Below are 457,141 nucleotides of genomic sequence, written 5' to 3'. Positions count from 1 at the left end.
CGGGTCGCGGGGGCGCCCGGCGGAGCGTGCGGTGGCCGGTCCGCGCCCCTTCCGGGGCCCGGCGAAGCCGTTAGGATGTGCGCCATTTCGTACGGCTTTGTGCCCGAGGTCGTGGCACGCGGGGCGCCGGGCCGGGGCGGTGCGGGCCGTCGCCGGGGCCGGGCGTCCGGGGCGTTCCGGGGTGCGGGGCCACGGCACCGCCGCACGGCGAGTTGCGACGTCAGAGCAGTACCGAGCCGACAGAAGCGAGGCAGCCTTGTCCTTTCTCACCATCGGACACCGCGGATTGATGGGCGTGGAGCCGGAGAACACGCTCCGGTCGTTCGTCCGCGCCGAGCGCGAAGGGCTCGACGTCGTCGAGCTGGATCTGCATCTGAGCAAGGACGGCGCGCTCGTGGTGATGCACGACGCGGATGTCTCGCGGACCACCGACGGCAGCGGGCCGATCGCCGAACAGACCCTCGCGGAGCTGCGCGAACTGGACGCCGGACGGGGCGAGCGGATCCCGGTGTTCGAGGAGGTGGTGGACGCGGTCCGGGCGCCGCTGCAGGCCGAGATCAAGGATGTGGCGGCGGCGCGGGCGCTCGCCGAGGTGCTGCGGGCCCGCGACCTGACCGGCCGGGTCGAGGTGATCTCCTTCCACGACGAGGCGTTGGCGGCCATCCGGACGCTGGTCCCGGGCGTCCGCACCGCGCTGGTCGCCAGCCGGTACGGCCTGGACGTGGTCGACCGGGCGCTGGCGGTGGGGGCGCCGATGCTCTCGCTCAACATCCGCCGGCTGACCCTGGAGTTGGCGGAGCGGGCCCGTGCCGCGCAGCTGCGGGTGGTGGCGTGGACCGTCAACACCCACGATCAACTGCGGCTGGCCCGCGGTCTGGGCCTCGACGGCGTGGTCACCGACCGGCCGGAGATCCGCCGGGCGGTGCGGTTCACGGCCTGACAGGGCCGCCCCGGAGCGGGCCGTCCACCGCGCCGGTCGCGGGACGGCTCGCGCCGGGGCACTCCTTCGGGCGTGGCCCGGGGCGTGCTTCCCAGGGGGCGCCGGCCCGCCCCGGCGCCTCGCCTCGGGCGAAATCCGCAGTTCACGGGCGTGCAATCTCGTTCCGGCATCCGGACGATTTCCGCAATGATCTCGACAGATGGCCTCCGGCCCTGTCACTCTCCCGCCATGCGCCTCGCCTCTCGCCCCGCTCTTCTCGCCGTGTGTGCCGCCGTGTTGGGGTCCGCCGCCGTCGGCTGTGCGCCGCAGGACGCGCCGTCCGATGCGGCGGGCAGGGCGACGTGCGCGCCCGGCAAGCTGGACACGGTGACGGCCGGGAAGCTGACCGTCGGCACCGACAAACCCGCGTACGCGCCGTGGTTCCAGGACGACGACCCGGCGAACGGCAAGGGCTTCGAATCGGCCGTCGCCTACGCCGTCGCCGACCGGCTCGGCTACCCGCGCTCCGCGGTCGGCTGGCAGACCGTGCCGTTCAACAATGCCTTCGCGCCCGGTGAGAAGAAGTTCGACTTCGACATCAACCAGATCTCGATCAGTGCCTCCCGCGAGCAGGCCGTCGCCTTCTCCTCCGGCTACTACGACGTCCGGCAGGCGGTCGTGGCGCTCAAGGGCTCGAAGGCGGCGGGCGCGAAGAGCATCGCCGACCTCAAGGGCGTACGGCTCGGTGCCCAGGTCGGCACCACCAGCCTCGACGTCATCAACGACACCGTCCGGCCCACCCAACGGCCCGCGGTCTACCAGAAGAACGACTTCGCCAAGTCCGCGTTGAAGAACGGTCAGGTGGACGCGATCCTCACCGATCTGCCGACCGCGTTCTACATCACCTCCACCGAGGTCAAGGACGCGAAGGTCGTCGGGCAGTTCGCGGACACCGGCGCGGACGGCGAGCAGTTCGGGCTGGTGCTCGACAAACAGAGCCGGATCACCGGCTGCGTCCGGTCGGCCGTCGACGCGCTGCGCAAGGACGGCACGCTCGCCGCGCTGGAGAAGAAGTGGCTGGCCGACGCCGCCCATGCGCCGGTGCTCAAGTGAACCTCGTCAAGGGCCCGTCGGTGCCTCCCCAGGACGACGGCTACGTCCCGTCCGCGCGGCGGCTGGCGCGGGAGCGGTACCGGAGGACCCGGGCCCGCCGCGCGGTCGCCGTCGCCGCGGTGTCCACGCTGGTGACCGCCGCCGTGCTGTACGTGGTGATCACCGAGTCGCCCGGCTGGCAGCGCACCCGCGAGACCTTCTTCAGCGCCGCGTACGCCCGCAAGGCGCTGCCCAGGGTGCTGGAGGGGCTGCTGCTCAACCTGGAACTGCTGGTGGTGTGCGGCGCGGCGGTGCTGGTGTTCGGGATGGCGCTGGCGGTGGCGCGGACGCTGCGCGGTCCGGTGTTCTTCCCGCTGCGCGCGCTGGCCACCGCGTACACCGACTTCTTCCGCGGACTGCCGCTGATCATCTGCCTGTTGATGGTGGTCTTCGGCGTCCCGGCGCTGCGGCTGCAGGGCGTCACCACCGATCCGGTGCTGCTCGGCGGGGCGGCGCTGGTCCTGACGTACTCCGCTTACGTGGCGGAGGTCTTCCGCGCCGGCATCGAGTCGGTGCACCCCTCGCAGCGGGCCGCGGCGCGGTCGCTGGGGCTGTCGAGCGGGCAGGCGCTGCGGTTCGTGGTGCTGCCGCAGGCGGTACGCCGGGTGGTGCCGCCGCTGCTGAACGACCTGGTCTCGCTCCAGAAGGACACCGGTCTGGTGTCGATCGCCGGGGCGGTGGACGCGGTCTACGCGGCCCAGATCATCGCGGGCAAGGACTTCAACTACACGCCGTACGTGGTCGCCGGGCTGGTCTTCGTCGCCCTGACGATCCCGATGACGCGCCTGACGGACTGGGTGACGGCCCGGATGGACCGGCGCCGCGCCCAAGGAGGGATCGTATGAGCGGGCCGGGTGCCGCGCCGGTGCTGCGGCTGGAGGCCGTCCGCAAGACGTACGGACGGGGCACGGTCGTGCTGCGGGACGTCGATCTGGAGGTCGCGCCGCACACCGTCACGGCGCTGATCGGGGCGTCCGGCTCCGGCAAGTCGACGCTGCTGCGGTGCGCGAATCTGCTGGAGGAGATCGACGACGGGGCGATCTTCCTGGACGGCGAGGAGATCACCGATCCGCGCGCCGACGCGGACGCGGTGCGCCGCCGGATCGGCGTGGTCTTCCAGGCGTACAACCTCTTCCCGCACATGACGGTGCTGGACAACATCACGCTGGCGCCGCGCCGGGTGCACGGGGTGGCGCGGGACGAGGCCGAGGCGCGCGCCCACGAGCTGCTGGAGCGGCTGGGGCTCGGCGGGCGGGCGGACGCCTATCCGGACCGGCTCAGCGGCGGGCAGCAGCAGCGCGTCGCCATCGTCCGGGCGCTCGCCTGCCGCCCCCGGCTGCTGCTGCTCGACGAGATCACCGCGGCGCTCGACCCGGAGCTGGTGGGTGAGGTGCTGGGCGTGGTGCGCGGGCTGAAGGAGGAGGGCATGACGATGGTGCTCGCCACCCATGAGATGGGGTTCGCCCGGGATGTCGCGGACCAGGTGTGCTTCCTGGACGCCGGGGTGATCCGGGAGCGCGGCACCCCCGAGGAGCTGTTCGGGGCACCGCGCGAGGCCCGGACCCGGCAGTTCCTGGAACGGGTCGTCGGTACGGGGCGCCGGTAGCAGCGGCGGCGCTGCGGTGCGCTCCGCCGCGGGCTCACCGGGTGGGCTCAGCCGAGTGGCTTGACCAGCAGTTCGAAGGCGAGGTCGTCGCGCTGCGGGATGCCGAACCGCTCGTCGCCGTAGGGGAACGGGCTCAGCACGCCGGTGCGGCGGTAGCCACGCCGCTCGTACCAGGCGATCAGCTCGGTGCGCTGCCGGATGACGGTCATCCGCATCTCCTCGGCACCCCACTCGGCGCGGACGGCGCGCTCCGCCTCGGCGATGATCACCTTGCCGAGGCCGCCGCCCTGGAGCGTCGGGCGGACCGCGAACATGCCGAAGTAGGCGTGGTCACCGCGGTTCTCCAGCTGGCAGCAGGCGATCGGCTCGCCGTCGCGCTCCGCCACCAGCAGCCGGCTGCCCTCCTGGTGCACCACGGCGGCGACACCCTCGGAGTCCGTGCGCCGGCCCTCCAGCAGATGCGCCTCGGTGGTCCAGCCCGCCCGGCTCGCGTCGCCCCGGTACGCCGATTCGATCAGTGCGACGAGCGCGGGGATGTCGTCGTCGGTGGCGGAGCGGAAGACGAGTGCGCCGGTGGGCATGGTGCGGGGGTTCCTCTCGGGCGGTGGTGGGCGCCGGGCGGCAGGGCCGCGGCACACCGCGAGGCTAGCAAGGCGACACTCCGGGCGATCAGGGCCTTTCGTCCCGATGCCGGGCCGGGCACGTCCCCATGGGCTCCCCGGCGCCCGGAGCCCGCGCGCGGCGCCCGGCCGCACGCCCCCAAACGCGTAGGGTCCGGCGCATGGTGCAGGTACTGAGCAGCAGGGTGCTGGTGCGGCCCGCGGACCCCGAGCGGTCGCGGACGTTCTACGGCGGGACGCTGGGGCTGGAGATCTACCGGGAGTTCGGCACGGGCCCCGAGCGCGGCACGGTGTACTTCCTGGGCGGCGGATTCCTGGAGGTCTCCGGCCGGTCGGACGGGCCGCCCGGGCGGACCCTTCAGCTGTGGCTCCAGGTGGCCGACGTGGCGGCGGCACACGACGCGCTGGCCGCGGGCGGGGTGGAGATCCTGCGGCCGCCGGTCCGGGAACCGTGGGGCCTGATCGAGATGTGGGTCGCCGACCCGGACGGCCACCGCCTCGTCCTGGTCGAGGTGCCCGCCGACCATCCCCTGCGCTACCGGCCCTGACCTGCGGCTCCGGGCGTCCGGGCCGGAACCCCGGCCACCGGGCGACACCACCGGCCCGAGCCTCCCCGGGGCGGCCGGTCCTGCGCCCCGCGCCTGCCCCCGTGCGCTCCCTTGCGCCCCCCGTGACCTGGGCATTCTCCGGTCGTACGGGATCGGTGTCCGGCCGGTGCGCGGGAGGCCGCCACCGTGCCGGACCGCGGTGGGGAGGTCGGAGTGCACGGGCCGTCGCTGACGAGTTGGCTGCTGGTGCTGGTGTGTGCCGCGGCGGGCGGGTACTGCCTGTCGCGGGCACGCCACGGGACGGCGGCGCAGCGGTACCGGGCGCGCGGTCAGGCGCTGATGGGGCTGGCGATGGCGGTGATGGCGCTGCCCACCACGGTGTTCGCCCCGCCGCCGTGGCTGGCGTGGGCGTATGCCGCGGTCTTCACCGCCGCGGCGGTGCGGGCCCTGTGGCTCCGGCACGCCCACCACACGGTCGACTCGCTGGCGATGGTGTACATGGCGCTGGTGATGACCCCGCTCCTGGCGGCGGACCCGGCGATGACCGGCACGGCGCCGATGGCGATGCCGGGCGGCCACGGCGGCGCGATGGCCGCGGAGCACGCGGGGCACGCCGGTATGGGTGGCCCGCCCCTGGTGACGGGCGCCCTGTTGGTCTACTACGCCGCGTCCGTCGTCCTCGCCGGGGTCCGGCTGATACCGGGAGCGGGCGCGGTGCGGGCGGGAGCGGTCGCGGTGCCCGCGGGAGCGGGCCGGGTGGCCGGTGCGCGGCGCGGCGGAGGCGCTGCCGGGCTGCCGGAAGGCGCCGCTGCCCGGCCCTCGCCGGACGCCCCGCCCGGTCTCCCGGAGGGGGCACCGGCCGATCCCCCGGAGGGCGCCGGCGGCCCCGCCTCCACGGGCTCCGCTCTCCGGCGCGCCGAGGCGTTCGGCGTCTGCCGGCTGGCGATGAGCCTCGGCATGCTGGTGATGCTGCTGTCGGTCTGACGCCGGTCCGACGCCGGTCCGACGCCGGTCTTGGTCCGCGCGCCCGACCGGGCGGCGTCCGGACCGGTGCCCGGGGCGGCTCCGTGGACGGTGTCCGGGAGCGGTGTCCCGGGGCGGTCCGCCACACCTCCGGCCGGGGTGGCATACGTCACTTCCGGAACGCCGCCGTACCGCCCGCGAGCGGGGCGCTCATAGGCTGGCCCGCATGATGGTCCCCCTCACGCTGATGATCCTCGGCGTGCTGGCCGCGTCCACGGCGCCGCGGCTGATGGCCCGTTCGGACTGGCCCGACCGCGAACCGGTGCTCGCCCTCTGGGTCTGGCAGTGCGTGGTCGCCGGTGTGCTGCTCTGCTGCGGGCTGGCGATGGCGCTGAGCGCGGCCGCCGCGTGGGACGCCGTGCGCGGCCCGGTGTTCGGCTTCGCGCCGCGGGTCGTCGTCGAGGCGTACGCGCTCAACACCTACGGGCCGTGGGCCGGTTCGCTGGCGGCGCTGCTCGCCGGGGGCGCGGTGTGGACGGCGGTGGCGCTGACCCGTGAGGTGCGGGCGGCGCGGGCCCGGCGGCGGCAGCGCCGCGCGGATCTGCTGCGCCGGGTGCCGCTGCTGCCCGGCGAGGAGCGCTCGGGCGACCGCCTCGTCGTCCTGGAGAGTGACCGCCCCGAGGCGTGGTGGCTGCAGCGCAGCGCGCCCCAACTCGTCGTCACCACGGCAGCGTTGCGCCGACTGAAGGATCGTCAGCTCGATGCGCTGCTCGCCCATGAGCAGGGCCACGCCCGGGCCCGGCACGATCTGCTGCTGCACTGCGCCTCGGCGCTGGCGGCCGGTTTCCCGCAGGTCCCGGTGTTCGCCGCGTTCCGGGATCAGGTGCACCGGCTGGTCGAACTGGCCGCGGACGATGTGGCGTCGCGCCGCTTCGGGCGGCTGACGACCGCGCTGGCACTGGTCGGGATGAACGAGGACCGCGGGGTGTTCGGGCCGTGCCCCGAGCAGTTGGGGCAGGTGCCGCAGCGGGTGGACCGGCTGCTGGCGCCGGGCGTCCGCTTCTCCCCCGCCCGCCGGCTGCGGATCACCGCGTACGCCGCGCTGGTCCCGGCCGTACCCCTGCTGATCACCTTCGTACCGGGGCTGCACGCCCTGGCCTGACGTGCCGTCACGGCTGGCCCGTGGGAGAGATGGCGGGCCGCGGCCCGCGGTTCCGCCGTGCGGGCCGGGGCTTCGGGGTGGGGCATGGTGCCGGGCCGCGGTGTCCGCGAAGATCGGCGCATGACCTCGTCAGAACGGCGCGCGGCGCCGACGCCGCGCCCCCTCGGCTCCTCCTCCCGGCACCCGTCCCCGCGTGCGCCGCTGGCCGTGTTCCTCGGCTGTGCGGTGCCCGCCGTCGTCCTGACGGTGCTGGTCACGGCGGGCTGGGCGCCGCTGCTCCGGCTCGACCGGAGCGTCGCGGACACCCTGCACACCACGGCCGTCGGCGCGCCCGGCTGGACCCACCTCAACCGGATCCTCACCGACTGGGTGTGGGACCCCTGGACGATGCGGACCGTCCTGGCGGTGACGGTCGTCCTGCTCCTGCGCCGCGGCGCGTGGCTGCTCGGTGTCTGGGTGGCCGCCACCTCGCTCCTGGGCACCGCACTCCAGCAGGGGTTGAAGGCGGCGGTGGACCGGGACCGTCCGGTGTGGCCCGACCCCGTCGACTCCGCGCACTACCAGGCTTTCCCGTCCGGGCACGCGCTGTCGGTCACGGTCGCGGGCGGTCTGCTGCTCTGGCTGCTGCACCGGCACGCGCCCCGCCCGGCCCGGTGGTGGGCGGCCGTCGCGGTGGTGGCGGTGTCGATGGCCGGCGTGGGCTTCACCCGGGTGTTCCTGGGGGTGCACTGGCTGTCGGACGTCGTCGGTGGCTGGCTGTTCGGCGCCACGGTGGTCGCGGCGGCGGTGACGGCCCACCGGGTGTACGAGCGGCGGCGCACGGCGGGGCGGGCGGCGTGAGCGGCGGCCCGGCCGGGTGAGCCGGGGCCCCGGCGTACGGATGCGGTCGGGGCCGTGGCGTGCCGCGGCCGGATCGCCGACGATGGCGGCATGACCGTGGCCAAGGGTGTGCTGTTCGACTTCTCCGGGACGCTGGTGCGGATCGAGCCGGCGGAGCGCCGGCTGCGCGGCGCGTTGGCGGAGACCGGGGCCGTTCTGGACGAGGCCGCGCTACGTGACACGGCCGCGGCGCTGGAGCGGGCCGGGGCGCTGCCCGGCGGCGCCGAACCCGAGGCGGTGCCGCCGGAGCTGGCCGGGCTCTGGGCGGAGCGGGACCGCGACCCCCGCCACCACCGCGAGGTCTTCACCGCCCTGGCCCGCCGGGTGCCGCTGCCCTCCGCCGCGCTGCCGGAGGCGCTGTACGCGCGCCATATGCGTCCCGAGGCGTGGCGGCCGTACCCGGACGCGGTGGAGGTGCTGGCCGAACTGCGCGGGCGCGGACTGCGGTTGGGGCTGGTCAGCAACATCGGCTGGGACCTGCGGCCGGTGCTGCGCGCACACGGCCTGGCGCCGTATCTGGACTGCGCCGTCCTGTCGTACGAGCACCGGATGGCGAAGCCCGATCCGCGGCTCTTCACCGTCGCCTGCCGGGAGTTGGGGCTCGCGCCGGACGAGGTGCTGATGGTCGGTGACGACCGGCGGGCGGACGGCGGCGCGACGGCGGTGGGCTGCCGCTATCTGCCGGTCGCCCCGCTGCCGGTGGACCGGCGCCCGGACGGGCTGCGGGCCGTGCTGGACCTGGTGGGCTGAGCGAGGGGCAGGCCCGGCCGCCCGTCACCGCTCCCTCCCCCACCTCCGCAGCACCTCGAAGTCGTCCGCGAGCAGCCCCACCGCCGGGTCGACGCACCGCAGCAGGACCTGGCCCGGGTGGTTCCGGGTGATCCAGGACCGGTCCGGTGCGCCGATCTCGTCGTCGACCCAGGCGAACGGGCCCCCGTCGGCGACGGCGACCAGGCGGCGGGTCTTCCAGTGCACGCCGTCGGGGGCGCGGTGCGGGGGCCGGGGCCAGTCCACGTACGGGAGGGCGGGGAGGCCCAGGACGGGGGCTATCCAGATGTTGGCCTCGGGGCCCCAGGTGCTGGCCCACACCAGGCGGTAGCCGAGGCCCAGGAGCAGCGGGCCGTGCCGGGGATCGAGGCGTACCGGCAGCGGCGGGTGCGGTTCCTCCCAGCCGGTGGGGCGCATCGGCAGGGTGGTGTATCCGGACGGGGCCCGTCCGACGGGGGCCTGCCACGGGTTGAGCGGGCCGTCGACGTCGAGGAAGAGGATCGGGCGCGGGTCGGTCACCCGTCCGATGCTCCTCCCCCGGCCGGGCGGACGCGAGCGCTCCACCGGTCCGTCCGTCCCGGATGCGGGGTGCGGCGAGGCGATGAATTTCCTTCCGGTTCATCGAACAATTGTAAAGTTAGCGCAAAGAGTGCCGGTGGCGTATCCCGGTGCGCGCGGCCGCATTTTTTCGGGAATTACCATTCCGCCACAGACCCGGAACCACATCCACACCTCTCCCCACAATCCCCCGGCACCGCGTACACAATTCGCCAGATGGCCTGTTTCCGACTGGCGAGTAACGGTCGACACCCCTATCCACTACCGCCATGAGCTGCGGAAACGTGATCGGTTCACCGTTTCCCGAACTTTTTCCTCGACAAATCCGTCACAGCTGGATCGCGCACGCAACCTTCCCCGTCCGCACCACCATCTGAGACCACATCAAGTGGTGTCATAGTGAGGGCACGGGTCGTCCGCTGCGGAAATCTCTCCGCGCCGGTGCGGCGATCGGTACGGGGAGGACAACAATTGCGCGGCTCATTCAGAACCGCCGTGGAGGAACCCGCACAGCGCATTCCCGTCGTGGTACACGCGCCGGATCCCATCTCCCGGGAAGGGACCATCAGCCAGCTGCGGGGCCATGCCGTGATCGACCTCGTCGACGAGGCGACCGCGCAGCAGTCGGGCGGCGTCGCGGTGCTGCTCACCGAGTCCCTCGACGAGACCATGCTCGGCTGGCTGCGGCGGCTGGTGCGCAGCGACGGGATGCACGCCGTGCTCGTCGTCAGTCTGATCCGCGAGGCGGAGCTGCTGGACATCATCGAGTGCGGGGTCGGCGCCATCGTCTGGCGCCGCGAGGCCACCGGCAACCGCCTCCTGCAGGCGGTCGTCGCCGCCTCCCGGGGCGACGGCGACCTCCCCGCCGATCTGCTGGGACGGCTGCTCAGCCAGGTCGGCTCGCTCCGCCCGGGCACGCTCGGCGTCCCCGGCGGCCGCCCCTCGGGGCTCTCCCAGCGCGAGGTCGACGCGCTGCGGCTGGTCGCGGAGGGCATGGACACCAACGAGATCGCCCGGAAGCTGGCCTACTCCGAACGGACCGTCAAGAACATCATGCAGGGGCTGACGACCCGTCTGAACCTGCGCAACCGCGCGCACGCCGTGGCCTACGCGCTGCGCGAGGGCTACATCTCGTGAGGGCCGTACGCGGCCGACTGGAGCGACACTGAATGATCCACGAAGTGGACGAGGTCATCGAGGGACTGCTGACCGGCGGGGCGCTCGCCGGCAGCGGCATCGAGATCGCCTTCGACGCCCCGACCCGCACCTGGGCGTCCCGGCGCAACTCCCCCACGCTCAACGCCTATCTGTACGACATCCGCGAGGACACCGCGCGGCGTGAGGGCGGCACCGTGCCGGTGCGCGACGAGCGCGGCGCCGTGCTGCGCAGGCGCCGTCCGCCGCGCTGGTTCCGGCTGTCGTACCTGGTCACCGCCTGGACGAAACGGCCTCAGGACGAGCACCGGCTGCTCTCCGCGGCGCTCGCCTCGCTCCTCCCCCACGAGCTGCTGGCGCCCCCGCACCTGCCGGGTTCGCTGGGGGCGCTCGGGCTGAGCGTGCCGCTCGTCGTCGGCGCGGCACCGGGCGACGCCCGCTCCCGCGCCGAACTGTTCTCCGCGCTCGGCGGCGAACTCAAGCCCTCCGTCGACCTGATGCTGACCGTGCCGTTCCCGGGCTTCCCCGAGTACGACGCGGGCCCGCCGGTCACCGAGGGGGCGGTGGTCTCCGCCCGGGAGCTGGACGGCCCCCTCGCGGACGAGCCGCGCGCCCACCAGGAGCGGCACCTCAAGGGTGTGGCCCGGCCCGCGTCCGCCGCCGGCACCGCGGAGGCGCCCGGTGAGCGGTGACGCGCCCGCCCCCGCGCAGCCGCTGGCCGACCGGCTGGCCGGGCTGCGCGAGCGGGTCGCCGCGCTGGTCGCCCGGCGCGGCGCGGACGACCCGACGGCCGACGACCCGCTGCGCGGCCTGTACCTCTCCGACGACGCGGTACGCCACCGGCTGCACGGCCGGACCGAGGCCGGGGGCCCGCCGCCCGACGGGCGGGAGGGGCCGGACGGCGCCGCGGTGCCCGGCGACCGGCTGGGGCGGCTCGCCCGGCGGCTGGGGCTGACCCCGCTGGACTCCACCGTCCTGCTCATCGCCCTCGCCCCCGACCTCGACCGGGACTTCGAGCCGCTGTACGGCTACCTCAACGACGACGTCAGCCGGCGTCGCGCCACCACGGGGCTCGCCCTCGACCTGTGCGGGCTGCTCGCCCCGGACGGCGCGGGGGCCGCGGCGCGGGCCCGGTTCCATCCGTCGGCGCCGCTGTCCGCGTACGGTCTGCTGCACATCGAGGAGACCGACCGCCCGTTCCTCGGCCGCTCGCTCCGCGTCCCGGACCGCGTCGCCGCGCATCTGCTGGGCGACGACACCCCGGACGCCGCGCTCGCCGGGTACGTCACGGAGCTGCCCGGCGCCCCGGCGGACGGACCGGCGGATCCGGCCGATCAGCTCGGTGCGCTGCTCGCGGCGGGCCCGGCCACCGTCTATCTGCGCGAGCACCGCGAGGGCGACGGAGCGGCCCGCGCGGCGGCCGCGCTGCGCGCCGCGGGCCGGGCGGCGCTGCGCTTCACGCCGCCCGCCCGGCCGCGGCGGCCCGACGACGGCACGGCGGAGCCGGCGCCGGACGGCCGGGGCCCGGTGGCGGCCCTGCTGCGCGAGGCCCGGCTGCGCGACTGCGCCCTGGTCGTCGGCCCGCTGCCGGACGAACCGGGCCCGCTGATCCGGGAGTTGGCGGCGGAGGACGTGCCGGTGCTGCTGTGCGGGACGCGGCCGTACGACCCGCTGTGGTGCGCCCGCGATCCGCTGGTGCTTCAGGCGCCGCGGACCCGGGCGGGCGCGGCGGACACCTGGGAGGCGGCGCTCGGCGCGGACGCCGCCACGCCCGGCCTCGACCTGGCGGCGACGGTCGCCCCGTACCGCCTCGACGGTGAACGGATCCGGCGGGCGGCCCGTTCCGCGCTGGCCCTGGCCGCGCTGGAGGGCACCGCGCTGACCGCCGCGCATCTGCGGCACGCCGCCCGGCAGCAGTCGGCGTCCGGTCTGGAGCGGCACGCCCGGCGGATCCGCCCGGACGTCGGCTGGGCCGATCTGGTGCTGCCGGACGGGCCGCTGGGGCAGCTGCGGGAGCTGGCGCTCCGCGCCCGCCACCGCGACCGGGTCCTCGGCGACTGGCGGCTGAGCGCCGGCGGCGGGCGGGGCCGGGGGGTGCTGGCGCTGTTCGCCGGGGACTCCGGCACCGGTAAGACCCTGTCGGCGGAGGTGGTCGCCGCCGATCTCGGTCTCGACCTCTACGTCGTGCAACTCTCCTCCGTCGTCGACAAGTTCGTCGGCGAGACGGAGAAGAACCTGGAGCGGATCTTCACCGAGGCGGACCGCACCGACGCGGTGCTGCTCTTCGACGAGGCCGACGCCGTCTTCGGCAAGCGCTCCGAGGTGAAGGACGCGCACGACCGGTACGCCAACATGGAGAGCGCCTACCTGTTGCAGCGGCTGGAGGCGTTCGACGGCATCGCGGTGCTGACCACCAATCTGCGGGCCAACATCGACGACGCGTTCACCCGGCGGCTGGATCTGGTGGTCGACTTCCCGTTCCCCGACGCGGAGCAGCGGCTGGCGCTGTGGCGCCACAGCCTGGCGCACGTCCCGTGCGCGGAGGGGATCGATCCGGGGCCGTGTGCCCGGGAGTTCGAGCTGTCCGGCGGTTCGATCCGCAGCGCGGTGGTCACCGCCGCGTACGCCGCCGCCGGGCGCGGCGGCCCGGTGACCGACGCGGACCTGCTCACCGGCGCCCGCCGCGAGTACCGCAAGGGCGGACGGCTGGTGCTGGACGACGCCGGCTGGTGAATCCGCCCACGGGGGAGGGCCGCCGTCCCCGGGCCGACGGCCCTCCCCCGTGCGAACGCGCTCACGGTTTGGCGATGCCCCAGACCTGGTCGTCGTCGGTGGTGCAGTCGAAGAGGGTCAGCGGCAGCCGGTCGGCCATGTCCTCGTTACGGCTGTGGTAGCCCTCGACGTCCATGCAGAGACCGCCGCTGTTGTAGTTGTGGATCCAGTACATGCCGCTGCCCGGGAGCCGCTCCAGCCACCAGCCCTGGTTGCCGGCCCGCTCTCCACCGCAGCCGGACTCGATGAGGTGCGCGCCCTTCCCCTGCGGGTCGCTGCCCTTCAGGTCCAGGCAGAAGCCGTCGCGCACGTTCTTGATCTGGAACAGGTCACGCCCGTCGGGGCCCGCGCCCTTGCCGCCCCGCAGTACCTGGAAGGTCCAGAGCTGGTTGTCCTTGGACTGGTCCGGGTTGCAGGCGTACTGCCAGACCGGGCCGCCCGCGGTGCCCCGGCCGTCGCCGGGCAGGTCGACGCACTTCTTGGTGGTGTCGTTGCGCAGCAGGACGTTGTGCAGGTGCGCGTACGGGTCCTTCTTCGGCTTGTTCCCGCCGCCCCCACCGCCGCCCTGGTCCTTCTTCGGCTCCTGGGTGGGCTGTTGCGGCGTCGGCTGGGCGGGCGCCGACGGCTGGATGGTGTGCGCGGTCTGACCGGGCGTCTTGTCCGTCGCCTTGGTGGCCACGTCCGGCTTGTAGGTCAGCCAGATCATCACGAACGCGATGGCCAGCCCCAGCAGCAGGCTGAACAGCACCCCGAGCCAGCGCGGCAGCAGCCCCGGCTGGACGTACGTACCGCGCACCGGCAGCGGTTCGGCGCCGGAGCGCTGCACCGACAGCGTGTAGGGCCGGGACTGCTTGGCGCCCGCCCAGATGATCTGCCGCGGCTTGAGCGTGGTCTTCAGGAACGCCGCCCGCCCCGGCTCGATCTGCACGTTCGCCGGGTTGATCTCGTACGACAGCTGATCGCTGTTGTCGTGCCCGGTGACGGAGGCGGTGAGCTTGACGTTGCCGAGGTTGTCGACGGCGAGCCGGGGACGGCCGCGGAACCGGCCGGTGACATTGGCCGGGACGAGTTCGGCGCGGACCTCGCTGAACGCGGTGACGGTGACGTTGCCCTCGGGGACGGTGGTCGCCTCGGGGAACTCCGTCGGGATGATCTGGACACCGTAGGGGTGCGGGCCGGCGGCGGCGTCGGGGGTGCGGGGCGGAGCGAACGTCAGCTCCACCGTGCCGGTGGTGCCCGGGTAGAGCCGCAGGGTCCCGGGCTCGACGGTCGTCCAAGGTGCCAGATCGCCCACCGGGACGCAGCGGTATTCGTCGACGACGTCGCCGGTGTTGCGCAGCCGTAGCCGCACGGTGGTGCTGCCGCCCGGGTCCACGGTGGTCGAGGCGGGTTCGAGAGAGGTCCACAGGCTCATACGGCGACCGTATGGCGAGGCCGGTGGGCGTGTCGCAGGACTGGGGGCAGGGTCGGGTGCCCCTAGGGACCGGGCCGGCTGCCCCCGGGGCCCGCAGAGGCTGCACCCGGGCCCCCGGGCCGCGCCGGAAGCGGACCCGTCGCAGGTCAACGGGGGCCTCAGGCCGTTCGCAGCGACCCGATATCCGTGCCCCGGCTGCCCGTTGGGGCATCGGCGCTGCCCCCGCTACGGCCCCGACGGACCTTCCGGAGCTCAGGGGACGGCGACAACAGTGGCGTACTCCACCGTCATACGGTTGTCGTACCCCGAGGAGAACCAGCGCATGCCGTCGTATCTGTCGCCCGGCGTCTACGTCGAGGAGGTAGCCAGTGGCTCCCGCCCGATCGAAGGGGTCGGCACTTCCGTGGCGGCCTTCGTGGGCCTGGCGCCCACGGGGCCGCTGAACCAGCCGACGCTGGTGACCAACTGGTCCCAGTACGTGGCCGCCTTCGGCGAGTTCACCGACGGCTACTACCTCGCCCACTCGGTCTACGGGTTCTTCAACAACGGCGGCTCGGCCGCGTACGTGGTCCGGGTCGGCGGCGCCGCCACGGACGCCGGTGCGCAGTCCGGTGCGCCGGCCGCGGTGCCGGCGGCCGCCGCGCCCGCCGAGCTGACGCCCGGTGAGCCCACCGCCCTGGGCACCTTCGCGGTCCGGGCGCTGACGTCCGCCACCGGCGGCGGCGCGCTGAGCGTCGAGGTCGCCGACCCGGAGGGCGAGGGGCCGGCCGAGCGGTTCCGGCTGCTGGTCAAGGACGGCGACAAGGTCGCCGAGACCTTCGACGTCAGCGCCAAGAAGAGCACCCGCAACTACGTCGTCACGCAGGTCAAGGAGCGCTCCAAGCTCATCACCGTCCTGGAGGCGGCGCCCGCGGCCCAGTTGGCGCGCCCCGACAACCAGACGGTGGAGCTGGCCCGGCCCGTCCAGGCGCCCGCGGCCCCGGCGCCCGCCGCCCCGGGAGCGGTCCCGGCCGTCCACCCCGGCCCGGCCGAGTACCTCGGCGACTCCGCCGACCGCACCGGCTTCGGCGGTCTGGAGGCGGTCGACGAGATCTCGATGGTGGCGGTGCCCGACCTGATGGCCGCCTACCAGCGGGGCGCCATCGGCCTGGAGGAGGTCAAGGCCGTCCAGCTCGGTCTGATCGCCCACTGTGAGCTGATGGGTGACCGCGTCGCCGTCATCGACCCGCCGCCCGGTCTCAACGCCCGGGACATCCGGGTGTGGCGCCAGGAGACGGCGGGCTACGACTCGAAGTACGCCGCGGTGTACTACCCCTGGGTCAAGGTCTTCGACCCGGCGTCCGGCCAGACGAAGATGATCCCGCCGAGCGGTCATGTCTCCGGTATCTGGGCGCGTAACGACTTCGAGCGCGGTGTGCACAAGGCCCCGGCCAACGAGGTGGTGCGCGGCGCCGTCGATCTGGAGACCCAGATCACCCGCGGTGAGCAGGACCTGCTCAACCCGATCGGCGTCAACTGCATCCGCGCCTTCCCCGGCCGCGGGATCCGCGTGTGGGGTGCCCGCACCCTCTCTTCCGACCCGGCCTGGCGGTACATCAACATCCGCCGGTACTTCAACTACCTGGAGGAGTCGATCCTGATCGGCACCCAGTGGGTGGTGTTCGAGCCCAACGACGAGGCGCTGTGGGCCCGGATCCGGCGGAACGTCTCCGCGTTCCTCGTCAACGAGTGGCGCAACGGCGCCCTGTTCGGCTCCCGTCCCGAGGACGCCTTCTACGTGAAGTGTGACGCCGAGACCAACACCCCGGAGTCGGTCGACCTCGGCCGGGTCATCTGCGAGATCGGCATCGCGCCGGTCAAGCCCGCCGAGTTCGTGATCTTCCGGCTGGCGCAGTTCTCCAGCGGCAGCGGCGAGCTGGAGGAGTAACCCCGCCAGGGGTGGGCGCCGCCCCCGGACGCGCCCACCCCGCCCGTACCTGACCGTCCCGATTCCCGGGGGTCCGGCATCCGCGCCGGTGTCCCCCGCCCCCGCACAGAGAGCGAACCATGAGTCTGCAGCCCGGTGATTCCCTCACCTCACACAATTTCGGCCTCCAGATCGACGGCGTGATGGTCGAGTACCTCCAGGAGGTCAGCGGCCTGAGCATCGAGCAGGACGTGATCGAATACCAGCAGGTCTCCAGCCAGGGCAAGCCCGTCACGAAGAAGCTGCCGGGCGTGAAGAAGGCCGGCACCTGCACGGTCGTGCGCGGTATGACGCAGTCCGCCGCGTTCAACCAGTGGATCACCCAGTCCGTCAACGGCCAGATGTCGACGGCGCGGAAGAACGCCACGATCATGGTGATGGACTACATGAACACCCCGGTGAAGCGCTACAACATGCGCAACGCCTGGTGCAGCAAGGTCGACACCTCCACCGTCAAGGCCGGTGAGGCGTCCGCGCTGACCGAGACCGTGACCATCACCTTCGAAGAACTGGTCATCGAGTAATGCGCCGCACGGCCTCCCGGCCCGCGGCCGTCCCCGACCCGGTCGCCGCGCCCGCGGTCCCGGGCGGGGACCCCGCGGCGCCCGCCCCGGCCGCGGCGCCCGCGCCCGCCGCCGAACCGGCACCGCTGCGCACCGAGTTCGCGTTCGAGCTGCCGCGCGGCTACGTCGACGACGCGGGTGTGGTGCACCGCACCGGTTCGATGCGGCTGGCGACGGCCCGCGACGAGCTGGTGCCGCTGCGGGACATCAGGGTCCAGGAGAACCCGGCGTATCTGTCGGTGGTCCTGCTGGGCCGCGTCATCACCCGCCTCGGCACGCTCCACCAGGTGCACGACGGCATCGTGGAGAACATGTTCGCCTCCGACCTGGCGTTCCTCCAGGACTTCTACCGGCAGGTCAACGCGGAGGGCCACACCCGTGCCGGGGTGACCTGCCCGCACTGCGAGCAGCCGTTCGAGGTGGAGCTGGGCGGGAGCCGCCTGGGGGAATCGTGACGTACGCGGCCGACCGTATCCACGCGGAGATCGCGTACGTCGCCTATCACTTCCACTGGAGCCTGGAGGACATCCTGGACCTCGAACACGGGGACCGCCGCCGGTACGCCGACGAGATCGCCACGCTGGTCAACCGCGCGGCGGCGGAGGGCTGATGGGACTCCTCGACAGACTGCGCGGCCGCCGTCCGGAGACGCCGGACGACGGTACGGCCGCACCCGCCGCCGGGCCCGCCACGGCGCCCGAGGCCGCCCCGGCCCCGGACGCCGGGCACCGCGCACCGGCCGGCTGGTCGGCGCTGCCGCCGATCCGGCGCACCTTCGCCGACCGGGCGGACACCGTCGCCGACCGCGGGTTCGGCACCTCGCTGACGACCTGGCAGAACCCGTCCTTCACCGGCACCCTCACCCATGCGGTGCTGGACAGCGGGCCCGGCGGACGGATCGCGCAGCTGTCCGCGGCGCCGGTGCGCGGCGCGGGCGAACCGGACGCCCCCATGGCGGAGTTGCCCGTGGCGGGGCCGCGTCCGGCGCCTGCCGACCCCCCAGCCGGCGGGCAGCCGCACGGTGCGGCTGACACCCCGGTCACGGTGGCGCGGGCGACGGGCCCGCGGGTCCGGCCGCTGCCGCCGGCCGCGGCGACGCGCCCGGCGACGCTGACGTCCGCCCCGCGCGGTACGCGGTCCGACACTGCCCCGCGCGCCTCGGTGCAAAGGCGGGAGCTGCCGGTGGCGCGCGCAGGGGCGGGTGGCGCACCTGCCTCGCGGCCCGCGGCCGGTACAGGGGCGCGCTCCGCTCCGGCCGCCGGCTCCGGTGACGGGCTCGGCGGTTCCCCGGCGGGCGGGGCGGCTCTGCCGCTGCCGCCTGCCGCCGGTGCGGTGTCGCCACCCGGCGTCGCCACCCCTTCCTCGTCCGGTGCCGGGCTGCCGCCGGTTGCGGTGCAGCGGGCGGCGGACGGCGGAGGGGCGGCGGACGGCGGGCGGGCGAAGCCCGGCGCGGCGACCGGTCCGGAGCCGTCTCCGGCTCCTTCTCCGACTCCAGCTCCCGCTCTTATCGCCAACTCCACTGCAACCACGGGCATTTCGCAGGACGAGAGCCCTTCGGTCCGCCCCGGGAACTCCCCGGACGCGACGCGCACGGCCGCTGTCCGGCCCGGCACCACCCCGGGTGCCGGGCTCGCGGGTCCGCTGCCCGTGGTGCGGAAGACCACGGGTACCCCCGCCACGCCCGCCACACCTGCCGCTCCCGGGGCGCCGCGTCCCGCGCGCGCCGCCGGGCCCGTCGGTGCGCCTTCCCGGCCGGGGACGCGCGGTACGGACAAGCCCGCCGGTGCGCCGGGCGGTTCGCTGCGTACCGGTGCGGCCGCGCGTCCGGGCACGCCACCGGCCGGCCCGTCGCCGACGCCCGGCGCGGGACCGGCCACGGCCCCGGGCACGCCCGCCGCGCCGCGGACGCCTGTCGCGCCGGGGACCGGCTCCACGCCCTCGCCGCCGCCTTCCGGCTCCTCATCGGCTCCCTCGGCTGCCTCGGCTGCCTCGGCTGCCGGACCCTCGTCGGATTCCCTCCCCTCCTCGGCTCCGGGCCCGGCCGCGCCGTCCGGCCGTACGGCACCCGGTGCGCGGCCGGCCTCCTCCGGTACCGGTGGGCACCCGGTGCAGCGCGGCGCCGAGGGTTCCACCGCGCGCCGGGGGCTGGGCACGCCGCGCGCCACGCAGCCGCCGTCCGCCTACGGCGCGTCCGCCCCCTCCGGCGCCTCCACCCCGTCCACCCCGGCGACGCCGCCCGGTACGCCGGTGCAGCGGCGGTCGGCCCGGCTCAACCCGCCGACAGGCGCGGCTCCTTCGACGTCCCCGACGTCGCCGGTCGCCCCGGCGCCGGCCGAGCCGTCCCCGTCCACGCCTTCCACGCCTTCCACGCCTTCCACGCCTTCCACGCCTTCCACGCCGAGCGCACCGGCCGTGCCATCCATGCCACCCGTGCCATCCATGCCTGTCGCACCGGCCGTGCCGCCCGCATCCGCCTCGTCCTCCGTTCCGGCCGCACCGTCCCCGGCTCCGGCGGCCCGGCCGAGCCCGGCGGCCCCGGCCCCCTCGGCCCCGGTGGCGGTCATCCGCACCGCTCCGGCCGACTCCTCCGCGCCGTCCGCCCCGTCCGCTCCCGGACCTGCGGAACCGGCCCGGCGGCGCCCTCTGCTGGGCGCCCCGCTGATCGCCCCACCGCAGGCCGGGCAGGCGCGCCCGGGGCCGGCGACCGGTGCCCCTGGCGCGCCGCACCGCCCCGCCGGGCCCGCGGCCGCCCCGGGCGGCGGCCCCGCACCCGTGCAGCGTGCCGTCCCCGTACGGCGGCCCGAGGCGGCGCAGCCGTCCGGTACGCACCGCACGGGCGCCGGGCACCGGAGCGGTGACGCCTCCCGGTCCGCGCTGCCCGCCCCGATCGCCCGTGCCGTACCGGACACCACGCCGCCGACGACCGTCACCGGTACCGGCCGGCCCCCGCTGGCGGCGTCCGCGACGCCGGGGCCCGTGACGGCGGGGCCGGTGGCACCGCCGCCCGCCCCCTCGGCGCCGGCCACCCCCGTCGTCCGGCCCGGCACGCCGCCCGCCGGGCCGTCCGCCTCCGGGCCGTCCGCCGCGCCGACGCGTCCGGCGGCGGCCCTGCCCCTGGCCTCCTCGCGGCCGTTGGCCTCGGCGATGACCTCCACCACCCCGGCTGCCGCCCCCGTTCAGCGCCGGACGGCACCGTCGGCCGCGCCACTGCGTGCCACGTCGGTACCGGGCGCACCGTCCGTCGCGCCGGCGCGGCGGGCGACGGGGCCGACGCGGCAGCCGGGCGGTCCGGCCGGGCCGCGCACGCCCGCCGCGCCGCTCCCCGGGAGCGCACCCGGCGTTCCGGCGTCCGGCGCCCCCGTACAGCTGCGGCAGCTCCCGAACGGTCCGGCGGCGCACGGTCCCGTGGCCGTGCCCGCCGCCGCGCCGCGGTCCGGGCCGGTGGGCGGTGCGCCCGCCCCGCAGGCCGTTGTGCTCCGTGCCGCCCCGGCGGCGGGCGGGACCGGGGACGCGCCGCGGCGCCCGCCGGTTCCGCTGCCGACCCCGGCGGGCGGCGCGCCCCCCGCCGTCCAGCGGAAGGCCGCGCCGCTGACACCGCGTCCGGCGGACGTACCCACCTGGCCCCCGGCCCCGGCCGCCGTACCGCCCGCGGAAGGCCCGGCCCCCGTACCGCTGCCGCAGCACACCGCCGCACCGCCGCTCCCGCCCCTTGCCGCCGTCCAACGCGCCCCGGAGCAGCGGGAGCCGGAGTGGCGGCCGCTGCTGGAGAAGAGCGCGCCTCGGGCGCAGGAGGCGTCCCGGGCTCCCTCGCTCCCCACCGGGAAGAGCGTTCCGGTGCCGGAGCGGACGCGGAGCCGGGAGCAGCCGCCCCTCAAGCCGGCCTCGGCCCGTAACCGGCAGCTGCCCCGGGAGAGTTCCGGGAAGCGGTCCGCCGGGCGGGAGGGGGACGGGTTCGATGCCCGCGACCTCACCGACGGTCAGGTCGACGAGTTGGTCCACCGGTTGTTCGGGCTGCTGGTCCCCCGGTTGAAAGCCGAATTCCGCCACGACCGGGAGCGCATCGGCAGACTCCGCGATCCGCGCCGCTGACGCGGCCACCCCCGCTTTGCCCTCATGTCCGTACCAGAAAGGCCGCTTCGATGCCCAGCGATCTCGATCCGGGATCCACCATCTTCTTCACCCTGACCATCGACGGCGAGAGTCTGGGGTACTTCAACGGCTGTGAAGGGCTCGCCTCCGAGGTGGAGATCGAGCACCACCAGGAGGGCGGCAACAACGGCTTCGTCTGGCAGCTGCCGTCCCGCGTCACCTTCTCCAGCATCCGGCTGACCCGCCCGCTGACCCCGGACACCTCGAAGGTCGCGGCCTGGATCTCGTCGGTGACCACCGGGGTACGCCGCCCCACCGCGCAGATCGCGGCGTTGCGGGCGGACGGTTCGGTCGTCGCCCGGTGGGGGCTCATCGACGTCCTGCCGGTCCGCTGGCAGGGTCCGTCCCTCGACCCGGAGAGCCCGGGCGTGGCCACCGAGGTCCTGGAGATCACCCACCACGGCTTCACCGATGCGGGGGGTGCGTGATGGCGGGCGCGGGCAAGAGCCTGGTCCGTGCCTCGCTCGCGATCCATGAACCGCCGGTCGGCGAGAGCACCACACCCGGCGCGCTGAAGCGTACGTTCGGATTCGACTTCAACCCCTCGCAGCTGGCGCTCAGCCAGCGCGCCGACTGGAAGGTGACGCCGGCGCCCGCCGTCCGCAACGGCGCGCTCCCCGAGTTCATCGGCGCGTACGCCCGCGAGCTGAACCTGGAGATCTTCCTGGACTGCTCGGACAAGCCGGACAGCAACGAGGTCCTGAAGAAGGTCGACGCGCTGCTCGACTGCTGTGAGGTGACGGCCGCGAGCATCGCCGCGAAGCAGCCGTCGACGCCGTGGGTGGTGTTCGAGTGGGGCGGGTTCTCCACCGCGCACTTCACCGCGTACGTGGCCTCCGTCGACGTCTCGTACACGCTGTTCGGCACCACCGGGCTGCCGATCCGGGCCACCTGTCAGGTGCGCCTGGGCGAGATCCCCACCGACACCAAGGGGCAGAACCCGACCTCGGGTGCGCTGACCGCGCGGCGGGTGCACCGGCTGGTGGCCGGGGACTCGCTGCCGTCGCTGGCCTGGCGGGAGTACGGCGACGCCGGGTTCTGGCGGGCCATCGCCACCGCCAACGGCATCGACGACCCGTCGCGGCTGTCGCCCGGCACCGAACTGATGCTGCCCGCGGTCGAGGAGGTGACCGGAGCATGACCAAGCTCGCCTATTCCAGCGTCATCCACGTCACGATCGGCGGCTCCCCGCTGCCGAAGAAGCTGCTGCCGTACCTGTCGGACGCCTGGGTGGACCTCGGCTCCGGAGTGCCCGGCGCCTTCCAGCTCACCTTCCGCGACCCGCACCGCAAGCTGCTCGGCTCCGCCGGGATCAAGATCGGCACCAAGGTCGCGCTGGCGCCGGTCGCCGACGGCAAAGGCGCCCAGTCGCCGCTGATCAGCGGGGAGGTCACCGCGCTGGAGACGGAGTACGACGGCACCGGCACGTTCACCCTCGTGCGCGGCTACGACCTCGGGCACCGGCTGCTCCGGCAGCGCCGGGTCGCCGGCTACACCCGGATGACGGCCGCGGCCATCGCCCGGAAGCTGGTCGCCGACAGCGGCATCACCGTCGGGCGGATCGAGTCCACGAAGGGGACGTACGACTTCCTCACCCAGGACAACGTCACCGACTGGGACTTCCTCTCCCGCCTCGCGGACGAGAACGAGAAGGTGATGTTCCTCGACCCGCGCGGGAAGTTCCAGTTCGTCACGCCCGACAAGGCGTCGGGCGCGCCGCCGGAGAACACCCCGGGCGACAAGAGCCCGTACGTCCTCCAGGCGGGCGTCGACATCCTGCGCTGCCGCTCCGCCGTCACCGCCGCCGACCAGGTGCCGCGGACGGAGGCGCGCGGCTGGGACGTGCAGAGCAAGAAGGCGCTGCGGGAGCGGACGACCGCGAAGGACAACCCCGGCTTCGACATCGGCACCACACCGGGCAGGGCCGCCGCGGCGTTCCCGACCTCCCCGCTCGTCGAGACCCACACGCCCTACGACCAGCAGGCGCAGGTCAAGCGGGCGGCGGATGCGCTGGCCGACGACGTCACGGCGTCCTTCGCGGAGCTGGAGGTCACGGTGCGCGGCGCGCCGAAGCTGCGGCCGGACACCCCGGTGACCCTCACCGACGTCGGCGAACCCTTCGAGGGCAAGTACACCGCGACGGGGGTGCGGCACGTCTTCGCCTCCGGGCGGCACTACGAGACCTGGGTGACCGTCAGCGGGCGCCAGTGGCGGTCGCTGTACGGCGTGGCGTCCGGCGGTGCCGCGACCGCCTCGCGGCTGCCGTCCGTGGCCAACGCGATCGTCACGGATGTGAAGGACCCGCTGAAGCAGGGCCGGGTCAAGCTGCGGTTCCCGTGGCTGGACGACAGGTACGTCAGCGACTGGACGCGCACCGTGCAGCTGGGCGGCGTGAACGGCGGCTCCATCGTGCCGCTGGACGTCAAGGACGAGGTCCTGGTGGCGTTCGACCGCGGCGCGCTGGACCATCCGTACGTCATCGGCGGGCTCTACAACGGCAAGGACCGGCCGGAGAACGGCGATGTGCCGCTGCACGACCGGCTCAGCGGGAAGGCGAGCCGCCACACCGTCGCCGACCGGGAGAACAACCGCCTCGATCTGCTCAGCCAGAAGAGCGGGCTGCGCAAGCGCGGGGTGCGGCTGCGGACCGGGGACGACCGGCTGACCGTCGAACTCGACCGCACCCGGACGCAGATCACCGTCGACAGCTCCGGCAGCGTCAGCATCACGGGCAACACCTCGGTGTCCGTCGAGGCCAAGGGCCGGCTGTCCATGAAGGCCGGCGGGGCGATGAGCCTGTACGCGGGCGGGGCGATGAGCCTCACGGCGGGCGGCGCGATGTCGGTCAAGGGCGGCGTCGACCTGGCCCTCTCGGCCGGCGGCATGTTCAACCTGAACGCGGGCGGGGCGGGCACGATCGACGCCGGGGCGATGCTGCACCTGGCCGGCGGCGCCGATGTGAACCTGATCGCCGGTGCGGCCATGCAGATCCTGGCGACCGGCAACGTGGCGGTCGTCGCCGCGGAGGTCGCGTTCGCCGGGTACGTCACCGTCGACGGGGTCCCGGTGATCTGATGCCTGAACAATTCGTCGGCTCCGGCTGGTCGTTCCCGTTGCGTATCAGCCCGACCGGGGGGATCGCCCTGGTCAGCGGGGAGCGGGAGGTGGAGGAGGCCATTCATCTGGTGCTGGCGACGGCGCCCGGTGAGCGGCCGATGCGGCCGGAGTTCGGCTGCGCCATCCACGACATGGTCTTCGCGCCGGTCAACGAGGCGACCGCCGGCCGTATCCAGCACGAGGTGCACACCAGCCTCGACCGGTGGGAGCCGCGTATCGAGGTGCACGACGTGGAGGTGACCGCCGGGGACGAGCCGGGCGTCCTCTTCATCGATGTGCGCTACACGATCCGCGGCACCAACAACCCCCGCAACCTCGTCTTCCCCTTCTACGTCATTCCCGCCCACGACGGCCCCGCGTCCGACTCCGCCTCCGGCCCCGGATCCGGCGGCCCGTCCACCGAAAGCGACCGCTGATGGCCCTGCCTTCCCCGAACCTCGACGACCGGCGCTTCCAGCAGTTCGTCGACGACGCCAAGCGCTACATCCAGCAGCGCGCCCCGGAGTGGACCGACCACAACGTGTCCGATCCCGGTGTGACGCTGGTGGAGACCGTCGCGCACATGGCCGACCAGATCGTCTACCGGCTCAACCGCGTCCCGGAGAAGAACCACCTCGCCTTCCTCGACCTCGTCGGCATCACGCTCTTCCCGCCGTCGGCGGCGCGGACGGAGCTGACGTTCTGGCTGTCCGCGGCGCAGGACGAACCCGTGCGGGTGCCGCTGGGCACCGAGGCGGCGACGGTGCGGGCGGACAGCGAGGACGCGGTGGTCTTCGCCACCGAGCGGGAGCTGACGGTCGTACCGTCCTCGCTCGCGCATCTCGCGGTGCAGCACGAGGGACAGCCGGTCACCGACCGGACCTCCGATCTCCAGGAGGGCCAGGACCTGCTCTGCTTCGCCGAGGCGCCGCGGCCGGGTGACAGCATGCTGCTGGGGCTGAGCGCCGCGGTGCCGCACTGCGCGGTGGCGCTGCGGCTCGACAGCCGGGTCGACGGTGTCGGTGTCGACCCGCGGCAGCCGCCCCTGGTGTGGGAGGCGTGGACCGCCGACGGCTGGGCGGGGTGCGAGGTCGACCAGGACACCACCGGTGGTCTCAACCGGCCCGGTGACGTGGTGCTGCACGTGCCCGGCGGCCATGTGCTGTCCCGGTCCGGGCGGAACGAGGCGGGCTGGATCCGCTGCCGCGTCACCGAGGCGGCGTCCGGCCAGCCGTTCTACACCACCTCGCCCACCGTGCGGTCGGCGGAGGCGTTCACGGTGGGCGGCACCACGCCCGCGGTGCACGCCGAGACGGTGTACGACGAGCCGCTCGGCGAGTCCGGCGGGCTGCCCGGCCAGCGGCTGCGGCTGGCCCGTACACCCGTCGTCGGCGACACCCCGCCGCTCCACCTCCAGGTCGCCGAGTACGACGGCTGGACGGACTGGGAGGTGGTGCCGCACTTCGCGGCGTCCGGGCCGGACGACCGGCATGTGACGCTGGACGCCACCACCGGGGAGATCGCGTTCGGCCCGTCGGTGCGCGAGCCGGACGGCACGTTGCGCCACTACGGTGCGATGCCGCCGAAGGGCTCCGCGATCCGCGCCCGCCGCTACCGCACCGGCGGCGGCCGCACCGGCAACGTCGCCCGCGGCGCGGTGCGTGCGCTGCGCGACTCCGTCCCGTACGTCGCCGAGGTGGTCAACCGGGAGGCGGCGCGCGGCGGGGTCGACGGGGAGACCGTCGAGGAGGCGCGGGCCCGCGCGCCGATCACGCTGCGGGCGCAGGACCGCGCGGTGACGCTGCGGGACTACGAGGAGCTGGCCCGGCGGGCGGCGCCGGAGACGGCCCGGATCACCTGCCTGGCCGGTGACGAGGGGGAACACGGGGCGTACGCGGTGCGGGTGCTGGTGGTGCCGCAGGCGGTGCCGGACCCGGGCGGGCGGCTGCGGTTCGAGCAACTGGTGCCCGCGGACTCGCTGCTGGAGCGGGTGACGCGGTATCTGGACGACCGGCGGCTGATCGGCACCCGGCTCGCGGTGGGCCCGCCGTTCTACCAGGGCGTCACGGTCGTCTCGACGCTGCACGCGTTCCGGGGTGTGGACGTGGACCGGGTGCGGCGCGAGGCGCACGACGCGCTCTACCGCCATCTCGATCCGCTGACCGGCGGTGCGGACGGCAACGGCTGGCCGTTCGGGCGCCCGGTGCAGGCCGGTGAGGTCTTCGCGGTGCTCCAGCGGGTGCCGGGCGTGGAGTTGGTGGACGAGGTGCTGCTCCACCCGGCCGACCCGCTGACCGGCCGCCGCGGCGACCAGTCGGACCGTATCGACCTCGATCCGTCGTCGCTGGTGTTCTCCTTCGACCACCGCGTCCGGGTCATCGGGGACGCGTCGTGAGGGGCTCGGTGGACGGGCTGGTGTCGTCGGCGCCGCTGGGCCCGATGCTGCCGGCGGTCTTCGCCGACGACGCGCTGGCGCAGGACTTCGTCGCGGGTCTGGACGAGGTGCTGGCGCCGATCGTCAACGTCCTGGACTGTCTGGACTCCTACTTCCGGCCGTCGCTGGCACCGGCCGACTTCACCCGCTGGCTGGGCTGGTGGGTGGGGGCCGACACCGACGGGATCGACGACGGCGACGCCGCCGGGGAGGCGCGGCTGCGGGCCGCGGTGGCCGCCGCGGCCCATCTGCACCGGGTGCGCGGTACCCGCCGCGGGCTGGCGGAGACGGTGCGGCTGGCGTTCGGCGTCGCGCCGGAGATCTCCGAGAGCGGCGCGGCGGCGTGGAGCGCCCGGCCGCGCGGCCCGGCCCCGGGCGAGCGCCGTCCGCGGCTGCACGTCACGCTCCGGCTGCCCGCGCCGACCACCGCCGACACCCACCGGCTGGACGCCCTCGTGGCGGCCGCCCGCCCCGCCCACATGCCGTACACCGTCGAGGTGCTGACGGCGGAAAGGATCTGACCGACATGGACAACAGCCCGTCCTCCGGAGCCTCCGGCAAGGACGCGCGCCCCGCGGCCTGCGAACAGTGCGGTACGCCGCACGAGGCGGGACAGCCGTTCTGCGACACCTGCGGCGCCGTCCTGCGCTGGACGCCCGGCGGCCGCCCGGCCGCCTCCGCGTCCCGTTCCCCGTCCGGCCCGGACGAGGACACCGCCGACGTGCCGCCCGCCGCGGGCCGCCCGGCCGCACCGGACGGTACGTCCGACACCGCGGGCAGCGGGCGGGAGCGGACGTCCGGGACCTCGGGCACCGGTGACACGGCCGGGTCCGGCGCCACGGGCGGTACGGCGGGGTCCGGCACCGCGTCCGGTACCGGTGCGGCGGAGGGCCCCGGTCCGGCGGTCGGGTCCGGCTCCGCGTCCGGCACCGCGTCCGGCACCGCCGGTCCGTCCGGTCCGGCCGAGGACGAGCGGGCCCGCGCCCGGGCGTTGCTGGTGCCGGTCGACGAGCCGCAGGGGGAGCCGGAGCAGCCGTCCGTGGCGCCCGTGCTGCCGGGCCGGCCGGTCGCGGCGCGGCCGCAGGTCCGGGCGCCGGGCGAGTACCGGTCCGTGGACGGCGTGGCGTGCCCGTGGTGCGGTACGCCCAACCGGCCGGACCGGCACTTCTGCTGCCGCTGCGCGATGCGGATGGCGTCGTCGCCCGAGGGCCCGGCCCGGCTGCCGTGGTGGCGGCGGCTGTTCGACCGCCGCAACCGGGAGCAGCCGTGGGCCGGGGACCGGCCGCGGCTGCGCCGGCAGCTCGGCCGGATCCTGCGGTGGCTGGTCATGGCCGCCGCGCTCGGTCTCGTCGTGTTCGGGCTGTTCCACATCGACGAGGGCGTCCAGACGGTCAAGGACCACTTCGCCAAGCGGGCGCTGGTGAGCCCGGAGGCGTCCACCGCGTCCCGGTCGTTCGCCAAGCACGGGCCGGAGCAGGCGTTCGACCCGTTCAGCAACACCTGGTGGGGGCCCGGGGTCTCGCCGGGGACGGGGAACTGGCTGGAGGCGCGGTTCTCGGACCCGGTACGGCTGCTGGACATCGGCATCACGCCCGGCGAGTCGTCCCACGCCGAGGCGCTCGACAAGTCGGCGCAGCCGCACCGGATCACGGCGCAGATCACCATGGACAACGGACACACCGCGACCCAGGTCATCAACCTCGACCAGGGCAGCGGTTTCCAGCACCAGTCGTTCCGGTACGGCGACGTGGTGAAGGTACGGCTGACCGTGGACTCGGCGTACGGGACGGGGCCGGACAAGCAGGTGGCCATCGCCGCGGTCGAGTTCTTCGGGCCGTCGCACAGCCAGAGCTGACGGCGGTGGCGGAAAGGGCCCGTCCGGGTGCGGACGGGCCCTATCCGCCGGCCCGGCGCCGGGTCCGTGCGCTCCGCCCCCGCCTTCTCTACAGTGTTGTAGATTTTGGGTTTCCGCAGCCGGGCGGGCGCGCCCGCGGCACGCCCGTCGTCCGGTGGGCACCGCCCGGCTCACCGTCACGACAGAGGAATCTGATGTCCGTAAATCTGAGCAAGGGCCAGAAGATCAGCCTGAGCAAGTCCGACGGCGGCGCGCTCACCCTCGTGCGGATGGGCCTGGGCTGGCAGGCCGCGGGCCGCAAGGGGTTCTGGGCCAAGCTCACCGCCAAGGAGATCGACCTGGACGCCTCCGCGGTGCTCTTCGCCGGGCAGCAGCCCGTCGACGTCGTCTTCTTCCAGCATCTGATCAGTGACGACGGTTCGGTCCGGCACACCGGCGACAACCGCGTGGGCGGCGCCGGTCAGGGCGGCGACGACGAGTCGATCCTGGTGGACCTGGGCAAGGTCCCCGGCAACGTCGACCAGATCGTCTTCACCGTCAACTCCTTCACCGGGCAGACGTTCCAGGAGGTCCAGAACGCCTTCTGCCGGCTGGTCGACGAGACCACCGGTCAGGAGCTGGCGCGCTACACCCTCGACGGCGGCGGCGCGCACACCGCGCAGATCATGGCCAAGGTGTACCGCTCGGACCAGGGCTGGCAGATGGCCGCCCTCGGCTCCCCGGCGAACGGCCGCACCTTCCAGGACCTGATGCCGGCCATCGCCGCGCACCTGTGACAGCTGCGCCGCACCCGGTACGCCGGGTGCGGCGCGGTCACCCTCCGGCCAGGGGGTGTCTCCCTCTACAGCGCCCCGGCGATCGTTGCGCCCAGGAACGCGGCGCCGAGCCCGGCGACGAGCTGTGCGACGACATTGGCCGCCGCGAGGAACCGCGCGCCGTCCTCGGCCAGCCGCAGCGTCTCGTAGGAGAAGGTCGAGTACGTCGACAGCGCCCCGCACAGCCCGGTGCCCAGGGTCAGCTGCACCTGGGAGGGGACCGCGCCGGAGGCCGCGGCGCCGGTGACCAGGCCGAGGATCACGCACGCCGTGATGTTGACGGTGAAGGTGCCCCACGGGAAGACCGAGTCGTGGCGGGCCTGGACGGCGCGGTCGGTGAGGTAGCGCAGCGGGGCGCCGACCGCGGCGCCGGCGATGACGAGCAGCCAGTTCACCGGCGCACCTCGTTCCGCGTGTACCGGAGGGTCTCGCAGACGTCCAGGGTGACCAGGGCGTCGCCCACCACCTCGTCGAGCTGCGGCAGGAAGCCGCGGATGCGCTCCTCGGTGTCGATGAGGACGACGGCGACCGGCAGGTCCTCGCTGAGCGAGAGCAGCCGGCTGGTGTGGATGACGGACGAGGAGCCGAACCCCTCGATGCCGTGGAAGACGGAGGCGCCGGCGAGCCCGGCGGCGCGGGCGCGGTGGACGATCTCGACGAACACCGGCTTGTGGTGCCAGGTGTCGTGCTCCCCTACGTAGACGGTCGCCCGCAGCGCGGATCCGGTGAACCTCACTTCTGCCTCCCTACGACGAGGCGGCGGGTGACCGTCGCCGCGAGGGTCACGGACACCAGCGCCGCCACGACGGTCAGCGCCAGATAGGCGAGCCCGGTGCGGGCCCGGCCGTCGGCGATCAGGCGTTGGATCTCCACGGCGTAGGTGGAGAAGGTGGTGAACCCGCCGAGCACGCCGGTGCCGAAGAAGGGCCGCACCAGGCGGTGGGCGGACCGGACCTCGCTGATCAGCACCATGAAGACGCCGATGACGGCGCAGCCGAGGGAATTGACCGCGAGCGTGGTCCAGGGGAAGCCGCCGCTGGGGGTGGGCCACAGCAGCGAGGCGCCGTAGCGGGCGCAGGCGCCGACGACGCCGCCGAGGGAGACCACGCCGATCACGGCGCCCTGGCCGCTCAGCGGGTTGCGGCGTCGCGCGGGCGGGCGGGCGCCGGCATCGGGGTCAACGGGGTCGTCACACACCGGTTCCTGGGCCTTCACCATGCGTCTCTCCTACTCGCGGCGCTCCGTCGCCGGGCGCACGTCGTCGCAAGTAGGGACCGTTGGCGGCGTATGCCGCGGTTGTACGGCGGGCCCCACCGCCGTGCGGCGCCCGGGGAGGCGCCGCGTGGCTCCACGGTACCTCCGAGGCGCGGGCCACCTGTACCCGGGACTGGCCGAAAAGCGTCCACGGGGGCGAGGCGGGTGCCCGTACCGCGTACGGAGCGTGTCGCGGGCGGGACGCCGGTGGGTACCGGGCGTACGAGCGGGGGCGGCGGCCACCCGGACCGGCCGGGACGGGGCGCTTCGCACCCCAGGTCAGCGGCGCTTCCGGGCGCTGCTTCCGCGCCCCGGCGAGCCCTTGCGACGGATTCCACGGGCGCCGGGACGCGCGCGGCGGCGGCGCGCGCCCGCGGGGCGGACGGCGGCCGCCGCGCCGTCGCGGCGGGGCCCGGCGCCCGCTTGCCGCACCGCCCCGGCCGCCCCCGGGCAGCTCCCGCCGGAGCCATGACTCGACACCGATCGGCACCACCGATTCCGTTTCAGAGCCCCTGGCATGGCACCAATACCTCCCCACGAACCCGTTCTCGCAACGGATTTCGTCGTCTCGCGAATTTCATATGAAACCTTGACGCGCCTCTGGGACAGGGGTTTCATTCGGTCACCGAAACGGCGACCGCGCCTCTGCCGCGCTCCTCGGGTCGCACCGCTTCGTGGCACCACCTCTTCGGCACGCACCTCGGCCGCTCGCACGATGGGACACGGATGACCACTACGCCCTCCACACCCGTTGCCTCCGCGACCCCCGCGGCGGATCCGCATCCGGCGCCGGCGGCCGGGGCTGATACGGACGCCGCGGCCGGCGGAGCGCCCAAGCTCAACCGCTCGATCGGCGTGGTGGGCGGCACCCTGCTCACCCTCTCCTGCCTGACCCCGGCGTCCTCGCTCTTCGTGATCGTGCCGGACTCCTTCGCGACGCTGGGCACCGGCACCGCGCTCACCATCGCCATCGCCGCCGTGCTCTGTATCGGCGTCGCGTTCACCTACTCCGAGCTGGGCACGCTGATCCCCAGCTCCGGCGGCGAGTACGCGATGGTCGGCACGTTGATGGGGCGGCTGGCCGGCTGGCTGGTCTTCGTGCTGTCGCTGATCGTCGTCATGATCGTGCCGCCGATCATCGCGCTGGGCACCGCCGACTACCTGGCGCCGCTGACCCCGCTCGATCCGCAGTGGACGGCCGCCGGGGTGATGCTCCTCGCCACCGCCATGGGCCTGCTCGATCTGCGGGCCAACGCCTGGATCACCGGCATCTTCCTGGTGCTGGAGGTGGTGGCCGCCGCGGTCGTCGCCTTCCTCGGCTTCAGCCACACCAGCCGCTCCGCCGCCGTCCTGGTCCACCCGGTGATCGCCACCCCCGACGGGCACAGCACCGCGCTGACCGCGGGCCTGGTGGTGACCGGGCTGGCCACCGCGCTCTTCATCCTCCAGGGCTTCTCGACGGCGGTGTACCTCGCCGAGGAGATGGAGAACCCGCGGCGCAACGTCTCCCGTACGGTCCTGTGGACGCTGGGCATCGGCGCGGCGGTGGTCCTCGTACCGGTCGTCGCGATCACGCTGGGCGCGCCGGACCTGGCGACGCTGACCTCGGGTGATGTCGCGGGCATGGTGGAGTCCTGGAGCAATTCGGCGGTCGGGACGTTCGTCAGCCTCTGCATCGCGCTGGCGATCATCAACGCGGCGATCGTGATGGTGATCCAGAACTCCCGGGTGGTCTTCGCCTCGGCGCGCGACGCGGCCTGGCCGACCGGCGTCAACCGCGCCCTGTCCCACCTCGGGCGGCGTTTCGGCTCCCCCTGGGCGGCGACGCTGGCGGTGGGCGTGCCCGGGGCGGCCCTGTGCTTCGTCGACCTGGACATGCTGAGCGAGGTCACCGGCGTCGCCGTCGCGGCGATGTACGTCTTCGTGGCGCTGGGCGCGCTGGTCGCCCGGCGGGGCGCGCACCAGCACCGCGCGGCCTGGCGGATGCCGCTGTGGCCGGCGATCCCGGCGCTGCTGGTGCTGGTCCTGGTGTGGGTGCTGTGGCAGCAGAGCGCCGAGAGCCTGGCGATCACCGGCGCGATCGTCGCGGCGGCGGCCCTGTACTGGGCGTGCTACCTGCGACCGCGCCAGGACAGCCACTGGGTGATCTCGGTACCGGAGGAGGAGGCCGGGGAGGGCGCCTGAGCGCCGGTCGCCGCCGGGCACCCGGCTCACCGCCATTCGCCCTGGGCCACCTCGATGTGGGCATGCAGGGTGTCGGCGGCGCTCAGCTCCGCGGCGCCCGTGGTGACCAGGCAGAGCAGCAGCCCGGCGGCGACGGCGCGGCGCAGCCGGGGCGTCGCCGCCGGGCTGCCGCCCACCTCCCGGCCGAGCAGCGCCGCCACCCGGCGCGGTACCGGTCCGGCGGTGGCGGCCAGGACCGTACGGGGCCGGGGCGCGGGGCTGCCCGCGAGCGCCGCCCGGCCCACCGCGCGGGCGGTCAGCGTCCGGTCGCCGACGGCGTCCGCCGCGGCCTCGTCGGCGATCCGCTCCAGCGCGTACCCGAGCGGCGCGCGGAGACCGCGCAGCGCCGGATGGCAGCGGGCGGCGAGGTCCGCGGCGGCGAGCAGCAGATGGTGGCGACCGCGCAGATGGGCGCGTTCATGGGCGAAGAGCGCGGCCCGTTCGGCCGGTTCCAGGGCGTGCAGCATCGCGGTGGTCACCACGATCCGCCCGGGCCGCCCGGGCAGTGCGAAGGCGTCCGGTCGCTCGTCGGGCACCACGGCCAGCTCGCCGTGGAACGCCCCGGCCCGCGTACGGGCCTCCCGCAGGTCGGCGCGGTGGGCGCGCAGGCGGACGGTCACCGCGGCGGCGCTCGCGCCCAGCAGCGCGGCGGCCGCCGCCGAGACGCCGACGGTCACCGCGGGCGGGCCGTCGGCGAGCGGGGTGAGCAGTTCACCGGCGGCGGCCACCCACGGCAGGTACGACGCGCCGGGGACCACCAGCAGCGCCAGCGCCGCCACGGTGCAGAGCGCGAGCCCCGCCGCGACGCAGACCAGCAGCGCGGCGGCGCGGCGCGGGGCGAGGGCGTCGGCCAGCCGCCGGGCCGCCGGGACGGCGAGGAACGGCGCGAGCAGCGGCACCCACACCAGGGACATCACGGACGGTCTCCGGCGGGCCCCTCGTCGAGCAGTGCCCGCAGCAGCTGCTCGTCCTCGTCGGAGAGCTGGGAGACGAACCGGGCGAGCACGGCGCCGCGGTCCTCGTCCTTCGCCAGCTCCGAGTGCATCCGGCGGGCGGTCAGCCCGGGGGCGTCCTGGGCGGGTGCGTAGGCGTAGCCGCGACCGGCGCGGGCGCGGACGACGGTGCCCTTGTCGTGGAGGCGGGTGAGGATCGTGGTGACCGTGGTGCGCGCCAGCGACGCGCCGAGCGCCTGCTGGACCTGGCCGGGGGTGAGCGGAGCGTCCGCCGCCCACAACACGGCGAGCACCCCGGATTCCAGCTCTCCGGCGGGCCGCCGGTCCTTGTCCGCACCGCTCATCGCGCCTCCTCCACACCGCTCACGGCGTCCAGCCTCGCATATCGTCGTCTACAGTGACGTAGTCGGTCTACTGCCGTGTAGACGCTCGCGCCGTCCGGTCCGGGCCTCCCTCCGGGGCGGACGGCGACCGGGCCCACGCGCGACGCGCCCACCGGCGCCCGCCCCTCCCCCGCTCACAAGGAGCTGCCGTGACCTTTCCGCCCGCCGCCGGCGGAGCCTCCCTCGACGGGGGGCTCTACCTCTGGGTGACCGATCTCGCCGCGCACGCCCCGGCCCCCTGGAACACCGCGGTGTCGGTGTGGACGGACTTCGGCCTCGGCGCGTTCGTCCTGTGTCTGGCCGTCGCCTGGTGGCGGGCGCGCGCCGGCGGGGACGCGGTCCGGATGGCGCGGGTGCTGGCCGTACCGGTGGTGATCATCGCCGGGTATCTCGTCAACGACCTGGTCAAGGCGGTCTTCGACGAGCGGCGGCCGTGTCAGGTGCTGCACACCGTCACCGTCCAGGCGTGCCCGCCGCCGGGCGACTGGTCGTTCCCCAGCAACCACGCCGCCATCGCCGGGGCCGCCGCCGTGGCGCTCCTCCTGGCGGACCGGCGCATCGGCGCGCTCGCCGCGGTGCTGGCGCTGCTGATGGCCGCGTCCCGGGTGTGGGTGGGCGCGCACTATCCGCACGACGTGGCGGCCGGTCTGCTGGTCGGCGCGGCCGTGGCCTGCGCGGTGTCCGTCCCGGCGGGCCGCGCGGCGCCGCTGGTGGAGCGGTTGGGCACCACCCGGCTGCGGCCGTTGGTGGCGGCGGCGTAACAACGGACGGCGGACGGCTCCGGCCACCCGACCCCCCGTGGGCCGCTCACTCCCCCGCGGCCAGCGCCCGGGCCCGTGCGGCCGTGACCAGTTCGACGGCCTGTTCCCGGGTGCGGCCCGGCACCGCGTTCCAGTCGCCGATCAGCGCCTGCCAGCCACGGTGCCGCAGTTCGCCGAGGATATGGGCGGCGGCGCGCTCCGCGGCGTCCTCGGAGCCGACGCCGAGCGCCACCGCGCCGAGGAGCGCCCCGCAGACGCACCGGCGCCCGCGGCGGTCCCGCAGCCGGTGCGGGCGCTGCTGCCAGCCCCAGGTCCGCAGGATCTCGGCGGTGACGGCGAGTTGGGTGCTCGGCCGGTGGGAGAGGCCCGGGCGGCGGCGGTGCGCCCGGTCGGGCAGCGCGCGGGCGAACCGGCCGGGCAGCCGCACCTCGACGTCCGGCCGGGTCCCGTACCGGGGCACCGCACGCAGCGCCTCCGCGACCAGGTCGTCGACGGTCGCACGGACCAGCCGCCGGGCCGCCGGATCGGCGGGCGCGGTGCGCGCCCAGCCCGCGGCGATGCCGTCCCACGCGGCCCGCTCCCGCGGGTCCGGTCCCACGGGAGCCAGGGGTGCGGGCTCCGGCCCGGCGGACGGGCCCGGCCCGGAGTCCAGCAGGCGGGCGGCGGCCCGGTCGAGGGCGGTGACGGTCAGCTCCGGGACGGGCATGGGGCCCCCTTCGCGGTGCGGCGGGATCGGCGCCACGACCACCGCGGCACACCGGAGACCTTATGTCCCTATTTGCGGTTTTTCGCCTTACGTCCGTGCCGTGCCCGCCCGGCGCGGCGCCCGGGACCGCTCAGCCACGGCCGCCCGCGGCCGGCGGCCAGGCACGGAACCGCTTCGGGCGCGGCGGCGCGTAGGTGCGGACCTTGGAGGTCTTCAGGCCGAGGCGGACGAGGGATTCGGCGACGGTCACCGCGGCCGCGACGCCGTCCACCACGGGTACACCGGTCCGCTCGACGACCCGGTCGACCAGCCCGGACATGCCGCCGCAGCCCAGGCAGACCACCTCGGCGCGGTCCTGCTCGACGGCGCGCGCCGCCTCCTCGGCGATCGCCTCGACCGCGGCCGCCGGGTCGCGCTCCAGATCGAGCACGGCCAGACCGCTGGCGCGGACCGAGGCGCAGCGGGCGGCGAGCCCGGCGAGGGTGAGCCGGTCCTCGATCAGCGGGACGGCCCGGTCGAGCGTGGTGACGACGGAGTAGCTGCGCCCCAGGAACTGCGCCGTGGCGGCGGCCGCCTCGGTGATGTCGACGACCGGGACGTCCAGCAGCTCCTGGAGCCCCTCGCGGCCGTGTTCGCCGTAGCCCGCCTGGATGACCGCGTCGTACGGCTCGCGGTAGGCGCGGACGGTCTCCATGACGGCGACGGCCGCGAGGTGGCTCTCGTAGTTGCCCTCGACGGACTCGGCGCCGAACGCCGGGGTGAGCGGCACGATCTCGGTGCCCGGCGCGGCGACGGCCGCGGCCTGCTCGCCGATGCTCCGCGTCATCGATTCGGTGGTGTTGACGTTGACGACCAGCAGCCGCATGGAGAGGTCCTGTTCCGGTAGAGGTTTTCGGTGGAGCGGGGCGCGGGCGCCCGTTACGCGCTGGGCACGGCGATCTCCTCGCCGTCCACGTCCTCGTGGGGGCGGCGCACCCGGCCGGGCACGGCCACGTAGAGCACCGCGGCGAGCACCGCGCCGAGGAACCACGAGAAGCCGGAGACGGCGGAGAAGGACGGGACGAGGGCGACCACGACGGCGACGGCGGCCGAGGGGACGAGCGCGGCGACGGCGCGCGGATTGACTCCCGAGCGGTAGGCGTAACTCGCCCGCGGATCCTCGGTGTAGAGGTGCGGGACGTGCACGCGGGTCCGGCGGATCAGCCAGTAGTCGGCCATCACGATGCCGAAGACCGGGCCGAGCAGCGCCCCGAGCCCGCCGAGGAAGTACTCGACGACGACCGGGCTGTCGTAGAGGTTCCACGGCAGGATCACCAGCCCGATGACGGCGCTGACGACGGCCGCGCGGCGGAAGTCGAGCCGCTGCGGGAAGAGGTTGACCAGGGCGTAGACCGGCGCGACGAAGTTGGCCATGAGGTTGACCGCGACGGTCAGCACGATGAGCGCCAGCGAGGCCAGGACCAGCAGGAAGGTGTCGGGGATCGTCCGCACGATGTCGTCGGAGCCGGCGATGATCCGGCCGTTGATCCTGAACTGGGCGCCGCTGAGCACGACCACGATGCCCGCGAAGAACATCATGTTGACGGGGATGCCGACGAGGTTGCCCAGCAGGATCGAGCGGTTCGACTTCGCGGAGCGGGTGAAGTCGCAGAAGTTGAGGACGAAGGTGCCGTAGATGACCACCCACAGCGCCGCCGCCTCCAGGATGTGCAGCCAGCGCTCCGCCCCGGTGAAGGGGTGACCCGCGTCCATCGCCAGCGACCAGTCCGCCCTGGCGAACATCCACACCGCCAGCGCCGCCATCGTCACCAGCACGGTCGGCGCGGCCACCGCGATGTATCTGCGGATGACGTCCATGCCGTAACTGACGATCAGTACCTGGACGAGCCAGAGCGTGAGGAAGGAGACCCAGCCGAGCGCCGACAGGCCGAGCAGTGAGTGGTGCTGCCAGGAGCGCAGTCCGGGCGCCACCGCCACCAGCAGCGCGGAGAGCACGGACGAGGCGAGATAGGTCTGGATGCCGAACCAGGCGACGGCCACGCCGCCGCGGACGACCGCGGGGAGTTTGGCGCCCCGGATGCCGAACGCGATCCGGCTCATCACCGGGAACGGCACGCCCGTCTTCGCCCCCATGTAGCCGGAGAGGCTCAGCAGCCCGAAGAGGAAGACGGAGGCGAGGACGAAGGCGGCGAGGATGTCCCAGACGCCCATGCCGAGGGCGAAGAGGCCGATCGCGAAGGCGTAATTGCCCAGACTGTGCACGTCGTTGGCCCACAGCGTGAAGACGTTGTACCCGCTCCAACTGCGGCCCGCCTTCTTCGTGGGGGCGAGGTCGGGGTTGTAGAGCCGGGGGCTGGTGCCGGTGCCCGCGGTGTCCGCCGCCGAACCGGCGAGCGGCGTCCCCTCCGTGCGCGATGCGCCCTGCATTGCGGTCACACCAGCCGCCTTTCCGAAAAATTTTCCGGTATACAGAAATAAAATTCCGCTGAGGTGACGGGGACGCTACGGGCGGCTTCGCGCGGCGGTCAAGAGGCGTGCAGAAGGAAAACGCAGGTGGAGTGCGTCACAGACGACGCGGCGGCGGGAGCGCCTCAGAACGACACGCTTCTCCGATGGGATACCAAACACCGGACCCGGTGACATGCCCAGCAGATGAGGCCGAGGTCACGGCCGTCCGGCACCCTGGAGGGGCCGACACCGGCCACCCCTTCCCACCACCTGGCCGAAGTGTGCCGGTCAGCGCCATATCACCCCTGCGGACCAGGCATACTTCAGTCATTGCGCAATCCGGGAACCATAGGATCGCGGAAGTCGAAGGACGCCGTACGGCACGGCAGTTGTGGAGGAAGAGATGACGGTGGCCCTGACCAAGGGCGGCAATGTGTCGCTCAGCAAACAGGCCCCCGGCCTGACCGCCGTGCGGGTGGGGCTGGGCTGGCGGACCGAAGCCACCGCAGGCACCGGCTGCGACCTGGACGCGAGCGCGCTGCTCTGCGACGACTCCGGAAAGGTGCTGTCCGAGGCGCACTTCGTCTTCTTCAACAACCTCCGCAGCCCCGAGGGCGCGGTGACCCTCGCCGCCGCCCCGCCGGCCGACGGCAGCGGTGACGACGCCCGGATCGACATCGACCTCGGCGCCGTCCCCGCCTCCGTCGCCAAGATCGTCTTCCCGGTCTCGCTCTACGAGGCGGAGGAGCGTCACCAGAGCTTCACGCAGGTCACCGCCGCCCACATCCGGGTCACCACCACGGACGGCACCACCCTCGCCCGCTACGACCTGCACGGCGCGGGCGGCGCCGAGACCGCCATGGTCTTCGGCGAGCTGTACCGCCACGGCGCGGAGTGGAAGTTCCGCGCCGTCGGCCAGGGTTACGCCTCCGGGCTCGCCGGTATCGCCCAGGACTACGGCGTCGACGTCCTGCGCCCCGAACCGGCCGCCCCCGCCCCCGCCGCGGCGGCCCCGGCACCGCCCGCGCCCGCGATGCCGCCGGCGCCCCCGCTCCCTCCGGAGCCCGCCGCCTTCCCGCCGCCCGGTCACACCACCGTGCCGGACCCCGCCTCCCACCCCGCACCGATCGGAGCCACCGACATGACCTGCTTCTTCGACCCCTCGCACGGCCCCGGCACGACGCCCGTCATGTGGTCGCCGCAGTGGGGCGTCCCGCGTCAGATCACCTCGTGCCCCGGCTGCGCCCAGCGCGTCCAGACCACCCCGCCGCCGTACTACACCGCCCCGCAGCAGGGCTACCCCCAGGCCGGCTACCCCCAGCAGGCCACCCAGCCGGGCTACCCGCAGGCGGCGCCCGCGCAGCCCGGGTACCCGCAGCCCGAACAGCCGCAGCAGGGCCGCCGGTTCGGCACCGGTGCGCTCATCGGCGCCGGTGCGGCCGGTCTGGTCGGCGGCGCGCTGCTCAACGAGGCGTTCGACGACGACGAGCCCGACGTGATCGTCAACAACTACTACGAGGACTGAGTCCGCCGGCAGGCGCGGTACGGCACCGAAGCGCCGTACCCCTGCTCCTCATTGACCCCGCTGCGGCGCCCGGCCACCACCCCCGGCCGGGCGCCGCCGCTTCCTCCCGGACCACCGGCCGCGACCTCGGCGGCCGGGCGCCCGGCGCCCGCGTAGGATCCCGCATGTCAAAGGTCAAGGATCTGCCGGGCGGACGGTGGACGTGCGGCGATCGGGGTGGCATCGATGAGGCTCTGCTTCCTGGTGGAGGAGGAGTACCGCCATGACGGGATGCCCCGGGAGGTGATCGCCCAACTCGGCGCCTGGGGCCACACGGTGGACGTCATCCGGCCCGGCCGCTCCCTGCTGCCGCTGTCCTCCGCCCTCACCGCCGGCGACCACGACGCCTGGGTCCTCAAGACCGTCTCCGGCGGCCCCGGACTCACCCTGCTGGAGGCCGCCGCGCACACGGGTCTGACGACCGTCAACGACGTGCGGGCCATCCGCGGCGTCCGCGACAAGGCGCTCGCCGCGGTCATCGCCCGCACCCACGGGCTGCCCGTCCCGGTGACGTATGCGGCCGCCCGCGCCGAGGAGTTCGCGCGGATACCCGAGGCGGAGTTCCCACTGGTGGTCAAGCCCGCCGACGGCAGCTCCGGCCGCGCCGTCCGGCTGGTCCGCGACCCGGGCGAGCTGACCGCCACGGACCACGAACCCACCGCCGGGCTGCTGATCGCCCAGCCGTACGTCCCCAACTCCGGTACCGACCTCAAGGTCTACAGCGTCGCCGGGGAGCTGTTCGCCACCGAGCGCCGCTCGCCGCTCCACCCCGGGCACGCGGTCCGCGAGCGGTGCGTCCCGCTCTCCGCCGAGGTCGCCCGCATCACCGCCGAGACGGGCACCGCCTTCGGCCTCGATCTCTACGGCGTCGACGTCCTGTTCGGGCCCGACGGCCCGGTGGTCGTCGACATCAACGACTTCCCCAGCTTCCGTCAGGTCCCGGACGCCGTCGCCCGGGTCTCCGCCGCCGTCCTCCGCCTCGCCCGGCGCGGCCCCGGCGCCCTGGCCGCCCCGCCGCTGCCGGTCCCGGTCGCCGTTCCGGCGCAGCCCGCGGCGCGCTGACGCCCCGTCCGGCCGCACGGAGCCGCGCCGCCGCCCAGACCTGCGGAATTGCTAAAGTTAGCAATTGATTAGATGCTGTGGTGATGACCTTTGCATCAGGGCCCGGCCACCCGGAGGAGCGGTGATCGCGGGGCTGGAATCGCTGCGGCAGCGGCACGTCCTCACCCTGCCCGCCGTCCCGGCCGCGGTCCGGGTGGCGCGGGAGACCGCCGAGCGGGTCCTCGCGGAGTGGCACATCGGCGCGCACCACCCGACCGTCGGCCCGGCGCTGCTGATCCTCGCCGAGCTGGTCACCAACAGCGTCCGGCACGCCGCGCCGCTCTCCACCCAGCTCACCGTCGTCTACGCGGCCCGCCGGGACCGGCTGGTCGTCGCGGTCCACGACCGGCACCCGTACCTGCCGACGCTGTACGGCGCCACGGTCGGCAGCGGCGATGGCGGACTGGCCACCGTCATGGAGCTCACCCTCGGTCTGGGCGGTACCGCCGGGGTGCTCCCGGACGCGGACGGCCAGGGCAAGACCGTCCGGGTCTGTCTGCCCCTGTGAGCCGGGCCGCGAGCCGCCGGGCGCCCGCCCCGAGCCGCCTCCGGTGACCGGCGGAGTTGATAATCTTGGCGATCGCCGAGGTCACCACGTCGGCCTCAGGTGGCTCCGGAATCCCGCGCGCGTCGGCCGCCCGTCATCGCGCGGGAGGAGGAACCGATGTCGTCGACGAGCGGATGGACGCGGTACGCCGCGGAGGGCCCGGCCGAGCCCTCCCGCCGCGCCGGGGAAGTGGGGGCGCGATGAGTACGCCGCTGTACCAACTCAAGGCCGAGTTCTTCAAGACGCTGGGACACCCGGCGCGGATCCGCGTCCTGGAGCTGCTGAGCCAGCGGGAGCACGCGGTGGCGGAGCTGCTGCCCGAGGTCGGACTCGAACCGGCGCATCTGTCGCAGCAGCTCGCGGTCCTGCGGCGGGCGAAGCTGGTCACCACCCGCAAAGAGGGCTCGACCGTCCACTACTCCCTGGCCAATCCGCAGGTCGCGGAGTTGCTCAAGGTCGCCCGCACGATCTTGACGGGCGTCCTCGCCGGACAGGCCGAACTCCTCGCCGACCTGCGGGCCACCACGGACGACACCCGGGAGCCGTGACACGTCCGGCGTGAGGGTGCGCACGAGGCGGTGCGCACCGGGTGCCACAATGCCTCCATGAGCAACAACGTATTTTTCGACATCACCATCGACGGCCAGGCCGCCGGCCGCATCGTCTTCAAGCTGTTCGACGACGTCGTGCCGCAGACCGCCCGCAACTTCCGTGAGCTGGCCACCGGCCAGAACGGCTTCGGCTACGCCGGTTCCGGCTTCCACCGCGTCATCCCGCAGTTCATGCTCCAGGGCGGTGACTTCACCAACCACAACGGCACCGGCGGCAAGAGCATCTACGGCGAGAAGTTCGCCGATGAGAACTTCCAGCTCAAGCACGACCGGCCGTTCCTGCTGTCGATGGCCAACGCCGGCCGCAACACCAACGGCTCGCAGTTCTTCGTCACCACCGTCGTCACCCCCTGGCTCGACGGCAAGCACGTCGTCTTCGGCGAGGTCGTCGAGGGCACGGAGCTGGTGAGCAAGATCGAGGCCCTCGGCACGCAGAGCGGCGCCCCCAAGGCCAAGATCACGATCGACAAGTCCGGCGTCGTCGGCGAGTAACACCCGCACCACCGACGGGGCCCCGGCTCCGCCGCCGAGCGCGCCCCCGGCAATCCCGCCGGGCGGCGCGCTCGGCCGTTCCCGGGGCCTGGAACACGTCAATCTGCGGCGGGATCCCGTCGGGCGCGGCTCACCGGTCTTTGCGGATGCGTTCGTTGAAACGGTCGGCGGCGCGTTCGTTGAGGACGCCGAGGGCCGCGCGCAGCCGGGGTGCGGGCGGCTGGTCGTCGGCGGCGACCTCGGCACCGGTCATCGTCGCCGGGGCGTCGCCGCGCGGCAGCCCGCGGGCGACGGCGGCCAGCAGACGGCCGGTGGCGACGGGGGCGACGCCGCCCGCCACGGCGGCGAGCCGGGCGGCCGGGGTCAGGACGATCCGCGGGCGCCGCCGCCGCAGCCCGGTGACGATCCGGTCCGCGGCCCGCTCGGCGTCCATGGAGAGCAGCGGCAGTCCGGCCAGCGCCGAGAACCACGCGTACTCCCGCCGCCGGTCGCCGCCGAAGTACGCCTGGAGGTGCGAACCGGTCCGCATCAGCCCCGGGTGGACGGCGGTGACGCTGACGCCGTGCGCCGCCTCCTCCGCGCCGAGGCCCGTCGCGAGGGCGGCGACGGCGGACTTGGCGCACGAGTACGGCAGCAGATGCGGTACGGGCACCAGCGCGCCCACCGAGCCGATCAGTCCGAGCCGCCCGCCGACGGGGCTGCGCCGCAGATGGGGCAGGGCGGCGAGGGAGGTGTGCACCGCTCCGGTGAACACGGAGTCCAGCGCCGCCCGGAAGCCGTCGGTGCCGAGGGCACGGGCCGGGCCGACCTGGATGATGCCCGCGTTGGCGACGACGATGTCGATGCCGTCCCCGTCCTCGGCGATCTCCGCGAACCGGTCGCGGACCGCCGCCGCGTCCCGTACGTCGCACACGAGCCCGCGCACCGGACCACCGGCGCACCGCCCGGCGAGCCGGACCGCCCGGTCCAGTTCGGCTGCGTCGCGGGCGAGCAGCACCACCCGGCAGCCGTGCTGCGCGAGCCGGCGGCCGAGGAGGAGGCCCAACCCCCGGGAGCCGCCGGTGACGACGGCGGTGAGCCCGCCGATGTCCGGCGCGGCGGTCAGCACGTCGAGGGCTCTGGTCATGGCGCACCTTCCGGCCCGGACAGGCCGCCGCGGACACCGGGCGGCGGGCAAGGTGGGGAGCGGACATTTCCGCGTCAACGGTACGGCGGCGGGGTGCCCGGCGCGCGGTGGGCGGGGCGCTCCGCGCGGACCCGCAGGGTGGCCGGCCGCGGGTCGACGGCGTCGGGGACGTCATGCTTGCGCGGCACCGGTGCGCAGACGGGCGACGCGCCCCGGTTCACGGGAGCGGCCCCCGCAGGATGGCGGGGCGGCCGGGGAGGGGACAGCATGTCCGGTGGCGCCCCGGCGCCGTTCCGGCGTCCGTCGCCTGTCCGTCCGCCCGTTCCTCCTGCCCGTTGCCCGTCCACCGGCCCGACCGTGAGGTGCCCCCATGTCGAAGCCTCCGCTGCCCGAGGCAGCCACCGCCATGCTGGCGAAGGCCAATCCCGCCGTCATCGCGACCCTGCGGCCGGACGGTCAGCCCGTCTCCACGGCCACCTGGTACCTCTGGGACAACGGCCGCGTCATGGTCAACATGGACGAGGGCCGCCGCCGGCTGACGCACGTCCGGGACGATCCGCGGGTGACGCTCACCGTGCTCGACGAGGGCGACTGGTACACCCATCTCACCCTCGTCGGCCGCGTCGCCGAGCTGCGTCCGGACGAGGGGCTGAAGGACATCGACCGGCTGGCCCGGCGCTACCTCGGCACCCCGTACCCGCGGCGGGACCGGGCGCGGGTCACCGCCTGGATCGAGATCGACCGGTGGCACGGCTGGGGCGCCCACAAGGACAGTTCGCAGGCCGGCTGAGCGGGGCCGCGCCGCGGCACTCCGGCCGGGCCGCCGCGGCGCCGGAGATGCCGGACGTCGGCCGGTCCGCCCCGCCGACCGGGTGGGCCGGCGGGCGGTGCCGTCCCGGATCAGACCGGCTCCGGCGGCTCCACCGGCTCGTGATTCCCGAGGGTGGCCCGGTCGTCCGTCTCGTAGGTGAGGCGGTTGACCACCTCGACGACGCCGTCGACGCTCTCGCACAGCCGTACCGCCACGACGACCAGGCTGCGGCGCGCGAGGGTGCCGCTGAGCGTGACCGTGCCGTCCGAGACCTCCACGGTGACGGCGGACGGCGGGACGTTCAGCGTGCGGGTCAGGACGTCCTCCAGGATCTCCTCCTGGATCGCGCGGTCGCGCCGCAGGAAGAGCTGGACGAGGTCGCCGCGGCTGAGCACGCCGATGAGCAGCCCCTCCTCGTCGACCACCGGAAGCCGCTTGACGCCCTTCTCCCCCATCACCCGGGCCGCCCGGATCGCGCTCCACTGCGGGCGCGCGACGACGGCGGGGCTGGTCATCAGCGAGGCGGCGGTGTTCGACGGCGTCCGGTCGATGTGCCGCCGCAGCAGATCGGCCTCGGAGACGACGCCGAGCGTGCGCCCCGCCTCGTCCACCACCGGTACGGCGCTGATGTCGTACTCGTCCAGCAGCCGCGCGATCTCGCCGAACGCCGTGCCGAGCTGTACGGCGACGGCGCCGGGCGTCATCAGATCGGCGACACTGCGGTGCCTCATCGTGTTCTGGTCCCTCCCGATATCCACCCCAACGGGATATCTGCGGTCCATTGTCGCGCGTCTTCCCGGGCCGCCGCCCGGCGCCTCCGGAAGAGGCCCGCGGCCGGTCCGCCTCAGGCGCGGGTCGCGGCGAAGGCCACCAGGGCGATCAGCGCGGCGCAGACCCCCAGGTTGACCAGTTTGTGCTCCCAGAACACCGCGACGAACTCGCGGAGGGTGGCGCTCGGCCAGAAGTACTTCGCGGTCGGCGAGCCCAGCACCTGGCCCGCGACGCCCGACTGACGGGCCGTCATGGCGGCACGGAAGGCGTGGAAGTTGTTGGTGACGACGACGCAGCGGTAGTCGCTCTTCCCGGCGGTCATGATCTCGTGGCTGAAGCGCAGGTTCTCGTCGGTGGTCCGGGAACGGTTCTCCTCCTGGACGTGCGCGTCCGGGGCGCCCTGCTCGACCAGCCAGCGGGCCATCGCCTCGGCCTCCGGCAGCTTCTCGTCCGGGCCCTGGCCGCCGGAGGTGAGCAGGACCGGCGCCGGTCCGCCGCGGGCGACCTGCGCGTCGTGGATCTCCAGGCCCTTGCGCAGCCGGGAGGCGAGCAGCGGCGGCACCCGCTCGCCGCCGATCAGCCCGGAGCCCAGCACGACGACGTAGTCGACGTCGCCGCGGACCGCGATCCGCCCGTAGAGGAAGGCGTAGGCGAGGAAGCAGAGGAAGAGGAAGGAGACGTAGGCGGCGAGGAGGAGCACGGCGACGGCGACGGGAAAGGCGGGCGAGCCCGCCAGACGGCCCACCGACAGCAGCAGGACGATCAGGCCGAAGACGGCCACGCCCAGCAGGCCCGAGAGGAGGTTGGCCGGACGGAGCCCTTCCTTCCTGGCCATGGTGACGCCGTTGGCCAGCAGGAATCCGCCGAGCGCGACCACGCCGGCGGTGGGGGCGAGGAAGGCCAGCAGGTAGACCGTCTCGGCCGCGACGGGAGGCAGCCGGCTCGCCCTGCCGAGGAGCCAGCCGGAGAAGCTGAGGAGCGCCAGCCCCAGGAGGACCGCGTTACGGAACCGGCGGCGGTCCTTCCGGACGCTGAGACCGAAGAGCGCGAAGAGGAGGACGGTCATGATCATGTCCGAAGTATGCAGGGGCACCGCGCCGCCCGGCCGTCCGCTGCGGTGACGGGGACCGACCCGTGACAGGGCAGGTCAGCAGGGCGGCGGGGGCGTCCTTCGGGGAGGTCCGGGCGGGCCGCCGCCGGGGCCGGTCGGCCCTGGCCGGGCGGACGCCGGGGCGCACAGGGTGGGAGGAGACCCGGAAGGCGGTGGCGACGATGGAGCTTCCCGTGGTGGTGGGCGTCGACGGTTCCGACGCCAGCCTGACGGCCGTCGACTGGGCCGTCGACGAAGCCGTCCGGCACGGCCGCCCGCTGCGTCTGGTGCACGCCTCGCTGTGGGAACGGTACGAGGGCGTGGCGCCGGACCCGGCCGCGGACCGGCCCGCGGAGCAGGTGCTCGCCGAGCAGATCACCGCCGCCGCGGCCGAACGCGCCGGACAGCGGGCGCCCGGTCTGGCCGTCACGGCGGACGTGGCCGCCACCGACGCGGCGACCGCCCTGCTCGACGCGGCGCAGGAGGCCGTACTCCTGGTCGTCGGGGACCGCGGCCGGGGCGCGGTGGCCGGTCTGCTGCTCGGCTCCGTCAGCCTGCTCGTCGCCGCCCGCGCCCACTGCCCGGTCGTCGTCGTACGAGGGGACCGGCAGGCCCTGGACGGCGAACACGGGCGGGTGCTGCTGGGCATCGGCGACCACGACGTGGACTCCCCGGCCGTGCGGTTCGCGTTCCGCGCGGCGGCGGTGCGGGACGCGGAGCTGGACGTGGTCCGCACCTGGCGGCGGCCGCTCCACGAACCGGCCGACCATCCGCTGCTGGCCGGTGAGCCGGGCACGTACCACGCGCAGCGCGCCGGGGAGCTGCTCGACGAGGCGCTGGCTGCCGCGGTCCGCGACCACCCCGGGGTGCGGCTGCGCAGGAGTACGCCCGAGGGGACCGCGCGCCGGACGATGACGGCGCGGTCGGCCGCCGCCGATCTGCTGGTCCTCGGGGCGCGGCGGCACGGCGGCGTCTTCGGGCGGGAGTTCGGCGGCGTCGTCCACCGGGCGCTGCACCACGCCGCGTGCCCGGTGGCCGTCGTACCGCAGCGGCGCCCGGCCACCGCCGAGGCGCCCGAGGAGGAGGAACCGTGAGGGTGACGGCCGGCGGCCGCGGCGGTTCCGCGGCCCGGAGCCGGAGCTGAACGACGGGGTGCGGAGCCGGAGATGAACGACATCCTGGTCGGTGTGGACCCGCAGGAGCTGTCGGTCCCGGCGCTGGTGTGGGCCGCCGACGAGGCCGCGCACCGCAAGGTGCGGCTGCGGCTGGTCACCGTCGCGCCGCCGCTGCGGTACGGCGCGTTCACCCGCCGCAGCACCCTGCTGATCCGCGCGCAGTCGGCCCTGGCGACGGCGGAGGACCTGGTGCGGGAGCTGCACACCGGGCTGTGGACCGCGACGGAGTTCCTGGACGGGCCGCCGGTCGCCGTGTTGCAGGACCGGACGGCGGACGCGGCGCTCGCGGTGCTGGGGTCGCGGCACCTCGGCCGGGTCGCCGAGGTCCTCGGTGAGGCGTCGGTGGCGGTCCCGCTGGCCGCGCGCGCCCACTGTCCGGTCGTGATGGTCCGCGACCCCGAGCGTCCGGCGGTCCATCCGCCGCTGGTCGTCGTCGGGGTGGACGGCGGCCCGGGCTGCCGGGCGGCCGTCGGCTTCGCGGTGGCCGAGGCGGCGCTGCACGAGGCCCGGCTGCGGGCGGTCTGGGTGTGGCCCGGCCCGTTCCCCTATCGGGACGACACCGAGGAGGACCTGGCCGAACGCCGCCGCGCACTGGCCGAGGCGGTCGCGGGCTGGGCCGAGCGCTACCCCGAGGTCCCCGTGGAACAGCAGGTCGTCCGGGGCCGCCCGGTCGAGGAGCTGAGCCGGCTCTCGTACGCGGCCCTCGCGGTGGTCGTCGGCCGCAGCAACCACGGCGGGCGGTACGGGGGGCGGCTCGGGTCGACGGTCCACGGGTTGCTGCACCGTGCGGCCTGCCCGGTGGTCGCGGTGCCGCCGGCGGAGCGGTGAGGGGCGGCGGCCTCTCCGGGCCGGCCCGGTGGTCGCTCCGCGTGGCCGGCTTCCCCGGGATGCCCGTCATCGGTTTCCGCCCGACCGGTTGACCGGCTTCCGCCGTCCGCGGTGCGGGGGCGGTGGCTCGCTACGGGGCCGGCCGTGCCGTCAGGTCGCACCGTACGTCCACCACCCCCTCCACGGCGCGGGTCAGGCGGGCGGCGAGCGGGACGACCGCGGTGTCGGCGACCACGCCGGAGAGGGTCACGACGCCGGCGTCGACGGTGACGCCGATCCGCCGGTGCGCGTCCGGGAACAGCGGCTCGACGACGTCGCGGCGCACCTCGGCCGCGAGGTCCCGGTCCGGGCGCAGGAACACCTTGAGCAGGTCGGCGCGGCTGACGATGCCCCGCAGGGCCCCGTCCTCGCCGACCACCGGCAGCCGTTTGACGTGGTGGGTGGCCATCAGCCGGGCGGCCTGGGGCAGGGACGCCCCGGCGCCGACGGTGACGGCGGGCGCGGCCATGAGGTCCTCGGCCCGGCGGGAGCCCGCCTTGGCGGTGGCGGCGAGGCGGCGCTGCTGCTCGACGAGGCCGGTGCGGTGGTCGTGGAACTCCTCCTTCACCAGCAGATCGGCCTCGGACACCACCCCGACGACCCGGCCCTCCTCCCCGACGACGGGCACGGCGGTCACCTTCCACCGGGCCATCGCCTCGACGATCTCCTTGAAACCGGCGTCCCGCCGGACCGCGACGACCTGCCGCGTCATCACATCGGCGACGGTGAAGTGCTGGGCGGTCATGGGGCGTTCCTCATCGTGCGGCGTGCGGGGTGCGGACGGGCCGGACCGGTGGCCCGGCGGGGCGGTGTGCGGCGCGGACGGTCCGCGCCGTCCGGGCGCGCGGACGGCCTGCTCCCACCGTCTCCCGCCGGGTTGCCCGGCGCATGCCGGGCCCGGTGGGCCGCGCGGGCGGAGGCCCCGCCCCCGGGACGCGGCCGCTCCCGGTTGCGGTGGCGCGGGTTGGCGGAACCCTGGAAGGGACCACGGCCGCCCGGGGGCGGGAGCGGGCGCTCCCCCGGCGGGGCCCGCGTCCGGGGCCGTCCCGGGGTGCCCGGGCGGTCCGTACGCCGTGCGCGAGGAGGCAACAGGTGAACTCCCCCGGACCGGCCACCGGCCCGCTGCGCGCGGTCGTCCTGGACACCGACGGCGTCCTCCTCGACACCGCCCGGCTGCACGCCGCGGCGTGGCAGACCGCGCTGGACGCCTGCCTGCGGGCCGTCGCGGACGGCGCGCAGCCGCCGTTCGACGGCGACGCCGACTACCGCCGGTACGTCGACGGCAGGTCCCGCCACGACGGGGCGGCCGCCTTCCTCACCGCCCGGGGCATCGACCTCCCGACGGGCGCCCGCGGCGACCCGCCGGGCTTCGGCACCGTGTGGGCGGTCGCCGCGGCCAAGGAGCGGGCGTTCGCCGAGCGGGTACAAAGCGAGGGCGTCGCCGCGTTCCCCGACGCCGCACCGGCGCTGCGGGCGCTGCGCGCCGACGGGGTGCCGTGCGCCGCGGTGTCGGCCTCCCGGCACGCCCGCGAGCTGCTTGCGGCCGCCGCGCTCGACCGGCTCCTCACCGTGATCGTCGACGGGGTGGACGCCGCCCGGCACGGTCTCGCCGGGAAGCCGGACCCGGCGCTCTTCCTGCACGCCACCGGTCTGCTCGGCGCCCGCCCGGCGGAGACCGCGGTGGTCGAGGACGCGCTCGCCGGGGTGCAGGCGGCCCGGCGGGGCGGCTTCGGTCTCGTCGTCGGCGTCGACCGGACCGCGGACGGCGCCGCCTCCGCCGCGCTGCGCGAGGCGGGCGCCGACGAGACGGTCGGCGCGCTGACGGCGCTGGCCGGGCGCGTACGGAGAGGGCGCGGATGACGGACCCCGACTGGCGCTACGACCGCTACGACCCGGAGCGCGAGCGGCTGGTCGAGGCGCTCTGCACCCTCGGCAACGGCCGGTTCGCCACCCGCGGCTCCGCCCCCGAGTGCCCGGCCGGCCCCGTCCACTACCCGGGGACCTACCTGGCGGGCTGCTACGACCGGCGCGCCTCGGAGATCGCGGACCGGCGGGTCGAGAACGAAGACCTGGTCAACCTGCCCAACTGGACGCTGCTGCGCTACCGCTGCCGGCCCGACGGCGCCCCGCCCGGCCCCTGGCTGACGCCCGGCGCGGCGCGCCACTGCACCACCCGGCTCGACCCGCGGACCGGCGTCCTGACCCGGCACCTGTTCTTCGAGGACGCCGCCGGACGCGGGCTGCGCGTCGTCCATCTGCGGATCGTCCACATGGGGGACCCGGACCTGGCGGCGCAGCGCACCCTCTTCCGCGCCTACGGCTGGCGCGGCACCGTCGAGGTCGAGTCCGTGCTCGACGGTGCGGTCACCAACAGCGGCGTGGCGCGCTACCGGAACCTCGAAGGGCGCCACCTCACGGACCACCGGGCGGGGTTCCGGCCCGGCGGCGTCGCCTGGCTCGCCTGCCGCACGGCCGACCCGGGCATCCGGATCGCGCTGGCCGTCCGTACCGAAGCCGTCCCGGAGCGTCCCGCCCGGGAGACCGTCACGGACACCGGGACCGTCCAGACGTACCGGCTGCCGATGGAGCCCCGCCGCACGGCGACGGTGGTGAAGACCCTGGCGCTGCGCTCCTCGCTGGACCGGCCGGTCGCCGATCCCGTCACCGCCGCCTGCGACGAGGCCGTCCGGGCACCCGCGCTGCCGCAACTGCTCGCCACCCACGAGGCGGCCTGGGCGCGGCTGTGGGAGGAGGGGGAGCTGAAGGTGCCGGGGGAGGCGGGCCGGATTCTGCGGCTGCACCTGTTCCACCTGCTGCAGACGCTCTCCCCGCACACCGCCGGCCTCGACGCCGGAGTCCCCGCGCGCGGGCTGCACGGCGAGGCGTACCGGGGGCACATCTTCTGGGACGAGCTGTTCGTGCTGCCCTACCTCGGTCTGCACTTCCCGGAGGTGGCCCGGTCCCTGCTCGACCACCGGTACCGGCGGCTCCCGGCCGCCCGGGCGGCGGCGCGCCGCGCGGGCCGCCCGGGCGCCATGTATCCCTGGCAGAGCGCGAGTTCGGGCCGGGAGGAGACGCAGACGCTGCACCTCAACCCGCGCTCCGGGCGCTGGCTGCCCGACCATTCGCATCTCCAGCGCCATGTGGGATCGGCCATCGCCCACAACATCTGGCGGTACGCGGAGACCACCGGCGACCGCGGGTTCCTGTACTCCGCCGGGGCGGAGATCCTGCTGGCGGTGGCCCGTTTCTGGTCGGGGGCCGCCACCTTCGACCCGGCGCTGGGACGCTACCGGCTCACCGGCGTCGTCGGGCCGGACGAGTACCACGACGCCTACCCCGACGCCGCCGCACCGGGCATCGACGACAACGCCTACACCAACGCGACCGCCGCCTGGGTGCTCGCGCGCGGCCTCGACCTGCTCGGCGAACTGCCCGCGGCCCGGCGCGCGGAACTGTCGGGGGCCCTGCACCTCGACGACGAGGAACTGTCCCGCTGGGACGCGCTCTCCCGCCGTCTGTACCTCCCCTTCCACCAGGGCGTGATCAGCCAGTTCGCGGGCTACGGCGACCTGGCGGAGCTGGACTGGGCGCACTACCGGGACCGCTACGGCGACATCCGCCGGCTGGACCGGATCCTGGAGGCCGAGGGCGACACCGTCAACCGCTACCAGGCGTCGAAACAGGCCGACGCGCTGATGCTCGGGTACCTCTTCCGGCCGTCGGAGCTGGCCGCGCTGTTCGCCCGGCTCGGGTACCGGCTGGACGATGCGCTGTGGCGCGCGACCGTCGACTACTACCGGCGGCGCAGCAGCCACGGCTCGACGCTCAGCAGCCTCGTCCACGGCTGGCTGCTCACCCGCGGGAAGGGGCCGGAGGCGTGGGCGTACTGCCGGGAGGCGCTGCTGGGCGATGTCGCCGATCTCCAGGGCGGGACGACGGGCGAGGGCATCCACCTCGGGGCGATGGCCGGCACGGTCGACCTGGTGGAGCGCGGGCTCACCGGCCTGGAGGCGGGCCCGGAGGGGCTGCGGGTGGCGCCGGTGACACTGCGGGAGATCCCCCGGTTCGCGTTCACCTGCTGCGTCGGCGCCCACCGGGGCGTACGGCTGCGGATGCTGCCCGGGCGGCTGGGTGTCCGGGTGCCGGCGTCGTCCCGGGACCCGCTCTCCGTCGTGCTGCCCGGGGACCGGCACCGCACCGTCGCCCCGGGGCAGGAGCGCTGGTTCCGGCTCTGAGGGCGGCCCGGCGGCCCCGGACGGGCTCGACAGGAAGGTCGCCCGCGTCCGGACTACGGTGAAGGTGGCCCGCGCGCGGGCGGAGGTGGCGATGGGGACCGGTGACCCGCAGCGGACGAGCAGGGTTCCGCGGCTGCGGCTCGACGAACTCCTCGACGAACTGCGGGTACGCATCGACGAGGTCCGCGGCGTCCGGGACCGGCTCGACGGGCTCCTCGACGCGGTCATCGCCGTCGGCGCGGAGCTGGAGCTGCCCGAGGTGCTGCGCGGCATCGTGCAGGCGGCCGTGACGCTGGTGGACGCCCGCTACGGCGCGCTCGGCGTCATCGGCGACGACCGCCGGCTCGCGGAGTTCGTCACGGTCGGCATCGACGACGAGCTGCGGGCCCGCATCGGCGACCTGCCCTCCGGCCACGGGCTGCTCGGCGAGCTGATCCGCGACCCGCGGCCGCTGCGCCTGTCCGAACTGGCCGGGCACCCCGCCTCGTCCGGATTCCCGCCGCACCACCCGCCGATGCGGTCGTTCCTCGGGGTGCCCATCCGCGTCCGCGACGAGGTCTTCGGCAACCTCTACCTCACCGAGAAGCGCGACGGCGCCGACTTCGACGACGAGGACGAGGCGGTGGTGACCACCCTCGCCGTCGCCGCCGGTTTCGCCCTCGACAACGCCCGCCTCTACGAACAGGGCAGGCTCCGGCAGCGGTGGCTGGCGGCCGGTTCCGATCTGACCCGCGCGCTGCTGTCCGGGGCGGCGGAGACCGAGGTCTTCGACGGGATGCTGGCGCGGGCCGTCGACATCGCGGGCGCCGACACCGGGGTCTTCTACCTCGTCGGGCCCGGCGGCGGCATACGCGGTTCGCTGGCCCGGGGCGAGCGGGCCGGGGACCACCGGGACGTGGTGTTCACCGGCGCCGAGGGGACGCTGGCGGCGGCCGCGCTGGGCTGCGAGGGGCTGGTCACGGTGGCGGACGCGGAGCGCGACGGGCGGGTCACGGCGCAGCCGGACCGCTGGCCGGGCTCCGGTCCGGCGGTGGCCGTCGCGGTCGGGACGAAGGAGCGTCCGAGCGGGGTGCTGATGCTCGCGCGGCGGCGCGGACGACCGCCCTTCACCAGCGCCGAGGTGGCCCCGCTCCCGGGCTTCGCCGACCGGACGGCGCTCGCCCTCGAACTGGCCGCCCGGCGCCGGGACGCGGAGCAGGCGAGCCTGGTGGAGGACCGCGACCGGATCGCCCGTGACCTGCACGACCTGGCGATCCAGCGGCTCTTCGCGACCGGGGTGACGCTGCAGGGCGCGCGCCGTTTCGTGGACCATCCGGAGGCGGCGGACCGGCTGGCCCGGGCGACCGAGGACCTGGACGCCACCATCAAGATCATCCGCTCCACCATCTTCGGCCTCCGCGCACGCGACCCCTCCGACACCGCCCCGAAGCTCCGCAACCGGGTGGTCACGGCGGTGGACGCGGCCGTACCCGTCCTCGGCTTCACGCCCGCCCTGCGGATGGAGGGCCTGCTCGACACGGAGGTACCGACCGGGGTGGCCGAGGAGGTCGTCGCGGTCCTCGGCGAGGCGCTCACCAATGTGGCGCGCCATGCCCGGGCCCACCGGGCGGAGGTCTCCGTCGTCGTCGGCGACGGAACCCTGACGGTGACGGTGGACGACGACGGCGTCGGCATCCCGCCCGACGCCGCCCGCAGCGGCCTGCGCAACCTCGCCGAACGGGCCGATCTCCTGGGCGGCTCCCTCACCGTCCGCGAACGGCCCGGGCCGGGCGGGGGGACGGCCCTGGTCTGGCGCGTGCCGTTGGTGCCGGAGGAGGAGTGAGGGCGCGGCCGGCGCGGCCGGGCCCGGCGGGTGGCGTACGGCGGCTGCCCGGCAGCCGGCCGCCCGGCTGTCAGCTGCCCGGCGTGACGGTCCGGAGCGGCGCTCCGCGGTGGTGTCCCGGCGGTGGGGCCCGTCAACCGTGCCCGGGGCGGTGGCCGTGGAAGGGCGCGTGCGGCGGAGGTTGCGGGTGTCCCTGCGGGTGTCCGTGGAGCTGCCCGTGGTCCTGCGCCTGTGCGTGTTCATGGGCCTGAGCGGCGAGGACCGCGGCCTGGACGCGGCGTTCCACGCCCAGTTTGCCCAGCAGCCGGGAGATGTGGTTCTTGACCGTCTTCTCGGAGAGATGGAGCCGGTTCGCGATCTGCCGGTTGGTGAGCCCCTCACCGATCAGATCCAGCACGGCCCGCTCCCGCTCCGACAGCACCGCCAGCCGCTCCTCCTCCGGCGCCGCCGCCTCCCCGGGGCCCCGGAGCGAGCGCATCAGCCGGGCGGTGGTGGCCGGGTCCAGCATCGACTGCCCGGTGGCCACGGTCCGTACCGCCGCTACGAGATCGGCGCCCTGGATCTGCTTGAGCACATAGCCCGCGGCGCCCGCCATGATCGCGTCCAGCAGGGCGTCCTCGTCGTCGAACGAGGTCAGCATCAGACAGGCGAGGCCCGGCATCCGCGAACGCAGCTCCCGGCAGACGGAGATCCCGTCCCCGTCGGGGAGCCGGACGTCCAGCACGGCGACATCGGGCCGCAGCGCGGGCCCCCGCGCCACCGCCTGGTCCGCGGTCGCCGCCTCCCCCACCACCTCCATACCGGGCTCGTCGTCGATCAGGTCGCACAGTCCCCGGCGGACGACCTCGTGGTCGTCCACGAGGAAGACACGGATGGCGGTATCGGCGGTCGGCGTGGTCGGTGTGCCGGACATGACGCCCCCTGCGAGCGGTACGGACCTACCCGTATTGTCCGCCTTCCACCGGTCCGGGACAGGGAAGGGACGCGCGCGGAGCCGACGCCGGACAGGCTTTCGGCGTACGCCGGGCGGGCCCGCTCTCCCCCGGGTGGGGCCGACCGGCCCATGCCCGGTACGGGCAGGCCGGCGGAGGAGGGTGGGAGGCCCGTGCCGCACCGGGCGCCGATTTTCCGCGCGGCGGGCGCCGGTGACGCCTCACGCCCTCAGCTCAGGCCCCCACCCGTACCCGTACGTCCTCCGCCACCGACACCACCCCGTCGACCCCGGCGCACATCCGGGTGAGGACGGGGATCAGGAGCGCATCGGCCACGGTGCCGTGGAGCGCGACCTGGCCCTCCCTGACCTCGGCGGTGACGCCCGCGGCGCCGAGGCGGGCGAGGCGGCCGACGACCTCGTGGGAGATCTCCTCCTGGATCGCCTGATCCCGCCGGAGGAAGACCCGTAGCAGGTCGCTGCGGCTGACGATGCCCAGCAGCCGGTCCGTCTCGTCGACCACGGGGAGCCGCTTGACGTTCTGCACCTGCATCAGCCGCGCGGCCTCCACCACCGTCCACTCCGGGTGCGCGCAGACCGCCGGGGCGGACATGAACTCCCCCGCGGTGCGGCCCTCGGCGCGCTCCCGTTCCCAGGCCTCCAGGTGCGGCAGCGGGGTGCGGCCGGTCAGATCGGAGCGGTCGGCCACCTTCCGCAGCAGATCGGCCTCCGAGACCATCCCGGCGGGCCGGCCGAGACCGTCGAGGACGGGGACGGCGCTGACCGCGTTGTCGGCCAGGATCCGCGCGACCTCCTTGAACGGCGTCTCCAGCCGGACGGTCACCACCTTCCGTGTCATGAGTTCACCCACCGTGCGGTGTTCCATGACTGCTCCTTTCCGCCGCGGCGCCCGCGTGGGCCCGCCCCTTCAGCATGGCCGGGCGGGCGCCGCCACGGCATGAGCCGGTCGGCCCTCCGGCCGGGTCCCGGGCCGGGACCTGCGGCCCTGGCAGGAGCGGGCCGGAGCGGCGACCCTGGAGGAGAACCGGCCGTGCCCGCCGGAACCGGCCGTTCGCCGTCCGCTCCGTCCAGGAGGTGCCGGTGTCCGCTCCCCCTCTCGACGACACGCTGGTGAAGGCGCTCGTCGCCGACGCCGTCACCGCGCCGTCCCAGCACAACGCCCAGCCCTGGCGGTTCCGCTACACCCGGGCCCACCGCACGCTGACCCTCGCCGCCGACCCCGACCGGGCCCTGCCGCAGGCCGACCCCACCGGCCGCGGCCTCCACCTGGGGTGCGGCGCCGCGCTGCTGAACCTGCGGGTCGCCGCGGCCCACGCCGGACTGCACGCGGCGCCCACCCTGCTGCCCGACCCGGGACGGCCCGACGTCCTCGCCTCCGTACGCCTCGGCACTCCCGCCGGCCCCGGTGACCCCGGCCCCGTCGACCCCGACCTCGCCGGTCTCCACCCCGCGGTCCGCGCCCGGCACACCAGCCGGCTGCCGTACAGCGACCGGGAGATCCCGCCGTCGGTACGCGCCGCGCTGCTCGCGTCGGCGGCGGCCGAGGGGGCGTCGCTGACCTTCCTGACCGGCCCGCACCGCGAGACCGTCCTCAACCTGATCGAGCAGGCCGAGGGCTACAACCGGATGGACGCGGCCCGCGACGCCGAACAGCGCCGCTGGACCCGCGCGAGCTCCTCCGGACAACCGGCCGACGACGGCGTCCCCGAGTACGCCTTCGGCCCCCGCCCACAGGACGCGGCGACGCCGGTCCGGGACTTCGCCGGGCGGCAGGCCCGGCCGGGCCGCGCCTTCGCCACGTTCGAGCCCCACCCCCAGCTCGCGACGTTGAGCACGCCCGGCGACGCCCCGGTCGACTGGCTGCGGGCGGGACAGGCGCTCCAGCGCGTCCTGCTGCGGGCCACCCGCCGCGGACTCGTCAGCTCCTTCGCGACCCAGCCCGTCGAATGGCCCGACCTGCGCTGGATCCTCCGCGACCCGGTGACCGGCACGGGCCACGTCCAGATGATCCTGCGCCTGGGCTACGGCCCGGAGGGGCCCGCGTCGCCCCGGCGCCCGGTGGAGCAGGTCCTGACGATCGTGCCGTGAGCGGCCCGCCCGCCGTACGAGGAGGAGCCATGGAACCGGAAGTGATCACCGTCGGGCTGGACGGCAGCGCCGAGAGCCTGGCGGCGGCCCGGTGGGCGGCCGACGAGGCCGAACGGCGGCGGGCCGTGCTGCGGCTGCTGCACGCCTGGATCCTGCTGGCCGCCGAAGGGCCGGACACCCCGCCGGACCGCGACCAGAACGCCGGGGCCAGGCGTCTCGTGGAGGAGGCTCTGGACGAGGTCCGCGCCGACCATCCGGACCTGCGGATCATCGAGGACCTGGTCGGCTCGGAGGCCGTACCGGCGCTGCTGCGCGCGGCGGAGGGATCGCGGCTGCTCGCCCTCGGTTCCCGGGCCCTCACGGCGTGGGAGAGCTATGTCCTCGGCGACGTCAGCCTGGAGGTGGTGGGCCGGGCCGGGCGTCCCGTCGTGCTCGTCCGGGAGGGCTGGTCCGGGCGCCCGGCGTTCCGCGGGGCCGAGGCGGAGGACGTACCGGTGCCCGCCCCGCACCTGGTCGTCGGGATGGGGCTGAAGGGCCCCTGTGACGCCCTCCTCTCCTTCGCCTTCGACGCCGCCGCCCGCCGTGATCTGCCGCTGCACGCCGTGCACGGCGTGGCCCTGCCCGTCACCGCCTACGCGCCCTGGGGCATCGACCCCGACGCCGCCGGTCAGTTCGTCAAGGAGCGGGATGAGGTGCTGCGGGAGACGCTGCGGCCGTGGCGGGAGCGGTTCCCCGGCGTCGAGGTGGCGGTGACGGTGCGGACGGAGAACCCGACCCGGGCCCTGGTGCACAGCGCGCCCGGGGCCGTCCTCCTGGCGGTCGGCCGCCGGCGGCGGCGCGCCTTCGCCCCCCGGGTGGGGCCGGTCGCGCACGCCGCGATGCACCATGCGGTCTGCCCGGTGGCGGTGGTCCCGGACGAGGAGGCCGCCTGACGGTGTCCCGCTGCGCCGGGGCCGGGTGTGACGGAAGCTGGGGGAAGGGCGTGCACGGGCACGCCGCTCCGGTGCGCCGGAGGCCCGTCCCGCGGAGGTCGCCATGGAGAACCGGCAACAGGACCACGGACGCATCGTCGTGGGTGTCGACGGCTCGGAGCCGTCCCAGGAGGCGCTGCGCTGGGCGCTGCGCCAGGCGGAGCTGACGGGGAGCACCGTCACCGCGGTGATGGCGTGGGAGTATCCGCCGCTCTACGGTTCGGTCGGCTGGATGGACACGCCCCAGGACTTCCGGGCGTCGCTGGAGCAGTCGGCGGGCCAGGAGCTGGACGAGGCGCTCGCGAAGGCCGTCCGGCCGGGGTCCGGGCCGCCGGTGGAGCGGTTCCTCGGGTACGGCACGGCCGCCGGGGTGCTGCTGGAGGCGGCCCGCGGCGCCGATCTGCTGGTCGTCGGCAGCCGCGGGCGCGGCGGTTTCACCGGGGCGCTGCTCGGCTCGGTCAGCCGGCACTGCACGGCGCACGCCCCGTGCCCGGTGGTCGTCGTCCGCGGGATCGAACCGGCGGAGGACGGGAAGTAGCGCGCGGGGCACGCGCGCCTCTCAGCCGGCGCCCCCGCCCTCCGGTACGGCCGGGCGCTCCCCCAGCAGCCGGGTACGGAAGAGGTCGAGGACCTGGTCGAGGGCGGCGCGGGTCGGCTGGCCCGGGGCGTCGATCAGATGCTCCGTCACGACGGAGTGCGGTGCGGCGACGGCCTCGGGGTTGGCGTCCTCGTCGTCCAGTTCGACGGCGACGAACGCGTCCCCCAACTCCCGGCGCAGCGCGGCGAACCGCTCCCCCGGTACGAAGCGGTCGCCGCGGAACCGCATCCCGAGGACGCGCAGATCGCCACGGGCGCAGCGGTCCTTGACGACGGCCAGCTCCGCCGGGGAGATGTCGAGGGCGCAGCGGCGCGCGGCGGTGACCGGCAGCGGCAGCGAGGGCTGGGAGAGGACGGGGGCGAGCAGCCGCTCGTCGGTGGCCATGGCGAGGGCGAAGCCGCCGGTGGCGCACATGCCGATCGCGCCGACGCCGGGGCCGCCGCACCGCTCGTGCTCATGGGCGGCGAGCGCCCGCAGCCAGCTGACGACCGCGGAGCTGCGGCCGGTGGCGAGCAGCGTGAACTCCCGGCTCACACACAGCTTCAGGAACGTGGACCCGACGTACGCCCGGGCCCGCAGCGGGCCGTGCGCCGACGGGTGGGGGTCGCGTCCGGGGACGCCGAACAGGACGGGCAGCACGGCGGTGCACCCCAGGGCGGCCACCCGTTCGGCGAACCCGAGGACCTTGGGCGTGATGCCCGGCATCTCGGACATCACGATCACGGCGGGTCCGGTGCCGCGGCGCAGGACCTTCCGGGTGACGCCGTCGTGCGTGAAGGTGGTGCGCCCGAATCCTTCGAGCCCGTGATCCGCCATGGTCGTCTGCCCATCCGATGGAGTCGCCGATACCGCGTACGAGGAACCGCGCCCCTGGGGGCGCATGCCCCGACGGTGCCAGCGCCCCGCCGTCCGTGTCCTCGTTTTCCCGCGTGTGCGACGTACGCCACGTGGTCGTGCACCGGCGCGCGGGCACGACACGCGCGCCGGGTCCCGCCCCGCGGGCGCCGGGCCGGGAGACGATGCCGGGCAGGGCCCGGCAGCGGCGCCGGGACCTGCCGGGAAGGCGGGCGATGGGCGCAGAGCGAATCGGACGGGCCCGGGGCGGCGGGGCGGTGGAGCAGCCGAACCTGGTCGCACCGGCGGATGTCCCGTCGCTGTCCGCGCGGTTCTGGGTGCTGGTGGTGGCCACCGGGGTGCTGGCGGGGTTCGCCGGCGCCGCGCTGATGGCGCTGCTGCACGCGGCGGCGCATCTGACGTACTCCTACCGGTCCGGCAGTTTCCTCGCCGCGGTCGAACGGGCGGGCGCCGGCCACCGGGTGGTGGCACTGGCCGCCGCCGGGGTGGTGGCCGCCGCCGGCTGGTGGCTGTTGCGGCGGTGGACGGGGCCCGGCGGTTCGGAGGTGAGCACGGCGCTCTGGCGGGACGAGGGGCGGCTGCCGCTGCGGCGCAGTCTGGGGACGGCGGTGCTGTCCGTGGTGATCGTGGGCATGGGCGCGTCGCTGGGCCGGGAGGCCGCGCCGCGGCTGGCGGGGGCGGCGCTCGCGTCCCGGCTGTCCGACTGGGCCCGGCTGGACACCGCGCACCGCAGACTGCTGGCCGCCTGCGGCGCCGGGGCGGGTATGGCGTGCGTGTACAACGTGCCGCTGGGCGGGGCGCTGCTCACCCTGGAGGTGATGCTCGGCGTCCTGTCGCTGCGGCTGGCACTGCCCGCGCTGGCCACCTCGTGCCTGGCCACCGCGGTCTCCTGGACCGTGCTTCCGACGGGGCCGACCTACCGGTTGCCCCAGGTGCCGCTGTCCACTTCGCTGCTCGTGTTCGCCGTGGTGATCGGCCCGTTCGCCGGGTGGGTGGCGGTCGGCTGGGTGCGGATGATCCGGATCGCGCACGGGCGGCGGCCGACGGGGTGGGGGCTGCTGATCGGGCCGCCGCTGGTGTTCACCGCGGTCGGGGCGCTGGCCGTGCCGTACCCGGAACTGCTCGGCAACGGCAAGGACATCGTCCAGCTCTCCCTGGACGGGCAGTTCGGCGTCGCCACCCTGGTGGCGCTCTTCCTCCTCAAACCGCTCGCCACCGCGGGCAGTCTGGGCAGCGGCGCCAGCGGCGGGCTCTTCACCCCGACGCTCGCCATCGGCGCGCTGCTCGGCTCCCTCGCCGGGCAGGGCTGGACGCTCACCTGGCCGGGCCCGGCCGCGGGCTTCGCGATCATCGGCGCGGCGGCCGTCCTCGCCGCCGCGATGCAGGCACCGGTCGCCGCCGTCGTCCTGGCGCTGGAACTGACCCGCACCCTCGACGCGCTGATGGTCCCGCTGCTCCTCGCCGTCAGCGGCGCGGTGCTGGTCTCCCGCCGGCTCGACACGCCGTCGCTGTACTCGGTGCGGCTGCCCGCCCAGTGACCGGGGGCGTACGGCTCCGGGCGCGCGCCCGGCGTGGCGTGGCCGCGCCGCCGGGCACCGCCCGGTAGGACACTTCCCCATGGACGACCACACCGGACAGCCGCCGCCGGAGGGCGGGCGGAGCGGCTGGTACAGCGCCGGGGTCGGCGGCGTCGGCGCGGCGAGCTTCTTCAGCGACTCCGGGCACGAGATCGCCACCGCCGTGCTGCCCGGCTTCCTCACCGCCACCCTGCACGCCTCACCGGGCGTGCTCGGGGTGGTCGAGGGCGTCAGCGATGCGCTCACCGGGGTCGCCAAGCTGGCGGGCGGCCCGCTGGCCAACTCCCCTGCGCGCCGGGCCCGGATCGCCACCGGCGGCTATCTCGGCACCGCGCTGGCCACCGGCGCCCTCGGCCTCGCGCAATCCGTGTGGCAGGTCGGCGTCCTGCGCGCCACGGCGTGGGCCTCGCGCGGCATCCGGTCGCCGGCCCGGGACGCGCTGCTGGCCTCCCTCGCCCCGCCGCACGCCTACGGACGCGCCTTCGGCCTGGAGCGGGCCGGGGACAACCTCGGCGCCGTCGTCGGCCCCCTCCTCGCGGCGCTGCTGGTCTCCCTCATCGGCATCCGCGCCACGCTCTGGTGTGCGGCGCTTCCCGGTCTGCTGGCGGCGGTGGCCATCACCTTCGCCGGGCGCGAGGCCCGCCGCACCCTCGCGGAGCCGTCCGCCCGGCGCCGTGTCCGGCTCCACCTGGGCGATCTGCGCCGCGCCGGGATGGCCCGTGCGCTGCTGCCCGTGGCGATGTTCGAGATCGGCAACATCGCCGTCACCCTGCTCATCCTGCGCGCCACCCAACTCCTGCACCACGGTGCCCGCGATCTCGCCGCCGCCACCTCGCTGGCCGTGCTGATCTACGCGGCGCACAACGCCCTCGCCGCCGCCGTCGCCTACCTCGGCGGCCACTGGATCGACCGGGCGGGCCCCCGCACCGCCTTCGCCACCGGCGGCGCCCTCTACCTGGCGGCGTACGGCATGTTCGCCGTCCCCTGGCACGGCTGGCCGCCGCTGCTGGCCGCCTTCGTGCTGGCGGGCAGCGGCATCGGGCTGGTCGAGCCCGCCGAGTCGACGCTGGTGGCGGGGATGCTCCCGGACGCGCTGCGCGGCAGCGGGTTCGGTCTGCTCGGCCTCGTCCAGTCCCTCGGCGACTTCGCTTCCTCGGCCGTCGTCGGCCTCCTGTGGACGGCCTTCGGCCCGGCGGTCGGCTTCGGCTACGCGGCGGCCTGGACCGGGGCGTCGGCGGTGGCGGTGTGGGCGACCGGAAGCGGACGGCGGTGACGCCGGCGGACGGGGCGGCCCGGGGGCCGGGCGCCGTCCGCCGGCGTCACCGCCGTGGGGGGCCGGCTCAGGCGGCGGGCGGTTGCGCGCCGTTCAGCCGGGCCAGCAGCCGCTCGGCGAGCGGCCGGGCCGAGGCCGGGTTCTGGCCGGTGAGCAGCCCGCGGTCCTCCACGAGGTGCTCCGCCCAGGGCGCCGGCCCGGACGAGAAGTGGGCGCCCTGGCGGACCAGCGACTGCTGCGAGGTCCACGGCAGGACGTCGAGCAGCGCCACGTCCTTCTCCTCGGCGTCGGTGAACGACGTCATCCGGTAGCCGCGGAAGAGCCAGTCGCCCTGCGCGTCGGTACAGGACAGCAGCGCGGCGGGGCCGTGGCAGACCGCCGCGACCGGGCGGCCGGCCCGGTGGGCACCGGCCAGGACGCGTCCGCAGTGCGGGTCGCACCAGAGGTCGATCATCGGGGCGTAGCCGCCGGGCACGAAGACGGCGTCGAAGGCCTCCCCGCGGATCTCCTGCAACGACGCGGGGTCGGCCAGCCGTTCACGGTGTCCGGCCACGGCGTCGCGGAGCGCCTGGCACTCCTCCGGGGACAGGCCGGTGCCCTCCGGGGTGAAGCCCGACGGGTCCGCCTCGGCGGGCCGCCCGTCGGGGGTCGCCGTGGTGATGTCCACCCCGGCCCGGTCGAAGACCGCCAGCGGTTCGGTGACCTCCTCGGGCCAGAAGCCGACGGGCCGGGTCCTGCCGTCCGTCAGCGGCATCCGGGTGGCGGCGGACAGCATCACGAGAATGCGGAGCATGAGTCTTCCTCTCTCACGGGGCCCGGGGCCCGAAGGCCCCGGGCGGTGCGGGTGGTTCAGGACCCGTCGAACGGTCCGGCGTCCTCGGCGTACAGGCCGAGGGCCCGGAGGAGGGGGGACTCGTCGGCGGAGAACAGCACGGCTTCGCCGGTGCCGCTGCGGTTGGTGTGGTGGTGGCGCGCCCAGGAGGGGACGCAGAAGGTGTCGCCCGCCGACCACTCGAAGTCGGTGCCCTCGATGGTGGTCGTGCCCGTGCCCTCGGCGACGACGTACACCACCGCACCGGTACGGCGGTGCGTCCGGGTCCGCTCCCCGGCCCGGAGGAGTTGGAGCCGGCAGCCGGTGGTCGGGGTGACCGGGCCGCCCGTCGCCGGGTCGGCGTACTCCAGCACCACTCCGTCGTGGGGGTCGTGGTGGCCGGCCCGGGCGGCGTTCTCCAGGGCCTCCCGGCACTTCTCCCACGGGTAGGAGTACAGCGGGGAGCCTTCGTGGCGGCGGCGGGTGTCCGGCAGCAGCAGCCCGCCCCAGGTGGCGTGGGTGTCGCGGCGCGGGGTGGTCGGCAGGTGGGTGCCGTCGGGGTGGAGTTCGAAGAAGTTGGCGCCGAGCGTGTTGACCAGCGGGTCGTTGGTGAGGTCCTGCCAGATGACCAGGCCCTCGTCGGCGTCGTTGCCGTGCTCGTGCCAGCGGCGGCTCGGGGTGATGACCACGTCCCCGGCGCCGACCTCGATGCGGTCCCCGTCGACGGCCGTCCAGCCGCCGTGCCCCTCGTGGACGAAGCGGACGGCCGACGCCGCGTGCCGGTGACAGGTCATCGACTCGTGCGGCTTGAGCGCCTGGAGCCCCGAGTAGAGGTGCCCGCAGGCCGCCTCGTACTCCCGGTGCCCGGGGTTGAGATGGGTGAGGACCCGGAGCGCGGCCGCGTCGCCCTTGACGAACTCGGCGGCCTCCAGCACGAACGGCCGCAGGTTCGCGTACCGCCACATGCAGGGCAGGGACCTGGGCGCCGGGGTCCACGGCAGGTCGTCGTTGACCGCCGACCAGCGGCCCACGGCGTAGAAGGTGCCGAGGCGTTCGGCGAAGGTGTCCGGGTCCACGGTGGTGGGGGGTGAGGTCGTCACAGGTCGCCGCCTTCCCGCCGCGCCGCGTCGGTGAGCTCGTCCCAGAGGGCGTCGACGTCCTCGGCGCGGGTGTGGATGTTGCCGATCGAGACGCGGATGACGTAGCCGTCGCCGGTGACGGTGTGCGAGACGAACGAGCGGCGGCCGGCGTTGACGCGGTGGTGGATGCGGCGGTTCAGGTCGTCGGTCTCCGCGCGGTCGAGGCCCTCCGGCGCGTACCGCAGACAGACCAGCGGGAACGGTGTGTGCCCGTTGGTGACCTGCCAGTGCGGGGCGGTCCCGGCGGCGGTGCGCAGCCGGTCGGCGAGGCCCGCGGAGGCGGTGAGGCGGGAGGCGATCCCGTCGGTGCCGAAGCTCTTGAGGATCCACCACAGCTTCAGCGCCCGGAACTGCCGTCCCAGCTGCAGGGAGTAGTTCATGAAGTCGACGCTGCCGTCCTCATGGCGCGTCGTCAGGTACTCGGGGACCAGCCGGAAGGTGTTGGTCAGCGCGTCGCGGTGGCGGGAGAGCAGGGCGCTGGCCTCCATCGGGCAGAGCAGCACCTTGTGCGGGTTGGCGACCAGCGAGTCGGCCACCGCCAGCGCGGGCAGGTGCGGCCGGACGGGGTCGGCCAGCCGCCAGAAACCGCCGTACGCCGCGTCGACGTGCAGCCAGACGCCGTGGCGGGCACAGAGTTCGGCGATGTCGTCGAGCGGATCGATCCCGCCGGTGGAGGTGGTGCCGACGTTGGCGACGACGGCGAGCGGGCGGTATCCGTCCGCCAGGTCCGCGCGCAGCCGGGCGTCGAGGCCGGCCGGGTCCATGCTTCCGTCGGGCCGGGCCGGCAGGCGCACCACGTTGTCCAGCCCGAGGCCCAGGGTGATGGCCGCCTTGTCGATGCTGCTGTGCGTCTGGTCGGAGGCGTACACCCGCAGCACGGGCCCGCCCGCGAGGCCGGTGCGGCGGACGTCGAGACCGGTGAGGTGTTCGCGGGCCGCGGCGAGGGCGTACAGCGTGGCGAGGGAGGCGCCGTCGACGAGTACGGCGTCGCCGTCGGCCGGGTAGGACAGCATCTCGCAGAGCCAGCGCAGCACGGTGGACTCCACCGCGGCGGCGGCCGGTGCCGCGTCCCACAGCATCACGTTGACGTTCAGGGCCGCCGCGGCGGTCTCGGCGAGGATCGCCGGGCCGCTGGAGCTGTTGGAGAAGTACGCGTGGAAGCGGGGGTGGTTCCACTGCGTCAGGTGCGGCCGCACATCCCGCCACGTCTGGTCCAGGACGTCGGCGAAGTCCTGCGGGCCCGTCGGCAGCGGCTCGTCGAAGAGCTGGTGGATCTCCTTCGCCGACCGGTCGGTGGTCACCGGCTGCGTGCGTAAGGAGGCGAAGTGCTCGCCGAGGCGCTTGAGGAGCAGCTGCCCGTTGCGCTCCAGCTCCTCCGGCGTCCAGTCCCCGACCGCCGCCGGGGGCGTACCGCCGGACGGCGCGGCGCGGTGCTCAGTGGTGGTCATGGTCGACCTCCACCGGGAGCTCCACCGCGTAGCGGACCTCGCGGGGACGGGTGCAGTACTCGGCTATCAGCGGCTCGACCAGGGCCTCTTCGGACTTCAGCAGATCGGCGTGGTCCTCCGCGCTGCGCCAGGGGTAGACCCAGGTCACGATGCGCGGGTCGTTCCGGTCCTGGAGGAAGGTGGCGTGGCCGTTCCAGCCCGGGTGGTGGTGGGCGTTGTCGCCGAGCGCGTCGTCGATGAGCTGCATGGTGCGGGTGGCCTGCGCCGCGGCCTTCTCGGTCAGGTACCAGGTTTCCACGATGGTGAAGGACATGGGCCTCTCCTTTACTTTCCGCTGGTGGCGAAGTATTCCTGCAGCAGGGATGTGCCGCCCGGAACGAATTTCTCGCAGATGAGCTTGTGGTTTGCGCGGTTGCGCGACTGCTCCCGCCACAATTCGCGGGCCGCCTCGTTCACGTCGTCCGGCGCCCGGCCGTCGCGTGCGGCCTTCTTCAGCGGGGTGCGGACGGTTTTCAGCAGACCGAGCATCCGCTCATGGTCGGCGTTGAACTTCCCGGAGAATCCGGGGCTGACCCACGGCGGCTCCATCGCAGGTCGCAGCAGGCCGTGGTAGGCGCCGACGGGGAAATCCGACGCGTACCGCATCGAGGCGGTGGAGGCGCGGTAGAGGCGGATGAGGGTCTCCAGCAGCCGCCGGCAGGTGGGCCATTCCTCGTTGTCGAGTGCGGTGTTCAACGCGAGGAGATGGGAGTTCATCATCGTGAGGTGGAGATGGAAGACGTGATGACCGAGTTTCCATCTACGGATGGCGATTTCCTGGTCGCTGGTCAGTTTCATGCCGACATCCCTTGATCTCGGCACCCGATTCCGGGCACCACTGAAGTACGGAGGTCACGGTGAACTTTCGAGCGGGCCGCGCTGAGGAAATTCGCTACCGGCCGGCGGTGAGCGCCAGGGCGTGCTGGAGGAGGAGATTCATCCCGTCCAGCAGATCGGCTCGTTCCGCCTCGCCCAGACTGGAGTCGCGCAGGTCGTCGGCGACCTTACGGGTGACCGCGAGGGCCTGCCGGGCCCAGGCGGCGTCGGAGACGTCGTCGTAATGGATACGGAAGAACGCGTCGTACTCGTCCGGGCCGCTGAGCTTCCCGGGAGCCATGCCGTCACGGGGCAGGCTCACCGGGGCGATGAGGCCGTGGTCATCCGCCGATAAGTGGTCCATCTCTTTCCCTTTCCAGTGCGGGCACGCCTTCGCCCACGCCGTCACGCGCGTGGGGGGGGCGCACCACAGGCTTTCCGAGGGGGGTTACCGGTCCGTTCCGTCGTGGTCCCTACGCGGGACGCGCCGCCGGCTTCGTCCGGGGGGTGCGGTTGCTGGTCCACACCGCCGCGATCACCAGTGCACAGCCGCCCAGTTGGACCGGCGTGGGCGTCTCGCGGAGGATGAGGAGGGCGAACGCGATCGCCATGACCGGCTGGAGGAGCAGCAGCGCCGCCGCGGTGTTGGGCGGGAGCTGCGGCCCACCCTTGCTGATCAGCAGCCAGGCCGCGACCTGGCCGAGGAGGGCCAGCGCCACGATCCAGCCCCACGAGGCGGCCGGGACCGCCAGCGGCAGCCCGGTCGTCAGCAGGCTGATGGCACCGGAGCTGACCGTCGCCGCGGCCGTCGACACACACACCGGCGTCACCACGTGCCCGGGCGAACTCCGGCCGCAGCGGCGGATCAGGTACAGGTACACCGCATAGGCGCTGCCCGCACCGACGCCCAGCAGCGCCCCCCGCACGGGGTGCACGGCCTGCGCGCCGGAGTCGACGACGCCGCCCGCCAGCGTGATGCCCATCAGCATCAACGGACAGGCCAACAGGAAACGGCGCGTCACCCGTGTGCCGTCCCAGACCCGGGCCAGCAGCGGGAAGACGATCACCTGCACGTTGATGAGGACGGTGGACACGGCGGCGCCGATGTCCAGAATGCTGAGTGTCCACATCACGTAGTCGGCGCCGAGGAACACGCCCGCGAGGATCGCGTTCCGGTGCAGCGCGGTGGGCATCCCGCCGCGCCGGCGGAGCTCGTACACGCACATCGGCACCAGGGCGAGCAGTGCGACGGCGCAGCGCAGGAAGGCCGCGGTGCCGGCGTTGACGTCGGCCAGCTTGACGAAGACGGCCGACATCGAGAGGCAGGCAGCGCCTCCGATGATCAGGGCAGCTGCCTTCGTCTGGGTGCCCGACGTCTCCGGGGCACGCTCGGGGGCGGGGGTTCGGGGCTTCGGTGCGGCTTCCACGTCAAGCAGCCTTCCACTCGGAAAGCGACAGCACTACTTACTGTTTGTTCGCTGTATTCATTAGCCTTCGCACATGGTGAGTTGGGAGAGAATGCGCGTCTTCGACGCGGTGGCACGACTGGGCTCGGTCCGGGCGGCCGCCGAGGCCCTGCACGTGACGGGCCCCGCCGTCTCACAGCATCTGCGCCGCCTGGAGCGCGAGGTCGGCTGCGCCCTCGTCGAACGTGATGGCCGGGGCATCCGGCTCAGTCACGCCGGGAGGGTCCTGGCCGCGTCCGCCGGCCGGATGGCCGAGACGGCGTCGCAGGCCGACTCGGACCTCGCGGCGATCAGCGGCCTGGTGGCGGGCCCGCTGCGGGTGGGCGCGGTCGCCTCGGCGTTACGTTCGCTGCTTCCGCAAACCCTGCTGGCCCTCACGGAGTCCTATCCGCGCCTGGAACCCGAGGTTCAGGACGGCGAGGCGTCGGACCTGCTGCCGGCTCTGGAGGCGGGCTGGCTGGACGCGGTGGTGATGGAGAGCTGGACCCACGCCCCGGCCCGCATCCCCCCGGGCGTCCTCACCCACCCCTTGGTACGCGAGAACGCGCTGCTGGCCGTCCACGACCGCCACCCGCTCGCGCATCTGGCGGAAGTTCCCCTCAGCAGCCTCCACGGCCTCGTCTGGACGAGCTGCCCCACCGGCAGCGACACCCATCAGGCCCTCGTCGAACTGCTGCGCCGCCACGCGGTCACCGACATCCGGGTCCGCTACTGCGTCGCCGACTACAGCACCCAACTCCAGCTGGTGGCCGCCGGCCTCACCACCGCCCTGATCCCCCGCATGGCCGTCCCCGACCACCACCCGGGCGTGCGCCTCATCCCCTGCCGCCCGGCGGTCACCCGCACCGTCTGCGTGGCTACCGCCCCCCGCTCACAGACCCCTGCCGTCCAGGCGTTCATCGCGGGGATGGCGCGCGCGGCCCACGGGATGACGCCGGGGCAGCCGCCGTCGACCGAGCCGGGGCGGTGCCCCTGACGGGGAGCCGGCCCGGAACTGACGGCGGCACACCACGGCCCGGCGGTTCGGCGCTCCGTGACGTACGCCGTCGTGCCGACCCCTGCCGGGGGCGGCTGCGGCGACGCTGCCGCACAGCCGTCCGGCGGTGGTACGACCTGAAGGGAGGGGGACAGGCGAACGGGTATGGTCGGTGGAGTTCCTGAGAACGCGTGTCGGCTCACGACGTGCCCGTGCCGGTGCCGTCGGCGCTCGTCGGTCACACGATCGCCCCGGAGTGCCCTCCCACCGACGGATGGGGCATGAGGGCCGGCGAGGCCGCCACCGCGCCCGGCAAGGTCCACGCCCGCCGACCGCTCCATCCGCCTCCTCCGTCGGCCACGGGCCGGCGCAGAAAGCAACTGCCCATGACTCGCGCGAAAACGTCCGTCATATCCGCCCCCGGCATGGCGCACCTGCTCCTGCTGGTGTTCTTCTGCTTCGCGGGCTTCGCCCTGCTGCTGCCGGTCTCCCCGCAGTGGGCCGTGCACGGCGGCGCCGACGAGTTCGGCGCCGGACTCGTCACCGCCACCCTGATGGCCACCACCGTGCTGGCCCAGCTCCTCGTCAGAACGGCGCTGCGCGGGCTGGGTTGGACCCGCACCCTCGCTCTGGGCGTCCTGCTGCTCGGGCTGCCCGCGCCGGTGCAGGCGCTCGGCGACAGCCTGTGGGCGGTCCTGCTCACCACCGCCCTGCGGGGACTCGGCTTCGGCGTCATCACCGTGTGCGGCTCCACCGCCACCGCGACCCTGGCTCCTCCCGGACGCCGCGGGGCGGCCACCGGCCTGTACGGCCTGGTGCTCTCGGTGCCCCAGATGGTGCTGGCCCCGGCGGCCCCGGCGCTGGCCGCGGCGCTCACCCTCCCGGTGGTCATCGCCTGCGGTGCGCTGCCCGTCCTCGCCCTGCCGTTCACCCGCGGTCTGGGGCGCGCGGTCGACGCCCGCGCCCAGGCGCCCGCGGCGGAGCAGACGCCGGCGGGCGCCGACCCCACGGTCAGGGTGCTCCGGCGCATCCTGCTGCCGCTGGTCACCCTGCTGTTGGTGACCTCGGCCGGCGGCGCCGTCCTGACGTTCGCGCCGCAGTTCGCGGGGCGTCCGGCGCTCGCCGTGACGGCCCTGTTCCTCTTCACCGCGACCGCCGCGGGCGCCCGTTGGGTCTGCGGCGTTCTGGCGGACCGCTTCGCGCCGCGCCCGTTGACCTGCACGCTTCTCATCGGCGGCGGCGCCGGACTCGCGCTCGTCGCCGTCGCCGTCCGCTCCGGCCACCCTCCGCTCGCGCTGCTGTCGGCCGGTCTCCTCCTGCTGGGGGCCGCGTACGGGGGGCTGCAGAGCCTCACCTTCGTGCAGGCCTTCGACCAGGCCGGGCCCGGGAACCAGCACACGACATCCGTCGCCTGGAACATCGGATACGACTCCGGGACGGGGCTCGGGTCCCTGCTGCTGGGCCTCGCCGCACAGGTCGCGACCTTCTCGGCGGGCTTCACGGTGCTGTCCGCCGCCATGGCGCTGGTCGCGGTCGTGGTCCTGACGGCAGGAACCCGGCCGCGCCACAAGCCCGCCGCGCCCGCCGCGCCCTCGGCGGACACGGCGGACACGACCGACCGCGGTACTTGCCGGCCGCTCTCCGACCGGTAGCCGGGAGAAGAAGGCCACCCCGCGCGGCCGGGCCCTCGCCTACCGCCGCCGCTGGCGCTCCCACTCCGCCATCAGGCCGAACAGGGTGAGCCGGTCGACCACGGGCTGGTCGGGGTGGATCTCGCGGTAGCGCCGGTAGATGTTGACCACGACCCGTTCGGCGTCGAGCCAGTCGGCGTACCCGGCGAGATCGACGCCGAACGCCGCCTCCTCGAAGCCGAACCCCTTGGCGTACGCGGCGTCGGCCTGCTCGACGACATGGCGGAAGTAGCCCCGGACGGCGCGGATCCCGTCCGCGTCCGTCACCGGGCCGTGGCCCGGCACCACGGTCGGGGCGCCGAGTCCGAGCATCGTGTCGCAGGCGTCGATCCACCCGGCGATCGGACCGCTCCACACGATGGGCGTGCACCCGATGAACAGCAGGTCGCCCGCGAAGAGCACCCCCGCGTCGGGGACGTGCACCACCGTGTCGGCCTCGGTGTGGGCGGGCCCGAGGTTGAGCAGCCGCACCTCGCGGCCGCCCACCTCCACGGTGAGCCGCCGCTCGAAGGTCCGGTCGGGCGTCCGCAGCCGGATGCCGCCGAAGTCGAACGCGGCGAAGCGCTCGCGCAGATACGGCGTGAGCACCGGCCCGAGGTCCATCACCTGGAGCGCCGCGGTCAGCTCCGGCGCCATCTCGGCGCGCATCTCGTGTGCCGTGCCCTCGGCGGCGATGACGCGGGCGGCGGCGGGAAGCAGCTGGCCGCCGTGGGTGTGGTCGCCGTTGGCATGGGTGAGCACGGCGTGGCGCAGCGGGTGGCGGTCGGTGACCGGCCGCATGCCGGAGAGCATCTCGGCGGTGAGCGGCAGATCGTAGAGCGTGTCGACCAGCAGGGAGGCGCCGTCGCCCGCGACCAGTCCGGCATTGCTCATGCCGTACCCGCCGTGCGGCAGCAGCCATGCCCAGACGCCGTCCCCGACCTGGTGGAGCCCCTTGGTGTAGGGCAGGGCGGAGGCGGCCGGGTTGGTCCGCGGCCGGCGGGGCGCGGCGGTGGGGTCGGGGCGGGCGGCGAGCGGATGGGGGGCGGCACCGGCCCGTACGGTCTGGCGTACCTCACCCAGCCCGTCGGCGCGCAGCGTCACCACATCGCCGTCCTTGAGCCAGCCGGGGAACGCCGCGAGGTCACCGAAGTCGAGATGTTCGAGCAGACAGCAGCCGGGAACGGTGCCCGACCCGAAGACGTCCCCCGGCCGCAGCTCGACCCCGCGGGAGGCGTACGAGACGACCTCGCCGAAGGTCCAGTCCATGGCGTCGGTGCGGCCCTCGCCGACCGTCTCGCCGTTGACCTCGGCCCGCACCCGCAGCGCGAGCCGGCCGTCCGGACCGAAGGGCAGCTCGTCGGGGGTGACCAGCCACGGCCCCAGCGTGGACGCGCCGTCCTTGCCCTTCGCCTGGCCGATCGCGAGCTGGCTCTCCAGCCCCTGGAGGTCGCGGGCGCTCCAGTCGCAGAAGAGCGCGTAGCCGGCGATGTGTTCCTCGGCCTGTTCGGGCGTCAGATCGCGGCCGGCGGTGCCGATCACCGCGGCGATCTCCAGCTCGAAGTCGAACCAGGCGCTGCCGGGCGAGATGGTGACGTCGTCGTGGGGGCCGATGACGGAAGCGGGATTGGCGAAGTAGAAGGCCGGGATCTGGTACCAGGTCGGGCCCAGCTCGCCCGTGCCGCCGGTCGCCCTGAGGCCGCCGCGCAGATGGTCGAGGAAGCAGAGGCAGTCCCGTACGGACGGCGGCCCGGGGACCGGGGCCCGCAGGGTGACGTCGGCGAGTGCGACGACCTCGGCGGGGTCGGCGAGTGCCCGGGCACCGGCCTGTCGCAGCGTGGGGCCGAGGAGTTCCGCCAGGGTCGTGCCGGGCGGGAAGGCGTGGATCAGATCGCCGTCGAGGACACCGGTCCGGTCGCCGTCGGCCGAGGCGTAGGTGACGAAGCGCAAAACGACCTCCTTCTGGCCGACCAACTCTGTGTTGGCCAACATAGAGTATGTTTCCTAGCACAGAAGGAGGTGTCGTGGCCACGCGACGAGAGCACACCAGCCAGGAGAGCAGCGAGCGGATCCTCAACGCTGCGGCGGAGCTGTTCGCCGAGAAGGGCTACCGGCAGACCACGTTCGCCGCCGTCGCCGAACGGTCCGGGATCAGCAGGGGTTCGATCCCGTGGCACTTCGGCAGCAAGGAGGGGCTGCTGCTGGCCGTGCTCGCACGCTCGGTCGACCTGATCAGCGCGGGCCTCGGCGAGGAACCGGCGGACGCCGACGGGACGGAGGCGGGCCTCGACCGGATCATCGACGGCGCCCACGCGCTGTGGGCGCTGCCCACCACCAAGCTCTTCGCCACCCTCCTGGTGGAGGCGTTGGAACCGGGCTCACCGATCCACGGCCGCTACGCCGAGATCCACCACACCCTGCGCGACCACTGCCGACGGCAGCTGGAGCACCTGCCGCTCCCGTCCGGGGTGTCCGCCGAGACGCTCGCCGCCGCGGTCATCGGCGCCGGGATCGGCATCCACCAGCAGTGGCTGCTGGCACCCGACCGGGTCGACGCCGAGCAGGCACTGGCCGCGCTGCGCGCGATGGTGGCGGCGGTGGTGACACCGGCCGGGACGTGACCGGCGCGACGGCGCCCCTCCCGCGCGGTTTCCGGCCCCGCACCTCCCGGGGTCCGGCCCCGGGCCGGACGCGCGGCGATCATCTCCCCGTCGGGACGGAACCCGGCACCGAGAGATCCGCGGTGGTGCGTCGCCAAGGAGGTCCCGGTGCGACGGTCTGTCTGCTGGGCACGGTGGACACGAAACACGAGGAGTACCGCCGGCTCCGCGACCGGCTCCGGGAGGCTGGGGTCGCGGTCGCCCTGGTGGACGCCGGCGGATACCCCGGCGGCCTCCCGGCCGAGGTGCCCGCCCAGGAGGTCGCGGCAGCCCGCGAGCCGAGCCCGAATGTCGCGTCAGGGCAGACCAGAGGCGTTGTCAGTGGGGTGCGGCATGATGCAGGTGCGCACGCTTCACGGAGGGGACCGCAGGCATCCCGGCGGGGTGCGGGTCGCCCCGTGCGGCGACCCTAGGATGAACGCGTACGGTCAAGGCGTCTTGACGGTGTGGACGGACAGGACAACGGGGGAACGATGACCAGCCCGACCCAGGCCCCGGAGCAGGCCGGAGCCCATGAGCCCCACCCCTACATCGGGGGGCGCTCCGCCGCCCTGCGCGCGCTCGCCGCATGGCGGAGCGAGCATCCGGACGCGCCTCGGGTCGTCATCCTGACCGGCAGTCCGGGCACCGGCCGTTCGCGGCTGCTCACGGGGTTCCTGATGCTCTGCGACCCGGAGTACCGCACGGGGCTGGAGCTGGACGCCTTGGACCCGGCGACCGTGCCTCCGGACCTGCCCGCACCCGCGGTGCCGAGTGTCGCCGGGCTGACGGCGACACAGACGCTGTGGCTGCTCGCCGATCACTACGGATTGTCCGCGACCCGCACCGCCGGCATCTTCCCCGAACTCGGCCGGCTCCCCTCGTCAGGGCGGCCGGTGACGATCGTCGTGCCGGATGTGGACCGGGCCGGTCCCGTGCGGGCGGCGGGTGAGCCCGCACGCCTGGTGCGGGAGGTGCTGAAGCCCCTCGCCGCCGTCGAGTCCGTACGCCTTCTCGCCGACGTGCCCCGGGAGTTCGCCGCCGAACTCGCCGAGGGCCTGCCGCCCGGCGTGGCCCGGATCATCGACCTCGACGCACCCGAGTGGGCCGACCCCCACGGGCTGGTGCGCCAGGCCGAGGCGCTGCTCAACCCCCGATTCGGCGCCCCGGAGCTGCCGTTCACGACCGCTCCGGACGCTCGGCGCACCCTCGCCGAGGCAATTGCCGGGCAGGCGGGAGACGGTGCGGGCAGCCGTCTGACCGTGCAGCTCGCCGTGGAGTCGATCCTGATGCGCCCGGAGGGGTTCGATCCGGAGGACACGGGCCACCTGCCCGGCAACGTCGGCGAAGCGCTCGATCTGCACGCCCGGCGGCTCGGCGCCCACCCCCGCACCCTGCGGCAGATCCTCGCGCCCCTCGCCCTTGCCGAGGGCGAGGGGCTGCCCGTGCAGCTGCTGACCCCGCTCGCCTCCGCCGTCGCCGAGCGGGACATGAGCGCGGAGATGGCGCGGGGCATGCTGCTCGTCGCCCCGTTCATCCGCCCCGTCGAGCAGGACGACGACGGCGTCCCCGAGGACGAGCGGACACTCGTGGGCCTGCGGCACCCGGGCATCGGCGAGACCGTCCGGGCCGGCATACCGGATGTTCCCGGCGCTCAGGCACGTATCGCGATGGAGCTGCTGAAGGCCGTCCCCCAGCAGGACTGGGGCCAGGCCGGGAAGTACGTACGCGATCGGATCGCGGGCCACACCCTGGAGGCCGGCCTGCTCCCCCAGCTGCTCACCGACCCCAATCTGTTCGTCCACGCCGAGCCGGTGCGGTTGCGCGCCGCGGTGGAGGCCGTCCCCCCGGAGCAGTTGGATGCCGCGGCGCGTACGTATCTGCGTACGGCCCCGCTGCTCACCCGCACCCAGGCGCCCACCGTCCTTCGGGCGGCGCTGCTGGAGACCGCGTTCGTCGAAGACGGACTGCCGGAGTACGCGGCGGTGCTGCGCCGGACGCTGCCCGGCCTTCCCTGGCACACCCTGTGGAGCGCACGGATCGCCGGGGCCGGGGCCGTGACCGTCGGCAGGCTGCGCCCGTCCGGGGCCGCGCCGGACAGCGCCGAGGAGGATCCCGCGGGGCAGGGTCCTCCGGAGCCGGCGCCGCTCGCGGTCGCCGTGAGCGTGGTGCCGCACGGCACTCCGGGTTCACGTCCGTTGCCGGCCGGCGCTGCCGAGGCCCCCGCCGTGCTGGTGCAGGATCTCGCCACCGGCTCCGTCATCGATGCCGACCCGGCCCGGATCCAGCGCCTCTCCGACGACGAGCGGGCCGCGGGGTCGTTCGGGTACAGCCGCGGTGCCGACTACGTACGCGTCTGGCGCCGCGATGAGCGGAAGGGCGGCGAGGAGGTCGTCACGGCCCTGCTCTCCGCCACGCCCTTCACGGGAACCGACCTCTCGCCCGAGGGCATCCTCCTGGTTGCCACGGCAGGCGGGGTGAAGGCGTTGCGGATCCGCCCGGCGCAGCCCGGTACGGCACCCGCTCGGCGCTCCGTACCCGACCCCCGGACCGCCTGGCCGGAGCCCGCGCCGGTCCCCGAGCCGGACGCCGCGCAGGCCCCGCAGGCCGGCGGGGCCGATGCCCACCCGACCGCCTGACACCGGCCCACCGCAGACCGTTAGCCTCAAAGGCCCGGAGCCTTACCAAGGCACCCGCATCGGACCGCCTGTCCCCAGGCCCGCCCGGACGAGGGCCGCGGGGTGCGCCCGGCACCGCCCCGGCCGCACCGGCCCCGTCCGTCCGAAGACTCGAAGGGAGTTCCCGTGATCAGCCAGGAGCAGGCGCTCGCGACCGCCGAGGGGTGGCTCAACCCCGAGGGGCAGGCGCGCCGTGAGGTGCGGATCCAGGAGTTCGATCTGGGCTGGGTGGTGTGGGCCGCGGCTCCGCCGCTCGAGCGTGACCCGGTCACGGGCAAGCGCCGGCCGCCGGCCACGGTCGGCCACGCCTGCGGTGTGGTCGACCGCCGCACCGGCGAGCTGAGCACCTGGCCGTCCGTGCCGGTCGAGGAGGTCGTGCGGAGGTATCAGCAGGAGCACGGCGGCGGCCAGGAGGCCGCGCCGCCCCCGCAGCCGCCGGTCACCGGCCCCGGCAACACCACGGTCCTCACCTACCTCGACCCGGGCACCGGCGAGGAGACCAGCCTCGTCAAGAACTCCGCCCCCGGTGAGCCGCATTCCGAGTACCAGGCGCTGGTGGAGCTCGACGACCTCGGCATCCCCCCGCGGAACGTGGTCGCGATCCACACCGACCTCAGCTCCAGCCTGCTCCCCGGCGGGTACCCGGGCGTGCTGCTCGGCCGCCGCTTCCCCCACGCCCGGTTCTCCTGCACACAGGATTACGGCCTGCGGGGCGAGGAGCGCGCCGAGGCGATCGCCGGGCTGATCCAGCACGTCGAGAAGGTCCACCAGATCGCCGGGCAGCAGGCGCCGCCCCGGCCGCACCGGGTGCCGGTGCCGACCGATGTCGAGCCGGCCGAGCCGCTCCGCGATGTCGCCCTGGGCCGTGAGCTGACGGAGACCTTCGGCGCCGACGACGTACGTCGCTTCGACGCCGACGACGTGGCGGGAACCCCGCTCCCCGAAGCCGCCAAGTCCACGCTGACCTGGGCCGGACTTCCGGCCGTCGTCCCGTTCTTCTTCACGGCCGACGGCCCGGAGGCGGAGCTTCCGGCGGGTCTGTTCGGCAGTGCCGCCGCGCATCTGCGCGAGGTCGGCTCCCAGGCGGGCGCGGACACCCTCGCGTTTCTGGACGGGCACATCAGGATCGGCACCGACGGGGTCGCGCTGATCACCGTCCAGTGCACGGGGTCCGCTCCGGAGGGTGAACCGGTCGGCCAGCTCTGGGCCGTCACCCCGGCGAACGGCGCGGGCCGCCGCGTCAACGCCTCGCTGTCCGCCTTCGTCCGCTCCCTGGCGCTCCTGGACACCACACGCGCGGAGATGGCCGGGCTCGACCCGGTCACGGCGGGCAGCGCCGTCGCCGACTTCCAGGAGCAGCTCGTCGCCATCGACGCATCAGCCCTGGACGACCCGAGGAACTGGTGGTCGGTGATTGTCGAGCAAATGTGGCACGGGTTGTTCTGATCGCCTTTCTCCCGCCCCACCGGCCCCGGCTGAGCCCAGGAGGTGAGGGCTTGTCAGTGCCTCTGGGTACGCTGACACAGACATGAAACGGACGTGCGACCGGCCGCTCGATGACGCCGGTCGGTGAAACGGGGGGCGTAGTCATGGGCAGCGAGTTCCAGAGCAGTCCGGAGACGCTGAAGGCCGAGGGGAGGAATTTCTCCGATATCGGCAGGGATTTCTACCAGGCGACCGTCAGGCTGAAGAACGGCCTGGCCGCGCAGGGCGACGGTGGCGGCGGAGGAGGCCAGCCCCCGAAGGAGACGACGTTCTCAAGCGTCGCCCACGACGCCTGGCAGGGCCTGACCACCTTCAGCGACAAGCAGGGCACCCCGCCCTGGGGGGACGACGAACTCGGCGAGAAGTTCGGCGTGGTCTACGAGGGCCTGCGTGACGGCATGACGGACTCGATGGACCACCTCGCCACCAAGCTCAACGAAATCGGCAAGGCGTTGGAGCGGATGGCGAAGAACCACGAGGAGAACGAGGACTTCAACGACGCTCTGATCAAGGAGCAGAAGCCGGCGAACCAGTTCGGCGGCGACGTGCGGGCTCTGAAGTCCGTCAGCACATGATCCGGCCCGCACCGCGGGGCGCCCGGCGCCCGTCAGCGGGTCGCCGGGCCGCAGCAGCAGGACGATCGCATGAGCCAGGGCGGCGTGTGCGCGCCGTACCGGAGACTCCATCGGCTCGGCTCCGGCTCGGCACCTCGATGTCCTCCAGCCGTATGTCACCGCTGAGTTCCACCGCATGACCACGCCTGACCCACAGCCTTCCCGCACCGACAGGAGAGAGCCCGTGTCGCATCCCGGCGCGCCGGAACCGGTACAGCCCGTCCCCGCCACTGCCGAAGAGGCATTGGCAGCCGCTCGTTCCCGATTCGAAGTACTGGACATGGCAGGAAATCCGGCGCCGCTGTACGTGGTCGAGTTCGACATCGGATTCCTCATCCACGCCGTCATGCCCCCACCGCCGCCCGGCACTCAGGCGCCACTGGGGGGCAGTCACATGGTGATCTCCAAAAGCGACGGAGCCGTCACCTATGTCCCCAATTTTCCACCGGACTCCGCGATCGACCTGTACCGCAGCATGTGCCGGCCCCGTGGCTAGGGGCCGTCCGAGGGCTGCGGTCCGGAGCCGGACGGCCGCCACAGCACCGTGACACAACGGAGTCGGAGGACCGAAAAAAAGCCGTTGGGTAGGCTCTGGCATGAGCATGGCTCTGTACCGACGCAAGCCGGTTGAGCACGCATGAGGCTCCGCATGGTGCCTCCGGCAGCAGCAGAGCAAGAAGGGCCCTTCCGTCCGCGGTGAGACGGCAGGGGTCGGTCGGCCCACCAGGCCGGGACGACAGGAACGACATGGGCGACAACGGGGGTCTTCGTCATGGCTTTGATGCTGCCGAGCGCACTCGAGTGGGTTCTCGAGATGTGCGGCTTCGACTGGCCCACAGGCGACGAAGACAAAATGATGGAGTGCGCCAACACCTGGCGTCAGTTCGCCGCTGATGTGGAGGCGCTCCAGTCCCGTGGCCTGAGCGCCGCCGGCAACGTTCTCGCCGACAACTCCGGCGATTCCATCGACGGCTTCAGCAAGACCTGGGAGAAGTTCTCCGGCGGCTCGGGCTATTTCGACGACGCCCGCGAGGGCGCCGAGCTGATCGCCGTGTGCATGGACGCCGCGGCGATGCTCATCATCGCGCTGAAAGTGGCGGTGATCGCCCAGTTGGTCATCCTGGCGGTCGAGATAATCGCCGCCCAGGCCGCCGCTCCGTTCACCTTGGGGCTGTCCGAACTCGGCGCGATGGGCGCAGCCGCCGCCACGCGGATGATCCTGCGGAAACTCCTCAAGGAAATAGCCAAACAGATCCTTGACGCGGTGCTGGAGACCGCCAAGGAACCCTTTGTCTCCGCCCTCGAAGCCATGGTCTCCGACATCGTCGCCCAGACCGTCGAGCAGAACTTCGGCAAGCAGTCGGGCTACGACCTGGGACGCACCGCCAAGACGGGGTACGAAGAGGGCAAGAACGCCCTGAAGGAATCCGGTTCCACCTTCGGCAATGCCCTGCGTGACGGCGCGGGCTCCCGCGCGGGACACGGTGCCCGCAACGGACTGACCAACAGCGGACACGACGGCGGCGACGGCGGCCACGACTCGTCCGACTCCGGAAACGACAGCTCGTCGCGCTCGGACGATTCCTCGTCGGACACCAACTCGTCGCCCGACAGCAGCCGTTCGACCGACGGCTCCCCCGGCTCCGACAACGCGCCGGACTCGTCCCCCTCACCGTCGGGCGAAAGCAGTTCGCCGAGCGACTCCCCGGCTTCCGCTCATTCGCCGGGTCCGGGCAACGGCGATTCCGGGCGCAGAGCACCGGATATCGGCACGTCGTCGTCCTCGTCGCCGTCGAGCGGTCCGGACACCTCATCGCCGAGCTCGCCCTCGTCGTCCGACGGCCCGTCGGATCCGGGTTCGCCCTCACCGAGCCGTGGCTCCGACTCTCCCAGCCCCTTCGACGTGGGCACCCAGGCCTACCACGACAGCATCGGTCACGCTCCGGGCGACGGCTCGCCCACCCCCGACGCGTCTCCGGACCCGTCCACACCGCCCACCGGGACGAGGCCGGACAGCGACGGCGGACCGGCTCCCGACACCACTCCGGACAGCGCGCGCCCGAGCCGGCCGGAGGGCGTCGCCCCCGACGCCCCGGAGCACAGCGCGTCGATCCCGGACCCGCGCCACACCGAGCCCGCGTCCATGCCGTCCCCGCCGCCGCAGACGGACCACCCCGATGCCGCGCCGACCCCGGCTCCGGACACCTCCCGCCCCGAACCGGCCGTGCACCAGGTCGACCACGACTCGGTCACCACCATGCCCGCACCGGCCCAGGGCCCCACGCCGGACGGCTCCCACGACGGCAACACCGACGGCAGTCAGAACCAGGGCAGCGGCCGCGCCGCCATGCCGAGCGGCGCCATGCCCGGCAACACGCCCACCGCACACCCCAGCCCCGGCCAGGCGCCCGCACCGTCGAGACCGGCCCCGCACCACCCCGACGACACCGGCGTCACCCTCATGAGCGACACCACCACGGTGGCGCCGCCGGCCCACGGTACGCAGCCCGGTGAGGCCGGCGCCCCGCAGCACGCGGCCCCGTCCTCCGCCACGCCCGCGGCGTCGCCCCCGGGCGCCGTGCCGCCACCGACGGTCGGCCCCATCCCGACGCAGGCGCCGGCGGCAGGCACCTCCGGGACGACGCCGCGGGCCACGACACCGCGTACGGAACAGCCGAGCACCAGGCCCACGACGCCGTCGCGGGACACCCAGCGGAACCGCCCTGGAGCGCAGCCGCGCACCGAGACGCCCGGCCGCCCCACCACGCCGCCCCGCACCGACGCACCGCGCGCCGACGCACCGCGCACCGAGACGCCCGCGCGCCCGACCACACCGCCCCGCGGCGAGCAGCCGACGAACCGTCCGGCGGGCCCGCGGACGCCGACCGAGCCCCCCGCGTCCCCGCCGGACGACCAGGGGATGCCGGCGCCGCACGACCAGCAGCCGGACCACCAGCAGCCGGACGCCGACCACCAGACGCCCGATCAGCACCAGCCCCCCACGGACGGCAGCACGCCCGTGCACCCCACGGCGCCTCCGCCCGCGCCCCAGGCGGACAGCCTCTCGGACATCCGTCACGACCTGAACATCCCGTCCGAAGGCCTGACCACACCCGACCCCGTCCACCAGCAGGACCTGGAGAACGCCCACCCGAGAAACCCCGACGGCACGCCGCAGGTGTACGCGGACCCGCGGCAAGGGAACTGGGCCGGTCTGCAGAACGACGGCGGCCCGGGGGTGCCCGGCCGGTCCAACAACTGCGCCGACTGCACCCGCTCGTTCCTCGAAACATGGTTCGGCCGCCCGACGGTGTCCGCCCCGCGCACCTTGGACCTCAACCCGGACGGCAGCCTCAACCGCTACTCCGCGGAGCACGATTCGGTCGAGAACCAGGCGCGGTGGGCCGGCGCCCCCAGCACGTACGCGGGCAAGGACCACCCCAACCCGTACGCGCGTATCGCCCACGAGCTGTCGCAGGCCGGGCACGGCTCGGCAGCCGTGATCGGCGTCAACTGGCCTGGCGGTGGCGGCCATGCCTTCGCCGCGGTCAACCACAACGGCACGGTCCTGTTCGTCGACGCGCAGACAGGCGTCGTCAGCGAGAATCCGATTCACCTGGGCGCCCAGGAGGTCTTCTACACCCCGCTGGACGCCCACCGGAATCCGATCACTCCGTACTTCCTGACCCCGTCGACGCCTCAGCCGTCCACTCAGCACACTCCGGACACCGACAACAGCTCGGGCGCCGACTCGTCGGCGGATCCGTCGACGACCCCGACTCCGTCGGAGGGGCCTTCCCGCACCTCGCCGTCCGCCGGGCCGGCCACGGAGCCGTCCACCAGGCAGCCCACCGACGAGACGCCCTCCCCCGACGGTTCGGCCGCCGAACAGAACACGAACACCCCCAGCACCGACACCGCACCGCCGTCGACGCCTCCGGATCCGGACGTCACCTCGCCCCGGACCCCGGAAGCCGGGGAACACGACGGCCGGCCGATGTCCGATCCACAGAACACGCAGGACACACCGGACACTCGCGACACACCGAACACCACCCCGGACAGCCGGAACGCCGAGAACGACCGGGACGGGCAGGACACCCGGAACGACCGGGGCGCCCAAGACTCCCAGGACACCCGGAACAATCAGGACACCCACGAGTCCGGCAAGGTCCACGAGTCCGATTCCGACAAGGCCCACGAGTCCGACGGATCCGATGGGTCCCCCGAGGCCCACGACCCGCAAGACTCCGACCATTCCCAGGACTCCGACCCGTCTCACGACTCCGACGGGTCCCGTGACGACACGGATGCCCAGGACTCCCCGGACACCGGCCACGAGCCGGAGTCGAGGGAACCGGTCTTCCCGGCCACCGACACCCGCCCCTACGGCCCGCCGGACGGCTACGACCGGCCCGGCGACGAGGACGCCCGCGTCCAGCAGGAGCGGTTCCCGCGCAACGAGGACGGCTCGTTCCAGCAGGCCCCCGACCCCCGTGAGGGCACCTGGGTCGACGACATACGCGGCCGGCACCCGGACGAGTCCGGTCGCGACGTCAACTGCCCCGACGGAGTACTGGCATTCGCCGACGCGTACGCCGGAAATCCCACGGTCGCCGCCCGCCGCAGCCGGAACGAGGACGGCACCCCCGCCGACACCCCCGAGCCCAACGGCCGCGACCGTATCGAACGCGCCCTGGGCTCCGAGTTCCACGATTTCGGCGACGGCCGCGACGCGTACCGCAACCTGGAGACCACCCTCCTCGACGAGGGCCACGGCTCACAGGCCGTGATCATCACCCAGAACGCCGACGGCCGTGCGCACGCCTGGAACGTGGTCAACCACGACGGCCGGATCGTCTACGCCGACCCGCAGACCGGCCAGCGCAGCACCACCCCGCTCCACAACGGCGACCACGGCGTCTTCGCCATCCCGTTGGACGCCAACCGCCGCCCCGTCGACACCACCACCCCGCCCGCCACCCACACCCAGAGTCCGGCCACCCCCCAGAGCCCGGCCGGTTCCCCCTCCGCGTCCCACGACCCCAGCGCGGAAGCCACTCGCGAGCAGCGCAACCAGAGCCTTCCCGACCCGGAAAAAGCGACCCAAAAGCACGCGAACGTCCCACCGGATTCGTCGCAGCAGGCGCTTCGGCTTCCGGAGGAGCGCAACGTCCACCGGATCGCTCTCGATCCGGTCCAGGCGCAGATGCGGGAATGGGCCACGGCTCACCCGCCCGCCTCCTCCCCCTTGGGCGATCTGCTGCGGGAGTCCCTCGACCGCCGGCAGGACTACGTGGAGTCGGCGCAGCACGTTCGCGGCACCAAGCATGCCTTGGACGACGCTCGCAAGCAGGTCAGGGACGCCATCACGGAACGCAAGAAGGCGGTCAAGGCCGAGAAGGACGCCACCACCGACGCGGAGAAGCAGGCCGCCCAGGAGCGGCGGGCGGCGGCCGAGCAGAGGCTGACCGACGCCAGGGCCGCTGTGCCGGCAGCCACGGCGGCACACAAGGAAGCGCAGCAGTCCCACCAGAACATCCAGGTACCCAAGACCAACTTCACCGACAGCGACCTGCGTCGCCACCTCGACCCCGCGTGGTCGAACATGAATGACGGTCAGCGCTACGCGGTCCTGGCGACGCTCGGGCGTATGAGCCACTCGTTTCACGCGAACAACGCGGTCGGCATGGCGCCCGGGTCGGCCAAGGACAACTCCCCGTATGCGGATGCTCCGCCCAAGCGGGGCAACAAGCCCGACCCGGCGGCCGAACACCCCGAGTCTGTGGCTCCCTGGCGGCGCGAGTCCTCGGCGTACTCGAAGGCCGAGAACCTTCAGAACCCGGAAAACCTGCGCAAGCTGCTCGAAGACATAGAACGCAATTCCTCCGACTCCTCGGACAAGAATTACGCGGTTGTCGAGGTCGTCGATGACAAGGGCGAGAGCCACTACATCATCGACTCCTCGGTTCCCCCCTCCGTGGACGGCGTGCGCCCTCGTCACTCCGAGAGCCACATCCTGGAATGGATCGAGCAGCACAACAAGAACCGGGAAGCCGAGGGAAAGTCCAAGTATTCCATCGCCGGCCTGTACACCGAGCGGGAGCCCTGCGGATCCCGGAAGGGTAACTCCGGGCACGCTGACTGCTCCACGACGATCCGCCAATCCGAGGCGATGCAGGGCACTCCGGTGTATTACAGCACCACCTACCGAGTCGACCCGGACCGTAAGGAATTGCTGGAGAAGGAGCGCGAGCGCCTGGAAAAGGCGGGAGAGTCCGAAGCCGAGATCAAGAAGAAGATCAAGGAATTCCGCACACCAAACCAGCAGATCATGGACAAGGAAATTCAGGGCCACCTGGATTTCGTCAGGGAACTGTCCCAGCAGCTGGCGAACCCGAGCCAGAACCCACCATCGGCTCCGGCACCCGACAGCCACACACCACCCACCCAGGCGCCTCAGTCGGGCCCGTCCCACCCCACGGATGCGCACCGCACGCCCCCGTCAGACCCGGCAGGCACGGACCGCCGTCCCCCGGCCGACCCGGCAGGCACGAGCCACAGGCACCCCACCGACCCGGCGGCCACGGACCGCAGACACCCCACCGACCCCGCAGACACGCATCACACACGGCCCACCGACCCGGCAGCCACGGACCGCAGGTACCCCACCGACCCCGCAGACACGCACCACACACGGCCCACCGACCCGGCGAACGCAGACCACAGGGCCCCCGCCAACCCGGCAGGCACGAACCACAGGCGGCCAGCGGACTCCACCGCTTCCCCGGCCACCACCCCCACCAAGGGCGGACGCACGCCTTCGGCGGACCCCGCGGGTGCCGGCCCTCCCACGCACAACGGGACCGTGGGCCACACCACCGCGGGCAACGGAACGTCCGTGCCGACGGATGCGCACCGCTCGCACCGCGACGTTTCGCAGCCGGAGACCGAAACGGCGAGCGCGCGGGAGACCCCGCGCCCCACCGCCGCCGCAACAGGGGCGGGCGAGCGGTCCACCGCCCCGCACCCGTCCACCGACGAACCCCGCGAGGGCTCCCCCGCCGCTGACAACCAGTCCGAGAAGCGTGGCGGGTTGAAGCGGCTCTGGCAGTCCTGGACCCACTCGGAACCGGCCGGGCCCACCGAGATCACCACCGAGGTGGACCAGCCGCGCTTCGGCAACCACAAGAAGCTGCCGGAGCTGCAGCCCGATCGCTACGGCACACCGCTGGACCGCCCCGACGGCACCCGCGTGCCACTGTTCGAAGGGCCTCCGTCACGTGAGCAGACGCAGCAGGGCGCCATCGGTGACTGCGGCATCATCGCCACCATGGGAGCCGTCGCGAGCCGGTACCCGGATCTCCTCCAGGACATGATCCGCGAGACGGAGGACGGGAACTACGAGGTCCGCTTCCACGAGGTCGCGCGCAACAGATACGGCAACCATGCTCCGACCGGGCGCATCCTGACCGTGCGGGTCACCCCCGAGGTGCCCGTGTACAGCGATATGCCGAGCTTCACCGTCTACGCCAACGCCAACGATGTGGGTGTGGCCTGGCCGGCGATCATGGAGAAGGCCATCGCGGGCCTGGACCAGTTCTGGGACGACAAGAAACGCGATCACGAGTCCCAGTTCCCCCAAAAAAAGGACTTCGACGGCAACCTGCTGACGGGCTACTCCCGTATCGGCCAGGGCTCCACTTCGGGCACGCGCGCCGAGCTGCTCGCCCAACTCACCGGGCGCACGTCGGAAAACCACGACTTCCCGACGCAGTTTGATGCGCAAGGCCGCAGCCCGGAAAAGCAACTCCTGGCCCATCTGCGGGAACTGACGGAAAGCGGCAGGCCGGTCGTTATCGGCACCCAGCCCAGGGGCACGGGCGTGGAGAACAAAATGGAGAAGAACCTTCTGAGTTCACACGCCTATGAGATCGTCTCGGTCGACGACAAGAACCGGATCCAGTTGCGCAACCCGCACAACTCGAAGCATCCCGAGCCGCTGACCATCAAGGAATTCATGAAATACTGCCGCAACCAGTACGCGTCCTTGGAGGATGAGAAGTGAGCAGCGTCGACACGATCGGCCTCTGGCACGGGATTCAACGAGGTAACGGGAAAGCCAACTTCTCCGTGATGGACATCTACCGGGAGTCCGACTCCTCGGTCAGGGTCCGGCTCGGGATCGTCATCGCCGCCGAGGAGCAGTTTCACACGCTCCGCGTGGGTGAGACCTTCCCCGTGGGCGACGAGACGTGGCGGCTCGCCGAGTTGACGGGGTGGCCGAGCGAGGACGACTGGGTCGTGATGCTGCGCCGCGTCGCGACCGCCCCGGCCTGAGGAGTGCCCGCCCAGGACCATCTCCGCACGTCATACAGCAACCGAGGGCGTACTACCGTGACGGGGGACCCGAGAACCACCATCAAGGAGCGACATGCCCAAGCCGACAGCGGACACCTCTCCGGGAGGGATCGTCGATGACGTCGTCGAGTGGTGGCATGCGGGTCGGCACGGAGGCGGAGTCGCCCATGTCGTCTCCCCGCCCGGGACCGATGGCGCCTCGGTCATCGCTCAGGCACACGAACGCATCCCGGGCAGCGTGCTCGTCGATGCCACCGGTCTGACCGCCGAGCAGGTCCTCCACCGGGCCGCCACGGCGCTCGAAGTCGATCTGTCCGGGGACGGAAGGCGCAGCTGGCGGATCGCGCGTGACGCATGGCCCGAACAGCGCCTGCTGCTCATCGCCCACGCCCACCGCGCGGGGCCCACCAGGCGCTCGTACGAGCCCGAGCGGCTGATCGGCGACGCCCTTCGCTCGTTGGCGCACGACAAGCTGGCCGTGCTGACCGACACCCCCCTCGCGCTGCTTCCCAGCGGTACGAGCCCCGGCGCGGTCTTCACCCTGCCCATGGCGGGCTCCGGGGCGCCGGTGCCGGACTCGTCGGCGCTTCGCGCCCTGGCTCTCGCGGAGCCACGCGTGGTGCCTGTGGCGGTGTGGGCCCGGCTTCACGCCGCCTTGACCGGGACAGTCGCCACCGAGCACGAACTCATCGCGTTCGCCCAGGAGCACGGCGACCTCGTTCGGTCGGGCCCGTTGGGCATTTCCTTCCTCGACGAGAGTGTGGCCGAATCCCTGCGCCGGGATATCGGCACCGATGAACTGCGCCGGGTCAACGGGGACTTGCAGCAGTGGTTGCTGGATTCGGCCTCCGCATTCCGCCACCCGCAGGGATGGGCCCGGAGCGGCGCAGTCGGTCTGTACGCCGCGACGGGCCTTGCCATGCATGCCGCGCAGGCAGGAACGTACGAAGAAATTCTGCGCAGCGGCGAGGCGATCGCCAATATCCCGCAGAGCGTGCTGATGGACGCCGGTCGCACCGCGCTGTGCCATTTCATCCCGGGAAACAGCGCGGTCGCCGACGCGATGCATCTGTGGGCGTGGGGGATCATCCCCGACAGCCAGGGCTCATGGGCTTCCTGGCTGCAGGTGATGGCCCTCGCGCGCAATGATCACGAGACAGCAGCCGCGATCGCCGCTTCGGGCGTTTCGTCGACGTGGCGGGCCAAGTGGACGAAGTGGCGCCCGCCGGGCGGTTATCACCCCGCCTATCTGCAATCCGGCAAGATCGACGCGTTGGCGGAAGTGCGCTGGAAAGGACGGCAGGCCGTCGCCGGCAGACACCGGTCCTTCACGCTCGAATCGCCCACCGTGTACACCTCACTCTGGGATGCGGAAACCGGTGCTCGTCTCGCCGGCCCTTGGGAAGGGGACGAAATCCCCGCGCAGCACCGTGCAGACCTCACGTGGCCGCCCCTCCCCTCGTCGGCCCCCACGTCGCCGTCCTCCTCGACCGAGGGGGACAGCACCGGCCCCTCCACTGCTCAGGAACTGTTCGCCGCGGCTCCCGCTCGCCGCAGTGACGACGCGTTTCTGTTGCCCTGCGGACCGCTGTCTCTCGGCGGCATCACTGTCTTCGGGAGTGACGCGGGGCTACTGGCCATCGAATCCGCCGGCGCAATGGATTTCACCGCCTTCGGCTCCCTCAACCGGCCCTTGAGCGGGGACTACGCGGACGCCCGCGGAAGCATGCCCGTTGATGCGGCAGGCCCGGAAGACACCGACCACACCGTGCTGGCCCTGTTGTTCGAGGACATCTTCCCGGTCGAACCCGAAGAGCTCCCCGACAATCTCGCCCACGAGCCGACGCGTGAACTCCTCCTCGCATTCGGACTCCCCGACATGTACGAGGAAGGAGGGATGGCTCTCCTGCCCGGCGGCGACTGGGACGTCGAGCTTCTCGAGGAAATGCCCTCGTGGCCGGATGACATCGACCCCGTCGACGAGACCGGGCCGTTCTTCCAGATCGGCAAGTGGATGGGGGCCGAAATCGTCGTCGACGGCCCGACCGGACATGTGTTGCGCGTTCCGACGGGGCCCGACGAGGAAGAGCTCGCCGCCCTTCCCGCGGCGGACAGCCTGGAGGCTTTTCTCACGATGGTGGCCTGGTGGGTGACGGGGCTGCGCACCCGGGACACCCTCCCGCTGCCCCATCCCGAGAAGCAACGGGTCTTCGGCAACGTTCTCGGTGCGCTGGCCGCCATCGAGGAAAAGGGCGGCGAGGCGCCCGCGTGGTCCTACATCTTCGAAAACGAATGAGCCGATCAGCCGGGCTCGCGGGGAACCGCCCTGACACCACACGCACCACATCGGCGTCGGCGCATCAGCCGGAGAGACGCCCCCTCAAGACCGCGGCCGACCGGTAAAGGCCCCAGGACGACCGCCCCCCGCCGCCAGGCGGCAACGACCCGGCCCGCTCGAAGAGGGCGATCGCCGACGCCGACCGCGTGCGGGGCGCCTTCCCGGAATCGGGGGCCAGCGATCCAGCCGCAGCCTCTCGTTCGCTCACGGGCGCCATTTATCGCAGCACTGTTATATTAGCGCTGTGACATCTTCGGACCCCACAGCGCTACCCGATCCCTGGCATTCCCTCCACGAGCTCCTGGCGGCCATGGACGCCCAGATCGAGCAGGTCTACGTCGAGCGCGGCATCGAGGGGGTGCGGCCTCGGTTCGCCTATCCGCTGATCCGGCTCGCCCACACCGGACCACTGACCATTCGCGAGCTTGCGAAGTCCCTGGACCGCTCGCACTCCGCGATCAGCCAGACCGTCGCCGCCATGCGCAAGGAGGATCTGGTCACCTCCGAGCCGGGGCCTGACGCCCGCACCCGGCGGATCGACCTGACCGAGCGCGGCCGGTCTCTGGTGCCCTTCCTGGAGGCGGAGTGGCGCGCCACCCACGAGACGGTCGCCGAGCTGGACGGCGAGGTCCCGTACGCGATGACCACCGTTGTCGAGGAGGTGCGGCGGGCGCTGGAACGCCGGTCGATGCGGCAGCGGATCCTCCATCACCTCGTCGAGCCGCCGCGATGAGGTGGCGGGTCCGCGTCCGGTTACTCGACACCCGCCCGCTGCGTAGCAGTCAGTCGTTCCGCGACCTGTGGATCGGCACCTCGGTCTCCCAAATCGGTGGACAGATGGCCAACGTGGCGGTGCTGGCCCAGGTCTGGGACCTGACCGGCAGCCCGGTGGGCACCGGTGCCATCGGGCTCGCCACCGGCTTGCCGATGGTGCTGTTCGGTCTGCTCGGCGGCACGTTGGCCGACACTTTTGACCGCCGGGCGGTGGTACGGGCCACCACCGCGGGCCAACTGCTGGCCGCCGCAGGGCTGTGCGCCCAGGCCCTGGCGGACAACCGCAACGTACTGCTGCTGCTCACCCTGGTGGCCATGGGGACGAGCTGCGGTGCTCTCGGCGCTCCCGCCCGGCGCACCTTCCCGGTCCGGCTGTTGCCGGGCGACCAGGTCGCGGCCGGTCTCGCGCTGACCAACGTCTCCTTCCAGGCCGCGATGCTGGCCGGGCCCGCGATGGCCGGGCTGATCATCGCCCACTGGGGCTTCCCTGCCGCATACGCGACCCAGGCCGTGGCCATGTTCGTCTCGACGCTCGCGGTGACCCGCCTGCCCGCCATGCGGCCCGAAGGCGCCGACGCGGCAGGCGGCAGGCGCCGGCCGGAGCGTGGCGGTTGGCGGATCGTCCTGCGCCGCCCGACGCTGTGGGGCTCGATGGCCACCGACCTGTCCGCAACCCTGCTCGCCATGCCCGTCGCGCTCTTCCCGCTGGTCAACGAGGTTCGCTTCGGGGGTGACCCGCAGACCCTGGGACTGTTCCTCTCCGCCGTCGCGGTCGGGGGGATCACGGCTGGTCTGCTCTCCGGTACGGTGACGCGCCGGCGCCGTGGCGGCCTGGTCCAGCTGTCCGCAGCCGGTGTCTGGGGCCTGGCGCTGGCCGGTTTCGGTCTGGTGGGGCCGTTGTGGCCGGCGCTCGGCTGCCTGGCCGTGGCGGGCGCCGCCGACACCGTGTCTGTCGTCACCCGCGGTGCCCTGGTCCAACGGGAGACCCCGGATGCGTACCGGGGGCGGGTTTCCTCGGTGGAACACGTCATCGGTGTCGCGGGTCCCGAAATCGGCAACTTCCGTGGTGGCCTGCTGGCGTCGGCCACCTCCGCCTCCTTCTCACTGGTCTTCGGCGGACTGTCCGCCGCCCTGGCGATCGCCGCCGTGGCCGCGGCCAACGCGCCCCTTCGCGCCTACCGCACGCCGCCTGCTGCCGCGAAGCCGACCGCCCCTGGGGTCACCGACCCGGCGGCGACCGCTGGTCAGGTTTCCTGAAGCGCCTCCAGCCATGAGCCCGGCGAGAGGGACGTCAGCCTCCTGCACAGCTGACGCCCCGCACCGAGTGTCCCCTCGGCACTGGAGCTCTCGTACGTCTGCCCCTGGCCGTCGTCCTGTCTCCGAGGCCGACGCCGAGCAGTGCCTGGGCCAGGGGGTTCCAGGCGTGTGTACGAGCCCGTGCCGTTCAGTCGATACAGAACTCGTTGCCCTCGATGTCCAGCATCGGGATGCACGAGTCGTTGCCGTCGTACAGCGTTCGCACATGGACCGCACCGAGCGGGATCAGCCGTTCGCATTCGGCCTCAAGTGCGGCGAGGCGTTCCTCACCCACGAGTCCCGTGCCGACCCGCACATCGAGATGCACCCGGTTCTTGGCCGCCTTGCCCTCGGGGACGCGCTGGAAGTACAGCCGCGGGCCCACCCCCGAGGGGTCGACGCAGGCAAACCAGGCGTCCCGCTCCTCAGGCGGCTGCGAAAACCGGAAATCGTCCCAGGTGGCGAACCCCGCGGGTGGCGGCGGTACGACATAGCCCAGCACCTCGCACCAGAAGCGGGCGAGGCGCTCGGGTTCCGCGCAGTCGAAGGTGACCTGGAACGTCCTGATCTCTGACATCGGCGCACCGTACCGCGTACCGGGGAGACCCCGCCGCTCATTTCTCAGGCGGATCCGCCCGCCATCCCCATCCGCATCACATGTGGGGCCGGAGCCGGTCGTTGAGTGCGGCACCGACGTCGGGGCAGTTCTTCCGGACGGTGTCGAGGAAGGCGCGCAGCACCGGGGAGTGATCGCGGGCCGCGAAGGACAGGACGAGATCGGGCAGGGGCGTACGCGGGGTCACGTCACAGAACCGCACTCCCGGACGCGGGACCGCCTTCATGCGGGACGGCCCCAGGCCGACGCCCACGCCCGAGGCGGCGAGGCCGATGATCGTGTGCACGTCCCTCGCGACGGTCGCGCCGCCGAGAGCCGATGAGTCCGTACCCAGCAGGGTGCGCAGTCCGGCGACTACGGCGGGCTCGTCCTCGCCGGCCGACACGATCAGCGGCTGCCGCCGCAACTGGTCGGCGCTTACCGACTGTTGACCCGCATACGGGTGCACCGTACTCACCACAGCGATCACGTGGTCGCGTCCGACCGGGACGGACACGAGTTGCTCGGCTCCGGCGCCCCGTGGCGGGCCGAGGGTGAGGGCCACGTCCAGCTCCCCGGCGACGAGAGCCGAGGTGCTGCGGCTGGTCGCCATCTCGTGCAGTTCCAGTCGCACATCGGGCCGTTCACGGCCGAACCGGCTCAGGACGCCCGGCAGCGGGTCGAGCAGTGCCGAGGCGATGAAGCCGAGGCGCAGACGTCCTGTCTCGCCGCGCGCGGCCCGGCCCGCGTCGACCGTGGCCGCCGCGATCTCGTCGAGCGCCCGGCGTGCCCGCGCGAGGAACGCCTCACCGGCGGCGGTCGGGAACACCCCCTGACGGGTGCGGTCGAACAGCCGGGCCCCGACCTCGCGCTCCAGGTCGGCGATCTGCTTGGACAACGGCGGCTGCGCGATGCCCAGCGCGCCGGCCGCCCGGCCGAAGTGTTCGTGCTCGGCGAGAGCGACCGCGTACCGCAGGTGCCGCGCCTCCATGACCAGCCCTCCACCCCATCGATCCCGTCGAACCCGTTGATCCCTTCGGGCCCGTCGGCCCCGTCGATCTCATCGGCCTCACCGAGTGCCGACAAGACCTCGAAGATATCGCCATGCCACTTACCAGATCTAGGAATGGATGGCGCTGTGGTTCCTGTCTGGAATGGAGCCATGAAGAACGTCTCTCCGACCGGCACCGTCTTCGTTTTCGTGCACGGCGCCTGGCACAGCTCCGGACAGTGGGCAGCGACGCAGCGCGCGCTGGCCGGACGGGGCGCTGCGAGCGTGGCCGTCGACCTGCCGGGGCACGGCTTCGACGCCCCCCTGCCCACCGGTTACCTGGTGCCCGGCCAGCCGGGCCTGCTGACCGAGAAGTCACGGCTCGCCTCCCTGACGATGGACGACTGCGCCGAGGCGGTACTGGGCGTCCTGCGCCAGGTGCGTCACCATCGCGCTGTCGTGCTCGTCGCGCACAGCGCGGGCGGCGGTCCCGCGTCCCTGGCCGCGGAGCGGGCGCCCGAGCTGGTGGACCGGATCGTCTACCTGTCCGCGTTCGTCCCGGGCGGGCGGCCGCGGTTCTTCGACTACCTGGGCTCACCCGAGAACGCGACCGCGCTGGGCCGGAACCTGAACCTCGGCGACCCCGGGGCCCTGGGCGCCGTACGGATCAATCCGCTCTCCCCGGACCCCGCCTACCTCGACGAACTCCGGGAAACCCACTACCACGACACCCCGCCGGACCGCTTCGACCGGTGGCGGTCCGCGCTGAGCCCTGATCTGCCCCTGGCGATCCCGACGGCTCCGGTCCCCCTGACCGCGGCACGGTGGGGACGCATTCCCCGAACCTTCCTGCGCTGCGCCGAGGACCGGGCGCTGGCGCCGGCCGCGCAGGACCTGATGATCGCGGAAGCCGACCTGGCCTTCCCCGGTAACCCGTTCACCGTGCACACCCTGCCCGGCAGCCACAGCCCGTTCGCAGCCCGGCCGGACGAGCTCGCCGCGGTCCTCGCCTCGTGAGCCGGCGTCAGTCCGTGAAGCGTTCCCCGCGTTCCCGTTCCTGAGCGCGGGACGGCTCGCGGCCGGTGGCGGCGGGCGGCTCGTACTCCCTTTTCAGCGCGCGGCGTCGAGTTCCTTTCAGCGCGCGGCGTCGAGCAGCAGGTCCGCCGCCACCGCCGCGCCATCGGTACGGATCCCGGCGCTCAGGGACTCGGCCCGGGTCCGGGTGTCCGGAGCCAGGGCGGTCTTGAACGCGGCGCCAAGGGACTCGGCGTCCGGGATCGGGCCGTCGAGCGTCGTACCGATGCCCAGGTCCGCCACCCGGTCCGCCCAGTACGGGTTGTCCGAGACCGGGGCGGGTACCACCACCTGCGGCACGCCCGCCCGGGCGGCCGTCGCCGTCGTGCCCGCGCCGCCGTGGTGCACCACGGCGGCCACCTGCCGGAACAGGCGCTGGTGGTTGGCCTCGCCGAGGGCGAAGCAGTCGTCCCGGTCGTCGATCAGGCCCAGGTCGGCCCAGCCGCGGGAGACGAGGGCGCGGTGCCCCTGTGCGCGGAGCGCCTCGATGGTGTTGCGGGCGAGGTCCTGCGGCGCGTTCGCGCTGCCGAAGCCCACGTAGACCGGTGGTGCGCCCGCCTCCAGGAACGCCACCAGGTCGGCCGGGAGCGGCCGTTCGTCCGGCAGAGCCCATGCGCCCGTCTGGACCACGTCGAGGCCCGGGGTCCGCGGCCACGGTCCCAGGGCGGGGTCCGCCGCCAGCCAGGGCCGGTCGGTGATGACGTGGTCGCGGACGTTGTCCACCGGCGGCAGGCCGAGCGCGGCCCGGTGGCGGTTGAGCGCCTCGGCGAACTGCGTGTTCACATGGTCCGCGTCCCGTTCCCACCGCGCCCGGTTGTCGTCCGCCTCCGGCTCCGGCCAGCCCGGCCGCGGCGGCGGGGCGTGGTGCGGCGACGGCAGTTGGACCGCCGCGTAGGTCGCGTAGACGTAGCGGACGCCCGCCGCCTCGGCCACGGACCGCGCGGCGATCTGCGCCAGACCGGCCGCGACCAGTACGTCACACCCCTCGACCGCGGCGGGCAAGAGGGCGAACTCCGCCTCCACCAGCGCGTCCCGGGCCCGGGAGAGGTCCGCCGACGAGGGCAGGGCCGTCCCGCGTGTCAGCGACCGTATCGGCGGCCCGACCGGTACCGGGCGTACGCCGATGCCCGCCAGCCGCTCCGCGAACTCCTCGTCCGGCGGGACGCACATCCGCACCTGCGCGCCGCGCTCCCGCAGCCGCACGGCGAGTGCCACCAGCGGTTCGACATCGCCGCGTGACCCGTATGTCGACAACAGCACCCGCATCCGCGCCCTCTTTCGTTCCGTTGCCCGGGCCTCGGCCCGGCTCGGTCTGCGAACGGCCCGTCGCCGGCGACATGCGGGCCGTGGCAGATGTGCGGCCGGCAGTTTACGCGGCGGGTGCGGAGCGCGGCGCCCGGCCCGGAGGCCGTCGGCCCGGTGACCGCGTACGCCGTGTCCCGTCGGCCTGCCCGCGGAGCGGCGCGGGCGGGGGCGGACACGGCGGATCCCGGTCGACGCGGCGCCGCGAGGTCAACTCCCGCTCAGGGGAAGGCGGTGGACCTGCACCGGTCCGAAGGCGGGTGAGGGCACCGACCCGCGTTCCGCTCTCGCCCGGAGCCGCCCCCGGTTCGTAGGGTGAGCGCCCGGCGTGCGTCGCGCCCGGCGGTGCGGCGCAGGTCCGGCCGCCCGTGGCCGATGAGGCGCGCGGGGTGTCCGACCGTCAGCACAACCTGAGAGCCATGTGATGCCCAGATCGTTCGCGCCCGTACCCGATGTGTCGGTCATCCTGCCCTGCGCGGGATTCGCGACGCGCTTCAGCGCCCCCTACTCGAAGGAACTGCACTCCCTCGCTCCCGGGGTCACCGTGCTCGACCGCAGCCTGGAGGCCGTCGTCGAACTCGCCAAGAACGGGCTCCATGTGCGCCTGGTCGTGGTGTTCAGGACGCACAAGATGGACACGGTGAGCTACCTCGCGCGCTACGCCGACATCTTCCAGATGGTCTTCGTCTACCAGGACAACGAATCGGGGCTCGACGGCGCGATCCGGACCGCCCTGCCGATGACGCAGGGCCCGGTGGCTCTCGTCCTCCCCGACATCGTCCTGACCGGCCCGGACAGCGCCGGCAGCCTTCGCTCCGCACTGCGGCGAACAGGGACGACCGGCTGGTGCGTGGTCGCCGCGGAGGAGCACGATGCCCACGCCCTGCGGCAGTTCGGCGCGTTGGCCGTGGCCGGGGAGGACGACGCCGCGACCGTCGGCGCAGCGGCCGAGAAACCGTCGGACCCCTCGGGCTTCAACGCGATCTGGGGCATGGTGGTGGCCGGTGAGGACGAGGCACACCGGCTACCCGACGTGGTGAGGCGCGAGGCCGACAGCCCTCTGGTGGGGGCCACCGCCCTCATGGTGGAAGGAGTCGTCAACTACAACAGGGCCGTCGACTGACGGACGGGAGACTGACGGACCGGCGACTGACGCCAGGACGGCACCGCCCCTCGCCCGGCGCCGGGATGACGGCACACGGCGCCCCCGTGGCCCGGGCAGGGCCGGCGCCGGGACCGTGGCCGGGCAGATCGCGCCTCGGGCCCAGTCCTTCGACGGGCTCGGCGGCGCCGGACGAGGACATCTCGCCGCCGTCGGAGTCCGCGCGCACGGGACGCGGCCGCCGGCGACCTGGGTGGTGCGGCAGCAGAAGCGAAAGTGCACCATGGTGCGGGGAGCCCGGATCGGCGGCGCGCCTGTGACCGCCGACGGCCGGGGGTTCACCGGCCCCGGCCGATGCGGCGGGCGAGGGAAGCGACGGGCGAGGAAATGGCGCGGGATTACGACAGTCAGCTGCTGGAGTCGGTGGCGGTACGCCGACGCAGGATGCGGGACGCCCTGTTGTTCGGCGCGCAGCGCGGGCGTCGTACGGCGGACGAGCGGCTCGGGAAGGTGTTCGCGGGGATCGCCGTCACCGCCGTCCTGTGCGCGGGATGCGTCGGCTGGTCCTTCCTCCAGCACACCCTGGCGAATCAGAAGGCCGAGCAGGAGAAGCAGCAGCGGCAGGTGCAGCAGTACGAGGAGCCGACGAAGTCGGCGCGACCCTAGCCGCCGGTTCGCGGATCTTCTTGCGAAGCCGGGCAGAGATGACAGAGGCCCGCAGGACAGATATGTCTCACTTGACCCGAAAGGCCGTCAACGCCGCGATGATAGGTTCCCGTAAGTGGTGAGCAGAGCAACGACTTCCCGGGCGCAACTGAGCCGAGTGACCTTGGTCGGCGAGCGTCGCCGGGCTGACATCGTCCTGCTTTCCGATACGCCCATCGGGCAGTTGCTCCCCGACATCTTGAAGTTGCTGGGTGACCGCCCCGCTTCGGGGCCGATGTCACGGCAGCTGATCACGTCTGACGGTTCCGTTCTGCCGCACGACAGCACGCTGGCATCGGCCGGGATCGTCGACGGTGCGGTACTCCGGCTCGTCAGGACGCACTCCGCGCCGCCCGCACCGGTGGTGCACGACGTCACGGACCAGGTGGCGGACGATCTCGATCTGCGGGCCTGGCGGTGGCGTCCCGCCGCGCGCCGGGCGAGCGCGGGGGTCGCCACGGTCGCCTTCACGGTGATCGCCGCACTGCTCGCCCGCCGCGAGTTCACGCTCGACGCCCTCGTCGGTCCGTACGCGGCTCTCGCGCTCGTGCTCCTGGCGGCCGGTCTGCTCGTCACCAGGGTCGGGCAGGGGAACCGGGGCCTGACGACCGCGCTCCTGCTCGCCTCCGGCGGGCTCGGTGTCCTCACCGCGTGGACGGCCGCCGACGCGTACGCCTGGTCGGGCGCGGCACGGCTCGCCGGTGTCGCGGGTGTGCTGGTGCTGACGCTCGGGTGTCTCGGCTACTTCTCGCCGCTCGGCAGGGGTGGGCTCGTCGGCGCCGTGACGACGGCCGTGCTCGCCGTGGTGTGGGAGGTGGTGGCCGCCGTCCAGGGCGATCCGGCGCGGCTCGGCGCCGTCATGGCCGTGTTCTCGCTGGTGCTGCTGGGCGTGCTGCCGCGGCTCGCCCTGATGGCGTCGGGGCTCACCGCGCTCGATGACCGCCGCTCGGGCGGGGTCTCCGTCAGCCGGCACCAGGTGGGGACCGCACTTGCGGCGACGCACCGGGGCCTTGCGCTGTCGACGGTCGTCACCGCGGTGTCGGCGGTTTCCGCCGGGTGGTTGCTCACCTTGGCGGAGACGCCGACCGTGTGGACCGCTGTGCTGGCGTCTCTCGTCGTCGTGGTGCTGGTGTCGAGGGCGCGGGCCTTCCCGCTGGTCGCCGAGGTCGTGGCGCTCCTGGTCGCCGCCTCGTGCCTCGTCGTGCGCCTGGTGATGGTGTGGATGGAGCATGCGGGGGGTGCCGGGCCGCTCGCCGTGCTGGGTGCGGCCGCGGTGGTGCCGCTGCTGGCGTTGGCGGTGCAGGTACCCGAGCATGTACAGGTGCGGCTGCGGCGCGTGGCCGATCTGGTCGAGTCCGTGGGCATGGTGGCGCTCTTCCCGCTCGCCTTCGGTGTGTTCGGGGTCTACGGGCAGCTGCTCAACCAGTTCTGAGTCGATGTGCAGGCGCTCCGGGCGCAGCAGGGTGGGGTGAAAGTCAGGCATGCCGAGCGGAGACGGCTGGCAGGGTGAGGTGCTGCGCGAGGTGAGAGGCGGCGGCCCGCAGGGTTCGCAGGGGCCCGGCGGAGGGACACACCAGGTGTCCTCGTCCGGTCCGGGTCCGTCCGCACCACATGCCCAGGTCCAGGAGCAGTACGGGCAGGCCGCCCACCCGTACCCGGGGCAGGCGCAGCAGGCGGGGCACCAGGCCGTCTGGCCGCAGCAGGCCGCCCTTCGGAAGCAGGAGCAGCACGCCCCTGCGACGTACCCGTCGGCTCCCCAGTCCCATGGTGCGTCCGGCTCCCGCCCCGTGGTGGACGAGGCGCTGGCCAGCGCAGTACGGCACAAGCCGCAGCACGGCGAGTCCTTCGCCGCGCGGGCCGCGCGCGCCCTGCGGCGCACGGTGTCCTCGTCGGCGGCGCGCGAGGTCGCCGACGTCACCCGGACCGCCGGGGTGCTTCAGCAGCCGGTGACGACCGGTCGGCAGATCGCCGTGACGTCCATACGGGGCGGCTCGGGCAAGTCGACCGTCTCCGCGCTGCTCGGCACCACGTTCGCGCATTACCGGCAGAACCCGGTTCTCGTCCTGGAGGCCGATCCGGCGCTGGGCACGTTGCCGTTGCGGCTCGGTGCCCGGTCGCGGCGCTGGACCACCGGCGAGATCGCGGACCTCGTCACGCCGGACATGACGCTGCTCGATGTCACCGGCTATCTCGTCCAGCTGCCCGACAACGCCTGGCTGCTGCCGGCGAGCCAGGGGCAGATCGGTGCGATGCTGGACAGCCGGGCGTACGAGCGGGCCGTGGTGGCGCTGCGGCGCTACTTCGGCGTGATGGTCGTCGACTGCGAGACGCTGCCCGCCGAGGTGGCCCGGGTCGCGCTCGCCGCCGCCCATGGCCGCGTGCTGACCGCACCGGCCACCCCTGAGGGCGTCACCAGCACGTACGCGGTGCTCCAGTGGATGCAGGGGCTGCCCCCGCATGTGATCGCCGGCACCGTCGTCGTGCTCACCGAGTTGATGCCGCGCTCACGGATCGACCTCGACGAGGCCGCGGAGAAGCTCAGGGCCACCGGGGTGAGCGTGCAGGTCCTGCCGTTCGACCGGCACCTGGCAGCGGGCGGGCCGGTGCAGACCGCCTTGCTCGCCCACTCGACCCGGCAGGCCGCCGCCCGCATCGCCGCGGACGCCTTCCACCTCTCCCAGCAGCGTCACTGACCAGATGCCGAGCCCGACCGTGAACAACGGACGACGAACCGTGAATGACGGACGCCGATGAGTACCCGACTGATCCACCGCCCGGCCCGGACCGTCAGGCCCCCGGCCGTCCCCGAAGCGCGCATCATCGAGGCCCCGCCGAACCTCCCGGAGGGGAAGGCGGGCAATATCGCGATGTCGCTGCTGCCCATCGCGGGTGTCATGTCGTCCGTGGTGATGATGACGGTCGTCCGCAACAGCCAGTTCGCCGCGCTGGGCGCACTGATCCTCGTCGTCACCGTCATCGGCTCCCTCGCGCTCGTCTTCTCGCAGCGCGGCAAGGCGCAGCGCACCCGCCGCACCCAGCGCGAGGCGTACCTCGCCTACCTGGAGGAACTGCGCGAGGAGCTGTCCGCCGAGGAGCGGCAGCGAGGCGAGCGCGCCGATGTCCTCAACCCGCCGCCGGCCGCCCTCTACGACATCGTGCGCGATCCGGCGCGCCTGTGGGAACGCCGCCGCACCGACCCCGACTTCCTGTCCGTGCGCGTCGGCACCGGTGAGATGCCGGTTCGGGACGTGAGGATCGCCCAGCAGGACTCGTCGGTCCTCACCCCGCCCGACCGCTTCATGCTCAACGAGGCGTCGGCGCTGATATCCCGCTTCCGTACCGGTACCGAGCTCCCCCTCACCGTCCCCCTCGACCGCGTAGGCAACATCAGCGTCATCGGCCCCCGCGAGGACTGCCTGCGCGCGGTGCGCGCGCTGCTCGTCCAGACCTCGGCGCTGCACTCCCCCGACGATGTGGCGATGGCGCTGGCCGTGCCGGGCGACCGGCTCGCCGACTGGGAGTGGGCGAAGTGGCTGCCGCAGCTGCTCGACGACGAGCAGTTCGACGGCCCCGTGGCCGCTCGCCGTATCGCCCCGTCCGCGCCCCAGCTCGCCCGGCAGCTCGGCCCCGAACTCCGGCGCCGCGCCTCCTACGCGGCCGAGGTGCGCCGCGGCCTGTCCGGCAACGACGCGTTGGCCATGACGTCCCGGCTGCTCGTCGTCGCCGACGGGCACGGCGAGGATGCCGTCGAGCTGCCGCGCCCCGATGAGGCGGTGGGTCTACGCGAGATGGGCGTTACCGTTCTGCACCTGCTCGCGCAGCGGGTTCAGGAGCCGGGGCAGGTCAGTGTCCGGATCGCCGTCGACGGCGGCCAGGTGGTCATCGAGGATCTGCGCGGGCAGGAGCCGGTCCTCGCCCACGGCACCGTGGACGAGGTCGGTATCTCCTTCGCCGAGGGTCTGGCCCGGATGGTGGCGCCGCTGCGCCTGTCCGCCGAGTCCCGCGTCGACGCGCCGCTGACCGGGCCGGTGGACTTCGCCGGTCTGCTCGGCATCGACGACATGGCGCGCCTCGATCTGTCGCAGCTGTGGGCGCCGCGCGGTGAACGCGCCTTCCTCCGGGTGCCGATCGGCGTCAACGACTCCCATGAGCCGGTGCTGCTGGATCTGAAGGAGTCCTCCGAGCTGGGCATGGGCCCGCACGGTCTGTGCGTCGGCGCCACCGGCTCGGGCAAGTCCGAGCTGCTGCGCACCCTCGTCCTCGCCCTGGTGGCCACCCACCCGCCGGAGGATCTGGCCCTGGTGCTGGTCGACTACAAGGGCGGTGCGACGTTCGCGCCGTTCGCGGACCTGCCGCATGTCGCAGGCGTCATCACCAACCTGGAGAACCAGGCCGGTCTGGTCGAGCGGGTCCACGCCTCGCTCGCCGGGGAGGTCAAGCGCCGCCAGCAGGTCCTCAAGGACGCGGGCAACATCGCCGACATCGGCCACTACGCCGCGCTGCGCGCCGACGGCCGGTCCGATCTGGAGCCGCTGCCGCATCTCTTCGTCGTCATCGATGAGTTCGGCGAACTGCTCACCGCCAAGCCGGACTTCATCGACCTGTTCCTGTCCATAGGCCGCATCGGCCGCTCGATCGGCGTGCATCTGCTGCTGTCCAGCCAGCGCATCGAGGGCGGCCAGTTGAAGGGCCTGGACACCTACCTCTCCTACCGGCTCGGCCTGCGCACCTTCTCCGCCGACGAGTCCCGTACGGTCCTGGACACCGCCGACGCCTTCCACCTGCCGCCGCTGCCCGGCTTCGGCTACCTCAAGGTCGACACCAGCCACTACGACCGCTTCAAGGCCGGCTACGTCTCAGGCGCCTACCGCGGCCCCGTTCAGCAAGAGGCGGATGAGGAGACCGGGCCACTCGCCCTCCCCTACGACACGTACAACTCCTTGTCCCGTGACGAAGCCCCGGACGCCGGAGAGCCGACGGTGCGGCGCCGTGAGACGGGGCCGACCGAGCTGGGCGTCATGGTCGCGCAGTTGGAGAACGCGGCGGGCCCGGTGCGCCGCATCTGGCTGCCGCCGCTGCCCGACGCCGTCGCCCTGGACGCCGTCGCCGGGCCGCTGGATGCCGGACCGCGCGGTATGCAGCTCTCCCGGCGCCGCGGCCCGCTCCAGATACCGCTCGGTGTCCTCGATGACCCGGCCAAGCAGTGGCAGGGGCAGTGGTACCTGGACCTGACGGTGGCGGGCGGTCACGCCGCCGTCATCGGCGGCCCGCAGTCCGGCAAGACCACGCTGCTGCGCACCCTCGTCCTCTCGCTCGCGCTGACCCACACCCCGCAGGAGGTCGGCGTCTACGGCCTCGACCTGGTCGGCGGCGGCCTGGCCGCCCTGGCCGGCCTCCCCCACGTGGGCGGCATCGCGGGCCGCGCCGACCGCGAACGCGCCGCCCGCACCGTCGAAGAAGTGCAAGCCATGCTCGCGGCCCGGGAGAACATCTTCCGCGACCACGGCATCGACTCCGTCCCCCAACTGCGCGACCTGCACGCGGCGGGCCGACTGCCCCAGCTGGCCTCCGCCGAGATCGTGCTCGTCATCGACGGCTTCGGCGCACTGCGGGACGACTTCGAGGAGTTGGACGACGACGTCGCCGACCTCCTCAAGCGCGGCGGCGGCTACGGCATCCACGTGGTGGCGGGCATGCTCCGCTGGAACGACGCGCGCATCGCCGTCCAGTCGAACTTCGGCACCCGCGTCGAGCTGCGCCTGAACGACCCGAGCGAGTCCAGCATCGACCACAAACTCGCCCAGACCCTCTCACCCGACGAGCCCGGCCGCGCCCTCACGGACGGGAAGCTCTTCGCGCAGGTCGCGCTCCCCCGCACCGACTCGCTCACCGACGCCGCCGATGGGGGCACCGTCCTTGAACGCACTGCCCGGACCATCCGCGCCACCTGGAGCGGCGAGGTCGCCCCACCGGTACGGATGCTGCCGCACCTCCTTCAGCCCGACCTCCTGCCAAGCCCGGTCGCCGAACCGCGACGCGTACCGATCGGCCTCGACCAGACGGCCCTCCAGCCCGTACTGCTCGACCTCTTCCACCACGACCAGCACCTGCTGATCCTCGGCGACAGCGAGTGCGGCAAGACGAACCTGCTGAAGGCCATCGCCGACGGCCTCATCGAACGGTACGGCGAGGACGAACTGGTCTTCGCCGTCATGGACCCCAGGCGCTCCCTGCGCGGCGCGATCCCCGAGGAGTTCAACGGCGGCTACGCGTACAACGCCCGGCTGTGCGCGGGCCTCGCCCACGGCATCGCCGGCGTGCTGGAGCAGCGGCTGCCCGACGACAGCACGCACCCGCAGGACCTGGAGCCCGGCAGCTGGGGCGGCGGCCCGCGCATCGTGGTCCTCGTCGACGACTACGACGTCCTCACCACCGCCGGCCAGGAACCACTCGCCCCCTTCCTTCCCTACCTCCCCTCCGCGGTGGACATCGGCCTCCACTTCGTCCTCACCCGCCGCGTCGCCGGCGCCTCCCGCGGCCTCTACGAACCCGTGGTCCAGGGCCTGCGCGAATCGGGTTCCGCGGCCCTCGTCATGTCCGGCGACCGCGGCGAGGGCCAGCTCTTCCCCGGCGTCTACGCCTCCCCGCAGCCGGCCGGACGCGGCGTCCTCCTCCGCAGGGGCCACGCCAACCGCCTCATCCAGACCGTCCACTCCCCCACGTGAAACACCAGGCACCTGCCCGCGCACACACGCAGGCCACGAGACGCACGGCATCGGCATCCCCGCCACGAACGACGAAGGACCGGACGACCCCATGACCAAGGACGTCATCGCCCTCACCCGGCGCATGCCCACCCCGGGCGCCGTGCTCACCGGCCTGCTCTCCGGAGGCCCCGACACGCTCGTCGACACCACCGGCGAAGGCGCCGTCGTGCGGCTCTGCGACGACGAGGGCCGACCGCTCGTCTCCATCGAGGCCCCGCTCCTAGTCCAGGTCGCAGGCGAAGCCGAGCGGCTGCTCGGCGCCACACCGCCGCCGGTTCCGTACTGGTGGACCGAGGCCCGCGCCACCACCGGCGTCGACGCCGCCGAGCGCCTCGCGGGCACCTTCGCGGCCCGGCTGGCCGCACTGGCCGACGGCTCCGCCTGGCCACCGGAGGCCGCACACTCCCTGGCCGTGGTGAACACCGAGAACGTGAGCGCGACGCCCTCTGAGGGGCAACCTGCCATCGACGTCCTCACCGACAAGGTCGCCGTCGTCATCCAGGACCGCCCGGTGGTCGCCATGACCGCCTGGCTCTCCGACGCGTACCGCGCCGCCGCCACCGCAGAGCTGGGCCTCCAAGTCGTCACCCCACCGGGAACCACCCTCTCCCCGGCCGTACGCGACAGCCTCAGCACCTGGCCCTCCCGCTGGGTCGTACGCGACGAACGCGACGGCTACTACGACGGACTGACCGGAGCCGTACTGCGCTGGCAGGACGGCATGTTCGCCCCCGTGGCCTCGGCCGACGCGACCGCCGACGACCCACACACCCCGGTGGCCACCACCTACCAGGAGGCGGCCACCACCGGCGAACATCAGCTGGCCGTGACCTTCCGCACCGTCCACCCGGCGGACGACCGCTTGGTCCTCGGCAGCGCCCTGGAAGCGATATGGCGCGAACTGACCGGCGCGCCCCCGGCCGGATGGGGGACCGCGGAACCGGCCAATCTCCCCTGGTCACCGCGCCAGATCACCGACCTCGCCCGCGAGAGGGCACCCGAGCCGACCTGGTGCGTGGTGGTCGGCAGCCCGGACCGGCGGGCTCTCGCCACGGTACGTATCAGCCGGACGACGGCGGGCGTCGAGGAAGACGTCACGCTGATGTTCGGCTACGGCCCCGACGAAGAGCCCCCGGTGGACGCCTTGCCCCGCGCGGCGGAGCTGCTGGCCACCCGCCACCGCCTCCAGTCGATGCTCGTCCAGCTCCGCAAGGCCCGCCGCGACCTGGCGGTGCCGCCCCGCTTCGAAGGCCCGGGAGTCCCCCTCGCCTTCGTCCTCGGCGCGGACGAGGTCCGCCAGATGCCCGACGACCGCGCGCGACACGCCCCGCTGTCCGAACCCCCAGTCCCTCTCGGCCCGAAGACGCACCCGGCGATGTACTACCCGCTGCCGGGAGACCCGTCGGATCTGTCGGGCTGGCAGGACTTCGAGCGCCTGATGCGGCACCTGAAAGGCGAGTGAGCACGCCTGGAGCGGGGACTGACATTCCGGCCCCCCTGCTTGGCCACGCTACGGCGGCGGGGCGGTCGGACACCGGCTCTGAGGCGTTGTCACACCCCGGTCGTAGCATCGGGAGAGCAGATTGCACGAGCGATCCGTACTTGATAGGCATAACCGTACAAACGATCGTCACGTTCAGCAGGGGGAGCCGGATGAAGTTCGACATGGGAGCGCAGACGCTCTCGACGCTGAAGTCCCGGTCGCAGGGGTCGAGCACGGAGCTGGGGACGTTGATCCGCCAGCTCGTGCAGGCGGCCCAGCCGCTGGAGGGCAAGTTCAACGGCTCCGGTAAGGCGGCCTTCGATGCGTTCAAGTCGCATGCGGACGAGATCACCGCGGAGTTGAACAGTGCGCTGGCCGGGATCGTGGGCGGCCAGTCGGGCATGGAGACGGCGTTCAGCTCCGGTGTCCAGGAGCAGGCCGACAACGCCCGGACGCAGATGGCGGGGGCCAACTTCGACGCGGCCCGCTTCTCGGGCCGCTGACCGCCCGCCCAAGGGCGCGTACTCAGATCTCAACGGGGAGGAATGTGATGACCGCAGGCAAGGACCGCCGCTCGTACGACTCGGGCGCATCGTCGGAGACACAGGGCAACATCCAGGCGGTGATCGCGCGCCTGGAGCAGGTGATCGCGGCGCGTGACGCGCAGGTGAAGCAGGCCATGGCGGACTTCACGGCCGACGGTGTCGCGGACGAGTACCACGGCAAGGAGGTGCGCTGGAACCGCGCCTCGCAGGAGGTCCAGAGCATCATCCGCCTGCTCAAGACGACGCTGGAGAAGAACGACGCGACCGCACACCACACGCTCCAACGCGCGAAGGCCGCGGTCGACAACATCGGCTGACCGGCCTCGGTGCACCGGCAGAAGAAGCAATCTTCAGGGTGCGTCGTCGGGTTGTCAGCTGTGAGGGGGGGCGCATCGCTGCGGATGGTCGCTGCGGTGCGGCAGAGAGGTATGCAGGAGGCGGGGGCGTTCATGGCGTCGTGGGACATTCAGCCGCAGGGTGTGCAGGGCCAGTTGAAGGTGGTCGGCAAGCACGCCGAGGACCTCGGGGACGTCCTGCGCGCGCTGCTGGCGGACATGCAGGAGGCTGCGCAGGCGGCGGGTACGGCCGTGCCGGGCTCCCAGGCGCAGGTGCTGCCGAGTGGGCAGCCGGTGGCGGCGGGGTACAAGCCGGTGGGGCCGGTGGCTCCCGGTCTCGTGCCGCACGGCGCGACGGGGCCGGTCGCCGTGGCGCTGGCCGAGTACGCGAAGGAACGCCAGTCGGACTTCAAAGCGATGGCCGACCGCTGCCAGGCCGCCGTCCTGGGCGCGGCGAAAGCCACCAATGAATACGTCGAAGGCGACCTGGAGGCGGCCAGGAACGCCCAGAACGCCGCCCGAACTGTGCGGCTGGATGCACTGAAGGGCTTCGGGGGGAAGAAGTAATGAACGACGCTCCGGTCGACCCGGCCGAGGTACCGGTCTTCACCGGTGATCTGGGCCTTCTCGAATCCAAGGTGAAGTCGCTCTCCCACAGCGCCCCCAAGGTCAAAACCGCCGGCTCGGACGTCCACACGTCCTTCGGCGGACTGTCCGCCTTCTACAAGGCGCCCGAGGCGGAGCAACTGTTCGCCGTCACCAAGCCCGTGGCGGACAAAGCCCACGACGTCAGCACAGACATACGCACCATCGCCGGCGCCCTGGGCACCTACGCCCACGAGATCGCTCCGCTCGTCAAACAGCTTGATCAGCTCAAGCGGGATGCTGCCGACTTCCGTCACAAGGTCGCAGGGGACGACGACTGGCGCGAGGACGGCGACCTGACCGACGAAAACCTCAGCCGCCGCAACAAGATCGCCGAGGTCTGGGCCGCGTTCCAGGCAGCCGAACGCGACTGCCACGCCAAGATCGTCGCTCTGGTCGGCGGCAAGAAGCTGCACGCGATCGACGGCTCCCACAAGACGGGCTACGGCTACCACGCCGACGATCTCAAGCAGTCCGAGCACCTGCCCTGGGGCGATGCGGTCGAGGAATCCGTGCCGTGGTGGAAGGTGTGGCGGCACGCCTACGACTTCGGCAAGGGCGTCGTCGTCGACGGTGTATGGGGCACCATCAGGGGCCTGGGCACCCTGCTCTGCGTCGACGGCTGGGACGCCGCCGGCCAGGCATGGACCGGCCTGGCCAAGCTCTCCACCGGCATCTCGATCACCACCATGCCGCTCCTGGGCCCCGCCTTTCTGGCGATCCCGGGCGACAAACTCCCCTCCTGGCTCCGGGACTCCCGCACCGCCATGAAGGAGACCGGCAAAGCCCTCGTGGCCTGGGACCAGTGGGAGTCGAACGCCCCCCGGGCCGCCGGCGCGGTCACCTTCAACGTCCTGACCGCCGTCTTCACCGAAGGCGCCGGCGCCGCCGCCTCAGGCGCGGGCAAAGCCGGCGCCGCAGCCAAGGTCATCTCCTTCGCCGGCAAGGCGGGCAAGGCCATCGACCCGATGACCTACGCCTTCAAAGGCGCAGGCGCAGGGGTATCAAAGATCAGCGCCGTCATGGCCCACCTCAAAGACGCCGGCCACTTCAAGATCCCACAGATCTCCGAAGGCGCCTTCGCCCTACCCGAGGGCGCCGTCCAGATGTCGGACGGCACGATCCAGCTCCCCAAGGGCACCGCCGTCCCGGAAGGCGCCACCAAACTCCCGGACGGCACCATCAAACTGCCCGAAGGCACGGCCACCCTCCCACCCCACACGGTGAAGGACCCCTTCACCGGCAACTACACAGACGCCACCGGCAACCTCTACAACAAGGACGGCAACCTCCTCCAGGACGCCCAACACGCCCCCAGGGGCGCGTCTGCCTCGGGCGCGGACAACCCGCGAATCGACGCCCCGGTCCACCAGGAACAACGGGTCCCGGCCAGCGTCGGCGGACGAGGCGACGACGGCATACACAGCGGTTCAGATACGTCCGAGCTGGTACGCACGGGCAACAATGCAGGCCACGGCAGGACCGGACCAGGTGACTACGCCCCCATGGGCCAAGCTGACGGCCACAGCGCCCCCGGTGGCAACGCGGGAAACCACATACCCACCAACCACCTGGACACCAACCCGACGAGTGGCGGCGGCCGCCCCTCAGACACCACGCCAGCGGGAGAAGGCCACGGCACGGGAGATACACAAGGTGTCCCGCACCAGGAGAGTCACGGGAACGGGACACACGGCGGCCATGACGAGGCAGTTTCGTCCGACGTTGGATCAACGAGTGGCGGCGGCTCGGGCGATGACGTCCATGGGGCGGCTGACCCAAGCGCCCCGGATGAGCAGCCCCCCGTGCATCTGCAAGGCGACGGCGTTGCACAACAGCCACTGGGCAAGATGGCCCCCGAGCAGGAGGAAGCGGTCACGGCGTCTCTGGTTGACTCGAAGGTGCCTCCGGTGGACCAGGAGCGGATGCTGACCCAGCTCCGAAAGTCAGGATACGGTGCAGCCGTTGCCGATTACATCGCCAACCGACGATTCTCTCACCTCCCCGGCTATAAGGACCTGATCTTCCAGGTGAAGCAGAAAGACATGATGCCAGCTGTCCATCAGGCACTGGAGCATGCGGCTGAACTTCAGGCCAAGAACGTGGGGAACATAGAATTCGAGTTGAAACTACCAGAACAAAACCTTGATCTGGACGTTCTGGTCAGATCTGAGAACGGCATCGAATACGGCGCTCAACTCAAAGATCTGGAGAGCGCCAAGGGAATCAAGTCGGCGGTAACGAAGATCGCAAAGATGCAGCTGGCAGGACCCGGCGTGAAGGTAAAGGTCGCGGTTCTCGACATCGCCGACACCAAGAGCGCATTGACAGAGCGAGCATTGAACGCTGTCCAGAGGGCTGCCGATCGAACCAACGCCTCCTTCGAGCTAAGATTCCAAGACGGTTCTCTCACCGTATTCCCGACCAACGCAACTACACCATAAGGAAACCCCATGTCGACTCTAATGCGCGCACCGAGGGAATGTGGCTCATGGTTCTGGGACCTTGAGGACGTCACCGCGCCAGGGCTGGAATCAGCTCTTGAGACGGCCGCGCGCATGTCTGCCCTCCTGCAGGAAAACAAGCTGCTGGAGCCTGTTTCCTTGGAGTGGAGCTGGTTCGAAGTCGGCAAGGGAGGGCTCGGCATTCACAGTCGCCTCGACATCGTCGGGCGCTCCTTGGATGACGTCGGAATCGCCGAACAGGTGCGGGCATGCCAACCAGCCCGCTACCCTTCAGCAGAAATGTCAGAGATTACGGTGGTGGGTTCCGGTATCTGGCTCGATGCTGAAGGAAAATGCCATCGTGAACCTGGCCTGGTCGAAATCAGCGTCTCCCCTGACCTCATCGGCCCCTCAGCGGAACTCTCAGTTTTCCATGACGTATGGGGCTCATGTGATTTCAGCGGGAGGCCACATCCCGCCGTGCACGCACAAAATGCCCCACGCCTCGCGGCAGCACTGCGTAGCTTGGACATGTTGCTGGGAGTTGCAGCCGAGCCCGGCGAGCCGACCTATTTCGGGGTCGCCGAGGGCTACGGGATCAAGGCACCTGACATCATCGACGGGCTCGGCCCCGACCTGACCGACCTACTCTGACTCGCCCCTTGGTTTCAGGATGTTGGGCAACTCAGGGATGGACAGCGGAGCAGCATCCTAGTCATTCACGGCTCCCAATCGATCCCCGTTCATCCAGCCCACACGAACCTGCCAGTTACTCGTGCGGCCCGGCAAAGTGCGCCACAACCCCTTGCTGGCGAACGACTCCAAGTGTTCGTCCACTTCTGGGAACGCCTCCACCTCCCAGTTCGGCGAGGACCATACTCGACGGTGAGGGCTTGGCCGGTGCGGCGGCGCTCATCCGTGCTTCCTGGGACCGAACCATCAAGCGCCTGGAACTCAGCGCGTACACGCCCCACGATCTCCGCGACAAATGGGCAACCCAGACTTTGACGAATGGATTCGCCCTTCATGAAGTATCCCGTTGGCTCGGGCACCGTTCTATCAAGGTCACGGCCGACCAGTACGGGCACCTCACCCAGGACGGACGGGAGCGTTGCCGCCAGGTGGTGACGACGACCTTCCAGGGTCACCTCCCGGAGGAGATGTCACTCCACCTGACGGCATGACTGCTACTGGATCCCGAGGTCCCGCAGGACGCGGTGCTGAGTTGGTGCTGAGTTCACAGGGAAGTACAGGTAACACACTCCCCCGCTACCGCTCTTGACCTGCCCCTTCGCGTCGTACCGCTTCGTCCGCAGCCAGATGTTCTCGAACTCCCGGCGGCGGTAGACGCGCCGTACCGCCGGGTCGTCCGGGGAGGCGGGGTCGTTGGCGATGACGTCGCCGTCGGGGGTGAAGCCGATGACGGTCATGAGGTGGCCGGCGGTGCCGTAGCCGGCGCCGGTGAGTTCGGTGGCGAGGAAGGACTGGGAGGTGATGACGGGGATGCCGGCGGCGATGAGGTGTTCGGCGTCGGTGAGGGAGGTCAGGCGGGTCACCACGGACTGGAGGCCGGGGTAGGTGGCGGCGTAGGCGGCGTTGAAGGGCCAGTTGCCGCAGCCCTTGTACTGGTTGTCGTAGGTGCGGCGGGCGGCGAGGCAGACCTGGGGATCCTGGTACGAGGGGTCGACCCAGGTGAGGTCCTCGGGGGCGGGGCGGCGGCCCCAGTACTCGACGATCATCTGGGAGGAGGTGGGGCTGCACCACGCCTCGCCGCCGTTGTCGTACTCCGGGTACTGCCCCTTGTGGATCTCCTGGGAGTAACGCGGGACGGGGAGCTCACGGCCGGCGGCCGGGCCGGGGGTGGAGGCCGGGACCTCGAAGCGGGCGGGGATGTCCGAGCCCATCGCGCCGAGCCGGTGGACGGTGGGGGTGGCGGTGGTGCCCGGGGTGCGGTGCAGGGTGAGGCGCAGGACGTAGGCGGTGAAGCGGGTGCCGCCCGCTGTGTCGTCGATCGCCAGGGTGTCGGTGGAGACGCTGCTGCGGCCGTCCTTCTGGTCGTCGACGGAGGTGCGGCGGATGTCCGCGTCGCCGTCGCCGGAGGTCCAGCGGCCCATGACGTACCAGGGCGTCCGGCCGCCGTCGGAGTAGTCGGCGCGGGCCTCGACGGTGATCCAGGTGCCGGGCGGGGTGTGGGCGTTCCAGGCGGCGACGAGTTCGGTGGCCGGGACGGCGAGGGTGTGGCGGGGGCCGGTCCAGGTGGCGTACTCCCAGTCGGCGGTACGACCGGTGTGCGGATCGTGGTACTCGGCGGTCCCGGCGGGCTTCAGCAGACGGATCCCGGCGCGGGCGGACGGCGCCGGGCCGGTCCCGTCGTGGGTGCCGCGCGCCCAGTCGGCGGCGGTGGTCCAGGCGTGGTGATCCACGGTTCTCCTCGGGCGGGCCACCCGCGGCGCGGGCCCGGAGCCCGTGCGGCGCGGCGCGGCGGCCGCGGCGGGGGCCGCGGTGGCCGCGGCCGCGGCGAGTGCGGCGGCGAGGACGGTGCGGCGGGACGCGGAAGGTGTCATCGGGATTCCCCCAGTCGGGTGCGGCGTACGGAAACGCGGGCGGTGCGGACGGCGGGCGGAACACGGTCGGGTGACTCCCGGACGGCGTACACCCGCCGGGCGCCACGGAGGGACGGGCGCCGGGCGCATGGCCGCGGCGCCCGTTCGGGCAGGGATCAACTATCGCCGGTGACCCCACATTTCGGCCAGCGGTCGGACGCGCGTCGTCGAGCCGATGTGAGCGGCGGCCGCGGGGTACGTACGCTGGCGCGATGAACGACACCCTGGCCCCGCTCGCCGCCCGCCTCGCGGCGCTCCCGCCGTCCTGCGGCCCGGTGCGGCTGATCGGGGTGGACGGGCACGCGGGGTCGGGGAAGAGCACCTTCGCCCGGCGGCTGGCCGCGGCGCTCGGCGACGCGCCGGTGGTCCGCACCGACGACCTCGCCTGCCACGCCTGGCTCTTCGGCTGGGCGGAGCGGTTCCGGGAACAGGTGCTGGCGCCGCTGTCGCGGGGCGAGCGGGCGCGGTACGAGGTGTACGACTGGGTGCGCCGGGAGTACGGCGAGGTGCGGGAGGTGGCGCCGGAGCCGGTGGTGCTGGTGGAGGGCGTGGGTGTCGGGCGCCGGGCGCTCCGGCCCCAGCTGGCCTGTCTGTTGTGGATGGAGCTGGCGGACGAGCCGTCCTGGGAGCGGGGGCGGCTCCGGGACGGACCGGCGCTCACCGAGTTCTGGGATGGCTGGATTCCGGCGGAGCGGACGCACTTCGCGGGGGATCCGTCCCGTCCGTACGCCGACCTTCTGGTGCGGCAGGGAGCGGTGGGGTACGAGGTGACCGAGGGGCCCGGTTCGACGACCTGAAGGAACGTCACCTTTACCCTGTGTCACCGGACTTGAAGGACTGACGGGTACCGGGTGGCGAGGACCCGCCGACTGCTCAACTCGGCTTGACCTGGGGGGCGTACAGGACTTACGTTCTTATTGTGCGGCTCACGGAGTCGCCCGCAGACGCGAAGCCCCCGGTTGTTCCCCCGTGATCGGGGGCTTCGTTCTGCCCGGACACCCCTTTTCGCCGCTTCGGGCCCCCTCTCCCCCTCACCCTGGGTCACCGCCCCGTTCGCGCCGCGCGCGCCCCTCTCTGCCCCCTTCCGCGCATCCCCTGTCGCCCCCTACGGCCTGCGGCGACACCCCGGGTACCATGCGAGTCGGTGCCACGGCAGGGGCGTACGAGGGGCCGGTGACGACTGCGGGGCGGCGGCAACTCCCGTACGGCGTACGGTGCTTCGGCGATGGTGTGGCAGCCGGTCGGCGGACACCGGGGCACGTTCTGTGGGGGATGCGATGGACTTGGGTACACCGGGCGCGCCGCCCGCCCCGGCCGAACTCGCCTGGCTGCGCGCGGTCGACGCCTACACCGTCGGCGCGTATCCGCAGGCCGAGGAGGAGTTCCGGGCCGCGGTACGGATGGATCCGACGATGGCCGACGCCTGGCTCGGCCTCCACGCGTTGCGCGCCGACACCTCCACCGCCCTGCTGCGGATGCACCGCCACCGCGACCGCTTCGGGGAACAGCGCGCCCGCCACCGACGTCCGCTCAACTCCTGGTACTGGCTGGGCTGGTGGGTGCAGCCGGTGCTGGAGAGCCGCCGCGATCTGCTGCTCGCGCACGCCTCGCACTGGCTCGACGGCCGCCATGTCGCGGAGCTGGACCAGGCGCTGGCCGGCTGCCCGCCCGTCGACGCCGATCCGCAGGTCCGTTTTCTGCACGCCTGCCGCGCCTACCTCGTCAAGGACTGGGAACAGCTCGTCCGCCACGCCGAACCGCTGCTGGACGATCCGGTGCTGGGCATCGAGGCCGGGCTGTTCGGCGGGATGGCGCGGGTGCGGCTGGAGATGTACGGGCAGGCGGCGCCGCTGCTGTCGGCGGCGCTGATGCGGTGCCGCAGCGAACAGCCGCAGCGCAAGGAGCTGCGGTACTGGCTCGCCCGCGCCCACGAGGGCACCGGCCGCAGCGCCGCCGCCCTCCCCCTCTACCGCGCGGTGCACCGCGTCGATGGGCACTTCATGGACACCGCGGCGCGGCTGGCCACCATCACCCAGGCCGACGGGCTGGAGGAGGGCGGTGACCTCGCGACCGTGCCCGCCGCGGGGCAGGAAGCCGGGCGCGATCCGGACCCGCTCGCACCGCTCGACGCCGTCGACGGGTGGGACGCGGTGCCCGGTGAGCCGGGCTTCCCGGAGGCGGCGGGGGCGGTGCCGGATGCGGCGTCCGCCGCCCGGCGCAAGGCGGCGGTCCCCGGGCAGCGGGCCGCCGGGCGGGCGGCCGGGCCCGCCGACCCCGTTCTGCTGGAGCAGGCGCTGGCGGAGCTGGAGCGGATGGTCGGCATGGAGCCGGTGAAGCGGCAGGTGCGGGCGCTCTCCGCGCAGCTGCGGATGGCCGGGCTGCGCGCCGGGCAGGGCCTGCCGGTGCAGCCGCCCAAGCGGCACTTCGTCTTCTCCGGCCCGTCCGGCACCGGCAAGACGACGGTGGCCCGCATCCTCGGCCGGGTCTTCTACGCGCTGGGCCTGCTGGGCGGCGACCATCTGGTGGAGGCCCAGCGCGCCGATCTGGTCGGCGAGTTCCTCGGTCAGACCGCCGTGAAGGCCAACGAGCTGATCGACTCGGCGCTCGGCGGCGTCCTCTTCGTCGACGAGGCGTACAGCCTCTCCAACACCGGCTACAGCAAGGGCGACGCCTACGGCGACGAGGCGCTGCAGGTGCTGCTCAAGCGGGCCGAGGACAACCGCGACCGGCTCGTCGTCATCCTGGCCGGCTACCCGGAGGGCATGGACCGGCTGCTGGCCGCCAACCCGGGGCTGTCGTCGCGGTTCACCAGCCGGGTCGACTTCCCCAGCTACCGGCCGGGTGAGCTGACCGCGATCGGCGAGGTGCTGGCCGAGGAGAACGGCGACCGCTGGGACGACGAGGCCCGCGACGAGCTGCGCAGCATCAGCAGCCACGTCGTCGACCAGGGCTGGATCGACGAACTCGGCAACGGCCGCTTCCTGCGCACCCTGTACGAGAAGAGCTGCGCCTACCGCGATCTGCGGCTCTCCACCTGGCGCGGCACCCCGGGCCGCGACGACCTCGCCACCCTCCGGCTGCCCGATCTGATCCAGGCGTACGGCGAGGTGCGGTCGGGGCGCGGCCCGGACGCGGCGGGGCCCGCCCCGCTCTGAACCGCGCGGTGCGCGGCGGCGGGACGGGCCCCTGGGCCGGTCGGCCGGATCAGCCGGTCAGCGCGCGGTCCCCGGCGGGGAGTGCGGCGCCCCCGGGCATCTCGGCGCCGGTGGCGTCCGGGGCGAGGGCCGGGACGGGCCCGGCCGCCTCGCGGGCGCCGTGCGCGGGCGACTCGGTACGGTGCGCCGGGTCGTGGACCTCCCCGACCAGCATCTCCAGGACGTCCTCCAGCGCGACGAGACCGAGCACCCGGCCGGTCGGACCGGCCACCGCGGCGAGGTGCGAGGCGGCCCGGCGCATCGCGGTCAGCGCGTCGTCCAGGGGGAGTTCGGCGCGGAGCGTCGTCATCGGGTGCCAGATCCGCTGCGGCACCGCACGGTCCCGCTCCTCCAGGTCGAGGACGTCCTTGACGTGCAGATAGCCCATGTACGCCCCGCCCGGCGCGCAGACCGGGAAGCGGGAGTAGCCGGTGGCGACGGTCAGCTCCTCCACCTGGCGCGGGGTGACCGTCGCATCGACGGTCACCAGCCGGGCCCGGTCGAGGAGGACGTCGGTGACCGGGCGGCTGCCCAGCTCCAGGGCGTCGGCCAGCCGCTCCTGTTCGGCCGGGGCGAGCAGTCCGGCCTGTCCGGCGTCCTCGACGAGATGGGTGAGCTGTTCGCTGGTGAAGACCGCCTCGACCTCGTCCTTCGGCTCGACGCGGAAGAGCTTCAGCCCCCCCTTGGCGCAGGCGCCGAGCAGCGCGGTGACCGGGCGGCAGAGCCGGGCGAAGGCGACCAGGCCCGGGCTGAACCACAGCGCGGTCTTCTCGGGCGCCGCCATCGCCAGGTTCTTCGGCACCATCTCGCCGATGACGAGGTGGAGGAAGACCACCACGGCCAGCGCGATGGCGTAGCCGAGCGGGTGGATCAGCGGGGCGGGCAGGTGGACCGCGGCGAAGAGCGGTTCCAGCAGCCGGGCGACGGTCGGCTCGGCGACGGCGCCCAGCGTCAGGGAGCAGACGGTGATGCCGAACTGCGCGGCGGCCATCATCTGCGGCAGGTTCTCCAGCCCGTGCAGCACCTGCCGGGCCCGCTTGGAGCCCTCGGTGGCCAGCGGCTCGATCTGGCTGCGGCGCACGGAGACGAGGGCGAACTCGGCGCCGACGAAGAAACCGTTGGCGAGGACGAGGAGGACGGCGAGGAGGAGTTGCGCGAAGGTCACCGGACCGCCTCCGCCCCGGCGCCGGCGGTCTCCCGGGCGGCGCCCGCGGGAGCCGTGCGGACGATCCTTATCCGCTCGGCGCGGTGGTGCGCGACCAGCCGCACCCGCAGCCGCCAGCCGTCGAGCTCGGCGGTGTCACCCGGGGCCGGGATCCGGCCGAGTATGTGGGCGACCAGCCCGGCGACCGTCTCGTACGGGCCGTCGGGGGCCGCCAGGCCGATCCGCCGCAGGGTGTCGACGCGGCAGCCGCCGTCGGCGTCCCAGGTGGGGCGGCCCTCCTCGGCGGGGGCCTGGGCCAGCTCGGGCAGGTCCACCCGGTCGTGCTCGTCGCGGACCTCGCCGACCAGTTCCTCGATGATGTCCTCCAGGGTGACGACGCCGGCGGTGCCGCCGTACTCGTCGACGACGACGGCTATCGGCGCCTCGCTGCGCAGCCGCTCCAGCAGCGGGGCGACGGGCAGCGTCGCCGGCACCTGGAGCGGCGGCACCGCGATGCGCGCGGCGGGCGTGCGCAGCCGGTCGGGCGCCGGGACGGCCAGCGCGTCCTTGAGGTGCACCATGCCGACGACCTCGTCGAGGCGGGCACGGTAGACCGGGAAGCGGGACAGGCCGGTGGCGCGGGTGAGGTTGACGACGTCCTCGGCGGTCGCGGACGCCTGGAGGGCGCTGACCCGCACCCGGGGCGTCATGACGTTCTCCGCGGTCAGCTCGCCGAGCGCGAGGGTGCGGACGAAGAGGTCGGCGGTGTCCTGCTCGATGGCGCCGGCCTGCGCGGAGTGCCGGGCGAGGGAGACCAGTTCGCCGGGGGTGCGGGCGGAGGCCAGCTCGTCGGTGGGCTCCACGCCGAGGGCGCGGACGAGCCGGTTGGCGACGGTGTTCAGCAGGGTGATCACCGGGCGGAAGAAACGCGAGAAGGCGTTCTGCGGGCCGGCGACGAAGCGGGCCACCTGGAGCGGCTTGGAGACCGCCCAGTTCTTCGGCACCAGTTCGCCGACGACCATCTGGACGGCGGAGGCGAGGAGCATGCCGGTCACCACCGAGATGCCGGACACGGCGCCGCGGGGCAGCCCGGTCGCGGTCAGCGGCCCGTCGAGGACGGCGGCGAGCGCCGGTTCGGCGAGCATGCCGACGACGAGGGAGGTGATGGTGATGCCCAGCTGCGTGCCGGAGAGCTGGAAGGACAGCTCGCGCAGGGCGGCGACGACGGTGGCGGCACGGCGGTCGCCGTCGTCGGCGGCCCGCTCGGCGTCGGCCTTCTCGACGGTGACGAGCCCGAACTCGGCGGCCACGAAGAAGCCGTTGGCCAGGATGAGGACGAGCGCTGCGGTGAGCAGCAGGAGGGGGCCGGTCATGCCGCCGCCTCCGTCGTATCCGGGGGGTCGGAGGGGGCGGCGCAGGTACTACAGGACGATCCGTCCATTGCTGGAGGGAGTCACTCCTCAGGTCGCAGTGGCCCCGGGCAGGGGCGGGCGCGGAAGCGCGCCGTGGGGAACAGGGTAAACAGGGAGGAGCCGCTTACGGCAGGGCCACCGGACGGCGGGTCAGGCCGTGGCGGGGCCGCCGGTGCCGTGGAGTTCGGCGAGGTCGCGCAGTGCGCGGGCGTCGCGGATGGCCTGCTGGCGGGCGATGCCGGGCTGGATGCCCATCGCGGGCAGGCTGGTGCCGTCGGCGAGGTCGAGGTGGACCCAGGCGTCGCCCTGCCGGAGGTTGACGCGCAGCACCTGGGCCCAGGCCAGTTCGCGGCGGGTGGTGAGGTTGACGACGGTGACGCCCTCCTGCCGGGCGACCACCTTGGGGCGGGCGAGCAGCAGGAGGACGGCGAACACCAGCAGACCGGTGAAGACGAAACTGATCCGCTCCCCGCCGGACAGCTTGGGCAGCGCCACACCGATCGCGGTGAGGGCCGCGAGCTGGGCGAGGCCGACGAGGTACAGGACGGCCCGGGTACGGGTCGGCCGGAAGGTCACCGGCAGGCTGGGCAGGGGCGCGGACACGTCGTGGGTCTTCCGTCGGAGGTGGTGGGGCGGAGGCTGCGGGGCCGTCAGAGGCGGCAGGCGTGGATGCCGGTGGTGAGGATGGCGCGGGCACCGAGGTCGTACAGCTCGTCCATGATGCGCTGGGCGTCCTTGGACGGGACCATCGAGCGGACCGCGACCCAGCCCTCGTGGTGCAGCGGGGAGACGGTCGGCGACTCCAGACCCGGGGTGAGCGAGACGGCCTTCTCGACGTGCTCGACGCGGATGTCGTAGTCCATCATCACGTAGCGGCGGGCGACGAGGACGCCCTGCATCCGGCGGAGGAACTGACGGACCTTCGGGTCGTCGGCGGGGGCGCCGGTGCGGCGGATGACGACCGCCTCGGAGGTGAGGATCGGCTCGCCGATGATCTCCAGTCCGGCGTTGCGCAGCGTGGTGCCGGTCTCGACGACGTCCGCGATGATCTGGGCGACCCCGAGCTGGATGGCGGTCTCGACGGCGCCGTCGAGGTGGACGACGTCGGCGTCCACGCCGTTGTCCGCGAGGTGCTGCTTGACCAGGCCGGAGAAGGAGGTGGCGACGGTCATGCCGCCGAACTCCTTGACGTCGGTGGCGGTGCCCGGGCGGGTCGCGTACCGGAAGGTGGAGCCGGCGAAGCCGAGCTGGAGGATCTCCTCGGCCTGCGAGCCGGAGTCCAGCAGCAGGTCGCGGCCGGTGATGCCGATGTCGAGCTTGCCGGAGCCGACGTAGACGGCGATGTCGCGGGGGCGCAGGAAGAAGAACTCGACCTCGTTCTCCGCGTCGACGAGGACCAGTTCCCGGCGGTCCTTGCGCTGGCGGTAGCCGGCCTCATGGAGCATCGCCGACGCAGGCTCGGACAGTGAACCCTTGTTGGGGACAGCGATGCGCAGCATGAGGTGCTCTTCTTCCTTCGGTGGGTGAGGGGTGACGGGGCGAGCGGGGCTCAGAGGTGGGCGTAGACGTCGTCGAGGGAGATGCCCTTGGCGACCATCATGACCTGGAGGTGGTAGAGGAGCTGGGAGATCTCCTCGGCGGCGGCTGCGTCGGATTCGTGCTCCGCGGCCATCCACACCTCGGCGGCCTCTTCGACGACCTTCTTGCCGATCGCATGGACACCGGACTGCACCAGCTCGGCGGTACGGGAGGTGGTGGGGTCGCCGGTGGCGGCCTTCTGCTGGAGCTCGGCGAAGAGCTCCTCGAACGTCTTCTTGGACATGGTGCTCCATACCCTAGCGGGCATTGTCGCTGTGGCGCGCAGCGCCTCGGGTGAAGGGTGGTGGTGGGCGACGGGCCCCGGGCGGGGCCGGTGCCGTCAGCGCCAGGGTTCGGAGACCGTGCGGAGGGTGGCGGCGGTGGCGACGGCCGCGGTGACCGCCTCGTGGCCCTTGTCCTCGGTGGAGCCGGCGAGTCCGGCGCGGTCCAGGGCCTGCTGCTCGGTGTCGCAGGTCAGCACGCCGAAGCCGATGGGGACGCCGGTGTCGACGGCGACCTGGGTCAGGCCCTGGGTGACGCCCTGGCAGACGTAGTCGAAGTGCGGGGTGCCGCCGCGGATGACGACGCCGAGCGCGACGACCGCGTCGTAGCCGCGTCCGGCGAGGACCTTCGCGACGACCGGCAGCTCGAAGGTGCCGGGGACCCGCAGCAGGGTCGGCTCGTCGATGCCGAGGTCGGTCAGGGCGCGCAGGGCGCCGCTCACCAGGCCGTCCATCACCTGCTCATGCCACTGCGCGGCGATCACGGCGACCCGCAGGTCCCGGCAGTTCTTCACGGTCAGTTCGGGTGCGCCCTTGCCGCTCACGGTTCTCCTCGTACTGGTGGTGGTCTCGGGGGACGGTCGGGAGGTGCGTTACCGCTGGTCCTGGTGGTCGAGCCAGGGCAGGTCGTGGCCCATGCGGTCGCGCTTGGTACGCAGATAGCGAAGGTTGTGTTCCCCGGCCTGGACGGGCATCGGCTCCCGTCCGGCGACGGTGAGGCCGTGGCGCGCCAGGGCGGTGGTCTTGTCGGGGTTGTTGGTCAGCAGCCGGACCGAGCGGACGCCGAGGTCCTGGAGCATCTGGGCGCCGGCCGCGTAGTCGCGGGAGTCGGCGGGCAGGCCCAGTTCGAGGTTGGCGTCGAGAGTGTCGCGGCCGCGCTCCTGGAGTTCGTAGGCGCGCAGCTTGGAGAGCAGGCCGATGCCGCGTCCCTCGTGGCCGCGGAGGTAGATGACCACACCGCGTCCGGCGGCGCTGATCCGCGCCAGCGACGCCTGGAGCTGCGGACCGCAGTCGCAGCGCAGCGAGTGGAAGACGTCGCCGGTCAGGCACTCGGAGTGGACCCGGACCAGGACGTCCTCGCCGTCGCCCAGCTCCCCGGCGACCAGCGCGATGTGCTCGACGCCGTCGACGGTGGAGCGGTAGCCGTACGCGGTGAAGTCGCCGTGCGCGGTGGGCAGCCGGGTGGTGGCCTCGCGGCGGACGGTGGGGGTGGAGCGGCGGCGGTAGGCGATCAGGTCCTCGATGGAGATGATCGCGAGGCCGTGCTTCCGGGCGAACGGCACCAGCTCGGGCAGGCGCAGCATGGTGCCGTCCTCCCCGGCGATCTCCACGATGGCGGCGGCCGGGCGGAGTCCGGCGAGGCGGGCGAGGTCGACCCCGGCCTCGGTGTGGCCGCCGCGGACGAGGACGCCGCCGGGGCGGGCGCGCAGCGGGAAGATGTGGCCGGGGCGGACGAAGTCGCCGGCTACGGAGTCGCCGGAGGCCAGCAGCCGCAGGGTGGTGGCGCGGTCGGCGGCGGAGATGCCGGTGCTCACGCCGTGCGCGTCGGTGGCGTCGACGGAGACGGTGAAGGCGGTCCGCATCGACTCGGTGTTGTGCTCGACCATCTGCGGCAGCGCGAGGCGGTCGAGTTCGGCGCCCTCCATGGGCGCGCAGATCAGGCCGCGGCACTCGCTCATCATGAACGCGACGATCTCGGGGGTGGCCTTCTCCGCGGCGAGGACGAGATCGCCCTCGTTCTCGCGGTCCTCGTCGTCGACGACCACGACGGGGCGGCCGGCGGCGATGTCGGCGACGGCCCGCTCGACGGGGTCGAGGGTCAGGTCGGTGGCGTCGTCGGCGGCGCCGGGCTCGTACCAGCTCTGCAGTGCGGTCATGCCGCGGCTCCTTCCAGGGCGGTGGCGGCGCCGGTGCGCGAGCGCAGCCACCAGTCGCGCAGGCCCCACATGACGAGCGCGAAGTAGACGACGTAGACGAGTCCGGAGAAGGCGAGGCCGCTGCTGAAGGCGAGCGGGACGCCCACCAGGTCGACCAGGAGCCAGGCGAACCAGAACTCGACGAGCCCGCGGGCCTGGGCGACCATCGCGGCGAGCGTGCCGACGAAGATGTACGCGTCCGGCCAGGGGTTCCAGGACAGCTGCGGGACGAGGGTGAAGAGGCCGCCGACGGCGGCGGTACCGGCGGCGGTTCCGGCCAGCAGCAGGCCGCGCTCGCGCCAGCTCGCGAAGCGGACGGCGATGGAACCGTCCTGCGCCTGGCGGCGGCCGCGGCGCCAGGACCGCCAGCCCCACAGGGCGACGACGATGACCAGCAGCTGCTTGCCGACGCCGCCGCTGAGGTGTGCGGAGGCGTAGGCGGCGACGAGGATGACGCCGGAGAGGAACTGCGCGGGCCAGGTCCAAATGGAGCGGCGCCAGCCGAGGGCGAGGGCGGCGAGGCCGATGGTGTTGCCGATCATGTCGGACCAGATGACGTGTTGTCCGAAGAGGGTGAACGCCTCGCCGTTGAGCCAGGTCGGTGCGGTCACCGGACGGCTCCTTCGGATGCGGTGCCGCCCTGGCCGAGCAGCCGCTCGACGTACTTGGCGAGGACGTCGACCTCCAGGTTGACCGGGTCGCCGACCTGCTTGATGCCGAGGGTGGTCAGGGCGAGGGTGGTGGGGATCAGGCTGATGGTGAAGTGGTCGTCGGCGGCGTCGACGACGGTGAGGCTGACACCGTCGACGGTGATCGAGCCCTTCTCGACGACATAGCGCGCCAGCTGCGGCTCCAGCGTGATCTTCACGATCTCCCAGTGCTCGCCGGGGATCCGCTCGGTGATCGTGCCGGTGCCGTCGACATGGCCCTGGACGAGGTGGCCGCCGAGGCGGCCGCCGAGCGCCATCGGGCGCTCCAGGTTGACGCGGGAGCCGGTGGCCAGCGCGCCGAGGCTGGAGCGTTGCAGCGTCTCGGCCATCACATCCGCGGTGAACTCGCCGTCCGCGGTGTCCACGACCGTCAGACAGACGCCGTTGACGGCGATCGAGTCGCCGTGCCGGGCGCCGTCGGTGACGACGGGGCCGCGCAGCCGGAAGCGGGAGGAGTCGCCGAGGTTCTCGACGGCGGTGACCTCACCCAGTTCTTCGACGATTCCGGTGAACACGTCAGATCTCCTCGTGCGGGGTGTGGCGGACGGGGGTGGCGGTGATCCGCAGATCGGGGCCGAGGCGCACGGTCTCGGTGACATCGAGTCGCAACGCGTCGGTGAGGGTGGTGATTCCGGCGTCGCCGACGGCGGCGGGCCCGGCGCCGAGCAGGACCGGCGCGAGATAGGCGACGACCTTGTCGACGGCGCCCGCGGCGAGGAACGCCCCGGCGAGCGTCGGCCCGCCCTCCAGCAGGACGGAGCGGACGTCGCGGGCGTACAGCTCGTGGAGTAGGGCGGTGATGCGCAGACCGCGGCCGGTGTCGGCCCGTGGCAGCCGTACCAGGGGCGCGAGCCCTTCGAGGTGGGCGGCGTCCGCGTCCTCGGCGACGGCGATCAGGGTGGGCGCGGTGCCGTCCAGGACTCGGGCGCCGGGCTTGACGGCCGTGGCGCCGGAGTCGACGACGACCCGCAGCGGCTGGGTGACCTCGTCGTCGGTGAGGCCGGTGACGCGGGCGCCGAGCTGCGGGTCGTCGGCGCGGGCGGTGCCGGAGCCGACGACGACGGCGTCGGCCCGGGCGCGCAGCCGGTGGACGTCGGCGCGGGACTCGGCCGAGGAGATCCAGCGGCTGGTGCCGTCGGCGGCGGCGATCCGGCCGTCGAGGGTGGCGGCGTACTTCCACAGGACGAAGGGGCGGTGGAGCCGGACGGAGGTGAGCCACGCCTCGTTGACCGCGGCGGCCTCGTCGGCGAGGAGTCCGCTCTCGACGTCGACCCCGGCGTCCGCGAGGGTGGCGGCGCCGCCGGTCGCGGTGGGGTTGGGGTCGGGGACGGCGTAGACGACGCGGGAAACCCCGGCGTCGATGAGGGCGCGGGCGCAGGGTCCGGTGCGGCCGGAGTGGTTGCAGGGCTCCAGCGTGACGAGTGCGGTGCCGCCGCGGGCCCGCTCACCGGCTTCCGCCAGGGCGTGGACCTCGGCGTGCGGGCCACCGGCGCGCCGGTGCCAGCCTTCGCCCGCGGTGCGGCCTTCGGCGTCGAGGATGACGCAGCCGACGACGGGGTTGGGGCTGGTGTGCCCGAGCCCGTGGGCGGCGAGTGCGATGGCGCGGCGCATCGCCGCGGTCTCGACGGGGGCTTGAGTGGCCACCGGGTCCTCCTGCCTCTTCGGGCACGGACTCCGGGGCTGCCTGGACGGCAGAAGCGGAAACGAACGACGGCACACACACCGCGGAAAAAGGGGAAGCCGCCCGGAAAACGCACCGGACGCACCACCTGCGGCGGTCACCGAAGCTCGCCCGCCGCGCACTGCCTCCCATCCGGACTTTCACCGTCGGTGCAGGAATTTCACCTGCTCAACCGGCCGCTGGCTGCGGACGGGTCGCGGACTGTTACCGCCGGTTCGGAATTACACCGACCCCGGAGTGCGCTGCTGCTTGTTTCAGTACACGGCCAGTGTGCCACGGCTGATCGTCGGCCATGCGGGCGAACCCTGTGGGGTGCCTCACAAGCTTCGGCGACCACCGGTTTCCGGGGCGTGCCGGACCTGGAATGGATGTCACACCTACGACGGACCCGCCGTGGGTACGGCGCTCCTCACCCTTACGACCTCAAGGAATGATCCGCGATGGCGACTCTTCTGGTGACCGGCGGTACGGGCACGCTCGGCCGGGCCGTCGTCGGCCGGCTGCTCGACGCCGGCCACGACGTGCGCTCGCTGAGCCGGCGGCTCCCCGCCGGACCGACCGTCCCGGGGCTCCGTCCGTACGCGGTGGACCTGCGCGACGGCGTCGGGCTGGCGGAGGCGGTGGCGGGCGTGGACACGGTGGTGCACTGTGCGTCCACGCCGGCGGGCGGGGACGAGGAGGCGGCGGACCATCTGCTGGCCGCGGCGGAGGCCGCCGGGGTGCGGCATCTGGTCTACGTCTCGATCGTCGGGGTGGGCGGCATCCCGCTCGGCTACTACCGCACCAAGCGGGTGGTGGAGCGGATGGTCGAACAGTACGGCCCCGGCTGGACGATCCTGCGGACGACGCAATTCCACGACCTGGTGCTCCGGCTGGTGAAGGCGGGCGCCCGCTCCCCGCTGCTGCCGTACCCGTCGGGGGTGCGCGTCCAGCCGATCGAGGTACGCGAAGTGGCGGTGCGGCTGGCCGAGTTGGCGCTCGACGGGCCCGCCGGGCGGGTCGGCGACATGGGCGGCCCGCAGATCTTCGACGCCCGGGACCTGATCCGGCTCACCCTGCGGTACGGCGGCCGGCGGCGCCTGGCGGTCCCTCTGTGGCTCCCCGGCCGCACGATGGCGGGCTTCCGCGCGGGCGAGAACCTGGCCCCGGGTCATGCGGTCGGGGTACGGACGTACGAACAGTTCCTGAAGGAGCGGGCGGGGTGGCGGGTGTGAGGGGTGCGCGGGGCGGGCCGGCCCGGGCCTCGCCTCCCCCGGACCGGCGGTTCCGGGGCGAACTCCGCACCCTTCGGGCCGACGGCTCCTGGCGGGGCGGGGACCGGCCCGACGGTCCGGGCGGTCAGTGGGGCGGTTCGGCGGGCCCCGGGAACAGGGCGTTCTGGGCCGCGTCCATCGCCGTCAGGACGGCGCCGCGCAGCACACCGCGGCCGCCCGCCGTCCCGGCCCGCACCTCGGTGGCGAGCGGGGAGATCCGGGCGAGCTGTGCGGCGACCCGGCGGGCGAATTCCGGTCCCCCGGCCCGGCCGACCTCGCCGCCCAGCACCACACAGCCGGGGTCCAGGACGGCGCTCACCGCGGCCACCCCGAGGGCGACCCGGGCGGCGAGGTCGTCGAGGAACACGGCACCGTCGGGCCGTTCGACGGCGGCCCGCATCAGGGCCTCGGCGGCGGTGACGTAGGCATCGGGGGCGTCGGGCCCGTCGGCTCCGGGGGCGGCGGGCCCGGGCGTGTCGGCCCCGGGCTCCGGGGGCGCGGTGGCGGCGGCCGGCGCCCCACCGCCGGACGTACCGGCCGCGTCCGGGTCCTGGTCCGGGTCCGGGCCCAGGCCCGGGTCCGGCAGGCCGATGCCGTACTCCGCGGCCAGCCGGACCACCGCCCCCGACCCGGCGAGGGAGTGGAAACCGCCGCTGCAACCGTGCGACGAGGGCAGGCCGCCGGTGCCGGGGACGGGAAGGAAGCCGATCTCGCCCGTGCCTCCGGAGGCGCCGCGGCGGAGGCGGCCGTCGAGGACCACGGCAGCGCCCGTGCCCTGCCCCAGCCAGAGCAGGACGAAGGTGTCCCGCTCGCGGGCCGCGCCGTCGCGGGCCTCGGCCACCGCGGCGAGGTTGACCTCGTTCTCCAACAGGACCGGCGTGCCGGACTCCTCGAAGGCGCTCACCACCGCGTGGTGCCAGCGGGGGACCCAGTCCGTCCCGCCGATCCGGCCGCTCTCCGGGTCGATCAGACCGGGGGCGCCGATGGCGATGGTGTGCGGTGCGGTGGCGCCCGCGGCGGCCAGCGCCTCGTCGACCGCGCGGCGGGTGGCCCGGACGGCGTGCAACGGCGGTGCGTGCTCCGCGAGCGGCACGGTGCGTTCGGCGCGGATCTCGCCGAGCAGGTCGGCCACGGCGATGCTGACACCGTGGTCGCGCAGATCGAGGGCGAGGAGATGGGCACGGTCGGCGACGATGCCGAACAGCCGGGCGTTGGGGCCGCGCCGCTGGGCGCCGCTCTCCCCGACGACGGCGATCAGACCGGCCGCCCGGAGCCGTTCGACGAGGTCGGCGACGGTCGGGCGGGACAGTCCGGTCAGCTCCCTGAGCCGGGTCGCCGTCAACGGACCCTCGTCCTGGAGGAGTTGCAGGGCCAGACGGTCGTTGATCCGCCGTGCGGTGGCGGGAGAGGCGGTCCGGCCGACGGCTTCGCTGCGCGGTGCGTGCATGGCGGGGATCCTTCCAGAAACCGTCAACCCGGCGAACGGCCTGTGGACAACGCACAGGGGGTTGACGGACCGTCACCGGGACGCCGGACGGGTACGCGTTCCGGGAGTCCGCGGCGGGCGTGCCGGGGGTGTTCCACGGGCGAGGGCGCGGCCTCCGCGCAGACGCCCAACAGCGGCTATGCGCGGGCCTCTTATTAACAGGCAGGGTTCCTGATAGTTTGCGCGCCATGGTCGGCAACGGTGCCCCTCACGACATCCCTCCACCAGCCGCGGCACTGCGCCGCGCCCGGTGGGCCATCTCTCTGGTCTTCCTCGTACACGGCTCGGTGACCGGCAGCTTCGCCACCCGGGTGCCCTGGATCCAGGAGCACACCGGGATCGGTGCGGGGCAGCTCGGCCTCGCCCTGGCCTTCCCCGCGATCGGCGCCTCGTTGGCGATGCCGCTCGCCGGGCGGATCAGCCACCGCTTCGGCGCCCGTACCGCGCTGCGCGGTCTGCTCGCCCTGTGGACCCTGTCGCTGATCCTCCCGGCCCTCTCCCCCGGCCTGTACACGCTCTGCCCGGCGCTGCTGGTCTACGGCGCGAGCGCGGGCATGTCGGACGTGGCGATGAATGCGCTGGGCGTGGCGACGGAGGACCGGCTGGGGCGGTCGATCATGTCGGGGCTGCACGGTATGTGGAGCCTCGGCGCGCTGCTCGGCTCGGCGGCGGGCACGGTGGCCGCACATGCCGGTACGGATGCCCGGCTGCATCTGGGCGCCACGGCCCTCCTACTGACCCTCGCGGGCGCGCTGGCGTGCGGCGGGGTGCTGGACCTGCGGGGCGCCGCGGATGCGCCCGCGCCGCCGCGTTTCGCGCTGCCGCCGAAGTCGGCGCTGGTCATCGGGGCGGTCGGGTTCTGCGCGGTGTTCGCCGAGGGCGCCAGCCTGGACTGGTCCGCGGTCTATCTGCGGGACGTCCTCGGGACGGGCGCGGGCCCCGCGGCCGCCTCCACCACGGCGTTCGCCTGCACGATGGCCGCGGCACGGCTGGCGGGCGACCGGGTGGTGGCCCGCTTCGGCCCGGTGCGGACCGTGCGGTGCGGCGGCATCCTCGCCACGGCGGGCGGTCTTCTCGTGGTCGCCGCCCCCCACCCGGTGGTGGCGATGGCGGGGTTCGCGCTGGTCGGGCTGGGGATCGCGGTGGTGGTACCGCTGGCGTTCGCGGCCGCGGGCCGTAGCGGTCCCGCCCCCAGCCAGGCCATCTCCGGCGTCGCGACGATCACCTATACCTCGGGCCTGATCGCGCCGTCCACCATCGGCGGCATCGCTCAGGCAACCTCCCTGACGATGTCGTTCGGGCTGGTGACGGTCCTGGCCGCGGGAGTGATCGTGGGCGCCCGGGTGCTGCGCCTGCCGTCCCTCCCGGCACCGGCGGCGACGGCGGAGGCCCGTGCCGCGACGGAGCTCCCGGCCGCGGCGGAGAACTCGGCCACGGCGGAGGCGCCGCCGCAGCCGTGACGGTGCCGGGGCCGTCCGCTCCGCGGGCTGCCCCCGGCACCGGTGTCCGGCCGGGTCAGGCCGCTTCGCCCTCCGGCAGCGTCTCGTCCGGCGCGGGACGGAGGAGTTCCGCGGCGAGGGTGCGGGCGCGGTCCGACCACGGGGTGGGGCGGAGGGCGTGCGGGTCGACGCGGACGATCACGCGGTGGCCGTGGGCGTAGGTCTCGGTGCCGTCGGCGGAGCAGATCCGGAAGCCGTAGGTCATACCGGTCCGGCCGAGACGTTCGATCCAGAGGTGGGCGGCGTAGCCACCGGGGCGGGTGATCGGGCGCTCGTAGGAGACCTTCAACTCCTTGATCACGTTGCACATGTCGCTCGCGGCCGCCCAGTCGCCCTCGAAGGTGAAGCCGTGGCGGTGCCAGTGGTCGGCCCAGGCGCGTTCGGCCAGCACCGGGTAGCGCGAGTTGTGGAGCATGCCCAGGGCGTCGAGGTCGTCGAAGTGGACGATGACGGGGACCAGTTGCCCGAACGGGACGGGGCGGGCGGACTGGAGGGGTTCGACGCTCACGGGTGATGCTCCTGGGTGGTGCTGTGCAAAATGGCAGGAAACCATCGTAAGCGGCTGCTTACGGTGCCTTGTCCGGCGGGGCCCCGACGCCCCGGAGGCAGCCGCCCCGCCCGGCCGCGATGCCCGGGAACACCGGGCCGGAGCGGGGCGTGACGGTCCGCGGCGCCGGGGCGGGCCACCGGCCCGCGAGGACGTTCCCGTACGGATCTCCCGGCCGGGCCGATGGCGAGATCCCGCCCCTCCCGGGGCGCCTCCCGCGGCGGGGGCGCTCTCCGGCGCCGTCCGCCGGCTCGGTCCGCGCGGCCGGTCGCCGGCACCGTGACGCCGGCCGATCTCGCGTGTGCCGGCACCGGGGCGCGTACGGAACCGACGGCGCGCCCACCCGACGCCCCCACGCCCCGCCCACGGCGCCCCCGAAGAGCTGCGCCTCTGTACCGACACGCGTCCGGCCGACCGGCCGGCGGAGCGGCTGCACGAGACCCCCACGGTCGCCGGGCTGTGCACCCAGGGCGCCTCTTCCGGGGGCCGCTCGCCGCGCTCCGCGACGACGAACCGCCGCTGCGCGAACAGTTCGACCACCGGTGGTCCCAGGACCATGCATGGTGCCTCGGTGCGGACGTCGATCTGGGGAGCAGCTTCCTCGGCGGCGGCGAGGAGCGCGTCGCGGAGATCGTGGCCTGCCCGGAGCTGGCGGCGTTCCGCGTCGAACCCGACCAGCACACCTGAGGCACACCGCGGGCCCCGGGGACCGGTCACCAGGGTGGCCCCGTACCACCGGAGGCCGGTCACTAGGGTGGCCCCATGCCACTCGTCGAGATCACCTACGCGTCCCGGGTCCCCGGGGCGACGCTGCATCATCTCGGTTCGGTCCTCCCGCACTTGGTGTCGGAGGCGGTGGAGTGCCCCGAGGAGCCCTACGACGGGGATCTGCGGCCCGGCGACGTCGAGCTGCGCTTCCGGCCGCTGGGGCCGTACGACCGCAGCGGCCTGGACGTCGTGATCGAGGTGCGGTCGAAGTGGTTCGAGAGCCGGGCCGCCAACCGTCAGGAGCGGGTGGACCAGCTGTACGACGGCGTCGCCGCCGCGACGGGGCTGGAGGATGTCGGCGTCTACCTCTCGCTGCCGGTCGCGGCGTGGTCCCAGGGGGACTGAGCGGGAGGCGCGCCTCGGGGCGGAGGCGGCCGGTTCCTTTCAGGAAGGCTTCCTGAAACGAACCGGCCACCCCGGCCACCCCGCCGACGCCCGGTGGCCACACCACCGGCCCACTCCACCGGCCCGCCGCTCCCCCGTCCGCGGATGCGCCCCCAAGGCGCGTACGTACCATGAATTTGTGGCACGCATCGTGCTTGTGGAGGACGACGAGACCATCGGTGACCGCCTCGCCAGGACGCTGCGCGGTCTGGGACACGAGAGCACCTGGTGTCCCGACGCGGCCTCGGCGCGGGCCCGGGCGGCGCTCGGGCCGGCCGATCTGGTGCTGCTGGACCTGGGGCTGCCGGACGCCGACGGTTTCGAACTCTGCCGGGAGCTGCGCGAGCGCCTGCCGGGCGCGGTCCTCGTGGTGCTGAGCGCCCGTACCGGTGAGATGGACGTCATCCAGGCGCTGGAGTCGGGCGCGGACGACTACCTCACCAAACCGTTCCGCCTCGCCGAGTTGCAGGCCCGGCTCGCCGCGCATCTGCGGCGCGCCGCACCCGACGGTTCGGCCGTGGCGGCCCGGCCGCTGCGCCACGGGAAGCTGGAGATCGACCGCGCGGCCCGCCGGTGCCTGACCCCGGAGGGCGAGACGGAGCTGCGGCCCAAGGAGTTCGACCTGCTGGTCCGCCTCGTCACGTCCAGCGGGCAGGCGGTGAGCCGGGAGGAGCTGATGAGCGACGTGTGGGACGAGAACTGGTTCGGCCCCACCAAGACGCTCGACGTCCATGTCGCCGCGCTCCGCCGCAAGCTCGGCGGGATGATCAAGATCACCACGCTGCGCCACTACGGCTACCGCCTCGAACCGCCGACGGGCTGACCGTGCGCCGCCGCATCCTCCAGGCGAGCGTCATCGCGGTGGTCTGCGCGATCCTGCTGTTCTCGGTGCCCCTGGGGGCGGCGATCCTCCGGCTCTACCAGCAGGACGAGGTGCAGCACCTCCAGCAGGTCGCCGCCCGGGTGGCGGTGAACGTCCCGGCCGATGTACGGGGCCAGTGGGATCCGCTGGAGCTGCCGCCGCTGCGGCCCGGTACGCATGTCGGGGTCTACGACTCCGAAGCCCATCTCGTACGGGCGTCCGGCCCGTTGCGTGCCGCCGGCCCGGCCAACGGCGATCTGCCGGTGCAGGAGGCCCTGCAGGGCTCGGTCTCCTCGCACCGGGTCGGGAGCAGGGTGGTCGCCGCGGTCCCCGTGGGCACCTCGGAGCAGGTCCGGGCCGTGGTGCGGGTCAGCTCCCCGGCCGACGGACCGCTCCGCCGGGCGGCCGTGACCTGGGCCGGGATGCTGGCGCTCGCGGCGGTGGCGGTCGGCGTCGCGGTCGCGCTGTCGTTCCGCTCCAGCCGCAGTCTGGCCCGGCCGCTGGAGGAGCTGGCGACGACCGCCGCGCGCCTGGAGGAGGGCGATCTGACCGCGCGCGCCGCCGTCACCGGGCTGCCCGAGGCGGACGACGTGGCCCGCGCGCTCAACCGTGCCGCGCAGCGGGTGGCGGAGCTGCTGCGCCGGGAGCGGTCGTTCAGCACCGACGCCTCGCACCAGCTGCGGACCGCGCTGACCCGGGTGCGGCTGGAGCTGGAGTCGGTGCCCGCCGACGCGCCGCCGGAGGCCGCGCGGGCGGCGACGGATGCCGCGCTGGCCTCGCTGGGCGACATGGAGGCGACGCTCGGGGCGCTGCTGGACCTGGCGCGGGACGTGCCCGAGCGGGCACCGCTCGACGTGGGCGCGCTGCTGGCCGAGGCGGAGCGGCGCTGGCGGGACGAGTTGGGGGCCGCCGACCGCCCGCTGCGGATGACGGTCGAGGAGGATCTGCCCGAGGCGGTCGGTTCGGCGCGCGCCGGGCGGCAGGTGCTCGACGTCCTGCTGGCCAACGCGGTGGCGCACGGCACGGGCGCGGTGACGGTCGTCGCGCGCGACGCCTCCGGGGTCGTCGCGGTGGACGTGGCGGACGAGGGCCCGGGGCTGCCCGAGGGGCTGGACGTCTTCGCCCGGCGCCAGGAGAACGACTCGGCCACCGGCCACGGCATCGGCCTCGCCCTCGCCCACTCGCTGGTGGAGGCCGAGGGGGGACGTCTCATGGTCACCCGGCGGACCCCGTACGCCCGGTTCACCTGGCTGATCGCCCGCGGGGGTCCGGGCTCCGAGGAGTGAACGGGGCGGCGTCCCGGGGGTGACCCCGGCGCTCCGCACAGGGGCGCGACGGCTGTGCCGGCCCCTGGGGCCCGTCGCCCCGGCGGCTCCGCCCGGCTTCGCCGTCGGCGCATCTCACACCGGTCCCGCCGGGCGGGTGGCGCACCTCACCTCTCCGAGCTGCACCGATCGCGCCGTTTGCCCCTTATCGTCGGCCATGACCGGTTGTGGACGTGCGCCTCCCCGTCTCCGTGTACGTCGCTCCGTACGGCCTCCGTGCGGACCGCCGGTGTCCGCCGTCTCCCGGTGTGGTCCGGGCAGACGTCTGCCCCGGGCGCCCCGTCCGCCGGTCCGATCCGGCCGGTGCGGCGCCGGTTCCCTGCCCCGCGTGGTGCATGGGGTGCCCGGCTCCTCAGCGAACAGGATTTCTCCATGCCCCGCTCCCGTCCCTCCCGCCGCGCCCGGGCCGTCGCCGTGACGGCCGGCGTACTGCTCACCGCGCTCGGCGCCGCCGCCCCTGCCCTCGCCGTCACCGGGATCCATCCGTCCGGCGGCGCGCGGCACGGCTCGGTCGCCGTGGACGGCGACCGGGTCGTGTGCACCTCCGGTACGCCGGGCCTCGCGCCGGCGCTCTCCCGGGACATCGCGGGCGCGTTCCGGGGGCGCGCGGACACCCAGGCGCTGGCCCTCTACGACGCGTCCACGCAGACCAGCTGCCGGTTCCGGGCCGATGCCGCCTTCGACTCGGCGAGCGTGGTGAAGGTGACCGTCCTCGGCGCGCTGCTGCGGCAGGCCCAGGAGGCGCACCGGCCGCTCACCGAGCAGGAGGGGCGACTGGCCACCGCGATGATCACCAAGTCGGACAACGCCGCGACCAACGCGCTGTGGCGGCAGGTCGGGCCCGACGGCATCCAGCGCTTCCTCACCCTGGCCGGGATGGCGCACACCCGGCCGGACGACGGTCCGTCCTGGGGCCTGACCCAGATCACCGCCGACGACCAGCTCACCCTGATGCGGCTGCTGACGCACGACAACGACGTCCTCGGGCCGGACGCCCGGTCGTACGCGCTCGGGCTGATGCGGCATGTCGCCCCCGACCAGCGGTGGGGCGCCCCCGCCGGGCATCCGGCCGACGCCACCTCCCAGGTCAAGAACGGCTGGCTGCCGCGGTCCACCGACGGCTGGCGGGTGCACAGCGTCGCCGCGTTCACCGGCGGCGGCCACGACTACGGTCTCGCCGTCCTCTCCCGTGCCAACCGCACCATGGACTACGGCATCGCCACCATCGAGGCGGCGTCCCGCGTCATCCACCGCGACCTGGACGCCGCCAACGACTGACCGCCCGCTCCCGGTACGCACAGGCCGCGACGGCCGCCGGTACGCCGCCGAGCGGCAGGTCCACCACCCGCCACGGACCGCTCCGCACAGGCTCCGGGCCCGCCCCCATCCACACCTCGGCGGGCCCGGAGACGAAGCCGGTGCCGACGCCCTTGAGGTACGCCTCCTTACGGGTCCAGCAGCGGACGCACGCCGTGGGGCGCTCCGCCGCCGGCAGGGCGGCCAGCTCCGCGCGCTCGCCGGGGTGCAGCAGCCGGGCGACCTCCGCGGCGCCGGACGCGGAAGGCACCGCCGCCGCGTCGACGCCCACCGGCGCGTCCCCGAAGGCGAGCAGGACGGGCCCGCCGCCGCGGGAGAGCGAGAAGTACAGCGGCGCGTCCACCACCAGCGGTCTGCCGTGCGGGGCGCCGCAGTGCGGACACCGCTCCCGCACGAAGGTCACCGCGGCCGGGGCGCGCCCCAGGTAGGCGCCGAGCAGTTCGCGGAGGAGCAGGTGGGCGGCGGTGTAGCGGGTCCGGGCCGGGGCCGGGCGGAGGGCCGCGGCGCGGCGGCGTTCGGCGGCGGCGAGCACCGCGGCGGCCGTGTCCGGGCCGCGGGCGCGCAGATATCCGGCGGCGTCCGGCAGCAGCCACACCTCCGGGGCGCCCGGGGGCGGCGCGCCGTCGGGGAGCGGGTCGCGGCCGACGGTGCGGACCGCCGGGGCCCGGCTCATCCGGCAGCCTTCCGGCCGCCGCCGGTGTGCGCGGGGATCAGCGGCAGGGGGGCGGGGGCCGGCCGGCCGTTGCCCGCCGGGACGCCCGGCAGCGGCTCCCCGCCGCCCCCGGCCGGACCGGCGTACGCCCGGCCCACCACGGCCCGCGGCACCGTCGGGCCGGACACGCCGGACACGCCGGACACGCCGGTCGCGGCGGGGACCGGCGAGGCGGACATCACCGTGCCGGGCCGGTCGTGGAAGGACGACCTGACGTGCACGGTCACCCCGTACCGGGCCGCGTACTCCACACCGCGCGGCGCCAGCACCCTGGCACCGTCGGCGGCCAGCCGCCGCATCGCCGCGTAGGTGACATGGCGCAGCAGCCGGGCCGACGGGACGGTGCGCGGGTCGGCGGTGTAGACGCCGTCGACGTCGGTGCAGATCTCGCAGATGTCGGCCTTCAGGGCCGCGGCGAGGGCGATGGCCGTGGTGTCGGAGCCGCCCCGGCCCAACGTGGTGACCTCGCCGGTCTCGCGGCAGCGGCCCTGGAATCCGGCGACGAACGGGATCTCCCCACGGTCGAGCGCCAGCCGTATCCGGCGCGGTTCGACCGCGACGATACGGGCGTCGCCGTGGACGGTGGTCGTCAGGACACCGGCCTGCGGTCCGGTGAACGAGCGGGCGGGGACACCGAGCGCGGTGACGGCCATCGCGCTCAGCGCGTTGGCGACCTGCTCGCCCGCCGTCAGGACGAGGTCGAGTTCGCGGGGTACGGGGTCGGGGCTCACCTCGCCCGCCAGGTGGAGCAGCTCCTCGGTGGTGGCGCCCATCGCGGAGACCACCACGACGACGTCGTTGCCGGCCTGGTGTGCCGCGACGACACGGGCGGCGACCCGGCGGATCCGCTCCGGACTCCCCACCGAGGTCCCGCCGTACTTCTGGACGATGAGCGCCATGGTGGCTCCTTCCAGGGCCGTTCAGAACGCCGTGCCCGCGCGGGGGCGGCAGGCGACGGTGACGGCGTCGCGGAGGATCGCGCAGGCCGTGTCCATGACCTCCGCGGTGACGTTGAGCGGCGGCAGCAGGCGGACGACGGCGTCGTCGCGGCCGCCGAGTTCGACGATCAGCCCGTGCCGCAGCGCGAGGGACTGGACGGCGCCCGCGGCCTCGGTCGCGGGCCGGCCGTCGGCCGGGTCGGCGAGTTCGACGCCGCGGATCAGTCCGCGGCCGCGGACGTCACGGACCCAGGGATGGTCGGCGAGCGGCGCCAGCAGCTCCGCGCACTGCCGGCCGCGCGCCCGGACGTTGCCGAGCACGTCGTCGCGGCGCATGATCCGGACCGTCTCCACGCCCGCGGCGAACGCCGGCTGGTCGCCGCGGAAGGTGCCGATGTGCGCGCCCGGCTCCCAGACGTCCAGCGCCGTGTCGTAGAGGATCAGGGCGACCGGCAGGCCGACGCCGCTGAGAGCCTTGGACGCCACGACGACGTCGGGTTCGATGCCGTACTGCTCGAACGCGAACCAGGTGCCGGTGCGGCCGCAGCCGGTCTGCACCTCGTCGGCGATGAGCGGGATGTCCAGGGCGCGGGTCAGCTCCCGTACCCGGCGGACGAACGCGGGGCGGGCCGGGACGCTGCCGCCCTCGCCCTGGACCAGTTCGATCAGGACGGCGGCGGGCAGCGGGACGCCGCTGGTGCTGTCGGTCAGGGCGCGCTCCAGCTGGTCGGCGCAGCGCCGGGAGCAGCCGTCGGGACCGGGGCCCTCGGGGCAGCGGCCGGGCCCGCAGTACGGGAAGAAGTGGACGCCGGACATCCCGTCACGGACGGCTTCCTTCCGGGCGACCGGGCCGCTGAGCGCCGTCGTGGCGTAGGTGGTGCCGTGGAAGGCGCCCTGGAAGGCGACGACGTCCGAGCGGCCGGTGGCGATCTTGCAGAGCTTGACGGCCGCCTCGACGGCGTTGGCGCCGGTCGGCCCGCAGAAGTGGATCTTCGTACGGTGGCGCATCCCGGGCGCCAGCATGGACAGCTGGGCCTGGGTGAAGGCGTCCTTGACCGGCGTGGGGAAGTCCAGCCCGTGGGTGAGGACACCGAGTTGGCGGGCGGCGGCATGCAGGAGTTCGGGGTGGTTGTGGCCGAGCGGGAGCACCCCGGCGCCGTCGAGGAAGTCGATGAAGACGTTGCCGTCGACGTCGCGGACGTAGGGGCCGTCGCCGTCGGCGAGCGCGATCGGCAGATGGCGCGGGTAGACGCGGGCCGCGGACTCCCACCGTTCCTGGCGGGCGAGGAGTTCGGCGGAGCGCGGGCCGGGGAGGTCCCCGGCGACGTGCGGGCCGGTCACCGCGCCGGACGGCGAGAAGGTGATCAAGGGGGGTGTGGTGAGCGTGGTCATGGACGTGCTCCAGGGGAGGTGCGGGGCGGATCGGCGGGCCGGGCGCCGGGGCGGAGGGTGGCCGGGATGCCCCGCCACCGGGTCGCCTCGGGCAGCGCCTCGCCCTTCATCACCAGGGAGAGGGCGTCCAGCGACGCGCCTTCGGCGACTCGGGCGTCGTAGAGGACGACGGAGCGGATGCCCACGGAGGCCCCGCGCTCGACGGTGACGCGGGACATCTTCATCACCCGGTCCTCGAAGAGGTGGGTCTGCAGGGAGGTGAACTGGCCGACGGCGGCGTCGTCCGCCACGCTCACCAGGTCGAATTCGGTGAGGAAGGTGGTGGACAGCCACACCCGGCGGCCCATCCGGGCGCCGAAGAGGCGCAGCAGCAGCGGCGCCCAGGGGGTGCCGAGCAGGAAGTTCATGACGGTCGGCACCACGAGGTTCTCGTAGAGGCCGGTGACGAGTTCGGTGCGGCGTACCCACATGCTCCACAGCGGTGCGACGCGGGGCCGGTAGCCGCCGACGACCAGCCACTTCACGGCGACCGCGGCGAGGGCGCCGGCCAGCCCGGCGGCCATCAGCACCGCCGGCATGACGAGGAAGAGCGCCACCGGCGGGAGGGCCGCGGCGAGGGCGAGGGAGACGTAGTAGGTGCCGAGGACGGTGAGGAGGCCGAGGGCCGGCGGCAGCGTCACCCGAAAGTACTCGACGGCGAGGCGGGCCAGCACCCGGCCCCGGGTCGGGGCGTACGTCAGCCGCTCGGGGAAGCCGGGGCTGGCCTCGCGGTGCGGCAGGAAGATGGCGGGCGAGCCCAGCCAGGTCGTCTCGGGGGCGATCGGTTCGGCGGGGGCGACGGAATGGACGCCGAGCAGGCTGTTGTCGCCCATCCGGCCGGAGCCGGGCAGCAGGGCACCGTTGCCGACGAAGCTGCGGCGGCCGACGCGGGCGGGCGCCAGCGCGAGGTTCCCGCGGTGGAAGACGGCCGGACCCACCACGCTGACGTCGGCGAGGAAGCTCTCCGGGCCGACCCGGAGCATGTCGGGGTCGACGAAGGTGACGGTGGCGACCTCCGCCCGGTACCCGGTGCGGGCCCCGAGGCCGCGCAGGAACGGGATCACGTAGAGGGTGGAGTAGAGCGCCTGGGTGAAGGTCAGGCTCATCGTCATCATTCCGTCGCCCAGCCATTTGCGGAGCCCGAAGGCGCTGCGCTCCGGGTGGACGCCGGGGCGCGCGACGGGCATCACGGCGCGCTTGACGGCGAGGACGGCGGCACAGCTGGTGAGGACCATCAGCGGGGCGGCGCCGACGGCGGCGAGGCAGCCCCAGGCGACGCCGTCGCTGTGGGCGGTGGCGAGGGCGAGCCAGGCCCCGCACTCGATGATCAGCAGCGGCAGGAGCAGCATGACCACCGCGCCGAGCGCGAACCCGGCCACCACCGGGACCGGCCAGCGGCGGTCGTCCGGGCGGGCCGCGAGGTCCGCGACGAGGGGCGGCGGCGCGGGCTGCCGGGCGGCCGGGGAGCCCGACCGGTGCTCACCGGCCGGGATCTCGGTGTCCTCGGGGACGAGGGACTGCTCCCCCACCGTGGCGCCGTCGCCGAGGACCGCGCCCGGCAGCACCACGCTGTTGGTGCCGACGCCGCACCCCGCGCCGATCCGGACGGGGGCCAGCCGCAGCCACCCGCCCTCGACGGTGTGCACCTCGACGCGGGTGCCGTAGCCGAGGGTGGTGTCCGCGCCGATCGTCACCAGCGACGGGGGCGCGATGACGGCCCCCAGGTGGCAGTGGCGGCCGATGCGGGCGCCGAGCAGCCGCAGCAGCGGCGGCAGCAGCGGCGAGCCGGCCAGCAGGATCAGCGGCGAGACCACGAGCAGCTTGTGGGCCAGCCAGAACCGCAGGTAGACCACGCCCCACAGCGGATAGCGGCCCGGCCGGACGCCCGTCATCAGCAGTCGGCTGAGCGCCATCGGCGCCACCAGCAGACTCAGGACCAGCCACCCGGCTTCCATGGGGATCAGGGTGTGCAGCGGCAGCCCGGCGACGGTGGCCAGGGCGCTGCCCGCCAGGGGCGCGCGGACCGGCAGGTGCCAGATGTCGCCGAGCCGGTACAGCGCGACGAGTGCGGCGAGCGCGGGCAGCAGCAGCCAGACGTAGAGCCCGGCCGCCTGGGCGACGCCGCAGGCCAGCACCCGGAGGGTGGAGTGGCGCAGCGGGGCGGGCGGTGGCGCGCCGGTCTCCCCGGGCTCCTCGGGGGCGGTGGCCGTCGTGGTGGCGTACGCGGCGAAGTCGCGGACGGTGGGGTGGGCGTAGAGGTCGCCCATGGCGAGGTGGCGCAGGTCCGGGTCGTGCCGCAGCCGGGAGATCAGCCGGGCGGCGGTCATCGAGTGGCCGCCCAGGTCGGTGAAGAAGTCGTCGTCGGTGGAGACCGGGCCGCCGCCCAGGACGTCCTGCCACAGTGCGGCCATCCGGCGCTCCAGCGGGGTGCGGGGGGCGGTCGGCGGCCGGGCGCGGCGGCCCAGCGGCGGGGAGACCGGCGGCGGGAGGGCGGCGCGGTCGACCTTGTCGGCGGTGAGCAGCGGGAACGCGGCCAGCACCTCGACGAAGGCCGGGATCATGTACGCGGGCAGCTTGCGGCGGAGTGCCGCGTGCAGCCGCTCGCGCAGCGCGTCGTCGTCCTCGGCGGCCGCCGGCGGCTTACGGGTGACGTAGCCGGTCAGATCCTGGGCGGTGCCGTCGCGGGCGCGCGGCACGACGACGGCGTTCTCGACGGCGGCGTCCTCCCGCAGCACCTCCTCGATCTCGCCGAGTTCGATGCGGTAGCCGCGGATCTTGACCTGGTTGTCGATCCGGCCGAGGTACTCGATCTCCCCGGAGGGGGCGTAGCGGCCGCGGTCGCCGGTGCGGTAGATGCGCGGTGCCGTGGCGCGGTCGCGGGCCACCGGGTTGGGCCGGAAGCGGTCCTCGGTGAGGTCGGCGCGGCGGACGTAGCCGAGGGCGACGCCCGGCCCGCCGATGCAGATCTCCCCGCTCTCCCCGTGCGCGACGGGCCGCAGCGCGTCGTCGAGGAGGTAGACGAGGTAGCCGGGGAGCGGGGTGCCGATGGTCACCGGCCGGTCCGGGGTGAGTTCGGCGCAGGTGGCCGTCACCGTCGTCTCGGTGGGGCCGTACGCGTTGAGGATGCGGCGGCCGGGCCGCGACCAGCTGCGGACGAGTCCGGGCGGGCAGGCCTCCCCGCTGACGAGGAGGGTGCGCAGCGCCGGAAGGTCCGGGTCGAGAGTGGTGAGCAGCGTGGGGACGCAGCAGAGCACGGTGATCGCGCGTTCGGTGAGGAAGGCGGTGAGTTCCGGTCCGGCGCGGCGGGCCTCGTCCGGCCCGGCGACGAGGGTGGCGCCGGCCATCCAGGCGGGCCAGATCTCCTCCAGCGCGAAGTCGAAGGCGAGGGAGAGGCCCTGGTGGACACGGTCGTGGCCGGTGACACCGTAGAGCGGGGCGGCGGCCCGCAGGAAGGCGACGATGTTCGCCCGGGAGACGGCGACGCCCTTGGGGCGGCCGGTGGTGCCGGAGGTGTAGATGACGTAGCACTCGCCGGACGGGTCGCCGGCGGCCTCGGGGCGGGTTTCCGGTGCGCGGTCGAGGGCGTCGGCGGCGCGGTCCAGCGCCAGTACCGGGCAGGGCAGCTCACGGGTGCGGTCGTCGAGCGACGCGGTGGTGACCAGGTCGTGCAGTCCGCAGTCGCCGGCGATGAAGGCCAGCCGGTCGGCGGGGAACGACACGTCGAGCGGGACGTAGGAGGCGCCGCTCTTGAGGACGGCGAGCAGGGTGACGTAGGTGGCCGGGGAGCGCTCCAGCAGGATGCCGACGCGGCGGCCGGGTCCGGCGCCGCGGCTGCGCAGCAGATGGGCGAGGCGGTTGGCGCGCCGGTCGAGCTCCTCGTAGGTGAGGGTCTCGGCGCCGCACTCGACGGCGATGTGGGAGGGGTCGCGGTCGCAGGAGCGGGTGAAGAAGTCGGCCGGTCCGCCGGTGCCGGGCGGTTCCGGGCCACCGTGGTGCGGCGGGACGGGCGCCTCGGTACCGGCCGGGGTGCGGTGCGGTGTACCCGTCGCGGTGGGGGTGGTGTGCGCGGTGGACACCGACATGAGGTTCCCTCTTCTGCGCGTCGGCTGCGGGCACCGGGCCGCCGCCCGCCGGCCCGTCCACCGGGCCCCGGGCACCGGACCCGGTCCGGAATCCCTTGACGCTGCCCAGGCTACGGAGCCGCAGGCCAGGGGCTGGTGCGGTGCCGGTTAGGGCGGCGTAAACATCTGGACGGACCGGGGCGCAGCTGGGGGGCAGCCGCGGGCCCGGGGACGGGAAAAGGGCGGGGCGGGCGCCGGGCTCACGCCCGGGCCCGCCCCGCCCCTGTCTGTCGGGGTCCGTCGGGGTCCGCGCCGTCAGTCGGTCTTCCCGGTGGCCCCGTCGTCGTACCCCGTGGTCCCCGCGTCGAGCAGCGGTGCGCCGCGCCGGCCGGCCGCGCGGGAGAGCCAGCGCAGGCTGTGGTAGCCGGTGAGGACGATGAGCGTGCCCAGGGCGATGCCGCCCAGCTCGAAGTTGTCGCTGATCTTCAGGGAGACGCCGCCGATGGCGATGACGACGCCCGCGGCCGCCGGGATGAGGTTCAGCGGGACGGTGAAGTCCACCTTGTTACGGATCCAGATCTGCGCGCCGAGCAGGCCGATCATGCCGTAGAGGATGACGGTGATACCGCCGAGGACGCCGCCGGGGATCGCCGCGACCACCGCGCCGAACTTCGGGCACAGGCCGAAGAGCAGGGCGAACACCGCAGCCGCCGTGTACGCGGCGGTGGAGTAGACGCGGGTCGCGGCCATCACGCCGATGTTCTCCGCGTAGGTGGTGGTGGCCGGGCCGCCGACTGCCGTGGAGAGGACGGTGGCGGTGCCGTCGGCGACGATCGCCATGCCCATCTTGTCGTCCAGCGGGTCGCCGGTCATCTCCCCGACCGCCTTGACGTGCCCGGCGTTCTCTGCGACCAGCGCCACCAGGACGGGCAGTGCGACGAGGATCGCGGAGGCGGAGAAGTTCGGGCCGTGGAAGGTCGGCAGGCCGATCCAGTCGGCCTTGGCGACGCCGGAGAAGTCGATGCGGAAGTGGTCGGTGATCTTGCCGGCGCCGTCGGCGGAGTGGATCTGCCCGGCGGTGCGGTCCAGGACCCAGGAGAGCACATAGCCGAAGAGCAGCCCGAGGAAGATCGCGATCCGCGACCAGAACCCGCGGAGCGCGACCAGCGCGAGGCCGGTGAAGAGCATCGTGGCCAGCGCCGTCCACTGATCCTGCGGCCAGTACGTCCGGGCGGTGACGGGTGCGAGGTTGAAGCCGATGAGCATGACGACCGCGCCGGTCACCGGCGGCGGCAGCACGGCGTGGATGACCCGGGGCCCGAGGATGTGGATGGCGACACCGCACCCGGCCAGGCAGGCGCCGACCACCAGCATCGCGCCGGTGAGGGTGCCCGCGTCACCGCCCTGGCCGGCGATGACCGCGGAGACGCCGACGAAGGAGAGGGAGGAGCCGAGGTAGCTCGGGATCCGGCCACGCGTCATGAGCATGAAGAGCATGGTGGCGACGCCGGACGCCATCAGCGCGAGCCCCGGGTCCAGGCCCATGAGCACCGGCGCGACGAAGCACGCCCCGATCATCGACACGACGTGCTGGGCGCCGAGCCCGATCGTCCGCCCCCAGGTGAGGCGCTCCCCGGGTTTGACCACCTCCCCCGGCTCCAGGTGACGCCCGTCTCCGTGCAGCTTCCACCCGAAACCAGCCATGATCACTCTCCACTCTGCGACGCCCTGCACGTCACAGAGCCGAGGTGATTCATAGTCGAACGATCGCTTCTGGACAAACTGAACGCGGAAAGTGTCCGGGCGCCCACCGGGTGGTACCGCGTGCGGCGGGCGGCCCGGGCGTTCCCGGACCGCCCGTGGCGGGTCAGTGGCCGAACCGCTTCACGGCCTGGTAATACGTCCACGCGAGCGCATCACAGGACTTCTTCTTGGCGCCGGTGTAGCGCGTGCACGCCCGGCGGAGGTCGGCGTGGAACATGGAGTCGAGCCGGGGCTTGTTCGCCGCGAAGGCGCCGGCCGCCTTGTAGTTGCGGTAGCCGAAGTCGTGGTGGGCGCAGGACATCCGGAACGGGAAGCCCAAGGGGTTGTCGGGCGAGGAGGTGCAGTAGTCGGTGGACCAGTCGAAGCCGTACGCGGACCACTTCGTCCGGTGCGCGCGGGCGTCGGCCCACTGTGTGTAGCTCGCCGGTGCGGTCTGCGTCCAGCGCGTGAGGATCTGCGGCTTGTCGGCCGGTACGGCCTGTGCGGGGGCCGCCGCGACCATCGTCGCGGCCAGGGCCAGAAGCGGGGCGGTCAGGGCGGCGGTGCGCCGTCGGAACATGCCAACCTCCGGTGTCCGGCGCCGCGTTGGCACGGGGTGCGTCCGCGCGCGCCGGAAGTGTGCGGTTCTCAAGGGCCGTTGCCCTCCCTGCCGCAGCGGATGCGGCCACAAGAGGGCGCGCCGGTAATTACCCCGTTCCGGTCAAAGCCACACAGCATTGCCCATAGTTCCCCCGGACGGTGCCACGCTGAGCCGATGACGACCACTCAGCACGGCGCCGCGCCCCTCCCGTCCGCGCGCGCGTCCCGCGCCCCGGCGGCGGTCCGGGCGCGGCTGCGGGCGTCGGTACGGGCACTGCCGGACGGCGACGGTGTGGCCGTCTTCACCCGCGCCTGCCTGACGGCGGCGCGGCAGGCGGAGACCGCGGGCGCGGCGGACCGCGGGCTGTTCCCGGGCGCGGTCGGCGCCGGCGAACTGGAGCTGCGGCTGGCCCGCCGGTATGCGGCGGCGGTGGACGCGGCGGCCGCCGGGCTGCCGGTCCCGGCCTGCTGGCGGCCGCTGTTCCAACTGCGCCACCATCCGGGCATCCGCCCGCTGCAGTTCGCGCTGGCCGGGTTGAACGCGCAGGTCGGGCACGATCTGGTGCTCGCGGTGGTCGAGTCCTGCCGGGCGCTGGACTGCGAACCGGCCCGGCTGGAGGGCGACTTCGAACAGCTGGGCACGGCGCTCGGCGGGCTGGAGGAGCATCTCCGCGACAGTCTCGCGCCCGGCCCCGAGGCGCTGGACGTCGGTGATCCGCTGGCGCATCTGGCCGGGGCGTGGAGTCTGGAGCGGGCGCGGGAGGGCGCCTGGTCCGCGGCGCGGATGCTGTGGGGCGCGCGGCGGACGCCGGAGTTCGCGCGGGAGTGCGCCGAGCGGCTGGATGCGGGCACCGGCCTGGTGGGCCGCTGTCTCCTCACGCCGCTGGGCTGACACACCACCGCCCGGACCGTTGGGCAGACGGTCCGGGCGGGGCGGATCAAAGGGCGCCGGGAGGGGCTCAGGGGGCCTGAACGTTCCCCGGTGCCGCCGGCGGTCGCGGGGCGGTCAGTCCTCCGGGAGTTCCACCGGCGCGATCGCGTCGTAGCGGTCGCCGGGGCCGGGGTTGGTGGCGTCGGTGGCGCCGCCGAAGTGGTGCATGACGCCCCACACCGCGTTCAGCGCCGTCTGCACGGCGCCCTCGGCCCAGCCCGCCGTCCAGGAGATGTCGTCACCGGCGAGGAAGAGTCCGCGCTTGTCCTCGGGCAGGCGGTCCTGCATGAAGTGGGTGAACAGGCGGCGCTGGTAGCGGTAGTGGCCGGGCAGGTTGGCCTTGAACGCGCCCATGAAGTAGGGCTCGTTCTCCCAGGAGACGGTGACCGGGTTGCCGATGATGTGCTTGCGGATGTCGACCTTCGGATAGATCTCGGCCAGCGACTTCAGCATGACCTCCATCCGCTCGTTGGCGTCCAGCGGCAGCCACTTCAGGCTGTCGTCGCACCAGGTGTACGAGAGGCAGATGACGGCGGGTGCGTCCGGACCGTTGTCGAGGAGGTAGGTGCCGCGGGTCATCCGGTCGGTGAGCGTCATCGACATGACGTCCCGGCCCGTCTCCTCGTCCTTGTCCAGCCAGAACGGCCGGTCCACCGGGACGAAGAGCTTGGACGACTCCATGTAGTGGGTGCGCTCCACCGCCGTCCAGTGATCGATGGGCAGCAGCGCGTCATCGCAGTCGATCTTCGAGAGCAGCATCCAGGACTGTGCGGTGAAGACCGCCGCCTCGTAGGTGCGGATGTCACCGGCGGCGTCGGTGACGGTGATGCGGTTGCCGGCGGTGCGGTGCAGCCGGGTCACGGCCGGGCGGGGCACGCCGCCGTGCAGCGAGGCGAGCGAGGTGCCCGGCGCCCAGTGGAGGATCTTGCCCGGCTCCCGCTCCCACAGGCGCAGCGGGAGCTGCTGGCTGCCGCCGACGATGCCGCGGTGGTGGTCGTCCGCCTCGGTGTAGACGACGCGGAGGATCTCCAGGATGGAATTGGGGAAATCGGTGTCCCAGCCGCCGGTGCCGAAGCCGACCTGCCCGAAGATCTCCCGGTGGCGGAAGGACCGGAACGCCTCGGAGTCGCAGAGATAGCCGTAGAAGGTCTGGTTGTCGAGCTTCTCGACGAGGCGGGACCAGATCGCGCGGATACGCTCCACGTCCCGCTCCCGGATGGCGCGGTTCATGTCGGAGAAGTCCGCGCCCTCCTCCAGGCAGGCGTTCCAGGCGTCCATCACCTGGTGGTAGACCTCGGGCAGTTCCTCGACGGTGCGGGCGTAGTGCGACTCGCCCTTGAGGTCGACGACGGTGGAGGGGGTGTCCGGCGCCAGCGGGTTGGGGAACGGCCGGGTTTCCAGGCCCACCAGGTCGATGTAGTGCTGGAGCGCGGTGGACGACGGCGGGAACCGCATCGCGCCCATCTCGGCGGTCAGCGACGGGTCGCAGCCCTCGAAGCCGACGGTCCGCAGCCGCCCGCCGATCTCGTCCGCCTCGTAGACGACGGGCTTAAGGCCCATCTTCATCAGCTCGTAGGCGGTGACGATGCCGGAGAGACCGCCGCCGATGACGGCGACCTCCTTGCCGTGCTCGGTCGCCGGGACCTGACCGAGGCCCGCCGGGTGCGCGAGGAAGTCGTCGTACGCGTACGGGAAGTCCGGGCCGAACATGGTGATCGGCGGCTGGGCGTCCGCGTGGTGGGCGGCGGTGGGCACCGTGGACGTCATCGGGTACGGCTCCTTGCAGGGCGGGGTGGAACGGGGTGGGAGGAAGAGGGGCGGCTGCGCCCGGTCCGGGCGTCAGCCGAGGGAGCCGTACAGCTCCGGGCGCCGGTCGGCGAGGTAGGGGTTGCCGTCCCGGGACGCCCGCAGGAAGGCGGGGTCCACCTCGGCGGTGACCAGCTGCTGACCGCGTCCGGCGCGGGTGCGGACGATACCGTCGGGCCCGGCCAGAGCGCTCAGCCCGACGAACTCGAACGCGCCCTCGGGCCCGGTGCGGTTGACGTACGCGATGTACAGCTGGCTCTCGAAGGCGCGCACCGGGATGACGGATTCGGCGACGAACTGGAAGGGGTGCATCTGGGCGGTGGGCACCAGCAGCAGATCGGTACCGGCCAGCGCATGCGCCCGGACGTTCTCCGGGAACTCCACGTCGTAGCAGATCAGCAGGCCGATGCGGAGGCCGTCCAGCTCCGCCTGGACGACCGGTTCGGCGCCCGGCGTGAAGTGTCCGTGCTCGAAGTCGCCGAAGAGGTGGGTCTTGCGGTACGTGGCGAGCCGGGCGCCGTCGGGGCCGGTGAGCTGCACGGAGTTGTACACCTCGGGGCCCTCGGGGGCGCGCTCCGGGTAGCCGTGGGCGATGGCGATGCGGTGCTCCGCGGCGATCTCGGAAACCCGGCGGGCGGCGGGCCCGTGGGCGGTCTCGGCGAGGCGGTGGAGGTCGTCGCCGATGGCGTAACCGGTGAGGAACAGCTCGGAGGTGACCAGCAGTCCGGCACCGGAGGCGGCGGCCTCACGGGCGGCCGCATCGAGGAGCGCCAGGTTGTGCGCCGGGTCGCCGGGCCTGCCCGAACTCTGGAACAGGGCGGTGCGCAGCGACGACATGGGACCCCTCGGCGGACGGTTCGCGGTGGACGCAATGACCGTACGGGCCCACGCTGACCTGCGACAAGGCGCCTCCGTTGCGTCCCGATGAGCGATTTGTTGCGCGTATCGGGGGCGGCGCGGCGATTCGTTGCGGGGGCGGTTTCCGGGGTGCGCGCCGCCCGTCCGTCGTCAGCCCGGCGAGCCCGAGCTGAAGCGGCGCAGCAGCGGGGAGAGGACGAGGACGGACTTGGTGCGCTCCACGAACGGTTCGCCCGCGATGCGTTCCAGGACCCGCTCGAAGTGGCGCATGTCGGCGGCGAAGACCTGGACGAGGGCGTCCGCCTCACCGGTGACGGTGGAGGCGGACGCCACTTCCGGGTAGCGCGACAGACCGCGGTGGATCGCCTCGGGCGAGGTGTTGCGGCTGCAGTACAGCTCGATGTAGCCCTCGGTCTCCCAGCCCAGCGCCGCCGGGTCGACCCGCACCGTGAAGCCCGTGATGGCGCCCTCGGCGCGCAGCCGGTCCACCCGGCGTTTGACGGCCGGGGCGGAGAGCCCGACCTCCTGGCCGATGTCGGCGTAGCTGCGCCGGGCGTCCTCGGCGAGGGCGTGGACGATGCGTTCGTCGAGGTCGTTCAGTCGCACTGCGGGTGGATCACTTCTCTGACGGGGCCAGCCGGGAGCGGCGCATGCCGTACCCGAAGTAGACCACAAGGCCGACGGCCATCCAGATTCCGAAGACGGCCCAGGTCACCGGGGAGAGGCTGCCCATCATGTAGACGCACAGCACGAAGCCGACGGCGGGGAAGAGCGGCGCGAGCGGGGTGCGGAAGGTGCGGTGCATATCGGGGCGGGTCCGGCGCAGCACGATCACCGCGACATTGACCAGGGCGAAGGCGAAGAGCGTGCCGATGCTGGTGGCGTCGGCGAGCTGGCCGAGCGGTACGGCGGCGGCCAGCACCCCGCAGAAGAGCGAGACGATGACGGTGTTGGCGCGCGGCGCACCGGACTTCGGGTGCACCTTGGAGAACACCCGGGGCACCAGCCCGTCGCGGGACATCGCGAAGAGGATGCGGGTCTGGCCGTAGAGCACGGTCAGCACGACGCTGGCGATGGCGACGACGGCTCCGGCTGCCAGCAGCACGGCCCAGATGTCCTGGCCGGTGACCTCCTTGAGGATCCCGGCGAGCGCCGCCTCCGACCCCTTGAACCGCTGCCAGGGCAGCGCGCCCACCGCGACGGCGGCGACCAGGCAGTACAGCGTGGTGACGATGAGCAGCGACAGCATGATCGCGCGCGGCAGGTCACGCTGCGGATCGCGGGCCTCCTCGCCCGCGGTGGAGGCGGCGTCGAAGCCGATGTAGGAGAAGAAGAGGGTGGCGCCGGCGGCGCTGACGCCCGCCATGCCCATCGGCATGAAGTTCGCGTAGTTGCCGGACCGCACGCCCTGGAGCGCGACGCCGCAGAAGAGCAGCAGCGCGACGATCTTCACCGAGACCATGATCGTGTTGGCGCGGGCGCTCTCCTTGGCGCCGCCCAGCAGGAAGACCATGGCGAGCATCACGACCAGCAGCGCCGGGAGGTTGAAGATCCCGCCGCTGCCGGGCGGCTGGGAGAGCGCGGCGGGGATGGTGACGCCGATCGTCCCGGACAGCAGCTCGTTGAGGTACTGCCCCCAGCCGACCGCGACCGCCGCCACGGAGACGCCGTACTCCAGGATCAGACACCAGCCGCAGACCCAGGCGACCAGCTCGCCGAGGGTGGCGTAGGCGTAGGAGTAGGAGGAGCCGGAGACCGGGATGGTGCCGGCCAGCTCCGCGTAGGAGAGGGCCGAGAAGAGGGCGGTGACGCCCGCGATGACGAAGGAGAGGATCACCGCCGGTCCGGCGTCGGGCACCGCCTCGCCGAGGACGACGAAGATGCCGGTGCCGAGGGTGGCGCCGATGCTGATCATCGTCAGCTGCCACATGCCCATCGAGCGGCGCAGCGACCCGCCCTCGCCCCGACCGCCCTCCGCGATGAGCCGTTCGACGGGCTTGCGCCGCATCAGCCGGGTGCCGAGGCCACCCGCGGACGGGGGCCGGGGGTCGCTGCCCCCGGGGGACGCGCCGTGCTCCAACACTGGGGTGGCTCCTTCATCGCTGCCGGTCGGGGAACGGGGGACGGTGACCGGCGGCGGTCGGCGTGCGGGCAGGCGGAACGCACCCGCAGCAGGAGACCGCCGAGCTGACGGTCCCCGCCACTCCACGTACAGCGCATGACCTTACGGCCCGCTCCTGACCTGCCGTAATGCAGGTTCCTTGCGCAACCGCGGCGGAACGTTGCGCGCCGCGGCGGGCACCGGTCGTTCGTTGCGCGCCCACCACCCGATCGTACGGGCGCCCCGCACCGGCGCGAGCTGCGAAAACGCCGCGGGGGCCCGCGCCGAAGCATGTCGGCGCGGGCCCCCGCGGGTGGTGCGGACGTCAGCTCCAGCTGTCGTGGAGCGGCTTGCCCTCGGCGTAACCGGCGGCGCTCTGCACACCGACCACGGCCTTCTCGGCGAACTCGGCGAGCGAGGCGGCGCCCGCGTAGGTGCAGGAGCTGCGGACGCCCGCGATGATCGAGTCGATCAGGTCCTCGACGCCGGGGCGCGCCGGGTCGACGAACATCCGCGAGGTGGAGATGCCCTCCTCGAAGAGCGCCTTGCGGGCCCGGTCGTACGCCGACTCCTCGCTGGTGCGGTTGCGCACCGCACGGGCCGAGGCCATACCGAAGCTCTCCTTGTACGGACGGCCGTCGGCGGTGTGCTGGAGGTCGCCGGGCGACTCCAGGGTGCCGGCGAACCACGAGCCGACCATGACGTTGGAGGCGCCGGCGGCCAGCGCCATCGCCACGTCACGGGGGTGGCGCACGCCGCCGTCGGCCCAGACGTGCTTGCCGTACTTCCTCGCCTCGGCGGCACACTCCAGGACCGCGGAGAACTGCGGGCGGCCCACGCCGGTCATCATCCGGGTGGTGCACATCGCGCCCGGGCCGACGCCGACCTTGATGATGTCCGCCCCGGCCTCGATCAGATCGCGGACGCCCGCGGCGGCGACGATGTTGCCCGCCACGATCGGGACCTGCGGGTCCAGCGCCCGGACGGCCTTGACCGCGCTGATCATGGACTCCTGGTGGCCGTGCGCGGTGTCCACGACGAGGGTGTCCACCCCGGCGTCGAGCAGCGCCTTCGCCTTGCCGGCCACATCGCCGTTGATGCCGACGGCGGCGGCGATCCGCAGCCGCCCCTCGGCGTCGGTGGCGGGCGTGTAGAGGGTGGCGCGGAGCGCGCCCTTGCGGGTGAGGATGCCGACCAGCATGCCGTCCTCGTCGACCGCGGGTGCCAGCTTGCGGTTGGCGGCGTCCAGACGGTTGAACGCCTCGCGCGGGTCGATGTCGGCGTCCAGGACCAGCAGGTCCTTGGACATGACCTCGGAGACCTGCGTGAAACGGTCGACGCCGGCGAGGTCGTGTTCGGTGACCACACCGAGCGGACGGCCGCCCTCGACGACGATGCCCGCGCCGTGCGCCCGCTTGGGCAGCAGCGCCAGCGCGTCGGCGACGGTCGCGACGGGCGACAGCACGATGGGGGTGTCCAGCACGAGGTGGCGGCGCTTTATCCAGGTGACGACGTCGGTGACGACCTCGATCGGGATGTCCTGCGGGATGACGACGAGCCCGCCGCGGCGGGCCACGGTCTCGGCCATCCGGCGGCCGGCGATGGCGGTCATGTTGGCGACGACCAGCGGGATCGTGGTGCCGCTGCCGTCCGGCGAGGCGAGATCCACGCCCTGCCGGGAGCCGACGGCCGAGCGGCCGGGCACCATGAACACGTCGTCGTACGTCAGGTCGTACGGCACCGAAGAACACTCTTCGAGGGCACCGTTCTTCGGGTTCAGGAATCGCATACCGCCAGGATACGGGCCACCACCTGCGGTGATGCGATCATCCGACGAGCCGCCGCGACGGGCTGTGCGAAGCGACGAACGGCGGCCCGGCGGGAGGCCCGGAGAGGTCTCAGGCGGACCGGACCGGGCCCCTGGCGAGGATCACCGCGAGGCCGGTGCCGGTGTCGCGCCAGTAGGCGACCGCATCGGCGATGACGTTCTCGACCACGTGCCAGTCCTCGGGCGCGGCCGCGGCGAACTCCTGCCAGCCGGTGATCACCAGCAGCCGGCCGCGGGCGGCCGGGCACCACGACAGATCGGTCAGACAGTCGGCGAGCGCGTCCCAGTTGTGCCCGAACCAGTCGGGAAAGCGCAGCGCACGGGCGCAGCGGTCGAGGAAGGTGGCCTTGTCCCGGACGCCGGTGAGGTCGAGGTCCACGCCCTGCCAGCTCGCCGCGGCGGCCGCGGCGAGCGCATCGGCCGCCGGCCGCCCGGCGGGCCAGGACAGCACACCGGGCGGAGTGGAGCCGCCGAGCACGTTCGCCAGCGGCCGGGGCACGGGGGCGGTCATCGCAGCACCGCCTTGAAGGTCCGGTAATGGTCGGCGGTGTAGTAGATCTCGTGGTGCTCGCCGGTGATCAGCCGCCGCGCGCCGCGGTCCCGGGCGCCCGGGGTGGGCACGGTGAACTCGTGGTAGTAGCCCCGCGCCTGCCCCGGCAGCCGCTTCTCGTAGTTCCCGAAGACGGTGCCGTCCTTGCGGTACGGGTACGGGCCTCCGGCGTCGATCAGCCGCAGCGTGCCGCGCGCCTCGTTCGGCAGCTCCCGCTCCGTGACCGTCGCCATCCCGTGCGCCCAGCCGGGGACACCGGCCGTACGGGAGGCGGCGGTGCGGGTGGCGGACGGGCCCGGGGAGGCGGTGGAGCCGGGGCCCGGACCGCAGCCGGTCAGGACCAGCAGCAGCCCGGAGAGCAGGGCCGCGAGGGCGGTGGCGGCCGGGCGGACGGAGAAGCGGATCTTCATGGCGCCGATGCTGTCACAGCGGGGGCCGGGCCGCCGTGCCGGTTCCCCCGCTGCGGTGGGGCGGGCGACGGCGCCCGGCGCGGCCGCCGGGCGCCGTCCCTCAGGCGCCGTCCGGGTCGGTGCGCTCCAGGGCCGGGCGCGGGCCCGGGCCGGTCTCCAGCAGCAGGTGGTCGGCGGCGGCGGTGTCCGTGACCAGGCTGGTGACCAGGCCGGAGCGGAGCACCGCACCGATCGCGGCGGCCTTGCGGCGACCGCCCGCGATGGCGACGACCTCGGGGATCCGGCGCAGCCGGTCCGCCTCGACGGTGATGCACCGCTCACCCAGATCCCGGCCGATGCGGCGGCCCTCGGCGTCGAAGAGGTGCGCGGACATCTCGGCGGCGGCGCCCAGCGAGGCGTAGTGCGCGCGCTCGTCGTCGCTCAGCATGTCGTAGACGGTCGAGACACCGGGCTCCCAGGAGCCGATGGAGACGCAGGCGACGGTGACCTTGTCGAAGTGCTCGAAGGCGCGGGCGATACCGGTCTGGCCGCGCAGCGCGGCGGCGGTCGCCGGGTCCGGCAGCAGCATCGGCGCGTAGATCGGGTGCGCCTCGCCGCCGGAGACCTCGGCGGCCCGGCGGACCGCCTCGACGGAGCCGCGGTCGGCGGTCCCCGCGTCGTAGACGCCGGTGAGCTGGACGACGGTGCACGGCGGGAGGCGGTGCAGCGCCGCCGCCATGTGGATGGTGGAGCGGCCCCAGGCGAGGCCGAGCACATCGCCCTCGGTGACCAGCTCGCCGAGGAGGTCGGCGGCGACCTCGCCGAGGTTCTCCGGGTCGGCGGCCTCCTCGGAGGCGTCGGCCGGGGACTCGACGACGACGGCGTGCCGCAGGCCGTAGCGGGCGCGCAGCGCGTCGGAGCGTTCGGCGTCCAGCTCGGACGGCACCCGGATCTCGATCCGTACGAGATCCCGCTCCAGCGCCGTCTCCAGCACCCGGGCGACCTTGAAGCGGCTGACGCCGAACTCCTCGGCGATCTGGATTTTGGACTTGCCCTCCAGATAGAAACGGCGGGCCATGGCCGCGGCCTGCACCAGCTCGGCGGGGCCCATACCGGACTGCGGGCGGCTGGCTACCACGAAATTCTCCCCTGTGCGCATCTGATCGGGTCTTTGCTCATCCTTGCAGAAACCCGCGGCGGACGGGGACCGCAACCACCCCGGGGCCGTGAACGGCCGGTGGCGGCGCGGCCAACCGGGGGCGGGGCGAGGATGAAAGGAGCGGCGGCGGGCCGGAGTTCGGCCCGCCGCGGGGATCAGTGGGCGCAGCCCCAGCCCGCCGGGGTCGCGGCCACGGCCTGCTCCCGCAGCTCACGGACGGCCTTGGCCGGGTCGTCGGCGCCGTAGACGGCGGATCCGGCGACGAAGACGTCGGCGCCGGCCTCGGCGCACCGCTCGATGGTGGACGCCGACACCCCGCCGTCCACCTGGAGCCACATCTGGAGCCCGTGGCGGGAGATCAGCTCACGGGTGCGGCGGATCTTCGGCAGCATGATGTCGAGGAACGCCTGGCCGCCGAAGCCCGGCTCCACGGTCATGATCAGCACCATGTCCAGCTCGGGCAGCAGGTCCTCGTACGGCTCGATCGGCGTGGCCGGCTTGAGGGCCATGGACGCCCGCGCGCCCTGCGCCCGGATCTCCCGCGCCAGCCGGACGGGGGCGGCCGCCGCCTCCGCGTGGAAGGTCACCGAGCCCGCGCCCGCCTCGACGTACTGCGGTGCCCACCGGTCCGGGTCCTCGATCATCAGATGGAGGTCGAGCGGGGTGTCCGTCGCGCGGCTCAGCGACTCGACGACCGGCACCCCGAGCGTGAGATTGGGCACGAAGTGGTTGTCCATCACGTCGACATGGAGCCAGTCGGCGCCCTCGACGGCGCGCGCTTCCTCGGCGAGCCGGGAGAAGTCCGCTGACAGGATGCTGGGGTTGATCAAGGCCATGTGACCAGTATGGCCTGCCCTTCGCGGGGGCTTCGCGGGGTGGCCCCGGGCCGCCCCGGGACGGGCCGCGGGCCGAGGTCACGCGGGCGCGGGCCGGGCCCGTCCGCCCCGCTCCCCTCGGACACCGGCCGGAGTACCGGAAATGCGTCGGGTTAGCATATGAGCACCGCCTAGCTCGATCGAGAGATAAGCCTGTGACTGTCAACGACGACTCGTTCACCAACTGGAAGAACCGCGAGGAGATCGCGGAGTCGATGATCCCGATCATCGGGAAGCTGCACCGCGAGCGGGACGTGACCGTCCTGCTGCACAGCCGCTCCTTGGTGAACAAGTCGGTGGTCAGCATCCTCAAGACCCACCGCTTCGCCCGGCAGATCGCCGGTGAGGAGCTGTCGGTCACCGACACCCTGCCGTTCCTCCAGGCGCTCACCACGCTCGACCTCGGCCCCTCCCAGATCGACCTCGGCATGCTCGCCGCGACGTACAAGGCCGACGAGCGCGGCCTGAGCGTCGAGGAGTTCACCGCCGAGGCGGTCGCCGGCGCCACCGGCGCCAACAAGATCGAGTGCCGCGAGGGCCGGGACGTCGTCCTCTACGGCTTCGGCCGCATCGGCCGCCTCGTCGCCCGCCTGCTCATCGAGAAGGCCGGCTCCGGCAACGGTCTGCGGCTGCGCGCCATCGTCGTGCGCGGCGGCGGCGCCGACGACCTGGTCAAGCGCGCCTCGCTGCTGCGGCGCGACTCCATCCACGGTCAGTTCCAGGGCACGATCACCGTGGACGAGGCGAACGGCACCATCGTCGCCAACGGCAACGAGATCAAGGTGATCTACGCCAACGACCCGTCCGAGATCGACTACACCGCGTACGGCATCAAGGACGCCATCCTCATCGACAACACCGGCAAGTGGCGCGACCGCGAGGGGCTCTCGAAGCACCTGCGCCCCGGTGTCGACAAGGTCGTCCTGACCGCCCCGGGCAAGGGCGACGTCCCGAACATCGTCCACGGCGTCAACCACGACATGATCAAGCCGGACGAGCAGATCCTGTCCTGCGCCTCCTGCACCACCAACGCGATCGTCCCGCCGCTGAAGGCGATGGAGGACGAGTACGGCGTGGTGCGCGGCCACGTCGAGACCGTCCACTCGTTCACCAACGACCAGAACCTGCTGGACAACTACCACAAGTCGGAGCGGCGCGGCCGTTCGGCGCCGCTCAACATGGTGATCACGGAGACGGGCGCCGCCTCCGCCGTCGCCAAGGCGCTGCCCGACCTGAAGGCGAAGATCACCGGCAGCTCGATCCGGGTGCCCGTGCCGGACGTCTCCATCGCGATCCTCAACCTCCAGCTGGCCCGTGAGACCACCCGCGAGGAGGTCCTCGACCACCTCCGCGAGGTCTCGCTGACCTCCCCGCTGAAGCGTCAGATCGACTTCACCAGCGCCCCCGACGCCGTCTCGAACGACTTCATCGGCTCGCGCCACGCCTCGATCGTCGACGCCGGCGCCACCAAGGTCGAGGGCGACAACGCCATCCTCTACCTCTGGTACGACAACGAGTTCGGCTACTCCTGCCAGGTCATCCGCGTCGTGCAGTACGTCTCCGGCGTCGAGTACCCGACGTACCCGGCCCCGGCGGCCTGAGCACCCACCGCCTGCACACGGCGGAGCGGCCGGCGAGCGGCCGTGGCCGGTACCTGACCCCCTACGGGATCGGGCACCGGCCACGGCGGCCGCCGGCCGCGGGCGCTTCCGGGGCGCGCCCGGACCGGCCACTCCGTCGAGGGCCGGCCGACGACCGGCACACCGCCGCAGCACCCGGAGGCGGACGCGGTCCCCGGGCGGGCCGCTGCCCCGGGACCGCGCTGAGCCGCGATGGGCGGACCGCTCAGGCGGTACGCCGCAGAAGCGCCAGGTACATCGCGTCCGTGCCGTGCAGATGCGGCCACAGCTGGACGTCGGGGCCGTCGCCCAGCGCCGGGACGCCGGGCATCAGCGGGCGGGCGTCGACCCACTCGGCGCCGACCGGGACACCGCCGCGGCCCTTGAGGACGTCGTCGACGACGGCGCGGGTCTCGGCGAGGTGCGGCGAGCAGGTCGCGTAGCCGACGACGCCGCCGACCCGGACGGCGGCCAGCGCCTGACGCAGCAGCTCCCGCTGGAGCGGCGCGAAGCCGTCCAGGTCCTCGGGGCGGCGGCGCCAGCGGGCCTCGGGGCGGCGGCGGAGCGCGCCCAGGCCGGTGCACGGCACATCGACCAGCACCCGGTCGAAGGCGCCGGGCCGCCACGCGGGGCGGGTGCCGTCGGCGGCGATCACGGTGTACGGGCCCGGGTTGCCGGCCAGGGAGCGGGCCACCAGACCGGCGCGGTGCGGCTGCTTCTCGGAGGCGAGCAGCGCCGCCCCGCGCTCCGCGGCCAGCGCCGCCAGCAGCGCGGCCTTGCCACCGGGACCGGCGCAGCCGTCCAGCCAGCGCCGGTCGTCGCCCTCGACGGGCGCGTTGGCCAGCGCCAGGGCGACCAGCTGACTGCCCTCGTCCTGCACCCCGGCGCGGCCCTCGCGCACCGCGTCCAGCGCCCCCGGCTCACCGCCCTCGGCCAGCCGGACCGCGTACGGCGACCAGCGGCCGGGCAGCGCGCGGTCCTCGCCCGCCGCGGTCAGCAGCTCCTCGGCGGTGGACCGGCCGGGGCGGGCGACCAGGGTGACCTCGGGCCGTTCGTTGTCGGCCTCCAGCAGGTCCTCGATGCCCGCGCGGCCGCCGCCGAGCGCGTCCCACAGGGCGGAGACGATCCAGCGGGGGTGGGCGTGGACCAGGCCGAGGTGCTCCTCGGCGTCCTCGTCGTAGTCGGGGGCGATCCGCTCCAGCCAGGCGTCCATGTCGTGCGCCGCGACCTTGCGCAGCACCGCGTTGACGAACTTCGCACGGCCGTCGCCGAGCACCACCCGGGCCAGCTCCACGCTGGCGCTGACCGCCGCGTGGGTGGGGATACGGGTGCCGAGCAGCTGGTGGGCGCCGAGGGTGAGGACGTCGAGGACCGGCGGGTCGACCTCGCGCAGCGGGCGGTCCACGCACTGCGCGACGATCGCGTCGTAGGTGCCCTGGCGGCGCAGTGTGCCGTAGACCAGCTCGGTGGCGAGCGCCGCGTCCCGGCTGTCGAAGTCCGGGTTCTCGCGTGCCTTGCGCAGCAGCGGCGGCAGGACGAGGTTGGCGTAGGCGTCCCGCTCGTCGACGGCCCGCAGCGCCTCGAACGCGAGGATCCGGACCGGGTCCTTCTGCGGACGGCGGTAGGGCTTGCTGGGACGGCGACGCGGCTGCTGGCTCACGAAAAGGTGCTCCGGAAACGAGAGGGGAAGGCGAGCGGAAAGGGTGTGTGACCAGCGTACGCGCGGTGCAGGGAGCCCGGTGCGGCGGCGGCCGTCGTCCCGGTGGCCCGCCACCGGGACGACGGCCGCCGTCCCGGTGCCGGGGCGGCCCCCGGCACCGGTCGCGCTACTCCCCGATGACCTCGCCCGCCTCGATGCGGACGCCACGCGCCCAGTCGGCGCCCTTCATCGGCTTCTTGCCCTGCGGCTGGACCCACAGCAGCTCGACGGCGTGGCTGCCGGTGCCGACGTACACCGCCTTCTTCGTGACGGCCAGTTCCCCGGGGGCGAGGTGCAGATCGGCGTCCGGGCCGACGGACGCGGTGGCCATCAGCTTCAGGCGCTCGCCGCGGAAGAGTGTCCAGGCGCCGGGGGACGGCGCACAGCCGCGGACCACCCGCTCCACCCGCAGCGCGGGCGCCGACCAGTCCACCCGGGCGTCCTCGACCTCGATCTTCGGGGCGAGCGAGACGCCCTCGGCGGGCTGCGGGACGGCGTGCAGGGTGCCGTCCTGGATACCGTCCATCGTCGCGGCGAGCAGCCCGGCGCCGGCGAAGGCGAGGCGGGTCAGCAGGTCACCGGCGGTGTCGGTGGGACGGATCTCCTCGGTGAGCATGCCGAAGACCGGACCGGAGTCGAGCCCCTTCTCGATCTGGAAGGTGGAGGCGCCGGTGACCTCGTCCCCGGCGAGCACCGCATGCTGCACGGGAGCGGCGCCGCGCCAGGCCGGGAGCAGCGAGAAGTGGAGGTTGACCCAGCCCTTGGCGGGGACGTCCAGCGCGGACTGCGGCAGCAGCGCGCCGTAGGCGACGACCGGGCAGCAGTCGGGGGCGATCTCCCGCAGCCGGGCCAGGAACTCGGGGTCGCCGGGCTTCGCGGGCTTGAGCACCTCGATGCCGGCCTCCTCGGCCCGCTCGGCGACGGGGCTCGCGACCAGCCGCCGGCCGCGGCCGGCCGGGGCGTCCGGCCGGGTCACCACGGCCACCACCTCATGCTGGTCCGAGGCGATCAGGGCATCCAGGGCAGGTACGGCGACCTCGGGGGTACCGGCGAAGACGAGCCTCATGGGTGGCGCACTACCTCTCACACGCTGCGGAACGGCGCACCAGTCTACGGCCGGGCGCCGCCTCCCCCGGGTGCGCGGGGCCCGGACCGGCGCCGGGCGCCCCCGCCCGCGCGCCGCGCGGTGGCGGGCCGGTGCCGCGCTGGTCCGTCCGGGGGCGTGCGGGGCGCGCCGCGCCGTCCTGACGAGCCGTTACGCCCCCACACCGTGACCAGAGGCGCCGCTGTCGCGTTGGTCAAACAGCATTGACCATCCCCACCCGGGCCGCAGGCGCGGCCCACCCTTGTCATCTTCCCTTTCCACGCCGGTTCGAGAGGCTTTCACATGGCCGACCACGCAACCCACGACGCCCAGGCGCGCGCCAGCCTGCATCTCCTGGTACGCGACATCGAGCGGGTACGCCGGCAGGTGGACGCGTTGCGCACCCTGACCGCACAGCTCGGCAACGTCTACCGGCCGCGCCGCACCGGCCCCTCCGCCGGATTCGTCGTCTACGGCCGCGCGCCCGCCCCCACGGTCCGCCTCGCCCAGGAGCTGCGGGACAGCGTCGAGACGCTTGTCACGGCCGCCGTCGACTTCGACCGTTCGCTGGGCTTCTCCTGGGACGCGGTGGGCTCCGCGCTCGGCGTCACCAAGCAGGCGGTGCACCGCCGTTACGGCGGCCGCCGGGCCGCGCAGCACACCGCCGAGGGCGCCGACGCCGCCCACCGCTCCCCCGAGGCGACCACCTCCCGCGCGGTGGCCGTCGCCGCGGGCCTGCCCGGCACGCCGTCGGTGCCCGCGGCCCGCCAGATGCCCGCGCAGCCCGCCACCGCCCCGCACGAGGAGCCCCGGACCGGCGCGTTCCCCGCACCGCGCAACGGCTGACGCCGCCCCTTCCCGGCCGACGGGCGCCCGGCGTGCCCCGGAGCGCCCTGCGCCCGCGGGCCGGGGTGCGCGAGACCGGCCGACGGCGGTGCGCCACGCGCCCGCGGGCCGGCGCCGCGGCGGGCAGCGGTCATCCCAGGTCGGGCGGGTCGATCCGGACCCGGACCGCCTCCCCCTCCCGCTTGACCAGGCGGGCCGCGCGGGCCGTCTTCAGGGCCGCCGCCAGCGCCGCGCCCTGACCGGGCCGGACGCGGACCAGCGCCCGCTCCCAGCTCTCCCCCGGCGGCGGATCGCCGGGCCGGCGCGGCCGCCCGGGGTCGGCGACCGGCAGCGGCACCGGACCCAACACCTCTGCTCCCGGCGGGAGTTCGGCGGATTCCAGCAGCGCGGCGACGTCGTCGGGGCGGCCGGCGACCGCCGCCATCCGGGAGACCGGCGGGAAGCCCAGCTCGGCCCGCTCCGCCAGCTCGCGGACGGCGTGGCCCACCGGATCCCAGCGCACCAGCGCCTGCACCGGCCGCAGCGTCGGCTCCGCGATCACCGCGACCGTGCCGCCCGCCTCCTGGCCGCGGACCAGCGAGGCGGCGGTCAGCCAGCGGCGCAACGCCTCCTCGCCCGCGCGCAGATCCGGGCGGCCGAGCAGCGCCCAGCCGTCCAGCAGCAGCCCTGCGGCGTACCCGGGGCCCTCCGCCACCGGCTCGGCGCCCGGGGTGGAGACCACCAGTGCGGGGGCGTCCGGCACCGTCGTCAGTACGTGGTCGCGGCCCGAGGTGCGGACGGGGACGGCGGGGAACGCCCGGCCCAGCTCCTCGGCCGTGCGCCGGGCGCCGACCACCTGGGCGCGCAGCCGGGCGCCGCCGCACTCCGCGCAGTGCCAGTCCGCCTCCGCCCGTCCGCACCAGGCGCACACCAGGTCGTCGGCGCCGGGCGACTCCAGCGGGCCCGCGCAGGCGCGGCAGCGGGCCGGGGTGCGGCAGCGGGCGCAGGCCAGCCGGGGGGCGTAGCCGCGCCGGGGCACCTGGACGAGGACCGGGCCGTGCTTGAGCCCTTCGCGCACCACCTGCCACGCCATCGTCGGCAACCGGGCCGCACGGGCCGCCTCGTCGCGTGCCTCGTCGCCCTCGCCGACGGTGCGGATGCGGGGGGCGGCGGCGCGGACCCGCTCGCGGTCGGCGGTCAGCGGGCGCGCCCAGCCCGTCTCGACCAGCTGCGCCGCCTCGACCGTGCAGCTCACGCCGCCGAGCAGGAACCCGGCCCGCTCCCCCACGGCGCGCTGGATCAGCACCTCGCGGGCGTGCGGCTGCGGGGCGTGCGGATCGCTGAGCGCGGCGTCGCCGTCGTCCCAGAGGGCGACCAGGCCGAGGCGGTCGACGGGGGCGAACATCGCGGCGCGGGTGCCGATCACGGCGCGCACCGAGCCGCGGCTGACGGCGAGCCAGCGGCGGTAGCGCTCCTCGGGCCCGGCGTCGGCGGTGAGCAGGACGTGGCGGCCGGAGCCGACGAGGGCGGTGAGCGCGGCGTCCACCCGGGCGGCGGCCCGGCCGTCGGGCACCACGATCAGTGCGCCGCGGCCGCCGGCGAGCGTGGCGGCGGCGGCGCGGGCCAGTTCGTCGGGCCAGGTGGTGCCGGGCAGCGCCGTCCACACCGCGCGCGGCGCGTCCCCCCGCGTCAGCGCGGCGAGGAAGCCGGGACCGGCCGCGTACCGCTGCCAACTCCCCGGCTCCGGCGGGGAGTTGGGGGGAAGCGGGGGCGGTGACTCCTTGGCCTCGGCGCGGGCGCGGCGGGGCGGGACGGCGAGCTGGACGACGTCGGCGAGGCTGCCGGCGTAGCGGTCGGCGACGGCGCGGCACAGGGCGAGCAGCCCGGGGGTGAGCACCGGCTCCGGGGAGAGGACCTGGGCGAGCGGGGCGAGGACGCCGCGGAAGTCGCTCTCCGCGACGCGGTCGACGATGAAGCCGCTGACCAGCTTGCCGCCCTCGCGCCGGCCGCCCTTCTCCCCCGCCCCGAAGCGGACGCGCACCCGGACCCCGGGGCGTGCCTCGGCGTCCATGGCGGCGGGGACGACGTAGTCGAAGTAGCGGTCGAGGTGGACGAGGCCCTTGTCGACGAGGACGCGGGCGACGGGCAGCTCGGCGGCGGGCTCGGCGCCGCGCCAGGTGCGCGGCTTGGCGCGGATCGCCTTCGTCTCCCGCACGCTCGCCCGGATGAGGGCCAGCTGCTCGCCCGCATCCGCCCCTGCCCCCTGGCGCCCGTCTTCCCTGCTCACGGCATCCAGTCTTAGCAGACACCACCGACAACGGCGGGTGCGTGCGCCCGCCCCGGAGCGCGGGCGACGGCGGGGTGCCGCCGGTGTCACCGCCCCGCCGCGGGTCCTCGCGCGCGGGCCCGCGCCCGGGCGCCCGCGGCATCGGTTCACACACAGGAGCGAATTCGAGTCGTTCCCCGGCGCCGGAAACACGAGCTGGCCGACCCCCGCCCACGGAAATCACCAGGCAGAGGGCGTGCGGCGCTCCTGCGAAGTCGGCCGGAAATGACGCAACGCACCTCTGGGGAGACTTACCGCACAGACAGCCGCTTCATACTGCCGAAATACTGCTGCAATATTCGTCGCGGCTTGTAAGGAGGTAACTGCCTCAGCAGCATCGACACAAACGGAAGGCGCCCTTCCCCTTCTTTTCATCAGGGGATCTGGCCTAATAGCGAGGCAGAGCGCTAAAGTCTCCGGCGGGCATTCGACGCCACCGACTCCCCGCCGTCCGACCGCCGTTACCTCCCCGTACGCATTCCCACCCCCACTTCCCCATTACGGCCACCGAGCCGACCGATCACACCGGGCGGCCCCCTGTCCGCCGCGGTCCCGCTTTCACCGATCGTCGAAAGGGAATTGAATGCTGTCGACCACCACGCCCAGACCAGAGCGGGAACAGCGTTTCGTCGAGATACTCCAGCGACTCGTCGACAAGTCGGTCGACGAGTACTACAACCCGTACCGCGAGTTCGACTGGCCCGAGACGCTGCCGTCCGAAATGATGTGGATGAGTGACGACCTCACCTCCACCTACGGCACGGAAATTGTGAACGAGCTCACCGAGGCGCAGCGGCAGCAACTCTCGCGCTGGGAGAGCATCAATTTCTACAGCCTGAACGTCGAAGGCATCCGGGAACTCCTGGTGGAGGTGGTGCGCCGCATCCACACCCGCGGGTTCGAGATACCGTCGGACTTCTTCCACCACTTCGTCGGCGAAGAGAACGAACACATGTGGTTCTTCGCCGAATTCTGTCTGCGCTACGGCGGGAAGATCTACTCGGGGCCGAAGCTGAACTCCATCGCCCACGAGGACCCCCGCGTCGAGAACCTTCTGGTGTTCTGCCGGGTGCTCCTCTTCGAGGAGATCGTCGACCACTACAACATGCGCATGGCCGGCGACACCTCACTCCACGAGACGATCCGCCAGGTCAACCGCGTGCACCACGAGGACGAGTCCCGGCACATCGCCTTCGGCCGGGAGCTGGTTTCCCTGCTCCACGCCGACCTCGTCGGAGACCTCACCCCCGGGCAGCGCGAGGAGATCGAGCAGTACCTCAAGCGCTACATCGCCTTCAGTCTGCGCGCTTTCTACAATCCGCAGATCTACCGCGACGCCGGAATTCCCGACCCGCTCGGATTCCGGGAAAGGCTTCTCGCCGAGCCCTCGCGCCGGGATGCCGAACGCCGCGCCGTGCGCAAGCCGCTGGCTTTCATGTGCAAGACCGGCATCTTCGCCGACGACGTCCTGCCCGGCATCTGAGCGGGCGGGAGGCCATTTCATGGAACCCAACGGACTGCTGTTCCTGCGCGCCGACGAAGCCGCCGCGCTCCACCGCCTCGACCGCACCTTCGCCGAATGGGGCACCGCCCGCGGCGCCGAGCCCGTCGTCGGGCCGGCCCTGCTCCCGGTAGCCGGTCTGGCCAAGCTCGACTACTACCAGAACTTCCCCCACCAGGCGCTGACCGTCAGCAGCCTGGACCTGGAGCGGCGCCCCCAGGGCGAGGCGGCGACGGCGACCACCGCCTTCCCGCCCGACCAGCTCCTGCCCGCCGAGGTCGCCCCGCCGCCCGCCACCTGCTACGCCGTCTACCTCGGCCTGGAGGGCACGGAGCTGGAGCGGGACACCCTGGTCACCCTCGTCGGGCGGTGCTTCCGCCGCGAGGAGAAGTACACCGGGCTGCGCCGGCTGCTCGGCTTCCACATGCGCGAGATCGTCGCGCTGGGCAGCCAGGAGTTCGTCGAGGACCACCTGGAACGCTCCTCGCGGCGCATCCTCGCCTTCGCCGAGGCCCTCGGCCTGGAGATGCGCAAGGAGCCCGCGTCCGACCCGTTCTTCGACGGCGAGGGGCCGCGCGCCAAGCTCCAGATGCTGTCGCCGGTGAAGTACGAATTCCTCGTCGGCGACCTCGCCATCGGCTCCGTGAACAAGCACCGCAACTTCTTCGGCGAGCGCTGCGACATCCGCATCGCCGGCACCGGCCGACCGGTGTTCACCAGCTGTGTCGCCTTCGGCCTGGAGCGCTGGCTCGCCGTGCTGCACGAGAAGCACGGCGACTGGGCGGCCGTCGCCACGGCCCTCGACAAGGCCGCCGTCGCCTGATCCGCCGCGCGGGCACCTCCGCCCGCCGCGTCCGCTCTTCCTTCCCCCGCCCCACACCCTTCGAAGGAGTCCGCCATGCAGTCCGCCACCGACCAGATCAAACAGTGGATCCTCGACCGGCACGCCGAGGTCAGCGACATCGAGCCGGACTTCGACCTGCTGGAGAGCCGTCTGATCGACTCCCTCGCGTTCGTCGAGTTCATGGTCCTGGTCTCCCGCCTCAGCGGTGAGGACATCGACATGGAGAGCATCGACATCGACGACTTCCGCACCCTGCGCCGGATCGAGGCACGCTACTTCGGGGCGGGGGTGCGATGACGCCCGCCGCCACCGATGTGGTGCTGCGCGCCGAGCGCGACACCCTCGTACCGCGGCTGCGCACCCTGCCCGAGGCCGATCTGAAGCGCCCCACGGTCTGCTCCGCCTGGACGGTCCGCGACATCGTCGCGCACTGCGGCGCCGCCCTCACCGGCCTCGCCGCGGGGCCCGCGTACCGCGCCAGCCACGAGCAGAACCAACGGGACGTCGAGGAGCGCCGCTCCTGGCCGCTCAAGCAGGTCATCGACGAGTTCGACCAGGGCCTCGCGGACGCCGGCCCGGCGATCCGGGCCGCGGGCGGCGCCAAGGACCTGGCGGCGCTCGGCACCTGGATCCACGGCGGCGACGTCCGCGACGCGATCGGCCTGGACGACCCGTACCACAGCCGTGGCCACCAGGCGGCGCTCACGCTGCTCGGCCGCTGCGACCGCGTGGTGCGCACCCCTCTGGTGGAGATCCAGCTGCCCACCCGGCGGCTCACGCTGGGGACCGCCGTGCCCGGGCGGCCCACGGCGCAGCTGACCGCGGACGTCCCGGACGTCCTGCGGCTCTACACCGGGCGCCCGGTGGACCCGGACCGCTACCGGCTGTCCGGCGCCACGCCCGAAGAACTCGTCAGCGCGGAATGGTGAGGTGGCCGTGAGCACCCGGTATCTGGAGGACTTCCCCGTCGGAGAGGTCTACGACCTCGGCGAGGTGAAGGTGACGGAGGAAGAGGTGCTGTCCTTCGGACGCGCCTACGATCCGCAGCCGTTCCACATCGACCCCGAGCGCGCCGGCGAGTCGCACTTCGGCGGCCTCGTCGCCAGCGGCTGGCTGACCGCCTCGCTCTTCATGCGCCGCTACGTCGAGGAGATCCTCGCCGACTCCGCCGGCGAGGGCTCGCCGGGCGTGGACGAGCTCCGCTTCCACCGGCCGGTGCGCCCCGGCGACGTACTGCGGGCGCGTCTGACGGTGCTGGGCGTGGCTCCCGTACTGCACAGCAAGCAATCCGGAATACTGCGCCCGCGGTGCGAACTCCTCGACGAGGAGGGCACGGTGGTCTTCAGCATGGTGCTGCACAGCATCTTCCGCCGCAGACCCGCCGGGCAGGACACATGAACCGGACCTCCGGCACCGGCGGACACCCCGCGCCGGCCAGCCGTCGCCCCGAGAGGAGTAACCGCTCATGACGAGCGCGGAAATGCAGATGGAGCCGGTGTCCCGGACCGCACAGTGGACGGCCGCCGCACGTGCCCTGGAGTCCGAGCGCCCGGACCGTATCTTCGACGACCCGCTGGCCCGCGCCGTCGCCGGGGACACCGGCTTCGCGCTGCTGGAGCGGTACCGCGGCTCGGCCGTCGCGCCCTTCGTCCTGGTCCGCACCCGCTACCTCGACGACGCCCTCGTCCGCGCCGTGCGCGAGCGCGGGCTGCGCCAGGTGGTCTCCGTGGCCGCCGGGATGGACATGCGCTCCGCCCGGCTGACCTGGCCCGACGGCGTCACCCTCTACGAACTCGACCGCCCGGCGCTGCTCGACGCCAAGGCCGAACTCCTCGCCGAGCACGGCGTCGACACCTCCGGCGGACCGCACCGCCGCGCCGTCGCGGTGGACCTCGCCGAGCAGTGGCAGGACGAGCTGCACGCCGCCGGGTTCGACCCGGAGCAGCCCACCTTGTGGGTGGCCGAGGGGCTCTTCTTCTTCCTCCCGGAGGACGTCGTACGGCGGCTGCTGGGCACGCTGCGGGAGCTGTCCGCGCCCGGCTCCGTCCTCCTCGGCGACATGACGAGCCGCACCACCCTCACCAACCCGCTCGCCCGCGGCTTCCTCGACATCCTGGCCGAGGACGGCAACCCCTGGCTCTTCGGCACCGACACCCCCGAGGAGTTCCTGCCCGACTGCGGCTGGTCGGTCACCGACCTCAAGCAACCGGGCGAGGACGGCGCCGACTTCGGGCGCTGGCCGCACCCGGTGCCGCCCCGCACGATGACCGGCGTGCCCCGGTCGTTCCTCTTCACCGCCGAGGTGCGCACGGCGTGAGCGGTACGGATTCCCCGGACGGAGCGCTGCGGGTGCTGGCCGTCGCGGCCCACCCCGACGACACGGACTTCACCGCCGGCGGCACCGTCGCGTCCTGGACGGCCGCGGGCGCCGAGGTGACGTATCTGGTCCTGACGGACGGCTCGGGCGGCGGCGAGGACCCGGCCGTCCCCCGCGCCGAACTCGCGGCGCGCCGGGAGCGGGAGCAGCGCGACGCCGCCGCCGTCCTCGGCGTCAAGGACGTCCTGTTCCTCGGCCACCAGGACGGGATGCTGCGGCCCGATGTCGCGCTGCGGCGGCAGATCGTCCGGGTGATCCGGCAGACCCGGCCGCACCGCGCGGTGATCCAGAGCCCGGAGATCAACTGGGCGTTCCTGCCCGATCTCCACCCCGATCACCGCGCGGCCGGGGAGGCGTCGCTGGCGGCGCTCTACCCGGACGCGCGCAATCCGCGGGCCTTCCCCGAGCTGCTGCTGGAGGAGGGTCTGGCGCCCTGGAGCGTCCCGGAGATATGGGTGACGACCGGGCCGCGCCCGGACACCCGGATCGATGTGACGGACACGTTCGAGCAGAAGCTCGCCGCGCTGCGCGCCCATGTCTCGCAGACCGCCCACCGCGACCGGCTCCGCGAGGACGTCCGCGCGAAGCTGGCCGGACAGGCGGCCCTCGGCGGGCTCGCCGCCGGCCGGCTCGCCGAGGCGTTCCAGGTCGTCCGCACCGACGCGGCCGCGCCCGCGGCCCCCTCACAACCCTGAAAGAGGAGCGTTCTTGCCACTGTCCAGATTCCTGGGTGCCGTCCTGGTGATGGTCATCTGGGGAGTGAACTTCGCCATCATCGATATCGGGCTGCGCTCGTTCGACCCCTATCTCCTGGCGTCGCTCCGCTTCCTGCTCGCGGCCGTCCCCGCGGTCTTCTTCTTCAAGCGGCCGAACGTGCCGTGGCGCTATCTCCTGCTGTACGGGGTGTTCTTCGGCATCGGCCAGTTCGGGCTGCTCTTCGCCGGGATGGACCTGGGCTTCTCGGCGGGTCTGGCCTCGGTCGTCATGCAGCTCCAGGCGTTCTGGACGATCGGCCTGGCGGCGGGGCTGATGGGCGAACGCGTCAGCCCCCGCTATCTGGTGGGGTTCGTGGTGGCGGCGGTCGGCATGGGGCTGGTCGCCGCCGTCACCGACGGTTCGGTCACCGCGGCCGGTACGGTCATGGTCGTCGGCGCCTCGCTGTCCTGGGCCGTCGCCAACCTGATCATCAAGAAGGCCAAGCCGGAGAACGCGCTGGCGTTCACGGTCTGGGCGAGCCTGGTGCCGCCGATCCCGATGTTCCTGCTGTCGCTGGGGCTCGGCGGCTGGGGCACCGTCGAGCACTCCTTCACCACCATGGGCTGGACCGGCCTCGGCTCGCTGCTCTACATGGTCTACCCGACGATCCTCTTCGGCTTCGCGCTCTGGGGCCATCTGATGCGTACCTACCGCACCTCCCGGGTCGCGCCGCTGACGCTGCTGGTGCCGATCTTCGGCATGGCGTCGTCGATGCTGCTTCTCGGTGAGCCCCTGGGCACGATGAAGGCCACGGCCATCACACTGGTGATCCTCGGGCTGGTCCTCAACCAGTTCGATGTGATCGGCAAGGTGCGCGCCCGGTGGGCCCTGCGCCACCCCGGGCCCGTGCCGAGCGCAGTCCCCGGCGGCGAGAAGCCCGCCGATGCCACGAAAGCGAGTTGACACCGATGCACATCCGGCTGCTGCACGACGACGCCAGGGCGCCCCGCCAGTTCGCCGTCGTCCTGGAAGCGGGCGACGAGGTGGTGCCCGCGCTGACGAAGTTCGCCGCGGAACAGCAGGTGACCGCGGGCTCCCTGACCGGGATCGGCGCGTTCCGCTCCGCCGGGCTGTCCCTGTTCGACCCGGTCGCCAAGGCGCACGTCCCGATCCCGGTGACCGAACACACCGAGGTGCTGGGTCTGACCGGCAACATCGCGCTCAAGGACGGTCTGCCGCACGTCCACGCCCATGTGGTGCTGGGCCGCCGCGACGGCACGACGGTCGGCGGCCACCTCCAGCAGGCCGTCGCCCACCCGGCGTTGGAGGTGTTCGTCACCGCGTACCCCACCGCGCTCACCCGGCAGCTCGACACCACGCTGGGACTACCCGTCATCGCATCCGATACGGACCGATAGCACGCTCCGGGAGGGAGCCCGCTCATGCGCCTGGCGGTCATAGGCGGCGGCGCCGCGGCGGTCAGCCTGCTCGACAGCATGCTGCGCCACGCCGGGAGAGACGCCGCGTTCGACATCACGGTCCACGAAGGGGCACGGCAACTGGCCACCGGCCGCGCCTACCGCCCCGACCTGGACTGCGCACTGGTCAACCGCGAGGCCGGATTCATGTCGGTGCGGTGCGCCGAGCGGGATCACTTCCTGCGCTGGCTGCACCGCCAACCCCGGTACGCGGCAACGCCGTTGGCGACCCTGCCACCCGATGCGTACGTCCCGCGCCGGGTCTACGGCGAGTATCTGGTGGACCACTGGACGGTGTGTCTGGGCGAGGCCCGGCGGCGGGGCTGGACGGTGACGGTGGTGCCGGAGTTCGCCACCGTCGCCAAGGCGTCCGCCACGGAGGTCATGATCCGCGGCGCCGCCTCCCTCACCCACGCCGACCGGGTGGTGCTCTGCCCGGGCAGCGGCCCGCCGGCCGACCCCTACGGGCTGGCCGGCGCCCCCGGCTTCCACCCCGACCCGTATCCGCTCTCCGTGGTGCTGCCCGAGATCGCCGAGGACGCGCACGTCATGGTCCTCGGCACCGGGCTGTCCGGGGTGGACGTCGCGCTGGGGCTGCTGCACCGGGGGCACCGTGGCCGGATCACGATGACCTCACGGCACGGTCTGCTGCCCGGCGTCCGCGCCCGGCACCGCCCGTTCACCCTCACCCATCTGACGCCGGAGGCGATATCCCGCCATCTGGAGCGCTCCGGCTCCCTCGGGCTGCGCGACACCTTCGCGCTGCTGCGGGACGAACTGGCCGCGGCGGGCACGGACCTGGCCGCCGAGACCGCGCCCCGCCCGGCACACGACCGGCTCCGCTCCGAACTGGCCCGGCTGGACGGCAATCCGTACCAGACGATCGCCACCACGGCGCTGCGCGACGTCCGCGAGAGCGTGTGGACGGCGTGGGGCGACCACGAGAAGCGGGTGTTCCTGCGCCGCTTCCACCCGCTCGCCAAACCGCTGTACAACCCGATGCCGCCGCCCACCGGCCGGCGGCTGCTGGCGGCGATGGAGAGCGGCCAGCTGACGGTCCGCCACGGAACGGCCGGGGTGCGCGCGCGGGCGGGCGGCGGCTTCGAGGTGGTGCACGAGGGCCGGGCCGGACGCGCCGACGTCGTGGTGGACGCCACCCGCACCGGGCTCGCCACCACCGGCCCGCGCTCCGCCCCGCTGCTGCGTTCGCTGGCGGAGGCGGGTCTGGTGGTCCGCAATCCGCACGGCGGGCTGCTGATCGACCCGGCGACCAACGCGCTGCGCCCGGCCGCCGGGCAGGCCCCGGGCCGGCTGTACGCGCTGGGCGACCTCACCTCCGGCGACCTCTTCTACGCCGGATCCATGTACATGATCAACGTGCGGGCGGAGCTGATCGCCCGCGAACTGGTCGCCGCCGCCCTCTGAACGGGCGCAGGAACGCCGAACGGCCCCGCACCGGGAGAATCCGGTGCGGGGCCGCTTCGGTGTCCGGGGCGCCCCGGACAGGAGGTCCTAGAGACCCGCCGCCTTGCGGAGCGCGTCGACGCGGTCGGTGCGCTCCCAGGTGAAGTCGGCGTCCGCGCGGCCGAAGTGGCCGTACGCCGCGGTCTCCGCGTAGATCGGGCGGAGCAGGTCGAGGTCGCGGATGATCGCGGCCGGGCGGAGGTCGAAGACCTCGCCGATGGCCTGCTCGATCTTGTCGGTGTCGACGGTGGCGGTGCCGAAGGTCTCGACGAAGAGACCGACCGGCTCGGCCTTGCCGATGGCGTACGCCACCTGGACCTCGCAGCGGGCCGCGAGACCGGCCGCGACGACGTTCTTGGCCACCCAGCGCATCGCGTACGCGGCGGAGCGGTCGACCTTCGACGGGTCCTTGCCGGAGAACGCGCCACCGCCGTGGCGGGCCATGCCGCCGTAGGTGTCGATGATGATCTTGCGGCCGGTCAGACCGGCGTCACCCATCGGGCCGCCGATCTCGAAGCGGCCGGTCGGGTTCACCAGCAGGCGGTAGCCGTCGGTGTCCAGCTTGATGCCGTCCTCGACCAGCTCCTTGAGGACGTGCTCGACGACGAACTCGCGGATGTCGGGTGCGAGCAGCGAGTCGAGGTCGATGTCGCTGGCGTGCTGCGAGGAGACCACGACGGTGTCGAGGCGGACGGCCTTGTGACCGTCGTACTCGATGGTCACCTGGGTCTTCCCGTCGGGGCGCAGGTAGGGGATGGTGCCGTTCTTGCGGACCTCGGACAGGCGGTGGGAGAGCCGGTGCGCGAGGAAGATCGGCAGCGGGAGCAGCTCCGGAGTCTCGTCGCAGGCGAAGCCGAACATCAGGCCCTGGTCGCCCGCGCCCTGCTTGTCCAGCTCGTCCTCATCGCCCTCGACACGGTTCTCGTACGCCGTGTCGACACCCTGCGCGATGTCCGGGGACTGCGCGCCGATGGAGACCGAGACGCCGCAGGAGGCGCCGTCGAAGCCCTTCTTCGACGAGTCGTAGCCGATGTCGAGGATCTTGTTGCGCACAAGGCTGGGGATGTCGGCGTACGCCTTCGTCGTCACCTCGCCGGCCACATGGACCAGGCCGGTGGTGATCAACGTCTCGACGGCGACCCGGGAGGTGGGGTCCTCCTTGAGAAGGGCGTCGAGAATCGTGTCGCTGATCTGGTCAGCGATCTTGTCGGGGTGGCCCTCGGTGACGGACTCCGAGGTGAAGAGGCGGCGGGACACATCGCTCCCTGGGGTTGCAGCGGCTGCTGGCTGATCATTTGGCGGAGGGGCTCGAGAGCTGCGCTCGGCCCGATCCGCTCGCCAGTTTATCGGTCGTGTGCGAGGTTCGGACACTCAGTCTCGATTTGTGGATCCGTCGCGACCTGGCACACCACGGCCCACAGAGGGACGATCAGCCGTACGGCCCCGCTGGTCAAGAGGGCCCGGCGCGGTGGCGCGGGCCCGCGGGGCCGGTGCGGCAGGCGTCTCAGGAGCCGTCGGCGGCGGTCGTGAACCGGCCCGCGACGAGGTCCCACACCGTGTCTGCCAGCGCTTCCTTCGGTCCGTGCGGCACCGGCGTCTCGGAACCGTCCGTGGCGAGGATCACGGCTTCGTTCTCCGCCGACCCGAAGGTCTTGTGCTCCCCCACCTCGTTGACGACCAGCAGGTCACAACCCTTGCGGGCGAGTTTGGTGCGGCCGTTGGCGAGAACGTCGTCGGTCTCGGCGGCGAATCCGACAACGATCTGGCCGGGGTTGGGCCGGTCGGCGGACAGCTCGGCGAGGATGTCCGGATTGCGGACCAGCGTGACCGGTTCCGGCTCCTGCCCGTCCTTCTTCTTGATCTTCCCCGTGGCGTACGCGGCCGGCCGGAAATCGGCCACCGCCGCGGCCATCACCACCGCGTCGGCGTCCCCCGCTGCCGCCAGCACCGCCTCCCGGAGCTGTACGGCGGTGCCGATCCGCACGACGTCCACGCCCGCCGGGTCCGGCAGTTCGGTGTTGCCCGCGACCAGGGTGACCCGCGCACCGCGCGCGGCAGCCGTCGCGGCGAGCGCGTAGCCCTGCCGCCCCGAGGAGCGGTTGCCCAGATAGCGGACCGGGTCCAGCGGCTCGCGGGTGCCGCCCGCGCTGACGACGACATGCCGCCCGGCCAGATCCGCGGTGGCCGCCCGCGGGCCGCGGGCCAGCACCCGGCGGCACAGCTCGAAGATCTGGGCGGGGTCGGGGAAGCGGCCCTTGCCGGTGTCGACACCGGTGAGGCGGCCGACCGCGGGCTCGATGACCAGCGCACCGCGGCGCCGCAGCGTGGCGACGTTCTCCTGGGTCGCGGGGTTCTCCCACATCTCGGTGTGCATCGCGGGCGCGAAGACCACCGGGCAGCGCGCGGTGAGCAGCGTGTTGGTCAGCAGGTCGTCGGCGATGCCGTGGGCCGCCTTGGCCAGCAGGTCGGCGGTGGCGGGCGCGACCACCACGAGATCGGCACCCTGCCCGATACGGACGTGCGGGACCTCGTGGACCGACTCCCACACCTCGGTGGTGGCCGGGTTGCCGGACAGCGCCGACCAGGTGGCCTCGCCGACGAAGTGCAGACTGGCGGCGGTCGGCACGACCCGGACGTCGTGCCCCGACTCGGTCAGCCGCCGCAGCAGCTCACAGGCCTTGTATGCGGCGATGCCGCCGCTGACGCCCAGCACGACCTTGGGCGTCGCACGCTCCTGCTTGTCCATCGCTTCGCTGCTCCCCGAGTCAGTTCCGGATCGCCCCGTGGCGGCGGCCGGACGCCGTCCGCCCGCGGCGGGTGTGCCCCTATGACACACCAAGGGCCCGGCAGTCGCGCTGCCGGGCCCTTCGTGGTGGTGCGGTGCTTACTGCGCGGGGCCCTCGATGGCCTCGGAGGTCAGCAGACCCGCGTTGATCTCGCGGAGCGCGATCGACAGGGGCTTCTCGTGGACGTGGGTGTCGACGAGCGGGCCGACGTACTCGAGCAGGCCCTCGCCGAGCTGCGAGTAGTACGCGTTGATCTGACGCGCACGCTTCGCCGCGTAGATCACGAGGCTGTACTTCGAGTCGGTGGCCTCAAGGAGCTCATCAATCGGCGGGTTGATGATGCCCTCGGGCGCGGTGATGGAAGAGGACACTCTCTGCCTTCCGAAGGGGTGTGAAGCCGGTGGTGAAGCAAAAACTCTGGCGGGGGCCGGGGAGATCCGCGGTGTCAGCCTGCGGTCTTTCCGTCCCCATTACGCCGCAGCATCAAGGCTAGCAGCTCACGACTGACGCCCTCGACGGAGGTGTTGACGAGCGTCACATCGAATTCCTTCTCCGCGGCCAGTTCGATACGCGCGGCCTCCAGCCGGCGCTCGATCACGTCGGGAGCCTCGGTGCCGCGGCCGGTGAGGCGGCGGACCAGCTCGTCCCAGCTCGGCGGGGCGAGAAAGACGAGCTGCGCCTCCGCCATCGATTCGCGCACCTGGCGGGCGCCCTGGAGATCGATTTCCAGCAGGACGGGCTCGCCCGACTCCAGCCGGTCGAGCACCGCGCGGCGCGGGGTGCCATAGCGATTACCCGCGAATTCCGCCCATTCCAGGAGTTCACCGTTGGCGATCATCTTGTCGAATTCCTCGTCGTCGACGAAGAAGTACTGAACGCCGTGCTGTTCTCCGGGGCGGGGCTTACGGGTCGTTGCCGAAACCGAGAGCCAGATCTCGGGATGCACCTTGCGCAGATGGGCGACGACCGTGCTCTTGCCGACCCCCGAGGGGCCGGAGAGCACGGTCAGTCGCGGACGAGCGTCCGGGGGCACGGGGGTCGTCCCCCGGGATGTTGCAGCCATGCAGCGATTATTCCAGCTTCCGGGCTGTGCCGGAAAACTCAGGAAGCCGAGCCGCTGAACTCCCGCTCCAGAGCGGCGATCTGGTTGGAACCCAGACCGCGTACGCGGCGGCTCTCGGAAATACCCAGGCGCTCCATGAGCTGCTTGGCGCGGACCTTGCCCACGCCGGGCAGCGACTCGAGGAGCGCGGAGACCTTCATCTTGCCGATGACCTCGTTGCCCTGGCCCGCCTCGATGACCTCGTGGAGGGTGACGCCGGAGTTTTTGAGCCGATTCTTGACCTCTGCGCGCTCCCGGCGAGCCGCGGCGGCCTTCTCAAGCGCAGCTGCGCGCTGTTCAGGGGTAAGGGGCGGAAGAGCCACGCCTACGTCACCTCGGATGTAGAACTGTCGGATACGGACCGGTGTGGAACCTAGTCGCCCCGCACGGGCGGAGCAACGAGCAACGCTCTTACGTGCGGTGCTCTCGTCGGAGACTAGCGGCCGACAGCGCTTGAGTCAGCGAGAACAGACGAAAAGTCCTGGTCAGACTCTGCTGACCAGGACAAATCGGGACTAAACCTACTGCTGGGCCTCCTGCTGATCGATTGCTGCCCGCACCTCGTCGGCGCACCGGGCCGCCGCATCCCGCAGCGCGCCGGTGTCCGGACCGTGCCGCAGGACCCCCCGGCTGACGCTCGGCAGCACGTTGCGGACCGCGTCCCCGAAGACGGTGGGCAGGTCGGCGGGGGTCGCCCCCTGGGCGCCGATGCCGGGCGCCAGCAGCGGACCGTTGATCGCCAGATCGAAGGCGGAGAGATCGCCGAGCGTCGCGCCGACCACCGCGCCGTACGAGCCCAGGCCCTCGGCCGTGGCGTTCTCCTCGGCGAGATGGCCCAGCACGGTGGCCGCGACGCTCCGGCCGTCCTCGCGCACCGCCCGCTGGAACTCCGCCCCCTCCGGGTTGGAGGTCAGCGCGAGCGCGAAGACGCCGCAGCCGTGGGTGGCGGCCAGGTCCAGGGCCGGGCGCAGCGAGCCGTAGCCGAGGTACGGGCTGACCGTGACCGCGTCCGAGAAGAGCGGCGAGGCCGGGTCGAGGTAGGTGGCGGCGTAGGCGGCCATGGTGGAACCGATGTCGCCGCGCTTGGCGTCCATCAGGACGAGCGCACCGCGCTCGCGCGCCTCGGTGACGGCGGTCTCCAGGACGGCGAGGCCGCGGGAGCCGAAGCGCTCGAAGAACGCGGACTGCGGCTTGAGGACCGCGACGCGGTCGCCGAGCGCCTCGACGACGGTACGGGTGAAGCGGGCGAGACCGGCGACGTCGTCGTTGAGTCCCCAGTCGGCGAGGAGGGAGGCGTGCGGGTCGATCCCGACGCAGAGCGGGCCGCGCTCGTCCATGGCGCGGCGCAGGCGCGCGCCGAAGGGTGCCGGGGTGGTGTCCTGGATCGTCATGCGGTCACCTGCTCGTGCTCGGCGCCGACCGCGTCGGCGAGGGTGGCGTAGGGGCTGTTGCGCAGCCGGGCGGCGAGCCCCTTGTGGAGCGCGCGGCACCAGAAGGGCCCCTCGTAGATGAAGGCGCTGTAGCCCTGGATCAGGGTGGCGCCGGCGAGGATGCGCTGCCAGGCGTCCTCGGCGGTGGTGATGCCGCCGACGCCGACGAGGGTGACGCGGTCGCCGACGCGCGCGTAGAGGCGGCGCAGCACCTCCAGGGAGCGGTCCTTGACGGGCGCGCCGGAGAGGCCGCCGGCCTCGTTGACCAGCGCCGGGTCGGACTTCAGGGCCGGGTCACGGGCGATGGTGGTGTTGGTGGCGATGATGCCGTCCAGGCCCAGTTCGAGGGCGAGGTCGGCGACGGCGTCGATGTCCGCGTCGGCGAGGTCCGGGGCGATCTTGACCAGCAGCGGGACACGGCGGTCGGTGACCGTACGGTCGGCGGCCTCGCGGACGGCGGTCAGCAGCGGGCGGAGGTGGTCGACCGCCTGGAGGTTCCGCAGCCCCGGGGTGTTCGGGGACGAGACGTTGACGACGAGGTAGTCGGCGTGGGCGGCGAGGCGCTCGGTGGAGGTGACGTAGTCGCCGACCGCCTCCTCCTCGGGGACCACCTTGGTCTTGCCGATGTTGACGCCGAGGGTGGTCGGGAAGACCGGGGTGCGGGCGGCGAGGCGGTCCGCGACGGCGGCCGAACCGTCGTTGTTGAAGCCCATGCGGTTGATCAGCGCGCGGTCCGGGACGAGCCGGAAGAGGCGCTTCTTCGGGTTGCCGGGCTGCGGCCGGGCGGTGACGGTGCCGATCTCTACGTGGTCGAAGCCGAGCATCGCCATGCCGTCGATGGCGGTGGCATTCTTGTCGAATCCGGCGGCGAGGCCGAACGGGCCGTGCATCCGGCGGCCGAGCGCCTCGGTGCGCAGCTCCTTGTAACGGGGCGCGAGCGCCGCCGCGACGAAGGTCCGCAGGACGGGCGTGCGGGCGGCGGCCCGGATCCAGCCGAAGGCCAGGTGGTGGGCCTTCTCGGGGTCCATGCGCTTGAAGATCAGGTGGAAGAACGTGCGGTACATGGTGGTGTCCTCGTGGGGCTCCGGAGCGGCGGTGCTCATGACGAGGGGGACACCGGTGTGCGGTGTCCCCCTCGTGGGCCTGGCGTCAGTCGCGGGCGGCGGTCAGGTGCTCCGCGTGCTCCTGGAGGGAGCGGACCCCGACGTCACCGCGGGACATCGCCTCGATGCCCTGGACGGCGGCGGCGAGCGCCTGGACGGTGGTCAGGCAGGGCACGCCCCGGGAGACCGCAGCGGTGCGGATGTCGTAGCCGTCGAGGCGGCCACCGGTCCCGTAGGGGGTGTTGACGATGAGGTCGACGTCGCCGTCGTGGATCAGCTGGACGATCGTCTTCTCACCGTTCGGGCCCTCGCCCTCGGAGTGCTTGCGGACCACGGTGGCGCTGATGCCGTTGCGGCGCAGCACCTCGGCGGTGCCGGAGGTGGCGAGCAGTTCGAAGCCGTGGGCGACGAGCTCCCGGGCGGGGAAGATCATCGACCGCTTGTCGCGGTTGGCGACGGAGACGAACGCCCGGCCCTTGGTGGGCAGCGCGCCGTACGCACCCGACTGCGACTTGGCGTAGGCGGTACCGAAGACCGAGTCGATGCCCATGACCTCGCCGGTGGAGCGCATCTCCGGGCCGAGGACGGTGTCCACGCCGCGCCCGGAGGCGTCCCGGAAGCGGGACCAGGGCATGACGGCTTCCTTGACGGAGATCGGCGAGTCGAGCGGCAGCGTGCCGCCGTCGCCGGTCTTCGGCAGCATGCCCTCGGCCCGCAGCTCGGCGACGGTGGCGCCGAGGGAGATCCGGGCGGCGGCCTTCGCCAGCGGCACCGCGGTCGCCTTCGAGGTGAAGGGCACGGTGCGCGAGGCGCGGGGGTTGGCCTCCAGGACGTAGAGGATGTCGCCGGCCATCGCGAACTGGATGTTGATCAGTCCGCGGACCCCGACGCCCTTGGCGATGGCCTCGGTGGAGGCACGCAGCCGCTTGATGTCGTGGCCGCCGAGGGTGATGGGCGGCAGGGCACACGCCGAGTCGCCGGAGTGGATACCGGCCTCCTCGATGTGCTCCATGACGCCGCCGAGGTACAGCTCGGTGCCGTCGTAGAGGGCGTCGACGTCGATCTCGATGGCGTCGTCCAGGAACCGGTCGATGAGGACCGGGTGCTGGTCGATGAGACCGGCGTGGCGGGTGAGGTACTCGCCCAGCGACGGCTCGTCGTAGACGATCTCCATGCCGCGGCCGCCCAGCACGTAGGACGGGCGGACCATGACCGGGTAGCCGATCTCCGCGGCGATGGTCCTCGCCTCGTCGAAGGAGAAGGCGGTGCCGTACTTGGGGGCGGGCAGCCCCGCCTCGGAGAGGACCCGGCCGAACGCGCCGCGCTCCTCCGCGAGGTCGATGGCCTCCGGGGAGGTGCCGACGATCGGCACGCCGTTGTCCTTGAGCGCCTGGGCCAGCCCCAGCGGCGTCTGGCCGCCGAGCTGGACGACGACGCCGGCGACCGGTCCGGCCTGCTGCTCGGCGTGGACGATCTCCAGCACGTCCTCCAGGGTGAGCGGCTCGAAGTAGAGCCGGTCGGAGGTGTCGTAGTCGGTGGAGACGGTCTCCGGGTTGCAGTTGACCATCACGGTCTCGTAGCCCGCGTCGCTGAGCGCGAAGGAGGCGTGGACGCAGGAGTAGTCGAACTCGATGCCCTGGCCGATGCGGTTCGGGCCGGATCCCAGGATGATCACCGCGGGCTTCTCGCGCGGGGCGACCTCGCTCTCCTCGTCGTAGGAGGAGTAGAAGTACGGGGTCTTCGCGGCGAACTCCGCGGCGCAGGTGTCGACCGTCTTGTAGACCGGGCGGATGCCGAGGGCGTGGCGGACCTCGCGGACGACGTCCTCACGCAGGTCGCGGATGCCGGCGATCTGGGCGTCGGAGAAGCCGTGCCGCTTGGCCTCGGCGAGCGTCCCGGCGTCCAGCTGGTCGGCGGCGGCGATCTCGTCGGCGACCTCCTTGAGGAGGAAGAGCTGGTCGACGAACCACGGGTCGATCTTGGTGGCGTCGAAGACCTCCTCGGGCGTGGCGCCCGCGCGGATCGCCTGCATGACGGTGTTGATCCGGCCGTCGGTCGGGACCTGGGCCTTCGTCAGCAGCTCGGCCTTGCCCGCCCGTCGCCCGCCACCGCCCTCAGCGGAGGCGCCGAGCGCCACACCTTCTCCCGGCTCACCGGTGAAGGTGAACTGGCTGCCCTTCTTCTCCAGCGAGCGCAGCGCCTTCTGCAGCGCCTCGGTGAAGTTGCGGCCCAGCGCCATCGCCTCGCCCACCGACTTCATGGTGGTGGTGAGGGTGGCGTCCGCGGCGGGGAACTTCTCGAACGCGAAGCGGGGGACCTTGACGACGACGTAGTCGAGCGTGGGCTCGAAGGACGCCGGGGTCTCCTCGGTGATGTCGTTGGGGATCTCGTCGAGCGTGTAGCCGACGGCGAGGCGCGCGGCGATCTTCGCGATCGGGAAGCCGGTGGCCTTGGAGGCGAGCGCCGAGGAGCGCGAGACGCGCGGGTTCATCTCGATGACGATGACCCGGCCGTCCTCGGGGTTGACCGCGAACTGGATGTTGCAGCCGCCGGTGTCCACCCCGACCTCGCGGATCACGGCGATGCCGATGTCGCGCAGGATCTGGTACTCGCGGTCGGTCAGCGTCATCGCCGGGGCGACGGTGATCGAGTCGCCGGTGTGCACGCCCATCGGGTCGAAGTTCTCGATGGAGCAGACGACCACGACGTTGTCGTTCTTGTCGCGCATCAGCTCCAGCTCGTACTCCTTCCAGCCGAGGATGGACTCCTCCAGGAGCACCTCGGTGGTCGGGGAGAGCGTCAGGCCCTGGCCGGCGATGCGGCGCAGCTCCTCCTCGTTGTGGGCGAAGCCGGAGCCGGCGCCGCCCATGGTGAAGGAGGGGCGGACGACGACGGGGTAGCCGCCCAGCTCGTCGACGCCCTTGAGGACGTCGTCCATCGAGTGGCAGATGTACGAGCGCGCGGACTCGCCGTGGCCGATCTTCTTGCGGACCTCCTCCACGACCTCCTTGAAGAGGTCGCGGTCCTCGCCCTTGTTGATCGCCTCGACGTTGGCGCCGATCAGCTCGACGTTGTACTTCTCCAGCGTGCCGGCCTCGTGGAGGGAGATCGCGGTGTTGAGCGCCGTCTGGCCGCCGAGCGTCGGCAGCAGGGCGTCCGGGCGCTCCTTCGCGATGATCTTCTCGACGAACTCCGGGGTGATCGGCTCGACGTAGGTGGCGTCGGCGATCTCCGGGTCCGTCATGATCGTGGCGGGGTTGGAGTTGACGAGGATGACGCGCAGGCCCTCGGACTTGAGGACCCGGCACGCCTGGGTGCCGGAGTAGTCGAACTCGGCTGCCTGACCGATCACGATCGGGCCGGAGCCGATGACCAGGACGGACTGGATATCGGTGCGCTTAGGCACGCTGGCCCTCCATGAGCGTAACGAAGCGGTCGAACAGGTACGCCGCGTCGTGCGGGCCCGCGGCGGCTTCGGGGTGGTACTGGACGGAGAACGCCGGCTGGTCGAGGAGGTGCAGGCCCTCCACGACGTTGTCGTTCAGGCAGACGTGGGTGACCTCGGCGCGGCCGTAGGGCGTGTCGGAGACCTTGTCGAGCGGCGCGTCGACGGCGAAGCCGTGGTTGTGCGCGGTGACCTCGACCTTGCCCGTCGTACGGTCCTGGACGGGCTGGTTGATGCCGCGGTGGCCGTACTTCAGCTTGAAGGTGCCGAAGCCGAGGGCGCGGCCGAGGATCTGGTTGCCGAAGCAGATGCCGAACAGCGGCGTCTTCCGCTTCAGGACCTCCCGCATGACGGCGACGGGACCGTCGGCGGTGGCCGGGTCGCCCGGGCCGTTGGAGAAGAAGACCCCGTCGGGGGCGACCGCGTAGACGTCCTCGGCGGTGGCGGTGGCGGGCAGGACGTGCACCTCGATGCCGCGCTCGGCCATCCGCTGCGGGGTCATGCCCTTGATGCCGAGGTCGACGGCGGCGACCGTGAAGCGCTTCTCGCCGACCGCGGGGACGACGTACGCCTCCTTGGTGGCGACCTGGGCGCTGAGGTCGGCGCCGGCCATCTCGGGCGCCTGGCGGACCTTGGCGAGCATGGTGCCCTCGTCGGGCAGCGCGTCGCCGGAGAAGATGCCGACCCGCATCGCGCCACGTTCGCGCAGGTGGCGGGTGAGGGCGCGGGTGTCGATACCGCTGATGCCGACGACGCCCTGGGCGACGAGCTGCTCGTCCAGGGAGCGCTTGGCGCGCCAGTTGGACGGCACCCGGGCGGGGTCGCGGACGACGTAGCCCGCCACCCAGATGCGCTGCGACTCGTCGTCCTCGTCGTTGACGCCGGTGTTGCCGACGTGCGGGGCGGTCATGACGACGACCTGGCGGTGGTACGAGGGGTCGGTCAGCGTCTCCTGGTAGCCGGTCATGCCGGTGGAGAACACCGCTTCGCCGAAGGTCTCCCCCACGGCCCCGTAGGCGCGACCGCGGAAGCTGCGGCCGTCCTCCAGGACGAGTACGGCGGGGATTTTGGTCCCCCTGGTGGAGGTCGTCATCGTGCGCCTTCCGTTCCGTTGTGCTCGGTGGTGCTGGTGGTGTGGTGGGGGCTGAGGCGGTTGATCGCCTCTACCCAGGCGGGGTGGTCGGCGGCCCGGTCGGAGCGGAAACCGGAATCGATCTCCGTACCGCCGTGCGTCCAGGTGACGATCAGCAGACCGCCCTCGGGGAGGACCTTCCCGGCGATGCCCTTGTCGAGGCGGGCGCCGCGCAGGGCGTCCGCCGGGACGAAGAAGTCGGCGGCGCCGGGGCGGACGACGTCCAGGCCCTGCTCGGTCAGGGTCAGCTCGACGCGGCTGCGGGTGCCGAGGCCCTGGGCGACGATCCGGTCGAGCCACTGCCCCGCGGTGGTCGAGCCGTGGTAGCGGCCGGACGCCGTCAGCAGGGCCTCGCCCGGCTCATCGGGGCTGGTGGGAAGCGCGGGCAGGCCGTTCTGGAGCGTGCCGCGCCACTTCCAGCCCTGGCGCATCAGCCAGTAGACGAGCGCGATGAACAGCAGGAGTCCGACGACCCAGCCGATCCGCGCGGCCCAGTCGGTGACCTCGGCGGACTTCTGTGCCGCTGCGGAGGTGAGGAGGTGAGGAGTCACGCCAGCTTCCCGTCGACGACCGTTGCCCGGCCCCGCAGGAAGGTGTGGGTGACGCGACCCGGCAGCTCGCGGCCCTCGTAGGGGGTGTTGCGGCTGCGGGAGGCGAAGCCCGCGGGGTCCACGACTCCACGGTAAGCGGAATCGTGCAGCGTGAGGTTGGCAGGCTCACCGACCGAGACGGGGCGACCGTGTCCGGTCAGGCGGCCGATGTGCGCCGGGCGGAACGACATCCGGTCGGCGACGCCCGCCCAGTCCAGCAGTCCGCTGTCGACCATCGTCTGCTGGACGACGGAGAGCGCGGTCTCCAGGCCGACCATGCCCATGGCGGCCGCGCCCCACTCGCAGTCCTTGTCCTCGTGCGGGTGCGGGGCGTGGTCGGTGGCGACGCAGTCGATGGTGCCGTCGGCCAGCGCCTCGCGCAGCGCCAGCACATCGGCCTCGGTGCGCAGCGGCGGGTTGACCTTGTAGACCGGGTTGTAGCTGCGGACCAGCTCGTCGGTGAGGAGGAGGTGGTGCGGGGTGACCTCGGCGGTGACGTTCCAGCCCTTGGACTTGGCCCAGCGGACGATCTCGACGCTGCCGGCGGTGGAGAGGTGGCAGATGTGGACGCGGGAGCCGACGTGTGCGGCGAGCAGCACATCGCGGGCGATGATCGACTCCTCGGCGACGGCCGGCCAGCCGCCCAGGCCCAGCTCCGCGGAGACCAGGCCCTCGTTCATCTGGGCGCCCTCGGTGAGCCGCGGCTCCTGGGCGTGCTGGGCGACGACGCCGTCGAACGCCTTCACGTACTCCAGGGCGCGGCGCATGATGACCGCGTCGTCGACGCACTTGCCGTCGTCGGAGAAGACCCGCACCCCGGCGCGGGACTCGTGCATCGCGCCCAGCTCGGCGAGCTTCTTGCCCTCCAGGCCGACGGTGACGGCGCCGATCGGCTGGACGTCGCAGTAGCCGGACTCCTGGCCCAGGCGCCAGACCTGCTCGACGACGCCCGCGGTGTCCGCGACGGGGAAGGTGTTCGCCATGGCGTGGACGGCGGTGAAGCCACCGGCCGCGGCCGCCTTGGTGCCGGTCAGCACGGTCTCGGAGTCCTCGCGGCCCGGCTCGCGCAGATGGGTGTGGAGGTCGACGAGGCCCGGCAGCAGGATCTGGCCGTCGGCCTCGACGACGCGGGCGCCCTCGGCGCTCAGGTCCGTGCCGATCGCGGCGATGGTCTCACCGTCGATCAGCACGTCCTGCGGCTCGCCACCGAGGATCTTCGCCCCGCGGATCAGGGTCTTGCTCATGGTTACTTGCTCTCCTCGGTGCGGGCGGTGGTGGTGAGGGCGGGTTCGTTGCCGCCCAGGAGCAGGTAGAGGACGGCCATCCGGATGCTGACACCGTTGGTGACCTGTTCCACGGCGGTGCAGCGCGGCGAGTCGGCGACCTCGGCGGTGATCTCCATGCCGCGGTTCATCGGGCCGGGGTGCATCACGATCGCGTCCTCGGGCATCCGGGCCATGCGCTCGCCGTCCAGCCCGTAGCGGCGGGCGTACTCGCGCTCGGTCGGGAAGAAGGCGGCGTTCATCCGCTCGCGCTGCACCCGGAGCATCATCACGGCGTCGGAGGCGGCGAGGACCGCGTCGAGGTCGTACGAGACCTCGCAGGGCCAGTTCTCCACGCCGATCGGCACCAGCGTGGGCGGCGCGACGAGGGTGACCTCGGCGCCGAGCGTGGTGAGCAGATGGACGTTGGAGCGGGCGACGCGGCTGTGCAGGATGTCGCCGACGACCGTGATGCGGCGACCGGAGAGGTCCTTGCCGAGCCCGGCGTCCGCGCCGACCAGGCGGCGGCGCATGGTGAAGGCGTCCAGCAGCGCCTGGGTGGGGTGCTCGTGGGTGCCGTCACCGGCGTTGACGACGGAGCCGCCGATCCAGCCGGAGGTGGCCAGGCGGTGCGGGGCGCCGGAGTCGTGGTGGCGGATGACGACGGCGTCGGCGCCCATCGCCTCCAGGGTGAGGGCGGTGTCCTTGAGGGATTCGCCCTTGGAGACCGACGAGCCCTTGGCGGAGAAGTTGATGACGTCCGCGGAGAGGCGCTTGGCGGCGGCCTCGAAGGAGATCCGCGTCCGGGTCGAGTCCTCGAAGAAGAGGTTGACGACGGTGCGCCCGCGCAGGGTGGGAAGTTTTTTGATCGGCCGGTCGGCGACCCGGGCCATCTCCTCGGCGGTGTCGAGGATCAGGACGGCGTCGTCGCGCGTGAGGTCGGCGGCCGAGATGAGGTGACGCTTCATCCGGTTTCTCCGTGGGTGGGAAAGGCGTACGGGTATGTCCGTCGGGAGGGCAGGCAGCGGTACGGCCCCGGGCATGCCGGGTCCGTGGGGCGGCTGCGCTAGCGCTCGCCGGTCCGGGTGGGCCGCTCGGTCGCCGCGGCGTCGTCGGCGGAGCGCGTGCCGAGCAGCACGACATCGCGGCCGTCCTCCTCGGCGAGCTGGACCTTGACGGTCTCCCGCAGCGACGTGGGGAGGTTCTTGCCGACGTAGTCGGCGCGGATCGGCAGCTCGCGGTGGCCGCGGTCGACGAGAACGGCGAGCTGGACGGCGCGGGGCCGGCCGATGTCGTTCAGGGCGTCCAGCGCGGCGCGGATGGTGCGGCCGGAGAAGAGCACGTCGTCGACGAGGAGGACGACGCGGCCCTCGATGCCGTCACCGGGGATCTCGGTGCGGGCGAGCGCACGGGCGGGGCCCAGGCGCAGGTCGTCGCGGTACATGGTGATGTCGAGCGAGCCGACCGGGATGGCGCGGCCGGTGATCTCCGCCAGCTTGGCGGCGAGCCGCCGGGCGAGGAAGACACCGCGGGTCGGGATGCCCAGGAGCACCACGTCGTCGGCGCCCTTGGCGCGCTCGACGATCTCGTGGGCGATGCGGGTCAGCATCCGCGCGATGTCCGGGCCTTCGAGCACCGGGCGCGCGGGCACCTGCGGAGAGACGTCGGATGCGTGATCGGATACGCGTACGTCGGAACTGCTTGCGTCCATGCGAAACGGACCTCCTTCTCCGCCTCACGGGACGGACCTTAAAGGACGTCGGGTGTACCGCCGTACAGGCTAGCAGGGCCGCCGGGGAACCCCCGGGCGGCCCCCGGAGGCCCCTGCGGACTTCCCCGGCTTGACGAACGAGGATTACGCTGCGTAACCTCACAGTGAGTTACCAGCCGCGCGGCGGTGCCGCATATCGATTCGATTCAGGTGTCTGGGGAGCTTTATGTCCAGCGAATACGCCAAACAGCTCGGGGCCAAGCTCCGCGCCATCCGCACCCAGCAGGGCCTCTCGCTCCACGGTGTCGAGGAGAAGTCGCAGGGCCGCTGGAAGGCCGTGGTCGTCGGCTCGTACGAGCGCGGTGACCGCGCCGTGACGGTGCAGCGCCTCGCCGAGCTGGCGGACTTCTACGGCGTGCCGGTGCAGGAGCTGCTGCCCGGCACCACCCCCGGCGGCGCCGCCGAGCCCCCGCCGAAGCTGGTGCTGGACCTGGAGCGCCTCGCCCACGTCCCGCAGGAGAAGGCCGGCCCGCTGCAGCGCTACGCCGCCACGATCCAGAGCCAGCGCGGCGACTACAACGGCAAGGTCCTCTCGATCCGCCAGGACGACCTGCGCACCCTCGCGGTGATCTACGACCAGTCCCCCTCGGTGCTGACCGAGCAGCTGATCAGCTGGGGTGTGCTGGACGCCGACGCGCGCCGCGCGGTCGCCCACGACGACCTCTGAGCCGTCCCGCAGCAGTCCACCGACGAACCGCCGTCCCGGAGCACCGGGGCGGCGGTTCGCGTTTTCCCGGCCCCCGGACGGCCCGTACGGCGGCCGGGACCGGGGCTCGCGCACGAGAGGGCCGGGGACGCGCGAAGGGCCCGGAGCGCCTGTGCTGTGCGCTCCGGGCCCTTTCACGGGCGCCACCGGGGTGAAGCCCCGGGTTCTGCTGTTATCGCGTCTCGCGCCGCAGGCTGGGCTTCAGGTCCTTCAGCCGGCCCAGCAGACCGTTGACGAAGGCCGGGGAGTCGTCCGTGGAGAACTCCTTGGCCAGCTGCACCGCCTCGTCGATGACCACCGCGTCGGGCGTCGCGTCCACCCAGATCAGCTCGTACGAGGCGAGCCGGAGGATGTTGCGGTCGACGACCGGCATCCGGTCCAGCGGCCAGTCGACGGAGTAGGTGTCGAGCAGTTCGTCGATGCGGGCGATGTGGTCCGCATACCCCTCGACAAGCTCCAGGGTGAACTCGTTGACCGGCGGCTGCCGCGGGTCGGTCCGGGCGTGCCGCATCCAGTCCGCGAGCACGGACTGCACGTCGGCCCCGCGCTGATCGGCCTCGAAGAGGATCTGGAAGGCGCGCTTACGGGCCTTGTTACGAGCGGCCACGGTTAGCTGTTCACCCGGCCGAGGTACTCACCGGTGCGGGTGTCGACCTTGATCTTCTCGCCCTCGGTGATGAAGAGCGGCACCTGGATCTCGTAGTCGGTCTCCAGGGTGGCGGGCTTGGAGCCGCCGGTGGAGCGGTCGCCCTGGACGCCCGGCTCGGTGTGCTTGATGGTCAGCTCGACGGCGGCCGGCAGCTCGACGTAGAGCACCTCACCCTCGTGCTGCGCCACCACGGCCTCGAAGCCCTCGAGGAGGAAGTTCGCGGCGTCACCGACGGCCTTGCGGTCGACCATGAGCTGGTCGTAGGTGTCCATGTCCATGAAGACGAAGTACTCGCCGTCCATGTACGAGAACTGCATGCCGCGCTTGTCGACGGTGGCCGTCTCGACCTTGACGCCGGCGTTGAAGGTCTTGTCCACGACCTTGCCGGAGAGCACGTTCTTGAGCTTGGTGCGGACGAAGGCCGGGCCCTTACCGGGCTTGACGTGCTGGAACTCGACGACGGACCAGAGCTGGCCGCCTTCGAGCTTGAGCACCATGCCGTTCTTGAGGTCGTTCGTGGAAGCCACGGTTGCGGAATCTCCTGGACTGCAGGTGGTGGGTACCGAGAAACCGCCCGCAGCGAGCCCGGTGGCTCACAGGGCGAGCAGCTCCTTGGTAGTGATCGTGAGTAGCTCGGGTCCGCCGTCCGCCTCGGGGCGGACGACGAGGGTGTCGTCGATCCGGACACCCCCACGGCCCGGGATGTGGACCCCTGGCTCGACGGTGACCGGCACGCAAGCGTCCAGTTTACCCATGGCCGCAGGTGACAACTGAGGGTCCTCATCGATTTCGAGCCCCACGCCGTGTCCGGTCCACGGTCCCAGCCGCTCCCCGTGCCCTGCGGATTCCAGCAGATGGCGGGTCACCCGGTCCACTTCACGGCACTCCACACCCGGCGCCAGCGCCTCCCGGCCGGCCCGCTGGGCTGCGAAAACAAGGTCGTACAGCTCGATCTGCCAGTCCGCGGGTGTGGTGCCGATGACGAAGGTCCGGCCGATCTCGCAGCGGTAGCCGCGGTAGTTCGCACCGAGACCGACGCTGAGGAAGTCGCCCTCCTCGACCCGGCGGTCGGTGGGCAGATGCCCCGGACGGCCCGAGTGCGGACCGGTCGCCACCGAGGTCGCGAACGCCGGGCCGTCCGCGCCGTGGTCGACGAGACGGCGCTCCAGCTCCAGGGCGAGATGCCGCTCGGTGCGGCCGACCAGGATCGACTCCAGGAGTTCGCCGAGGGCCTGATCGGTGATCTCCGCGGCGATGCGCAGACAGGAGATCTCGTCGTCGTCCTTGATCAGCCGCTGCGCCTCGACGGCGCAGGCCACATCGGCCAGGCGCAGCCGCGGGGCGGTGCGGCCGAGCGCCCGGTGCCGGGCGACGGTCAGATGGTGTTCCTCGACGGCGAGGGTGGTGGCCCCGGCCCTCACCGCGAGATCGGCGCCGGCCACCACGGGATCGCCGTCGCGGGCGGGCAGCACCGTGACGCGGATGTCCTCGGCGGGGCGCCCCTCGGACGGGTCGCCGGTCAGCGGGGCGCCGCAGAGCAGCACATCCGCGGCCGGCCCCAGGAGAAGTGCGGCGCCGGAGGGCGCACAACCGGTGAGATAGCGGACGTTGGCGGGGCGCGAGATCAGGGCGGCGGTGCTCCCGGTCGCCGCGCAGCGATCCCGCAGCCGCGCGCGCCGGGCCGCGTACAGCTCGGACATATCCCGAGCTTACGGGCGAATCACCGCACGGGCCGGTCGGGAGCCGCCGGGCGGGGTACCCGGCCCGGACCGGCCGCCTCCGCCCACCGGCACCGCCGGACGGTCACCAGCTGGGCGGCGAGGCGAGGCTGCGGGCGAGGACGTCGTCGAGCAACCGCGCGGTGGTCGCGACGTCGTGCTGGGAGTTGTCGATGATCGGCAGGCCGGAGCCGTACCAGCCCGCCATCCGGCCGTGTATCCGGGCCACTTCCTCGTCGGAGAGGCGGCGGTTGCCGGTGCGGCGGGCGTTGCGCTCCAGGACGATCTCCAGGCCGGGCAGCAGCACGATCGGCAGCAGCCCCGGGCCGACATGGCGCTTCCAGCCGCCGAGACCGACGACCGGGCGGTCGGGGAAGACGGCGTCGTCGAGGATGCAGGAGATGCCGTTGGCGAGGAAGTTACGGGCGGCGAAGCCGCAGGTGCGGCGGGCGAGGCGGTACTGCGCCTCGGAGTGGTCGTTCCACCCCTGCTGCGGATCGGCGAAGCCGGCGCGCACCCATTCGCGGACGTCGTCGAGGCTGATGTGCGCGGTCGGCACCCGGCGGCAGTCGGCCCAGTGGCGGGCCACGCTCGTCTTGCCCGCCCCGGCCGGGCCTATGAGCAGGACGGCGACGGCGGTGTGCGCGGCGTCGGGGGCGGCGGTGCCGGCCGGGGGGCTGGGCAGCGCGACGGGGGCGCCGGGCGGCAGCTGGATGTGGCCGGTGGACCCGGCGGTGCCCGTGGTGTCGGCGCCGGGCGGTGCGGAGTGCGGCGGCGGGGCGCTCCAGCCCGGCTGCGCGGCGGCAGGCTGCCCGTTCCCCGCGGGCGCGGCGGCCGGGTGTCCGGTGCCGGGCGGCGCGGCGGCCGGCCCGCCTCCTCCCGGGTGCCCGGCCCCCGGAGGTACGGCGCCGGGATGCGGGCCGCCGGGCGGCGCGGACGGGGACGGCGGCGGGCCCGGCGGGACGGGGTGACCGGGGCCGGGGGTCCAGCTCGGGGTCGCGCCCTGCTCCTGCGTCTGGTGACGGGGCGGCAGCGGAGCCCCCACTGCGTACTGCATCCGGTGGTCTCCGTCTCGTGGGATCGACTGGGTGCGGTGCGCGGATGCCGGGCGGCCGTCCGGCACACCGGGCGCCCGCCGGGCGGGCCGGTGCGGCGCCGTGGCCGCGGTCCGTGCGGTACTGCTGACGAACGGTACCGCCCCCGGCGCTCACGGTGTGAACGGCCGGGGGCGGCGGAAGGTGCCTCGTCGGGGCGGGCCGGGACTTTCCGGACACGGCCCGGGCCCGGCCGGGCCCGCGGCGGTGCGGCCCCGGTCCGGGCAGCGGTCAGCCGGTCAGCTCCTCGGCCACCGCGCGCAGCGCCAGCCGGTACGAGCCGATGCCGAAACCGGCGACCGTACCGCTGGCCACCGCCGCGAGGACCGAGTTGTGGCGGAACTCCTCGCGGGCGTACGGGTTCGAGATGTGCACCTCGACCAGCGGGGCGGTGCGCTGCGCCGCCGCGTCCCGCATGGCGTACGAGTAGTGCGTGAACGCGCCGGGGTTGATCACCACCGGGATCGCGCCGTCCGCCGCCTCGTGCAGCCAGCGGACCAGTTCGCCCTCGTCGTTGGTCTCCCGCACCTCGGTGTCGAGACCCAGCTCCTTGCCGAGCCGGGCGCACTCCGCGACCAGGCCGGCGTAGGAGGTGGCGCCGTAGACGTCCGGCTCGCGGGAGCCCAGACGGCCGAGGTTGGGGCCGTTGAGGACCAGCACCCGGCGGCTCATGCCCATCCCTCGCTTCGCTCGGCCCGGCATCCGCCGGGGGCGCACCACTTGACGGTTCTCTCGCTGCGCCCGTTCACTCGGCGATCTCCGCGTGCGCGGCGAGCAGCATGGCCGGGTCCGGGCCCTCCAGGACCGTGGGCCTGGCCAGGCCGTCCAGGACGATGAAGCGCAGCCGGTCGCCGCGGGACTTCTTGTCGACCTTCATGGTCTCCAGCAGCTTGGGCCACTGGTCGCCGCGGTAGGTCAGCGGCAGGCCCACGGCAGCCAGCACGGCGCGGTGGCGGTCGGCGGTCGCGTCGTCCAACCGACCGGCGATCCGGCCGAGTTCGGCGGCGAAGACCATGCCGACGGAGACGGCCGCGCCGTGGCGCCAGTTGTACCGCTCGTTCTTCTCGATGGCGTGCGCCAGGGTGTGGCCGTAGTTGAGGATCTCCCGCAGCCCGGACTCCTTCAGGTCCGCGGAGACCACCTCGGCCTTGACCCGGATCGCCCGCTCGATCAGCTCCTGGGTGTGCGGCCCGCCGGGAAGTCTGGCGGCCTCCGGGTCGGCCTCGATCAGGTCGAGGATGCCGGGGTCCGCGATGAACCCGGCCTTGATGACCTCGGCGAGCCCGGAGACGTAGTCGTGCACCGGCAGCGAGTCGAGCGCCGCGAGGTCGCAGAGCACCCCGGCCGGCGGGTGGAACGCGCCGACGAGGTTCTTGCCCTCGGCGGTGTTGATGCCGGTCTTGCCGCCGACCGCCGCGTCGACCATGCCCAGGACGGTGGTCGGCACCGCGATCCAGCGCACCCCGCGCAGCCAGGTGGCCGCGACGAAGCCCGCGAGGTCGGTGGTGGCGCCGCCGCCGACGCCGACGATGACGTCGCTGCGGGTGAAGCCGGACTGGCCGAGCGCCTTCCAGCAGTACGCGGCGACCTCGGCGGTCTTGGCCTCCTCGGCGTTCGGCAGCTGGATCGCGATGGCCTCGAAGCCCTGGGACGCCAGGTCCTCGCGGAGCGCCTCACCGGTGGCGGCCAGCGCCTCCGGGTGCAGCACGGCAACGCGCTTGACCCCGTCGCCGATCAGCGCGGGCAGCTCCCCGAGCAGCTGCCGCCCGACGAGCACGTCGTACGGTTCGCTGCCCGCCGTACCGCCGACGTGGATACGGGTGGCCTGCTCCGTCATGCCTCTTCCTTCCTGCGGGCGGCGCGCGGGTCCTCGCCCGCGGCCCACCCGGGCTCCAGTGCGTCGAGGACCGCCTCGGCGACGTCCTCGGGGCTGCGGCCGCCGGTGCTGACCACGGCGGACGCGACCTCGGTGTACAGGGGGCGGCGGGCCTCCATCAGCTCGCGCCAGCGCTGCCGCGGGTTGACGGCGAGCAGCGGCCGCGGGGCGTCCAGGCCGACCCGCTTGACCGCGTCGGCCAGCGCGACGTCCAGGAAGACGACCGGCAGCCCGCGCAGCAGCGCACGCGTCGAGTCGTCCATGATCGCGCCGCCGCCGAGGGACAGCACCCCCGCGTGCTCGGCGACGGCGGCGCGGACCGCCTGCCGCTCCAGCTCGCGGAAGTGCGGCTCACCCTCGTCGATGAAGATCTCCGCGATCGGCTTGCCGGCCGTCTCGACGATGTCGGCGTCGGTGTCGCGGTAGCCGACCCCGAGCCGTTCGGCGAGGAGGGCGCCCACGGTCGACTTGCCCGCGCCGGGCGGGCCGACGAGGACGGCGCGCGGCGTCACTTGATCGCCAGGTTGTCGAGGTACGCGCGGACGTTGCGGCGGGTCTCCGGCACGCTGTCGCCGCCGAACTTCTCGACCACCGCGTCCGCCAGGACCAGTGCCACCATCGCCTCGGCGACGATGCCGGCCGCCGGCACCGCGCAGACGTCCGAGCGCTGGTGGTGCGCCTTGGTCGCCTCGCCGGTGGTGACGTCGACCGTCGCGAGAGCCCGCGGGACCGTCGCGATGGGCTTCATCGCGGCGCGCACCCGCAGCAGTTCGCCGGTGGTCAGACCGCCCTCGGTGCCGCCGGAGCGGCCGGAGGAGCGGCGGATGCCGTCCTCGGTGGCGACGATCTCGTCGTGCGCCTGGGAGCCGGGCACCCGCGCCAGGTCGAAGCCGTCGCCGACCTCGACGCCCTTGATCGCCTGGATGCCCATGAGCGCACCGGCGAGCCGGGCGTCCAGCCGCCGGTCCCAGTGGACGTGCGAGCCGAGGCCGACGGGCACGCCGTACGCCAGGACCTCGACGACCCCGCCGAGGGTGTCGCCGTCCTTGTGGGCCTGGTCGATCTCGGCGACCATCGCCTTGCTCGCGTCCGCGTCCAGGCAGCGCACCGGGTCCGCGTCCAGCTTCTCGACGTCGGCGGGGGTCGGCACGACGCCGTACGGAGCCTTCGCGGCGGCCAGCTCGACGACGTGCGAGACGATCTCGATCCCGGCGGTCTCCTTGAGGAAGGAGCGGGCCACCGCGCCGAGCGCGACCCGGGCGGCGGTCTCCCGCGCCGAGGCGCGCTCCAGGATCGGGCGGGCCTCGTCGAAGCCGTACTTCTGCATCCCGGCGAGGTCGGCGTGGCCGGGGCGCGGCCGGGTCAGCGGGGCGTTGCGGGCCAGATCGGCCAGCTCCGCCTCGTCCACCGGGTCGGCCGCCATGACCTGCTCCCACTTGGGCCACTCGGTGTTGCCGACCATCACGGCGACGGGCGAGCCGAGGGAGAGGCCGTGGCGGACACCGCCGAGGAAGGTGACCTCGTCCCGCTCGAACTTCATCCGGGCACCGCGGCCGTAGCCGAGCCGACGCCTGGCCAGCGCGTCCGCCACCAGATCGGTGGTGATCGGGACGCCGGCCGGGAGGCCCTCCAGCGTCGCCACCAGTGCGGGGCCGTGGGACTCCCCCGCCGTCAGCCAGCGCAACCTGCTCAACGGTGCTCCTTTTGTCCTGCTCCTGCGCCTACGTCTACTCCCCCGATCCTCCCACGTCACGACGGGCGGACGGCGCCGCGTCCAGGGAGCGGACCGGGCGGGCACGACCGGTCAGCGGGCGGCGAGGGCCCGCTCACCCGCCGCGCGCATCGCGGCCAGCGGCGCGGGGGCGCGCCCGGTCATCAACTCGACCTGGAGGACCGCCTGGTGCACCAGCAGGTCGAGGCCGCCGACGACCGCGCCGCCCCGGGCCGACCAGGCGGCCGCCAGCGCGGTGGGCCAGGGCTCGTACAGCACGTCGAAGAGGGTGCCGGGCGCCTCGGGGACCGCGGTGGCCAGCGCGTCGGTGGTGCCCGCCGGGGTGGTGGCGACGACCAGCGGGGCGTCGAACGCCGCGGCCGCGTCCGCCCAGGGCGCGGTGGTGACCGCGACGCCCAGGCGCTCGCCCCAGCCGCGCATCTCGGCGGCGCGCGGAGCGCTGCGGACGTACGCGGTGACCTCGCCGGTGCAGATCTGCGCGAGCGCGGCGAGCGCCGAGGAGGCGGTGGCGCCGGCGCCGAGGACGGCGGCGCGATCGACCCGGGTCACCCCGCGTTCGCGCAGCGCCGCGACCATGCCGGGGATGTCGGTGTTGTCGCCGGTGCTGCGCCCGTCGTCGGTGAGGACGACGGTGTTGACGGCCTCGACGGAGGCGGCGGTGGCGCTGATGCCGTCCAGCAGCGGGATGACCGCGCGCTTGAGCGGCATGGTCAGCGAGAGCCCGGCCCAGCTCGCGTCCAGCTTCTCCATGAAGGCGGGCAGCGCCGCCTCGTCGATGTCGAAGCGGCCGTACTCCCAGTCGTCCAGGCCCAGTTCGCGGTAGGCGGCGCGGTGCAGGACCGGGGAGAGGGAGTGGGCGATCGGCGATCCCAGAACCGCCGCCTGCTTACTGTCCGACACTGCCTTGCCCTCAGCCATTCTGCTTCGCTGCCCGCTGCCGTTCGTTGAACTTCTGCACGAGCTTGTTGTGGTCCGTGAGATTCGTGGTGAAGTCGGTCTTCTTGCCGTCGACGGAGATGAAGAAGAGCCACTTCTGGGAGTTGTCCGGGTTGATCGACGCCTTCAGCGCGTCGGCGCCCGGGTTGCCGATCGGCCCCGGCGGGAGACCTCGGTAGAAGTAGGTGTTGTAGGGATCGTTGTAACTCCTGATCTCACCGATCCCGATATTGATCTTGCTCTGGTTCTTCAAGTAGTTGTACGTCGAGTCGAATTCGAGCTTCGGGGTTATCCCGGCGTTGCCCGGATCGAGCCGGTTGTAGATGACCGCGGCCATCTTGCGGAAGTCCTCGTGGGTCATGCCCTCCGCCTGCGTCAGGCTGGCGACGCTCAGCAGCTGAAGCGGGGAATCGAGGTGGAATTTCTTCGCATTGGCCGCGAGATCGTAGCGCGCGTACTCCTGGTCGGCCCGCGCCACCATCTGTTTCAGCACGTCGGTGGGGGTGGCCTTGCCACCCACGTTGTACGTCGAGGGGTAGAGGAACCCCTCCAGCGGGTCTTTTATCTCCGGGGAGTCGTTGGCCCAGGAAGGCAGTCCGAGGCTCTTGAGATTCTTCTCGGCGGCCGCCTTCGTGGTGCCGGATTTCACCCGGAGCTTCTTGTCTATGAGGTCGTACACCGCACCGGCCCGCAGCCCCTCCTGCACCGTCAGGCCGTTACGGCTCTTCGGGTCCAGCATCAGCTCCACGGCGGACGCCGCCGACATGTGGTGGCGCATGGAATAACTGCCGGGCTGAAGGCCGGAGCCCTTCGGATTCTCCCCCGCCGCGGCGGTGAAGGCGTCCACGCTCTTGACGACGCCTTCCTTCTTGAGAATCTGCCCCATTTGCTGGAGCGGCGCACCGTCCGGAATCTCCACCTGGAGCGCGCCGGAGCCCTCGCCCTCGAAGTCCGGAGGGCTGGCGATACGGCTCTCGTAGAAGCGGTAGCCGGCATATCCGACGCCGCCGACGCCGGCGGCGATCACCACGGCGATGAGGAAACGGGCACAGCCGCCCCGGCGCTTGGTCTTCTTGCCACGGCCCTCGTGACCGGAGCGGCCGTCGGCGGCGCGGTCGTCCTCGTCGTCCTCGTCCGTCCGCTCGTCCGCCGGGTCGTCGGCGAAGAACGCGTGGTCGGGGTCGGGCTCCTGCCCGCCGTGCCGCCGCCGGTCGTCCTCGGGCCCGTCCGTATGGGGCGCCACCTGCGGAACCGGGGTCTGCTCGTGCGGCGGATACGGCTGCTGGTGCGGCTCGCCGTACGCCGGATCCTGGGGGTACCCGGGGTCGTACGGGTACTGCTGCTCCTGCGGATACCCCGGCTGACCTGCATATCCCTGGTCCTGCGGGTAGACCGGGTCCTGTGGGTGGTGCGGTTCCCGGGGGTAGTGCCGGTCCTGCGGGTACGGCTCGTACGGCCCCTGGTCGTAGGGACCGCCCGGGTTCTGGGCGTAGCCCTGCGGCTCGTGCGGGGTGGGGTAGCCGGCGGGGACGGCGTACGGATCGGTGTAGGGGCCGGTCAGCGGGTCGTGCGGCTGCTGGGTGCCGTACGGGTCGTACGGCGCACCGCCGGATGCGGTGCCGTCCCAGCCGCCGTCGTACCGCGGAGGGGCCGGGGCGGTGCCCCGGCCGCCCCACGGGGAGCCCTGCGCGTGCCCTCCGTAGGACCCCTGGTCTCCGTAGAGCGGGTCCTCGGGATGCCACGGTTCGGAGCGGTAGCCCCGGCCATACTCGGTCATCGATCCCCTTGAGCCGAGAGGCGGGCGCGCTCCTGTCCAGCGCAGATGTGGTACCGACCCGCCTCTACCTGCGCGGCTTGTCTCAGCCGCGTCGCATCGCGGAACGTTACCGTACTGCCATCAGATGACCACTCGGATGCATTCCCCCGGAGCCCGGCCCGAGGTCCGTTCCGTCTCCAGCGCGCTCTGGAGGATCACCACCGCGGCCGCCTGATCGACGACCGAGCGGCCCTTCTTGCTGCGCACCCCGGAGGCCCGCAGCCCTTGTGCGGCGGTCACCGTGGACATCCGCTCGTCGACCAGGCGTACCTCGATCGGGGCGATGTTTCCGGCCAGGACCTGGGCGAAGGCCCGGACCTTCGCCGCGGCGGGCCCCTCTCCCCCATTCAGGGAACGCGGGAGCCCGACGACGACCTCCAGCGGCTCGTACTCCTCGACGATCGCCTTGAGGCGACGGTGCGCCGCCGGGACGTCCCGTCCGGGGACCGTCTCGACCGGGGTGGCGAGGACCCCGTCGGGGTCGCACGAGGCGACCCCGATCCGGGCGTCCCCGACGTCCACGGCGATGCGCCGACCGCGTCGAATCTCACTCACGCGCTCAGGCCACCTCGGCGACGAGCCGCTCGACGGCTTCCAGCGCCTCGGGCACGGCCGCGGCGTTCTGGCCACCGCCCTGGGCGACGTCCGGCTTGCCGCCACCGCCGCCACCGAGGGTCTTGGCGGCCGTACGGACCAGGTCACCGGCCTTGATGCCGCGCTCGCGGGCGGCGTCGTTGGTGGCGATGACGGTGACCGGGCGGCCGTTCGCCACCGAGAACAGCGCCACGACGGCGGCACGGTCGCCGGGAATCCGGCCACGGACGTCCAGGACGAGCTTGCGCAGATCGTCGGCGGAGGTGCCGTCGGGGACCTGGGCGGCGACGAGGGCCGCCCCGCGGACGTCCTTGGCACCGGCGGCGAGACCGGCGGCGGCCTGGAGGACCTTCTCCGCGCGGTACTTCTCGATCTCCTTCTCGGCGTCCTTCAGCTTGGCGAGAACGCCGGAGATCTTCTCGGGCAGCTCGTCCGGACGGCCCTTGACCAGCTCCGTCAGCTGCGAGACGACGGTGTGCTCACGGGCGAGGAACTTGTACGCGTCGACGCCGACGAGGGCCTCGACCCGGCGCACGCCGGAACCGATCGACGACTCGCCCAGCAGCTTCACCAGACCCAGCTGGGCGGTGTTGTGGACGTGCGTACCGCCGCACAGCTCCTTGGAGAAGTCGCCGATGGTGACGACGCGCACCCGGTCGCCGTACTTCTCGCCGAACTCCGCGATGGCGCCCTGCTTCTTGGCGTCCTCCATGCTCATGACCTCGGCGTGCACGTCCAGCTCACGCGAGAGCACCTCGTTGATCTTCTGCTCGACGTCGGTGAGCACGGCGCCGGGCACGGCGGTCGGCGAGCCGAAGTCGAAGCGGAAGCGGCCCGGGGAGTTCTCCGAACCGGCCTGGGCGGCGGTCGGGCCCAGGGCGTCACGCAGCGCCTGGTGGGTGAGGTGGGTGGCGCTGTGGGCGCGGGCGATGGCCCGGCGGCGGGTCACATCGATCGCGGCGTACGCACCGGAGCCGACAACGACCTCGCCGACCTGGACGACGCCCTTGTGGACCACGACACCGGGGACCGGCTTCTGGACGTCGCGGACCTCGACGACGGCGCCGGACTCCAGCTTGATCCGGCCGCTGTCGGCGAGCTGACCGCCGCCCTCGGCGTAGAAGGGGGTGCGGTCCAGGACGATCTCGACCTCGTCGCCCTCGTGGGCGGCGGGCGCCGAGACGCCGTTGACCAGCAGGCCGACGACGGTGGACTCGCCCTCGGTGGAGCGGTAGCCGGTGAACTCGGTGGCGCCGGAGGCGTCGGCGACGGCACGGTAGGCGGAGAGGTCGGCGTGGCCGTGCTTCTTGGCCTGGGCGTCGGCCTTGGCGCGCTCCCGCTGCTCCTTCATCAGGCGGCGGAAGCCGTCCTCGTCCACGGACAGGCCCTGCTCGGCGGCCATCTCCAGGGTGAGGTCGATCGGGAAGCCCCAGGTGTCGTGGAGCAGGAACGCCTTGTCGCCGGCGAGGACCGTACCGCCGGCGGCCTTGGTGTCGGTGACGGCGGTGTCGAGGATGTTGGTGCCGGCCTTCAGCGTCTTGAGGAAGGCGGCCTCCTCGGCGAGGGCGACGGTCTCGATGCGGCGGCGGTCCTCCAGCAGCTCCGGGTACTGCTGGCCCATCGTCTTGATGACGGTGTCCAGCAGCTCGGCGACGACCGGGCCGGTGGCGCCGAGCAGGCGCATGTTGCGGATGGCGCGGCGCATGATGCGGCGCAGGACGTAGCCGCGGCCCTCGTTGCCCGGGGTGACGCCGTCACCGATGAGCATCGTGGAGGTGCGCATGTGGTCGGCGACGACGCGGAGCGAGACGTCGCTGTCGTCGGAGGCGCCGTAGCGGACGCCGGTCAGCTCGGTGGCCTTGTCGATGACGACGCGCAGGGTGTCGGTCTCGTACATGTTGCGGACGCCCTGGAGGATCATCGCCAGGCGTTCCAGGCCGAGGCCGGTGTCGATGTTCTTGCTGGGCAGCTCGCCGAGGATCTCGAAGTCCTCCTTGCCGATGCCCTCGCCCCGCTCGTACTGCATGAAGACGAGGTTCCAGATCTCGACGTACCGCTCGTCGTTGACGGCCGGGCCGCCCTCGACGCCGAACTCCGGGCCGCGGTCGTAGTTGATCTCGGAGCACGGTCCGCAGGGGCCGGGGACGCCCATGGACCAGTAGTTCTCCTTCTTGCCCAGGCGCTGGATGCGCTCCTTGGGCACGCCGATGACCTCGTGCCAGATGCGCTCGGCCTCGTCGTCGTCGAGGTAGACGGTGATCCAGAGCTTCTCCGGGTCGAGGCCGTAGCCGCCGTCCTCCTGGGAGCCGGTCAGCAGCTCCCAGGCGTTCTTGATGGCGCCTTCCTTGAAGTAGTCGCCGAAGGAGAAGTTGCCGCACATCTGGAAGAACGTGCCGTGGCGGGTGGTCTTGCCGACCTCTTCGATGTCGGGCGTGCGCACGCACTTCTGCACGCTGGTGGCGCGCGGCCACGGCGGCTTGACCTCGCCGAGGAAGTACGGCTTGAAGGGCACCATGCCCGCGGGGACCAGCAGCAGCGTCGGGTCGTCCGCGATGAGCGACGCCGACGGCACGACGGTGTGCCCGCGCTCCTCGAAGAAGCGCAGCCAGCGGCGGCGGATTTCAGCCGACTCCATCAGTGGTCCTCATTTCCAGTCGGTCCGGCGATCCCGGACGGTCCGGTCGCTCTCGTGGTGGGGTGGGGTGTGTCGAGCACCGCGCGGGAACGTGGTGCGGGCAGTTCGCGGGCGTCACCGGGCGCGGTCAGGCCCAGCGCTTCGTGCAACTGTTCCTCACGGTCCGCCATTCCCGTGCGGACGTCCAGCGCGAAGCGGCGCAGCCGGTGGCCGGTCTCGACGGCCTTCTCCGCGGCCTGCGCGGCGAGGCTGTCGGGCTGCAGCCGGCGCAGCTTGCGGTTGACCTTGGTGGTGGCCCACACGCCGGCGGCGGCGCCGGTGGTGAACCAGAATGCGCGGCGGAACATCGCGGTGATCAGTCCTTGGAGCGACGGTTGCGGCGGGCGCCGCGACGGGCGCCGGGGAGGGTACGGCCGACGACGACGGTGCGCTCGGGCTCCGGCGCGCCCTTCTTCCCGATCGCGCGGCGTACGCCGTAGCCGAAGGCGGCGACCTTGACCAGCGGTCCGCCGAAGGCGGAGGAGACGGTCGAGGAGAGCGCGGAGGCGTTGGCGGTGACCTCCTGCACGTCGGAGGCGATGGCGTCGACGCGGGCGAGCTGGGTGTGTGCCGAGCGGACCGTCGCGGACGCGTCGGCGAGCAGCGGAACGGCCTGGTCGGAGACGTCCGCCACCATCTTCGTCGTCGCTTTGAGCGTCTGCGCGAGCCTCACCAGTACGAGGGCGAGGAACGACACGAGGATCGCCCAGAAGACGGCGACCAGGATCCCCGCCACCTCTCCACCGGTCACGCTGGCACCACTCTCCGACACTCTCCGACGGGGCATCCGCACTGTCCCGCTCCGGCTTCCGTCCTGCTCGGACGGCCCCCTCGACCCTATCGCGCCGGGAGGGCACGGCCGACCGGATTTGCGGTCGGCGGGCGGGGCCGGAAGGGAAGGCGACCGGCCGATTGTACGGTCCGGGCGGCAGCCGTCCCGCGCGCGGTCCGGGCCGCGGCGCACCGGCCCGCCGCCGGGAACAGCAACGGCCCGCCGCACCACCACCGCGAGCTGCGGGGAGGGTCGGCGGGCCGGAAGGTGCCGGTGGCTACGCCTGGCTCAGCGGGCGTAGTACTCGACGACGAGCTGCTCGTCGCAGATCACCGGGATCTCCTTGCGGTTGGGGTCCCGGTCGAGGCGGAACGCCAGCGCCTGGAGGTTGACCTCCAGGTAGCGGGGGGTCTCGCCGTCGGGGGCGTAGCCGCCCTCGCGCGCCACCTGGAAGGGGTGCTTCTCGCGGCTGCGCTCGCGGACCATCACGACGTCGCCGGGGCGGACGCGGAAGGAGGGCTTGTCGACCTTGCGGTCGTTCACGGCGATGTGGCCGTGGACGACCATCTGGCGCGCCTGGTAGATCGTGCGGGCGATGCCCGAACGCAGGACGAGCGCGTCCAGACGGCGCTCCAGCTCGACGATGAGGGCTTCGCCCGTCTTGCCTTCGACCTTCCGAGCGCGGTCGTAGGCACGCGCCATCTGGCGCTCGCTGATGTCGTACTGCGCACGCAGACGCTGCTTCTCGAGCAGACGGACCTTGTAGTCACTGTTCTGCTTGCGGCCACGGCCGTGCTCGCCGGGCGGGTAGGGACGGGCCTCGAAGTACTTGACGGCCTTCGGCGTCAGCGCGATGCCGAGCGCGCGGGACTTCTTGACCTTGGGACGCGACTGGTTCACGTGGAACGGACCTCCATGTAAGTTAGGTGAGGCTTACCTTAGCGCGAGGAGAACGCATGTTTCGACCTGGGATCCCCCTGCCCGATGCCGCTCAGGGCACCGAGGCGGGTCAGCCGCGTCCCGTGGAAGACGCCCGGCCATCGGCGGCCGAGCGCGTACGCACCCTCGTCGAATCCAATGGTATGGGTTCGCTGAGCATTCCCGGAGTCGAGGACCCTGACCCCAGCGGGCTGTCGGCGCCGGTCTGCCGGACCGTGACTCCCGGGGGAGACGTGCTGTTGCTGGCTCCTGCCGACTCCGCGGCCGCCCGCGCCGCCGCCTACGCCCAGGACGACGACCTGGCAGCCGTGATGGAGATCACCGACGTCGCGCCGGTTTCCGTGCCCCACCGGGTCCGCGGCCGCGCCTGGGTGGCGGGCTGGCTCACCCCCGTACGCAACGCCGACCGCGCCCACTGTGCGGCGCTGCTCGCCGAGCGGCACCCCGTCGGCGAACTCCTCGGGATCGGTGAGGCCGTCCAGCCGCAGCCGGCGCCGGGGATCCCCGGACGGGCCGGGTGGCTGATGCTCCGGCTGGAGGTCGGCGAAGGCGCGGTGGACGACCTGTGGGGCGCCGAGGCCGTGGAGCCGGAGGAGTTCGCCGCGGCCGCGCCCGATCCGCTCGTCGCGCACGAGGCCGAGCTGCTGCAGCATCTGCACTCCGCACACGGACCGCAGGTCCGCGGGTTGTGCGGGCTGCTCAGCGAGCGGAGCGCCACGGTGTGCGGCGCCCGCGACGAGGCCACACCGGTGGCCCTGGACCGCTTCGGGCTGCGGGTGCGCTTCACCGGCGACGGGAAGGCGCCGTTCGATGCGCGCTTCGACTTCCCCGAGCCCGTCCGCGACGTCGCCGAGCTACGGCGCGCGATGCACACGCTCTTCGAGGCGGCCGAGGGGTGACGGTCCGGGGATCCGGCGCCACCACCGGCTGACGCCGCGGCCGCCCGGCCTCAGCTCTCCGCGGAACCGTCGCGCAGCCGCGCCCGGACCCGGTCGGCGACATCCGCGTACCGTGCCTCGGCGCCGTGCCGGGTCGGGGAGTAGTACCGCTTGCCGTGCACCGTGTCCGGGGCGTACTGCTGGGCCGCGATGCCGCCGGGCAGATCGTGCGGGTACTGATAGCCCTGGCCGTGGCCCAGCTTCTCGGCGCCCTTGTAGTGACCGTCGCGCAGATGCGGCGGGACGGGACCGGCCTGCCCCGCGCGGACGTCGGCGAGCGCCGCGTCTATCGCCAGGTAGGCGGCGTTGGACTTGGGGGCCAGGGCGAGGGCGATGGTCGCCTGGCTCAGCGTGATCCGGGCCTCCGGGAAGCCGATCAGGGCGACCGCCTGCGCCGCGGCCACCGCCGTCTGCAGCGCGGACGGATCCGCCAGTCCGATGTCCTCGCTCGCCGAGATCATCAGCCGCCGCGCGATGAACCGCGGGTCCTCCCCCGCCTCGATCATGCGCGCCAGATAGTGCAGCGCGGCATCGACGTCGGAGCCCCGGATGGACTTGATGAGCGCGCTGGCGACGTCGTAGTGCTGATCGCCGTCCCGGTCGTACTTCACCGCGGCGCGGTCGACCGACTCCTCCAACGTCTGGAGGGTGATCTCCTGCTCGCCCTTGGCCAGCGCCGAGCCGGCGCCCGCCTCCAGCGCCGTCAGCGCGCGCCGGGCGTCACCGCCGGCGATCCGCAGCAGATGCGCCTCGGTGTCCTCGGGCAGCGTCACCGCACCGCCCAGACCGCGCTCCGAGGTCAGCGCCCGGCTCAGCAGCCCGCGCAGATCGTCGTCGGTGAGCGGCTCCAGGGTGAGCAGCAGCGAGCGGGAGAGCAGCGGGGAGATCACCGAGAAATACGGATTCTCGGTGGTGGCGGCGATCAGGGTGACCCAGCGGTTCTCCACCGCGGGGAGCAGGGAGTCCTGCTGTGCCTTGCTGAAGCGGTGGATCTCGTCGAGGAAGAGGACGGTCTCCTTGCCGAAGCCGCCCGAGGCGCGGCGCGCGCCGTCGATGACCGCCCGCACCTCCTTGACGCCCGCGGTGATCGCCGACAGCTCCACGAACCGCTTGTTGGTCGCCTGGCTGACGACGTACGCGAGGGTGGTCTTGCCGATGCCGGGCGGGCCCCACAGGAAGACCGAGGACGGCCCCGCGGGTCCGCCCGCCCGTCGCCCGCCACCGCCCTTGCCCGAGGGCCCTCCGGGCCCGCCCCCTTCGTCGTCGCCGACCAGCCGCCGCAGCGGTGAGCCGGGCTTGAGCAGATGCTGCTGGCCCACGACCTCGTCGAGGGTGCGCGGGCGCATCCGTACGGCGAGCGGGGACCCCGCGGGGTCCTTCTCCTGACGGTCTTCGGCGGCGGCGGTGAACAGGTCGGGCTCCACGCTCACGAGCCTATGTCACCCCACTGACAACGCCGCCCGGCCGCCGGCCCGCGCGGGGCCGGCGGCCGGGCGGACCCGGGCGCGGGATGGTCAGAGCAGCGACGACCAGTACGACCACCAGCGGGTGAGGATCAGCAGCGCGATGGTGCCGTACCAGAGCACCGGGACGACCCAGTGGAACTCCAGCACCGCGCTGCGCAGTCCGGCGGGCACCGGGATGATGCGGTGCTTGATGTTGTGGACGGTGGTGTACCAGAACATCAGGAGCGTGGCGCACCAGGTGAGCGTGCACCACAGGCACAGGGCGTTGATGTGGTAGAGCGACTGCGTCATCAGCCACATGCAGAACACCGTGCCCAGCAGGGTGCCGATGTTGAGGCCGATCCAGTAGAAGCGGCGGTAGCGGGCGCCTGCCAGGAGACCGACGCCGATCGCGACGACCACGGGGAACGCGATCATCCCGGCCATCGGGTTCGGGAAGCCGAACACCTCGGCCTGGGCGCTCTGCATCACGCTGCCGCAGGAGATGATCGGGTTGAAGCTGCACGCGGGCTTGAAGTTCGGGTCCTTCAGCAGCTCGATCTTGTCGGTCGTGATGACCCACGACGCCAGGATGCCCAGCGCACCGGTGATCACCAGCAGCCAGGAGAGTCCGCGGCCCGCCCCGATGGTGCCGCGGTCGCTGTCGCGGTCGTCGTCGGTGGACACGTCGTCAAGCGCTGTCGTCGTCATATCGCGGTTCCGTCGATCCCTTGTGGGGTGGGGTGGACAAGCGGGCCCGCGGGCAGCGGCCGCGCTCACATTCTGCCCCACCGACCGTCCGTGCCACCGTTCGAAGGACATAAAGAGGAACGCCCACCAGGCCGCGCCGACCGGTCCCCGCGGGCCCCGGCACCGCCCGTACCACCGCCCCGAACAGCGCCGTCGCGGCATTTCGGGCCGCGCCTTCCCGCCGTGGGCACGGTACGAACCGATCAGGAGGGTGAACGAGCGGACGCGGCCTTGACGCGGGCGGCCGCCCCGGGAACGGAACGGGGGCCGGAGCCGGCCGCCCGCAGGCGCCCGCCCCGGCCCCCGTCGGCCGTCTCGTCCCGGGTGGTCAGCCCAGCGTGCGCCGGACCTCGTCGACCACCGCGTCCAGCGGTACGGCGGTCTGCTCGCCGCTCTCCAGGTTCTTCAGCTGGACGACGCCCTCGGCCAGATCGCGCTCACCGGCGACCAGCGCCAGCCGGGCGCCGGAGCGGTTGGCCGACTTCATGGCGTTCTTCAGGCCCTTGCCGCCGAAGGCGAAGTCCGTCGCGATCCCGGCCTTGCGCAACGCGGTGACCTGGCCGAACAGCACCCGGCGGGCCTCCTCGCCGAGCGGGACCGCATAGACCGCGGTGGCCGCCGGGATGTCGAGCGTGACGCCCTCCGCCTCCAGCGCCAGCACCGTGCGGTCGACGCCGAGCGCCCAGCCGACGGACGGCAGCGCCGGGCCGCCGATCATCTCGGACAGACCGTCGTAGCGGCCGCCGCCGCCCACCGCGGACTGCGAGCCGAGGCCGTCGTGGACGAACTCGAAGGTGGTGCGGGTGTAGTAGTCCAGACCGCGCACCAGGTTGGCGTCGTCCTCGAAGGCGACGCCCGCCGCGGTCAGCAGCTCGCGGACCTGCTCGTGGTACGCCTTGCACGCCTCGCAGAGGTAGTCGCCGAGCGCCGGGGCGCCGGTCAGCTGCTTGCGGACGGACTCCCGCTTGTCGTCGAGGACGCGCAGCGGGTTGATGTCGACGCGGCGGCGGGTGTCGTCGTCCAGGTCGAGGCCGCGCAGGAAGTCCTGGAGGGCGGCGCGGTAGACCGGGCGGCACTCCTTGTCGCCGAGCGAGTTGAGCAGGATGCGGAAGTTCCGCAGCCCCAGCGAGCGGTACGCCTGGTCGGCGAGGATGATCAGCTCGGCGTCGAGCGCCGGGTCCTCCGCGCCGATGGCCTCCGCGCCGACCTGCGAGAAGTGGCGGTAGCGGCCCTTCTGCGGACGCTCGTAGCGGTAGTACGAACCGGAGTACCAGAGCTTGACGGGGAGGTTGCCGCCCTTGTGGAGGTTGGCCTCCAGAGCCGCGCGCAGCACGGAGGCGGTGCCCTCCGGGCGCAGCGCGAGCCTGTCGCCGCCCTTGGTCTCGAAGGCGTACATCTCCTTGGTCACGATGTCGGTGGACTCACCGACGCCGCGGGCGAACAGCTCGACGTTCTCGAAGCCGGGCGTCTCGATGTAGCCGTAGCCGGAGTTGCGCAGCGGCGCGGAGATCGCCTCGCGGACCGCGAGATAGGTCGCGGAATTGGGGGGAAGCAGGTCGTACGTGCCCTTGGGGGCCTGAAAGGTGCTCACGGAAGGTCTCGTCACATTCCTCGTCGCGGAGGGGCGGTGGTGCCCTCTCCGAGGCCGGCGGCCAGCTCCCGCAGATAGGGGTTGCCGGCGCGCTCGCGGCCGATGGTGGTCTGGGGGCCGTGGCCGGACAGGACGACGGTCGAGTCCTCCAGCGGCAGGCACACGCGTGCCAGCGACCGCAGGATCTCGGCGTGGTCGCCGCCCGGCAGATCGGTGCGTCCGATGGAGCCGGCGAACAGCAGGTCGCCCGAGAAGAAGACCGGCGGGACGTCGGCCTGCTCGGGCATCCGGAAGGTCACCGACCCCTTGGTATGGCCCGGTGCGTGCGCGACGGAGAAGTCCATCCCGGCCAGCTGAAGGGTGCTGCCATCCGTCAGCTCCTTGACGTCGTCCGGCTCCCCCACCGTCAGCTCGCCCATGAGCGGGGCACCGATGGCCCGGCCGAGGGCCTTCTCCGGATCGCTCATCATGTAGCGGTCCTCGGGGTGGATCCAGGCGGGTACGTCGTGCGCACCGCAGACCGGGACGACCGAGGCGACGTGGTCGATGTGGCCGTGGGTGAGGACGACCGCGACGGGCTTGAGGCGGTGCTTGGCGACCGCCTCCTCGACGCCCTGTGCGGCGCGGTGGCCCGGGTCGATGATCACGCACTCCTCGCCGGCGGCGGGGGCGACCAGATAGCAGTTGGTCCCCCAGGCCCCGGCGGGGAACCCGGCAATCAGCACGTTCGTCCTTAAAGGTCGTGGGGTCGGGCGCCTCGCGCAGGCGGCCGCTCCCGGAACAACTCGGCAGCTCCAGAGCCTACCGGCGCACCTGTGGCGGCGGCGAACCCGTATACGGTACGGCCACGGCCCACGACCTGGGGCGCCGAGACCTTCGCCCCCAGCTCGTCACCCGAGCGACCGAGCGCGGCACGCAGTGCAGGACAGGAGACGACCGGTGGTCAGCAGCGATCAGCGACGGCGGCAGCTCGCCAGGGAGAAGTACGCGCGCCAGCAGCAGCGGCGCGCCGAGGCCCGGCAGAAGGCCAAACGCCGCAACGTCATCATCGCGGGCGTCCTCGCCGTGGTCCTCGCCGCGGGTGGCGCCGCGTACGCCACCGCCGGGCTGGCCGGCGGCGATCAGGACGACGCGGCGGCCGCCGCCCCCACGAAGCCGGCCGACCCGTGCGCCCGTCCCGAGAAGGGCGCGGCGTCGAAGAAGACGTGGAAGAAGGAGCCGGAGATGTCCGTGGACACCTCCGCGACGTACACCGCGAAGCTGCGGACCACCTGCGGTGAGATCGATCTGCAGCTGGACGCCGCGAAGGCGCCGCACACCGTGAACTCCTTCGCCTTCCTCGCGAAGCAGGGCTACTTCGACCACAGCCGCTGCCACCGGCTGGTGGACTCCGGCATCTACGTCCTGCAGTGCGGCGACCCGACGGGCACCGGCCGCGGCACCCCCGGCTACACGATCCCGGACGAGAATCTGAAGGACCCGCGGCTGAAGGGCGACGTCTATCCGGCGGGCACGGTCGCGATGGCCAACCGCTACGACGGGAAGAACGACAAGACCCGCAACACCGGCGGCAGTCAGTTCTTCCTCGTCTACCAGGACAGCAAACTGCCGCCCAACTACACGCCGTTCGGCAAGATCACCGGCGGCACCGACGTGCTGAAGAAGATCACCGACGCCGGTTCCTCGCCCGATCCCCAGACCGGGAACACCGCGCCGAACGCCACCGTCGTTATCAACAAGGCGACGGTCACCAGCTCCTGAGCTGCGGACCGAGGGAATTCGGTCGCGCTGGATGCGGACAGCCGACCGCCGGGTCGCCTAGATTGGCGTATGTGGAGGGTGCCTGCTCCGACGGCCGGCCCCTCTCCCGCAAGACAGCCCGTCGGACCGGCCGGGGCGCAGCCCCGGCGGACAGAAACTGTGGACGACGCCGGGGGGCCGCACGCCCTCGTCGGTGTCATGTGGAGGAGGCGCTGTGAGCAGCGACCCATGGGGCCGCGTCGATGAGACGGGGACCGTGTACGTGCGTACCGCCGACGGCGAGCAGGTCGTCGGATCGTGGCAGGCGGGAACCCCCGAGGAGGCTCTCGCCTACTTCGAGCGCAAGTACGAGGGCCTGGTCGTCGAGATCGGCCTCCTGGAACGCCGGGTCAAGACCACCGACCTGTCGGCGAAGGACGCGACGGCCGCGATCGGCCATCTGCGCAAGCAGGTCGACGAGCACCACGCGGTGGGTGACCTGGAAGCGCTGAGGAAGCGGCTCGACGCGCTGGTCGCCACCGTCGACGCGCGGCGCGAGGAGCGCAAGGTTCAGAAGGCGAAGCAGAGCGACGAGGCCCGCCAGGCCAAGGAGAAGCTGGTCGCCGAGGCCGAGGAGCTGGCCGCCAGCGAGCAGTGGCGGGCGGCGGGTGAGCGGCTGCGCGCGCTGGTCGACACCTGGAAGGGCCTGCCACGGCTGGACCGCAAGGCGGACGACGAGCTGTGGCACCGCTTCTCGCACGCCCGCTCGGCGTTCTCCAAGCGGCGCAAGGCGCACTTCGCGTCGCTGGACGCGCAGCGTGAGGAGTCCCGCAAGGTCAAGGAGAAGCTGGTCGCCGAGGCGCAGGCGCTGTCGAACTCGACGGACTGGGGGGCGACCGCCGCCCGGTACCGCGAGCTGATGGCCGACTGGAAGGCCGCGGGCCGCGCCCAGCGCGAGCACGAGGACGACCTGTGGAACCGCTTCCGCGGGGCGCAGGACATCTTCTTCCAGGCGCGCGGTGAGGTGTTCGCCGAGCGCGACGCCGAGCAGCGGGAGAACCTGACCCGCAAGGAGGAGCTGGCCGCCGAGGCGGAGAAGCTGCTGCCGGTCACCGACCTCAAGGCGGCGCGGGCCGCGTTCCGTGCGGTCAACGAGCGGTGGGAGGCCATCGGGCACGTCCCGCGCGACGCCCGCCCGAAGATCGAGGGCCGGATGCACGCCGTCGAGCGCGCCATCCAGGACGCCGAGGAGGCCGAGTGGCGGCGGACGAACCCGGAGGCGCGGGCCCGGGCCGCGGGTCTGACGGGTCAGCTGCAGGACGCGGTCGACAAGCTGGAGAAGCAGATCGAGACCGCGCGCGCGGCCGGTAACACCGCCAAGGCCGACAAGCTCGGCCGGGAGCTGGCGGGCCGCAAGGCGCTGCTCGACCAGGCGCTGAAGGGCCTGGAGGAGTTCGGCGGCTGAGCCCCGGCCGTGTGAGAGAACCCCCGCTCGGACCTTCGGGACCGGGCGGGGGTTCTCTCACGTATCGGGGCGGGCGTCCGTCGGGGCGGGCGTCTTCCTCAGGGCCGTCGCGCGGACGTCACGCGGTACACGTCGTAGACGCCCTCCACGCCCCGGACCGCCTTCAGGACGTGCCCCAGGTGCTTGGGGTCGCCCATCTCGAAGGTGAAGCGGGAGGTGGCGACGCGGTCGCGGGAGGTCTGGACGGCCGCGGAGAGGATGTTGACGTGCTGGTCGGACAGGACGCGGGTGACGTCCGACAGCAGCCGGGAGCGGTCCAGTGCCTCCACCTGGATGGCGACGAGGAAGACGGAGGACTGGGTGGGCGCCCACTCGACCTCCAGGATCCGCTCCGGCTGCCGGGAGAGGGAGTCGACGTTGACGCAGTCGGCGCGGTGAACCGATACGCCACTGCCGCGCGTGACGAACCCGATGATCGGGTCGCCCGGCACCGGCGTGCAGCAGCGCGCCAGCTTCACCCAGACGTCGTCGACGCCCTTGACCACCACACCGGGATCCGCGCTGGAGCGCCGCTTGGAGCGCCGGATCGGGGTGGACTCGGCGATGTCCTCGGTCGCCTCGTCCTGCCCGCCGAGCGCCTGCACCAGCTTCTGGACGACGCTCTGGGCGGTGACATGGCCCTCACCGATCGCCGCGTAGAGCGAGGAGATGTCCGGGTAGCGCATCTCGTGCGCGAGGGTGACCAGCGAGTCGCCGGTGAGGATGCGCTGGATGGGGAGGTTCTGCTTGCGCATGGCGCGGGCGATGGCGTCCTTGCCCTGCTCGATCGCCTCGTCGCGGCGCTCCTTGGAGAACCACGCGCGGATCTTGTTGCGGGCGCGCGGGGACTTGACGAAGCCCAGCCAGTCCCGCGACGGACCGGCGCCGGCCGCCTTGGAGGTGAAGACCTCCACCAGATCGCCGTTGTCCAACGTCGATTCGAGCGGTACCAGCCGCCCGTTGACGCGGGCCCCTATCGTGCGGTGGCCGACCTCGGTGTGGACGGCGTACGCGAAGTCGACGGGGGTGGCGCCGGCGGGCAGCGCTATGACGTCGCCCTTCGGGGTGAAGACGAAGACCTCGTTGCGGGAGAGGTCGAAGCGGAGCGACTCCAGGAACTCGCCCGGGTCCTCGGTCTCCTTCTGCCAGTCGAGCAGCTGCCGCAGCCACGCCATGTCGTTGACGGTGTCGCCCTTGCCGCCCGCGCCCTTGGGCACGTCGGTGCGGACCTTCGAGGCACCGGCGACGGCCTCCTGCTTGTACTTCCAGTGCGCGGCGATGCCGTACTCGGCGCGGCGGTGCATGTCGAAGGTGCGGATCTGCAGCTCGACGGGCTTGCCCGCCGGGCCGATGACCGTCGTGTGCAGCGACTGGTACATGTTGAACTTCGGCATCGCGATGTAGTCCTTGAACCGGCCGGGGACCGGATTCCATCGCGCGTGGACGGTGCCGAGCGCCGCGTAGCAGTCGCGGACGGTGTCCACGAGGACGCGGATGCCCACCAGGTCGTAGATCTCCGCGAAGTCCCGGCCGCGGACGATCATCTTCTGGTAGACGCTGTAGTAGTGCTTGGGGCGGCCGGTGACGGTGGCCTTGATGCGGGCGGCGCGCAGGTCGGCCTGGACCTCGTCGGTCACTATGGCCAGGTACTCGTCGCGCTTGGGGGCCCGCTCGGCGACGAGGCGGACGATCTCGTCGTACATCTTGGGGTAGAGGATCGCGAAGGCGAGGTCCTCCAGCTCCCACTTGATGGTGTTCATGCCCAGCCGGTGCGCCAGCGGGGCGTAGATCTCCAGCGTCTCGCGGGCCTTCTTCTCCTGCTTCTCCCGCTTGAGGTAGCGCATGGTGCGCATGTTGTGCAGGCGGTCGGCGAGCTTGATGACGAGGACGCGCGGGTCCTTGGCCATCGCCACGACCATCTTGCGGACGGTCTCGGCCTGCGCCGCCTCGCCGAACTTCACGCGGTCGAGCTTGGTGACACCGTCGACCAGCAGGGCGACCTGGTCGCCGAAGTCGCGGCGCAGGGTGTCGAGGCCGTACTCGGTGTCCTCGACGGTGTCGTGCAGCAGCCCGGCCATGAGGGTGGCCGGGTCCATGCCCAGCTCGGCGAGGATCGTGGTCACCGCGAGCGGGTGGGTGATGTACGGATCGCCGCTCTTGCGCTTCTGGCCGCGGTGCCAGCGCTCGGCGACCTGGTAGGCCCGCTCGATCTGGCGGAGCGTGGCCGCCTCGATCTTGGGGTCGTTGCTCCGCACCACGCGCAGCAGCGGCTCCAGGACCGGGTTGTACGGGCTGGAGCGCTGCACGCCGAGGCGGGCCAGTCGGGCGCGGACGCGGCTGGAGGAGCCGGAGCGCCCGGCGGCCGCGGGCGGCGCCGGCTTGGCGACCGAGGTCGGCGTCGGCCGGACCGCCGGGGGCCGCGACGTGGCCGGTTCGGGGGCTTGCGGCCGGGCGGACGGCTGCTGCTCGGGGGCGTCCGGCCGTGCTCCGCCACCGGCGGGGGACGTACCGGGCCCGGGCGCGGCGCCGTCGCGGGTGGCGTCCCGGTGGCCGGGCTGCGCACCCGCGGGGCCCGCGGCCCGCGGCTTCGGCTCGTTCCCCGACGCGTCGGCGGAACCCGCCGGACGCGGCCGGGGGGAGAGCGGCTGGGCCTCGTCTGGCAAGAGCACTCCTCAAGTGGTTCCGGACCACAAGGCCACGATCGCGCCACGACCGGGCCGGGATGCCATCGTATCGGCCCGGCGGCCGGTCCTCTCCTGCGACGGTGACGGCGGACACCACAGCGGCGCCGGGGCACCCGGGGACGTGCTCCCCGAACGCCCCGGCGCCGTGGTGGTGCCGGACCGGCTCAGACCGTGACCAGGGCCTCCAGCGGAGCGCCCCGCAGCGTGGACTCCAGCCGCTTGCGGCCCTCCAGGAAGCCCAGCTCCATCAGGACCGCCAGGCCCGCGACCTCGGCGCCCGCGCGCCGCACCAGCTGGAGCGAGGCGTCGGCGGTGCCGCCGGTGGCGAGCACGTCGTCGATGACCAGGACCCGGTCGCCGGGCTCCAGCGCATCGGCGTGGATCTCGATCTCGGCCCGGCCGTACTCCAGGTCGTAGGTCTGGCCCAGGGTGGCGCCGGGCAGCTTGCCGGCCTTGCGGACCGGGACGAAGCCGACGCCGGCCCGGACCGCGACGGGGGCGGCCAGTATGAAGCCGCGCGCCTCCAGACCGGCGATCTTGTCCGCGCGGTGGCGTACACACAGCTCGGCCAGGGCGTCGGTGAGCGCCCCGAACGCGTCCGGGTCCGCCAGCAGCGGGGTGATGTCCTTGAACACCACACCCGGCTGCGGGTGGTCCGGCACATCGGAGATCCGGCTGAGCAGCAGCTCACGCAGGGCCGCGGGGGCGGTCATCGGCGCTTGCCCGACGTACGGCCACGACCGCGGTTACGGGCGGCGGGCTGCGAGCGGGGGCCGACGAGACCGGCCGCCGCCGGGTCCTCGTCGTCCTGCCCGGGGTCGCCGTCCTGCTGCGGCCGTTCCGCCTCCTTGGCGGCGGAAGCGCGCTTGGCCTGGACCCGCTTGGCCAGCGCCTTCATCTGCGGCTCGGTGTTCTTCAGGTCGGCGACCAGCGGGGTCGCGATGAAGATCGAGGAGTACGCACCGGCGGCGAGGCCGACGAAGAGGGCGAGCGAGATGTCGTTGAGCATCCCGGCGCCCAGCACACCGCCGCCGACGAAGAGCAGACCGGCGACCGGCAGCAGCGCGACGACGGTGGTGTTGATGGAGCGGACCAGCGTGCCGTTGATCGAGCGGTTGGCGACCTCGCTGTAGGTGAAGCGGGTCTGCTTGGTGATGCCCTGGGACGCTTCCTTGAGGCTGTCGAAGACGACGACCGTGTCGTAGAGGGAGTATCCGAGGATGGTGAGCAGACCGATCACGGTGCCCGGGGTGACCTCGAAGCCGATCAGCGCGTAGACGCCGACGGTGATCGTCAGGTCGTGGATCAGCGCGATCAGGGCGGCGAGCGCCATCCGCCACTCGAAGGCGATGGCGAGGTAGATGACCACGAGGACCATGAAGATCCCCAGGCCCAGCCAGGCCTTGTTGGCGATCTCCTCGCCCCAGCTCGGGCCGACGAGCTGGGTGTTGATCTCCTTGACCGGGACCTTCAGGTCCTCGGCCAGCTTGTCCTGGACCGGGACGGCCTGCTTGGTGTCCAGACCGCTGATCTGGATGCGCAGGGCGCCGCCGCCGAGCTTCTGCACCACGGCCTGGTGGCCGCCGGAGGCCGACTCGGCCAGGTGCTGGGCCTCGGAGGAGGAGACGGAGGTCTTCGGCGTGGTGAGGACCGCGCCGCCGGAGAACTCGATGCCCATGTTCAGACCGCGCACCGCCAGGCCGACGATGGCCACGACGGTGATGAGGATCGAGATGCCGTACCAGATCTTCCGCTTGCCGATGAAGTCGTAGCCGACCTCACCGCGGTAGAGCCGGGCGCCGAGGTTGCCGAGCTTGGACATCTCACGCCTCCTTCGTCTGGGTGGGGGCGGTGCGACGACGGCGCAGCGGGGGCCGGGCGCCCAGACGCTGCGGGTCGAGGCCGGACCAGGGGTGGCCGTCGGCGAAGAACTTGCGGCGGGCCAGCAGCGTCATCAGCGGCTTGGTGAAGAAGAACACCACGACGACGTCGAGGAGCGTGGTCAGGCCGAGGGTGAACGCGAAGCCCTGGACCTTGCCGACGGTGACGATGAAGAGCACCGCGGCGGCCAGGAACGACACGAAGTCGGAGACGAGGATCGTCCGGCGGGCACGCGGCCAGCCGCGCTCGACGGCCGGTCGCAGCGAGCGGCCCTCGCGGATCTCGTCCCGGATGCGCTCGAAGTAGACGATGAACGAGTCGGCGGTGATACCGATGGCGACGATGGCGCCGCAGACCGCCGGGAGGTTCAGCGCGAACCCGATGGTGGGGCCGAGCAGCGTCATGATCGTGTACGTCAGGACCGCCGAGACGCCGAGGCTGGCCAGCGCGACCAGTGCCAGGCCGCGGTAGTAGGCGACGAGGTAGACGATGACGAGGGCGAGGCCGATCGCACCGGCGATCAGACCGGCGTGCAGCTGCTCACCGCCGAGCGCCGCGGTGACCGTCGTCTCGTCCGCGATCTTGAAGGAGAGCGGCAGGGCGCCGTACGACAGCATGTTGCCGAGGTCCTCGGCGGTCTGCTGGGTGAAGCCACCGGAGATGGTGGCGCTGCCGCCGTTGAGCCGCTGGCTGACGCGCGGGTCGGAGACGACCGCACCGTCCAGGACGATGGCGAACTGGTTCTGCGGCTGGGCCTTGGCGGCCAGCTGGCCGGTGATGTCCGCGAACTTCTTGCCCCCCTCGGAGGTGAAGTCCATCTGGACGATCCAGCCCTGACCGGTCTGACCGTCGAAGACCGCCTTGGCGTTCTTGACGTCGGTGCCCTCGACCCCGACCGGGCCGAGCACGTACTTCTGCGAGCCGTCGTCCTTGCAGGCCACGACCGGGTCGCTCGGCTTGGCGCCGGCGGCCTTCTCACCGGCGAGCGCGCGGCTCTGCTTGGTGGAGCAGTCCAGGGCGGCGAGCTGCTTCTGGAGCGCCGCGGGGATGCCGGTCTCGCCCGGGACGGGCGGCGTCGCGGGCGTCTGGGGCTTCTGCGAGGCGGAGCCGCCGGGCGTGGGGTCCTTCTTCAGGGCGTCCGTGACGGCGCGGCCCTGGGTGGTGGCGCTCGCGGTGGGCTTCGGGTCGTCGCCCGGCTTGCCGTCCGCGGCCTTGTCACCGGCCTTGGCGTCCTTGCCGCCGGTGTCCTTGCCACCCTGCTTGCCGCCCGCCGAGGGGGTACCGGACGGCTGCTCGGGGGTCTTGCCGCCCGCGGTGGTGGTGAGCACCGGGCGGAAGCCGAGCTGGGCGGTGGTGCCGACCTGCTGGCGGGACTGCTTCGCGTCCGTCCCCTTGGGGATGTTCACGATGATGTGGTCGGTGCCCTGGGTCTGGACCTCGGCCTCGGAGACACCCAGACCGTTGACGCGCCGCTCCATGATGTCGGCGGCGGTCTTCATGTTGGTCTCGTTGATCGCGTTGGGCTTGCCCGGCTGGTTCTGGGCCTGGAGCGTGAAGCTGGTGCCGCCCGCCAGGTCGATTCCCAGCCGGGGCGCCAGCGTGCCGGAGGAGAACATGCCTCCGACCAGCGCCACCATGGCGATCAGGATGAGGACCAGGGTGCGCCCCGGCTTGCCCTGGCCGGCCGGCGCCCTGCGGCCCTTCTTCGGTGCTGCCACCTTCTCGTTTCTCCCTGTCCAACCGCTCGGCTGGGGGTGTCTGCCGAGCGGCCACGAAGTGTTGTGGGGACGTGCCCCCGCCGGAGCCTAGACGGTCACGGAACCGCGGCGCCCGCAGCGGGGCGCATCGCGGTTCCGTGGGACGGGGCTACTTCGCGTCGGCGTCGCCGGACTTCTTCTCCTCGGCGGACGCGTCCTTCCCTTCGGCGGCGGCCGGGGCCTCCTCGGCGGACTTCTCGTCGGCCTCGGGCTTGTCGGCGGCGGCGTCACCCTTGCCGAGGTCGATCTTGTCGGACTTCTCACCCGAATCGGTGGCGGCGTCATCGCCGGTCAGCGAGGAGATGTCGTCGGGCACGACCGGGTCGGCACCGTCGATGATCCGGTTGTACTCCTCGTCCGCGAGGACCGCGCCGACGGCGTTCTTCGCGTACACGGCGTGCACGCCGGGGGCCACCTCGAGGAGGACCGTCTCGTCGTGGATCTCCTTGACGGTCGCGTACATGCCCCCGATCGTCCGGACGCCGGTGCCCGGCTGCATCTCGTTGCGCATCTTCTCGGCCGCCTGCTGCTTCTTCTTGGCGGACCGGGTCATCAGGAACATGGCCCCGATGAGGACGATGAAGGGGAGGAGAGTCACGGTACTCACGGGACAGAATTCCTTCGCACGACCGCTGAGCCGCGGTCTCGTATAGCGGGGGTGGGATTACCGTCCCCTGCCGGGACGGCATCGGCGGAGTCTAAGTCAGTCCGCACCAGTGGAACAACGCCCAGCATCGCACCGCAGTTCCTGACCGGGCGAGTCTCCGCGCCGTCACGCCCCGAAGAGGCCCTGCTGTCCCGTTGTGCCCGGTTGCTGCCGGGGCGGGACCAGGCCGAGGTGGGCCCAGGCCGCGGGGGTCGCGATCCGGCCACGGGGGGTGCGGGCCAGCAGACCTTCGCGGACCAGGAACGGTTCGGCGACCTCCTCGACGGTCTCGCGCTCCTCCCCCACCGCGACCGCGAGGGTGGACAGGCCGACGGGGCCGCCGCCGAAGAGCTTCAGCAGGGCGGTGAGGACGGCGCGGTCGAGGCGGTCCAGACCGCGGGCGTCGACCTCGTAGACGTCGAGGGCGCGCGAGGCGGTGGCGCGGGTGATCACGCCGTCCGCCTTGACCTGGGCGTAGTCGCGGACGCGGCGCAGCAGGCGGTTGGCGATACGGGGTGTGCCGCGGGAGCGGCCGGCGATCTCGGCGGCGCCCTCGGCGTCGATCTCGACGTCGAGCAGCCCGGCGGAGCGGTGGATGACGCGCTCGAGCTCCGGCGGGGCGTAGAACTCCATGTGGCCGGTGAAGCCGAAGCGGTCGCGGAGCGGGGGCGGCAGCAGACCGGCCCGGGTGGTGGCGCCGACCAGGGTGAACGGCGGGAGTTCGAGGGGGATGGCGGTGGCGCCGGGGCCCTTGCCGACGACGACGTCGACGCGGAAGTCCTCCATCGCCATGTAGAGCATCTCCTCGGCGGGGCGCGACATCCGGTGGATCTCGTCGAGGAAGAGGACCTCGCCCTCCTGGAGGGAGGAGAGGATCGCCGCGAGGTCGCCGGCGTGCTGGATGGCGGGGCCGGAGGTGATGCGGATCGGGGCGCCCATCTCGGCGGCGATGATCATCGAGAGGGTGGTCTTGCCGAGGCCGGGCGCGCCGGAGAGCAGGACGTGGTCGGCGGTGGCGCCGCGGGCGCGGGCGGCGCGCAGCACCAGGTCGAGCTGTTCGCGCACCCGCTCCTGGCCGACGAACTCCCCGAAGTCCTTGGGGCGCAGCGCGGCCTCGACCGCGGTGTCCTCGCCGTCGGCGGCGGCGCCGACCAGCCGGTCGGCGGCCAGGGCCGGGTCGGTTGCGGCGGACGGTGCGGTGTCGTCCCAGTTCACTGCGGATTGCCTCGCGGGGTCGGGGCGGCGGGGCCGCCGGGGTGTGGGGTTCGGGCGCGGCCCGGCGGGGGCCGGACCGGGCGTCTCAGCGGGTGCGGTTGAGGGTCTGCAGCGCCGCCTTGAGGAGCTGCGGGATCCGCGGGGTGCCGCCCTCGGCGACGGCGGCGTCGGCCTGCGGGGTGACGGCGGCGACCGCCTCGTCGGCCTCGCGGGTGGCGTAGCCGAGGCCGATCAGCGCGGCGTGCAGCTGATCGCTCCAGCCCGCGGCGACCGGGGCGGGGGCGCCGCCGGTGCCGAGCGGCGCGCCGAGGCGGTCCTTCAGCTCCAGCAGCAGCTTCTGGGCGCCCTTCTTGCCGATACCGGGGACGGCGGTGAGCGCCTTCTCGTCGGCGGTGGCGACCGCGCGGCGCAGCGCGTCGGGAGAGTGCACGGCGAGCATGGCCTGCGCCAGCCGCGGGCCTACGCCGCTGGCGGTCTGCAGCAGCTCGAAGGTGGCCCGCTCGTCGTCGTCGGCGAAGCCGTAGAGGGTCAGGGAGTCCTCGCGGACGACGAGGGAGGTGGCGAGCCGGGCGGGCTTGCCGATGCGCAGACCGGAGAGGGTGTCCGGGGTGCACTGGACGGCCATGCCGACGCCGCCGACCTCGACGACGGCGGTGTCCGGTCCGAGGGCCGCGACCGGCCCGGAGACGAAGGCGATCATCGGATGCCCTTCTGGGGAGCGGCCCGGCGGACGCCGGGGGTACGGACGGAAGGTGCGGCGCGGCGGGCCGCGGCGTGGGCCTGCTGGAGGCGGCCGGCCGCGGGGGCGCGCCAGATGTGGCATATCGCCAGCGCGAGCGCGTCGGCGGCGTCGGCCGGTTTCGGTGGGGCGTCGAGCCGCAGCAGCCGGGTCACCATCGCGCCGACCTGCTCCTTCCCGGCCCGTCCTGAGCCGGTGACCGCGGCCTTGACCTCGCTGGGGGTGTGCAGGGCGACCGGGAGGCCGCGGCGGGCGGCGCAGAGCATGGCGACCGCGCTGGCCTGGGCGGTGCCCATGACCGTACGGACGTTGTGCTGGCTGAACACCCGCTCCACGGCGACGTATTGGGGACGGTGTTCGTCCAGCCACTGCTCGATGCCGCGCTCGACGAGGACGAGGCGGTCGGCGATCTCGGCGTCGGCGGGGGTGCGGATCACGCCGACGCCGGCCATCGTCAGCGGGCGGCCGACGGCGCCGTCCACGACACCGACGCCGCAGCGGGTGAGCCCGGGGTCCACGCCCAGTACGCGCACGATGCCTTCTCCTCCGTCGGCCGGCAGGCCGGACGCGGGAGCGACGGCCTGTTCGTGCAGGCTATCGGCTGCCACTGACAACGCGTCGGGTCAGGGCCGCGGCGCCGCCCCGCGCGGGCCGCCCGGTGCCGGTCAGCCGCAGCGGCCCGCCGGTTCGCACCGGCGGGCCGCTGTCGGTCGTACGGGAGGAACGCCCCGTCAGGCGTCGATCTTGGCCATCGTCTCGTCGGAGACGTCGAAGTTGGCGAAGACGTTCTGCACGTCGTCGCTGTCCTCCAGCGCGTCGATCAGCTTGAAGATCTTGCGCGCGCCCTCTTCCTCCAGCTCGACCTGCATGGTCGGGACGAAGTTGGCCTCGGCCGAGTCGTAGTCGATGCCGGCTTCCTGGAGCGCGGTGCGGACCGCGATCAGGTCGGTGGCCTCGCTGAGCACCTCGAAGTTCTCGCCGAGGTCGTTGACCTCCTCGGCGCCCGCGTCCAGGACCGCGCCCAGGACGTCGTCCTCGGACAGCTCGGCCTTGGGGACGATCACGACGCCCTTGCGGTTGAAGAGGTACGACACCGAGCCCGGGTCGGCCATCGAGCCGCCGTTGCGGGTCATCGCGACGCGGACGTCGGAGGCGGCGCGGTTGCGGTTGTCGGTGAGGCACTCGATGAGCACCGCGACACCGTTGGGGCCGTAACCCTCGTACATGATCGTCTCGTAGTCGGCGCCACCGGCTTCGAGACCCGCGCCGCGCTTGAGCGCGGAGTCGATGTTCTTGTTGGGAACCGACTGCTTCTTCGCCTTCTGGATGGCGTCGAAGAGGGTCGGGTTGCCGTCCGGGTCGGCGCCGCCGGTCCGGGCGGCGACCTCGATGTTCTTGATCAGCTTCGCGAAGAGCTTGCCGCGCTTGGCATCGATCACGGCCTTCTTGTGCTTCGTCGTAGCCCATTTAGAGTGGCCGGACATCCGCCTGTCTCCTTCGCGTAACCCATTGAGAAACCAACGCGTCGATCCTACCGGGAGCGCGTCAGGCCGCCGTACGCACCATGTCCACGAAAAAGGCGTGCACACGGTGGTCGCCGGTCAGCTCCGGGTGGAACGACGTGGCGAGGACGTTACCTTGCCGGACAGCCACCGTGTGCCCGTCGTGGCGTGCGAGGACCTCGGCGGCGGCGCCGGTGGACTCGACCCAGGGCGCGCGGATGAAGACGCCGTGGACCGGCCCGCCCGGGATGCCCGCCATGTCGACGGCCGCCTCGAAGGACTCGTTCTGCCGTCCGAAGGCGTTACGGCGGACGATCATGTCGACGCCGCCGAGCGTCTCCTGGTCCGCGCGGGCGTCCAGCAGCTTGTCGGCGACCATGATCATGCCGGCGCAGGTGCCGTAGACCGGACGGCCGGAGCGGACGAAGTCGCGCAGCGGCTCCAGCATGGAGAAGACGACGGCCAGCTTGGACATCGTGGTGGACTCGCCGCCCGGGATGACGAGGCCGTCCAGGTCGGCCAGTTCCTCGGGGCGGCGCACCGGCCGGGCCAGGGCGTCCGCCGCGGCGAGCGCCACCAGGTGCTCGCGGACGTCGCCCTGGAGGGCCAGGACTCCGATGGTGGGGGTGGTCATCTCCGTGCTCACCAGCCGCGGTTGGCGTACCGCTCGGACTCGGGGAGGGTGTCGCAGTTGATGCCGACCATGGCCTCGCCCAGGTTGCGGGAGACGTCCGCGACGACCTTCGGGTCGTCGTAGAAGGTGGTGGCCTTCACGATGGCGGCGGCGCGCTTGGCCGGGTCGCCGGACTTGAAGATGCCGGAGCCGACGAAGACGCCCTCGGCGCCGAGCTGGCGCATCAGCGCGGCGTCGGCGGGGGTGGCGACGCCACCGGCGGAGAAGAGGACGACGGGCAGCTTGCCCAGCTCGGCGACCTCCTTGACCAGCTCGAACGGGGCGCGCAGCTCCTTGGCGGCGGCGTACAGCTCGTTGTTGTCACAGCCGCGCAGCTTGGCGATCTCGCCCTTGATCTGGCGGAGGTGACGGACCGCCTCGACGACGTTGCCGGTACCGGCCTCGCCCTTGGAGCGGATCATGGCCGCGCCCTCGGCGATACGGCGCAGGGCCTCGCCGAGGTTGGTGGCGCCGCAGACGAAGGGGGTGGTGAAGGCCCACTTGTCGGAGTGGTTGACCTCGTCGGCCGGGGTGAGGACCTCGGACTCGTCGATGTAGTCGACGCCGAGGGACTGCAGGACCTGGGCCTCGACGAAGTGGCCGATGCGGGACTTGGCCATGACGGGGATGGAGACGGCGTCGATGATGCCGTCGATCATGTCCGGGTCGGACATCCGGGCGACGCCGCCGTCCTTGCGGATGTCGGCGGGTACCCGCTCCAGGGCCATGACGGCGACGGCGCCGGCGTCCTCGGCGATCTTCGCCTCTTCGGGCGTGACGACGTCCATGATCACGCCGCCCTTGAGCTGCTCGGCCATGCCGCGCTTGACCCGGGCGGTTCCGGTCTCGGGGGTCTGGGGCGTGGTGGGCGTGCTGGACACGGTTGACCTCACTCGGTGCGGGTGGTTGCGCTTCTTCACCCACACAACCGTTGGTGAGGGGACCGTGAAAAGGGCCAATTGACGGCCGGTGGCTCGTGCCGCCCGGCGACCGCCGCGGATCAGGCGGGGAGGTGCGGGTCCCCGAGGACGGTCGGCGGCTCGTCGTCCATCTCGAAGGCGAGCGGGAACGGCGCGTGGCCGGCGAGGCGGAAGAAGCGCACGACCCGGTGGCGGCGCACCGCGCGGGCGGCCCGGACGGCGTCGTTGTGGAAGCGGCGGGCCATGGGGACGCGGCGGACGGCGGCGGTCAGCTCCGCGAGGGTCTGCTCCCCGCCGGGCGCCTCGCGGACCGCGTCCACCTGCTCACGCTCGCCGAGGGTGGCGCGGAGCGCCTGGGTCAGCTCGCTCTCGGCGACCTCGCGGCCGTCCTCCGGCGCCTGCCGGGCGGCGTGCGCCGCCTGGTAGAGGACGATCGAGGCGGCGGGGTCGAGGACGCCGGAGGTACCGATCTCCTGGGCGACCGAGGCGCGCCGCAGCAGTTGCGCGTCGAGGGCGGCACGCGCCGCGTCGATCCGGGCGTGCAGCCGGTCGAGGCGGCCCGCGGTCCAGCTCAGATAGATGCCGATGAGGACGACGACGGCCGCGATCCAGATGAAGGTGGTCACGCGGCGTCACCCTACCGGCCCGGACCGCATGCCCCCGGGGCGCGGGCGGCCCCGGGGATCACGGGCCGTAACGGCGGTCACTCCCGGGCGGTCGACCCGGCGGGCCCGGGGTGTCTTCCCGAGCGGAGCGACGCCCCCTGGTCGGCGGCGACGGCCCGGCCGGGCCCGGCGCCCTCGGTGACCGTCTCGTACACCGCGAGGATGTCGGCGCCGACCGTGGACCAGTCGAAGCGCCGCACGTGCCGGGAGCCGCGTGCGCGCAGCTCGGCGCGGCGTGCGGGGTCGCGCAGCAGGCGGACGGCGGCGGCGGCGAGGGCGTCGGCGTCCTCGTTGGCGAACAGCTCCCCGGCCTCGCCCTGGTCGAGGACCTGGGCGAACGCGTCGAGGTCGCTGGCGAGGACCGGCGCACCGGCCGACAGCGCCTCGACGAGGATGATGCCGAAGGACTCGCCGCCGGTGTTCGGGGCGACGTACAGGTCGACGCTGCGCAGCAGACGGGCCTTGTCCTCGTCGCTGACCATGCCGAGGAACTCCACGTGCGAGCGGAGTTCGGGCGGCAGCGCGGCGACCGCTTCCTCCTCGTCGCCGCGCCCGGCGACCAGCAGCCGGGCGTCGGGGACCTCGGCGAGGATCGCGGGCAGGGCGCGCATCAGCACCGGCAGGCCCTTGCGGGGCTCGTCGATCCGGCCGATGAAGCCGAGGGTGGCGCCCGCCCGCGGGCCGGCCTCCTCCCCCGCGGCCCCGGCGTCCCCGGGCCCGGACTGCCAGGCGGCCTTGGGTTCGGCGCGGGCGAAGAAGTCGACGTCCACGCCGTTGGGGATGACCACCGCGTCGCCGCCGAGGTGTTCGACGAGGGTGCGGCGGGCGTACTCGCTGACCGCGATGCGCGCGCTGATCTTCTCCAGCGCGGGCTGCAGGATCGGGTACGCGGCGATCATCGCCCGGGAGCGCGGGTTGGAGGTGTGGAACGTCGCGACGATCGGGCCGCGCGCCGCCCAGCAGGAGAGCAGCCCGAGGGAGGGCGAGGCCGGTTCGTGGATGTGGATGACGTCGAAGGCGCCGTTCTGGAGCCAGCGGCGCACCCGCGCGGCGGAGAGGAAGCCGAAGTTCAGCCGGGCGACGGAGCCGTTGTACGGCACCGGTACGGCGCGGCCGGCGGAGACGACGTACGGCGGCAGCGGCGTCCCGTCGTCGGCGGGGGCCAGGACGGAGACGTGGTGGCCGCGGGAGAGGAGGTGTTCGGCGAGGTCGCGGATGTGGAACTGGACGCCGCCGGGGACGTCCCAGGCGTAGGGGCAGACGATGCCGATTCTCACGGCGTCTCCGTTCCGCGGGCCGCGTCGCGCGGCTCCAGGTCGTCGAGCCAGAGGCGTTGCAGCATGTGCCAGTCCTCGGGGTGGTCGGCGATGCCGGAGGCGAAGGCGTCGGCGAGCGCCTGGGTCATGACGGCGGTCTGCTCCGCACGGGTGCCCTCCGCCGGGACCTCGATCTCGGGGTGGATCCGGCCGCGCATGACCGGCGTGCGGTCGTACCAGAGGGTGACCGGCAGCAGTGTCGCGCCGGTGCGGGCGGCGAGCGTCGCGGGGCCCGCGGGCATCTTCGCGGCGTGGCCGAAGAAGTCGACCTCGACACCGGAGCTGGAGAGGTCGCGGTCGGCGACGAGGCAGACCAGACCACCGGCGCGCAGCCGCCGGGCAAGGGTGCCGAAGGCGGCCCCGCCGGTGTGCGGCAGCACCTCCATGCCCAGGCCCTCGCGGTAGGCGACGAAGCGGTCGTAGAGGGATTCCGGCTTGAGGCGTTCGGCGACGGTGGTGAAGGGGACGCCGAGCGCGGTGGTCACCCAGACGCCCGCCAGGTCGTAGTTGCCCATGTGCGGCAGGGCGAGGATCACGCCGCGGTCGCCGGCCAGCGCCTCCTTGAGGCGGTCGACGTCCTGCGCGGCGAAGCCCGCCGTTATCCGCTCGCGGCTCCAGGCCGGCAGCCGGAAGGACTCCATCCAGTAGCGCATGTACGAGCGCATCCCGGCGCGGGACAGCTCGGTCAGCCGCTGCGGTGTGGCGTCCGGGACGACGCGGGCGAGGTTGGCCTCCAGGCGCAGCACGCCCTTGCCGCGGCGGCGCCAGGCGGCGTCGGCGATCGTGCGGCCGAGGCGTACCGCCGCGCCCTCGGGCAGCTTCTTGACGGTGCTCCAGCCCAGCCCGTAGAGGGCGTCGGTGAGCCTGTCGGTGTCGATGCGGCTCACGCGCCGTTCCCCCCGTGTGCGACGGCGTCCGCCTCCGCGGACTCCCGGCGGACCGTCACCACGCGCTGGGCGAGGGTGACGGCGCTGCCGACGGCGACGATCCACAGCGCGATCGGCAGCAGGACCTGGACCCCGGGCACCCCGAAGGCGTGCAGCCCGGACAGGCCGCAGGCGACGAGGGAGATGACCAGCCGCTCGGCGCGCTCGACCAGACCGTTGACGTTCACCGGCAGCCCGATGGCCTCACCGCGCGCCTTGGTGTACGAGACGACCTGGCCGCTGGCGAGGCAGAAGATCGCGATGGCGCAGAGCATCATGCTGTCGCCGCCGCCGGCGTACCAGAGGGCGAGCCCGCCGAAGATCGCGGAGTCGGCGACCCGGTCGAGGGTGGAGTCCAGGAAGGCGCCCCAGCGGCTGGAGCGTCCCAGCTGCCGGGCCATGTTGCCGTCGACCAGGTCGGAGAAGACGAAAAGCGTGATGACGACGGTGCCCCAGAAGAATTCACCGCGGGGGTAGAAGGCCAGCGCGCCGGCGACCACGCCCCCCGTACCGACGAGGGTGACCGCGTCCGGGCTGACGCCGAGGCGGATGAGCAGGGCGGCGAACGGCGTGAGAACACGCGTGAAGAACGCACGCGCGTACTTGTTCAGCATGGCCTTCCCGGAGGTTGATACGGGCCGTGCGGTCAAGGGGCCACCGGCTGGCCCATCGTAGCCAGGCGCTCCCCGGGCACCGCGCACCCACCGCGCCGCCCGGGGACGACGGGCGGCCCGCGCGGACCGCCACTCCCCCGCCGCCCCCTGTGGACGGGCCCCCCTCGCGATGGAAAGCTCGAATCACCGCAAAGGTGACGACCTGGAGGCGAGGGCATGAACGAGAAGCCGGATGCGGGGGCGGCCGACGGCCCCGCCGCCGTCCGCAACGTGGTCCTGGTCGGCCACAGCGGCGCGGGCAAGACCACCCTCGTGGAGGCGCTGGCCCTGACCGCCGGGGCCACCGGGCGCGCCGGGCGGGTGGAGGACGGCGACACCCTCTCCGACCAGGACCCGATCGAGCAGCGCCGGCAGCGCTCGGTCCAGCTCTCGCTGGTGCCCGTGGAGTGGCGCGGCTGCCGGATCAATCTGCTGGACACCCCCGGGTACGCCGATTTCGTCGGGGAGCTGCGGGCCGGGCTGCGGGCGGCGGACGCGGCCCTCTTCGTCGTCTCCGCCGCGGAGGAGGTGGCCGGGGCGACCCGCGCGCTGTGGGAGGAGTGCGCGGCGGTCGGCATGCCGCGGGCGCTGGTCCTCACCCATCTCGACGCCGCCCGCGCCGATGTCACCACCGTTCTGCGCGGCTGCGGCGAGGCCCTGGGCGACGGCGACCCGGACGCCGTGCTGCCCCTGTACCTGCCGCTGTACGGCGCGGCGGGCGCGGACGGCCACGCGCCGGTGACGGGCCTGCTCGGGCTGTTGACGCGGCGGGTCACGGAATACGCGTCGGGCGAACGCGCCGAGCGGGATCCGGACGGCGCGGAGCTGCCGCTGCTGGACGAGGCGCGCGGCCGGCTGATCGAGGGGATCATCGCGGAGAGCGAGGACGAGACGCTGATGGACCGCTACGTGGGCGGCGAGGAGCTGGACGTCGCCTCGCTCGTCGCCGACCTGGAGACGGCGGTCGCCCGCGGCACCTTCCACCCCGTGCTCGCCGCCGCCCCGCCCACCGGCGCCGCCCGCCAGGGCCTGGGCACCGTGGAGCTGCTCGACCTCCTCGTACGGGGCTTCCCGGCGCCGGGCGAGCGGACGGCTCCGGCGGTCACCGCGCCCGACGGTGCGCCGCGGCCGCCGCTGGCCTGCGATCCGGCCGGTCCGCTGGCGGCGGAGGTCGTCAAGACCACCTCCGACCCGTACGTCGGGCGGCTGTCGCTGGTGCGGATGTTCTCCGGCACGCTGCGGCCGGACGAGGCGGTACACGTCTCGGGGCACGGCCTGGAGGACCGCGGCCACGCCGACCACGACGTGCAGGAGCGGGTGGGGGCGCTGTCCGTGCCGTCCGGGAAGCAGCAGCGGCCGCTGGCGCAGGCGGTGGCCGGGGAGCTGGCGTACGTGGCGAAGCTCGGCCACGCGGAGACCGGCGACACGCTGTCGTCGTGCGGCCGGCCGCTGCTGATGGCGCCGTGGACGATGCCCGACCCGCAGCTGCCGGTCGCGATCGTGGCGCACGGCAAGGCGGACGAGGACAAGCTGTCGCACGGGCTGGCGCGGCTGGTCGCGGAGGATCCGACGATGCGTCTGGAGCAGCATCCGCACACCGGCCAGGTGGTGTTGTGGTGCCTGGGTGAGGCACATGCGGAGGTCGCGCTGGAGCGGCTGCGGACGCGGTACGGCGTCCGGGTCGACACCGTGGCGTACTGCGTGCCGCTGCGGGAGACGTTCGGCGGTGCGGCGTCCGGGCGGGGGCGGCAGGTCAAACAGTCCGGCGGGCACGGGCAGTTCGCGATCTGCGAGATCGAGGTGGAGCCGCTGCCCGCGGGCTCCGGCGTCGAGTTCGTGGACACGGTGGTGGGCGGCGCGGTGCCGCGGCAGTTCATCGCGTCGGTGGAGAAAGGGGTACGCGCCCAGGCGGCGCAGGGCGTGGCGGCCGGGTATCCGCTCGTCGACGTCCGGGTCACGCTGCGGGACGGCAAGGCGCACTCGGTGGACTCGTCGGACGCGGCGTTCCAGACGGCCGGGGCGCTGGCGCTGCGGGATGCGGCCGGGCAGGTGCGGATCGAGCTGCTCGAACCGGTCGCGGAGGTCGCGGTGTTGATTCCGGACGAGTTCGTCGGTGCGGTGATGAGCGATCTGTCCGGGCGGCGCGGGCGGGTGGTCGGCACCGAGCAGGAGGAGGTCGGCGACCGCACCTGGGTGCGGGCCGAGGTGCCGGAGGCGGAGATCGCCCGCTACGCCGTCGATCTGCGCTCGCTCGCGCACGGCACGGGCCGCTTCACCCGGACCTATCTGCGCCATGAACCGATGCCGCAGCAGCTGGCCGAGGCGGTGCGGCGGGGCCCGGAAAACGGCGCATAGTCAACGATTGACCGGCGGCCCTTCCGGTCAACTCCCTTGGGCCCGGCACCGCCTGTACGCTGACCGGACGGGCTCGGCAGGTGTGCCAGGAGCGGTGGACGGGTAAAGAGCCGCGGCAGTGATGGTGCGGCGTTGGGGGCGGGCAGTGGCAGCAGACGGCTTCGACTTCAGTCCCGGGGCGCAGGTGCCGCTCCTGGGGGGCGCGGGACAGACCGCGGCGACCCAGGCGTTGGCCTCCGCCGCGTACCGGGACAGTCCGTTGGCCGATATCTCCAAGGCGGATTCGGACTCCGGTGCCTCCGACATCAAGAAGCCCAAGATCTCGCTCTTCGAGCCGAATCTGGGCGAGGCGTTCTCGCGGGCGATCCAGACGCGGATGCTCGGCGGCGGCCGCAAGGCGCTCATCCAGTCCTTCGGCACCGAGCCGCAGGTCATCGTGGAGCACTGCCTGGCGGCCACCCGTATCCGCAAGCAGCGGGACGCCAAGCTGACGGTGATCATGCTGCTGTGCGGGCTGGCGTTCCTGCCCGGTGTGCTGCTGTGGCTGGGCGGTTTCCAGCTGAAGAAGTACCTCGCCAAGGACGGCAAGACGTCCCTCGGCGGCTCGGCGCTGCTCGCCGTGCTCGCGGTGGCCGGGGTGGTCCTCCTGATCAAGCTGCCGACGACGGGCTTCTGGCCGTTGTACGCACGGGCCGCGGTCGTCGTCCCGATCGTCGGCTGGTGGTTCGCCAAGCAGATCTGCGAGCGGACGGCGGTGCTGCTGCGCGAGGCGTGGCAGGGGCTGCTGGACGGCGGCGGGATCGGCGCGAAGATCCCCGAGGCGGTGCCGGGCGATCCCGGGGAGATCGCGGCCGAGACGCTGCGGCACAATCTCGCCAAACTCTCCGCGGAGCAGCGCAGCAACGTCGTCTTCTACGCCGGTCCGCGCGGCATCCTCGGCATGGGGACGCGCTGGGGCAGCTGGCATCTGGCGGAGGAGCTGAAGCCGGCGAAGGAGGGCGCGGAGATCCATCCGTTCCGCAGCTGGGACGTCGTCCGGGCGATCCACGACAAGCTGCGGATGCTGGAGCGCAGCCCGCTGCACACCGGCGGCTTCCAGCAGGCGCCGCAGGTCAACCACTGGATCGTCGCGCCGGTCGGGGAGAAGGCCAAGGAGGTCAGCCGTCCGGACGGCACCGACACCGACGCCTTCCAGATCCGCGGTCACGAGGTCGAGCGGATCTGCAACGAGCAGCAGTTCGGCAGCGGCAACCGCCACTACCTGGGCGTGCAGTTCGTGCTGTGGGACGGCCAGCTGGTGCTGACGCTGCTGATCACGGTCACGGTGCTGCACGAGACGCTGCGCATCGAGGTCACCGGCCACGCCCTCGGCCCGGTCAACTCCCTGTTCACCAGCAAGCCGTCGCCCAAGACCAAAGAGGTCGCGAAGGTCGTCAAGTTCTGGGAGACGCGGAAGCAGACGCTGCCGCTGATCGACCCGTCCGAGGTCGTCCGGCTCTCCGCCCGCGCCCCGCTGACGTGGTTCCCGCCGGTGCTGGACTTCCTCGGCGGCAAGCTGGGGCTGCCCGAGCCGTTCGGGCTGCGGCACGTCTGGGCGGACAAGCCGTGGCGGCACCGCTTCATGGCCGATGACGCGCTGCGGGCGGCGACGCCGGTGCTGCGCGCGGTCCACACCGCGGCGGTGGGCGTGCTCAAGGAGAACGGCGTGGACACCGAGCGCTTCGAGGGCCGTTCGATGGTGCTCAGCGGTCTGGTCCAGGGCGTCGAGCCCAGGAAGGCCGACGAGTACAGCGCCTGATCCGCGGCGGCCGTCCGCTCCCCCGCTTCCGACTCCCGTACGGGCCCGCCCCGTACGGGAGTCGGCCGTTGTGCGCGGCCCGGCGCCCGGTCAGCGGAAGATGCCGGTGTGGCCGAGGGAGTAGCGGCCGGGCTGCGGGTAGACCGCGAGGCCGTGCGGGCCGTTGCCGACCGGGATCTTCGCCAGGGTCTTCCCCGTGCGGGTGTCGAGGGCGTAGACCTCCGAGTTGTAGCGGCCGGAGAGCCACAGGACCTTGCCGTCGGCGGAGACGCCGCCCATGTCGGGGCTGCCGCCGCCGCGGATGTGCCATTTGCCGGTGAGCCGGCCGGTGGCGAAGTCCAGCAGCGAGATGGTGCCCTCGCCGCGGTTGGAGATGTACATCTGCTTCGAGTCGCGGCTGACGTAGAGGCCGTGGGCGCCCTTGCCGGTGCGGAGCAGCTTCGGCCGGGTGAAGCGGTCGCCGTCGAGGACCCACACCCCGTCGGACGTCATGTCGGCGATGTACCAGGTCTTCCCGTCCGGGGAGAGCTTGACGTCCTGCGGCATCGCGCCGTGCTGCGGCAGCTTCTGCTGGCCGGTCACGGTCATCTTCGCGGTGTCGACCTTGAGCAGTTCGCCGGAGAACTCGCAGGAGACGATGAAGTACCGGCCGTCGGCGGAGAAGTCGGCGTGGTTGACCCCGGCGCAGGTCACCGGCACGGTCTTGCGGACCTCCATGGTGTGCGGGTCGCGGAAGACCAGCTGCTTGTCCATCGACGCCATGACGATCGCGTACTTGCCGTCGGGCGTGAAGTAGAGGTTGTACGGGTCGTGCACCGAGACGGTCTTCCCGGTCTTTCCGGTGCGCGGGTCGATCGGGGTGAGGCTGTTGCCGCGGTCGTTGTTGACCCAGAGCGTCTTCATGTCCCAGGACGGCACGACGTGCTGCGGCTGCACGCCCACCGGCACGGTCCGTACGACCTTGTACGTCCGCGGGTCGATGACGCTGACCGTGTTGGAGATGGTGTTGGGGACGTACACCATCGACGGATAGTCCTTGACCTGCGGGACGAGTTTGCCGGGCCGGTCGGCGGCGTAGATGTCGTGCGGGTCGAGCAGCGGCGGCATACCGGGCAGTCCGGGGCGGGCGGCCGCCGCCGGGGACGGGCTCGCGGGCCGCGGGGAGTGCGGGGTGCGGGCGGCCGTGTCGCCCTTCCCGCAGCCGGCGGCGAGCAGCGCGCCCACGGCGGCCAGCAGGGCGGCCTTCCCCGGAGTGCGGCGGAGGGCAGAGGTCCGGTCAGCCATCAGGTCACCAGCTCCGTAGTCGTCACCGCGCGCAGACCGCGCCGGTGCAGGCCGTCGAGGATCGGGGGCAGCGCGGCGACGGTGCCGGGGTGCCCGAGGTGGAGGCTGACGACCGAGCCGGGCCGGACGCCGTCCAGCACCGTGCGCTGGACGGCGGACGCGCCGGGGTCGTCGGCGTCGAGGGAGTCGAGGTCGTACGAGAGGACGTGCGGGTAGCCGGCCCGGCGGGCCAGCCGGACCACCTGGTCGGTGGCGTACTGCGTCCGCGAGGGACGGAACCAGCTGCCGATGGTGCCGGTGAGGGTCCGCAGCCGGTCGGCGCAGCCGGTGATCTCGGCGTACGCCTCGTCCTCGGGCATGGCGCAGATGGTGCGGTGGTGGAGGGTGTGGTTGCCCAGTTCGTGACCGCCGTCGAGGATGCGGCGGGCCATCGCGGGCTGTTCGTCGAGCCAGACGCCGACGGCCAGCACGGTGAGGCGCGCGCCGGCCCGCTCGGCCTCGCCCAGCAGCGCGGCCGCGGTCCTCGGATCGCCCTGCCCGTGGAAGGTGAGCGCGACCGCGTCGCCCCGCCGGGGGCCGTGCGCGATCTGTGCGGGCAGGCCCGGTGCGCGGGTGGGCGGCCGGGCGGCGTGCGCCGGGCGGGGCGAGGCCGGGCGCGAGGTGGCGGGGGCGGTGGCGCGGGCGGCCGCGGGGTCCGCGCCGGCCCGGGTGCAGGCGGTCGCGGCGGCCCCGGCGGCCACCGCGGCGGCAGCGCACAGCACGGAACGGCGGTCCGGTGGAGTCACCACTCCATTACAGAGCGGTACGGACCGGAAGGGGGTGTTTTGTTCGGCTCTTCGGAGGAACGGCGCGCCCCGGGGGCGCATGCGGTCCCCGGGGCAGCGGTGGCGTTATGCGGGCCAGGCGTCCGCGAGCATCCGCCGGGTGTCGGCGAGGAGCTGCGGCAGCACCTTGGTGTGGCCGACCACCGGCATGAAGTTGGTGTCGCCGCCCCAGCGCGGGACGACGTGCTGGTGGAGGTGGGCGGCGATGCCCGCGCCGGCCACCGCGCCCTGGTTCATGCCGATGTTGAAGCCGTGCGCCCCGGACGCGGTGCGCAGCGCGGTCATCGCGTGCTTGGTCAGCTCCGCCAGCTCCGCGGTCTCCGCGGCGTCCAGCTCGGTGTAGTCCGCGACGTGCCGGAACGGCACCACCATCAGATGCCCGCCGTTGTACGGGTAGAGGTTGAGCACCGCGTAGACATGTGTGCCACGGGCGATGACCAGCCCGTCCTCGTCCGACTTGGCGGGGATCGAGCAGAACGGGCAGCCGTCGTCGGCCCCCGGGCCGCTCGGCTTGTTCTCCCCCTGGATGTACGCCATCCGGTGGGGCGTCCACAGGCGCTGGAAGGCGTCCTGTGTCCCGACTCCGATCTGCTGCTCCGGCTCGCTCGTCATACCGGCCAGCATATGGCGTCCGCCGTCCGCGGCGTGTCGCCGGGGCACACCGTCCCGCCCGCTCCCCGATGCTGGGCCGATGGACCGGAACGACCGTCTGGCGGCGTGGGAGAAGCACGCCGGCCCCTCCCTCCTCGCCGCCTCGCTGCTCTTCCTGCTCGCGTACGCGGTGCGGGTCCTGAAGCCCGGCATGTCACCCGCCGCACAGGGCTTCTGGGCCGCGGTGACCGCCCTGACCTGGGCATGCTTCGTCGCGGAGTATCTGGCCCGGCTGGCCCTCAGCCCGGACCGGCAGCGCTTCGTGCGCACCCGGTGGCTCGATCTGCTGGTGGTCGTCCTGCCGCTGCTGCGACCGCTGCGGCTGGTCGAGGCGCACGACCGGCAGCGGCTGCGCCGGCGGCGGCCGCGGCTGGCGCTGGAGGCGCGGGTGATGGTGTACGCCGGGCTGTCCGCGCTGCTGCTGGGGTTCGCGGCGGCGCTGGCCGTGCTGCACGAGGAGCGGCCGGTGCCGGACAGCAGCATCCACACCCTCGGGGACGCGGCGTGGTGGGCCGTGGCGGCACTGACGACGACGGGGTACGGCGACGCCGCGCCCGTCACCCCGTGGGGGCGCACCGTCGGCGCCGGACTGATGTTCATGGGGGTGGCGCTGGTCGGTGCGGTGGTCGGCACGTTCTCCTCCTGGCTGGTGCGGCGCTTCCGGCAGGAGGGCGAGGGGTGAGGGGCGGCGCGGGACAACGCGCGGGCCCCGGCGAGCGGGTGCTCACCGGGGCCCGGACGGGTGGTCGGCGCGGGGTCACACCTGGATGCGGCGCTCCACGGCGTCCACGATCTCGGCGATGGCCTCGGCGCGCGGGATGCCGTTCTTCTGCGAACCGTCGCGGTAGCGGAAGGAGACCGCGCCGCCCGCGACATCCTCGTCACCGGCGATGATCATGAAGGGCACCTTGCTCTTCTGGGCATTGCGGATCTTCTTCTGCATCCGGTCCGACGAGGCGTCGACGTCGATCCGCAGCCCCTGGGCGCGCGCCTCGTCGGCGAACTCCTGGAGGTAAGGGACGTGGGTGTCGCCGATCGGGATGCCGGTGGCCTGGACGGGGGCGAGCCACACGGGGAAGGCGCCCGCGTAGTGCTCCAGGAGGACACCGAAGAACCGCTCGATGGAGCCGAACAGCGCGCGGTGGATCATGACCGGCTGCTGCTTGGAGCCGTCCGCCGCGGTGTACTCCAGGTTGAACCGCTTGGGCTGGTTGAAGTCGACCTGGATCGTCGACATCTGCCAGGAGCGGCCGATGGCGTCCTTCGCCTGCACGGAGATCTTCGGGCCGTAGTAGGCGGCGCCGCCCGGGTCGGGGACGAGCGGCAGGCCCTGCTTCTCGGCGGCCAGCCGCAGCGCCTCGGTGGCCTCGGCCCAGTCCTCGTCGGTGCCGATGAACTTGTCGGAGTCGTCCCGGGTGGACAGCTCCAGCTCGAACTCGGTCAGGCCGTAGTCGCGCAGCAGGTCCAGCACGAAGGTCAGGAGCGTGTCCAGCTCCTCCGGCATCTGGTCCTTGGTGCAGTAGATGTGCGAGTCGTCCTGGGTGAAGCCGCGCGAGCGGGTCAGGCCGTGGACGACGCCGGACTTCTCGTAGCGGTAGACCGTGCCGAACTCGAAGAGGCGCAGGGGCAGTTCGCGGTAGGAGCGGCCGCGCGACTTGAAGATCAGGTTGTGCATCGGGCAGTTCATCGCCTTGAGGCGGTAGTTCTGCTCGTCGAACTCGATGGCCGGGAACATGCCCTCGGCGTAGTGCGGGAGGTGACCCGAGATCTCGAAGAGCCGCTCCTTCGAGAGGTGCGGGGTGTTGACGAACTCGTAGCCGGAGACCTCGTGGCGCTTGCGGGAGTAGGTCTCCATCTCCTTGCGGATGACGCCGCCCTTGGGGTGGAACACCGCGAGGCCCGGGCCCAGCTCCTCCGGGAAGGAGAAGAGGTCCAGCTCGGCGCCGAGCTTGCGGTGGTCGCGCTTCTCGGCCTCGGCGAGGAACTCCAGGTGGGCCTTGAGCTCGCCCTTGGTCGGCCAGGCGGTGCCGTAGATCCGCTGGAGCTGCTTGTTCTTCTCGCTGCCGCGCCAGTAGGCGGCGGCCGAGCGCATCAGCTTGAAGGCCGGGATGACGCGGGTGCTGGGCAGGTGCGGACCGCGGCAGAGGTCCTTCCAGCACAGCTCGCCGGTCTTGGCGTCGAGGTTGTCGTAGATGGTCAGCTCGCCGCCGCCCACCTCGGCGTCGGCGCCCTCGGCGGCCTCCGCGGCGTTGCCCTTGAGGCCGATCAGCTCCAGCTTGTACGGCTCGTCGGCCAGCTCGACGCGGGCGTCCTCGTCGGTGGTGACCCGGCGCGCGAACTTCTGGCCGCGCTTCTGAATCTCCTGCATCTTCTTCTCGATGCGCTTGAGGTCGTCCGGCTGGAACGGGGTCTCGACGTCGAAGTCGTAGTAGAAGCCGTCCTTGATGGGCGGACCGATGCCGAGCTTGGCCTCGGGGAACAGCTCCTGCACGGCCTGCGCCATCACGTGCGCGGTGGAGTGCCGCAGGATGTTCAGGCCGTCCTCGGAGGTGATCTCGACGGGCTCGACGGTCTCGCCGTCGGCCACCTCGTACGCCAGGTCCTTCAGCTCCCCGGCCACCCGCGCGGCGACGACGGCGCGCTCGCCCTGGAAGAGGTCGGCGGCCGTAGTGCCCGTGGTCACCACGCGTTCTTCCCGCTCGGAATCGCGTTGGACGGTCACACGGACGTCTGACACCGGTCTCTCCTGTCATGTCTGCTGCGCGTCAGCGATTGCTGCGCAGGGAAATCGTACCGATCCCGCGGACCGAAGCGCGAAACGGTTTGCCGGGACCGGGCTCACCCCTGAGCGGGCGTGGCCACGGGCCGCCTTCAGGAACGCCGCTGCTCCGGGGCGTCCTCGGGGCGGCTCCCCCGGGCTCCCCGGGCCCGGGGAGCCGTCCGTCCCCTCAGGACGGCTCCCCCGGTTCCGGGTCGCCCGTCGGCAGCGGTACGACGCCCCGCGCCCCGGTCAGCCGGCGGAAGCCGCCGCGGCTCTCCAGGCGGCCGCTGATCCGGACCGGCAGATTCATCAGGTGGGCCTGGCCCGCGACGCGGTAGTCGTCGTCGCCGAGCGCCACCCGCACCTGCTCGACATCGGCCCCGGTGATCACCCGCAGCCGCACCACTCCCCCGCCCGGCCGCTCCCGGTGCAGCCGCACCACCGCACCGGTCACCCGGACCGGCAGCGACGGCTCGCCGCGGACGTAGCGCTGGGCGGCGTCCGCCAGGGCCGGAAGGTCGCCCGTGGTGAACTCCACCGGCCCGGGACGGACCGGGCAGCCGGGCGGCGGGCCCGCCCCGGGCGACCAGTCCACCGTGATCCGGATCCCGCCGCCCTCGTGGACCAGCGCGATCAGCGCCTGCACCAGCTCGTGGCAGACGCCGAACGCCACCGCCGCGTCGAACGCCTCGGTGCCCCCGGTGGCACGCCGGTGGTCGGTGGCGTCGCGGGCGGCGCGCAGCGCCCGGTGCAACGTGATCACCGGGCCCCGGCCGACCGACACCGGGATGAAGGCGGCGAGCCGGAGGCCCTCCGGCGCCGGTCCGAGCAGCGCCTCCGCCAGATAGCGCTCGGTGTGGCCGCGGTAGCGCGACCCGTAGTACCCGGCGCGGGCGCAGCTGGCCAGCGCCGCGGCGCCCAGCGTCGCACGCGCCGCACCGCGCAACTGCTCCTGCGCCACCCAGCGCGCCACCACCGACCCGGTCCCCGGCGCCAGCCGCTCCCAGCGCACCTCGTCGCTGAGCGCCGCCATCCCCAGCAGCACCTCCCGGGCGTACGGCGCCGGGCTGACGCTGAGGGTGGCCAGAGCCTCGGCGAGCAGTTCGGCGCACTCCGGGAAGCGCGGGTCCTGCGGCACCAGCAGTCCGGCGCCGCCGCCCGGCGGGGTCCAGCGCGCGTACCGCCCGCCGGGGCCGCCCGTGCGGTGCCAGCCGTGCCGGGCCAGCAGCGCGCCGAGGATCGCGGGGTCGATGGCCGCCGGGTCGGGCAGCGGAATACCGGCGCCCGGCAGCTGCGGGCCCGGCGCGGTGGTGTCGTCGGTCGTCCGGTGCGTCACGGTGTCCTCCCGGCCCGGTCCGCGCCGGGCGGCCGGGCGCGGTCGTCGAAGAGCCGCGGCCGGTCACCGGGGGGCCGGCCGGGACGTCCGGTGGCGGCCGTACGGGGGCGGCCGGGCCGCCGGGGTGAGCGGCGGGGCGGTGCGCGGGGGCGGCGGTCCGCCGGGCGCGGGCGTACGGGCGGCCGTGCCGGTGCGGGCGGGTCCTCGTGCGGAGGGTTCGTCCGACGGGAGTCCGCGGCCGGACGTGTGCCACGCCCCGTCCTTCTGGTTTGTCTCCCCGTCAAGTGGCCCGCAAACAAATGCGGTTCGGCAACACCACGAGGCGGGTATCACCTGCTCGGGCCGCGGGCCGTCGCGTCGTCCCCGGCAGCTCGGCGCACCGCGTCGGCCGGCCGGCGGCGGGCGCCCGCGCCGTGGTGTCGGAGTGCGAGGAGGGGCGATGGTGCCGAGTTGGTACGACGGTCCACTGGCGGCGTTCGGCGTCGGGACGACCGGAGACGATCCCGAGACCGACCGCGTCGTCGCGGCGGCGCTGGCGGTCCAGGAGACCCCGGGCGCCTCCCCGGCGCTCACCCGATGGCTGATCAGTCCCGGCGTGGAGATCCCCGAGGCCGCGACGGCGGCGCACGGCCTGACCACCGGGCACCTCGCCCGCCGCGGCCGCTGGCCGGCGCCCGCGGTCGACGAGATCGCCCGGGCACTCGCCGCGCAGGCGGCGTCCGGCCGCCCGGTGGCCGTGCTGGACGCCCCGTTCACCCTGACGCTCCTGGACCGCGAGGCGACCCGCCACCGCGCCACGTCCCTGACCGGCTATCTCGGCAGCCACCCGCTGTACGTCCTCGACCCGCTGGTCCTCGACACCCACCTGGACCGCTACCGCAAGGGCGCCCGCGCCCTTCCCGACCTCTGCGCGCAGTACGACGTCAAGCCGTCCGACGGCGGGCACGGCACCGGGCGCACCGCCGACGAGGCGCTCACCGTCCTGGAGGTGGTCCGCGCGCTGGGCCGCCGCCACGCCGCCCGCCTCGCCCGGCTGCACCCCGACGAACTCCACACCCTCCAGACGACGTGGTTCGCGTCCCAGGCACGCGACCGGCAGACGTGGTTCCCGCGCGGCGGCGCGGCCGACGGTCAGTGGCCGATGCGGCCCGCGGTCCCGGAGAAGTGAGACGCAAGGTCGGGCACCGCGCGGAAAGGCGCGGGCAGTTCGGGAATTACCGCCACAACAAAAAGGTCCGGGCCGTCAATTGACGGCCCGGACCTCGATCCCGGTGGGCGATACTGGGTTCGAACCAGTGACCTCTTCGGTGTGAACGAAGCGCTCTCCCACTGAGCTAATCGCCCGGGTGTCGGCGGGGTTTCCCTCGCGAACGACCTGAACAATACAGGCCGCCACGGCTTTCCAACAAATTCCTTCCCGCGGCCCCGCCCTCACCCCCGTACCGGTCACGCGGGGCGACGGCCGGACGCCGTCAGCGGGCCAGCCACGCCGCCAGACCGCGGCGCCCGGAGCGCATCATCAGCGCGTGGTTGAGCACGAACAGCGGCCGCCCCGGCAACGCCAGCCACCGCAGCAGCGGCTTACGCACCTCCACCGCCTGTTCGAAGAGGACCCGCGTCCCGCCGCCGCGCGCCGCGACCGTCCACCGCACCCAGCCCTCCAGATCGCCGCGAAGGGTCACCTCCAGCACCCCGGCGCGCGGGTTCCGCCCGCCTTCACCTGCGACGACGTCCAGGTCGTACGGGAGGAACGAGCGGAAGCGCGCCGTCCCGCCGGACTCGCCGGTGCGGTCGACGGCGCGCACCTGGGGCCACCACAGCGGATAGCTCTCGACGCGTTCGAGGACGGCGTAGACGACCGCGGGCGGGGCGTCGGGCAGCAGCCACACGCTGCGGAAGCGGTAGCGGTGGAGTGCGCGCGACCAGGGGGGCATGGGTTCAGTGTGCCGCTCCGGGGCGGGCGGAACCCAACAACCGCGAAGGTCCGGAGGCTTGGAGCCTCCGGACCTTCGGCCGGGGTGGGCGATACTGGGTTCGAACCAGTGACCTCTTCGGTGTGAACGAAGCGCTCTCCCACTGAGCTAATCGCCCGGCGCACGGCACACATTACCCCACGCGGACGGGGCTCCGTGACCACCCGGAGGGCCACCGGCGCAGGTCATCGCCGTCCGCGACGCATCCGACGGGGCCACCCTCGCGCCCGCCCCTCGCGCCCGGCACACGTCCGGGTCTCGCCCGGCACACGTCCGGCGCCGGCCTCACCCCGTCGTGCGGAGCACCGCGCCCACGAAGATCACCGGCCGACCGGTGACGGGAGGGGCGACCGCGCCCCCTTGCTCGCACCGGACCGGCACCGGCGGACGCCCGCCCTTCCGTAACTCTCTGTATTCACACCATCGCCTCGAAGTCCCCCACCCACCCGAATATCCATGGGGGACGATCTTTCAATCCGCCGTCAGAGGTACCCGAAGCCACCCAAAACGCTCAGAGGGGTTTACAACGGCACCGTAGGTGGCATGTCGATTTCGCCGACGTGCGAATCCCCGAGCGCACACTGAGCGAAAGGCCCTGGCGCTTATGAACACCACGGTCAGCTGCGAGCTGCACCTGCGCCTCGTTGTGTCGAGCGAGTCCTCACTGCCTGTACCGGCGGGCCTGCGGTATGACACGGCCGATCCTTACGCCGTGCATGCCACCTTCCATACCGGAGCCGAGGAGACCGTCGAGTGGGTTTTCGCCCGCGATCTCCTCGCCGAGGGCCTGCACCGGCCCACCGGCACCGGCGACGTCCGCGTCTGGCCGTCCCGGAGCCACGGACAGGGCGTGGTCTGCATCGCCCTGAGTTCCCCGGAAGGCGAGGCCCTCCTGGAGGCCCCCGCACGGGCCCTCGAATCGTTCCTCAAAAGGACCGACGCCGCGGTACCTCCCGGTACCGAGCACCGGCATTTCGATCTCGACACAGAGCTCTCCCACATCCTCGCGGAGAGCTGAGACGCACCACAGCCACCCACCGCAACCCACCCGCACACGTCCGCGGCGTCCGACTCGGGGAGACGCCGCGGGACCGACAAGTTCATATGGCACGCTCCGGCGCCGTCGCCGCGGACCCACCGCGGCGACGGCGCCGCGGCATGGGCGACGCGCTAGAGTCGACGACCATTCCGCAAGGACTCGGGGGCGGCTCCCGCGCCGCCCCACCCTGCCTGGGAGCGAAACCGTGATGATCACGCACGACACCCGGTGCGCCCTGGACGCGGTCGTCGACCTGCTGAACACCGCCCCGGAGGGCGAGGCGGCCGGCAGCCCGGACACCCTGACCGATACGGCCGCACTGCGGGAGTTCACCGCGCGGCACGACATCAGCGGGGTCGGCACCCTCGACGACACCGATCTGGCCGCCGTGAGAGCGCTGCGCGCCCGCTTCGCAGAGGTTTTCGCCGCACCCGACGACCGCGGGGCCGCCGCGCTGCTGAACGGGCTGATCGCCTCGGCGGGCACCACCCCGCAGCTGACGGACCACGACGGCTACGACTGGCACGTCCACTACTTCGCGCCGGGCGCCTCGGTCGCCCACCATCTGGCGGCCGACTGCGGCATGGCACTGGCTTTCCTGGTGGTGGCGGGTGAGCGGGAACGGCTGCGGCGCTGCGAGGCGCCGGGCTGCCGGCACACGTTCGTCGATCTCTCCCGGAACCGCTCCCGGCGCTACTGTTCCAGCCGGACCTGCGGCAACCGGCTGCACGTCGCCGCCTACCGGGCACGGCAACGGGAGGCCGCGGACTGAGCCGCACCGGCCACGTCCCGCCCCTCACTGGAGGTACAGGTCGTGGACGGCGCCCAGCAACAGCAGCAGGCCGATGAAGGCGAGGAAGAGCATCAGGGGCGGCTGGGACAGCGCGAAAAGACATCCGCGCGGTTCGGGGGCCGGGGCTTCATCCCGGGCCAGGGCGCACTCATCGTTCATTTCGCGACGATCATGGCGCAGCCGATCGGTCGCGAATGCCCAATTACCCCCTCAGTGGCGGGAGTTCATCAGATCCCGTGTTTTTTGAGGATCGCTTCGATGTCCGAGAAGTCATCCTCAGGAGCAGCCGCTTTCCCCTTGGCCGCCCCCGCGGACCCGGAGGCCGTACGGCCCGCCCCGAGGGACGGGGCGGAGGCGCCCGGGGCCACCGCGGCGCCACGGGCGGAGGTGGCGGCCCGGCGCTCCCTGCGGCTGCCGACGCCGCCGCGGCGGCGCTCCACCGCGCGGCCGATCATGAACAGCACGGCCGAGAGGGCCAGCAGGCCGAACCCGGCCCAGACCGTCGGCTTGAGGACGAGCCCGGTGATCCAGTCGATGATGCCGGTCATCGCCAGGCCGATCGGAATGAGGGCGAACGCCGCGATACGCGTCGCGGCGAGGAAACGCTTGCGGTAGGCCGTCAGCGCGGCGACGGCCAGGCCCGCCGCCGACACCGCGGCGCATACGGTCGATGTCAGCATCGGGTCCTCCTGCCCTAGGTGGGAGGGAGCGCACGCTGCGTCCCCTTCCTCCATCCTGCCCTGCCCGACGTCCTCGCGGCCATGCCCGGCCGCGGTGATCAGGGAGATCTCCGGGTCGGGCTCCTCCCGAGGTCCAGGTGCCCCTGCCGCCCGGCGGGCTGGAAGACTGGCCCCATGAACGACTCCCCCGCCTCCGGCGCACCGTCCTCCGCCCCCGAAGCTTCCTCCGCTCCCGTCGTCCTGGACGTCTGGTGCGAGCTGCAGTGCCCGGACTGCCACACCGCCCAGGACGATCTGCGTGCCCTGCGCGAGCGCTACGGCGACCGGCTGGACATCCGGCTGCGCCACTTCCCGCTGGAGAAGCACAAGCACTCCTACGCGGCGGCGCAGGCGGCGGAGGAGGCCGCCGAGCAGGGCAAGGGCCAGGAGTTCACCGAGGCGGTGCTGGCCCGCACCGAGGAGCTGGGCCGCTCCGGTGAACGGCTGCTGCTGGAGGTCGCCGACGCGCTGGGCCTGGACTCCGACGAGCTGGACACCGCGCTGATCGACGGCCGCCATCTGCTGATCGTCGACGCCGACCACGCCGAGGGCAAGGCGATCGGCGTGCGCGGCACCCCCACGTACGTCATCGGCGGGGAGCTGCTGGACGGCAGCGCGAGCCAGGAGGGGCTGCGGGCCCGGATCGAGGAGATCGCGGACCGGCTGCTCGCCGAGGGCTGAGCCACGGCTCAGAGGAGCGGCTTGGCCAGGAGCAGGCCGGTGGGGCGGTATCCCAGGGACGCGCAGAGACCGCGCGCGGCGGCGTCGTCCGCGCGGACCGTCAGACCGATCAGGGGCGCCCCGGCGGCCAGGCACTCCCGCTCCGCGACGCCCAGCAGCGCCCGGCCGTGGCCGCGGCCGCGGTGCTCCGGGGCGACGAGGAGGTCGAGGACGCGGCCACCGGGCAGGTCCGGCGGCCGCAGATCGGTCCAGACATGGCCGACGTCGGTGCCGCGGACGGTGAGGAGCCGCACCGCCCGGTGCGCGGTGGCGGCGCCCTCCGGGAGCAGCGCACGGTGTTCGGCCTCCGCCGCACGGGTGGCTTCTTCCGAGGTCAGGCCCGGTGCGGCGAGGAGGCGTGCGCGGTCCGCGACGGCGGTGGGGCGCCAGGACAGGTATGCGCCGGCGGTCAGCGCACGGTCCTCGGCACCGGGCGGCAGCCGCGGGACGGTGACGATCACCTTGGCGAGGTGGTGGGCGCGTTCGGTGTAGCCCAGGGCCGCGGCGAGGCGCAGTGCGGCCTCCCCGCCGGCGGGGACGGTCACCGCGATCCGGCGGCAGCCCCAGCCGCGCAGGACCTCCTCGGCGGCGAGAGCGGCGACGGTGGCCCGGCCGCGGCGGCGGTCGGCGGCGTCGACCGCCAGCTCCTCGATCCGGCCCGTGGCCGCCCCGCCGAGCGGGTCGGCGGTGAGCCGGACGCCGCCCACCCGGCGGCTGTTGACGCAGATGTCGTAACGGCGGGCGCGGTGGCCCTCGCCGTCTCGGTCCTCCGGTCCCGCGGGACGCAGCGTGGTCGTCACGGGGACCTTCTACCCGCCGCCGCGGTCCTTCACCTCACCGCGGGTCGAAGTCGGCGGCGGCGCCCGCGTCGAAGGCGCACATCGCGGCGCGTGTCACCGGGCCCGGTACGTCGCCGAGTTGACGGTCGTCGACCCGCGTCACCGCCTGGACGTCGCGGAGCGTCGACGTCAGGAAGATCTCCTCGGCGCTCTCCAGGACGTCCAGCGGCAGATCGGTCTCCTTGGCCCCGGCCCAGGCGACGGTCAGCGCGCGGGTGATCCCGGCCAGGCAGCCGGAGGTCAGCGGCGGGGTGTGCAGTTCCCCGTCGAGGACGACGAAGACGTTGGAGCCGGTGCCCTCGCAGAGCGCGCCGACGGTGTTGCCGAACAGCGCCTCGGAGGCGCCGCGTTCCCGGGCCCGGGCGAGCGCGACGACGTTCTCACCGTACGAGGTGGTCTTCAGGCCCGTGAGCGCGCCGCGTTCGTTGCGCGTCCAGGGGACGGTGACGGCGGCCGTGGTGTCGGGGCGGCGGGCCGCCTCGCCGACGGCGATGAGGAGGGTCGCCGGGGCGTCGCCGCGGTCGGAGCCGAGGGGCGATTCGCCGCCGGTGTAGGTGATCCGCAACCGGCCGAGCGCCATCGGGTTGGCGTCGAGGACGGCGGCGCAGCCGCGGCGTACCTCGTCGAGGTCCGGCTCGGGCAGCCCCAGGCCGCGGGCGGAGTGGGCGAGCCGCTCCAGGTGGCGGGTGAGGGCGAAGGCGCGGCCGCCCTCGGCCTTGACCGTCTCGAAGACGCCGTCGCCGACCGTCAGTCCGTGGTCGAAGACGGACACCCGGGCCCGGCCGGCCTCCTGCAGTGCCCCGTCCAGCCAGATCCTCATGGTGCCGTCCTTCCGTTCACGTCGAGCTCACCCGACGCTACCGCGAGCAGCCGGCGCGCCTTCAGCTCGGTCTCCGCCCACTCGCGCTCCGGGTCGGAGTCCCAGATGATCCCGGCGCCCGCACCGAACCGCAGCTCGGGCCCGTCCGCCGCGGCGCGGTCGATCCAGAAGGTGCGGATGCCGACGGCCAGCTCGCCGGTGCCGCGGTCGGCGTCGACCCAGCCGATGCCGCCGCAGTACGGCCCGCGGGGCGCCTTCTCCAGCTCGTCGATGATCCGCAGCGCGCTCCCCTTGGGCGCGCCGGTGACCGAACCGGGCGGGAAGGTGGCGGTGAGGAGATCGGCCCAGGCGCTCTTGGCGCGGCGCTCGGCGATCTCACCGCGGACGGTGGAGACGAGGTGGACGAGGCCGGGGTGTTCCTCGGCGGCGCAGAGCGCGGGGACGGTGACGCTGCCGGTGGCGCAGACCCGGCCGAGGTCGTTGCGGACCAGGTCGACGATCATCACGTTCTCGGCGCGGTCCTTGTCCGTCAGATCCGCGGCGATGCGCCCGGTCCCCTTGATGGGACCGGACTCGACGGTGCGCCCGTCGCGGCGCAGATAGAGCTCGGGCGAGGCGGTGGCGACCTCGACGCCGTGCGCCGGGAGCCGGACGGTGCCCGCGTACGGCGCGGGGTTGCCGAGGGCCAGTACGGCGGTGAGCGCGTCGATGTCGCTGCGCCCGGGATCGGGCAGCGGCGCGCTCAGCACCCGGCAGAGGTTCACCTGATAGACGTCGCCCGTCCCTATGTACGCGCGTATGCGGCGCACCCCGTCCATGTAGGCGGCGCGGTCCAGGGAGCTGCGCCAGTCACCGGGGGCGGGGCCGTGCCAGGCGCGGGGGTCGGGGGCGTCGGCCGGGGCGGCGGGCCGGACGTCCGCGAAACGGGCGCAGATCACCTCCCCCTCGAATCCGGCCACCACCGCCCACCAGCCCGTGGAGTCCAGGGCTGCGGGATCGGTGGTGACGTCGCGGAGATCGGTCGCGATGAGGCCGCCGAAGCGGGCCACAGGAGGGAGGTCGTGCACGTCAGCGAGTCTAGATCTCGGGCCCGTCCGGCGCCGTGGCCGAGCCAGAAGCGCAGCACCTGCACAAACGCGTTTTTGTACTGGCCCAGGAATCCGCTAGAGTTCAACACGTCGCCGGGAAGCGCAAGCGCCCCGGAGGCCAGGTAGCTTCTCGGACAGAGTCCGGGAGAGTCACCTGCGGACGTAGCTCAGTTGGTAGAGCACCACCTTGCCAAGGTGGATGTCGCGAGTTCGAGTCTCGTCGTCCGCTCGATGTGGGGGATCATCCCGAACCCCTGCGCTCCAGGTGGAGTGGCCGAGAGGCGAGGCAACGGCCTGCAAAGCCGTCTACACGGGTTCAAATCCCGTCTCCACCTCCAAGGACGATTAGCTCAGCGGGAGAGCGCTTCCCTGACACGGAAGAGGTCACTGGTTCAATCCCAGTATCGTCCACTGCCCGGTAACATGTACGGGCCCCGCGCGATTAGCTCAGCGGGAGAGCGCTTCCCTGACACGGAAGAGGTCACTGGTTCAATCCCAGTATCGCGCACGCAGTACCCACGCAGGACTTCGGTTCTCCGTGGTCCCGAGGACGATTAGCTCAGCGGGAGAGCGCTTCCCTGACACGGAAGAGGTCACTGGTTCAATCCCAGTATCGTCCACACCGAACGAAGGGCCGGAGCGACGCCAGTTGCTCCGGCCCTTCGGCGTTCCTGGAGTGTCGGATGCGCTCATCCGCCGTACGTGAGCGGGGAGTTGACCCACGGATCCGGGCAGGGCCCGGCCGGGCCGGAAAAACCCGGTGGCCGGGCATCTCCCCAGATGCCCGGCCACGCGTGCCGTCCGTGACACCCCCGTCCCCACGGGGCTGGGCCACGCTTCCCCCGTCCCGGGCCGCTCTCCCGGGACCAGGGCGCCGTTTCAGCGCCCCAGCAACACGGCCACGGACGACGCCTGCGTCATGACGGCTTCCCAGCCGCCGAAGACCACACCGAGCAGGACCGCGAGCGGCAGCGCCATGGCGACCGCGATCAGCGGATGTCGGGTACCCGAAGGGCGGCGGACGCCGAGCGGGGCGACGCGTTCGCGCCACCGTGCCCGCAGCGCCGTGCGCCCCTGTGGATCCGTCATCCCGGCTCCTGTCGTGTGATGGCGGCGGCGGGCACGGGACCTCGGGGGACGAGTACGGCGCCCGCCGCTCGGTCTCCACAGTAGGCAACCGGCCGGAGCCGGACGTCAGCCCGTCGTACCGGTGAACGGCCTCCAGGAGGAGGAGGGCGGCCCGCGGTGCGTACTCCGCTGGTTGCAGAACCGACCCCGGGGTGACCCTGAGGCGTGCGGCGCCGCGGGGCGGGCGAGTTGTCCGGGGCGGGGCGGGCGAGTGCATCCCGGTCGCGGATGGACAGATACCCCAACGGGTGACTTCTCTCACTCCCCGAGCGGTCCGTGCCGTCCGCCGGAGGCCGGGTACGGGCCCGATTCCGCCCGGTACGACGCGACTTGACCGTGGGGGCGCGGTTTTCGGCCGCCCGCCGGAGTTGCCGTCCGGAGGCGGCCCGGCGGGCCAATGTCCCTGCTGAGGCAGGGGGTTGGGCCGCGGCGGCGGGCACCGGAGGGAACCGGCCGGAAAACGCCGTGGGGCGCGGGCCCGTCGTCGCTGCGTCCGGTGCCCGCTGCGGGCTCATGCGCGGCCTCTCAGCGCGCCGCGCCGTCAATCCGTAAGCTGTGCCACGTCAGACGGTTGGCACGGAGTGGGTCTTGCCCACCGCAGGTATGGGGACGGACATGGCGATGATGCGGCTCCGGCGCGAGGACCCGCGTGTCGTCGGGACCTTCCGGCTGCACCGGCGGCTCGGCGCGGGCGGGATGGGCGTCGTCTACCTCGGCTCGGACAAACGCGGGCAGCGGGTGGCGCTGAAGGTGATCCGCCCGGATCTCGCGGAGGACCAGGAGTTCCGTTCCCGGTTCGCGCGGGAGGTGTCGGCGGCCCGGCGGATCCGCGGCGGCTGCACGGCACGGCTGGTCGCCGCCGATCTCGACGCGGACCGCCCGTGGTTCGCGACCCAGTACGTACCGGGCCCGTCGCTGCACGACAAGGTGAACGAGGAGGGGCCGCTCGACCCCGCGCAGGTCGCCTCGATCGGGGCGGCGCTGTCCGAGGGGCTGCTGGCCGTCCATGACGCCGGCGTGGTCCACCGCGACCTCAAGCCGTCCAACATCCTGCTGTCCCCCAAGGGGCCGCGGATCATCGACTTCGGCATCGCCTGGGCGACCGGCGCCAGCACGCTCACGCACGTCGGGACGGCCGTCGGCTCCCCCGGCTTCCTCGCGCCCGAGCAGGTGCGGGGCGCCGCGGTGGCCCCGGCCACGGACATCTTCGCGCTGGGCGCCACCCTCGCGTACGCCTGCACCGCCGACTCCCCCTTCGGGCAGGGCAGTTCGGAGGTGATGCTGTACCGCGTGGTGCACGAGGAGGCGCAGCTGGCCGGGGTGCCGGACGCGCTGGCGCCGCTGCTCGCGGCCTGTCTGGCGAAGGATCCGGCGGACCGGCCCAGCACGCTGTCGCTGTCGCTGCGGCTGAAGGAGATCGCCGCCCGGGAGGCACACGGGCTGTCGGGCGCCCCGCAGGAAGGCGCGCTCGGCGGCGCGGCGGCCGGTCCCGCCCGCGGGGAGCGGCGTCCCGGCGAGCGGCCCACCGGGCGGCGCGCCGATGCCTACGCGCGTCAACGCACCGAGCGGGGTGCCACCGGGACACCCGCGCCGCGTCCGTCGGCCGGGAGCGCGCCCCGGCCCCCGCAGCGTGAGGCGGGGGCGCGCGGCGCCGGGCCCGCCTCGTCGGCCGGCCGTCGGCCGACCGGGGGGCGGCCCGCGGGACGGGTCCCCGCCGCCCGGCCCGGCGGCGCCCGCAAGACGCCGCGCACACCGCCGCGTCCGACCTCGGGCGGCCGCCGGCCGGGGCCCGACCGGCGGCTGATGCGGCAGCGGATCCTGGTGTTCGTCACGGTGACGCTGCTGGTGGCGCTGGGGATCGCGGCGGCACAAGGCTGCCAGGGGCCGACGCGCGGGCTGGGCGGCGAGGGGTCCGTACCGGCGGGGCGGAGCGCCGTGGAGATGCCGCGGGGGCAGTCACCCGACGCCGGTCCGACGGCCGGTGACGCGGAGAGCTGAGCCGTACCGCGCCGGCAGCCGTACGCCCGGGGCCCGGGAAGGGTCCGGGCGTACGCTGTCGGCTTCTCAGGCGGTGGGGCGGCCCGTCGTGACGGCGTAGAAGGCGACGGCTGCGGCGGCGCCGACGTTGAGGGAGTCGACGCCGTGGGCCATGGGGATGCGGACCCACTCGTCGGCGGCGCGCAGGGCGCCCGTGGAGAGACCGTCGCCCTCGGCGCCCAGCAGCAGCGCCGCGCGGTCGAGGGTGTGCGGCGCCGCGGTGTCGAGGGGCGTCGCCCGGTCCGCGGGGGTCAGCGCGAAGAGGGTGAAGCCCGCCTCCCGTACGGTCGCGAGGTCGCGGGGCCAGTTCTCCAGGCGGGCGTAGGGCACGGAGAAGACGGCGCCCATGGAGACCTTCACGGAGCGGCGGTAGAGCGGGTCGGCGCAGTCCGGGGAGAGCAGCACCGCGTCCATGCCGAGGGCGGCGGCGCTGCGGAAGATGGCGCCGATGTTGGTGTGGTCGTTGACCGCCTCCATGACGGCGATCCGGCGGGCCGTGGTCAGCAGCGACGCCGGTTCCGGGAGGGGCTTGCGCTGCATGGAGGCGAGGGCGCCGCGGTGGACGTGGTAGCCGGTGACCCGTTCGGCCAGCTCGGGGCTGACCGCGTAGACCGGCGCCGGGACCTCGTCGATGACGTCGCGCATGACGTCGACCCACTTGGCCGAGAGCAGCATCGAACGCATCTCGTAACCGGCGTGCCGGGCGCGGCGGATGACCTTCTCGCCCTCGGCGATGAACAGGCCCTCGGCCGGCTCCCGGCGGCGGCGCAGTTCGACGTCGGTGAGGCCGGTGTAGTCGCGCAGCCGGGGGTCGTCGGGGTCGTCGACGGTGATGATTTCTGCCACGGGGAGATAGTGCCTTGTCGGTGTCGGGGTGCCAATGCCGGGCGGGGAAGGGCTACTTGGCGGTGCTGCCGGGGGTGACGGCGACGACGTCACCGATGACGAGGACCGCCGGGGGGCGTACGCCTTCGGCCCGGACGGTCTCGCCGAGGGTGGCGAGGGTGGCGTCGACGCGGCGCTGGGCGGCGGTGGTGCCCTCCTGGACGACGGCGGCGGGGGTGTCGCCGGAGCGGCCGTGGGCCATGAGCGTGGCGGCGATGGCGGCGCTGTTGCCGACGCCCATCAGGACGACGAGGGTGCCGCGCAGCCGGGCGAGGGCGGGCCAGTCGACGAGGGAGCGTTCGTCGTCGGGGGCGACATGGCCGCTGACGACGGTGAACTCGTGGGCGACGCCGCGGTGGGTGACGGGGATACCGGCGGCGCCGGGCACCGAGATGGTGCTGGAGATGCCGGGGACGACGGTGCAGGGGATACCGGCCTCGGCGAGCGCCTGGGCCTCCTCCATGCCGCGGCCGAAGACGAAGGGGTCGCCGCCCTTGAGCCGGACCACGGCCTTGCCGGCCTTGGCGTGGTCGATGAGGGCCTGGTTGATGGCCTCCTGCGCCATGAAACGGCCGTAGGGGATCTTCGCCGCGTCGATGATCTCGACGTGCGGCGGGAGTTCGGCGAGGAGGTCGCGGGGGCCGAGGCGGTCGGCGATGACGACGTCGGCCTCGGCGAGCAGGCGGCGGCCGCGCACGGTGATCAGGTCCGGGTCGCCGGGGCCGCCGCCGACGAGGGCGACACCCTTGGTGCGGGCGCGGTGGTGGGGAGCGGCGAGGGAGCCCTCGCGCAGGCCCTCGACGACGGCGTCGCGGACGGCGGCGGAGCGGCGGGGGTCGCGGCCGGTGAGGACGGCGACGGTGACGCCTTCGCTGTGGCCGGTGGCCGGCGTCCAGGCGGTGGCGGCCTCGGCGTCGTCGGAGCGGACGGCCCAGACCCGGCGCTCCTCGGCCTCGCGGGAGGCGGCGGCGTTGGCCTCGGGGTCGTCGGTGGAGATCAGCGCGTACCAGGCGCCTTCGAGGTCGCCGGGGCGGTAGTGGCGGCGCTCCCAGCGGAGTTCGCCGGTGTCGGCCATCGCCTCGACGGAGGGGGTGGCCGACGGGGAGACGAGCAGGACGTCGGCCCCGGCGGCGAGGAGGGCGGGGAGCCGGCGCTGGGCGACCTGGCCGGCGCCGAGGACGACGACGCGGCGGCCCGACAGGCGCAGGCCGACGGGGTAGGCGGCGTGTTCGGCGGCGTGCTCGGCCATGGGTGCGGCTCCTTGTGCGGGTGAGGCGGGGTCGGCGGGACACAGCCGCTACGGCGGTGGAACGGCTGGGAGGCATCCACGGGGCGCCGCCGGGTCCGGCCCCGGCGCGGGTGGCGGCCCGCTCCCAGCCTATAGGGGACACGGGGCAGCGGTTCGGGGGCCTGGGGATACGGGGGCGGGGGCCGGGGCGTGGTGTACAGGGTGCTTGAAAGGGCGGGTCGGGAACCCTACGGAAAGCGCGGGATGCGCCCTCCCGGAAAGCGCGGGCCCGGTGTCCCCTCGGCGAGCAGGACACCGGGCCCGTGGGCGCACTGCCCCGGGCGGCCCGGTGGACGGACGGCCCGGGCGGACGCCTCGGCTCAGCTCTTCTCCGTCACGCCCGCGGTGTCGAAGGTGGCGACCTCGTGCATGGCCCGGGCGGCGCTCTGGACGAGAGGGAGGGCGAGCAGGGCGCCGGTGCCCTCTCCGAGCCGGAGGTCGAGGTCGACCAGGGGGCGGAGGCCGAGCTTGGTCAGGGCGGCGACGTGGCCCGGTTCGGCGCTGCGGTGGCCGGCGATGCAGGCGGCCAGTGCCTCGGGGGCGATGGCGTGGGCGACGAGGGCCGCGGCGCCGACGCTGACGCCGTCCAGGATCACCGGCGTCCGCAGGGACGCGCCGCCGAGGATCAGACCGACGAGGGCGGCGTGTTCCAGACCGCCGACCGCGGCGAGGACGCCGATGGGGTCGGCCGGGTCGGGGCGGTGCAGATCCAGGGCGCGGCGCACCACATCGACCTTGCGGGCGTGCGTCTCGTCGTTGATGCCGGTGCCCCGGCCGGTGATCTCGGCGGGGTCGGCGCCGGTGTAGACGCTGATCAGGGCGGCCGACGCGGTGGTGTTGGCGATGCCCATCTCGCCGGTGAGCAGCGCCTTGTTCCCGGCCGCGACGAGGTCCCGGGCGGTCTCGACACCGGCCTCGATCGCCTTGAGCACGTCCTCCTGGGACATGGCGGGCCCGGCGGTGAAGTCGTCGGTACCGGCGCGGACCTTACGGGGCAGCAGCCCCGGTGCGGCGGGGAGTTCGGTGGCGACACCGACGTCGACGACGCAGACCTCGGCGCCGACCTGGGTGGCGAAGGCGTTGCAGACCGCGCCGCCGCCCAGGAAGTTGGCGACCATCTGGCCGGTGACCTCCTGGGGCCAGGGGGTCACCCCCTGGGCGTGCACACCGTGGTCGGCCGCGAAGATCGCGACGGCGGCGGGCTCCGGGATCGGCGGCGGGCACTTGCGGGAGAGGCCGCACAGCTGTGCGGAGATGATCTCCAGCATGCCCAGCGCCCCGGCGGGCTTGGTCATCCGCTTCTGCCGCTCCCACGCGTCCCCGAGCGCCTTGGCGTCGAGCGGGCGGATGCCGTGCAGGGTCTCCCGGAGGAGGTCGTGCGGGTCCTCGCCGGGCAGGGCGCGGCGGCCGTAGGTCTCCTCGTGGACGACCCAGGACAGCGGACGGCGCTCGGCCCATCCGGCCTGCATCAGTTCCGGTTCCTCGGGGAACTCGTCGACGTAGCCGATGCAGAGGTAGGCGACGACCTCCAGGTGCTCGGGGAGGCCGAGTTCGGTGACCATCTGGCGCTCGTCGAAGAAGCTGACCCAGCCGACGCCGAGACCCTCGGCGCGGGCGGCGAGCCAGAGGTTCTCGACGGCGAGCGCGGAGGAGTACGGCGCCATCTGCGGCTGGGTGTGCCGGCCGAGGGTGTGGCGACCGCCGCGGGTGGGGTCGGCGGTGACGACGATGTTCACCGGAGTGTCGAGGATGGCCTCGATCTTCAGCTCGCGGAACTGCTTGGCGCGGCCCTTGGGCAGCGAGGCGGCGTACGCCTTCCGCTGCTCGGTGGCGAGCTGGTGCATCCGCTCGCGGGTCTCGCCGGAGCGGATCACGACGAAGTCCCACGGCTGCGAGTGTCCGACGCTGGGCGCGGTGTGCGCCGCCTCCAGGACGCGCAGGAGCACGTCGTTGGGGATCGGGTCGGAGCGGAAGCCGTTGCGGATGTCGCGGCGTTCGCGCATGACGCGGTGGACGGCGGCGCGCTCGGACTCGTCGTAACCGGGGGCCGCGGGGGCGGGCTCGGTCTGCTCGACGGCGGGGGCTTCGGCGGCGGGAGCCTCGGCGGCGGGCTCGGGCGGCGTCCGGCCCTCTGCGGGGGCCTCGGCCGGTGCCGTCGCCTCGGTGGGCCGCGGCTGCTCCGGGGCGGGGGCCTGGGCGGGCGCCGCCTCGGGGTGGTCCTCGGCCCGCGGCGCCTCCTGGGGCGCTTCGGGCGCGCCGGGCACGGTGACGTCCTGCGGGTGCGGGGCGGCCTCGGGGGCGGCCGGGGGCACGGTCTGCGGCCACCCCGCGATGGGGGTACCGGCGGCCGGGGTGGCGGTGACGGGCAGCGGGGCGGGCACCGGAACGCCGGGAGCCACCGTGGGGGCGGCCTGCGGAACGTCGGCGTCGGCGGGCCCGGTGGGCTGCGCCTCCCCGGCGGTGTCCGGGCCGTTCGGCTGCGGGGCGGGTGCCGCGGCGGCGCCGTTGGCCGGTGCCGACGGGGCCTGGGCGGCCGGTTCCTGGGCGGGCTGGTGCTGAACGGTGTGCTCCGGGGCGGGGTGGTTCCGGTGGATGTCCTGGGGCGCGGCGGCCTCGGGGTGCGGTCCGGCGTCGGGGACGTCGGACGGCTGCGGGGCGACCGCCTCGGGCGCGGCCGGATCGGCTGCCGCCGTGTCCGCGACCGGGGCGGGCTGCTCGGCGACAGCGGCTTCGGGGGCCTGCGGCTGGGCATCGGGCTCGGGAGCGGTGGCCTGGGCGTCAGGGGCCTGAGCCTCAGGGGCCTGAGCATCGGGAACCTGGACCTCGGGGGCCTGAGCATCGGGAGCCTGGGCCTCGGGCGCCTGGGCCTCGCCCTCGGGGATCTGCGGCTGGGCGTCGGTCACGGTCTCGGGGACCGGTGCCTCGGCCGGAGCCTCCGTCTCCGGGGCTGCCGTGGCCTGGGCGTCCGTGGCGGCCCGGGCGTCCGCCTGGGGAGCGGGAGCCTGCGCGGCCGCCTCGGCCTCGGCGGCGGGCACCGGCTCCGCGGGCACCGCGCCCTCGGCGGCGTCGGCGCCCTCGGCAACGGGGACCTGCCCGGCCTCCAGCTGCGGCTCCGGCTCCGGCTGTACGGCCTCGGCCTGCTCCGTGACGGGCTGTTCCGTGACGGGCTGTTCCGTGACGGGCTGTTCCGTGACGGGCTGTTCCGCAGGCGCCGCGGCGGGCTGGGCCACTGCGCCCTCGGGCGCGGCGTCACCGGCCCCGGCGGCAGGGGCTTCGGCGGGCGCGTCCGCGGCCGCCTCGGGGGTCTCGTCCGTACCCTCCGGAGCGGCGGGCTGCTCGGTCGGCTGCTCCACGGCGACCGGAACGGCCCCGTCCGCGACCTCGGCAACCGGTACGGGGACCTCGGCGCCGACCGGTGCGTCGGCCTGCGGGGCAGTGGCGTCGACGGCCTCACCGTCCGGGACATCACCGTCCGAGACATCGCCGTTCGGGGCGTCACCGTTCGGGACGTCCGCACCGGGCGCCTCGGCGGGCTGCGGCGCCGCGTCGGGAGCCGCCACCTCCGCCTCCGGCTGCGCGGCGGCGGCCGGGTCGGAACCGGCGGCGACCTGCGGAGCGTCCGCCGCGGCGGCCTCCGGAGCGGGGGCCTCCTGCGGAACACCGGCCTCGGCCGGAGCCGCGTCCTCAGGGCCGGGCGCCTGCCGCGGGGCAGACCCCTCCGCCTCCACGAGGGCGTCCACGGTCTGCCCGGCCGGCTCGGGGTGTGCCTCGGCCGGGACGGCGTCCGGCGTCGGCACGCCCTGGGCGGGAAGCGGTACCGCGACGGGCTGAGCGGCCTGCTGCGGAGCGGCGGCCGCCTGCGCGGACGCCTCGCCCCACGGCATCGCCTGCGGCGGGATCTCGCCAAGCTGGGGGCCGGGCAGCGTCGCGGCGTCGGGAACGGCGGGCGCCACCGGAGCGGCGGGCGCGGCCGGATCCGGCGCCTGCGGAGCGGCCTCCGCGACCGGCACCTGCGCACCGGCCCCGGCAACGGGCCCCTGCGCACCGGCCTCGACGACGGGAGCCTGCGGAACGTCCGTCACCGGTACGTCCGTGGCCGGCACATCCGCCGCCGGGACGTCCAGGTATTCGGGGCCGATCGTGGGCGGCCCGGGCTGGCGGACCGGCATCGGCTGGGGCGGGGTCGCCGGGCCGCGGTCCGCCAGGGAGCGGACCACGCCTCCGGTGGCGTCCGGCACGGGCGGGCCCATGTGCAGCGGGCGCCGGGCGGGCGCGGGCTGGGGGGCGGCGGCACGGGGCTTGCGGTCCGGCTGCTCGGTCCAGGCGCCCTGGGCGGCCGGCATCAGCAGCAGATCGTCGTCATCGACCACGACACCGGACGGTTCGGGGTGGCCGTACGCGTCCGCCTGCACGGCGCCCGGCTGTTCGGCAGCCGCGGGTCCGGCAGGGGAGGCGGTCGCCGGCTGCCCGGCCTGCCCGCCCGCGTGCTCCGGCTGTCCCTCGCCCGGGACCTGGCCGGTGTCGGTCATGCGTACCCCTCGCCCATTGATAGTGCTCCTTACCACCGCTCGTGCGCGCGCGTGGCGGAGGGCGTGCCCTCCGCCCGATGGGGCGGAACGAACGGCACGCCTCGCGGCACGTCCGCCCTCGGGCGTCGCGGTCAGATATCCGGATGTTCAGCCAAAACCGTGGCGTTTCCCGGATATTGACGTACGAAGCCGAACGCGGAACAGCGGCGCAACGATCCGCCAGCCTACCCCGCGCCGGTGACCTTCCTGGTCACGGGTGAGGAACGCGATATCCGCTCAGCAGGAACACCACGGAGCGCTCCCGCTCGACCCAGGCCGAGGTGTCCAGATCGACCGATTGGAGCAGTGCGCACTCGACGTCGTAACCACCGTCGGCCAGCGCGCGGCCGAGCTCCTCGGCCTCGTCGCGGGTCGAGGCGTGGGTGACGATCCGCTCCGGGCGGCGGGCCGCGCAGGCGGTGACGACCGCCGCTCCCCCGCCGCCGATACGGATCACGTCCGGCTCCGGCAGGTCCTCCAGGATCTGCGGCGCGCGGCCGTGCACCACCTGGAGCTGGACGCCGTGGCGGCGGGCGACGGCGGCGGTGCGGCCGCAGGCGTCCGGATCGGCGTCGACGGCGATGACGGCGGCGCCGAAGCGGGCCGCCTCCACCGCGGCGGCGCCGCTGCCGGAGCCGATGTCCCAGACCAGATCGCCCAGGCGGGGGCCGAGCCGGGCGAGTTGGGCGGTACGCAGCTGCACCGCCTCGCCCTCCCCGAACACGCCGCCGTACGCGCCGGACGGCAGTCCCCAGCCGCGCGGGCCGACGGGGTGGCCGACGTCGTGGCCGGCGATCCAGCCACTGGCCCGGTCCCCGGTGTCGTCGGTGCGCTGGGCGGCGCCGACGACGATGACGACGTTGGGGTCGCGCCAGTCGTGGTCGGCGGCCTTGTCGGAGGTGAGGACGGTGACCCGCTCGCGGTCGGTGCCCAGGGCCTCGCAGATGACGAACGTACGGAGCACGCCGCCGAGCAGCAGGGCGAGTTCGGCGGGACCGGCGCCGGGGGCGGTGAGGACCGCGACCTTGGGGTGGGCGCGGCAGACGTTGACGGCGCGGCGCAGGTCGCGGCTGTGGGCGACGACGATCTGGGCGTCGTCCCAGGGCATCCCGGCGCGGGCGAACGCGGCGGCGACGGCGGAGACGGCCGGGACGACCTCGACCTCCAGGCCGTACCGGGGGTCACGCAGGGTGCGGACGACGCCGAAGAAGCCGGGGTCGCCGTCGGCGAGGACGACGGCGGTGCCGCGGTGGCGGGCGATGCGGCGGGCGGCGAGCGGGACGCTGCCCAGGCGGATACGTTCGGCGGACGGCGGGACCTCGGGGAGGGCGAGGTGGTGCGCCGCGCCGGCCACCAGGGTCGCGGCACCCAGCGCGGAGCGGGCGGCAGCGGTGAGCGGCGAGCCGTCCCATCCGATGACCGTGACCCGGTCGGCCATGCTTCGTCAGTCTCCTGTCGCGGGTGAGGGCGGGAGCCGCGTCGCAGGTCGGTGCGGGGGCGGCACCGCGAGACTACTCCTGACGGGGCCGGGCCGCGGACCGGGGACGACGGGGCTGCGCCATCCGGCCGCGGCCGGCGTCGGCGGCGCGCCCGGGGAACGGCCGCGGGCGCCCCGTCAGTTCCACTCCGGGTAGGCGAAGCCGTTGGCGTCGACCCGGCGGCCGGGCACATCGAGGTCTTCGGGGAGCAGGCTCCAGACGATGAGGTCGGTGCGGATGTCCGCCAGACCGCCGTCCTCGGTGCGGGAGCGGGCGAGGAAGGCGTTGCGCAGCACGCCCTCGCTGATGCAGCCGATCTTCTGGGCGACCTGCTGGGAGGCGGTGTTCCCGGCCGCGGTGCGCAGCTCCAGGCGCTCGAACTTCTGGTCGCCGAAGAGCCAGCGGGCGACGGCGAGGGTGGCTTCGGAGGCGTAGCCCTCGCCGCGGGCCCAGGGGGCGATGACGTAGGAGATCTCGGAGGAGCGCACCCGCCAGTTGGTGTTGCCGAGCTGGACGATGCCGACCAGGCGCTGGGTGAGGAACTCGGTGACGGCGAGGTCGATACCGCGGCCGGCGGTGCGTTCGCCGGGTGCGTACCGGGTGACCCAGTTCCGGGCGCGGTCCTCGGTGTAGGGCTGCGGTATCGCGGTCCAGGCGGCGACGAGTTCGTCGTTCATCATCTCGGCGAGGGCGGGGATGTCGTCCTCGTCCAACGGGCGCAGCACCAACCGGTCCGTGCTGATGGAGATATCCGGAAAGGTGGGGTTCATGCCGCTGCTCCAACGCTGTCGACCGTAGGGCTCCGGGGAGTTACGGGTCGTTTTCGATCACTTGTCGACCATCGTGAGTGCACAGCATGCAGCATTCCGGCGGGGATGCGCCAAGCACGGCGGCCCGTGCGCAGCGCGGGGCTGGGCACGGGCCGCCGGCGGTGCCGGGTGCGGTCAGCTCTTGGGCTTGCCGAAGGAGGGCAGCGCGGAGCCGTCGGTGTAGGTCTTCTCGATGTACTTCTTCACCGCGTCGGTGTTGAGGAGCTTGGCGAGCTTCTTGACGCGCGGGTCGTCCTCGTTGCCCTTCTTGACGGCGAGGAAGTTGGCGTACGGGTTGCCCTGGACCGGCTCGATGGCGAGGGCGTCCTCGGACGGCTTGAGCTTGGCGGGGATGGCGTAGTTGCCGTTGATCGCCGCGGCGTCGTAGTCCGGGAGGGAGGAGGGCAGCGTCTCGGCCTTGGCCTCCTGGAACTTGATGCCCTTGGTGTCCTTGATGTCATTGAGGCCGGGGTTGTCGGCCTTGTTGTCCTTGAGGGTTATCAGGCCCTTGGACGCGAGCAGCTTGAGGGCGCGGCCCTGGTTGCTGGGGTCGTTGGGGACGCCGATGACGCTGCCGGAGCCCAGCTCGGAGAGCTTGGTGTGCTTCTTGGAGTAGAGGCCCATCGGCTCCAGGTGCACGTTGACCACCGGAACGAGGTGGCCGCCCTCCTTCTTGTTGTACTCGTCCAGGTATTCCTTGTGCTGGAAGTAGTTGGCGTCCAGCTCCCCGTTCTCGGTGGCGGGGTCGACGAGCGTGTAGTCCTCGAAGGTACGGACGTTGAGCTTCAGCCCTTCCTTCGCCGCCAGGTTCTTCTTGACGAAGTCGAGGATCTGGGCCTGGGGGACGGAGGTGGCGCCGACGGTGAGCGGCGCGTTCACGTCGCCCTTCTTGGTGGTCTCCGGGTCGGAGGGGGCGCTGCAGGCGCCGAGACCGAGGGTGAGGGCTGCGGCGGCCGCGGCCGCCCCGGTGATCTTGATGACGTTACGCACGAAGAGTGCCTTTCTCACGGGTCGTCCCGCGGCGGGCGCGGGACTTCTGCCGTCCGGCAAAGGGTCCGGACTCGGGATTCACAGAAGGTGGGCGTTGTCCCGCTGGATCTGCTCGCTCGCCTTGCGGGGGCGGGGCAGGCGCAGCAGACCGCGGGGGGAGTCGGCGCGCGAGGAGCGGCGGGCCAGGGCGCGTACCGCGAGGTCGCCGACGAGCTGGACGGCGGTGACGATCACGATGATCAGGACCACCGTGACGATCATGAAGCGGGTGTCGAAGCGCTGCTGGCCGTAGGTGATGGCCACGCTGCCCAGACCGCCCGCGCCCAGGGCGCCGGCCATCGCGGAGTAGCTGATGACGGTGATGACGGTGTTGGTCAGACCGGCCACGAGCGAGGGCATCGCCTGCGGCAGCAGGACCTTGAAGACGATGGTCCAGGTGCCGCCGCCCATCGACTGGACGGCCTCGACCAGACCGCCGTCCACCTCGCGCACCGCGGTCTCCACCAGGCGGGCGAAGAACGGGATGGCGCCGATGGCGAGCGGGACGACCGCGGCGCTGGGGCCGATGGAGGTGCCGATCACGAAGCGGGTGAACGGGATCAGGGCGATCATCAGGATGATGAAGGGCAGCGACCGCCCGATGTTCACCACGACGCTGATGACCTTGTTGACCGCGGCGTTACGCAGCTGGCCGCCGCGTTCGGTGAGGACCAGCAGCACACCGAGCGGCAGACCGCCGATGACCGCCCAGACGGTCGCCCACCACACCATGAAGAAGGTGTCGAGGCAGGCGTTGTACAGCAGTGGCTGCATCTCGTTCCAGCTCACTTGGCAGCGTCCTTCCGGAGCGTGGGGGCGGGCGCGGTGGCTCCGGCGGGTGCGTCGGCGGCAGCCGCGACATCGACCTGGAGGCCCTGTTCGCGGAGGAAGCCGATGGGGACGACGTTCTCCTCGAAGGCGCCGGGCAGTTCGATCCGCATCCGGCCGACCTGCTTGCCGCCGACGGTGTCCATCGCGGCGCCGAGGATCGAGATGTCGACGTTGTAGGTGCGCGACAGCTCGGAGATGACCGGGCGGGTGGCGGCGGAGCCGTGGAAGGTGACGTCCACGACGGTGCGGTCCTCCCCGGAGGGCTCGCCGCCCACGGGGAAGAGTTCACGGGCCAGCTCGGAGCCGGGGGTGGCGAGGAGTCCGGAGACGGTGCCGGACTCGACGACCCGGCCGCCCTTCATCAGTGCGGCGGAGTCGCAGATGGTCTTGACGACGTCCATCTCGTGGGTGATGAGGACGATGGTCAGGCCGAGCTGCCGGTTGAGGTCGCGCAGCAGCTGGAGGATGGAGCGGGTGGTCTCCGGGTCCAGGGCGCTGGTGGCCTCGTCGGAGAGGAGCACCTTGGGGTCGCCGGCCAGGGCGCGGGCGATGCCGACGCGCTGCTTCTGGCCGCCGGAGAGCTGTGCCGGGTACGCCTTGGCCTTGTCGGCGAGGCCCACCAGGTCGAGGAGTTCGAGCGCCTTGCGGGCGCGTTCGCGGCGGTCGACCTTGAGGATTTCCAGCGGCAGCTCGACGTTGTCCTGGACGGTGCGCGAGGACAGCAGGTTGAAGTGCTGGAAGACCATGCCGATGTGGCTGCGGGCGGCGCGCAGCGCGGCGTTGGCGCGCTCCTTGCGTCCGGCCAGTGCGGTCAGGTCCGTCCCGGCGACGGTGACCGTGCCGGAGGTGGGGCGCTCCAGGAGGTTGAGGCAGCGGATCAGGGTGGACTTGCCGGCGCCGCTCTGGCCGAGGACGCCGTAGACCTCACCCTCGCGGACGTGCAGGTCGACGCCGTCCAGCGCGGTGACTTCGCGGTCTCCTGAGCGGTAGACCTTGGTCAGGCCCGTTGTGGTGATCACAGGGAATTCCGTCACTGTCGAGTGCCCGGCGGCTCGCCCGCCGGACACGGGGCATTCTTTCGCGGCATGGGAAACCGGGGACCTGAAAGACGCCGAAGAGCGGGCTTCGGGTTCCGGTGACGCGGGGTGGCCGGGTCCGTGGGGGCGGACGCTTCCGGCTCATGGCAGCAGGTCTCGCTTCGGGGCGCGAGGCTCAGGCGGGGGCCCTCAGCGGTCACACATTCGACACATGCAACGAGCACCGGGCGTCGTCATCGCCTCGGTCGCAGGGGTGCGGCTGCTCGTCGTGGTCATGGCGGCAAGTAAACCAGACAAGCGTCCCAGTCGAGCCAGCGCGTCCGAATAGCGGACGGCCGATGTCGGAGCGTGGACGGCTTCCCGGCCTGGCCCACCCGGTGCGCCCGCCCTCCCCCGGGCGCGCGGCCTGCGCGAACGCGCGCGCGGGGAGGCCCGCGCCCGGCCGGTCCGCCCGACGCGGGCCCGGGCCGTGTGGCCAACGCCACGGCCGGCGGGACGACCGCGCGGCGGGGCGCGCCCCGGAAGGACGGGCGGACGGACCGGCCGCGCCGCTCCCCCGCCGGGCCGGGCCCGCGCGCGATCGTCCGGTACGGGCCGATTAGCATCGCCTCATGCCCCACAACCCCACGGTGTGCCGCCGTGCCGCGCGGAGGTCCCGGTGATCGACGCCCTGACGATCGCGGTCGGTGCGACCGCCCTCGCCCTGGCCGCCTGGTGCGGCTTCGCCGCGTACCGCGACGAGCCCACGAAGGACTGGCACTTCATCGGCATGGCCGTCGTCTCCCTCCTCGGGATCGTGCAACTCGTCGTCGGCATCGTGCAGTTGGCGGGCGGCCACGCCCCCGACAAGGGCACCGCACTCTTCCTCGCCTATCTGATCGGCGCGGCGGCGTGCGTACCGGGCACCGGCTTCATGTCACTGTCGGAGCGGACCCGCTGGGGCTCGGCCACCGTCGCGGCGGGCGCCGTGGTGCTGGCGGTGCTGGAAGTCAGGCTTTTCGACATCTGGGGAGGCGGCAATGGCTGAGACCGTGGAGACCGAGGCACAGGACACCGCCGCCGACGGCCGCCGCTCGCTGGGCTCCGGCCCCGGACGGCTGCTGGTCGCGCTCTACGGCATCTTCACCGTCGCCGCCGCGTCCCGCTCGCTCTACCAGCTGCTCGCACAGTTCCACGTGGCGCCGCTGGCCTACACGCTCTCCGCGGTCTCCGCGGTGGTCTACGGCTTCATCACCTTCTCATTGGTGCGCGGCGGTGAGGGTGCCCGCCGGGCGGCGCTGGTCTGCTGTGCGCTGGAGCTGCTGGGCGTCTTCGGCATCGGCACCTGGACGCTGCTCGACCCGGCCGCCTTCCCCGACGCCACGGTCTGGTCGGACTACGGCATGGGCTATCTCTTCATCCCGGTGATCCTGCCGGTCACCGGTCTGCTCTGGCTGCGGCGGGCGCGTACCGCCTGACGCCTGCGGGCGCGACCGTGCCGCGGGGCCTTGCGCGATGCGGCCCCGCGGCGCGCGGCTCAGGCTCCGGCGGCGTACGCCGGTGCCGTCGCCGGCTTCTCCAACGTGATGCGGCCCGGGCGGCGGCCGGTCTCCTCGGCGGGGACGGGGGCGTAGCCGTGGCTGCGGTAGAGGCGCAGACCGCCGTCGCCGCGGCGGGTGGCGAGGAGGCGGTAGCGGGTGGCGGCGCGTTCGGCGCTCAGCCGTGCCTCGACGGCGGCCAGCAACCTGCCGCCGAGACCGTGCCGTTGCAGCCGGGGATGGACGATGAGCTTGCCGATGCGGGCGGTGCCGTCGGCGTCGACGGTGCCGCGGGCCGAGCCGACGACCTCGTCGCCGAGGCGGGCGACCACCACGCAGCCGGTGGCCAGTTCCTCGCGGAGCCCGGCCAGGCTCTGGGTGAGCGGTTCGATGCCGTAGTCGTCGCACAGCGCCGCTTCGGGCTGGTAGCAGAGGTACTGGAGTTTGAGGATCTGCTCGGCGTCCTGGTCGGTCGCCGCAGAGATGGTCACGCTCGTGCCCATGCGCGTTGTCCTCCCCTTTTCGGTTCGCGGTGTCCGGGTGCCATGAGGGTGGTGGCGGCTCCCGGAACGATGGCCCTGACCGGCGGCGCCCGGCAGGCACCGCCGCTCCCGGCGTGGCCGCCGCCGGTGCTCTCCAGGGCTCCCCGCAAAGCACCGGCGGCAATCGCGCCGCGAGCATTCTGCGGGCCCGCCGCCGCAACCGGAACGGACCGGCGGCCCGCTGTGACATTCCCGACGCCGCCCGCCCCGGGGGAACGGGGCGGGCGGCGGGCCGGTCCGCGGCGCACCGGCCGGAACGGGCCGGGCGGATCAGGCCACGGCTCAGGCCTTGCGGAACTCCTCGGCCACCAGCAGCGCGGTGTCCGGGTTGTCGGAGAACATCCCGTCGAGGCCGGTCGCCAGGCAGGCGCGGAAGTAGCCGCGGGCGTCGCCGTAGGCGTTCGGGTCGGTGCCGCGGCGGTAGTCGGTCGGCAGGAAGGTGTTCTCGTTGCGCCCGGTGTAGGGGTGCAGCACCAGACCGGCCGCGTGCGCGTCCTTGACCAGCGAGGTGGGCGGGCCGGACTTACCGGACGCGTCCCGGGGGATGATCTGGTCCAGCGCCGGGCCGATGCCCTGGGCGAAGTCCGCGATCCACCGCAGGCCCTTGGGCTCGATGAGGTCGGCCACGGTCCGCGGGTCGCCGGACTCGACGAAGTCCCACGGCCGGGTGTCGGGCGCGTCGAGCAGGACGACCTTGGGGCACTCCAGGCCCAGCTTGCCCAGCCGCTGGATGCTGCTCGGCTCGAACGACTGGAGGAAGTTCGGGGAGGTGCGGCGGTGGCGGCCGTAGGCGCGCAGCGCCTTCGCCAGCCGCTCCTCCAGGCCCAGGCCCAGCTTGCGGAAGTAGGTGGGGTGCTTGGTCTCGATGTGGAGCCAGACGCGGCGGCCACGGCGGCGGCCCTCGCGGTCGGCCCAGCGCAGCACCTCGTCGAAGGTGGGGACCTCCCACACGCCGTCGTAGAGCGTGTTGTGCTGACGGGTCTGCGGGATGCGCTCCTTGGCGCGGAGGGTCTTCAGCTCGGCGAGGGTGAAGTCCTCGGTGAACCAGCCGGTGAGCTTCACCCCGTCGACCGTCTTGGTGGTCTTGCGGTCCGCGAACTCGGGGTGCGCGGAGACGTCGGTGGTCGCCGTGATGTCGTTCTCGTGCCGGCAGACCAGGTGGCCGTCCTTGGTGGGGACGAGGTCCTGCTCGATGACGTCCGCGCCCATGTCCAGGGCGAGTTGGTAGGAGCCGAGGGTGTGCTCGGGGCGGTAGCCGCTGGCGCCGCGGTGGCCGACGATCAGCGGGACGGGCAGTTCGCCGCCCGCGCCGCCGTGACCCGGACGGCCGCTCGCCGCCGTAGCGGTGCGCTCGGCCGCTGCGGCCTGTCCGGCGGCGCCGAACACCACCGCGCCCGCGCCGAGGGCCGCGGCCCCCAGTATCTTGCGCCGTCCCGGCTGCTGGCCCTGGTGCATCCCCGCTCCTTGCTCTCTGAATCGTCTGATCAGCCGCGCCGACCAGGGGTAGGGGGCCGGGCGGCCGGTCGATCGTATGCACGAATGAAGGAGTTCGGGGAGACCGCAGAGGGATTTGTGGAGAACGGGGCACCAACAGGGGGCAACTCCGTGCAGCGACCGGATGAACCCGGTGTGCGACCACAGGTGACCCGCGAGTATCGTCCTGAGCCGCAGCGTTCCGTCATCACCGCCCGCCGACCCGTCACGCCCGGAGGACCCGTTGTCCCGCATTCTGCTGAAGGCGATCCTCGGATTCGTCATGCGCGTCCTGTACCGCCCCACGGTCGAGGGCGCGGAGCGCATCCCGGAGACCGGCCCGGTGATCCTGGCCGGCAATCACGTCACGTTCATCGACTCGCTGTTCCTGAGCCTGGTCGTCAAGCGGCCGGTGTACTTCATCGGCAAGGACTCCTACGTCACCGGTAAGGGGCTCAAGGGCCGGCTGATGGCGTGGTTCTTCCGCAGCTCCGGGATGATCCCGGTGGACCGCGACGGCGGGCGCGGCGGCGTCGCGGCGCTGATGACCGGCCGCCGGGTCCTGGAGCAGGGCCATGCGTTCGGCATCTACCCGGAGGGCACCCGCTCCCCCGACGGCCGTCTCTACCGCGGCCGTACCGGCATCGCCCGGCTGACGCTGATGACCGGCGCGCCCGTCGTCCCGTTCGCGATGATCGGCACGGACAAGGTGCAGCCCGGCGGCAAGGGCGTGCCGCGTGTCGCCAAGGTGACGGTCCGCTTCGGTGAGCCGCTGGAGTTCTCCCGGTACGACGGCATGGACCGCGACCGCTACGTCCTGCGGGCCGTCACCGACGAGGTGATGAGCGACGTGATGGAGCTGTCCGGCCAGGAGTACGTGGACGTCTACGCCACCAAGGCGCGCGCCGCCTGACCGTCCGCCGCACGACGGGCCGCATCCCTCGGGGTGCGGCCCGTCGGCGTGTGTGCTCAGCAGGGGACCCGGAAGCCGCCGGCGGCGCGGCGGCCCCGGGCGAGGGCGGTGGTCACGGCCGCCTCGGGGCGGGGGATGGCGGTGCCGTCGTCCTGGAGCGGGCGGGGGCGTTCGGTGATGGTGCCGGTGCGGGCGTGGGGCGCGGTGGCGTTCTTCACCCGGACCCGGTCGGTGGCCGCCGGGGTGAGCTTCTTCGTCTGCCGGACGTAGGCGATGAAGCTCTCGAAGTCGCGGGTGTGGCGCACCGGTTCGGTGAAGCCGAGGAAGGCGCTGAAGCCGTCCTGGTTGATGAGGGTGTACGAGGGGGCGGCGAGGCGGTAGGTGCGCTTCTCGTCGAGGGGCTTGCCGTCGATGAACACCTCGGCGGGGTCGACGCGGTTGCCGGCCGGGCCGGTGGCGTCGAAGGTGTAGCGGACGTTGCCGGAGACGGCGAGCGGGGCGTAGCCGAGGCCGCCGCCCGGCACCGGCGCCCACTGCTCCTCCAGCGCATCGTGGAGTTGGCGCCCGGTGACGGTGACGGTCATGATCGGGTCGCCGAAGCCGACGGCGTTCCAGGCGGCGCCGAAGGTGACGGTGCCGCCGCTCTCGGCGTCGTGCACCAGGTCGGCGGCGATGACGGACTGGCCCTGGCGGGGCGCGACCACGATCAGCGCGAGGTCGGCCGGGGTGTTGGCGGGCCCGCCCGGGTCGGCCATCGGGTCGAGCGGCTGCCGCCCGGCCCACAGCGCCCAGTCGGCCGCGAGGTTGCCCATGGTGCTCTCGCCGGTGTCCTTACGGGTGCGGGTGAAGGACGCGGTCTGGGTGGCGATCGGGGTGGCGGCGCGGCGGGTGCCGTATCCGGCCCAGTAGTCGGCGATCTCGCGGAGGACGGGATCGGGGGTGATGTCGCGGGTGTTGGGGTGGTTGGTCGTGGTGGTCAGCTCGCGGACGACCGCGCCGGTGGCGGGGTCGAGGCGGAGCGTGATCTCGTTGATCAGCTGGCCGTAGCAGCCCGCCTCGACGAACGGGCGGGGCCTGCCCGACGGGTCCGGCAGCATCATGGAGAAGGCGCAGTGCCAGTGGCCGGTGACGATGGCGTCGATGTCGGACGAGGCGCGCAGGGCGAGTTCGTAGGCGGGGCCCGAGGGGTTGGTGCCGCTGTTGAAGTCGGCGCCGGCGACGGCGCCGTCGTGCATGCTCAGGACGATGGCGCGGACGCCCTGGGCCTTGAGTTCGGCGGCGCAGCGGTTGGCGGTCTCCAGCTCGTCGAGGGTGCGCAGGCCGGGCTGGTAGGAGCCGGGGAACGACTCGGTGCCGACGGCGGTGAGGTGGATGAAGCCGATCGGCAGGGTGCGACCGCCGCCCGCGTCGACGTGCACGACGTTGTACGGCGGCAGCACGGTCTTCCCGTCGGCGACGTAGGTCATGTTGGCGCTGTAGTAGGCGAAGTCGGCGCCCTTGAAGCGCATGCCGGTGGAGTCCTTGAAGGCGTCGTCGCGGTCGACGACGGGGAAGGGCTTGCCGCCCGCCATGTGTGTGGTGAGGTACCGCGCCGACTTGTCGAACTCGTGGTTGCCGGCGGACGCGAAGTCCAGGCCCATGGCGTTGAGCGCCTCGATGGTGGGCTCGTCGGCGAGCGCGGCGGCGTCGAACTCCCAGCCGGAGAAGAGGTCTCCGGGGGCGAAGAAGACGGAGTTGGTGTGTCCGGCGCGCAGCGCCTTCAGGTGCGCGGCCATGTAGGCGACGCCGCCGACGGTGTATCTCCGGCCGCCCGCACCGGTGATGACGGAGTTTCCGCCGGGCGCGCCCTGGAGGTAGCCGTGCAGGTCGGTGATGTTGAGGAGTTGCACGTCGACGTACTCGGTGGCGGTGGCCGCGTCACGGGCGTGGCCGGTGGCGTAGGTGGGGGTGCCGAGGGCGCCGGTGGTGGCCAGCGCCCCGGCAGCGGTGAGGAAGGAACGTCGTCCGATCTCGCGCACTGCGTCACTCTCCTGGGAGGTCCCGGGCGGAAGGGAACGGACGGAGAGTCAAGCGGGCGGGGCGGGCGCGCCGATCTCCGCGACGCGACGCGGACGTGAACGGGCGGCGGACATCGGCCCGTCGGCCACCGGTACGCCCGGCGCGCCGTGGCGATCATGGTTGCCGCCCCGCCCACGCCCCGGCGCCGACACGCCCCCGCCCCGCCCCGCGTCCCCCATCCGCACCCAAACCGGCCGGACGGGCAAGTACGGAGCGGGAGGGGGTGGTGCGGGGTGGTGCGCGCAGGAGCGCGGCGGGGTGGCCCGGGCGTGTCGGGCGTACGGGAACGGGCCCGGCGCGAGGGGTGCGCCGGGCCCGGGGGCCGGGAGGAACGAGGTCCGGAGGGGCCGCTCCGCCTCCGATGGCCCGGAGGCGGTTCCCCCTAAAGGGTGTCTTGCGGTGCGCCGGCGGGCCGTTCCCCGGGGCTGTCGCCGAGCTCCTGGCCGCGCAGCAGGAACCAGGCGACGACCGCGGCGGTGAGCAGCAGCGCGGCGCCGATACCCGCCGCGACGTCCAGGCCCTCGACGAAGGCGTTCTGCGCGGAGTGCAGCAGCGCCTCGGACTGTCCCGGCGGCAGCGCCCGCGCCGTGTCCACCGCGCCGCCCAGCGACTCATGGGCCGCGGCGGACGCGTCGCCCGGCACGCCCGCCGGGGTGGGGAAGCCGCGGTAGATGCCGGTGACGATGGAGCCGAGCAGGGCGATGCCGAGCGCGGCGCCCAGTTCGTAGGCCGTCTCGGAGACCGCGGAGGCGGCGCCCGCCTCCTCCTTGGGGACGCTGGAGAGGATGACGTCGGCGGTGACGGTGAAGGCGAACCCGGCGCCGATGCCGACGACGAAGAGGATCACGGTCAGCGCGAGGGTGCTGGTGTCGGCGTGCAGGGCGACGCACCCGGCGAGCGCCAGACCGACGACGGCGAGACCGCCGGCCACCACGACGCGGACGGAGAGCTGCCGGGCGACGTACCCGGCGGTCAGGCCCGCGCCCACCGCGCCGACCGCCGCGGGCAGTTCGACGAGTCCGGCGTTGAGCGGCGGCCGCAACTGCACCATCTGGAGGAACTGCGAGAGGAAGAAGACCAGTCCGGACAGGCCGAGGATGGTCAGCAGATCGGCGAGGACCGCGCCGGAGAAGCCCCGGTGGTGGAAGAGCTTCATGTTCAGCAGCGGTGAGGCGAGGGCGTACTGGCGGCGGACGAAGACCACCAGCGCGGTGACGCCGACGACCGCCGCCACCGCGATGTCCCAGCCGAAGCCGTGCACCGCCGCCTCCTTGATCGCGTAGACCACGGCGACGATGCCGACGAGCGAGAGCGCGACGCTGGGCAGGTCCCACGGGCCCGGCTCGGGGTTGCGCGACTCGGGGATGACCCGGGCGCCGACGATCACGAGCAGCGCCATCACCGGAAGGTTGATCAGGAAGACCGAGCCCCACCAGAAGTGACCCAGCAGGAAGCCGCCGAGGACCGGGCCGACGGCGGTGCCCGCGGAGGCCATCGCGCCCCAGATGCCGACCGCGAGACTGCGCTCCCGGGGGTCGTGGAAGAGGTTGCGGATCAGGGCGAGGGTGGACGGCATCAGCGTCGCCCCGGCCACGCCGAGCAGCGCCCGCGCCGCGATCATCATCTCCGGGCTGGTCGCGTACGCGCACAGCGCCGACATCCCGCCGAACACCACGGAGCCGATGAGCAGCAGCTTCTTGCGGCCGATGCGGTCACCGAGGCTGCCCATCGAGACCAGCAGACCGGCGATGACGAACGAGTAGATGTCGCCGATCCACAGCAGTTGGGCGCCGGACGGCTGGAGGTCCTCGCTGAGGTACGGGGTGGCCAGGCCGAGGACCGTGGCGTCGACGCCGACCAGCAGCACCGCGAGCACGAGGACGGCGAGCGCCAGCCAGCGTCCTGGGCGGGGGTGGTCCTCGCGTGTGGAACCGGGGCCCACCGGTGCGCTCTCGGTCATTTCTCCATGCTCCGTCGTGCACCGCCGAGCAGCAGCTCGGCGATCGAGTGGGTGAGGTCGTTACGGGCCACCCGGCCGTCGTGGACGGCCCAGGCACCGGCGCCGATCAGGCCGTAGAACGCCTCGGTCAGCCAGGCGGCGCCGAGGTCGATACGGAAGTCGCCCTCCTCCTGGCCGCGGCGGAACAGCGCGTGGATCCGCGCGTCGAGGCGGGTCCAGCCCTCGTTGATCTCCGCGCCCTCGAAGAGCTGGTTCTCGGTGAAGAGGAAGGCGAGGACGCCGGCGACCGGTTCGGCCTCGGCGACGAGCCGCCGGAGCGCGGCCGGTGCGGAGCCCTCGTCGAGCCGGGCGGCGTCCAGGGCGCGGGTGAGCTGTTCGATGCCCAGCTCCTCCAGCGCGCGGATGAGGGCGTCGCGTCCGGCGAAGTGGCGGTGCAGGGTGGCGCGGCCGATCCCGGCGGCGCGGGCGATCTCGTCCATGGAGGACGTGGGCCGCCGGGCGAGGAGCGCCGCGGCGGCGGTGAGTACATGGGAACGGTCCACAGCCATGAGACGCACCTTAATCGACTGAGACGCCATTGTCTCATCCTGGCGTTCGACGTCCCGGACGGTTCGTGGGGTGACGCATACGACGGTGGCGGCCCCTCCACACGGAAGGGGCCGCCACCGGTGCGGGCGGGTACGGGTCAGCGCTTGGCCGCGGCCCACTTCTGCTGGACGGCGAGGTCCGCCTTGACCTCGGCGAGCTGGACGGCGACGGCGGACGGGGCGGTGCCGCCGCGGCCGTTGCGGGAGGCGAGCGCGCCGGGGACGTCGAGGACGGTGCGGACCTCGGGGGTCAGCTCGGCGGAGATCTTCGCGAACTGCTCGTCCGTCAGCTCGTCCAGCTCCTTGCCCTCGGCCTCGGCGACCTTCACGCACTCACCGGCGACCTCGTGCGCCACCCGGAACGGCACACCCTGCCTGACCAGCCATTCGGCGATGTCGGTGGCGAGCGAGAAGCCCGCCGGGGCCAGCTCCGCCATCCGCTCGCGGTTGACGGTGAGCGTCGCCATCATGCCGGTGAACGCCGGGAGCAGCACCTCCAGCTGGTCGCAGGAGTCGAAGACCGGCTCCTTGTCCTCCTGGAGGTCACGGTTGTACGCGAGCGGCAGCGCCTTGAGCGTCGCCAGCAGGCCGGTGAGGTTGCCGATCAGCCGGCCGGACTTCCCGCGCGCCAGCTCCGCGATGTCCGGATTCTTCTTCTGCGGCATGATCGACGAGCCGGTGGAGAAGGCGTCGTGGAGGGTGACGAAGGAGAACTCCTTCGTGTTCCACAGGATGATCTCCTCGGCGATCCGGGAGAGGTTGACGCCGATCATCGCGGTGATGAACGCGAACTCCGCGACGAAGTCCCGCGAGGCGGTGCCGTCGATGGAGTTCCCGGCGCTGCCGCGCTCGAAGCCGAGGTCGGCGGCGACCGCCTCCGGGTCGAGCCCGAGCGAGGAGCCCGCCAGCGCGCCCGAGCCGTACGGCGAGACGGCGGTCCGCTCATCCCACTGCCGCAGCCGCTCGGCGTCCCGCGACAGCGACTGGACGTGGGCGAGCACATGGTGGGCGAAGAGCACCGGCTGGGCGTGCTGGAGGTGGGTGCGGCCCGGCATGGCGACGTCCGGGTGCGCCTCGGCGAGGCCCACCAGCGCCTCCTGGAGGCCGGCGATCAGCCCGCCGATGATCCGGGCGTGGTCGCGCAGGTACATCCGGAAGAGCGTGGCGACCTGGTCGTTGCGGGAGCGTCCGGCGCGCAGCTTGCCGCCGAGGTCGGGGCCGAGCCGCTCCAGCAGTCCGCGCTCCAGGGCGGTGTGGACGTCCTCGTCGGCGACGGTGCCGGTGAACGAGCCGTCGGCGACGTCCGCCTCCAGCCGGTCGAGACCGGCGATCATGCGCTCCAGCTCGTCGGCGGTGAGCAGCCCCGCCGTGTGCAGCACCCGGGCGTGGGCGCGCGAGCCGGCGATGTCGTAGGGGGCCAGCCGCCAGTCGAAGTGGACGGACGCGGAAAGCTGGGCCAGCGCCTCGGCCGGACCGTCGGCGAACCGCCCGCCCCAGAGCCGGACGTCACCGCTGTTGCTGCTCACTGCTGCTCCTCGGAGGTGGTGAGGTACACCGCCCGCGCGGGGCGGGCGGCGGCCGTCGTACGAAGGTCGATCAGGTAACGAGCCGGGCCGGACGAAGTCGCGTCCGGCCGTATCCGCGACGGGGCGCCACGGCGGACGGGCACGAGGCGCGCGGCCCCGGATCCCCCTGCGATCCCTGCGCTGATAGGCATAAGTATGCAGTGGACCGCATGGTTCGTCAATGCGGGAGGGTGGGGGCCGCGGTCCGGGCCGGGGCGCGTCAGCCGGTGGCGCGCAGCTCCTCCAGCAGGATCTGCACATGCCCGTGCGCCAGGTCCTTCGTGGCGGTCAGCAGCGTCATGGGGCCGTCGTCGGCGAGCTCCCGCAGATGGTGCAGCGCCTCGCCCGCATCGGCGTCCCGCGCCAGCTCCTCCCGGTAGCGGTCGGCGAACTCCGCGAACCGCTCGGGTTCGTGCCGGTACCAGCGGCGCAGGTCCGTCGAGGGCGCGACCGCCTTGCACCACTCGGTCAGCTCCGCGTCCTCCTTGGAGAGCCCTCGCGGCCAGAGCCGGTCCACCAGCACCCGTGCGCCGTCGGACGACTCCGGAGCCTCGTACACCCTGCGGATCCGCAGGCCGTCGGCGGAAGATTTCGTGGCCATACCTCATCGAAACACGCCGCGCGCCGGTCCGCCGGTGCAGCCGTCCGCCCCTGGCCGAGACGGTCCGCGCACCGCGCCGGGCCTCCGCCCGGGACCGCTCGGGGACCCCGCTTTTGGTCTCCGGGCACCGGACAGGGTATTTTTCTTCTGCACGCCCCGACCGGAGCACTTCCGGTCGGTACATGCACCGGGACGTGGCGCAGCTTGGTAGCGCACTTGACTGGGGGTCAAGGGGTCGCAGGTTCAAATCCTGTCGTCCCGACGGTGCGAAGGCCCGTCGGCCGGAGAGAAATCTCCAGGTCGGCGGGTTTTTTCGGCTGTACGCCCCGGGTGGGCGGTGGTCGGGCCGGGTGGCCGGACCACCGCCCACCGGGTCAGACGCGGGCGCCCGTGTCGTGGCGCGGACGCCCGCCCGCCGGGCGGCGGGTGCGGGCGCCGCGCGGGCGGGCCGGCTGCGGCGGCGGGGCGCCGCTCGCCGCCTCCAGCGCGACGGCCAGCGGCAGCGCCGTGAACATCGACGAGTACGTACCGACCCCGATGCCGATGAGCAGCGCCACCGCGAAGTCGGTCAGCGCGTCACCGGCCAGGGCGGCCAGCGCGGCGAGGATGAAGACCGCGCCGATGCCGGTGTTCACCGTCCGCGGCACGGTTTGGAGCAGCGCCCGGCCCGCGATCGTACGGAACGGCGTCGCCCGGTCGGCGGCCCACAGTTCGCGGACCCGGTCGAAGACCACGACGGAGTCGTTGACGGAGTAGCCGACGACGGTCAGCAGCGCGGCGAGGAAGACCCCGTCGACCGGTTTGCCCAGCCAGGCGAAGGCGCCGACCAGCACCACCACGTCATGGGCGAGCGCGGCGACCGCGGAGAGGGCGAAGGTCCAGCGGAACCGGATCGCCAGGTAGAGCATCTGCCCGGCCAGCGCCACGCCCAGGGCGATCAGCGCGCCGCGGCGCAGTTCGGAGCCGAGGCTCGGCCCGATCTGCTCGTCGCGCACCTTCTCCGCGCCGCCGCCCAGCCCGGAAACCACCTCGGTGACCCGTTTCCCTTCGGCGGTGGACAGCGGCTCGGTGCGGACGGTCAGCTCCTTCGTGCCCGAGGTGTGGACCACCGCACGCGGGAAGCCCGCGTCGCCCAGGGCGGTACGGGCCCGTTCGGCGTCCACGGGTGCGCTCGTCGTGTACTCGATCATCCGGCCGCCGGTGAACTCCACCCCGAAGCCGACGCCGCGGACCACGATGCCGGTGACGGCCAGCGCGAGCGCGAGGGCGGTCAGCAGCGGCCAGCGGCGGCGGTGGCGCAGCGGGTCGGGGGCGCGCTTCGTGAGCCAGGTGCGGACCCGGCCGGGGCGGGTGAGGCCGGTGAGGCCGGGGCGGCGGGTCACCGCCCGCCGGGAGAGGGCGAGTTCGGCCAGGACGCGGGTGATCAGCAGGGCGCTCACCATGGAGGCGAGGACGCCGATGCAGAGGGTCACCCCGAAGCCGCGGACCGGGCCGGAGGCGAAGACGAAGAGCAGACCGGCGGCGAGGAGGGTGGTGAGGTTGGAGTCGGCGATGGCGCTGAAGGCGTGCCGGAAACCGGCGGTGAGCGCGGCGCGGGGGCTGCGGCGCGGTGTGCCGCACCGGGTCCGGCCGCCTGCCGCGTACTCCTCGCGGGCCCGCTCGAAGACCAGGACGTTGGCGTCGACGGCCATCCCGATGGCGAGGACGAACCCGGCGAGCCCGGGGAGGGTGAGGGTCGCGCCGACGGCGAGCAGTGCGGCGTACGAGATCAGGGCGTAGCAGGCCAGCGCGGCGGCGGCGAGGGCGCCGAGGAGGCGGTAGACGACGGCGAGGAAGACCGCGGTCAGCGCCGTGCCGAGGAGCGCCGCGCGGGCGCTGGAGTCGAGGGCGGCGGCGCCGAGCGTCGGGCCGACGGTGCGCTGCTCGACGGTCTCGACGGGGACCGGGAGGGCGCCGCCGTTGATCAGGAGGGCGAGTTCCTTCGCGGATTCCTGGTCGAAGCCGCCGGTGATCTGGGTGGCGCCGCCCGTGATGCCGGTGCCGCAGACGACGGACGGGTCGACCTGCGGCGACGAGATGATCTTGTCGTCGAGGACGATGGCGGCGCGGCGGGCCGGGTCGCCCGGGGCCGCGCAGGCCGCTTCGGCGGTGAGCTTCTCCCAGGCGTGCTCCCCCGAACCGCGCAGGTCGAGGGCGATGTGCCAGCCCGTACCGCGCTCCGCGTCGAACCGGGCGGTGGCGTTCTCCACCCCGTCGCCGGTGAGCGCGGGCGGGCCGAGCCGCAGCCGGGCGCCGGACTCGTCGGGCAGCACGGGCCCGGCGTCCTTGCCGGGGGCCTTGCCGGTGGTGTCCTTGCCGGTGGCCGGGCGGTCGGTGGGGGCGGCGGCGCCGAGGACGGGGTGGACGGTCAGTTGGGCGGTGCGGCCGAGGACCCCGGCGGCGTGGGCCGGGTCCTGGACGCCGGGGAGTTCGACGACGATGCGGTGGTCGCCGGAGCGGGTGAGGGAGGGCTCGGCGACGCCGAGGGCGTCCACCCGGCGGCGCAGCACCTCCAGCGTGCGGTCGGTGGCGTCCCGGTCGGCCTGCGCCGACGGGGAGTCACGGGTCTCCAGCACGAGCTGCGTACCGCCACGCAGATCGAGACCGAGCCGGACGGGTTGGGTCACGGCGAGATAGGCGGACAGGGCGAGCACGGCGAACGCGAGCAGCGCGCGCACCCTGGTGGCGCGGGTCATGGTGCCTCCAACAGGCGTACCGCGTCCGGGCGTTGCCGGGCGCGGTGGAGTGCGACAGGACGTCGGTCAGCTGCCGGAGGAGGGCGGGGCGCGGGCCGGGGGAAGCGCGGCGAACCCGGGCGCGCCCGCGGAGGCGGCACGGATCCGCGGCGGGCGCGGCCCGGTGTACGGCGGTACGGGAAGGACGGCAGCGGGCGGCGGGCCCGCCGGCGGGTGGTACGTCTGCTCGGGTCCGGCCCCCGGGCCGGACCGCGGCGACGGGGCCGGGTGGCGGACGACGGGCGCGGCCCGCGGCCCGCCGGTGAAGGGGACGGCGTGCGGGGGCGCGGGGCGGGCGAGCGGGTGGGCGCGGGTGCCCGGGGCGGCGGGCGCGGCCCGGTCCGGGCCGGTGCGCAGGTGACGCGGACAGCGCAGCTCACGCGGGCCGGATGCGGTGTGCGGCCCGGCGGCGCCCGTGCCGGGGCCGGAATCCGGGACGAGGGCGTCCCCCGGTGCGTACGCGGCGGCCGCCGGGCGGGCCGTGCCCGCCGCGGGGAGGGACGGCACCGCCCCCCGCTCCCCCGCCGGCGGGGGCAGCGCACCGAGGAGCAGGGCGGTGAGCAGCAGCAGCGTACGGAGGACAGGACCGCGCAGGCCGTACCGATCACGGGCGGCCGGGCCCGCCGACCGCCGTCCGCTCCGCCGCGCCATCCCGTCCCTCCCCTCTCCGGTCCCCGTCATCCGCTCCCTCCCCCGCCGGTACCGCTACGGCTCGATCAGGCCGACCCGGATCGCGTACCGGGTCAGCTCCAGGCGGTCGCGCATGCCGAGTTTGTGCAGCATGTTGGCGCGGTGGCGTTCGACCGTCTTGACGCTGATGACGAGGGTGGCGGCGATCTCCTTGGAGGAGTGGCCCTCCGCGACGAGCTTGAGGATCTCCTCCTCGCGGGCGGTGAGGATCTTCTCCGGTACGCCGTCGCCCTGCCGGACGCGGTCGAGGTAATGGCGGATCAGCGCGGTGACCGCGCCCGGGTAGAGGAAGGGTTCGCCGCGCATCGCGGCGCGGCAGGCCTCGACGAGGTCGCGGTCGGCGACGGATTTGAGGACGTAGCCCGAGGCGCCCGCCTTGAGCGCCTCGAAGAAGTACTGCTCGTTGTCGTACATCGTCAGCATGAGGATCCGCAGGCCGGGCAGGGCGGCGGAGAGTTCACGGGCTGCCTGGAGGCCGGTCATCCGGGGCATGGCGACGTCCAGCACGACCAGATCGGGGCGGTGCTCGCGGGCGAGCGCGAGGGCCTCGGCGCCGTCGCCCGCCTCGGCGACGACCTCCAGGTCCGGTTCGCCGTCCAGGATCAGCCGCACGCCGCGCCGGACGAGGGCGTGGTCGTCGGCGAGGAGGATGCGGACGGGGGCGGGTGCGCTGCGGTCGATCATGCGGCTCCCTTCTCCGGCCCGGGCAGCGGGACGGTCAGCCGGACGCCGAGGCCCCCGGCGGGCGCGGGCCCGATGTCCAGGTCCGCCTCGATGAACAGGGCGCGTTCGCGCATCCCGCGGATCCCGGCGCCCTCGCGGGCCCGGCCCATGCCGCGGCCGTCGTCGCGGACCTCCAGCACCACCGCCCCGGGCGTACGGCGCAGGGTCAGCTCGACGGTGCGGGCGTCGGCGTGCCGGGCGGTGTTGGTCAGCGCCTCCTGGGCCACGCGGTAGACCACCAGCTCCGCGGCGGCGCCCAGGTCCGGCAGGCCGCTGTCGCAGCGGCAGCGCACCGAGAGGCCGGTGTGGGTGGCGTAGTCGGTGGCGAGGGCGGCGAGGGCGCTGGTCAGGCCGAGGTCGTCGAGGACCCCGGGGCGCAGCCGGCGGGCGATGCGGCGGACCTCGTCCAGGCTCTGCCGGGTGGTCTCCTGGGCATGCCGGAGATCGCCGCGCAGCTCGTCCGGGGCGCGGTCGGCGGCGCGTTTCAGCTCCAGCAGCACCGCGGTCATGCTCTGGCCGACCTCGTCGTGGAGCTCCCGGGCGATACGGCGCCGCTCGGACTCCTGGGCGGAGAGGACGCGGGCGGTGCTCGCGGCGCGTTCGGACTCCAGCCGGTCGAGCATCTCGTTGAAGGTACGCAGCAGAACGGCGACGGAGCCGCGGCCGTCGACGGGCAGCCGGTGGCCGGGGCGGAGCAGATCGACGGTGACCATCCGCTGGGTGAGCCGGTCGACCGGGGCGAGGCCGATGCGGAGCAGCGCCGCGTTGGCGACCAGCATGACGACGAGACCGCCGACGAGCACCACCGCCTCGGTCAGCCCCACCGGTACCGAAACGGTCACCGGCGCCCACAGCAGCAACGCGGTGGCCGCTCCCAGCACCACCGCATTGAGCCCGAAGATCCGCCAGAACAGCGACACCGCGCGCCACACCTCCTTGATCGGCTCACTCTCCCATCCGCCGGGACCTCGGGGGCGCCCGGGTCGGGCACCGGGCCCAGCCTGCCGGTACCCGGCGGCGACGTCGATCAGGCGCGCGGCCCATCCCTGACCAGGGCATACATCCCTGGCGCAGCCGGAGATGGGTGGTGCCACCCATGTACGGGACGGGCGGCTGCGGCGAGGCTGGGAGACGGGAGCGACGGTTCGCGTTGCCGGGCGGGGTGCCGCCACGGGACGCGGTCCGGGCCGCTTCCGGCCGGGCGGTGACCGCCGCCCGCCGTCCCGTCACCCGCCCGCCCCGGCACCGTCGCCGGCGGCGTACCGGGGGCTGCGGTGGCCGCGTCCCGGCCCGGTCTCGGACCCGGGCCGGGGCACGCCCGCCGCAGCCCCCGTGGCGCAGCGAAAGGAACCGTCCACGATGTCGCCTGATGCGGCCCGCGCCGAAACCCCCGCCGAACGGATCGGCGCCGACGACGCCCGCCGGCGCCTGGTGCACGAGCGTGACGCCCGGCTGGCGCAGCTCTCGGCCATCGAGGGCGAGGCACCGCCCGGCACCGACGCGCTGCTGACGGCGCAGACCGCCGCGATCCGCCAGGTGCTCGCCGAGATCGAGCAGGCCGAAGCACGGCTGGACGCGGGCACCTACGGGACCTGCGCGCGGTGCGCCGAGCCGGTGCCCGCCGAGCGGCTGGAGATCCTGCCGTACGCCCGCTGCTGCGTCGGCTGCCAGGAGCACACCGGCTGACCGGCCGGTGGTGACGGGAGCCCGGGCGCGCCGCCGTTTGCGGGGGCGCGCCCGGGCCCTTCGTCCGGACGACGACGCGGGCCCGGCACCGACCGGTGAGGTCGGTGCCGGGCCCGCGTCGTGGGGTGGTTCAGTGCGCCTTCTGCGCCAGCCGCAGCAGATGGTCGGCGAGCGCCTGACCGCCCGCCGGGTCGCGGCTGATCAGCATCAGCGTGTCGTCGCCGGCGATGGTGCCGAGGATGTCGTGCAGTTCGGCCTGGTCGATCGCGGAGGCGAGGAACTGTGCGGCGCCCGGCGGGGTGCGCAGCACGACGAGGTTGGCGGACGCCTCGGCCGAGATCAGCAGCTCCCCGGAGAGGCGGCGCATCCGCTCCTCCTTGGCCGACTCCCCCAGCGGCGCCCGCGGGGTGCGGTCGCCGCCCTCGCTGGGCACCGCGTAGATCAGCTCCCCGCCGGTGTTGCGGATCTTCACCGCGCCCAGCTCGTCCAGGTCCCGGGAGAGCGTCGCCTGGGTGACGGAGAGACCGTCGTCGGCGAGCAGCTTCGCGAGCTGGCTCTGCGAGCGGACCGCCTGCCGGTTGAGGATGTCCACGATCCGGCGGTGGCGGGCGGTACGGGTCTGCGGTACGGCCTGGCCTCCACCGAGTGTTTCGTTGTCCTGCGCCTCATGCATCGCTTCGTCAGTCTCCGGATCGTTGTTCCCCGTCGGCCGCTTCGCGGGCCGTGTCGAGGACGCCGGGCAGCTTGCGGAGGAACGTGTCCACGTCGTCGTCGGAGACGATCAGCGGCGGGGCGAGCCGGATGACGTCCGGCGCGACCGCGTTCACCAGCAGGCCCGCGTCCTGAGCCGCCTGCTGCGCCTGAGGCGCGAGGGGCTCCGTCAAGACGATACCCAGGAGGAGGCCCGCACCGCGGACCGAGGCGACCGCGGGGTGCGCCAGCGCCTCGATCCCGGAGCGCAGCCGCTCCCCGGTCCGCTTGACGTGGTCGAGCAGACCGTCGCGCTCGATGGTGTCCAGGACGGCGAGCGCCGCCGCGCAGACGACCGGGTTGCCGCTGAACGTCGAGCCGTGCGAGCCGGGCGTCAGCAGGTCGGCGGCCGGGCCGAACGCCAGCGTCGCACCGATCGGCAGACCGCCGCCCAGCCCCTTGGCGAGCGTGACGACATCCGCCTCGACGCCCTCCTCCTGGGCGGCGAACCAGTGGCCGGTGCGGCCGATGCCGGTCTGGATCTCGTCGAGGACGAGGAGGGTGCCGGTGGCGGCGGTGATCTCGCGGGCGGCCCGGAGGTAGCCGGGCGGCGGGACGACGACGCCGTTCTCGCCCTGAATGGGCTCCAGGATCACGAACGCGGTGTCGGTGGTGACCGCCGCGCGCAGCGCCTCGACGTCGCCGTACGGGACGTGGTCGACGTCGCCGGGCAGCGGGGTGAACGGCTGCTGCTTGGCGGGCTGGCCGGTCAGCGCCAGGGCGCCCATCGTCCGGCCGTGGAAGCCGCCGGCGGTGGAGACCATGTGGGTACGGCCGGTGCGGCGGCCGATCTTGAAGGCCGCCTCGTTGGCCTCGGCGCCGGAGTTGGAGAAGTAGACGCGCCCGGGGCGCCCGGCGAGGGCCAGCAGCCGCTCGGCGAGGGTGACGGTCGGCCCGGAGACGTAGAAGTTGGAGACATGGCCGAGCGTGCTGATCTGGTCGGTGACGGCGCGGACCACCGCGGGGTGGGCGTGGCCGAGGGCGTTGACCGCGATGCCGCCGAGGAAGTCGAGGTAGGCGGCGCCGTCGGCGTCCCGGACAGTGGTGCCCTCACCCCGGACGAGCCCCAGGCGCGGGGTGCCGAAGTTGTCCATCATGGCGCCCTGCCAGCGCCGTTGGAAGTCGGTGTTGCCGGTCGCGTCGGTCATGCCGTCCCCTCGTCCGTACCGTTCCCGGTGTCGTCGTCCGGCACGACCATCGTGCCGATGCCTTCGTCGGTGAAGATCTCCAGCAGGATGGAGTGCTGGACCCGCCCGTCGATGACGCGGGCGGTGTGCACGCCGTTGCGGACCGCGTGCAGACAGCCCCGCATCTTGGGGACCATGCCACTGGCCAGATCCGGCAGCAGCGCCTCCAGTTCGGTGGCGGTGAGCCGGGAGATGACCTCGTCGCTGTTCGGCCAGTCCTCGTACAGCCCCTCGACGTCGGTGAGGACCATCAGGGTCTCGGCGCCGAGGGCGGCGGCGAGGGCGGCGGCGGCGGTGTCGGCGTTGACGTTGAAGACGCCGTGGTCGCCGTCGTCGCCGCTGGCCGCGACGGAGGAGATGACGGGGATGCGGCCGTCGTCCAGCAGCGCCCGCACGGCGCCGGTGTCGATGGCGGTGACCTCGCCGACCCGGCCGATGTCCACCCGCTCGCCGTCGATCGACGCGTAGTGCCGGGTGGCGGTCATCAGCTGGGCGTCCTCGCCGGTCATGCCGACGGCGAGCGGGCCGTGCCGGTTGAGGAGGCCGACCAGCTCACGCTGCACCTGCCCGGCGAGCACCATCCGGACGACGTCCATCGCCTCGGGCGTGGTGACCCGCAGGCCCGCCTTGAACTCCGACTCCAGTCCGAGGCGGTCGAGTTGGGCGCTGATCTGCGGGCCGCCGCCGTGCACCACGACCGGACGGAGTCCGGCGTGGCGGAGGAAGACGACGTCCTGGGCGAAGGCGTTCTTCAGGTCCTCGTCGACCATGGCGTTGCCGCCGAACTTGATGACGACGGTCTTGCCGTGGTGGCGGGTCAGCCAGGGCAGCGCCTCGATGAGGGTGCGGGCCTTGGGCAACGCGGTGTGTTTACGGGTACTCATGCGACGGCCTCGCTGGCTGGGCTCGGGGCGGATGCGCGGGCGGCGGGCGGGCGGTGGGTCACGACGAGTACGCGCTGTTCTCGTGGACGTAGTCGGCGGTGAGGTCGTTGGCCCAGATGACCGCGGAGTCGCCGCCGGCGGCGAGGTCGGCGGTGATGCGCACCTCGCGGTAGCGCATGTCGACGAGGGAGCGGTCCTCGCCGACGGAGCCGTTCCTGCACACCCAGACGTCGTTGATGGCGACGTTCAGCCGGTCGGGCTCGAAGGCGGCGGAGGTGGTGCCGATGGCGGAGAGGACCCGGCCCCAGTTGGGGTCCTCGCCGTGGATGGCGCACTTGAGGAGGTTGTTCCGGGCGATGGAGCGGCCGACCTCGACGGCGTCGTCCTCGCTCGCGGCGTTGATCACCTCGATGCGGATGTCCTTGCTGGCGCCCTCGGCGTCACCGATCAGCTGCCGGGCCAGGTCGTCGCAGACGGTGCGGACGGCCTCGGCGAACGCGGCGCACTCGGGGGTGACGCCGGAGGCGCCGGAGGCCAGCAGCAGCACGGTGTCGTTGGTGGACATGCAGCCGTCGGAGTCGACCCGGTCGAAGGTGGTGCGGGTCGCGGCGCGCAGCGCGGCGTCCAGCCCCTCGGCGGGGACGTCGGCGTCGGTGGTGAGGACGACGAGCATGGTGGCCAGGCCCGGCGCGAGCATCCCGGCGCCCTTGGCCATCCCGCCGACGGTCCAGCCGTCGCCGGTGGCGACGGCGGTCTTGTGGACGCTGTCGGTGGTCTTGATGGCGATGGCGGCCTTCTCACCGCCGTGCGGGGTGAGCTGGGCGACGGCCTTGTCGACGCCCGTGAGCAGCTTGTCCATCGGCAGCAGTTCGCCGATCAGACCGGTGGAGCAGACGGCGACGGCGCCGGGGGCGTGACCGCCGGTGCCGTCGTGCCCCGCGGTGTTCAGCGAGGCGGCGACCTTCTCAGCGGTGGCGTGGGTGTCCTGGAAGCCCTGCGGGCCGGTGCAGGCGTTGGCGCCGCCGGAGTTGAGGACGACGGCGGAGACCTCGCCGCCCTTGAGGACCTGCTCGGACCAGAGGACCGGCGCGGCCTTGACGCGGTTGGAGGTGAAGACACCCGCGGCGGCCAGGCGCGGCCCGTGGTTCACCACGAGGGCGAGGTCCGGGTTGCCGTTCTCCTTGATTCCGGCGGCGATGCCCGACGCCGTGAATCCCTGTGCTGCCGTGACGCTCACTGCTTCTCCTCGATCATTTCTCCGGCCGCGTCCGTCGTGGACCCGGCGCCCGCCCCGTACCGCCCGCCCGCGCGGGCCCCGGGGCTCACGGGGCCACTCCGACAAGCGGCAGCCCGGTGGTCTCCGGGAGGCCGAGGGCGAGGTTCATGCTCTGCACCGCGCCGCCGGCGGTGCCCTTGGCGAGGTTGTCGATCGCGCAGATCGCGATGATCCGCCCGGCGGCCGGGTCCAGGGCCACCTGGATCTGCGCGGTGTTGGCGCCGCATACCGCGGCGGTCGCCGGCCACTGCCCCTCGGGCAGCAGCGTCACGAACGGCTCGTCCGCGAACGCCTTCTCGTACGCGGCGCGGACCGCCGCCGCGTCCACGCCCGGGAGCGCCTTGACGGTGCAGGTGGCGAGGATGCCGCGGGGCATCGGCGCGAGCGTCGGCGTGAACGAGACGCCGACCCGCTCGCCCGCCACCGCGCTGAGGTTCTGGATCATCTCCGGCGTGTGCCGGTGCCCGCCGCCGACGCCGTACGGGCTCATCGAGCCCATCACCTCGGAGCCCAGCAGATGCGGCTTGGCGGCCTTGCCTGCGCCGGAGGTGCCGGACGCGGCGACGATCACCGCCTCGGGCTCGGCGAGCCGCGCGGTGTAGGCGGGGAAGAGCGCCAGCGAGACGGCGGTCGGGTAGCAGCCCGGCACCGCGATCCGCTTGGTGCCCTGGAGCGCCGCCCGCGCGCCGGGCAGCTCGGGCAGCCCGTACGGCCAGACACCGGCGTGCGGCGATCCGTAGAACGCCTCCCAGTCGGCGGCGTCCCGGAGCCGGAAGTCGGCACCGCAGTCGATGACCAGCGCCTCCGGGCCCAGCTCCTCGGCGACCGCCGCGGACTGCCCGTGCGGCAGCGCGAGGAAGACGACGTCGTGCCCGGCCAGCGCCTCGGCGGAGGTCGGCCGCACCTCACGGTCGGCCAGCGGGAGCAGATGCGGCTGGAGGGAGCCCAGGCGCTGCCCGGCGCTGGAGTGCCCGGTCACCGCACCGATCTCGACCTCCGGGTGCCCCAGCAGCATGCGCAGGACCTCACCCCCCGCATACCCACTCGCACCGGCCACTGCTGCACGTACCGCCATGGGACCCTCCTCCTTGATGGCATGACTATACGGTTGAGGGCAGGGTTATGCAATATTCCTTCAGGGGGTCACCCCGAGTCGGCGGCCTCCGTACCGTCCTCGGCGAGGACGCCGCACAGCCCGTCCGGCGCATCACCGTTGGCCGGAACCCCCTCGCACGAGGTGCCGTGAGGGAAGGGACCTGGTGTCCGGTTGTTCTGGCGCTACACGCTCGTGTGGCGGAAGCGCCCCGTCTGAGCGGACCGTGCGGCGCCCGTCGGTGCCGTCCGGCGTTCCCGGCACGCCGCGGCCGCCCCGCCTTCCGGAGTGAGGCGGGGCGGCCGACGGCATCCGGGGCGCTGTCGCGCGCTACAGCGGGATGCCCTGATTGCGCTGGAGAAGCCGGTTCACCTTGGGGCCGAACTCGTCGGCGATCCGCATGAACTCGTGGTTGTCCTTGCAGACCCGCCGGCCGACGTCGACGACTTCGAGGATCTTGCGGAGGAAGTCCTCGACCCGGCTGGCGGAGAACGACTGCTCGCACGCCTCCACCCACTCGGTTCCCCGGCGGGCGACCACCGAGAAGGAGTGCGGCGAGGCGCCTCCATGGCGCTTCGTGACACCTTCCAGCACGTCGATGGCCTCCTGCGCACGGTCGCGCAGAAAGCCGTCGGCGGGGCTCTCCGTCGACCGGCGCAGCCGGATCGCGCTCCACGCGGTGAGGACGAAATGATCGCTCGCACCGCCTTCGCAGCCGTGGGCGGTCTCCAGATGGTTCTCGGCGATGCCGAGATCGCCGCGCTCCAGCTCGTACTCGCCGCGCTGCAACCAGTAGTGGAAGTTGTCCCGCAGCAGCTCGTGAACGGTGCTGTAGATGTCCCGCACCTGCGGGGGCCGCAGCCGGAGCGACACCATCAGGGAGTGGCTGAGCAGCCGGATCAGGATCCGGCGGTAGGGGTTGTCGTTGTCTCGGATGTCGGCCGCGTACTGTGCGTAGAACCGCAGCAGGTACTCGATGACGCCGGCCAGCCCGCCCGGATTCTTCTTGAGGACCGTCTCGACCACGGTGTCCGCGATGGTGCGCTGCCGGCACCGCACGGTCCCGTCCGGGCCCAGGGTGAGAATGCGCCGGTCGATGAGCCGGTTGATCGCCCGGCTCATCGACGGTTTCGGGGCACCGCGCCCGGAGACGATCTGGAGCAGGTCGTCCAGCTCGATGCCGCGCTTCTTGAAGACGATGGTGGATTCGAAGACGCACACCGTCGCATAGACCGCGACCTGTTCGGCGTCCAGCTGGTGGTACTCGCTGGCGACCTTGTCCTCGAAGCGCTTGCCCGTGACCACCTGGATCATGGCCGCGAGCAGATTGCGGTCGCAGAGCTCCCGCAGCTTGTCGATCTTCTCGGGACGGAACTTCTGCCGCTTGAGGACGCCCGGCAGACCGTGCCGGTGCAGCACATCGACGATGCGCCCCAGATCCTCGTCGTTCAACGGCTCGTCCGCCGACACCCGCTGGGAGCGGAAGGTGACGTCCAGTTCGTCGGAGCGGGTCGTCCTGATCGCCGCGACGATCAGCGTCCGGCCGCCGTTGCCGAGCTCCCGGAGCAGGGAGGCACTCAGACTGCCGAAGATGTCGACGTCGTCCACGAAGATCGCGTCCGCCGACATCCGGAGGGCCTGGGCCTTCAGGTTCGGCAGCGGATCGGTCGCCTCGCGGTCGATCCACGCCACGCTCCGCCCCGCCTGGAGGAGCTCATGGGCGTACTGCATCAGGGCCGTGGTCTTACCGGAGCCGGCCCGGCCCTCCACCAGGACGATCCGGTACTTCCCGTCCGCCGCGGGCTGCGCAGCGGCACGGATGCGGTCGGTGATGGAGAGCTTCACGGCGATGCCGTCCTTGACATCGCCCCACGTCGGGTCCTGCCCCTTGAGGAACTCCACGCTGCCCTTCGGCGCGTTGTCGACGAGGGACGAGACGGTCTTGATCCCGGAGCGCCGCCGGGCGCCGTTCCGGATCTCGGCCAGTCGCCGTTTGCCCTGCTGGAGGATCTCCAGCCCCGGCCGCAGCTTCTCCACCGCGAACTCGTGCGGCGGCAGCTGTATGTGTGTCAGGCCGGCCTGCCGGATCCGGGCGCGGTCCGCGGCGGTCCCCGGCCCCGAGACGAGGAATCGGGGAGAGTGCCCCGTCCCGTCCTGCGGCTGGGTCAGGGCGATCGCGTTCCACAGCGACCGGCTGCTGGGCGAGGCAGCCATGAAGACCGTGGGGTGGGTCAGCAGTTCCGCCTTCAGCTTGCGGAACCACAGTGCACGCGGTGAGAAGCCGTCGTCCGCCGGGGCGGAGAAGTCGAGGGCGTCGGGAGCGGTGGGGGTGCCGTGCATGGCCACCGCCTCGACCGTGGCGTTGCCGACCGCGGGCTTCTGGACCAGGGCGTTGACGAAGGTGCTGGTCTCCGCGGTCCCCGGGTCGCGTTCGAGGAGCGACGAGAAGGTGTCGGACGCCGTGAAGTCGTAGATCCGCCGCCACGGGGCCTGCAGGACGCGGAGGACGGAGGTCGCGGACTCCTGCTCCGCACAGCGCAGTTGGTCGACGTGCCGGCCCACCGCCGAGGGGCCCAGTTCGCTCAGAGCGGTGTTCCAGATCTCGGCGGTGGTCGGCGCCGGATCGAGCAGCTGGCCGTACACGTCCTGTGTCAGCCGCCGGGTGAGCTCATCGGTGTCGATCGGACCGGCGCCGCCGCGCACGCCCGAGACCGCCACCAGGACCGTCCGGCCGGTGCCGATCTGCCGGTAGAGCTCCGCCACCGCGGCCTGCTCGTCGTAGCTCTCCGGCGCGGCCGGGCCGGGCGTCGCGACACGGTTCCCGCCGCGCCGGAGGCTCGGCAGCGCAACCGGCTGCTCCGCGGGTGGCGCCGCGAGGTCACGGACCTTCGGCGCCCCGCCGCCGGTGAACTCCACGCGCAGCAGCCGGTGCTGGCGTGTCGTACCACGCGGGGCGACCAGCCACCGCGCGGCCGAACCGGACCGGGCGGACTCCCCCTCGGGGGCGAGCAGCACCGTCCTCGGGAGCATCGGGGCGAGCGCCTCCGGGACGGCGGCGGAGTGGCCCGCGATCAGGAGGGTGAGGTCGTGTGCCTCGGCCCACCGGAGGTACGCGCCGCCGACCGCGCCGTCCAGCTGTCCCAGGGTGCAGGTGGCCAGGTCTGCGGTGGCGTCCGGCACCGCCATCCGGAAGACGGTGTTGGCGGCGACGATGCCGAGGGTGCCCGTGCCCGTGCCGAGGGTCATCGATCCCTCGCCCGGCAGGACGCCCGGTCGCCACAGGGGAGAGTTCTCGAACTTCCCGGACCATTCGAGGAATGCGGCGAAGGACATCTCGACTATGGCCTCCACGATGTCCGGCTCGTCGCCCCGCCACAGCCCCGGCTCGTAATCGCCCCAGTAGCGGGTGAGCGCCCTGGCGAGCATGGCGCTGCCGCGGCCGAGCCGGCCGACGTCGTGCCGTCCCGGCACGGCCGTCACCGGCGGCAGCCGGTCCGCGTCGGCCTCCAGGCACTCCAGCATCACCGTATCGAGGACGTCCTCGGTGTCGGCCCGGGAGACGGGCCGCGGCTCGTCGGCGCCGGAGCCCAGGACGAGGATGCCGTCGAGGTGATCGCCCCGGGCGTGCAGCGAGCGCACCGTATCGAGCGCGGATTCGGGGTGGACGAGTGGCGTGAAACACAAGAGATGGAAGACCGCGCCCATGTCGGTGGTCATTCCCCTTCCCACGCTATTGCTCGGACAGCTGACTTGGGGATCACCAGCTCGGTCTCCTTGCCCTTCCCGGCACCGCATTCCCCGGCGGCGACCGTGACGTTCACGAAGGACGTGGTGAGCGATGCCTTGTCGATCCGGCCGGTGATCCGCTCGCCCCGCACGGCGCACACCGTGCGGACACTCTTGACGTACGCGGGCGAGACGGCGACCGCGCCGGGGGCCTTCTCCTCCTTCGGGCCCGCGACCGCCGCGAGCCCGACCGTGAGCACGCTGACGGCCAACGCGCCCATGGCCACCCCATTCGCGTACTTCTGCCGCCTGTCGACCTGGGCGGCCTCCTCGTCGGCCTTCTTCAGCACCGCTTCGAGCAGGTCCAGGCGGGTCCGCGCACGGCCCGGCGCGGCCAGCGGGCCGGTCGGCTGCGCCACTGCGCGCACATAGAGGACAGCGGCGAACAGCCACAGGGCCACCGCTGCGACACCGGTCAACTGGGTGCTCAGCGGCCGGTCGGTGAGCTGGGTGAAGGTCAGCGCCGCCACGATGCCGCCCGCGAACAACGTGACCGTGGACTGGGCCGCCTGCGCCCTGGCTCTCGCACCGCTGCCGGAGCGGACCCGCTCGGCGTAGTACGCCTCACTGGCCGGGCCCAACACCGCGTCCAGCATCAGTTCGCGCTCATCGGGCGGGTTACCCGCGGAAGACGGCTGCGTGGTCATCAAGCCCCCGTTGCGCTCATCGGAAGAACAATCCTAGAGGGTGACGGGGGCCTTCTGACGAGGTGTGGACAACCGGTCCCTCACTCCCCGGCCGCCCCGAACCACTCCCCCAACCGCGCCTCCAACTCCCCCTGATCGTCGCCGACCCACACCACATGGCCGTCCGGTCGCAGCAGTACGGCGGGGGTCTCCGGGGCGACGGCGTTGTCGGGGACCCGGTCGACGCGGTCGGTCCAGCCCGTCACCGTGAGCCGGCCGGTGCGGTCCAGCAGCAGGCCGCGGCCGGTGTGCATCCTCGCGTAGAGGCGGCCCTGCCGCAGCGGGACGTCGCGCATGCGGCGGCCGAGCAGGGGGTGGCCGTCGCCGAGGTCGTAGCGGATGTCGACGGCGGTGATGAGGCCGGTGATGTGCCGGTTCACCTCGTCGATGTCCATCAGCCGGGAGAAGAGTTCACGCAGCGCCGCCGGGCCCGGGTCGGTGCCCAGCAGGGTCATCTGGGCGCGGGTGTGGGCCAGCACCTGGGCGCCCACCGGGTGGCGTTCGGCGTGGTAGGTGTCGAGCAGCCCCTCGGGCGCCCGTCCGGAGACCTCGGCGGCGAGCTTCCAGCCGAGGTTGAACGCGTCCTGGATGCCGAGGTTGAGGCCCTGGCCGCCGGTCGGCGGATGGATGTGCGCGGCGTCGCCGGCGAGCAGCACCCGGCCCGTCCGGTAGCGCTCGGCCTGCCGGGTGGCGTCGCCGAAGCGGGAGAGCCACCGCGGCGAGTGCACCCCGAAGTCGGTGCCCGCCCAGGCCCGCAGCTGGTCCCTGAACTCGTCCAGGGTCGGCGCCGTACGGTCCTCGGACACGCCCTCGGCGGGGACGATGAAGCGGTAGACGCCCGTCTTTCCGTCCACGTCGGGCATGACGCCGAACCGCAGTTGGGTGCGGCGGACCTCCGCCACAGCGGCGACGATCACCGCCGGGTCCGCGGTCGCCTCCATGTCGCCGAGCAGCGTCTCGGTGGTGGCGGGTTCGCCGGGGAACCCGATGCCGGCCAGCTTGCGGACGGCGCTGCGGCCGCCGTCGCACCCGACGAGGTACCGCGCCCGCAGCCGCGTCCCGTCCGCCGCCTCGACGCCCACCCCGTCCGCGTCCTGGTGCAGCGCGACGACCTCGCAGCCGCGGCGGATCTCCGTGCCCAGTTCACGGGCCCGCTCCTCCAGCAACCGCTCGGTCTCCGGCTGACCGATGGCGACGCCGTAGGGATGGGCGGTGTCCAGCCCGTCCGGCCACGCCTTGATGATGCCGCCGAACAGGCCGCCGGCCCGGAACTTCTCCCCCGCCGCGAGGAACCGCTCCAGCAGTCCGCGCTGGTCCAGCATCTCCACGCTGCGGGCATGCAGACCGCGCCCGCGGGACTGCCCGGACGGCGCGGCCAGTTTCTCCAGTACGACGACGTCCACGCCGTGCAGCCGCAATTCCGCGGCCAGCATCAGACCGGTCGGCCCACCGCCGACCACGATCACGTCGTGCGTTCCCTCATGCGTTCCGTCATGCGTTCCGTCGTGCATCGCGTCATTCACCGCGTCATTCATCGAATACCCCGTTCACGGGAAGTGCTCTGCGGGCTCACGGCCCGGCACGCGGCGGCCCCTCGCCACCCGGCGGGCCGCCGTTTCCGCTGGTCCCGGACGTGCGGCGGATATTCTGCGGCACCTTGGGGGCCTTGCGGCAAGGCCCCCTGTGCGCTATATGTTGAGAGTGGCAAGGAGCGGATATCCGTCCTTGCCTTTTCTTTTGCGGCTGCTCGCCGTTTTCCCCGCCGGGTGCGGTCCTTCGTCGTGCCCCGGCGCGCTACCCGAGAATCCCCCGGTCGTAGGCGTTCGCCACCGCCGCGGCGCGGTCCTTCGCGTCCAACTTGGCGTAGATGTGGGTGAGATGGGTTTTGACGGTGGCCTCGCTGATGAAGAGGACGCGGGCGATCTCGCGGTTGGAGGTGCCCTTGGCGACGAGGGCGAGGACCTCGCGCTCGCGGGCGGAGAGGGTGGCGTCGGCGGGGGCCGGGGAGCGGACGGCGGTGACCAGGCGGGAGGCGACGGCGGGCGAGAGGACCGTGCGGCCGGCGGCCGCGGCGCGGACGGCGGTGAACAGCTCGTCGCGCGGGGCGTCCTTGAGGAGGTAGCCGGTGGCGCCCGCCTCGATCGCCGGGAGGGTGTCGGAGTCGGTGTCGTAGGTGGTGAGGACGAGGACCTTGGCGCGGGCGCCGCGGCGGGTGAGTTCCGCGATGGCCTCGACGCCGCTGCCGCCCGGCATGCGCAGGTCCATCAGGATGACGTCGGGGTCGAGGCGGGCGGCGAGCGCCACCGCCTCGATGCCGCCGGACGCCTCGCCGAGGACGGTGAAGCCGGGGGACGCGCTGAACATGCCGCGCAGTCCGTCGCGGACGACGGGGTGGTCGTCGACGAGGAGAAGGGTGATCGTCGGGTCGTCAGCCATGGCGCACCAACGGTACGCGAGCGGAGACGGCCGTTCCGGCGCCGGGCTCCGACTCGATGTCGACGGTTCCGGCGACGCGTTCGGCACGGGCCCGCATACCGCCGAGGCCGAAGCCGCCGGTGGCCGACCGCGGGGGCAGCGCCAGCGGGTCGAAGCCGCGGCCGTCGTCGCGGATGTCCAGGCTCACCTCGTCGCCCATGTAGGAGAGGGTGACGCCGACGCGGGTGGCGGCGGCGTGCCGGTCGACGTTGGCGAGCGCCTCCTGGGCGATGCGGAGCAAGGTGGCCTCCAGTTCGTCGTGGAGCGGTTCGACGGTGCCGGTGACGGTCAGTCCGGCGCGGGCGCCCGCCTGCGCCGACCAGTTCCGTACCAGCTTCTCCAGCGCCTCGGGGAGCGCGTCGTGCTCCAGGTCGCCGGGGCCGAGGTCCTGGACGGAGCGGCGCGCCTCGCCCAGAGAGCGGCGGGCGAGGGCGGCGGCGCGCTCCACGTGGGAGCGGGCGCGGTGCGGGTCGTGGGTGTCGGTGGCGGCCTGGAGCTGGGTGATGATGCCGGTCAGGCCCTGGGCGATGGTGTCGTGGATCTCGGCGGCCAGGCGGCGCCGTTCGTCGGCGATGCCGGCCTCGCGGGCCTGGACGAGGAGTTGGGCGTGGAGCCCGGCGTTCTCCTGGAGCGCCTGTTCCAGGCGGGCGTTGGTCCGCTCCAACTCGGCGATGGCGGCCGCCTTCGCCGCCGCCCGCTCGGCGTCCCGCTGCGCGAGGTGGCTGAAGAGCAGGCCGAGTGCGCAGTGGAGCAGGAACAGTCCGCCGAAGAGGATCCAGTTCACCGCGTCCGGCCCCGGGGGCAGCCCGCCGGACTGCGCCCCCGCCATCGTCACGGCGGTGAGGATCAGCCCGGCCTTCATCAGCCGGGGCGGCAGCAGCGCCCCGATGTCGAAGTACCCCATCAGGGCGAAGACCGAGTAGAAGGGGTTCACCCAGGTCAGGGCGAAGGCGAGTGCGGTGCGGGCGGCGTAGTACACGAGGGCGGGCGGCGTCCCCGCGGCGGCGGTGCGGCGCCTGCGGTGCCACCACAGCTGGAGGACGAGGGCGGCGGCGCCGAGCCCGACGGCTCGGTGGCCGTGGCCCGGTGCGGGAAGGAACGGCGCCGACACCACCGCGAGGGCGCAGCTGACCGCCAACAGGAAGTACGGGCCCCAGCGGTGGAACTGCTCCCAGCGCTCGTCGGTGCCGGGCATCCGGCTCACGGTCGTCATGGCGTTCAGGATGCCGCGCACCGTCCCCGGGCTCCCCTGCGGCCCGGGGACGGTGTGACGCACGGCGTGCCCGTCCGTCATTCCCAACGGAAGCGGCGGACCGCGACGGTCAGCAGCAGTACCGCCCACAGGCCGGTCACGCCCAGGTGCGACCAGCTCGGCCAGTCCCCGGCGGCGGCCTGGCCGAGCGCCTGCGAGGCGGCGCCGAGCGGCGACCACTCGACGAGGTGGCGCAGCGTCTCCGGCATCGACTGGACGGGGAGCCACACGCCCGCGGTGAACATCATCGGGAAGAAGACGACGGTCCCGAGGGTCTGTGCGGCCTTCACCGTCCGGGAGACGGCCGACAGCGCACAGCCCAGTGCGAACGCGGCGAGCGTGGTGACGAGCAACGCCAGGACGTATCCGGCGGGTTGGGCGGGGAGCGCCACGCCGAAGGCGAGGCGGCCGACGGCGAGGGCGAGCAGGACGGAGCCGAGGACGGCGGCGGCGTGCAGCAGCAGCGACGCCATGAGCAGGGACGCGGGGCGGGCCGGGGTGGTGGACAGGCGGCGCAGGATGCCGCGTTCGCGGTAGCCGGTGAGCTGGACCGGCATGGTCTGCACCCCGGCGACAGCCAGCGCGAGCAGTACGGCGACGGGGACGTACAGGTCGATGACGCGCAGTCCGCCGGGGGCCGCGCCCGGTTCGCGGAAGGCCGGGATGAGGCCGAGGATCGTCAGCAGCGCGCTCGGGAAGACCAGGAGCCAGAAGAGCGCCCCGGGTTCGCGGCGGAAGAGCTTCGCCTCGGTGCGGAGGACGGCGGTGTGCGCCGTGGTCACGGTCGGCATCTCAGCTCTCCCGGTCGATGAGGTCGTCGGCGCCGTGCCCCGCGGTGAGGTCGAGGAAGGCGTCGTCGAGGGTGGCGTCGGTGACGCGCAGCCGGCCTGCGGTGATGGAGTGCCGGGCGAGCAGCGACAGGAGCGCGGTGACGGTGTCGTCGGCGCCGTGCAGGGTGATGCGGCCGTCCCGGTCCGTGGTGGTGGCGGTGACGGCGGGCAGGGCGGCGAGGTCGGCGGGGTCCGGCGGCCGGGAGGGGGTGAAGGAGATGACGGTGGCGGTGGCGGCGCCGCGGATCAGCCCGGCGGGGGTGTCGAGGGCGGCGATGCGGCCCCGGTCGATGACGGCGACCCGGTCGCAGAGCCGCTGCGCCTCCTCCATGAAGTGGGTCACGAGGAGGACGGTGACGCCGCTGTCGCGGACCTCCTCGATGAGCTGCCAGGTGTCGCGCCGCGACCGCGGGTCGAGGCCGGTCGTCAGCTCGTCGAGGACCACCACGCGCGGGTTGCCGATGAGGGCGAGCGCGATGAACAGGCGCTGTTTCTGGCCGCCGCTGAGCTTGCCGAAGCGGCGGTCGAGGAGTTCGGTGAGGCCGAGCCGGTCGGCGAGGTGGCCGCGGTCGGCGGGGTGCGGGTAGAAGGCGGCGTACAGCTCCAGGGCCTCGCCGACGGTGAGCTTCGGCTGGAGTTCGCTCTCCTGGAGCTGTGCGCCGAGGAGGCCGGTCACCCGGTCGTGGTCGGCGATCGGGTCGAGGCCGGCGACCCGTACGGTTCCGGCGTCGGGGACGCGCAGCCCCTCGACGCATTCGACGGTGGTGGTCTTGCCGGCGCCGTTCGGGCCGAGGATGCCGAAGATCTCGCCCTCGTCGACGGTGAAGCTGATGCCGTCGACGACGGGGCGCCCCCCGTAGGCCCTGCGCAGGCCCGTCACTTCGATGATGGACATGACGTCAGCCTGGCCCGCGGGGCCCGTACCGGGCATCGGCCGACGCGCTCGATGCCGTATCAGCCGATCGGTTGACGGCGCGGCGATCGGCCGATGGCCGGGGTACGACCCGGGTACCGCCGGACGGCGGATGCCGAATGGCTTCGGCGGGGGGTGGCTGGGAGCATCCCCCCGTGTCACGAACGTTCGAGGATCTGGTGGCGGAGGCCGAGCGGGCTCCGATGGCGGGCTGGGACTTCTCCTGGCTGGCGGGGCGGGCGACGGAGGAACGCCCGTCGTGGGGGTATCAGCGGCTGATGGGCGCGCGGATGGCGGGCGCGTCGGCGGCGTTGGACGTGCAGACCGGTGGCGGGGAGGTGCTGGCGGGGGTGGACCGGTTGCCGCCGCTGGTGGCCGCCACCGAGGCGTGGCCGCCGAACGTCGCGGCGGCGACCCGGCTGCTGCGGCCGCGGGGTGTGGTGGTGGTCGCCGACCCGGACGAGCCGCCGCTGCCGTTCGCCGACGCCGCCTTCGACCTGGTCGTCAGCCGCCACCCGGTGACGGTGTGGTGGCAGGAGGTCGCCCGGGTGCTGGAGCCGGGCGGTACGTACCTGTCCCAGCAGGTCGGTCCGGCCAGCGTCTTCGAGCTGGTGGAGTTCCTCCTGGGGCCGCAGCCGGACGAGGTGCGGCGCCGCCGCCACCCGGACGACGCCCGGCGGGACGCGGAGGCGGCCGGTCTCGACGTCGTCGATCTGCGGCTGGAGTCGCTGCGGACGGAGTTCCGGGACATCGGCGCGGTGGTGTACTTCCTGCGGAAGGTGATCTGGATGGTCCCGGGCTTCACCGTGGACGGCTACCGCGACCGGCTGCGCGAGCTGCACGAGAAGATCCTCGCGGAGGGGCCGTTCCAGGCCCGGGCGACGCGGTTCCTGATCGAGGCGCGGAAGCCCGCGGGGTGAGCGGGGCGGGGGCTGCGGGGTGAGGAGGGGCGGGGGTTGTGGGGCCGGTCCGTTCCGCGGCCCGGCGGACAAACTGCCCTGCCTCGTCTGCCCGTTCGTCCGTCGGCCGGTTCTGCGTATGATCCCGGTCAAGCACAGGCCGGCCCCTTCGGGCGGCCGCTGTCCGACCTGCTCCAGGAGGCACCTTCGTGTCCGACCGCCGGCGGAAACTCTCCCTGCGGGCCACCACGGTGGGCTGCGTCCTGCTCGCCGCGGCGGTCCCGCTTCCGGCCGTGGCCGCCCCGCTCGCCGACCCCGCCGTACTGCCGCAGATCTCCACCGTGCTCGACGGGACGAAGTGCGTCAAGCACAGCTCCGGGACGGCGCGGGCGACGCCGTGGCCGCAGAAGCTGCTCGGCATCGAGAAGGCGCATCCGCTGAGCGAGGGCCGCGGGGTGACGGTCGGGGTGGTCGACGGCGGGCTCGACGCCTCCGTCCCGGCGCTGTCCGGGCGGGCGTCGGGCACCGGCAAGGACTGCTCCGGGCACGGCACCTTCCTCGCCGGTGTGGTCGCCGCCGCGCGCACCCCGGGCATCGGCTTCGAGGGCGTCGCTCCGCAGGCCCGGGTGGTCGGGGCGGCCGTGGAGGCGGAGGGGTACGCCGGTGAGGCCGACCCCGACGCGGTGGCCGCGGGCATCCGCCGGACCATCGACCACGGCGCGCGGGTGGTGCTGGTCGGGGTGGGGGCCAAGCGCTCCAGCGGGGCGCTGAAGTCGGCGCTCGGGTATGCGCAGCAGAAGGATGTCGTGGTGGTGGCGGGCGCCGGGACGGAGAGCCGCGGCCGCGGGGTCTCGTACCCGGCGGCCTATCCGCGGGTGGTCAGCGTGGCCGCCGTCACCGTGGAGGGCGCCCCGCTCGGCGGCGACGCCGGGCAGGCGACGGCCGGCGGGGCGGCGGTCCGGGTCGATCTGACGGCCCCCGGCGACCGGGTGCTGAGCGTGGGCCCCGGCGGCGGGCACTTCACGGGAGGCGGGGACCCGGTGGCGGCGGCGTTCGTCGCCGGGACCGCCGCGCTGGTCCGCGCCCGCGATCCGCAGCTGTCGGCCGACGCGGTACGGGAACGGCTGCGGGCCACCGCGGTGCGCGGCGCCGGGGCGGTACCGGACGCGGTGACCGGCTACGGCATGGTCGACCCGGAGGGCGCGGTGGCCGCGCTGCGGCCGGGCGGGGCCACCGCCGCACCCGGCCCGGGCCCGGTCGCCGCGGCCTACCAGGCGGACCAACCGCCGCCGCAGGTCGCGTCCGGGCCGGTGTGGGCGATGGCGGGCGGGGTCGCCGCGGTGGCGGCGGTCGCGGCGTTGCTGGCGGTGGTCGTCCCCCGCGGCCGGGCCCGCGGCTGGCGCGCGCCGTAGCGGCCGCACCCCTGACGACGGAGGCGCACCGGGCCCGTCGCCCGGTGCGCCTCGTGTGTGCCGGCCGCTCAGCCGGGCTCCGGCAGCTGTGTGAGGTCGAGCGGGGGCAGTCCGGCCAGTTCGGTGCGGGCCGCGGCCATGGCGTCGGTGTACCGGGGGTCGCCGAGGAGGGCGGTCACGGCGTCGGCGATCTCGGTGCGCGCCGCCGTCAGGGGCAGGGACCGGCCGAGTCCGAGCCGGGCGAACGCGGCGGTGTTGGCGGGCTGGTCGGCGAGGATGCCCATGCCGAGGACGGGCGTTGCGCCCTGCACCGCGTCGAGCAGGGAGGCCCGGCCGCCGTGCGTCACGAAGAGGTCGGCGCGGTGCAGCAGGGCGGGCTGCGGGACGTGGGAGACGACGGTGACACGGGGGTCGTCGGCGGTCAGGCGTGTGGCGAGGGCGCCCGCGGAGACGATCGCGTCGCAGTCGACCGCGGTGAGCGCGGCGATGATCTCCCGGTACAGGGCCTCCACGGTGGTGCGCAGCCCCGGCATCGCAGTGGTGAGGGTGCCCAGGCTCGCGTAGACGAGGGGGCGGGCGGACGGGGCGTGGGCCGGCCCGGCGGGGAGGACGGTGCGGTGTGCCGCGACGGTGCGGCGGACCGGTCGCGCGGCGGGCGGGGGCGTCGGATGGAACCACCGGACCGGGGCCGGGGTGAGCATCGGGGGCAGGGTGGGGGCGCCTTGGCCGTACTGCTTGTGCAGCGGGTTCAGGGCGGGTGCGATGTCGGTGTCCCAGAGGTCCTGGAGCAGCGGTCCGAGGCCGTTGTCCGCCGCGAGCAGCGGCAGGCGCAGGATCCGCGCCGCGAGGTGGGCGCCGGGGTCGCTGCATTCGGCGATCACCAGGTCGGGCCGGTCCCGGTGCCAGGCGGTGAGCAGGGCGCGGGTCTTGGCCTCGGCGTGGTCGGGCCAGAGCCGTCCGAAGACATGGCGGTTGAAGGGCCCGTTCCCGTGCTGCCGCCAGATCTCGCTCACCGTCTCCTGCACGCCGGGCCCGCAGGTCCAGTCCGTGCCGGTCCGCCGGTACCCGATGCCGCGGCGGCGGGCCTCCCCGCGGAACATCAGGGGGGCGTGGAGGGTGACCTGGTGGCCCTGTTCCCGGGCCGGGCCGACGACGTAGTCGAGCGCGCTGAGATGGGACGGTATCGGCTCGGCGGTGACGGCGATCCGTAAGGGCATGGGGGCTCCGGGTCTCCTCGTGGGCCGACGGTCCGGTCATGGTGCGCCGGAACGGGCGCGCGCGGGCGGCGGATGCGGCGCGCGGGCACATCTCCGTGCCCGGGCCCGGGGAAACGAAGATGCCGGCCACCCCACTGGCGTGACCGGCACCTCCCAGGAACCTCTAGTGCTCCTTCTCCCCCAGCAGTGCCGTCTGTACCTGGACGTTGCGGCGGCGGGCGATCCACTGGGCGCGGCCCGGCGGGTACGTACGGGGGCGGATGTCGCCGAAGAGGACGCCTTCGCCGGGCGGGCAGGAGAGCAGCAGCCGGTTGGTGTTGGCCTCGACCAGGCGGCGCATCAGCGGGTCGTTCATCGCCCGGCTGACGCCGCCGGCGGAGCGGGCGAGAATCAGGTGGAAGCCGATCTCGGAGCCCTGGGTGAGGATGTCGATCAGCGGCTCGAACGGGGTCTGCGCGCCGATTCCGGAGCCGCCGACGAGGTCGTAGTCGTCCGCGATGAGGAAGACCTGCGGGCCCTTCCACCAGTCGCGCTTGCGCAGCCGGTCCGGGGTGACGTCCGGGCCGGGGATGCGGGGCCGCATCGAGGCGGCGCAGTTGCGGACCATCTCGCGGGCGGCGTCGAGGGAGACCGCGTAGTCGAGGCGGTACTCCTCGGGCACCGCGTCGTACAGTTCGCGCCGCAGGTCGACGAAGGCGAACTTGGCCTCGCTCGCGGTGTGGGTGCGGACGATGGAGTCGGCGACCAGGCGCAGCAGGTTGGTCTTGCCGCTCTCGGTGTCGCCGATGACGACGAGGTGCGGGTTGGCGTCGAAGTCCTGGCGGAAGGCGGCGAGTTCGTTCTCCTCCAGGCCCAGCGGGACGTCGCGGCCGACGGGTTCGGGCAGTTCGGCGGCGTGGACGGTGGGCGGCAGCATCCGGACGGCGGGGGCGCCGGGGCGGTCGCCCCAGGCGGCGCGGACGGCGGCGACCATCTCCTGGGTGCCCTCGGTGAGGGTGGCGGCGTTGCCGTCGCCGTCGGTGCGGGGCAGCGCGGTGAGGAAGTGGTAGGTGTCCTCGGTCAGACCGCGGCCGGGGATGCGGGGGACCTCCTTGGCCTTGCGCATGTTGATGACGGAATCCACCGTGTCGCCGAGCCGCAGCTCGAAGCGGCTGCCGATCTGATCGCGCAGGGCGGGCTGGATGTCGGCCCAGCGGGGCGAGGAGATCAGCAGGTGGATGCCGTAGTTGAGGCCACGGGCGCCGAGTTGGGCGATGTTCTGGCTGAGGTCGAAGAAGTCGTTGCGCAGCGTGGACCAGCCGTCGACGACGAGGAAGACGTCGCCCCAGGGGTCGTCGGCGAACTCCCCGGCGGCGCGGCGCCTGCGGTAGTCGGCGATGCCGTCGATGCCGGACTCGGCGAACTGCTCCTCGCGCCGGGTCAGCAGGGTCTCCAGCTCGCCCACGGTGCGCTGGACGCGCTCGGTGTGGACGCGGCTGCTGATGGTGCCCATGTGCGGCAGGTCGGCCAGGGTGCCGAAGCCGCCGCCGCCGAAGTCGAGGCAGTGGAACTGCACCTCGCGCGGGGTGTGGCTGAGGGCGAGGGCGGTGATGACGGTGCGCAGCAGGGTGCTCTTGCCGGTCTGCGGGCCGCCGGCCACGCCGAGGTGGCCGCCGGTGCCGGAGAGGTCGGCGACGAGCGGGTCGCGCCGCTGGTCGAAGGGGCGGTCGACGACGCCGACGGGCACCCGCAGCGGTCCGGCCTCCCCGCGCGCGGGGTCGTAGCGGCGGGCCAGGTCCTCGGGCTGGGCGGGGAGCATCTCGTCGAGGGTCGGCGGGATGTCCAGCGGGGGCAGCCAGATGCGGTGGGCGGGCGGGCCGCCGGCGTCCAGCAGGCGCCGGTTGGCGGTCTCCAGCAGGGTGAGCTGCTCGCGCTCCTCGGCCGGGTCGGGCTCGACGGGGACGACGGGCCGGGTGGGCGCCACGTAGCCGGAGCGGTAGGGGACGGCCGAGCCGCCGCCCTGGGCGCTCGGGGCGTTGCGGCGCCGGGCCTCGTAGGGGCCGGAGACGTAGGCGGCCTTGAAGCGGGTGAGGGTGGCGGTGTCGCTCTTGAGGTAGCCGTTGCCGGGGGCGGGCGGCAGCTGGTGGGCGTCGGGGACGCCGAGGACGCCGCGGCTCTCCATGGCGGAGAAGGTACGCAGGCCGATGCGGTACGAGAGGTGTGATTCGAGCTGGTGGACGCGGCCCTCGTCGAGGCGCTGGGAGGCGAGGAGCAGATGGACGCCGAGGCTGCGGCCGAGCCGTCCGATCATGACGAAGAGGTCCATGAAGGAGGGGTGCGCCGCGAGCAGTTCGCTGAACTCGTCGACGATGATGACGAGCGAGGGCATGGGCGCCAGCGGGGCCCCGGCGAGGCGGGCCTTCTCGTACTCCAGGTTGTTGGTGTAGTTGCCGGCCGCACGGAGCAGTTCCTGACGTCGGATCAGTTCGCCGTGGACCGCGTCGTGCATCCGGGTCACCAGCGCGGCCTCGTCGGCGAGGTTGGTGATGACTGCGGAGGTGTGCGGCAGGTTCTCCAGGCCGAGGAAGGTGGCGCCGCCCTTGAAGTCCACCAGGACGAGATTGAGGATCTCGGAGGAGTGGGTGAGGGCGAGCGAGGTCACGAGGGTGCGCAGCAGCTCACTCTTGCCGGAGCCGGTGGCGCCGATGAGCATGCCGTGCGGGCCCATGCCGTTGTGCGCGGACTCCTTGAGGTCGAGTTCGACGGGCGAGCCGTCGGCGGCGACGCCGACCGGGACGCGCAGCCGGTCACGCTCGCCCGGGCCGCGGAACTCGTGGAACCGCTCCAGCTCGTGGGTGTGCAGATCGGCGATGCCCAGCAGGGTGGTGAGCTGGAAGTCGGATTCCAGCGGCTCGGCGACCTCGGTGGTCACGCTCATGCGGTACGGCGCGATCATGCGGGCCAGGGAGCGGGCGCGGACCAGGCCGAGGGCGTCGGGGCGGCCGAGCCGGGAGACGGTTTCGCGGCCGTTGCGGTCGCGGCCGACGGCGCGCAGATGGCCGGGTTCGACCTCCAGACCGAGGGTGTGCGGGCCGCCCCAGGCGAGGCTGCCGGAGAGGTCGAGGACGACGCAGTTGCGGTAGCCGCCGCCGGAGAGCCGGTCGTCGCCGGGCAGGTCGGCACCGTCGAGGACGACGACGGTGAACGGCTCCTCCTTGCCGGGCGCGGCCTGAGGGTCGAAGCGCGGCCGGTCGGAGAGCAGACCTCCGAGGAGTTCGGCGAATTCGGCGGTGTCCTCGGTGATCAGACGGCGCTGTCCGGCGCCGTCGTGCTCGGTCGGGTGCAGGGCGTGGGGCAGCCACTTGAGCCATTCCCAGTGCTCCAGCGCGTCCTTGGAGGTGCAGGCCGCGAGGCGCAGTTCCTCGGGGGCGTGGAAGACCGCGAGCTGCCCGACGAGGGCGCGGATCATGGCCCGTACGCTCTCGTCGTCGCCGCGGAACTGGACACGGGCATAGCCGCGGAGGTAAAGGGCGATGGGCTGGTCGGCGACGGAGGTGTAGGCGCGGATGAAGCGGCGCAGCGCATGTGCGGCGAGCGGCTCCAGGTCCTCGACGGGCTTGGTCTCCATGGGGGCGACGCGCATGCCGAGCCGCTGGTCGCCGACGGCCAGACGGACCTCGGCGAAGTCCTCGTGGGAGGTGCGCCGTTCCCACAACCGAGTCGTTCGCACCAGTGAACGCAGTGCCTCCGGGTCGGGGTTGCGCCAGGCGTGGGCGTCACGCTGTCCGACGACGGCCTCGCGGACCTTGCGCCGGTTCTGCGACAGATAACGAAGGTAGTCGCGGCGGTCGCCGCTGAGCCGCTGCTTGCGTTCGCCCGCAGAGCGCACGAGTTGGCCGATCAGCATGGCCAACGTGGAGACCAGCATCATTCCGCCGACCATGTAGGTGAAGACGCCGCTGCCGCCGCCGGGCCGCAGGAAGATCAGCACCATGCCGGTGGAGGCGACGGCCATCGGCAGATAGGTGAAGAGCGCGGAGAGGTTGCCGGTCCGCTCGGGGAGCGCCGGCGGCTCCTGCAATTCCAGTTCGCCACCGGGAACTTCAGGACCCGGCCGGCGTGGTGGACGGCGGAAGAGGATGAGGCTCACACGGGTCCTCTCGGTACGTGCGGGACCGGCCGCCGCCGGGTCCGGCCGACCGCCCGGAGGGGGTGTCCGGGCAGGGGGCGGCGGCGTCAACAGCGGGCGTCCGGCGGCGCGTCGGGCTGGTGGGCCCAGATGATGCCATGGCCGTTCGCGGCCCCCGCCGGCCCACCCTGACGAAGATCACACAAGTTTTTGCCGGACCGACCAATGTTAAAGCGACTTGTGTTAACTTCCTCTCCACCAGGACGCCCTCCACGCAGCCAGAGCACGTGCTTTTCCGCGCCGGGAGCGTGACGTTCCGCGGCCTGTGCAGAGGCCCCACCCATCGAGAAGATCGAGAAAAAGGCGTCAGCACAGTCATCGGATGTCTATCCGCTTTATACCGACAGGTCTCGGACGGCGGCATTTGCCCGGGCAGGACGTTCTGGTCGAAGACCCTCGACGTTGGGGCGGAAGGCGAGAACTGACGTGAGCAGCACCATCGTTGCCGATATATGCAAGATCGTCGTCAAGGCGCCGGAGCGCTCCTTCGAGATCGGTCTACCGGCCGACATGCCCCTGGTCGAGGTGATGCCCTCACTGCTGGAACACGGTTCCGTCCCCGGTGGTGATCTCGACGAAACGGGCGTGGAGCACGGCGGTTGGATCCTCCAGCGGCTCGGCCGCCCCGCCCTCGACGAGGAGTCGACCCCCGCCGACCTGGGGCTGCGGGACGGCGAGACCCTCCATCTGCGGCCGCGCCGCGAACAGTTGCCGCCCGTCCACTTCGACGACCTCGTCGACGGCGTCGCCACCGGGATGCGCGAGCGCACCGGCCAGTGGGGCCCGGAGGGCACCCGGCGTCTCGCCCTCGGCTTCGGCGCCGCCGTGCTGCTGGCCGGTCTCGTCCCGCTGGCCACCAGCGGCCTGCCGCTGCTGCACTCCGCGGCCACCGCCGCCGTCGGCGTCCTCCTGCTGCTCGGCGCGATCGCCGCCGCCCGGGCCGTGGGCGACGCCGTCGCCGGTACCACCCTCGGCCTGCTGGCCGTCCCCTATCTCTTCGTGGCGGGCTGGTTCGTGCCCGCCGGGCCGGCCGGCGACCCGCTGCTCGGGGCGCGGCTGCTGGCCGGTGCCGCGGCCGGCTCGGGCGCCGCGATCCTGGCGCTGGCCGCGGCGGCGTCCGCGGCGCCGCTGTTCACCGCCGTCCTGCTGGGCTTCCTCCTCACCGCGGTCGGCGGGATCCTCGGGCTGACCGCCGGGCTCGCCCCGTCGGAAGCGGCCGGTCCGGTCGCCGCCGTCACCGTCGCCCTCGGCACCTTCGTCCCCCTGCTGTCGTTCCGGCTGGCCGGGCTGCGGCTGCCGCCGCTGCCCACCAACGCCCAGGAGCTCCAGGAGGGCATCGACCCGGTGCCGTCCACCGAGGTGCTGGAGCGTACCCGCGTCGCCGACCGCTACATGACCGCCCTCTACACGGCCTGCGGCCTGATGTGCGCGGTCTGCCTGGTGGCGCTGTCCACCGGGCGGGGCTGGGAGCCGCTGGTGCTCGGCGCGGTGCTCAGTGTGCTGCTGGTGCTGCACGCCCGGGCGATGGCCGGCACCCGCCAGCGGCTGTCGGTGGTGTTCCCCGGCTGTCTGGGTCTGCTGCTGCCCGCCCTCGGCTTCGCCTGGCACGGCTCGCCCGGCACCCGCGCCCTCGTCCTGCTGGTGCTGCTGGTCGTCGGCGCCGGACTGACCATCGCCTCCTGGGCGCTGCCCGGCCGCCGCCTCGTGCCGTACTGGGGGCGCGCCGCCGATCTGCTCCACTCGGCCTGCGCCATCGCCCTGTTCCCGCTCGTCCTGATCGATCTGGGTGCGCTCGGCGCCCTGCGGGCCTGGCTGAGCTGACGTTCCGCGGCGCGCGGCGGACGACCGGCCCCGCGCGCCCCTCGCCTTCCCGGTGGTCCGCGACCGGCGCGATCCCACCGTCCGGTCGGCACAACCCCGACAACACGGCCCGGCAGCAGCGGGCGCAGCACGGTGGCAGGAGAGCAGATGCAGTCACGGCGGGACCAGGTCCAGGCGTACTCCTTCGTGGTGGGACGCCTGACCTCCAGCATGCTCTCCGCCGACCCGGACGCCATCGACACCCATATGGGGCGCACCAAGCGCGGGACCGTCATCGGACTGGTCATCGGGGTGCTGCTCTGCGTCGGGTTCGCGGTGTCCGGTCTGCTCTTCCCCGGCCGGTCCACGGCCTGGCAGCAGGCGAACGCGATCATCGTGGAGAAGGAGACCGGCGCCCGCTACCTCTACGGCGGCGGGGAGCTGCGCCCGGTCCTCAACTACACCTCGGCGAAGCTCGCCGTCGGCGACAAGGGCCTGGTCCAGGAGGTCTCGCGGGAGTCACTCGCGGGCGTACCGCGCGGCACCGCGATCGGCATCCCGGACGCACCGGACTCGCTGCCGTCGAGCGACGCGCTCTCCCGCGGTGCCTGGCAGGTGTGCGCCACCAGCCGCACCGGCGACGACGGGCGCGAGCTGGCGACCACCTCGGTGGGGATCGGCGTGAGCGCGCAGAGCCCGCCGCTGCGGGACACCGAGGCGGTGCTCGTCCAGGACGCCAAGGAGAACGACTACCTGCTGTGGCACGGCCAGCGGCTGCGGCTCGACGACCGCGGCGGCGCGGTGCAGGCGCTCGGCTACGGCACCGTGGAGCCGGTCGCGGTCGACGAGTCGTTCCTCGCCGCGATCCCCGCCGGTCCCGATCTGGCGGCGCCGGACGTGCCCGGGCGCGGCTCCGCGGGCCCGGAGATCGGCGGGTCGAAGCGGGTCGTCGGTCAGTTCTTCGTGGTGCACACGCCCAGCTCCGCCGACCAGTACTACCTGCTGACCAAGGACGGGCTGGTGCCGTTCACCCTCACCGGCTCGCAGCTGCTGACCGGCGACGCCGCCACCCGGAAGAAGGCGTACGACGGGGCCGCGCCCAGCGCCGTCGCCCTCACCCCCGACCAGGTCCGCCCGGCGCTGGCCAAGGGCGAGCCGGCCGGCCTCCTGGCCGGACTGCCCGCCGCGCCGCCCCGTGCCCTCTCCCCCGGCGGCGCCGTCCCCTGCCTGGCCGTCACCCCGCACGGCAACGCGCCGCTCCAGCAGATCACCCTGACCGACCGGCGGCTGGCCGGCGGCCGGGAGATCGTGCCGCGGCAGAGCACCGCGCCGGGCTGCCCGCAGCCGGGGCTGGTGACCGCGCAGCCGGGCACCGCGGTGCTGGCCCGCCCGCTGCCGGGCCGCGGCGGCGAGGGCAGCGGCCGCAGCACCGGTGCGCCGTACCTCATCACCGGGGACGGCACCAAGTACCCGCTGGCCGACGACTCGGTGCTGAAGAGGCTGTCGTTCACCGAGCCGGAGGCCGTACGCCTGCCGTCCGCGCTGCTGCGGCTGCTGCCGACGGGCCCCGTGCTCGATCCGGTGGCGGCGGCGCAGCCCGCGCTGACCGCGCCGCAGGCGCCGGAGGACCCCGAGTGCCGCGCCTCCGCGAGCGCCACCGCAGACTCCGGGAAGGGGGCGGCCGGATGACGCACCGTTCGGCGGCCGCTCCGGCCCGGACGCCGTTCACCGCACGATTCCGCCGGGACACGGACAACGGGTCCACGTCCGGTGCCGATCTCCGAGGAGTTCCGTATGTCAGAGCCCAGGCTCACAAGCAGTGAGCACGCCCTCCAGATCGCGGCCAAGGCCATCGACAACACGCACACCAGCTGCCAGAACATCCAGACCAGCGTCGAGAACAGCAAGATCGCGCTGTCCGGCAGCTGGACGGGCAACGCGTCGGGCGGCTTCGGCAACGCCCTCGCGACCTGGCAGACGCAGCTCAAGGCGCTCATGGACTCCCTCCAGGCGATGGGCGACCAGTTGGGCGGCACGCGCAACAGCTTCACCAACACCGAGGCGGAGGGCGTCGGCCTGAGCCAGAAGTGGGTGACGCAGACCAGCCACCACTGAGCGACGTGTGGGCGGGCCGCTCCCGGCGGTCCGCGACCGGGCCGCCTGCGGGCCGCCTCTCTCCCCCTGTCCCCCCATCGATTCGTGAGGACGCGCCAGATGGAACTTACCGATTTCAGCACCAACCACGCCGCCATGGACCAGGGCCATCAGGAGCTGGTGAACTACACACGGACGATCGAGAACTACCTGGATGAGCTGAACGCCCAGGTCAACACCGTCCGCAGCGAGATGTCCGGTCAGGCCGTCGACGCGTACGACAACGCGCACCGCAACTGGATCCAGAAGGTCGACGAGATGCGCGCGACGCTGGGCATGGGCGGCAGGACGCTGGGCCAGGTCCGGATGAACTACCAGCAGGTCGACGGTGCCGAGCAGGCCAAGTGGGGTGCGCTCACCACCAGCTGACGGTCCGTGCGGGCGGCGTGCGGAGCGCGTCTTCGCACGCCGCCCTCCTCCGGTGCCCCCGTCCGCGGCGGGCACTCCCTTCCCCCGTACCACTTCGTACTTCCGCGCCGATCACCGTGGCCCGCGCCCGTGCGCGCGCCCTCACCCCAGGAGCGAGACATGGCGGACGACAACGGAACCCTGACGTTCACGAAGGCGACCCTGGAGGGCTTCCGGACGAACGAGCTGACCAACCTGCGCGACGGAGCCGACCAGGCGCGCCTCCTCCTCCAGGCGTTCCAGGGCCCCAACAAGCTGCTGCCGGGCGGGCCGAACTACCAGCCGGCCGTCGATCTGCAAAACCGCGTCAAGGAGGCGGCGACCGCGCTGCTCAACGAGCTGAACACCGCGTACAGCCTCTCGGACAAGATGATGGTGCAGATGCTGGAGACCAGCACCGCCATGAGCAACATCGAGGACGAGAACACCCAGCTGACGGCCCAGCAGTTGCAGGGCATCATCGGCGGCGCGCTGACGGCGGGGGGCAAGGGCTCCGGCACCACCGGCACCGAACCGCCGGGCTCCTCCACCGAGAACTCCAACGGCAACGGCCAGAACACCGGCACGAACAGCAACACGAACAGCAACACGAACACGAGCGGCAACACCACCGCCTGATCCGCCGGGCGCCGGTCCCCGCGGGCCCCCGGCCGCCTCCCGTCCCCCCGACCGCCTCTCCCCCAGGAGCAGACCCATGGCCGACCCCACGACCTGGTCCGAACTGCTGAATTCCTTCTTCTCGAAGGGGTTGCCGGGCGGCACGGCCATCGACCAGATCCCGCCGCTGGAAGCGGTGACGGCGCCACGCTGGACGAAGGCGTACTGGAACTACGCCCTCGGGCAGGACCCGTTCAAGGGCGGCCAGTGGGTCACGCGGTACGACGACGGCCGTGGGCTCTCACGCACCGCGGGCATCACGATGCTGGGCGAGGAGGAGAGCGGCCCGGACAGCAAGGACTCGGCGTGGCCCAAGCTGAACATGGGCTCCTACCACGTCATCCAGGCGCTGGCGGGCTCGGGGACCGATGTCACCTCGCTGCCGAGCTTCACCACCACCGAGCAGCAGCTCAAGGCCGCCATCCAGTACTTCAACAACTTCCACATCGGCCTCGACCAGTGGCGGGCCAAGATGGACGCCCCGGAGACCGGCTGGAAGGGCTCCGCCTCCTCGGCCTTCGCCGATGTGCTGCTGCGTCTGTCCCGCGCGTTCGAGGAGATCAACACGCTGACCGGCGGCCCGGACGGCAACGGCGGCTATCTCGGCGCGGTCGCCCAGGCACGCGAGGGTCTGCGCTCCGCGGTGAACGAGATGCAGCAGATCTACAGCACCTGGGGATCCCAGCCCACATGGTCGCCCGCCGGGGCGCTCCAGCAGGTGCTGTCCGGGCTGAACGTCGACCACAAGGACAATCCGGGCGGCGGCCAGGGCACCACCAAGCTCACCCACAGCGAGTACGGCGAGCTGGGCTACGTCGACCAGCAGGGCACCTGGGACCTGATCGAGCAGCATGCGAAGGACCTGTGGCTGAAGACCGCCCAGCAGTACCTGAACGGCATGGTCGGTGACGTCCACATCAAGCTGTCGCAGGCGTACAACAGCGCGGCACTGGCGCTGAAGCCCGTCCCGACCAGCATCGAGAACGCCATCAACGGCGGGGGGTACGGCTCCCAGACGCCACCGGGCGGCACCAAGACCCCACCGCCGGACGGCACCGAGACACCGCCGCCGGATGGCACCAAGACGCCGCCGGACAGCTCCCAGATCCCACCGGGCGGCACCGGTGACGGCCAGGGTGACGGCAGCGATCTGCCACCCGGCCAGTCCGATACCAACGGACTGGGCGACAACACCGACCTGCCCCCCGGCCAGAGCGACACCAACGGCGACGGCAGCGATCTGCCGCCCGGCCAGTCCGGCACCAACGGCCTCGGCGACAGCACCGACCTCCCGCCCGGCCAGAGCGACACCAACGGACTCGGCGACAACAAGCTCGGGGACAACACCGACCTGCCGCCCGGTCAGACCGGCACCGACAACCTCGGCGGCAACAAGCTGGGCGACGGCTCCGACCTCCCCCCGGGCCGGACCGACACCAAGGATCAGAACCAGTACATACCGCCGTACCTGCGCAACCCCGGCGGTACGCCGCCCCCGGGCAGCACGGACCTCAACCGGAAGAACCCGTACACCGGTTACGACAAGAACAACAACGTCGGCAAGAACACCACCTACAAGCCGCCACGCCCGGGGCAGACCGACCTGAAGCGGTGGACGCCCAACGACATCAAGAACTACACCCCGCCGCGGCTCTCCTCCGGCAACAGCAACCTGAACCCGGGCTCCACCGGCACCGGCACCGGCGGGGTGCAGACCACTTCGACCGGTTCCTCCGGAGCTTCCGGCGCCAACGGCGCGGGCGGCGTACGCGGCCCGATCTCCACCTCGTCGACCGGCGGCAAGAACGGTTCGGGCGTCCCGCTGTTCCCGCCGATGGCCAACGGCATGGGCGGCGGCAAGGGCCAGGAGAATCAGGAGCGGGAGCGCACAACCTGGCTGGCCGAGGACGCATCCGTATGGGGAACCGATCCGGAGCTGGCACCCACCGTGCTCGGCCGGCCGGGCACCCAACTCTTCGCCGACACCGCATACCAGGGAGAGACCGATGAATGGCAACCCGCTGCTGGGCCGTATGGAGGACGCCCTGGAACGTCTGGAGGTGGCCCGCGTCCAGGCCAAGGAGGCGCGGGAGAGTCTCGACCGGGTCAGCGTGACGGCTACGGCCAAGGATCATCTGCTCAGCGTCACGGCTGACGCCCGGGGCCGGGTGACCGGTATCAAGCTGCACAGCACCCGCTACCGCTCGATGGCCGCCGCGGAGCTGGCGAAGGCGCTGCTGGAGACGGTGCAGCGGGCGCAGGAGGACGCCGCCGAGGCGAAGCAGCGGACGATGGCGGCGCATCTGCCCGAGACGCTCGACATGAAGGCGCTGTCCGAGGGCCGTTCCACCCTGGACGACCTCCTCACCGCCTTCACCCGGGGCACCCTCCCCGGTCAGCAGAACGGTTAGCGGGTGCGGGGCTCACCCCGCGGGAAGTGAAGCGCCGTGCCGTACGGGATGCCGTACGGCACGGCGGTACGGCGGCACCGTCCGGGCCGCCGGTGTGCGACGGATGTGACGGGGACGAAGGGAGACGGCCGTGGCCGAGAATCTGGCTGCCGACCTGAGCGGGATCAACCATGGTGCGTCGCAGACGGACGAGCTGTCCGCGATCGTCATGGAGATCTCCAAGCAGACGCAGACGGTCTCCCTCCTGGTGAACGAGGCGTGCGGCTCCGGCGACGAGACGTCCGATCAGCTGCGGAAGACCCTGCTGCCCGGGGCCGACGCCTTCCACGGGCTGCTGGGAAACCTCGCGAAAGCCTTCCAGCAGACGGCCGAGGACACCTTCGGCACGCAGAAGTCCTTCGCCAACGCCGAGGAGGCCAACATCGAAGCCTCCCACCACCTGAAGCAGCGGATGACCCGGTGAGCCTCCAGATATCCGACGAGGGCCGGGGCTGGTTCATCGCGCTGACGGGCCAGGACTTCACCCACGCGGACGAGGACAAGCTGCGTGAGATGGGCGACGGCTACGGGCAGATCCGCCAGAAGCTGGAGGAACTGCCCGAGCAGGTGGTCCGCGCCGTCAACACGGTCCGCAACAGCATCACGGGGGACACCGCCGACTCGTACGCGAAGTCGCTCTCGGAGTTCACCACCGGCGACCGCAACTACATCCGGGCCGGTCAGGAACTCTCCGGTGGCCTGGAGAAGATGGCCAAGTCGTCCTCGGTCAACATCGAGTACATGAAGATCATGGCGATCCTCCAGATCACCGAGATGCTGATCGAGATCATCGTCGCCATCGCCATGCTCCAGTTCGAGGAAATCCCCGAGATCAAGATCAAGACCTCGACCTTCCTCCAGCGGCTGCTCCGCTCCCTCCTCGACCACCTCGCGATGCACGTCATCCTCAACGAGTCCATCGGCACCGTCCTGGACGCCCTCGCGCAGCGCATCCAGATGGCCAAGGGCCACCGCGACTCCTGGGACGTCAGCCTCACCAAGGACGCGGCGCTGGGCGGTCTGCTCGACGGACTGCTGGAGGGGCCGCTGTCGCTGCTGGGCGGTAAGGCCGGCAAGAAGCTGTCCGACCTGTTCGCGGGGCCGGTGGCCAAGAACGTCGGCAAGCAGATCACCAACGAGCTGTCGACCGCCACCGACACGCTCACCCACACCACCTCCAAGGGCCTGGCCGACGGCGTCGGGAACATCATCACCAAGAACGCCGACGACCTCCTCCGGCCGCTCGGCGGCTCCGCCGCGGGCAAGGGCGTCGGCGAGACCGCGACGAAGAAGATCAGCGACGACTTCGGTGATCTCTTCAGCCACACCTTCAAGGACACACTGGGCGAACAGGCCGCCCGCGACCTCGGCAAGCAGTACGGGAACACGTTCGCCAAGAACTGGGGCAACGAGAGCAGCACCGCGCTGAAGAAGGTCCTCGACGACGGCGGCGGCCGGCATCTCGACCCCGCCGTGCACAAGTCGCTGACGAACCTCTCCGACACCACCCTCAAGGCGATCCGGGACCAGCACGACAACGTCGCCGTCAAGGCCGGCCACTTCACCGGCGCGACCGGCGCGGTGACCGGTCAGGCGTATCTCTCCGAGGGCTTCTACAACCTGCTCTTCTCCGACGAGAAGAGCTTCAGCGTCACACCGGTGTCCGGCGCCTCGGCAGCGGCGGGCCAGGCGGCGACCCATGTCGGCACCGTCGGCGGCCACTCCGGCGTCACCGCCCTGAAGGACGCCATCAGGAACGTGCCGGGACCGATCTCCACCACCTCCCCGGGCGGCGAGATCCTGGCCCCGTCCAACGTCACGAGCACGTACGAGCCCCCGCCCCTCTCCAGCGGCGACCAGCAGAGCCCCCCGCCGGACGACACCGCCAAGAACGACGGGCAGCCGACCGCCACGCACCAGAACGCCGGCGGGGGCGGGACGAAGAGCCCCGATACGCCCACGGCTTCGCCGCAGCAGCAGAACACCGCGAGCGGCGGCGACGGCGGCGGTGACGGCACCAAGCGTCCGCCGGAGTCCGGGCACCACCAGGACACGGTCTCCGACACCCACACATCGGTCAGCGACACGGAGAGCGTCACCGAGGGCGAGGGCGGGACCGAGCACGACAAGCAGCACGCGGACAACTCCTCGTCGCAGCGAACCGAAAAGGTCAGCCAGCACGTCGAAGGGGGCGGGAACGACCAGCCGATCGCGAACGCGGCGGCCGTCCACGCCACCAACCTGACCCCCCAGCAGTCCGCGCCCCCGCACCGGAACACCTCACAGACACCGCCGAAGCAGGAGCCCGCGGAGCCCAAGGGCAATGACCGGCAGCCGGACACGGGCACGGACACCGTCAAGGAGACCAAGCAGACGGGCGACGGGCCCGGGGACCGGAACGACGCGACGCGGAAGCCCCCCACCTCTTCGGAGGACGACACCGCCGCCGCCCACCGCTCCACCACCTCCGGGAACCGGCCCGGCGACACCGAGAAGCAGACGCCGACCACCCCGACATCCTCCGAGAAGACCACCGAGAAGATCGCCGACGACGACCGGACGCCGCAGGAACTGCGGACGCCGGAAGAAGGGCAGAAGTCATCCGGCAACGCGTGGAGCGAGCTGACCACGCTGAACGACGAGGACCGGACGCCCCCGCCGAGCGACGCGAACAGCCCGACGGACCACCTCTCGCCCCCGGAGGACAAGCCCCCGCACATCGAGCCGGGCGGCGGCTCCGTCAAGGAACCGGACGCCCCCCTCAAGGACCACACGCCCCTCAAGGAGGGGGCACCCGTCACGCCCTCGGGCAACACCACCGAGGCCACCGCACCGCCGCACCGCACCACCCCGCGGAAGACCGGCACCGAGACGAAGCCCCCGCAGCGGAACGCCGGGGAAACCGCTCGGAAGGGGAAGGGCCCGATGCGGATCTCGGGCGAGGACTTCTCGTGGGCCGAGCACATCGTGGACGCCCCCATGGTCATCGGCACCGGTCCCGACGCGCAGCGGCAGCTCCGCGCCTACCGGGAGGTGCAGGAGGACATCGCCGTCCGGCGCGGCGAGTTCGAGACCGACGCAGCGGCGCGGCAGGAAGCCGACAAGCTGCTGGAATCGAAGCTCGGGGAGCCGCGCGCGCCGCGGAAGACCCGCGTGCGCGGCGGCCGGGACGGCGGCGGGCAGCACCAGACGGGCAGCACCACCACGCCCACCACCTCCGGGAACCACACACCGCCCGCCTCGACCTCGTCCCCCGTCCCCAGCAGCAGCCGCACACCGCGGCAGGAGACGGTGCAGGTCGAGACGGGCGCCGGAAAGACCGCGACGGCGCCGCCGGAGATCAGGAAGAAGCGGGATGTCGACGGCACGTACACCGTGCGGGGCGAGAAGTACCACGAGCTGAGGGTCAAGGGCGACGGTGACTGCCTGTTCACCTCCGTGCTGGTGAGCGCCTACCACCAGAATCTGCTGCCCGGCATCCGGGGGCTGGACGTGGCGGGGCTGCGGCACCGTCTGGCCCGGCACGTCGAGACGGTCCCGGAGGTCCTGAGGGACCACAAGGACCTCGACCCGGTCGAGACCGTCATGGACGATGTCTTCGCGACGCTCCCGGATTCCACGTTCAAGGACAAGATCCGCCGAGCGCTGCTCGGAACGGACCGGAGGGCCCGGGAGGGGGCGTGGCGGGAGCTGATCGGGCACAGCAGGTACACCGATCTGCTGGCCGTCGCACCGACCCCGGAAAAGGCGCGGGAGCTGGGACACATCGGCCTGGTCGCCGCGGCGGCCAGGGGCGGGGAACACAGCCTGTGGAATTCGCCGTTCGGCGACTATCTCCCGCAGGCCCTCGCCACCATGCCGGAGATGCTCGGCGCCAACCTCACCGCCGTCCCCATGGCGCCGAAGGAGCGCCCCACCGACCCCACCGTGCTCCAGCCCCCGCAGCCGTACAACGACATCACCCCGAACAGCCCTCCGCTGTACGTGTTCTACAACCGCGACGGGGTGCACTACCAGGCCATGGCCAAGAGCATGTCCGGGCCCGGGCCCTCGCACCAACCCACCGAGCCCCCGTCCACCTCGTCACAGGACGAGGCCAAGGGCAAGAGCAAGGAAGAGGTCAAGCCCGAGACGCCCGAGGACAAGGACCAGGACTCCGAGTCCCCCACGCCCACCCACAACGAGCACGGCGACGGCGACCCGGGCGAGGGCTCGGACGACGACCGGCTGCACTCCTCGCCGGAGGAGAAGCCGGAGCCCCAGGTCCCGCAGGGCTTCGGGAAGGACGGCCGTTACGGGCTGGGGCAGTTCGGGCGGGTCAACCGCTTCGGGGACATCGGGTTCGGCACGGGCGGGGAGCGCCCCGACCAGCTGCACCAGCTGGTCAGGGCGGCCCTGGAGGACATCCCGGACCAGAAGGGTTTCCGGCAGCGCTTCCTCAAGCCCACCAACCGCGCACTGCTGGCGGACAAGCTCTCCGCCCAGCTGTGGAAGGAACTCTCGGGCTCCAACGGTCAGGCCCTGGCCCGGAAGCTGTTCGACGAGGACGGGCTGAGGCTGCGCTTTCCCGTCGGCTCGCCCAAGAACGCGTACACCGTCGCACTCAAGCTGAACGATGTGCACCGCGACAACGCGGAGCACCACCCGACCACACCGGCGCCGAAGAGCGACCCCACGTCCGGCTCGTCCCCGGCCACCCGCCCGCTGAAGGACACCGAGGCGACCCAGCAGCTCCCGTACGGCTCGGCGGACAAGGGGCAGCGGGAAGCGGCGATCAACTACAACGTCGGCGACAGTTCGACGACGTCCAACAGCCGCAGCGCGTCGGTGGGTACGACGCACGCCACGGCCGCGCACGATGTCGGCATCAAGCCGAAGGTGACGCTGACCGGCTCCTCCAGCTCGTCGAAGGGGCACAGCAACCTCACCAACACCTACGTCCGCCCGGAACTGAACTTCGCCGGGACGCGGGAACACTTCGGCTTCAAGGACTCCACGCTCACCGTCGATGTCCGCCGCGACAGCGGTGGCCGGCACGGCACGGCCACCGCGAAGGACACCGTGGAGGTGACCTTCCCGACCGAGCTGACCGACCCGAAGGCCAACACCACCGACCACCACTGGGAGGTGCACAGCGGCGCCTCGGACACGGCGCGGCAGAACGTCGCGAAGGCGCTCCAGAACACCTTCTTCATCGTGCAGGAGAGCCACGGCCAGTCGTCGCTCGCCGCCGACCTGACCGGACCGTATGCGTCGATGGGGCAGGGTTCGGCGCCGCGGAAGATGCTGGACAGCTGGTTCAGCGAGCACAGCATGCTGTGGAGCGTCCGCCGGATGCTCACCTCCACGCTGCTGCCCTCCTTCTTCCACGAGGGGACCCGCTACGTCACCGAGGCGCGTGCCGGGGTCACCGCCATCCGCCGGGTCGGCGACGCGACGCAGGTGGGGTTGGCCGGCAACACCCGCGACTGGCACTCGGTGTTCCACACCACCTCCAAGGGCGGCGGCACATCGCTCGACCTCGGCGTCGTCATCGGCCCGGAGCAGTTGCCGACGTCCTTCCCGATCAGCGTCGGCCTCGGTACCAGCAACTCGTCGTCGCTGACCGAGGGGTACACCGGCGGTACGTCCAACACCACCCGCTTCGACGGGCCGAGCGTGCCGTACGAGGTGAAGCTGCGCGTCCAGGCGGGCCTCAACCCGGTGGGGAGCGGGGATTTCTCCAGCACCAAGGACGTGACGGTGATCATCCGCGTCCCGGAGCACCTCACCGAGCACTTCGAGAAGCAGCTCACCGAGGTGGTCCAGGAGGACGGCGGCCACCTCACGCCCCCGCCGGACACCAGCACCGAGGACACCACTTCGCACCACACCGACGACAACGGGAACGAGCACGTCAAGGAAGCGCTCGACCCGTCGGACCGGCCGCCGGCCCGCGGGCTGTTCGGTGTCTTCGGGCTCCAGGGGCTCGAAGACCTGCCGCAGACATTCATGAACGACGCCCTGCACGCCGAGAAGAAGACGGGGTTCCGGCACAAGACCGTCCAGAGCGGGAAGGAGCACCGTCACGACCTCAGGGAGTTCCTGACCACGCAGTTCCACTCCGAGCAGCTGAACCACATGGCGCCCGACGTGATGAACGGCGGGGTGCGGCGGACGTTCCGCGGTGCGAGGGGCGAGAAGGGTCAGCTGCTGATGCACTTCGGCATCACCGCCCGCCCGGCCAGGCCCGGTGAGGAGACGCACGCCTGGCGGCTGCCGATCACCAAGGCCACCCTGCAGAAGTGGCCGACGCGCTGGGCGTGGTTGCAGGACTCCCAGAGCCGGTCCACCAGCAAATCGCTCACCGTCGGCGGCACCCTCTCCGCGGCCATGACCGACGACTTCACCATGACGCCGATGGACTCGTTCTACTCCTACGGCCGTGACCGGTCCATGTCCGACGGCATCAACACGTACGGCTTCTCCCACATGGGCGCCAACGCCTCCGGCAAGATGTGGCACCACTCCTACCCGGTGGTCTTCGAGACGACCGTGGAGGTCGAGCACGTCTCCGGCTCGAAGGTGCTCGACGAGCAGCCTGCGATCAAGAAGACCGTCGAGGGCCGCGCCGACTACCTGATACCGGACTCGCTGAAGACCTCCACCGACGGGGGCTCCCACGAGGAGACGGAGCACACGGTCACCGTCGAGGACGTCGAGCCGGAGACCGTCGGCAAGAAGAAGAGCTACCCGCCGCTGAAGACTCCGGACGACGCGACCGCGCACCGGATGGAAACGCTGGACCGCATCGACCATGTGCACGGCGCCCTGGACCTCCAGCGGGAGGCGGCGAAACTCTTCAAGGACGTGGGCATCCCCCCGCAGCAGGCCGTCCCGTACGTCGAGAAGCTGCTCACCCCCGATCAGCTCAAAGGCATCCTCAACAGCGAGTCGCAGTCGTCGTCCGGGCGGCAGGTGCGGAAGAAGACCTTCACCGACAACGACGTGCGGTTCGTCATCGAGGCCATCACCGTCAACGACAAGACCCACGGGCAGACACAGGAGCTGTCGAACTTCACGCTGGACGAGGCCATGAGCCGCTTCACCAGCACCGACAAGAAGGTGGACTCCCACTCCGGCGGGCTGGACGGCTCGCTCAGCGGCTCCAAGGAGAACGGCGACAGCTCCGGCGGCGGTTCGGGGGACGCCTCCCTCGGCAAGTCCGTGTCGAAGGGTGAGTCCACCGTCAAGGTGACCAGCGTCCACCCCGGCCAGTTCGTCGACCAGACGCTGCCGCACCAGCAGCACGAAGCGGACGTCATCTGGCGGATGAACGTCATCCGGCACGACACCAACATGGCCGGTACGTGGGGCGAGGACATCCGGGTCAAGGACGTCCACGTCAAGGGCGGTGTGTCGTATCTGCGCCCCACGTACACCGAGATGACGGCGGCGGAGGCGAAGGTCCCCGAGCAGCTGACGAAGCTGCCGCTGACGGCGATGACCGTGGACCTGTCCCCCCGGGAGGACACCGCGCCGGCGAACGAGCAGGAGGACGGCAACGCCGCCGGCGCCGGAGCGAAGCCCTCGCTGACCTCCCAGATCCTGACGTCGGTGGAGAAGCTTCTGGAGGAGCACGCACCGCACGCGCTGGGCAAGAACCACACGTACAACAAGCCGGGCACCGTCACGGACTCCGGGGGCGACAGCGTCCTCGACGCCCGCACCCTGCAGAGCGCCAGCAGTCTGCTGCGCGGCACGGGCCTCCACATCCGTATGCGGACGGACGGCGTCGGCCACCACTCGTACACCAACATCATCACCCAGCTGACCCGGGACCACGCGGGCGCGCACTTCACCGGAAAGGTCTCCAAGGGGGTCCTCTCCCGGTACACGCAGTCACACGTCCGCGAGGAGGAGGCGCATTCCCGGACCGTCAAGAATTCCTACGGGTTCGGCTTCGACGGGTCCGGCGCCAAGGGCACCGAGGGCGCCACCCCGTCCGCCTCCTTCGGATCCGGCAGGAGCACCACGTTCGCCAGCAGCGACGCGACCATGATCCGCCGCCATGACGCGTACACGACCGCCGAGGAGGAGCTGTACGTCTACGAGGTCAACAGCACCATCGACCTCACCGTCGAGGACGAGAGCCATGCGTCCCAGCTTGCCGACAGCCTGCTCCTCGGCGGGTCGGAGAAGCTGAAGAAGCTCTTCACCTCGAACAAGGACGGCTCCTACACCCTCTCCGTACCCGTCTCGGAACAGGTCGTCGTCGCCCGCTCCGAGCTCTCCCCGAAGCAGCTCAAGGAGGTCGACCAGCACACCGAGCAGGACGGAACGCAGGAGCCGCCCGCCCAGCAGGAACCACCCGCCCAGCAGTCCGGCACACAGCCGCCGCCGGAGACTCCCCCGCGGCCCCAGGAGCCCCCGAAGCCGATCGGCAAGGAGGAGTTCCGCGACAACTCCGTGCTGGTGGACATGGACGAGGAGTCCTCACGGAAGCTCTTCGACGCCGTGCTGGAGGACCTGAGCCGGCACGACGGCGCCTCGAAGAAGTTCGCGGAGAAGGGGCAGCAGAGCCGCGAGCAGCTCCGTCAGCTCCTGAACTCCCGTGAACTGGCCTGGCATCTGCGCAACGCGGGCCTCGGCAGGACCACCACGGAGGACAGCACCTTCGGCGTGCGGCTGACCACCGAGGGCGGCGTCACGACGCTCACCTACGGGAACGTACGGATCTCCTTCACCCAGCTCGAATCCGGCGCGTCGGAGGGGTGGAGCAAGGGCACATCCGAACGCTCCGACTACCGGTACCAGTACAACACCCAGTCGCACGCGGACGCCAAGGAGCGCAGCTTCGGCTCCACCCTCACCGGCAAATTCGCCGCGGCCACCGGCAAGATGACCCAGAGCTTCGGGGGGAAGCTCAAGCAGAGCCGGACGGAGACGCACGACAGCGGTGCGTTCACCTCGCACCCCAGCGAGTCGATCGACCGCACCGTGCACTGGCTGCGTCACAGCCCCACGAAGGTAAAGATCGACATCGACATCGCGCCGAGCACCTCCGTCGACCACGTCGGCTCCTTCACCGACAAGAACGCCTACCACGGCAGCTTCGACGTCGACGACATGCTGCAACTGCGCTACTCGCCGGAGGCGGTGGTCCGCGAGACCGGCGGCGTCACCGAGGCGACGGTCAGGACCGAATCGGGCTGGTACGTCGCCCCGCACCACGCCACGGACGAGCAGCAGACCGCCGCCATGCTCGACGCGCTGCGCACCGCCCAGGAGACGGACGCCACCAAGGACCGGACCACCTGGCATGTCACCTCGGGCGGCGACGGCACCGTCCTCGTCCGCGGTGAGAAGCTGGGCGAGGCGGACTTCCTCGACCGTTACGTCCGCCCGGAGCTCACCCCTGAGCAGGACGCGAACCTGCACGACCTGAAGCACTGGGAAGGCGAGGACACCCCCGGCGCCACCCGCCGGCTGCACGTCGGCCTCTCCGAGCGGCCGACGCAGGAGAGCGAGAACGAGAACAAGGAGGGGAACACCACCCCGTCCGAGGACCGGAACACCCCTCCGCCCGAGAACCGGGACACCGCCCCGCCCGAGGACGAGAACATCACCCCGTCCGAGAACCGGGACAACACGCCGGACCCCACCGGCATCGACACCGATACCGACACCGCCACCCACTCAAGCAGCGCGCCCCTCCCCCACACCCCCCAGGTCCCCCGAGGGTTCGGGGACGGCGGGCAACATCCGCTCGGGCAGTTCGGGTCCGTGGTGCGGATCGGGGACATCCCCGTCGGCGTGCCCGGGCCGCGTCCCGCCTCGCTGACGGCGCTGGTGCGGGCCGCCGTCGACCAGACCGGGACGACGTTGCCGACCGGTCACAAGAACGCGCTGGTCAACAAGGTCGCCGCCGATGTGTGGCAGAAGATCTCGGGGCCGAACGGTCCGCTGCTCGTACGGCAGTTGCTGTCGAAGGACGGGATCACCCTCCTGCTGCACGACGACCGGCAGTCGAAGTACCGGATGAAGCTCTGGCTCGACGGACTGTCGCGGGACGAGGCGGTCCACCTGACCGGGGAGCAGCTCACCCAGCCGCTGCCGTACGGCGCCAAGGTCAAGGGGCACCGCGAGGCGACCCTCAACAGGCAGTACGGCGGTACCCACACCACCAGCAACTCCCGCTCGCTGACCAGCACCACGTCGTTCAAGCCCACCGCCGAGCACGCGGTGCTGAACTTCGCCGTCAACCTCACCGGCTCCTCCAGCGCCTCCGCCGGGCAGAGCTTCCTGCACAACTCCTACGACCGTCCGGAGCTGGTCTTCGACGGCGACCAGGAACACTTCGCCTTCCCCCACGCCCGCCTGAAGGTGGAGCTGCACGGCGTCCCCAAGGCCGTACCGAACCAGCCCCCGCTCCACAGGCCGGTACCGGTCGAGGTGGCCTTCCCGCACGAGCTGACCAGCCACGAGGCCAACCACACCAGCCACGACTGGGAGGTCACCCCGCGCACCCCGGACGAGCGCGGCCGCGTCACCCGGGCGCTCCAGAACACGTTCTTCCTCGTCCGGGAGAGCAGCGGGCAGGAACGGCTCGTCACCCTGCTGACCGCCCCGTATCCGCACATGGGCGAGGACTCGCGGGCGTACGCGTTCCTGAACCACTGGTTCGGCGAGATGGGCACCCTCGCCAACTTCTCCCGGATGCTGAGCGACACCCGGCTGCCGTCCGTCCACAGCAACGGGCACCACTACGTCTCCGACGTCCGGACGCAGATCCTGACCGTCAAGCGCTCCGGCGACGCGATCGAGGCCGGGCTGGCGAACAACGTGCGGGCCTGGGACTCGCTGTTCCACACCACCTCCCAGGGCGGCGGCAAGAGCTTCGGCGTGGACCTGACCGCCGGGCCGAAGCTCTCCGACGACGCCCCGTCACTGTCGTTCCCCTTCTCCTTCTCGCTGAGCAGCAACAACTCCGCGTCGCTGACCGAGGGCAACACCGGCGGCGTGCTCGACACCGTCCGCTTCAACGGGAGGAGCGTCCCCTACGAGATCCACCTCACGATGGAGGCGACGCTCACCGAGGTGGGCAAGCCGGCGATGCCGCCGCAGGCCGTACCGGTGCGGTTGGTCGTGCACGTCCCGGAACATCTGACGGACCACTTCGAGTACCAGCTGTCGCACGCGATGCGGGAGCAGGTGTCCCCGCCGCCGACGCTGACGACGCCACCGCCGAGCCCGCCGGCGTTCGGGCTGTACGAAGGGTTCGGGGTCTCCGGTCTGTCGCACCTGGTGGACCACTTCCGCAAGCAGGCCGTGCTGGCGGAGCAGCACGTCAACTTCTCCCATCTGACGCCCGAGCACCGCACCCGCCACCTCGACCAGCTCAACCGCTTCCTGGAGATCCAGTTCCATGTGAACGAGCTGTCGCGGAAGACGAAGGACATGTTCGGCGACGGGCTGCACCTGACGTTCCTCGGGCCGCGCGGCGACAACGGCACCCAGCTGCTGCTCCACTTCACGGTCCGGGGCCGGTACCAGCAGGGCGACGGTGCGTGGCGGCTGCCGGTCGACGACGCCACCGTCCAGAGCTGGCCCACCCACTGGAACTGGCTGGCCACCACCGAATCCCTCGGCAACGGCCAGTCGCTCTCGCTCGGCTTCTCGATGTCCACGAGCGGCGGCGGGCTGACGTTCACACCGCCCGGCCTGGCCTTCGGGCGCTCCCGCGACGTCTCACTGACCAACGGCATCACCACATACGCCTTCTCCCACCACGGTACGAACGCGTCCGGCACGATGTGGCACGACTACTACCCGGCGCGGTACGAGGTGTCGGTGCACGCCGAGAAGATCACCGGAAGCGCGTCCGAGACGTCCACCCCGCACGTCACCACGCCGACCGGCGGGGTGCAGTACCTGGTGCCGAAGTCCCTCGCGGATCTCCCGGTCGTCCCGCACGCGGACGGCGCGGGCGGCGACGGTCCGCCGCCGGTCGCGCAGCGGGCGCAGAAGCCGGTCTGGAACGGCAGGACGATGACCTTCTCCGACATCGAGCTGCCCGACAGCTTCACACCGGAGCCACTGCGTTCCGGCGACCGTATCGACCACGTCCTGCACGCCCGCGTGCTGCGGGACGCCGCGGCGGAGCTGCTGGCCGAGCTGCGCGTGCCGCCGCACATCGCCTCGTACCTCCAGCACATGATCACCACCGATCAGCTCAAGACCGCGCTGAGCAGCGATGCGAAGGCGTTGCCGGGCCGGTTCGTGGTGGGCAAGCAGTTCGCCGACGCACATGTGTATCTGATGGTGCAGGCGGTCACCGGCAACAAGAAGCCGCTCAGTACCGAGACGCAGGACCTGTCCTCGTTCGGCCTCACCGAGTACATGCTCCGCCACACCAGGAAGACGCAGATCTCCGGCTCGAACTCGTTCAGCTCGGGCGGGAGCACGGCGTACGCGGGGAAGCAGGGCGACAACGAGGGCAGCGGGTCGGCCGGCTACTCGGAGACGCGGAGCCGTTCCGCGGCGCGGACCACGATCGACATCGACGACACCCATCCCGGCGAGTTCTACTCGATCGACGTCCCGCACGAGCACCACGCCATGGACGTCGTCTGGCGGCTGAACATCGCCGTCACCGAGAACAACATGCTGGGCACCTGGAAGGCGGACGGGCTCAGCACCACCCTGCACGTGCCGGGCGGCGCGACGTTCCAGCGTCCGGTGCTGACCGAGCAGTCGGCGCAGGAGGCCGGGGTGCCGCAGACGCTGGACCGGCTGCCGATCCTGTCCATGACGACCGGGCTCACCCCGGCGCCGGTCCCCCACCAGGGCACGCCTCCGAACGACCACACGACGCACGGGGATCAGGGGGAGAGCCAGGAGAGTCGGCGGAACCAGGAGAACCACAAGAGCCGGGAGGACGTTCCCCGGCAGCTGACGCGGGTGCCGGGTGAGCAGCGGAGCGTGCTCGATCCGACGCTCTCGCAGCAGGTGCTCCATCAGCTCGTCACGCTGCTGACCAGGGACGCGCCGCAGGTCCTCGGCCCGCTGCACACCCTCGGCGCACCGGCCGGGGCGATGAAGTCCATGGCCGACAGCATTCTCGACGGCGCCTCGCTGCGGCATCTGTCCAGCCTGCTGCGCGACACCGGGCTGACCCTCCAGGTGCGCCTCGACGGGTTCGGGCACCACACCCGCGTCGACGTCCACCTGCGGATGGACCGGAACACCACGGCCGCCCGCTTCACCGGGAAGTCGGCGCACGGCGTCCTCTCCCGCTACATCCAGTCCAACACCCGTCTGGAGGAGCAGTTCAGCACCTCCGCCAAGCACAGCAGGGGCGTCACGCTCGGCGCCGGGGGCAGCGGTGCCGGGGGCGGCGGCTCGCTGTCGGCGTCCTGGACCCGCACCACCGGCAACGGCGTCGCGAACAACAGCAGCGTCATGGTCCGGCGGCACGACGCGTACACCACCGACACGGAGGACCTGTTCGTCTACGAGACCGATGCCACCCTGACGCTGTCGGTGGAGAGCTTCTCGCACGCCTCGCAGCTGGTCGACGCCCTGCTCCTGGGCAAGGCGCATCTCCTCACCGCGGGCATCGACAAGGCCGTCACCTTCTTCCCGGCCGACCGGAACACCCCGCACGAGATCCCCGTCCCGGTCCGTGAGGAGGTGCTGGTGCCCCGGTCCGAGCTGCCGGTCACCGTGACGGGCGTCCCCACGCCGCTGTCCCCCATCACGTCCCATGCGTTCCTCCGCCACGACGTGCTGGTGGACATGGACGAGCGGGCCGGGAAGGTGCTGTTCCACGATCTGATGACGGCGCTGGCCACACACCCCGGCACCCCCAAGGTGTTCGCCGACCCCCGGCACGGCGGCCATGTGCAGCTCAAGCAGTTGATCGGCGCCCGGGAGCTGGCCCGCCACATGGTGCGTACCGGTCTGGGCACCCCGGCCCCGCAGATCGCGACGTTCCCGGTGCGGATCAGCGCGGAGGGCGGGGTGGCGACACACACCCATGCGCAGCTCACCGTCGAGTTCCGCCCCCGCGATCTGGGCCTGTCGCAGGGCTGGCACCGGGGCACCGGGGAGCGGGCCGACTACGACCTGCAGAACGACATCGACGCGCACACCGACAACGTCGGCACCACGCTGGGCGGCGGCGTCACCGGCAGCTTCCACGGCGTCAAGCAGGCGTTCTCCGCGTCCTCGTCGGTGACGCACACGCTGGAACACGACTCCGGCGGACAGGTCGCGGTGCAGAAGAACTCCGTCGACCGCACCGTGCACTGGCAGCGGCACACGCCGACCTCCGTGGACGTGGTGGTGAAGCTCGCCACGTACGGCACGTTCGACGCGTTCGGGCTGCCGAAGATCTCCGGCGCGAACGTCTTCGAGGGGGTCTTCACCCTGCCCGACGCGCTCCAGCTGCGGTTCAGCCCGGAGGCGGTGCTGCGCGGCGTCGGCGGGGTGCGGCCCGGGGTCATCCGTGTGGACTCCGGCTGGTACGTCCCCCCGCACCCCTACGCCGACGCCGGCGGCGACCGGCAGAAGGCGATGCTGGACGGGCTGCTGGCGGCCCAGAGGACGAAGGCGGACGACCATCGGCAGACCGTGCACCTGACGTCCGAGGGCGACGACATCCTGGTGGACGGCGAGCGGATGGACCAGGAGCAGTTCCTCGATCGTTATGTGAAACCGCACCTCACGCCCGAACAGACGGCGAAACTGGAGCAGTTGGTCCAGTGGGAAGAGGGGGCGGGCGCAACCCTCCTGCTCCACCTCGACCTGCCGGGCGATGCCTTCGGCACCCACGGGCCACGCCCGAAGACCCCCGACCTGCTGGGGCTGCCCAAGGCCACGGAGGGCCTCAAGACCTGGGCCAACGCCCTCAACACTGCGCTGGACGCGGCGATGGAGCACTACTGACCACCTCGGGCCACCGCCGGGCCGAGCGCCCTCCCCGCGTCCCGCGCGGCGGTGTCCACACCCCCCACCCGAACACCCGACGAGTGAAGCGGAACTCATCATGACCGACGAGACGGCGAACTCCCGCAGCGCGAAAGAGGCCGGTGCCGCCGGGGCGACCGGCGACACCTCCGCGCCCGTGACCGACGCACCGCCGCCGGACCGGAGCGCCCCGGCGGCGGACACGGACACCCCCACCACGTCGGCGGGCACCGCGAAGACCCCGGCCGGCGGGACGGCCCCGCGCCCCGGGCAGGAGCAGCCGGACCCCGCGGCGGACACCCCGGACGAGCCCCCGGCGGCCACCGGCGGAGCCGCCGGGGCGACCGTGCTGCGTCCCGGTGCGCCGCTGCCCGGGGCCGCGGAGGCCGAGGAGGAAGAGACGGCGGAGGCCGGGCCCGGGGCGGACGGCGGCACGGCCGCGGAGGAGACCGGGGAGACCGCCACCGCCGCCGCCTCCGTGACGGCCGAGGCAGCCCCCGCCCCGGCAGCCGCAGCCGCCGGGAAGAAGGCGTCCGCCGGGCGGCGCGGCCTCGGTCTCTTCCGCCGCGCGGACGCGGCGGCGGGCGCGGCGGGCGGGGCAGCCGGCGCGGCGGGCGCGGCGGGCGCGGGCGCCAAGGCGGAGAGCGGCAGCCGGGTCTCCCCCGGTGTGGTGGCGGGCGCGGCGCTGGCCGGAGTGGTGCTGCTGGGCGCGCCGTTCGCGATCTCCGCGCTGAGCAAGTCCTTCGCGGCGTCGCCGGCGAACGCCGCCGGGGACCTGACGCAGCCGCTGCCGGATGCCGGGAGCGACGGCGGCAAGGGTTTCGTGCCCGTCCCCGGCGGCGTCCGCAACGACGGCGGCACCGCCCCCCGGACGGACAGCCAGGCCCCCGCCGGCAGCGGGAACGCCCCCGGCGACGGCAGCACCGGCGGCTCCGGCTCCGGACCGCACACCGACGGCGACGCCACCCACCGCGCCGACCCGACCGCCGGCAGTGCCGACCACGGCGACAAGGCGGGCGCGGACGACAAGGGCTCCGGCTCCGAGGCGCACGTCAAGACGCTGGCGACCAAGACGTTCACCGCGTTCGCCGGGCCGACCTGCGGGACGTCCGCCGGCGCCTCGTACCACGAGATCGGCGCGTACGGCGACGGCAAGGAGGGGTGGCTGACGCGGACCGGCGGGTCGACGGCCGGGGGCTGCGGGGGCGGCTCCCGGGCGATACCGATGTCGGGCGACGCGGACTCGCCGGACTCGGACGTGACCGCGTACTGGCAGTTCAATTCCGGGATGAAGTCGGCAAGTTGCCGCATCTCCGTCTACATCCCCCAGGGAAAGAGCCCGGTGGAGGTGGGCGGGGCTCCCGCGCGATACTCGGTGCACAAGGGCACCAAGTGGTACGGCGGGGACCTCGCCGGGTTCCACATCGACCAGCCTCGCAACAAGGGAAGCTGGGTGCTCGGCACCACGGTCCACGTGGAGGGCGGCCGGTTCACCCTCCGGGTGACCAACGCCGGGCAGGACTGGGAGGGCGACACCTCGACGCTGGCGCATGTCGCCGCCGCCCAGGTGAAGGCCGAATGCCGCGCAGAGTGAGCACGTTCGGGCCCGGTGCCGTCACGGTGCCGGGCCCTGGAGGGAGTTAGCGGCGATGAGCCGTCAGGTGCTGGCCGTGGGGCCAGACGGGTCCGGGGCGTTCGCGACGATCGCGGAGGCGGTGCAGGCGGCGCCGAGCGGGGCGCTGATCACCGTGGCCCCGGGCCGGTACGCCGAGGCGCTGGTGTTCACCGGCATCGTGACCGTCGTCGCCGCGGAGGGCCTCGGCACGGTGCGGATCGCGCCGCGCACCGGCTCCGCGGTCACGGTGGCCGCCGAGGCGGTGAAGCTGACCGGTCTGGTGGTGCACGGCAGCGACCCGGAGCGCCCGGCCGTGGATGTGGCCGACGGTCAGCTGGAGCTGGACGGCTGCGAGGTCGGCGGCGCGGCGTGGGCCACCGTCCTCGCCCGCGACACCGGCACCCTCGCCATGCGCAACTGCGAGGTGACCAACCCCAAGGGCGCCGGGATCGTCGTCACCAGCGAGGCGGAGAGCGTCATCGAGGACTGCCGGCTGGCCGACCTCGGCGCGTCCGGCATCGTCATCGGCGACCACGGCGACCCGCTGGTGCGCCGCTGCACCGTCCGCGACGCGCGCGGCAACGGCCTGTACGTCAGCGGACACGGCCAGGGCACCGTCGAGGACTGCGACTTCTCCGGGACGGCGCAGCCCGGCGTCGCGCTGGAGGACGACAGCGCGACCCGGCTGCTGCGCTGCCGCATCCACCGCACGAAGGCCGTCGGCCTGCACCTGGCCAGCCGCAACCAGGTGCTGATCGAGGACTGCCGGGTCGAGGAGACCGGCAAGGAGGGCGTGACCGTCGCCGAGCACGCCGATCCGCTGGTGCGGCGGCTGCGGGTGGTCCGCAGCGCCGGGCAGGGGGTGCGGATGTACGACTCGGCGCGGGGGCGGTTCGAGGACTGCGCGATCGAGGCGAGCGAGGACACCGGTCTGTGGGTGGGCGGTGCGGCCCGGCCGGTCTTCACGGACCTGCGGGTCGCCGATGTCCGGGGCACCGGTGTGGAGCTGACGCAGGACTGCGTACCGGAGCTGGACCGGCTGACGGTCACGGAGCCGCAGGGCATCGGCCTGCGGGTGGCGGAGGACGCCCGGCCGACGCTGCGCCGTACGGTGCTGACCGGCGGCGGCGCGCACGGCCTGGAGGCGTGCGACACCAGCCAGGGCCGGTTCGAGGACCTGGAGATCACCGGCGTCCGGCGCACCGGCGTCCAGATCGGCGGCGAGGCCCGCGCGCGGCTGACGCTGCTGGTCGTGCGGCAGAGCGGCGCGGCGGGGATAGCCGTGTCCGGCACCGCGTCGGCGCGGCTGCGGGACTGCGATGTGGCCGGTACCGGCGGTGACGGGCTGTCGGTCGGCTCGGGCGCCAACGTCGTGGCGACGCAGTCGCGCTTCCACGACGGGGAGCGCAACGGCATCCTGGTGGCGGCCGGCGGCTCGGGCACCTTCACCGGCTGCGAGGTCTTCGGCAACCGCGGCGACGGCATCCTGACGCACACCGACGGGCAGTTCGCGCTGCGCTCCGTCTCCACCTGGGAGAACGGCGGCGCCGGGGTGCACCGCACGGTGGTCAGCGAGAACGCCCTGCTGGAGGAGGTGATGTCGCGCGGCAACGGGCTGGCCGACATCCACGGCGACGCGGCGGACGGCCCGGCGGAGCGCGGCGCGGCCGGGCGCGGCGAGCCGGCGTACGGCGGTGCGGACGTGCCGGCGGCGAGCAGCGCCGCCTGGGACGCGGCGACCGGTGCGACGGACAACGCCGCCGGTGCGCCGGAGGGTGCCGGGCCGGACGCGGCCGGGCCCGCCCGCACGGACGCGAAGAAGGAGAAGAAGAAGGCCCCCGCGTCGCCGCTGGAGGAGCTGGACCAGCTGGTCGGGCTGGCCTCCGTCAAGCACGAGGTGACCACGCTGGTCAGCCTCAACCGCATGGCGCGGCGCCGCGAGGAGATGGGCATGACGGTGCCGCCGATGAGCCGTCACCTCGTCTTCGCCGGGCCGCCGGGCACCGGCAAGACCACCGTGGCCCGCCTCTACGGCACGATCCTCGCCGAGCTGGAGGTGCTGCGGTACGGGCATCTGGTGGAGGTGGCGCGCCAGGATCTGGTGGCGCAGGTCGTCGGCGGTACGGCGATCAAGACGACGGAGGCGTTCAACAAGGCGCTCGGCGGGGTGCTCTTCATCGACGAGGCGTACACCCTCACCGCCCAGTCCGGCTCCGGCGGCCCCGACTTCGGGCGGGAGGCGGTGGACACGCTCGTCAAGCTGATGGAGGACCACCGCGACGACGTCGTCGTCATCGCCGCCGGGTACTCCTCGCAGATGCGCAGCTTCCTGTCGTCGAACCCGGGCATGGCCTCGCGGTTCAACCGCACCGTGGAGTTCCCCAACTACACGGTGGACGAGCTGGTGACCATCGTCGAGAGCATCTGCGAGCGGCACGAGTACGCCCTCGACCCGGCCGCCCGGGACGGGCTCGACAAGCTCTTCCGGCAGATGACGCGGGACGAGACGTTCGGCAACGGCCGGGCCGCCCGCGGGGTGTTCGAGGAGATGGTGGACCGGCAGGCGTTCCGGTTGGCGAACGAGGTGAACGCCACCCCCGCCGACATGGTCCGGCTGCTGCCGCAGGATCTCGGCGAGATCGCCGGTTCCGGCGTCGGTGCACATGCGGCGGGCGGCGACGAGGGTCAACTGGAGTCGCTGCTCGGCGAGTTGGAGCAGATGGTGGGGCTGGCGGAGGCCAAGCGGCAGGTCTCGGACCTGGTGCATCTGCTGGCCAACGCCCGGCAGCGGGAGGCGGCGGGGCTGCCGTCGCCGTCGCTCAGCCGCCATCTGGTCTTCGTCGGCCCGCCCGGCACCGGCAAGACCACCGTGGCGCGGCTCTACGCCAAGCTGCTCAAGGCGCTGGGGGTGCTCGCCGGCGGCCAGGTGGTGGAGGTGGCGCGCGCCGATCTGGTCGGCCGGTACGTCGGCCACACCGCGCAGATGACCACCGAGGCGTTCGACAAGGCGCGCGGCGGGGTGCTCTTCATCGACGAGGCGTACACCCTGACGCCGTCCGAGCGCGGCGGCAGCGACTTCGGGCAGGAGGCGGTGGACACCCTCGTCAAGCTGATGGAGGACCACCGCGACGACGTCGTCGTCATCGCCGCCGGATACGAGGCGGAGATGGGCGCGTTCCTCGCCTCCAACCCCGGTCTGACCTCCCGTTTCTCGCAGCGGGTGGAGTTCGGCAACTACGACGCCGACGAGCTGGTGATCATCGTGAACCGGCAGGCGAAGGCGGGCGGCTACACCTGTGCCCCGGAGCTGGAGGCGCTACTGCGCGCGCACTTCGCGTCGGTGCCCAGGGACCGCAACTTCGGCAACGCCCGCTACGCCCGCAAGGTCTTCGAATCCCTCGTCACCCGGCAGGCGGGCCGTCTCAGCCGCCAGACGTCCCCGAGCCGCGAGGAGCTGCTCCAGCTGGTGCCGGAGGATTTCCAGGAGGCGTCGCTGACGTGATCCACGGGCGGGGCCGTGCGGGCCGGCTGCGCCCCGCGGCGGTTGCCGGGGCGCGCGCCGTGCGCGCGCATCCCGTGGCGGCCGTCGCCCCGCTCAGTCCTGCCCCTCCTCCCGGCTCCGGCGGCGGTGGTCGACGACGCCCCAGCCGACCGCCCCGGCCAGCAGGGCGCCGCCCAGCGCGGTGGTGCCCAGGCCGGTGCCCGCGGCGCCGCCGAGGCCGGTGTCGGAGCCGCCCTTGGGCAGCCGGCCGTGGTCGGCGGCGACCACCGTCAGGGTGCCGGTCAGCGTGGTCCTCCCGGGCCCGCGCCCCCTGCCACCGTCCGCCGGCGCGGCGCCGCTCGCCCGTACGGCGGACACCGCCCGGGCCGTGACCGCACCCGCCGGACCGCCGCCCGCCGCCGCGCCGTCCACCGGGCCCCCGGCGGGCTGCCCGGCGCCGGCCGCGCCTCCCGGGTCCACCGGCGCGCCGGGGGACCCGTCGCCGGGCAGCAGCGCGCCGCCGGACGGGCCGAGGCCCCCGGGGGCGGGCACCGTACCGGCTCCGGCTCCGGCTCCGGCTCCGGGCAGACCGTCGGTGGGCGGCGTCCCGCCGCCGGGGGACGACCCGCCCGGCGGACCGCCGCCGGGTGCCACGGCGCCCGGATCGCTCTGAGGTACCGGCCCGTCGCCCGCCGACGGCCCCTGCGCCCCGGGCCGCCGACCGCTCCCGCCGCCGCTCCCGCCGTCCTCACCGCCGCCGCAGACCACGGTCACCTTGTACGAACCGGGTTCGACGGAATCGGGGACCCGCCCGGTGCCGCCCACCTGGTCGCGGAGCGTCGACAGTTTCATCGTCGGTATGCCCGCGCCGTCGAACGTCGCCTCGCCGCTCTCCCCGGGGCAGTTGCCGCCGTCGGAGACCGAGAACTCCTCCCCGGGGGCGACCGGGTCGGGCTGGACGACCGCCCGGTGGGCGTCGCCCGCGGCGAGGACCGGCCCGGCGCCGGTCAGGGCCAGCGAGGCCGCGAGGGCGCCGGTGGCCGGTGCGTGTCGGAGGACATGCCGTATGAACATGCACCGAGGAGACCCCGGCCGCCCGCCCGGCGCACCTCGGTCCGGGCCCGCAATCCGCGCCGCAGGCCCCGAGCACCATCATCCGCGCAGGTCACGGGCGGCGCTCCGCCGACCGGGTGGCGGCTGGGCCGGACGGGGAACAGCGGTCAGCGCCCGGGCGTGTCGGGAGCGGCGAGCGGTCGCGCCATCCACTCCCCGGGCACCGGCAGCGGCCGGAACCCGGCCTTCTCGTAGACACCGTGGGCGTCCCGGGTGGCGAGCACGATCCGCGGCAGTCCGCGCGCCGTGAGATCGGCGGCGACCGCCTCGACGAGGGCGGTGCCCAGGCCCCGGCCGCGGTCGGCCGGATCGACGTAGACATCGCAGAGCCAGGCGAAGGTGGCATGGTCGGTGACGACCCGCGCATACGCCGCCTGGCGTCCCGAACCGGTGGCGTACAGCCCGAAGTTGAGCGAGCCGGCCACCGCCCGCTCCTGCCGCTCCCGGCTGCGGCCGGACGCCCAGTAGCTGTCCTCGGACAGCCAGCGGTGCAGCCGCTCGTGGTCCAGCCGGGCCGGTTCCGTGGACAGCTCGTAGCCCGGGGGAAGTTGTGGATTCATGGCCGGAGAGTCGCAGACCGGCGGGGCGGACGTCGAGCCCTTTCCGGCCGGAGCGCTACGGCGCGACCTCCCGCCAGGCGGTGGCCAGGCGCTGTACGCCCTCGGCGAGTTCGGCGGGGCCGGAGGCCGAGGCGAAGGCGAGGCGCAGATGGGCCGCGGGCGGCTCGGCGGGGAAGTACGGGCGGCCCCGGGCGACGGAGACCCCGGCCCGCAGCGCCGCACCGGCCAGCGCCTCCTCCGAGGTGCCGTCCGGCAGCCGCAGCCAGAGGTAGCAGCCGCCCCGGGGCACGGTCAGCGCCCTGCCTCCGTCCGCGCCCACCAGGTCCGGCAGCTGGGTGTGCAGTGCGGTGGTCAGCGCGTCCCGGCGGGCCGCCAACTCCTTGGAGATCAGCCGGAGATGACGCGGCCAGGACGGTGAGCCGACCAGCTCCAGCGCGGTCTCCTGGAGCGGCCCGGGGACGAAGAAGCTGTCGACGACCTGGATGGCGCGCAACCGGTCGAGGACGGGACCGCGGGCGGCCAGCGCCCCCACCCGCAGGCTCGGGGACGTCACCTTCGTCAGCGAGCCGACATGGACGACGGTGCCGTGCTCGTCGTCGGAGATCAGCGTCGGCGGCAGCGCGGACGCGGGCTCGTGGGAGAGGCGGCGGGCGAAGTCGTCCTCGATGACGAACGCCCCGGCCGCCCGTGCCACCCGCAGCACCTCGGCCCGCCGCTCGGCCGGGAGCACCGCGCCCGTCGGGTTCTGGAACAGCGGCTGGCAGACGAAGAGCCGGGCGCCGCTGGCCCGGAAGGCATCGGCGAGGAGGTCGGTCCGTACGCCGTCCGCATCGACCGGCACCGGTACCGGCCGCAGCCCGGACGCGCGGGCGACGGCCAGGACGCCGGGGTAGGTCGGGGACTCGACGAGCACCGGCGCGCCGGGCGGGGCGAGCGCCCGCAGCGCGGCGGTCAGGGCGCTCTGGCCGCCCGCCGTGATCAGCACGTCGCTGGGGGCCAGCGCGCCGCCCGGCCCGCCGATCTCCCGCGCGAACCACGCCCGCAGCTCGTCCACGCCCGCCATCGGCGGCCGCCGCCAGGCCCCGGGGCGCCGGCCGGCCCGGGCCAGCGCGGCGGCCAGGGCCCGTTCGGGCTGGAGGTCGGGGTGGAGGTAGCCGCCGCTCAGCTCGACGACACCGGGCGGCGGCCCCGCGAGGGTGGCGATCACCCCGGAGGCGTCCACACTGCGCGGCACCTGGTCCGCGCCCCCCTCGGCGCTCAGCGCGATCTCCTGCCAGGAGGTGTCGACGGGGCGCGCGGCGCGGGCGGGCGGGGCGGCGCGGAAGACCCCGGCGCCGGGCCGGGTGGTGACCAGGCCCTCGGCGGCCAGCTCGGCGAGCGCCCGGGAGACCGTCACCGGGCTGACGCGGTACCGCTCCCGCAGCGCACGGCTCGACGGCAGTTTCTCTCCTGCCGAGTAGCGGTTGACCTCTTTCCGGAGGGCTGCGGCCAGTTCGGCGACGCTGCTACGCTCATGCATGAGAGCACACGATAGCGCTACCGGCGCCGCGAGGATAACGGTCGACGCCCCTTCGGCCCGGCCCCCGGCCCCCGGCACCACACCGGCCGCGGCCCGGCCCGCGGCCACCGCGCCGCCCGCCGGAGCCGCTTCCGCCCCTCCCCCCGACACCGCCCGCGGCGGCGTCCTCCTCGCCGCGCTCGGCGTCGCCGCCTTCTCGCTCACCTTCCCGGCGACCGTCTGGGCACTGGAGGGCCTGGGGCCGTGGACGGTCGTGATGCTGCGCAGCGTCCTGGCCGCCGCCGTCGCCGGCGCCTGCTTCGCGGTGCGCCGCACCCCGCTGCCCGTACGGCGCCACTGGCCCGGTATCGCCGTCGTGACCTGCGGGATCGTCCTCGGCTTCCCGCTGCTGACCACGCTCGCCCTGGAGACGACGACCACCTCGCACGCGGCGGTGGTCGTCGGTCTGCTGCCGCTGACCACCGCCGCGTTCGCCGCGCTGCGCACCGGGACGCGGCCGTCGCGGACGTTCTGGATCGCGGCGCTGACCGGTGCGGCGGTGGTCATCGCGTTCGCCCTCCAGCAGAGCGGTGGCCGCCCGGGCACCGGTGACCTCTTCCTCTTCGCGGCGCTGCTGGTCTGCGCCGCGGGGTACGCCGAGGGCGGCCGGCTGGCCCGCGCCATGCCCGGCTGGGAGGTGATCGGCTGGGCGCTGGTCCTGGCGCTGCCGGTGACGGCCGCGGGCTCGGCCCTCGCGCTCGCCGCCGAGCCGCCGCACCCGACGCCGCACGCGGTGGCCGGGCTGGTGTGGCTGGCGGCGGGTTCGACCTTTGCCGGGATGGTCGTCTGGTACCGCGGGATGGCGGCCATCGGGGTCGCCCGCGCCAGCCAGATCCAACTGGCGCAGCCGCTGCTGACGCTGGTCTGGTCGGTCACCCTGCTCGGCGAACATCTGCCGCCCGCGGCCCCGGTGGCGGCTCTGCTGGTGCTGGCCTGCATCGTGGTCACCCAGCGCAGCAGGGGCTGAGGTGGAGTTCCGGGGCCGGGCCGCCCCGGACGCCCCCTTCGCGCGCCGGATGCGCCATTCGCCCCCGGACGTAAACTGGCCGCAGCGGCATGTACCGCCGTCCGGGCCGCCCCGGCCCGTACTCCGTTGGCCAGGCCGCCCGGCCGAGCGGCGGCACGGCCTTCCCAGGCGGGAGGACCCCTGATGCATGCGACCAAGGGCGACCGGCTGCTGGTGCACGGCAGAACCGTCGGACACCGGGACCACGTCGTCGAGATCATCGAAGTGCTGGGCGAGCACGGCGATCCCCCCTTCCGCGTCCGCGACGAATCGGGCCACGAGACGATCATGTCGCCCGGCCCCGACACGGTCGTCCGCCACACGGAACCGAGCCACCGGACCCGCTGAGCCCCGTCCAGGACGCCCCACCCGACCGACGCCACGGACCCGCTCCGGGCGCCGCCCACGCGGCGGTGTCCGGAGCGGGTCCTACCGGTAGTGGTCCGCCACCACCCGCGCCATCGCCCCCGACGGATCGGCGGCCACCTCCGTGGCGGCGAAGAAGACATGGCCGCCCACCTGCGGATACCGGTGCGCGAAGGTGAGGTGGCGGGAGAGTTCCGCCGGGTCCTGCCAGGGCGCGGGCTGCGCCGGGCCGCCCGCCTTGTAGAGGGCCTCCCCGAGGTAGAGGTCCACGCCGGTGCCGGCCACCGTCCGCGCCCACCACGGCACGATCCGCGCGTAGTCCGCCGCCTCGAAGCCGAGGTGCCAGTACGCCTGCGGGGCGAGGTAGTCGAGCAGTCCCAGCCGGGCCCAGCGCCGGGTGTCGGCGTAGAGGTCGTCGTAGGTCTGCACCCCGGCGCAGGTGTCCGAGCCCGCCGGGTCGGTGGCGCGGTTGCGCCAGACGGCGAAGGGACCGACCCCGAACCGCACCCGCCGCCCGGTGGCCCCGCACACCGCCGCGACCCGCGCCGCCGTCTCCCGCACCAGCAGTTCGGTGTTCTGCCGCCGCCAGGCCGCCCGGTCCGGGAAGCCCGTGCCGTACGCCGCGTACGAGGCGTCGTCGGCGAACTCCTCGCCCGCGACCGGATACGGGTAGAAGTAGTCGTCGAAGTGGAGCCCGTCGACGCGGTAGCGGCGCACCGCGTCCAGGAACGCGTCCTGGACGAAGCGCCGGACCTCCGGCAGCCCCGGGTCGTAGTACAGCTTGCCGCCGTACCGCACCACCCAGTGCGGGTGGCGGCGCGCCGGATGGGACGGCGTCAGGCGCCCCGGGTCGTCGTGGAGGGCGATGCGGTACGGGTTGCACCAGGCGTGCAGCTCCAGGCCCCGGCGGTGCGCCTCGTGGACCGCGTACCCCAGCGGGTCCCAGCCCGGATCGCGGCCCTGCTGTCCGGTGAGGTGGACCGACCACGGTTCGTACGGTGACGGCCACAGGGCGTCGGCGGTGGGCCGCACCTGGAAGAAGACCGCGTTGAGGCGGCGGCCGGCGGCGGCGTCGAGCAGGGCGAGGAGTTCCCGGCGTGCCTCGGCGGGCGGCAGGCCGGGGCGGGAGGGCCAGTCGCGGTGGGCGACGGTCGCCAGCCACATCCCGCGCAGCGCGGGGCGCGGGCGGGCCCGCGCGGGGCCCGCCCCGCCGGACGGTGCCGGGTGTCCGGCGAGGTCCGCGGCGGTGGCCACGGGTCCGCCGGTGCGCCACGCGGTGGCCCCGAGCGCCGCCACGGTGAAGCTCCGGCGTGTGATCGGTCTCATCAAATACCCCCAACTTGTCCATCTTTGGCCTGATTCTTGGAGGTCAGAATGCCCGCCCCGGCGCCAGGAGGCCCGTACCCGTACGAGTAACTTGGGGGGCCAGGCGGGTCCGGCACCCCTACGGAGCCCCGCCGGTCCCGTAGATCAGCGAAAGGCACGAGGTGACGGACACTTTCACCGACATCGCACGCGTCGGCGTCGTCGGCTGCGGTCAGATGGGCGCCGGAATCGCCGAGGTGTGCGCACGCTCCGGGCTGGAGGTCATGGTCGCCGAGACCACCGGCGAAGCCCTGGAGCTGGGACGCACCCGACTGACGAACTCGCTCGGCAAGGCCGCCGACCGCGGCAAGATCACCCCCGCCGAACGGGACTCCGCGCTCGCCCGCCTGAGCTTCACCACGGACCTCGGGGAGTTCGCCGACCGTGACCTCGTCATCGAGGCCGTCGTGGAGAACGAGCAGGTCAAGACGGAGATCTTCCAGGTCCTCGACCAGGTCGTGACCCGCCCGGATGCGATCTTGGCGTCCAACACCTCCTCGATCCCGCTGGTGAAGCTGGCCGTCGCCACCTCCCGCCCCGACCAGGTCATCGGGATCCACTTCTTCAACCCGGCGCCGGTGCAGCAGCTCGTCGAGCTGATCCCCGCGCTGACCACCGGCGACGAGACGATCGCGCGCGCCGAGGCGCTGGTCCAGAACGTCCTGGGCAAGCACGCCATCCGCGCCCAGGACCGCTCGGGCTTCGTGGTGAACGCCCTGCTCATCCCGTACCTCCTCTCCGCGATCCGGATGTTCGAGTCGGGCATGGCCAGCCGCGAGGACATCGACAACGGCATGGAGCTGGGCTGCGCCCACCCGATGGGCCCGCTCAAGCTCTCCGACCTGATCGGCCTGGACACCGTCGCCTCGGTCGCCGCCTCGATGTACGAGGAGTACAAGGAGCCGCTGTACGCCGCGCCGCCGCTCCTGGCCCGCATGGTCGACGCGGGGCGGCTGGGGCGCAAGAGCGGGTCGGGGTTCTACTCGTACTGAGGGCCCCGACGACGTCGCCAACTGGCGCTATTCCAGGGGGAGTTCCCCCCGGGGTAGCGCCAACAGCGGCGCCGCGTTCGGGCGGCTCATCCCGCCCCGGGCGGCCTCCTAGCCACGCAGCCCGCGGCGCCAGCGTGGCCTGCCCGGCGATGCAGCCTCGTGAACGTCGTCAGCTGACAGGAAACCGTCCCCGACCTGGGGCTTTGTGCCTTTCGGAGCTGTCGGGATCTTTCTCGCTTACTCAACGGAAAGTCCCTGGGAAGCCCCTCGGACAGAGCTGAAAGTCCCTGAAAAATCCCTGGGAAGTTGCTGGTTCCGAGCGGCATGACCTGCGATTCCGAGCCCTGCATCGGCGGCGGGGGCGACGGTCGGTGGCAGCAGCTCGCCGTCTCCAAGGCTCCGGGAAGGGCTACCAGCGGTCCCTGCCGGGCCACCGGACCGCCGACCCTGCCGCCCTTCAACGGGACCGCAGTCGAGTTCGAAGTGCCAATTCCTGCCGACAGCGGGATCACCTGGTGGTGGGCACGCAGCAAGTCGGCGTCCACTAGCTCAACCGTCTCCTGTGGCAGGAGATTTAAATGTGGGTGAATTTGCACAACCATCGCGCGTCAGGGTCACCCACTACGTAGTAGAGGCGCAGGGCCTTCCCTTCCTCCTTGACGCTCATCGCCCAAGTGTAGGTAGTTGGGCTCGTTTTGCGCCCCTGAGGGACATCATTGGAACCGTCCAGATCCCCCTGCCCAATCTTCGCACTATGCGACTCCCCTTTCTTGATCGTTAGTTGCACCATGTTTCCTTCGGCGACAGTGAGGCCACCCTTGTAGGAGTCAAGGACGCGCCAGCTCCCTTTGCCGGAGAGGCTCCAGCGGTCATCGAAATCCATTTCTTGGCCCCGAAGTTTCACCGCTGTGAGCGTCCCTGCGCTGCTCAGGGTTAGACGGGCCCCTTCGGGACCGCGCCACTCTCCCAGAAGTGCCTTTGTTTCGAAGTGAGGTGCCGGCGGTAGCGGTTTGTATGTCGTCGCACACGAAGTCGCAAGGAAGGCGAATAGTGCGAGCCCCAAGGAGGGGAGTCTTCTGTAGCGCATTGCAGTTTGCCCGGGTTTCCGCTCTTGTTGTGACATGCGAGAGTGCATCACTTGTCGTTGAGTGGGTGTCTCATCTTGATTTGATCCCGCCAATGGACTGCCATGAACGCGTCTTTCTGTCCACCCGGAGCAAAATCCAGCCCCATTTCAGACACTCGCTTCAGGAGAGGATTTCCCTCTCCCTTCTCGTACCCGGATGCGCTTGGGTCCCGCGTGGCCGAAGTGCGAGTCATCGGATTTTTGAGTGTGAACGTTACGCCGGCGGTTTGCGTCTTCGCGTCATAGGAGTCGAATTGGGCGCGAAGCGTGTAGGACCCGAGTATCGCCTGCGCCGCGGCCGGACCAGCTGAATCCATTCCAAGAGCGCGATCGGTGAAGCGTATTCCGTCGAACGCGGGAAGCGCCCATACGGGAAGATGGTACAAGTCGGCTGCGTAGGTGGCGTGGTAGCTGATCGAATTCGCATCGGCCTCGTCTCCCACCGACTTCCCCTTGAGGTTCGCCAGCATGGCCTTGACGATCCATATCCAGTCCATGTTCTTGACGTCCTCGGTAAATGCGTCGCCCTCCCAGAACTGCCACACCGTCGGCGCTGCGCCAAGAGCCCAGAGGGCAATGATCTGAGGCTCGGACGGGTCAAGCGGGTTGATCTTCGAGACTCCTGGAAGACCTGACCGGTAGGCGGCGCTGGCTCGGCCGCCAATGCTGCCACGGCGCTCTTCTGAGTACCCGCCACAGTACGGCTGGATGCATGAGCGGGGGCCGATCTTCCAGTTGGGTTTGGTGGAGAGGCGCATGCCGCCGCCTTTGTTCTGGACAACGCCGTAGCCGCGTCCGGAGCCGTCGGGGTCGGCGAAGAGTTTCCCGTCGGGGTCGCTGAAGGTGGTGGGGTTGTTGTTGCTGTACGTGTAGCCGTTGATTTGTTGGGGGTCCGTCAGGTCCATGACGGGGTCGACGGAGAGGAAGCGGCCGGTGTCGGGGTCGTATTCGCGGGCGCCGAGGTGGGTGAGGCCGGTGTCGGTGGTGTCGTTGGTGCCGCCGACGAAGCCTTTGGTGCCGGGCCAGGTGCGCGGTTGGGTGCCTCGGGGGCCGCCGAAGGGGAGGGCGCGGCGTTGAACGAGGGTTTGGTCGGCGGTGCTGACGGCGAGTTGGCCGGTGCCCTGGTGGTCGGCGAGGGTGACGGTGTAGGTGCCGTCATCGGTCAGGACGGCCTGGTTGCCGCCGCCCAGGGGGATGCAGCGGGTGGCTTTGGGGGTGTCGGAGCCCTTGTCGAGGGTGACTTCGGTGTGGTCGCCGAGAGTGAGGGTGGTCTTGGTGTCGGTGCGGGTGATCAGGCGGTTGCCGTAGGCGTCGTAGAGGTAGCTGGTGGTTTTGGTGTCCTTGTCGCCAGTGGGTTCGGTGACCCTGGACAGGTGGCCTTCGGGGTCCCAGGTGAGGGTTTGTTTGTCGCCATGGAGGGTGCGGGTGGTGGTGTTGCCGGTGGGGTCGTAGGTGTAGGCGGAGGCGTTGGTGCCGGTGGGGGTGGTGTCCCGTCGCCCTCGGAAGCGAGGATCTTCTCCTCTTTTTCGGGGGCGATGCCGTGCTTCGCCCAACGAGGGTGGCTCACAGGGCGGCGGCCGGCGTTCAACCAGGCCCAGGTGTCCGCGACCGTCTCGCGGATCGGTCGGCAGCGGAGCCCCGCTGCGACCGCCTTTGCCGAGTCCACGGCCCACACGCCGGCGTGCGTACGCCACAGCGGCAGCTCCGTCCACTGCGTCACATGGTGGCTGGCCAGCCGCTCGGCAGATACCCACAGGGGGCGGCCGGCACCGCCGGTCACTTCCAGGCACGCGGTCAAGAAGCCCTGGAAATCGATGCCTTCGGGGTGCGCAACGTTGTACGCAGCGCCGCCTGCCGCTGTCTCCCCGGCGGCCTGGTCCAAAGCGAAAGCAGCTACGTCGCGTACATCGACCGGCTGGATGCGGCGTTCGGCCGGTGCAGGAGCAAGGATGGGCCCTCCGCGGCACGCCCGATTCAGCCACCACGGCAGCCGACCGACGTACTCACCTGGGCCAAGGATGACACCGGGGCGCAGAAGCACAGCCCGGTCCCCGAACACCTCGGTGACGGCGCGCTCACCTCCCGCCTTCTGGAAGCCGTACTCCGTTGGCGACCCGTCGGCTCCGGTGAACCCAAATGTCTCATCGGCGTCAGGCGGGCAGACGAGCAACGGGGAATCCTCGATCAGAGGAGCGTGCGGCCACCCTCCGTACACAGAAACAGTGGAAATGTGCACCCAGCGGGCCGCCGCGTCGCGCAGCGTGCGGGTCGCGGGGCGGCAGGTCCGAACTGGAGGTGTCGATCACGGCGTCCCAGGGACCGTGCCCGGCAAGGCGCTGAAGATCCTCCGGCGATGTCCGGTCCCCATGAAATGGGGTCGTGCCAGGCACGTCAGGTGCAGAGCGTCCGCGAGTGAACGTCGCCACGTCCCACCCACGTCGCAGGGTGCCGCGCACGACCTCTTTGCCCAAGAACCACGTACCACCCAGCACCAGAACCCTCATGGGTACGAATCTTGCCTGCTCAGCAGGTATGAGGGAAGGCCATGGTGACCCGCCGGAATCCTCGCGAAGGTCCCGCACGGCAAGGCGCGACATGCTTCGGTGGGTTCTTCAAAAACCGGTCCGGACAGGGGCGTTGGGCCAGGCCGGGTTCGCCGACATCAGCGTTGCCATCCTGCCGTCGGCCACCGCGGGCCCCACTCCGTGTACACCCTGCTGACCACGCTGATACGCCACCGGCATGAACCGCGTTCGACGTACGGCGGAAGCTGGCCCCGCACCAGCACGAGCAGTGCGTCCGGTACCTGGACGAACGGCTCTACGGGTGGGCGACGACGGTCAGCTCTCTTGCGCATTGAACTTCTCGATGACCCCTGGAAGATCCATCAGCGATTCGATCCGGAACGTCGGGAGGTCACGCGCCTCGGCCGTATTTCACTGGATCGTCGCCCAGGGCCACGATGGATCAACGCCATACGCATTCCGGCCGCGCCCCCGGACCGGAGATCGTTGTCGACTCGGTCACCGACGTACAGGATCTCGCCGGGCTCGGCAGGGACAACCGCGGCGACGCGCTCGAAGAACGCAGGATCCGGCTTGCTCGCGCCCCAGTCGTCGGACGTGCCGATCAGGTCGATGTCCTTGGAGAACAGCTCAGGCAGGAGGCCACCGGCACGCACGGTCTGGTTCCCCGCGATGCCCAGCCACAGGCCAGCGGCACGGAGAGCGGCGAACGCCTCGCGTACATCGGGGTACAGGCCACTCTCATCGAAGTGCTCAGGGCTGCTGGCCGCAGCCCGCTTCTCCCGCTCTGCGTAGAGATCGAAGCCGGGCCGAAACTCCTGGAACACATCACGGTAGTCGCATCCTTGAGCGATATCCGCGCCGAACATCGCCGCGAAGGTGTGCCGAGGAACGTCCAACCAATCAGCCCAGGTCCCGTACTCCCGCGTCTTATCGACCAGGCACTCACCGACATCGAAGACCACCGCGCGAATCATGCAGCCACGCCTTCGACCCTTACGACCACACTGCAGAGCAGGCGGCGGACCGGCAGGCGATGCGCGTCGAGCTGTCCAACCACCCGAGGATCCGCTGTCCATCCGCATCGACCGCCTCGCGCTCGTCGCGCAGCGGCCCAACGGCCGACAGACCGGTGGCCCCTGCGGAGGGCCAAGGTGGGGTGGAGTCTTCACGCGGACGCCATCAGCCGCGTCGCGCGGGGTTAAGGGCAAGGCCGCGGCAGGGCGTATGCCGTCGGGTGCAGGCGGGCGCCATGGCCCTTCTTGGGGTTTCGGCTGCGCTGCCTTCGGTCGTGGTGGGAGCGAGAGGTGGGTGTGTGGTCTTTGTGAAGGTGAAGCCCTCTAGCCCATGCTGAACGGGGGCCCCTTGAGGCGGCGGTGGCCCTTGCACCTGCGCTGGAAGATGAAATTCCACTTGTGGTGGTCGAACATTGGGGCACCAGCGACGCCTGGTCATTCGCAGATGCATATGGCGAAGCCGGTCATCCCGGCAGAGGGCATGCGCGACAAGGGAACCGCTGTTCGTGGGCGGGGCGGGATGCCCGTTGCTTTCTTACATACGATGAACAGCTATCGCGCTTTCGTGATGATTTGGCGACTCTCCGTATGCGGAAAGGGCTAGGGTTTTGGGCCAAAGGACCCTGGGAGCTCGGCGGACAACCATCCCTCAGGGCCCTTCAACCACCCGTGACCACGAAGTTCAAGGAGGCGTACGTGCCTTTTCCTTCGCGTCTGGTGCGCTGCCTGCACAAGGCACTGACCAGCGGATTCGAAACTAGCATGCACCGCATTTGCCAACGTCAAACGTCTGTGGACACGCGTGTCACCATCGGCGGCGGCGCGTTCGTCGCCGCGGCCGTCCTCGGTCTCGTGCTCATCTACGGCGCGCCGGCTCTCGTTCTCGTCGGGGTGGCGACGCCGCTGGCCGCCGTCGCGAACCGTTCCGCGTTCCATCTGCGCTGCACGACGGTGGTGTAGAGGACGCGGGGGTCCGGCAGCCGGGACTGCCGGCCCCCCGCCCGCGGACTGCTGTGTTCCGGCGCGCCCTCATGTGCCTTTTGTGCCAACGCGTGCCCACATCGCGCCCCTCGCGCGACGAAAGCTCCGCGCGGTGCCCCGTGTAGAGCTACCTCCACACCTTCGTTCGCTTTGGGAACTTCCATGACGAAGACCAGCACCTGCCCTGTATGCGGTACCCCCATCAGCCACCCCGCGACCGGCCGGCACCGGACTTACTGCAGCACGAAGTGCCGTAGCGCCTCCTACCGCACGCGGAACGGCACGACGGCCACGTCGCCACGCCTCTACGACGACGCTGTCCGCCGCATCGGCAAGTCCACCCTCGCCCGCGCTCAGGCCGTCGACCGCAGTGCACGCCGGCCTGTGCCGGCCCTGCCTCTTGAACTCCTCGAAAACTACGTCGCCCTGCAGCGCGACACCGCCGACGGCATCGCCGTCGCGATCCGCCAGGCCAAGGACAACGGCGTCACCTGGCCCGAGATCGCCAAGACCATGCAGGCATCGGAGAGCACGCTCAAGCGGAACTTCTCGGAAGAGAAGGTCAACAAGGCGCTCCAGCGGCGCCAACAGCGCCGCCCCGCCCAGACCCGGACGGTGCTCACGCCCCATGCGTCACGACGTGTCATCGTCGGCAAAGCCAACCGCTCCCGGCCGGGTGAGCCCGGCAGCCGTCTGGCCCACGCCCTGTCCCATCTGCGTCGCAGCAGGTGGGGCGAACGCCCGATGTCGACCCTGGCCTCGCGCATGGAGGTCTCCACGTCGTACGTCTACCGGATCATGGTCGGCGGCAGAACCCCGTCCTGGGAGGTCACGGAAGCCTTCGCGCACGCCTGCGATGCCGACTCCAAAGACCTGATCTACCTGTGGAATCTTGCCAACGGGCTGCCGCCCGCAGTCGATGACGGCTGTCACACGTATGAGGATGCTGTCCACGCCCTTCAGGGCGCCTTGCGGGGTCTGCACCTGGCCGGCCTCCAGCCCGACCTGCACCTGCTGCTGCGGCGCCCTGACGTGCAGTTGCTCATGGACGACGTCACCGAACTCCTCGGCCCCAGACTGCCCCCCGCCGCGTGCCTGCGATGGCCGGTCGTGCGGGACCTGACGCGGGCGCTGTACGGCGACGTCGACGATCTGCGCGTGCTGTGGGAACGCGTCGACGATCTTTCCCGCACGCCACGAGACCCAGGCGACGACGGGCCCCGGCTGCCGGCCGGTGCCTTCGGCTGACCACCACTCGCTCTCCACTCTTCGGGGAACTCCTTGCTGCCCTCTCCCGCCGGCGCCACCGCCGCGCGCCCCCGTCACAGAGTCAGCGACTCCGTCACGGTGGCCTTGCCCGTCGATTTCCTGGCGTTCTGTCAGCTCCACCACGATGCCTACCAGCGCTATGTCTGCCAGGTCATCGCCGACCGCATCACCGCCACCCACGTACTGCAGCACGCCCTGGGGGATCTCGTGCTCACCTGGCACGAAGCTCTGGCCGGCCCGCGCACCGCCGCCGTCGCGTGGTCCACGCTCACCCGTCGCATCCGGCGCGCCACTGCGACCGGGGGCGCGCCGGCCAGCGCGCTGTACCGCTTCGTTCCTGCCGGCGAAGCCGACGCCGTCGTCCTACACCGGCTCGCAGGCTTAACCCTCGCGGAGACCGCCGACACACTCGGCACCGAAGCGGCCTCCGTCGCGGGCCTCCTGGACCTCTTCGACCGGCGCCTGTCCGCAACACCGGCCACCGCCTTGCGCGCGTGCTGGAGAACGGCGGTCCACGGGCTTACCTCTGCGACGGCAGGTGAACGGATGCCGGCACCGGCCAACAGATATTGAGCACGTCCCTGGCCACGGCGAAGGGCGGAACTGGCGGGCTACTCCCACGGGGACCCGTTTTCCCTCATCTCGTAGCAGGACAAGGGGGAAATGCCATGTGGCGGGGCCCGGGTTCACCTGGGTCCTGCCTTCCTGTTGTGTCGGAACATCTCGGCTTAAAGCGTCCGCCAGTAGGTCATGAACGCGTCGGATTGGCGGCGCTCGTAAGGTGCGAGCGGTCAGGTGGCGAGGGAATTCCCGGGGAGTACTCGCACGCAGGTCAGCGAGCCTTGAGGGACGACCGGAGGCTGAAACAGAGATCGACTTCGAATACTAAGCGTCACCGCTCGCAGAAGGCCGCAAACGCGCTGGTCAGCCCCACTAGAATGGGCAAGCTCTCACCGTGCCCTCCGGGGTGCGGCTCCGTCATGGCGGTCGCCTGTCCCCGACGGCTGTGGGATCGCGTCGAGGAGATCCGAGCCCGCTAGCTCACGCAGGGCGAGTTGCCGGTACGCGGCGCCGAGGCCGGTCGCCCCCGACGGGGTGACCGGCCTCGCCCGCGGAGCGTGGCACATCGAACTCCAGCCGGAAATAACTGATTAGCCGAAATCCACGTCGAACCGCGACCACTGCCATTCGCCCACGGCAGACACCCACTACTGGAACCGTGCGGGGACCTCATGCCAACGTAGGTTTACCGGCAAAACCACAGGTCAACGAGGGGGAAATCGAGCGTCATGGATAGCTACACCCAACCGGCATCCCCATCTCAGAACACCCCTTGTCGGGTTACATAGAAGATCGCTGGCTCAAGAAGAAGCCCAACAAGGACACCGGAAAACGGGAACGCACAGCCCTGTGGGGCAAGGGAAATCGCTACCGGGTGAAGGGCATACCGGGCGTCCGCGACCGCTCCTTCGACACGAGCGAGGACGCCAAGCAGTGGCTCGCCAACGCACAAACCGACACCACGCGTGGCGAGTTCATCGACCCTCGCGACGGGGCGATCCCGCTCACCCAGTACGTCGAGAAGTATTGGTGGCCGAGCCGGTCGGACGAGCCGTCGACGGCCGCGTCCATGCGCAGCAAGATCTGGAACCACATCATCCCGCTCTTGGGCACCACAGAGCTTCGGGACATCGACGCTGCCGCGCTGCGTGCCTGGAAGGCCCAGTTGCTGACGCGGGTCGAGGCATCCACGGCTCAGGTGATCTGGATCCACCTGTCCACGATTCTCGAAGCCGCCGTCGATGACGGCCGTCTGGTCAAGAACCCCTGCAAGGCACACCGGACGGTCAAGGCGCCGAGGCCCGCCCGAAAGAAGGCGAAGGCGTGGTCCAGGGCAACCGTTGAGGCTGTCCGTGCGGCGCTCCAGGAGCGGTACCACATCGAAGTGGACCTCGGCGTCGGCCTCGGCCTTCGGCAAGGCGAGGCATTCGGCCTCGGCGAGGAGGATTTCGACTTCGGTGCCGGCGTCGTACACATCCGCCGACAGCTGCGGTGGGACTCCAGGGAAGGCCGTACTTCTGCCTGCCGAAAGGCGGTAAGACGCGAGACGTGCCTGTCTCCCCCAACCTCGCCAGGCGGGCCAAGGAGCACCTACGTCGTTTCCCTCCGGTCACTTGCACCCTCCCGTGGCGCAATCCGGAGCCGCCGACGAGCGAGCTGGAAGCTCGACAGCGCAAGCCGATCTCCGTCCGGCTGGTTCTGAGCACCTCGCACGGCAAGCGCGTCAACTGCTCGACGTGGAACAAGAGGAGCTGGCGGCCGGCATTGGCAGCAGTCGGAGTCCTGAAGGTCATCGGCGAGAAGACCGAGACGCACGGTGGCCGCGCTCGTCGGTACCCCGTTCACGAGCTCTCACGCGAGGACATGTTCCACGTGCTCCGGCACACGTATGCAAGCACTCAGCTCGAAGCCGGCGAGTCGCTCGTCAGCGTCGCCGAGTGGCTCGGGCACGCCTCACCGCAGACCACGCTGAAGCACTACGCGCACTTCATGCCCGAGGCGGGCAAGCGAGGGATCGCCGCGATGGATGAGTGGTTCGATCAAGATCCCTCATCGGGACAAGACCCACGGTCGAATGTCCCTGGGAAATCCCTGGGCGCCCGGGAGACCCCGAGTCGTCCTTGAATCCGCAGGTCACAGCGGCGGCCGCGCCTACTGCCGACCTGTACGAGGAGTACAAGGAGCCGCTGTACGCCGCGCCGCCGCTCCTGGCCCGCATGGTCGACGCGGGACGGCTGGGGCGCAAGAGCGGGTCGGGGTTCTACTCGTACTGAGCCGCCCGCACCCCGGACACCCGACGGCCCGCCCCCTGGAATTCGCCTTCCGGGGGCGGGCCGTCGCACTGTCCCCACTTTCCCCCGGAGCCCCATCCACCTCCCCCTTTTCTCACTCTCCGTGACTTCACACGGGGTGTGCGCCACTGACCCACAGAAGTCCGGCACACACACTCCCGCCTCCCCCTTCCGGGCAGTTGACTGGTCTCGTAACCGGACGACGGATGTCGCGACAGCGGAAAAGAGGAAACGGAAAGTGACCGCCCACCCTGAACGCAAGCTGGTAGCCACCGATGTGGCGGAGCTGAGGCGGTGTCTGGACGTACGCACCGCCCGCGTCGACGGCGAACTGGCGCTGCTCGCGCAGCGGTCCGCGCAGTACGAGCGCGATGCGGACGAGCTGAACGCCCGCATCGCGCAGTTGGAGCACGGTCGCTGGCCGCTGCCGTCGGTGGCCGCGCTCGCCTCCGTGGCGGCGGTGGCGGTGACCGTCTGGCAGGTGCTGGCCAGGTGACCGCACCCGGCGCCGCCGCCCGAGGACGGCGGTGCCGGGCATCGACCCGCCTCAGCCGAGGCGGAGCTGATGGAGCATCAGGAGGGCCGCGGCCATGTTCGCCGCGGGCACCTCACCCCGCGCCACCATGTCGGGCACCAGTTTCAGCGGCACCCACTCCCGGCGGTCCGACTCGAAGCCGTCCTGCGGCGGGCCCGTGTAGGTGCCCTCGTCGGACCAGTAAATGTGGTGCCGGGCGTCGGTGAGGCCGTTGGACGGCTCCACCGACATCAGATGGGTCAGCGGACCGGGCCGCCACCCGGTCTCCTCCTCCATCTCCCGCGCCGCCGCCACCGCGATGTCCTCGCCGTCCTCGACGACGCCCGCGGCCAGCTCCCAGCCCCAGGAGTCGGTGATGAAGCGGTGCCGCCACAGCAGCAGCACCTCATTGGCCTCGTTGACCACCGTGGCGACGGCCACCGGCCGCATCCGGATGAGGTAGTGGTCGAGGTGCCGGCCGTCGGGGATCCGCACATCGGCGAGATTCACCCGGAACCAGCGATTCTCGTACACGGTCTCTTCCGCGAGATTGTTCCAACGCACTGTCTGCCACCTTCCGCGTAGATCCGGCAAGGTGACACGGGCCCGGTGCGGGATCGACCTACAGCGGTATGCGCAGCACCTCGTCGATGAGATCGGCCGCCGCGTCGGTCGCGGAGCTACCGGTCTCCGCCAGATGTTCGCGTACCGCCCGCAGCCGGTCCCGTAAGCGCTGGGACTCCACGCCCCTGGCCCGCTCGGTCATCTGCGCCGCGTTGGCCGCGGCCCGGTCCGCGTCACCCTGGCGCAGCTCGATGTGGGTGAGCATCGCCAGCCGGTGGACCCGGCCCCGGTCGTGTGCGGGAGTGTCCACGGCGGCGTCCGCCTGCTCCCGTGCGGCCCGCAGATCACCGAGGCTCAGCAGCGCCTCCGCGACCTGGACGTTCACCAGGCCCGGCTGGACGTAGCCGGTCTCGGCCGGCTCCAGGCCCGGCCGGATGCGCTCGGCCGCCGCCTCCGCCTGCCGGATGCAGGCGAGTGCGCCCGCGCCGTCACCGAGCCGGGCGTAGGACTTGGCCTGCATCGCGTAGAGGTCGGCGGCGAGCGCCGGGGTGAGCTGCGGGCCCGCGGTCCGCAACGCCGCCTCCGCGAAGGCCACCGCCTGGCGGTACTCGCGCGAGAACAGCGACTGGTTGACCAGCAGCGCGATGATGTACGCGCCGAGCCCCCGGTCGCCGCTCGCCTTGGCGAGCCGCAGCGCCTGGTGGAAGTAGCGCTGTGCGAGGCCGAGCGCGTCCGAGTCGTAGGCGCAGATGCCCGCGACGGCGACCAGCCCGCCTGTCGCGCGGTGCAGCTGACGGCCCGTCGCGTCGCTGTAGGCGCCGCGCAGCAGCGGCGCCGCCTCGGTGTTGAGGAACCCCACGATCCGCGCACGCGTCGCCACCCCGCCGGCCTTGCGGTACAGATGCTCGTAGTGCGTGCGGGCCGCGCGCAGCATCTCGATGTCGGCCATCCCCACCCGCGCCTGCCCGTCCCGCGAGACGTCGGAGTCCTCGGGCGGGTTCTCCCACTCCCACACGGGCATCACCGCGGAGGTCCCGGTGAGCGCCGGGGCGTCCACGACGTGGGCGCGCTGCTGTTCGTCGGAGCGCCACAGGGCGGTGGCGCGTTCGACGAAGCCGGAGAGCGGGGTGGTGGCGGAGCGGCGTGCCCCGGGGCGGCCGAGACCGATGTCGTCCAGGCCGACCGGCCGGTGCAGCCGCGCCGCGAGGATTTCGCAGATCAGGTCGGGCACCTGGCCGCGCGGGCGCTGGCCCTTGAGCCAGCGGGCCACCGCGGTGTGTTCGTAGCGCAGTGCCAGGCCGCGATGGCGGCCGAGTTGGTTGATACGTGCCGCGAGGCCGGCGTGCGAGATGCCCGCCTCGTCGAGGATCGCGTCGAGCAGGGTATTGGGCTCCATCAACCGGCCTCCCGGTACGCCGGGCCCGCCCACGGGCCGCGGGCTCCGGCCTCTTCGCCGTACGGACTCCGTACGTCCAGGGTAGTGAACCGCGGCTCACACGGGGTGTGAAGACGCCTCGTCACCGGCGGTGTGCGGGGCGGCGGCAGCGGACCGGGCCCGCTCGCCCGACGCGCCCATCCGGGCCGGACGCCGGGGAACCGGGCCCTGCGGCCGCGGAGGGGCGGGCTCCTCGACGCGGGCCGCCGGGCGGCCGGGGCCCGCGGGCGCCGGGGCGGGGGCGCGCGGCGGTGCGGCGCTCAGCATCACCAGCGCCACATCGTCGGTGAGTTGCCCGCGGGCGTGCCGCAGCAAGGCGTCGTGGACGCCGCCGACCACCGCGTCCGCCCGCGCTCCGGCGAACCGCCGCACCGTTTCGACCAGCGGGAAGAACCCGCCGTCCACGCCCCGCGCGTCATGTGCGCCGTCGGTGTAGAGCAGCAGCCCCTCCCCCGGCGTCAGCCGCCCGCACTCCGTCGTCTCCAGCGCGCGGGGCAGCGGGAACAGGCCGAGCGGCGGCAGCGGTTCCGCGCGGACGACGGGCTCCACCACACCGGGCGCGACGCGGTACGGCCACGGGTGACCGCAGTTGAGCGCCCGGGCCGTGCCGTCCGGCGCGACCTCCAGCAGCAGCACCGTCACGAACTCCTCGGAGTCCGGACCGAGCGGCGCGGCGTCCGTGGCCGGGTCGCGCCCGGCTAGATGACGGGCGTGCGCGCGCTCCAACCGCCGTAGCAGACCGCTCAGTTCGGCCTCGTCGTGCGCGGCCTCGCGGAAGCAGCCGAGCATCGCGGCGACCGTGGCGAGGGCCGCCAGCCCGTGGCCGCGCACATCGCCGATCACCGCCCGTACGCCGTACCGGGTGGCCACCACGTCGTAGAGGTCGCCGCCCATCGAGGCGCCCTCGTCGGCGGAGAGGTGGAGGGCGGCGGGGGCGACCGTGCCGATGCGCGGCGGCAGCGGGGGCAGCAGCGCCCGCTGTGCGGTGGCCGCCACCTCCCGGGCGCGGACCAGCTCCCGCACCAGCCGCAGCCGCCGCCCGGCGGTCAGATAGCTGGCGCACACCACCGTGAGGATCGCGGCGCAGTTGACGGCGCGGGCGGGCAGCCCGGGGCCGATCGGCGGTGCGCCGTCGAACGGCACGAGGGCGAGGAGGGCGCAGAGACCGCCCATCACGACGCAGAGCCGGCGGCCGGTGCCCGCGCAGGCGATGGCCGGGGCGGCGGCGAGCAGTTGGAGCAGCTGTCCGCTGCTGGGCCAGGACAGCTCCCAGGCCAGCACGGCGAACACCCACAGGCCGGGCAGGGCGAGGACGAAGGTCCACCGGGTGCGTGTGACGTCGGCGCGCGCTCCGTCGCTCACCCGACTACGGATCATGCCGATGGTCCCCCTTGCCTGTGGTTCCCACAGCGGGCTGCGCGGCGGTCGAGCCGCCCCTGTCCTACGGACGGCGGGCCGTATCGGCCGCAACGATTGTGTCGACGTTACGTGCCCGGACCCCCACGGTGCGCATCTGTATCACTCCATCGGGTGAGGTGGTACGGGGCGCACACAAGGGCGCGTCCGGACCTGCGCGAATGCGCCCCGCGGGGGTGCGCGGGGGCTTCGGAAGGGGGTGGCGCGGGGTGGCTGAAGAACCGGTACACCGCCTGTCGCGCGGGAGGTGTCGCCGCCTCGTCCGGGCCTTTCAGAGCCCTGCGGGCGGCCCCGTGGGAGGGTGACGCGGGCTCCCGGAAAAGGCGAGGGCACGACCGGCGGCGGTGCCGGTCGTGCCCTCACTCCTTCGTGTGCCCCGTGCCGTCAACGGCACGGTCCACCGTCAGCCTCGCAGCACCGCCCCGGTGTGCTCGGCGGCGGCCGCGACCGCCGCGTCACGGGCGGCCGACGCCTCCTCGGCGGTCAACGTGCGGTCGGCGGCGCGGAAGCGCAGCGCGTACGCCAGCGACTTCTTCCCGGCACCCACCTGCTCACCGCTGAAGACGTCGAACAGCCGCAGCGACTCCAGCAGCTCGCCCGCGCCGGAGCGCAGCGCGGCCTCCACGGCGGCGGCCGGGACCGAGGCGTCGACGATGAGCGCGACGTCCTGCGTGGCCACCGGGAACGACGAGATCCGCGGCGCCCGCAGCGGGCCGTCGGCGGCGGCCTCGACGCGGTCCAGGTCGATCTCCATCGCGCAGGTGCGCTCCGGCAGACCCAGCGCCTTGATGACGCGCGGGTGCAGCTCACCGGCGTGGCCGACGACCTCCTCCGCGCCGCCGACGGTCACCACGAGCGCGGCGCAGCGGCCCGGGTGCCAGGGCGCCAGCTGGTCCTGACGGACGATCAGCTCGACACCGGCCTCCCTCGCGACGCTGCGGCCCGCCTCGACGGCGTCCGCCCACGTCGCCGGGCGGCCCTTGCCCCACCAGCCGGCCTGCTCGCGGGCGCCGGCGAGCACCACGGCGGCGCGGCGCGGCTGGCCCGGGAGCGCGGCGTTCAGCTCCGCGATCTCCTCGTCGGTCGGACGGCGGTCCACGGGCAGCCGGACCGCGGGCTTCTCGGCACCGGTCGGCAGGAAGACCTGGCCGGTCTCGAAGAGCGCGAGGTCGTGCGTCCCCCGGCCGTCGTTCCGCCGCAGCGCGCCGAGGAGGCCCGGGATCAGCGTCGTGCGCAGATCGGGCTCCTCGTCGGAGAGCGGGTTGACGAGCGTGACGGTGCGGCGGCGCGCATCGCCCGGCTCGATGCCGAGCTGGTCGAGGACGGCCGCGCCCATGAACGGGTAGTTCAGCGCCTCGGCGTACCCGGCACCGGCCAGCGCCCGGCCGACCCGGCGGTGCAGCCGCTGCCGCTCGGTCAGACCGCGGCCGGCGGGCGGCAGCGGGAGCGTGGAGGGGAGGTTCTCGTAGCCCTCCAGCCGGATGACCTCTTCGGCGAGGTCGTTCGGGTCGGTGAGGTCCGGCCGCCAGGACGGCACGGTGACGACCAGCTCGTCCTGACCGTAGACGTCGCAGCCGACCTGCTGGAGGCGGCGGACGACGGTCTCCCGGCCGTACTCGACACCGGCGACCTTGTCCGGGTGCGAGGCCGGGATGGTGAGGGTGCGCGGGGCGCTGGGCGAGACGATCTCGGTGACGCCCGGATCGGCGGTGCCGCCGGCCAGCAGCACCAGCAGATCGACGGTGCGCTGCGCCGCGGCGGACGCCGCCTGCGGGTCCACACCGCGCTCGAAGCGGCGCGACGCCTCGGACGACAGCTTGTGGCGACGGGCCGTACGGGCGATGGAGAGCGCGTCGAAGTGCGCCGCCTCGATCACCACGTCGGTGGTGCCGCGCACCTCGCCGGTCTCCGGGTCGCTGACGCCCCGGGCGATCTCGGTGTTGGCGCCGCCCATGACACCGGCCAGGCCGATCGGACCACGGTCGTCGGTGATGACGAGGTCCTCGGTGTCCAGCACGCGCTTGACGCCGTCGAGGGTGGTGATCTCCTCGCCGCCGGTGGCGCGGCGGACGCCGATCGGGCCCTGGACCGTGGCGCGGTCGTAGGCGTGCAGCGGCTGGCCCAGCTCCAGCATCACGTAGTTGGTGACGTCCACGGCGAGCGAGACCGGGCGCATCCCGGCCTTCTGCAGCCGGCGCTGGAGCCAGATCGGCGAGCGCGCCTCGGGGCTCAGGCCGCTGACCGTACGGGCGGTGAAGCGGCCGCAGCCGATCGGGTCGGAGACCTTCACGGCGTATCCGCCGGAGTTCGGCGGCGGGACGTCGAGCAGCGCCGGGTCGCGCAGCGGCAGGCCGTAGGCGGTGGCGGTCTCGCGGGCGACGCCGCGCAGCGAGAGGCAGTAGCCGCGGTCGGGGGTGACCGCGATGTCCAGCACCTCGTCGACGAGCTGGAGCAGCTCGATGGCGTCGGCGCCGACCTCGGTCTCCGGGGGCAGCACGATGATGCCGCCGCTGCCGTCGTCGCCCATGCCCAGCTCGTCGCCGGAGCAGATCATGCCGTGCGACTTCTTGCCGTACGTCTTGCGCGCGGAGATCTTGAAGTCGCCGGGGAGGACGGCGCCGGGCAGGACCACGACGACCTTGTCGCCGACGGCGAAGTTCCGGGCGCCGCAGACGATCTCCTGCGGCTCGCCGGTGCCGTTGGCGTCGCCGACGTCGACGGTGCAGAAGCGGATCGGCTTCTTGAAGCCCTCCAGCTCCTCGATGGTCAGCACCTGGCCGACCACCAGCGGGCCGGTCAGACCCTCGCCGAGCTTCTCGACCGTCTCGACCTCCAGGCCGACGGCGACGAGCTTGGTCTGTACGTCACGGCCGGTCTCGGTCGCCGGCAGGTCGACGTACTCCCGCAGCCAGGAAAGCGGGACACGCATCTCAGATCTCCATCCCGAACGGCCGGGTGAACCGGACGTCGCCCTCGAACATGTCGCGCATGTCTTCCACGTTGTGCCGGAACATCAGCATCCGGTCGATGCCGAAGCCGAACGCGAACCCGCTGTACTTCTCCGGGTCCACACCGCAGGCGGTCAGCACCCGGGGGTTGACCATGCCGCAGCCGCCCAGCTCGATCCAGCCCTCGCTGGAGCAGGTGCGGCAGGGGCGGTCCGGGTTGCCGACGGAGGCGCCGCGGCAGACGTAGCAGACCATGTCCATCTCGGCGGACGGCTCGGTGAACGGGAAGTAGTTCGGCCGCAGGCGGGTGGTCATGTCCGGACCGAAGAGCGCCTGGACCATGTGGTCGAGGGTGCCCTTGAGGTCCGCCATGGTCAGGCCCTCGTCGACGGCGAGCAGCTCGATCTGGTGGAAGACCGGGGAGTGCGTGGCGTCCAGCTCGTCGGTGCGGTAGACCCGCCCCGGGCAGACGACGTAGACCGGCGGCTCGCGGTCGACCAGCGTACGGGCCTGGACCGGCGAGGTGTGGGTACGCAGCACGACGCCGGACTCATCGCCCTTGGTGCCCTCACCCTGGACGAAGAAGGTGTCCTGCATCTGGCGCGCGGGGTGGTCCGGCACGAAGTTGAGCGCGTCGAAGTTGAACCACTCCGCCTCGACCTCGGGGCCCTCGGCGACCTCGTAGCCCATCGCGACGAAGACGTCGGCGACCCGCTCCATGAAGGTGGTCAGCGGGTGACGGGCGCCGGCGGGCGTGCGGTCGTACGGCAGGGTGACGTCCACCGCCTCCTCGACCAGCACGCGGGCGTCACGCTCCGCCTCCAGCTCCTCCTGGCGGGCCTTGAGCGCCTGGTTCACCCGGCCGCGGGCCTGGCCGACGCGCTTGCCGGCCTCCGCCTTGGCCTGCGGGGGCAGGGCGCCGATCTCGCGGTTGGCGAGGGCGAGCGGCGAGGTGCCACCGGTGTGCGCGATCTTCGCCTGGGCGAGCGCTTCGAGGTCGCCCGCGGCGGCGATGGCGGCCAGCGCCTCGTCCAGCCGGGCGGCGATCTCTTCCGGTTTCAGGGCTTCGACCTCGACAGGGTCGTACGACTTATTGGGTGCGGACATCTCTTCCCGTGCTTCCGGTGGTCTGGCTTGGCTTCACGCCTCTTCGATCACAAACTTCGGATGCCGAGCCCGCGCTGTGCCCGCGATGCTTGTGCGCCAAAGGTGCCAAAGGGCAAGTCTAAGGGGACGGGCCGACAGCGCCGGTCCGAGCCCCGGGCGGGGCGCCCGCCGCCGGACGGTCACGCCATGAAGGCCGGGGTGGCGGCGGGCAGCACGAAGCGGAACTCGGCGCCGCCCGCGGGGGCCCGGCCGACGGTGATGGCGCCGCCGTGTGCCTCGATGATGCCTTTGACGATGTAGAGGCCGAGACCGGTGCCGCCGCGTTTGCTGCCACGCCAGAAGCGGGTGAAGACCCGGCCCATGGACTCCTCCGGGATCCCCGCCCCCTCGTCGCCCACCGTCACCGCCGTCCCCTCCCCGCTGGTCACCGTGGCTGCCGTCACCTCGATGGTGACGGTTCCCTCGCCGTGCCGCACCGCATTTTCCAGCAGGTTGCTCAGCACCTGGTCGACCTTGTCCGGGTCGGCCCACAGATCGGGCAGCGCCCCGCACACCCGGATCATGAAGCGGCCCGGGGCGCGCCCCGCGGTGATCTGCGCCTGGACGTGCCGCCGCACCGCCGCGACCATGTCGATCCGCTGGCGGCGCACCTCCAGCCGCCCGGAGTCGATGCGGGAGATGTCCAGCAGCTCGGCGATGAGCCGGGTGACCCGGTGCGCGTCGGCGTCGACGGTCTCCAGCATCAGCCGCTTCTGGTCGTCGGTGAACCGCTCCCACTTCCGCAGCAGCGTGGCGGTGAACCCCTTGACGGAGGTCAGCGGCGAGCGCAGTTCATGGGCGACGGTCGCGATCAGCTCGGCGTGGCTGACCTCCGTACGCCGCCGGGCCTCGGTGCCGCGCAGCGAGACGACCAGCCGGCGCAGCGGCCCGCCCCGGCCGTCGCGGAGGTAGCGGGCGGAGACCAGCACCTCGCGGCCGCCGAGCAGCAGATTGCGCTCCGGCTGCCCGCTCCGGATGGCGAGACCGCCGTACGGGTCGGTCAGCCGCCACCAGCGGCGGCCCTCCATGTCCTGGAGCGGCAGCGCCTCGTCCAGGGGACGGCCGAGGGCATCGGCCGCCGCGATGCCGGTGATCTTCGCGGCGGCGGCGTTGAAGCAGATGACGGTGGACTCGGCGTCGGCGACGACCAGCCCGTCGGGCAGCTCGTCCGGCGCCACCGCCGGCCCGTCCGCCGCTCTTTCGGCCGCCCGGCCCGGCGGCCCGCCGCCCATGTCGTCCGGTGTCCTCGCGTCCATTCCCACCAGCCCCCTCCGGCCCCGGCTCGTCACCCTACTGACAACACCGGCGGACGGCCCGGGGTTGCGCCGCCGGGCGACACCCGGCCGGACGGGATCAGACGGACGGGACGGCGCGGCAGCCGCCCGCGGTGCGCTGGGCGCGGGCCGAGGCATAGAGGCAGACGGCGGCGGCGGTGGCGAGGTTGAGGCTCTCGGCCTTGCCGTGGATGGGCACCCGGACGACGGCGTCGGCCAGCGCGCGGGTCTCCTCCGGCAGGCCCCACGCCTCGTTGCCGAAGACCCAGGCGGTGGGGCCGCCCATGGAACCGGCGTCCAGCTCCGCGTCGAGGTCGCGGTCGCCCGCACCGTCGGCGGCCAGCAGTCGCGCCCCCACGCCGCGCAGCCCGGCCATCACCTGCTCGACGGGGACGCCGACGGCGACCGGCAGGTGGAAGAGCGAGCCGACCGAGGCGCGGACGGACTTGGGGTTGTAGAGGTCGACGGAGGCGTCGGTGAGGACCACCGCGTCGGCCCCGGCGGCATCGGCGCAGCGCAGGACCGTACCGGCGTTGCCGGGGTCGCGGACGTGCGCGAGGACGGCGATCAGCTTCGGGCGGGCGGCGAGGACGTCCTCGAACGGTGTGTCGAGGAAGCGGCAGACGCCGACCAGGCCCTGCGGGGTGACCGTCTGGGAGATCTCGGCGACGGTGCGGTCGTCGGCGTGGTGGACGCGGACCCCGGCGGCGTGCGCGGCGGCGACGATCTCGGCGTGCCGCTCGGCCGCCTCGACGGTCGCGAACAGCTCGACGAGGGTGGGCTCGCCGCCGGTGCGGTGCGCGATGGCCTCGCGTACGGCCTGCGGGCCCTCGGCGATGAACCGGCGCTCCCTGGCCCGGAAGGCGCGGCGGGCCAGCCGCCGGGCGGCGGAGACTCGCGGGGACCGCGGGGAGATCAGCTCGGGGGTGCCCATGGGCGGCGGCTCGCTTCTGTGGTTCGGTGCGGGGAGAGGCGGGTGCGTCCGGTGAAAAGGCGGCGGACCCGCAGGCCGGTGCCTGCGGGTCCGCTCGTCACGTCGTCAGGCCGGTGTTCAGGCGGCCTTCGGGGCGTTGACGTCGCTCGGGAGCGCCTTCTGGGCGACCTCGACGAGCGCGGCGAACGCGTTCTCGTCGTTGACGGCCAGGTCCGCGAGGATCTTGCGGTCGACCTCGATGCTGGCGGCCTTCAGACCCTGGATGAAGCGGTTGTAGGTCATGCCGTTGGCGCGGGCAGCGGCGTTGATGCGCTGGATCCACAGCTGACGGAAGTCGCCCTTGCGCTTCTTGCGGTCGTTGTAGTTGTAGACGAAGGAGTGGGTCACCTGCTCCTTGGCCTTGCGGTACAGGCGCGAACGCTGACCGCGGTAACCGCTGGCCTGCTCCAGGATCGCCCGGCGCTTCTTGTGGGCGTTGACCGCCCGCTTGACGCGTGCCACTTCTTAACTCCTTGTAGCGGGGCCGTGGTGGTCGTCACACGGCCCGATTCGATTAGTCCCGGTCCTGGTCGCGCGCCCCGTGCGGAGAGGGGCGCGGCGACTCACTTGCCGAGAAGCTTCTTGATCTTCTTGGCGTCGCCCGGGGCCATCTCGGCGTTGCCGGTGAGGCGACGCGTCACGCGGGACGACTTGTGCTCGAGCAGGTGGCGCTTGCCGGCGCGCTCGCGCAGCACCTTGCCGGAGCCGGTGACCTTGAAGCGCTTGCTGGTCCCGCTGTGCGTCTTGTTCTTCGGCATGCGCCGTTCTCTCCTCGTCAGTGGCGCTCCCTACCGGCCCGAGCCGTACGGGAGCGTCAGATGTATCGGTTGTGTCCGGGGCGGGTGCCCCGGCGCGATGTCCGGGGCACGCCCGGGAATCACGCCTCGGCGGGCTCCTCGTGGGACTCCGCGGCCCCGCCCTGACGCTCCGCCTTGCGGGCGGCCTGCGCCTCACGGGCCTCGGCCATCGCCTCGGTCTTCTTCTTGTGCGGACCGAGGACCATGATCATGTTCCGGCCGTCCTGCTTCGGATTCGACTCGATGAAGCCGAGGTCCTCCACATCGGCCGCGAGCCGCTGCAGCAGCCGGAAGCCCAGCTCGGGGCGGGACTGCTCGCGACCACGGAACATGATCGTGATCTTGACCTTGTCACCCTGCTTGAGGAACCGAACGACGTGACCCTTTTTGGTGTCGTAGTCGTGCGGGTCGATCTTCGGCCGGAGCTTCATCTCCTTGATGACCGTGTGCGCCTGGTTCTTGCGCGCCTCACGGGCCTTCATGGCCGACTCGTACTTGAACTTTCCGTAGTCCATGAGCTTGCAGACCGGCGGACGTGCGTTCGCGGCCACCTCGACCAGGTCGAGGTCGTACTCCTGCGCAAGCTCCAGGGCCTTGGCAAGCGGCACGATGCCGACCTGCTCGCCGCTGGGACCGACGAGTCGCACCTCGGGGACGCGAATCCGGTCGTTGATGCGGGGCTCGGCGCTGATGGATCCTCCTCGGTAGCACCACGCGACGGCCTGGCGGACTGCCGCGTCAGTTCTGTTTCGGTGTGACCAACCGCGCCGGTTCATCAAAAAACGCCCCGGACGGGACACAGGCGGGGCTCCGTGAAAGGTTCAGGAACACCGCCGCGAAGGTCTCCGCGGGGCGCAGCCGGACCGTTGACCCGCCAACCCTGAGGTCGGTCGGGTGGGAGATCGGAGCCTCCACTTGTGGGCCGGTCACCTGGGTGTCCGGCCGGTCGGAACACCAGAATACACGAGTCAAGAGGTGACCCCCAGGCGGATGCGGACATCCGTGCGGAAGGGGCCGAATCCGCGGGGCGTACGGCGCGGGCGCCGCGTCCGGCCGGGGACGGGGACCGTCCGGGCGGGTCTTAGGCTGGACGCGATCCCCTCCCGGCAGGAAGCGAAGCACCCCGACATGAGTGACCAGACCCCGCAGCAGCCCGACGCCCCGGACGCGTCGGAAACGGACTTCGACGCGATGACCCGCGACATCGCGGACGTCCCGGCGGTCGAGGTGATCACCACCGTCGCCGTGCACCTGATGAGCTCCGCCGCGGTCAACCTCGGGCTCGCCGAGGAGGGCGACGCCCACAAGGACCTCGACGAGGCACGGAAGCTGATCCACGCGCTCGCCGGCCTGGTGACGGCCAGCGCCACCGAGATCGGCTCGTACCACGCGGCGCCGCTGCGCGACGGCCTCAAGTCGCTCCAGCTGGCCTTCCGCGAGGCGTCGGTCGTCCCGGACGAGCCGGGCCAGGGGCCGGGCGAGAAGTTCACCGGGCCGGTCTACGGCTGACCCGGCACCCGCAGAAATACCGAGGAGCCCCGGACCGCGCGGTCCGGGGCTCCTCGGTATTTCTGCGGGGCGCCGTCAGTCCTTCTCCGGCTGGGCGGCGGCTTCGTCGGCGACGGCTGCCGGGGCGTACGGCGGGTGGGTGTAGCGGTGCACGAGCGCGGCGATCGCGCCGCCGATCAGCGGGGCGACGATGAACATCCACAGCTGGGTGATGGCGGCGCCGCCGGCGAAGAGCGCCGGGCCGATGCTGCGGGCGGGGTTGACCGACGTCCCGGTGAGCGGGATGCCGACGAGGTGGACCATGCCCAGCGCCAGGCCGATGGGCAGACCGGCGAAGCCGACGGCCGCCACCTTGTGCGTGACGGACAGCACGACGAAGACGAAGGCGAAGGTCAGCACGATCTCCACGACGAAGGCGCCGCCGGTGTTGAGGTGCACGGCGGAGCGGTCGCCCCAGCCGTTGGAGCCGAAGGACTCGCTGGTCCGCAGGCCCGGGATCTGCTTCGCGACCAGGAAGAGCACCGCCGCGCCGACGATGGCGCCCAGCACCTGCGCGATCCAGTACTCCACCGCCGTACGGAGGGTGATGCGGCGGGCCACCAGCATGCCCATCGTCACCGACGGGTTGATGTGGCTGCCGGAGATCGGGCCGATCGCGTAGACCATGGCCAGCATGACGAAGCCGAAGCTCAGCGCGATGCCGAAGGTTCCGATGTACTCACCGGCCAGCACCACGGCGCCGACGCCGAAGAACACCAGGAGCAGCGTGCCGAGGAATTCGGACAGGAGCGTGCGGGTCTCGGTGGTCTCCATAGGTGCTCTCCTCGCGTGGATCCCGAGCTGTTCTCGCATTCTGCGACCGGGGAGAGCGGCGCGCCCGTCGGGCGGGCGCGGCCCGGGGCCGGGTGGCGGGAGCGGCCGCCGGGGTCAGCGGCGGTAGAAGGGCTCCTCGGACGGCTCCGCGCCGGGCGGCAGCAGGGCCAGGTCGAGGCCGCGGACCAGCCGGGCGCGCAGTTCCTCGTCGGTGGCGAGGGACTCGGCCAGTCGGGGGGCGACGTCGGCGGCGGAGGCGTCGGGGGCGAGACCGAGGGCGAGGGTCGCATCGGTCTCGGCAGAGGGAGCCAGATGGGCGATGCGGACGGCGGGCTCGGCGGCGAGGAGGGTGCGCAGCGCGTCGAGGACGGCCGGGTCGGTGCGCGGGTCGGCGTCCTGGCGGCCCTCGGCGAGGGCGCGCAGGGCGGGGCCGGTGAGCTGGTAGGTGACGGGTCCGGCGAGGTCGACGACGACGGTGTCGGCCTTCTCGTGGGAGGCGGCCAGCAGCGCCTGGCGGAGCGGGACCGCCACCGGGCGGGCGTCGGCGCGCCAGCGCTTGAGGGTGTCCATCGAGGTGAAGGCGGGCAGCGCGCGGCGGCCGTCGGGGGCCTGGAGGGTGGGGACGGCCATGTCGCTGGTCTTCTCGCGGCGCAGGCCGTCGGGCCCGGTCTCGCTCTCGCCGAGGACGGCGACGACGGGCACCAGCACGCGGGCGCCGGAGAGGGCCGCGAGGAGCTGCGGTTCGGCGCTCCGGTCGCGGTCGTAGGCGGCCAGCGCGGCCGCGAGGGCCGGGTCGGCGGAGCCGTCGTCGTCGGAGAAACCGGGGTCCGGGATGTTCTTCTGCGCCACGGGGCGAGCCTAGCGGCACGGGGCCGCGGTGCCGGGGGCGGGTGCCGCGCGGCCACCGGCGCCGTGAGCCTCGCCACGCGGGGGCGGTGCGGGGTGTATCCGCCGTGGTGGGGGCAGGCTCGGCGCCATGATCGAATTGCCGAACGACATCCGCCGCCGGATCGAGGCGCCGACCTTCTGGTACGTCGCCACGGTCAACCCGGACGGCTCGCCGCATGTGAGCCCCATGTGGGTGGGGCTCGCCGGGGACCTGCTGCTGTTCAACACCTCCGTGGGACGGATCAAGGAGCGCAATCTCCGCCACGACCCGCGGGTGTGCCTGTCGCACGCGGACCCGGACGACCCGTACGACCGGGTGCAGATCCACGGCCGCGCCGTCCGCTTCGTCGAGGGCCCGGAGGCGGAGCGGAACATGGACGAGCTGGCGCGCGTCTACCGCGGCGCCGCGGGGTACGAGTGGCTGCTCCCCGGCGAGCAGCGCGTGATGGTGCTCATCGAGCCGGACCGGGCGCGCCGCGTCACAGGCGTCGAACCGCTGCCCCCGGGGGCGCCGGGAGCGGCGTCGTAGGGGAAGGATCCCGGGTGGCCCGTACGGGTCCGGGCCTGTCGTTCCCGGCGGGTCCGGGCCCTTCCGTCACCGGGGCCCGTCTTCCCGCTGCAGGCGTCCGGACGAGGGCCGGCGGCCCGGGTCTGCCCGCGCGTCAGCGGAAGAGGCGGGTGGGGTGGCGGTCGCGCCAGAGGGCCGCGGCGGCGGCGAGGAGGGCGGTGCCGGCGGCCGCGGCGGTCCAGGGGAACCAGCCCGCGGGGGCGGTGCCGTGGGCCTCGGCGGTGCGGCCTGGGCCGAAGTGGCGTGCGGTGTGGGCGGCGGGGGCCGGTTTCTGGGCGGTCGGTTCGAGGTCGGCCGCGGCCTTGAGGGCCGCGGCGGGGTCGACGGTGCCGGCGCCGCGGTCGTCGTCCCGGCCGCCGTCGGGGCGGTCCTGCGCGGTGTCCATGAGGAGCTGGCGGATCTGCGCGGGGCTCAGGCGGGGGTGCGCGGCGCGGATGAGCGCGACGGAGCCGGAGACGAAGGCGGCGGCCGGGCTGGTGCCCCAGCCCTCGTAGTAGGTGCGGTCGGGGTTGGCGGTGGCGACCTCGTCGCCCGGGGCGGCGACGGTGGCGTACCAGTGGCGGGTGGAGAAGTCCGCGCGGTTGCCGTAGCGGTCGACGGCGGTGACGGCGATGACGCCGGGATAGGCGGCCGGGTACGAGGCGCGGTTGCCCTCCTCACCGCCGTTGCCCGCGGAGGCGACGACGGGTATGCCCTTGCCGAGCGCGTACTGGACGGCGGCGTCCTCGCGGGGCTCGGGGTGGGCGGAGGCGCTGTCGTCGCCCAGGGAGAGGTTGATGACGTCGGCGCCGTGGTCGGCGGCGTAGCGGATGCCGTCGGCGAGGGCCCCGGCGCGTTCGGCGCGGGCGCGTTTCCGGGCCGGGTCGTCGTCCTCCAGGATCACCCGGACCGGGAGTATCCGGGACTCCGGGGCGATGCCGAGCACGCCGTCGCCCTTCTCCGGTCCATGCCCGTGACCTGCGATGATCCCGGCCATGCCGGTGCCGTGGACGGCCCACTGGGGGTCGCCCGGGCCGGCGCCGAAGCCGATGAGGTCCTCCTCGGGGGCGACCGAGCCGCGCAGGTCGGGGTGGTCGGCGTCGACGCCGGTGTCGAGGACGGCGACGGTGACGCCCTTGCCCTTGGTGGTGCGCCAGGCGTCCTGGGCGTGGATGGCCTCCAGGGCCCATTCCTGGGCGCGGATGCCGTCGGCGCGGGCCGGGGCGGCGGTCAGCAGCGGCGCCAGGGCAGCGGTCAGGGCCGCGGTCAGCGCGGCGGTGACGCGCAGCGGGGCTCGGGTCACGGGGATGCCTCCGTGGTGCGGGTGGTGCTGCCGGCCGCGGCGCGGAAGGTGGCCTCGATGCGGTCGGCGAGACCCTTGGCGTCGTGGCCGAGCCCGGCTTCCGCGGCCACGGTGGTGGTGCCGGGCCGGACGGCGTCCGCGGCGGGCTGCGGCGTGGTGACGGTGCGGCCGTCGGCGAACCCGGCGACGGCGGAGACGACGACCGGGATGTCGGTGAGCACCCGCACCGTCCAGGTGGCGCGCTGGTCGGCGCCGAAGGGGGCGGCCGGGGTGCCCTCGGGTGCGTAGGTGCGGGGCATGAGGTCCACGTCGTCGGCGAGGCCCTTGGCGGCGAAGCGGTGGCGCAGCGCCTTCATGGTGTCCTGGTCGGCCCTGGCGGTCCGGACGCCGACGGTGACGAGGTCGGTGCGGGTCGCGTCGACGTAGGTGGCGCGCAGTTGGCGGATGCATCCGGCCGGGGCGAGGGCCTTGGTCAGCTCCGGGTTCTCGGCGCCCCGGCAGGAGCGGTCCGGGGCGACGGCGACGCGGGTCCAGCGGCGGTCGGAGCCGCCCGGCCCGGCGCCGAGCCCGTCGACGACCGGCGGGAAAAGGGCGTCGACGGGGGCGTTGTGCCAGGCGTCGCGGCCGTTGTCGTACGCGATCTGGGCGGCGGTACGGGTGTCGGCGCCCTCGGTGAGCCAGCTCCCGGCCACCGCCCCGCACAGGAGCCCGGTGCCGAGCACGAGGCAGGCCGCGGCGGCGAACGCCCGGGAGATCGGGCGGCGCGGCGCGGACAGCGGACGGGGCGGGCCCAGCGGCCCGGCGGCCTGCGGCGGCAGCGGGGTACGCGGACGGAACGGCCCGCCGGAGCGCCCCGGGGGCGGGCCGGCGCCCGGTCCCCGGGTGGCGGCGCGGGTACGGGGCGCGGCTCCGCCGCCGGGCGCCCACAGGCCCTGGCTGCGGGCCAGATGGTAGGCGGCGGTGTCCCGGAAACCCGGTGCGGCGGCGGGCGCGGCCGCCGGGCGTGGGGGCGCGGACGGGGCGGGCGGCGCCGTGGGGCGCGCCGGTGCGGCGGGCGCGCTCGCGGGGCGCGTGGTGGCGCCCGTACGCCCCGGGCGCGGGGCGGTGTCCACCGGGGGTACGGCGGGCGGCGCCGCCGGGCGAGGCGGCGCCGGCAGGGCACCGTCCGGCCCGCGGACGGGGATCGCGGGATCCGGCGCCGGGGTCGCCGAGGCCGAGGTCCGCACGGGTGCGGCGGCCGGCGTCCGCGGCGGGGCGGATGCCTGCTCCGGAGCCGGGGCCGGTTCCGGGGAACGCGCGAAGACCGAGGCGGAGGTCGCCCCGGGTCCGTCCGTCCCCGGGCTGCCGTCCTCCGTCCCGACGGGCACCCGGCGCAGCACCGCCGTGGTCGCGTCCTCCTCGGGGGCCGAGGGGCCGGCGCCCGGGGAGGAGGGCCGGGACCGGGGCTGCGGCGGGACGGGCGGTGCGGCCGGGCCGGGCTCCGGCCGCGTGCCCTCTGCCGGGCCGGAACCGGGCTGCGCCCCGGAGCGCGCACCGGATGCGGTGGAGGACGAAGTCGTCCCCGCGCCGGACGCCCCGGAGCGCCCCGGGCCGGGCGGGGCGGATGCGCCCGTTCCCGCCGTCGCCGCGGGCCCCGCCGAAGGCCCGGGCCCCGGCGGCGTCGGCCCGTCATCGGGGCCTTCCCCGCCCGCGGGCCGTCCTGCCATGGACTCCCGCACCACGGGTACCTCCGGAAGGGATCGCGAGGACGCGGACGGCGCGGGGCCGTCCAGTTCGGCGGCGGGGCGGGACGGCGCGGGCGGGGCGGTCCGGGACGTGACGGGGGCGGCGCCCGCGGGGGCCTGCTGCGGCGGGGCGGCGGACGCCGGGCCGTCCAGGGCCGCGGCGGGCGGGACGGGGACACGCAGGGTCGTGGCGGGGACCGGCGAGGCACCGGCCGGGACCCGGGAGACGCCGGCCAGGCCGCCCTTCGCCGGGTCTCCTCCGGGGCGGCGGGGGCCCTCCGGGGACGACTCACCGCCCCGGCCGCGCGGACCGGAGGCCCGGCCCGGGGACTCGGCGGCGGCCTCTCCCCCACGGCGGCGGGCGCTCCCCGAACGGCCCTTCAGCAGCCGCCCCTTCGCCGCCCGGACCTTTCCGCCGCGCGCCTTCGGCTTCGGCGACCGGTCCTTCGCGGACGGTACGGCCGGTTCCGCCCCCGCGTCCGCCACCGGGTCCGTCAGCGGACGGGGCGGCACCGGCGGCGCATCCGGTGCGGCGGGCGGCGGGGCCGGGGCGTCGAGGCGGATCACCGGCAGGCTCGCCGTGTCGCGTTCCAGGTTGGCCGGGGGGTAGGACGGAGGCGGAGGTATCGGGGGGATTTTCCGCTTTCCGGCACGGTCCGCCTCGGTGCTCACCCGCGCCCCCCTCGCGCCACGCACCCGCCCCCGCACGGCAATCGGGGCAAGGTGGTCCATATCCCGTGAAAACGCCGCTGACCTGCTGGTGACGGCGTCCGGACACTCTACGGTCTCCGGTGGTCCGCCCCGTACCCCCGTGGCCGGTCCGCCGGGTTCCCGGCCCCTACCCAGCGGTAGCGGGGTCTGGCAGGCTGCCGCCATGCCCCAGGACCCCGCCGTCGCGTATGGCGACAAAGCCCGTTACGACCGTGCGACCGCCGGAATCGACGCGCCGCTGGCCGTCGTGGATCTGGCCGCCTTCGACGCGAACGCCGACGATCTGGTGCGCCGCGCCCAGGGCAAGCCGATCCGGGTCGCGAGCAAGTCGGTGCGCTGCCGGGCGCTGCTGGAGCGGGTGCTGGCCCGGGACGGCTTCGCGGGGATCATGAGTTTCACGCTCGACGAGTCGCTGTGGCTGGCGCGTTCGGGCTTCGGTGACGTGCTGCTGGCGTACCCGACCGCGGACCGCGCCGCACTGACCGAGCTGGCGAAGGACGCGCGGGCGGCCGCCGCGGTGACGGTGATGGTCGACGACCCGGCGCAGCTGGACCTGATCGACGCCTGCCGCCCCGCGGGCCGGGGCGCGGAGATCCGCGTCTGTCTGGAGCTGGACACCTCGTACCGCGTCGGCGGCGGCGCGCTGCGGGTCGGCGCCCGTCGCTCGCCGCTGCGCCGCCCCTCCCAACTGGCCGCACTGGCCGGGGAGGTGGTGCGCCGCCCCGGTTTCCGGCTGGTCGGGCTGATGGCGTACGAGGGGCATGTGGCGGGGGTGGGTGACGAGGTCGCGGGGCGGCCGGTGTTCTCGCGGACGGTGCGGATGATGCAGGCGGCGGCGCGCAAGGAGCTGGCGGCGCGGCGCTGGGAGGCGGTACGGGCGGTGCGGGCGGTGGCGCCGCGGCTGGAGTTCGTCAACGGCGGCGGCACCGGCAGTGTGCAGCACACCGCGGCGGAGGCGGCGGTCACCGAGATCGCGGCCGGTTCCGGGCTGTTCGTCCCGCGGCTGTTCGACAACTTCCGGTCGTTCCGGGGGCGTCCGGCGGCGCTCTTCGCCCAGCCGGTGGTGCGCCGCCCCGGGCCCGGCGTGGTGACGGTGCTGGGCGGCGGCTATCCGGCGTCGGGGGTGGCGGGCGCCGACCGGCTGCCGGAGCCGTATCTCCCGGCCGGGCTGCGCTACGACCCGCAGGAGGGGCCGGGCGAGGTGCAGACGCCGCTGCTGGGGGCGGCCGCCGACCGGCTGGCGCTCGGCGACAAGGTGTGGTTCCGCCACGCCAAGGCCGGCGAGCTGTGCGAACGGTTCGACGCGCTGCGGCTGGTGGACGGCGACCGGGTGGTGGCGACGGTGCCGACGTACCGGGGCGAGGGCCGGACGTTCCTGTGAGGTGACGGAGGACGCGGGGAACCCCGGGCGCCGTCACGGGCCCGGGGTTCCCCCGGTCCCGGACCCGTGGGGCCCGGTGGCCGGACCGCGCGCACAACCCCGTGCGGTCCGGCCGGTGGTTCAGCCGTGGATGCGGTCGCTCTGGTCGGGAACGACGGTGGTGTCGGGGCGGCGCAGCGGGCCGAGGACACCGTCGGTGTTGATGTAGCCCTTGGTGGCGCAGGGGTAGCTGCCGGACTTGCGGGGCAGCGGGTCGATGAACATCGGGTTGATCACCCAGCGGCCGTCGGCGTTGTCGTAACCGCGGCACATGGCCTCGGTCTTGTTGCGGTTGATCACCAGGTGGGCGCCGGTGGCGTCGTCGACGAAGGTCGAGTCGGTGTCGGCGTCGCCGCCGCCGAGGGCGATGCGGTGCGCGGGGTCCTGCTTGCGCCACGCCTCGGCGCCCTTGATGTGGAAGATCTCCTGGTTGATCCAGCAGCGCTTGCCGTCGATGTAGGGGATGGCGTCGCCCTGGGAGTCGGGCATGTCACCGCAGCCCTGCGTCCGGTACGTCAGCTTCTGCTCGTCGTCGAGGATGCTGCGGATGGCGATGGTGTGGGCGCGGTCGAAGCCGATGGCGCGGGACCACACCTCGGTGACCGGCTTGGAGCCCGCCGAGACGATGTAGACGTCGAACCCGGCCTTGCGCAGGGTGCGGACGAGGTCCTTCTGCTGGTCGTAGTAGCGCACGTACGCGGGGAGCGTGTGGGTGCCGACCTTGACGGTCGCGCCGACGGGTGCGGCGAGGGCGGCCTTGCGGCCGGCGGCGGCGTAGGCGCGGACCTCGTCCTCGGTGTGACCGGCGAACAGCTGCGGCACCCAGGCGTACTCGGGGACGGTGCGGCGGTGGTTCCAGGTTCCGGAGAAAGCTTCCTGCCCGCTCATCGTCTTCGCCTCGGCGCGGATCCGGAGGATCTCGTCGGCGCAGTCGGCGTCGGTGGAGGTGGGCAGCGGGGAACCGACGGGGACGGCGGTGCCGCAGGCGGCGGTCAGCGCGCGGTCGGCGGCGGGCGTCATCCACTTGCTGGTGTCGCGCCAGTGGGCGGGCCGCAGGATCTTGTCGTTCAGCAGGGACCAGTTGAGCGTCGCATCGGTGACGTCGTTCTTGGTCATGGTGTTGTCCCAGTCGAACGCGGCGACGGGGGCGCGGCCGTGGCCGTGGGCGAGGCCCGGGTTCTCGCAGGTGCCGCGGGTGTCGATGGTGCGCTGGAGCTTGGCGCGGTTGTCGCCGTACCAGGGCAGGTCGCGGGAGAGCTGCGGGCAGCGGGTGGCGTGCGACGAATCGGTACGGGCGGGGGCCGCGGCGGTCGCCGGGACGCTGCCGGCGAGGAGTGCGGCGGTGGCCAGGCCCAGGGCCAGGGCGGGTCTGCGCATGGGGACTCCGGTGTCCGGTGCGGATGGGAAACGTGCCGGGACCGGCACCTGTTGGCACCGGTCCCTGCCGTGACGTGCGACTTTACCCAGCCTTCACACCGGGGTGACATAGGCCCCGGCGATACCGCCGTCGACCAGGAACTCGGCGGCGTTGACGAAGGAGGAGTCGTCGCTGGCGAGGAAGGCGACGGCGGCGGCGATCTCCTCCGGTTCGGCGAAGCGGCCGACCGGCACGTGGACCAGGCGGCGTGCGGCGCGCTCGGGGTCCTTGGCGAACAGCTCCTTCAGCAGCGGGGTGTTGACCGGCCCGGGGCACAGGGCGTTGACGCGGATGCCCTCGCGGGCGAACTGCACGCCCAGTTCGCGGGACATCGCGAGGACGCCGCCCTTGGAGGCGGTGTAGCTGATCTGCGAGGTGGCGGCACCGAGGACGGCGACGAAGGAGGCGGTGTTGACGATGGAGCCGCCGCGCCCGGTCCGCTCGAACTGGTCGCGCATGTAGGGCAGGGCGTGCTTGCAGCAGAGGTAGACGGAGGTGAGGTTGACCTCCTGGACGCGCTTCCAGGCGTCGAGTCCGGTGGTGAGGATGGAGTCGTCCTCGGGCGGGGAGATCCCGGCGTTGTTGAAGGCGATGTCGACGGAGCCGTAGGTGTCGAAGGCGGTGCGGTAGAGCGCCTCGACCTGATCCGCGTCGGTGACGTCGACCTGGACGTAGAGCCCGCCGGTCTCCTCGGCGGCGGCCTTGCCGGCCACCTCGTCGATGTCGGCGCAGACGACGCGGGCGCCTTCGGAAGCCAGGCGGCGGGCGGTGGCCAGGCCGATGCCGCTGCCCGCTCCGGTGACGACGGCGGTGCGGTCCACCAGGCGGCGGCAGACGGGGGTCTGGTCGGTCACGAGCTCTCCTCGGTGCTGATGAAGACGTTCTTGGTCTCGGTGAAGGCGGTGAGGGCCTCGGGGCCCAGTTCGCGGCCGATGCCGGACTGTTTGAAGCCGCCGAACGGGGTCTGGTAGCGCACGCTGGCATGGGAGTTGACGGAGAGGTTTCCGGCGGCGACGGCGCGCGAGACCCGCAGCGCGCGGCCGATGTCACGGGTCCACAGGGAACCGGAGAGGCCGTAGTCGGTGGCGTTGGCGAGGCGGACGGCGTCGGCCTCGTCGTCGAAGGGGAGGACGACGGCGACCGGGCCGAAGATCTCCTCGACGGCGGCGCGGTCGCCGGGGCGGCCCTCCAGGACCGTCGCCGGGTACCAGAAGCCCTTGCCCTCGGGGGCCTCGCCGCGGATGGCGACGGGCGCGCCCTCGGGGACGTAGGACCGTACGCGCTCGCGCTGGGCGGCGGAGATCAGCGGGCCCATGCGGGTATCCGGGTCGGCCGGGTCGCCCGCGGTGAACGCCTTGACGGCGGGCTCCAGCAACTCCATGAAGCGGTCGTGGACGGAGCGTTGGACGAGGATGCGGCTGCGGGCGCAGCAGTCCTGGCCGGTGTTGTCGAGGAAGGAGCCGGGGGCCGCCGCGGCGGCGGCCTCCAGGTCGGCGTCGGCGAAGACGATGTTGGGGCTCTTGCCGCCGAGTTCGAGGGTGAGGCGTTTGGTCTGCGCGGCGCAGCGGGCGGCGATGTGCCGGCCGGTGGCGGTGGAGCCGGTGAAGACGACCTTGGCGACGCCGGGGTGGTCGACCAGGGCGGCGCCGGTGATCTTTCCCTCGCCGGGCAGCACCTGGAAGAGCCCTTCGGGCAGTCCGGCGTCGAGGGCGTGGCGGGCCAGGCGGAGGGCGGTGAGCGGGGTGGTCTCGGCGGGTTTGAGGAGGACGGCGTTCCCGGCGGCGAGGGCGGGGGCGGCGCCCCACGCGGCGATCGGCATCGGGAAGTTCCAGGGGGCGATGACGGCGACGACGCCGAGCGGTTCGCGGAAGGTGACGTCGAGGCCCCCGGCGACCGGGATCTGGCTGCCGGTCAGGCGCTCCGCTCCCCCGGCGGCGTAGTGGAGCAGATCGCGGACGTTGCCCGCCTCCCAGGTGGCGTTGGCCAGCGGGTGGCCGGCCTCCAGGAGTTCGAGGTGGGCGAGGGAGTCCAGGTGGGCGTCGACGGTGTCGGCGAAGCGGCGCAGCAGACGGGCGCGGTCGGCGGGGGCGAGGGCGGCCCAGCGCTCCTGGGCGGCGGCGGCCCGCCGGACCGCCGCGTCGACCTCCTCGGGGGAGGTGACGGGGACGGTCGCCACCGTCTCCTCGGTCGCCGGGTTGATGATGTCCAGCTCGTGCGGCACGGGCAGTCCTTACATGCGCTCGAAGGAGCGGAAGCGCTCCCAGTCCGTGACGGCCGCGTCGTAGGCGTCCTGTTCGACGCGGGCCATGTGGTGGTAGTGGTCGACGACGTCGTCGCCGAAGGCCTCGCGGGCGAGGGCGCTGCGCTCCCACAGTTCGGCGGCCTCGCGGAGGGTGGCGGGGACGTGGGCGGCGTCGCCGTCGTAGGCGTTGCCGGTGCAGGCGTCCGGCAGCTCCAGCGCGTGGTCGATGCCGTGGAGTCCGGCGGCGATCATGCCGGCGACGGCGAGGTAGGGGTTGACGTCGCCGCCGGGCAGCCGGTTCTCCAGGCGCAGGGCCGCGTCGTGGCCGACGACGCGCAGGGCGCAGGTGCGGTTGTCGGGGCCCCAGGCGACGGCGGTGGGGGCGAAGGAGCCGGGCCGGTAGCGCTTGTAGGAGTTGATGTTGGGGGCGTACAGGAGGGTGAATTCGCGCAGGGCGGCGAGCTGTCCGGCGAGGAAGTGGCGCATCAGCGCGGACATGCCGTGCGGGCCGTCGGGATCGGCGAGGACGGGCGCGCCGTCGTCGTCGCGGAGCGAGAGGTGGATGTGGCAGGAGTTGCCCTCACGCTCGTCGTACTTGGCCATGAAGGTGAGCGCCATGCCTTCCTGGGCGGCGATCTCCTTGGCGCCGGTCTTGTAGACGGTGTGCTGGTCGCAGGTGGTGAGCGCGGAGTCGTAGACGAAGACGATCTCGTGCTGGCCGAGATTGCACTCGCCCTTGGCGGACTCGACGGTCATCCCGGCGGCGCCCATCTCGTTGCGGATGCGGCGCAGCACGGGCTCGACGCGGCCGGTGCCGAGGACGGAGTAGTCGCCGTTGTACTGATTCGCCGGGGTCATCTCGCGGTACCCGCGTGACCAGGCGTCCTCGTAGGTGTCCCGGAAGAGCTGGAACTCCAGCTCGGTACCGGCGAAGGCGTGCAGTCCGCGCGCGGCGAGGCGGTCGAGCTGGCGGCGGAGTATCTGCCGGGGCGAGGCGGTGACGGGCGTGCCGTCGTGCCAGGCGAGGTCGGCGGTGATCAGGGCGGTGCCCGGGTTCCAGGGGGTGCGGCGCAGGGTGGCGCGGTCGCCGTGCATCGCGAAGTCGCCGTAGCCGCGCTCCCAGGAGGACATGGCGTAGCCGTCGACGGTGTTCAGGTCGACGTCCACGGCGAGGAGGTAGTTGCAGCCCTCGGTGCCGTGGTCGAGGACGGAGTCGAGGAAGTGGCGGGCGGCGAACCGCTTGCCCTGGAGCCGTCCCTGCATGTCGGTGAAGGCGAGAACGACGGTGTCGATCTCCCCTGCGGCGACGAGTGCGCTCAGCTCCTCGACGGAGAGCGGGGGCGTGCGGTGGGCCACGGTGTTGCCTCCTGTCGCTGCGGTCCGGAGCACTGTCAGGCGCTCCGGCGCTCCGGCCGCAATAAGGTATGCACACGAACCATTGATTGGGAAGGGGTCGGGATGGACGGTGCGGCGGATGGGCTGGCACCCGTGCTGCGGCCGGTGCGGGCGGGCAACGGCTTCGAGGAGGCGCTGGAGCAGATACTCCAGATCGTCCGTCTCGGCCTGGTGGCACAGGGCGAACGGCTGCCCGCGGAACGGGAGTTGGCCGACCGGCTGCACATCAGCCGGGTGACGCTGCGGGAGGTGCTGAAGGTCCTGCAGGACGAGGGGTTGGTGGAGAGCCGGCGCGGGCGGTACGGCGGCACGTTCGTCCGGGCGCGCGACGGGCATCCGGGCGAGGCGGAGCTGCGCCGCCGGACCGACCGGATCGACCTGGAGGACACGCTGCGCTTCCGCGAGGTGCTGGAGACCGGCGCCGCCGGGCTCTGCGCGGCACACGGCCTGCCGGACACGGACGCCGCCCGGCTGCGCGCCTGCCTGACCGCGACCCACGACGCACCGCTGACCGACTACCGCCGCTGCGACACCCTGCTCCACCTCACCCTCGCGGAGCTGTCCGGCTCCCCCTCGCTCGCGGCGCAGTACGCGGCGGTGCGCGCCCGGGTGAACGACCTGCTGGACTGCATCCCGCTGCTGGTCCGCAATCTGGAGCACTCCCAGTCCCAGCACGACGCGCTGGTGGAGGCGGTCCTGGAGGGGGACGCGGACGGCGCCCGCGAGGTGGCGCGCGAACACTGCGGCGGCACGGCGGCGTTGCTGCGGGGGTTTCTCACCCGGCCCGGAGGGTGAGACTGCGGGGACGCGGGCACTCCCCCGCTCCGGCCCCCATTTCCCGCACGGGTCTTGCGCCCGCCCCGCCGAGCGGGCAAAGGTATGCCGCTGAACCTTTATTCGGGCCGTCCGTCCCGGGCGCCCCGGACCACCGGCGAGGCAGGAGCGGCTGATGGCCGACCGAACGGAACCGCAGAGCGCACCGCCCCGGACCGGTCCCGGGGAACCCTCCCCCGAGGACACCTACCTGGAGCGGCGGTCGCTGCGGCGCGGCAGCGCGGGCCCGCTGCTGCTGACCGGACTCGGCGTCGCCTACGTCGTCTCCGGCGACTTCTCCGGCTGGAACAACGGCCTGGCGCACGGCGGGTTCGGCGGACTGGCCGTCGCCGCCGTGCTGATGGGCCTGATGTACACCTGCCTGGTCTTCGCGCTGGCGGAGCTGGCGTCGGTGCTGCCCACCGCGGGCGGCGGCTACGGCTTCGCCCGGCGCGCCCTGGGCACCTGGGGCGGCTTCCTGACCGGCACCGCCATCCTCATCGAGTACGTCCTCGCGCCCGCCGCCATCTCGATCTTCATCGGCGACTACGTCGAATCGCTCGGCCTGTTCGGCCTGCACTCCGGCTGGCCCGTGTACCTGGCGTGCTTCGTCGTGTTCATCGGCATCCATCTGTGGGGCGTGGGCGAGGCGCTGCGCTTCAGCCTGGTGGTCACCGCCGTCGCGGTGGCCGCGCTGCTGGTCTTCGCCGTCGCCGCGTTCAGCAACTTCCACGTGGACGCGCTCGACGACATCCCGGTACGCGCGCACGCGTTCGGCGCCTCGTCCTGGCTGCCGTTCGGGCTGCTCGGCATCTGGGCGGCGTTCCCGTTCGGGATGTGGTTCTTCCTCGGCGTGGAGGGCGTCCCGCTGGCGGCGGAGGAGACCCGGGATCCGGCGCGGGTGCTGCCGCGGGCGATGGCCTCCGCGATGGGCGTCCTGCTGCTGCTCGCGCTGATCACCTTCACCGCCGCGACCGGCGCCCGCGGCAGCGCGGCGCTCCAGTCGGTCGGTGACCCGCTGGTGCAGGCGCTCCAGCCGCACGGCACCCCGACGGTGGCCGGCCGGATCGTCAACTACGCAGGGCTCGCCGGTCTGGTGGCCTCGTTCTTCTCCCTGATCTTCGCCGGCTCGCGGCAGCTCTTCGCCCTCTCCCGGGCCGGCTATCTGCCCCGCTTCCTCTCCCTGACGAGCCGCCGCAAAGCCCCCTACCTGGGCCTGCTGGTGCCGGGCGCCCTCGGCTTCGCCCTCGCGGCGGCCACCGGCGACGGCGCCCGGATGCTGAACGTCGCGGTCTTCGGCGCCACCATCTCGTACGCCCTGATGGCGCTCTCGCACCTGGTGCTGCGGCGGCGCGAGCCGGGGCTGCACCGGCCGTACCGCACCCCGGGCGGGATGCTCACCTCGGCCGTCGCCCTCGTCCTCGCCTGTGCGGCGCTGGTGGCGACGTTCCTGGTGGACAAGGACGCGGCGCTGATCGCGCTCGGCGTGTACGGCGTGGCGCTGGTGTACTTCGCGTGCTGGTCGCGGCACCGGCTGGTGGCCGCGGCGCCCGAGGAGGAGTTCGCCGCGCTGGCCGCCGCCGAGGCCGAACTGGACCGCGGCTGACCCGCAGCTGCACCCGACTCCGCCCCCGACCCCGTACGGAGGACCCGATGCACCGGCCGCTCATCGGCATCAGCACCTATCTGGAGGACGCGGCGCGGTGGGGCGTGTGGACACAGCCCGCGGCCGTGCTGCCCGCCGGGTACCACCGGCACGTCCAACGGGCGGGCGGGATCGCCGCGCTGCTGCCGCCGGACGCCCCGGAGACCGCCGCCGCCACCGTCGCCCGGCTGGACGGGCTGATCGTCGCGGGCGGCGCGGATATCGCCCCGGAGCGCTACGGCGCCGCACCGGACCCGCGGACCGGACCGCCCGCGCCCGCCCGGGACGCCTGGGAACTCGCCCTGATCGACGCGGCGTCGGCCGCGGGCGTCCCGCTGCTCGGCATCTGCCGGGGGCTGCAACTGCTGAACGTCGCACGCGGCGGCACGCTCGTCCAGCACCTCGACGGGCACAACGGCCCGCCCGGCACCTTCGCCCGGCACACCGTCACCCCGGTCCCCGGCACCGCCCTGGCAGCCGTCCTGCCCTCGGAGGTCTCCGTCCCGACCTACCACCACCAGGCCGTCGACCGCCTCGGCCGGAACCTGCGGGTCTCGGCGTACGCGGCGGACGGCACGGTGGAGGCGGTGGAGGACCCGGACGCGCCCGCGTTCACGCTGGCCGTGCAGTGGCATCCGGAGGCCGGCGACGACCCGCGGGTGGTGGCGGCGCTGGTGGCCGCCGCCGGGGGCTGAGCGGCACGGCCCGCGCGTACGGAAACGGGCCCCGCCCCCGGCGTACTGCCGGAGGCGGGGCCCGCACCGTGCGACGGGTGTGCCGTGCGCGTTACTTCACGGGCGCCATCTTGTCGACGATGCCCGGGTGGGCGTCGATCCACTTCTGGACGCCCTTGTCCTCGTTGCCCTTACCGGCGTCCTGGATGTCCTTCTCCAGACTGCTCAGCTCGTCGGGGGTCATCTTCCAGTTCTTCAGCCAGCCGTGGAACTCGGGGAATTCCTTCGGGAAGCTCTTGTTGCCGATCGAGGTGATGTGGTTCTCGGCGCCCCAGGTGCCCTTGGGGTCCTTCAGCTTGGTCAGGTCGTACTTGCTGTACGCCCAGTGCGGCGACCACAGGACGACCGCGATGGGCTCCTTCTTGGCGTACGCCCGCTGGAGTTCGGCGAGCATCGCGCTGGTACCGGCGGAGGTGACCTGGAAGCCGTCCAGACCGTACGCCGGGGCGACGGTGCTCTTGAGGCGCTTCATCTCACCGGTGCCCGGCTCGATGCCGATGATCTTGCCGCCGAACTCGTCCTTGTGCTTGCGCAGGTCGTCGAGGGTCTTGACGTCCTTGACGTAGGACGGCACCGCGATCTCCAGCGACGTCCTGTCGTACCAGGGACCGATGTCGACAAGGCTCTTCTTGTACTTGTCCCAGTACTGCTTCTGCGCGACCGGCAGCCAGCCGTCGGTCTCCACATCGATCTGACCGGTCGACAGGCCGGTCCACATCGGACCGACGTCGAGGTTGTGCAGCTTCGGCTTGTAGCCGCGCTTCTCCAGGACGTTCTTCCACAGGTACGTGGTGGCGATGCCCTCGTCCCACGCCGGGTAGCCGAGGTCGGGCGCCTTGCCGGCGTCCTTGCCCTTGGCGTACGAGGCGTGACTGGACGGCGCGATCTTGTCGACCAGACCGGGGTTCTTCTTCAGCCAGGCGCGGACACCCTCCTGCTCGTGTCCGTTGCCGGCGGTCTGGATCTCGTTCTCCAGGCTGGTGAGCTGGTCCTCGTCCAGGTGGAAGTTCTTCATCCACCCGGCGACCAGCGGCTCGTCCTCGGAGAAGCCCTTGCGGCCCAGCATGTGCAGGCTGTCACCGGAGCCGAAGGCGCCCTTGGGGTCCTTCAGCTTGGTCAGGTCGTACTTGTTGTACGCCCAGTGCGGCGACCACAGCGGGACGGCGATCGGCTTCTTCTTCGCGTACGCCCGCTGCAGCTCGGCCAGCATCGAGGAGGTCGTGGAGTCCTGGACCTTGTACTCGCCGGACAGGCCGTACTCCTTGAGGACCTTCTCCTTCAGGATCTTCATCTCGCCGGCACCCGGCTCGATGCCGATGATCTTGCCGCCGAAGGTGGCGCCCTTGCCCTTGAGGTCTTCGAGGGACTTGAAGTCCTTCATGTACGACGGGACGGCGATCTCCAGCGACGTCTTGTCGTACCAGGCGCCGAGGTCCTCCAGCTTGTCCTTGTACTGCTTCCAGTACTCCGCGTGCGTCGTCGGCAGCCAGGCGTTGGACTGGACGTCGATGTCGCCACGGGCCTGACCGGCGAAGAGCGGACCGGCCTCCAGGGCCTGGACCTTCGGCTTGAAGCCGCGCTGCTCCAGGATCTCCTTCCACAGGAAGGTGGTGGCGCGCCCCTCGTCCCAGTTGACGTAGCCGAGGCTGATCGTGCGGCCGTGGCCGTCGTTGCCGGCGGCGGCGCCACCGGAGTCCTTGCCGACGTAGCTCATACCGCCCGCGACCAGCGCGAGGACGACGACGCCGACGGTCGCCAGCGAGGTGGCCGGCTTCCAGCGCAGGAACTTCATCCCGCCGAGCGCGGCCTGCGCCTTGGCGAGGGCGCGGCGGCCCAGCGGCGAGACCCGCTGGTTGAGGGCGCCGGTCATCCGGTCGAGGTAGACGGCGAGGATGACGACGGAGAGGCCCGCCTCGGCGCCCAGCTTCACGTCGACGGAGCTGAGCGAGTTGTAGACCGAACCGCCCAGACCGCCGCCACCGGCGGTACCGGCGATGACGACCATGGACAGCGCCAGCATGATGACCTGGTTGACACCGGCCATGATCGTCGGCAGGGCCAGCGGCAGCTGCACCCGGAAGAGGGTGCGCCGCGGGTGGGTGCCGAACGCCTCGGCCGCCTCGACCAGTTCCTCGTCGACCTGCCGGATGCCCAGCTCCGTCATGCGGACGGCGGGCGGCATGGAGAAGACGATGGTGGAGACGATGCCGGGGACGACACCGAGGCCGAAGAAGAGGATGCCCGGGATCAGGTAGACCATCGCGGGCATCGTCTGCATCAGGTCGAGGACCGGGCGCAGCGCACCGCCGACGGCGCGGCTGCGGGCGGCCCAGATGCCGAGCGGCACGGCGACCACGACGGTGATGATGCAGGCGACCAGCACCAGCGAGAGCGACGAGATCGTCTCGTCCCACTGCTCGATGGAGTCGATCAGCGCGAAGCCGAGGAAGGTGAGGACCGCGGCGGGCAGGCCGCGCAGCCACCAGGCGATGATCGCGAAGATCCCGGCGAGGATCAGCGGCTCGGGACCGGCGAGGACCGCGTGGATGCCGGTGTAGAAGCCGTTGAGTACGTGCGTGACGAAGTCGAAGAGCCAGGCGGCGTGGTTGGTGAGCCAGTCGACGGCGTCGCTGGCCCAGCTGCCTATCTGAATCCTAGGCACCGGCGCTCACCTTGCCCTCGGGGTCGTTGTCCTCGGGCGCTTCCGCGTCCTTCTTCACGTCCGCGGCGGCAGCCTTCGTGAGCTTGTCCGCCGGGGCCGGGCGCGGCGCGGGGGCCGCGGGCTCGCCGGTGTCCTCGCCGAGCGCGGCGAGCAGCCGGTCGGCGCGGACGGCGCCGACGGCCTTGCCCGCCTCGTCGGCCACGGCGACCGGCACGGTGCTGACCGAGCAGGGCGTGAAGAGGTCGACGATCGGGGTGTCCTTGCCGACGACGGCGGGCGCGGCGGCGAGGAAGTCGTCGAGGGTGGCGATCTTCTTGCCGTCCGGGGCGGTGGTGCCCAGCACCTCGTCGGTGCCGGTCATGATCGCGCCGGCGGTCAGCACCCGGGTGCGGTCGACGTCCTGGGTGAAGGAGGCGACGTAGTCGTTGGCCGGGCGGACGAGGATGTCCTCGGCGCTGCCGATCTGCACGATACGGCCGTCGCGCATGACGGCGATCTTGTCGCCGAGGCGCATCGCCTCGTTGAGGTCGTGGGTGATGAAGACGATGGTCTTCTTCAGCGTCTTCTGGAGCTCCAGCAGCTGATCCTGCATGTCGCGGCGGATCAGCGGGTCCAGCGCGCTGAAGGACTCGTCCATCAGCAGCAGGTCGGCGTCGGTGGCGAGCGCGCGGGCCAGGCCGACGCGCTGCTGCATACCGCCGGACAGCTCGTCGGGCCAGGACTTCTCCCAGCCCTTGAGGCCGGTCAGCTCCAGTGCCTCGTAGGCGCGCTTCTCGCGCTCGGCGCGCGGAACGCCCTGGACCTCCAGGCCGTAGGCGGCGTTCTCCAGCACGCTGCGGTGCGGGAAGAGTGCGAAGTGCTGGAAGACCATGGAGATCTTCTCGGAGCGGACCTTGCGCAGTTCCTTGGCGCTGAGCGAGGTCAGGTCCTCGCCGTCGAACCGTACGGTTCCGGCGGTCGGCTCCAGCAGCCCGTTCAGGGTCCGCAGCAGCGTGGACTTACCGGACCCGGACAGACCCATGACGACGAAGATCTGGCCCTCGTCCACCTCGATCGACGCGTCGATCACCGCGGCGGTTGTGCCCTCGGCGCGCAGCTCGTCGCGGTCGGCTCCCTCCTGGAGCCTGCGCACCGCGTCCTTCGGTCGTCTGCCGAACACCATGTACAGGTGCTCGGCTTGAAGCCTGGACACATACACCTCTCTTGTCGCACGAGAAACGACCTGCCACCCCCGTAGACAGGTCGTGGAGAGGGACGGGATCCGCCCGCCTTCACCGATAAAAATGTTGAAACGCTTATCGGGTCCGCTCCGGCTGCGCGCCTGCCCCCCTTTATCTGGCTCAAACCATCCGGTGACCCACCTCACATCCGGGCCACGTTTGAGCCGTACTCCTGGGAGGTTTCCGCCGTACGGCATCATGCGGGGGTGACTCGACGCCTGATGCTCCTCGACACCGCCTCCCTCTACTTCCGCGCCTACTTCGGCGTCCCCGACTCGGTCCGGGCCCCGGACGGCACCCCGGTGAACGCGGTACGCGGCCTGCTGGACTTCATCGCCCGGCTCGTCCAGGACCATCACCCCGACTCCCTGGTCGCCTGCATGGACGCCGACTGGCGCCCCCAGTGGCGGGTCGACCTGATCCCCTCCTACAAGGCGCACCGGGTCGCGGCCGAGGCCCCGGCGGGCTCGGGCGCCCCGGACGAGGAGGAGATCCCCGACACCCTCTCCCCGCAGGTCCCGGTGATCGAGGAGGTCCTGGACGCACTGGGCATCGCCCGGGTCGGCGCGGCGGGCTACGAGGCGGACGACGTCATCGGCACGCTGACCGCGCGCGCGAGCGGCCCGGTCGACGTCGTCACCGGCGACCGCGACCTCTACCAGCTGGTCGACGACGCGCGCGGCGTCCGCATCCTCTATCCGCTCAAGGGCGTCGGCACCCTCCAGCTCACCGACGAGGCGCTGCTGCGCGAGAAGTACGGGGTCGACGGGCGCGGGTACGCGGACCTGGCGCTGCTGCGCGGCGACCCGAGCGACGGCCTGCCGGGCGTACCGGGCATCGGCGAGAAGACCGCGGCCAAGCTGCTCGACGCCTACGGCGACCTGGACGGGATCATCGCGGCGGCCGCCGATCCGGCCTCGAAGCTCACCCCCACCCAGCGCCGGCGGCTGACCGAAGCCGCGCCGTATCTGGCGGTCGCCCCGAAGGTGGTGCGAGTGGCCACCGACGTACCGGTGCCGCAGAGCGGCTTCGCGCTCCCCCGCAAGCCCGCGGACCCCGAACGGCTGGAATCGCTCGCCGCGCGGTGGGGCCTGGGCGGCTCGCTCCAGCGATTGCTCGACACACTCCAGGGGTGAACTGTTAAGTTAGGTGAACCTAACTAATCACCGCGTCAGGGGAGACCGCCGTGGCAGCAGAGCGACCCGCCCGTAAGAAGCAGACGCTGCACCGCGCCGAGGTCCGGCGCACCGAGCAGCTCACCCCGCACATGGTCCGGCTGGTCCTCGGCGGTGAGGGCCTCGCCGCCTTCGCCGCCGGCACCTACAGCGATCACTACATCAAGCTGCAGTTCCCGCTGCCCGGCGTCGACTACCCCGAGCCGTTCGACATCGCACGGATCCGCGCCGAACTGCCGCGCGACCGGTGGCCCCGGACGCGTACGTACACGGTGCGCGCCTGGGACCCGGAGCTGCGCGAGCTGACCGTCGACTTCGTGGTCCACGGTGACGAGGGCGTCGCGGGCCCGTGGGCGGCCGCGGCGAGGCCGGGCGACGAGGTCCTCTTCCTCGGACCGGGCGGCGCGTACGCCCCCGGGACCGCGGCGGACTGGCATCTGCTCGCCGGGGACGAGAGCGCGCTCCCGGCCATCGCGGCGTCGCTGGCCCGGATGCCGGAGGGCGTGCCGGTCCACGCCTTCATCGAGGTGGCCGGGCCCGAGGAGGAGCAGGCGCTGACGGCACCGGCGGCCGCCGAGATCACCTGGCTGCACCGCGGCGACGCACCGGTCGGCCGCCGCCTCGTCGCCGCCGTCGAGGCGCTGGACTTCCCCACCGGGCGGGTCCAGGCGTTCGTCCACGGCGAGGCGGGCTTCGTCAAGGAACTGCGCCGCGTCCTCCGCGTCGAGCGCGGCATCCCGCGCGAGGCGCTGTCGATCTCGGGCTACTGGCGCAGCGGCCACGACGAGGACGGCTGGCAGGCCTCCAAGCGCGACTGGAACCAGCAGGTCGAGGCGGAGCAGGAGCCCGCGGCGGCCTGAGCAGCGGAAACGACGAAGCGGTGCGCGGCGCCGTCCGGTGTGGGCAACTCCCCCACCGGACGGCACCTTCGCATTCGGGGAGCGCCTCTTTCGTACGGCGCCGGTGACCACTGGGCGCGGCGCGGCCCACCCGGCGCCCCTACGCCCCGTCACCGCACGCAGGCAACCCGGCAGATGACGTCCGGTCAGCTCGGCCCCGTCCCGAAGCGGCGGGCCGACGCGTCCACATGGGCGAGCCGCCGCATGGCCGCGAGCACCGCATCACCCAGCACGGTGCCGACCACCACGCTCTCCACGAGACGGTCCACCTCGGCGGTCCGCCCCACGAACTCCAGGTCGGCGTGGGCGATCCGCTCGCACGCCTCCGCATAGTCGTCCAGCACCTCCTCGAACGCGCCGTGGCCGATGTCGCGGAAGGTGGCCAGCGTCACCGCCATCGCCTCCACGGACGGATTCGCGAGGTCGACCCGCCACCCCCGGCGGCGCACCAACTCCGCGACGGCGTGCCGCGCCTCCTCCAGCCCCCCGGGATCGCCGCCGACCGGCGGGGTGACGGCGTGCTGCGCCGCACCCAGCACCTTGTGCACCGGTTCCGGCGAGTCGACCGCCGCCAGCACGCCCCGGACCGCCACGACCGAGAGCCCGCCGACCTCCATCAGACCGCGGATCAGCCGCAGCCTGCGCGCATGCGATTCCTCGTACACCGCCTGATTCGGGCTGGTCAGCCGCCCGGCGGGGAGCAGTCCCTCGCGGACGTAGTACTTGATCGTCGGCACCGCAACACCGGTCTCCCGGCTCAGTTCCCCGATGCGCATCCGCTGCCCTTCTCCCGCCCGGACCACCGCCGGCCGCCGTGCACCAGGCCCCCGCTGCCCGGCCTTGCCATGTCGCCTCCCATCATAGATAGTCCAGCTATCAGATAGCGGCAAGCATCGCTATCCATTCTTGGGGGCCCTTATGTCCAGATACCGTTCGTTACTCGTGTTTTCCTGGGCCATGGCCGCGTTGGCCGTCGTCGCAGCGGTCGGCCTGATCGCCGACGACCGCGTACTCGTCGGCGCACCGATCTGGCTGAAGCCCTTCAAGTTCGCGGTGTCGTTCACCGCCTACGGTCTGACGCTCGCCTGGATGCTCGGCCGCCGCGGTCCGACCCGGACCGGCCGGTGGGCGGCACACACCGTCGTGGCCGCCGGAGTCGTCGAGATGGCGATCATCGTCGGCCAGACGATCCGCGGCCACAGCAGCCACTTCAACGTCGCCACCCCCCTGGACCGCGCGCTCTTCCAGATCATGGGCCTCACCATCGCCGTGCTGTGGACGGGCACCCTCGTGATCGCCGCACTGCTCTTCCGCACCCGGCTCGGCGACCGCGCGGCGACCTGGGCGATCCGGCTGGGCCTGCTCCTCGGGCTGGCCGGTCTGCTGCTCGGCGCGCTGATGCTGCTCCCGACCCCGGCTCAGCAGGCGGCAGGAGCACTGCGGACCGCCATCGGGGCGCACAGCGTCGGCGTCCCCGACGGCGGCCCGGCCATGCCGATCACCGGTTGGAACACCACCGGCGGCGACCTGCGCATCCCGCACTTCTTCGGCATGCACGCCCTCCAGGCGCTGCCGCTCCTCCTCCACGGGATCGACGCGCTCGGCGCCCGGCTCCCCCGGCTGCGCGCGGAACGGGTCCGGCTGCGCCTCGTCCTGACAGCCGCCGGAGCCGCCGCCGCCCTGCTCGCCGTCCTCACCTGGCAGGCGCTGCGCGGCCAGGCCCTCACCGCCCCGGACACCGCCACCCTCACCGCGCTGACCTGCGTCGCCCTTCTCACCGCCCTCGCCACGGCCGCGGCGCTGCGCCGCCCCGACCACGTCCTGGCCCGCACCCGCGCTCCGCGCCCGTCCCCGGACGCGCCGCGCCGATCGCCCGCCTGACGCGCGGACACCTCACGCGGCACACCGCCTCCGAAGCGGCATCCGCCGTCGCGCCCACGGCCACGTCAGGCCGTACTCCACACCACCACCGGAGTTGACCGTATGACCGAGAGCACCCTCTTCGAGCTGGCCTTCTTCTGCGCGGCACCGTTCTGGGCCCTGCTGATCCTCGCCCCCGGCCGACGGCTGACCGATCGCATCGCCGCATCGCCGCTGCCCCTGCTCCCCGTCATCGCCGTCTACCTCGCGCTGGCCGTCCCGGTGTTCCCCCAGTTGTGGGCCGCCGTGCTCCACCCCGACCTGGCCGGGTTCCAGCAGCTGATGACGCTCGGCGGCGGCGCCGGGGCGATCTGGGCGCAGGTGATCGCCTGGGACCTCTTTCTCGGCCAGTGGATGTACCGCGAGGCCCGGACCCTGGGCATCCATTCGCTGATCATGGGCCCTCTCCTGGCGTTCACCGTGCTGCTCTCGCCGTTCGGGCTGCTGCTCTTCCTCGCCCTACGCGCCGCCCACCGGTCCAGGCACCGCCCGACGCCCCCGCACGGCACCACGGCCCCGGGCGGCGCGGCACCCGCAGCCACCGTGGACAGCGGCACATTCTGACCCCCCGAAACCGACGCGGCGCGCATCCGTACAGCCCCCTCACATGCCGCGGCGCCCGCCCCCTTCCCGGGGACGGGCGCCGCCTCGCGAGCAGGCCGCGCCCCGGACCACCGGCCCGGGGCGCGCTTCCTCACCCCACCGACGAGTACGCCACCACGCCGCGCAGCACGCCGTCCACGGCCTTGCGGGCCGTGCGTCCGACGGTGCCGCCGGCCGGGGCGGCGACCGCGATCTGGCCGAGGACGTCGATCAGCTGCTTGCACCAGCGGACGAAGTCACCGGCCGGCATCTCCGCCTCCGACAGCACCTCGTCGAGGCCGAAGCCGGACGCCCAGCGGTAGGCGGCCCAGGCGAAGCCGAGATCGGGCTCCCGCTGGCCGACGCCCTCCGCCTGGTTGATCTTGTGGTCCTCCTCCAGGGCGTCCAGCCGGCCCCAGATCCGCACCATCTCCGCGAGCGCGTCCCGCGCCCGGCCGGACGGCAGCTTCGGCGCCACCGCGTCGTCCGCCTGCCGCGCCTCGAAGACCAGCGCCGACGCACAGGCCGCCAGCTCCGCGGGGCCGAGCCCCTCCCAGACGCCCTCGCGCAGACACTCGCTGGCCAGCAGATCCAACTCTCCGTAGAGCCGGGCCAGTCGGCGCCCCTCGTCCGTGACGGTGTCGGCCTCCAGATAGTCCAGCTCGGTCAGGAGTGCGCAGATCCGGTCGAAGGTGCGGGCGATGGTGTTCGTCCGGCCCTCGATCCGGCGCTCCAGTTGCCGGGTGTCCCGCAGCAGCCGGTGGTAGCGCTCCGCCCACCGGGCGTGGTCCTCGCGCTCGTCGCAGCCGTGGCAGGGATGCGCCCGGATCTCCTTGCGCAGCCGTGCGATCTCCCGGTCATCGGCCGCCTCCGCACGCGGCTTGCGGTGCCGGGAGGGGACGAGATGCCCCGCCTTCGTCCGCAGCGAGGACGCCAGATCGCGGCGGGACTGCGGGCTGCGGGCGTTGAACGACCTCGGGATCCGCATCCGGTCGAGCGCCTCGACCGGCACCGGGAAGTCCATCGCCGCCAGCCGCTTGACCTGCCGCTCGGCGGTCAGCACCAGCGGCCGCGGACCGTCCTGCATCTCGTGGCCCCGCTGCCGGTCGGTGCGGCCCGAGGACATCCCCGGGTCCAGCACCAGCGCGAGCCCCGCGTACTTCCCGGCCGGGACATGGATGATGTCGCCCGGCCGCAGCTTCTCCAGCGCTGCGGCCGCCGCCACCCGGCGATGGGCCGCGCCCTGCTTGGCCAGCTCCGTCTCCCGGTCCTTCAGCTGCCGCCGCAGCCGGGAGTACTCCTCGAAATCGCCGAGATGGCAGGTCATGGAGGCGCGGTAGCCCTCCAGGCCCTCCTCGTTCTTGTGCACCTGACGGGAGATCCCGACGACCGACCTGTCGGCCTGGAACTGCGCGAACGACATCTCCAGCAGCTCGCGCGAGCGGTGCCGCCCGAACTGCGAGACGAGGTTGACCGCCATGTTGTACGACGGTTTGAACGACGAGCGCAGCGGATACGTCCGCGTCCCGGCGAGACCGGCCAGCGCGCCCGGGTTCATACCGCGCTGCCACAGCACCACCGCATGGCCCTCGACGTCGATGCCCCGGCGCCCGGCCCGCCCGGTGAGCTGGGTGAACTCGCCCGGGGTGATGTCGGCGTGCTGCTCGCCGTTCCACTTGACCAGCTTCTCCAGCACCACGGAGCGGGCCGGCATGTTGATGCCCAGCGCCAGCGTCTCGGTCGCGAAGACGGCCTTGACCAGGCCCTTCACGAACAGCTCCTCGACGACCTCCTTGAACGTCGGCAGCATCCCGGCGTGGTGGGCGGCGATACCGCGCTCCAGGCCCTCCAGCCACTCGAAGTACCCCAGGACATGGAGGTCGTCGTCGGGGATGCCGGCGGTCCGTGCCTCGACTATGCGCCGGACCTTCTCCCGGCCCTCCTGGTCGTTGAGGCGCAGCCCCGCGTGCAGACACTGCTGGACGGCCGCCTCGCAGCCCGCGCGGCTGAAGATGAAGGTGATCGCGGGAAGCAGACCCTCGTTGTCCAGCCGGTCGATCACCTCGGGGCGGCTCGGCGTCCAGATGCGGCTGCGCTGGCGCCGCTCGCGCTCGCGGTCCGCCTCGCGCAGATTCCGGCCGCGGCGCTTGTCCCGGCCGAAGGTCGGGCGGCTGTTCTCCATCCGGGCCAGCCGCTCCAGGTCCGGATTGACCTCACGCCGGGCGCCGCCGCGGCCCTCCCGCTCCTCGAACAGGTCGTACATCCGGCGGCCCGCGAGGACGTGCTGCCACAGCGGCACCGGGCGGTGCTCGGAGACGATCACCTCGGTGTCGCCGCGGACGGTGTCCAGCCAGTCGCCGAACTCCTCGGCGTTGGAGACCGTCGCGGACAGCGAGACCAGCGTCACCGACTCGGGGAGATGGATGATCACCTCTTCCCAGACGGCGCCCCGGAAGCGGTCGGAGAGGTAGTGGACCTCATCCATCACCACATAGCTGAGCCCTATCAGCGACTGGGAGCCCGCATAGAGCATGTTCCGCAGCACCTCGGTGGTCATCACGATCACCGGCGCCTCGGAGTTGACGCTGTTGTCGCCGGTCAGCAGGCCGACCTTCTCGGGGCCGTACCGCCGCACCAGGTCCTGGTACTTCTGGTTGGACAGCGCCTTGATGGGGGTGGTGTAGAAGCATTTGCGGCCCTGGGTGAGGGCCAGGTGGACGGCGAATTCGCCGACGATCGTCTTGCCGGAGCCCGTCGGAGCCGCGACCAGCACGCCCTTGCCCGCCTCCAGGGCACGGCAGGCGTCGAGCTGGAACGGATCCAGGGGGAAGTCGTACATCTCACGGAAAGGGGCGAGTGCGGTGGCCTGCTCGGCCGCACGGAGCTTGGCGGCGGCATAGCGCTCAGCAGGAGACATGTCCTCGGTCATCGTGCTCACGAGCCTACCGGCCACCTCTGACACTCGACCCGGCTTTATCCGGCACCGCTCCCCGCGCTCCGCCCGCCCCCGTACGCACGGCAGGTCCGCGGTCCGCGGAGACGACGAAGGCGGGGAGCCGCCGGCCCCCCGCCTTCTCCCGGACGGACGCGGGATCACCTCCCGCGCCGCCCCGGCGGATGTCAGGTCACATCGTCCAGCTCGCCGCGGTGGCGCCGGTCGTCACCGGATCCGCCCGCCTGCTCGGGCAGCTCCGCGGGGCCGCCCACCGGCTCCATCTCCCCGATCGGCTGCGGCGTCAGATCCAGGTCGGACGCCTCGTCGTCGGACGGCCCGGACGCGTCCCGGCGCTGCCGCCGGGCGTCCCGGGAGAGCGCGATGAGGACGGCACCGAAGTACAGCAGGCAGATCGGCGCGGCCAGCAGCAGCATGGTGACCGGATCGGTGCTGGGCGTCGCGATGGCGGAGAAGACCGTGATGCCCATGATCATGCCGCGCCACCAGCCGAGCATCCGCCTGCCCGAGAGGATGCCGGCGAAGTTCAGCATGACCAGCAGCAGCGGCAGCTCGAAGGAGAGGCCGAAAACGATCACCATGCGGGTGATCAGGTCGAGGAGCTTGTCCAGCGTCAGCAGGTTGTCCACGCCCGCCGGGGTGAACTCGATCAGCACCCGCGCGGTGGTCGGCATCACCTCGTACGCGAAGTACGCGCCGACGACGAAGAGCGGGAAGCCCACGCCGACGAAGCTCAGCGCGTATTTCTTCTCCTTGCTGTGCAGTCCGGGCGCGAGGAAGGCCCACAGCTGGTACAGCCAGATCGGCGAAGCGAGGATCAGACCCGAGACCAGCGAGACCTTCAGCGCGAGGGTGAAGGGACCGAGGAGGTCCATCATCACGATGTTCGCGCAGCGGCCCGAGTGCTGTTTGGCCAGGTCGGTGAAGAGCGAATCACAGCCGATCGTCTGGAGGATCGGTTTGGTGAAGAAGTTGATGATCGACTCGTAGAAGAACGCAGCGACGACCATCATGACGATGATCGCCAGCACGCCCTTGGCAAGGCGGTTACGCAGCTCCCGCAGGTGCTCCACGAGTGGCATTCGCCCCTCGGGATCCTTCTCCCGCTTCTGCTTCTTGGGGACGGACTTGCGCACCCCTCGTCCTCATCTCATCCGGTGGGGGCGGCAGGCTCCGCCACCCGGTCAGGGCCTCGGTCTGCGCTACGCGGTGCGGTCGGTCTCGGTGACCGGACGCGCGCTGCTCACATCGCCGGGTGCGGCCTTGATCGTCCGGGGGGCGGTCTGGGTGGTGTCCTGCGGCGGGTCGGCGGGAGCGGCGTCCTTCTGCGTGCTCTCCGACTTCATCGCCTTGGCCTCGCTCTTGAGGATGCGGGCGGACTTGCCGAGGGAGCGGGCCATGTCGGGAAGCTTCTTGGCACCGAACAGCAGCACCACGATGCCGAGGATCAGGATGAGCTCGGGAACACCGATCTTTCCGAACAACATAAGCGAATACCTTCTCACCGAGGCGGCTGGGGATGGGACTACCTGACTTGGCCGGACATCCGTCCGTCCGCCGTGCTTGAGCGATCGTAACGCTCACCGGTGAACGCCGGGCAACCCCCGTGCGCACTCCCGGACACGTGCACACCACGCCCGTCGGACCCGCGCTCCAGGGTACCGTCCTCGAACACGGCGCCGACGTCCCGTCAACCCCTGTTCTCCCCTGATTCCGCCTCCCCGGCGACGGACCGTCCGGCCCGGGCCGCCAGCGGCGTGGCCGCCCGCTCCAGGTCCCGCGCGGCCCGCTGGATCCGCTCCGACGCATCGCCCACCTGCCCGGCCAGCCGCCGCACCTCGATGAAGACGCGGAGGGCGAGCACCCCGAGCACGGCGATGCCGAGGAAACCGAGGACGACAGCGATCATGGGCCAGAGCATGGGACGAGCCTAACGGTGACGCGGAACCGCGCCGTCCACGGGCGGCCCGGTCAGCCGGTGTGCAGCCGCAGGGTGCGCACCCCGCCGCCGGTGAGCAGCTCCACGATCCGCTCCCCGGCCGGGCGGCGCACCGCCCGCCCGCAGTCGGGGCAGGTGAAGGAGTAGAACGTGGTGCGCCGGCTGCCCCCTATGGCCAGCCGGAAGGCGTCCGACGCCAGTTCGAACCGGCCCCGGCAGTCGGGGCACGCCGCCTTGAAGAGCACCGGGGCGGGCGCTTCCGCCAGGGTGCCGGTCGCCGTCGTCGTCATCCTTCGCTGCCTCTCCTCACGGTGACAGGGGCACGCTCACTCGCCGTACGCGGCGAGCGCCTCGGTGGCGGCGCGCCGCGCGCTGTCGGCCAGCTCCCGCGGGGCGGTGATCCGCCCGTCGCGGCCGAGCCGCAGCGCCAGCCGGCGCAGTGACGCGGGGTCGGGGGTGCGCAGGGTGATCCGCAGCCCGCCGTCCGGCAGCTCCTCGGCGCTGTCGTGCGGGTAGTACTCGGCGACCCAGCGGCCGCCCGGCCCGACCTCGATGCACACCTCGGGGTCCTCGGCCGCGGGCTGGACCAGCCCCTCGGAGAGGTCGCGCAGCTCGACGGGGGGCGGGTCGGCGGGCGCGTCCAGCAGCCGGATCTCCGCGACCCGGTCGAGACGGAAGGTCCGCCGCGCCTCGGAGAGGCGGCACCACGCCTCCATGTAGGTGTGGCCGACGGCGAAGAGGCGGATCGGGTCCACCTCCCGTTCGGTCAGCTCGTCGCGGGCCGGGGAGTAGTAGCGCAGCCACAGGCGGCGGCGCTCGGCGATGGCCCGGTCGACGTCGGCGAAGACGCCGCCCTCGGACTCGAAGGTCACCGACACCCGGGAGCTGGCGCCGGCCGCCTCGCCCGCCGCGGCCTCCAGCTTCGCGGTGGCCCGCAGCAGCGCCTGCCGGTCGCCCTCGCGCAGACCCGGCAGGGTCGCCACGGCGCGCGCCGCGACCAGCAGCGCGGTGGCCTCGTCGGCGGCGAGCCGCAGCGGGGCGGCGACGTCGTCGGGGTTGTGCCACCAGATGCGGTCGCCGTCGGTGTCGATGTCGAGGAGGTCGCCGCCGCGGAAGCTCGTCCCGCACATGGGCAGCACGTCGAGGTCGGCGATCAGCTCGTCCTCGGTGATGCCGAAGGCGCGGGCCACATCGCTGACGCGGGCGCCGGGGCGTTCGCGCAGATATGTCACGAGGGACAGCATCCGGCGGGTCTGGTCGATCGCGTTGGTCGCCATGTGTCGGTCTCCCCCTCAGCCCTTGGCCACGGCGCGCAGCCGGTCGATGACGTCGGCGCGCAGCTCGGCCGGTTCCAGCACCACCACGTCGGGGCCGAACTCCACGAGCCAGGCGTCGAGCCCGCGTCCGTTCGGGATCTCCAACTCGTCCCAGCCGTCGCCCAGCTCACGGACGGTCAGCGCGCGGGCCCGCAGCGGGTAGCCGTGCCCGGCGCGCAGCCGGATCCGGGCGGTGCCGGTCGCGGTCTCCCCCGCCCAGACCTCGACGGTCTCGCGGACGGTGACGTGGTCGGGCACCGGCGCGGTGAACGCGCCCTGCCGGGAGCGGACCTTGCCGGTGATCCGGGAGAGCCGGAAGACGCGTTCGGCGTGGCGGTCGCGGTCCCAGCCGGCGAGGTACCAGTGGCCGCGCCAGCACTCCAGGATCCACGGCTCGACCTGGCGGCGCTCGGGGTGGGCGGCGTTGGACTTGCGGTAGTCGAAGACGACCGGGCGGCGGTCCCGGCAGGCCAGCATCAGCGGTTCGAAGGCGGCCTCGTGGGCAGGGATGCGCGGCTCCAGCGCGCTGTGCGGGGCGTCGACGGCGTCGTCGCCGGCGGCCAGCGGCATCCCGGCGGCGCGCAGCTTCTGCAGGGCGCCGCTGGCCGCCCCGGCCAGCCGGGCCTGCTGCCAGATCTTGGCGGCGAGCCCGAGGGCCGCGGCCTCCTCGGCGTCCAGGGTGATCGGCGGGAGGCGGTTGCTGTCGCGGCGGGCGAGGTAGCCGACGTCGCCCTCCAGGCCCTCGACGGTCTCGATCACCAGGCCCAGCTCGCGCAGGTCGTCCTTGTCCCGCTCGAACATGCGGTTGAACGCCTCGTCGTGGCCGCCGTCGTCGCCCTTGCCGAACGACTCGACGTACGCCTCGATCGACGACCGCAGTTCGCGCTTGGTCAGCGGGCGACGGGTACCCAGCAGGCACAGCGCCAGGTTCATCAGCCGCTCGGCCTTGGCAATCGCCATCGGCGCCCTTTCTCGTGGAACTCCCGATCCGTGACCGTACCGCCACGGGCGCCCGGGGCAAAAGCCGAGGGCCCGTGCGCCATGGCACGGGCCCTCGGGATGCGGCGTGGGCTCAGACGGAGACCAGGTCGCAGACGAAGATCAGCGTCTCGCCGGGGGCGATACGGCCGCCGCCGGCGCCACGGTCGCCGTACGCGAGGTGCGCGGGGATGGTGAGCCGGCGGCGACCGCCGACCTTCATGCCCTGCACGCCCTTGTCCCAGCCGGCGATGACCTGGCCGGCACCGAGCTGGAACTGCAGCGGGGCGCCGCGGTTCCAGCTGGCGTCGAACTCCTCGCCGGTGCTGAAGGAGACACCCACGTAGTGGACCTTGACGTTGTCCCCAGCCTTGGCGACCGGCCCGTCACCCTCCCACAGGTCCACGATCTCCAGATCGGTGGGAGCCGGGCCCTCGGGGAAGTCGATCTCGGGCTTGTCGATGCTCACGGATGTGCTCCTACGTGTGTTTCCTTGCGATGGCCGCGTCAGTCTCGCAGACCGTGGTCAGAACGCGTCGACGATGTCGACGGAGAAGACCAGGGTGTTCTTGGCGAGCTCGGACTGCGGGTCGGCACCGTAACCCAGCTTCGGCGGAATCACGATTTCGACGCGGTCGCCCACGTGCTTGCCGACCAGCGCATCGTCCCAGCCCTTGATGACCGAGCCGGTGCCGATCTGGAAGGTCGTGGCACCGCCGTGGTCCCAGGAGGAGTCGAACTTCTTGCCGTCCTCCCACTTCACGCCGGTGTACTGGGCGACGAGCGCATCGCCCTTCTTGACCTCCTTGCCCTTGCCCTTGATCAGCACCTGCTGCTTCAGGTCGGCGGGGGCCTTCTCCCCCTTGGGCACGGTGATCGTGGCGGCCTTCTCCCCCTCGGCCTTCACCTCGGGCATGCCGTCGTCGGGCTTGGCCTGCTCGCCCTCGGCCTTGGCCTTCTTGTCGACCTTCTCGGCCCCGGCGATGTCGACGACGTACACCATGCCGTCGTCGGGCTTGAGCTGGGAGCCCTGCGGTACGTCGCCGATGAACGCCTTGACGGTGCCCTCGACCTGGACGCGGCTGCCCGCCTTCTGGCCCTTGAGCGCCTCCAGCACCTTGACCGGGACCGGCAGCTGGCGCTGCATCTGCGGCAGCTGGTCATTCATCTCGACGACGATCTGGTGCCGCGCGTCACCCTTGGCGACCTTGCCGCCCTTGGCGTCCTTGCCGGGGCCGGGCGGGATCTCCCAGCTGCTGCCGAGGCTCTGCCCCTTGACCATCTTGCCCTCGTAGTCGGCGCGCACGGTGGTGCCGTCGCCGACCTTCTCGCCGTCGCCCTTGACCAGGGTCTTGGTGACGAGGTCGGGCGCGACCTTGGCGTCCTTGGCGACCTTGATCTCGGGCTCGTCGCCCACCTTGCCCTGCACATCGGCGACCGTCTTGCCCGCGTCCTTGTCGTCGGACCCGCAGGCGGCGGTGAACAGCAGAAGGGGCACGGTCAGCGCGGCGGCGGCAGCGCGACGGGTGTTTTTCGTGAGGTTCATCAGTCCCACTCGGGATCGGGGGGTGGTGGCCAGTCCCGCCACTCTACGACCTGAGGTCCACCGCGGTTCCCGTTCGAACACGGCAAAGTGCCGGGAGCCACACGGGCTCCCGGCACTCGCTCCCCGGACGCGCTCACATTCCGGCGATCAGCTTCTCCACCCGGTCGTCCACCGAACGGAACGGGTCCTTGCACAGCACCGTCCGCTGCGCCTGGTCGTTCAGCTTGAGATGCACCCAGTCCACCGTGAAATCGCGGCGCTGTTCCTGGGCCCGGCGGATGAAATCGCCGCGCAACCGCGCGCGGGTGGTCTGCGGCGGCACCGATTTGCCTTCGAAGATCTTCAGATCGTCGCAGATCCGCGCCGCCTGCCCCTTCCGCTCCAGAAGGTAGTAGAGCCCCCGGCGGCGGTGGATGTCGTGATACGCGAGATCTATCTGCGCGACCCGGGGATGCGACATGGTGATGTTGTTCTTGGTGCGGTACCGCTCGATGAGCTGATGTTTCATCACCCAGTCGATCTCGGTGGCGACGCGGTCGAGTTCCTGCTCACGGATTGCGCCGAGAGTACGGCCCCACAACTCCAGTACGCGTTCGACGGTGCCGGTACGGATTCCGCGGCGGTCGCAGAAATCCACCGCCTTTTCGTAATACTCCTGCTGGACCTCGAGCGCCGACGCCTCCCGCCCGCTGGCGAGGCGGACCTTGCGCTGACCGGTGATGTCGTGGCTCACCTCGCGGATCGCCCGGATGGGGTTCTCCAGCGTCAGGTCCCGCATGACCGTGCCCGCTTCGATCATCCGCAGCACGAGATCGGTGGCGCCGACCTTGAGCAGCATCGTCGTCTCGGACATGTTGGAGTCGCCGACGATGACGTGCAGCCGGCGGTAGCGCTCGGCGTCGGCGTGCGGTTCGTCGCGGGTGTTGATGATCGGGCGCGAGCGGGTCGTCGCGGACGAGACGCCCTCCCAGATGTGCTCCGCGCGCTGGCTGACGCAGTACACGGCGCCGCGCGGGGTCTGCAGCACCTTTCCCGCGCCGCACAGCAGCTGCCGGGTGACGAGGAAGGGAATGAGGATGTCCGCGAGCCGGGAGAACTCCCCGTGGCGGGCGACGAGATAGTTCTCGTGGCAGCCGTAGGAGTTGCCCGCCGAATCGGTGTTGTTCTTGAAGAGATAGACGTCGCCCGCGATTCCCTCCTCGTGCAGGCGGCGTTCGGCGTCGACGAGAAGACCTTCGAGAATGCGCTCGCCTGCTTTGTCGTGGGTGACGAGTTCCGTCACGTTGTCGCACTCGGGGGTTGCGTATTCCGGGTGCGATCCCACGTCGAGGTACAGACGGGCGCCGTTCCGCAGGAAGACATTGCTGCTGCGGCCCCATGACACGACACGGCGGAAGAGGTACCGCGCCACTTCGTCAGGCGACAGTCGGCGCTGTCCCCTGAACGTGCACGTGACGCCGTACTCGTTCTCCAGCCCGAAAATGCGGCGGTCCATGACTGAACATTACGCCTGACGGCGTGCTCTGAAACCGGGTTCGACAGCCCCGTTGCGATCAATTTCCGCCGGGAGTACGACCTCCTTCGGCCGTACGGGATCCCCCAGGAAGCGCTTGGTGGCCACCAGGACCAGCAGCGCGGCGACGCCGCCGGCCCCCGCGACGGCGAACCCGGCGGCCGCTCCCCCGCGCTCCACCGCGGGCCCCACCACCGAGGCGCCGACCGCCGAACCGACCCCGAAGGTCGTCACCAGCCACGAGAACGCCTCGGTGACCGTGCCCTTGGGCGCATGCCGGTCCACCACGACGAACGCGCAGGCCAACGCGGGCGCCAGGAACACCCCGGCGACCCCCGTCAGCGCCGTCATCCCGACCACGCCGGGGACGAGCACCAGCGGCAGATACCCCAGCGCCAGCAGCCCGACGAGCAACCGCAGCCGCCCCTCGGGCCGTCCGGGCCACTCGCGCGCCCCGTAGACGACACCGCCCGCCAGCGCCCCGACACCGAGCGCGGAGAGGAGATAGCTGGAGACCATGCCGCCGCCGTGCTCGTCGGCGTAGGCGACCGCGGCGACCGCGATGGAGCCGAGCGCCAGCCCGACGAAGAAGAACGCGCCGATCAGCACCAGCATCCCGGACGAACGCAGCGCGCCCAGCCAGTGCGCCTCCCGCGGCGCGCTGCGCCACTGCCGCGACGGCGGCGACACCACGACGGAGAGCGCACCGAGCACCCCGATGGCGTTGATGACCAGCAGGGCGACCCGCTCCGACCAGGCGGCCACGCACACCGTCACCAGCAGCGGCCCGACCGCGAACATCACCTCCTGCGCCACCGCGTCCAGCGCATACGCGGCATGCACCTTCTCGGGCCGCTTGAGCACCGTGGGCCACAGCGCCCGCAGCCCGCCCTCCAGCGGCGGCGTGAAGAGACCGGCGATCACCATGGCGGCATGGGCGAGCGGCAGCGAACGCAGCCCGACGGCGGCCAGCAGCGCCATGCCCAGCGCGGAGACCACCGCGGCGGGCAGCATCACGCGCGGCTGCCCGTAGAGGTCGACGGCGCGGCCCAGCAGCGGCTGGCCGATGGCGGTGCAGACGCCGTAGACGGCGGAGAGCGCGCCGGCCAGGGCGTAGCTGCCGCCCTCGGCACGGATGAAAAGCACCACGGCCAGGGCGGCGGTGGCGTTCGGCAGCCGTCCGACCAGGGTGCCGGTCAGCAGCCGGACCGCATGTCTGGTCCGCAGCAGCTCCGCATATCCCGCGGCCATGCCGCCCCTTTCCCGTCCGGCGCCGAGACCGGACATGATACGTATAACTTCCGGCGTCATACGTATCATGTCGGCACTCGCGGGTCCAGGCCGCCCGCCCGACCGCCAGGAGGAAACCGCCGGTGAGCAGCAACGACGCGACACGACCGGCGGCCGACGCGGGACGGGCCACCGGTGCCGCCCGCGTCACCAGCCGCGACGTGGCCCGGGCCGCCGGGGTCTCACAAGCGGCCGTCTCGCTCGTGCTGGGCGACAAATGGCGCGGCCGGGTCTCGGCCGCCAAGGCCGAATCGGTACGCACCGCCGCCCGCGACCTCGGCTACCGCCCCAACCTCGCCGCCCGCAGCCTGCGCACCGGCCGCACCCGCACCGCGCTGCTCGTCGTCCCCGCGCTCACCACCGAGTTCTTCGCGCGGGTCCACACGGGCGCCACCCGCACCGCCGCGGACGCGGGCTTCGGTGTGGTGCTCTACCCCTCCCCCGAGGGCATCGGCCCGGCCCCCGACCCGTTCGGCTCGGCGCGCACCAGCCTGGACGGCGTGATCGCCTCCTCCATGGCCGTGGACGCGCTCGCCGCCCTGCACGACGCCGGGCTCCCGCTGGTCATGCTGGACAACGACCCGGCCGACGACCGCGCCGCCGCGACCGTCAACCTCGACATCGCCGGCGGCGCCCGTCAGGTGGCCGCGCATCTCCTCGCCCTCGGCCACCGCCGCATCGGCCATCTCGCCGCCGACGTCGACTCCTGGACCTTCGCGGAACGCGGCCGCGCGCTGGCCGACGCGTTCGCCGCGGCGCCGGGCACCGCGGTGCGCCGGGTGCCGACCGCCCTCTCCGTCGCCGCGGGCCTGACCGCCGCGCACACCGCACTGACCGGCCCGGAACCCCGTCCGACGGCCCTGATCTGCGACGACGACGTGGTGGCCGCCGGCGCCTGCAAGGCGGCACGGCGGCTGGGCCTGCGGGTGCCGGAGGACGTCTCGGTCACCGGCTTCGACGATCTGGCGCTGGCGGTGGCCGTCGAACCGGAGCTGACGACCGTACGGCTGCCCGCCGAGGAGTTCGGCGCCGCCGGGATGCGGGCCCTGCTGGACGCCCTCGACGGCCACCGGCCGACCGCCCGCACCCTGCCGGTCGGCCTCGTCCCCCGCGGCTCCACGGGACCGGCCCCGGCATAGAGAGCGGGCGGCCGGAGGGGCAGGGCGGGACGGGGCCGGGGCGCTCGCACCGGTGCCCCGGTACGCACGCGGTGCGCCCCGGCGGGATGTTCCCACCGGGGCGCACCGACCGGGCCGGACCCGGATGCCGTACGGCGCGACTAGGCGTCGCCCTCCGGCTTCTGCTCCTTGTCCGCACCGTCGGACGCGTCCTTCTCGGCGTCCGGCGCCGCGGCACCCGCCGTGCCGTCCGCGTCCCCGGAGGCGTCCGCCGCGGACTCGTCCAGCAGCCGGGAGAGCTGGCTGCCGAGGATCCGCTTGAATTTGCGCTGCTGGGGCCGGGTGCGGTCGAGCGTGGCGACCTCCAGCTGCTCGGCGGTGAGGGTGCGCTCGCCGCCGTTGTTGTCACGCGACAGCGAGTCCACGGCCAGCTTCAGCGCCTCGCCCAGCGTCATGCCGTCGCGGTGGTGCTGGTCGAGGTAGCTGCTGATCTGGTCGGCGTTGCCGCCCACCGCGACCGAACCGTGCTCGTCGACGATCGAGCCGTCGTGCGGAAGCCGGTAGATCTGGTCGTCCTCGGGGGCTTCCCCGACCTCGGCGACGATCAGCTCGACCTCGTACGGCTTCTCGGCGGCGCTGGAGAAGATCGTGCCCAGCGTCTGGGCATAGACGTTCGCGAGGCCACGCGCGGTCACGTCCGCGCGATCGTAGGTGTAGCCGCGCAGGTCGGCGTAGCGCACCCCGCCGATCCGCAGATTCTCGAACTCGTTGTACTTGCCGACCGCCGCGAACGCGATGCGGTCATAGATCTCGCTGACCTTGTGCAGGGCCCGGGAGGGATTCTCGGCGACGAAGACCACGCCGTCGGTGTACTGCAGCACCACGACGCTGCGACCACGGGCGATGCCCTTGCGGGCGTACTCGGCGCGGTCGGCCATGGCCTGCTGGGGTGAGACATAAAACGGCGTCGACACCGGTTATCCGTCCCTTTCTGTCAATGGCTCTCTCACTGGCACGCGCATCCGCCGGCCGTCCTTCCCTCAGAGCAGCGCGGCACGGGGACCGTCGGGCTCCTCCATCCGGCGCTCGTAGACGGCGCGGGCGATCTCCGCGACATCGGCGTCGGTGAACCTCTTGAAGCCCTCGTCGGTGATCACCGTGACGATGGGGTAGATCCGCCGGCCCATGTCGGGCCCGCCGGTCGCCGAGTCGTCGTCCGCCGCGTCGTAGAGCGCCTGGACGACGGCGGTGGCGGCCTGATGCTCCGTGAAGTCGTCGCGGTACAGCTTCTTGAGAGCACCGCGGGCGAAGACGGAGCCGGAGCCGGTGGACGCGTAGCCGTGCTCCTCGGAGCGGCCGCCGGTCACGTCGTAGGAGAAGATGCGGCCCTTGGCGCGGTCGACATCCCATCCGGCGAAGAGCGGCACCACGGCGAGGCCCTGCATGGCCATGCCGAGATTGCCCCGGATCATCGTGGAGAGGCGGTTCGCCTTGCCCTCCAGGGAGAGCTGCGCGCCCTCCACCTTCTCGAAGTGCTCCAGCTCCAGCTGGAACAGCTTGACCATCTCGACGGCCAGCCCGGCGGTGCCGGCGATGCCGACCGCGGAGTACTCGTCGGCCGGGAAGACCTTCTCGATGTCGCGCTGGGCGATGACGTTGCCCATCGTCGCCCGCCGGTCGCCGGCTAGCACCACACCGCCCGGGAACGACGCGGCGACGATGGTCGTGCCGTGCGGCGCCTCGATGGCGCCCTGGACCTGCGGCAGCGGGCGGCTGCCCGGCAGCAGGTCGGGGGCGTGGTCCCCGAGGAAGTCCATGAACGACGAGGATCCAGGCGTCAGGAAGGCAGCTGGTAGACGCCCGGTGTTACGGGTGTTGGCTTCCACACGTTTCCTTCCGGATACTCGGCCGGCCGCCTCGGGGCGACGGGCCGCTGCTTGACTGTCCCAGGCTGCGGTGCAGCTGAAGCACTGTACGACCGGGACCCTACCCGCCCCGCGGGTGTGATCCACATGGGTGGGGGAACCGGGCTCCCGGCCGCACGGCCCGCGCGCCCGCCGCAGGCTGACGGACCGCCACGCCCGCCACGGCGCACCGCCCGCCGGAGCCGGGGGCCGGATGCGGCCGGTGGTGCCGCGCGGGACACCACCGGCGCCGTGCCCGGACCCGCGCTGCGGCTACTCCCCGCCCTTCTGGACGAAGCTCCGCACGAAGTCCTCGGCGTTCTCCTCGAGGACGTCGTCGATCTCGTCCAGCACCGAATCGACATCGTCCGACAGCTTCTCCTGGCGTTCCTTGAGGTCGTCGGAGGCCTCCGCGTTCTGCGTCTGCTCCTCGACCTCTTCGGTGGAACGCGTGGCCTTCTGCTGACCGCCGCCGCTGTCCTTGGTCGCCATTACCCTCACCCCGCTCGGTTCGGCCCCGCTCGATGTGACTTTCAAGATCCGACCCTACAAGGCCCCTCTGACATCGGCCCTGCTCTTGGTGCAACGTCCGGGGGACACCCCGATCATTCCCGCCACGCGGCCCTTTCAGCCGCGATTCGGTGGTCAATCCGTGCCGGTTCAGCGGCCGGAAAGCGCCCTCACCAGGTCCTCCGCCGTGCGGCAGCGGTCCAGCAGATCCTTGACGTGCTCCCGGGTACCGCGCAGCGGCTCCAGGGTCGGCACCCGCTGCAGGGAGTCCCGTCCGGGCAGGTCGAAGATCACCGAGTCCCACGAGGCGGCCGCGACGTCGTCGGCGTACTGCTCCAGGCAGCGGCCGCGGAAGTACGCCCGGGTGTCCTCGGGCGGCTCGATGCCTGCCCGGACGACCTCGGCCTCGTCCAGCAGCCGGGTCATCCTGCCGCGGGCGGCGAGGCGGTTGTAGAGCCCCTTCTCGGGGCGGACGTCGGCGTACTGCAGATCGACGAGGTGGAGGCGGGCGGCGTCCCAGTCCACGCCGTCGCGGCGGCGGTAGCCCTCCATCAGCTCACGCTTGGCGACCCAGTCCAGTTCGCCGGAGAGGCTCATCGGGTCGTTCTCCAGCCGCCCCAGGACGTCCTCCCAGCGCCCGAGCACGTCCTTGGTCTGGTCGTCCGCGTCCGCGCCGTAGCGGTCCTCGACGTATTTGCGGGCCAGCTCGTAGTACTCCATCTGGAGCTGGACGGCGGTGAGCGTGCGGCCGCTGCGGAGCGTGATCAGGTGTTGCAGACCGGGGTCGTGCGAGACCCGGTGGAGGGTGCGGACCGGCTGGTCGACGGCGAGGTCGACGGCGATGAAGCCGTCCTCGATCATGGACAGGACCAGCGCGGTGGTGCCCAGCTTGAGGTAGGTCGAGATCTCGGAGAGGTTGGCGTCGCCGATGATGACGTGCAGACGGCGGTATTTCTCCGCGTCCGAATGGGGTTCGTCGCGGGTGTTGATGATCGGGCGCTTGAGCGTCGTCTCCAGGCCGACCTCGACCTCGAAGTAGTCGGCGCGCTGACTGATCTGGAAACCGTGGTCCCGGCCGTCCTGGCCGATGCCGACCCGGCCCGCGCCCGTGACGACCTGCCGGGAGACGAAGAACGGGGTCAGGTGCCGCACGATGTCCGAGAACGGCGTCTCCCGCTTCATCAGGTAGTTCTCGTGCGTGCCGTACGAGGCGCCCTTGTTGTCGGTGTTGTTCTTGTAGAGGTGGATCGGCTGGGCGCCGGGGACCTGCGCGGCCCGCTCCGCCGCCTCGGCCATGATCCGCTCGCCGGCCTTGTCCCAGAGCACCGCGTCCCGCGGGTTGGTGACCTCGGGCGAGCTGTACTCGGGGTGCGCGTGGTCGACGTAGAGGCGCGCGCCGTTGGTGAGGATCACGTTGGCGAGGCCGATGTCCTCGTCGGTGAGCTGACTGGAATCGGCGGCCTCACGGGCGAGGTCGAAGCCGCGGGCGTCCCGCAGCGGATTCTCCTCCTCGAAATCCCAGCGGGCACGGCGTGCCCGGTGCATCGCCGCCGCATAGGCATTGACGACCTGGGACGAGGTGAGCATGGCATTGGCATTGGGGTGACCGGGGACGGAAATTCCGTACTCCGTCTCGATTCCCATTACTCGCCGTACGGTCATGCGGCCCTCCTTGCCCGGCGGCGCCCCCGGATGGGGTCGGCGCTCAAGTACCGCTGCGCTTCCGATCCGCGTGTGCTCCCCGCATCCGTACCGTGTGACGCGGCGGTACTCCTGAGCCTAGAGCGCCATTGCGGTACTGGGGAGATCATGACAGTCATTGCTCCATTCGGTTTCCCGCCGCACGGCTTTCCGGGGGCCGCTTTCGGACCCCGGAAAAGCGTCCGGCTGCGGACGCCCCGTGCAGGACATCCGCAGCCGGAGCGCGGTTTACAGGTATTGGCCGGTATTGGCGACCGTGTCGATGGAGCGGCCGGTGTCCGCGCCCTGCTTTCCGGTGACCAGCGTGCGGATGTAGACGATCCGCTCGCCCTTCTTTCCGGAGATACGGGCCCAGTCGTCCGGGTTGGTGGTGTTGGGCAGGTCTTCGTTCTCCTTGAACTCGTCCACGCACGCCTGGAGGAGGTGGGAGACCCGAAGACCCTTCTGGTCGTGTTCGAGGAAAGCCTTGATGGCCATCTTCTTCGCGCGGCCGACGATGTTCTCGATCATCGCGCCGGAGTTGAAATCCTTGAAGTAGAGGACTTCCTTGTCACCGTTGGCGTAGGTGACCTCCAGGAAGCGGTTCTCCTCGGATTCCGCGTACATCTGCTCGACGACCGACTGGATCATGCCGCTGACCGCGGCCTTCCGGGAGCCGCCGTGCTCGGCGAGGTCGTCGGTGTGCAGCGGCAGGCGCTCGGTGAGGTACTTGGAGAAGATGTCCTTGGCCGCCTCGGCGTCCGGGCGCTCGATCTTGATCTTCACATCGAGCCGTCCCGGGCGGAGGATCGCCGGGTCGATCATGTCCTCGCGGTTCGAGGCGCCGATGACGATGACGTTCTCCAGGCCCTCCACACCGTCGATCTCGGAGAGCAGCTGCGGGACGATGGTGTTCTCCACGTCCGAGCTGACGCCGGAGCCACGGGTGCGGAAGAGGGAGTCCATCTCGTCGAAGAAGACGATGACGGGTGTGCCCTCGCCGGCCTTCTCGCGGGCCCGCTGGAAGACCAGCCGGATGTGGCGCTCCGTCTCGCCGACGTACTTGTTGAGCAGCTCGGGACCCTTGATGTTGAGGAAGAAGCTCTTCCCCGCGGGCTGCCCGGTCACCTCGGCGACCTTCTTGGCGAGGGAGTTGGCGACCGCCTTGGCGATGAGTGTCTTGCCGCAGCCGGGCGGGCCGTAGAGCAAGACGCCCTTGGGCGGGCGGAGTTCGTGCTCCTTGAAGAGGTCGGGGTAGAGGTAGGGCAGCTCGACCGCGTCCCGGATCAGCTCGATCTGGCCGCCCAGACCGCCGATCTTGTCGTAGTCGATGTCCGGGACCTCTTCGAGGACCAGCTCCTCGACCTCGCTCTTGGGGATGACTTCGTAGACGTAGCCGGAGCGCGGTTCGAGAAGGAGGGCGTCGCCGGGGCGGATGGTCGTGGCCAGCAGCGGCTCGGCGAGCCGCACCACCCGCTCCTCGTCGGTGTGGCCGACCACCAGGGCGCGCTCGCCGTCCTCCAGGATCTCCTTGAGGGTGACGATGTCCCCGGCGCTCTCGAACTCCATGGCCTCGACCACGTTGAGCGCCTCGTTGAGCATGACCTCCTGGCCACGCCGGAGACCGTCCGTCTCCACACTGGGGCTGACATTCACCCGGAGCTTGCGGCCGCCGGTGAAGATATCGACCGTGTCGTCGTCATTGGCCTGCAGGAAGACGCCGAAACCGGCCGGCGGCTGGGCGAGCCGGTCGACCTCCTCCTTGAGGGCGACGATCTGGTCGCGCGCCTCGCGCAGCGTATTCGCGAGGCGTTCGTTCTGCGCGGAAACGCCGGCCAGATTGGTCTGCAGCTCGACGATCCGCTCTTCGAGAATCCTCGTATGCCGCGGAGAGTCGGCGAGCTTACGTCGCAGGACGGCGATCTCCTGCTCAAGATAGGCAACCTGACCGGCGGGATCCTCGGACCCCCGCCCCGGCCGGATGCCGCGGTTGATGTCGTCGTCGTGGGCTGCCACGGTCCTCACCTCCTCCAAGGGGAGCTGGACGCTTCCTGACCCTACCTGGGCGGGTGCGGGTTGAAACCCCTAGATCGAAAAGACGGTCGGGGCGTGTCCGATCTTCACCCTTGCGCACGTCCGCTCACCAAGGGAATACCCACCGAACAACATCGGAAAGCGAGCGGTTGTATCGTCGGGACGGTCAACACCCGTCAGGGCTGGCGCCACTTAGACAAAATTGCTTCACGTACGCAGGAAACGGCAGGCGAGATGACCGTGCAGGAAGAAGCCCGTCCAGAGCTTGAAGTCTGGATCGACCAGGACCTGTGCACGGGGGACGGGATCTGTGCGCAGTACGCGCCGGAGGTCTTCGAGCTGGACATCGACGGACTGGCGTACGTCAAGAGCGCGGACGACGAGCTGCTGCAGGACAAGGGCGCCACCACGCCCGTCCCGCTGCCGCTCCTCGACGACGTGCGGGACTCCGCGAAGGAGTGCCCCGGGGACTGCATCCATGTGCGGCGGGTCGCCGACCAGGTGGAGGTCTACGGTCCCGACGCGGAGTAGCCGGTGACGGACCCGGAGTGGCGGCGGCGCGTTTCGCGACCGCCGCCTTCCGCTGTCCGGACGGGTTCCGCACCCGGCCCGGCCCCCTCAGGACGCCGGGCCGTGCGGGGAGGGGTCAGACGCGGGCTGTACCCAGGGCCGCCTGGTCGTCGGTGCGCAGGAACTTGCCGCCCTGCCAGCGCCACTTGGTGTCGGTGCGGACGTCGGGGCAGCAGCGCGGCACATCGGTGGTGGAGAAGCCCAGCAGCGTCGCGGAGACCGTGCCGTCGTGCAGGGCGAGGCCCTGGACGTTCTGCTTCCGGGACGGGTCCAGGAGGGTCGCCACGATGCGGGGCGCGGCCTTGGCGTCGGAGGTGCGGGCGAGGACGTAGACGCCGTCGGGCGGGGTGCCGGCGTCGCTGTGGCAGCGGACGGTGGCGACGGTCTCGGTGGTGCCGTCGCCGTCAAGATCACCGGATACCTGTTTCACCACATCGAGGCGGTTGGGTCCGCAGTCGAGGGGGAAGGTCACGGCGCGCGCGTCGGGAGCGGGCGCGGTGCGGCCGGGCTTCGCGGAAGCGGCGTTCGCGGTCGCATCGGGAGGCTGGACGAAGGACGCGGCGGCGACGACCGCGGCGACGGCGGTGGCCGTGGTGAGCCAGTGCATGGGGCGGGGCTGGGTGTGCGAAAGGTCCTGGCCTGCCAAGGGCTGCACGCGGGGTAACTCCTGTGAAGTGCTGTGGCGGTGGGAGTGCCCAGCATCGTTCCACAGGACGGGGTGCCGAGGAACCAGCGGGACCCGAGTTTCACGCCGGGAACACACCGGAAACGATAGAGCGCCGCCGACGGTTCCCCTGAAGGGGAACTCGTCGGCGGCGCCCGGTTGTTCGGTGGCCGGAAGCCCGCTGTCAGCCGCGCGCGGCGGCGGAGCCGGAGGCGTCCTTGGCGGCGCCGCCCGAGGCGGAGCCGGGGCCGGTGTAGTCGTCGCCGTACGCGCCCTTGGCGGGGCGGCGGCGGCGCAGCGGGGGCTCGACGCCGTCGGCGAGGCGACGGGCGGTGAGCAGGAAGCCGGTGTGGCCGATCATGCGGTGGTCCGGGCGGACGGCCAGGCCCTCGACGTGCCAGGTGCGGACCATGGTCTCCCAGGCCGACGGCTCGTTGAAGGTGCCGTGCTCGCGGATCGCCTCGACGGTGCGTGCCAGCTGCGTGGTCGTGGCGACGTACGCGCAGAGGATGCCGCCGGGGACGAGCGCCTTGGAGACGGCCTCCAGGCACTCCCAGGGGGCGAGCATGTCCAGGATGACGCGGTCGACGTCGGTGTCGGAGAGGTTGTCCTGGAGGTCGCCGACGGTGAGCGTCCACGCGGGGTGCGGACCGCCGAAGTACCGCTCGACGTTCTGCGTGGCGATGTCGGCGAAGTCGGCGCGGCGCTCGTAGGAGTGCAGCATTCCCTGGTCACCGATGGCGCGGAGCAGGAAGCTGCTCAGCGAGCCGGATCCCACCCCCGCCTCGACGACGCGGGCGCCGGGGAAGATGTCGGCCATCGCCAGGATCTGCCCCGCGTCCTTGGGGTAGACCACGGCGGCGCCGCGGGGCATGGACAGGACGTAGTCGGGGAGCAGCGGGCGCAGCGCGAGGTAGGCGACGTTCCCGGTGGTACGGACAACACTGCCCTCGGGAGCACCGATCAGCTCGTCGTGGGGGAAGGCTCCCTTGTGGGTGTGGAAGCTCTTGCCCTCTTCGAGCGTGAAGGTGTAGTGGCGTCCCTTGGGATCGGTGAGCTGGACCTGGTCCCCGACCTTGAAGGGCCCGCGACGGCGGGCGGCACCGGTCGGTTCGGACATGTGACCAGCCTACCGGCCCCAGGACGTGCCCCGGACCAGCGGGCGCCCGGCGGCGGGACCGGGGAGCCCCGGGCGGGCCCCCGGGCCCCGGTGCGCGGCGGTCAGGAGTGGCGGGCCATGGCGGTGACGAAGGCGCGCTCGACGTCGGCGGCGGAGAGCACGCCGTAGATCTCTCCGGTCTCCTCGACGACGAGGTACTCGCTGGCCGGCGTGGTGCGGAGGTGTTCCAGCAGCTCCTCGCCGGAGAGATCGACGGGGACGCGCATGCCCTCCTTGAGGTCCTGGGCGAGCGTGCCGACCGCCACCCAGGGGCGGCGGTGCTCCGGTACGCCCACGATGGCGGCCTCGCGGACGATGCCGGTGGGCCCGCCCTCGGGGTCGACGACGACGAGGGCGCGGGCCCCCGCGTCGTTGGCGCGGCGCAGCGCCTCGGCGAGCGAGGTGTCGGGCGGGGTGGGCGCGGCGCGGCGGGTGAGGGCCCGGGCGCCGAGGTCGGGGAGGCGTTCGCGCAGGCGGGCCATGCGCAGGCTGTTGCCCGCGCCGGTCCAGATGATGGCGGCGAGGACGGCGGCGAGCAGGGCGTCGGTCAGGGAGTCCGTGCCGGTGATGTCGGCGGGCGGGCGGCCGAGCGCGCCGGAGTGGGTCAGCAGCGGCAGGCCGATGAGGACCGTGACGGCGAGCGCGCGGCCCACCCAGGCGGCGGCGACGGTGCCGCTCATGGGGCGGCCGGTGATCTTCCAGACGACGGCGCGCAGCATCCGGCCGCCGTCCAGGGGCAGGCCGGGCAGGAGGTTGAAGACCGCCACGATGAGGTTGGAGATCATCAGGCCCGCCATCAGGACGCCGGGGACGGTGCGCGGCTCGACCAGCATCATGCCGCCGTAGAAGACGCCGGCCAGGACCAGGGAGAGCAGCGGGCCCACGAAGGCGAGGACGAATTCCCGGCCGGGGGTCTCGGTCTCCTTCTCGATCTCCGAGACGCCGCCGAAGAACTGCAGCTGGATGCGGCGCACCGGCAGTTTGAAGCGGAGGGCGGCGACGGTGTGCGCCAGCTCGTGGACGAGGACGGACGCGTAGAAGGCGACCGCGAAGAAGAGCGAGACGAGGTAGCGGGCGGCGCCCAGCTCCGGCAGGACCTGTTCGAGCTGACCGCCGAAGACCCAGGTGATCAGCGCGGCGACGAGGAACCAGCTGGGGGCGACGTAGACGGGCACGCCGAAAGGGCGGCCCATCAGGATGCCGCCGCCGGTGCCCTTGCGGCGGACGGGCTTCGGAGCCTTGCCGCCCGGGCCGTGCGGGCCGGTCCCGGGGTCCCGGCGCGGCTCGGCCGGCCGGTTCGGCCGAGGCTCCTCGGGGCCCTGCGGCTCCTTGGGGTCCTGCGGCTTCCCGCTGTCGTCCACGGCGTCCCCTCGTCGGAATTGCGGCCTTCGCACCTGCTCGGTCCGATCGTTTCGGACGTTTCGATCGTGCAGGGCAAAGGGGTTCTGCCGTCGATGGTATGCCGAGCCACCGTCGCGGATCCGTTGCGGGGCCGTCGCCGGTGCCATGGCGGCGGGCTGCGGCGGGAGGCGTTGTCAGTGGCGGGCCGTAGGGTCGGGTGTCATGGGAACGAGCACCGAGAACGCCGGGCAGGGCGCACCGCACGGACCGCGCGCGCAGGAGGCGGCGGACGGACCGGCGACACCGTCGGCGGGCGGAGCGGACGGAGCCGGGCAGGGCGCGGCGGCGGACGGGCCGCGGGCGGCGGCGATCGGGCCGCAGCCGGGGCCCGTGGACGCGCCGGCCGCGGCCACCGGAGCGCCGGTGGCGGAGCCCGCGCGGTCGGGGTGCCCCGGGCCGCCGGTGGCGCTGTCGCCGTCGCGGGCGAGCGATTTCCTGCAGTGCCCGCTGCTCTACCGCTTCCGGGTGATCGACAAGCTGCCGGAGAAGCCCAGCCCGGCGGCGACGCGGGGCACGGTGGTCCACGCCGTGCTGGAGCGGCTGTTCGACGCGCCCGCGGCGGAGCGTACGGCGGGCGGCGCGCGGGCGATGGTCGCCGGGGAGTGGGAGAAGCTGCTGGCCAAGCGGCCGGAGCTGGCGGAGCTGTTCGCCGACGACCCGGCGGGCGAGAAGCTGGCGGGCTGGCTGGCTGACGCCGAGGCTCTGGTGGAGCGGTGGTTCACGCTGGAGGATCCGACCCGCCTGGAGCCGGCCGAGCGGGAGCTGTACGTCGAGACGGTGCTGGAGTCGGGGCTGCAGCTGCGCGGCTTCATCGACCGGGTGGACGTCGCGCCGACCGGCGAGGTCCGGATCGTCGACTACAAGACCGGCAAGGCGCCGCGGCCGCGGTTCGCCGAGGGCGCGCTGTTCCAGATGAAGTTCTACGCGCTGGTGGTGTGGCGGCTGCGCGGGGTGGTGCCGCGGCGGCTCCAGCTCGTCTATCTGGGCAGCGGCGACATCATCACGTACGACCCGGGTGAGAGCGAACTGCTGGCCGTGGAGCGGAAGTTGCTGGCGCTGTGGGACGCGATCAAGGAGGCCACGGCGACGGGCGACTGGCGGCCGCGGCCGACGAAGCTGTGCGGCTGGTGCGACCACCAGGCGCACTGCCCGGAGTTCGGCGGCACTCCCCCGGTGTATCCGCTGGAGATCCGCCCGGCGGACGGCGCGTAGCCCGAGCAGGGCAGAATGGAGCCGGTCCAACAAAGGAGAAGTGGTGGCAATCCGCGTCCTGCTGGTCGATGACCAGCCGCTGCTGCGTACGGGCTTCCGGATGATCCTGGAGGCCGAGCAGGATCTGGCGGTCGTCGGCGAGGCCGGTGACGGCCTCCAGGCGCTGGAGCAGGTCCGGGCGCTCCAGCCCGATGTGGTGCTGATGGACATCCGCATGCCGCGGATGGACGGCGTGGAGGCGACGCGCCAGATCACCGGCCCGGCGAAGGACGGCCCGGCGAAGGTGCTGGTCCTGACCACCTTCGATCTGGACGAGTACGTCGTCGAGGCGCTGCGCGCGGGCGCCAGCGGCTTTCTGCTCAAGGACGCCCCGGCCCATGAGCTGGTGCAGGCGATCCGGGTGGTGGCCGCGGGCGAGGCGATGCTGGCGCCGAGCATCACGCGCCGGCTGCTCGACAAGTACGCCGGGCATCTGCCGTCCGGCGAGGAGCCGGTGCCGGACACCCTGGACACCCTCACCGACCGCGAGGTGGAGGTGCTGAAGCTGGTCGCGCGCGGCCTGTCGAACGCCGAGATCGCCGCGGACCTCTTCGTGAGCGAGACGACGGTCAAGACCCATGTGGGCCATGTGCTGACCAAGCTGGGCCTGCGCGACCGCGTACAGGCCGCCGTCTACGCGTACGAGAGCGGGCTGGTGCGCCCCGGCGCCCAGTAGCGGCGCGGGCCCCGGTGCGGGGCGGCGCGGAACGGCCGGAGGGGCCGGTCCGGGAGACTGCTCCCGGACCGGCCCCTCCTTGTGGTGTGCCGTGCGTCAGTCGGAGACGCCGCGGCCCAGCTCCCAGATCTGCAGCGCCGAGGAGGAGTTGAGCGCCCACTCCACGCCGGTGATGTCGTCACGGGCGGCGACGTACTGCTTGCCCTGCCACAGCGGGAGGATCGGCACGTCGTCGGCGAGGATGTCCTGGATCTCCTTGAAACCGTTGCCCGCGGCGTTGCGGTCGGTCTCCTGGCGGGTGGCGGGGATCAGCTGCGTCTCGATCTTCGCGTTGCGGTAGGGCGAGTTGAGGAAGTTGCCCTTGCCGAGGAACGGGCCGATGTAGTTGTCGGCGTCCGGGATGTCGGGGAACCAGCCCATGCCGTAGACGGCGTACTTGCCGTTGGAGGAGTCGGTGCGGAACTGCTGCCAGTTGTCGACGCCCTTGATGTCGACGTCGAACAGCTTGCTGTCGTTGAACTGCTGCTTCAGCGCCGCGAACTCCTTGGCGGTGCTGGCGCCGTAGTGGTTCTCGGTGTACGTCAGCGTCACCTTCACCGGGGTGTGGACGTTCGCCTGCTCCAGGATCTGGCGGGCGGCCGGGACGCTGGGGTTCCCGTACTTGGTGAAGAAGGAGTTGATGTGGCCGGTGAGGCCGGTCGGCACCAGGGAGTACAGCGGGTCGCCGACGTAGGAGTAGACGTCGCGCAGGATCTGCGAGCGGTTGACGAGCTGCGCCATCGCCTGGCGGACGGCCGGGTTGGAGACCGACGGGTCCTTGGTGTTGAAGGCGAGGTAGCGGATCTCCTGGCCGGGCATCTCCTGGAGGGTGATGTGCTCGTTCCGGGAGTTCTGCAGGCCCTTGACCTGAGCGGGCGACAGCCCACGGTTCATCAGGTCGATCTGGCCCTTGCGCAGCGCCTTCTCCATCGCGGAGGAGCTGGGGAAGAACCGCATCTCGACCTTGTCGTTCAGCGGCTTCACCGCGCCCTTGTAGCCCGGGTTCCGGCTGAAGACGATCTTGTTGATGTGCTCGCCGCTGTGCTCGGCCTTGAGCGTGTACGGGCCGGAGCCGACGAGCTCGAAGCCGCTGTAGAGGCGGTCGGCGGGGTACACCTGGTGGTCGACGATGCCGGCGGCCGGGGTGGTGAGCTTCTGCGGGAAGGTCGCGTCCGGCTTCTTGAGGTGGAAGACCACCTCGGTGTCGCTGGGCGTCTCGACCTTGTCGATGTCGTTGACCAGCGTGCCCGGACCGTTGGCGTAGTTGATCTTCTGGACGCGGTCGATGGAGAACTTCACGTCCTGCGCGGTGAGCGCGTGACCGTTGGAGAACTTCAGGTCGCTGCGCAGGGTGCACCGGTACTGCTCGTTCCGCGTGTCGCGGAAACCGCAGGTCTTGGCCGCCTCGGGCACCGGCGTGGTGCCGGTTCTGGGCAGGCGCAGCAGCGTCTGGAGGGTGCCGCGCAGCACGTTCATCGCGTCGACGTCGTACGCCTGCGCCGGGTCGAACGGAGCGGGGGCATCCTTGGTGGCCTCCATCTGCGTGGCGACCCCGACGACGATGGGATCGCCACTCCCGCCCGCGCCGTCCGGCCCGCCACAGGCCGCGAGTACGGGGGCGAGCAGACCGGCCAGAGCCGGCAGCACCAAGGTCTTGCGATTCATCGTCGGCAGGTTCCTTATCAGCGCAGAGGTGTTGCTCGCGTCGACATTAGTAGGAACAGCCATCGCGTCCGGGCCGCAACGGAGTTGCCGTTATAGGGACACCGGATAACAGCACATCGATCTCCGATTACCGGACGCCGGAACGAACTACACGTCACCCCATGAATCCGGACACTTACCCCCGCGCTTCAGGTCTTCACGCCCCTCTGGAACGCCCGTCGGGACACCTGTCGACACCGGGGCGCGTGAGAAACGTCACGCGCCCCGGTGGCAGCGGGAATGCGGGAATTCAGCCAGGGTATACGTCACGGAAAATGAGCGAACCGCTGCCCTGAGTTCCGTCCGCTTTCCCTGAGGAACGCTCAGTGCACGCGTCAATTGCTTTCCGTGATGAGGGCCCGGAGAAAAGAAAGATCAACTTCTTCGAGTGACCGGACGACGGTCCGTCCCGCGGCGGGCGGCACCGGCACCACCGACGGCACGGCGACGACCCGGCACCCGGCCGCCTCGCCCGCGCGCACCCCCGTGAGGGTGTCCTCCACCACCGCGCACCGCGCCGGATCGACGCCCAGCCGGGCGGCGGCGGTGAGGTACGGGTCCGGGTGCGGCTTGGTGCGTTCCAGTTCGTCACCGGCGAGCGTCAGATGGAAGTTGGCCGGGCCCAGGGAGTGCAGCATGCGGTCGATGATGGTGCGGTGCGAGGCGGAGACCAGGGCCGTGGGGACGCCGTGGGCGGCCAGCTCGGCCAGCAGCCGGCGGGCGCCGGGCATCAGCGGCACGCCGCGGCCGATCCGGGCGGCGAAACGGGCGTTGAGCAGGCCGCTCAGCTCCGGCAGGCCGATCTGGGCGCCGGTGGCCTGAATCAGATATCCGGCGCTGCGGGTCATGGGGCCGCCGACGACGACCTCGCGGTGGGTGTCGTTGAGGACGTGGCCCAGTTCGGCGAAGACCTCGGACTCCGCCTCCCACCAGAACCCCTCGGTGTCGACGAGCGTGCCGTCCAGGTCGAGGAAGACTGCCTGGAGGGCGGTGCCCTTCGCCGCCCGGGAGTCGGCCGCGGGGATGCTGCTGGTCATCCGTCCACCTCCGTGAGGACGTCCCCTGGGGGACAAAAGGGCCGGCCACCGCCCCGGAGTGGGGTGCTGACCGGCCGCTACCGGACCGACCAGTGTACGACTGTGCGGGCCGGTACGGGGGTGAAGCGGAACGGGCCGTCCGCCGTTCGGGCGACGGACGGCCCGGGGCCTCACCTGGCGTTGAAGTACTTCGCCTCGGGGTGGTGGATCACGATCGCGTCGGTGGACTGCTCGGGGTGGAGCTGGAACTCCTCGGAGAGCTGGACACCGATGCGCTCCGGCTGGAGGAGGTCGGCGATCTTCGCGCGGTCCTCCAGGTCGGGGCAGGCACCGTAGCCCAGGGAGAAGCGGGCGCCGCGGTACTTCAGGGCGAACATGTCCTCGACGTCGGCCGGGTCCTCGCCGCCGAAGCCCAGCTCGGCGCGGACCCGGGCGTGCCAGTACTCGGCCAGCGCCTCGGCGAGCTGGACGGAGAGGCCGTGCAGTTCGAGGTAGTCGCGGTAGGAGTTGGCGGCGAAGAGCTTGGCGGTCTCCTCGCCGATGCGGGAGCCGACGGTGACGACCTGGAGGCCCACGACGTCGGTCTCGCCGGACTCCTCCGGGCGGAAGAAGTCCGCCAGGCACAGCCGGCGGCCGCGGCGCTGGCGGGGGAAGGTGAAGCGGGTGCGTTCGGTGCCGTCCTCGTGGAGCAGGATGAGGTCGTCGCCCTTGGAGACGCACGGGAAGTAGCCGTGGACGACGGCGGCTTCCAGCAGGTTCTCCGTCTGGAGCCGGTCGAGCCAGCCGCGCAGCCGCGGCCGTCCCTCGGTCTCCACCAGCTCCTCGTAGCTGGGGCCGTCGCCGGTGCGCGCCTGCTTGAGGCCCCACTGGCCCTTGAAGAGGGCGCCCTCGTCCAGCCAGGAGGCGTAGTCGGCGAGCTGGATGCCCTTGACGACGCGGGTGCCCCAGAACGGCGGGGCGGGGACCGGGTTGTCGGTCGCGACGTCGGAGCGGACCGAACCCTCCGGCTCCTCCACCGCCACGTCCGCGGTCTCGCGCCGGGGGACGCGGCGCTGCTTCAGCTCGGGCAGGGTGGCGCCCGGGACGCCGCGCTTGACGGCGACCAGCGCGTCCATCAGGCGCAGCCCCTCGAACGCGTCGCGGGCGTAGCGGACCTCGCCGTCGTAGATCTCGTGGAGGTCCTGTTCGACGTAGGCGCGGGTGAGGGCGGCGCCGCCGAGGATGACCGGGTAGTCGGCGGCCATCTTGCGCTGGTTCAGCTCCTCCAGGTTCTCCTTCATGATCACCGTGGACTTGACCAGCAGGCCGGACATGCCGATGACGTCGGCGCGGTGCTCCTCGGCGGCTTCCAGGATCGCGGCGACCGGCTGCTTGATGCCGAGGTTGACGACGTTGTAGCCGTTGTTGGAGAGGATGATGTCGACGAGGTTCTTGCCGATGTCGTGGACGTCACCGCGGACGGTCGCCAGGACGATGGTGCCCTTGCCCGCGCCGTCGGCGTCGTCGACCTTCTCCATGTGCGGTTCGAGGTGGGCGACCGCGGTCTTCATGACCTCGGCGGACTGGAGGACGAACGGCAGCTGCATCTGGCCGGAACCGAAGAGTTCGCCGACGACCTTCATGCCCTCCAGGAGGGTGTTGTTGACGATGTCGAGGGCGGGGGTGGAGCGCAGCGCCTCGTCGAGGTCGGCCTCCAGGCCGTTCTTCTCGCCGTCGATGATGCGGCGGGCCAGCCGCTCCTCCAGCGGCAGCGCGGCCAGCTCCTCGGCCTTGCCGGCCTTGAGGGACTTGGTGTCGACGCCCTCGAAGAGCGCCATGAGCTTCTGCAGCGGGTCGTAGCCCTCGGCGCGGCGGTCGTAGATGAGGTCGAGGGCGCAGTTGACCTGCTCGTCGTCGAAGCGGGCGATCGGCAGGATCTTGCTGGCGTGCACGATCGCCGAATCCAGTCCGGCCTTGACGCACTCGTCGAGGAAGACGGAGTTGAGGAGGATGCGGGCGGCCGGGTTGAGGCCGAAGGAGATGTTGGACAGGCCCAGGGTGGTCTGCACGTCCGGGTGACGGCGCTTCAGCTCCCGGATGGCCTCGATGGTGGCGATGCCGTCCTTGCGGGACTCCTCCTGGCCGGTGCAGATGGTGAAGGTGAGGGTGTCGATGAGGATGTCGGACTCGCGTACGCCCCAGTTGCCGGTCAGGTCGGCGATGAGGCGCTCGGCGATGGCGACCTTGTGCTCGGCGGTGCGGGCCTGGCCCTCCTCGTCGATGGTCAGCGCGATGAGCGCCGCGCCGTGCTCGGCGGCGAGGGCGGTGACCTTGGCGAAGCGGGACTCGGGGCCGTCGCCGTCCTCGTAGTTGACGGAGTTGATGACGGCGCGGCCGCCCAGCTTCTCCAGTCCGGCGCGGAGGACCGGCAGTTCGGTGGAGTCCAGGACGATGGGGAGGGTGGAGGCGGTGGCGAAGCGGCCGGCCAGCTCCTCCATGTCGGCGACGCCGTCGCGTCCGACGTAGTCGACGCAGAGGTCGAGCATGTGGGCGCCCTCGCGGATCTGCTCGCGGGCCATCTCCACGCAGTCGTCCCAGCGGCCGGCCAGCATCGCCTCGCGGAACTTCTTCGAACCGTTGGCGTTGGTCCGCTCGCCGATCGCGAGGTACGAGGTGTCCTGCCGGAAGGGGACGGTCTGGTAGAGGGAGGCGGCGCCGGGCTCGGGGCGCGGCTCGCGGGGCGACGGGGTCAGACCGCGGACCCGCTCGACGACCTGACGCAGGTGCTCGGGGGTGGTGCCGCAGCAGCCGCCGACGAGGGAGAGGCCGTACTCGCCGACGAACGTCTCCTGCGCGTCGGCGAGCTCACCGGCGGTCAGCGGGTAGTGGGCGCCGTCCTTGCCCAGGACCGGCAGACCGGCGTTGGGCATGCAGGCGAGCGGGACGCGGGAGTGGCGGGCGAGGTAGCGCAGGTGCTCGCTCATCTCGGCGGGGCCGGTGGCGCAGTTGAGGCCGATCATGTCGATGCCGAGCGGCTCCAGCGCGGTGAGCGCGGCGCCGATCTCGGAGCCGAGCAGCATGGTGCCGGTGGTCTCGACGGTGACGGAGCAGATGACCGGGAGCTTCGTGCCGGTGGCGGCCAGGGCGCGGCGGGCGCCGAGGATGGCGGCCTTCGTCTGGAGCAGGTCCTGGGTGGTCTCGACCAGCAGCGCGTCGGCGCCGCCCGCGATCATGCCCTCGGCGTTGCGCTGGTAGGCGTCGCGGAGGGTGGGGTACGGGGCGTGGCCGAGGGTGGGCAGCTTGGTGCCGGGGCCCATCGAGCCGAGGACCCAGCGCTGCTGCCCGGTCGAGGCCGTGTACTCGTCGGCGACCTCGCGGGCGATGCGGGCGCCCGCCTCGGAGAGTTCGAAGACGCGCTCGGGGATGTCGTACTCGGCCAGCGCGGCGAAGTTGGCGCCGAAGGTGTTGGTCTCCACGCAGTCGACGCCGACCGCGAAGTACTCCTCGTGCACCGAGCGGACGATGTCCGGACGGGTGATGTTGAGGACCTCGTTGCAGCCCTCCAGCTGCTGGAAGTCCTCCATCGACGGATCCTGCGCCTGCAGCATCGTGCCCATCGCCCCGTCGGCGACCACCACCCGCGAGGCCAGCGCCTCGCGGAAGGAATCGACGCGGGAGGCGCTGTCGGACGTGGACGTGTACGAGGCCATGGAGGTGCTCCCCTGGTTGCGACGGCTGTCGGCTTTGCGCCCCCGGTGGGCGGCGCACGTCGCCAGCCTAGCTGGCGGTCCGGTCCACGTGTCCTTCTGTTCCAGGGCCTGGACTCCGGATGGCCCGGAGCGGCGTACACCGGCCATGATCACAAGTGGACTCCGGCCCTCCCGCGGTTCGGCATCGACCGATATCGTTCAGCATTGTCGAACCGCGCATCTTGGAGGTTGTCCGATGGCACGCACCATCCAGTCGCTGGAGCGAGCCGCGGCGGTGCTGCGGCTGCTGGCCGGCGGGGAACGGCGGCTGGGGCTGTCCGACATCTCCTCCGCGATCGGCCTGGCCAAGGGCACCACCCACGGCATCCTGCGCACCCTCCAGCAGGAGGGGTTCGTCGAGCAGGACCCGGCGTCCGGCCGCTACCAGCTCGGCGCCGAACTGCTGCGCCTGGGCAACAGCTACCTCGACGTCCACGAGCTGCGGGCCCGCGCCCTCGTATGGACCGACGACCTGGCGCGCTCCAGCGGCGAGAGCGTCTACCTCGGCGTCCTGCACCAGCAGGGCGTCCTGATCGTGCACCACGTCTTCCGGCCGGACGACAGCCGCCAGGTCCTGGAGGTGGGCGCGATGCACCCGCTGTACAGCACCGCGCTGGGCAAGGTGCTGTGCGCGTACGACCCGGTGGCGCACAGTGAGGTCGCGGAGGTGGAGCGGGAGCCGCTCACCCCGCACACGGTGACCGGGGCGGACGCCTTCGAGAAGGCGCTGGAGCTGACCCGGGCGCGGGGGTGGGCCGTGGACGTGGAGGAGACCTGGGAGGGCGTGGCGTCGGTGGCCGCTCCGGTGCACGACCGGCGGCGGATGCCGGTGGGTTCGGTGGGCATCACCGGGGCCGTCGAGCGGGTGTGCCAGGACGGTGTGGTGCGGCCGGAAATCGTCGCTGCTGTCAGGGATTGCGCACGGGCTGTATCCAGGGACCTGGGCGCAGGCCGCTTCTGATCCGTATTGCCACCGCTTGTCCAGGTTAATTTTTCGCCACGGAACCCTTGACGCCGTTCAACAGGTGGACAAAACTGCCGTTCGTCGGTCGGCATTGTCGAACACCACACGACAATATTCGTTATGGTGGGCAATGCCGCGGGGCCGACCACAGCCCTCTCGGAGGGCGCGGACCACCGGAGACCCGGGGTTCGCCTTCCCCTGGACGAAGGACAAAGGAGTCGCGGGTGTCCAGCTCCGACATCTTCCTCAGCGAGACCATAGGTACCGCTGTTCTGATACTGCTCGGCGGTGGCGTCTGCGCCGCCGTCACCTTCAAGCGCTCCAAGGCGCACGCGGCCGGCTGGGTCGCCATCGCCTTCGGTTGGGGCTTCGCCGTACTCACGGGCGCGTACATCGCCGCCAAGTCCGGTGCGCACCTCAACCCCGCGGTGACCCTCGCCCTCGCGATCAAGGGCGGCACCGAGTGGAGCCAGGTACCGGTGTACTTCGCCGGTGAGCTGCTCGGCGCCATGATCGGCGCGGTGCTGGTCTGGCTGGCCTACTACGGGCAGTTCCGGGCGCACCTGTCGGACCCGGAGGTGCTGACCGCGCACAACGGTCAGGAAGGCATGGTGGACAAGGCCACCGCTCCCAAGGCGGGCCCCGTCCTCGGCATCTTCTCCACCGGTCCGGAGATCCGGAACGCAGTTCAGAACCTCGTGACCGAGATCATCGCCACCATCGTGCTCGTGCTGGCGATCCTCAACCTGGGTCTGAGCGACAACGGCAAGGGTGTCGGCCCGATCGGTTCGCTGCTGGTGGCGTTCGTCGTCGTCGGTATCGGTCTGTCCCTCGGTGGCCCGACCGGCTACGCGATCAACCCGGTCCGTGACCTGGGCCCGCGTATCGTGCACGCGCTGCTGCCGCTGCCGAACAAGGGCGGCTCCGACTGGGGCTACGCATGGATCCCGGTCGTCGGCCCGCTGATTGGCGGGGCCATCGCCGGTGGCATCTATCAGGTGGCCTTCGCCTGAGCCGCGTCCCCGTACCGACTCCGCCCGCACAGAATCACTGGAGCACACCATGAGCGACACCCCCTCCACCTCCTCCCACGGTCACGGTCCGTTCATCGCGGCCATCGACCAGGGCACGACCTCCAGCCGCTGCATCGTGTTCGACAAGGACGGCCGCATCGTGTCGGTCGACCAGAAGGAGCACGAACAGATCTTCCCCAAGCCCGGCTGGGTCGAACACGATGCCGCCGAGATCTGGACCAACGTCCAGCAGGTCGTGGCCGGCGCCGTCGCGAAGGCCGGCGTCACCGCCGACGACGTCAAGGCGATCGGCATCACCAACCAGCGCGAGACCACGCTGCTGTGGGACAGGCACACCGGTGAGCCGGTCCACAACGCCATCGTCTGGCAGGACACCCGCACCGACGCGCTCTGCAAGGAGCTGGGCCGCAACGTCGGCCAGGACCGCTTCCGCCGCGAGACCGGCCTGCCGCTGGCCTCGTACTTCGCGGGCCCGAAGATCCGCTGGCTGCTGGACAACGTCGAGGGGCTGCGCGAGCGCGCCGAGCGCGGCGACATCCTCTTCGGCACCATGGACTCCTGGGTCATCTGGAACCTCACCGGTGGCGTGAACGGCGGTGTGCACGTCACGGACGTCACCAACGCCTCGCGCACCCTGCTGATGAACCTCCACACGCTGGAGTGGGACGAGAAGATCCTCCAGTCGATCGGCATCCCCGCCGCCGTCCTCCCGGAGATCAAGTCCTCCGCCGAGGTCTACGGCACCACCGCCGCCGGCGCCCTCGCCGGTGTCCCGGTCGCCTCCGCCCTCGGTGACCAGCAGGCCGCGCTCTTCGGCCAGACCTGCTTCTCGCAGGGTGAGGCCAAGTCCACGTACGGCACCGGCACCTTCATGCTGATGAACACCGGCAACCAGCCGGTGAACTCGTACAACGGGCTGCTGACCACGGTCGGCTACCGCATCGGCGACCAGGACGCGGTCTACGCGCTGGAAGGCTCCATCGCCGTCACCGGTTCGCTGGTGCAGTGGATGCGCGACCAGATGGGCCTGATCAACTCCGCCGCGGAGATCGAGACGCTGGCCTCCACCGTCGACGACAACGGCGGCGCGTACTTCGTCCCGGCCTTCTCCGGCCTGTTCGCCCCCTACTGGCGCTCCGACGCGCGCGGTGTGATCGCGGGCCTGACCCGCTACGTCACCAAGGCGCACATCGCCCGCGCCGTTCTTGAGGCCACCGCCTGGCAGACCCGCGAGATCACCGACGCCATGACGAAGGACTCCGGCGTCGAGCTGACCGCACTCAAGGTCGACGGCGGTATGACCTCCAACAACCTGCTGATGCAGACCATCTCGGACTTCCTGGACGCGCCGGTGGTGCGCCCGATGGTCGCCGAGACGACCTGCCTCGGCGCTGCCTACGCGGCCGGTCTGGCCGTCGGCTTCTGGTCCAGCACCGACGAGCTGCGCGCCAACTGGCGCCGGGCCGCCGAATGGACCCCCCGGATGGATGCGGCCACCCGTGACCGCGAGTACAAGAGCTGGCTCAAGGCAGTGGAACGCTCCATGGGCTGGCTCGACGACGACACTGTCGAGGAGTAATTGATGAGCACCCTGCAGAGCGTCCCGGCACTCGGGACGCACCCGGCCGACGGTTCGACCCCGAGCCGCGCCGAAACCCGGGAACAGCTGTCCAAGGCGACGTACGACCTCCTGGTGATCGGTGGCGGCATCCTGGGCATCTCCACTGCCTGGCACGCCGCGCAGGCCGGACTGCGGGTGGCCCTGGTGGACGCCGGCGACTTCGCCGGCGCCACCTCCTCCGCCTCCTCCAAGCTGCTCCACGGCGGCCTGCGCTACCTGCAGACCGGCGCCGTGAAGCTGGTGGCGGAGAACCACTTCGAGCGGCGTGCGGTCTCCCGTGAGGTGGCGCCGCACCTCGCCAACCCCCTCACCTTCTACCTGCCCGTCTACAAGGGCGGCCCGCACGGCGCGGCCAAGCTCGGCGCCGGTGTCTTCGCCTACTCCGCGCTCTCCGCGTTCGGCGACGGCGTCGGCCACGTCATATCGCCGGCCAAGGCCCAGCGCGACGTGCCGGAGCTGCGGACCGACAACCTCAAGGCCGTCGCGGTCTACGGCGACGACCAGATGAACGACGCCCGCATGGCGCTGATGACCGTCCGCGCCGCCGTCGCGGCCGGCGCCACGGTCCTCAACCACGCCGAGGTCACCGGGCTGCGCTTCACCCAGGGCCGGGTCACCGGTGCCGAGCTGAAGGACCGCACGGACGGCGAGGAGTTCGGCGTCAGCGCCCGCCTGGTCCTCAACGCGACCGGCCCGTGGGTGGACCACCTGCGCAAGATGGAGGACCCGAACGCGGCCCCCTCCATCCGCCTCTCCAAGGGCGCGCACCTGGTCCTCAAGCGCACCTCCCCCTGGAAGGCGGCGCTGGCCACCCCGATCGACAAGTACCGCATCACCTTCGCCCTCCCCTGGGAGGACATGCTGCTGCTCGGTACCACCGACGAGGAGTACGAGGGCGACCCGGCGGACGTCGCGGTCACCGAGAAGGACACCGCCCAGATCCTGGACGAGGCCGCCTTCTCCGTCCGTGACCAGCAGCTCTCGCGCGACCTGATCACCTACTCGTTCGCCGGTCTGCGGGTGCTGCCCGGCGGCCCGGGCGACACCTCCAAGGCCAAGCGCGAGACGGTCGTGACCGAGGGCAGCGGCGGCATGCTGTCCGTCGCGGGCGGCAAGTGGACGACCTTCCGCCACATCGGCCGTACGGTCATGAACAAGCTCGCCGCGCTCCCCGGCCACCCGCTGGCCGGTGACATGGAGCCGATCGCGCGCCTGCCGAAGAAGCTCCCGCTGCCCGGTATCGCCAACCCGAACGCGGTCGCCCACCGCCTGCTGGTCGACGGCACCGCCGACGGCCCGCAGATGGCCCCGGAGACCGCGCGCCACCTCGCCACGCACTACGGCTCGCTGTCGTTCGACATCGCGCGCCTGGCGAACGAGAACCCGGAGCTGGCCGAGCGCATCCACCCGGACGCGCCGGAGATCTGGGCGCAGGTCGCCTACGCCCGCGACCACGAGTGGGCCGAGACCGTGGACGACGTGCTGCGCCGCCGTACCACGCTGACCATCCGCGGCCTGGACACGGAGGACGTCCGCGCCAAGGTGAAGGGCATGCTCGAAGGCTGAGCCCGGAACGTACGCCGCGTGCGTACGGCCTGCCGGAGGGGCGGTTCCCGTAGGGGGCCGCCCCTCCGGCATGTGCGGGCACGAGGTGCGACGGCCGTCGGAGGCCGGGCCATAATGTCCCAGACATCGGATGTCTGGAGGCGGATGTCCGGCGGTTCCGAACGGGGAGGTCGGCCGTGGGGGTCACTGACGAGGCCATCGAGAAGATCAAGGGGATGATCGTCTCGGGGACGCTGCGGCCGGGCGACCGGCTGCCCAGGGAGAGCGAACTCGCCGCCGAGCTGGGCCTGTCCCGCAATTCGCTGCGCGAGGCGGTGCGGGCGCTGTCGCTGATCCGCATCCTCGACGTACGGCAGGGCGACGGTACCTACGTCACCAGCCTCGCCCCGCGGCTGCTGCTGGAGGCGCTGAGCTTCGTGGTCGACTTCCACCGCGACGACACGGTGCTGGAGTTCCTCGCCGTCCGCCGGATCCTGGAGCCCGCCGCCACCGCGATGGCCGCCGGACGGGTCGCCGCGCACGAACTCGACGCGCTGGAGGCCGGATTGGACGCGCTGGGCCCCGAGCCGTCGGAGGCCGAACTGGCCGCCGCTGACCTGGAGTTCCACCGGCGGATCGCGACCGCGTCCGGCAACTCCGTGCTCTGCGCGCTGCTGGAGGGCCTGTCGGGCCCGGCCACCCGGGCCCAGGTCCGGGGCGGACTGGCGCAACGAGACGCGGTGGCCCGGACGCTCGCCGAACACCGCGCGATCCTCACCGCGCTGCGCGCGGGCGACGCGGAGGCGGCGCGGGCGTGGGCGACGGTCCACCTCGCCGGGGTGGAGCAGCGGGTGCGGACGAGGGGGGTGACGGGGGCCGGCACCGGGCGCGGTGGCCCCGCGCTCGAAGGTCCTTCCGAACACCTCGGATGAATGAGCACTCATTCGTGCACAGGGGCTGCGGCCGGACGCCGTGGACCCCGTAGGCTGGGAGCGCACGTAAGGAAACGGGGTGCCGGTGGCCGCTCAGCGGCGGGACACCGGCCGGAAGGAGGCGCTGGGTGATCGAGCTGGAGGGTGTTCCCGAGCTGATCGACCCGGTGATGGTGGCCGCGTTCGAAGGCTGGAACGACGCCGGCGACGCCGCCTCCGCCGCGGTCGCTCATCTGCACCGGGAATGGCAGGGCAAGGTCTTCGCGGCGCTCGACGCCGAGGACTACTACGACTTCCAGGTCAACCGCCCGACCGTCTTCCTGGAGGACGGCGTCCGCAAGGTCACCTGGCCCACCACCCGGCTGTCGGTGGTCCGCATCGAGGACTCCGACGGCAAGGGCCGCCGCCGCGATCTGGTGCTGGTCCGCGGCATCGAGCCGAGCATGCGCTGGCGCTCGTTCTGCAACGAGATCCTCGGCTTCGCCCATGAGCTGGGCGTGGAGATGCTGGTGGTGCTCGGCGCGCTGCTCGGCGACACCCCGCACACCCGGCCGGTGCCGGTCAGCGGCGTCACCTCGGACACCGACCTGGCCACCCGCATGGATCTGGAGGAGTCCCGCTACGAGGGCCCCACCGGCATCGTCGGCATCCTCCAGGAGGCGTGCACCCACGCCGGGGTGCCGGCCGTCAGCCTCTGGGCAGCGGTGCCGCACTACGTCTCCCAGCCGCCCAACCCGAAGGCCAGCCTGGCGCTGCTCAACCGCCTGGAGGACCTGCTCGGCATCCGCATCCCCCAGGGCGAGCTGACCGAGGACGCCCGCGCCTGGCAGCTGGGCGTGGACCAGCTGGCGGCCGAGGACAGTGAGGTCGCCGAGTACGTCCAGACGCTGGAGGAGGCGCGGGACACCGCGGATCTGCCGGAGGCGTCCGGCGACGCCATCGCCCGGGAATTCGAGCGCTATCTGCGCCGCCGGGACCCGCAGACCGAATCCGGCCGCACCTGGCCCCGGCTCCCCAAGGAGGCCCGGGACCCGAAGGACGCCGGGAGCGAGCCGCCGGACGGGCCGGAGGCCGACGGCGGGCGGTAGCCCGCGGGAGAGCCACGGACGGGCGGGGCGGGACCGGAGCGGTCCGGCCCCGCCCGTCCGCGTACCCGGGTCTCCCCGTCGGCGCTCCGCACGCAAAAGGGGCGCCCCCGCCGCTGCGGAGGCGCCCCTTCCGGGCCGGTGAGGGGTTAGAGCGCGACGCCCAGCAGTGCGTCCACCGTGCGCGAGACCAGACCGGGCGCGCCCTCGTCGCTGCCGCCGCCGGACTCCTGCGCGGCGGCCCAGCGGTCGACCGCGGCCAGCGCCGCGGGCGAGTCCAGGTCGTCGGCGAGCGCCGTACGGACCTCCTCCAGCAGCGCCTCCGCAGGCGGGCCGTCGGGGCGGGAGACCGCGGCACGCCAGCGCGCCAGCCGGTCCACGGCCTCGGCCAGCACCGCGTCGGTCCACTCCCAGTCGCTGCGGTAGTGGTGGGACAGGAGCGCCAGCCGGATCGCCGCCGGGTCGACGCCGTCGCGGCGCACCGCCGAGACGAAGACCAGATTGCCCTTGGACTTCGACATCTTCTCGCCGTCCAGCGCCACCATCCCGGCGTGGACGTACGCCTTGGCGAAGGGGTGCTCGCCGGTCAGCGCCTGGGCGTGCGAGGCGCCCATCTCGTGGTGCGGGAAGGCCAGGTCGGAGCCGCCGCCCTGGACGTCGAAGCCCATGCCGAGGTGCTCCAGGGCGATGGCGACGCACTCGATGTGCCAGCCGGGCCGGCCGCGGCCCAGCGAGCCGCCGTCCCAGCTCGGCTCGCCGTCGCGGGCGGCCATCCACAGCATCGGGTCGAGGGGGTTCTTCTTGCCCTCCCGCTCCGGGTCGCCGCCGCGTTCGGCGGAGAGCAGCCGCATCGCCTCGGCGTCGAGTCCGGAGACCTCGCCGAAGTGCGGGTCGGAGGAGACGGAGAAGTAGATGTCACCGTCCAGTTCGTAGGCGGCGCCGCTGTCACGGAGCCGTTCGACGAGCGGGACGATGCCGGGTATCGCCTCGACGGCTCCGATGTAGTGGCGGGGCGGGAGCATCCGCAGGGCCGTCATGTCCTCGCGGAACAGCGCGGTCTCGCGTTCGGCGAGCGCCGTCCAGTCGTCCCCGGTGGCGACGGCCCGCTCCAGCAGCGGATCGTCGACATCCGTGACGTTCTGCACGTAGTGAACCTGGCGCTTCGTGTCGAGCCACACGCGCTGAACCAGGTCGAACGCGTTGTAGGTCGCCGCGTGCCCCATGTGGGTGGCGTCGTACGGAGTGATGCCGCAGACGTAGATACGGGCGACGGGACCGGGGTCGAGGGTCACCCGTCCGCCGGTCGCGGTGGAGTGGATCCTCAGGTCGCGGCCCTGACCAGGCAGGGCGGGGACCTCAGAAGCGGGCCATGCATGCATGTCTTGAGACTAACCGGATGCTGGTTCCGCATACGAACCGGAGGGCCGGTAACGACCGGATAGGCGTTCTTGCGTTCGATGCCGGAACGTGCATCAGGCGGTGGCGCGCGCCCCTCGTACGCCGCCCGCCGACGCCCGGTGCGCCGGGTCCGGCGGCGTGTCAGACCGGTGGCCAGGGGATCGGCGGCCAGTCGCCGCCGGGCTCGGGATGACGGCCGGATGTCAGCAGTGCGGCGACCCGTGCGCGCAGCGCGGCGGTCTCGGCGGCGGTGAGGAGTTCGGCCAGCCGGGCGGCGAGCGGAAGGCCCTCCGCCAGCGCGGAGCGGAGCCGCTCCAGCACCGTGACCGCCTCGTCGGGCAGCGGCTCCCCGGCCCATCCCCACAGCAGGGTGCGGAGCTTGTCGTCGGTGTGGAAGGTCACGCCGTGGTCGATGGCGAAGAGCCGCCCACCGGGCCCCGGCAGCAGGTGGCCGCCCTTGCGGTCCCCGTTGTTGAGGACGGCGTCGAGCACCGCCAGCCGCCGCAGCCGCACGTCGTCGGCGTGGACCAGCAGCGCCGGACGCCCCTGCCCGGTCTCCGCGAACCCGACCGCCTTCCAGCCCGGCCCCGGCTCGTCCCCTTCGACCAGTGCCAGCAGCGGCGGGATCTCCTCGGCGTCCGCCTCGGGCACCTCGATCCACCGCTGCACCATGCCGGGGCCGTACGGTCCCTCCCGCAGCACGGTGGCCGGGATCAGCCCCCAGCCCGTCGCCCGGGATATCTCGTACGCGGCGACCTCCCGCTGGGCGAGGTTGCCGTCGGGGAAGTCCCACAGCGGCCGTTCGCCCGCGACCGGCTTGTAGACGCAGTCGACGGTGCGGCCCTCGTGGGTCACGGTGCAGAAGAGGACCGCGTTGGACGCCTCCTCGATACGGCCGCGGACGGTCAGCTCGCCCGCGTTCAGGAAGGCTGTCTGAAGGTTCTCGTCGTTCAGGAAGGTTTCCCGGGAGTCGGTGTCGTTCGGGGAGCCTGCCTGAACGTGGTCGTCCTTCAGGGAGCCTTCCTGAACGTCCCGGGGCCCGGTGGCGGTGGCCTCGGGCCGGCCCGGTGGTGTGGCGGGCCCCGGGAGTGCCGGTTCTGCGGTGGGTTCCATGGCGGTCAGGCGTCCCGCCGGTAGCCGTTCTGGCGCGGGCAGACATGGCCCTCGGGGTCGAGCGGCAGGCTGCACAGCGGGCACGGCGGGCGCCCGGCGTTCACCACCTCCAGGGCGCGCTTGGCGAAGGCGCGCGCCATGGTGCCGGTCATCCGTACCCGCAGCATCGGCGGACCGTTCTCGTCGTCCTGGAGCAGCCGCTCCTCGGCCTCGGCGAGGTCCTCCTCGCTGTCGGCGTCCAGCTCGACCAGCGCCTGCGCCTCGATGATCATGCGCTCGTCCTCGCCGTCCCAGGCGAGCGCCATGGTGCCGACGCGGAACTCCTCCTCCACCGGCGTCTCCAGCGGCGCGGTGTCGGCCAGCTCGGCGGGGGCGACGGCCGGTACCGGGGCGTTGCCGCCGCTGCGCCGCACCACCTCGTCCAGCAACTCGTCGATCCGCTCGGCGAGCGCGGCGACCTGCGTCTTCTCCAGGGCGACACTGGTGGTCCGGCCGGCCGCGGTGGCCTGGAGGAAAAAGCTCCGGCGGCCAGGCAACCCGACCGTACCGGCCACGAAGCGGTCCGGCGCGTCGTAGAAGAACACCTGACGGGACAAGGTCCTGCTCCGATTGCTCGACTGCGGGGGCTGAGCGGTCGCTGCGGCCCCTGGGATCAGTGCGGTCAGTGCGCTCACGGCACGGTTCGCAGAGGTGTCACGGACAGCGCCGTCGCACCACCCTACTGCGCCAGCTGATCACGGTGCTCCCGCACCACCGCCCACGGCCGCCTCACCGCCGTCCCCGGCGCCCGTCGCGTCCGGCGGCGGCAGCAGCCCGCCGAAGTCCCCGGTGTCCCCGAGCCGTACGAGGAAGGGGCGCAGCCGGGTGTAGCGGATCGCGGTGACCGAGCAGGGCTCGACGGAGATGCGCTGGAAGAGGTCGAGGTGGAGGCCGAGCGCCTCGGCGACCAGCGCCTTGATGATGTCGCCGTGCGAGCACATCAGGTACGTGGCGTCCGGGCCGTGCGCCGCCTCGATACGGGCGTTCCAGTCGTGGACCGCGTCGGCGGCGCGCGCCTGCATGGCACGCATCGACTCGCCCCCGGGGAAGGCGGCGGCCGACGGGTGGCGCTGGACTACCTCCATCAGCGGCTCGCCGCTCAGCTCGGCGAGCTTGCGGCCCGACCAGTCGCCGTAGTCGCACTCGTTGATGCGGTCGTCGATGTGCGACGGCAGCCCGGGGCGGGCGTCGAGCAGCGGGCGGAGCGTCTGGCGGCAGCGCTGCAGCGGGCTGGTGACGGCGGCGGCCAGCGGCACCTGCGCCAGCCGCGCGGGGAGCGCCGCGGCCTGTGCGGTGCCGCGCTCGTCGAGGGCGATTCCGGGGGTCCGGCCCGCGAGGACGCCGGAGGTGTTGGCGGTGGAGCGGCCGTGCCGCACCAGGATCAGCGTGGGCATGGCGGCCACCCTACGTTCCCCGGGCGGCTCCCCGGCAGGAGTGCGGGGGCCGTTCCCTGGCAGGAGTGCGGGGCCGGGGTGAGAATGCCTGGTGTGATCGTGGACTGCGCCATCTACCGGGACGGGCGCCGCACGGAGCGGCCCGAGGACTTCCCGAGCGCGCTCCAGGAGGCACGCCGGCAGCGCGGCCACGCCTTCCTGTGGCTGGGCGTCCACGAGCCGACCCCGGAGGAGTTCGAGCGGATCAGCGGCGAGTTCGGGCTGCACCCGCTGGCCGTCGAGGACGCCCTCAAGGCGCACCAGCGGCCGAAGCTGGAGGTCTACGACGACTCGCTGTTCATGGTGCTCAAGCCGGTCGCCTACGACGACACCACCGCCACGGTGACCGCGACGGAGCTGATGGTCTTCGTCGGCGACGCGTTCGTCGTCACCGTCCGGCACGGCGAGACCGGCCCGCTGGCAGCGGTCCGGCGGCGGCTGGAGCACCAGCCGGAGACGCTCCGGCACGGCCCGACGTCGGTGCTCTACGCGGTCGGCGACGCGGTGGTCGACCACTACATCGAGGTGGCCGGGGAGTTGCAGGCGGATCTGGAGGACCTGGAGGCCGAGGTCTTCTCCCCGGACCGTTCGGAGAGCCGCAACACCGCCGCCGAGATCTACGCGTTCAAACGCCAGGTGATGGAGTTCCGGCGCGCCACGGGCCCGCTGACCGAGCCGCTGACGCGCCTCCAGGAGAACCGGGGCGTGCCGTTCGTGCCCGACGGCTCGCGGCCCTTCTTCCGCGACGTCGGTGACCATCTGGCGCGCGCCAACGACTCGGTGGACAGCCTGGACCGGCTGCTGTCCGACATCCTCTCCGCGCATCTGGCGCAGATGGGGGTGCGGCAGAACGACGACATGCGCAAGATCTCCGCGTGGGCGGCGCTGGCCGCCGTGCCGACGCTGATCGCCGGGATCTACGGCATGAACTTCCGCCACATGCCGGAGCTGGGGCTGCGCTTCGGCTATGCCGGGGTGCTGCTGGCGATGGCGGTCATCGAGTTCTCGCTCTACGGGCTGTTCAAGCGGCGCGGCTGGCTGTGAGCGGGCCCGTGGGGGCCCGGCTCAGGCGTACTCGGTGACCGGCCCGCTCAGGGCGTCGCGCCGCTCGGGCATCCGGAGGCTGACCATCCGGTGCCAGCCGACGAGGCGTTCGTAGCCGTAGAGAAGGCGGATGCCGACGGCGAGCAGGGCCGCCTTGGGGGCGGGCCAGCCGAGGATGCGGCCCATGTGGTCCATGACGGCGAGGCTGACGTCCCGGTAGACGGCGATCTCGGCGAGCGCGCAGTCACGCAGGATCCGCTGGATGGCGCGGCCGTGGCCGTCGCGGGCGAGGCGGAGCAGTTCCTCGTGGCAGTAGGCGAGGTGGTTGTCCTCGTCCTGGGAGATCATCCGGACCGCGCGGCCCAGCTCGGGGTGGTCGCCGAAGTGCTTGCGCAGCAGCCGCATCTGCTCGGAGGCGCGCTGCTCGGTGACCCGGCTGTGCGCGAGGTAGGTGACCACGTCCTCCTCGGTCAGCGGCGCGGCGGCGCGCAGCCGGTCGTGGGCGAGGCCGATGCCGCGGCGTTCCAGGAGCATCGTGTAGTCGGTGGCGGCGGGGACGGTGGCCGCCTCCAGACCGCGTTTGCGCAGCAGGGCGCGGAAGATCCGGCCGTGTTTGTCCTCGTCGGCGCCGTGCCGGGCGGCCTTCGGTGCCAGGTCGCGCCTTCCCTCGGGGATGAGGGCGGCGATCCGTCCGTTCTCCCAGCCGCCTTGGGCCTCGCCGCCCGCGGCGATGGAGCAGAAGAGTCGGTACGCCTCGTCGTTGTCGAGGATTTCCTGGAACAGGCTCCGGGCCGAGAGCATCAGCGCCACCTCCGAAGGACACGCCTGGAGGGAAAGTCAAAAGCGGGTCGGCGGGCCCGGCAACCGGAGGCGGAGGATCGTTCCTCCGTGCGAACGAGCAGGGGCGTAACCGGGTGGTCGGCGGGCCGTTGTCCCCGGCGACGGCCGTGGCGGGGAGACCCCCGAGCCCTCACCACGGCCGCGGTCCGCAAGCCGCCCGGTGCCCGTGCACCGGGCGGCTTCCGTATCAGGCGAGCCCGGCCTTCTCCAGCGCCTCGGTGCCCGCGCGCAGGGCGGCGATCCGCTCGTCCAGGGTGAATCCGGCGGGCGCCAGCGTCAGCGTGGTGACGCCCGCGGCGGCGTACGCCTGCATCCGCTCCGCGATCCGCTCGACGGGGCCGAGCAGCGAGGTCTGGTCGATCAGCTGCCGCGGCACGGCGGCGGCCGCGCCGTCCTTGTCGCCGGAGAGGTACCTGTCCTGGATCTCGGCGGCTTCCGCGCCGTACCCCATGCGGGTGGCCAGCTTGTTGTAGAAGTTCTGCTTGCGGCTGCCCATGCCGCCGACGTACAGCGCGGTGTACGGGCGGAACATGTCGGCGAGCGCGTCGACGTCGTCGCCGACGGCGAGCGGCAGTGTCGGGCAGACGTCGAAGCCGTCCATCGTCAGCCCGGCCTTGGCGCGGCCCGCCCGCAGGGGCGCGAGGGCGGTCTCCTCCAGGTGCTCGGCCGAGGGGAAGATCAGCAGCGCGCCGTCGGCGATCTCGCCGGTCTGCTCCAGGTTCTTGGGGCCGATCGCCGCGATGTAGAGCGGGATGCGCTCGCGGGTGGGGTGGACGGTGAGCTTGAGGGGCTTGCCCGGGCCGTCGGGCAGCGGGAGCGTCCAGTGCGCGCCCTCGTACGACAGGCGTTCGCGGGAGAGCGCCTTGCGGACGATGTCGACGTACTCGCGGGTGCGGGCGAGCGGCTTGTCGAACTTCACGCCGTACCAGCCCTCGGAGACCTGCGGGCCGGAGACGCCGAGGCCGAGGCGGAAGCGGCCGCCGGAGAGCGAGTCGAGGGTGGCCGCGGTCATCGCGGTCATCGCGGGGGTACGGGCCGGGATCTGGAAGATCGCCGAGCCGACGTCGATCCGCTCGGTGCGGGCGGCGACCCAGGACAGGACCGTGGGGGCGTCGGATCCGTACGCCTCGGCGGCCCAGCAGACCGCGTAGCCCAGCCGGTCCGCCTCCTGCGCCACGGCGAGGTTGTCGCCGTCCATCCCGGCGCCCCAGTAACCGAGGTTGATGCCAAGCCTCATGCCGCTCCCCTTACCGATCAGTAACGTCACGTTGCGGGGACTCTAGCGCGCACCGGCGCCCGGCGTCACCGGCGGTTGTCCACAGGTCTCCTGCGCGCGGCGGACGGCCACTAACCTCGGGCCGCATGGAGCAACGGCATCTCGGCCGTACGGGTCTGCGCGTGTCCCGTATCGGGCTCGGCACACTCACCTGGGCGCGCGACACCGACGAGCGAGGTGCGGCCGAGCAGCTCAAGACGTTCTGGGAGGCGGGCGGCAGCCTCGTCGACACCGCGGACATATACGCCGACGGCGGCGCCGAGCGGCTGCTCGGACGGCTGCTGGAGGGCCTGGTGCCACGCACCGATCTGGTGATCGCCACGAAGGCGGGCAGCGTCCTGGAGCCGGACCGCCGGGTGGACGGCTCGCGCCGCCATCTGCTCGCCGCGCTGGACGCCTCGCTGCGCCGCCTGGGCACGGACCACGTCGACCTCTGGCAACTGCACGCCTTCGACCCGCACACCCCGCTGGAGGAGACGCTGCAGGCGCTGGACACCGCCGTCCGCAGCGGCCGGGCGCGGTACGCGGGGCTCGCCGGCTTCTCCGGCTGGCAGCTGGCCAAGGCCGCCACCTGGCAGCTGGCCGAGCCCGCGGTGCGCACCCGGCTGGCGAGCGCACAGCTGGAGTACTCGCTGCTCCGGCGCGGCGCGGAGCGGGAGGTGCTGCCCGCCGCCCGCGACCTGGGCCTCGGTCTGCTGCCCGCCTCACCGCTGGGCCGCGGCGTACTCACCGGCAAGTACCGCCGCGCCACCCCGATCGATTCGCGGGGCGCCTCGGACCGGCTGGCCGGGTTCGTCGCGCCGTATCTGGACAAGCGGTGCGACGGCATCGTCGACGCGGTCACCACCGCGGCCGACGGACTCGCCGTCACCCCGCTCCACGTCGCGCTCGCGTGGGTGCGCGACCGCCCCGGGGTCGTCGCCCCGCTCATCGGCGCCCGGACATCGGCGCAGCTCGCGGCGGCGTTGTCAGTGGAGGCGCTTACGCTTCCTGACGAGATCACCCGGGCGCTGGACGACGTGTCGGCCCCGGACCACCACTGTCCCGATCACCACTGGAGCACGCTGTGAGCACCGACCGCCCCTCCGGCGAGACCGCGCCCGAGCAGGAGGCCGCGCCGGGCAGCCCGCCCGCCGCCGCGGAGGCGGGCGCTCCGGGAGAGCCGACGGCTCCGGAGGGCCCGGCGGAGCAGGCTTCCCCGGGTGACGGTGCGGCGACCGCTCCTTCGGGTGACGAGGCGGCGGGCCGGGCCGGGGCCGCGCAGGGCACGGCCGGGGCGGCCGCCGGTGAGGCCGCGCCCGGCGCCCCGGCTCCGGGCGGGAAGGCCACGGCGGCGGCGCTGGCGGCCGCGGTGCGGGCGGTGGAGAGCGGCGAGCGCTCCGCCGCGTCCTTCTTCGCCGACGCACCGCGCCCTCCGGCCGCCCGGCCCGCCGCGACGCCTCCGACGGCAGGCCAGGCGGGCGGCGGGCGGCCTCCGCAGGGCGCTCCGGGGGCGCGCGGTGACGCTCCGGCGCGGGCCGCGGCCCCGCCCGTCGAGGTCCGGCAGGCAGCGCCGGCCGCCCCGCCGCGTCCGCTGCCGCCCACCGCCGCGGGCCTCGACGGCGTACGCCAGGTGCTGGCGGCGGGCGGCGCCCCGGAGGCGCTGGCGGGCAAGGCGGCCGAGGTGCTCGGCGAGCGGGCCGGAGAGGTGCTGCGCGAGGACCCGTGGCAGCTGCTGGCGGTGCCCGGCGTCCGGCCCGAGCAGGCCGACACCTTCGCGCGGGCGCTGCTGGGCGCCGCCTGCGGGCCCGGTGACGAGCGGCGCGCCGTGGCGCTCGTCGGCTGGCTGCTGGAGCAGGCCGCGCTGGCCGGACACTCCGCCCTGGAGGCGTCCGCGCTGCGGGAGGCGCTCGCCCGGCGGGCGGTGCCGGATCCGGACGAGGCCCTCCAGCTCGCCCTCGCCGAGGGCGCCGCCCTCGTCTTCCAGGACGCCCTCGACACCCCGGCCACGGCCCGTCCCGCCCCGGAGGACGAGGAGGAGACCCCGGTCCGGGTGCTGCTGGGCCTCGACCGCTACGCGATGGCCGAGGAGAGCGTCGCCGACGGACTGGCCCGGCTGCTCAGCACCTGCGAGGCGGCCGGGGACGGGGAGCCGGATACCCCCGGCACCGAGGCCGAAGAGACCGAGCAGGCCGGGCCGGAAGCCGTGGAGGCGGCGGAAGCAGAAGCCGGTGAGGTGGCCGCGGAGCCGGAGCCGGAAGCCGCGGAGCGGGCCGGGGACGGGGCGGGCGCCCCGGAGGGGAGCGCTCCGGCCGAGGAGCGGGCACGGCCCTCCGCTGCGCGGTGGGAGGCCGCGGCAGCGGCGGCTCCCTCGCCCTCCGCGGCCGAGCTGATCCGGGCCGTGGCCCACAGCGGTCTGGTGGCCCACACCGGCGCCGAGGCGGCCCGCGCCGAGCCCGCCGCGCTGGTCACCGCCGCCCGCGCCCTGGGCCTGCGCGCCTACGCCGCCACCCACACCGGCAACGGCCGCGCCCGGCTCGCCGCCCAGCTCACCGCCGCGGACGCCCCGGAAGCGGCGGCGGACGCCGGTGCGGCGGCCGTCACCGTCGCCGGGCTGCTGTCGGGCCGGGAGGGCCCGGGCCGGGACGCGGACGGGGCGCTCGCCCTCGATCTCCTCGTCGTCCTGGACGCCCCGCAGCTGGATCTGGAGACCGCGGCGGCGCTCGTCGAGTCGCTGGCCGACGGGGTCCGGCTGGTGCTCAGCGGTGACCCGGGGGTCCTCTGGTCCGCGGGCCCCGGCCGTCTCTTCGCCGATCTGCTGGCCGCCCGCTGCTGCCCGCAGATCGCCTCGCGCACCCCCGACTTCGGCCCGATCGGGGAGCTGGTCTCCGGCATCGGTATCGGGGAGCTGAACCCGGTGGAGGCGCCCGGCAAGGAGGTGGTGATCGTCCCCGTGCGGGACGCCCGCGAGGCGGTGCACCGCACCGTCCAGCTGGTCGCCGACTCGGTGCCCCGGGCGCTGGGCGTACCGCCGCGGGAGACGCAGGTCATCACCGTCGGCCACGGCGGCTCGGCCGGCACTCGCGCGCTCAACGCCGCGCTCAAGGAACGGCTCAATCCGGGCCCCGGCCGGTTCGGCGGCTTCGACCCCGGGGACCGCGTCGCCTACTGCCCCGCCCCGGGCCGCACCGTGCCCGCCACGGTCACCGGCGCGGACGCCGACGGCCTGCGGCTGGACTGCGACGGCACCCCTCTCGTGGTCGGGCGCGCCCGCGTCGAGGCGGGTGCGGTCCGGCACGGCTGGGCGCTCACCGCCCATCAGGCGGCCGGGATGCGCTGGCCGGCGGCCGTCGTGGTGCTGCCCGGTGACGCCGCCCAGGGGCTGGACCGGGCCTGGGTCTACACCGCGTTCAGCCGCGGCGAACGCCATCTGTCGGTCGTCCAGGGCGTGGACCAGGCCCTCTCCCGCGCCGTCGCCGACCTCCCGGCCAAGGAGCGGACCACCCGCCTGCGCACCCTGCTCCAGCAGCAGAACGCCCAGGCAGCGGCGGAGGCCGCACAGACGGACTGAGGACAGGCGGTCTGAGGACAGACGGACTGAGGCGGGAGGGCAGCAGCGGCGACGGTGGGGCCAAGGCCCGTACCGGCGCGGCCGCGGGTGGGCGCGTCGGGCCGAAAGCGCTCCCGCCGCGCCCGCCGGGACAGGCCCGGCAGCCCACTGCCCCGGGGAGCCGGAAACGCACACGCGCTCCCCGCTCCCCGAGGCAGTCCCGAACCCGACACTCCCGAGCCGTCGGTCCGGTCGGCTCCCTCAGTCCGGTCAGCTCCGCTCCCGGACGGGAAAGCCGCCGCTCAGCGCCGCCGGTCGGGCCCTGCGGTGTCCTGCTCCTCGTCCAGCTCCTCGTCGAAGACCGAGCTGACGTCGAACCGGCAGACCACCTGCTGCGGATCGATGTCCTCGAACGGCTCCGACAGCCACTCCCCCGGCTCCGGCGGGTCGTCGGCAGCCGCGACCCAGAGCGTGGAGTCGCCCTCCTCCAGACCGAACTCCTTGTGCCGGGAAGCGATTTCGTCCGGCTCGAACTCGCCGAAGAGCACGCCGAGCGCCGCATACACGCTGGAGCCCACCACCGCGGCACCGCTCTCCCCCGGAGCTCGGGCCACGTCGTCCGCGGTCTCCGGATCGAGATCGGCGACGCGCTGAGCCTGATGACGCAGTCGCTGCGGATCGGCGACCGCGTAGTCCCGGCGGATCAGCACGCTCACCGCGCTGGGTTCCTCCGGCCCCTGGTAGGCGGGGAGATGGTCGCTTCCGGGGATCTCGAAGGGGGTGACTTCGTCGTAGGTGTCGTAGAGCAGCTCGTCGTAGACCTCTGCCGCGGCGGCGAGTTCGTCGAACGCGGCGTAGACGGCGGGATCGTCCTGCCCCGAGCGGCGTTCCACCGCGTCGAGGTGACGGTCCAGTGCGGCTTTGACCGCCTCGGCGGCGGCACGTACCTCGGCAGCGGAAGGCTGCGCAGCATCAGACATGGTGCAGACGCTATCCGTACCGGGGCCGGTCCCGCACAATAGATGCGATGCCGGAATACGAATTCTGCGATGTGTACGTGCCGCGGGGGGTCTCCCGCAAGGCTGCCACACGCCTGCTGACCGACCACGCCGAGTACGGGCACTGGGAGTTGGACCGCCTGCGCCTCAACCCCGACGGCAGCCGCCGGGTGCGGCTGCGCCGCCGGATCATCCGCCAGCTCCGCGCCACATGGTGACGGTCCCCGCCGCCCGCTGACGGGCCGCGCGAGCGGTACGCCGTACCCGGCGGGGTGCGGCGTACCGCTTTTGAGGCGTGCACCCGGCGCGGTGCGGCGGACATGCGGAGCGGCGGCGGACGGCCTTTCACGGCAACGCGAAGCGGGCCCCGCCGGTGTGCGGGGCCCGCTCCGTCCTGCGATGCCGTGTCGGCGCTACCTCACCTGCGTGCGGCGCGGGCCCGGCGGTAGAGCAGGGCACCACCGAGCATCAGACCGGCACTGGCCGAGGCCGCGTACCCGATCGACTCGGCGCCGGTGTGCGCGAGCTCACGCGGCGGCTCCGGAGTGTCGGCGATCTTGACGTGCGACGCCGTCTGCGGCCGCGGTCCCGGCGTGGACGGTGTGGAGGGGTGCTCCTTCACCGGCTCACCGGGGTGGTGCGGCTGCTCCGGATTCCCGGGCTTCGCCGGGTGACCCGGCTCGGTCGGTTCCGCCGGGCGGGTCGGGACGGCGTCGTTGCCGCACTCGTTGCCGAACGCGGGGTTGAGCAGACCGACGACGTCGGCGCTGTTGCCGCAGGCGTTCACCGGGATGTCGACCGGCACCTGGACGTTGTTGCCGGACCCGACGCCCGGCGAACCGACGGCGCCGCCCTCGGCGGTCGCGCCGCCGTGCCCGCTCTGCTCTCCGCCTTGACCCGCGGGCGTGCCGCCCTCGTCGTGGTGACCGCCACCCGGCGAAGTCCGGTGCTCACCGGAGCCGTTGACGCAGCTGTTGCCCATCGCCGGGTTGAGCAGACCGACGACGTTGACGGTGTTGCCGCAGGCGTTGACCGGTACATGCACCGGGACCTGCACATTGTTGCCGGATGCGACGCCGGGTGAGTGCGCTGCGCCACCCTGGGCGCCCGCGTCGGCGTGTGCGTAGCCCACCGTGGCGGCGAGGATGCCGCCTGCAGCCGCCACGGTGATCAGGCCCTTGCGTGCGACCTGTCTCATAGGTTGTTCCCCTGCCTCGTGCCTTGCGAATGCGGACGGACGCGGAAGGACGCCGCCCGCGGAAATCCCCGGCAGCTCCGGAACGCGAGGCGCTCCGGAGCCAACCGGATCGGACCCTTGCGGGTGCAGATGCGACGTCAGTCGTTGATGCAGGTGTTGCCGAAGGCGGGGTTCAGCAGCCCGATCACGGAGACCGTGTTACCGCAGACCTCCACCGGGAGGTGCACCGGAACCTGAATCACGTCGCCGGAGACCACGCCCGGGGAGCCGACAGAGGCCCCCTCGGCTCCCGAGTCGGCAACGGCCAGGCCCGCGCCGGCGAGCACAAATCCACCGGTGAGCGCCGCGGCAGCGACGACCTTCTTGATCATGTAAGTCCTCCTACGTTTGGCAGTGCGGTCCCAGCCGCGGACCGCACAGCCTGCAACGATGCGGAGGACTTACAGGCTACGAGGATGACTCAGCATTCACTCTTTCCAGCGAAAAACCCCTCAGTATTGGGCAGTTCACCCCCTGCCGGGATGATCAGCTCGCGTCGATGAAACGGTCCAGCACACGGACGCCGAACTTCAGCCCGTCCACCGGCACCCGCTCGTCCACACCGTGGAACATGCCCGCGAAGTCCAGCTCCGGCGGCAGCTTCAGCGGCGCGAACCCGAAGCCGCGGATGCCCAGCCGGTCGAACGACTTGGCATCGGTACCGGCCGAGAGCATGTACGGCACGGCCCGCGCGATCGGGTCCTCGGCCAGCAGCGACGACTGCATCGCCTCGACCAGGGCGCCGTCGAAACTGGTCTCCAGCGCCTTGTCGGCGTGGATGTCCTCCCGCTTGACGCGCGGGCCGAGGAGACGGTCGAGGTCGGCCAGGAACTCCTCCTCGTAACCGGGCAGGAAGCGGCCGTCGACATGGGCGGTGGCCTGGCCGGGAATGACGTTGACCTTGTAACCGGAGCCGAGCTGGGTGGGGTTGGCGGTGTTCTTGAGGGAGGCGCCGATCAGCTTGGCGATGCCGCCGAGCTTCGCCAGCGTGTCCTCCATGTTCTCCGGGTCGAGTTCGGTGCCCAGGGCGTCGCCCAGTTCGTCCAGGAAATGGCGGAGCGTCTTGGTGACGCGCACCGGGAACTCGTGACGGCCCAACCGGCCGACGGCCTCGGAGAGTTCGGTGATGGCGTTGTCGCGGTGGATCATCGACCCGTGTCCGGCGGTGCCGTCCACGGTGAGCTTCATCCAGTGCATGCCCTTCTGCGCCGTCTCGACGAGGTAGAGCCGCAGGTTCTCGTTGACGGTGAACGAGAAACCGCCGACCTCACTGATCGCCTCGGTGACGCCCTCGAAGAGACCGGGGTGGTTGTCGACGAGGTGGCGGGCGCCGTACGTGCCGCCGGCCTCCTCGTCGGCGAGGAAGGCCAGGACGATGTCGCGGGGCGGCTTGCGGCCGGAGCGCATCCGGTCGCGGACGACCGCCAGCGTCATCGCGTCCATGTCCTTCATGTCCACGGCGCCGCGGCCCCAGACGCACCCGTCGGCGATCTCGCCGGAGAACGGGTGGTGGGTCCAGTCGTCGGCGTTGGCCGGGACGACGTCGGTGTGACCGTGGATGAGCAGGGCCGGACGGGAGCTGTCCTCCCCCTCGATACGGGCGACCGTCGAGGCCCGGCCCGGGTGGGATTCGAAGATCTGCGGCTCCAGCCCGACCTCCGCGAGCTTCTCCGCCACGTACTCCGCCGCGGCGCGCTCGCCGGGTCCGGAGTGGTCGCCGTAGTTGCTGGTGTCGATCCGGATCAGGTCCCGGCACAGGTCGACGACCTCGTCCTCACCGGTGACCGTACGGGCCGGCTGTGACTCGCTCACGTTGCCTCCTTGGGGGGTTCACGGCCGCGGCACGCCCCAGGGACCGGCCGCGGCGGGGTCCACCGCCATCCTCCCCCCGGGACGGGCTCCACCCAAGGCCGCAATACGGCCGACATGCCCTGGTCACAGGCGCAGACCGGCTGCGACGTGCGGGTGATCGAGCACCCCGAAAGGTTTGCTATTGTTTTCTCTGTCGGAACGGCCCAGGCCGGAACGGCAGACACCTTGTCCGGGTGGCGGAATGGCAGACGCGCTAGCTTGAGGTGCTAGTGCCCTTTATCGGGCGTGGGGGTTCAAGTCCCCCCTCGGACACCAGCGGAAGACCCCAGTTGATCTGGGGTCTTTCTTTTTTGCCTCCGTGGGTCGGAGGCCGAGGGGGCCCGGGCCCCGTACCCGCGGCGCGCTCCCCCGTAATTCCGGTGCGTCGGCAGGTCCCGGCACGTAGCGTGCGCGCCGTTGGGTGGGGTGTGGGACGGGAAGGGTGCGCGGATGTTGATCTTTGATGCGGATGACACGTTGTGGGAGAACAACGTGATCTTCGAGCGGGTCATCGAAGAGTTCACGGAGTGGATGGCGCGTCCCGGGCTCGGGCGGGACGAGGTGCGGGCGGTGCTCGACGGGATCGAGGCGGCGAACGCGGTGACGCACGGGTACGGCAGCAAGGTGTTCCTGCGCAGTCTCGGGGAGTGTCTGGCGCGGCTGCGGGGGCGCCCGGCGAACGCCCGGGAGGCGGCGCGGATCGAGGGGTGGGCGGCGGCGTTCGACGGCGGGACGGTGGAGCTGATCGACGGGGTACCGCAGACGCTGGCGGAGCTGGCCGTCCGTCATGAGCTGCTGATGCTCACCAAGGGTGAGGTGGAGGAGCAGCGGCGCAAGGTGGACGCGTCGGGGCTGAGCAAGCATTTCCGGGGCGTGCACATCGTGCCGGAGAAGGACGTCACCACGTACGAGGAGCTGGTGCGGGAGTACGGCGTGGCGCCCGCGGAGACGTGGATGATCGGCAACTCGCCGCGGTCGGACATCCTTCCGGCCCGGTCGGCGGGGTTGAACGCCGTCTTCATCCCGCACGACCGGACGTGGGTGCTGGAGCACGCGGAGCTGGATCCGGCGGACGGAAAGGTGCTGCGGCTCGGGGCGTTCGGCGAGTTGGTGCGGCACTTCTGAGGGCTCCGGCGGGCTCGTTCCGGGCGGGCGGCGGGCCGGTGGACGCCGTCTCCGGCGGTGCGGGTCGGGCCGCGGGCGGCGCGGACGGAGGGGCCGTCGACGGCGCACGTAGCATGGGCCGGATGAGTGCCAAGCGTTCCGGGCGGGTGGCCGCCGAAGCTCCGTGCCGGGTCACCGTCTGCCGGGGTTGCTGCTGTGGCGACGGGGCGAAGGTTCCCGGCGTCGATCATGCCGGGCAGATCCCGCGGCTGCGGGCGGCGTTGGGCGGCGCCGCGCCGGTGCGGGCGTCGGAGTGCCTGGACGTCTGCGATCAGGCGAACGTCGTCGTGGTGCAGCCGTCGGCCGCCGGGCGGGCCGCGGGCGGTCGTCCGGTGTGGCTGGGGCTGGTCAACGACGATGATGCGCTGACGGACATCGCGGCGTGGATACGGGCCGGCGGGCCGGGGCTCGCCGAGCCGCCCGGGGTGCTGGATCTGTACGCGTTCACGGTGTCGCGGCGGGTACGGGAGGCGCTGGAGGGGTGAGTCCGCCGTGCCCTACGGCGCGGGTGGGCCGGGGGGCGCCGCCGCGCGGGGTGGCGCCGGCGGTCGCGCCGCACCCGTCCGTGGCGCGGCCGGCCCGACCGCTCCGTAGCGCCCGCGCCGTACCGGAAGCCCCCGTGCCCCGCCCCGTACCGGCGCCTCGTCCTGCCCGGTCAGGCGACCGCCCGGGCCGCCGCCCTGCCCGCGGTGCGGCCCGAGAAGAGGCAGCCGCCGAGGAAGGTGCCTTCCAGGGAGCGGTAGCCGTGGACGCCGCCGCCGCCGAAACCGGCGGCCTCGCCTGCCGCGTAGACGCCGGGGAGGGGGGTGCCGTCGGCGGTCAGGACGCGGGAGGAGAGGTCGGTCTCCAGGCCGCCGAGGGTTTTGCGGGTCAGGATGTGGAGGCGTACCGCGATGAGCGGGCCCGCCTTCGGGTCGAGGAGGCGGTGCGGGGCGGCGGTGCGGATGAGGCGGTCGCCGAGGTATTTGCGGGCGCCGTGCAGGGCTGTGACCTGGAGGTCCTTGGTGAAGGGGTGGTCGATCTCGCGGTCGCGGGCGGCGATTTCGCGGTGCAGTGCGGCCTCGTCGATCAGCGGTTCGCCCGTCAGGTCGTTCATCTGACGGACCAGTGCGGGCAGGGTGCGGGCGGTGAGGAAGTCGCTGCCGTGGTCGAGGAACGCCTGGACGGGGCCGGGGGCGCCGCCGCGGGCGCGGCCGAGGACGTCGCGGACGGACTTGCCGGTCAGGTCCGGGTTCTGCTCGGAGCCGGAGAGGGTGAACTCCTTCTCGATGATCTTGCGGGTGAGCACGAACCAGGTGTGGTCGTGGCCGGTGCGCATGATGTGGTCGAGGGTGCCGAGGGTGTCGAAGCCGGGGAAGAGCGGCACCGGCAGGCGTTTGCCGGTCGCGTCCAGCCAGAGCGGGGACGGGCCGGAGAGGATCCGGATGCCGTGCTGCGGCCAGATCGGGTTCCAGTTGTCGATGCCCTCGGTGTAGTGCCACATCCGGTCGCGGTTGATGAGGCGGGCGCCGGCCTTCTCGGCGACGCCGAGCATCGCGCCGTCGACGTGTGCGGGGACGCCGGAGAGCATGTGGCGCGGCGGAGTGCCGAGCCGCTCCGGCCAGTTGGCGCGGACCAGGTCGTGGTTGCCGCCGATGCCGCCGGAGGTGACGATCACGGCTTGGGCGCGGAGGCTGAAGGCGCCGGACGTCTCGCGGCTGCTGGGCGTGCCGCGTTCGGCGTCGGAGGGGACGAGGATGTCGCCGCTGACGGTGTCGACGGCGCCGCCCGTAGCGGTCAGGCCGGTGACGCGGTGGCGGAAGCGGAGGTCCACCAGGCCGCGGGCGGCGCCGGCGCGCACCCGGCGGGCGAAGGGGGCGACGAGGCCGGGGCCGGTGCCCCAGGTGATGTGGAAGCGGGGGACGGAGTTGCCGTGGCCGGTCGCGTCGTAGCCGCCGCGTTCGGCCCAGCCGACGACGGGGAAGAAGCGGACGCCCTGGCGGTGCAGCCAGGGGCGCTTCTCGCCGGCGGCGAAGTCGACGTACGCCTCGGCCCACTTGCGGGGCCAGTGGTCCTCGGGGCGGTCGAATCCGGCGGTGCCGAGCCAGTCCTGCCAGGCCAGGTCGTGGCTGTCGCGGATGCGCAGGCGGCGCTGCTCGGGTGAGTCGACGAGGAAGAGGCCGCCGAAGGACCAGTGGGCCTGGCCGCCGAGGGACTGTTCGGGTTCCTGGTCGAGGAGGATCACCTTCCGTCCCGCGTCGGCCAGTTCCGCGGTGGCCGCGAGGCCGGCCAGACCCGCTCCGATCACGATCACATCAGCGTCGTACGCCATCGTCAGCTCTCCTCACCGGGGCGCGCCGGAGGTCCCGGATGCCGTGGTGATCCGATACTCGGCGCAGGTCCGTACGGGCGTCAACAGGTCGTACCAACCGGTCGGCATGGGTGGTGGCGGGCGGTTCGGGCCGGTGCGCGGCGGGGTGGCGCGGCGCGGCAGGCCGACGCGACGGCGGCCACCGCGACGGGCGGGCCGGGTGGCTATCCTCGGCCTCACCTCCACTCCGCCCGATACGAGGTGTATGTCCGTGTCCGTGACCGTGATTCTGCTGGCCCTCGGTGCGGCCTGTTGCCTGGGCCTGGGGTTCGTCCTCCAGCAGGCGGCCGCACAGCACGCGCCGATGAAGGACTTCCTCTCGCTGCGGCTGCTGCTCGATCTGGCGCGGATGCCGCTCTGGCTCGCCGGTATCGGGCTGATGGTGTGCGGGATGGCGCTGGGCGCGGTCGCGCTGGGGATGGGCGACATCACGCTGGTCGAACCGTTGCTGGCGACCAATCTGCTGTTCGCGATGGTGCTGTCGCGGTGGCTGACCCGGCAGCGGCTGGGGCGCAGCGGATGGGCCGGACTGTGGCTGCTCGCCGGCGGGGTGACGGCGTTCATCGTGGCGGGGCAGCCGCACGGCGGGCGGGCGACCCCCGATCTGCTGCGGCAGTGGGTGATCATCGGCGTGGTCCTGGGCACGGCGCTGCTGCTGACGGCGGTCGCGAAGCGGATGTGGATGGCGCTGGAGGCGGCCCTGCTGGGCACCGCTGCGGGGTTGCTGTACGGGTTGCAGGACGCGCTGACTCGGATGAGCGGGGACCGGTTCAACACCGGCGGCTGGACGGCGGTGGCGACGAGCTGGCAGCCGTACGCGGTGGTGGCGCTCGGGGTGACGGCGCTGGTGCTGGTGCAGAGCGCGTTCGAGACGGCGCCGCTGCGGCTGTCGCTCCCGGCGCTGACGGCGGCGCAGCCGCTGGCCGGGATCGCGTGCGGCGTCGGGTTCCTCGGCGACCAGCTGCGGGTGACGCCGGGCGCGCTGGCCTGGCAGGCGGCCGGGATCGTGGCGATCGTGGTGGGGATCGTGCTGATCGGACGGCATCCGGCGATGCCGCCCGGCTCGGGGCCGCCGCACCCCCGGGCGCAGGCGCCGGCGCCGCGCTGAGGCGGGCGGCGGGGCCCGGCGTTCCGGCGGCGGGGCGCCGGTGATTGCATGGCGGCATGACCGATCAGCAACCGCTCGACGCGGACGAAGTGCTCGACATCGTCGATGAGCAGGACCGGGTGGTGGGCCAGGCGCCGCGCGGCGAGGCGTATGCCCGGGGCCTTCGGCACCGATGCACGTTCATCCTGGTCAGGGACGCCGAGGACCGGATCTTCATCCACCGCAGAACGGACCGGAAGCTGGTCTTCCCCGGGCATCACGACATGTTCGTCGGCGGGGTGGTCGGCGCCGGGGAGAGCTACGACGACGCGGCGCTGCGGGAGGCCGAGGAGGAGCTGGGCGTCCGGGGTCTCGACCGGCCCGAGCACCGTTTCTCGTTCCTCTACGAGGGGGACGGCGGCTCGTGGTGGTCGGCGGTGTACGAGGTGCGGTGCACGCTGCCGGTGGCGCCGCAGGAGTCGGAGGTGGCCTGGCACGCCTTCGTCACCGAGGAGGAGCTGGAGCGGCGGCTGACGGAGTGGGCGTGGACGCCGGACGGGGTGGCGGCGTACCGGCGGCTGCGGGAGTGGCGCGCCGGCGGGGCCCGCCGATGACGGCGGGGCGGGCCGGGGCGCGGCCGTGAGCGTCGATCTGCGGTCGGTGCGGGAGACGGTGCGGCTGTGGTGGTCGCCCGCCCGGATCGGCGAGGAGGGGCGGACGCCCGACTACCGCTTCTCGCTGGCGAACGAGCGGACGCTGCTGGCCTGGCTGCGGACCGGGCTCGCGCTGGTCGGCGGCGGTTTCGCGGTGGATCAGTTCCTGCCGCGGCTGCATCCGGGGCTGCGGACGGTCTTCACGGTGGCGCTGCTGGTGGCCGGGGCGCTGTGTGCGGTGCGGGCGGTGAACCACTGGGTGCGGTGCGAGCGGGCGATGCGGCGCGGTGAGGATCTGCCGGTGTCGCGGTTCCCGTCGCTGCTGGCGGTCTTCGTGGGACTGCTGGCCGCCGCGATGGTGGCGCTCGTCGCGATCGGCTGGACGCGCTGACCATGGGCACGGCACCGGAGGGGTCCGGGACGCGCGACCCCGGGTTGCAGCCGGAGCGCACCCGGCTGGCGTGGCGGCGGACCACGCTCTCCTGCACGGTCGTGGTGGTGCTGGCCGTGCGGCGGCTGACGCAGTCCGTGGCCCCGGGTGCGGTGACGGCCGGGGCGGTGGCGCTGACGGGGGTGGTGTGGCTGGTGTTCGGGCTGGTGGCACAGGGCCGGATGCGGGCGATGGCGGCGGGCCGCCCACCGGTGCTGGGGGCCCGCGGGGCGGGTCTCGCGGCGCTGTGCACGGTGGTGTTGGCGGTGTTGGGCGGGGTGGTCCTGGTGGGCGGGGGCTGAGGGGCGCGAGCCGCGGTGGCGGGCGGAGCTGCCTCAGCGGCGGGTCGGGCCACCTTCACGAGTCCTCACTGAAGGAGGTTTCCGGGCCTCCGGGCCTCCGGGCCTCCGGGCCTCCGGGCCTCCGGGCCTCCGGGGACGACGATCCGTCAGTTCTCGTTGGTGCCCGGTCGAAGGGGGCGGCAGCTGGGCAGGGCGGGGAAGACCGCTGCCGGACCGTGGGAGATCGGCGAGGAAGACCGCTACCGGGCCGCGAGATCGACAACGGGCCGTGGGCGGGGATCGAGCCGCTGCGGCCGGTCGTCCTGCGCCCCCCGCGGCGTCCAGCTCGTCGGCGTCCGGAAGGCCGCACAATGCTGGGCGGCACCCCGTCCGTGCTGGGCGCCATCCCGTCCGTGCCGTGTACCGGGGATCCGCCGGGAGTCTCTGCCCCAGGAGGGGGGCTTCGGCTCGGGGATGGCCTGCCGGTGCGGTCTCACATCCGGGATTTCAGCACGTCGACCTCGCAGCCCGGCGTGAACGGGTCGAAGCCGTGCTCGATCAGCCAGCGAACCGCCAGCAGGCTGCGCAGCGACCACCACGCGTGGATGACGTCGAGGTCGATGCCGGTGCCGTAGCCGGCGAGGACGTCGTCGAGGTGCTCCTCGTGTCCGAGGGTGAAGGTGGCGAGGTCGTACAGGGCATCGCCCCGGCCAGCCTCGGACCAGTCGATGATGCCCGTGACCTCGTCGTCGTCGACGAAGACGTGCGCGATCTGCAGGTCACCGTGTGTGAACGCCGGCGTCCACGGCCGGAGTGCGGCCTCGGCGACACGGCGGTTGCGGGTGACCAGGTCGGCGGGGAGGAGGCCGCGCGTCACGAGCAGCTCGCACTCGTCGTCGAGTTCCGCCGCCAGCTCGGCGGCGCTCCTGCCTGCCCGGCCGGGCCGGGGTGGCAGCGGCGCGTCGTGCAGCTTCCGGATGGCGGCGCCCGCCGCGGCCCACGCCGCCGGCGACCCGGTCGACGGCCCGCCGAGGCGCCCGAGCGTCGCCCCCGGGAGTGCGGCGAGCGCCAGCACGGGCGGCTTGCGCCACAGGACCTGCGGGGTCGGGACCGGCGCGAGGGACATCGCCTCGACCTCGGCGTCGATGCGCGCCTGATCGGCGTCCACCTTCAGGAACACCTCGCCGACGCGCAGGGTCGCGCGCTCGGAATGGGCTACGACGACTTCGACCTCATCCATGGGCGACCAGTATCCCGGGGGTGATCGCCGCTGTCGCCAGGTTTATCACCTGCGACGACGCAGGGCCCGGCCCGGCGCCGGCGGCCCCCGGCAACGCGCGCCGACCGTCCGTCGCCCCACGCGTCAGCACCACGCCACCGCCCCGCGCCCCGGCGGTACGGTGGCGCCGCCGCGCCGGGAGATGCCGTGGCCCGCCCGAGAGGTGCCGGGCCCGCACCGGGCGGCGACGTACCACCGCCACCCCGAGGAGCCTCCCCATGCCCCGACCCTCCGGACCCGCCTCCCCCGCCGCCCCCGACGAGCCGGGGCTGACCGAACTGAGCCCGGGCGTCTCGGCGTTCGTCCAGCCCGACGGCGGCTGGTGTCTGAACAACGCCGGGGTGGTGACCGACGGCGGGGCGACGCTGCTGGTGGACACGGCGGCGACCGAGCGGCGGGCGCGGCTGCTGGCGCGGCGGATCGCGGAGAGCGGGGCGCCCGCGCCGCGTACCGTCGTCAACACCCACCACCACGGCGACCACACCTACGGCAACGCCCTCTTCGCCCCGGCGGCCACCATCGTCGGGCACGCCGCCTGCCGTAGCGAACTCCTCGCCGCGGGGCACCAGTTGGAGGCGATGTGGCCGGACAACGACTTCGGCGACATCGTGCTGACGCCGCCGTCACTGACGTACACGGACGCGCTGACGCTGCACACCGGCGACATCGAGGCGCGGCTGATCCACCCGGGCGTCGCGCACACCCGGGGCGACACGGTGGTGTGGCTGCCGGAGCGGCGCACCGTCTTCACCGGGGACCTGATCTTCCACGGCGGTACACCGTTCCTGCTCATGGGCTCGCTGGCCGGGTCGCTGCGCGCGGTGGAGCTGCTGCGGTCGCTGGAGGCGACGACGGTGGTGCCGGGCCACGGGCCGGTGACCGGACCGGAGGTGTACGACACCGTCGAGGCGTATCTGCGGTACGTCGAGGAGCTGGCGCGGCGCAGCCACGCGGCGGGGCTGAGCCCGCTGGAGGCGGCCACCGGCGCCGATCTCGGGCCGTTCGCGGAGCTGGCCGAGAGTGAGCGGCTGGTGGCCAATCTGCACCGCGCCTACGCGGAGTTGGAAGGCGCCGAGCCCGGTGCGCCGCTGGATGTGCGGTCCGTGTTCGCCGACATGACCGCGTTGAACGGCGGGGTGCCGGTGGCCTGTCACGCCTGAGGGAACACGGCGCCGGGGGCGCGGGGCGGCCTGCCGCACTCCCGGCGCGCGCCGGTCCGCCGCGCGCCCTCTCGGACGACCGCCCCGGGGCCCCGTGACCCATCCCCCACGCCGGGGCACTGGACTCCATACCGACTAGTCGGCATGATCGTACGCGGGCGCCCGGAGACGACCCTCGGGCGCCCCGCGCCGCCGTCCCCGTACGGCGCCGACCGACCGTCCACTCCGCATGGAGGACCACGATGAGCAAGGGCACCCCTCCCCCACCGGGCACGGACCCGCAGGCGCCGCCCGGACTCGACCCGGAGGCGCTCCGCCGCCATCTGGAGCGCGAACGGCCGGGCCTGACGGCGGGCCCGCTGCGCGTCCGGCTGATCGAGGGCGGACGGTCCAACCTCACCTACCGCGTCACCGACGGCACGTCCTCCTGGGTGGTGCGCCGCCCGCCGCTCGGCCACGTCCTGGCCACCGCGCACGACATGGGCCGCGAACACCGGGTGATCAGCGCCCTGCACCCCACCCCGGTACCGGTGCCCGAGACACTGCTGCTGTGCGAGGACGAGTCCGTCATCGGGGCGCCGTTCTACGTGATGGAGCTGGTCGAGGGCGTGCCGTACCGGACCGCGGAGCAGCTGCGGCCGCTGGGCGCCGAGCGGACCCGGGCGGTGGTGCTGTCGCTCGTGGACACCCTCGTGGATCTGCACGCCGTCGACCCGGAGGCCGTCGGGCTGACCGGATTCGGCCGCCCGGACGGCTTCCTGGAGCGGCAACTACGGCGCTGGGGCAAGCAGCTGGCCGCCTCCCGGGGCCGCGACCTGCCGGGGATCGAGGCGCTCCGCGAGGGGCTGGGCCGGGCACTGCCCGCCTCGCCCGCGCCGTCCGTCGTCCACGGCGACTACCGCCTCGACAACGTCCTGATCGGTGCGGACGACGCCCCGACGGCCGTCCTCGACTGGGAGATGTCCACCCTCGGCGACCCGCTGACCGACCTCGGGCTGCTGGCCATGTACAGCTCCGACCTGGGGCTCGCCGAATCGCCGGTCTCCACCACGAGCGGCGCGCCCGGCCACCCGGGGCCGGACGAGCTGATCGCCCGCTACGCGGAGCGCTCCGGGCGGGACACCTCGGCGATCGCCTGGTACACCGCGTTCGCGTGGTTCAAACTCGCGGTGATCCTGGAGGGCATCCACTACCGGTACACGCTCGGGCAGACCGTCGGCGCCGGGTTCGACCGGATCGGCGAACTCGTGCCGGTCTTCATCCACCACGGACTCACCACCCTCAAGGAAGGCTGAGCACCATGGACTTCGCATTCGACGCCCGTACCGAGGAGCTGCGCGCGCGGCTGCTGGCCTTCATGGACGAGCATGTGCTGCCCGCGGAGGCCACGGCGGACGCACAGCGCGCCGCGCTGGACTCGCCGTGGCGGACGCCGCCGGTGGTGGAGGAGCTGAAGGCCGAGGCGCGGCGGCAGGGGCTGTGGAACCTCTTCCTGCCCGACGCGGAGCTGGGCGCCGGGCTGACCAACCTCCAGTACGCCCCGCTCGCCGAGATCACCGGCCGCAGCCCGCAGCTGGCGCCGACCGCGCTGAACTGCGCGGCGCCGGACACCGGCAACATGGAGGTGCTGGCGCAGTTCGGCAGCGCGGCGCAGCGCAAGGAGTGGCTGGAGCCGCTGCTCGCCGGGGAGATCCGTTCGGCGTTCGCGATGACCGAGCCGGACGTGGCGTCGTCGGACGCGACCAACATCGAGACCCGGATCGAGAAGGCCGCCGACGGCTCCGGCGACTACCTCATCAACGGCCGCAAGTGGTACATCTCCGGCGCGATGCACCCCGACTGCCGGATCTTCATCGTGATGGGCAAGACCGACCCGGACGGCGCGGACATCCGCCGCCAGCAGTCGATGGTGCTGGTCCCCCGCGACACCCCGGGCCTGACCGTCAAGCGGGCCATGCAGGTCTACGGCTACGAGGACCACTACCACGGCGGCCACGCCGAGGTCGTCTTCGAGAACGTCCGGGTGCCGGCGGCCAACCTCATCGGCGAGGAGGGCGGCGGCTTCGCCATCGCCCAGGCGCGGCTGGGCCCCGGCCGGATCCACCACTGCATGCGGCTGATCGGGATGGCGGAGCGCGCCATCGAGCTGATGTGCCGCCGCGCGGTGTCCCGGGAGGCGTTCGGCAAGCCGCTGGCCCAGCAGGGCGTGGTGCAGGAGTGGATCGCGGACGCGCGTGTCGCGGTGGAGCAGCTGCGGCTGCTGGTGCTGAAGACCGCCTGGCTGATGGACACCGTCGGCAACAAGGGTGCCCACACCGAGATCCAGGCCATCAAGATCGCCACCCCGCGCACCGTCGTCGACATCCTCGACAAGGCGGTCCAGCTGCACGGCGCGGGCGGCGTCAGCCAGGACTTCCCGCTGGCCGAACTGTGGGCGGCGGCCCGGACGCTGCGGCTGGCGGACGGCCCGGACGAGGTCCACCAGCGGTCGCTGGCGCGGCGGGAGCTGAAGCAGTACCGGTAGAGGGGGAACGCGCGGGGTCGCTGTCCGTACCGCCGGGAGTGGCGGTACGGATGGCGACCTGTAGGACGTGGGCGGTGCTCTGTGAGGCGTGGGCGGTACCCCGTAGGGAGTGGTCGAACGCCTCCCGTAGGGGTCGGGCGCGCCCCCTGCGGGGCCACAACGCGGGGCGGCGCGGCGATGTTCCCGGGGAGCGACCTGTAACGAGCAAGGCCCGGGGTGCGGCGCACGCCCGGCGAAGCAGCGGGCGCAGGCCCGGCCGAAGCCGCGGTGGCACGCCCGGCAAGGGGCAGCGCAGGCCCGGCCGAAGCCGCGGGGGCACGCCCGGCAAGGGGCAGCGCAGGCCCGGCCGAAGCCGCGGGCGCAGCCCCGCCGAGCCGGCGCTGCTTGCTACGGCCGGAGTGCCCGCAGCAGCAGTTCCGCCAGGTGCTCGGCAACCTCCTGCGGGGTGAGCGGTCCGTCCTCGCGGTACCAGGTGCCGAGGTGGTGGACGGAGCCGAAGTGGTAGTCCACGACGAGGTCGGCGGGGACGTCGGCGGCGAAGACGCCGCTGCGCTGGCCCTCCTCGATCAGGGCGCGGAACCGTTCGTGGTAGCGGCGGCGTTCGGCCCGTACCTGCTTGTCCTTCTCCGGGCCGAGGTGGTGCATCGACCGGAAGAAGATCTTGGTGTCGTCGAGGTTCTCGATGGTGGTGACGACGACGTCGGCGGCGGCGTCCCGCAGCCGCTGCTCCACCGGCGCATCGGCGTCCGCGAAGTGGTCCAGGCGCTCCTGCTGGAGGCGGAGCACCCGGCCGTAGACCTCGTGGAGCAGGTCCTCCTTGGAGCCGAAGTAGTGGTAGAGGGCGCCCTTGGTGACGCCCGCCGCGTCGACGATCTCCTGGACGGAGGTGCGGTCGTAGCCGCGCTCCGCGAAGAGGTGGGTGGCGGTGGCCAGCAGCCGCTGTGCCACCGGCTTCGTGCCGTCGCCGTCCTTCGTTGCGGCCATCGCCGTCACCTGTTCCTTCGTCGTTGCGCGGGTCGTTCGCGGGAGCCCGGCCGGTCAGCTGCCTTCGGGGCGGGTGCGGTCACGCAGCTCCCGCCGGAGGATCTTCCCACTCGTGGTCTTCGGCAGCTCGGTCAGGATCTCGACCTCCCGGGGACATTTGTACGCGGCGAGCCGCTCACGGCAGTGGCCGGACAGCTCGGCCGGGTCCGGGGCGGCGCCGGGCCGCAGGCTGACGTACGCCTTGACGGACTCGCCGCGGTAGGCGTCCGGGATGCCGACGACGGCCGCCTCGCGCACCGCCGGGTGGGTGTAGAGGACGTCCTCGACCTCGCGCGGCCAGACCTTGAAGCCGGAGGCGTTGATCATGTCCTTCTTACGGTCGACGACGTAGAGCCAGCCGTCGGCGTCCATGAAGCCGATGTCGCCGGTGCGCAGTTCACCGTCGGGTATCGCCTCCGCGGTCGCGTCGGGGCGCCGCCAGTAGCCGGGGACGACCTGCGGGCCGCGGGCCACGATCTCGCCGTGGGTGCCGAACGGTACGTCGGCGCCCGTCTCGTCGACGATCCGGACGACGGCGTCGGGGCCGGGCACGCCGACGGCGAGGGTGCCGGACTCCGGGTCGACGGGCGCCTCGCGGCCGGGCGGGACGGTGGCGAGGGTGGCGGTGGTCTCGGTCAGGCCGTAGCCGTTGTGGAGGTAGCAGCCGGATCCGGCGCGGAACGCCGCCACCAGGGCGGGCGGTACGGGCGCGCCCCCGGAGGCGATCATCGCGAAGGAGGCGAAGTGGTCGCGGGTCACGCCCGGGTGGGCCAGCAGCGCCATGAACGCGGTCGAGGGGCCGACGGTGAAGGCCGGGCGGTACTCCAGGAAGGCGTCCAGGACGACGCCCGCGTCGAAGCGGTAGGTGAGCGCGCAGATGCCGCGGTTGGCGAAGGCGCCGGCCAGTTCGCAGACCAGGCCGGTGATGTGGAAGAGCGGGGCGAGCGCGTAGTAGGTCGATCCGGCGGGCAGCGCCAGTCCGGTGCGCTGCCGCTCGACGTTGTAGGAGAGGTTTCCGTGGGTGTTGGTGGCGCCCTTGGGCGTGCCGCTGGTGCCGGAGGTGTAGCTGATCAGCGCGGTGTCGGTGGCGGCCGGTGGGGCGACGGCGGGGACCGGCGCGGCGGCGGTGTTGCGGGCGGCGGTCAGCAGGTCGTCGGCGCCGTCCCGGGGGCCGAGGCGTTCGGGGCGCAGCACCCGGGCGTCGTCGCGGGTCTGGAGCCCGGCCTCGCAGGCGGTCAGGGCGATCCGGACGGACGGCTGCCGGGCGGCGGTCTCGCGCAGGAACGCGTCCCAGGTGCGGTCGGCGCAGATGACGGCGGTGACCTCGGCGTCGGAGAGCACATGGGTCATCTCGCCGGCCTTGTACATGGGGTTGACGGGGACGACGACACCTCCGGCCTTCCAGACGCCGAGGAGGGCGAGGACGAAGTGCGGGGTGTTCTGCAGCATCACCACGGCGCGGTCGCCGGGGCGGAAGCCGCGGGCGGCGAGGTGGGCGGCGACGCCGTCGGAGAGCGCGTCGGTCTCGGCGTAGGTGAGGCGGGCGTCGAAGTAGGCGAGGGCGGTGCGGTCGGGGGCGTGGTGGACCGCGTCGCGGAAGGTGTGGAGCAGGGAGGCGGGCGGGTCGACGGGGACGCGCTGCGCCTCGGTGAGCTGCGCCAGCCACGGCTTGTCCTGGTAGGAGGTCATCGGGTGCGGCCCTTTCGTCCTGGTGCGGGGCCCGCCGCGGGTGGCCCGGGGCCGGTGGCGTACGGGGCCCGGCGGGTGCCGGATGCCGTGCGGGGAGGGCGGGGTGGTGGTCGGTCACCCCGGCGGGCCGTGCGGGGGGCGCGGCCCGTCGGCTGGGGCGCGCGGCAGGGGGCCGCGCGCCCGGGGCGGCTACCTGCCGTCCGTCTGTTCCAGCTTCTGCTGGAGGCGGTTCATGCTGCCGAGCCAGCGGTCGGGTTCGGTGGCGCGTGCGGTGTAGTACGCGGCGACCTCCGGGTGCGGCAGGACCAGGAAGCGGTTCTCGGCCATCGCGTCGAAGAGGGCGTCGGCGACGGCCTCGGGTTCGACGGCGGTGGGGGTGAGGACCAGTTCCCCGGCGGCGCCGGTCGCGGCGAGCATGTCGGTGCGGACACCCTGCGGGCAGATGGCGTGGACGGCGACGCCGCGGTGACGGTAGGTCAGCGACAGCCATTCGGCGAAGGCGTAGGCGCCGTGCTTGGTGACGCTGTAGGGCGCCGCCTCGATCATGGTGAGCAGTCCGGCGGCGGAGACGGTGGAGACGAAGCGGCCGTCGCCGCGTTCCAGCCAGCCGGGCAGCAGTTCCCGGGCGGCACGGACGTGTGCCATGACGTTGACGTCCCAGGCCAGTGCCCAGTCGTCCTCGGGCGCGCCGGGGCCGCCGCCGGTGCCGACGCCGGCGTTGGCGCAGAAGATGTCGATGTCGCCGCCGAGCGCCTCGCGGGCGGCGGGGACGACCGCGGAGGCGTCCCCGGGGACGGCGAGGGCGCCGAGCTCTCCGGCGGTCTGCTCCGCCTTGGCCGCGTCGAGGTCGTTGACGACCACCCGGGCGCCCTCGGCGGCGAAGCGGCGGGCCAGTGCGGCGCCGATACCTCCGCCCGCCCCGGTCACGACGACGGCCTTGTCCCGTACGGCTTCCACGCTGGCTCCCCAGGTCGTTCGGCACTTCCCTGGACGCAGACTAACCAGTCGGTATGTGGCAGCGGAAGAGCCGGACGCGCCATGTCCGGCGCGTTCCGCGGGGCGCGCGGCCGGGTTACGGTGCGCTCGGCACGGACCCTGTCCGCTCACCGCTCCCGGAGGGCTGCGCATGACCCTGTCCCGACGCCTGCTGCTCGGCCGGCTCGCCGCGACCGGCGCCGCCGGTGCGGCGCTCGCCGCCGCACCCGCCACCGCCGCCGCCGCACCGCCGGGCTCCCCGGCCCGCCGCCCGGTGCGCACCGGCTTCGACCGGCTCGCCGCCGACGGCTACCGCCTCTTCGACGGCCACTCCGTCGGCATCGTCACCAATCCCACCGGCGTCACCGCGGAGCTGCGCCACATCGTCGACGTGCTGCACGCCGACGCGCGGGTGCGGCTGCGTGCGGTGTTCGGCCCCGAACACGGCTTCCGCGGCACCGCGCAGGCCGGTGGTTCGGAGGGGCGGTACGACGATCCGGCGACCGGGCTGCCGGTGTACGACACGTACGGCAGGAGCGGCAAGGAGCTGGCGGACGTCTTCACCGCGTCCGGGGTGGACACCGTCGTCTTCGACATCCAGGACGTCGGCGCGCGGTTCTACACGTACATCTGGACGCTCTACGACTGCATGGTGGCCGCGGCGCTGGCGGGCAAGCGGTTCGTGGTGCTGGACCGGCCCAATCCGGTGACCGGGCGGGACGCCGCGGGTCCGGTGCTGGATCCGGCGTATGCGTCGTTCGTCGGCCGCAAACCGATCGCGCAGGCGCACGGGATGACGGTGACGGAGCTGGCGCGGCTGTTCAACGAGGAGTTCGTGGCCGCGGACGCGGGGCGCCGGGTGCGGCTGGAGACGGTCGCGATGTCCGGATGGCGGCGGGACGACTTCTTCGACGCGACCGGGCTGCCGTGGGTACCGCCGAGCCCGAACATGCCGACCCCGGACACCGCGCTGGTCTACGCCGGGACCTGCCTGTTCGAGGGCACCAACCTCTCCGAGGGGCGCGGCACCACCCGCCCGTTCGAGCTGCTGGGCGCGGAGGGCATCGACCGGCGCTGGGCCGCGGCGGCCGGTGAACTCGCCCTGCCCGGCGTGCACTTCCGGGAGGCGTACTTCGCGCCCGCGTTCTCGAAGTTCGAGGGGCGGACGGTCGGCGGGGTGCAGCTGCACGTGAGCGACCGGGCGGCGTTCGACCCGGTGCGCACCGGCATCGCACTGCTGGTGACGGCGAAGCAGGTGTGGGACGGCTTCGCGTGGCGGCCGGACCTCGGCATCGACCGGCTGACCGGTTCCGCGACCGTCCGCACGATGATCGACAAGGGCGCGGGGACGGAGGACGTCGTCGGCGCCTGGCAGCAGGAGCTGGCCCGTTTCCGGGCCGTGCGCCGCCGCTACCTGCGATATCCGTAGCGGCGCGGCCCGGAGACACAGCCCCGCATCCCATACTTCGAGACGCCGCATTCCATCTATTGACTACACGTCATGCCGGCCAAGAGCATGCGGCTCGTGCGAAGCGATACGAGACCAGTGAAGAACGGGCCGGAGACGGCGGACGCCGCGGCCACCCCGGAGGGCGGCGGGGAGAGCCTGCGCCGGGTGGCGGTGGCGTCCTTCATCGGCACGGCCATCGAGTTCTACGACTTCTACATCTACGGCACCGCCGCCGCCCTCGTCCTCAACGACGCCTTCTTCCCGGGACTCGACCCGGTGAACGCCACCCTCGCGTCGTTCTCCACCTACGCGGTGGCGTTCGCCGCCCGGCCCCTGGGCTCGCTGATCTTCGGGCACTTCGGCGACCGGATCGGCCGCAAGTCCGTCCTGGTGGCATCGCTGCTGATGATGGGCCTGTCGACGGCGTTCGTCGGTCTGCTGCCCGGCTACGCCACGCTCGGCATCTGGGCACCGCTGCTGCTGGTGCTGCTCCGCTTCGTGCAGGGCATCGGGCTGGGCGGCGAATGGGGCGGCGCGGCGCTGCTCGCCGTCGAGCACGCGCCGAAGCGGCGCCGCGGGCTGTACGCGGCGTTCCCGCAACTGGGTCCGTCCGTCGGGTTCTTCGCGGCGACCGGCGTGTTCTGGCTGCTGTCGGCGGTCCTGGACGACGCGGCGTTCCGGTCCTGGGGCTGGCGGGTGCCGTTCCTGCTGTCGTTCCTGCTGGTCGGCGTCGGGCTGTTCGTCCGGCTGAAGATCAGTGAGACGCCGGTCTTCGCGAAGGTGCGGGCGGCACAGGAGGCCGGGCGGGTCCCGGCGCTCGACGTCCTCCGGCGCCACCCCAAGGAGCTGCTGCTCGGCGCCGGCGGCATGATCATCGCGTACGGCCTCTTCTACACGGCGACGACCTACTGCCTCGCTTACACCACCGGCACCCTCGGCATCTCGCGGAACACGATGCTGGGTCTGTCGCTGGTCGCCTGTCTCTTCCTCGCCGCGGGGACGTGGCTGGCCGCGACCCGCTCGGACGGCGCCGGACGGCGCAAGCTCGTCCTCGCCGGCACCGGGCTGGCCGTGGTGTGGGGGCTGGTGCTCTTCCCCTTGCTGGACACCGGGCAGCCGGTGCTGATCGCCCTCGGCATCGGCGGCGCGCTGTTCTGCATGGGCGTGGTGTACGGGCCGATGGGCGCGTATCTGCCCGAGCTGTTCGGCGCCACCGTGCGGTACTCGGGCGCCTCGCTCGCCTACAACCTGGGCGGCGTGCTGGGCGGTGCGGTCTCCCCGCTGATCGCCACCCGCCTCCAGCCGGCGTTCGGCTCCGCGTCGGTGGGCTGGTACGTCAGCGCGACGGCCGTGGTCTCCCTGCTGTGTGTGCTGGCGCTGCCGGAGACCCGCAACCGCGACCTGGGCTGAGCCACACACGGCGGACGCCGGTCCGGGGCACGTGCCCCGGACCGGCGTCCGCCGTGTGTGCGCCCGCGGGTCAGCGGTGCGCGGGGAACTCCACCACCTGCTGGTAGGTGGGACGGTTCTGCCAGCTGATCGCGGTGTGGGTCAGACCGCCCACGGCACGGTGGATGATCGCGTCGGAGCACCACTGGTCGCCGGCCTTGCAGCTGTCGTCGCCCGGGTAGACCTGCTCGCCCGTCTTCCCGGTCGCCTCGCGCAGCGTGTCGAGGAGGGTGTCCCGGCAGGCGGAGAGGTCGCCCTTGCCGCAGAACGGCCGGGCCAGCGGCGCCTGCACCTTGTCTCCGAGGACCGTACGCAGGTCCTTGTCGACATAGCTCCACCAGCCGTACTGGAACGCCGATCCGGCGTGCGCCCCGGTCGGGCCGTGGCCCGCCGACGGCGACTCGTCGACCGCGAGGTTGGCGGTGAGCGCCTTGTAGAGGTCGCCGCCCAGCTCCGGCGCGAAGGCGCCCTTGACCAGCAGCGGCCACCAGGCGTCCAGCAGCCGGACCGCGTCGGGGTGGGTGTAGGTGTGCGATCCGGCGGCGGTCTCCCGGCGCTGGGAGCCGTCCCGGCGCCACGAGTCGAGCTGCTGCACCGCCTTCTTGAGCTGCGGATCGGTGACCGGCTCGCTCTGCAGCACCCGCAGCAGCTCGGGCAGCACGTCCTCGCCGCGCAGATCGGTGACGGCCGCCTCGGACATCGCCCGGGTCAGCGAGGCGCGGGTGACGCCGCCCTCGGCGGTGAGCGCCGCGACCCGGTCGTCGAGGAGGTCGGCGCGGTGCACCGGGCCGTTGCCGAAGCCCGCCGAGTCGTAGTCGGCGGCCTGCTTGTTGTTCCAGGAGACGTAGTAGTCCTGGTTGACCGACTGCGGATGCTCGGCGGGCGGGGTGTAGTCGGTGAGGTTGTTCTCCGGCCGGTAGCCGCGCCACTCGTACTGCGGTTCCGCCTTGATCGGCAGCGCCGGGTCGACCTTCGGGTTGCGGACGGGGTTGAGGCCGCTGTTGTAGTACGCGATGTCGCGGGAGTCGGCGTAGAACCAGTTGAAGGCGTAGCCGATGTGCTGCGCGGCCTGCTGGAACGACTGCGCGTCATGCACGTACGAGGGGTCGTTGAGCATCTGGAAGCCGATGATGGAATCGGCCTCGTGGCGGTAGGTGGAGCGCAGCGCCGTATAGGCGACGGGCTTGCCGCCGATGGTGGCGCGGTGGGTGACGGTGCCGTACTTGGTGCGGAAGACCTGCATCCGGTACGAGCCGGCGGCCGTCGGGTCGGCGATCGTCGGCTTCCAGGAGTTGGTCCGCTCCAGCTTCTCCATCGGCACGCACTCACCGTGGTAGCGGTAGGCGACCGAGTCCTTGGTGGCCGGGGAGCCGTCGGTGTTGCAGAGGTCGACGGCGTAGGTGTCGGTGATGTCCTGTCCGGCGGAGGTGGCGCTCCAGGCGTAGTCCTGGCCGCGGCCCAGCTGGATGTACATGCCGACGCCGGCGAAGGAGGCGCCACGGGCGCTGATGCCCGGCCCCTGGATCTCCTGGAGCATCAGCAGCTGCGGGGCGAAGTAGCCGGTCTGCGGGCCGAAGACGGCGACCGGGTGGCCGCTGGCGGTGCGCTTGCCGGAGACCAGCAGCGCGTTGGACATGCCGCGGTGCTGGGTCGGGTCGAAGGCGCCCTTGGGCAGCACACCGTCCTTGAACAGCCCCTCCAGCTTCCGGTACTTGGCGGGCGCCTCGACCGGCTCCTGTGCGGGCTTCTTGACGCCCGCCGCGCCGCTGCGGTCGTACACCAGCGGTTCGGCGGTGACCGATCCGGCGTCCGGCAGCGCGGTGCCCTCGGCCTCGGCGGGCTTGACCGCGTACGGGAAGCTCTGGCCGTCGTGGAGGGTCTTGGTGGCCTCGGGGTCGTTGCGCTCGCGGAAGGACTCCCAGAGCGCGGTGCCCTTCTCGACGCCGTACTTCTGCTGCGCGGAGAGCAGTGCGAGGGCCGACGGCACCTCGCCGCCGCCGCCGTTGCCGAAGAGCCCGCCGACGACGGAGGCGAGGGCGATCAGGTCGGTGAGCTTGAAGGGCTGGATCTCCCCGGCGTTGGTGATCGCGTCGACATGGCCGGTGAGCACGTACTCGCCGGGGAAGTACCGGCCGTTCTTCGACTGTTCGCGGTAGGCGTTGATGCCGTCGACGTACGCCTGGGCGTCGTCCATGGCCTGCTTGCCGCGGGCCCCGTTGGTGTCACGGATCCGGTCGACCTGCGCCTGGAGATCGGCCTCGGTGTACGGCGCCTGGGGCCAGAACTCCTGCTCCAGGCCCTGGTTGGCGAGGGCGCCGCCGGCGAACGAGGTCAGCTCGCCGCGTCCGATGTGCCGGAAGAGGTCCATCAGCCACAGCCGGTCCTGGCCTGCGGCGTAGCCCGCGCCGAACTCGGTGCCGTAGCGGGTGGTGCCCTTGATGTGCGGGATGCCGGTCTTCTTGTCCCGGGTGATGGTGACGTCGTCACGCGGCGCGGTGACCTTGTCGACCTGGTCCTTGGGCACGCCGAAGGAGGAGTCGTTGAAGAAGTCGGTCAGGGTGTCGTCGGTGAGCGACCTGTAGCCGCTCGCCAGGGCGCCGTACGGGGCGAGTTGGTCGTCGGAGTGCTTGGGGTGGGTGCCGAAGACCTTGCTCGCCAGGATGTCGGCGAGGGTGGCGTTGCCCGTCGCACCCGGCGGCAGGATGTCGGCGCACTGGCCCTGGCAGTAGTCGGAGTCCTCGGGACCGTCGGCGGCGGTCGCGATGGGGGGCGGTGCCAAGAGCGTGGCACCCAAGGCGAACAGGGCTGCCGCGGCGGCGGTCCTGAGCCTTCCGGTACGTCGTCGCATTCCTGCTCCTCGGGAGGCGGGTGGGGCCGGACGTTACCGCTGGTTACCTCCCCACGGGAAGATGAACAACAGTCACCTTTTCGTATCCCTCACCGGACACCCCCGACGACCACCACCCCTGCCGCCCCACACCGGGGAACCGCAAGAAAATTCGAGGGATCCGGGCGGCCTTCCGGTGCGTCCCTTCCGTGTCCAGTCGGGTCCTCCCCACGGAGGTGGGATGAATATGGCCGGTTTCAGAGCTTTCGCCGCACAGGTCCGCGATCCGCGGCTCCTCGCCACACGGCGCCGCACCGCCCTGCGCAAATGCCTGGAGCGCTTCGCCCCCTACGGGCACCGCGCCACCTGGCACCACCTGTGCACCCGGGCCGGGATCGCCCCGCAGGACCGGAACCCCGACCCCGCACGCCTGCTCGCCGCCCTCGCCGAACTGGAGGAGGCCCGCGCCCTCTGGCTGGCGTACGAGGCGGAGTGCGTCGCGCGGCGCCGCCGGGAGAAGCGGGACGGCATCCGGCAGCCCGGCGCGCTCGACGCCTGGCACCGGCGCACCCGGGGCGGCTGCGAGATCGTGCCGTGCGCGGCGCCGCACCGGCACCCGGCGGCGCCCCTCGCGGCGGTACTGCGCACCGTCATCGCGGCGATGGAGTCCGGACGGCTCCGGCACGACTGCCCGGTGTGCAGCTCCACCCGCTTCCGCCCGCTCACCGACACGGACCGCCGCGCCGCCGGACCGGTCTGCGCGGACTGCGGCGTGATCCCCCCGGCCGCCGTGCCGCTCCTCGACAAGACAGCGTGCTGAATCGGGCGCCCGACCCGATGCCGGTGTACGCGGCTCTCTCGCGGCGGGATGCGCGGCCGGTGCGGACGGACCGGCGGGCCGGTCGTGGTGGCGATGCTTCACGCGCAGCGGGCGCCCGGCGGGTGCCGGGCGCCCGCTGCCTGCATTCACCTGCTTGATATCACCTGCCTGGTTTCAGGTGCCTGGGACTGCGTCGGCTTCGCTCACCTGCGCGTCCGCTCACGGCAGTGCGGTTGGGGCTTCTCGTGTCCGGGCTTCTCGTGGTCGGCCTTCCGGAGGGTGATGACGGCCGTCGTCTCTTCGTCCGGGTGGTCTCGCCGGTGCGCCCCTGACGGGCACAGCCGGCGAAGGGGGCCCGTTCGGGGGAGAGAGGGAGCCGGACCGGCACATGTCTCGATGCCTCACCGGCTGCCCGAACACTCCTTTCCCCGCGCGGAGTTCGCACCCTCCACAGGCGTTGTCAGACCCCTGTGCCAGCATCGGGGCATGACTCAGGTCGCTCTCAACGGAGCCCGCACCGCGGCGGATTCGGCCGCGGTGCCGCTGTCGCCGGCCGCGCTGGCCGAGGCCGCGCGGCGGGCGGTGGCGGCCGGGGCCACCTCCGTCCACGTCCACCCCAAGACCCCCTGCGGGCAGGACTCGCTCTCGCCCCGGGTGGTCACTCCGGTCCTGGAGGCGGTCCGCGCGGCCGTGTCCGTCCCGGTCGGGGTGACGACGGGCGCGTGGGCCGAGCCCGATCCGGCACGGCGGGTGGCGCGGATACGCTCCTGGCCGCTGCTGCCCGACCACGCCTCGGTCAACTGGCACGAGCCCGGCGCCGAGCAGGTGGCCGCCGCACTGCTCGCCCGGGGCGTGGCGGTGGAGGCCGGGATCTGGTCCGGCACCGCCGGCGCCGCGCGCTTCGCCCGCTCGCCGCTGCGCCCGCGGGTGCTGCGGGTGCTGGCCGAGGTCACCGACACCGATGCGGCGACGGCCCCGGCCACGGCCCGGCGGTTGCTGGCCGCGCTCGGCGCCGCCCGGCACGGCCGCCCGGTGCTGCTGCACGGCGAGGAGGGCGGCGCCTGGCCGGTGCTGCGGCTGGCGCTCCGCCTGGGCCTGGCCACCCGGATCGGCATCGAGGACACCCTGCTGCTGCCGGACGCCACCCCGGCCCGGGACAACGCCGGACTCGTCGCCGCAGCAATGGAGTTGGCGGCGATCGAGACGCCCTCGGGCGTACCGCGGGCGGGCGGGGGCTCCGCTCCGGGCACCGCCCGGGAGGCGATATCCGACGGCGGCACCCCCAGCGGCTCCCCGGACGCCGCTCCCGGCGACTGAGTCACGGCGGAAGCCGCCCCCGCCGGCGCCACAGGCCGGCGGCACCACCCACCGACAGCCGCACCCTCGTCCATCCGCGCCGCACGGCGCGCGGGCCCGCGGCACGGCCCAGAAGGGGAACACCATGGCCGAACTGCACGATCTCACCGCCCTCGCACAGGCCCGCGCCATCAGGGCGGGCGACCTCTCCCCCGTCGAGCTGACCGAGCACTACCTCGACCGCATCGAGCGGCTCGACGACACCGTCGGGGCGTTCCTCACCCGCACCCCGGAGATCGCCCGTGAGCAGGCGGCGGAGGCGGAGCGGACCGCCACCGCCGCCCGGCGTGAGGACCGCCCGCTGCCGCCGCTGCACGGCGTCCCGGTGCCGGTGAAGGACCTCAACCAGGTCGCCGGGGTGCGCTGCACCATGGGCTCACTCGCCCTGGACGACCGGACGGCCCCCGTCGACGACCATGTCGTCACGCTGCTCCGCGCCGCCGGCACCGTCCTGCTCGGCAAGACCAACACCCCCGAGTTCGGCCTGCCCTGCTACACCGAGAACAGACTCGGGCCCCCGGCCCGCACCCCGTGGGACCTCGACCGGTCGGCGGGCGGCTCCAGCGGCGGGGCGGGCGCCGCCGTCGCCGCCGGGCTGGCGCCGCTCGCCCACGCCTCGGACGGCGGCGGCTCGATCCGCATCCCCGCCGCGGCGTGCGGCCTGTTCGGCCTCAAGCCCAGCCGCGGGCGGGTCAGTCCCGGCCCGGTCCTCCGCGATGTCACGGGCCTGAGCACCTCCGGCCCGCTGGCCCGCACGGTCGCCGACGCCGCGGCGCTCCTCGACGTCCTGGCCGGACCGATGCCGGGGGACACCTTCACCGCGCCCGCCCTGCCGCCGGGCGAGACGTTCTCCGCATACGTGGGGCGCGATCCCGGGCGGCTGCGGATCGGCGTCCTGACCGGGGCGCCGATGCCGGGCGCCGAGGTCCACGAGGAGTGCCGGCGGGCGGTCGCCGACACCGCGGCGCTGCTCAGCGGCCTCGGCCACCACGTCGAGGAGGTGTCGCTGCCCACCGACGACGCCCTCCCCGCCCACTTCAGCCGCATCTGGTCGGTGACCGCCGCGAACCGCCCCGTGCCGCCCGGCCGCGAGGAACTGCTGATGCCGCTCACCCGCCATCTGCGCGACCGCGGCGCCGCGGTCTCCGGCCCGGAGTTCGCCGCGTCCCTCTACGCCCTGCAGCAGGTCGGCCAGACCGTCGCCGATGTGCTGATGCCGCCCGGCGGCTACGACCTCCTCCTCTCCCCCACGACCGCGATGCCCCCGCCGAAGATCGGTGAACTGCGCAACGACGGCGACCCCGAGGCGGAGTTCGCCGCCATCAGCGCGTACACCCCCTTCACCGCCCTCTACAACACCACCGGCCAACCGGCGGTCAGCCTCCCGCTCCACCAGACCCCCGAGGGCCTGCCCGTCGGCGTGATGCTGGCGGGGCGGTACGGCGAGGAGGCCGGGCTGATAGCGGTGTCGGCGCAGCTGGAGAGCGCTCGCCCCTGGGCGGGGCGGAAGCCGGCGATCTGGTGAGACACCCGCTCGCGAGGGCCGCACCCGGTGACGCGGGCGCAGCCCTCGCCGCGCCGGGGCCGCCCGGCCCGGGCACGGTCTCACCCCGCCGTTCCCTCCCCCGGCTCGCACCGCCCCGGGGCACCGTCCGCGCAGCCGCCCGCGGCGCCGCCGGACGGTGCTCCCGGCGCGGGCGTCCCCCGGTCCACCCGCAACCGCTGGGCGCCGGGGCCCTGTTGGCCGAGGTTGTCGTACGGGTTGGAGAGGGCGCAGCGCTCCAGGGAGAGGCAGCCGCAGCCGATGCAGTCGGTCAGATGGTCACGGAGGTCGACGAGTTGGCCGATGCGTTCGTCGAGTTCGGCGCGCCATGCCTCGGAGAGGCGGGCCCAGTCGTCGCGATTGGGGGTGCGTTCGTCGGGGAGTTCGGCGAGGGCGTCCCGGATCACCGCGAGGGGGATGCCGACCCGCTGGGCGGCGCGTACGAAGGCGACGCGGCGCAGGGTGTCGCGGGTGTAGCGGCGCTGGTTACCGGCCGTGCGGGTGCTGGTGATCAGGCCCTTGGTCTCGTAGAAGTGCAGTGCGGAGACGGCGGCGCCGCTGCGCGCGGAGAGCTGGCCGACGGTGAGTTCATGGACCTTGAAGGGAAGCTGGGGCACGGGCTCAGCCTAGGCGGAGTGAACCGGTCCCGGGCGGCCCTCCGCCGGGCCCCTGCCGGACCAGGGCGCCCGGGCCGGCCGCGTACCCGCCGCCGGACGCGTCCCGCGGCCCGACGTCGTCCGCCCGGCCCGGCCGCGCGCCACCCCGCCGAACCCGGCCCGGCCTCCGCCGTTCCGTTGACAGCGGCACGCACACTCCGCATGCTGAGCAAGCGCTTAGCGCATGGATCAGGCAGTGCACGGTCAGCGGCGACGGGCGTCCGGCAGGGCGCGGTCCGGCGGCGCGGGAAACTTCAGGAGGCGGACAGGATGGCTGAGCCCCGGGTGTTCGGATCGCTCGACGAGCTGCGGGCCGCGGTCGGCGAGGAGCTGGGTCCCAGCGACTGGCTGGAGATCGATCAGCGGCGGATCGACCGGTTCGCCGAGGCCACCGGCGATCACCAGTGGATCCATGTCGACGCGGAGAAGGCGGCGGCCGGTCCGTTCGGCACCACCATCGCGCACGGCTATCTGACACTGTCGCTGCTGCCCGCCCTCGTCCCGCAGCTGATGCGGGTCGACAACGTCGCGATGGGCATCAACTACGGCACCAACAAGGTCCGTTTCCCCGCGCCCGTGCCGGTCGGCTCGCGGGTGCGGGCCACCGCGCGGATCGCGGAGGTCACGGAGGTGCCCGGCGGGGTGCAGCTGACGACGGCGGTGACGATCGAACGCGAGGGTGGCAGCAAGCCGGTGTGTGTGGCGGAGTCGGTCAGCCGGTTCACCTTCTGAGCCGGAGCCCGGACCGGGCCGGGCGAGACCGAGCGGGGCCTAGCTGCGCCAGCCCGGGCCGGGTGCGGCGGCACGGGGAGCGCACGGCGCCCGACCCGCGCACGCCGCACCGCCCGTCACCCCGGGACACCGTGTCCCGGGGCCCGTATCACCGGGCCCGTCACCCCGAGGCCGTCACGCCACCTCCGCGCCCACCATCCGCAGCACCAGCCCCGCGTAGAGGACGCCGACCTCGTCGGGGGTGCGGCGGCCGTCGGCGGTGAACCAGCGGGCGACGTCCACGCAGAGCGACAGCACGGCGAGGGTGGTGCCGGGGACGTCGTCGGCGCGGAACTCGCCGGAGTCCGCGCCGTCCTGGATGATCTGGCGCAGCAGCCGGTCGGTACGGCGGCGCAGCGCGGTGATCTCGGCGTAGTGCTCCGGGCCGAGCGCCTGGAGTTCGTACTGGATGACCCGGGCGGTGGTGTGGTGCTCGGCGTGCCAGCGGACGAAGGTGCGGACGGCTCCGGCGAGCCGTTCGGCGGCGCTGCCGTCGGCCGCGGCGGCCTCGCCCATGATGGCGAGCGCCTTCTCGTGGCCGATGCCGCTGATGCGGTAGAGCAGTTCTTCCTTCGTCCGGTAGTGGATGTAGAGCGCGGCGGGGCTCATTCCGGCGCGGCCCGCGATGTCGCGGGTGGTGGTCGCGTGGTAGCCGCGTTCGGCGAACGCCTCGACGGCGGCGCGGACCAGGCGCCGCGCGGCGTCCGGGGTCACATCGGCCCACTCGTCGCCGGCGCCCGCCGCCTCCCGTGCCTCCGCATCCATCGCACACCCCGCTTCTCCTCCGCCACGGACCCTCCACGGACGGACCGCACACCTTACCGCGCGGGTGAGCGGACGCTTAGCACATGTCCGCGGGGCGTCGTGGGGCGGCCCGCGATGCCGGTCGGCGCCGCCGGTCAGCGGCGGGGCGGCCTCGTACCATGGGCGCATGGCCCGCCCCCGCAAGCCTCTGCTGAGCCGCGCCCGGATCGTCGACGCGGCGTTGGCGCTCATCGACGCGGAAGGGCTGGCGGCCCTCTCCACCCGACGGCTCGCCGCCGAGCTGGG

General features: G+C 72.9%; 388 protein-coding genes, 9 tRNA genes, 4 pseudogenes and 1 riboswitch (1 of these 402 running past the window's edge). Of the genes and pseudogenes, 177 read left to right on the top strand and 224 right to left on the bottom strand.

The window, feature by feature from the left end:
* The first annotated feature begins 256 nt into the window (after positions 1–256).
* The 4 genes from ACF1BH_RS10760 (at position 257) to ACF1BH_RS10745 (ending at position 3,677) form a co-directional block, all read left to right on the top strand.
* Entirely contained in the window at positions 257–940 is a 684-nt protein-coding gene (locus tag ACF1BH_RS10760; RefSeq protein WP_391642063.1) for a glycerophosphodiester phosphodiesterase, read from the top strand.
* 228 nt (positions 941–1,168) lie between these two features.
* Positions 1,169–2,032 (top strand): ABC transporter substrate-binding protein, encoded by an 864-nt coding sequence (locus tag ACF1BH_RS10755; protein WP_391642062.1) that lies wholly within the window; start codon positions 1,169–1,171, stop codon positions 2,030–2,032.
* The gene (locus ACF1BH_RS10750; RefSeq protein WP_391642061.1) at positions 2,029–2,916 is read left to right on the top strand and encodes an amino acid ABC transporter permease; all 888 of its coding nucleotides are present in this window, start codon (positions 2,029–2,031) and stop codon (positions 2,914–2,916) included. Before ACF1BH_RS10755 ends, ACF1BH_RS10750 begins: the two co-directional genes overlap by 4 nt.
* On the top strand, positions 2,913–3,677 hold the full coding sequence (locus tag ACF1BH_RS10745; protein WP_391642060.1) for an amino acid ABC transporter ATP-binding protein: 765 nt from the start codon (positions 2,913–2,915) through the stop codon (positions 3,675–3,677). Before ACF1BH_RS10750 ends, ACF1BH_RS10745 begins: the two co-directional genes overlap by 4 nt.
* Positions 3,678–3,724: 47 nt before the next feature.
* Here ACF1BH_RS10745 and ACF1BH_RS10740 read toward each other — a convergent pair whose 3' ends face one another.
* A complete protein-coding gene (locus ACF1BH_RS10740) occupies positions 3,725–4,258 on the bottom strand; it encodes a GNAT family N-acetyltransferase (protein ID WP_391642059.1) in 534 nt (177 codons plus the stop codon).
* A 200-nt stretch (positions 4,259–4,458) separates the two neighbouring features.
* Between ACF1BH_RS10740 and ACF1BH_RS10735 the strand changes: the two genes are divergently transcribed.
* From ACF1BH_RS10735 to ACF1BH_RS10715, 5 genes are all read left to right on the top strand, one after another.
* Complete coding sequence (locus ACF1BH_RS10735) at positions 4,459–4,845, top strand: VOC family protein (RefSeq protein ID WP_391642058.1); 387 nt, start codon at positions 4,459–4,461, stop codon at positions 4,843–4,845.
* A 186-nt stretch (positions 4,846–5,031) separates the two neighbouring features.
* Entirely contained in the window at positions 5,032–5,829 is a 798-nt protein-coding gene (locus tag ACF1BH_RS10730) for a DUF5134 domain-containing protein (protein ID WP_391642057.1), read from the top strand.
* A 205-nt stretch (positions 5,830–6,034) separates the two neighbouring features.
* Positions 6,035–6,970: a M56 family metallopeptidase gene (locus ACF1BH_RS10725; RefSeq protein WP_391642056.1), complete on the top strand. Its 936-nt coding sequence runs from the start codon at positions 6,035–6,037 to the stop codon at positions 6,968–6,970.
* 120 nt (positions 6,971–7,090) lie between these two features.
* Positions 7,091–7,810, top strand: a complete 720-nt coding sequence (locus ACF1BH_RS10720) for a phosphatase PAP2 family protein (protein WP_391642055.1) — start codon at positions 7,091–7,093, stop codon at positions 7,808–7,810.
* Between the two features lie 90 nt (positions 7,811–7,900).
* Positions 7,901–8,599: an HAD family hydrolase gene (locus ACF1BH_RS10715; protein ID WP_391642054.1), complete on the top strand. Its 699-nt coding sequence runs from the start codon at positions 7,901–7,903 to the stop codon at positions 8,597–8,599.
* A gap of 24 nt (positions 8,600–8,623) precedes the next feature.
* On the opposite strand, the gene ACF1BH_RS10710 is transcribed toward ACF1BH_RS10715, so the two are convergent.
* Entirely contained in the window at positions 8,624–9,136 is a 513-nt protein-coding gene (locus ACF1BH_RS10710; RefSeq protein WP_391642053.1) for a hypothetical protein, read from the bottom strand.
* Between the two features lie 510 nt (positions 9,137–9,646).
* Here ACF1BH_RS10710 and ACF1BH_RS10705 point away from each other — a divergent pair.
* The 3 genes from ACF1BH_RS10705 to ACF1BH_RS10695 are packed head-to-tail and all read left to right on the top strand — an operon-like array spanning position 9,647 to position 13,063.
* Positions 9,647–10,312 carry a response regulator transcription factor gene (locus ACF1BH_RS10705; protein ID WP_391642052.1) on the top strand — a complete coding sequence of 222 codons (666 nt, stop codon included), beginning with the start codon at positions 9,647–9,649 and terminating at the stop codon, positions 10,310–10,312.
* Positions 10,313–10,344: 32 nt separating this feature from the next.
* Positions 10,345–11,022: a DUF4255 domain-containing protein gene (locus tag ACF1BH_RS10700; RefSeq protein ID WP_391642051.1), complete on the top strand. Its 678-nt coding sequence runs from the start codon at positions 10,345–10,347 to the stop codon at positions 11,020–11,022.
* The gene (locus tag ACF1BH_RS10695; protein ID WP_391642050.1) at positions 11,012–13,063 is read left to right on the top strand and encodes an ATP-binding protein; all 2,052 of its coding nucleotides are present in this window, start codon (positions 11,012–11,014) and stop codon (positions 13,061–13,063) included. Before ACF1BH_RS10700 ends, ACF1BH_RS10695 begins: the two co-directional genes overlap by 11 nt.
* Before the next feature lie 61 nt (positions 13,064–13,124).
* Here the strand turns inward: ACF1BH_RS10695 and ACF1BH_RS10690 are convergent, their stop codons facing one another.
* Positions 13,125–14,516 (bottom strand): RICIN domain-containing protein, encoded by a 1,392-nt coding sequence (locus tag ACF1BH_RS10690; protein ID WP_391642049.1) that lies wholly within the window; start codon positions 14,514–14,516, stop codon positions 13,125–13,127.
* Positions 14,517–14,838: 322 nt separating this feature from the next.
* Here ACF1BH_RS10690 and ACF1BH_RS10685 point away from each other — a divergent pair, with 322 nt between their 5' ends.
* The 4 genes from ACF1BH_RS10685 (at position 14,839) to ACF1BH_RS10670 (ending at position 17,655) form a co-directional block, all read left to right on the top strand.
* Positions 14,839–16,443, top strand: a complete 1,605-nt coding sequence (locus ACF1BH_RS10685) for a phage tail sheath family protein (protein ID WP_391642203.1) — start codon at positions 14,839–14,841, stop codon at positions 16,441–16,443.
* Positions 16,444–16,562: 119 nt separating this feature from the next.
* Positions 16,563–17,006 carry a phage tail protein gene (locus tag ACF1BH_RS10680; protein ID WP_143944641.1) on the top strand — a complete coding sequence of 148 codons (444 nt, stop codon included), beginning with the start codon at positions 16,563–16,565 and terminating at the stop codon, positions 17,004–17,006.
* A complete protein-coding gene (locus ACF1BH_RS10675) occupies positions 17,006–17,500 on the top strand; it encodes a hypothetical protein (protein ID WP_391642048.1) in 495 nt (164 codons plus the stop codon). The genes ACF1BH_RS10680 and ACF1BH_RS10675 overlap by 1 nt, the downstream gene beginning before the upstream one ends.
* Positions 17,497–17,655: a DUF6760 family protein gene (locus ACF1BH_RS10670; protein ID WP_169749981.1), complete on the top strand. Its 159-nt coding sequence runs from the start codon at positions 17,497–17,499 to the stop codon at positions 17,653–17,655. Before ACF1BH_RS10675 ends, ACF1BH_RS10670 begins: the two co-directional genes overlap by 4 nt.
* Positions 17,656–19,225: 1,570 nt before the next feature.
* Here the strand turns inward: ACF1BH_RS10670 and ACF1BH_RS10665 are convergent.
* Complete coding sequence (locus ACF1BH_RS10665; RefSeq protein WP_391642047.1) at positions 19,226–19,609, bottom strand: hypothetical protein; 384 nt, start codon at positions 19,607–19,609, stop codon at positions 19,226–19,228.
* A gap of 208 nt (positions 19,610–19,817) precedes the next feature.
* Here ACF1BH_RS10665 and ACF1BH_RS10660 point away from each other — a divergent pair, with 208 nt between their 5' ends.
* The 9 genes from ACF1BH_RS10660 to ACF1BH_RS10620 all read left to right on the top strand — a co-directional run bounded on the left by ACF1BH_RS10660 (position 19,818) and on the right by ACF1BH_RS10620 (position 29,355).
* A complete protein-coding gene (locus tag ACF1BH_RS10660; protein ID WP_391642046.1) occupies positions 19,818–21,134 on the top strand; it encodes a hypothetical protein in 1,317 nt (438 codons plus the stop codon).
* A 50-nt stretch (positions 21,135–21,184) separates the two neighbouring features.
* Positions 21,185–21,622 carry a phage tail protein gene (locus tag ACF1BH_RS10655; protein WP_030278852.1) on the top strand — a complete coding sequence of 146 codons (438 nt, stop codon included), beginning with the start codon at positions 21,185–21,187 and terminating at the stop codon, positions 21,620–21,622.
* A complete protein-coding gene (locus ACF1BH_RS10650) occupies positions 21,622–22,335 on the top strand; it encodes a peptidase M23 (protein ID WP_391642045.1) in 714 nt (237 codons plus the stop codon). The genes ACF1BH_RS10655 and ACF1BH_RS10650 overlap by 1 nt, the downstream gene beginning before the upstream one ends.
* Positions 22,332–24,269 carry a VgrG-related protein gene (locus tag ACF1BH_RS10645; protein ID WP_391642044.1) on the top strand — a complete coding sequence of 646 codons (1,938 nt, stop codon included), beginning with the start codon at positions 22,332–22,334 and terminating at the stop codon, positions 24,267–24,269. Before ACF1BH_RS10650 ends, ACF1BH_RS10645 begins: the two co-directional genes overlap by 4 nt.
* Positions 24,269–24,727, top strand: a complete 459-nt coding sequence (locus ACF1BH_RS10640; protein WP_391642043.1) for a GPW/gp25 family protein — start codon at positions 24,269–24,271, stop codon at positions 24,725–24,727. The genes ACF1BH_RS10645 and ACF1BH_RS10640 overlap by 1 nt, the downstream gene beginning before the upstream one ends.
* On the top strand, positions 24,727–26,685 hold the full coding sequence (locus tag ACF1BH_RS10635) for a putative baseplate assembly protein (protein WP_391642042.1): 1,959 nt from the start codon (positions 24,727–24,729) through the stop codon (positions 26,683–26,685). Before ACF1BH_RS10640 ends, ACF1BH_RS10635 begins: the two co-directional genes overlap by 1 nt.
* Positions 26,682–27,245 (top strand): phage tail protein, encoded by a 564-nt coding sequence (locus ACF1BH_RS10630; protein ID WP_391642041.1) that lies wholly within the window; start codon positions 26,682–26,684, stop codon positions 27,243–27,245. The genes ACF1BH_RS10635 and ACF1BH_RS10630 overlap by 4 nt, the downstream gene beginning before the upstream one ends.
* Positions 27,246–27,250: 5 nt before the next feature.
* The gene (locus ACF1BH_RS10625) at positions 27,251–28,579 is read left to right on the top strand and encodes an NADase-type glycan-binding domain-containing protein (protein WP_391642040.1); all 1,329 of its coding nucleotides are present in this window, start codon (positions 27,251–27,253) and stop codon (positions 28,577–28,579) included.
* Between the two features lie 194 nt (positions 28,580–28,773).
* Positions 28,774–29,355 carry a TerD family protein gene (locus ACF1BH_RS10620; RefSeq protein WP_391642039.1) on the top strand — a complete coding sequence of 194 codons (582 nt, stop codon included), beginning with the start codon at positions 28,774–28,776 and terminating at the stop codon, positions 29,353–29,355.
* A 65-nt stretch (positions 29,356–29,420) separates the two neighbouring features.
* On the opposite strand, the gene crcB (ACF1BH_RS10615) is transcribed toward ACF1BH_RS10620, so the two are convergent.
* From crcB (ACF1BH_RS10615) to crcB (ACF1BH_RS10605), 3 genes are read right to left on the bottom strand one after another with little or no spacing between them, the layout of a single operon-like run.
* On the bottom strand, positions 29,421–29,789 hold the full coding sequence (gene crcB, locus ACF1BH_RS10615) for a fluoride efflux transporter CrcB (protein WP_391642038.1): 369 nt from the start codon (positions 29,787–29,789) through the stop codon (positions 29,421–29,423).
* Complete coding sequence (locus tag ACF1BH_RS10610; protein ID WP_391642037.1) at positions 29,786–30,130, bottom strand: DUF190 domain-containing protein; 345 nt, start codon at positions 30,128–30,130, stop codon at positions 29,786–29,788. The genes crcB (ACF1BH_RS10615) and ACF1BH_RS10610 overlap by 4 nt, the downstream gene beginning before the upstream one ends.
* Positions 30,127–30,612: a fluoride efflux transporter CrcB gene (gene crcB, locus ACF1BH_RS10605; RefSeq protein WP_391642036.1), complete on the bottom strand. Its 486-nt coding sequence runs from the start codon at positions 30,610–30,612 to the stop codon at positions 30,127–30,129. The genes ACF1BH_RS10610 and crcB (ACF1BH_RS10605) overlap by 4 nt, the downstream gene beginning before the upstream one ends.
* Before the next feature lie 762 nt (positions 30,613–31,374).
* On the opposite strand from crcB (ACF1BH_RS10605), the gene ACF1BH_RS10600 reads away from it, so the two are divergent.
* On the top strand, positions 31,375–32,832 hold the full coding sequence (locus ACF1BH_RS10600; protein ID WP_391642035.1) for an APC family permease: 1,458 nt from the start codon (positions 31,375–31,377) through the stop codon (positions 32,830–32,832).
* Between the two features lie 26 nt (positions 32,833–32,858).
* On the opposite strand, the gene ACF1BH_RS10595 is transcribed toward ACF1BH_RS10600, so the two are convergent.
* Both ACF1BH_RS10595 and ACF1BH_RS10590 read right to left on the bottom strand, forming a co-directional pair.
* Positions 32,859–33,785 (bottom strand): M56 family metallopeptidase, encoded by a 927-nt coding sequence (locus ACF1BH_RS10595; RefSeq protein WP_391642034.1) that lies wholly within the window; start codon positions 33,783–33,785, stop codon positions 32,859–32,861.
* The gene (locus ACF1BH_RS10590; protein ID WP_391642033.1) at positions 33,785–34,168 is read right to left on the bottom strand and encodes a BlaI/MecI/CopY family transcriptional regulator; all 384 of its coding nucleotides are present in this window, start codon (positions 34,166–34,168) and stop codon (positions 33,785–33,787) included. The genes ACF1BH_RS10595 and ACF1BH_RS10590 overlap by 1 nt, the downstream gene beginning before the upstream one ends.
* A 188-nt stretch (positions 34,169–34,356) precedes the next feature.
* Here ACF1BH_RS10590 and ACF1BH_RS10585 point away from each other — a divergent pair, with 188 nt between their 5' ends.
* Positions 34,357–34,968, top strand: a complete 612-nt coding sequence (locus ACF1BH_RS10585) for a phosphatase PAP2 family protein (RefSeq protein WP_391642032.1) — start codon at positions 34,357–34,359, stop codon at positions 34,966–34,968.
* 46 nt (positions 34,969–35,014) lie between these two features.
* On the opposite strand, the gene ACF1BH_RS10580 is transcribed toward ACF1BH_RS10585, so the two are convergent.
* The 3 genes from ACF1BH_RS10580 to ACF1BH_RS10570 all read right to left on the bottom strand — a co-directional run bounded on the left by ACF1BH_RS10580 (position 35,015) and on the right by ACF1BH_RS10570 (position 38,101).
* Entirely contained in the window at positions 35,015–35,674 is a 660-nt protein-coding gene (locus ACF1BH_RS10580) for a hypothetical protein (RefSeq protein ID WP_391642031.1), read from the bottom strand.
* Between the two features lie 130 nt (positions 35,675–35,804).
* The gene (locus ACF1BH_RS10575; RefSeq protein ID WP_391642030.1) at positions 35,805–36,539 is read right to left on the bottom strand and encodes an aspartate/glutamate racemase family protein; all 735 of its coding nucleotides are present in this window, start codon (positions 36,537–36,539) and stop codon (positions 35,805–35,807) included.
* A gap of 53 nt (positions 36,540–36,592) precedes the next feature.
* Entirely contained in the window at positions 36,593–38,101 is a 1,509-nt protein-coding gene (locus tag ACF1BH_RS10570; RefSeq protein WP_391642202.1) for an NCS1 family nucleobase:cation symporter-1, read from the bottom strand.
* 424 nt (positions 38,102–38,525) lie between these two features.
* On the opposite strand from ACF1BH_RS10570, the pseudogene ACF1BH_RS10565 reads away from it, so the two are divergent.
* From ACF1BH_RS10565 to ACF1BH_RS10545, 5 genes and pseudogenes are all read left to right on the top strand, one after another.
* Positions 38,526–39,092: pseudogene (locus ACF1BH_RS10565) on the top strand (TerD family protein); the annotation flags it as partial.
* Between the two features lie 780 nt (positions 39,093–39,872).
* Positions 39,873–40,748: a RimK family alpha-L-glutamate ligase gene (locus ACF1BH_RS10560; RefSeq protein ID WP_391642029.1), complete on the top strand. Its 876-nt coding sequence runs from the start codon at positions 39,873–39,875 to the stop codon at positions 40,746–40,748.
* 121 nt (positions 40,749–40,869) lie between these two features.
* Complete coding sequence (locus tag ACF1BH_RS10555; RefSeq protein ID WP_391642028.1) at positions 40,870–41,295, top strand: ATP-binding protein; 426 nt, start codon at positions 40,870–40,872, stop codon at positions 41,293–41,295.
* 239 nt (positions 41,296–41,534) lie between these two features.
* Positions 41,535–41,882, top strand: a complete 348-nt coding sequence (locus tag ACF1BH_RS10550) for an ArsR/SmtB family transcription factor (RefSeq protein ID WP_391642027.1) — start codon at positions 41,535–41,537, stop codon at positions 41,880–41,882.
* A gap of 57 nt (positions 41,883–41,939) precedes the next feature.
* On the top strand, positions 41,940–42,437 hold the full coding sequence (locus tag ACF1BH_RS10545) for a peptidylprolyl isomerase (RefSeq protein WP_391642026.1): 498 nt from the start codon (positions 41,940–41,942) through the stop codon (positions 42,435–42,437).
* Between the two features lie 130 nt (positions 42,438–42,567).
* Here ACF1BH_RS10545 and ACF1BH_RS10540 read toward each other — a convergent pair whose 3' ends face one another.
* Positions 42,568–43,563, bottom strand: coding sequence for an SDR family NAD(P)-dependent oxidoreductase (locus tag ACF1BH_RS10540; RefSeq protein ID WP_391642025.1), 996 nt, complete (start codon positions 43,561–43,563; stop codon positions 42,568–42,570).
* 370 nt (positions 43,564–43,933) lie between these two features.
* Between ACF1BH_RS10540 and ACF1BH_RS10535 the strand changes: the two genes are divergently transcribed.
* A complete protein-coding gene (locus ACF1BH_RS10535) occupies positions 43,934–44,353 on the top strand; it encodes a PPOX class F420-dependent oxidoreductase (protein WP_391642024.1) in 420 nt (139 codons plus the stop codon).
* 110 nt (positions 44,354–44,463) lie between these two features.
* Here the strand turns inward: ACF1BH_RS10535 and ACF1BH_RS10530 are convergent, their stop codons facing one another.
* On the bottom strand, positions 44,464–45,105 hold the full coding sequence (locus ACF1BH_RS10530; protein WP_391642023.1) for a CBS domain-containing protein: 642 nt from the start codon (positions 45,103–45,105) through the stop codon (positions 44,464–44,466).
* A gap of 113 nt (positions 45,106–45,218) precedes the next feature.
* Positions 45,219–46,217 carry a YdcF family protein gene (locus tag ACF1BH_RS10525; protein WP_391642022.1) on the bottom strand — a complete coding sequence of 333 codons (999 nt, stop codon included), beginning with the start codon at positions 46,215–46,217 and terminating at the stop codon, positions 45,219–45,221.
* 200 nt (positions 46,218–46,417) lie between these two features.
* On the opposite strand from ACF1BH_RS10525, the gene ACF1BH_RS10520 reads away from it, so the two are divergent.
* Positions 46,418–47,329 (top strand): universal stress protein, encoded by a 912-nt coding sequence (locus ACF1BH_RS10520; RefSeq protein ID WP_391642021.1) that lies wholly within the window; start codon positions 46,418–46,420, stop codon positions 47,327–47,329.
* A 72-nt stretch (positions 47,330–47,401) separates the two neighbouring features.
* Positions 47,402–48,238, top strand: a complete 837-nt coding sequence (locus tag ACF1BH_RS10515) for a universal stress protein (protein ID WP_391642020.1) — start codon at positions 47,402–47,404, stop codon at positions 48,236–48,238.
* A 130-nt stretch (positions 48,239–48,368) separates the two neighbouring features.
* On the opposite strand, the gene ACF1BH_RS10510 is transcribed toward ACF1BH_RS10515, so the two are convergent.
* Complete coding sequence (locus ACF1BH_RS10510) at positions 48,369–49,022, bottom strand: CBS domain-containing protein (protein WP_391642019.1); 654 nt, start codon at positions 49,020–49,022, stop codon at positions 48,369–48,371.
* A 347-nt stretch (positions 49,023–49,369) separates the two neighbouring features.
* Between ACF1BH_RS10510 and ACF1BH_RS10505 the strand changes: the two genes are divergently transcribed.
* The 3 genes from ACF1BH_RS10505 (at position 49,370) to ACF1BH_RS10495 (ending at position 54,337) form a co-directional block, all read left to right on the top strand.
* Positions 49,370–50,137, top strand: coding sequence for an HAD family hydrolase (locus ACF1BH_RS10505; protein ID WP_391642018.1), 768 nt, complete (start codon positions 49,370–49,372; stop codon positions 50,135–50,137).
* A complete protein-coding gene (locus ACF1BH_RS10500) occupies positions 50,134–52,515 on the top strand; it encodes a glycoside hydrolase family 65 protein (protein ID WP_391642017.1) in 2,382 nt (793 codons plus the stop codon). Before ACF1BH_RS10505 ends, ACF1BH_RS10500 begins: the two co-directional genes overlap by 4 nt.
* 91 nt (positions 52,516–52,606) lie before the next feature.
* On the top strand, positions 52,607–54,337 hold the full coding sequence (locus ACF1BH_RS10495; protein WP_391642016.1) for a GAF domain-containing protein: 1,731 nt from the start codon (positions 52,607–52,609) through the stop codon (positions 54,335–54,337).
* Positions 54,338–54,470: 133 nt separating this feature from the next.
* Here ACF1BH_RS10495 and ACF1BH_RS10490 read toward each other — a convergent pair whose 3' ends face one another.
* A complete protein-coding gene (locus ACF1BH_RS10490) occupies positions 54,471–55,250 on the bottom strand; it encodes a response regulator (RefSeq protein ID WP_391642015.1) in 780 nt (259 codons plus the stop codon).
* Between the two features lie 253 nt (positions 55,251–55,503).
* Entirely contained in the window at positions 55,504–56,154 is a 651-nt protein-coding gene (locus ACF1BH_RS10485; RefSeq protein ID WP_391642014.1) for a CBS domain-containing protein, read from the bottom strand.
* Between the two features lie 215 nt (positions 56,155–56,369).
* Between ACF1BH_RS10485 and ACF1BH_RS10480 the strand changes: the two genes are divergently transcribed.
* The 3 genes from ACF1BH_RS10480 (at position 56,370) to ACF1BH_RS10470 (ending at position 58,886) form a co-directional block, all read left to right on the top strand.
* Positions 56,370–57,377 carry an Acg family FMN-binding oxidoreductase gene (locus tag ACF1BH_RS10480; protein WP_391642013.1) on the top strand — a complete coding sequence of 336 codons (1,008 nt, stop codon included), beginning with the start codon at positions 56,370–56,372 and terminating at the stop codon, positions 57,375–57,377.
* A gap of 29 nt (positions 57,378–57,406) precedes the next feature.
* Positions 57,407–58,309 carry a universal stress protein gene (locus ACF1BH_RS10475; protein WP_391642012.1) on the top strand — a complete coding sequence of 301 codons (903 nt, stop codon included), beginning with the start codon at positions 57,407–57,409 and terminating at the stop codon, positions 58,307–58,309.
* 103 nt (positions 58,310–58,412) lie between these two features.
* Positions 58,413–58,886: a universal stress protein gene (locus tag ACF1BH_RS10470; protein WP_391642011.1), complete on the top strand. Its 474-nt coding sequence runs from the start codon at positions 58,413–58,415 to the stop codon at positions 58,884–58,886.
* Positions 58,887–58,907: 21 nt separating this feature from the next.
* Here ACF1BH_RS10470 and ACF1BH_RS10465 read toward each other — a convergent pair whose 3' ends face one another.
* Positions 58,908–59,762: a dienelactone hydrolase family protein gene (locus ACF1BH_RS10465; protein WP_391642010.1), complete on the bottom strand. Its 855-nt coding sequence runs from the start codon at positions 59,760–59,762 to the stop codon at positions 58,908–58,910.
* A 254-nt stretch (positions 59,763–60,016) separates the two neighbouring features.
* On the opposite strand from ACF1BH_RS10465, the gene ACF1BH_RS10460 reads away from it, so the two are divergent.
* Together ACF1BH_RS10460 and ACF1BH_RS10455 are read left to right on the top strand one after the other, a co-directional pair.
* Positions 60,017–61,339 (top strand): chloride channel protein, encoded by a 1,323-nt coding sequence (locus tag ACF1BH_RS10460; RefSeq protein WP_391642009.1) that lies wholly within the window; start codon positions 60,017–60,019, stop codon positions 61,337–61,339.
* A 79-nt stretch (positions 61,340–61,418) separates the two neighbouring features.
* Positions 61,419–62,651, top strand: a complete 1,233-nt coding sequence (locus tag ACF1BH_RS10455) for an MFS transporter (protein ID WP_391642008.1) — start codon at positions 61,419–61,421, stop codon at positions 62,649–62,651.
* Between the two features lie 67 nt (positions 62,652–62,718).
* Here ACF1BH_RS10455 and ACF1BH_RS10450 read toward each other — a convergent pair whose 3' ends face one another.
* From ACF1BH_RS10450 to ACF1BH_RS10420, 7 genes are all read right to left on the bottom strand, one after another.
* Positions 62,719–63,444 (bottom strand): type 1 glutamine amidotransferase domain-containing protein, encoded by a 726-nt coding sequence (locus ACF1BH_RS10450; RefSeq protein ID WP_391642007.1) that lies wholly within the window; start codon positions 63,442–63,444, stop codon positions 62,719–62,721.
* A 56-nt stretch (positions 63,445–63,500) separates the two neighbouring features.
* Positions 63,501–64,562 carry a cupin domain-containing protein gene (locus ACF1BH_RS10445; protein WP_391642006.1) on the bottom strand — a complete coding sequence of 354 codons (1,062 nt, stop codon included), beginning with the start codon at positions 64,560–64,562 and terminating at the stop codon, positions 63,501–63,503.
* Positions 64,559–66,049 (bottom strand): pyridoxal phosphate-dependent decarboxylase family protein, encoded by a 1,491-nt coding sequence (locus tag ACF1BH_RS10440; RefSeq protein WP_391642005.1) that lies wholly within the window; start codon positions 66,047–66,049, stop codon positions 64,559–64,561. The genes ACF1BH_RS10445 and ACF1BH_RS10440 overlap by 4 nt, the downstream gene beginning before the upstream one ends.
* The gene (locus tag ACF1BH_RS10435) at positions 66,036–66,362 is read right to left on the bottom strand and encodes a hypothetical protein (RefSeq protein ID WP_391642004.1); all 327 of its coding nucleotides are present in this window, start codon (positions 66,360–66,362) and stop codon (positions 66,036–66,038) included. Before ACF1BH_RS10435 ends, ACF1BH_RS10440 begins: the two co-directional genes overlap by 14 nt.
* An 11-nt stretch (positions 66,363–66,373) precedes the next feature.
* A complete protein-coding gene (locus tag ACF1BH_RS10430; RefSeq protein WP_391642003.1) occupies positions 66,374–66,886 on the bottom strand; it encodes a hypothetical protein in 513 nt (170 codons plus the stop codon).
* Positions 66,887–66,980: 94 nt separating this feature from the next.
* The gene (locus tag ACF1BH_RS10425; RefSeq protein WP_391642002.1) at positions 66,981–67,268 is read right to left on the bottom strand and encodes a hypothetical protein; all 288 of its coding nucleotides are present in this window, start codon (positions 67,266–67,268) and stop codon (positions 66,981–66,983) included.
* A 109-nt stretch (positions 67,269–67,377) separates the two neighbouring features.
* Complete coding sequence (locus tag ACF1BH_RS10420) at positions 67,378–68,331, bottom strand: DMT family transporter (protein WP_391642001.1); 954 nt, start codon at positions 68,329–68,331, stop codon at positions 67,378–67,380.
* A 73-nt stretch (positions 68,332–68,404) separates the two neighbouring features.
* On the opposite strand from ACF1BH_RS10420, the gene ACF1BH_RS10415 reads away from it, so the two are divergent.
* Positions 68,405–69,346: a LysR family transcriptional regulator gene (locus ACF1BH_RS10415; protein ID WP_391642000.1), complete on the top strand. Its 942-nt coding sequence runs from the start codon at positions 68,405–68,407 to the stop codon at positions 69,344–69,346.
* A 386-nt stretch (positions 69,347–69,732) separates the two neighbouring features.
* On the top strand, positions 69,733–70,998 hold the full coding sequence (locus tag ACF1BH_RS10410; RefSeq protein WP_391641999.1) for an MFS transporter: 1,266 nt from the start codon (positions 69,733–69,735) through the stop codon (positions 70,996–70,998).
* Positions 70,999–71,037: 39 nt separating this feature from the next.
* Here ACF1BH_RS10410 and ACF1BH_RS10405 read toward each other — a convergent pair whose 3' ends face one another.
* Positions 71,038–73,008, bottom strand: a complete 1,971-nt coding sequence (locus ACF1BH_RS10405; protein ID WP_391641998.1) for a fumarylacetoacetate hydrolase family protein — start codon at positions 73,006–73,008, stop codon at positions 71,038–71,040.
* 32 nt (positions 73,009–73,040) lie between these two features.
* Here ACF1BH_RS10405 and ACF1BH_RS10400 point away from each other — a divergent pair, with 32 nt between their 5' ends.
* The 11 genes from ACF1BH_RS10400 to ACF1BH_RS10350 all read left to right on the top strand — a co-directional run bounded on the left by ACF1BH_RS10400 (position 73,041) and on the right by ACF1BH_RS10350 (position 91,162).
* Positions 73,041–73,637 carry a TetR/AcrR family transcriptional regulator gene (locus ACF1BH_RS10400; protein WP_391641997.1) on the top strand — a complete coding sequence of 199 codons (597 nt, stop codon included), beginning with the start codon at positions 73,041–73,043 and terminating at the stop codon, positions 73,635–73,637.
* Positions 73,544–74,089: a Tm-1-like ATP-binding domain-containing protein gene (locus ACF1BH_RS10395; RefSeq protein ID WP_391641996.1), complete on the top strand. Its 546-nt coding sequence runs from the start codon at positions 73,544–73,546 to the stop codon at positions 74,087–74,089. Before ACF1BH_RS10400 ends, ACF1BH_RS10395 begins: the two co-directional genes overlap by 94 nt.
* A 60-nt stretch (positions 74,090–74,149) precedes the next feature.
* The gene (locus ACF1BH_RS10390; RefSeq protein ID WP_391641995.1) at positions 74,150–76,294 is read left to right on the top strand and encodes an ATP-binding protein; all 2,145 of its coding nucleotides are present in this window, start codon (positions 74,150–74,152) and stop codon (positions 76,292–76,294) included.
* 165 nt (positions 76,295–76,459) lie between these two features.
* Positions 76,460–77,779, top strand: coding sequence for an SUKH-4 family immunity protein (locus ACF1BH_RS10385; RefSeq protein WP_391641994.1), 1,320 nt, complete (start codon positions 76,460–76,462; stop codon positions 77,777–77,779).
* Positions 77,780–77,922: 143 nt separating this feature from the next.
* On the top strand, positions 77,923–78,393 hold the full coding sequence (locus tag ACF1BH_RS10380) for a hypothetical protein (protein ID WP_391641993.1): 471 nt from the start codon (positions 77,923–77,925) through the stop codon (positions 78,391–78,393).
* Positions 78,394–78,616: 223 nt separating this feature from the next.
* On the top strand, positions 78,617–78,928 hold the full coding sequence (locus ACF1BH_RS10375) for a hypothetical protein (protein ID WP_391641992.1): 312 nt from the start codon (positions 78,617–78,619) through the stop codon (positions 78,926–78,928).
* Positions 78,929–79,204: 276 nt separating this feature from the next.
* Positions 79,205–86,500: a toxin glutamine deamidase domain-containing protein gene (locus tag ACF1BH_RS10370; protein ID WP_391641991.1), complete on the top strand. Its 7,296-nt coding sequence runs from the start codon at positions 79,205–79,207 to the stop codon at positions 86,498–86,500.
* Positions 86,497–86,772: a DUF6406 domain-containing protein gene (locus ACF1BH_RS10365; protein WP_391641990.1), complete on the top strand. Its 276-nt coding sequence runs from the start codon at positions 86,497–86,499 to the stop codon at positions 86,770–86,772. The genes ACF1BH_RS10370 and ACF1BH_RS10365 overlap by 4 nt, the downstream gene beginning before the upstream one ends.
* Positions 86,773–86,866: 94 nt before the next feature.
* Complete coding sequence (locus tag ACF1BH_RS10360; RefSeq protein WP_391641989.1) at positions 86,867–89,089, top strand: SUKH-4 family immunity protein; 2,223 nt, start codon at positions 86,867–86,869, stop codon at positions 89,087–89,089.
* A 286-nt stretch (positions 89,090–89,375) separates the two neighbouring features.
* Positions 89,376–89,864, top strand: coding sequence for a MarR family winged helix-turn-helix transcriptional regulator (locus ACF1BH_RS10355; RefSeq protein ID WP_391641988.1), 489 nt, complete (start codon positions 89,376–89,378; stop codon positions 89,862–89,864).
* Positions 89,861–91,162, top strand: a complete 1,302-nt coding sequence (locus tag ACF1BH_RS10350; protein ID WP_391641987.1) for an MFS transporter — start codon at positions 89,861–89,863, stop codon at positions 91,160–91,162. Before ACF1BH_RS10355 ends, ACF1BH_RS10350 begins: the two co-directional genes overlap by 4 nt.
* Before the next feature lie 187 nt (positions 91,163–91,349).
* Here the strand turns inward: ACF1BH_RS10350 and ACF1BH_RS10345 are convergent, their stop codons facing one another.
* Together ACF1BH_RS10345 and ACF1BH_RS10340 are read right to left on the bottom strand one after the other, a co-directional pair.
* Entirely contained in the window at positions 91,350–91,778 is a 429-nt protein-coding gene (locus tag ACF1BH_RS10345) for a VOC family protein (RefSeq protein WP_391641986.1), read from the bottom strand.
* Positions 91,779–91,854: 76 nt separating this feature from the next.
* Entirely contained in the window at positions 91,855–92,787 is a 933-nt protein-coding gene (locus tag ACF1BH_RS10340; RefSeq protein ID WP_391641985.1) for a LysR family transcriptional regulator, read from the bottom strand.
* 171 nt (positions 92,788–92,958) lie between these two features.
* On the opposite strand from ACF1BH_RS10340, the gene ACF1BH_RS10335 reads away from it, so the two are divergent.
* A complete protein-coding gene (locus ACF1BH_RS10335; RefSeq protein ID WP_391641984.1) occupies positions 92,959–93,804 on the top strand; it encodes an alpha/beta fold hydrolase in 846 nt (281 codons plus the stop codon).
* A gap of 117 nt (positions 93,805–93,921) precedes the next feature.
* Here the strand turns inward: ACF1BH_RS10335 and ACF1BH_RS10330 are convergent, their stop codons facing one another.
* Positions 93,922–95,127: a glycosyltransferase gene (locus tag ACF1BH_RS10330; RefSeq protein ID WP_391641983.1), complete on the bottom strand. Its 1,206-nt coding sequence runs from the start codon at positions 95,125–95,127 to the stop codon at positions 93,922–93,924.
* 460 nt (positions 95,128–95,587) lie between these two features.
* Between ACF1BH_RS10330 and ACF1BH_RS10325 the strand changes: the two genes are divergently transcribed.
* The 12 genes from ACF1BH_RS10325 (at position 95,588) to ACF1BH_RS10270 (ending at position 110,373) form a co-directional block, all read left to right on the top strand.
* On the top strand, positions 95,588–96,286 hold the full coding sequence (locus ACF1BH_RS10325; protein WP_391641982.1) for a hypothetical protein: 699 nt from the start codon (positions 95,588–95,590) through the stop codon (positions 96,284–96,286).
* Between the two features lie 366 nt (positions 96,287–96,652).
* Positions 96,653–96,931, top strand: a complete 279-nt coding sequence (locus ACF1BH_RS10320; protein ID WP_391641981.1) for a hypothetical protein — start codon at positions 96,653–96,655, stop codon at positions 96,929–96,931.
* A gap of 115 nt (positions 96,932–97,046) precedes the next feature.
* Positions 97,047–98,402: a type VII secretion integral membrane protein EccD gene (eccD, locus tag ACF1BH_RS10315; RefSeq protein WP_391641980.1), complete on the top strand. Its 1,356-nt coding sequence runs from the start codon at positions 97,047–97,049 to the stop codon at positions 98,400–98,402.
* Positions 98,403–98,451: 49 nt separating this feature from the next.
* Positions 98,452–99,663, top strand: a complete 1,212-nt coding sequence (locus ACF1BH_RS10310) for a MinD/ParA family protein (RefSeq protein ID WP_391641979.1) — start codon at positions 98,452–98,454, stop codon at positions 99,661–99,663.
* Positions 99,664–99,720: 57 nt separating this feature from the next.
* Complete coding sequence (gene eccCa / locus ACF1BH_RS10305) at positions 99,721–103,695, top strand: type VII secretion protein EccCa (RefSeq protein ID WP_391641978.1); 3,975 nt, start codon at positions 99,721–99,723, stop codon at positions 103,693–103,695.
* A 91-nt stretch (positions 103,696–103,786) separates the two neighbouring features.
* Positions 103,787–105,199, top strand: a complete 1,413-nt coding sequence (locus tag ACF1BH_RS10300; protein ID WP_391641977.1) for a DUF6177 family protein — start codon at positions 103,787–103,789, stop codon at positions 105,197–105,199.
* A 191-nt stretch (positions 105,200–105,390) separates the two neighbouring features.
* Positions 105,391–105,723: a hypothetical protein gene (locus tag ACF1BH_RS10295; protein ID WP_391641976.1), complete on the top strand. Its 333-nt coding sequence runs from the start codon at positions 105,391–105,393 to the stop codon at positions 105,721–105,723.
* Positions 105,724–105,770: 47 nt separating this feature from the next.
* The gene (locus ACF1BH_RS10290; protein WP_391641975.1) at positions 105,771–106,082 is read left to right on the top strand and encodes a pore-forming ESAT-6 family protein; all 312 of its coding nucleotides are present in this window, start codon (positions 105,771–105,773) and stop codon (positions 106,080–106,082) included.
* Between the two features lie 132 nt (positions 106,083–106,214).
* On the top strand, positions 106,215–106,667 hold the full coding sequence (locus ACF1BH_RS10285; protein WP_391642201.1) for a DUF6507 family protein: 453 nt from the start codon (positions 106,215–106,217) through the stop codon (positions 106,665–106,667).
* Positions 106,667–109,189, top strand: coding sequence for a hypothetical protein (locus ACF1BH_RS10280; RefSeq protein ID WP_391641974.1), 2,523 nt, complete (start codon positions 106,667–106,669; stop codon positions 109,187–109,189). The genes ACF1BH_RS10285 and ACF1BH_RS10280 overlap by 1 nt, the downstream gene beginning before the upstream one ends.
* A 9-nt stretch (positions 109,190–109,198) precedes the next feature.
* Positions 109,199–109,843 carry a hypothetical protein gene (locus ACF1BH_RS10275; protein WP_391641973.1) on the top strand — a complete coding sequence of 215 codons (645 nt, stop codon included), beginning with the start codon at positions 109,199–109,201 and terminating at the stop codon, positions 109,841–109,843.
* Positions 109,844–109,851: 8 nt separating this feature from the next.
* A complete protein-coding gene (locus tag ACF1BH_RS10270) occupies positions 109,852–110,373 on the top strand; it encodes a tyrosine-type recombinase/integrase (RefSeq protein WP_391641972.1) in 522 nt (173 codons plus the stop codon).
* A gap of 3 nt (positions 110,374–110,376) precedes the next feature.
* On the opposite strand, the gene ACF1BH_RS10265 is transcribed toward ACF1BH_RS10270, so the two are convergent.
* A complete protein-coding gene (locus ACF1BH_RS10265; RefSeq protein WP_391641971.1) occupies positions 110,377–111,753 on the bottom strand; it encodes a peptidase C39 family protein in 1,377 nt (458 codons plus the stop codon).
* A gap of 251 nt (positions 111,754–112,004) precedes the next feature.
* Here ACF1BH_RS10265 and ACF1BH_RS10260 point away from each other — a divergent pair, with 251 nt between their 5' ends.
* A complete protein-coding gene (locus ACF1BH_RS10260; RefSeq protein WP_391641970.1) occupies positions 112,005–112,589 on the top strand; it encodes a hypothetical protein in 585 nt (194 codons plus the stop codon).
* A gap of 480 nt (positions 112,590–113,069) precedes the next feature.
* The gene (locus ACF1BH_RS10255; RefSeq protein WP_391641969.1) at positions 113,070–114,947 is read left to right on the top strand and encodes an AAA family ATPase; all 1,878 of its coding nucleotides are present in this window, start codon (positions 113,070–113,072) and stop codon (positions 114,945–114,947) included.
* A gap of 49 nt (positions 114,948–114,996) precedes the next feature.
* Here the strand turns inward: ACF1BH_RS10255 and ACF1BH_RS10250 are convergent, their stop codons facing one another.
* The 10 genes from ACF1BH_RS10250 to ribD form a co-directional block, all read right to left on the bottom strand.
* Entirely contained in the window at positions 114,997–116,151 is a 1,155-nt protein-coding gene (locus tag ACF1BH_RS10250; RefSeq protein WP_391641968.1) for a hemolysin family protein, read from the bottom strand.
* On the bottom strand, positions 116,148–117,503 hold the full coding sequence (locus ACF1BH_RS10245; protein ID WP_391641967.1) for a hemolysin family protein: 1,356 nt from the start codon (positions 117,501–117,503) through the stop codon (positions 116,148–116,150). Before ACF1BH_RS10245 ends, ACF1BH_RS10250 begins: the two co-directional genes overlap by 4 nt.
* A gap of 189 nt (positions 117,504–117,692) precedes the next feature.
* A complete protein-coding gene (locus tag ACF1BH_RS10240; protein WP_391641966.1) occupies positions 117,693–118,145 on the bottom strand; it encodes a PH domain-containing protein in 453 nt (150 codons plus the stop codon).
* A gap of 47 nt (positions 118,146–118,192) precedes the next feature.
* On the bottom strand, positions 118,193–119,041 hold the full coding sequence (gene hisG, locus ACF1BH_RS10235) for an ATP phosphoribosyltransferase (RefSeq protein WP_391641965.1): 849 nt from the start codon (positions 119,039–119,041) through the stop codon (positions 118,193–118,195).
* Positions 119,042–119,091: 50 nt separating this feature from the next.
* Positions 119,092–119,364 (bottom strand): phosphoribosyl-ATP diphosphatase, encoded by a 273-nt coding sequence (locus ACF1BH_RS10230; protein ID WP_391641964.1) that lies wholly within the window; start codon positions 119,362–119,364, stop codon positions 119,092–119,094.
* 96 nt (positions 119,365–119,460) lie between these two features.
* On the bottom strand, positions 119,461–119,946 hold the full coding sequence (gene ribH / locus ACF1BH_RS10225) for a 6,7-dimethyl-8-ribityllumazine synthase (protein WP_391641963.1): 486 nt from the start codon (positions 119,944–119,946) through the stop codon (positions 119,461–119,463).
* A gap of 48 nt (positions 119,947–119,994) precedes the next feature.
* The gene (locus ACF1BH_RS10220) at positions 119,995–121,278 is read right to left on the bottom strand and encodes a bifunctional 3,4-dihydroxy-2-butanone-4-phosphate synthase/GTP cyclohydrolase II (RefSeq protein WP_391641962.1); all 1,284 of its coding nucleotides are present in this window, start codon (positions 121,276–121,278) and stop codon (positions 119,995–119,997) included.
* The gene (locus tag ACF1BH_RS10215) at positions 121,275–121,928 is read right to left on the bottom strand and encodes a nicotinamide riboside transporter PnuC (RefSeq protein WP_391641961.1); all 654 of its coding nucleotides are present in this window, start codon (positions 121,926–121,928) and stop codon (positions 121,275–121,277) included. The genes ACF1BH_RS10220 and ACF1BH_RS10215 overlap by 4 nt, the downstream gene beginning before the upstream one ends.
* Positions 121,925–122,542, bottom strand: coding sequence for a riboflavin synthase (locus ACF1BH_RS10210; protein WP_391641960.1), 618 nt, complete (start codon positions 122,540–122,542; stop codon positions 121,925–121,927). The genes ACF1BH_RS10215 and ACF1BH_RS10210 overlap by 4 nt, the downstream gene beginning before the upstream one ends.
* 1 nt (position 122,543) lies before the next feature.
* Positions 122,544–123,671: a bifunctional diaminohydroxyphosphoribosylaminopyrimidine deaminase/5-amino-6-(5-phosphoribosylamino)uracil reductase RibD gene (gene ribD / locus ACF1BH_RS10205; RefSeq protein WP_391641959.1), complete on the bottom strand. Its 1,128-nt coding sequence runs from the start codon at positions 123,669–123,671 to the stop codon at positions 122,544–122,546.
* Positions 123,672–123,822: 151 nt separating this feature from the next.
* Positions 123,823–123,953, bottom strand: a riboswitch (FMN riboswitch).
* Between the two features lie 195 nt (positions 123,954–124,148).
* Between ribD and ACF1BH_RS10200 the strand changes: the two genes are divergently transcribed.
* Positions 124,149–124,922, top strand: coding sequence for an SDR family oxidoreductase (locus ACF1BH_RS10200; protein WP_391641958.1), 774 nt, complete (start codon positions 124,149–124,151; stop codon positions 124,920–124,922).
* Between the two features lie 124 nt (positions 124,923–125,046).
* On the opposite strand, the gene ACF1BH_RS10195 is transcribed toward ACF1BH_RS10200, so the two are convergent.
* Positions 125,047–126,408, bottom strand: a complete 1,362-nt coding sequence (locus tag ACF1BH_RS10195) for an ROK family transcriptional regulator (RefSeq protein ID WP_391641957.1) — start codon at positions 126,406–126,408, stop codon at positions 125,047–125,049.
* Positions 126,409–126,635: 227 nt separating this feature from the next.
* Here ACF1BH_RS10195 and ACF1BH_RS10190 point away from each other — a divergent pair, with 227 nt between their 5' ends.
* Positions 126,636–127,907 (top strand): MFS transporter, encoded by a 1,272-nt coding sequence (locus tag ACF1BH_RS10190; protein WP_391641956.1) that lies wholly within the window; start codon positions 126,636–126,638, stop codon positions 127,905–127,907.
* A gap of 55 nt (positions 127,908–127,962) precedes the next feature.
* Here ACF1BH_RS10190 and ACF1BH_RS10185 read toward each other — a convergent pair whose 3' ends face one another.
* Positions 127,963–128,454: an acyl-CoA thioesterase gene (locus tag ACF1BH_RS10185; RefSeq protein WP_391641955.1), complete on the bottom strand. Its 492-nt coding sequence runs from the start codon at positions 128,452–128,454 to the stop codon at positions 127,963–127,965.
* Between the two features lie 498 nt (positions 128,455–128,952).
* Between ACF1BH_RS10185 and ACF1BH_RS10180 the strand changes: the two genes are divergently transcribed.
* From ACF1BH_RS10180 to ACF1BH_RS10160, 5 genes are all read left to right on the top strand, one after another.
* Complete coding sequence (locus ACF1BH_RS10180) at positions 128,953–129,180, top strand: hypothetical protein (RefSeq protein ID WP_391641954.1); 228 nt, start codon at positions 128,953–128,955, stop codon at positions 129,178–129,180.
* A 75-nt stretch (positions 129,181–129,255) separates the two neighbouring features.
* Positions 129,256–129,606: a hypothetical protein gene (locus ACF1BH_RS10175; RefSeq protein ID WP_391641953.1), complete on the top strand. Its 351-nt coding sequence runs from the start codon at positions 129,256–129,258 to the stop codon at positions 129,604–129,606.
* A gap of 178 nt (positions 129,607–129,784) precedes the next feature.
* Complete coding sequence (locus ACF1BH_RS10170; protein WP_391641952.1) at positions 129,785–130,468, top strand: response regulator transcription factor; 684 nt, start codon at positions 129,785–129,787, stop codon at positions 130,466–130,468.
* Between the two features lie 2 nt (positions 130,469–130,470).
* On the top strand, positions 130,471–131,793 hold the full coding sequence (locus ACF1BH_RS10165) for an ATP-binding protein (RefSeq protein ID WP_391641951.1): 1,323 nt from the start codon (positions 130,471–130,473) through the stop codon (positions 131,791–131,793).
* Positions 131,794–132,204: 411 nt separating this feature from the next.
* Positions 132,205–133,110 carry a serine hydrolase gene (locus tag ACF1BH_RS10160; protein WP_391641950.1) on the top strand — a complete coding sequence of 302 codons (906 nt, stop codon included), beginning with the start codon at positions 132,205–132,207 and terminating at the stop codon, positions 133,108–133,110.
* Here ACF1BH_RS10160 and ACF1BH_RS10155 read toward each other — a convergent pair.
* The 6 genes from ACF1BH_RS10155 to ACF1BH_RS10130 form a co-directional block, all read right to left on the bottom strand.
* Positions 133,076–133,822, bottom strand: a complete 747-nt coding sequence (locus tag ACF1BH_RS10155) for a 4'-phosphopantetheinyl transferase family protein (protein ID WP_391641949.1) — start codon at positions 133,820–133,822, stop codon at positions 133,076–133,078. The genes ACF1BH_RS10160 and ACF1BH_RS10155 overlap by 35 nt on opposite strands.
* Entirely contained in the window at positions 133,819–134,760 is a 942-nt protein-coding gene (locus tag ACF1BH_RS10150; protein WP_391641948.1) for an aspartate kinase, read from the bottom strand. The genes ACF1BH_RS10155 and ACF1BH_RS10150 overlap by 4 nt, the downstream gene beginning before the upstream one ends.
* A 21-nt stretch (positions 134,761–134,781) precedes the next feature.
* A complete protein-coding gene (locus tag ACF1BH_RS10145) occupies positions 134,782–136,191 on the bottom strand; it encodes an aspartate aminotransferase family protein (RefSeq protein ID WP_391641947.1) in 1,410 nt (469 codons plus the stop codon).
* Positions 136,188–140,312 carry a Pls/PosA family non-ribosomal peptide synthetase gene (locus ACF1BH_RS10140; protein ID WP_391641946.1) on the bottom strand — a complete coding sequence of 1,375 codons (4,125 nt, stop codon included), beginning with the start codon at positions 140,310–140,312 and terminating at the stop codon, positions 136,188–136,190. The genes ACF1BH_RS10145 and ACF1BH_RS10140 overlap by 4 nt, the downstream gene beginning before the upstream one ends.
* Positions 140,313–140,606: 294 nt before the next feature.
* Positions 140,607–141,995, bottom strand: a complete 1,389-nt coding sequence (locus ACF1BH_RS10135) for a uracil-xanthine permease family protein (protein ID WP_391641945.1) — start codon at positions 141,993–141,995, stop codon at positions 140,607–140,609.
* A 163-nt stretch (positions 141,996–142,158) separates the two neighbouring features.
* Complete coding sequence (locus ACF1BH_RS10130) at positions 142,159–142,614, bottom strand: phospholipase (RefSeq protein ID WP_391641944.1); 456 nt, start codon at positions 142,612–142,614, stop codon at positions 142,159–142,161.
* 195 nt (positions 142,615–142,809) lie between these two features.
* Between ACF1BH_RS10130 and ACF1BH_RS10125 the strand changes: the two genes are divergently transcribed.
* Positions 142,810–143,526, top strand: a complete 717-nt coding sequence (locus ACF1BH_RS10125) for a DUF5995 family protein (RefSeq protein WP_391641943.1) — start codon at positions 142,810–142,812, stop codon at positions 143,524–143,526.
* 114 nt (positions 143,527–143,640) lie between these two features.
* Here ACF1BH_RS10125 and ACF1BH_RS10120 read toward each other — a convergent pair whose 3' ends face one another.
* From ACF1BH_RS10120 to rpe, 9 genes are all read right to left on the bottom strand, one after another.
* Positions 143,641–145,332 carry a flavin monoamine oxidase family protein gene (locus ACF1BH_RS10120; protein ID WP_391641942.1) on the bottom strand — a complete coding sequence of 564 codons (1,692 nt, stop codon included), beginning with the start codon at positions 145,330–145,332 and terminating at the stop codon, positions 143,641–143,643.
* A gap of 72 nt (positions 145,333–145,404) precedes the next feature.
* Positions 145,405–146,208: a carbon-nitrogen hydrolase family protein gene (locus ACF1BH_RS10115; protein ID WP_391641941.1), complete on the bottom strand. Its 804-nt coding sequence runs from the start codon at positions 146,206–146,208 to the stop codon at positions 145,405–145,407.
* A 171-nt stretch (positions 146,209–146,379) separates the two neighbouring features.
* A complete protein-coding gene (locus ACF1BH_RS10110; RefSeq protein ID WP_030278633.1) occupies positions 146,380–146,835 on the bottom strand; it encodes an Lrp/AsnC family transcriptional regulator in 456 nt (151 codons plus the stop codon).
* A gap of 10 nt (positions 146,836–146,845) precedes the next feature.
* A complete protein-coding gene (locus ACF1BH_RS10105; protein WP_391641940.1) occupies positions 146,846–148,312 on the bottom strand; it encodes an amino acid permease in 1,467 nt (488 codons plus the stop codon).
* A 343-nt stretch (positions 148,313–148,655) separates the two neighbouring features.
* Positions 148,656–150,119 (bottom strand): GuaB1 family IMP dehydrogenase-related protein, encoded by a 1,464-nt coding sequence (locus ACF1BH_RS10100; protein WP_391641939.1) that lies wholly within the window; start codon positions 150,117–150,119, stop codon positions 148,656–148,658.
* A 109-nt stretch (positions 150,120–150,228) separates the two neighbouring features.
* A complete protein-coding gene (locus ACF1BH_RS10095; RefSeq protein ID WP_391641938.1) occupies positions 150,229–150,669 on the bottom strand; it encodes a barstar family protein in 441 nt (146 codons plus the stop codon).
* Positions 150,666–151,118, bottom strand: a complete 453-nt coding sequence (locus ACF1BH_RS10090) for a ribonuclease domain-containing protein (protein WP_391641937.1) — start codon at positions 151,116–151,118, stop codon at positions 150,666–150,668. Before ACF1BH_RS10090 ends, ACF1BH_RS10095 begins: the two co-directional genes overlap by 4 nt.
* Positions 151,119–151,218: 100 nt before the next feature.
* Entirely contained in the window at positions 151,219–152,208 is a 990-nt protein-coding gene (locus ACF1BH_RS10085; RefSeq protein WP_030278623.1) for a sugar-binding transcriptional regulator, read from the bottom strand.
* 203 nt (positions 152,209–152,411) lie between these two features.
* Positions 152,412–153,092, bottom strand: a complete 681-nt coding sequence (gene rpe / locus ACF1BH_RS10080; RefSeq protein WP_391641936.1) for a ribulose-phosphate 3-epimerase — start codon at positions 153,090–153,092, stop codon at positions 152,412–152,414.
* Positions 153,093–153,286: 194 nt separating this feature from the next.
* Here rpe and ACF1BH_RS10075 point away from each other — a divergent pair, with 194 nt between their 5' ends.
* Positions 153,287–154,732 (top strand): glyceraldehyde-3-phosphate dehydrogenase, encoded by a 1,446-nt coding sequence (locus ACF1BH_RS10075; protein ID WP_391641935.1) that lies wholly within the window; start codon positions 153,287–153,289, stop codon positions 154,730–154,732.
* 244 nt (positions 154,733–154,976) lie between these two features.
* On the opposite strand, the gene ACF1BH_RS10070 is transcribed toward ACF1BH_RS10075, so the two are convergent.
* On the bottom strand, positions 154,977–156,410 hold the full coding sequence (locus ACF1BH_RS10070; RefSeq protein WP_391641934.1) for an RsmB/NOP family class I SAM-dependent RNA methyltransferase: 1,434 nt from the start codon (positions 156,408–156,410) through the stop codon (positions 154,977–154,979).
* Between the two features lie 166 nt (positions 156,411–156,576).
* On the bottom strand, positions 156,577–157,515 hold the full coding sequence (gene fmt / locus ACF1BH_RS10065; protein ID WP_391641933.1) for a methionyl-tRNA formyltransferase: 939 nt from the start codon (positions 157,513–157,515) through the stop codon (positions 156,577–156,579).
* Between the two features lie 321 nt (positions 157,516–157,836).
* Here fmt and ACF1BH_RS10060 point away from each other — a divergent pair, with 321 nt between their 5' ends.
* Positions 157,837–158,379, top strand: a complete 543-nt coding sequence (locus ACF1BH_RS10060; protein ID WP_391641932.1) for a hypothetical protein — start codon at positions 157,837–157,839, stop codon at positions 158,377–158,379.
* A 130-nt stretch (positions 158,380–158,509) separates the two neighbouring features.
* Here ACF1BH_RS10060 and ACF1BH_RS10055 read toward each other — a convergent pair whose 3' ends face one another.
* Positions 158,510–160,645 (bottom strand): primosomal protein N', encoded by a 2,136-nt coding sequence (locus ACF1BH_RS10055; RefSeq protein WP_391641931.1) that lies wholly within the window; start codon positions 160,643–160,645, stop codon positions 158,510–158,512.
* 622 nt (positions 160,646–161,267) lie between these two features.
* On the opposite strand from ACF1BH_RS10055, the gene ACF1BH_RS10050 reads away from it, so the two are divergent.
* The 10 genes from ACF1BH_RS10050 (at position 161,268) to ACF1BH_RS10005 (ending at position 169,005) form a co-directional block, all read left to right on the top strand.
* The gene (locus ACF1BH_RS10050) at positions 161,268–162,167 is read left to right on the top strand and encodes a diiron oxygenase (RefSeq protein WP_030278609.1); all 900 of its coding nucleotides are present in this window, start codon (positions 161,268–161,270) and stop codon (positions 162,165–162,167) included.
* A 19-nt stretch (positions 162,168–162,186) separates the two neighbouring features.
* The gene (locus ACF1BH_RS10045) at positions 162,187–163,008 is read left to right on the top strand and encodes an aminoacyl--tRNA ligase-related protein (RefSeq protein ID WP_391641930.1); all 822 of its coding nucleotides are present in this window, start codon (positions 162,187–162,189) and stop codon (positions 163,006–163,008) included.
* Positions 163,009–163,083: 75 nt separating this feature from the next.
* The gene (locus ACF1BH_RS10040; protein WP_030278607.1) at positions 163,084–163,326 is read left to right on the top strand and encodes a hypothetical protein; all 243 of its coding nucleotides are present in this window, start codon (positions 163,084–163,086) and stop codon (positions 163,324–163,326) included.
* Positions 163,323–163,958 (top strand): maleylpyruvate isomerase family mycothiol-dependent enzyme, encoded by a 636-nt coding sequence (locus tag ACF1BH_RS10035; RefSeq protein WP_391641929.1) that lies wholly within the window; start codon positions 163,323–163,325, stop codon positions 163,956–163,958. The genes ACF1BH_RS10040 and ACF1BH_RS10035 overlap by 4 nt, the downstream gene beginning before the upstream one ends.
* A gap of 7 nt (positions 163,959–163,965) precedes the next feature.
* Positions 163,966–164,427: a MaoC family dehydratase gene (locus ACF1BH_RS10030; protein WP_391641928.1), complete on the top strand. Its 462-nt coding sequence runs from the start codon at positions 163,966–163,968 to the stop codon at positions 164,425–164,427.
* A gap of 67 nt (positions 164,428–164,494) precedes the next feature.
* Entirely contained in the window at positions 164,495–165,346 is an 852-nt protein-coding gene (locus ACF1BH_RS10025; protein WP_391641927.1) for an SAM-dependent methyltransferase, read from the top strand.
* Positions 165,343–166,101: a PIG-L deacetylase family protein gene (locus ACF1BH_RS10020; protein WP_391641926.1), complete on the top strand. Its 759-nt coding sequence runs from the start codon at positions 165,343–165,345 to the stop codon at positions 166,099–166,101. The genes ACF1BH_RS10025 and ACF1BH_RS10020 overlap by 4 nt, the downstream gene beginning before the upstream one ends.
* A 13-nt stretch (positions 166,102–166,114) precedes the next feature.
* The gene (locus ACF1BH_RS10015) at positions 166,115–167,065 is read left to right on the top strand and encodes an EamA family transporter (protein WP_391641925.1); all 951 of its coding nucleotides are present in this window, start codon (positions 166,115–166,117) and stop codon (positions 167,063–167,065) included.
* 5 nt (positions 167,066–167,070) lie between these two features.
* Complete coding sequence (locus ACF1BH_RS10010; protein WP_391642200.1) at positions 167,071–167,520, top strand: PPC domain-containing DNA-binding protein; 450 nt, start codon at positions 167,071–167,073, stop codon at positions 167,518–167,520.
* Positions 167,521–167,544: 24 nt separating this feature from the next.
* A complete protein-coding gene (locus ACF1BH_RS10005; RefSeq protein ID WP_391641924.1) occupies positions 167,545–169,005 on the top strand; it encodes an FAD/NAD(P)-binding protein in 1,461 nt (486 codons plus the stop codon).
* Between the two features lie 87 nt (positions 169,006–169,092).
* Here ACF1BH_RS10005 and metK read toward each other — a convergent pair whose 3' ends face one another.
* From metK to pyrR, 13 genes are all read right to left on the bottom strand, one after another.
* Entirely contained in the window at positions 169,093–170,301 is a 1,209-nt protein-coding gene (metK, locus tag ACF1BH_RS10000; protein WP_391641923.1) for a methionine adenosyltransferase, read from the bottom strand.
* A 247-nt stretch (positions 170,302–170,548) separates the two neighbouring features.
* On the bottom strand, positions 170,549–171,790 hold the full coding sequence (gene coaBC / locus ACF1BH_RS09995) for a bifunctional phosphopantothenoylcysteine decarboxylase/phosphopantothenate--cysteine ligase CoaBC (protein ID WP_391641922.1): 1,242 nt from the start codon (positions 171,788–171,790) through the stop codon (positions 170,549–170,551).
* Between the two features lie 138 nt (positions 171,791–171,928).
* The gene (gene rpoZ / locus ACF1BH_RS09990; RefSeq protein ID WP_005319902.1) at positions 171,929–172,201 is read right to left on the bottom strand and encodes a DNA-directed RNA polymerase subunit omega; all 273 of its coding nucleotides are present in this window, start codon (positions 172,199–172,201) and stop codon (positions 171,929–171,931) included.
* Positions 172,202–172,275: 74 nt separating this feature from the next.
* Entirely contained in the window at positions 172,276–172,893 is a 618-nt protein-coding gene (gene gmk, locus ACF1BH_RS09985; protein WP_391641921.1) for a guanylate kinase, read from the bottom strand.
* 38 nt (positions 172,894–172,931) lie between these two features.
* Positions 172,932–173,255, bottom strand: coding sequence for an integration host factor, actinobacterial type (mihF, locus tag ACF1BH_RS09980; RefSeq protein ID WP_030278594.1), 324 nt, complete (start codon positions 173,253–173,255; stop codon positions 172,932–172,934).
* A gap of 198 nt (positions 173,256–173,453) precedes the next feature.
* Positions 173,454–174,323, bottom strand: a complete 870-nt coding sequence (pyrF, locus tag ACF1BH_RS09975; protein WP_391641920.1) for an orotidine-5'-phosphate decarboxylase — start codon at positions 174,321–174,323, stop codon at positions 173,454–173,456.
* On the bottom strand, positions 174,320–175,426 hold the full coding sequence (locus ACF1BH_RS09970) for a quinone-dependent dihydroorotate dehydrogenase (protein WP_391642199.1): 1,107 nt from the start codon (positions 175,424–175,426) through the stop codon (positions 174,320–174,322). The genes pyrF and ACF1BH_RS09970 overlap by 4 nt, the downstream gene beginning before the upstream one ends.
* 85 nt (positions 175,427–175,511) lie before the next feature.
* Entirely contained in the window at positions 175,512–178,871 is a 3,360-nt protein-coding gene (carB, locus tag ACF1BH_RS09965) for a carbamoyl-phosphate synthase large subunit (RefSeq protein ID WP_391641919.1), read from the bottom strand.
* The gene (gene carA / locus ACF1BH_RS09960) at positions 178,864–180,003 is read right to left on the bottom strand and encodes a glutamine-hydrolyzing carbamoyl-phosphate synthase small subunit (RefSeq protein WP_391641918.1); all 1,140 of its coding nucleotides are present in this window, start codon (positions 180,001–180,003) and stop codon (positions 178,864–178,866) included. Before carA ends, carB begins: the two co-directional genes overlap by 8 nt.
* Positions 180,000–180,593, bottom strand: a complete 594-nt coding sequence (locus ACF1BH_RS09955) for a hypothetical protein (protein WP_391641917.1) — start codon at positions 180,591–180,593, stop codon at positions 180,000–180,002. The genes carA and ACF1BH_RS09955 overlap by 4 nt, the downstream gene beginning before the upstream one ends.
* Complete coding sequence (locus tag ACF1BH_RS09950) at positions 180,590–181,876, bottom strand: dihydroorotase (protein ID WP_391641916.1); 1,287 nt, start codon at positions 181,874–181,876, stop codon at positions 180,590–180,592. The genes ACF1BH_RS09955 and ACF1BH_RS09950 overlap by 4 nt, the downstream gene beginning before the upstream one ends.
* 2 nt (positions 181,877–181,878) lie before the next feature.
* A complete protein-coding gene (locus tag ACF1BH_RS09945; protein ID WP_391641915.1) occupies positions 181,879–182,862 on the bottom strand; it encodes an aspartate carbamoyltransferase catalytic subunit in 984 nt (327 codons plus the stop codon).
* 98 nt (positions 182,863–182,960) lie between these two features.
* Positions 182,961–183,605 carry a bifunctional pyr operon transcriptional regulator/uracil phosphoribosyltransferase PyrR gene (gene pyrR, locus ACF1BH_RS09940; protein ID WP_391641914.1) on the bottom strand — a complete coding sequence of 215 codons (645 nt, stop codon included), beginning with the start codon at positions 183,603–183,605 and terminating at the stop codon, positions 182,961–182,963.
* Between the two features lie 226 nt (positions 183,606–183,831).
* On the opposite strand from pyrR, the gene bldD reads away from it, so the two are divergent.
* Positions 183,832–184,332 (top strand): transcriptional regulator BldD, encoded by a 501-nt coding sequence (gene bldD / locus ACF1BH_RS09935; protein WP_030278578.1) that lies wholly within the window; start codon positions 183,832–183,834, stop codon positions 184,330–184,332.
* 211 nt (positions 184,333–184,543) lie between these two features.
* On the opposite strand, the gene nusB is transcribed toward bldD, so the two are convergent.
* The 15 genes from nusB to rpsD all read right to left on the bottom strand — a co-directional run bounded on the left by nusB (position 184,544) and on the right by rpsD (position 199,132).
* The gene (gene nusB, locus ACF1BH_RS09930) at positions 184,544–184,978 is read right to left on the bottom strand and encodes a transcription antitermination factor NusB (protein ID WP_345091798.1); all 435 of its coding nucleotides are present in this window, start codon (positions 184,976–184,978) and stop codon (positions 184,544–184,546) included.
* A gap of 2 nt (positions 184,979–184,980) precedes the next feature.
* On the bottom strand, positions 184,981–185,547 hold the full coding sequence (gene efp, locus ACF1BH_RS09925; protein WP_391641913.1) for an elongation factor P: 567 nt from the start codon (positions 185,545–185,547) through the stop codon (positions 184,981–184,983).
* Between the two features lie 66 nt (positions 185,548–185,613).
* On the bottom strand, positions 185,614–186,720 hold the full coding sequence (locus ACF1BH_RS09920) for a M24 family metallopeptidase (RefSeq protein WP_391641912.1): 1,107 nt from the start codon (positions 186,718–186,720) through the stop codon (positions 185,614–185,616).
* Positions 186,721–186,823: 103 nt separating this feature from the next.
* Positions 186,824–187,795: an AAA family ATPase gene (locus ACF1BH_RS09915; RefSeq protein WP_391641911.1), complete on the bottom strand. Its 972-nt coding sequence runs from the start codon at positions 187,793–187,795 to the stop codon at positions 186,824–186,826.
* A 268-nt stretch (positions 187,796–188,063) separates the two neighbouring features.
* Positions 188,064–188,504: a type II 3-dehydroquinate dehydratase gene (aroQ, locus tag ACF1BH_RS09910; RefSeq protein ID WP_391641910.1), complete on the bottom strand. Its 441-nt coding sequence runs from the start codon at positions 188,502–188,504 to the stop codon at positions 188,064–188,066.
* Between the two features lie 73 nt (positions 188,505–188,577).
* Positions 188,578–189,669: a 3-dehydroquinate synthase gene (gene aroB / locus ACF1BH_RS09905; RefSeq protein ID WP_391641909.1), complete on the bottom strand. Its 1,092-nt coding sequence runs from the start codon at positions 189,667–189,669 to the stop codon at positions 188,578–188,580.
* Positions 189,666–190,220, bottom strand: a complete 555-nt coding sequence (locus ACF1BH_RS09900) for a shikimate kinase (RefSeq protein ID WP_391641908.1) — start codon at positions 190,218–190,220, stop codon at positions 189,666–189,668. The genes aroB and ACF1BH_RS09900 overlap by 4 nt, the downstream gene beginning before the upstream one ends.
* Positions 190,217–191,401: a chorismate synthase gene (gene aroC, locus ACF1BH_RS09895; protein ID WP_391641907.1), complete on the bottom strand. Its 1,185-nt coding sequence runs from the start codon at positions 191,399–191,401 to the stop codon at positions 190,217–190,219. The genes ACF1BH_RS09900 and aroC overlap by 4 nt, the downstream gene beginning before the upstream one ends.
* Positions 191,402–191,512: 111 nt before the next feature.
* Complete coding sequence (locus ACF1BH_RS09890; protein WP_391641906.1) at positions 191,513–192,340, bottom strand: shikimate dehydrogenase; 828 nt, start codon at positions 192,338–192,340, stop codon at positions 191,513–191,515.
* A 10-nt stretch (positions 192,341–192,350) separates the two neighbouring features.
* The gene (gene mltG / locus ACF1BH_RS09885; protein ID WP_391641905.1) at positions 192,351–194,153 is read right to left on the bottom strand and encodes an endolytic transglycosylase MltG; all 1,803 of its coding nucleotides are present in this window, start codon (positions 194,151–194,153) and stop codon (positions 192,351–192,353) included.
* 120 nt (positions 194,154–194,273) lie between these two features.
* Entirely contained in the window at positions 194,274–194,738 is a 465-nt protein-coding gene (gene ruvX / locus ACF1BH_RS09880) for a Holliday junction resolvase RuvX (RefSeq protein ID WP_030278556.1), read from the bottom strand.
* Between the two features lie 13 nt (positions 194,739–194,751).
* Positions 194,752–197,421, bottom strand: a complete 2,670-nt coding sequence (gene alaS / locus ACF1BH_RS09875) for an alanine--tRNA ligase (RefSeq protein ID WP_391641904.1) — start codon at positions 197,419–197,421, stop codon at positions 194,752–194,754.
* Complete coding sequence (locus ACF1BH_RS09870; RefSeq protein WP_391641903.1) at positions 197,421–197,768, bottom strand: DUF6167 family protein; 348 nt, start codon at positions 197,766–197,768, stop codon at positions 197,421–197,423. The genes alaS and ACF1BH_RS09870 overlap by 1 nt, the downstream gene beginning before the upstream one ends.
* An 8-nt stretch (positions 197,769–197,776) precedes the next feature.
* A complete protein-coding gene (locus ACF1BH_RS09865; RefSeq protein ID WP_391641902.1) occupies positions 197,777–198,211 on the bottom strand; it encodes a DUF948 domain-containing protein in 435 nt (144 codons plus the stop codon).
* Positions 198,212–198,520: 309 nt separating this feature from the next.
* Positions 198,521–199,132 (bottom strand): 30S ribosomal protein S4, encoded by a 612-nt coding sequence (gene rpsD, locus ACF1BH_RS09860; RefSeq protein WP_030278547.1) that lies wholly within the window; start codon positions 199,130–199,132, stop codon positions 198,521–198,523.
* A 182-nt stretch (positions 199,133–199,314) separates the two neighbouring features.
* Between rpsD and ACF1BH_RS09855 the strand changes: the two genes are divergently transcribed.
* Positions 199,315–200,070, top strand: coding sequence for a DUF2470 domain-containing protein (locus tag ACF1BH_RS09855; RefSeq protein ID WP_391642198.1), 756 nt, complete (start codon positions 199,315–199,317; stop codon positions 200,068–200,070).
* A gap of 50 nt (positions 200,071–200,120) precedes the next feature.
* Here ACF1BH_RS09855 and ACF1BH_RS09850 read toward each other — a convergent pair whose 3' ends face one another.
* From ACF1BH_RS09850 to ACF1BH_RS09835, 4 genes are all read right to left on the bottom strand, one after another.
* Positions 200,121–201,533 (bottom strand): replication-associated recombination protein A, encoded by a 1,413-nt coding sequence (locus tag ACF1BH_RS09850; protein ID WP_391641901.1) that lies wholly within the window; start codon positions 201,531–201,533, stop codon positions 200,121–200,123.
* Between the two features lie 90 nt (positions 201,534–201,623).
* The gene (locus ACF1BH_RS09845) at positions 201,624–202,265 is read right to left on the bottom strand and encodes a vitamin K epoxide reductase family protein (RefSeq protein WP_391641900.1); all 642 of its coding nucleotides are present in this window, start codon (positions 202,263–202,265) and stop codon (positions 201,624–201,626) included.
* A 367-nt stretch (positions 202,266–202,632) separates the two neighbouring features.
* Positions 202,633–203,895 carry a histidine--tRNA ligase gene (gene hisS, locus ACF1BH_RS09840; RefSeq protein WP_391641899.1) on the bottom strand — a complete coding sequence of 421 codons (1,263 nt, stop codon included), beginning with the start codon at positions 203,893–203,895 and terminating at the stop codon, positions 202,633–202,635.
* A gap of 11 nt (positions 203,896–203,906) precedes the next feature.
* Positions 203,907–204,620 (bottom strand): MBL fold metallo-hydrolase, encoded by a 714-nt coding sequence (locus tag ACF1BH_RS09835; RefSeq protein WP_030278536.1) that lies wholly within the window; start codon positions 204,618–204,620, stop codon positions 203,907–203,909.
* A 214-nt stretch (positions 204,621–204,834) separates the two neighbouring features.
* Here ACF1BH_RS09835 and ACF1BH_RS09830 point away from each other — a divergent pair, with 214 nt between their 5' ends.
* Entirely contained in the window at positions 204,835–205,656 is an 822-nt protein-coding gene (locus ACF1BH_RS09830; RefSeq protein WP_391641898.1) for a peptidylprolyl isomerase, read from the top strand.
* 214 nt (positions 205,657–205,870) lie between these two features.
* On the top strand, positions 205,871–207,100 hold the full coding sequence (locus ACF1BH_RS09825) for a DUF349 domain-containing protein (RefSeq protein WP_391641897.1): 1,230 nt from the start codon (positions 205,871–205,873) through the stop codon (positions 207,098–207,100).
* Between the two features lie 98 nt (positions 207,101–207,198).
* Here the strand turns inward: ACF1BH_RS09825 and ACF1BH_RS09820 are convergent, their stop codons facing one another.
* From ACF1BH_RS09820 to pgsA, 15 genes are all read right to left on the bottom strand, one after another.
* Entirely contained in the window at positions 207,199–209,802 is a 2,604-nt protein-coding gene (locus ACF1BH_RS09820) for a RelA/SpoT family protein (protein ID WP_391641896.1), read from the bottom strand.
* 185 nt (positions 209,803–209,987) lie between these two features.
* Positions 209,988–210,536 carry an adenine phosphoribosyltransferase gene (locus tag ACF1BH_RS09815; RefSeq protein WP_391641895.1) on the bottom strand — a complete coding sequence of 183 codons (549 nt, stop codon included), beginning with the start codon at positions 210,534–210,536 and terminating at the stop codon, positions 209,988–209,990.
* Positions 210,533–211,645 (bottom strand): protein translocase subunit SecF, encoded by a 1,113-nt coding sequence (secF, locus tag ACF1BH_RS09810; protein ID WP_391641894.1) that lies wholly within the window; start codon positions 211,643–211,645, stop codon positions 210,533–210,535. Before secF ends, ACF1BH_RS09815 begins: the two co-directional genes overlap by 4 nt.
* A 1-nt stretch (position 211,646) precedes the next feature.
* Positions 211,647–213,422 carry a protein translocase subunit SecD gene (gene secD, locus ACF1BH_RS09805; protein ID WP_391641893.1) on the bottom strand — a complete coding sequence of 592 codons (1,776 nt, stop codon included), beginning with the start codon at positions 213,420–213,422 and terminating at the stop codon, positions 211,647–211,649.
* Positions 213,423–213,570: 148 nt separating this feature from the next.
* Positions 213,571–214,068, bottom strand: a complete 498-nt coding sequence (gene yajC, locus ACF1BH_RS09800) for a preprotein translocase subunit YajC (RefSeq protein ID WP_391641892.1) — start codon at positions 214,066–214,068, stop codon at positions 213,571–213,573.
* Positions 214,069–214,233: 165 nt separating this feature from the next.
* Complete coding sequence (ruvB, locus tag ACF1BH_RS09795; RefSeq protein WP_391641891.1) at positions 214,234–215,322, bottom strand: Holliday junction branch migration DNA helicase RuvB; 1,089 nt, start codon at positions 215,320–215,322, stop codon at positions 214,234–214,236.
* 85 nt (positions 215,323–215,407) lie between these two features.
* Positions 215,408–216,022, bottom strand: coding sequence for a Holliday junction branch migration protein RuvA (ruvA, locus tag ACF1BH_RS09790; RefSeq protein WP_391641890.1), 615 nt, complete (start codon positions 216,020–216,022; stop codon positions 215,408–215,410).
* On the bottom strand, positions 216,019–216,594 hold the full coding sequence (gene ruvC / locus ACF1BH_RS09785; protein WP_391642197.1) for a crossover junction endodeoxyribonuclease RuvC: 576 nt from the start codon (positions 216,592–216,594) through the stop codon (positions 216,019–216,021). The genes ruvA and ruvC overlap by 4 nt, the downstream gene beginning before the upstream one ends.
* 198 nt (positions 216,595–216,792) lie before the next feature.
* Positions 216,793–217,545: a YebC/PmpR family DNA-binding transcriptional regulator gene (locus tag ACF1BH_RS09780; protein ID WP_345091879.1), complete on the bottom strand. Its 753-nt coding sequence runs from the start codon at positions 217,543–217,545 to the stop codon at positions 216,793–216,795.
* A gap of 61 nt (positions 217,546–217,606) precedes the next feature.
* On the bottom strand, positions 217,607–218,197 hold the full coding sequence (gene pdxT, locus ACF1BH_RS09775) for a pyridoxal 5'-phosphate synthase glutaminase subunit PdxT (protein WP_391641889.1): 591 nt from the start codon (positions 218,195–218,197) through the stop codon (positions 217,607–217,609).
* Positions 218,198–218,205: 8 nt separating this feature from the next.
* On the bottom strand, positions 218,206–219,117 hold the full coding sequence (gene pdxS / locus ACF1BH_RS09770; RefSeq protein ID WP_391641888.1) for a pyridoxal 5'-phosphate synthase lyase subunit PdxS: 912 nt from the start codon (positions 219,115–219,117) through the stop codon (positions 218,206–218,208).
* A gap of 119 nt (positions 219,118–219,236) precedes the next feature.
* On the bottom strand, positions 219,237–219,782 hold the full coding sequence (locus tag ACF1BH_RS09765; RefSeq protein WP_391641887.1) for a hypothetical protein: 546 nt from the start codon (positions 219,780–219,782) through the stop codon (positions 219,237–219,239).
* A gap of 77 nt (positions 219,783–219,859) precedes the next feature.
* Positions 219,860–221,098, bottom strand: coding sequence for a glycosyltransferase family 4 protein (locus ACF1BH_RS09760; protein ID WP_391641886.1), 1,239 nt, complete (start codon positions 221,096–221,098; stop codon positions 219,860–219,862).
* Complete coding sequence (locus tag ACF1BH_RS09755) at positions 221,095–222,024, bottom strand: phosphatidylinositol mannoside acyltransferase (protein WP_391641885.1); 930 nt, start codon at positions 222,022–222,024, stop codon at positions 221,095–221,097. The genes ACF1BH_RS09760 and ACF1BH_RS09755 overlap by 4 nt, the downstream gene beginning before the upstream one ends.
* On the bottom strand, positions 222,021–222,677 hold the full coding sequence (gene pgsA / locus ACF1BH_RS09750; protein WP_391641884.1) for a phosphatidylinositol phosphate synthase: 657 nt from the start codon (positions 222,675–222,677) through the stop codon (positions 222,021–222,023). The genes ACF1BH_RS09755 and pgsA overlap by 4 nt, the downstream gene beginning before the upstream one ends.
* 216 nt (positions 222,678–222,893) lie before the next feature.
* Here pgsA and ACF1BH_RS09745 point away from each other — a divergent pair, with 216 nt between their 5' ends.
* Complete coding sequence (locus ACF1BH_RS09745) at positions 222,894–225,071, top strand: elongation factor G-like protein EF-G2 (protein WP_391641883.1); 2,178 nt, start codon at positions 222,894–222,896, stop codon at positions 225,069–225,071.
* A 121-nt stretch (positions 225,072–225,192) separates the two neighbouring features.
* A complete protein-coding gene (locus ACF1BH_RS09740; RefSeq protein ID WP_391642196.1) occupies positions 225,193–226,869 on the top strand; it encodes a hypothetical protein in 1,677 nt (558 codons plus the stop codon).
* Positions 226,870–226,959: 90 nt separating this feature from the next.
* Here the strand turns inward: ACF1BH_RS09740 and ACF1BH_RS09735 are convergent, their stop codons facing one another.
* The 3 genes from ACF1BH_RS09735 to ACF1BH_RS09725 form a co-directional block, all read right to left on the bottom strand.
* On the bottom strand, positions 226,960–228,153 hold the full coding sequence (locus ACF1BH_RS09735; RefSeq protein ID WP_391641882.1) for a YncE family protein: 1,194 nt from the start codon (positions 228,151–228,153) through the stop codon (positions 226,960–226,962).
* The gene (locus tag ACF1BH_RS09730; protein ID WP_391641881.1) at positions 228,153–228,938 is read right to left on the bottom strand and encodes a polysaccharide deacetylase family protein; all 786 of its coding nucleotides are present in this window, start codon (positions 228,936–228,938) and stop codon (positions 228,153–228,155) included. The genes ACF1BH_RS09735 and ACF1BH_RS09730 overlap by 1 nt, the downstream gene beginning before the upstream one ends.
* A gap of 105 nt (positions 228,939–229,043) precedes the next feature.
* Positions 229,044–229,601 (bottom strand): HIT family protein, encoded by a 558-nt coding sequence (locus ACF1BH_RS09725; RefSeq protein WP_391641880.1) that lies wholly within the window; start codon positions 229,599–229,601, stop codon positions 229,044–229,046.
* A gap of 67 nt (positions 229,602–229,668) precedes the next feature.
* On the opposite strand from ACF1BH_RS09725, the gene ACF1BH_RS09720 reads away from it, so the two are divergent.
* Positions 229,669–230,310 carry a potassium channel family protein gene (locus tag ACF1BH_RS09720; protein ID WP_391641879.1) on the top strand — a complete coding sequence of 214 codons (642 nt, stop codon included), beginning with the start codon at positions 229,669–229,671 and terminating at the stop codon, positions 230,308–230,310.
* A 75-nt stretch (positions 230,311–230,385) separates the two neighbouring features.
* On the opposite strand, the gene thrS is transcribed toward ACF1BH_RS09720, so the two are convergent.
* Together thrS and ACF1BH_RS09710 are read right to left on the bottom strand one after the other, a co-directional pair.
* Positions 230,386–232,365, bottom strand: a complete 1,980-nt coding sequence (thrS, locus tag ACF1BH_RS09715; protein ID WP_391641878.1) for a threonine--tRNA ligase — start codon at positions 232,363–232,365, stop codon at positions 230,386–230,388.
* A 211-nt stretch (positions 232,366–232,576) separates the two neighbouring features.
* Complete coding sequence (locus ACF1BH_RS09710) at positions 232,577–233,725, bottom strand: hypothetical protein (RefSeq protein WP_391641877.1); 1,149 nt, start codon at positions 233,723–233,725, stop codon at positions 232,577–232,579.
* Positions 233,726–234,167: 442 nt separating this feature from the next.
* Here ACF1BH_RS09710 and ACF1BH_RS09705 point away from each other — a divergent pair, with 442 nt between their 5' ends.
* Positions 234,168–234,893 (top strand): 3'-5' exonuclease, encoded by a 726-nt coding sequence (locus tag ACF1BH_RS09705; RefSeq protein ID WP_391642195.1) that lies wholly within the window; start codon positions 234,168–234,170, stop codon positions 234,891–234,893.
* A 104-nt stretch (positions 234,894–234,997) separates the two neighbouring features.
* On the opposite strand, the gene ACF1BH_RS09700 is transcribed toward ACF1BH_RS09705, so the two are convergent.
* From ACF1BH_RS09700 to ACF1BH_RS09690, 3 genes are all read right to left on the bottom strand, one after another.
* Positions 234,998–235,069: transfer RNA gene (locus ACF1BH_RS09700), tRNA-Val, on the bottom strand.
* 128 nt (positions 235,070–235,197) lie between these two features.
* Positions 235,198–235,659, bottom strand: coding sequence for an SRPBCC family protein (locus ACF1BH_RS09695; RefSeq protein ID WP_391641876.1), 462 nt, complete (start codon positions 235,657–235,659; stop codon positions 235,198–235,200).
* 85 nt (positions 235,660–235,744) lie between these two features.
* Positions 235,745–235,816, bottom strand: a tRNA-Val gene (locus tag ACF1BH_RS09690).
* Positions 235,817–236,302: 486 nt separating this feature from the next.
* Between ACF1BH_RS09690 and ACF1BH_RS09685 the strand changes: the two genes are divergently transcribed.
* The gene (locus ACF1BH_RS09685) at positions 236,303–236,716 is read left to right on the top strand and encodes an SsgA family sporulation/cell division regulator (protein WP_003959770.1); all 414 of its coding nucleotides are present in this window, start codon (positions 236,303–236,305) and stop codon (positions 236,714–236,716) included.
* Between the two features lie 226 nt (positions 236,717–236,942).
* Positions 236,943–237,509 carry a CGNR zinc finger domain-containing protein gene (locus ACF1BH_RS09680; protein WP_391641875.1) on the top strand — a complete coding sequence of 189 codons (567 nt, stop codon included), beginning with the start codon at positions 236,943–236,945 and terminating at the stop codon, positions 237,507–237,509.
* A gap of 24 nt (positions 237,510–237,533) precedes the next feature.
* Here the strand turns inward: ACF1BH_RS09680 and ACF1BH_RS09675 are convergent, their stop codons facing one another.
* Positions 237,534–237,689, bottom strand: a complete 156-nt coding sequence (locus tag ACF1BH_RS09675; RefSeq protein ID WP_169749979.1) for a hypothetical protein — start codon at positions 237,687–237,689, stop codon at positions 237,534–237,536.
* 68 nt (positions 237,690–237,757) lie between these two features.
* Complete coding sequence (locus tag ACF1BH_RS09670) at positions 237,758–238,210, bottom strand: hypothetical protein (RefSeq protein WP_391641874.1); 453 nt, start codon at positions 238,208–238,210, stop codon at positions 237,758–237,760.
* A 174-nt stretch (positions 238,211–238,384) separates the two neighbouring features.
* Between ACF1BH_RS09670 and ACF1BH_RS09665 the strand changes: the two genes are divergently transcribed.
* Positions 238,385–238,930, top strand: a complete 546-nt coding sequence (locus ACF1BH_RS09665; protein WP_391641873.1) for a DsbA family protein — start codon at positions 238,385–238,387, stop codon at positions 238,928–238,930.
* Positions 238,931–238,938: 8 nt separating this feature from the next.
* On the opposite strand, the gene ACF1BH_RS09660 is transcribed toward ACF1BH_RS09665, so the two are convergent.
* The 3 genes from ACF1BH_RS09660 to ACF1BH_RS09650 are packed head-to-tail and all read right to left on the bottom strand — an operon-like array spanning position 238,939 to position 241,695.
* A complete protein-coding gene (locus tag ACF1BH_RS09660; protein ID WP_391641872.1) occupies positions 238,939–239,769 on the bottom strand; it encodes a GNAT family N-acetyltransferase in 831 nt (276 codons plus the stop codon).
* Between the two features lie 34 nt (positions 239,770–239,803).
* Positions 239,804–240,628, bottom strand: coding sequence for an aminotransferase class IV (locus ACF1BH_RS09655; protein WP_391641871.1), 825 nt, complete (start codon positions 240,626–240,628; stop codon positions 239,804–239,806).
* Complete coding sequence (locus tag ACF1BH_RS09650; RefSeq protein ID WP_391641870.1) at positions 240,625–241,695, bottom strand: chorismate-binding protein; 1,071 nt, start codon at positions 241,693–241,695, stop codon at positions 240,625–240,627. The genes ACF1BH_RS09655 and ACF1BH_RS09650 overlap by 4 nt, the downstream gene beginning before the upstream one ends.
* 177 nt (positions 241,696–241,872) lie before the next feature.
* Here ACF1BH_RS09650 and ACF1BH_RS09645 point away from each other — a divergent pair.
* The 5 genes from ACF1BH_RS09645 (at position 241,873) to ACF1BH_RS09625 (ending at position 242,336) form a co-directional block, all read left to right on the top strand.
* Positions 241,873–241,945: transfer RNA gene (locus ACF1BH_RS09645), tRNA-Gly, on the top strand.
* Positions 241,946–241,980: 35 nt separating this feature from the next.
* Positions 241,981–242,054: transfer RNA gene (locus ACF1BH_RS09640), tRNA-Cys, on the top strand.
* 1 nt (position 242,055) lies between these two features.
* Positions 242,056–242,127: transfer RNA gene (locus ACF1BH_RS09635), tRNA-Val, on the top strand.
* Positions 242,128–242,152: 25 nt separating this feature from the next.
* Positions 242,153–242,224, top strand: a tRNA-Val gene (locus tag ACF1BH_RS09630).
* A gap of 40 nt (positions 242,225–242,264) precedes the next feature.
* Positions 242,265–242,336: transfer RNA gene (locus ACF1BH_RS09625), tRNA-Val, on the top strand.
* A 259-nt stretch (positions 242,337–242,595) separates the two neighbouring features.
* Here the strand turns inward: ACF1BH_RS09625 and ACF1BH_RS09620 are convergent.
* The gene (locus ACF1BH_RS09620) at positions 242,596–242,805 is read right to left on the bottom strand and encodes a hypothetical protein (RefSeq protein ID WP_391641869.1); all 210 of its coding nucleotides are present in this window, start codon (positions 242,803–242,805) and stop codon (positions 242,596–242,598) included.
* A gap of 654 nt (positions 242,806–243,459) precedes the next feature.
* Here ACF1BH_RS09620 and ACF1BH_RS09615 point away from each other — a divergent pair.
* The gene (locus ACF1BH_RS09615) at positions 243,460–244,842 is read left to right on the top strand and encodes a protein kinase (protein WP_391642194.1); all 1,383 of its coding nucleotides are present in this window, start codon (positions 243,460–243,462) and stop codon (positions 244,840–244,842) included.
* A gap of 66 nt (positions 244,843–244,908) precedes the next feature.
* Here the strand turns inward: ACF1BH_RS09615 and ACF1BH_RS09610 are convergent, their stop codons facing one another.
* The 8 genes from ACF1BH_RS09610 to ACF1BH_RS09575 all read right to left on the bottom strand — a co-directional run bounded on the left by ACF1BH_RS09610 (position 244,909) and on the right by ACF1BH_RS09575 (position 256,788).
* Positions 244,909–245,727, bottom strand: a complete 819-nt coding sequence (locus tag ACF1BH_RS09610; RefSeq protein ID WP_391641868.1) for a TrmH family RNA methyltransferase — start codon at positions 245,725–245,727, stop codon at positions 244,909–244,911.
* A gap of 52 nt (positions 245,728–245,779) precedes the next feature.
* Positions 245,780–247,015 carry a uroporphyrinogen-III C-methyltransferase gene (gene cobA, locus ACF1BH_RS09605; RefSeq protein ID WP_391641867.1) on the bottom strand — a complete coding sequence of 412 codons (1,236 nt, stop codon included), beginning with the start codon at positions 247,013–247,015 and terminating at the stop codon, positions 245,780–245,782.
* A gap of 359 nt (positions 247,016–247,374) precedes the next feature.
* On the bottom strand, positions 247,375–251,583 hold the full coding sequence (gene cobT / locus ACF1BH_RS09600) for a nicotinate-nucleotide--dimethylbenzimidazole phosphoribosyltransferase (protein WP_391641866.1): 4,209 nt from the start codon (positions 251,581–251,583) through the stop codon (positions 247,375–247,377).
* Positions 251,584–251,833: 250 nt separating this feature from the next.
* The gene (gene cbiE, locus ACF1BH_RS09595; protein WP_391641865.1) at positions 251,834–253,060 is read right to left on the bottom strand and encodes a precorrin-6y C5,15-methyltransferase (decarboxylating) subunit CbiE; all 1,227 of its coding nucleotides are present in this window, start codon (positions 253,058–253,060) and stop codon (positions 251,834–251,836) included.
* Between the two features lie 177 nt (positions 253,061–253,237).
* Entirely contained in the window at positions 253,238–253,870 is a 633-nt protein-coding gene (locus ACF1BH_RS09590) for a GNAT family N-acetyltransferase (protein ID WP_391641864.1), read from the bottom strand.
* Between the two features lie 174 nt (positions 253,871–254,044).
* The gene (locus ACF1BH_RS09585) at positions 254,045–254,899 is read right to left on the bottom strand and encodes a MetQ/NlpA family ABC transporter substrate-binding protein (RefSeq protein WP_391641863.1); all 855 of its coding nucleotides are present in this window, start codon (positions 254,897–254,899) and stop codon (positions 254,045–254,047) included.
* Between the two features lie 78 nt (positions 254,900–254,977).
* Positions 254,978–255,727, bottom strand: a complete 750-nt coding sequence (locus tag ACF1BH_RS09580; protein ID WP_391641862.1) for a methionine ABC transporter permease — start codon at positions 255,725–255,727, stop codon at positions 254,978–254,980.
* The gene (locus ACF1BH_RS09575; RefSeq protein ID WP_391641861.1) at positions 255,724–256,788 is read right to left on the bottom strand and encodes a methionine ABC transporter ATP-binding protein; all 1,065 of its coding nucleotides are present in this window, start codon (positions 256,786–256,788) and stop codon (positions 255,724–255,726) included. The genes ACF1BH_RS09580 and ACF1BH_RS09575 overlap by 4 nt, the downstream gene beginning before the upstream one ends.
* A 676-nt stretch (positions 256,789–257,464) precedes the next feature.
* On the opposite strand from ACF1BH_RS09575, the gene ACF1BH_RS09570 reads away from it, so the two are divergent.
* Together ACF1BH_RS09570 and ACF1BH_RS09565 are read left to right on the top strand one after the other, a co-directional pair.
* Positions 257,465–257,833: a hypothetical protein gene (locus ACF1BH_RS09570; protein ID WP_391641860.1), complete on the top strand. Its 369-nt coding sequence runs from the start codon at positions 257,465–257,467 to the stop codon at positions 257,831–257,833.
* On the top strand, positions 257,826–258,263 hold the full coding sequence (locus ACF1BH_RS09565; RefSeq protein ID WP_391641859.1) for a hypothetical protein: 438 nt from the start codon (positions 257,826–257,828) through the stop codon (positions 258,261–258,263). The genes ACF1BH_RS09570 and ACF1BH_RS09565 overlap by 8 nt, the downstream gene beginning before the upstream one ends.
* A 59-nt stretch (positions 258,264–258,322) precedes the next feature.
* Here ACF1BH_RS09565 and ACF1BH_RS09560 read toward each other — a convergent pair whose 3' ends face one another.
* Positions 258,323–258,826 (bottom strand): GNAT family N-acetyltransferase, encoded by a 504-nt coding sequence (locus ACF1BH_RS09560; protein WP_391641858.1) that lies wholly within the window; start codon positions 258,824–258,826, stop codon positions 258,323–258,325.
* A gap of 321 nt (positions 258,827–259,147) precedes the next feature.
* Positions 259,148–260,320 carry a glycerophosphodiester phosphodiesterase gene (locus tag ACF1BH_RS09555; RefSeq protein WP_391641857.1) on the bottom strand — a complete coding sequence of 391 codons (1,173 nt, stop codon included), beginning with the start codon at positions 260,318–260,320 and terminating at the stop codon, positions 259,148–259,150.
* 262 nt (positions 260,321–260,582) lie between these two features.
* Here ACF1BH_RS09555 and ACF1BH_RS09550 point away from each other — a divergent pair, with 262 nt between their 5' ends.
* Positions 260,583–261,251 (top strand): lysophospholipid acyltransferase family protein, encoded by a 669-nt coding sequence (locus tag ACF1BH_RS09550; protein ID WP_391641856.1) that lies wholly within the window; start codon positions 260,583–260,585, stop codon positions 261,249–261,251.
* A gap of 56 nt (positions 261,252–261,307) precedes the next feature.
* On the opposite strand, the gene ACF1BH_RS09545 is transcribed toward ACF1BH_RS09550, so the two are convergent.
* The 5 genes from ACF1BH_RS09545 to ACF1BH_RS09525 form a co-directional block, all read right to left on the bottom strand.
* Positions 261,308–263,269 (bottom strand): bifunctional metallophosphatase/5'-nucleotidase, encoded by a 1,962-nt coding sequence (locus ACF1BH_RS09545; protein ID WP_391641855.1) that lies wholly within the window; start codon positions 263,267–263,269, stop codon positions 261,308–261,310.
* Between the two features lie 422 nt (positions 263,270–263,691).
* On the bottom strand, positions 263,692–265,269 hold the full coding sequence (locus ACF1BH_RS09540; protein ID WP_391641854.1) for an MFS transporter: 1,578 nt from the start codon (positions 265,267–265,269) through the stop codon (positions 263,692–263,694).
* Entirely contained in the window at positions 265,266–265,817 is a 552-nt protein-coding gene (locus ACF1BH_RS09535; RefSeq protein WP_391641853.1) for a TetR/AcrR family transcriptional regulator, read from the bottom strand. Before ACF1BH_RS09535 ends, ACF1BH_RS09540 begins: the two co-directional genes overlap by 4 nt.
* Before the next feature lie 137 nt (positions 265,818–265,954).
* Positions 265,955–267,382, bottom strand: a complete 1,428-nt coding sequence (gene argH / locus ACF1BH_RS09530) for an argininosuccinate lyase (protein ID WP_391641852.1) — start codon at positions 267,380–267,382, stop codon at positions 265,955–265,957.
* Between the two features lie 259 nt (positions 267,383–267,641).
* Positions 267,642–268,022: a DUF488 domain-containing protein gene (locus tag ACF1BH_RS09525; RefSeq protein WP_391641851.1), complete on the bottom strand. Its 381-nt coding sequence runs from the start codon at positions 268,020–268,022 to the stop codon at positions 267,642–267,644.
* A gap of 188 nt (positions 268,023–268,210) precedes the next feature.
* On the opposite strand from ACF1BH_RS09525, the gene ACF1BH_RS09520 reads away from it, so the two are divergent.
* Positions 268,211–268,284, top strand: a tRNA-Pro gene (locus tag ACF1BH_RS09520).
* A gap of 112 nt (positions 268,285–268,396) precedes the next feature.
* Here ACF1BH_RS09520 and secD (ACF1BH_RS09515) read toward each other — a convergent pair.
* From secD (ACF1BH_RS09515) to ACF1BH_RS09500, 4 genes are all read right to left on the bottom strand, one after another.
* Positions 268,397–270,757 (bottom strand): protein translocase subunit SecD, encoded by a 2,361-nt coding sequence (secD, locus tag ACF1BH_RS09515; protein ID WP_391641850.1) that lies wholly within the window; start codon positions 270,755–270,757, stop codon positions 268,397–268,399.
* Positions 270,758–270,823: 66 nt separating this feature from the next.
* Entirely contained in the window at positions 270,824–271,477 is a 654-nt protein-coding gene (locus ACF1BH_RS09510) for a hypothetical protein (RefSeq protein WP_391641849.1), read from the bottom strand.
* A gap of 24 nt (positions 271,478–271,501) precedes the next feature.
* Positions 271,502–272,170 (bottom strand): response regulator, encoded by a 669-nt coding sequence (locus ACF1BH_RS09505; protein WP_391641848.1) that lies wholly within the window; start codon positions 272,168–272,170, stop codon positions 271,502–271,504.
* The gene (locus tag ACF1BH_RS09500; RefSeq protein WP_391641847.1) at positions 272,167–273,129 is read right to left on the bottom strand and encodes a HAMP domain-containing sensor histidine kinase; all 963 of its coding nucleotides are present in this window, start codon (positions 273,127–273,129) and stop codon (positions 272,167–272,169) included. The genes ACF1BH_RS09505 and ACF1BH_RS09500 overlap by 4 nt, the downstream gene beginning before the upstream one ends.
* Positions 273,130–273,568: 439 nt before the next feature.
* Here ACF1BH_RS09500 and ACF1BH_RS09495 point away from each other — a divergent pair, with 439 nt between their 5' ends.
* Positions 273,569–273,895 (top strand): TraR/DksA family transcriptional regulator, encoded by a 327-nt coding sequence (locus tag ACF1BH_RS09495; protein WP_391641846.1) that lies wholly within the window; start codon positions 273,569–273,571, stop codon positions 273,893–273,895.
* 130 nt (positions 273,896–274,025) lie between these two features.
* On the opposite strand, the gene ACF1BH_RS09490 is transcribed toward ACF1BH_RS09495, so the two are convergent.
* From ACF1BH_RS09490 to ACF1BH_RS09435, 12 genes are all read right to left on the bottom strand, one after another.
* Positions 274,026–274,568, bottom strand: a complete 543-nt coding sequence (locus tag ACF1BH_RS09490) for an arginine repressor (RefSeq protein WP_391641845.1) — start codon at positions 274,566–274,568, stop codon at positions 274,026–274,028.
* A 7-nt stretch (positions 274,569–274,575) separates the two neighbouring features.
* Positions 274,576–275,793 (bottom strand): acetylornithine transaminase, encoded by a 1,218-nt coding sequence (locus ACF1BH_RS09485; RefSeq protein WP_391641844.1) that lies wholly within the window; start codon positions 275,791–275,793, stop codon positions 274,576–274,578.
* Positions 275,790–276,716 (bottom strand): acetylglutamate kinase, encoded by a 927-nt coding sequence (gene argB, locus ACF1BH_RS09480; RefSeq protein ID WP_391641843.1) that lies wholly within the window; start codon positions 276,714–276,716, stop codon positions 275,790–275,792. Before argB ends, ACF1BH_RS09485 begins: the two co-directional genes overlap by 4 nt.
* 58 nt (positions 276,717–276,774) lie before the next feature.
* Complete coding sequence (argJ, locus tag ACF1BH_RS09475; RefSeq protein WP_391641842.1) at positions 276,775–277,953, bottom strand: bifunctional glutamate N-acetyltransferase/amino-acid acetyltransferase ArgJ; 1,179 nt, start codon at positions 277,951–277,953, stop codon at positions 276,775–276,777.
* An 85-nt stretch (positions 277,954–278,038) separates the two neighbouring features.
* Positions 278,039–279,067 (bottom strand): N-acetyl-gamma-glutamyl-phosphate reductase, encoded by a 1,029-nt coding sequence (argC, locus tag ACF1BH_RS09470; protein WP_391641841.1) that lies wholly within the window; start codon positions 279,065–279,067, stop codon positions 278,039–278,041.
* 348 nt (positions 279,068–279,415) lie between these two features.
* Positions 279,416–282,802, bottom strand: a complete 3,387-nt coding sequence (locus ACF1BH_RS09465) for a hypothetical protein (RefSeq protein ID WP_391641840.1) — start codon at positions 282,800–282,802, stop codon at positions 279,416–279,418.
* Complete coding sequence (locus ACF1BH_RS09460; protein WP_391641839.1) at positions 282,799–283,518, bottom strand: hypothetical protein; 720 nt, start codon at positions 283,516–283,518, stop codon at positions 282,799–282,801. Before ACF1BH_RS09460 ends, ACF1BH_RS09465 begins: the two co-directional genes overlap by 4 nt.
* Before the next feature lie 80 nt (positions 283,519–283,598).
* Complete coding sequence (locus tag ACF1BH_RS09455; RefSeq protein WP_391641838.1) at positions 283,599–285,068, bottom strand: FAD-dependent oxidoreductase; 1,470 nt, start codon at positions 285,066–285,068, stop codon at positions 283,599–283,601.
* Positions 285,069–285,351: 283 nt separating this feature from the next.
* Positions 285,352–285,993 (bottom strand): response regulator, encoded by a 642-nt coding sequence (locus ACF1BH_RS09450; protein WP_391641837.1) that lies wholly within the window; start codon positions 285,991–285,993, stop codon positions 285,352–285,354.
* Entirely contained in the window at positions 285,986–287,245 is a 1,260-nt protein-coding gene (locus tag ACF1BH_RS09445; RefSeq protein WP_391641836.1) for a sensor histidine kinase, read from the bottom strand. Before ACF1BH_RS09445 ends, ACF1BH_RS09450 begins: the two co-directional genes overlap by 8 nt.
* A gap of 77 nt (positions 287,246–287,322) precedes the next feature.
* Positions 287,323–288,075 (bottom strand): ABC transporter permease, encoded by a 753-nt coding sequence (locus tag ACF1BH_RS09440; RefSeq protein ID WP_391641835.1) that lies wholly within the window; start codon positions 288,073–288,075, stop codon positions 287,323–287,325.
* Between the two features lies 1 nt (position 288,076).
* Entirely contained in the window at positions 288,077–289,009 is a 933-nt protein-coding gene (locus ACF1BH_RS09435) for an ABC transporter ATP-binding protein (RefSeq protein WP_391641834.1), read from the bottom strand.
* Between the two features lie 173 nt (positions 289,010–289,182).
* Between ACF1BH_RS09435 and ACF1BH_RS09430 the strand changes: the two genes are divergently transcribed.
* Positions 289,183–289,947, top strand: a complete 765-nt coding sequence (locus tag ACF1BH_RS09430) for a class I SAM-dependent methyltransferase (RefSeq protein ID WP_391641833.1) — start codon at positions 289,183–289,185, stop codon at positions 289,945–289,947.
* A gap of 188 nt (positions 289,948–290,135) precedes the next feature.
* The gene (locus ACF1BH_RS09425) at positions 290,136–291,338 is read left to right on the top strand and encodes a S8 family serine peptidase (protein ID WP_391641832.1); all 1,203 of its coding nucleotides are present in this window, start codon (positions 290,136–290,138) and stop codon (positions 291,336–291,338) included.
* Between the two features lie 68 nt (positions 291,339–291,406).
* On the opposite strand, the gene ACF1BH_RS09420 is transcribed toward ACF1BH_RS09425, so the two are convergent.
* A complete protein-coding gene (locus tag ACF1BH_RS09420; protein WP_391641831.1) occupies positions 291,407–292,555 on the bottom strand; it encodes a glycosyltransferase in 1,149 nt (382 codons plus the stop codon).
* A 163-nt stretch (positions 292,556–292,718) separates the two neighbouring features.
* Positions 292,719–296,615, bottom strand: coding sequence for a type VII secretion protein EccCa (gene eccCa, locus ACF1BH_RS09415; protein ID WP_391641830.1), 3,897 nt, complete (start codon positions 296,613–296,615; stop codon positions 292,719–292,721).
* Between the two features lie 534 nt (positions 296,616–297,149).
* Here eccCa (ACF1BH_RS09415) and eccD (ACF1BH_RS09410) point away from each other — a divergent pair.
* The 11 genes from eccD (ACF1BH_RS09410) (at position 297,150) to ACF1BH_RS09360 (ending at position 324,261) form a co-directional block, all read left to right on the top strand.
* A complete protein-coding gene (gene eccD, locus ACF1BH_RS09410; RefSeq protein WP_391641829.1) occupies positions 297,150–298,544 on the top strand; it encodes a type VII secretion integral membrane protein EccD in 1,395 nt (464 codons plus the stop codon).
* A gap of 147 nt (positions 298,545–298,691) precedes the next feature.
* The gene (eccB, locus tag ACF1BH_RS09405; protein ID WP_391641828.1) at positions 298,692–300,212 is read left to right on the top strand and encodes a type VII secretion protein EccB; all 1,521 of its coding nucleotides are present in this window, start codon (positions 298,692–298,694) and stop codon (positions 300,210–300,212) included.
* A 105-nt stretch (positions 300,213–300,317) separates the two neighbouring features.
* Entirely contained in the window at positions 300,318–300,638 is a 321-nt protein-coding gene (locus tag ACF1BH_RS09400; RefSeq protein ID WP_391641827.1) for a WXG100 family type VII secretion target, read from the top strand.
* Between the two features lie 99 nt (positions 300,639–300,737).
* Entirely contained in the window at positions 300,738–301,046 is a 309-nt protein-coding gene (locus ACF1BH_RS09395; RefSeq protein ID WP_391641826.1) for a WXG100 family type VII secretion target, read from the top strand.
* Positions 301,047–301,205: 159 nt separating this feature from the next.
* On the top strand, positions 301,206–301,703 hold the full coding sequence (locus ACF1BH_RS09390; RefSeq protein ID WP_391641825.1) for a hypothetical protein: 498 nt from the start codon (positions 301,206–301,208) through the stop codon (positions 301,701–301,703).
* A 76-nt stretch (positions 301,704–301,779) separates the two neighbouring features.
* Positions 301,780–303,897 (top strand): hypothetical protein, encoded by a 2,118-nt coding sequence (locus ACF1BH_RS09385; protein ID WP_391641824.1) that lies wholly within the window; start codon positions 301,780–301,782, stop codon positions 303,895–303,897.
* A complete protein-coding gene (locus ACF1BH_RS09380) occupies positions 303,854–304,153 on the top strand; it encodes a YbaB/EbfC family nucleoid-associated protein (protein ID WP_391641823.1) in 300 nt (99 codons plus the stop codon). The genes ACF1BH_RS09385 and ACF1BH_RS09380 overlap by 44 nt, the downstream gene beginning before the upstream one ends.
* Before the next feature lie 130 nt (positions 304,154–304,283).
* Positions 304,284–304,616: a hypothetical protein gene (locus ACF1BH_RS09375; protein ID WP_391641822.1), complete on the top strand. Its 333-nt coding sequence runs from the start codon at positions 304,284–304,286 to the stop codon at positions 304,614–304,616.
* Entirely contained in the window at positions 304,613–319,123 is a 14,511-nt protein-coding gene (locus tag ACF1BH_RS09370) for a hypothetical protein (protein WP_391641821.1), read from the top strand. Before ACF1BH_RS09375 ends, ACF1BH_RS09370 begins: the two co-directional genes overlap by 4 nt.
* A 100-nt stretch (positions 319,124–319,223) precedes the next feature.
* Entirely contained in the window at positions 319,224–320,738 is a 1,515-nt protein-coding gene (locus ACF1BH_RS09365; RefSeq protein WP_391641820.1) for a hypothetical protein, read from the top strand.
* Positions 320,739–320,793: 55 nt separating this feature from the next.
* A complete protein-coding gene (locus tag ACF1BH_RS09360) occupies positions 320,794–324,261 on the top strand; it encodes a right-handed parallel beta-helix repeat-containing protein (protein WP_391641819.1) in 3,468 nt (1,155 codons plus the stop codon).
* A 93-nt stretch (positions 324,262–324,354) separates the two neighbouring features.
* Here the strand turns inward: ACF1BH_RS09360 and ACF1BH_RS09355 are convergent, their stop codons facing one another.
* The 3 genes from ACF1BH_RS09355 to ACF1BH_RS09345 form a co-directional block, all read right to left on the bottom strand.
* A complete protein-coding gene (locus ACF1BH_RS09355) occupies positions 324,355–325,314 on the bottom strand; it encodes a hypothetical protein (RefSeq protein WP_391641818.1) in 960 nt (319 codons plus the stop codon).
* Positions 325,315–325,460: 146 nt separating this feature from the next.
* Positions 325,461–325,913 (bottom strand): GNAT family N-acetyltransferase, encoded by a 453-nt coding sequence (locus tag ACF1BH_RS09350; RefSeq protein WP_391641817.1) that lies wholly within the window; start codon positions 325,911–325,913, stop codon positions 325,461–325,463.
* Positions 325,914–325,968: 55 nt separating this feature from the next.
* Positions 325,969–327,432, bottom strand: coding sequence for a PLP-dependent aminotransferase family protein (locus tag ACF1BH_RS09345; RefSeq protein ID WP_391641816.1), 1,464 nt, complete (start codon positions 327,430–327,432; stop codon positions 325,969–325,971).
* Between ACF1BH_RS09345 and ACF1BH_RS09340 the strand changes: the two genes are divergently transcribed.
* Together ACF1BH_RS09340 and ACF1BH_RS09335 are read left to right on the top strand one after the other, a co-directional pair.
* A complete protein-coding gene (locus ACF1BH_RS09340) occupies positions 327,431–328,438 on the top strand; it encodes a DMT family transporter (protein WP_391641815.1) in 1,008 nt (335 codons plus the stop codon). The genes ACF1BH_RS09345 and ACF1BH_RS09340 overlap by 2 nt on opposite strands.
* Before the next feature lie 183 nt (positions 328,439–328,621).
* Positions 328,622–328,825 carry a DUF1918 domain-containing protein gene (locus ACF1BH_RS09335; protein ID WP_391641814.1) on the top strand — a complete coding sequence of 68 codons (204 nt, stop codon included), beginning with the start codon at positions 328,622–328,624 and terminating at the stop codon, positions 328,823–328,825.
* Positions 328,826–328,906: 81 nt separating this feature from the next.
* Here ACF1BH_RS09335 and ACF1BH_RS09330 read toward each other — a convergent pair whose 3' ends face one another.
* A complete protein-coding gene (locus ACF1BH_RS09330) occupies positions 328,907–330,169 on the bottom strand; it encodes a glycoside hydrolase family 10 protein (protein WP_391641813.1) in 1,263 nt (420 codons plus the stop codon).
* Between the two features lie 161 nt (positions 330,170–330,330).
* Between ACF1BH_RS09330 and ACF1BH_RS09325 the strand changes: the two genes are divergently transcribed.
* Positions 330,331–331,200, top strand: coding sequence for a 3-hydroxybutyryl-CoA dehydrogenase (locus ACF1BH_RS09325; RefSeq protein WP_391641812.1), 870 nt, complete (start codon positions 330,331–330,333; stop codon positions 331,198–331,200).
* A gap of 574 nt (positions 331,201–331,774) precedes the next feature.
* On the opposite strand, the gene ACF1BH_RS09320 is transcribed toward ACF1BH_RS09325, so the two are convergent.
* The 4 genes and pseudogenes from ACF1BH_RS09320 to ACF1BH_RS09305 form a co-directional block, all read right to left on the bottom strand.
* Positions 331,775–332,083 (bottom strand): hypothetical protein, encoded by a 309-nt coding sequence (locus ACF1BH_RS09320; protein WP_391641811.1) that lies wholly within the window; start codon positions 332,081–332,083, stop codon positions 331,775–331,777.
* Positions 332,084–332,334: 251 nt separating this feature from the next.
* A complete protein-coding gene (locus ACF1BH_RS09315; protein ID WP_391641810.1) occupies positions 332,335–333,879 on the bottom strand; it encodes an RHS repeat domain-containing protein in 1,545 nt (514 codons plus the stop codon).
* Between the two features lie 335 nt (positions 333,880–334,214).
* Positions 334,215–334,541 (bottom strand): annotated as a pseudogene (locus tag ACF1BH_RS09310) (NAD-dependent epimerase); the annotation flags it as partial.
* Between the two features lie 625 nt (positions 334,542–335,166).
* Positions 335,167–335,828 (bottom strand): annotated as a pseudogene (locus ACF1BH_RS09305) (HAD family hydrolase).
* A 708-nt stretch (positions 335,829–336,536) separates the two neighbouring features.
* Here ACF1BH_RS09305 and ACF1BH_RS09300 point away from each other — a divergent pair.
* The 7 genes and pseudogenes from ACF1BH_RS09300 to ACF1BH_RS09270 all read left to right on the top strand — a co-directional run bounded on the left by ACF1BH_RS09300 (position 336,537) and on the right by ACF1BH_RS09270 (position 341,465).
* Positions 336,537–336,827, top strand: a complete 291-nt coding sequence (locus ACF1BH_RS09300) for a hypothetical protein (protein ID WP_391641809.1) — start codon at positions 336,537–336,539, stop codon at positions 336,825–336,827.
* 183 nt (positions 336,828–337,010) lie between these two features.
* Entirely contained in the window at positions 337,011–338,096 is a 1,086-nt protein-coding gene (locus ACF1BH_RS09295; protein ID WP_391641808.1) for a helix-turn-helix domain-containing protein, read from the top strand.
* A 99-nt stretch (positions 338,097–338,195) separates the two neighbouring features.
* Positions 338,196–338,690: a hypothetical protein gene (locus ACF1BH_RS09290; protein ID WP_391641807.1), complete on the top strand. Its 495-nt coding sequence runs from the start codon at positions 338,196–338,198 to the stop codon at positions 338,688–338,690.
* A 760-nt stretch (positions 338,691–339,450) separates the two neighbouring features.
* Positions 339,451–340,380, top strand: coding sequence for a tyrosine recombinase XerC (gene xerC, locus ACF1BH_RS09285; protein ID WP_391641806.1), 930 nt, complete (start codon positions 339,451–339,453; stop codon positions 340,378–340,380).
* A gap of 161 nt (positions 340,381–340,541) precedes the next feature.
* Complete coding sequence (locus ACF1BH_RS09280) at positions 340,542–340,802, top strand: tyrosine-type recombinase/integrase (RefSeq protein ID WP_391642193.1); 261 nt, start codon at positions 340,542–340,544, stop codon at positions 340,800–340,802.
* Positions 340,803–340,840: 38 nt separating this feature from the next.
* Positions 340,841–340,951 (top strand): annotated as a pseudogene (locus ACF1BH_RS09275) (3-hydroxyacyl-CoA dehydrogenase family protein); the annotation flags it as partial.
* Between the two features lie 256 nt (positions 340,952–341,207).
* Complete coding sequence (locus ACF1BH_RS09270) at positions 341,208–341,465, top strand: hypothetical protein (protein WP_391641805.1); 258 nt, start codon at positions 341,208–341,210, stop codon at positions 341,463–341,465.
* Positions 341,466–341,516: 51 nt separating this feature from the next.
* Here ACF1BH_RS09270 and ACF1BH_RS09265 read toward each other — a convergent pair whose 3' ends face one another.
* The 10 genes from ACF1BH_RS09265 to infC form a co-directional block, all read right to left on the bottom strand.
* Complete coding sequence (locus tag ACF1BH_RS09265; protein WP_030278332.1) at positions 341,517–342,047, bottom strand: NUDIX hydrolase; 531 nt, start codon at positions 342,045–342,047, stop codon at positions 341,517–341,519.
* A gap of 58 nt (positions 342,048–342,105) precedes the next feature.
* Positions 342,106–343,443, bottom strand: coding sequence for a transcriptional regulator (locus ACF1BH_RS09260; RefSeq protein ID WP_391641804.1), 1,338 nt, complete (start codon positions 343,441–343,443; stop codon positions 342,106–342,108).
* A 96-nt stretch (positions 343,444–343,539) separates the two neighbouring features.
* Entirely contained in the window at positions 343,540–344,844 is a 1,305-nt protein-coding gene (locus ACF1BH_RS09255) for a PP2C family protein-serine/threonine phosphatase (RefSeq protein WP_391641803.1), read from the bottom strand.
* Between the two features lie 457 nt (positions 344,845–345,301).
* On the bottom strand, positions 345,302–347,827 hold the full coding sequence (pheT, locus tag ACF1BH_RS09250) for a phenylalanine--tRNA ligase subunit beta (RefSeq protein ID WP_391641802.1): 2,526 nt from the start codon (positions 347,825–347,827) through the stop codon (positions 345,302–345,304).
* A gap of 1 nt (position 347,828) precedes the next feature.
* Complete coding sequence (pheS, locus tag ACF1BH_RS09245; protein WP_391641801.1) at positions 347,829–348,953, bottom strand: phenylalanine--tRNA ligase subunit alpha; 1,125 nt, start codon at positions 348,951–348,953, stop codon at positions 347,829–347,831.
* 179 nt (positions 348,954–349,132) lie between these two features.
* A complete protein-coding gene (locus tag ACF1BH_RS09240; RefSeq protein WP_391642192.1) occupies positions 349,133–350,224 on the bottom strand; it encodes an ATP-binding protein in 1,092 nt (363 codons plus the stop codon).
* A 121-nt stretch (positions 350,225–350,345) separates the two neighbouring features.
* Complete coding sequence (locus tag ACF1BH_RS09235) at positions 350,346–351,200, bottom strand: TrmH family RNA methyltransferase (RefSeq protein ID WP_391641800.1); 855 nt, start codon at positions 351,198–351,200, stop codon at positions 350,346–350,348.
* Between the two features lie 117 nt (positions 351,201–351,317).
* A complete protein-coding gene (rplT, locus tag ACF1BH_RS09230) occupies positions 351,318–351,701 on the bottom strand; it encodes a 50S ribosomal protein L20 (RefSeq protein ID WP_030278319.1) in 384 nt (127 codons plus the stop codon).
* Between the two features lie 101 nt (positions 351,702–351,802).
* The gene (gene rpmI / locus ACF1BH_RS09225) at positions 351,803–351,997 is read right to left on the bottom strand and encodes a 50S ribosomal protein L35 (RefSeq protein WP_030278317.1); all 195 of its coding nucleotides are present in this window, start codon (positions 351,995–351,997) and stop codon (positions 351,803–351,805) included.
* A gap of 119 nt (positions 351,998–352,116) precedes the next feature.
* Entirely contained in the window at positions 352,117–352,812 is a 696-nt protein-coding gene (gene infC, locus ACF1BH_RS09220) for a translation initiation factor IF-3 (RefSeq protein WP_391641799.1), read from the bottom strand.
* A gap of 352 nt (positions 352,813–353,164) precedes the next feature.
* On the opposite strand from infC, the gene ACF1BH_RS09215 reads away from it, so the two are divergent.
* On the top strand, positions 353,165–353,545 hold the full coding sequence (locus tag ACF1BH_RS09215) for a DUF1844 domain-containing protein (RefSeq protein WP_391641798.1): 381 nt from the start codon (positions 353,165–353,167) through the stop codon (positions 353,543–353,545).
* A gap of 75 nt (positions 353,546–353,620) precedes the next feature.
* On the opposite strand, the gene ACF1BH_RS09210 is transcribed toward ACF1BH_RS09215, so the two are convergent.
* On the bottom strand, positions 353,621–354,358 hold the full coding sequence (locus ACF1BH_RS09210; RefSeq protein ID WP_391641797.1) for an MIP family channel protein: 738 nt from the start codon (positions 354,356–354,358) through the stop codon (positions 353,621–353,623).
* A gap of 114 nt (positions 354,359–354,472) precedes the next feature.
* A complete protein-coding gene (locus ACF1BH_RS09205) occupies positions 354,473–355,207 on the bottom strand; it encodes an SseB family protein (protein ID WP_391641796.1) in 735 nt (244 codons plus the stop codon).
* Positions 355,208–355,334: 127 nt separating this feature from the next.
* Between ACF1BH_RS09205 and ACF1BH_RS09200 the strand changes: the two genes are divergently transcribed.
* Positions 355,335–355,775: a PPOX class F420-dependent oxidoreductase gene (locus ACF1BH_RS09200; RefSeq protein ID WP_391641795.1), complete on the top strand. Its 441-nt coding sequence runs from the start codon at positions 355,335–355,337 to the stop codon at positions 355,773–355,775.
* Between the two features lie 133 nt (positions 355,776–355,908).
* Here ACF1BH_RS09200 and mycP read toward each other — a convergent pair whose 3' ends face one another.
* Positions 355,909–357,096 carry a type VII secretion-associated serine protease mycosin gene (gene mycP, locus ACF1BH_RS09195; RefSeq protein ID WP_391641794.1) on the bottom strand — a complete coding sequence of 396 codons (1,188 nt, stop codon included), beginning with the start codon at positions 357,094–357,096 and terminating at the stop codon, positions 355,909–355,911.
* Complete coding sequence (locus tag ACF1BH_RS09190; RefSeq protein ID WP_391641793.1) at positions 357,093–358,208, bottom strand: hypothetical protein; 1,116 nt, start codon at positions 358,206–358,208, stop codon at positions 357,093–357,095. Before ACF1BH_RS09190 ends, mycP begins: the two co-directional genes overlap by 4 nt.
* 1,486 nt (positions 358,209–359,694) lie before the next feature.
* Between ACF1BH_RS09190 and ACF1BH_RS09185 the strand changes: the two genes are divergently transcribed.
* A complete protein-coding gene (locus ACF1BH_RS09185) occupies positions 359,695–360,912 on the top strand; it encodes an amino acid deaminase/aldolase (RefSeq protein ID WP_391641792.1) in 1,218 nt (405 codons plus the stop codon).
* A gap of 120 nt (positions 360,913–361,032) precedes the next feature.
* On the opposite strand, the gene ACF1BH_RS09180 is transcribed toward ACF1BH_RS09185, so the two are convergent.
* From ACF1BH_RS09180 to ACF1BH_RS09165, 4 genes are all read right to left on the bottom strand, one after another.
* Complete coding sequence (locus ACF1BH_RS09180; RefSeq protein ID WP_391641791.1) at positions 361,033–362,328, bottom strand: haloacid dehalogenase-like hydrolase; 1,296 nt, start codon at positions 362,326–362,328, stop codon at positions 361,033–361,035.
* A 93-nt stretch (positions 362,329–362,421) separates the two neighbouring features.
* The gene (locus ACF1BH_RS09175) at positions 362,422–363,222 is read right to left on the bottom strand and encodes a 3-oxoacyl-ACP reductase (protein WP_391641790.1); all 801 of its coding nucleotides are present in this window, start codon (positions 363,220–363,222) and stop codon (positions 362,422–362,424) included.
* Positions 363,219–364,589: an aldehyde dehydrogenase family protein gene (locus tag ACF1BH_RS09170; protein WP_391641789.1), complete on the bottom strand. Its 1,371-nt coding sequence runs from the start codon at positions 364,587–364,589 to the stop codon at positions 363,219–363,221. The genes ACF1BH_RS09175 and ACF1BH_RS09170 overlap by 4 nt, the downstream gene beginning before the upstream one ends.
* A gap of 9 nt (positions 364,590–364,598) precedes the next feature.
* Positions 364,599–365,966 (bottom strand): glutamine synthetase family protein, encoded by a 1,368-nt coding sequence (locus ACF1BH_RS09165; RefSeq protein WP_391641788.1) that lies wholly within the window; start codon positions 365,964–365,966, stop codon positions 364,599–364,601.
* A 102-nt stretch (positions 365,967–366,068) separates the two neighbouring features.
* On the opposite strand from ACF1BH_RS09165, the gene ACF1BH_RS09160 reads away from it, so the two are divergent.
* From ACF1BH_RS09160 to ACF1BH_RS09150, 3 genes are all read left to right on the top strand, one after another.
* A complete protein-coding gene (locus ACF1BH_RS09160) occupies positions 366,069–366,800 on the top strand; it encodes a FadR/GntR family transcriptional regulator (protein ID WP_391641787.1) in 732 nt (243 codons plus the stop codon).
* A 154-nt stretch (positions 366,801–366,954) separates the two neighbouring features.
* Positions 366,955–368,424, top strand: a complete 1,470-nt coding sequence (gene eat / locus ACF1BH_RS09155; protein ID WP_391641786.1) for an ethanolamine permease — start codon at positions 366,955–366,957, stop codon at positions 368,422–368,424.
* 47 nt (positions 368,425–368,471) lie between these two features.
* Positions 368,472–369,158 (top strand): gamma-glutamyl-gamma-aminobutyrate hydrolase family protein, encoded by a 687-nt coding sequence (locus tag ACF1BH_RS09150; RefSeq protein ID WP_391641785.1) that lies wholly within the window; start codon positions 368,472–368,474, stop codon positions 369,156–369,158.
* 91 nt (positions 369,159–369,249) lie between these two features.
* On the opposite strand, the gene ACF1BH_RS09145 is transcribed toward ACF1BH_RS09150, so the two are convergent.
* Positions 369,250–371,859 (bottom strand): ABC transporter permease/substrate binding protein, encoded by a 2,610-nt coding sequence (locus ACF1BH_RS09145; protein WP_391641784.1) that lies wholly within the window; start codon positions 371,857–371,859, stop codon positions 369,250–369,252.
* Positions 371,852–373,051 (bottom strand): glycine betaine/L-proline ABC transporter ATP-binding protein, encoded by a 1,200-nt coding sequence (locus ACF1BH_RS09140; RefSeq protein ID WP_391641783.1) that lies wholly within the window; start codon positions 373,049–373,051, stop codon positions 371,852–371,854. The genes ACF1BH_RS09145 and ACF1BH_RS09140 overlap by 8 nt, the downstream gene beginning before the upstream one ends.
* A gap of 249 nt (positions 373,052–373,300) precedes the next feature.
* Between ACF1BH_RS09140 and ACF1BH_RS09135 the strand changes: the two genes are divergently transcribed.
* Positions 373,301–374,215, top strand: coding sequence for a 5'-3' exonuclease H3TH domain-containing protein (locus ACF1BH_RS09135; RefSeq protein WP_391642191.1), 915 nt, complete (start codon positions 373,301–373,303; stop codon positions 374,213–374,215).
* 50 nt (positions 374,216–374,265) lie between these two features.
* The gene (locus ACF1BH_RS09130; protein ID WP_391641782.1) at positions 374,266–375,114 is read left to right on the top strand and encodes a siderophore-interacting protein; all 849 of its coding nucleotides are present in this window, start codon (positions 374,266–374,268) and stop codon (positions 375,112–375,114) included.
* Positions 375,115–375,299: 185 nt separating this feature from the next.
* Here ACF1BH_RS09130 and ACF1BH_RS09125 read toward each other — a convergent pair whose 3' ends face one another.
* Entirely contained in the window at positions 375,300–375,929 is a 630-nt protein-coding gene (locus ACF1BH_RS09125; protein ID WP_391641781.1) for a MerR family transcriptional regulator, read from the bottom strand.
* A 181-nt stretch (positions 375,930–376,110) separates the two neighbouring features.
* Between ACF1BH_RS09125 and ACF1BH_RS09120 the strand changes: the two genes are divergently transcribed.
* Positions 376,111–377,034, top strand: coding sequence for a hypothetical protein (locus ACF1BH_RS09120; RefSeq protein ID WP_391642190.1), 924 nt, complete (start codon positions 376,111–376,113; stop codon positions 377,032–377,034).
* 102 nt (positions 377,035–377,136) lie between these two features.
* Positions 377,137–377,637: an ABA4-like family protein gene (locus tag ACF1BH_RS09115; protein ID WP_391641780.1), complete on the top strand. Its 501-nt coding sequence runs from the start codon at positions 377,137–377,139 to the stop codon at positions 377,635–377,637.
* Between the two features lie 130 nt (positions 377,638–377,767).
* Here ACF1BH_RS09115 and ACF1BH_RS09110 read toward each other — a convergent pair whose 3' ends face one another.
* From ACF1BH_RS09110 to ACF1BH_RS09060, 11 genes are all read right to left on the bottom strand, one after another.
* Complete coding sequence (locus ACF1BH_RS09110) at positions 377,768–380,584, bottom strand: DEAD/DEAH box helicase (protein ID WP_391641779.1); 2,817 nt, start codon at positions 380,582–380,584, stop codon at positions 377,768–377,770.
* A 191-nt stretch (positions 380,585–380,775) separates the two neighbouring features.
* Complete coding sequence (gene tatC, locus ACF1BH_RS09105; protein WP_391642189.1) at positions 380,776–381,690, bottom strand: twin-arginine translocase subunit TatC; 915 nt, start codon at positions 381,688–381,690, stop codon at positions 380,776–380,778.
* A 120-nt stretch (positions 381,691–381,810) separates the two neighbouring features.
* Complete coding sequence (gene tatA, locus ACF1BH_RS09100) at positions 381,811–382,092, bottom strand: Sec-independent protein translocase subunit TatA (protein WP_391642188.1); 282 nt, start codon at positions 382,090–382,092, stop codon at positions 381,811–381,813.
* A gap of 206 nt (positions 382,093–382,298) precedes the next feature.
* The gene (locus ACF1BH_RS09095) at positions 382,299–382,529 is read right to left on the bottom strand and encodes a hypothetical protein (RefSeq protein WP_391641778.1); all 231 of its coding nucleotides are present in this window, start codon (positions 382,527–382,529) and stop codon (positions 382,299–382,301) included.
* 50 nt (positions 382,530–382,579) lie between these two features.
* A complete protein-coding gene (locus ACF1BH_RS09090; RefSeq protein ID WP_391641777.1) occupies positions 382,580–382,837 on the bottom strand; it encodes a hypothetical protein in 258 nt (85 codons plus the stop codon).
* 36 nt (positions 382,838–382,873) lie between these two features.
* Entirely contained in the window at positions 382,874–383,824 is a 951-nt protein-coding gene (locus ACF1BH_RS09085; RefSeq protein WP_391641776.1) for a helix-turn-helix transcriptional regulator, read from the bottom strand.
* 15 nt (positions 383,825–383,839) lie between these two features.
* Positions 383,840–384,823 carry a helix-turn-helix transcriptional regulator gene (locus ACF1BH_RS09080; protein ID WP_391641775.1) on the bottom strand — a complete coding sequence of 328 codons (984 nt, stop codon included), beginning with the start codon at positions 384,821–384,823 and terminating at the stop codon, positions 383,840–383,842.
* A gap of 112 nt (positions 384,824–384,935) precedes the next feature.
* On the bottom strand, positions 384,936–385,310 hold the full coding sequence (locus ACF1BH_RS09075) for an FKBP-type peptidyl-prolyl cis-trans isomerase (protein ID WP_391641774.1): 375 nt from the start codon (positions 385,308–385,310) through the stop codon (positions 384,936–384,938).
* A gap of 57 nt (positions 385,311–385,367) precedes the next feature.
* The gene (locus ACF1BH_RS09070) at positions 385,368–386,387 is read right to left on the bottom strand and encodes an FKBP-type peptidyl-prolyl cis-trans isomerase (RefSeq protein WP_391641773.1); all 1,020 of its coding nucleotides are present in this window, start codon (positions 386,385–386,387) and stop codon (positions 385,368–385,370) included.
* A 133-nt stretch (positions 386,388–386,520) separates the two neighbouring features.
* Positions 386,521–387,882: a Pup--protein ligase gene (pafA, locus tag ACF1BH_RS09065; protein ID WP_391641772.1), complete on the bottom strand. Its 1,362-nt coding sequence runs from the start codon at positions 387,880–387,882 to the stop codon at positions 386,521–386,523.
* Between the two features lie 9 nt (positions 387,883–387,891).
* Positions 387,892–389,151, bottom strand: coding sequence for an MFS transporter (locus tag ACF1BH_RS09060; RefSeq protein ID WP_391641771.1), 1,260 nt, complete (start codon positions 389,149–389,151; stop codon positions 387,892–387,894).
* A gap of 122 nt (positions 389,152–389,273) precedes the next feature.
* On the opposite strand from ACF1BH_RS09060, the gene ACF1BH_RS09055 reads away from it, so the two are divergent.
* Positions 389,274–390,329 carry a LacI family DNA-binding transcriptional regulator gene (locus tag ACF1BH_RS09055; protein ID WP_391641770.1) on the top strand — a complete coding sequence of 352 codons (1,056 nt, stop codon included), beginning with the start codon at positions 389,274–389,276 and terminating at the stop codon, positions 390,327–390,329.
* A 140-nt stretch (positions 390,330–390,469) separates the two neighbouring features.
* On the opposite strand, the gene prcA is transcribed toward ACF1BH_RS09055, so the two are convergent.
* The 5 genes from prcA to arc all read right to left on the bottom strand — a co-directional run bounded on the left by prcA (position 390,470) and on the right by arc (position 396,418).
* Complete coding sequence (prcA, locus tag ACF1BH_RS09050; protein WP_391641769.1) at positions 390,470–391,282, bottom strand: proteasome subunit alpha; 813 nt, start codon at positions 391,280–391,282, stop codon at positions 390,470–390,472.
* A 66-nt stretch (positions 391,283–391,348) separates the two neighbouring features.
* The gene (gene prcB, locus ACF1BH_RS09045) at positions 391,349–392,194 is read right to left on the bottom strand and encodes a proteasome subunit beta (protein WP_391641768.1); all 846 of its coding nucleotides are present in this window, start codon (positions 392,192–392,194) and stop codon (positions 391,349–391,351) included.
* 291 nt (positions 392,195–392,485) lie between these two features.
* Positions 392,486–392,704, bottom strand: coding sequence for a ubiquitin-like protein Pup (locus tag ACF1BH_RS09040; RefSeq protein ID WP_345093104.1), 219 nt, complete (start codon positions 392,702–392,704; stop codon positions 392,486–392,488).
* Positions 392,705–392,872: 168 nt separating this feature from the next.
* Complete coding sequence (dop, locus tag ACF1BH_RS09035; protein ID WP_391641767.1) at positions 392,873–394,384, bottom strand: depupylase/deamidase Dop; 1,512 nt, start codon at positions 394,382–394,384, stop codon at positions 392,873–392,875.
* Positions 394,385–394,651: 267 nt separating this feature from the next.
* Positions 394,652–396,418: a proteasome ATPase gene (arc, locus tag ACF1BH_RS09030; RefSeq protein WP_391641766.1), complete on the bottom strand. Its 1,767-nt coding sequence runs from the start codon at positions 396,416–396,418 to the stop codon at positions 394,652–394,654.
* Between the two features lie 252 nt (positions 396,419–396,670).
* On the opposite strand from arc, the gene ACF1BH_RS09025 reads away from it, so the two are divergent.
* Positions 396,671–396,967 (top strand): ferredoxin, encoded by a 297-nt coding sequence (locus tag ACF1BH_RS09025; protein WP_345093114.1) that lies wholly within the window; start codon positions 396,671–396,673, stop codon positions 396,965–396,967.
* A 115-nt stretch (positions 396,968–397,082) separates the two neighbouring features.
* On the opposite strand, the gene ACF1BH_RS09020 is transcribed toward ACF1BH_RS09025, so the two are convergent.
* From ACF1BH_RS09020 to ACF1BH_RS09010, 3 genes are all read right to left on the bottom strand, one after another.
* Positions 397,083–397,661: a hypothetical protein gene (locus tag ACF1BH_RS09020; protein ID WP_391641765.1), complete on the bottom strand. Its 579-nt coding sequence runs from the start codon at positions 397,659–397,661 to the stop codon at positions 397,083–397,085.
* Between the two features lie 193 nt (positions 397,662–397,854).
* A complete protein-coding gene (locus ACF1BH_RS09015) occupies positions 397,855–398,790 on the bottom strand; it encodes a tRNA (adenine-N1)-methyltransferase (RefSeq protein WP_391641764.1) in 936 nt (311 codons plus the stop codon).
* Between the two features lie 101 nt (positions 398,791–398,891).
* A complete protein-coding gene (locus ACF1BH_RS09010; RefSeq protein ID WP_391641763.1) occupies positions 398,892–400,337 on the bottom strand; it encodes a site-2 protease family protein in 1,446 nt (481 codons plus the stop codon).
* A gap of 55 nt (positions 400,338–400,392) precedes the next feature.
* Here ACF1BH_RS09010 and ACF1BH_RS09005 point away from each other — a divergent pair, with 55 nt between their 5' ends.
* Both ACF1BH_RS09005 and ACF1BH_RS09000 read left to right on the top strand, forming a co-directional pair.
* Positions 400,393–401,442: a RecB family exonuclease gene (locus ACF1BH_RS09005; protein ID WP_391641762.1), complete on the top strand. Its 1,050-nt coding sequence runs from the start codon at positions 400,393–400,395 to the stop codon at positions 401,440–401,442.
* 43 nt (positions 401,443–401,485) lie between these two features.
* Entirely contained in the window at positions 401,486–402,157 is a 672-nt protein-coding gene (locus ACF1BH_RS09000) for a response regulator transcription factor (protein ID WP_030284178.1), read from the top strand.
* Between the two features lie 96 nt (positions 402,158–402,253).
* Here ACF1BH_RS09000 and ACF1BH_RS08995 read toward each other — a convergent pair whose 3' ends face one another.
* The 3 genes from ACF1BH_RS08995 to metH form a co-directional block, all read right to left on the bottom strand.
* Positions 402,254–403,861 (bottom strand): ABC transporter substrate-binding protein, encoded by a 1,608-nt coding sequence (locus ACF1BH_RS08995; protein ID WP_391641761.1) that lies wholly within the window; start codon positions 403,859–403,861, stop codon positions 402,254–402,256.
* Between the two features lie 374 nt (positions 403,862–404,235).
* On the bottom strand, positions 404,236–404,937 hold the full coding sequence (locus tag ACF1BH_RS08990) for an HAD family hydrolase (protein ID WP_391641760.1): 702 nt from the start codon (positions 404,935–404,937) through the stop codon (positions 404,236–404,238).
* Between the two features lie 170 nt (positions 404,938–405,107).
* The gene (gene metH / locus ACF1BH_RS08985; protein WP_391641759.1) at positions 405,108–408,626 is read right to left on the bottom strand and encodes a methionine synthase; all 3,519 of its coding nucleotides are present in this window, start codon (positions 408,624–408,626) and stop codon (positions 405,108–405,110) included.
* 235 nt (positions 408,627–408,861) lie between these two features.
* Here metH and ACF1BH_RS08980 point away from each other — a divergent pair, with 235 nt between their 5' ends.
* The 6 genes from ACF1BH_RS08980 (at position 408,862) to ACF1BH_RS08955 (ending at position 415,849) form a co-directional block, all read left to right on the top strand.
* Positions 408,862–409,626, top strand: a complete 765-nt coding sequence (locus ACF1BH_RS08980) for an IclR family transcriptional regulator (RefSeq protein ID WP_391641758.1) — start codon at positions 408,862–408,864, stop codon at positions 409,624–409,626.
* 227 nt (positions 409,627–409,853) lie between these two features.
* Positions 409,854–410,642, top strand: a complete 789-nt coding sequence (locus tag ACF1BH_RS08975; RefSeq protein WP_391641757.1) for an MIP/aquaporin family protein — start codon at positions 409,854–409,856, stop codon at positions 410,640–410,642.
* A 49-nt stretch (positions 410,643–410,691) separates the two neighbouring features.
* Positions 410,692–412,242: a glycerol kinase GlpK gene (glpK, locus tag ACF1BH_RS08970; RefSeq protein WP_391641756.1), complete on the top strand. Its 1,551-nt coding sequence runs from the start codon at positions 410,692–410,694 to the stop codon at positions 412,240–412,242.
* Positions 412,243–412,245: 3 nt separating this feature from the next.
* Entirely contained in the window at positions 412,246–413,850 is a 1,605-nt protein-coding gene (locus ACF1BH_RS08965; RefSeq protein WP_391641755.1) for an FAD-dependent oxidoreductase, read from the top strand.
* Positions 413,851–414,026: 176 nt separating this feature from the next.
* Positions 414,027–414,761, top strand: a complete 735-nt coding sequence (locus ACF1BH_RS08960; RefSeq protein WP_391641754.1) for a FadR/GntR family transcriptional regulator — start codon at positions 414,027–414,029, stop codon at positions 414,759–414,761.
* Positions 414,762–414,889: 128 nt separating this feature from the next.
* The gene (locus ACF1BH_RS08955; protein ID WP_391641753.1) at positions 414,890–415,849 is read left to right on the top strand and encodes a PAC2 family protein; all 960 of its coding nucleotides are present in this window, start codon (positions 414,890–414,892) and stop codon (positions 415,847–415,849) included.
* Between the two features lie 146 nt (positions 415,850–415,995).
* Here the strand turns inward: ACF1BH_RS08955 and mshC are convergent, their stop codons facing one another.
* The 4 genes from mshC to ACF1BH_RS08935 form a co-directional block, all read right to left on the bottom strand.
* Complete coding sequence (gene mshC / locus ACF1BH_RS08950; protein ID WP_391641752.1) at positions 415,996–417,225, bottom strand: cysteine--1-D-myo-inosityl 2-amino-2-deoxy-alpha-D-glucopyranoside ligase; 1,230 nt, start codon at positions 417,223–417,225, stop codon at positions 415,996–415,998.
* A gap of 160 nt (positions 417,226–417,385) precedes the next feature.
* Positions 417,386–418,357: an SCO1664 family protein gene (locus ACF1BH_RS08945; protein WP_391641751.1), complete on the bottom strand. Its 972-nt coding sequence runs from the start codon at positions 418,355–418,357 to the stop codon at positions 417,386–417,388.
* 5 nt (positions 418,358–418,362) lie between these two features.
* A complete protein-coding gene (locus tag ACF1BH_RS08940) occupies positions 418,363–418,953 on the bottom strand; it encodes a DUF3090 domain-containing protein (RefSeq protein WP_078654012.1) in 591 nt (196 codons plus the stop codon).
* Between the two features lie 138 nt (positions 418,954–419,091).
* On the bottom strand, positions 419,092–419,790 hold the full coding sequence (locus tag ACF1BH_RS08935; protein WP_391641750.1) for a histidine phosphatase family protein: 699 nt from the start codon (positions 419,788–419,790) through the stop codon (positions 419,092–419,094).
* A gap of 84 nt (positions 419,791–419,874) precedes the next feature.
* Here ACF1BH_RS08935 and ACF1BH_RS08930 point away from each other — a divergent pair, with 84 nt between their 5' ends.
* Positions 419,875–420,873, top strand: a complete 999-nt coding sequence (locus ACF1BH_RS08930; protein ID WP_391642187.1) for a magnesium and cobalt transport protein CorA — start codon at positions 419,875–419,877, stop codon at positions 420,871–420,873.
* Between the two features lie 21 nt (positions 420,874–420,894).
* Here ACF1BH_RS08930 and ACF1BH_RS08925 read toward each other — a convergent pair whose 3' ends face one another.
* On the bottom strand, positions 420,895–421,674 hold the full coding sequence (locus tag ACF1BH_RS08925) for a ferritin-like domain-containing protein (RefSeq protein ID WP_391641749.1): 780 nt from the start codon (positions 421,672–421,674) through the stop codon (positions 420,895–420,897).
* 226 nt (positions 421,675–421,900) lie between these two features.
* The gene (locus tag ACF1BH_RS08920; protein ID WP_391641748.1) at positions 421,901–422,950 is read right to left on the bottom strand and encodes an LLM class F420-dependent oxidoreductase; all 1,050 of its coding nucleotides are present in this window, start codon (positions 422,948–422,950) and stop codon (positions 421,901–421,903) included.
* A 125-nt stretch (positions 422,951–423,075) separates the two neighbouring features.
* Between ACF1BH_RS08920 and ACF1BH_RS08915 the strand changes: the two genes are divergently transcribed.
* Together ACF1BH_RS08915 and ACF1BH_RS08910 are read left to right on the top strand one after the other, a co-directional pair.
* Positions 423,076–424,059: an aldo/keto reductase gene (locus ACF1BH_RS08915; RefSeq protein ID WP_391641747.1), complete on the top strand. Its 984-nt coding sequence runs from the start codon at positions 423,076–423,078 to the stop codon at positions 424,057–424,059.
* Positions 424,056–426,539: a helix-hairpin-helix domain-containing protein gene (locus ACF1BH_RS08910; protein ID WP_391641746.1), complete on the top strand. Its 2,484-nt coding sequence runs from the start codon at positions 424,056–424,058 to the stop codon at positions 426,537–426,539. The genes ACF1BH_RS08915 and ACF1BH_RS08910 overlap by 4 nt, the downstream gene beginning before the upstream one ends.
* Before the next feature lie 281 nt (positions 426,540–426,820).
* Here the strand turns inward: ACF1BH_RS08910 and ACF1BH_RS08905 are convergent, their stop codons facing one another.
* Positions 426,821–427,498: a hypothetical protein gene (locus tag ACF1BH_RS08905; RefSeq protein WP_391641745.1), complete on the bottom strand. Its 678-nt coding sequence runs from the start codon at positions 427,496–427,498 to the stop codon at positions 426,821–426,823.
* 47 nt (positions 427,499–427,545) lie between these two features.
* Between ACF1BH_RS08905 and ACF1BH_RS08900 the strand changes: the two genes are divergently transcribed.
* The gene (locus tag ACF1BH_RS08900) at positions 427,546–427,734 is read left to right on the top strand and encodes a DUF5703 family protein (RefSeq protein WP_018537156.1); all 189 of its coding nucleotides are present in this window, start codon (positions 427,546–427,548) and stop codon (positions 427,732–427,734) included.
* 200 nt (positions 427,735–427,934) lie between these two features.
* Here the strand turns inward: ACF1BH_RS08900 and ACF1BH_RS08895 are convergent, their stop codons facing one another.
* The 3 genes from ACF1BH_RS08895 to ACF1BH_RS08885 all read right to left on the bottom strand — a co-directional run bounded on the left by ACF1BH_RS08895 (position 427,935) and on the right by ACF1BH_RS08885 (position 430,565).
* Positions 427,935–428,714, bottom strand: a complete 780-nt coding sequence (locus tag ACF1BH_RS08895; RefSeq protein ID WP_391641744.1) for a chaplin — start codon at positions 428,712–428,714, stop codon at positions 427,935–427,937.
* A gap of 137 nt (positions 428,715–428,851) precedes the next feature.
* Complete coding sequence (locus tag ACF1BH_RS08890) at positions 428,852–429,085, bottom strand: chaplin (protein WP_391641743.1); 234 nt, start codon at positions 429,083–429,085, stop codon at positions 428,852–428,854.
* Between the two features lie 154 nt (positions 429,086–429,239).
* Positions 429,240–430,565, bottom strand: a complete 1,326-nt coding sequence (locus tag ACF1BH_RS08885) for a M20/M25/M40 family metallo-hydrolase (RefSeq protein WP_391641742.1) — start codon at positions 430,563–430,565, stop codon at positions 429,240–429,242.
* Positions 430,566–430,792: 227 nt separating this feature from the next.
* Here ACF1BH_RS08885 and ACF1BH_RS08880 point away from each other — a divergent pair.
* The 3 genes from ACF1BH_RS08880 (at position 430,793) to ACF1BH_RS08870 (ending at position 432,253) form a co-directional block, all read left to right on the top strand.
* Positions 430,793–430,880 (top strand) — tRNA-Leu (locus ACF1BH_RS08880).
* Positions 430,881–431,054: 174 nt separating this feature from the next.
* Positions 431,055–431,729: an HAD family hydrolase gene (locus ACF1BH_RS08875; RefSeq protein ID WP_391641741.1), complete on the top strand. Its 675-nt coding sequence runs from the start codon at positions 431,055–431,057 to the stop codon at positions 431,727–431,729.
* A gap of 122 nt (positions 431,730–431,851) precedes the next feature.
* Positions 431,852–432,253 carry a (2Fe-2S) ferredoxin domain-containing protein gene (locus ACF1BH_RS08870; RefSeq protein ID WP_391641740.1) on the top strand — a complete coding sequence of 134 codons (402 nt, stop codon included), beginning with the start codon at positions 431,852–431,854 and terminating at the stop codon, positions 432,251–432,253.
* Positions 432,254–432,423: 170 nt separating this feature from the next.
* On the opposite strand, the gene ACF1BH_RS08865 is transcribed toward ACF1BH_RS08870, so the two are convergent.
* Positions 432,424–434,079, bottom strand: coding sequence for an FAD-binding dehydrogenase (locus ACF1BH_RS08865; protein WP_391641739.1), 1,656 nt, complete (start codon positions 434,077–434,079; stop codon positions 432,424–432,426).
* A gap of 256 nt (positions 434,080–434,335) precedes the next feature.
* Here ACF1BH_RS08865 and ACF1BH_RS08860 point away from each other — a divergent pair, with 256 nt between their 5' ends.
* The 4 genes from ACF1BH_RS08860 to ACF1BH_RS08845 are packed head-to-tail and all read left to right on the top strand — an operon-like array spanning position 434,336 to position 436,590.
* Entirely contained in the window at positions 434,336–435,226 is an 891-nt protein-coding gene (locus tag ACF1BH_RS08860; RefSeq protein ID WP_391642186.1) for a DMT family transporter, read from the top strand.
* A 56-nt stretch (positions 435,227–435,282) separates the two neighbouring features.
* Entirely contained in the window at positions 435,283–435,819 is a 537-nt protein-coding gene (locus tag ACF1BH_RS08855) for an NUDIX hydrolase (RefSeq protein WP_391641738.1), read from the top strand.
* A 37-nt stretch (positions 435,820–435,856) separates the two neighbouring features.
* Complete coding sequence (locus ACF1BH_RS08850; RefSeq protein WP_391642185.1) at positions 435,857–436,249, top strand: YidH family protein; 393 nt, start codon at positions 435,857–435,859, stop codon at positions 436,247–436,249.
* Between the two features lie 2 nt (positions 436,250–436,251).
* The gene (locus ACF1BH_RS08845; protein ID WP_391641737.1) at positions 436,252–436,590 is read left to right on the top strand and encodes a DUF202 domain-containing protein; all 339 of its coding nucleotides are present in this window, start codon (positions 436,252–436,254) and stop codon (positions 436,588–436,590) included.
* Between the two features lie 472 nt (positions 436,591–437,062).
* On the opposite strand, the gene ACF1BH_RS08840 is transcribed toward ACF1BH_RS08845, so the two are convergent.
* Positions 437,063–437,809 carry a phosphotransferase family protein gene (locus tag ACF1BH_RS08840; RefSeq protein ID WP_391641736.1) on the bottom strand — a complete coding sequence of 249 codons (747 nt, stop codon included), beginning with the start codon at positions 437,807–437,809 and terminating at the stop codon, positions 437,063–437,065.
* A gap of 257 nt (positions 437,810–438,066) precedes the next feature.
* Between ACF1BH_RS08840 and ACF1BH_RS08835 the strand changes: the two genes are divergently transcribed.
* The 3 genes from ACF1BH_RS08835 (at position 438,067) to ACF1BH_RS08825 (ending at position 441,532) form a co-directional block, all read left to right on the top strand.
* Positions 438,067–439,008 (top strand): MBL fold metallo-hydrolase, encoded by a 942-nt coding sequence (locus tag ACF1BH_RS08835; protein WP_391641735.1) that lies wholly within the window; start codon positions 438,067–438,069, stop codon positions 439,006–439,008.
* Positions 439,009–439,250: 242 nt separating this feature from the next.
* Positions 439,251–440,303 (top strand): phosphotransferase family protein, encoded by a 1,053-nt coding sequence (locus ACF1BH_RS08830; protein WP_391641734.1) that lies wholly within the window; start codon positions 439,251–439,253, stop codon positions 440,301–440,303.
* Between the two features lie 5 nt (positions 440,304–440,308).
* Complete coding sequence (locus tag ACF1BH_RS08825) at positions 440,309–441,532, top strand: acyl-CoA dehydrogenase family protein (protein WP_391641733.1); 1,224 nt, start codon at positions 440,309–440,311, stop codon at positions 441,530–441,532.
* 387 nt (positions 441,533–441,919) lie between these two features.
* On the opposite strand, the gene ACF1BH_RS08820 is transcribed toward ACF1BH_RS08825, so the two are convergent.
* The 3 genes from ACF1BH_RS08820 to ACF1BH_RS08810 form a co-directional block, all read right to left on the bottom strand.
* Positions 441,920–442,516 carry a TetR/AcrR family transcriptional regulator gene (locus tag ACF1BH_RS08820; RefSeq protein WP_391641732.1) on the bottom strand — a complete coding sequence of 199 codons (597 nt, stop codon included), beginning with the start codon at positions 442,514–442,516 and terminating at the stop codon, positions 441,920–441,922.
* A 54-nt stretch (positions 442,517–442,570) separates the two neighbouring features.
* Positions 442,571–444,244 carry a class I adenylate-forming enzyme family protein gene (locus ACF1BH_RS08815; RefSeq protein ID WP_391641731.1) on the bottom strand — a complete coding sequence of 558 codons (1,674 nt, stop codon included), beginning with the start codon at positions 444,242–444,244 and terminating at the stop codon, positions 442,571–442,573.
* A 189-nt stretch (positions 444,245–444,433) separates the two neighbouring features.
* On the bottom strand, positions 444,434–445,201 hold the full coding sequence (locus ACF1BH_RS08810) for an SDR family oxidoreductase (RefSeq protein ID WP_391641730.1): 768 nt from the start codon (positions 445,199–445,201) through the stop codon (positions 444,434–444,436).
* A gap of 169 nt (positions 445,202–445,370) precedes the next feature.
* Here ACF1BH_RS08810 and ACF1BH_RS08805 point away from each other — a divergent pair, with 169 nt between their 5' ends.
* Together ACF1BH_RS08805 and ACF1BH_RS08800 are read left to right on the top strand one after the other, a co-directional pair.
* Entirely contained in the window at positions 445,371–446,648 is a 1,278-nt protein-coding gene (locus ACF1BH_RS08805; protein ID WP_391641729.1) for an exo-beta-N-acetylmuramidase NamZ domain-containing protein, read from the top strand.
* 117 nt (positions 446,649–446,765) lie between these two features.
* Positions 446,766–448,079, top strand: coding sequence for an MFS transporter (locus tag ACF1BH_RS08800; RefSeq protein ID WP_391642184.1), 1,314 nt, complete (start codon positions 446,766–446,768; stop codon positions 448,077–448,079).
* Positions 448,080–448,149: 70 nt separating this feature from the next.
* Here ACF1BH_RS08800 and ACF1BH_RS08795 read toward each other — a convergent pair whose 3' ends face one another.
* Positions 448,150–450,966, bottom strand: a complete 2,817-nt coding sequence (locus tag ACF1BH_RS08795) for a penicillin acylase family protein (protein WP_391641728.1) — start codon at positions 450,964–450,966, stop codon at positions 448,150–448,152.
* 226 nt (positions 450,967–451,192) lie between these two features.
* Here ACF1BH_RS08795 and ACF1BH_RS08790 point away from each other — a divergent pair, with 226 nt between their 5' ends.
* The 3 genes from ACF1BH_RS08790 (at position 451,193) to ACF1BH_RS08780 (ending at position 454,646) form a co-directional block, all read left to right on the top strand.
* Complete coding sequence (locus ACF1BH_RS08790) at positions 451,193–451,765, top strand: hypothetical protein (RefSeq protein ID WP_391641727.1); 573 nt, start codon at positions 451,193–451,195, stop codon at positions 451,763–451,765.
* A gap of 486 nt (positions 451,766–452,251) precedes the next feature.
* On the top strand, positions 452,252–453,082 hold the full coding sequence (locus ACF1BH_RS08785; RefSeq protein ID WP_391641726.1) for a 3-keto-5-aminohexanoate cleavage protein: 831 nt from the start codon (positions 452,252–452,254) through the stop codon (positions 453,080–453,082).
* Positions 453,083–453,206: 124 nt separating this feature from the next.
* Positions 453,207–454,646 (top strand): amidase, encoded by a 1,440-nt coding sequence (locus tag ACF1BH_RS08780; protein WP_391641725.1) that lies wholly within the window; start codon positions 453,207–453,209, stop codon positions 454,644–454,646.
* A gap of 80 nt (positions 454,647–454,726) precedes the next feature.
* On the opposite strand, the gene soxR is transcribed toward ACF1BH_RS08780, so the two are convergent.
* Complete coding sequence (soxR, locus tag ACF1BH_RS08775) at positions 454,727–455,281, bottom strand: redox-sensitive transcriptional activator SoxR (protein ID WP_391641724.1); 555 nt, start codon at positions 455,279–455,281, stop codon at positions 454,727–454,729.
* Between the two features lie 309 nt (positions 455,282–455,590).
* Between soxR and ACF1BH_RS08770 the strand changes: the two genes are divergently transcribed.
* Positions 455,591–456,052: a MaoC family dehydratase gene (locus ACF1BH_RS08770; protein ID WP_391641723.1), complete on the top strand. Its 462-nt coding sequence runs from the start codon at positions 455,591–455,593 to the stop codon at positions 456,050–456,052.
* Between the two features lie 174 nt (positions 456,053–456,226).
* On the opposite strand, the gene ACF1BH_RS08765 is transcribed toward ACF1BH_RS08770, so the two are convergent.
* The gene (locus tag ACF1BH_RS08765) at positions 456,227–456,856 is read right to left on the bottom strand and encodes a TetR/AcrR family transcriptional regulator (protein ID WP_391641722.1); all 630 of its coding nucleotides are present in this window, start codon (positions 456,854–456,856) and stop codon (positions 456,227–456,229) included.
* A 166-nt stretch (positions 456,857–457,022) separates the two neighbouring features.
* Between ACF1BH_RS08765 and ACF1BH_RS08760 the strand changes: the two genes are divergently transcribed.
* On the top strand, positions 457,023–457,141 hold the 5' portion of the coding sequence (locus tag ACF1BH_RS08760) for a TetR/AcrR family transcriptional regulator (RefSeq protein WP_391641721.1). Its footprint extends 571 nt past the window's final position; the window shows 119 of its 690 coding nt (coding positions 1–119); the start codon lies at positions 457,023–457,025; the stop codon falls past the right edge of the window.

The organism is Streptomyces sp. NPDC014733, assembly GCF_043083385.1.
Taxonomy (GTDB): Bacteria; Actinomycetota; Actinomycetes; order Streptomycetales; family Streptomycetaceae; genus Streptomyces.
The sequence above is the reverse complement of the archived record's forward strand: the minus strand, read 5'-3'. Positions and strand labels throughout refer to the sequence as shown.

What these genes read in the sequence shown, in the direction of transcription:
- ACF1BH_RS10755 (WP_391642062.1), top strand. Translation starts at nt 1,169, where the DNA reads ATGCGCCTCGCCTCTCGCCCCGCTCTTCTCGCCGTGTGTGCCGCCGTG.
- ACF1BH_RS10745 (WP_391642060.1), top strand. Translation starts at nt 2,913, where the DNA reads ATGAGCGGGCCGGGTGCCGCGCCGGTGCTGCGGCTGGAGGCCGTCCGC.
- ACF1BH_RS10740 (WP_391642059.1), bottom strand. Translation starts at nt 4,258, where the DNA reads ATGCCCACCGGCGCACTCGTCTTCCGCTCCGCCACCGACGACGACATC.
- ACF1BH_RS10735 (WP_391642058.1), top strand. Translation starts at nt 4,459, where the DNA reads ATGGTGCAGGTACTGAGCAGCAGGGTGCTGGTGCGGCCCGCGGACCCC.
- ACF1BH_RS10725 (WP_391642056.1), top strand. Translation starts at nt 6,035, where the DNA reads ATGATGGTCCCCCTCACGCTGATGATCCTCGGCGTGCTGGCCGCGTCC.
- ACF1BH_RS10720 (WP_391642055.1), top strand. Translation starts at nt 7,091, where the DNA reads ATGACCTCGTCAGAACGGCGCGCGGCGCCGACGCCGCGCCCCCTCGGC.
- ACF1BH_RS10715 (WP_391642054.1), top strand. Translation starts at nt 7,901, where the DNA reads ATGACCGTGGCCAAGGGTGTGCTGTTCGACTTCTCCGGGACGCTGGTG.
- ACF1BH_RS10700 (WP_391642051.1), top strand. Translation starts at nt 10,345, where the DNA reads ATGATCCACGAAGTGGACGAGGTCATCGAGGGACTGCTGACCGGCGGG.
- ACF1BH_RS10690 (WP_391642049.1), bottom strand. Translation starts at nt 14,516, where the DNA reads ATGAGCCTGTGGACCTCTCTCGAACCCGCCTCGACCACCGTGGACCCG.
- ACF1BH_RS10685 (WP_391642203.1), top strand. Translation starts at nt 14,839, where the DNA reads ATGCCGTCGTATCTGTCGCCCGGCGTCTACGTCGAGGAGGTAGCCAGT.
- ACF1BH_RS10680 (WP_143944641.1), top strand. Translation starts at nt 16,563, where the DNA reads ATGAGTCTGCAGCCCGGTGATTCCCTCACCTCACACAATTTCGGCCTC.
- ACF1BH_RS10675 (WP_391642048.1), top strand. Translation starts at nt 17,006, where the DNA reads ATGCGCCGCACGGCCTCCCGGCCCGCGGCCGTCCCCGACCCGGTCGCC.
- ACF1BH_RS10665 (WP_391642047.1), bottom strand. Translation starts at nt 19,609, where the DNA reads ATGACCGCCACCGGGGCCGAGGGGGCCGGGGCCGCCGGGCTCGGCCGG.
- ACF1BH_RS10655 (WP_030278852.1), top strand. Translation starts at nt 21,185, where the DNA reads ATGCCCAGCGATCTCGATCCGGGATCCACCATCTTCTTCACCCTGACC.
- ACF1BH_RS10650 (WP_391642045.1), top strand. Translation starts at nt 21,622, where the DNA reads ATGGCGGGCGCGGGCAAGAGCCTGGTCCGTGCCTCGCTCGCGATCCAT.
- ACF1BH_RS10645 (WP_391642044.1), top strand. Translation starts at nt 22,332, where the DNA reads ATGACCAAGCTCGCCTATTCCAGCGTCATCCACGTCACGATCGGCGGC.
- ACF1BH_RS10640 (WP_391642043.1), top strand. Translation starts at nt 24,269, where the DNA reads ATGCCTGAACAATTCGTCGGCTCCGGCTGGTCGTTCCCGTTGCGTATC.
- ACF1BH_RS10635 (WP_391642042.1), top strand. Translation starts at nt 24,727, where the DNA reads ATGGCCCTGCCTTCCCCGAACCTCGACGACCGGCGCTTCCAGCAGTTC.
- ACF1BH_RS10625 (WP_391642040.1), top strand. Translation starts at nt 27,251, where the DNA reads ATGGACAACAGCCCGTCCTCCGGAGCCTCCGGCAAGGACGCGCGCCCC.
- ACF1BH_RS10620 (WP_391642039.1), top strand. Translation starts at nt 28,774, where the DNA reads ATGTCCGTAAATCTGAGCAAGGGCCAGAAGATCAGCCTGAGCAAGTCC.
- crcB (WP_391642036.1), bottom strand. Translation starts at nt 30,612, where the DNA reads ATGGTGAAGGCCCAGGAACCGGTGTGTGACGACCCCGTTGACCCCGAT.
- ACF1BH_RS10600 (WP_391642035.1), top strand. Translation starts at nt 31,375, where the DNA reads ATGACCACTACGCCCTCCACACCCGTTGCCTCCGCGACCCCCGCGGCG.
- ACF1BH_RS10595 (WP_391642034.1), bottom strand. Translation starts at nt 33,785, where the DNA reads ATGTCCCTGGTGTGGGTGCCGCTGCTCGCGCCGTTCCTCGCCGTCCCG.
- ACF1BH_RS10590 (WP_391642033.1), bottom strand. Translation starts at nt 34,168, where the DNA reads ATGAGCGGTGCGGACAAGGACCGGCGGCCCGCCGGAGAGCTGGAATCC.
- ACF1BH_RS10580 (WP_391642031.1), bottom strand. Translation starts at nt 35,674, where the DNA reads ATGCCCGTCCCGGAGCTGACCGTCACCGCCCTCGACCGGGCCGCCGCC.
- ACF1BH_RS10575 (WP_391642030.1), bottom strand. Translation starts at nt 36,539, where the DNA reads ATGCGGCTGCTGGTCGTCAACGTCAACACCACCGAATCGATGACGCGG.
- ACF1BH_RS10570 (WP_391642202.1), bottom strand. Translation starts at nt 38,101, where the DNA reads ATGCAGGGCGCATCGCGCACGGAGGGGACGCCGCTCGCCGGTTCGGCG.
- ACF1BH_RS10560 (WP_391642029.1), top strand. Translation starts at nt 39,873, where the DNA reads ATGAGGCTCTGCTTCCTGGTGGAGGAGGAGTACCGCCATGACGGGATG.
- ACF1BH_RS10550 (WP_391642027.1), top strand. Translation starts at nt 41,535, where the DNA reads ATGAGTACGCCGCTGTACCAACTCAAGGCCGAGTTCTTCAAGACGCTG.
- ACF1BH_RS10545 (WP_391642026.1), top strand. Translation starts at nt 41,940, where the DNA reads ATGAGCAACAACGTATTTTTCGACATCACCATCGACGGCCAGGCCGCC.
- ACF1BH_RS10540 (WP_391642025.1), bottom strand. Translation starts at nt 43,563, where the DNA reads ATGACCAGAGCCCTCGACGTGCTGACCGCCGCGCCGGACATCGGCGGG.
- ACF1BH_RS10535 (WP_391642024.1), top strand. Translation starts at nt 43,934, where the DNA reads ATGTCGAAGCCTCCGCTGCCCGAGGCAGCCACCGCCATGCTGGCGAAG.
- ACF1BH_RS10530 (WP_391642023.1), bottom strand. Translation starts at nt 45,105, where the DNA reads ATGAGGCACCGCAGTGTCGCCGATCTGATGACGCCCGGCGCCGTCGCC.
- ACF1BH_RS10525 (WP_391642022.1), bottom strand. Translation starts at nt 46,217, where the DNA reads ATGATCATGACCGTCCTCCTCTTCGCGCTCTTCGGTCTCAGCGTCCGG.
- ACF1BH_RS10520 (WP_391642021.1), top strand. Translation starts at nt 46,418, where the DNA reads ATGGAGCTTCCCGTGGTGGTGGGCGTCGACGGTTCCGACGCCAGCCTG.
- ACF1BH_RS10515 (WP_391642020.1), top strand. Translation starts at nt 47,402, where the DNA reads ATGAACGACATCCTGGTCGGTGTGGACCCGCAGGAGCTGTCGGTCCCG.
- ACF1BH_RS10510 (WP_391642019.1), bottom strand. Translation starts at nt 49,022, where the DNA reads ATGACCGCCCAGCACTTCACCGTCGCCGATGTGATGACGCGGCAGGTC.
- ACF1BH_RS10500 (WP_391642017.1), top strand. Translation starts at nt 50,134, where the DNA reads ATGACGGACCCCGACTGGCGCTACGACCGCTACGACCCGGAGCGCGAG.
- ACF1BH_RS10495 (WP_391642016.1), top strand. Translation starts at nt 52,607, where the DNA reads ATGGGGACCGGTGACCCGCAGCGGACGAGCAGGGTTCCGCGGCTGCGG.
- ACF1BH_RS10490 (WP_391642015.1), bottom strand. Translation starts at nt 55,250, where the DNA reads ATGTCCGGCACACCGACCACGCCGACCGCCGATACCGCCATCCGTGTC.
- ACF1BH_RS10485 (WP_391642014.1), bottom strand. Translation starts at nt 56,154, where the DNA reads ATGGAACACCGCACGGTGGGTGAACTCATGACACGGAAGGTGGTGACC.
- ACF1BH_RS10475 (WP_391642012.1), top strand. Translation starts at nt 57,407, where the DNA reads ATGGAACCGGAAGTGATCACCGTCGGGCTGGACGGCAGCGCCGAGAGC.
- ACF1BH_RS10470 (WP_391642011.1), top strand. Translation starts at nt 58,413, where the DNA reads ATGGAGAACCGGCAACAGGACCACGGACGCATCGTCGTGGGTGTCGAC.
- ACF1BH_RS10465 (WP_391642010.1), bottom strand. Translation starts at nt 59,762, where the DNA reads ATGGCGGATCACGGGCTCGAAGGATTCGGGCGCACCACCTTCACGCAC.
- ACF1BH_RS10460 (WP_391642009.1), top strand. Translation starts at nt 60,017, where the DNA reads ATGGGCGCAGAGCGAATCGGACGGGCCCGGGGCGGCGGGGCGGTGGAG.
- ACF1BH_RS10455 (WP_391642008.1), top strand. Translation starts at nt 61,419, where the DNA reads ATGGACGACCACACCGGACAGCCGCCGCCGGAGGGCGGGCGGAGCGGC.
- ACF1BH_RS10450 (WP_391642007.1), bottom strand. Translation starts at nt 63,444, where the DNA reads ATGCTCCGCATTCTCGTGATGCTGTCCGCCGCCACCCGGATGCCGCTG.
- ACF1BH_RS10440 (WP_391642005.1), bottom strand. Translation starts at nt 66,049, where the DNA reads ATGACCACCACTGAGCACCGCGCCGCGCCGTCCGGCGGTACGCCCCCG.
- ACF1BH_RS10435 (WP_391642004.1), bottom strand. Translation starts at nt 66,362, where the DNA reads ATGTCCTTCACCATCGTGGAAACCTGGTACCTGACCGAGAAGGCCGCG.
- ACF1BH_RS10430 (WP_391642003.1), bottom strand. Translation starts at nt 66,886, where the DNA reads ATGAAACTGACCAGCGACCAGGAAATCGCCATCCGTAGATGGAAACTC.
- ACF1BH_RS10425 (WP_391642002.1), bottom strand. Translation starts at nt 67,268, where the DNA reads ATGGACCACTTATCGGCGGATGACCACGGCCTCATCGCCCCGGTGAGC.
- ACF1BH_RS10415 (WP_391642000.1), top strand. Translation starts at nt 68,405, where the DNA reads ATGGTGAGTTGGGAGAGAATGCGCGTCTTCGACGCGGTGGCACGACTG.
- ACF1BH_RS10410 (WP_391641999.1), top strand. Translation starts at nt 69,733, where the DNA reads ATGACTCGCGCGAAAACGTCCGTCATATCCGCCCCCGGCATGGCGCAC.
- ACF1BH_RS10405 (WP_391641998.1), bottom strand. Translation starts at nt 73,008, where the DNA reads ATGTTGGCCAACACAGAGTTGGTCGGCCAGAAGGAGGTCGTTTTGCGC.
- ACF1BH_RS10390 (WP_391641995.1), top strand. Translation starts at nt 74,150, where the DNA reads ATGACCAGCCCGACCCAGGCCCCGGAGCAGGCCGGAGCCCATGAGCCC.
- ACF1BH_RS10380 (WP_391641993.1), top strand. Translation starts at nt 77,923, where the DNA reads ATGGGCAGCGAGTTCCAGAGCAGTCCGGAGACGCTGAAGGCCGAGGGG.
- ACF1BH_RS10370 (WP_391641991.1), top strand. Translation starts at nt 79,205, where the DNA reads ATGGCTTTGATGCTGCCGAGCGCACTCGAGTGGGTTCTCGAGATGTGC.
- ACF1BH_RS10360 (WP_391641989.1), top strand. Translation starts at nt 86,867, where the DNA reads ATGCCCAAGCCGACAGCGGACACCTCTCCGGGAGGGATCGTCGATGAC.
- ACF1BH_RS10350 (WP_391641987.1), top strand. Translation starts at nt 89,861, where the DNA reads ATGAGGTGGCGGGTCCGCGTCCGGTTACTCGACACCCGCCCGCTGCGT.
- ACF1BH_RS10345 (WP_391641986.1), bottom strand. Translation starts at nt 91,778, where the DNA reads ATGTCAGAGATCAGGACGTTCCAGGTCACCTTCGACTGCGCGGAACCC.
- ACF1BH_RS10340 (WP_391641985.1), bottom strand. Translation starts at nt 92,787, where the DNA reads ATGGAGGCGCGGCACCTGCGGTACGCGGTCGCTCTCGCCGAGCACGAA.
- ACF1BH_RS10335 (WP_391641984.1), top strand. Translation starts at nt 92,959, where the DNA reads ATGAAGAACGTCTCTCCGACCGGCACCGTCTTCGTTTTCGTGCACGGC.
- ACF1BH_RS10330 (WP_391641983.1), bottom strand. Translation starts at nt 95,127, where the DNA reads ATGCGGGTGCTGTTGTCGACATACGGGTCACGCGGCGATGTCGAACCG.
- ACF1BH_RS10325 (WP_391641982.1), top strand. Translation starts at nt 95,588, where the DNA reads ATGCCCAGATCGTTCGCGCCCGTACCCGATGTGTCGGTCATCCTGCCC.
- ACF1BH_RS10320 (WP_391641981.1), top strand. Translation starts at nt 96,653, where the DNA reads ATGGCGCGGGATTACGACAGTCAGCTGCTGGAGTCGGTGGCGGTACGC.
- ACF1BH_RS10310 (WP_391641979.1), top strand. Translation starts at nt 98,452, where the DNA reads ATGCCGAGCGGAGACGGCTGGCAGGGTGAGGTGCTGCGCGAGGTGAGA.
- eccCa (WP_391641978.1), top strand. Translation starts at nt 99,721, where the DNA reads ATGAGTACCCGACTGATCCACCGCCCGGCCCGGACCGTCAGGCCCCCG.
- ACF1BH_RS10300 (WP_391641977.1), top strand. Translation starts at nt 103,787, where the DNA reads ATGACCAAGGACGTCATCGCCCTCACCCGGCGCATGCCCACCCCGGGC.
- ACF1BH_RS10295 (WP_391641976.1), top strand. Translation starts at nt 105,391, where the DNA reads ATGAAGTTCGACATGGGAGCGCAGACGCTCTCGACGCTGAAGTCCCGG.
- ACF1BH_RS10290 (WP_391641975.1), top strand. Translation starts at nt 105,771, where the DNA reads ATGACCGCAGGCAAGGACCGCCGCTCGTACGACTCGGGCGCATCGTCG.
- ACF1BH_RS10285 (WP_391642201.1), top strand. Translation starts at nt 106,215, where the DNA reads ATGGCGTCGTGGGACATTCAGCCGCAGGGTGTGCAGGGCCAGTTGAAG.
- ACF1BH_RS10280 (WP_391641974.1), top strand. Translation starts at nt 106,667, where the DNA reads ATGAACGACGCTCCGGTCGACCCGGCCGAGGTACCGGTCTTCACCGGT.
- ACF1BH_RS10275 (WP_391641973.1), top strand. Translation starts at nt 109,199, where the DNA reads ATGTCGACTCTAATGCGCGCACCGAGGGAATGTGGCTCATGGTTCTGG.
- ACF1BH_RS10265 (WP_391641971.1), bottom strand. Translation starts at nt 111,753, where the DNA reads ATGACACCTTCCGCGTCCCGCCGCACCGTCCTCGCCGCCGCACTCGCC.
- ACF1BH_RS10260 (WP_391641970.1), top strand. Translation starts at nt 112,005, where the DNA reads ATGAACGACACCCTGGCCCCGCTCGCCGCCCGCCTCGCGGCGCTCCCG.
- ACF1BH_RS10255 (WP_391641969.1), top strand. Translation starts at nt 113,070, where the DNA reads ATGGACTTGGGTACACCGGGCGCGCCGCCCGCCCCGGCCGAACTCGCC.
- ACF1BH_RS10245 (WP_391641967.1), bottom strand. Translation starts at nt 117,503, where the DNA reads ATGACCGGCCCCCTCCTGCTGCTCACCGCAGCGCTCGTCCTCATCCTG.
- hisG (WP_391641965.1), bottom strand. Translation starts at nt 119,041, where the DNA reads ATGCTGCGCATCGCTGTCCCCAACAAGGGTTCACTGTCCGAGCCTGCG.
- ACF1BH_RS10230 (WP_391641964.1), bottom strand. Translation starts at nt 119,364, where the DNA reads ATGTCCAAGAAGACGTTCGAGGAGCTCTTCGCCGAGCTCCAGCAGAAG.
- ACF1BH_RS10220 (WP_391641962.1), bottom strand. Translation starts at nt 121,278, where the DNA reads ATGACCGCACTGCAGAGCTGGTACGAGCCCGGCGCCGCCGACGACGCC.
- ACF1BH_RS10200 (WP_391641958.1), top strand. Translation starts at nt 124,149, where the DNA reads ATGGCGACTCTTCTGGTGACCGGCGGTACGGGCACGCTCGGCCGGGCC.
- ACF1BH_RS10195 (WP_391641957.1), bottom strand. Translation starts at nt 126,408, where the DNA reads ATGCACGCACCGCGCAGCGAAGCCGTCGGCCGGACCGCCTCTCCCGCC.
- ACF1BH_RS10190 (WP_391641956.1), top strand. Translation starts at nt 126,636, where the DNA reads ATGGTCGGCAACGGTGCCCCTCACGACATCCCTCCACCAGCCGCGGCA.
- ACF1BH_RS10175 (WP_391641953.1), top strand. Translation starts at nt 129,256, where the DNA reads ATGCCACTCGTCGAGATCACCTACGCGTCCCGGGTCCCCGGGGCGACG.
- ACF1BH_RS10160 (WP_391641950.1), top strand. Translation starts at nt 132,205, where the DNA reads ATGCCCCGCTCCCGTCCCTCCCGCCGCGCCCGGGCCGTCGCCGTGACG.
- ACF1BH_RS10155 (WP_391641949.1), bottom strand. Translation starts at nt 133,822, where the DNA reads ATGAGCCGGGCCCCGGCGGTCCGCACCGTCGGCCGCGACCCGCTCCCC.
- ACF1BH_RS10150 (WP_391641948.1), bottom strand. Translation starts at nt 134,760, where the DNA reads ATGGCGCTCATCGTCCAGAAGTACGGCGGGACCTCGGTGGGGAGTCCG.
- ACF1BH_RS10145 (WP_391641947.1), bottom strand. Translation starts at nt 136,191, where the DNA reads ATGACCACGCTCACCACACCCCCCTTGATCACCTTCTCGCCGTCCGGC.
- ACF1BH_RS10140 (WP_391641946.1), bottom strand. Translation starts at nt 140,312, where the DNA reads ATGTCGGTGTCCACCGCGCACACCACCCCCACCGCGACGGGTACACCG.
- ACF1BH_RS10135 (WP_391641945.1), bottom strand. Translation starts at nt 141,995, where the DNA reads ATGGCTGGTTTCGGGTGGAAGCTGCACGGAGACGGGCGTCACCTGGAG.
- ACF1BH_RS10130 (WP_391641944.1), bottom strand. Translation starts at nt 142,614, where the DNA reads ATGTTCCGACGGCGCACCGCCGCCCTGACCGCCCCGCTTCTGGCCCTG.
- ACF1BH_RS10125 (WP_391641943.1), top strand. Translation starts at nt 142,810, where the DNA reads ATGACGACCACTCAGCACGGCGCCGCGCCCCTCCCGTCCGCGCGCGCG.
- ACF1BH_RS10120 (WP_391641942.1), bottom strand. Translation starts at nt 145,332, where the DNA reads ATGACGTCCACGGTGCCCACCGCCGCCCACCACGCGGACGCCCAGCCG.
- ACF1BH_RS10115 (WP_391641941.1), bottom strand. Translation starts at nt 146,208, where the DNA reads ATGTCGTCGCTGCGCACCGCCCTGTTCCAGAGTTCGGGCAGGCCCGGC.
- ACF1BH_RS10100 (WP_391641939.1), bottom strand. Translation starts at nt 150,119, where the DNA reads ATGCGATTCCTGAACCCGAAGAACGGTGCCCTCGAAGAGTGTTCTTCG.
- ACF1BH_RS10095 (WP_391641938.1), bottom strand. Translation starts at nt 150,669, where the DNA reads ATGACCGCCCCCGTGCCCCGGCCGCTGGCGAACGTGCTCGGCGGCTCC.
- ACF1BH_RS10090 (WP_391641937.1), bottom strand. Translation starts at nt 151,118, where the DNA reads ATGAAGATCCGCTTCTCCGTCCGCCCGGCCGCCACCGCCCTCGCGGCC.
- ACF1BH_RS10085 (WP_030278623.1), bottom strand. Translation starts at nt 152,208, where the DNA reads ATGGGCCCCGCCGAGCTGGTGCAGGCCGCGGCCATGGCCCGCCGTTTC.
- rpe (WP_391641936.1), bottom strand. Translation starts at nt 153,092, where the DNA reads ATGGCCTTGATCAACCCCAGCATCCTGTCAGCGGACTTCTCCCGGCTC.
- fmt (WP_391641933.1), bottom strand. Translation starts at nt 157,515, where the DNA reads ATGAGGCTCGTCTTCGCCGGTACCCCCGAGGTCGCCGTACCTGCCCTG.
- ACF1BH_RS10060 (WP_391641932.1), top strand. Translation starts at nt 157,837, where the DNA reads ATGGCCGACCACGCAACCCACGACGCCCAGGCGCGCGCCAGCCTGCAT.
- ACF1BH_RS10050 (WP_030278609.1), top strand. Translation starts at nt 161,268, where the DNA reads ATGCTGTCGACCACCACGCCCAGACCAGAGCGGGAACAGCGTTTCGTC.
- ACF1BH_RS10045 (WP_391641930.1), top strand. Translation starts at nt 162,187, where the DNA reads ATGGAACCCAACGGACTGCTGTTCCTGCGCGCCGACGAAGCCGCCGCG.
- ACF1BH_RS10040 (WP_030278607.1), top strand. Translation starts at nt 163,084, where the DNA reads ATGCAGTCCGCCACCGACCAGATCAAACAGTGGATCCTCGACCGGCAC.
- ACF1BH_RS10035 (WP_391641929.1), top strand. Translation starts at nt 163,323, where the DNA reads ATGACGCCCGCCGCCACCGATGTGGTGCTGCGCGCCGAGCGCGACACC.
- ACF1BH_RS10025 (WP_391641927.1), top strand. Translation starts at nt 164,495, where the DNA reads ATGACGAGCGCGGAAATGCAGATGGAGCCGGTGTCCCGGACCGCACAG.
- ACF1BH_RS10010 (WP_391642200.1), top strand. Translation starts at nt 167,071, where the DNA reads ATGCACATCCGGCTGCTGCACGACGACGCCAGGGCGCCCCGCCAGTTC.
- ACF1BH_RS10005 (WP_391641924.1), top strand. Translation starts at nt 167,545, where the DNA reads ATGCGCCTGGCGGTCATAGGCGGCGGCGCCGCGGCGGTCAGCCTGCTC.
- coaBC (WP_391641922.1), bottom strand. Translation starts at nt 171,790, where the DNA reads ATGGACAAGCAGGAGCGTGCGACGCCCAAGGTCGTGCTGGGCGTCAGC.
- gmk (WP_391641921.1), bottom strand. Translation starts at nt 172,893, where the DNA reads ATGGCTGCAACATCCCGGGGGACGACCCCCGTGCCCCCGGACGCTCGT.
- pyrF (WP_391641920.1), bottom strand. Translation starts at nt 174,323, where the DNA reads ATGACGATCCAGGACACCACCCCGGCACCCTTCGGCGCGCGCCTGCGC.
- ACF1BH_RS09970 (WP_391642199.1), bottom strand. Translation starts at nt 175,426, where the DNA reads ATGTACCGCACGTTCTTCCACCTGATCTTCAAGCGCATGGACCCCGAG.
- carA (WP_391641918.1), bottom strand. Translation starts at nt 180,003, where the DNA reads ATGACGACCTCCACCAGGGGGACCAAAATCCCCGCCGTACTCGTCCTG.
- ACF1BH_RS09950 (WP_391641916.1), bottom strand. Translation starts at nt 181,876, where the DNA reads ATGAGCAAGACCCTGATCCGCGGGGCGAAGATCCTCGGTGGCGAGCCG.
- ACF1BH_RS09945 (WP_391641915.1), bottom strand. Translation starts at nt 182,862, where the DNA reads ATGAAGCGTCACCTCATCTCGGCCGCCGACCTCACGCGCGACGACGCC.
- pyrR (WP_391641914.1), bottom strand. Translation starts at nt 183,605, where the DNA reads ATGGACGCAAGCAGTTCCGACGTACGCGTATCCGATCACGCATCCGAC.
- bldD (WP_030278578.1), top strand. Translation starts at nt 183,832, where the DNA reads ATGTCCAGCGAATACGCCAAACAGCTCGGGGCCAAGCTCCGCGCCATC.
- ACF1BH_RS09920 (WP_391641912.1), bottom strand. Translation starts at nt 186,720, where the DNA reads ATGTCCGAGCTGTACGCGGCCCGGCGCGCGCGGCTGCGGGATCGCTGC.
- ACF1BH_RS09915 (WP_391641911.1), bottom strand. Translation starts at nt 187,795, where the DNA reads ATGCAGTACGCAGTGGGGGCTCCGCTGCCGCCCCGTCACCAGACGCAG.
- aroQ (WP_391641910.1), bottom strand. Translation starts at nt 188,504, where the DNA reads ATGAGCCGCCGGGTGCTGGTCCTCAACGGCCCCAACCTCGGCCGTCTG.
- aroB (WP_391641909.1), bottom strand. Translation starts at nt 189,669, where the DNA reads ATGACGGAGCAGGCCACCCGTATCCACGTCGGCGGTACGGCGGGCAGC.
- mltG (WP_391641905.1), bottom strand. Translation starts at nt 194,153, where the DNA reads ATGACCGAGTATGGCCGGGGCTACCGCTCCGAACCGTGGCATCCCGAG.
- alaS (WP_391641904.1), bottom strand. Translation starts at nt 197,421, where the DNA reads ATGGAGTCGGCTGAAATCCGCCGCCGCTGGCTGCGCTTCTTCGAGGAG.
- ACF1BH_RS09870 (WP_391641903.1), bottom strand. Translation starts at nt 197,768, where the DNA reads ATGTTCCGCCGCGCATTCTGGTTCACCACCGGCGCCGCCGCCGGCGTG.
- ACF1BH_RS09855 (WP_391642198.1), top strand. Translation starts at nt 199,315, where the DNA reads ATGGGTTCGCTGAGCATTCCCGGAGTCGAGGACCCTGACCCCAGCGGG.
- ACF1BH_RS09845 (WP_391641900.1), bottom strand. Translation starts at nt 202,265, where the DNA reads ATGACGACGACAGCGCTTGACGACGTGTCCACCGACGACGACCGCGAC.
- ACF1BH_RS09815 (WP_391641895.1), bottom strand. Translation starts at nt 210,536, where the DNA reads ATGACCGCCCCCGCGGCCCTGCGTGAGCTGCTGCTCAGCCGGATCTCC.
- secF (WP_391641894.1), bottom strand. Translation starts at nt 211,645, where the DNA reads ATGTCCAAGCTCGGCAACCTCGGCGCCCGGCTCTACCGCGGTGAGGTC.
- ruvA (WP_391641890.1), bottom strand. Translation starts at nt 216,022, where the DNA reads ATGATCGCCTTCGTCTCCGGGCCGGTCGCGGCCCTCGGACCGGACACC.
- ACF1BH_RS09780 (WP_345091879.1), bottom strand. Translation starts at nt 217,545, where the DNA reads ATGTCCGGCCACTCTAAATGGGCTACGACGAAGCACAAGAAGGCCGTG.
- pdxT (WP_391641889.1), bottom strand. Translation starts at nt 218,197, where the DNA reads ATGACCACCCCCACCATCGGAGTCCTGGCCCTCCAGGGCGACGTCCGC.
- pgsA (WP_391641884.1), bottom strand. Translation starts at nt 222,677, where the DNA reads ATGCTGAACAAGTACGCGCGTGCGTTCTTCACGCGTGTTCTCACGCCG.
- ACF1BH_RS09745 (WP_391641883.1), top strand. Translation starts at nt 222,894, where the DNA reads ATGAACGAGAAGCCGGATGCGGGGGCGGCCGACGGCCCCGCCGCCGTC.
- ACF1BH_RS09740 (WP_391642196.1), top strand. Translation starts at nt 225,193, where the DNA reads ATGGTGCGGCGTTGGGGGCGGGCAGTGGCAGCAGACGGCTTCGACTTC.
- ACF1BH_RS09735 (WP_391641882.1), bottom strand. Translation starts at nt 228,153, where the DNA reads ATGGCTGACCGGACCTCTGCCCTCCGCCGCACTCCGGGGAAGGCCGCC.
- ACF1BH_RS09725 (WP_391641880.1), bottom strand. Translation starts at nt 229,601, where the DNA reads ATGCTGGCCGGTATGACGAGCGAGCCGGAGCAGCAGATCGGAGTCGGG.
- ACF1BH_RS09720 (WP_391641879.1), top strand. Translation starts at nt 229,669, where the DNA reads ATGGACCGGAACGACCGTCTGGCGGCGTGGGAGAAGCACGCCGGCCCC.
- ACF1BH_RS09695 (WP_391641876.1), bottom strand. Translation starts at nt 235,659, where the DNA reads ATGCCCCCCTGGTCGCGCGCACTCCACCGCTACCGCTTCCGCAGCGTG.
- ACF1BH_RS09685 (WP_003959770.1), top strand. Translation starts at nt 236,303, where the DNA reads ATGAACACCACGGTCAGCTGCGAGCTGCACCTGCGCCTCGTTGTGTCG.
- ACF1BH_RS09675 (WP_169749979.1), bottom strand. Translation starts at nt 237,689, where the DNA reads ATGAACGATGAGTGCGCCCTGGCCCGGGATGAAGCCCCGGCCCCCGAA.
- ACF1BH_RS09670 (WP_391641874.1), bottom strand. Translation starts at nt 238,210, where the DNA reads ATGCTGACATCGACCGTATGCGCCGCGGTGTCGGCGGCGGGCCTGGCC.
- ACF1BH_RS09665 (WP_391641873.1), top strand. Translation starts at nt 238,385, where the DNA reads ATGAACGACTCCCCCGCCTCCGGCGCACCGTCCTCCGCCCCCGAAGCT.
- ACF1BH_RS09655 (WP_391641871.1), bottom strand. Translation starts at nt 240,628, where the DNA reads ATGAGGATCTGGCTGGACGGGGCACTGCAGGAGGCCGGCCGGGCCCGG.
- ACF1BH_RS09620 (WP_391641869.1), bottom strand. Translation starts at nt 242,805, where the DNA reads ATGACGGATCCACAGGGGCGCACGGCGCTGCGGGCACGGTGGCGCGAA.
- ACF1BH_RS09615 (WP_391642194.1), top strand. Translation starts at nt 243,460, where the DNA reads ATGGCGATGATGCGGCTCCGGCGCGAGGACCCGCGTGTCGTCGGGACC.
- cobA (WP_391641867.1), bottom strand. Translation starts at nt 247,015, where the DNA reads ATGGCCGAGCACGCCGCCGAACACGCCGCCTACCCCGTCGGCCTGCGC.
- cobT (WP_391641866.1), bottom strand. Translation starts at nt 251,583, where the DNA reads ATGACCGACACCGGCCAGGTCCCGGGCGAGGGACAGCCGGAGCACGCG.
- cbiE (WP_391641865.1), bottom strand. Translation starts at nt 253,060, where the DNA reads ATGGCCGACCGGGTCACGGTCATCGGATGGGACGGCTCGCCGCTCACC.
- ACF1BH_RS09590 (WP_391641864.1), bottom strand. Translation starts at nt 253,870, where the DNA reads ATGAACCCCACCTTTCCGGATATCTCCATCAGCACGGACCGGTTGGTG.
- ACF1BH_RS09565 (WP_391641859.1), top strand. Translation starts at nt 257,826, where the DNA reads ATGGCTGAGACCGTGGAGACCGAGGCACAGGACACCGCCGCCGACGGC.
- ACF1BH_RS09560 (WP_391641858.1), bottom strand. Translation starts at nt 258,826, where the DNA reads ATGGGCACGAGCGTGACCATCTCTGCGGCGACCGACCAGGACGCCGAG.
- ACF1BH_RS09555 (WP_391641857.1), bottom strand. Translation starts at nt 260,320, where the DNA reads ATGCACCAGGGCCAGCAGCCGGGACGGCGCAAGATACTGGGGGCCGCG.
- ACF1BH_RS09540 (WP_391641854.1), bottom strand. Translation starts at nt 265,269, where the DNA reads ATGACCGAGAGCGCACCGGTGGGCCCCGGTTCCACACGCGAGGACCAC.
- ACF1BH_RS09535 (WP_391641853.1), bottom strand. Translation starts at nt 265,817, where the DNA reads ATGGCTGTGGACCGTTCCCATGTACTCACCGCCGCCGCGGCGCTCCTC.
- ACF1BH_RS09525 (WP_391641851.1), bottom strand. Translation starts at nt 268,022, where the DNA reads ATGGCCACGAAATCTTCCGCCGACGGCCTGCGGATCCGCAGGGTGTAC.
- secD (WP_391641850.1), bottom strand. Translation starts at nt 270,757, where the DNA reads ATGACCCGCGCCACCAGGGTGCGCGCGCTGCTCGCGTTCGCCGTGCTC.
- ACF1BH_RS09510 (WP_391641849.1), bottom strand. Translation starts at nt 271,477, where the DNA reads ATGACGGGGACCGGAGAGGGGAGGGACGGGATGGCGCGGCGGAGCGGA.
- ACF1BH_RS09505 (WP_391641848.1), bottom strand. Translation starts at nt 272,170, where the DNA reads ATGATCGACCGCAGCGCACCCGCCCCCGTCCGCATCCTCCTCGCCGAC.
- ACF1BH_RS09495 (WP_391641846.1), top strand. Translation starts at nt 273,569, where the DNA reads ATGTCGCCTGATGCGGCCCGCGCCGAAACCCCCGCCGAACGGATCGGC.
- ACF1BH_RS09490 (WP_391641845.1), bottom strand. Translation starts at nt 274,568, where the DNA reads ATGCATGAGGCGCAGGACAACGAAACACTCGGTGGAGGCCAGGCCGTA.
- ACF1BH_RS09485 (WP_391641844.1), bottom strand. Translation starts at nt 275,793, where the DNA reads ATGACCGACGCGACCGGCAACACCGACTTCCAACGGCGCTGGCAGGGC.
- argB (WP_391641843.1), bottom strand. Translation starts at nt 276,716, where the DNA reads ATGAGTACCCGTAAACACACCGCGTTGCCCAAGGCCCGCACCCTCATC.
- argC (WP_391641841.1), bottom strand. Translation starts at nt 279,067, where the DNA reads ATGGCGGTACGTGCAGCAGTGGCCGGTGCGAGTGGGTATGCGGGGGGT.
- ACF1BH_RS09465 (WP_391641840.1), bottom strand. Translation starts at nt 282,802, where the DNA reads ATGACCACCGACATGGGCGCGGTCTTCCATCTCTTGTGTTTCACGCCA.
- ACF1BH_RS09460 (WP_391641839.1), bottom strand. Translation starts at nt 283,518, where the DNA reads ATGACCACGCAGCCGTCTTCCGCGGGTAACCCGCCCGATGAGCGCGAA.
- ACF1BH_RS09455 (WP_391641838.1), bottom strand. Translation starts at nt 285,068, where the DNA reads ATGCACGACGGAACGCATGACGGAACGCATGAGGGAACGCACGACGTG.
- ACF1BH_RS09450 (WP_391641837.1), bottom strand. Translation starts at nt 285,993, where the DNA reads ATGGCTGACGACCCGACGATCACCCTTCTCCTCGTCGACGACCACCCC.
- ACF1BH_RS09445 (WP_391641836.1), bottom strand. Translation starts at nt 287,245, where the DNA reads ATGACGACCGTGAGCCGGATGCCCGGCACCGACGAGCGCTGGGAGCAG.
- ACF1BH_RS09440 (WP_391641835.1), bottom strand. Translation starts at nt 288,075, where the DNA reads ATGCCGACCGTGACCACGGCGCACACCGCCGTCCTCCGCACCGAGGCG.
- ACF1BH_RS09435 (WP_391641834.1), bottom strand. Translation starts at nt 289,009, where the DNA reads ATGTCCATCATCGAAGTGACGGGCCTGCGCAGGGCCTACGGGGGGCGC.
- ACF1BH_RS09420 (WP_391641831.1), bottom strand. Translation starts at nt 292,555, where the DNA reads ATGCCCTTACGGATCGCCGTCACCGCCGAGCCGATACCGTCCCATCTC.
- eccB (WP_391641828.1), top strand. Translation starts at nt 298,692, where the DNA reads ATGCAGTCACGGCGGGACCAGGTCCAGGCGTACTCCTTCGTGGTGGGA.
- ACF1BH_RS09400 (WP_391641827.1), top strand. Translation starts at nt 300,318, where the DNA reads ATGTCAGAGCCCAGGCTCACAAGCAGTGAGCACGCCCTCCAGATCGCG.
- ACF1BH_RS09395 (WP_391641826.1), top strand. Translation starts at nt 300,738, where the DNA reads ATGGAACTTACCGATTTCAGCACCAACCACGCCGCCATGGACCAGGGC.
- ACF1BH_RS09390 (WP_391641825.1), top strand. Translation starts at nt 301,206, where the DNA reads ATGGCGGACGACAACGGAACCCTGACGTTCACGAAGGCGACCCTGGAG.
- ACF1BH_RS09385 (WP_391641824.1), top strand. Translation starts at nt 301,780, where the DNA reads ATGGCCGACCCCACGACCTGGTCCGAACTGCTGAATTCCTTCTTCTCG.
- ACF1BH_RS09365 (WP_391641820.1), top strand. Translation starts at nt 319,224, where the DNA reads ATGACCGACGAGACGGCGAACTCCCGCAGCGCGAAAGAGGCCGGTGCC.
- ACF1BH_RS09360 (WP_391641819.1), top strand. Translation starts at nt 320,794, where the DNA reads ATGAGCCGTCAGGTGCTGGCCGTGGGGCCAGACGGGTCCGGGGCGTTC.
- ACF1BH_RS09355 (WP_391641818.1), bottom strand. Translation starts at nt 325,314, where the DNA reads ATGTTCATACGGCATGTCCTCCGACACGCACCGGCCACCGGCGCCCTC.
- ACF1BH_RS09350 (WP_391641817.1), bottom strand. Translation starts at nt 325,913, where the DNA reads ATGAATCCACAACTTCCCCCGGGCTACGAGCTGTCCACGGAACCGGCC.
- ACF1BH_RS09340 (WP_391641815.1), top strand. Translation starts at nt 327,431, where the DNA reads ATGAGAGCACACGATAGCGCTACCGGCGCCGCGAGGATAACGGTCGAC.
- ACF1BH_RS09345 (WP_391641816.1), bottom strand. Translation starts at nt 327,432, where the DNA reads ATGCATGAGCGTAGCAGCGTCGCCGAACTGGCCGCAGCCCTCCGGAAA.
- ACF1BH_RS09335 (WP_391641814.1), top strand. Translation starts at nt 328,622, where the DNA reads ATGCATGCGACCAAGGGCGACCGGCTGCTGGTGCACGGCAGAACCGTC.
- ACF1BH_RS09330 (WP_391641813.1), bottom strand. Translation starts at nt 330,169, where the DNA reads ATGAGACCGATCACACGCCGGAGCTTCACCGTGGCGGCGCTCGGGGCC.
- ACF1BH_RS09320 (WP_391641811.1), bottom strand. Translation starts at nt 332,083, where the DNA reads ATGGATTTCGATGACCGCTGGAGCCTCTCCGGCAAAGGGAGCTGGCGC.
- ACF1BH_RS09295 (WP_391641808.1), top strand. Translation starts at nt 337,011, where the DNA reads ATGACGAAGACCAGCACCTGCCCTGTATGCGGTACCCCCATCAGCCAC.
- ACF1BH_RS09280 (WP_391642193.1), top strand. Translation starts at nt 340,542, where the DNA reads ATGTTCCACGTGCTCCGGCACACGTATGCAAGCACTCAGCTCGAAGCC.
- ACF1BH_RS09260 (WP_391641804.1), bottom strand. Translation starts at nt 343,443, where the DNA reads ATGGAGCCCAATACCCTGCTCGACGCGATCCTCGACGAGGCGGGCATC.
- pheT (WP_391641802.1), bottom strand. Translation starts at nt 347,827, where the DNA reads ATGCGTGTCCCGCTTTCCTGGCTGCGGGAGTACGTCGACCTGCCGGCG.
- pheS (WP_391641801.1), bottom strand. Translation starts at nt 348,953, where the DNA reads ATGTCCGCACCCAATAAGTCGTACGACCCTGTCGAGGTCGAAGCCCTG.
- ACF1BH_RS09240 (WP_391642192.1), bottom strand. Translation starts at nt 350,224, where the DNA reads ATGGGCGGCGGGCCGCCGGGCCGGGCGGCCGAAAGAGCGGCGGACGGG.
- ACF1BH_RS09235 (WP_391641800.1), bottom strand. Translation starts at nt 351,200, where the DNA reads ATGGGCACCCCCGAGCTGATCTCCCCGCGGTCCCCGCGAGTCTCCGCC.
- rpmI (WP_030278317.1), bottom strand. Translation starts at nt 351,997, where the DNA reads ATGCCGAAGAACAAGACGCACAGCGGGACCAGCAAGCGCTTCAAGGTC.
- infC (WP_391641799.1), bottom strand. Translation starts at nt 352,812, where the DNA reads ATGAACCGGCGCGGTTGGTCACACCGAAACAGAACTGACGCGGCAGTC.
- ACF1BH_RS09215 (WP_391641798.1), top strand. Translation starts at nt 353,165, where the DNA reads ATGAGTGACCAGACCCCGCAGCAGCCCGACGCCCCGGACGCGTCGGAA.
- ACF1BH_RS09210 (WP_391641797.1), bottom strand. Translation starts at nt 354,358, where the DNA reads ATGGAGACCACCGAGACCCGCACGCTCCTGTCCGAATTCCTCGGCACG.
- ACF1BH_RS09200 (WP_391641795.1), top strand. Translation starts at nt 355,335, where the DNA reads ATGATCGAATTGCCGAACGACATCCGCCGCCGGATCGAGGCGCCGACC.
- ACF1BH_RS09185 (WP_391641792.1), top strand. Translation starts at nt 359,695, where the DNA reads ATGCCCCAGGACCCCGCCGTCGCGTATGGCGACAAAGCCCGTTACGAC.
- ACF1BH_RS09180 (WP_391641791.1), bottom strand. Translation starts at nt 362,328, where the DNA reads ATGCGCAGACCCGCCCTGGCCCTGGGCCTGGCCACCGCCGCACTCCTC.
- ACF1BH_RS09160 (WP_391641787.1), top strand. Translation starts at nt 366,069, where the DNA reads ATGGACGGTGCGGCGGATGGGCTGGCACCCGTGCTGCGGCCGGTGCGG.
- eat (WP_391641786.1), top strand. Translation starts at nt 366,955, where the DNA reads ATGGCCGACCGAACGGAACCGCAGAGCGCACCGCCCCGGACCGGTCCC.
- ACF1BH_RS09150 (WP_391641785.1), top strand. Translation starts at nt 368,472, where the DNA reads ATGCACCGGCCGCTCATCGGCATCAGCACCTATCTGGAGGACGCGGCG.
- ACF1BH_RS09135 (WP_391642191.1), top strand. Translation starts at nt 373,301, where the DNA reads ATGCTCCTCGACACCGCCTCCCTCTACTTCCGCGCCTACTTCGGCGTC.
- ACF1BH_RS09125 (WP_391641781.1), bottom strand. Translation starts at nt 375,929, where the DNA reads ATGCGCATCGGGGAACTGAGCCGGGAGACCGGTGTTGCGGTGCCGACG.
- ACF1BH_RS09120 (WP_391642190.1), top strand. Translation starts at nt 376,111, where the DNA reads ATGGCCGCGTTGGCCGTCGTCGCAGCGGTCGGCCTGATCGCCGACGAC.
- ACF1BH_RS09115 (WP_391641780.1), top strand. Translation starts at nt 377,137, where the DNA reads ATGACCGAGAGCACCCTCTTCGAGCTGGCCTTCTTCTGCGCGGCACCG.
- ACF1BH_RS09110 (WP_391641779.1), bottom strand. Translation starts at nt 380,584, where the DNA reads ATGACCGAGGACATGTCTCCTGCTGAGCGCTATGCCGCCGCCAAGCTC.
- tatC (WP_391642189.1), bottom strand. Translation starts at nt 381,690, where the DNA reads ATGCCACTCGTGGAGCACCTGCGGGAGCTGCGTAACCGCCTTGCCAAG.
- ACF1BH_RS09095 (WP_391641778.1), bottom strand. Translation starts at nt 382,529, where the DNA reads ATGCTCTGGCCCATGATCGCTGTCGTCCTCGGTTTCCTCGGCATCGCC.
- ACF1BH_RS09090 (WP_391641777.1), bottom strand. Translation starts at nt 382,837, where the DNA reads ATGACGACGACGGCGACCGGCACCCTGGCGGAAGCGCCCGCCCCGGTG.
- ACF1BH_RS09085 (WP_391641776.1), bottom strand. Translation starts at nt 383,824, where the DNA reads ATGGCGACCAACGCGATCGACCAGACCCGCCGGATGCTGTCCCTCGTG.
- ACF1BH_RS09080 (WP_391641775.1), bottom strand. Translation starts at nt 384,823, where the DNA reads ATGGCGATTGCCAAGGCCGAGCGGCTGATGAACCTGGCGCTGTGCCTG.
- ACF1BH_RS09070 (WP_391641773.1), bottom strand. Translation starts at nt 386,387, where the DNA reads ATGAACCTCACGAAAAACACCCGTCGCGCTGCCGCCGCCGCGCTGACC.
- pafA (WP_391641772.1), bottom strand. Translation starts at nt 387,882, where the DNA reads ATGGACCGCCGCATTTTCGGGCTGGAGAACGAGTACGGCGTCACGTGC.
- ACF1BH_RS09060 (WP_391641771.1), bottom strand. Translation starts at nt 389,151, where the DNA reads ATGGCCGCGGGATATGCGGAGCTGCTGCGGACCAGACATGCGGTCCGG.
- ACF1BH_RS09040 (WP_345093104.1), bottom strand. Translation starts at nt 392,704, where the DNA reads ATGGCGACCAAGGACAGCGGCGGCGGTCAGCAGAAGGCCACGCGTTCC.
- dop (WP_391641767.1), bottom strand. Translation starts at nt 394,384, where the DNA reads ATGACCGTACGGCGAGTAATGGGAATCGAGACGGAGTACGGAATTTCC.
- ACF1BH_RS09025 (WP_345093114.1), top strand. Translation starts at nt 396,671, where the DNA reads ATGACCGTGCAGGAAGAAGCCCGTCCAGAGCTTGAAGTCTGGATCGAC.
- ACF1BH_RS09015 (WP_391641764.1), bottom strand. Translation starts at nt 398,790, where the DNA reads ATGTCCGAACCGACCGGTGCCGCCCGCCGTCGCGGGCCCTTCAAGGTC.
- ACF1BH_RS09010 (WP_391641763.1), bottom strand. Translation starts at nt 400,337, where the DNA reads ATGGCACCGGCGACGGCCCCGCAACGGATCCGCGACGGTGGCTCGGCA.
- ACF1BH_RS09005 (WP_391641762.1), top strand. Translation starts at nt 400,393, where the DNA reads ATGGGAACGAGCACCGAGAACGCCGGGCAGGGCGCACCGCACGGACCG.
- ACF1BH_RS08995 (WP_391641761.1), bottom strand. Translation starts at nt 403,861, where the DNA reads ATGAATCGCAAGACCTTGGTGCTGCCGGCTCTGGCCGGTCTGCTCGCC.
- ACF1BH_RS08990 (WP_391641760.1), bottom strand. Translation starts at nt 404,937, where the DNA reads ATGACCAGCAGCATCCCCGCGGCCGACTCCCGGGCGGCGAAGGGCACC.
- metH (WP_391641759.1), bottom strand. Translation starts at nt 408,626, where the DNA reads ATGGCCTCGTACACGTCCACGTCCGACAGCGCCTCCCGCGTCGATTCC.
- ACF1BH_RS08980 (WP_391641758.1), top strand. Translation starts at nt 408,862, where the DNA reads ATGGCACGCACCATCCAGTCGCTGGAGCGAGCCGCGGCGGTGCTGCGG.
- glpK (WP_391641756.1), top strand. Translation starts at nt 410,692, where the DNA reads ATGAGCGACACCCCCTCCACCTCCTCCCACGGTCACGGTCCGTTCATC.
- ACF1BH_RS08965 (WP_391641755.1), top strand. Translation starts at nt 412,246, where the DNA reads ATGAGCACCCTGCAGAGCGTCCCGGCACTCGGGACGCACCCGGCCGAC.
- mshC (WP_391641752.1), bottom strand. Translation starts at nt 417,225, where the DNA reads ATGCATGCATGGCCCGCTTCTGAGGTCCCCGCCCTGCCTGGTCAGGGC.
- ACF1BH_RS08945 (WP_391641751.1), bottom strand. Translation starts at nt 418,357, where the DNA reads ATGGAACCCACCGCAGAACCGGCACTCCCGGGGCCCGCCACACCACCG.
- ACF1BH_RS08935 (WP_391641750.1), bottom strand. Translation starts at nt 419,790, where the DNA reads ATGCCCACGCTGATCCTGGTGCGGCACGGCCGCTCCACCGCCAACACC.
- ACF1BH_RS08930 (WP_391642187.1), top strand. Translation starts at nt 419,875, where the DNA reads ATGCCTGGTGTGATCGTGGACTGCGCCATCTACCGGGACGGGCGCCGC.
- ACF1BH_RS08925 (WP_391641749.1), bottom strand. Translation starts at nt 421,674, where the DNA reads ATGCTCTCGGCCCGGAGCCTGTTCCAGGAAATCCTCGACAACGACGAG.
- ACF1BH_RS08920 (WP_391641748.1), bottom strand. Translation starts at nt 422,950, where the DNA reads ATGAGGCTTGGCATCAACCTCGGTTACTGGGGCGCCGGGATGGACGGC.
- ACF1BH_RS08915 (WP_391641747.1), top strand. Translation starts at nt 423,076, where the DNA reads ATGGAGCAACGGCATCTCGGCCGTACGGGTCTGCGCGTGTCCCGTATC.
- ACF1BH_RS08905 (WP_391641745.1), bottom strand. Translation starts at nt 427,498, where the DNA reads ATGTCTGATGCTGCGCAGCCTTCCGCTGCCGAGGTACGTGCCGCCGCC.
- ACF1BH_RS08900 (WP_018537156.1), top strand. Translation starts at nt 427,546, where the DNA reads ATGCCGGAATACGAATTCTGCGATGTGTACGTGCCGCGGGGGGTCTCC.
- ACF1BH_RS08895 (WP_391641744.1), bottom strand. Translation starts at nt 428,714, where the DNA reads ATGAGACAGGTCGCACGCAAGGGCCTGATCACCGTGGCGGCTGCAGGC.
- ACF1BH_RS08890 (WP_391641743.1), bottom strand. Translation starts at nt 429,085, where the DNA reads ATGATCAAGAAGGTCGTCGCTGCCGCGGCGCTCACCGGTGGATTTGTG.
- ACF1BH_RS08875 (WP_391641741.1), top strand. Translation starts at nt 431,055, where the DNA reads ATGTTGATCTTTGATGCGGATGACACGTTGTGGGAGAACAACGTGATC.
- ACF1BH_RS08870 (WP_391641740.1), top strand. Translation starts at nt 431,852, where the DNA reads ATGAGTGCCAAGCGTTCCGGGCGGGTGGCCGCCGAAGCTCCGTGCCGG.
- ACF1BH_RS08865 (WP_391641739.1), bottom strand. Translation starts at nt 434,079, where the DNA reads ATGGCGTACGACGCTGATGTGATCGTGATCGGAGCGGGTCTGGCCGGC.
- ACF1BH_RS08855 (WP_391641738.1), top strand. Translation starts at nt 435,283, where the DNA reads ATGACCGATCAGCAACCGCTCGACGCGGACGAAGTGCTCGACATCGTC.
- ACF1BH_RS08845 (WP_391641737.1), top strand. Translation starts at nt 436,252, where the DNA reads ATGGGCACGGCACCGGAGGGGTCCGGGACGCGCGACCCCGGGTTGCAG.
- ACF1BH_RS08840 (WP_391641736.1), bottom strand. Translation starts at nt 437,809, where the DNA reads ATGGATGAGGTCGAAGTCGTCGTAGCCCATTCCGAGCGCGCGACCCTG.
- ACF1BH_RS08835 (WP_391641735.1), top strand. Translation starts at nt 438,067, where the DNA reads ATGCCCCGACCCTCCGGACCCGCCTCCCCCGCCGCCCCCGACGAGCCG.
- ACF1BH_RS08830 (WP_391641734.1), top strand. Translation starts at nt 439,251, where the DNA reads ATGAGCAAGGGCACCCCTCCCCCACCGGGCACGGACCCGCAGGCGCCG.
- ACF1BH_RS08825 (WP_391641733.1), top strand. Translation starts at nt 440,309, where the DNA reads ATGGACTTCGCATTCGACGCCCGTACCGAGGAGCTGCGCGCGCGGCTG.
- ACF1BH_RS08820 (WP_391641732.1), bottom strand. Translation starts at nt 442,516, where the DNA reads ATGGCCGCAACGAAGGACGGCGACGGCACGAAGCCGGTGGCACAGCGG.
- ACF1BH_RS08815 (WP_391641731.1), bottom strand. Translation starts at nt 444,244, where the DNA reads ATGACCTCCTACCAGGACAAGCCGTGGCTGGCGCAGCTCACCGAGGCG.
- ACF1BH_RS08805 (WP_391641729.1), top strand. Translation starts at nt 445,371, where the DNA reads ATGACCCTGTCCCGACGCCTGCTGCTCGGCCGGCTCGCCGCGACCGGC.
- ACF1BH_RS08795 (WP_391641728.1), bottom strand. Translation starts at nt 450,966, where the DNA reads ATGCGACGACGTACCGGAAGGCTCAGGACCGCCGCCGCGGCAGCCCTG.
- ACF1BH_RS08790 (WP_391641727.1), top strand. Translation starts at nt 451,193, where the DNA reads ATGGCCGGTTTCAGAGCTTTCGCCGCACAGGTCCGCGATCCGCGGCTC.
- ACF1BH_RS08785 (WP_391641726.1), top strand. Translation starts at nt 452,252, where the DNA reads ATGACTCAGGTCGCTCTCAACGGAGCCCGCACCGCGGCGGATTCGGCC.
- ACF1BH_RS08780 (WP_391641725.1), top strand. Translation starts at nt 453,207, where the DNA reads ATGGCCGAACTGCACGATCTCACCGCCCTCGCACAGGCCCGCGCCATC.
- ACF1BH_RS08770 (WP_391641723.1), top strand. Translation starts at nt 455,591, where the DNA reads ATGGCTGAGCCCCGGGTGTTCGGATCGCTCGACGAGCTGCGGGCCGCG.
- ACF1BH_RS08765 (WP_391641722.1), bottom strand. Translation starts at nt 456,856, where the DNA reads ATGGATGCGGAGGCACGGGAGGCGGCGGGCGCCGGCGACGAGTGGGCC.